The following is a 432,835-nucleotide window of genomic DNA, read 5'->3' as shown; positions in this document are numbered from 1 at the left end:
GCACTAGGTACATGGTCACCATTAACCTTGTGGCTTGGGCCATAGGGCTGATGCTCCTCATACCCCTTCTGGGGCTGATAATGACCTCAATCAGACCGTTTGACGAGATAGTTAACGGCTGGTGGAACCTCAAGAACGCCCACTTCATCATTGACAACTACGTCAGCGTGTGGGACGCTGGCTTCTGGAAGAACATCCTCAACTCCATCCTGATAGCCACTGTGGCCACGGTAGTCCCAATACTCATCGCCGGGATGGCCGCCTACGGCTTTACCTCCTTCAGCTTCCCGATAAAGACGATGCTCTTCCTCACCCTCGTGGCCATCCAGGTCGTCCCGCAGCAGGCGGTCATAGTCCCGCTCCTGAGGCTCTTCCGCGACCTGCACATGTACGACCAGTACTACGGCATAATCCTCGTTCACACGGCATTTGCGCTCCCGTGGACGATATTCTTCCTCCGCAACTTTTTCATGTCCATTCCCAAGGACTACGAGGAGGCTGCAAGGATAGACGGCCTCAGCGACGTTGGGATATACTTCAGGGTGATACTCCCCATAGCGATGCCCGCGGTCATCAGCGTTGCGGTGGTGCAGTTCATTTTCGTATGGCAGGACCTGTTCTTCGCCATAACCCTGCTGAGGCCGGAAAAGTGGCCGGTATCGGCGGGAGTAACGCAGTTCATAAGCCGCTACAACCCCAACTGGGGACAGCTGACGGCAGCCGGTGTGCTGGCGATAATAGTGCCCATAACGGTCTACGTCGTGCTCCAGAAGTACTACATGAGGGGTGTGTCCGGCGGAATCAAGGGCTGAGCCCTTTCAAAACTTTTTTGGAGGGATATAGATGGAGTTCGTCCTCGGTGTCAACTACTGGCCGAGAAGGAAGGCCATGTTCTGGTGGAAGGAGTTCGAGGAGGGTGAGGTTCGGGAGGAGTTCGCGGTAATGAAGGAGCTCAACCTCGATGTCGTGAGGATTTTCCTGCTCTGGGAGGACTTTCAGCCGGAACCCGAAAGGATCGACGAGAAGTCCCTCCGGAACCTGGAGAGGGTCATGGACATAGCGCATGAACTCGGACTGGGGGTCATGCCGACCTTCTTCATCGGGCACATGAGCGGAATAAACTGGCTCCCGGAGTGGACGCTCTCCGATGCCCCCCACCCCCGTTTTCTGACGTACTCGAATGGGAGGGTCGTTGACCTCGGTGCGAGGGACATATACGAGGAGCCAGACCTTTTGAGGGCCGAGGAGCTGCTCCTTCGGACAGTCGGCTCTGAGCTCGACGACCATCCGGCGCTGTACGCGTGGGACATCTCCAACGAGATAGACAACGTCAGAATCCCCCGCACCCCCGAGGCAGGCAGGAGATGGGTCCGGTTTGTTTACGAGACGCTGAAGGCCAGCTCCAGCAGGCCGGTAACCTTCGGCATCCATCAGGAGGACATCCAGGGGGACAAGCACTTCCGTGTGGGCGATGTCGCCGGGGGAAACGACTTCCTCTGCATGCACGCGTATTCGGTCTACACAGACTTCACCGATCCCCTCGACCCGTATTTCGTCCCCTTCGCGTGTCTGCTCACGAAGGCACTTGGGGGGAAGGAGGTTCTCATGGAAGAGTTCGGGATGCCGACGACTCCGGAGGAGACCAGAAAGGTACGCTCCGTGACCGGAAAGCACGAGGCCGAGCACTACCTGATAAACGAGAGGGACGCCGCAAGATGGCTCGAAGAGACCCTCAAAGCCCTCTACGAGTTCGGAACCCTCGGTGCGTTCTACTGGAACTTCGCCGATTATCACGAGAGCGTATGGGACAGGCCTCCCCTCGACAGGGCGGTTCATGAAAGGTTCTTCGGCCTCCTGAGGAGCGACGGGAGCCTGAAGCCTACCGCACTTGTGATGAGGGAGTTCAGGAAAAAGATGGGCGAACTTAAAAGGAGAAACGTGGAGATAGGTGTGCCGGAAGACTACTACTTAGACCCCAGGGGCAACCTTGTGAGGCTGTACCGGGAGTTCAGGCAAAAGCTCGGCCTTGAGTGAGGTGGTTACCGTGATCGTATCCGTTGGGGAGGTCCTCATAGACTTCATAGCCCTCCGGGAGGGGAGGCTCAGGGACGTTAAGGCCTTTGAAAAACACCCCGGCGGGGCCCCCGCCAACGTTGCGGTCGGTCTTTCAAGGCTCGGCGTTGAGAGCGCGCTGGTAAGCAAGGTCGGCGACGACCCCTTTGGGGACTTCCTGCTCGAAAGGCTCCGCGATGAGGGTGTGAAGACATACATCTCCAGGGACACCGAAAAGCACACGGGGGTGGTCTTCGTCCAGCTCATTGGTGCCAGGCCGGAGTTCATCCTCTACGACGGCGTTGCCTACTTCAACCTCAAGCCCAAGGATTTAGAGGCGGCCCCCCTTGGGGACGCGGAGGCCGTTCATTTCGGAACCGTGCTCTTCGCCAGGGAGCCCTCCCGCTCGACGCTCTTCGGAGTTCTGGAGGGACTCAAGGGGAAGGTTCCGCTCAGCTACGACGTCAACATAAGGCCCGACCTCTGGCGCGGAAGGGAGGAGGAAATGCTGAAAGACATCGAACGGGCGTTAAAGCTGGCGGACATCGTCAAGCTCGGCGACGGTGAGCTGGCCTACCTTGAGGAGAACGGGATAGACCTTGAAGACTTCGACTTCAGGCTCCTATCGATTACAAAGGGTGCGGAAGGGAGCGAACTGAGGAGCGGTGGAATCAGGGTTCACGTGCCGGCATACAGGGTTGAACCTGTTGACACGACCGGTGCGGGGGATGCCTTCATGGCGGCTCTGCTGGCAGGCCTGCACTACTCGGGCCTTATGGGTGCTGAAGAACTCGATGAAGATGAACTCCTCCGATTGGGCCGCTTCGCAAACCTCATAGCGGCCCTCTCAACTACCCTTAGGGGTGCCTGGAGCGTTCCAAAAATGGAAGAAGTGGCCCTGATGAGGGAGGTCAGGGAGCTCTACCAGCGCTCCAGGAGGTAGTCCTTCTCCTCAAGGAAGACCTTTGCCCTCTCCTCTATCAGTTTTTCGGCCTCAAGCGTGCTCATGTCCATCGTTCTCTTGACGAAGTCGGCAGTCTTTGCGAAGTAGAGGGGCACCAGCGGCTCGGCCTCCTGGAGAATCCCGTCCCTGTAGGCAACGGTCCCGTCGTAGAGGACGTGGCTCCAGAGCCTGTCGTCGAACTCGAAGGTCTTGAGCGCCTCTTTCACCCCCTTGAGGGTATCCTCGCTCAGGGCCCTTCTCAGGACGGCCTCGTGCTGGGCGAAGAGCTCCTTGGCCCTTATCTCCAGAAGCTCAAGGGTCACCTTCACCGGTTCTGGCTCGCCCTTCTCAAGCTCTCCGAAGACCGGAACCGGCTCTATTGTTCTCACGCCCTTCCAGACGTCCTCATACTTCCCCATCAGCATGAACAGCGTTCCAACGACCTGGTTGAACATGGGGCCTAGCGATGCCGCCGGATCTTTGGGGTCGTGTATCTTCATTCCCAGGGCCGTCTGGATGATTTTGAAGCCCCTCGCTATGGCCGTCGTCGTCAGGAATATGTCCACCCCGAACCTGGCAACGTGGGTCTTCCAGACCTCTTCGTCTTCAAGGTAGACCTCCATGAGCCTTCTGCTTATTCCGAAGTCCCCGCCTATCGGCTGCCTGACGTTCTTCCCGTAGAGCGAAGCCGTCATCGGGTATGCTATGTTGTTGGTTATCGTCCCGTCCCACTTGTGCCTTATGTACATCGGTGCCACGAAGTCGTAGCCTTCCTCGATGGGCTTGGCGAAGCGGTATATCCACTCGGGAGTTATGCTCCTCAGGTCGCTGTCCACGAAGACTATGGCATCTGCGTCCCTCTCGAGGGCGAACTCCATGAGCTCCTTCATGGCGCTCCCTTTTCCGGGGATAGGCCACCTGTAGATGAAGCTGTGGACTTCCACTCCATCCGGAACCTTTGTTTTCAGCACTGCATCCCTCGTCCCATCGGTGCTCCCTCCGTCGGCGTTGACAACTATTCCGCCCCCGAAATATTTTTTCAGCCCCTCTGCAGCCTGTTTCACGACAAAAGAAATCGTTTCCCCGTTGTTGTAACTGGGAATCCCAACGATAACCCTCATCTTCTCCACCCTCATAAGTTACAACCATTTAAAGTGGTTTATTTTGAAAAGGGTTATATACCTTTCGACCGTACTGGAATCAGGCGATGCCCATGGAGCTGAAGGTGGGAGTGATAGGCTGTGGAAACATATTCAACCTCGCCCACAAGAAGGCGCTGGGGGGAATAGAGGGCATTAAGGTCGTTGCCTGCATGGATATAGACGCGGCCAGAGCCAAGGAAGGTGCCAAGGAGCTTGGGGCGAGGGCATTCACGAGCCTTGATGAGTTTCTTGACATCGACCTCGACGTCGTGGAAATCCTCACACCAACTTACACCCACGCTGAGCTGGCCCTCGCGGCACTTAAGGCTGGAAAGCACGTCATAGTCGAGAAGCCGATAGCCCTCACCGTCAGAGAGGCCGAGAAAATGATAAAGACCGCGGAAAAGGAGGGCCTGCACCTCTTCGTTGGCCATGTAAGGCGCTTTGACCTCAGGTGGATCCAGATGAAGGAAGTCATAAAGAAGCGCAACATCCTCCCCATGCACATCAGAAAGGCCGAAGTCCAGAACCTCCCCTTCCCGAAGGACTACTGGTACTGGGACGAGAACAGGAGCGGCGGTGTCGCCGTTGACCTGGGGGTTCACGTCACGGATTTCCTGCGCTGGTTTTTCGAGAGCGAGCCGGTGAGCGTTTATGCCGTTGGAAAGTCCATCAAGGAGGAGGCAAGGGCGAACGGAACGTTCGACCACTTCATGATGATGATAGCGTTCGAGGGAGGGAAGACGGGCATAGCGGAGGTCAGCTGGGCGTACCCGTACCCCTCACGCTACGGCGTCTTCTACCACCACGTTGACATCATCGGAAAGAACGGCAGGATACGCTACACCCCTCTGGACACACCGGTGGTCGGCGTTGCCAAGGCCAACTTCGAGATGCCCCGCTTCTCACCGCTCCTGTCGACCTTCCCGGATGCCTTTGAGAGGGAGCTGAGACACTTCTTCAACTGCATCAAGGGCAGGGAAGAGCCAGTGGTCACGGCGGAGGACGGCCTGGTCGCGCTGAAGATTGCGGAGATGGCCAAGGAAAGCGCCCGGAAGGGGGAGGTGGTTGAGGTATGAGGAAGCTCAGCTTCGGAATAATAAGCTACGCCCACCCGCATGCCCTTCGTTTTGCCTCGGTGATTGCGGGGGGCAGGAGAACGAAGCTCGTCGCCATATCCGGCGACGGCTCGAACTCTGACGTGGCAAGGGCGGAGGCTAAGAAGTACGGGGCGAGGTTCTACAGAAACTACGAGGCCCTCCTGAGGGACGAAAACGTGGAGGCTGTTTACATTGCCATAGAGACGTACAGACACAAGGAAATAGCCGTCAGGGCAGCTGAGGAGGGCAAGCACATACTCCTTGAGAAGCCCATCGCCCTGAACCTCAAGGACGCGGATGAGGTGATAAGGGCCGCCAAAAAGGCCGGGGTCAAGCTCATGCTGCCCTTCAACCCGCGCTTTACCGATCCCCTCAGGAAGGCCAAGGAGATGATTGATGCCGGCGAGATAGGTGCTCTGGAGTACATACAAACGATTTCTGAAAACGTCAGGCCGCCGATATTCCTTCAGGGGCTCGATATGGGCTGGTTCCTGGACCTCAGAAAGTCGGGCGGCGGGGGCTTCATGGACACCGCGCCCCACGGCGTTGACTCCCTCCTCTGGCTCACCGGAGACGTGCCCAGGAAGGTCTACGCTGACATAGGGAGCAAGATATACGGCTTTCCGGTGGACGATATAGGGACGGCCGTCCTTGAGTTCAGGAAGGGTGTTCTTGCGGTTCTTACCGCGGGCTGGGGCAATCCTAAGGGCTACTCCTACGGCATCGAGATAAAGTACTACCTCGTTGGCAGGGAGGGCTTTCTGGACGTCAGAACCGCATATCCGGACTTCACGGTCTATCAGGACAGGGCCGAAAAGATATACTGGGACAGGCCGGACGTCAGGGGGATAGTGAACTCCTTCACGGAGGCCGTGCTCAAAGATCGGGAGATTCCCATAACGGGGGAGGATGCCAAGAAGAATCTTGCCATAATCCTCGCGGCTTACGAATCCTCCCGGAAGGGAAGAACCGTGAAGCCCAGGCTTTAATCTCAAACTTTTACTTTTGTGTAAATACAACCACTTTCAGTGGTTTTAAACACAAATCTTATATATGTTGTTCACATAAGTTCGTTGAAGTACCTTACTTAAGGTATCGGGTGATGCCCCATGAAGAGGTTGTTTGGACTTTTGTTGGCCGGTATTGTGGTTTTTGCAGTGGTGGCCAGCGGCTGTATCTCCCCCGGAGGGGAGACTAAGGTGACAGTGACGTTTCTGTCAACACAGCTGAACCCGCCCGAGGAGAGGGCCTTCGTTCAGGAAGACCTTCTGAAGGGCTTTACATCGGACACGAACATCGAAGTCAACTTCGTGCCCATCTCCTACACGGATATGGTTACGAGGCTTGAGGGCGAGATGCAGACGGGAAAGGTCACCATCGACGTCATAGGTGACCTTCACGGTGGTATGGACTACATGGCCTCCAAAGGCTGGCTTGAGGACCTGAGCAAGATGCCCAAGCTTGAGGGAAGAACCTTCATCAGCACCTTTGAGCAGTACTCATACATCCGCGGCCAGAAGGTCTACGTGCCCTGGATGAGCGCTACCTATGTTATGGTCGTCAACAAGGATGCCTTCAAGTATCTCCCTGCTGGGCTCACGAAGGATGACGTTATTAAGGGCACAGACAAGTGGACGTACGACGCCCTCCTCCAGTGGGCAAAGAACCTGGAGGAAGCAACCGGTCAACCGCAGCTCGGCTTCCCCGCCGGGCCAAAGGGACTCTTCGTCAGATTTCTCCACGGCTACATCTATCCGAGCTACACCGGCTATCAGGCCAAGGAATTCGACAGCCCAGGGGCCGTGGAGATGTGGAACTACCTCAAGGAGCTCTGGCCTTACGTTCACCCATCGAGCACCACCTGGGATGCCATGGCAGACCCGCTCCTCAAGGGCGAGGTCATGATAGCCTGGGACCACACGGCGAGGATTAAGAACGCCATCGAGACCAAGCCGGACCAGTTCGTCGTTGTTCCCGTTCCGCGCGGGCCGAAAGGCAGGGGATTCATCGTCGTCCTTGCGGGCCTTGCCATACCCAAGGGAGCGCCTCACAAGGAGGAGGCCTGGAAGCTCATAGACTACCTGACCCAGCCCGACACGCAGGTCAAGGTTCTTGAGAAGACAGGATTCTTCCCGACCGTTGAGGAGGCGAGCGGAAAGCTGCCGGAGGGACCGCTCAAGATACTCGCCCAGGGAGTCCAGGCGCAGGCCAGCACCAAGGACGCCCTCGTCGTCATGATACCGAACCTTGGAGACAAGGGCGGACAGTTCAAGGAGTACTACAAGCAGGCATTCGAGAGGATAGTCCTCAACAACGAGGATCCAGCAACCGTTACTAAGGAGATCAAGCCCGACCTGGTCAAGCTCTTCGAGGACATTGGTGTGCCAGTGCCGTGAGGGATGGCCATGGAACGGCGCTCTCTCGTTCCCTATCTTTTAATTTTGCCCGCCTTTGCATACCTGCTGTTTTTTGTCGGTTACCCTCTTATTCAGGCCCTGTACCTCGCATTCACCCAGAACGGGGCGCTCTCCCTTGAAGTGTGGAGGAGGACGTTTAGTGATTACTACTTCTGGAGCGCGTTTAAGTATACCATTGCTCTTGCTGGTGTTATAGTCCCGATTCAGGTCTCTCTCGCGGTCGTTCTTGCTCTCCTCATGAACCGCGTGTTTAAGGGTAAGGATGCCGCCCTCTACGCCCTCATAATCCCCCTCACTATAAGCGACGTGGCGGCCGGTTTGATATGGTACTCCATGCTCTCCCCTTACGGTTTTATAAACAAGCTCCTCATGAACCTGGGCATTATAACCCAGCCCATATACATGTTCGGTTATGAGTACCGCATGAGGGAGTTCTTTGCGATAGTCATAGCGGAGCTGTGGCGCTCCACGGCGATAGTCTTCGTGATAATCCTTGCGGGCCTTCAGATGATAAGCAAGGAGTACCTTGAGGCCGCGGAGGTCTTCGGCGCCAGCTACTGGACCAAGCTCAGGCGCATCGTTCTGCCCCTCCTGAAGCCCAGCATACAGAGCGCGCTCATAATAAGGACTCTCTTCGCAATGCAGATATTCGGTATAGTCTGGATACTGGCCGGCAGGGACATCCCCGTTCTCGCCGGTGAAGGCTACTACCAGCTCACGGAGATAAAAGATGCGGGCGTGGCATCGGTGTATGCCCTCGTCATAGCCGGTCTCTCCATACTGCTTGGTGCCCTCTATATCAAATTCCTGCGCGCTGAGTACCTGGAGGTGGGAGAATGAACGACGAGACCAAGTACGCCCTCAAGAAGATAGGTTTCTACACCGCCGTCTTCACGGCCGTCGTGTGGATACTGATACCCATCGTTATATCCTTCCTCTATGCATTCACCAGCAAGGCTGACTACTACGACCCCACAAAGATAATCCCCACGAGCTTTACCACCGAGTACGTCAACACCATACTCTTCACCCTCGGCGCATGGGATGGGATAAAGAACAGCATAATGGTGGCCGTGATGACCATCGTGATAAGCTTCGTTCTTGGTGTCCCTGCGGGCTACTCGATATCCAAGTACATGTTCCCCGGGAGGGATCACATAAAGCTCTCTATAATCGCCCTCAGGATGTTCCCGATTCCGGTCATGGCGATACCCTTGCTGGTTCTCTATATCGACCTGCACCTCGCGGATACGCTTCTCGGTGTCGCCCTCGCTCATGCTGCAATGGCGCTTCCCTTCGTTGTCCTCATAACGTCGAGCATTTTTGCCGGCGTCTCGACGGAATACGAAGAGGCAGCGATGGTCTTCGGCCTTACCCGGTTCGGCTCCTTCAGGAAGATAACCCTGCCGCTGGCGATGCCCGGCCTTGCCGCGGCGGCGATGTTCACCTTCGTCATGAGCTGGAACGAGGTCTTCGTTGCCTCGATTCTCACTCTGAACAACAGAACCCTGCCGGCTCAGATACTGTCGATAATGGCAGGCTCAAGTGGTGGTGCTGCCCCCGACTACTACAAGTTCGCGGCGGCCTTCATAATGACCCTCCCGGCGATGCTGTTCATCCTGTTCGCCAGGAGGTATCTGGTCACGATGTGGGGTATAACGCTCAAGTGAGGTGTTACCATGGTTGAGGTCAAACTTGATGGCATAACCAAAAGGTTTGGGGACTTCGAGGCGGTAAAGGATCTCACACTTACAATAAAGGACGGGGAGTTTCTCGTCCTCCTCGGGCCGAGCGGCTGCGGGAAGACCACAACGCTCAGGATGATCTCTGGTCTTGAGACACCCACTGAGGGCAGGATATACTTCGGGGACAGGGACGTCACGTACCTGCCCCCCAAGGACAGGAACATCTCGATGGTGTTTCAGAGCTACGCCGTCTGGCCGCACATGAAGGTCTTCGACAACATAGCCTTCCCCCTGAAAGTGAAGAAGTATCCCGAGGATGAGATAAAACGGCGCGTCAAGTGGGCGGCCGAACTGCTTCAGATAGAGGAGCTCCTCGACCGCTACCCGGGACAGCTGAGTGGCGGCCAGAGGCAGCGCGTGGCTGTTGCGAGGGCTATCGTGGTGGAGCCCGACGTCCTTCTCATGGACGAGCCTTTAAGCAACCTCGACGCAAAGCTCAGGGTGGCGATGCGCGCCGAGATAAAGAAGCTCCAGACGAAGCTGAACGTCACGACGATATACGTCACCCACGACCAGGTCGAGGCAATGACCATGGGAGACAGGATAGCTGTTATGAACCAGGGGAGGCTCCTTCAGGTAGGACCCCCCACGGAGGTTTACCTGAAGCCGAACTCGGTCTTCGTGGCAACTTTTATCGGCGCACCTGAGATGAACCTGCTGGACGCCAGCCTTGTGGAAAGCGGGGGCATAGTCCTCGAAGGGGACGGCTTCAAAATACCCCTGCCCGAGGACTTCAGGGATATACTCCTTGACTATATCTGGAAGGATGTTCTGGTGGGCATAAGGCCGGAGCACATGACAGTGAAGGGGGTATCCACGCTGGAGCACGTGACCAGGAGCGTCGAGATAGACGGGGTCGTCGATTTTATCGAAGCCCTTGGAACGGACACCATAGTGCACGCCAAGGTCGGTGGGAACATCCTCAAGATAAAGCTGCCCGGACATATACCATTACCCATTGGGGAAAAGATTAAAATAGAGATCGACCTTGACAACCTTCATATCTTCGACAAGGCCACCGAAAAAGCGATAATCTGAGGCCTGCCTATGGAGGAGAAAGAGATAAAGTCCCTGCTCAAGGAGCTCGGCCTGAACGAGTACGAGGTTAGGGCGTACCTTACCCTCATCAGGAACGGCCCCCTCACGGCGGGGGAACTCGCGACGCTCTCAAAGGTTCCTCAGCCCAGAATATACGACGTGATAAGAACGCTCATGGCCAAGGGTTTCGTGACGACGAGTCAGGGGCGGCCGAAGCAGGTCATTCCCCTCAGCCCCGACAGCGTCATGGATGCCATAAAGAGGCGCTACGATGAAAAGATAGAGACCCTCAAGGCCGCCCTGGAGAAGCTCTACACCCCCCGGGGAGAAATCGGAAGCGTCACGGTAGTCAAGAGCAGGATAACCCTGGAGGAGTACATCAGGCGGGCGATAAAGAACAGCAGGTTCCATCTCAGCATCGCAGTGCCTATGGAGCTCCTCGATAGACTTGAGGGTGACCTCGGCGTGAAGAGGGACTCCGTGAGGATAAACCTCTTCGTTTACGGCGAGGGTGAGGTGCCCCCCATCGCGACAGAAATCCGCATGCGTGAAGTCCCTGACCCCATAATCATAATTCAGGACAGGGACATGGGCATATATCTCCCCTACGAGGCGTTAACTGCCGGCAGTTCCCTCCACGGCTACGGGCTGGTCATACACGACAACAACCTCCTCTTCATGCTCGACCGCTACTTCTACCATGCCCTCTGGCCAACGGGTAGGGTCGTTTACAGGGAGGAGCGGGCACTCAGGCTCCCGAGGGAGTACATCCACATAAGGGAGCTTGTTTCAGACCTGCGGCGGTTCAGCATTCAGAACGCCAAGGTGGAGGTTTTCGGCCGCTTCGTTCGTTCGGGAGAACCGGTTCATCTCGTGGGGAGGATCGTTGAGTTCTACGAGGACAAAGGTAAAGTCATCTCGAACATAACGGTGGAGACTGAAGATGGTGAGAGGCACGTGGTGGGCGGCTGGAACGCTTCCCTGGAGGACATAGAGGCCGAGCGCATTATCCTCTTTGAGTGAATTCTTTTGCAGGGGGAGGGAGATGGACGCTAGAACGGCCGCACTGGACATTATGAGGGCAGCCATTGAAAGCGCCGACCCCTACCGGGCGGTGAGGAGGAGCATTAACGTCGATGGGAACCGCCTGACCGTTTCTGGGGAGGAGTTTACCCTGTCCGGGAAGGTCTACCTCCTCGCCTTCGGTAAGGCCGCGTGCTCCATGGCAAGGGCCGTCGCCGACCTCCTCGGGGGGCGCATCGAGGAGGGCGTAATAATCACCAAGTACGGCTACGCTGAGAACTGTCCCAAAATGGAGAGGCTGAAGATCATCGAGGCCGGCCATCCCGTTCCGGATGAGAACTCCCTTTTGGGTGGAAAGCTCGGCCTCGAACTGGCCGGGAAGGTTGGAGAGGATGACGTTCTCCTTGTCCTCATCTCAGGTGGCGGTTCTGCGCTCTTCCTTCTTCCCGAGAGAGGGATAACCCTGGAGGACAAGATCAGGACGAACGAGCTTTTACTCAAAAGCGGGGCAAAGATATATGAAATAAACACCGTGAGAAAGCACATTTCAGCCGTTAAGGGCGGCAAGCTGGCGAAGCGCGTTAGGGGGACTGTGATAAGCCTCATCCTTTCGGACGTCGTGGGCGACCCGCTTGAGGCCATCGCCTCTGGCCCAACAGTGAAAGACCCCACCACCTTTCGTGACGCCTACAGGATTTTGAGGCTCTACGGCGTCTGGGAGAACCTTCCGGAGAGCGTGAAAAACCATATAGAGCGCGGTTTGAGGGGAGAGGTCGAGGAGACGCTCAAGGAAGGCCTCCCAAACGTCCACAACTTCATAGTCGGAAGCGGCAGGACGGCGTGTGAGGCCGCGCTGGCGAAGGCGAGGGAGCTCGGCTACAACGCCCTGCTGCTGACCACGACCCTTGAAGGCGAGGCCAGGGAGGTGGCACTCGCTGTGGGCTCGATAGTCCAGGAGGTGGCCAGATATGACCGTCCGGTTCCAAAGCCGGCCGTTCTTATAGCGGGTGGCGAGTGGACGGTGACGATTGAAGGAGAAACCGGCCTCGGCGGGCCGAACCAGGAGTTCGCCCTGAGCGTTGCCAGGAAGATAGACGGGCTGAACGCGGTGGTTTTGGCCGTGGACACCGACGGAACGGACGGGCCGACCGATGCCGCCGGTGGAATCGTGGACGGAGGGACTCTTGAGATTCTTCGGGGAGCAGGAGTGGACGTCGAGGAGGCTCTGAAAGGGCACGACACCTATCACGCCCTCGAAAAGGCCGGCGCGCTCCTCAAGACCGGGCCGACAGGGACCAACGTGAACTCGCTGGTGGTTGCCGTCATACGAGATCCCGCCACTCCCTCCGGAAATACAGAATCATGAGGGCGAGGATTATCACCGGAGTGCTCACCAAAAGGAGCGCCGCGAAAACCCGAATGTCCTTGGCGTCTCTGAATATTTCCTGGAAGGTTTTTACGACGGGCACGAGATAAAGCATTCCAGCGAGCAGAGAGGCCGTTCTGTATGCCCTTTTATTTTTCTTGAAAATCATAATCCTATCCCCGCGTCGGATGGAGACTTTGGAGTTTCCGGGAAGTGATCCGAGGATCAATATCAGAAGAGTTAGTGCAAAGATGTATATGTTTAACCACAGGAGAACTCCCCCGAGGAGAACCAGAACCAGGAGTGATGTGATGTTCAGGCCGATGGTTCTCTGGAGTTTGACCTTCCTGTTCAGTGGATCCATGAGATGTAGCCTTAGCCTTCTGGCGACGGATTTTCTGCTTCCCTCCACCGATAGAACTCCTCTGCCTGTGATTGGGATATTCAGGGGAACCGTTGAAGCGATTAGAAAGCTCTTCTCTGAAAAGTCTATCAGATAAAAGTGGGTTTCATAGCGTTCTTTGATATATCTCGGCACGTAGTCCCAGATTTCCCCATTCGCGCCTTGAATGTAGTGTACAAATCTCAGCCCGAGTACGGTTCCCTCCACTTTCCCGGCGTCGTCATCATCGAGGGAAACGATCCTCTCAAACCTTACTTGCATGGATGTCCTTATAATTATGCCCTTTTATAGTTATCGCTAGAAAAAGCGATAAATACGGGCGTGTGGAATCAGTGATGGGGTGAAATCATGAACCGTATTCCACGGAGGGAGCTAGTGAGAAAGGGCTGGCACGTCCTCCCGGGAATTCTTGGTGCCCCAATAATAGTGTTCGCCCCGAAGTGGGTTACGCTCGCCGTTGTCTGGTTTTTTGCCTCTCTCTACACGCTCCAGCACCTCAAGCTCCTCCGCGGCTGGAAGCTTACCGTTCCCATAGCCGACCTTAGTTACAGAACGATGGCGAGGGAGGACGAGGCGGACAACTACCTCGGCAGCTTCCTCTTTTGGGTCACCGCGGGAATAATCTGCACGGTTTTTCCGAAAATAGCGGCTCTCTCGGCGCTGTGGGTTTCGACCTTTGGCGACTGCTGCAACGCCATAGCCGGCCAGCTCCTCGGCGGGCCCAGAATCCCGTGGAACCGGAGAAAAACCCTCATCGGGAGCGCCGTAATGCTTGCGGTCTCCCTGATTGCGCTCCGGGCAAGCCACTGGGTTCTCAATCTCGACGCCCCTCCAGCCCTCCTTGTGGGAATCGGGCTGGTCGCTGCCCTCCTAGAAAGCCTCCCCCTGTCCTCGGCCTACGATGAGTTCACCGTCCCCTTCTCAACGGCGCTCCTGCTCTGGCTGGCCTACGGGGGTGCCCTGCTGTCTCCGACATGGTGAATCAGGGCTCCACGAACTCCCAGCCCTCCTGGTGGGTCTCTATTCCCTCCGCCCTTACTCCCACGACATTACGTCCTTCTTCAGTCCCACGGGCAGATGGATCCTCATAAGATTCCAGAGAACTAGGTGGGGGAGCATCATTGAGCCAGCCTACTGGAGATGATGAAGGAAGGACACGTTCATCGCTTGCTCCACAGGCGCCCGAACTGCTCCGTGATAATTCTCAAGACGGGCAGGTAGAGGGCAAAACCAATCAGCTTGGACAGCCCATCGACCCACGTCCCGTCTAATCTGTGGGCTGGGGGGATCCAGAGGGTGGAAGGAGCTACGTGAAGCGGAATCAGGGACTTGATCAGATCCATATGAACCACCGCGCCGGAGAGTGCCAGGAGGATCCACTCCATGAAGCTCAGATTCAATGATACAAGAAGCGCAAAGTACTGAATGTTCACGACTTTACTGAAACCGAGGAAGAGGGCCGTCGTTAGTTTAAGCGTTTCTCCACTTCCTCTCCTACCTAAAACGGCGTCTGCCATGACCTTGAGCATCCCAATGACGAGCGGAAGGGTTAAAATGGCCCCTATTAGAGCCAGGGTACCTGGGGGTACTGGTTGAGAGGCCAGGTCTATGCGGTGACCGGTTAGATCGTTCCAGATGTTGTATATTGCACCTCCGAGCATCTTGAGGCCCAGAAAGCCGTAGTTTGAAGGAGCTCTACCAAGGTGGAACATCAGAGTTGAATTCATAAAGCCTTCAGGGCTTTTAAGGAAGAAGGGTCCGGCTACGAGAAACGCAACAGCAGACGCTGAAAGGGCGTATTCGGCGAATTTTCTTCGGGATTTCGTTGGAAGGAGCAGGGGGAGCAAGATTACGGCAGTGTACTGCTTCGTCAGCACTGAAAGGGCCCCGAGAATCCCCGCTAAAAGGGTTCTTCCCTCTCTCAGGTAAAGATAGGACTCCAGCATCAGGGATATGCACAGAGCATCAAAGTTGCCCCTCAGCGTGGCGGTGTAGAGAAAGTAGGGGTTAAGCCATACAAAGATTAAGACCTTTCTTCTGTCCCATCCAAGCTTTGTTAGGGCATGAGTTAGAATAACCATCCCGAGGAGGGCTGGTATCTTCACAAACAACCTTTCGGCCAGCGGGCCGGGGTTGAGGGTGTAAAAAGGAGCCACGATTAGGAAGGGTAGCGGTGGATATGCGTACCACCGGTAGTCGGGATTGCACAACTCTTCCTTGCACCATTCGTAAGGGGTTATCCCGCTTTCCGCGAACTTTTTCGCTGAGATGGCGAGAACGTGGGTGTCAAGATAGTAATAGCCAACAAACACCAGTGACAGGTTAACTACCACCGCTACCAGAACGAGCCACCGTAGATCGTGAATTTTAAAGAAGATGGGGCCCTCCATAGTTTCGGGAGGATTCTCCAAGTTTTTAAACCTTCTGAAGCGCATCCCATTAGGCCTCCCTATCTAGCTAAAGTGGATAAGACTCGACTCCGAAGGCATTTAAAGCTCCACGAACTCCCAGCCCCTCCGGTGGGTTTCTATCCCCTCGGCTTTCACGCTGAGGCTTTTAATCTCCTTCTTCAGCCCCCACAGGAACTCTCCAAACCTCTCATCATCCGTCAGAACTGCGTAGCTCTCCGGGTACTCCTCACGGAGGAGCCTCTGGAACTCCCTGCCTGCCGCGCGGAGATTGAGAACCTCGAAGAAGTAGTAGTCGGTGAAGTCCCGGGTGTCCTTCACCACGGCAGAAACGTCAGTTAGTTCTGGGATTATAGGGCTCACGAAGACGTAGGTCTTGAGGCCGGCTTCCTTCAGCTCCTTCAGTGCGCTCACCCTCGCCCCGTGGAGAGGTGTAAGGGGCTCGAAGAGCGCCTTCTCCTTTCCCCTGAAGCCGTTTATCGTGAGGCCAACCTCTATGCGGTCGAAGAGCTTGAAGAGGTCAATGTCCCTCGTAACGAGCGGCGACTTCGTCAGAATGGACAGCTCGTTCCTCTTGTCCATGTACCGGAGAACCCGCCTCGTCAGCTTCAGCTCGCCCTCTATCGGCTGGTAGGGGTCGCTCACTGTCGACATGACGACGCTCCCAGAAACATGCCTCCTCGCCAGGTCGGGCGCGTTGGTCTTCACCTCGACCCAGCTCCCCCATTTCCCGTAGTCCCTCCACCTGGTCAGGAACCCGGCGTAGCAGTACTCGCATGCGAAGGCACAGCCGACGTACTGGTTGAGCGCCCACTCAACGCCCGGGATCTTCGATTTGGTGTAGATGCTCCTGGCGCGCCTCTTTATAACCCGAACCTTCATAAGGGCTTTTTATCCATTCTCCTTAAAAGGTGAGCGGCATGAGGTTGAGGGTTCGCCGTCGGCCGGTCAAGTATGCAAGGCTTGAGGTGAGGCCGGACGGAACGGTCCTGGTCACCGCCCCGGACGGGTTCGACGTCGATAGCCTGATTGAGAGGCACAGGGGCTGGCTCGAGGGAAAGCTGGCCGAGATAGAGGGCCTGAAAGAGGTCGCTGAGGAGGGTTTTCCCATCAACGGCGAGTTCTACCAGGTTATTCAGGGCAGGAGGGCCAAGGTGCACACGAGGTTCAAGACGGTCTTCCTTTCACCCAGCAGGGAGGAGGTTCTCTCGTGCCTCAAGAAGCTCCTCAGGAAGGAGCTACTCCCCCTCGTGGATGAGTACTCCGAAAAGATGGGCATCCAGCCGGGAAAGATCTACATCCGCCACCAGAAGAGCCGCTGGGGGAGCTGTTCTCCCAGGGGAAACCTGAACTTCAACGTCCGTCTCGTCTCGGTTCCACCCGAGCTTAGGGAGTACGTGGTAATCCACGAGCTGGCGCATCTGAAGTACATGAACCACTCCAGGGCTTTCTGGGAGCTTGTGGGCAAGTTCTACCCCGGCTACAAAACCGCAAGAAAGGAGCTTAAGAGGTGGTGGACGATAACCGAGCTGAACCCCCACTGGAAGTGGTTGGCTGGTGGGATCTAGGGATGTGGCGTATAAGGGCCGGCAACATCCTCAAGCTCCTCGCACTGATGGCCGATGAGATCATCGTTGGTGTTTTCATTTTTCTGATACTCCCTGAAATAGGCGTTGAAGTACCCCTCTGGGCGGGCTTGCTTGTGATGTCCCTTCTTCTGGCCAAAGACTTTCTGATAGCGCCCTTCGTTCTCGGCGGTGGGGCGGACAAGAGGCCGGAGGCCGGCCCTGAGAGGCTGGTGGGGAGAACGGCTCTGGTTGTGGAAGACCTCTCCCCCGAGGGGGTCGTTAAACTCGATGGTGAGCTCTGGAAGGCGGAATGCTTAAACGGAACCGCCAAAAGGGGAGAGGAAGTCAGGATAATCTCAGTTCGGGGCACTAAGGTTCTCGTGGAACGCCGAGGGTAGCCAGAACCCTCGCGACTTCCTCCGGGTTATTCGTAGTGAACGAAACCGTCCATCCCTTTTTCTGTCTCAGCATTATACAGCCCTTGGCTGGAAGGTTGAAGTGGACCGTTCCGGAACAGCCCATCCAGCCCTCGGCAACCGAGAAGCTGGCGATGTTCTCTATTTTGACGGTCTTCCTGATCAGTATCCCCAGAAGCCCCCTTATCCTGACTTCCCGCTCGTCTATCTCAATCCTCATCTCCATCCCGTCAGCAAGCGTCGCCAGGACGAGAACTGTTACGAGGAGCATGAACTCAAACCCTTCACCTGCCCTGTACGTGGCGTAGAGGCTGAATAGCATTGGCAGTATCAGCAGGAACAGAAAAACCCTGAATCCCCTGCTTGAAATCCTCTCCTCATAGAGGGCCATGGCATCACCGTTCCCTCTTGAAGGGATATTCATTTAAGCTTTGAGGTGGAACACGGACTGGTGGTACGATGGTAAGGACGATGCCGGTTGACAGGCTTAGTGATGACGACATAAGAGAAATCCTTACGAAGTACAGGAAGATAGCCCTCGTTGGGGCCTCTCCAAAGCCGGAGCGCGCCTCCAACGACGTCATGCGCTACCTCCTCGAACACGGCTACGAGGTCTATCCTGTAAACCCGCGCTACGGTGAAGTCCTTGGAAGGAAGTGCTATCCGAGCGTTCTCGATGTCCCCGATGACGTCGAGATAGTCGACCTCTTTGTAAGGCCGGAGTTCACGATGGACTACGTCGAGCAGGCGATAGAGAATGGTGCGAAGGTCGTCTGGTTCCAGTTCAACACCTACAGCAGGGATGCGTTCAAAAAGGCCAAGGAAGCGGGCTTAATCGCGGTTGCCCACCGCTGCATAAAGCAGGAGCACGAGAGGCTTATCGGCTAACCCCGATACCTCAGCACGTGGATGTCCCTGACGAGTTTGTGCCTCTCCTCGTAGTCCGTGTATCTCCCCAGAACCTCAAAGCCGAGCTTCCCGAGCCACTTCCTTTCTTTTCTGTATATTCCTCCTCCGCTCAGCCTGTAGGCCGGGAAGACGAAGACCACTTTTCCGTTCCTCTTCAGGACGTCGGCGAAGCTCTCGAAGACCGAATAATAAAAGCGGTCCAGCTCGTTGGCGAGCTTTATCGCCTCCCCCCTGCTCGGGTTCCTCTTGAGGGGCTTTCCGAGGTACGGCTCCGTAACTACAGCGTCGAACCTCTGGCGGAAGCACCTCTTGAGCTTCCTCGCGTCACAGACCTCAAGGTGGGCCGAGTTCTTGAGCCGGAACTCCTTCCTCAGCCAGGCGAGGTTCTTTTTGGCGTCCCGTATCCTCTCGGGATCGCGGTCGCTTCCGTAGGCGTTCAGCCCCTGCAGGACGAACTCCTGGACTATCGTCCCTATGCCGCAGAAGGGGTCCAGGAACGAACCTTTTCTCACCTCCGTCAGGTTCACCATTATCCTCGCGAGCCTGGGCGGGATAGAAAGGATGGGCCTCTGAACCGGCCTCTCGACATCGAGCTTCTTCAGCTCGAAGGGGTCGGCAGCCTTAACAGTCTCACCGACCCAGAAGCTTCCATCCTCGCGGAAAAGAAATACAAAGTCCCTGGTTTCTGGGAAGCCTTTGAGGATGAGTTCCGCCGGCATCGCGTAGGTCTTTGCCGGCTTGAAGAACTTTGAAGGGCCTTCCGCCTTGAACTCTCTCTTTATTGCGCTCCCCAGCTTCCGCCAGAACCTCCAGTCGCCCTCACCGTAGAGGCTGACCGTGAAGAGCCTCGCGTATTCGAGGTCGCCTATCGCATCCTCCCCTTCGCCAACAATCCTCACGAGCTTCAGAGAACCGCCGAGCCAGTGGAAGTATCTCTCGACCTTCGGGCTTGAGTCAAATACCATCCAGTCACGGTCTGTCCCGATAATATTCACTTTCAGGTTAAATCTTTTCGCGAACGCGTGAAACTCTGCCTCACTCAGACGGGGATTTTTTCCGAATATCACAGCGTACATAGTCGTTCACTCCACACCGGTTCTTAAAAACGTTCCGAGGGTTAGGTTAATAAGAAGAAGCGCGTAATATGTTAAGCGGGAGTTTAGGTAAAATCTACAATCCTGCGGGGGATATGTCGTATGATTGCCAAAGAGGTGCTGGCATCCGTTGAGGTAATCCCAGACCCATATATAAAATCTGCAACATATGCTAAAATTGGTGAGAGATTAGCCAAGGCCAGGAACAACCTGTACAGAACCGCATTTCTTCGTGCCGTTGAGACTGCCAAGGAGATAGATGATCCCGTGACGATGTTTCGCGCCCTGCTGTCCGTCGGTTACTCCATGGGGAAAGCGGGGCTTAAGTCGGCGAAAAGGATATACCTGGGGGTTCTGGAGGACTCCAAAGTACTTCCAGCGCCCCAGCGGGACATGCTCATGCAGAGCGCCGCGGCGTACATGCTGGCCCTCGGGGATGTAAACGAAGCCATAACCTATGCCCTGGAGATAGAGAACCGCAGGGCCAGGAACGAGATGCTTCTCCAAATCCTCCGCACGAACACGCGCATGATCGGAAAGGAGCGCCTGAAGGTGGCCTACAGACTCAGGAAGAGCAAGCTCATTGTGGACTACATCGATTCCGAGCCCCACCGCTCCAAGGCAATGCTGGAGCTTATAAAGGCCTACCTCTTCCTGGAGAGCTACGAGAACGCCATATCCCTCCTCAGAGAAATAGGCATCAGGGACTGGGCCAGACAGGCCTTTAAGGAAGTTGCCTTCTACCTGAAGGAAAAGGAGGTTCTCGGCCACTACATAGACACGCTTGAGGCCGTGGCCAACGACCTCATTGAGAAGTTTGGAAATGACTTCACGGTGGAGCTTGCCTTCGTCTTTGCCCTCAGCGGTGAAGGCACGCCCGCCCTCGACCTTATCAGGCGTCTCGACAACAGGGAGACAATACTGGTGGAGATAGCCCTGGAGCTCCTTGAGAGGGATCATGACGTTCTCCCGAACTTCATCTCGGCCATGAATGAGGAGGAGGTGGCCCTTGCCGGAAAGGCCGTGATGAACAAAATCCTTGAGAAGCCCGAAAAAGGCAGCTGGGCAATTGTACGGGCCTTAGGGAACGGCACAACCAGTGAGGAAGTTTGGGCTAAAATCGCCCGCTACTACGTTATCAGGGGCGAGCTGGAGGGGGCAATGAAGATAGGGAACCTGATTCGGAATGAGCGGTTGCGTTCGATAATAATGGCCGATATCGCCCACCACCTCGTTAAGAGGGGGGAGGTCGAGAAGGCTATAGACGCTGCGCTTGAAGTCAGAAACCCGAGGTTCTCCTCGATTCTCGTCTCGGAGATACTCATTAAGGCCCTGGAACAGGAGCTTCCGGGGAGGGTCAGGTCATGGAACGGCTCAAGGCACTGATAGGCAGAAAAGAGGACAGGGTCGATTTCGTCAGTTACCTCATCACTATCCTTCTGACGAACAGGGAACTGTACTCCGACGAGGTGCTCTTCAGAGACGCGGTTGAAGAGATATACAGAACCCTCCGCACGGAGGTCGTGGAGAAGGGCAGGAAAGACCTCATAGATGCGTATGAAACGGCCGTTCTCCTCAGAGCGACTGTTTCCGGTTCCCTGGACTCCCCGGACAAACTTCTGCTGGAAATCAAGAAAAACCTCACCCGGTGGGGCTGATGCTGTTTGAGGTTAAGGTTCCCACGGAGGAGAAGTTTCAGATCGTTGACATAACCGACGAGATCCAGCACCTGGTGTGGAAGAGCGACGTTACCAGCGGCATCGCGGTCGTTTTTACCCCCCACACCACGACGGGACTGGTGATAAACGAGAACGAGGGCGGATTGCTGGAGGACATCAGGGCAAAGATGAAAGAGCTTGTTCCCAGAGGGGCGGGCTATGCCCACGACCGCATAGACAGCAACGCCCACTCGCACCTCAGGGCGGCCCTCTTTCTGAACCCTGAGGTCGTCGTCCCGATAGAGAACGGCGAGCTGCTCCTCGGAACCTGGCAGAGGATCCTCTTCATCGAGCTGGACGGGCCGAGGCACAGAAAGGTCCTGGTGAAGATCTGCAGGTGCTAGACGTACTGGGCGTAGTACGCCAGCCTCCTGATCAGCTCGTTGAACCCCTCGTACGTGACCAGGGAGAGGGGTATCGCGTCCTGCTCAAGGCGCTTCTTTATTGTCCGCCTTATCTCTTCCACCCTCTCCGGAGGGACGAGGTCTATCTTATTGATCACAACGATTATCGGCTTCTCGTAGCGGAACTTAAGCATGTGGTGGAGCTTTTCCATGCCCCTGTGCAGGCCGACGGTGGCGTCGACCATATGGATGACTATGTCTGAGGAGACTATCTCGTCGATTATCTCCCGGAACTTCTCCTCGCTCAGAACCTTGCCCCTCAGCTCCCTCAGGGGGTCAAAGAGACCGGCGGTGTCTATGAGCACGAACTCATCGGCTCCCCCGAGGGGGTTCTTCATGCTCTTCGGTATCTTGAGCTTTCCGAAGCGCCGTCTTATCGTCCCCTTGGTCGTTCCGGGGAGGTTCTCCACCTCCGATATTTTACCCCCTATGAGGGCGTTCATGAGCGTTGACTTGCCGACGTTCTCGGCACCTATAATCGCAACCTTTATCATACCCTCACCCCACAGATATTTACAAGGCTGGCCTATAAAGGTGATGAGCATGCCCAAGCGGGTCAAACTCGGTCATCATTATTATTACATCGTTACGGTTGATGAGCTGAATTCCGGCAGTTTTCGCGGTAAGAACGTCGTCATCGAGGGCACCATAGAGGACAAACCCCTGGTGGAGTTCCTCCCCATGGAGTTACCTGGTTACAGGACGACCTTTAAAGTTTCCGGCCTCAGGGTGGAGTTCTCGGGAAGTCCCTGCCTGGGGAAGGGCGAGTGGGTGAAAGTCTATGGCAGATTCCTCGGTGACTGCATAATGGCCAGCGCCATCGAAACGGAAAGGGCCGTTTTCACGACGGAGGAGTGAAGATGTCCATTCTCGACCTTTTTATCGAAGCCGGAAACCTGAAAAAACTTCCAAGAACCGGCTGGCTCCTCCGGGGCGTTTCAAGCCCGGAGAGTATAGCGGACCACAGCTACCGCGTCGCCCTCATCACGCTCTTCCTGGCCGACGAGCTGAGGGCGAAGGGTATTGAGATAGACGCTGAACGGGCGCTCAGGATAGCGGTTCTCCACGACCTCGCCGAGGCGAGGGTCACCGATATTCCTCTCACCGCACAGTACTACCTTGACAAGGGCAGGGCCGAGAAGAAGGCCGCGATGGAGCTTTTCATCAAGACATCGAATCCAAGGGAGTACTTCCGGCTCTGGCGCGAGTACGAGGAGGGATTGAGCCCCGAGGGCAGGCTCGTAAAGTTCGCCGACAAGCTGGAGATGCTGATTCAGGCACTCGAGTACGAAATGGCCGGCTTCAATGACCTCGACGAGTTCTGGAGCGCCCTTGATTCCCTCAGGGAAAGCGAGTTCTACGGACACTTCCGGGAGCTCGTTGAAGAGCTGGCTGAAATGAGAAAGGAACTGCCGCGGGCCTCACGTTGAGCCGTGATGCGGCCTCAGCTTATCCTTTATTTCCACCGGCAGGTTCTCGTACACTTCCATCAGGGCTTCGAGGAGCTCCACCAGATCTTTTGCTGTCAGTGTCGTCGTCTTCGGCCCCAGCTCAAGAACCAGCGCCTCGTACTCCCCCGGAGGGACTTCCTCCAGCTCGTCGAGGTGCTCGCTTTTCCGGGGTATCAGGTTGACCTCCCCGACCTGCCTCGATGAGGGGATATCGAGTTCCTCCTCCGGAATCTGGGTTTCCTCCGGGCAGTCGAGTCTCTCCACAAGTATCTTGATGTCAACAACCGGCGTTCCGTCCATCGCGTCTATCCAGTCTATGTAGAGCCTGTTCCACTCTATGCGGTTTATCCTCACCGCGTATATGGCCAGGGGGTTGGGCCTGACCGGCGAGCGCGTGGCGAAAACTCCCCTGAGCGGATTCTCTGGGTTGTTGTAGGGATGAACCTTCAGGATGCTCCTCCTCTCCGGCCTGTCGCTGGCGTGAAACCAGAGGATCAGCTTTATCCAGTCGCCCTCGGCGAGGCCGTCAAGGGCTTCTCCGAACTCGGGGAGGATTTCAATTAGAGTCTCCCCATCCTTCCTCACGTAGCCGACGGGAACGAGTTTGAAGGGTTCGAAGTCCATTGTCGGTTCCTCCAGAGTGAAAAGAAAAATATTGGGACTCAGGTCCCGTGCTCCCAGCTCTCCATGTATTTCCTCTGCTCCTCTGTCAGCTCCTCGATCTTTATCCCCATCGAGGCGAGCTTTATGCGGGCGACCATCTCGTCTATCTCCCTCGGGAGCACGTAGACCTTCGGTTCAAGCTTCTCGTGGTTGTTCCGTATGTATTCGGCCGCCTTTGCCTGCAGGGCGAAGCTCATGTCCATTATCTCGGCCGGGTGGCCGTCGGCCGCCGCGAGGTTCACGAGCCTGCCCTCCGCGAGCAGGTAGAGCCTCCTTCCATCCGCCATCTTGTACTCGGTTATGTTCGGCCTGGGCTCGCTTATCTCAACCGCGAGCTCCTTGAGGTCCGGCTTGCTTATCTCGACGTCGAAGTGGCCGGCGTTGGCGAGGATCACCCCGTCCTTCATGACCTCAAAGTGCTCTTTGCGTATGCAGTTGATGTCCCCCGTGGAGGTAACGAAGATGTCGCCTACCTTCGCCGCCTCCTTCATATCCATGACGAGGAAGCCGTCCATCCTCGCTTCCAGAGCCCTTATCGGGTCGACCTCGACGACTATGACGGTAGCGCCGAGGCCCCTCGCACGCATCGCTATGCCCCTTCCGCACCAGCCGTAGCCAACAACGACGACGTTCTTCCCGGCTATGAGGAGGTTCGTTGTCCTAAGGATTCCGTCCCACGTCGACTGGCCGGTTCCGTAGCGGTTGTCGAACAGGTATTTGGTGTAGCTGTCGTTCACCGCTATTATCGGGAACTTCAGAACGCCGTCCTTCTCCATGGCGCGGAGCCTTATCACGCCGGTCGTGGTTTCTTCGCTCGCGCCCCAGACCCCATCGACAAGCTCCTGCCTCTCCCGCATTAGGGTACTTATCATGTCGGCACCGTCGTCTATGATGATGTTCGGTTCTATATCGAGCGCCCTGTGCATGAACTCGTAGTACTGCTCCCTGTCCTCCCCCCTTATTGCGTAGACCTTGACCCCCGCCTTTGCCAGTGCCGCCACCACATCGTCCTGTGTCGAGAGGGGGTTGCTCGCCGCCGCCGAGACCTCCGCACCGGCGGCTTTGAGCGTAAGGAGCAGGAAGGCCGTCTTCATTTCAAGGTGGAGCGTTGTGGCTATCCTGACGCCCTTGAAGGGCTTCTTTCTCTCGAAGTCGGCCCTTATGTGCTGGAGAACCGGCATAAAGCGGGATACCCAGTCTATCTTTTTCTCCCCACTTGGGGCGAGCGATATATCCTTAACACAGTAATCCTTCGTGCAGTCCATACTCATCACCGGTGAAGCATTGGGGCTGCCCCTTAAAACCCTTGGGTTACCAATTTTGTGTCTTTGGAACTGATAGGCCCACAAAACTCAGCATACTCAGAAAAGGTTTTTAGGTGGAAGTTGCTAGAAAGGTTGGTGTTCCCATGATAGTCGACCTTTCGATGCCCCTCTCGGATGATACCCCAGTCTACCCGGATGATCCGCCTGTGAGCGTTAGGCTCTGGGCGGTTATCGAGAGGGACGGCTACTACATGAACGTTCTGAAGATGGGTGAGCACTCGGGGACACACGTTGATGCCCCGGCGCACTTCATCCCCGGGGGAAAGACCATTGACGAAATGCCCCTGGACAGGTTTGTGGGAAAGGGCATGGTGGTGGACGTCAGGAACGGAAACGGCACGGTGCGCTTGGACGAGATTCCGGATGAAGGCTACTTTGACAGGGTGGTGCTGTTCCTAACCGGGGGAAGGGAGCTCTCGCCGGAGGTTGCGCTGTTTCTTGTTGCCGAGGGAGTTAAAGCCGTGGGCACTGATTCCATGAGCATAGGGGACGATGCCGTTCACAGAATATTCCTCAGTGAGGAGGTGCCCGTGTTCGAGAACCTGGTCAACCTGGAACTTCTCACGGGCAGGGAGTTTACGTTCATGGCATTCCCCCTTAAGATAGAGGGCGGTTCGGGGAGTCCGGTGAGGGCTGTGGCATTTATGGAGTGAGATTCACGTTTGTTTTCTAATCCAGCTGACGTTGACCCTTTGTGTGGCTGTTCCTCCCTATCTGTCCGGGATTAAACGCAGTTAAACGTTGTGAAACCTTCGTTAACGGTTAAAGAAGAAAAACCCTCTCTCAGAGCTTTTTTCTGAACAATCGACAATATAAATAGACGATTTCGTGAAAAAAGCTTAAATATTGCTTTTTTCATAGAAAAACACTGGGTGGAGTGCCATGATGTGGAAAAAAGTGATGGCAATCCTCTTTGGGTTGCTGATTATAGGAATGCCCCTGACATCCAAGGGCGTCAGCGCCGCCACCAGCGTCACGGTGATTCTGGTGAGTGACAACGAGGCTGATGGCGCCATTGCTGAGTATTTGGCTAATGTGACGGGTGCGGTTGTTGTCACGACGACTTGGGGTGCTTATGACCCGAACGTGACGGCGGAGATCATGAGTTATGCTCCGGATGAGGTGATAATAATCGGCGGGCCTGATGCGGTCGTTGAACAGTACGTTTCAGACCTTCAGGAGCTTGGAATCACCGTCGAACGCTGGGGCGGCCAGAACAGATACCAAACCAACCTCATAACAATGGAAAGGGCGAGGGTGGAGTTCCAGCTACAGTTCAACGGGAGTGTCATAGCTGCTGGAAACGACAGCCTGGCCATAAAGAACGCCCTTCAGCTCGCGGTTCAGAATGGAGCAGTGATAATCTACGTCAACAAGAGCACCAACGTCACTGGAGTCATGGAGAAGCTCCGGGTGAAAACGGCCACCATGGTCAAAACGCAGGCATCTGAGAGGGTCATGGAGCGCGTTAAGGAGCAGCTCCGCGAGTGCAACTGCACCGCTGAGGAGGTTCAGGTCAGCGTCACCAGGGAGACGGTTCTTCAGCTGATGGTTCAGGTCAGGGAGAGGGTCAGGACGATAGAGGAAATAGCCAACGAAACCAACTCCACCCAGCTCATGCAGCAGGTCAGGGTCATGGAAATGACAATGGAGAAGGCCAACCAGGCCGTACAGGCCGGCAACTACACCTACGCCTACCAGCTGATACTCGAACTTCAGGTCCAGACGGAGTTCGGCCTCAAGATGGCGAACGGTGAAATGAAGGCGATGATGGAGATTAACAAAAAAGTTGCCCTTGAGCGTGAGATGGCCAAGCTGGAGGCCCAGATAAGTGTCATGGAGAGGGCAGGAATAGACGTCAGCTCAATCACCGCCCTGATGGAGGAGCTCAAGGTCGCGGTTCAGAACGGCCAGTACGATGAGGCCAAGGAACTCATGAACCGGATAAAGGCCATGATACGGGACGCCTACCAGAACGGAAGGCAGGCCATCAGAGACAGCGCCCAGAAGACCCACGGAATGCGCCCATCACGGCCGTGAATAGGCCAATACACGTTGGGCACCACCAACCCCCGGTATGGGAGCTAAAATCAGGGGCTTGAATCAGCTCCTTTCTGCCTCTCCCTTCTCCTCTTCTTCTGCTCCCTGATGTATGGGTACCTCATGATGTGGCCGCAGTTGAGGCACTTGATTACGACGTGGGGATATGGTCTGCTCCTTAACCTCACACGGGCGTTTTTGCCCGGGACGAGGAAGGAGTGGCACTTTTTGCAGTACCTCCTTTTCCACTTCCTCGGCATCCTTATTCTGGCCTTCTGCTGGACCGCGAGGGCTATCTCAACATAGCGGTTGGCCAGCTCTGGCTCGTGGGGAAAAACCCGCTCTGCGAGGGTAAAGAGGACGTTTACCCTCTCACGGGCGATTCTGCGCTTTTCCCTCTGCTCCCTCTGGCGGATGAACTTCTTTGACATGCCATCACCCTATCAGCCTGAGTTTTCCCGGGAACGGTTCATATACGTATCCCGCCGCTATAAACCTTTCAAGGAGCTCTGAGGCCTCTCCTTCTGAGAAGCCGTCCCTGACCAGTTCACGAACGAAGTCTTCCCTCGTCACCTCGTTCGAAGGGCTCACCGAGGCCAGGTCGTGGAGTATCTCCAGCGCCCTCTGGGCTTTGAGGGTTCCCGGGACGTACATGCGGTATTCTCTAAGGAGCTTTATCATCTCCGAGGGGTGATCCCTGAGAACGACCATCCAGTCGTTTACGATGGCCTCGTTTATCAGCTTGACGTCTCTGGCGGCCCTTTTGGTGGCCCTGCCGTTGAACCTGACTATTGATCCAAAGAGCCTCTTGCCAAGCTCCACCCTGAGCCTGATGTTCATCGGGCCGCTGGGGGCAGTTAAAGCCCTGAAGGGGTCTCCATAGTCGTCCCGCGATTCCCTGAGCCACTTCAGGAATTCCTCCTCAACGACACGGCTCTTTTTTCGGTCAAGCGATCCCAGCTTTTCCCTCTGGGTGAAGACGGTGACGAGAAGGTTCGGTATGAGCTGAAGGAACTCCCTGTTTCCCTCGAAGTAAGGCTTTTCCTCGGAGGGCAGGAGAACAAAGGGTGTCTCCGAGATCCTCGCCATCCTGTCGAGGGGATTGGCGTCGACGTTTTTGGGGAGCAGGCCGATAGCCCGCTTGTTCAGTATTCTTTCGGCGACCCACTTGGGCAGGCTGACGGTGCCCCTCTTCGTTGACGGCGTGTAGTACACCATGTCGCTTCCATTGGGGTTTCCGAGCCTGAAATCTATGCCGAAGGAGGGGTCGTCTATTTCAAGAACCCTTTTTCTGGTGAGGCGGACCTCCCAGGGAAGGCTTGAGTAGAAGTACTTCAGGGCCTTCCAGAGGGCCAGAAGTCCGGAATTCTCCCTGTATTTGAACACCGTGAACTCGAACCCCTCGCCCCACTCCTCCCCCGGTATGTACGGGACGCCGTATATCGAGTAGATGAGGGCTTTTCGCATATCATCTCGCAGATAAACCGTTCTTTCAAACAGATCCAGGACTTCTTGCCTGCTGAGCGCAAACTCGCGATAGTCCTTCCAGTACTCCGAGTAGTCCCGCCCCTCGATGCTGGACGCGTGAACCATCCTTAGGCTTCCCCAGTGGTAGGCATCGATAACACCCCTCACGAGAACGTAGCTCCCGGGTTTTGCCCTCCCGGATATTGCCGTCTTTTCCGTTGCCCTGATAACCAGGTACGTGCGGAAGGTCTCACGGCCCAGGGAAGCCAGTTCGGATGGTGACAGGGGAGAGAGCATATAGTAGAGAGCATCCGCCGGCGCGTGGGGCGGCCTTCTGCCCAGCAGGAAACCGGCTATCTCAATTTCATCCCCGTTTTTGAGCCGCTGGATTCTCATCTGGAACTCCCTGAGCCGCTTCCCTGGACTGAGCGGTTCTCTCGTCCTCTCAAGCCTCAGCAGTTCAATCAGCTCCTCCATCATCAACACCCATCGACCGCAAGATTTATAAATGCACCGCGGGAGCTATAGAACGGTACGGCGGTCATAGCGGCGGGGTCACACCCGGTCTCGTTTCGACCCCGGAAGTTAAGCCCGCCAGCGATCCCGGTTGTACTGCCCTCCGGGAGGGGGCGGGAAGCCGGGGACGCCGCCGGCCACTATCCCCAAACCCTTCTCGCAAGTCTTAAATCGTTTGGGTGCGTACTTCTTTTTGATGAGTCATATGGTCTCTGAGAATGAACTCCAGAGGAGATGGAGGCGAACCGTTGAGAGGCTTTTCAGGGAGCGGATTATTCGGAGTGAGGCCGTTAGGGAGGCTTTTCTTAAGTATCCGCGCTATCTCTTCGTCCAGAAGCGCTACTGGGACTACGCCCACGTTGATGAGCCCCTTCCGATTCCGGCCGGACAGACGATAAGTGCGCCCCACATGGTTGCGATAATGCTTGAGCTGGCGGAGCTTAAACCGGGGATGAACGTCCTTGAGGTGGGAACCGGTAGCGGATGGAACGCGGCCCTGATGGCGGAACTCGTCAAGGGGGACGTCTACACTATCGAACGGATCCCCGAACTGGTCGAATTCGCCAGGAGGAACCTTGAGCGGGCTGGGGTGAGACACGTCCACGTGATCCCCGGAGACGGAACGAAGGGCTTCCCGCCAAAGGCACCCTACGACAGGATAATCGTCACCGCCGGGGCGCCAAAGGTTCCCGAGCCCCTCGTGGAACAGCTGAAGCCGGGAGGGAAGCTCTTAATCCCTGTGGGCGGCTACCATCTGTGGCAGGACCTCCTGGAGGTCGTCAAGCTCCCCGATGGTTCGATTGAAACTAAGAACCACGGGGGCGTTGCCTTCGTGCCCCTCATAGGGGAGCACGGCTGGGGGGAATAGGCTTTTAAGACCAAAGCCGGCTCTCCTTTAAGGTGGTAAGATGGTCAGGCTCATAGCTTTTGATCTCGAGGGGACTCTGGTCAAATCCGTATCCAGCTGGGTGGAGCTCCACAAGAGGTTCGGGACATGGGAGAAGGGAAAGGAATACGCCGAGCTCTTCTTTTCCGGAAAGATCGACTACGTGAAGTGGGCCGAGCTCGATGCCTCCCTCTGGAGGGGACACACGAGGGAGGAAATAATGGAGTGGGCGAGCTCGGTTGAGTACATGGACGGCGTGAGGGAGCTCATTGAGTTTCTAAGGAAGAACGGCTTCAGGATAGCCATACTGAGCAGTGGTCTCATGTGTCTCGCGGAACGGGTAGCGGGGGAGCTCGGAGTTGATTACGTCTTCGCCAACGAGCTGGTCTTTGACGAGAACGGCGTTGTCACCGGAAAGGTGAAGCCCCTAGTTGACTTCGAGAGCAAGGGGGTCATCCTGCGCGGGCTGAAGAACGAGTTAAGGCCGGAGCTTACCGTTGCGGTGGGCGATGGCTACAACGACCTGAGCATGTTTAGGGAGGCCGACGTCAGCATAGCGATAAACCCCCACGAGGGCGTTGAGGGCGACCACAACGTTGAGAGCCTCTACGAGGTCATGGAGATCGTTAAGGGGCTCATAGAATAGCGGGGTCAGTGAAGGGCGTGTTCATCACCGCTCGGCAAAGCAAAAGCTCGTCATCCCCCTGTTGGCCCGACCGGAACCCCCGCCTCACTCCTCCGCGGGGTGGGCGGACGCCGGGCCGGAGACATGTTCGGGGACGGTTTTAAATCATTTTCTCACAGCCCCGCTATCTTGAGCTGAATCCACCAGAAGATATCGCCCCAGAAGTAGCTTATCAGGAAGCCGAGGAAGAGCGCCGGGGCAAATGGCATCGACTTCTTCCTCAGGAAGCGGTTTTCAAGTTTTCCCTCCTCGACGAGGCGTTTCAGCTCTTCTATCTGCTCCCCGGTCAGCCCCTCAGCGGTTGAGGACGCTATAACCCTGCCGTAGTCCGGGTGGAGGGCGCTCAGGTCGGCACTCAGGAGGGCGTTCTTTATCCTTGTGAATGGATCCGTCCTGTCCCTGAGGATTTCCCCTTCCTTCTCAAAGACGGTCTCGCCCAGGATGTCCCACTCCCTGAGCTTCTCCACCGCGACCTCTTCCATTAGAATCTCGGTGCGCATGAACTTCACGAGGGATAGGAAGACCTTGAAGATGTACAGCACGGCAAGGAGCTTCAGAAACGCCCCCACCGCCGCCGATGGTTCTTGATAGACCAGGTATGCCAGCACCGCGAGTCCCATGAGGTCCCCCGCTTTCCTGAACTTCCCCAGGGCGTAGATGATCGCTATCGTGAAGAGCCAGGACCAGATTCCAGCCATGGACACTCCAGTCAGGTCGTGGAGGATCAGCCTGAGGCCGAGGGCGGCCATTATCCAGAGGGAGACCTCAAGTGTAAGTCTCGCCCTGTCTGTGAATATACCTTTCAGCTCCCCGAACTTCCTCCTGGCGATGAGCACGCCGAGGGAGTAAAGGAATATGAAGGGGAACACCGCTATGATGCTGTTGATCAGTATCGTCAGGGGGTAGAGGGGATACTCAGCGGTGTATGGGGCAACGACCGAGGCCGTTGCCGGTGCGTAGGGCAGGAGTGCGGAAAATCCGGCGAGTATCACCGCGTCGCCGCTCGCCCATGCCCCGATGTAGTACAGGAGAAGCCCAATGACGAGGCCCAGGACAAGCCCTATGAACCCCGATGCGGCCAGGAGTGCATCCCCCTGGCTGATTCCGAGGTAGAGATGATAGAGTATTCCGACCTCGACGGCGGGTATTATGAGCCTGGGAACCCACCCAGGAAGGTCTTCCTCCCCTTCCTCTTCCTCCTCCCACCCGAGGAGCTTTCCTATGAGGGTTAGCGTCGGGAAGATGTGGGTGTCAAAAACGAATCCGGTCTTAATATCGGTATAGGAAGTAACGACTCCCATAACCAGCCCCAGAATCAGGGGAACGTAATCCATGATTTCACCTCACAGGTCTTCGAGGATCTGTTTCCTCACCTGGGTGGTGTAGTTTGATATTGCCTCGTTGAGGTTCCTCGTGCTGTTGAGGACAACCCTGGCTGCTATGGTCACCAGAATGAGCACCGCCGCAAGCATGAACAGGTACTCGAGGGCTCCCTGGGCTCGTCTCATCTTCTACACCTAAACATTCTAAGGCGCTAAAGGATTTAAAAGTTTCCATAGGGTAAGCTTTTAAGGGAAAAGAGAAGCCTAACGTGGTGAAAATGAGGGTTTATCACTTGAGGGTTCGCGAGGAGTACCTGGAGTATATAAAGTCCGGAGAAAAGCGGATCGAGGTCAGGGTTGCGTATCCAGCCCTCAGGGACATAAAAGCGGGGGACAAGATCATATTCAACGACACGATTCCCGCCGTGGTTACCGCGGTCAAGCGCTACGAGACCTTCCGGCAGGTTCTGAGGGAGGAACCCATAAGGAAGATATTCCCGGACGAACCGAGCTTTGAGAGGGCGGTTAAGAGGTTCCACGGCATGTACCCAAAGTGGAAGGAGAACCGCTACGGGGTAATCGCCATAAAGTTCAAGCTCCTCGGTGAGGGGAGATGAGGCACCTGGAGTTCGATGGACGCTACGCTGAGGCGATACTGGGAGGAAAGAAGCGGGCAACGGTGAGGCTGGGCAGGAGGCCGAACCTCAAACCCGGGGACGAGGTTCTCATACATTCTGGGGGCAGGGTCATAGCGAGGGCGGTTATCGAGAGGGTGGAGAGCAAAAGGGTGGGGGAGCTCACCGACGAGGACGCTCTTCTGGACGGGTTTTCTGACAGGGAAGAGCTGATAAAGGCCCTCAAGGGCCATTACAAGTACGTCAACGACGACTCCGTTGCCCACGTTATAGTCTTTCGCATCATGGAGCGCTTCAGGAACCCTGTCATGAGTTCGGACTACGCCTATGAGGGCAACCTGCCGGTGGAGATTGCCGAGAAGGCCCTTGAGCACCTCGACCTCCCCGACGAGGACAGGGAACTCCTTGAGCTCTTCCTCCGGGCTGGAAGTCTGAGAAAGGCCGCCCACAGGCTCGGTGGTATGAACAAGAGATATCTGATCAGAGACGCCCTCAGGAGGGCATACGAGGAGCTGAAAAGGAGGGGGATCATGGGGCCAAAGGTTTGAGCCCCTCAACTACGCTTGCTCCTTCTCCGTTCTTGACCGCCGAGATTACAACCGGGATGAGCTTGAAGGTTCCCCCGTGGATTACCCGCTTGAGGTCTCTCATGAACTCCTCCATCTCGAACTCGTCCCTGAATTCCATCTTTGCTATGAAGTCGTACTCCCCGTAGAGCCAGTACCCTTCGACGGGGAGCTTTTCCAGAACCTCGTCCCGGACGCCCCAGACGAGGAGTATCGCCTCGATCTTCACCACCTCCGTCGCCGACCTCTCCTCCGGATGGGATAAAAGTTTTTCCAGGTATTTTCTGTCATCAATGCAACTTTCTGAAAGATTTTTGGATCCAACTTGTCGTTCTGCCAGGCAACGGTTTTAACGTCCGCCCCCAACTCCCTCCGGTGGTTGTGGTGAAGGCCGTCTTCTTCGATTTCGTGGGCACGCTCATAACGAAGGAGGGCGAAAACGTTACCCACCAGAACATCGTGAGGGAAGTCCTCAAAAGGGCCGGAAGGGAAGACCTCGATTACGTGAGGCTCTGGGAGGAGTACGAGGCCGAGAGCTCCGCCATGTTCCTGGAGCTCGCCGGCAAGCCCTACGTCAGAATACGGGAGGTTGATACCGAGGCCATGAGAAAGGTGGCCGGGCGCTACGGCTTCCCAGTTCCCGACGACTTCTGGGAGATAAGCATCGCCATGCACGAGCGCTTCGGAGAGCTCTTCCCCGATGCCGTCGAGACCATCGAGACCCTCAAAGCCCTCGGCCTGCACGTCGGAATCATAACGGACTCGGACAACGACTACATCGAGGCCCACCTCAGGGCCCTCGGGATCTACGACCTCTTCGACAGCATAACGACGAGCGAGGATGCCGGCTTCTACAAGCCCCATGAGATGCCCTTCAGGCTCGCGCTTGAAAGGGCCGGTGTTGAAGCGAGCGAAGCCCTCTACGTCGGCGACAACCCCGCCAAGGACTGCGTAGGGGCCAAGAGGGTCGGCATGAGGAGCGTCCTCCTCGACCCGGATGGGGGGAAGAGGGAGCTGTGGGGCAGCTGCGACTTCGTGGTCTCAAAACTTGGAGAGGTCGTTGAGGTCGTGAAAGGCCTTATGGAAAGATGAGGGGTCGGCAACGGCAGGGCTCTTCATCGGCGAGGCCTCGCCTAGCGAAATTCTCGTCATCCCCCTTTTTCCTCACTCCCTGAGCCTCTGATATGCCGCATAGAGCCTCTGGAAAACGGTTATCCACGCGAGCACCGCCACCAGGTAAACGCCATACTCGACGTAGCCGAAGAGCGCCGCGAATATGAGTATGAGCAGCCTCTCGGCCCTCTCGGCTATTCCGACGGCCAGCCTCCCTGAACCGGCCAGCTCCGCCCGGCACCGCTCATAGCTAACCAGGTAGCTCCCCATGAATGCCAGAAACGCCACCCGCCAGTCAACGAGGTTCCCGAGGGCTATGCCGAAGAGCACGGCACCGTCGCTTATCCTGTCGAAGGTGGAGTCGAGGAAGGCCCCGAAGCGGCTCGTTTTTCCGGTCAATCTCGCGAGTGTCCCATCGAGGGCGTCTATAAGCGAACCGAAGAGCAGAATGAGTGCCGCGATGACCTGCTCCCCCCGGTAGAAGAAGTAAGCACCGGCGAGGCTTATCAGCAGGCCGAGGACTGTTATCTGGTTCGGTGTGACGCCCGCCTTCGCGAGGGGCCTGACGACTGCCTCCAGGTAACCCTTCACGTTCCCGCGGTATCTGTTGAGAACCATTTGAACCCCCTCACTCCAGCTCGATTATCTTTTTGCCCCTCTCCTGCGGAATTATTCTGAGCCTTGCGTTCTGGAACTCCTTCCTCAAGCCCTCCCCGTCGAGGAGCCTGTCCAGGAATACCGCCAGAGCCGCGACCTCGCTGTGCGGCTGATTCCCCACGCCGACGTTGTAATCGGCGATGTCGTAGACATCCCTCGGCACCTTTTCGGCACCGACTACGATGAGAATGTCCCTGCCCTCCATCAGCTCTCCCCTGATCCCCGGCATGGCGTCGTCGATGTGAACTCCGTACATCGTGAGGTGGACTATGATCCCTCCCCGCTCCTTCCACTCCCTCAGAATCCTTTTCCAGGCGGGGTCGAAGGCTATCTCGAAGGGCCCTCCCCACCTCCGAACAACGTCCTCGACGCTCTCCCTCACGTGCTCGTCTTCCCCGGCGGCGATGATTATTTTATCCGCCCCAAAGGCCCTCGCCGTCAGTGCCACGTGGGTGGTTATCCTCTTGTCCCTCTCCGGCCTGTGTCCGAGTCTCAGAACGGCTATCATCACACCTCCCCCGCAAATATCTTCCAGTATCTTGTGAAGTCGTCCCTCCAGGTCATGTTCTTGTAGAACTCGTACATGGTTTTTACGTCTTGCTCTATCTTGTCAGTGCTGTACTTGCTCAGCACCCTGTTCAGGTCGTCCTCACTGGGCGCCGAGGCAAAGAGGAAGAGGGCATAGAGCCTTTCGTTCTCGTCGAGGTTGTTCATGACTATCATAAGCTTCGAGCGGAGCTCTGGGTTGAGCCTTTCGGTCACCATCTTGAGGAGCCTGTCCTCCAAGTTCGCGAGGAAATCTCCTGTAACATCTACGTGTTCGTGCCCCTTCAGAGTGGCCGGTGCCTGGGCGACCACCCTGTATCCGTCGCGGGTCACGAGCTGGTAGATCTTCGGGAAGTACGGGCTGGCGATGTACTCGTCAATCGACCCGACGAACCCGTGCCTCACGTCCACTATGTACCATCCGTCGGCGGTGTAGAACTCCGTCATGGGTCTGAGGGTGCAGTCTGTCCCGTTTGAGAGCGTTATTACCCTCGCCGGGATGTCCACCGAGCGGAGCATTGCGGTGATCAGTATCTGTGCCTCGGCGTAGCTTATCCTGTCCTGCTGAAGTATCTTTGAGGGCTCAAGGCTGGACGTCGTGTCGCCCAGGGAATATGTCCTCATCATCCAGCCGTATATTGCCTCCGCGGCCTGGGGCTCCGACTCGGCATTTCCAATTACTTTCGGGGCAATGTTCCTGAGCTCTGTCCTGTTGAACTCCGACGTGGAGTTGTAGAGCTCCATCCAGTATCCGTCGACTATGTACTCGTCGGTTATCCAGTGGTACTTCAGGCCGTAGGCCTCCCTGAGGACTTCCCTGCTCTGGTTCCAGGGCCTCCACACTACCTTCATTGGAAAGCTCTTGACGGTGCTGCCCTCAGCACCGCTTATCGCGTACCTGAGGATGGCCGAGATGTAGCCCTCGCGGTGGGCGTAGGGTGCCTTTACCGTGTAGCTCACTCTGACCTCCCCCCTTCCGTCGACCGTTGCTGGGAGGGCGTTGGCGCTTACGATCTTCATGCCGTTGAACAGGTTGAAGCTGAGGTCGCGGAGCTCTATCGGGACGTCGAGCTTGTTTTTGATGACCACGGTTATATCGGCGGTTTCCCCACCGCTGATTACACTGGGCGCCTCCACGCTGATCTCGACATCATCCGAGGGCCCGGCTTCGCTCGATACCGTTATCCTGAACTGCCCGTAAAATCCAGTCCAGGAGCGTTTGAGCTCATCCGTAAGCTCAAGAGACAGCTTCAGGCTGTAGACTCCTGGCTTCATCGGTGCCCTTAGAATCCAGACGAGCTGCACCGCATCGCCCACGGGGAGTACCTCAGGAAACTTCGGCTCCTGGAGTATCTGGAAGCTGTCGTCGCCCAGAACAAGTGTCGCACCTGTGAGGCCAACCTTGCCGGTGTTATTGACGAGTATCATCACGTGAATCGTTCCGCCCGGCCGTACAAGCGTCTTGTCGACGGAGAACCTGACCTCGGCCGGTGGTTTGAAGAGGCAGCCCGAAACTACCACGATGAGAATCAGCAGGAGAGGGATCAGCTTTCTCATGACCATCTTCCAAACCCTTTAAAGCCCCAACCGTTAATAAGCTTTAGGTGGTGCCGATGATAACGCTGACGACTGACTTCGGCCTGAGGGGCCCTTACGTTGGGGAGATGAAGGCTGCCATACTGAGGCTCAACCCGGAGGCGGTAATCGTTGATGTCAGCCATTCAATAACCCGGCATTCAGTCTTAGAAGGTTCATTCGTTATGGAGCAGGTGGTCAAGTACTCCCCGGAGGGAACGGTTCACGTCGGCGTTATTGACCCGGGCGTTGGAACCGAGAGGCGGGCGGTTATAATCGAGGGCGAGCAGTTCCTCGTCGTTCCGGACAACGGCCTGGCCACGCTTCCCCTCAAGCACATTAAGGCGAAGAGAGCGTGGGAGATAGACTTCGAGAGGGTGGAGCAATTCACGAAGTGGGAGATAAGCTCGACCTTCCACGGGAGGGACGTTTTTGGCCCCGTTGGGGCGCTCCTTGATGCGTGGGTTGAGCCGGAGAAGCTCGGAAACGAGATCCCGCTGGAAAGCTTAATTAGGCTGGACGTCGAACCGAGGAGGGAAGACGACCTCTGGCTGCTCAAGGTCATATACATCGACGACTTCGGCAACGTCATACTGAACCTTGAGGGTTACGAAAGACCCAAGGAAGTCGAGCTGGTTGATCTTCGGCTCAGAATACCCTACCTAGACACATACGGCCAGGTGGATCCCGGTGAGCTTTTGGCTTTGCCGGGAAGCCACGACTACCTGGAGATAGCCGTCAATCAGGGGAGTGCCGCTGAAAAGCTCGGCCTGAAGGTCGGGGACGAGGTGAGGGTGAGGTTGGTTTAAAAATCTTGAACGAAACGTTCAAAAATCTTGAACGAGAGGTAGGGTCATGATACATAGACTCGCATCTACAGGGAACCGAGAACGAATCTTAGAGTACATAATGGACGTTGACGAGTTTGGAATAGAAGACGTCGCAAGGGCCGTGGGAGTCAGCAAGGGGCTGGTTTCCCTCTATCTCAAAGAGCTGATGGATCTGGGATTTATAAGAAAGCAGGGCAGGAGGTTTTATCTTGTCCCCAGCCCTGAACTCAGGGAGACTAAGCGCTTTCTCAATTTCTGGATTCTTAGGGAAAAACTCCTTCCCTTCAAATGCGACTGGATAAAAGCCCTTGGAGTCTACGGGAGTTTTGCCCGGGGTGAGAACAGAAAAGACAGCGATGTGGACGTTTGGATTCTGGTTGATAAGAAAGACCCCCTCAAGATTATGGAGCTGAGGGAGAACCTGGAGAGGGTCCTTGGGAGGGAGGTTGACCTCCTTGTACTTACCAGGGAAAAGCTTGCCCGCCTAAAGAGAGAGAATCCCTACCTCTACTGGAGCATTAAGCTGTCTTCTCTGGCCATCTGGGGGGATATAAATGGGACTTGAGGAATGCGTGGATCGTGGCTACCTGAGGAGAATCGAACCCCAGCCCGAAACGGCCCATCTGAGCCTCGCCAGAGCCCGTTCATTCCTGGAATCTGCAGGGAAGAACTTGAACCTTGGGATCTACGACGGTGCACTTGTAATGGCCTACCTTGCATTCTTTCATGCTGCGAGGGCGCTTCTCTTCAAAGATGGTTGGAGAGAAAAAAGCCACGCGTGCATATCCGCCTATCTCCGCAAATTCTACGTTGAGCGAGGGATCTTGGATGCCAAATGGGTCAGATACCTCGATTACATTAGGAGTCTGAGACATCAAACCCAGTATGACGTTGGCTTTTCTCCTGATCCCGAAGAAGTTGAGGGCATAATCCCAAAGGTTTCGGAGTTCATTGCTGTTGTTGAAAGTTTTGTGGGGAGGTGAAAGCAATGGTTAAACGCGGTCTCTTCGTCGGCCGGTTTCAGCCGGTTCACAACGGGCACATAAAGGCGCTCGAATTCGTTTTTTCCAAGGTTGACGAGGTAATCATAGGTATCGGAAGCGCCCAGGCGAGCCACACGCTCAAGAACCCCTTCACGACGAGCGAAAGGATGGAGATGCTCATCAGGGCGCTGAACGAGGCGGGTCTGGAGAAACGCTACTATCTGATTCCTCTGCCCGACATAAACTTCAACGCCATCTGGGCGACCTACGTGGTGAGTATGGTCCCGCGCTTCGACGTCGTGTTCACCGGCAACTCCCTCGTTGCACAGCTCTTCCGCGAGAAGGGCTACGAGGTCATCGTCCAGCCGATGTTCAGGAAGGACATCCTCTCGGCGACTGAAATACGGAAGCGCATGATTGAGGGACAGCCCTGGGAGGAGCTCGTGCCGAGGAGCGTAGCCGAGTTCATCAGGGAGATAAAGGGCTGTGAAAGAATACGCATGCTCGCGACAAATCTTGAGAAGAACGAGAAAGAGCTTCAGGCGCCGATAAGGATTCCGGAGTTCTGAGGTGGCGTTATGGGAGACCGGATGCAGGCGCTTGAGGGCTATGGTCGAGGGTTAGACGCCGGTGCTCCTGCCGTCCTGGATTTGTAGAGCCACATGAACAGGGCTCCCGTTACCAAAAACAGCACCAGACTCGCCGCGTACGGCAGAGTTGCGTGGACACTCGCGAGAAACCCTGCTATAAACGGTGTTATCAGCCCAAGAACCTTTCTGTAGCTCGATATAGCTGCGTGGAACTCGCTCGCCCTCTCCCTGGGGATGAGCTTGAACATCCACGAGCGGTAGAACGGGAACCAAAAGGTGTTCCCGAAGTCTCCGATGGCGTAAACGGCTAAAGCGAGCCAGAACGGGGGAGAGAGCGCCATAACCAGTGCATAACCGGCGTTGAGAAACATGCCGAAGGCTATCGCTTGAAAGCCCTTCTCCTTCGGAACGCGCTCGCTGGCGTAGGTTCCCAGAATCGAGGCCAGACTGCTCGCTACGGCTATCAGCGTCACCTCGAAGACCGTCTTATGCAACACGAAGACGACGTAGTTGATGAGCACCAGCTCCGGGGCGAGCGCCCAGGCGAGCGTTAGCAGGGCCTCGAAGGCGAGGAGAACCTTGAACTCCCCCGCCTTAAACGTGAAACCCTCGGGCGTTATCCTCTCCTCCCTGCCGACCGATGGCAGGAAGAGCCGGATGTAGGCGACCGTAACGGCCGAGAAGAGGCCGAAGAATAGGAACGCCCAGCGGTAGCTCTCCGCGCCGGGGTAGAGGTAGCCAAAGATATAGCCCAGAACAGGGAATGTTATCAGTCTCGCTATCTCCGGCAAACGAAGATGCCAGGCGAATATCTCCTCGTACTTGTCCTCTGGATAGATTATCTGCTCGTAGGCTCGATAGAGGGGGTAAAGCACGGTTGATAGCTTCTCCACCGTCCTTCCGGCGAAGAGCATGAGGGGAGCCATGGCACCTCTGGCAAGGCCGTAGAGGACGTAGGCGATGCCGTCGAGTACGTCTATGGCGATAAGACCCTTTTTGATGTCCCAGCGGTTGAAGAGCCTGCCGAAGAGGTAGGTGAGCGGGATCGAGGCTATGTTCACTATTGTAAAGAACGCCCCGACCTCCAGAATCGAGTAGCCCGTCATCATGAGGTAGAGCGGGAAGAGAATCCAGACTATCAAGCCGGGAGCGATAAGCGTGTGGTAGAGCATGTAGGCCTTGGCGTCGCGGGGGATTTCACTCCAGCGCATTTGAATCCCCGTTCAGATTACGCTCCAGATTTAAAGATTTTTCTCTTCCCCGTAGTTCGGCTGGTCAGTGCCGAAACCTTTAAATGTAATCAAATGATTACATGTTAGTGAGTGATTACATGGGGCTGGAGGAGATAGCGAAGCTCCTTGACGGCCTTGGACACCCACTCAGACTCAGGATAGTCGCCTTGCTCGCGGAAGAAGGAAGGCCAATGTACCTCAACGAGATAGCCCGCTCCCTGGGAGTAAGCAGGGGGCTGGCAAAGATACACCTGAAAAAGCTTGAAAAGGCCGGAATCGTGAAAAGCAGGCTTGTGATTGATGAGGAGAAGGGCAAGGCCCTTCGATTCTATGAGCTCCTGCCCTTTGAACTTCATGTAAGTCCCGAATCTATAAGGAGGTGGTTGGATGGGGAGTAGGATCATCTTCCTGGCGGGAATCTGGGCCTTTGCAATCGTTGTTTCCATAGGAATCCTTTGGGGAATGGAACTCACGCCAGACGACGCGATTTTTGGCGTTGTGTTCGTTCTCCTGCTCTCGTCGGCCCTGTCCTGGGGTGTTATTCGTGCCCTCCCCGAGGAGTTCAGGGACTCGTCTCAACTGACAAAGAACCTGGAGGAGATTGAGAAGAGACTCCAGAGGATTGAGGAGAAGGTGGAGAAGATAGAGAGGTTCATAGAGGAGTGACTGTCGTTTACTTCCATTATTATCCTATGCATTTGACGTAAATCAGCGCCTTCTCGCCCCACTCAGGGTAGGGGTCTATCAGAGCTACCCTCACGAAGCCGTTCTTCTCGTAGAAACGCCTCGTCTCATCGTAGGGTTTGTACGAGAGATCGCCGGATGTTTTGACGACGAGAACTTCAACGCCTCGCTTTCGGGCAAGATTTTCGACGAACTCAAGCAGCTTCGAGCCGATGCCCTTTCTCCTGTGTTCTCTCTTTACGGCCATCCAGATGATTTCCAGGGCTTTGTTATTGAGGGACTTTATCGGTATGAATCCCCAAACCTCTCCATTTTCAACCGCCAAATAGGTCTCCCCCCCAATAAGGTCGCGCTCGATGGCCCTCAGACCGGCCTCGTTGAACCACTCGGGGAGGCCCTTCGCTATATCAAGGCATGCCCGTTTCTCGGCTTCGGTTTCGAGGGGTTTGATTATCATGCCTGCACCTCACTATGGTTCTCGCTGGCTGAACTTCCTAATAATCCTTACAACTTCATTTCTCAACATCTTCGGCAGATACTCATCACTAAGATAGCTCTCAGCATCTTTAAGCCTCTTTTCAATCCACTCAACATCTCCTTCTTTGAGAGCAAACTTAAGCTCCTCTTCGAGCGCTTTTAAATGGCACTCATAAACTGTTTCAGGGTTTTTGACTATAACATTTGACGTTACTTCTAAGCCTTTCTTCCTGAGGCATTCAATTTCAACTAGTTCATGGAACAGCAGGTATTCATTTGACAAAATGTCCTCAGGTGTGTATTTATCACCCTCGTAGGTCTCTGCAGTCAAATATGTGTAAAGCTCTTCAAAGGAAACATTTAACTCCTTCCCGGCCTTTTTTGACAGTTTGTTTATCCATTTTTTGATTTCGGCTCTCATCGTCAACATTTTTAAGACGTTGAATTTAAGCTTTTTTGATGATAAGAAAAGCAGGAATTGATGATGGGAGTATTTTAGGAGAAATACATGCTGGAGAGCCTCCATGGGAAAACTTTGAAATTTACCTAAAAGCCATTAGGGACTCTGGTGGAGATGTATTTCTCTACAAAGATAAGGGGGAGATTGAGCTTTTACCCTTCAATGGAAAGGCTCACGTCCATGTTCTTTGGGTTCAAGAGGGATATAGGGGCAAAGGTATCGGTTCAAAGCTCTTAGCGTTCGCCGAGGAATGGGCAAAGAGACGGGGCCTGAAAGGGCTAAGCGTCATTCCAGAGGACGAAAACGCCATGAGGTTCTACGAGAAAAATGGATTTGAAGTTAAAGACTGGCAAGTGAAGGTTATAACGGATGTTAAAGGATGCGACGTAGAAGTAGAGACATATCATGATGGCCCACCAAAGTTTCCAAATATCTCAGCCGTTTACACTTCAGGTCTTTTCCTTTGGAACCTCCACAAAAAAGCTTCCCGATTCAGATTTGCGGACTTTACAATACTTCTTGTTGATGAGGGGAGCTGTGTAAATGCCGTTGTCTACGGAAGGAGACTCAACAGAAGAATTGTGAAAGTTGCTGAGTGCCTTGCTGGAAAAATCAGGAAAAGAATGTTCCTTCAGGTTTGGATGAAAGATTGGAAGATTTTAGAGGAAGAAGGCTTTAAGAAAATCGGTAAAGTTGAGTGGATGGAGAAGGTTTTCACTTAAGCCACTCTTTTAATGCCCGGTTCACCATCCTTAAGAATTCTTCTTTAGTCCCTCCCTTTCTGTAGAACTCATCTAACAGCTCCATGAAACGCCTCTCTTCCTCCGTGAACTTCTCGCCCTTCCAGCGGAAGATTCTGAACCTCTCGCCAAGAAGCTCGACGGCGTGAAAGGCCGTGCGCCCCGAGGGCTTGAGGTCCTTCACGAGCTCGATGGTGTTTATCGTGCCGTAGCCAAGCCTCTTCCAGAAGGCTACCGCGTCCTTGTCCTGGGGGAGAACGTAGAGGTAGAGGGCGTCGTCGTGCTCCTTCACCTCCTCCTCAGCCCTCTCAACGAGTGCCCTCCCGATGCTCCTGCCCCGAAACTCCGGCCTGACGAAGAGCTCTTCAATCCAGAAGTAGCCCTCGCGCGAGGAGAGCCGTATGAAGCCCGCTGGTTCTCTTTCGTAGGCGAGAAAGATAACGTCGCCCCTTTTGAAGTAGGTCTCGGCTTCCTTCCTATAACTTTCCTCCTCGTCCGGCTTCCATCCCTGCTTCCCTCTGAGCTCACGGAAGAATTCGATGTAGAGCTCCTGGAAATCCGGAAGGTGTTCCTCATCGAGGCGAACTATTTCCATCTTTCTGTCCCTCCTACAATTTAAGTACACCTCTCTCCATCAGGGGCTCCCCGTCCACGAGCACAGTAGGGTTCATGACAACGAAGTCGATGTGGATTTTCGACTCGTTTGCTCCCCCGAGGTGCAGGTTGTGTCCAATCGCCACGTGGACCGTCCCAAGGGCCTTCTCATCGAACATCCTGAGGCCGAGGGGCTTTACCCCGGGGTTCAGCCCTATTCCGAACTCCGCTATAACATTCCCTCCAGGCGTTTCAATCCTCCCCCTGAGCTCATCGGCCTTTTCGCCCCCTATGGAGATGACCTTACCTCTATGAAACTCCAGCTCCAGACCCTCGTGGGGAAGGACGAGCCGCCCTGAGGCGGAGCTCTCTATTGGGGCTATGTAAACCTCCCCCGCTGGAATCTCGACCTCGCACTCCCTACGCTTCAACCGACAGTCGCGGAGCGTCCCGTCTTCAAGGCCCGGCTTTCTCCCCTCAACGCTGAACCTCAGATGTGTGCCGTTTTCGTCTGTTATAAGAACATCCTTCGCCCCATTGAGTCTCTCTGCCACAATAAGCCCGAGCTCGCGCATCCGAACGTAGTCCACGTCCACTGCGGAGATGAACTCTAGGAGGTATTCACTGGGCTTTATCCCGTCCTCCTCAAGCCACGCCGGCGGGGGAAGGTTCACGAGGAGCGTCGGCACCTTCTCCTCCTGCAGGAGGCCATATATAGAGTCCCAAAAGGAGAAGACCTTCTCCTGAACGTTCTCGGATAGATCATCGACGGCCGTGTACTGGGAGAGCCATATCACGACGTCAACTTTCCCGAGGATGCCGGCAACGCTTTCTGAAGGCTTTTCTGGAAAATCAGATATCAGCGAGTCGTCGAAACTCCAGAGGAACGGGAGCGCGCCAACGCGGATGGCCTCCTCAGCCAGCAGGCTGGCGAAGTTCCTGTTGTGTGCCCCGTGGATTATCAGCACCGATTCACCTGTCCTAACAAGCGCCGAGTCCTTGATTATGCACCCGGCGGCGCTCCTGAGACTGTTCTCCATCTCAAACACCTAAACCAGCTTTTTCCTGAATACCAGCACGTTAGGCTCCTCGGTCTCGTCCCAGAGGGAGAGGCCGAGCCTCCCCAAGCCGGGAAGAACCGGCTTCATGCCGCTCGGGAGCATCAGGTCGAACTCCTCCCGGCCCTTCTCCCTCGCCACCCACGCCATCGCCGGCATCATCGCCCTTATGCAGCCCAGGCCCGTTGAGAGCGGCGTGAAGGTCGTCCCTTCTTTCGTTGCTAGGAACTTGAAGCCAGCTATTTCGTAGGCTTCCCCTTTCATTCTGAGCCACTCTAAGGCCTCCGCGCCCCTGTGCACGAACTTCCAGCCGAGCGGGATTATTCCAAGCCCCAGGTCTTCCATCTCAAGCTCTGTCCGGGAGGGCTCCTCCGGCCGGAAATCCTCAACCTTCGCGCCGAGGTTGAAGAACTTCGCTATAACGGAGAAGCCGTCCTTCCTTGCCATCGCTATGCTCTCGCGGTTGAGGAAGTAGGTCGCGAACTCCAATGCCTCTATTACTCCCTTTTCAGCCAGCTCCTTTCCCTTCTCGACCATGAAGTTGTGGAGGAGCCTCCCGTAGCCCCTGCCCCTGTAATCGGGATGAACACGGAGACCTTCAAGCCAGCCGACCTTTCCCGGGAGAAGCGTCAGCTTCGCCGTGCCAATTACCTTCCCGTCAACCTCCAGGACGTAAAAGCTCCCGTCTTTTAGCCACTCGTCGAAGACGCGCGCCAGGTAATCTTCACCGCCCCAAGTCAGGCGCGCTATCTCCTCTATGAAAGGTTTGTCCTCAGGTCTGGCTTCCCTTATGAGAGGTTCCATACCACCACCCGTTGCCTGATTGGAAAAACACTTTTAAGCACCTTTCGTTATTACGTTTGGTGGTGTTAATGAATCGCCTTCTCGCGCTCACCGTCGCGTTGCTCATCATTTCCGCCTCCCTCGGCTATGCATACCATCGGCAGGAAAGGGAGTTTGAGGCCACTCTGAATGGCATACTCGATGTTTCAAACATCGCGGTCTTCTGCCTGGAAGACATGAACAGCATCGGGATAATGCTCGATGGCAACGTGAGCAATGATGTCCTTAGGGAAAGGCTGAGCCGGTACGCTTACTGCTCTGTGATGCTGGAAAAGGCAGCGTTCTCCCTCTATCTGCTGAATGAAGATGAGAGGTACTGGAGGCTCCATGTGGCAGCCAGTAATCTGGGTGTCTACTTCCACACGGCCATGAACAGTCCAAATCCCGAAGAAGCGCTCTCGGACGACGTGAAACTCCTCGATGAAATCTCAAGAGAACTGGGTGCGGTGCTCAAAAACGGAGGGGTGGGTGAACTGTCCCCCTCCCGCGCAGAGAGGCTTTTCAACCTGACGCAGAGGTTATCAAGCTGAGGCAAGGTTTTGGGGTATCCTCATGGAGCACTGGGACTTCGACTCATGGGCGGGCACCTACGATGAGGACGTCGTGAGCGACGACTGGATACACTCGGATTATGAGAAGGTTCTGAAGCTCGTGGCCGAAAAGGCAGGAGGGGTAGTGGTTGACATCGGCTGCGGAACCGGCAACATCCTCCGCTTTCTCCGGTGTGAGAGGTACATCGGCATCGAGCCTTCGGAGGGAATGAGAAGAAGGTTCAGGGAAAAGCACGGCTTCGAACCGCTGAACGGCCATTTCTTGAGGATTCCCCTACCTGACGAGAGCGCCGACACTGTAATAAGCACCTACGCCTTTCACCACGTGCCGGATGAGGAAAAGGAGGACGCGATAAAGGAGATGCTCCGCATTCTGAAACCTGGCGGGAGAATCGTCATCGCCGATGTGATGTTTGAGTCAGAGGAGGAAAAGATGAGAATCGGGGAGGAGGACGGTCTAAAGGAGGAGATAGAGGACGAGTACTTCGCCACCGTTGATAAGCTGAGGAAAATCTGCACGAAGCTAGGGCTGGAGTGCCGGTTCGAGAGGGTGAACCGCTACGTCTGGATTGTTGGAATGGTCAGCTCACGTTAACCTTGACGACCGCCCAGCTCCTCCAGCCAGCATCGGAGAGGGCAACAACGTAGAGGTAGTACGTCCCGGTTCTCTCGGGCGTCACTTCGAGGGTGAAATGCACGGTTTTTCCCGGCTCGAGGGTTATTCTCGAGGGGTTTATCCTGACCTTCAGCCCTTCGACGCTTCTCAGCTTACCGCTCACGTAGCTCCACGAGTCCTTTGGGGTCCCCGGTCCAAGATACGCCTTCAGTGTCACGTTTCCCGAGTAGTGGCAGGTTTCATTCCCGACGAGAAAGGCCCTCCCATCAACGGTGCCGTTGATTTGTAATTTCTCTCCGGTATGTGGAGCCACGCTCTTCTCGCCCAGGTTTAAAACGCGGGCGTTCAGCTCGCCGTAGCCGGGATGAACGCAGTCACCCCCACTGTTGTGTTCCTGGGAATTCTCCGATACCATGGACCCCTCCAGTGAGTAGAACCATCCAGCAACTGCTATGCCAATGACGATGAGTACCAGAATTACAGACATGAACCTTCTCGTTGTTGGCGCCCCTCATTAGTCCTGTTCCAATTAGTGGTGTTCATGACTTAAAGTTTTCCAATTGCTATGTTCTACGACATTTCCTGCCAACTGCAGTAAAGTTTCCTGCTCACCCCTGACCGGAAAGTCTAAAGCATTGACCACCCAAGTGACTACCATGCCCGACGAAGACCTTGCCAGGGAAGTTCAGGAGCTCAAAAAAGCCCTTGAGGAGCTCAGGGAGAGCTTCGCCGTCGTTTCCCAGATGGCGCAGGCTTATCTGAGGCTCATCAACGTCTACACTCAATACGGCGGACTGAGCATAGACCTCATCGTACCCGAGATAAGGAACGACCCGATAGCGCGTGAAATCGTCCGGATTCTCTTCGACCTGAAGAGGGCCAACGTGAGCCAGATAGCTCGCGAGCTGAAGGGGAGGCGCGGAAAGGCCTCGCGGAACACCGTTAGAGCGAAGCTGGCCGAGCTGAGGGAGATGGGCATCGTTGTCGAGGCTCCCGGCGAGAGGGGGAAAGTCTACGCCCTTTCCCGCGAAGTGGTCAAAAAGTGGCTCGAAATGATCGGAATGCCGATTAGGCTTGACCACACTAATGATTATTGAGGTGGTTGATATGGTGAATGAGAAGGCAGGAGTCCCGAAGAAGCTGGAGGAGCTCCTCGACGAGCTGGTCGAGGGGATAAGGAACGCAAAGAGCGAGGAGGAGGTTGAACTCCTCAAGAGGAAGGCCGAGATTGTGGAAGACCTCATCGAGACCTACGAGGGCGACAAGGACCTCGAAAAGATTCCGGCCATCATGGACAAGGTCGGGGAGATGATCGAGGACATCCTTCAGCCGCTCAAGGAGCTCCTCAACGAGCTCTACAGTCCGGAGAGGGTTCAGGCCATGGGCAGGAGCGTGGCCGAGTTCTATAAGAACCTGGCCGAGGCCGGCATGGACAAGGAGGCGGCTCTTGAGCTGACAAAGGAGTACATGGACGCGATAAACCCCGGGAAGAAGCTCATGGAGATTCTGGCCAATCTTGGGAAAGGAGGCTTCGGCAGCATAAATATTTCCGGACCCCCAAGGGGCCCTGGAGGGGATGAGCGGAAGGAGGAGTAAGCTTGAGGGGCCTCCTTCACTTTTTTCTTCGACTGCCCGTAATAGCGTTCAGGATGGCTGGTATAGTTAAGGTAGCAAATCGGACAAAGCGGCGGTTCAGGAGGGAGCTCCTCCGCGAGGGACTTCCGGTAGAGGTCGTCGATGAGCTGGTTAGGGACTTCGATCCATCTGCGCCGTTCAGAGAGACGCTTTTCAGGTCTTCCAGGAGATAGCTGCTTTCCCTATTTACTCCCACATTGCCCCGGCAGAGGTTTTGACGCTCAACTTGTCCCCGTAGAGCAGTATCAGGACGTCCATGTCCCCGTAGGTTGAAATCTCAATGTACGCCGCTCTCTCGTTCTTCTCGAAGAGGTCATGGGTTACTAGATGTCTCCTCCCGTCGTGGGACGGAAGCTCGACGTAGTCCCTCTCGACCCATTTCGTCTCAAGGAACGCCCGTTTCAACTGGAGGTAGACCTCCAGGCCAAGACTTCGGGGGTAAAACAGCACCACCGCCTTGGCCCCGCCGGAGGGAACGTTGCCCTCCAGCTTGTGTATGTACCCGTCGAACCGAAGTCCCTCCTCAGCCGTCCAGTTCCGGGGCTTGACGTCGCCCCTCAGTTTGTCGAAGGAGAGTAGCTCGCTGGGGCTGGCATTATCAGTGCAAACCTTTCGTTTCCGGGTTTGAGGGAGCAGACGTAGAGCAGGTTAACCGCGAGGATTTCAGGGGTGTAGTAGACGTACCCAGAGCTCAGCGAGAGCAATGCTATTCCAATGTTTGGGGAAATCCTAATGTGGTAGCGGAACTCCCGGGAATCTGTGGAGAGTAGCTCCTCGAATAGGCAACTTCAATGACTAGCATTAGGAAAACGACCGCCATCGAATACTTGAGCTCCCTCCAGCCGAACTTTCCGGCAGTTAAATAGGGGAATCCTGACGCGCTCTAGGAGGCCCAGGAGCCCGTCGGGGATTTAAACAGCCACACGACTCAAGTTCCATCCCCCAAGTTATAAAGACGAATCAGACGAGGGCGAAGACGAGGAGCCTTCTCATTCATATGCCCCTAGGAGCCATTTCCACAGCGGAACGAACTTTATGGCTTTCCCACCATGGGTTTCAACAGCTTCATAATCCCAGGTAACCACCGTTAAGTTGCTGCACTTTAATGTTTCGGACGCTCTCAAAAGAGCTTCTACTTCCCTCCGCTTCGTCTCAGGCTCCTCAATATCGTAGCTCACCTGTATCAGCTCTTTAACAGCGAAGCCGAGCGAGACGACAAAGTCAACCTCGCCTCTGTTATCCATCCAATAGCTAATGCTAAGCCTCGGCTCCAGGTAGTGCTTTCTCCTGAGGAGCTCGATGGCTACTGTATTCTCAATCCTATAACCGACATCTTTAACTCCGAAGACCGTGGGGAATCCCGTATCGGCTATGTAAAGCTTGGGCATGCTTCTGAGGGACTCGACTTCGCTGAAGTGGAACCTTCTGATCGGCAGTACGAAGCCAATGTCCTCAAGATAAGAGAAGTACTCGTAGACCTTACTCCTGCTGAGGCTCAGACCGAGCGACGAGAGCATGCCGTGGAGTTTTCGTATTGATGTCCTCCTCGCAAAGTTGCGGGCTATAACGCGTATGAGCCCCTTCATCGCGCCGGTTTTTTCGATTCCGTATCGCTCGACTAGGTCCTTGTAGATTATCAGGTCAAGGTATTCTTGGAGGGTTTTTATCTTGAGGAGAGGTGGGTAGTCAACTATCTCCGGAAAGCCGCCGTATTCAACGTATTCTTCAAGGTATCCCTTTATTCTTCCCCTCTCCCGCTCTATTAGGGGTTCTTTAAACTCAGCGCCTTTAAAGGTGAGGAACTCACGGAAGGAAAGGGGGAAGAGTCTAAAGCTCAGGCTCCTTCCTCTCAGGGAAGTCGCGATTTCCTTCGAGAGAAGTTTTGAGGAAGAACCCGTGATGAAAACCCTTGCGTTCTTTCTCTCAAGCAACCTCCTCACGAACTTCTCCCAACCCTGAACGTTCTGGACTTCATCGAGGAAGAGGTGCATAACGTCAGCGTCGGGATTGTGCTTATAGTATAGCTCAACGATTTCCGAAAGGTCTTTTCCCGTGAGGCCTTCGAGCCTGTTGTCCTCGAAGTTGATGTAGAACAGCCTCTCAAAGGGCAGGCCTTTTTCCATGAGGTCGAGCATTGTCTGATAAAGGAGATGAGTCTTTCCTGTCCTTCTGAGTCCAAAAACAACCACCGCCTTGTTCAAATCCATGGGGAGCTTCAGCTCGCGCCTTTTAACCTCTGGAATCCCGAGCTTGTGGAACTCGACGATGACCTCTTCAAGACTCACGTTTTCACCATTTGTATTATTTGACTAAGATATATTTAAGGTTTTTGTATCACTTAAATAGTACAATTTCTCAAAAAAGCCTGGTCGTAAAAGGGGAAGAGTTGCATCATTTCAGAGCCTCAACGACCATAACCGTCTTTCCCTCTTCCTCCTTAACCCCGAGTGCGACGCCCTCACCCAGAATCTCGACCCAGCCGCGCTCCCAGAGTTCTCTCTTCCAGAGGATCTCACCGTCCCTAACCTTTATCACCGCCGCCTTCCCCTCCACTTCACCCCCAACTATGAGGCCGTTCTCAATTGGCAGGAGCGAGGTCGCCGCGCCGTTTGGGAGCGTTACCTCCCAGTCTCCGCCCCAGACCCAGAGATCTCTCCCCCTATAGCCGCCCAGGACTATTTTCCCGCCCATTTCAGCGGCTGTTAAGGCGATCCCCTCTGCTAACTCGCTTTCCTTTATAGGTTCTCCGTTTTCGGTGAACTCAAACGTCTTGACCTTCCAGTTCTTCTCCCTCAGGCTTCCAACGAGGACGGGCCTCTCATCGAGTTCAACCAGGCCGGAAATCACGGCATCGCCCCAGAGGCAGAGTTTCCTGAGCCATAGGACTTCGCCGTCCTCCGTAATCCTCCCTATGAAGAAGCCCCTGCCCTCCCCGTCCGAGGTCTCACCGGCTATGAAGGCCCCGTCCCCAGCTGGCAGGATCGAGTAAACGCACTCGTTGCCGAGGATTTCCAGTTTCCTCTCCCAGAGGACTTTGAGGTTCCCGTCCAGCCTCGCGATGTAGCCCTTCCAGCCCTCCCCCCCGTCGGGGGTTGCCCTTCCATCGGCGGCTCCACTGATGAGGTAACCATCGGCAAGCTTCGCCCCGCTGTGCCCCTCCCAGTCGTTCTCGCCCGAGATGAACTCTACGGCCGTTATTTCTTCCCCGTTGAGCCTTGCGAGCATGATCTTGTAGGCTTTCCCGTCGTGAACGCTCCCGACGAGCAGGTCGCCGGCGAGTGCAACAGGAACCGTCTCAACGCCGAAGGAGTAGGTCTTCACGGTTTCATCCCTCTCAATTCTGCACTCGGTTTTTACGGGATATACTGTAGGACTGTCTTGTAGCCCACCTGCGGGATATATAACATGGGCTAGTTTTAAATATTTACCTCCCCACGTTGGGTTGTTCGAGGGGGACATACCTTCCGACCAATAGAGGGAGAGGAAAAGAACTCTTCAGCCAGTCGACATTCCGTTCTCCATTGGGCTGTTGATTATCGCCTCATACTCGTCCTGCGGCAGAACCTGCGGCTCATAGGTCACGCCGTACTGCCTCGCGAGTACTCCTGTGAATGCCCTCAGGTGGTTCCTGCTCCCCATCATGAGGTTCTCGAAGACGTACTCGATGTCCTGGTTGTCGGTTTTGTCCAGCCAGTCCTGCAGGTCCTTGATGTCAACCTCCTCTATGAGGGCACCAACCGCGAGTGCCGCCTCCTCGCTCTTCATGCCCTCCTCGATGAGCTGGTCGTAGAGGGCCTGGAGCTCGGGGTTCTCAAACTCGCCGATGTCCTTGTCCGCGGCAGGGTCGGTCAGGTTGTACTTGTCTATCAGCGCCAGCACCATGTCCATATGCGTCTGCTCGCTCCTAGCTATGTTGCTGAACACTGGAATCCCCCACTGGTCGTAGAGGGTGAGGTAGACGTCCCTGGCGAGCTTCTCCTCCTCGCGCATGTAGAGGATGGCCTGTATTTCATCCATGCTGAGGTCTTCCGAAGGGAGGGATGCTATGTAATCAGTGCTGTACATATCCATCGCACCGCCGGCAGTCACGTTTGAGGGAGGGCCCTGTGGGGCCGCTTCGGCGCCGTAGGTTGAGCTGGTCACGGTCTCGGTGGTTGTGGCCGAGTCGCCCGTTGTGCACCCTGCACTGAACACTCCCAGCAGGACGACTCCCATGAGGAGCAGTCCAAAGGTTTTCTTTCCCAACATTTTCATCACCTTCTCCCATATGTAACTCTAATATTACATATGTGATATAGCTTTATAAGCCTTTCGGGTTACAGAAGTGGGCAACAGACTTATATCCCCGAAGGAGAAACGTTTTCCATGAGCAATCGTCTAAAGGCCGCGCTCCTGTTGATCCTGCTTGCAAATATTCTGAAGAAATCCCCAGTGTACCTCCTGCTGTACTTCCTGGCGTTTGCACTTTTATCGCAGAGGGAGTGGAAGAGTCTGCCCTCTCTAGCGGGTCTGGGAATTTTCATAGGGTTTCTCGCTGAACTCGTTGGAACGCATCTCTGTCTCCCCTTCGGCTGCTACGAGTACGTGAACCTTCAGCCACAGCTCTTCGGCGTCGCTCTCTTCGTACCGGTGGCCTGGGCGGTGTTTGGTTCCATTGCCTATCTGGCGGCGAGCTTCCTGTTTTCGAGGAGAACCATCAGGATTCTCTTTGCTTCGGCCCTGATGGTGATCTTTGACCTCTCTATAGACCCCATAATGACCTCCTGGGACGCCTGGGTTTGGATAAGGACGACGTCCCTTAACTGGTTTGGCATCCCCTGGACAAACTACCTCGGCTGGTTTCTCGTCTCGCTCATAATATTCTACCTCTACGAACGGCTTTCGGACCCTTCAATATGTTCGTGCCTCAAGCGCTTCGGACCGGGTATATACCTTCTTGAAACACTCACCTTTGCCCTGTATGCTCCAGAGGACGTAAAAATACCCACGCTAATTGCTTTTGTGCTGTCATTCATTCTGCTGGTTCCATTAACGGTAAGGAGGCTCAAGAATGAGGGTAGCCTTGGTTCCAATGAGAGTTGAGGCTGGAAACTTCGAGGCCAACTGGGCCGAGTTCAGACGGAGGTTCGAGGAAGCGATGAAACATAACCCCGACTTCGTTGTATTCCCCGAGTACTGCCTCACAGGCTTCGAGGAGTGGGACTTCAGTGGGGCGGAGCTTTACGATGAGATAGTTGCGCGGGTAAGCTCACTCGCAAGAGAAGCAGGCGTTTACGTTGTCTTCGGCCTCATTGAACACTACAAGAACTGCGTTTACAACTCCGCCCTCCTGATTGGTCGGAACGGCGAGGTTCTCCTCAAACACCGCAAGTTCCAGGAGCCCATGAAGTTCTGCACCGGCAACACCGTAAAGACCGCAAAAACCGAGTTCGGCAAAGTCGCGATAATCATCTGCGGCGACCTCTACAACAAGCGCATTCTGAAGTGGGTGAGGCGGAAGAGACCGGACTATATTTTCATGCCGATGGACCGCTCCCCGTGGGGCGAGTTTAACCTGGAAGAGGAAGTGGAGGATATGGGCCGACGCGTTTCACTTCTCGGTGTCAGGACCTTCATCGTGAACAGCTTTGGTCACTGGGACAGCTTCGGCGGCGCGTGGGTCTTTGATGGGGATGGAACGCTCCTGGCCTCGACTGAGGGTGAGAAAACTCTTATCTGGGAGGAGCAACTTTAAATCCCCCTGACATTAAGGGCCTTGGGGGATGGGAATGTGGCGCCCGGCCAGATTCGTTGACGGTAACGTTGCCTTCTCGCGGATGCCAACGCGGAGGGAAATGGACGAAGTTGCCAAAACATTCGATGCGGTTGTGGTGCTCGTTGAGGAGTTTGAACTTCCCTACGAACTGGATGAATGGCTGAAACGGGGTGTTGATGTTCTCCACAGTCCCGTCCGGGATTTCTCTGCCCCAGCTCTGAACCAGCTCCTCGAAATCCTCCGGTGGATCGAGGTGAGGGTTGGGGAGGACAAAAAGGTTCTGATCCACTGCATGGGCGGCCTCGGGAGGAGCGGGACGGTGGCGGTTGCATGGGTGATGTACTCGGAAGGCGTCCCCCTGAGGGATGCCCTCCTGAAGGTTCGGCGGCTGAGACCCGGTGCTGTTGAGGTTGAGGAGCAGATGGGGGTTCTAAAGGAACTGGAAAGGCTCCTCAGAAGCCGTTGAAGCTCACCACCTCTTCGAGCTTCCTCCTCTCATACTTTGGCTTTGGATCGGCGGGATAACCAACGGGCAGAATCGTCTGGAGCTTGTAGTCCGCTGGTGCGTTTAACAGCTCCTCTATCGGTTTCGGGTTCGGAGGGGTGTACGTCACGGTTCCGAGGCCGAGCTCTTCGAGCGCAAGGAGGAGGTAGCCGACCGCTATCCACGTCGATTGAAGCCAGTAAGGGGCTTTGGTGTGCCCGAAGACAAGGAGTAGGTAGGGGGCCTCGCTGAGGAAGGGCTTCTCGGGCTTGAAGCCCTTGGCGTTCAGCCATGCCATCAGGTCGCCCTTTGTCTTTGAGTAGAACTTCTCCTCCTCCCTCTCGCAGAGCTCCCTTATCCTGTCCTTCAGCCAGTCGTCATCGATGACTACGAACTTCCAGGGCTGGGCGTTCATACCGCTCGGTGCTTCCTTTGCCGCCATGATGGCCTTCATTAAATCTTCCTTTGGCGGCCTCTCCGGGAGGAACCGCCTTACGGTCTTTCTCCTTTTCGCCAGCTCAAGAACACGCATGGCATCACCGGTTTCTTTTGGGCGGGAACGGATAAAAACGTTTAGACGTAGAACACCATACTATCGTAGGCGACGAGAACCCTCGTCCCCCACCTCCCCCTCACGTACTCCGTCAGCTCAAGGAACGGCAGGTTCTTGTGCGAGATGTGGCTTAAGACCGTCCTCTCGGCGAGCCTGAGCCCAATCTCCGCCGCCTCGTCCACGTTGTTGTGGTATGGATCATCTGTCCCCGGCGGGTAGGTCGCATCCACTATCGCCAGCCTCAGCGGTGCTTTTCCCTCCAGAAAACTCAGTGTCTCCTCCGGGAGGCCTTTCGTGTCGTAGAGCAAAGCCACGCTCTTCCCGTCCTCCTCTATGAGGTATCCGAGGGTCTCCACCTGATGGTTGAGACGGAACGCGGTGATTTTAAGCGTGTCCAGCTCGACCGAATCCCCCGGTTTTATCGTTCCCGGCTGGAGGTTCTTGGGCTCGGTGAGGATTAGCGCATCGGCGTGCCCCTCCGGCGCGTAGAGCGGAGTTTCTAGGGCCATCCATCTGAGCTTGTAGAGGCCGTAGATGTGGTCGTGGTGCCAGTGGGTCAGAAAGATGGCCTCCAGCGGGACGTTGAGGAAGTCCCTTATGTCCGTGCCAACGTCGAAGAGAACCGCCTTCCGGTTATCGGTTATTATTGCGAGCGTTGAGGGCAGTCTCTGGGCAAAGCCGAGCTTTCTCGCCTCGCTGCATGTAGGGCAGGTGCAGAGGTGTGCCGGAATACCCTCGCTGCCGCCGGTGCCTATGAAGTAGACGAGCATCTCCACCACCTGTTTTATGACTGTAAAATAGTTTCCCTTATAAGGATTGCCGGCCCTTACTCGACCCTGACTGGCTTCACCTTGAGAAGTTGAACATAGCGCCCGAAGCCCTTCTCGTCGACTATATGGAACTCAAAGGGGTGGTAGTGCGGAAGTCCCGCTAACTCTTCGATTTTGACCTCAAGCTCGGCCCTCTCGCGGAGGCTTTTTGGGGCATTTCTAACCTTTATGAGGATATCAACGTCGCTCCCGGCGGTGAACTTTCCGGTTAAGACGCTCCCGAAGATGTAGAGCTCGCACTCACCAAAAACCTCCTCGCAGGCGCGCTTTATAGCAGGGAGGTATTTCCTGTAGTTCTTTATCATCAGGTAGCGTTTTCTGCTCTCTTTAATCATCCTGGATATCAGCGCCTCTCTCGAATTCACCCGCGATGCCCTCCATGAAGCCCATAACTCTGGTAACGAACTCCATAAGCTCCTCGGCGTCTTCCCGGTAATAGGCCCTAGCCTCGTATCTTGTTCCGATATACGCGTCTTCGAGCTCCCGCAGGAGCTTTCTATTGGTTCTTATGAACTCCTCAATTCCCTCTTCCCTTTCAAAGACCTGCCCAAGACGATACAAAAGTTCCCTCAGTGAGTGGCTCCTTATTCTCAGGTCGGCATACTTGACGAGGAGCGCTTTGAGGTAAAGCTGAAGTGCCTGCTCCGCGAGGAATATTGCGGCGTCGTATTTTCCCATCTCAAACGCCGAGTTTGCCAGTTCCATATAGTCCTGCGAGCGCCTCAGTAGCGTCTCCACCTCTTCGTAGTGCATTCCACCACCGGAAACACTTTAACCCAATCGGATTAATACCTTTCGATGATCATGCGCTTTATAGCCGACATGATGCTCGGCCGGCTCGCGAGGTGGCTCCGACTCTACGGCTACGACACCCTGTACGGGACGGAGGATGACGATGAGATACTCCGGACTGCCCTGAAGGAGAACAGGGTAATTCTGACCCGTGACTCCGGGCTGGCTGGGAGGGCCAGAAAGCTCGGCATCGATGTCATCCTGCTGAGCTCAAACTCCCTTGAGGGACAGATCGGGGAGCTCAAGAAGCGTGGCCTTGAGTTTGAGGAACTGTTTCCTGCCCATGCCCGATGTCCGAAGTGCAACGGCCCCATCCGGCCGATCCCCAAGGACGACCTCAGGGGGAGGGTTCCCGAGAGCGTCTATCAGAAATACGATGAGTTCTACGTCTGCGAAAACTGCGGTCAAGTCTACTGGCCGGGGAGACAGTGGAGGGAGATGCTGAGGATAGGTGAAAAGCTGAGAAGAGTTTAAAAGGTGTCCACCCACCATTGGCTGGTGTTGAGATGGAGTGGGAGGAGTGGAAGCCGTTCTATCTGAGGATCGTCCGTGAGATGGGCTACTCCATTGAGGAAGACCGCAGGGCAGCCGAGCTGTTGAGGGCACTGCTCCTTGAGGGTGACGAATACATCCTGAAGGACGAGCTGGCCGCGGTTGTGGAAAGGAGGGCCTACGTTTTTGGCTGCGGTCCAAGTCTGGAAAGGGCGCTTGGGGAGTACGACTTCTCCGATGGGACATTGATAGCGGCCGATGGGGCGACCTCTGCACTCCTCGATGCGGGCCTTCTTCCCGACATAATAGTCACCGACCTCGATGGCAGGATCCCGGATCTAAAGCTGGCCAACGATCGAGGTTCCTTCATGGCCGTCCACGCCCACGGGGACAACGTGGAGAAGATGGCCGTTTACGTCCCGATGTTTTCGAGGATTCTCGGGACATGTCAGACTGAGCCTCTGGACATAGTCTACAACTTCGGGGGCTTTACCGACGGCGACAGGGCGGCTTTTCTGGCAGAGGAGATGGGGGCGAGAGAAATCGTCTTGGTTGGCTTTGACTTCGGTCAGGTCGTGGGCAGGTGGAGCAAGCCCGGGTTGGGGGAGCACTCCCCGGTCTGGGAGAGCAAGAGGAAGAAGTTCAGATTCGCGGTGGAGCTGTTGGAATGGCTGGAAAAGAATGGAAGGGCGAGGATTGATTATCTGACCCTCGATAATGAGGCAGTCCTCAGTCAGAACCCGGCCACAAAGACCTTCCAGGGGTAAAACGCCACCCTCTCGCTTATCTCGTATCTCTCCCCCAGCACGATTCCCCTCTCTGCCCCTAAGCGTTCCATGCTCCTCTCTACCTGGCTCTTCCGAACCTTGCCGAGACCGACCTCGACGACAACCCTTTCCCCGTTAAGCTCAAAGACGAAGTCCGCTCCGCCCCTGCCGGGCTCGTAGCACAGCCGGCCGTTTCCCGATTTTGAGAGGAGGAAGAGGTAGAACGCCACGGCGTCTTCGAGCAGAGAAGCGAAGACCTCCTTTCTGTTGAGGTTGAAGCCCGAGCTGAAGAGCAGGGCCGACTTGATCGGAACTGCGAGGAACTTGATTTTGGGGCTTTTTCGGATGGCCTTCGCGGGAGAACCGCAGGGTGGAATCCTCTGCACGAGGCCGGCCTTCTCCAAAGCATCGACCAGCTTCATAACGGTCCCCTTGGCCAGCCCGAGGGTTTTTGACAGCCTCTCGTAGCTGAAGCGCTCGCCTTTTGGGGTCGCGAGAAGGTGGAGCAGGTCGAAGGCCCGGTCGAGCGTTTCGGCGTCGAACTCGTGAACCTCCCGCAGGTCGCGGTAGACAACGCGGTCGAGCATCGCCGTCAATCGTTCGTAAACTTCCCATTCTTCCATTTCGAGGGCGAGCGGCATCGCACCGGCCCTGACGTACATCTCGACGTCCTCCATCACAGGGGGCATCGAGATTTCTTCCCCTCTCATGATTCTCCCCATGAGTTCCGGCAGTTCCCTACCCGTTTTGAGGTGGTGGTACTCCCGGAAGGTCATCGGGAAGAGCTCCCTGTGAAGGGCCCTCCTCGCAAGATCCGGGCTTTCCCTGAGCTTTATCGCTGAAGAGCCTGTTGCTATTATGAAGAACCTCCGTTCGTCGTGGAGGAGCTTGATCTTCAAGTCCCAATCCTTCTCGTACTGAACCTCGTCGAGGAGGAGTACCGCCTTCTCGGGCCTTACCAGTCGCTTGTACGCCTCAACCACCTCCAGCAGCTCTAGGCCAAGGGCCCTCAGCCGGTCGAGGGAGAGGTAGAGAACCCCGTTGGGGCCAACCTCTTTCAGGACTTCAAAGTATATCTGGGCGAGCAGGGTCGTTTTTCCAACTCCCCTTATTCCGAGCAGAAGGACTGTGTCGGAATTTCCACCTTCCAAGTACATCTCAGCCTTCGAGGACAGCCAGCTGTAGAGGTGTCTCTTCTGGGGCTTGTTGTAAGGGGCGAGCAGGGTGGGGGTGCTCGTTAGGTGCTCCACAATTAGGTCATCTGGTTGAACCATACAACCACCGATTTGGTCATTATGTTGAACTAACTTATAAACGTTTGTTCCCGCGAGGTGGGTGATTATCGAGAATCCAAAATAGGGGATGAGAAGGGTTGATTAGACCATATCTCTGAGCTTCTTGACCTTCCCGGCTTTAATCTCGACGTAGCCGGCCCTCTTGAGGAAGCGCAGGACTTCTTCAACGGCCTTCTGGGAGTAGTTGATCACGAGGGTTCCCTTTTCTGTGGGTATCGATATCGGCGCCACCCTGACGAATCCCTTAACCAGCTCCCCCTCTGGGATCTTGTCACTGCCGAGGGCTTTGAGTATCTCCCCCGCCAGTATCGAGCGGCCTATCAGTGCAAAGTACACCCTCAGCAGGTAGTCCTCCGGGAAGTAGCGCGCCGCTATCTTTCCGAGGACGTTTATCTTGGCTATGTCCAGCTCCAGTATCTCGAACTCGTACTCCATGGTGAGATCCGTGAAGGCAAACTGCTTGGCGGTTCTCTCCGCGCTCTCCGGGCTGTGGACGAGGTTGAAGGGGAATTTGAACTCAAAATGGAGCTTTGTAACATCCACACCTTCCTTCAGCCTTATAATTCCGTCGCTGTACTCAACCGCTCCGTTCCTGGTCAGCTGGTCGAGGAGCTCTGCAACCCACGGTCCCTCCTGAATCAGGGTCTCGAACCTCTCACCGACCTTGATGTGCTCCAGGATGTGGTTAAGGCTCTCCCTGAACGAGAGGAATCCCTCCTTGAGGGCCTCCCTGTCGGCGCCCTCTATCACATCTATCTGCGCGCTTATCTCCTCAAGCGTTCCCTCAAGCAGGTAGCCCACAAAGGCCTCGTAGCCGAGTCTCTCATGAAGCTCGAACTTGATACCTTCCTTTCTCAGGTCTTCGAGAAACGACTTTCTTACCGCCTCGTTCTTCGTAACGAACCTCATTCTATCACCGGAACCGGAAACGGTTAAAAGCCTTATAGGTTTTTGGTTTCTGGGGGTGAGAGGATGGGTGAGAAGCAGTACCTGCTGGACAGAACCCTTGAGGCGTGGAAAGGTAAAAGGGTGGCTCTGGCGGTTAGCAACGAGCACTCATTTACCGGAATCCTTGAAGACTTCGACGAGGAGGTCATAGTCCTGAAGGATGTCTCTGACATAGCCGGAAACAAGGCAAAGGCGCTGATAGTCAAGATAGAGGATATGAACTGGATAATGCTTCTGTGAGGGGTGGCTATGAAGGCGGTTGCCTTTGTGGGCTTCAAGAGGAGCGGGAAAACGACGGCCGTTGAGGCGGTTGCACGAGTGCTGAAGGAGCGTGGCTACCGCGTTGCCATAGCGAAGAGCATGCACTCGGATTTTGACCGGGAGGGGAGCGACACCTGGAGGTTCTCGCGGATTGCGGACACCGTTGTGGTTCGCGCCCGCGACACCGATGCGCTCCTCTTCAAAGCCAAGGACATCAACGCCCTCTTCTCCATGGTCAGCGCTGACTTCCTCCTGCTTGAGGGATTCAAGTCCATTAAGCACGTCCCCAAGGTCATATGCGCGAGGGACGAAGCGGACGTTAGGGAACTCAATGATGGCCTTGCTACGGCCGTGAGTGGGGTTATAGCTGGAGAAGGCGTTGAGGAGATAGACGGGTTGCCCGTTATAGATGCGACTAAGGAGCCGGAGAAGCTCGCAGATATCGTGGAGAGAAGAGCATTCATGCTGCCCAACATTGACTGCGGCATGTGCGGATTCAAGTGCGCCGAGATGGCGGAAATGATAGTGAGCGGCGAGAAAACGCTCGGGGACTGCGTCGTCCTCAGTTCAAAGCCGAAAGTCACGGTAAAGATAGACGGACAGGTTCTCCCGATGAAAGACTGGGTGCAGGAGCTGGTTGAGAAGACGATAAGGGGCATGCTGTCGAGCATGAAGGGCTACCGCGAGGGGAGGAGGATAGAGATAATCATCAGAAACGAATAAGGGGAAGCGTCCTTGAATTTTCCCCGCTCATTCTTGATGTCCCTGTTCTTTATCCAAAAATTCCCGCGCTACTTTGGGTGTACAATCTCGACTTCGTCTATTCTCTTCTCCTTCAGAACCCAGGCTCTTGCATCTCCCTCCGGGCTGACGATGAGCCACACCACCGGCCAGAGCTTCATTCCCGCAAGGTCCCTCCCGCTCGGCCTCGGGGGACAGTTGAGGTGGGAGTGAAATATCCCAACGACCTCCAGTCCCCTTCCTTCAGCCTCGTCTATGGCCCTTACCATCTCGACCGGCTCCATCTCAAAAGCCGTTGGAGAGTTCAGCCCGTTGGGAACGAGGCGGACCTCTTCCACGATGAAGCGGTCGCCCTCCCGCCTTCCGAAGAGGAAGCCGCAGACCTCAGCGGCGCTCCTTTCTGCCATTTTGATAATTGAATTTAAATCGTCTTGTCGGATTATCAGCTCCATGATTAAAACTCCCCCGTTAGACTTATAAAGCTTGGAGATGTGACAACGCTCTGCCGGTGGTATTATGAAATGGGCCCTCACGTTGCATGGTGGAGAGCACCACGGGACGACCATCATCTTTGAGACCGAAACCGCGGACGAGGCAAGGCGTTTCGCGAAGCAGGAGCTCAGGCGGAAGGACGCGAGGGTCTACGAACTCGAAAAGCTTGAGTGATTCTCCGCTCCCTTTCTTCCCTCTACCGCCCGCACTGCCGATGCCCACCTATGTCTCCCTGCATTTTCATGTCCGCTAATGAGCTTTTTTGTGCGCTTATTTGTGGTCATTGGTGTGCTTTTAAGACCACCAATGTTTTTAAAACGATGCACCACATGAATCACTCGCAGTGATATATTTGGGGGTGTTAAAATGCTCGTGAGGATAGTGTACTATTTCGACCACACTCTCCCGGAGGAGCGCATTGTGGTGACCAACGACGTGAAAAAAGCCGAGGAAATAGCCCGGGAAGAGATGAAAAAGCTTGGCGCTAGGGAGTATGAGGTTGAGTGGGTGGCCTGAGGTCAGTATTTCCCAATCTCGGGAGCCCCTCCGGTCTGCTCAAGCCCATAGATTATCAGGACAAGGCCAATCCACGTCGCTATGAAGTACGCGGTTATCGTGGCAAAGTGGAGGGGTATGGCAACGAGGAGCATTAGCCCACCGGTCTTCAGCATCTCGGCACCGGTGTTGCCGGACATCCGGGAGAGTGCCCCATAGAGGAAGTAGAGGCTCAGGAACTGAAGCGCCAGAAAGACCACGTGGACGGTGTTTATTACCGCGGGACTCGCCCCCGCGGGGGTTATTCCGAGGAGTTTGCTCCATCCGGAGATTCCGAGAACTATCTTCGCCCCGTAGAGGGGGAGCGAGGCAATGAAAACAATGAGCGACCTTTTGAGAGCATCCCTGTACTCCGTGAGCTCTCTCATGAGAAGCCAGAGGCCGATGAGGGTCAGCGGATAGATGTACATCATCAGAACCAGCGTCAGTGCAAAAAGAACCTCAAGCCTTCTAACGTTCATGGAACCACCTTAGAAGAGTTGGCTTCAAAAGTTAAAAGGTTGGGGGTTCATTCCCCCGTTTGGGAGGGTGGACATCAGCCGCGGGACTGTTTGAACTGCTCCTGTATCTTTCTGTAGTACTCCATGGTCTCCTCGCTCACGCTGGGGCCTATCTTCTTCATGGCCTCCTCGAAGTCCTTCATCGTCACCTTGACCTCCTGTCTTATCTCGTCGGCCTTCATGCCAGGCCTTATTATGCCCTCCTGCAATGCCCTGCGCATGGCGAGCATCGCCGCCTCCCTGACCACCGCCTCGATGTCCGCTCCGGTGTAGCCCTCTGTCCTCTTCGCCAGCTCCTCCAGCTTGACGTCCTCCGCGAGCGGCACGTTCCTGGTGTGGACTTTGAATATCTCCAGTCTGGCCTTCTCGTCCGGTGCCGGAACGAGTATCAGCCTGTCGAACCTGCCCGGCCTGAGGAGGGCTGGGTCTATGATGTCCGGCCTGTTGGTGGCTCCGATAACGACCACGCCGCTGTTCTCCTGGATCCCGTCCATCTCTGTCAGAAGCTGGTTGATGAGCCTGTCGGTGACGCGGTTGACGTCGGTTCCCCTTCTTGGAGCGATTGCGTCTATCTCGTCGATGAATATCACTGTCGGAGCCGCCTGCCTTGCCTTCCTGAATATCTCCCTGATGTTCTTCTCGCTCTCACCGACCCACTTGCTGAGTACCTCCGGCCCCTTGATGGCTATGAAGTTGGCCTCGCTCTCGTTGGCAACGGCCTTCGCGAGCAGTGTCTTACCGGTTCCCGGCGGGCCGTAGAGCAGGATCCCCTTTGGCGGCGTTATGCCGAGCCCCATGAAGGCCTCCGGGTACTTGAGCGGCCACTCGACGGCCTCGCGGAGCTCCTCCTTTACATCCTCAAGGCCACCTATGTCGTCCCAGCGGACGTTTGGCACTTCAAGCAGGACTTCCCTGAGGGCGCTCGGCTCGACCATCTTGAGCGCCTCGTAGAAGTCCCTCCTGGTAACCCTGAGCTCCTCCAGGACCTCCTTGGGTATGTGCTCGGCCTCGAAGTCTATCTTGCCCTCCTTGATGAGCCTCCTCAGGGCGGCCATCGCCGCCTCTCTCGCCAGCGCGGCAAGGTCTGCACCAACGAAGCCGTGCGTGACCTCGGCCAGCTCCTCCAGCAGGGCATCGATGAGCCTGGCCTTGACCTCGTCGTAGAGCCTCTCGTCTATGCCCCTGAGTATCTCCGGAATCTCCTCGTCCCTTGCGTTCTTGACCTTCAGCAGGGCCCTCTCGGCGCTCTCGCGGTAGGTGTCGTTTCTCTCAAGCTCCTCAAGTATCTCGATGACCCTGCCCTTTCTGAACTCCGGATCGATCGGCATTCCCCTTGTGTGTATCTGGAGTATCTCCTTCCTGCCCTGCTTATCAGGAACGCCGACCTCAAGCTCGCGGTCGAACCTTCCGGGCCTCCTGAGGGCCGGGTCGATGGCGTCCGGCCTGTTGGTCGCACCTATGACTATGACCTTTCCGCGGCTCTTGAGACCGTCCATCAGCGTGAGCAGCTGTGAAACGACCCTTTTCTCGACCTCGCCGTGGGTCTCCTCCCTCTTTGGCGCGATGGCGTCAATCTCGTCTATGAAGATTATCGCCGGAGCGTTCTCTTCAGCCTCCTTGAAGACCTCCCTAAGCCTCTCCTCGCTCTCACCGTAGTACTTGCTCATTATCTCGGGGCCGTTGATGGCTATGAAGTGTGCGTTCGCCTCATTGGCAACGGCCTTGGCGAGGAGCGTCTTACCCGTTCCCGGCGGGCCGTAGAGGAGGACACCCTTCGGCGGCTCGATGCCGAGCTTCTCGAATATCTCCGGGTGCTTGAGCGGGAGCTCTATCATCTCCCTGACCTTCTGGATGACGTCCTTGAGGCCGCCAATGTCCTCGTAGGTGACGCCGAGTGCTGCCGTCTTGCTGACCTCCTTAACGGGCTTTTCACTGACCTGGAACTCGGTGAACTCGGTTATCTGGACTATGCCGGCGGGAGTCGTCGCGGTGACGACGAAGGTCAGCTCCTGCCCGAGGATGCCGACCTTGATGTAGTCGCCCCTGACGACGGGCCTTCCGACGAGCCTGCTGTGGAACCACTCAACGAAGTCGTGGCCGAAGCGAATGGGCTCGGTTGGGGCCACGATGACCTTCTTCGCCTCCTTGACCTCGGCCTTTCTCACCGTGACCTCATCACCGAGGCCGACGCCGGCGTTCTTCCTTATGGTTCCGTCCATTCTGATGATGCTCAGTCCCTCGTCCTCCGGATATGCCGGCCAGACGACTGCGGCAGTGTTCTTGGTTCCGATTATCTCGATTATGTCACCGCTCTGGACGCCTATCTCGCGCATGGCTTTGCGGTCTATCCTGACTATTCCCCTGCCAACGTCACGCTGGTAAGCGGAAGCAACCTTAAGCTTGACCTCCCTCTTCTCAGTCATGCAAACCACCTCCTTTCTTTATGACCGATGATCGTTAATCCTCTGATTTAAGCCGAAACCCCAAAATCGGGAAAATCGAAAGGGTTTCCACTAATTCACTCGATCTTCACCTCGAAGCCCTCACCCTCGCCCCTGCTCGGCTTCTTCTTGGGTATCTCTATCTCAAGGACGCCGTTGTTGTAGCGCGCCTTGGTCTTCTCCGGAACGACCTCCTCGGGCAGTCTGATGACCCTCCTGTAGCCGCTGTAGTAGCGCTCGATCCTTATGGCCCCCTCTGTTTCAAGCTCCTTCTCGCGCCTCACCTGGGCTTCGAGGTAGACTGTGTCCTCCGTAACGCGGAGCTTGATGTCCTCCTTCCTGACTCCCGGAAGCTCAACGGTGATGACGAACCTGTCTCCGCGGTCGAAGATGTCAACGAAGGGCTCGCGCCAGGTCTCGCTGACGAACTCGTAGCGCTCTGGCTCCCTGGTGCTCCAGAGCCTTGGCCCGCGCATGATGTCCCTGAAGATGGCGTCGATCTCCTCCTGGATCTCCCTCATCAGGTCGAAGGGGTCCCAGTAGCGGTCCCTCCTCCAGACCATGCTCTCACCCCCTCAACCTTTTGGTTACCAGTAGTAACTAAAAGCTCAAGGTTTATAAAGTTTTTCGTCTTTTAATGTGCATCGGTGACTAAAATCTGAAAAGAACAGGGGAAAGATCAAAGGTTGCTCAGCATGCGGACGAGTGGGTAGTAGACATCATCGAAGCTCTCGTTTCCTCTGAGTGGGTAAACGAACCTGACCTCCTTCCCTTCTACCTTGACCTCCATCTCTCTGGGCTCGTTTACCAAGGTGAGCTCCGTGACTTCAAGCATGTCACTGACTATACGGCCCCTTCCGAGAAGAGAACCCCTGCTGATGCCGTTATTCAATATGGCCTCAAGCCTGGGCCTCAATCCGGTAACCCACTTTGGACGAAGCCTTCGTCTGGTTACAGCCTCCATGGATTCACCCCCTTAGGGTAATGGGAGAAGAAGGAAAGGGGCGCTTGGCTACCACCCCCTGTGGCTTATTGGCACGATAGACCTATTTTTCGGGGCGGATTCAGGGCACTGCCGCGTCCTGCTACCCCCCACTCACCGTGGGTTTCATTAGATCCCTACGACTTTGAAAAATATTAGCTTTTCGGCCAATTTTTTGGAAGATTTGTCTGTTTATGTGCATTTCAATGGAAGAGCTTTGAGTTTTTGCTCCGGTAGAATTAGGTTTTTGTCATCATGTCCACGGGATCCAGGACGGAGTTCTGCGACACGGGGCGGGCGTCGTAGCCGAGTCCCCGGAGAATCCTTGCGAACTCCCCGGCGAAGCCGTAGACCGTAAAGATTTTCTCCGGGTTCACCCTCTCCACGATCCTCATCAGCTCCCAGAAGTCGGCGTGGTTGCTGAGCTTCAGCCTTCCGAAGCCGGAAACGGTAAGCTCCCAGGGCGAAAGGGCGTTCTCAACCCGGGGCGAGCGGTAGGAACGCAGGACAACCTCTCCATCAACAGATACGTTGCCGAACGAGAGGCCGAACTTCGAATAAACGCGCGCCACCTTGAGCATCTCCCGAGAGGCCCTTACCGTGTAGCCGTGAAGGTCGAGTATCTTCATGACCTCCTGTGCCTTCCCGGTCTGGTTGACGTAGAGAACGGGGTTTTTGCCCCTATCAAGGGCCTCCTCGACGAAGGCTATCAGCTTCTTCTCTGCCTCCCTTGGGGCAGGGAACGTGAAGTGAGGAACACCGAAGGTGGCCTCGATTACCAGAAAGTCCGCCCTCGGGAAGCGGCTCTTTTCTGCCGTTCTTAGCTTGAACCACTTGGTGTCGCCGGTGTAGAAGAGCGTCCCGTTTTCGAGCCACAGCTTTATCCCGGCCGAGCCGAGCATGTGGCCTGCTGGATAGAGCCTCGCCCTGAAGTCGCCCAGGTAGAAGGTCTTTCCAAACTCAATTTCTCGGTAAAAACCGCCCTTCCTGAGGTGGCTGAGGAACTTGGTCGCCCTGGTGGAGTAGATAACCTCACCGCTGACGAAGTGGTCGGTGTGGGCGTGGCTCTGGAAGGCGAAGCGGGCGGAGCTGTCGAGGCCGACGTTACCTATTATCATTACTTGAAATAAGCCCCCGAAACCCTTATTTAGCTTCGTTTCGATATTCTTCTGGGTGTTGAGATGTCCACTTACATCATCGAGACTGAGAAGCTCACCAAGTTCTTCGGCAGGATGAACGTTGTGTATCACCTCAACCTGAAGGTCCCCAAAGGTGCAGTCTACGGCTTTCTCGGCCCCAACGGCGCCGGAAAGACGACCACTATAAAGATGCTTACCTGGGCGCTGAAGCCGACCTACGGCGAGATAAGGATTTTTGGCATGGATATGCCGCGTGAGAGGGTTGAAATAATGCGGAAGGTCGGCTACATGCCCGAGAAGCCCCTTGCTTATGATGACATGACGATCTTCGAGTTCCTGACGTACATGGGCCGTCTCCTAGGACTCCCCAAGGAGGAGGCAATAAAGCAGGCGAGGGAGCTGATGGCCTACACCGGAGTTGGAAAGCTGGCCTTCAACAGGATAAGGGAGCTCTCAAGCGGCCAGAGACAGAGGGTTACCTTTGCCATGGCCCTTCTCGGGAACCCCGAACTGCTGATCCTCGACGAGCCCACGATCAACCTTGATCCCCTCGGGAGAATGGAGTTTATCGGTAAGGTTCTGGAGCTGGCCAAGGCTGGAAAGACCATCTTCATAAGCTCCCACATAGTCAGCGAAATCGAGAGGATGTGCAACCACGTCGGCCTCATCAAGGACGGCCAGCTCATCGAACAGGGACGCGTTAGGGATCTGGTAAACGTTGAGGGGACAGATTACGAGGTTGTTGTCTCGGACAACGGGAAGCTCCTTGAGTTCCTGAAGGATAAGGTCTACGTAAGGGAAGCCTGGGAAGAGGAGGGAATTCTCAGGGTGAAGCTCGACGAGAGGTTCGCGGAGCGGTTCTTCTTTGAGCTGCCGGCCTTTCTGGCCAAAGAGGGACTCGCCCTCAAGCTCTTCAAGTTCCACACGAGCCCGCTGGAGAGGATCCTGATGAAGCGCTTCAACGTGGGGTGGAAGGAATGAGCGGTGAAGGCATGAAGCCCTTCCGGAGCCCCCTATGGGTGGTCTTTGAGAGCGAGTTCAGGCGGCTGGTCCGCTCAAGTAAGCTTAAGGTTCTCTTCCTCATCACGTTCTTCCCCGCGTTCCTCTACCTCCTCAGCCCGAACGCGTCGGGAACCGGCGTTGATGCCATGCTCAAGTCGTTTCAGGCCCTCATGCTCGACCTAATCCCGAACTACTGGCTCGGCATAATCGGCCAGCTCATCGCGATAATCCTCATGAGCGACCTCCTCGCGGGCGAGATAGACAGGGGGACGATAAGGCTGCTGCTTGCGAGGCCCGCGAGGCTCAGCGAGGTCGTCGCGGCCAAGTTCCTCGCCGGACTCGGTGCCCTTGCGGTTCTCTTCGGAGTCCCTTACGCCGTTATCTGGCTCTACAACCCAATCGTTTATGATTCCGGTGCCGACGGCCTCTGGAAAGGCCTCCCCAATTTTCTCCTTGCACTTGGGGCGACGCTCCTCGTCCTGGCCGCCCTCGGCGCCCTGGCGATGCTGGTTTCAGTCATAATAACTCGCCCGCTCTACGCCTCGCTGGCCACCTTCGGGGTTGTGTTCCTCCTCCAGTTCCTCCTGCCCCAGATTCCTTACATCAAAAACCCGGAGCGCTACACCCTCGGCTATCGGGCGGTGGTTCTGCTTAAAGCCGGGTTCGATAAGGTTGACCTCAGCGCCTTCCCTGGGAATCCTTCCCACACGGCCGTCTTTTTCGGTGCGGTTGGGGCTCTCTTCTTGGTCGCTGCCTGGGCAGTTCTGGTAAATCGCGACTTCCCCGAGTGATGGATAATTTATCCAACGTCAAGCCCTACCTTTAGTTATGTAAAAGCTTTTTATAGGCCGCCGCCCAAATAGGGGCAGGTGGTAGGCATGACCTTCGATAAGGAGAAGCTCACGAAGATTAGGGATGAGGAGAAGCGCTGGGAGGAAACTACCGTCAAAAAGTTCATAGAGAAGAGACCCGAGAGAAAGGAGAAGTTCATGACGGACGACGGTTTTGAGATAAAGCGCGTTTACACCCCCGCCGACCTCGGTGAGGAATGGGACTACATGGAAAAGCTCGGCTTCCCGGGCGAATATCCCTTCACCCGCGGAGTTTACGCCACCATGTACCGCGGCCGCTTCTGGACGATGAGGCAGTACGCAGGTTTCGGAACCGCTGAGGAGTCAAACAGGCGCTACAAATACCTGCTCGCTCAGGGGCAGACCGGTCTGAGCGTCGCCTTTGACCTTCCCACCCAGATAGGCTACGACTCCGACCACCCGATGAGCGAGGGTGAGGTCGGGAAGGTCGGCGTCGCCATAGACTCCCTCTGGGACATGCGCGTCCTCTTCGACGGAATCCCGCTCGACAAGGTCTCAACCTCGATGACCATCAACTCTACAGCGGCCAACCTTCTCGCCATGTACATCCTCGTTGCGGAGGAGCAGGGAGTTCAGCCGAACCAGCTTCGCGGAACGGTCCAGAACGACATCCTGAAGGAGTACATAGCGAGGGGAACCTACATCTTCCCGCCCCAGCCGAGCATGAGGCTCACGACCGACATCATAATGTACTGCGCCGAGAACGTCCCCAAGTGGAACCCAATCTCGATAAGCGGCTATCACATCCGCGAGGCCGGAGCCAACGCCGTCCAGGAAGTTGCCTTCACCCTCGCGGACGGTATCGAGTACGTCAAAGCTGTCATAGACAGGGGTATGGACGTGGACAAGTTCGCCGGAAGGCTGAGCTTCTTCTTCAACGCCCACAACAACTTCTTGGAAGAGATCGCCAAGTTCAGGGCCGCGAGAAGGCTCTGGGCCTACATAATGAAGGAGTGGTTCAACGCCAAGAACCCGCGCTCAATGCTCCTGCGCTTCCACACCCAGACGGCCGGTTCAACGCTCACCGCCCAGCAGCCGGAGAACAACATAGTTAGGGTTGCGATTCAGGCCCTTGCTGCCGTCCTCGGCGGAACCCAGAGTCTGCACACCAACTCCTACGACGAGGCTCTGAGCCTCCCGACCGAGAAGAGCGTTAGGATAGCTCTGAGGACGCAGCAGATCATCGCCTACGAGAGCGGAGTGGTCGACACCATCGACCCGCTCGGAGGCAGCTACTACATCGAGTGGCTCACGGACCACATCTACGAAGAAGCTTTGAAGTACATCGAGAAGATCCAGAAGATGGGTGGCATGATGCGTGCTATTGAGCGCGGCTACATCCAGAAGGAGATAGCCGAGAGCGCCTACAAGTACCAGAGGGAAGTGGAGGAGAAGAAACGCATCATCGTCGGCGTGAACGAGTTCATAGTCGACGAGCCGCTCGACGTCGAGATACTCAAGGTTGACCCGAGCATCAGGGAGAAGCAGATCGAGAGGCTCAGGAAGCTCCGCTCCGAGCGCGATAACAAGAAGGTCGAGGAGGCCCTCGATAAGCTCAGGAAGGCCGCCGAAACAGACGACGAGAACCTAATGCCCTACATCATCGAGGCCCACAGGCACCTTGCGACACTCGGCGAGGTCACCGACGTCCTGAGGGAGGTCTGGGGCGAGTACAGGGCTCCTCTGATATTCTGAGCTTCGTCTCTTTCTTTCAATCAAGTGTCTTGCTAGGTTTTCATTTCTATCGAGTAAAACTTATAAATTTATCATTGGATTTTTTCTCAGTGATGTGAGTGAGAAGAGTTGTTGGACTGATTATTTCAATCTTAGTATTCGGGTTAGTTCTACAGCCCGCACTCGCCACCAAGGATGCGATTCAGCAGACAACCGCGGGAATAAGGGTGTATGAAATCGAGATTTATGGGGTCCCAGTGAAGCTCGTTATAGCCGATAACTCCAGTTTGAACACACCGGAGGAAGTTAAGGCATTTATTGAGAGTCATATTTCTCCTGAAGAGTTCGTGGACGGTTCTGCCATTAACGTTAAATCTGCCACATCCACGCAGGGTTTGGCACATTCAACTTGGTCAAACGAACATCCATTACTGCTTTCGATGAAATCAATGGGAACCGCGATGTCCACGGGTACTAGTGTGTTCGTCCCATCGGCTATGGCTATCATGTTCATTCCAGTTTTTGTAGTAGGTGAATGGGTTTTAACCGCACTTTATGCACTCCTTGCAATGGCGGTAGTAATGTTTTCCATCGAAGTTGCCGAGGCCATTTACGAATACAGTGATGAAATTCGTGAAAAGCTCGATAGCGCTTACCAGTACTTCTACAACTACATAGAAGAGCGAAAAAAGGATGAAAAAACAATCCACATCTATGAAAGAGAGTTTCATGGCGGTCTTCCTAAGAGGATTTACGTGAAGGAATTTGTTCATAAAAAAGACAAGGATTTTAAAGTTACCGTTGGGGAACTGGTTGGAGTAATTCTCACCGTTCCTTCAGGCAAACTTGCTCTTAACGCTACTGTAAAGAATTTAAAGGAAGGTAACTGGGAGCTGGCGGCTTTAAAGGGAATCCGGTTCATTATTGGGGCAACAGGAGAGGCAGTGGCATACCTCGCAATGGAAAGGGTGTATAATGCCAAGAATATAACCTTACCTAAAAAGCCCAATGAGAAAGGACCCGATTTTCCTTATGTTGATATTCCGAATATTTCTTTGACAAAATGGGAAGCAAAGGGAACCACAGTTTTCAGAGTTACCTCATTGATAAGGGATGGCTACTACCGCAATCTGGAAGGTCAGCCTGGCATAGTCTCCGTTTATCGGATGTATAAGTCAAATCTTTACGTGGCGTTTATCTACGGAAGCGCTTCATAAGGGGGGATTGCATTGAACCTTCCATCAATCGCACTAAACTACATCTCTGCAAGGAATATCTGGAAGGATGTTAAGAGAGGGATAAGTATAACTAAAAAAGAACCCCTACCTAAAAAAGAAGCCATAAGGCAATTAAAGAAGCTACTCCCCCAAGTACTTTCTAATTTTTCGTGGGGAGTTATTGGGTTTTTTGGAAGCGATGAAATTACTCTCAGAGAGGAACTCGGGCCTGCCGTTATATCTTTGGGAACCTCTAATAGGGAGGCACTTCTTAGAGAAGCATGTTCATACATTGAGGAAATACTGGATTACTCAAAAATTCAAGATGTGAACCTTTTAGACATCCTAAAAAATCATCCCGATGTCTACAACAAATTTAAAATTGCAAGAAAACTATGTTACTTCCATTCTAAAATCTCCGAGGATTCCCCGATACCTAAGGAAGAAGTAGCGGAACTCTGTGAGTCAATATTAGTGGAAGCTAAAGAGGATATTTTCTACCAGATTCTTGTCAGACTTAAAGATTACCTCAAATCCCACAGTTTTGAAGTTCCAGAGGAGCTCATAGAGGCTCTGGAGAAGTTCCCTAAGCCTAAGGAGGTTGATTACTGGGAGGAGTATCAGAAAACGCTGAGGGAATTCGATGAAAAGGGCAGGAAGTTCCATGAGGAGGCTAAAAAGGAGTGGGAGCTTGTTGCGAGCGGAAACGCTGAAGACCCGATAGGCTCCATTCAGGACATCATCTGGAAGCTCAGCGAGGCTGCTGTTTATAACTTCGCCCTTAGAAGGTTCAAGCTTGTCAAAGAAGCTTACGAGATTTTTCTCAAAGCCTATGAATATGCGAAGGAGAACAGCCTGTTTAAGACGAAGCTCAGCGAGGACATCTGGCTCGGAAAGCTCAAACGTGTGAACCTCAAGTGGGGCAATGACATAAGGTGGTTTGAGGACTACCGTGTCATCTCCAACAGAATAATAAGGCTCACGAGGATTGCCGAGTTTATGATGTGGAAACGCAGAATTCCGGAGTTCCTGTATGCCAACCCATACATTAACCTGGGGGGAGACTACGAGCATAATGACCCTCCACTATGGGCCCTCACGAAGGCTCTGATGATGATACTCGACCATAACAGGTCGAAAGGCAATCTTTCCACTCTTAAACTCCAGGAGGAAGTGCTGGATTACGCATTGAGGCTCAACCTTCTTTGGCCGGAAGACGTTAAGGTTCTTGAGTGCAAAGACGGCAAATGCATCGTTTTCAGGGGCGAAATATCTGAAGACGGCCTCCATGGCTTCAAAAAGTATCCTTTTGATGCAGACGTTGTATTTTACAGGGGCAAAGATACAGTTATTGGCTACTCTAGAATGAGAAAGCTGGGATACGTATGCGGAAAAGAGGGAGTTGACGAGCTGATTCGAGAAGCACTTAGACCCCACAAAAAAGCTTAAAAAAGGATAGCCAAAGCATCAACAGGCATCATGATAATCCCGGGAGGTGTAGTTATGGCGAGAAACAAGCCGCTTGCGAAGAAGCTCAGACTTGCCAAGGCCGCGAAGCAGAACAGGCGCATTCCGGTCTGGGTCATCGTCAAGACCAACAGGGAGGTCATGACCCACCCCAAGAGGAGGATGTGGAGAAGGACCAAGCTTAAGGAGTGAGGTGATGTAAATGCCGATCAAGCCCGGAGAGGAAGTCATATTCGTCGTCCCCATTAAGAAGATAAAGAAGCGCGTTCCGCGCTGGAAGAGAGCCCCGAGGGCTGCTCGCTTCGTCCGCGAGTGGATAGCGAGGCACGCAAAGGCCGATGAGGTCATCATCGGCACCGACGTCAACGAGAAGCTCTGGGAGCGCGGAGCGGAGAAGCCGCCCAACAAGCTCCGCGTTAAGGTTATCGTCGAAGAGGAAGAGGGCAAGAGGATCGCCAAGGTCTCCCTCGCCTGATTCCTTTTAATTTAACGAGGTGACGAGATGCACATAGAAAGGCTCGATTTTGAGAACTCTCCGTATCTGGGCGTTTACGGTACTGCCACCGACAGGCTAGTCCTCATCAGGGAGGGCCTCGGCGAGAAGAAGCTCGGGGTTCTCAGGGAGGTTCTCAAGGTTCCGCTCATCGAGACGAGCATAATGAAGTCGCGCATAGTCGGTATATTCGCAGCAGGAAACTCCAACGCGATAATAGTACCATGGTACGTCTGGGACGCGGAGCTGGAGAAGATAAACAGCCAGCTCAGGGAACACGGCATAGATACGGAGGTGGTTCCCTTCCAGAGCACCCTCACGGCCTTCGGCAACCTCATCCTGGCCAACGACAGGGCGGCGCTGATAAGCTCCAAGTTCACCCGGGAGGAGGCCAAAAAACTCGAGGACATACTCGGCGTTGAGGTCGAGAGGGGAATGATCGGTGACTTCCACGCCGTGGGAAGCGTCGGAGTGGTCACCAACAGGGGCGGCCTAGTTCACCCCGAGGCGACCGACGAGGAGCTTGAGTGGCTCCGCGACCTCTTCAAGGTTGATATATACGTCGGAACCGCCAACATGGGCGTTCCCTTCGTTGGCTCATGCATGCTGGCGAACTCTCACGGTGTCGTCGTGGGGCACCTGACCACCGGACCCGAGATAGTGAAGATTGAGGAAGCCTTGGGCTTCCTTGACTGATGATTGGAGGTGTGAGGAATGGAGGTTAAGGTCTTCCGCGTTAGGGGCGTTTTCGAGAGGAACGGAAAGAGGGAGAAGTTCACCAGGGAGTACCGCGGCCTCAAGGCCGAGGATGTCATCGAGATACTCTACTCCGAGGTCGGTAGCAAGCACCGCGTTCCAAGGAACAAGATATGGATCGAGAGCGTTGAGGAGATAAAGCCCGAAGAGGCCGAGAACCCGATAGTCAGAAAGCTCAGCGGGCTCTGATTACCTCTATTTCTTCGCGGCTTTTCTACCTCCTTCCTTCCAGCCGAGAACCCTCGACTGGTAGTGCCTCTTTGGGAATATCCCCAGCGGGTCGATTCCCCTCTCGCGGAGCAGGTGTCTGAGCTCGACCTCGTAGTCGGCCTTCTCAAGCTCCTCGCTCTCCCTGATCTCAACGACGAAGAGCCTCTCGGTCAACTCCCTTATCGTCTTGTAGCCGAGGCCGAGGAGGGGTCTTATGTATGCAACCCCAAAGCGGTCCTCCAGCGAGCGGGCCTTCGGCAGATCGAGGAATGGAACGCGGTTGTCCCTCCTCGTCCCGTCGCTTATCCGCTCGACCTCGGGGAGTGAGGCCAGCGCTTCTAAAGCTTTCTCGTGGATGAACTGTATGGCGTTGTTGGGGTGGCCGTCTCTCACGGCCATATCGGCGGCCTTTTCGAGTATCCCCCTCGGCAGGTAGACAACCTGATGCTCGAAGCCGAGCCGTTCGGCGGTCTCCCTCGCGAATCGCCAGTTGTCGAGGGTTCCAAAGCTCACCGTAACGAGTCTGACCTCGTAGCCTAGTCTGGTTAGAATCCACGCGGCCAAGCTTGAGTCCTTTCCCCCCGAGTAGAGGTGATGGACGATCATGGTTTCACCAGGAGACCTTAGTTTGTCCCCTCTTAAATCCTCTCCCCGAAAGGGTTATTAGGTGATCGGGTAATACCCAATCGGTGAGTGTAATGCCAGTTGTGACTAAGAAATACCAGGTAACGATCCCGAAAGAAGTCCGGGAAGCCCTCGGGATTAAGGCAGGGGATGAGGTAGTTTTCGTAAGAACGAAAGAGGGTTACGTGATAAAGCCTCTCAGGGAGTTCCTGCGGGAAATGGCAGAGATGGCTAGGGGCATAGAAGAAACGGTTGAGGAAGTTCGGACCGGACTTGCTAGGGGAATTGAGCGTTCGCTTAGGGAGCTGGAGGGTCACGAATGAAGGCCGTTCTTGATACTAACGTCTTCAATAACTGGGAGTTCCTTGAATGGCTTAAAGAATCGAGCATCGAGCCCGTCATAAACACCGTTACCTACACGGAGTACCTCTACCACCTTGCCAAAAAGATTGGAAATTTTGAAATCGCACTCGACAACTTTGAAACTCTTCTCTGGACCGTTGGGATTCGGGTGGTCTCTTTTGATGTTGAATCTGCTAGAATCGCCGCCCGGAATGTTCTCGGCCGCTGGGACTTCTCCAAAAACACGAGGGACTACATGATAGGCTCTCTAGCGGTGAAGCTGAACGCTCCGCTCGTTACAAACAACAAGAGGCACTTCGAGTGGCTTTCCGAGGTGTATACCCCCAAGGAATTTATGGGGAAGTTCGGGTCTTGAGTAAAGGGTGCAACACCTTTAAAAGGCCAACCTTTTTAAAGTGCTTGACCGCGAGAGCTAAGAGGTGAGAGAGATGGAGAAACGCTTACCCGGAAAGGTGAGACGCGCCATAAGGGCGAGATACTACGACATCCCCCCGAGGGCGTGGATAGGCAAGAGAGGGCTGGATAAGGGTGTTATCGAGGAGATAAACACCCAGCTTGAGAAGGACGGTATCCTGAAGGTGGAAATAAGGAAAGGGGCGCTCATAAGCACCGAGATGGACAGGCGTCAGCTTGCCGAGAAGGTAGCGGAGATGACGGACAGCGAGCTCATCGAGGTTCGCGGCAAAAGGTTTATATTGTTCAAACCGAGGGAAGGTTGGGAAAAGTATTTAAGGAAGCTCCAGAGAAAGGAGCTTTCGAAGGAAAAGCGGGAGGAGAAGCCCGTTAAGAAAGTCAGGCTCGATATCGCTCAGTTCAGGAGGAAATTCAAGAAGGGGAGGGATTGAAAGTGGCGACAGTTTATGACGTTCCCGGTGATTTGCTCGTTGAGAGGGTCGCAAAGGCTCTCAAGGAGATCGAGGCCATAAAGCCGCCTGAGTGGGCACCCTTCGTCAAGACCGGAAGACACAAGGAGCGCCTCCCGGAGCAGGAGGACTGGTGGTACTACAGGGTTGCCAGCATCTTCAGGAAGATCTACATCGACGGGCCGGTCGGAATCGAGCGCCTTAGGACATGGTACGGCGGCAGGAAGAACCGCGGACACGCCCCGGAGCACTTCTACAAGGCCGGGGGGAGCATCATAAGGAAGGCCCTCCAGCAGCTCGAGCAGGCTGGCTTCGTCCAGAAGGTTCCGGGCGAGGGAAGGATCGTCACCCCGCAGGGCCAGAGCTTTCTCGACAAGATCGCCACCGAGCTCAAGAAGGAGCTTGAGGAGCAGATTCCGGAGCTCAAGAAGTACTGAGGGCTTCGGCCCTTTAAACCCTTTACTGCCTAACGGTTTCTTCTGGGCACTTTTCACCCTCGAGCGCTTTCTTGAGTCACCAGTCGAAACGTAAAGCCTTTTAACCCCCTACCCAATCTTAACCCGGAGGTGAGAGGATGGCCGAGGACATAGAGGAGATCAGGAAGCGCAAGCTCATGGAACTGCAGAAGAAGTACCTTGAGCAGCAGAAGGCGCAGGAGGAGGCCATAAGGCAGGAGATGGAGCTTGAAGCCCAGCTCAACGCGATAATGAGGAGGATTCTCACTCAGGACGCCAGGGAGAGGCTCGGGAGGGTGAAACTGGTTCGCCCTGAACTGGCGAGACAGGTCGAGCTGGTTCTCGTTCAGCTCTACCAGGCCGGGCAGATAAGGGAGCCCATAGACGATGCCAAGCTGAAGAAAATACTCGCCCAGATCGATGCAAGGACGAGACGGGACTTCAGGATTAAGTGGTAGCCAGAAGGTGCTCCCATGGACGCCAGGGAGATAGTCAGGATACTCGACGAGAAGGGGGAGGTCAGTCTCGAAACCTGGAAGGCCGTCTCGGTTAAGAGGAACAAGGACGGAACCGTTGACGTTCTCTACAAGAACCTTCACGTCGGGACGGACGATGACCCGGTCTTCCTCTGGATTTACGCCAACATAGTTGAGGACGACTGGGACGTCCGCGTTCTGGAGCGGATAACCTTCAAGCGCGAAGACCTCGCCTGGTTACTCCGCTACGTTGTGAAAAAAGGAGAAGGTTTATAAGGGCTTTATAAAATAGCCGGCCGGTTGGGGGTGTTTGAGTGAGCAAGCGTAGGGTCTGCCCGGTCTGTGGCTCGACGGAGTTCATCTACGACCCGGGTAGGGGAGAGGTAGTCTGTAAGGTTTGCGGTTATGTTATTGAGGAGAACGTCATAGATATGGGTCCCGAGTGGCGCGCCTTTGATGCGAGCCAGAGGGAGAAGAGAGCGAGAGTTGGTGCTCCTGAGAGCATTCTCCTTCACGATAAGGGTCTTTCAACGGATATTGGAATTGACAGGAACCTTTCCGGCTTGATGCGTGAAAAGATGTACCGTCTGAGGAAGTGGCAGTCCCGCCTGAGGGTCAGCGATGCAGCCGAGAGGAACCTCGCCTTTGCCCTCAGTGAGCTCGACAGAATAGCCAGCCAGCTCAAGCTTCCCAGGCACGTTGAGGAGGAAGCGGCGAGACTCTACCGTGAGGCCGTAAGAAAGGGCCTCATAAGGGGGCGCTCCATTGAGAGCGTTATCGCCGCCTGTGTTTATGCCGCATGCAGGCTCCTGAAGGTTCCGAGAACTCTCGATGAGATAGCGGACATCTCTCGCGTTGACAAGAAGGAGATAGGCAGGAGCTTCCGCTTTGTTGCCCGGAACCTCAACCTCACTCCCAAGAAGCTCTTCGTCAAGCCGACCGACTACGTCAACAAGTTCGCCGACGAGCTCGGACTCAGTGAGAAGGTGAGGAGGCGCGCGATAGCCATACTCGACGAGGCATACGACAAGGGGTTAACGAGCGGAAAGAGCCCCGCAGGTCTGGTCGCGGCCGCCCTCTACATTGCCGGCCTGCTGGAGGACGAGAAGAGAACCCAGAGGGAGGTTGCAGAAGTCGCGCGCGTCACCGAGGTCACCGTCAGAAACCGCTACAAGGAGCTCGTTGACAAGCTCAACCTGAAGATTCCGGTTTGATAAAAAGAGATGGTCAGCGCTTTCCGAACCAGCTCTCCAGCGTCGCCTGTTTTCCTGCTTTTACAGCTTTTCTCAGCCTCTCAAGGCCGTTCCTCACCCTTTCCTCGCTGAAGTCGTGTTCATCGCAGAGGAACTTGAGGATTCCCTCCTCGTCCGGCTCGCGCCACCTGAGCTCGTACTCGTCCGTGACGGGAGGATTGAGGAAGAACTCCTTTATCGCGTAGAGGTCGACTTCACTGTCCCTGTTGTACTTCTTCAGCGGATCTTTGGTGCGCCTGACTATTGTAAGGGCCTTCTTTGGCCCGATGCCCTTTACCCCGCCGGGGTTGTAGTCCGTGCCGACCAGTATGGCCATCTCTATGAGCTTCTCCCTGTCCACGCCGAGCTCCTTGAGCACTTCGTCCAGCACTATCAGCTCCGGCCGGACTTCAACGTAGACGTTCTTCCCGGGGAGCTTCCTCCTGCCCGTTATCGTGACGTTCCTCACCAGCCTGGGAGCACCGAAGAGGAGCGAATCGTAGTCCTGACTGGCCGAGGCGTAGACCTTCTTTCTTGCGGCCATGTAAGCGGCCTGAGCCTCACCCTCGCTAGGCGCCTGGATTACGGGGATTCCCATCAGCTCAAGGAGCCTCTTGGCGTCGTTTATCAGCCCCTCGTTGACCCTGGTTGCACGCATCGCGTACTTCTTTGCCTCCTCAAGCTCGCCGCGCTCCAGGGCCTCGTACCACTTCTCCTCGGCCTCTTCCCTGGCCTCACGGCGCTTCTCTATTTCCTTCTTCTTGAACTCCGGTGGCTTGCCGTCGAAAACGTACGCTGGCTTTATCCCTGCCTCCATGAGGTTGATGTTCCTGTAGAAGAGGCCGCTGAGGTGGGAGGTTATCCTGCCTCTGGAGTCCATGAGGGGAGTACCGTCCCTCTGCCTTATGGTTGAGAGGAACTGGTATATGGCGTTGAACGCGTCTATCGCAATCTTTCTCCCGTAGAGGTTCTCCAGTTCAATCTCCTTCCTCGGAACGAGCTCTCCAATCTGTACACCCACCAGTCACCACCTGAGAACGGTTTTGGTGCAGGGAGTATTTAGCCTTTGCCTCAGCCTACCGGATTGCTCCTCACCCCTCGGGGAGGGGAAGGGTCATCATCGGCCTTTCCCATGCTCTATGAGGAACTCCTCGTGCTGAGTGGCCCTCTTCCTCTCCTGGACGTATATCCAGCCCATCACGAAGAGCAGGATGGCCATCCCCACGAGTGTCTGCCAGCCGAGCTTTGAGTAGTCGGGGGTTATTATGATCTTTCTCACCATCGCTAGAATCCCAAGCTCGACGACGTTCCTCATGCTCACGTGGTGCTCCTTGAGGTACATGGAAAGCAGCTCAAGGATTTCGAGGAAGATTATTATCATAACTATCTCGTGGAGGACCAACTCGATTTCAAAATTCACAATGCTCATCTTCACTAGGTCGAACATCATGTAGAGCACGTAGCCCATTGTAATCGTAGCGAGGCCTACGACAACCAGGTCGAAGGCAACGGTAAGCCAGTGCATCACGTGTTTTTCAATTATGGAGGGTTCACGGGCCATCACATTCCCCTTAGATATCTGATGCCAATTAATAAAAACCTTTTTAGCGGCCCAGGTGGGGAACCAATGGATGGTTATGAACCCAAGGTTCTTTAAACGTCCGTCGAGCCTCCCATCGTCAAAACGAGAAGGGAAAAGTTATAACCCGTTTTACGGACGTGAAACTGTAACTTTCATTCAGGTGAGGTGATTGAGATGGACGGAAACTTGGAGGCCCTCTTCAGACCCAAGAGCATCGCCGTCATCGGCGCTTCTGAAAAACCGGGCAAGATAGGATACGCCGTCATGAAAAACCTCGTTGAGTACGGCTACGATGGCAAGATATATCCGATCAACATCAAGGGTGTTGAGATAGAGATAAACGGAAGGAAGTTCCAGTCCTACAAGAGCATCCTCGACGTTCCGGACGAGGTCGACATGGCAGTCATCGTCGTCCCGGCCAAGTTCGTTCCGGGGGTCGTCGAGGAGGCCGGAAAGAAGGGTGTCAAGGTTCTCCCGATAATAAGCTCCGGCTTCGGCGAGCTCGGTGAGGAGGGCAAGAAGGTAGAGAGGCAGATAGTGGAGACCGCACACAAGTACGGCATGAGGATCCTCGGTCCGAACATCTTCGGTGTCGTTTACACCCCCGCCAAGATGAACGCCACCTTCGGGCCGACCGACGTCATGCCGGGCAGCCTTGCCCTCATCAGCCAGAGCGGGGCTTTGGGAATAGCCCTCATGGGCTGGACCATCCTTGAGAAGGTCGGGCTTTCGGCCGTCGTCAGCGTCGGAAACAAGAGCGACATAGACGACGCCGACCTGCTTGAGTTCTTCAAGACCGACGACAACACCAAGGCGATTCTCATCTACATGGAGGGCGTCAAAGACGGTAGGCGCTTCATGGAGGTAGCCAAAGAAGTCAGCAAGGAGAAGCCGATAATCATCATAAAGGCCGGACGGAGCGAGCGCGGTGCCAAGGCAGCCGCCAGCCACACCGGCTCACTCGCCGGTGCCGACAAGATATACGAGGCCGCCTTCAAGCAGAGCGGTGTCCTCCGCGCCCTCACCATCGGCGAGGCCTTCGACTGGGCGAGAACGCTGAGCAACCTCCCCGAGCCAGCTGGTGAGAACCTAGTCATACTCACCAACGGCGGTGGGATAGGGGTTATGGCCACAGATGCAGCGGAGGAGGAGGGACTGCACCTCTACGACAACCTGGAAGACCTGAAAGTCTTCGCCAACCACATGCCGCCCTTCGGCTCCTACAAGAACCCGGTCGACCTGACAGGTATGGCAGGAGCAGAGAGCTACGAGGGTGCCGTTCGCGATGCCCTCGCCAACCCGAACATGCACGCCATAGCGGTGCTCTACTGCCAGACCGCCGTCCTCGACCCGCGCGACCTTGCGAAGATAGTCATCCGCGAGTACAGCGAGAGCGGAAGGAAGAAGCCGCTCGTCGTTGCAATCGTCGGCGGCATCGAGGCCAAGGAAGCCATCGATATGCTCAACGAGGAGGGCATCCCCGCCTATCCGGAGCCGGAGAGGGCGATAAAGGCCCTGGCGGCACTCTACAGGTGGAGCCGCTGGAAGACCAGGCAGAGGAAGGAGTGAACTCCTTTCTTCCTTTTCTAATTCCCCGATTCCTCATCCGGCCCTGCCCGGTAAGTGTTTTTAATGTGCACCTCCCAGATAACTCTGGGGAAGTGCCATGCTCATCGCCCTCATTTCGGACATCCACTCCAACTGGGAGGCACTCCAGGCGGTCTGGAAGGGGGTAAAAAAGGCCGACGCAGTCCTCTGCATGGGCGACCTGGTCGGCTACGGTGCTTCCCCGAACGAGGTCGTTGACTTCGTGAGGAAGCAGATGGAGAGGAGAACCTTCCTCTGCGTCCGCGGCAACCACGACAACGCGGTGGCGTTTGGCCTCGACTGGCGCTTCAACCCCTACGCGAGGCAGGCCGTAAGGTGGCACCAGCGGGTGATGACGAGCGAGAACCTTGAGTTCCTCAGGAGGCTTCCGATAAGGCAGCTCTTCACCGACGACACCGGCAGGAGCTACCTCCTCATCCACGGCTCGCCGAGAGCGCCCATAGACGAGTATCTCTTTCCCTGGTTCTCCGATGGGGAGTTCAGGGCGGTTCTGAGCTACGTCAGGCAGGACGACCTCCTGGTCGGCCACACCCACGTCCCCATGCTGAGGGTTATAGACGGCAGGAGGGTGATAAACCCCGGCGGCGTCGGTCAGCCCCGCGATGGGGACTGGAGGTCTGCTTACGCCATGATTGACACCGAAAAAGAGCCCCCTGACAACGTCGAGTTTCGCCGGGTGGAGTACGATGTCGACTCCGCCGCAGAGAAGATAATAGAAGCGGGGCTTCCAAGGTTTCTGGCGATGAGGCTTTACGAGGGGTATTAAAGGAAGGGATCACTCCCCCGGGGTCTGGGATTCCTCCTCGGAGAGCCTCCTCTTTATCGTGCCGACCCTTCTGAGCTTGGACTTGACGGCGAGCTTGCCCGAGTCTATTATGATTACCTCGCCGATGCTTTTAACCGCGCTGATCGGGATGAGGAGGAGACCCTCGTGATCGGTGACAAACTCGCTCGTGTCGAGATCCTCATCCGGCTCGGCAACTATCACAAGAATATCGCCGGTTTCCTCATCGAAGCTGAGGTCGTAGACCCAGCCGAGCCTTATACCGGTGTCGGTTATCAGCTCCACGTCCCTAAGCTTGGAAGCTATTATCTTGACCATTTTCGCCACCCCTCGGTTTAATCGTGTAAGTTCTTGGGCACCAACGTATAAAACTTTTTCCAAAAGGAAAGGAAATCAGAAGGTGTAGTAGTCCGGCCCCCGCTCCCGCCTCTCGACGCGTGACTTCCTGCTCTCCTCGAAGTTCCTGTAGTAGTCGATCATGTACGGGGTTATGCTCGGCCTGACCTTCTTGAGGGCCTCCTCAAAGTCCCTCCTTGAGACCTTGAGCTTCTCAAGGAACTCCTCGCTCTCCTCCTCGACCAGCTCCACCGGAAGCTCGCGCATTATCCTGCGCATCGCCAGCAGTGCTGCCTCCCTCACGAGGGCCTCGATGTCGGCTCCGGAGTAGCCCTCCGTCCTCTTCGCCAGCTCGCGGAGGTTAACATCGCTGGCCAGGGGGACGCGCCTCGTGTGCACCCTGAGTATCTCCAGTCTGGCCTTCTCGTCCGGCGCCGGAACGAGTATCAGCCTGTCAAACCTGCCGGGCCTGAGGAGGGCAGGGTCAAGGATGTCCGGCCTGTTGGTCGCCGCTATGACGACGACACCGCTGTTCCTCTCGATGCCGTCCATCTCTGTGAGGAGCTGGTTGATGAGCCTGTCCGTGACCCTGCTCATGTCGCTTCCCCTGGCCGGGGCTATTGCATCGATCTCGTCGATGAATATCACCGTCGGAGCGGCCTGGCGAGCTTTCCTGAATATCTCCCTCACGCGCTTCTCGCTCTCGCCGACCCACTTGCTGAGCACTTCCGGCCCGTGGATGCCGATGAAGTTGGCTTCACTCTCCGTTGCGACCGCTTTGGCCAGCAAAGTCTTTCCTGTTCCGGGCGGGCCGTAGAGGAGGACTCCCCTCGGCGGTTCTATTCCGAGCCTCTGGAAGGCCTTCGGGTACTTGAGCGGCCACTCAACGGCCTCCTTGAGTTCCTGCTTTACCTCGTCGAGACCGCCGACGTCCTCCCAGCGAACGTTTGGCACTTCAAGCAGGACTTCCCTGAGGGCGCTCGGCTCGACCATCTTGAGGGCCTCGTAGAAGTCAGCTTTTCTAACGCGAAGCTCCTGGAGAACTTCTGGTGGGATTCTTTCCTGCTCCGGGCTTATCTTGCCCTCGTTGATGAGCCTTCTCAGGACGACCATGGCAGCTTCTCTCGCCAGCGCGGCAAGGTCTGCACCAACGAAGCCGTGCGTCTTCTCGGCTATCTCCTCAAGCATCCTGTCTATCAGCCTGCTCCTGACCTCCGGATAGACCTCGCTCTCGCTCTTGAGGGCCTCCTTGACCTCTTCATCGCTCTTCGCGGCGCTGACCCTCTCGATGAGCCTCTCCAGCTTTGCCCTCTCAAAGGTCTCCCTCCTCATGAGCTCCTTGAGAACCCTGAGGACAGTGGCCTTGTCGTAGTCCGGTTCAAGGGGCATTCCCCTGGTGTGTATCTGGAGTATCTCCTTCCTGCCCTTCTTGTCGGGAACGCCGACCTCAATTTCCCTGTCGAACCTGCCCGGTCTTCTTAAGGCAGGGTCAAGGGCATCCGGCCTGTTGGTGGCGGCGATAACTATGACCTTGCCCCTGCCCTTCAGGCCGTCCATCAGGGTGAGCAGCTGTGAAACGACCCTCTTCTCGACCTCTCCAACCACTTCTTCCCTCTTAGGGGCTATTGCGTCAATTTCGTCAATGAATATGATGCTCGGTGCGTTTTCCTCGGCGTCCTTGAATATCTCCCTCAAACGCTCCTCGCTCTCACCGTAGAACTTGCTCATTATCTCGGGGCCGTTGATGGCTATGAAGTGTGCGTTCGCCTCATTGGCAACGGCCTTGGCGAGGAGCGTCTTACCCGTTCCCGGCGGGCCGTAGAGGAGGACACCCTTCGGCGGCTCGATGCCGAGCCTCTCAAAGAGCTCCGGATGCTTAAGCGGGAGCTCGACCATCTCGCGTATCTTCTGAATCGCATCGCTCAGGCCGCCGATGTCCTCGTAGGTGACCTCCGGGATTGCCTCCTCCCGTATTTCCACCGCCTGCGGGAGAACCTCGACCTCGGTGTTGTAGGTTATCTGGACGATGCCCCTCGGGACGGTGTTCACAACGACGAACTTGAGCTCTCCAAAGCCGAGGGGCATCGTCTCGAAGAGTCCCCTGAGCAGCTCGTCGAAGGGGGAGCCTCCATAGTAACTGCCCTCACTCCTGCTGCTCGCAACGATGAGGTCTCCCTTCAGAACGGGCCTGCCGAGGAGGTTCCCCTTGACCATGTCCCCGGGTATCTGGATGAAGACGCCCTTCTGTGCAGGTGCGAGGACGACCTTCTTCGCCTCCTGCACCTCCGCCTTGGAAACCGTGACGTAGTCTCCTATGCTCACCCCCGCGTTCCTCCTGATGTAGCCGTCCATCCTGATGATGTCCAGTCCGCGGTCGTCGGGGTGAGGGTTGGCCACTATCGCGGCGGTGGTTCTCTCTCCGATCAGCTCAACTATGTCTCCGGGCTCAACGCCGAGCTGCTTCTGGTACTTCCTGTCGAAGCGGACTATTCCCCTGCCAACGTCCCTCTTCAAAGCCTCGGCAACGCGGAGCTTTATCTTCTCGTACCTCTCCTCGTCCTTACCAAAAATCATCTTGACCGCCTCCTTTTTCTCCTCTGTCTCTCTATTGCCTCCTCAAGTGTGAGGTTGCCCAGGGCCACATCCCGGGCCAGTTCGGATGAGATGGTTATCGTGCCGCTCATCTCACGGCTCCTCCTCTTTATGTCCTCTATCTCCTTCTTCGTCGGTTCCTTGACGTCAAGGAGCTCGCTGATTTTAACCTCCCTTCCCTCGCGCAGGCCGATGTTTATGGCCGCCACGATGTCCTGAACCTGGGAAACCTCTATCCCTCCGACCTTGGGGGTAGTTCTTGACTCGTTAACGACGGTTATGGGGTAATCGTATCCCAGCAGGTCGGCGAGGGCTTTCAGCATGAGAATCCTCTGCCTCTTGGCCCCGTGCCCTATCTTGATTTTAGCGCCGGGATACTTCTCCAGCAGGTCGAGTATTACTTCAACGTCCCTCGGGTTCTTCAGGTGGTGAACCTCAAGCACGCGGTTGTCGGCGACGACGCTTAAACCCGGCCTCTCACCGGGGTCGATGGCTATGTACACCCTTTTAAATCTCTCCCTCCCCTCGAGCCTGGCGAGGAGTTCGTCTATAAAGTTCTCGTTCCTCACGATGATCTTGACCGGAAAGTCCACCCTGTCGTAGTCCGCCTCGCCCGTCAGGACGACTTCAACATCGAAGGGTATCCTATCCCCGACCCGAACGCTGTGGAAGGGTATGTGGTACTCCTTCAGCACCTTCGTTGCCAGGTAGTAAACCCTGGCGTCGCTCGTTACTATCGCCACTCTCATGGTTTCTGATACGTCCCCACAATTAAAAACCTTTCTAACCGTTCTAATCAAAAATTTTGGCCACGGGAGGCTTTAATTCTGTGGAAAAAAGTTTATAAGCAATTATTGGCAAGTAGAAAGGGGGATCGGGATGCAGCCTCCTAAGAAAAAGAAGAAGGTCGAGGAGTTTGGGGAGGAAGAGCTCTTCGAGGAAGAGGTGGAGTGGGAACTCGAAGAGGACTGGGAGGACGAGGACTGGGAAGAGGAGTGGGAGGAGGAAGACTGGGAAGAGGAGGAAGAGTGGTAGCAGAGCCCCCTGAGCTTTTCAACCTTCTTCCAGCGGCCGGTTTTTACAGCTCGGTGGCGTAGGCATAGAGGCAGATTTTTGGAGGTTCTCCGGGGTTGGCCCCTCTCTGGAGAGCTCGGCAATTCTCCCGGTGGCTTTTTCAAACTTTGCCTTCAACCGGGGCAAGTCTTTCAAAGTCCTCTAGGTCAAAGACGAGGCAGCCCTCTTCCCTCAGTTCCTCCTTTCCCTCGACACTCTTCGCTATCAATCCGAACCTCCTCGGCAGGGACTTCAAGCTCTTTACGAGTTCAGCTTTTCTTTTCAAATCCCTCAAAACTCCCCGGGCCTCCCTCCTGCTCAGCTCCTTCCACTTCGCCTCAAAGAAGTATGCGGTTCCATCTTTAGTTCCAACAACATCAATCTCCTCCCCTCTGTTCCACCATCTCCCGGCGTGTTCGAAGGCGAACTTCCCCCACAGAAGGTCGAGGGAGGCCTTCTCAAAGACCCAGCCCATGTAGTGGTTGTACTCCCTCTTGATGAGCTCCAACGCTTTCCCGTGCATCTCCCTCTCGACGAGCTCCCGGTTGGGATAGACAAAGCGGAACCAGAAGGCGTAGTAATTGTCTGCTATCTCGTACCTCATGTTCCTCCTCTTCTCGGGCTCGAACACCGGATAGACCTTCCTAACAACTCTAATCCGGACCAGGTTGTCGAGGTACTTCGACACGATTCCCCTGTCAAAACCAGTGTGATCAACTATTTCACCGTGCCTCGTCTTTCCGAGGGATATCGCCCTCAGGATCGCGAAGTAGCGAGCAGGTTCCCTGAACTCCTGCCTCAGAAGGAACTCCGCCTCCGCATAGAGGAAGCTCTCCTTCCTGAGCATGAGGCTTTCGATATTCTCCCAGAAGTCCAGATCGTCTCGGAACTGTCTCAGATAGAGGGGAATACCATCAACGGCACCGTAGACTCTCATCAAATCCTCCCTCGAGTACGAGGGAAGGAAGTTTCTAACGTGCCAGAATTTTAGCGGCTTCAGCTCTATCTGCATCGTTCTCCTGCCGTAGAGCGGGCTTTTATAGCCCATGAGCTCCTCCATCATGCCTATGGAAGAGCCCACCAGGACCAGCTTCACGGGGGAATCCTGGAGGTACAAATCCCACGCCTTCTGGAGAATGGAGGGAAACGATCTATCGTGCTCGACTATGTAGGGAAGCTCGTCTATGACCACGGCAAGCTTCCTGCCTTTTCTGCCTATGTACTCGAAAAGCTCAAGCCAACCGAGGTTCGACCTCTCGAGTACTGGATCATTGAAAAACTCCGCAACCTTCCTCCTGAACTCCCTCAGGTTCTCCTCGCCCCTTTCATCGGCGAGGAAGTATATGGACGGCTTGTCTTTCAGAAACCGGAGAACGAGTGCAGTCTTCCCCACCCTTCTCCTTCCGTAGATGATGACCATCTCCGCTTTCCTGCTCTTCCACATCCTTTCGAGGGCCAAAAGCTCGCCCTCTCTGTTCACGAATTGCTTCATCATGATTAGTCTAATCGTGTTGAAACTATTAAACCTTACGCCTGAACTGTGCACTCAAAAACTCATGGTGCACAAAAACTCAAGAAATCGTGCAGTGCACTGCACAGATTTCCGTCGGGAACGGCTTTATTCGCCAACCGCTCTCAGCTTCACCCTGACCGCTTCATGCCTGTGGGTAACTCCCAGGTAGTCCTTCTCTAACGACACCATCCCGAATGCAGAGCCAACGCATGTGTTAAAGGCCTCCACTCCATCTCGAAGGTGCCGATCTCTCTCCTCCCGCGGTTGGGCTTCACAAAGAGGAACCAGAACTTAAAACACAAACATTATCTTCACAGGGATAATCTTTGTGGGGATAAACGTCAAGGGTTTCGGAAAAGGTAAACACTCCAGCTTACGCAATCCATTTATAGATAACACCCCTTCTCTTCTTCAGGTGGTAGCATGGCGTTCCTTAAGGTTGTGCCGCTTGAGAAGGCGATCGAGGTCATCAGTTCGTTTCCGCTCGAACCGAAGGTCGAAAAAGTCCCCCTCGGCGAAGCCCTGAGCAGGGTTCTGGCCGAGGACGTGGTCTCTCCGATAGACGTTCCCCCCTTTGACAGGGCTACCGTCGACGGCTACGCCCTCAGGGCTGAAGATACGTTCATGGCCAGCGAGAGCGAGCCGGTGAGGCTCAAGGTCATCGGCGAGATAAACGCCGGTGATGCCCCGTCGATTGAACTTAAGCCCGGTGAAGCCGTGTACATCTCCACCGGTGCACCGCTGCCCGAGGGAGCAGACGCGGTCATACAGTTCGAGGACGTTGACCGGGAAAGGGATGAGGTCATCATATACAAGCCCGCCTATCCCTCCCTGGGCGTCATGAAAGCGGGAACTGACATACAAAAGGGCAAGCTCCTCCTTAAGAGGGGAGCCCGGCTCGGCTTCAAGGAGACCGCCCTCCTTTCGGCCGTTGGAATAGCGGAAGTTTCCGTTTTCAGGAAGCCAAAGGTGGCAGTCATAAGCACCGGAAACGAGATAATCCCCCCGGGTGAGGAACTCAGATACGGGCAGATATACGACATCAACGGGAGGGCGATAACGGACGCCGTTAGAGAGCTCGGCGGCGAGGTAATCTTTCTTGGCATAGCGAGGGACGACCGCGAGAGCCTCAGGGAGCTCATAGTTAGAGGCGTTGAATGCTGTGACATGGTCCTTCTCAGCGGTGGCGCAAGCGGTGGGATAAGGGATCTGACCAGCTCGATAATCGAGGAGCTCGGGGAGGTGAAAATCCACGGCATAGCGATCCAGCCGGGTAAGCCGACGATAATCGGCCTGATCAAAGGAAAGCCCGTCTTTGGGTTGCCCGGCTACCCGACCAGCTGTCTCACGAACTTCACCCTCCTCGTCGCACCGCTCCTTAGAAAGCTCCTCGGAAGGGAGAGCGAGGTCAGGAAGGTCAGGAAAAAGCTTGCTCACAAGGTCTTTTCCGTCAAGGGCAGACGTCAGTTCCTGCCGGTCAGGGTGGAGGGCGATAGGGCGGTGCCGATACTCAAGGGGAGCGGGGCAGTCACGAGCTTCATAGAGGCCGACGGCTTCATCGAGGTGCCGGAGAACGTGGAGATACTCCAGGCCGGCGAAGAGGTTGAGGTTACATTTTTCGGTTGAGTTCGTCGCCCCTCCAAATCCCCCATCAAAACCTTTTTTAAACTCCTTCACCTTCTTTCCCCAGGTGAAAGACTATGCTGGACATAAAGCTCATCCGTGAAAACCCCGACCTCGTCAAGGGCGACCTCATAAAGCGCGGCGAGCTTGAAAAGCTCAAGTGGATAGACGAGATCCTGGAGCTCGACAGGAAGTGGCGCGAGAACCTGAAGAGGATAAACGCCCTCAGGAAGGAGCGCAACCAGCTTGCCGTTCAGATAGGTAAGCGCAAGAAAGCCGGGGAGCCGATAGACGACCTCCTCGCGAGGAGCAATGAAATAGTGAAGCAGATCGAGGAGCTTGAGAAGGAAGTCGAGGAGCTCAGAAAGAGAATCGACTACTACCTCTGGCGCCTGCCAAACATAACCCACGAGAGCGTTCCGATTGGTAAAGACGACACCGAAAACGTCCCGATAAGGTTCTGGGGTAAGGCGAGAGTCTGGGAGGGCTTTCTTGAGACCTTCAAGGAGCAGAGCCTCGGGAAGATGGACTACGAGGTTCTTGACTGGAGGCCGAGGCTTCACGTTGATATGCTCGAGCTCCTCCGCGGTGCCGACCTTGAGAGGGCCGCCAAGGTCAGCGGTTCGAGATTCTACTACCTCATGAACGAACTGGTCATCCTCGACTTGGCGCTGCTCCGCTTCGCCCTCGACAAGCTCATCGAGAAGGGCTTCGTCCCGGTCATACCGCCCTACATGGTGCGCCGCTTTGTTGAGGAGGGCGTCACCAGCTTCGGCGACTTCGAGGACGTCATCTACAAGGTAGAGGGGGAAGACCTCTACCTCATCCCGACGGCCGAGCACCCGCTCGCTGGAATGCACGCCAACGAGATAATCGAAGGGAAAGACTTACCGCTGCTCTACGTCGGAATAAGCCCGTGCTTCAGGAAGGAGGCAGGGACTGCAGGAAAGGACACGAAGGGAATCTTCCGCGTCCACCAGTTCCACAAGGTCGAGCAGTTCGTCTATTCGAGGCCAGAGGAGAGCTGGGAGTGGCACGAGAAGCTCATAGCCAACGCCGAGGAGATATTCCAGGAGCTTGAGATTCCCTACAGGGTTGTCAACATATGCACCGGCGACCTCGGCTACGTTGCCGCCAAGAAGTACGACATCGAGGCCTGGATGGCCGGGCAGGGCAAGTTCAGGGAGGTCGTCAGTGCGAGCAACTGCACCGAGTGGCAGGCGAGGCGCTTGAACATCCGCTACCGCGACAAGACCCACGAGAAGCCGCGCTTCGTCCACACCCTCAACTCGACAGCGATAGCGACGTCGAGGGCGATAGTGGCGATACTTGAGAACTTCCAGACTGAGGAAGGCGTCGTAAAGCTCCCGAGGGCACTCTGGAAGTACACGGGCTTCAAGGAGATTCTGCCGGCCCACATGAAGGAGAGGTGCTGTCAGGACTGACTTCGGAAGGTTCCTCTTCTTCCCTCTTGTTCTGTGTGTTGTACGGTGATTTATAAAGGCCCGTTCTGCATACTGCCCGTTAAACCCCTCCCCTCTCCCTCACCTTTCTCCTGACGTTCGGGTCGCGGTCGGCTATAACCTTCAGGGCCTCCTCAAAGCTCATCCAGTCCGGAACCTCCTCGTTTATGTATATCCCGGTTCTCCCGATGCTGTCCCTCCTCCTCAGGACGTGGACGCGCTCCCTGACGATATCGATGCTCACCCCCAGGGTTTTCGCCACCTCGCTCTCCCTTCCGATCACTTCCCGCTCGATGTGCCCCTTCTCGGTGGGGACTATGAGTATCAGCTTCTTATTCACACCGGGGACGCGCTGCCGGGTCTTTACGCCCCATAGGTCTATGGTTCCGCCCCACCTGTAGAACTCAAGCTCCCTGTCCGTGGGGTCGATCAGCGGAAAGGTAACCGTCGTTTCCTCGTCTATCTCGATGACGCCCTTGATGAGGTGCCACGGGGTCGCCATGACTATCTCCCTCCTGCTCACCAGCCCCTCAAGGGCGAGCTCGATGAGGTAGCTTGACACCCTGTATGGGATGAAGATGTCTATATCGCTGTCCCGCCTGACGTCTCCCCTGGCAACGCTGCCGTAGAGCTGGGGGTCGAACTGCTCCAGCCTCTCCATAATCTCAAGCGCTTTCTCCCGCTTCTCCCACAGGTAGCGCCACCGCTTTGGAGGGTAGACGATTTCCCTCTCGTCCCAGACGCGGACAACTTTTTCCCTTGCCATCGAGCTAAACTTGACCGGAACGTTTAAAGTCCTACCGATAGCGTTTTATATAGCGGAAACCAGTTTTGGGTGGTGAAAGAGATGCCAGTGCTTGGATTCAACGTAACCAAGATAGAGCTTGAGAGGGTTACCCTCGCGGTGCCCCAGGGCCAGATAGAAGTCAGGCTCTCTCCCAAGGTCAAAGAGATGCGCCTCGGGGAGATACGCACTCCCACGGGGAAGATGAACGGGATAGAGATACTTTTCAGGTACGAGATTGATTACAACCCCAAGATCGCCCAGGGTGCGATCGAGGGAGTGATACTCTACATTCCCCCGCAGAAGGATAAAATGGACGAGATACTCAACGTGTGGGAAGAGGAGAAAAAGATAGACTCCCTGACCTTTGCCGAGGTCGTCAACTTCATAACCAAGGAAGTTTCGCCGATACTCATGCTTATGGCCAAGGAGATGCGCCTGCCCTACCACGTGCCGCTTCCGAGGGTTGAGGTCAAGCCCCAGCCCCAGTGATTCTTTCTATTTTGATTAATGGTATATTCCCTCGGCCCCGTGGATTTTATTCGCGGCCTCTTTGAGTCCCTCCCTGAGCATGGCGTTTTCTGCCAGCTCAAGTGCCCTCAGGTAGGCCTTCTTGCTGAAGTAGTACTCGACGGTCTCTATATCGGCAAGAACGTCCTCTGAGCCTGTGGTCGCGGCGTAGTGCTTGAGAATGGCAATGCGTATCCTGACGCGGAACTTCAGGTCGCTCTTGGTCTCCAGGACGCTCTTATACGCTTCCATGGCCTCGTTCAGCTTGCCCATTCCTATTAAGGCCTCCGTGAGCTCCGTCAGCTTCTCCGCGGCCATCTCATCGTCTCCCTGGGCACGGTACGAGCCAACTATCTGGTAGAGCATCCTCGCTGTGTTGAGGCCGATGAGTTTGGCCCTGCTGAAGTTCTTCGCGAGGAGGTATGCGTATTGGGCCCTTACAAGGCAGGTGGTGGTCCCGTCCAGGTCTCCCTGGGAGTAGGCTATCTTGCTGGCCTTCTCGAAGTTTTTGGCCGCGGTGTCCATCATCTCTATGAAGTGTATGTCGTAGCCGAATATGGCACGGATGAAGCTTGCAAGCCGGTAGAATGCTTCCGCGGCCCCGAGGGCATCGCCTTTCTCAAGCCTGCTCTCCGCGACCTGGCCGTAGAGGGTTATCAACGTCTCGGCGAGCCTCCTGTATGACTCGATATCGTCTATCATTTTGTAATAGCGGTAGGCTGACTCATACGCCCTTATCGCCATCGGAATGTCATCGTTGTCCTGATAGGAATCGCCGAGATCCTCATAAATGGCCGCGAATTCCTCGGCATACTTCATCAGGTTCTTTTCATCGTTAAGCGTCATGAAGATTTCAAGAACGTTCGAGCAGTATTCATCGAGGAGGTCGAGGTCAACCTCCGCCCGGGAGACCTCCCCCTCTATGAGGTCGATATACAGGTAGGCACTCTTGAGAAGGGATGGACGGGCCTTATCAATGGCGTTTGTTTTTTTGAGAAGGACGTATCCGAGATACTTATACAGTCTCGCCGCGTCCTCGGTTTTGCCTTCTCCCTCATAACCCTTTGCGGCGCGAAGGACCAATTTGAGGCCATCTTTGATTCTCCCTTCATTGAGCCTCTTGAAGGCGAGCTGTTCGAGCTCTTCTGGCCCTTCTAGTCCGATGTTCGCTGGCAAATTCCTCACCCCACATGATTCAAGTCCGGGCTTGTTGGCTAAAGTTAAGGACTCGGGATATTTAAGCGTTGTCTATGCCCAGACTATCCTGTACCCTGCTGCCTTTCTCAGTCTGTTCATGACTGCAAAGCCGAGACCCTTCTCTTCAACTCCCTCGGCGATTATGACGTCAACGCCCTTCTTGTCAAGCTCTCTGAGGGCCCTGAACAGGTTCCTCGCGACTTCCTCCTCAGTCTTCCCTAGATAGAAGAACTCATCGGCCGCGTACTCCTCGGTTGCCATGACCCCAACGCGGAAGCCCTTTGCCCGGTACTCCTCGACCAGCTCGGATATCTTCTTCCTCACGTTATCCCTCTTTCCCTCAACGACTATGACCTGGGCGTTGGGGGAGTAGTGCCTGTACTTCATGCCCGGGGAGCGGGCCACGTCCACGAGCTTGCCTCTGACTGCAGGGTGTATCTCGACCTCGCCGATGACCTTCTCCACCTCCTCGAGCGGCAGGCCGCCGGGCCTCAGCAGGGTCGGTCGCTCTGAGCTCAGGTCTATGACCGTGGACTCGACACCGATCTTCGTTTCACCCCCGTCGATTATGCACTCTATCCTTCCATAAAAATCGTCTATCACGTGCTCCGCCAGCGTTGGACTGGGCTTTCCGCTTATGTTCGCCGAAGGTGCCGCTATGGGGGTGCTGGCCTTTATCAGAGCGAGTGCTATCGGGTGAGCGGGCATCCTGACGGCAACGGTGTCGAGGCCGCCAGTGGTAGCGTAGGGAACTTCCTCCCTTTTGGGTAAGACCACCGTCAGAGGGCCGGGCCAGAACCTCTCGGCGAGGAGCCTTGCCTCCCTTGGGACGTCACTCGCAAGCTTCCTGAGGTCACCGGAGTCCGCTATGTGGACTATGAGCGGGTTGTCGGGGGGCCTGCCTTTTGCTTCGAATATCCTCCTAACAGCTTCCTCGTTGAGCGCATCGGCTCCGAGACCGTAGACTGTCTCGGTCGGAAACGCGACGAGCTTTCCCTCCAGTATGAACCTCGCGGCTATTCTTATCTTCTCCTTGTCAACTCCGTCCCGCATGTTGATTACTACCGTCATTCTCCCACCAAGGATTCCCCGAGAGAAGGCCGTTAAAAACGTTACCCAAGAACCTCCTCGTAGAGTTCCTCAACCTCGCGGGCCATCCTGCTCCAGGAGTATGCACTCGCGATTCTCCTTCCCACGTGGCCTGCTTTGGTGTTGAACTTGGGTTCGAGGAGCAGTTTCACGGCATCAACCAGCTCATCGAAGCTTCCGAACGTTAGACCGTTTTTAGCCTCCCGTATAAGCTCGGGGATGGCGCTGACACGCCTGCCGACCGCTGGAACGCCGAGGCTGTTGGCCTCAAGCACGACGAGTCCAAAGCCCTCCCGCTTGGAAGGCAGAACCAGCAACTTGCTCCTGGACAGTATGGCGTCCACGTCGTACCGGTAGCCTGTGAACTCGACATTCGGGGGTGCTGCTGCTTGGAGCTTTCCCCTCAGAGGCCCATCACCCACCACAAGGAACCTCTCCTCCGATAGAACCCGTGCCAGTTCTATGAAAGTCTCCGGACTCTTGTAGTCCCGGAGGGCACCGATGTATGTGATGTACTCCTTCCTTCCGTCGGTTTCCATGAGCGGTTTGACACCGTTGGGTATGACCCTCACCCTCCCCGCCCCGAGGGCCGCTGCCTTCTTGGCGAGCCAGTGGCTGACGGCTATAACCGCGTCGGCACTGGTCAGTGTTCTCTTCACGTAGAACCTGCCGAGGGCCAGTTTTGCCGTGTGCTCCAGGTCGCTCCCGTGCGCCGTTACGACGAGGGGAACCCCGGTTTTTTCCTTTGCAAGAACCCCTGCAAAGCTCGTCGTTCCAACAAAGTGGGCGTGAACAAGGTCAAACCCGAACTCTCTATGAAGCTGGACTATCTTCTTTGAACCAAGAAAAGCGAAGCTCGTCCCCCTGAACCCATAGACCGGAGGGACGCGAACCTGGTGGACGAGATCCCGCTCAAAGCTCCGCGGTTTAACGGGCCCGTATGTAAGAACATGAACCTCGTGCCCCTTCCTCAGCTCCCTCACGAGGCTGTCCAGGTGGTTCGCAACGCCCCCGCCGTGGGGTGGATAGTGCCCTACCATCAAAATCCTCATCGTGACCGGAGAAAATGGATAAGAGGCGTTAAAAAGGCTTATGGTCTTCCTCTGTCCCGTCCTCCCGGAATCCCTGGTGTTCTGGGCATTGTTCTCTTGGTCGTTAGCATCGCCATTTCATTTTTGATCTGGGGTATCAGGTCGTTGAGGAGGATGGAGTATTCGCCCCTGCTGAGGGCCTCCCTGGCCTGGGAGAGGAGGGACTCCAGCTCGCCCACATCGTAGCCCTTTCTTTTGAGGACCCTGACCATGACCTCCAGCTGGTGTATCTCAAGCTCCAGCTGCATCTTTACCGAGCCCTGGTACACGGTTCTCATCTCGCTGTATGCCCTGGATATGACGAAGTCGGCGTTGAAGCTGGCCACCATGGCGAGCTGGTATGCCCTGGAGTATTCCCCCGAATTGTAAGCGTCCCATGCAGCACTCAGGGCACTCTTTGCGCCTTCGAGCTTCTTCCTCGCGGCAGGTATCTGGAGTCCATCAAGGAGCTGTTCAGCGCGGCCGGTTTTGTTCTGGACGTTGATGAGAAGTGGATATACCTCGTCCCTCGTGGGGGATTGGGCAAGGCTTCCCTCCTCGTAGCCGGGGAAGTGGGACCTCATCCAGTTCTCCAGTTCTTTCCTGTTCAGGGGAAACATCGGCTCTTCCCTGCCGGAATAAGTGGCCGCGTACTTGACCTCCGTTATGCCGCTGAACCGTCTCAGTGCAGCTATCGTCAGGTTCTCCCTTCCCTCGTCAGTGAGGATCAGTATCGGCTTCCCCTTGAACTCGTACGGCCTCAGCTTCACGGCCTCAAGGTAGCCCTCTATCGCAAGGGCATCGCGGCCGTTGGCGATGACCGCGGTTTTTATCCCGTCAAAAACGTCCGGGAACTCGTCTTTGAGTGCCTGTATAACCACTAGGTTCGTCTCGTATCTGGTCTCACCGTACCAGCGCTCGTAGGGGATTCCAAATTCCTCCAGGTCTCCGGTGTATTCCTCGGGGACGGCGACAGGGCCGCCGATTATTATGACCCTGTCCGGGTCAATGCTGAGGATTTCGGCGCTCGCCGCGGGGTCATACGTCCCCCATGGGCTTACTATCAGCTGGGCTCCCAGGAGGTCGGCCACGTTCTGGGCTATGGCCATGTCTGCCTCGTTGTCGCTCACGAGGATGACCAGCCTCATATCCCCCACACCTGCGTGTCCGAGGGGAACCCCGCCGAGCATGAACATGAAACCGATGAGGATCACAAGCCCCCTTTTCCATATCACGCCTTTTCACCTGCTTCTATGTTGGGAAAAGCCTTATTTAAGCATTTTTCACGCAATCGTTTGCCCCCGTTTGATTTGGAGGGGAAGAAACGGTCAGAAAAGCTCCCCTCATGCCGGGAAGATTAACGGACGTTCAAAATCGTTTACTCACGTTTAAAGACCTCGTTAAAGACTCTTTGGGCGTACTCGCTCAGGGTGAGCCCTTCACCCCTCGCCAGCTTTTCGAGGAGCTTCTGGGCATGGCTTCCGTACTGGGCGGCTTTCTTTTCACGTCCTGCTATCTCCTTTGGAAGGCCGAATTCAACCGCCACTTTCCGCAGGATGGCCTTCCTCGTGCCCTTCTCGATCTTTGAGCCTATCGGCGTTCCCAGCGCAGCTGACACGACGGCCAGGTCGAGGAAGGGCACGCGCCCTTCGACCGAGTTGAGCATGGCTATCTTGTCGTCCCTTGCCAGGTTCTTCTCCCCCATCTCAAGGAGGTCCCTCTCCATCAGCGCGGGGTTAGTGAGGTACTTCGCGTAGCCCCCAAAGAGCTCATCCGCCCCCTGACCGCTCAGGAGAAGCCGGCACCCGTCTTCGCTTGCAAGCCTTGTGGAGAAATAAAGAGGGATGCCTATCGCGAGGTTCATCGGGTTAGAATCCTCTATGGCGAAGATTGTCCTTGGGACAGCATCGCGGACATCATCTATGTCGAAGACGTACTCCTTGAGCGGGAGCCCGAGGAGGTCGCTGGCCTTTCTCGCCCATTCCAGGTCGGGGCTGCCCTCGGCGCCTGCCGTATACAGAACGACGTCGGAGTAGCGAGACGCCAGCAGGGCTATCAACGAGCTGTCCAGGCCTCCGGAGAATAGAATGCCCGTTCTTTTTCCTGTCCTGACCCTGACCGCGTGCTCCAAAGCGTTCATGAGCGCGCGCTTTGCCCTCTCCGGCGTTAGGTTTCTCCTGAGTTCGGTGATTGTGAAGAGCCTTCTTCTCTCGGCGCCCCCACGCGAGATTATGACGAGTTCACCCGGCTCCACAGGTACGGCTTCCTCACCTATCGCCCATAGGACTTTCTTTTCCGAGGCGAAGAAGCCCTTTGGCGAATAGTAGAGCGGCCTAACGCCTATCGGGTCTCGGAAGAGGTATATCCTCTTCCCATCGCTGAAAGCCACCGCGTAGTCTCCTTCAAGCATCGTCATTGCCTTTCTTACGGCCCTCCACACGTTCACTCCCTTCTCAAGGAGGTGCTCGATGAGTCTCAGAATCACCTCGCTGTCAACGTCGGTCTCGAAGGGGACCCCCTTACCTTCGAGGTAGTTTCTCAGGTGGACGTGGTTGTATATCTCCCCGTTGTGGACTAAGGCTAGGTCGTTGTAGAAGGGCTGGGTGTAGTCGAGGGAGCCCGTCATTGCCAGCCTGCACTGGAGGAGGCCTATCTTTCCGTCGGGGATCTCTGAAAGGCGTGAAAAGTCATCGGATTTGAACACACCTCCATCGGTCCAGACACCGAAGGAGTCCTCTCCCCTATGCTTTCCCGCTATTATCATCCTCACGAACCTGTCCTTCAAACTCTCACCGATTCCTCCCGATATCAGGCACATGCTCCCACCGTAGGAACTTGGACATACGACACCAAAAGGCTTCTTCCTTATTCCTTGAAAGCGTTTTCATAACATTTACCCGAAACTGAAAGTCCGCCCAGAAATTGTTGGGGAGATTGAACTAGGTCAGGTCGCCGCAGGTGCAGTAGTGCTCGTAGGCGAGGGTCTCAAGGTCGTCAAAGCCCTCCCAGGTCTTGGCTGAGACGTAGAGAATCCTCGTGGGGGGTGCCAGCTCCGGAAGGGCCGAACACATCCTGTACGCCAGGAGCCCCTGCATTGAGGGTTCCAGCTTGAGCCTGGTGCTCAGATACTCCATGTCGTCAAGATAGCGCCGGTAGTCCTCAAGCCTCTCCACGGTGTCGATCTTGCTCATGGCCGGAACGGTTGTGGTTCCTAGGCGCAGTTCTATCATCAGGCCAAAGAATCGAACGAAGCAAAAATCCGCCGGTTTCCTCAGTATGTCCGGGCTGAAGAGATACACCGTGAGCGGTTCGGGGAGGTTCTCCATCAGCCTGACACCGAACTCGTGGAAGAGAAACGTCTCCATCTGGCCGGGGGTGTCGAGGAGAACGTAATCGCTCCCCTTCTCCAGCTCCAATATCCTGGAGACGTAGCTGGAGACACCCGGGAGAAGCCGGTCGTAGCTTTCCGCTATTGCCCCGTTGGGACCATATCCTTCCTCCATTATGTCCCAGGCGGTTACATCCTGCCTGACATCGACGTCGGGCTTGTAGGGCAGTCTCTTTACACCGGTATCGAGGTTCACATAGGCGACTGAATAGCCGTTTCCCTCAAGGTATCTTCCGAAGGAGGCTGTTAGGGTGGTCTTTCCGCTTCCTGCCGTTCCCACGAAGGTTATTATCATCTCATCACCCTGGCCTTGAGGCCAGATATTCTGGATATTCTCTCCGCCAGCTCCATGAAGGCCTTTGCACCCTCGGACTCAGGTTTGTACTCCACCACAGGGACGCCTTCGAGCGTCGCCTCCCTGACGGCCGGATCTTCCGGGATGACGGCAAGGAGGGGTATTTCCATGACCTCTTCGGCCACCTCCGGCGGGATTTCCGCCTCGCTCCTTCCCGAACGGTTGAGAACAAAGCCCAGAATCGCAAGACCCGCCCTTTTTAGAACCATTCCAACCTTCATAGTGTCGGTAACGCAGGAAATCTCGGGGTTTGTAACGAGAAGAACCTCCTCTCCGCTCAGCATTGCATTCATTGCGTCCATCTGAAGTCCCGCGGGGGAATCTATCACAACAAAATCGAACTTATCCTTCAGTTTTTTTATAGTCTCAGGGAGCTTTCTGGGGTCTGCCCTTATCACGTGCTCCCAGTCTATCGACGCGGGAACTAGGTGAACGTTCTCATAGGCGGTTGCGTATATGGCATCGCTTATTGTAGCCCTCCCGGCAAGGACATCGTGAAGGGTCGTGTATGCGTCATCTATCCCCATGACGAGGCTCAAGTTGGCCATGGTAAGGTCAGCGTCAACGGCACAAACGTGATAACCTATTTTCCCAAGGGCGATTGAGAGGTTAGCCGTCGTCGTGGTCTTTCCCGTGCCCCCCTTGCCGGAGGCTATGGAGATCAGCCTACCCATTGTCCCACCCATCTATTTTTCGGCTAAACCTTTATGAACCTTTAGTTATAGCACCCCTTGGAAGTAATGTAAACAACGGGAGAGTTTCGAATCTTCTGGGGTGAGAGATATGAGGATGTTTGTTGCTGATACGAGCGTGATCGTGGATGGCAGGCTTACCCAGTTCCTCGCGGGTATCGATGAGGACGTTAAGGTCATCATCCCTGAGGCCGTGGTTGCGGAGATAGAACACCAGGCCAACGAGGGGAAGGCGATAGGCCACGTGGGGCTTGAGGAGCTCAAAAAACTTCGGGAGATGGCCAACGAGGGCAGGATTATCCTGGAATTCCACGGAGAAAGGCCCGAGCTCTGGCAGATAAGGAGGGCCAAGTCCGGGGAGATAGACAACATGGTCAGAGAGATAGCCAGGGAGCTGGGCGCCACCCTGATAACCGGCGACGGGGTGCAGAGGGACATCGCGATAGCCAAAGGCATAGACGTAATTTACCTGACCGCCAGAAAGGAGGTCAAGCACCGCCTGGAGGACTTCTTCGACGAGACCACGATGAGCGTTCACCTGAAGGCCGGACTGATGCCCCTTGCGAAGAAGGGACGGCCCGGGGAGTGGAGGCTCGTTCCGGTTAGGGACGAGATCCTTACCGATGAAGAGCTGGAGGAGATAGCGGACGACATAGTCGAGAGGGCGAAGCGCGACCCCGAGAGCTTCATAGAGCTCGACGAGCCCGGGGCGACCGTTGTCCAGCTCAGGAACTACCGCATAGTCATAGCCAAACCGCCCTTCGCCGACAGGATAGAGATAACCGCCGTCAGGCCGGTCAAGAAGCTGAGCATTGAGGACTACGGGCTGAGCGAGAAGCTCATGGAGCGCCTCAGGGAGAAGGCCGAGGGGATACTCATAGCCGGAGCGCCCGGTGAAGGAAAGACGACCTTCGCCCAGGCTCTGGCCGAGTGGTACGCTGGCATGGGCAGGATAGTCAAGACCATGGAGAAGCCGCGCGACCTCCAGGTTGGGGAGGAGATAACGCAGTACACCGCTTTGAGCGGCAGGATGGAGAAGACCGGTGACATACTCCTCCTGGTTAGGCCGGACTACACGATATTCGACGAGATGAGGAAGACGAGCGACTTCAAGATATACGCCGACCTGAGGCTCGCGGGGGTGGGCATGGTCGGGGTTGTGCACGCCACCAAGCCCATCGATGCAGTCCAGCGCTTCATCGGCAGGGTCGAGCTCGGAATGATACCCCAGATAGTGGACACGGTAATCTTCATCAAGGCCGGCCGCGTTGCCAAGGTTCTGACGCTGGAGTACCTCGTCAAGGTGCCCAGCGGCATGAGGGAGGAGGATCTGGCCAGGCCGGTGATAGAGGTCCGCGACTTCGAGACCGGCGAGCTGGAGTACGAGATATACACCTACGGCGAGGAGATAAGCGTCGTCCCGGTCAAGAAGGAGGAAAAAGCCCCGGCCTTAAGGCTCGCTGAGAAGAGGCTAAAGCAGGAGATAAAGAAGTTCCTGCCGGATGTTTACACCGAGGTCGAGATAGTCAGCCCGCACAAGGCGATAATCTACGCCGACGAGTTTGACATCCCGGCGATAATCGGCAAGAAGGGCAAGCGCATCACCGAGCTGGAGAAGAGGATAGGCATAAGCATCGATGTCAAGAGCTTCACGGAGAGGGAGGCCGAGCGGCCGAAGGAGAGGATACCCGTCGAGATAGAGGAGAAGAAGAAAACGATAGTGCTCAGGGTTTCTCCGGATTACGCAAAGAGGCCGCTGAAGTTCTACGGGGGCGAGCAGTACGTCTTTACGGCCACTCCAAGCAAGAAGGGCCTCGTCAAGGTCAGCAAGAGCACGCCCATAGGGAAAGAACTGAAAAGGCTCATCGAGGCGGGCATTCCAATCTGGGCGACCGCCTGAGAAAACCTTTTATAGTTTGCTTTCTTCTTTTTTATGGTGGTAAGGAGTGGGACTCGCTGACGTGCTGGCCATCCTCGGGGCGATCTTTTTCATACTCCTGATATTCATGCCTTTCATCCCCGGCGGTCCCAGCCTGATGCTGCTGTTCCTTGGACTCCTGCCCCTGGCCCTGCTCGTCGTTCTTATCGTCAAGATGTGGGAGCTCAGCAGTGAAGTCAGAAGCATTAAGGAGGAGCTAAAGGCGCTCCGGGACGAAAGGGAGGGCACGAAAGATGGGGAGTGAGCATGACACCCTTGAGGCCGTTGGGGCGGTCGTGACTGGAGCTGGGTTGGTGATGCTGTTTATAGCCGGGGAAGCCGGGCTGTTCTTTGGCCCGCTGCTCCTTGTGCTGGGGCTCATCATCTGGAAGATGGGCGAGATGAGGAGGGAGTTCAGCGAAGAGCTCGAATCTCTGAGGCGGGAAATAGAGGGCCTCAAAGCCTATGGAGGCACCGCCGATGGCTGACGTCTCCGTCAGGGGGTTCGCAATAATCGTCCTCTCGGTACTCACTGTGGTGCGTCCGGAGGGATGGTTCTCTGCCCTCATGACCGCCATCCTGTTCGCCGTGGTCGGCTGGACGGTTATCGTAATAGCGAGTGAAATCGATGCGCTACGGTCAGAGATATGGAAGCTTCAACATGAGATAAGGGCACTCAGGAAAGAGCTCGGGACGGTGGAGTGAGATGAAGCTCATGAGGGACCTCTCAGCTCTCTTTGCACTGCTCGTATCCATCTCAGTCCTCCTGAGGGCTCAGCCCAAGAGCAGAGGTTCGGCGGATTTCTATCTCGGCATTGCTTTTTTGTCCTGGCCTTTCTGCTCCTTACCATCTGGCGGGAGCTGGAGCGCCTGAAGGACAGAATCCTCGAACTGGAATTCGCCCTCGGCGAGTCTCAGGGAGATGAGGACGATGGCGGGGATATGGCAGGATAAGGTCTTCTGGGCCACCCTCGGAGCCGCTTTGAGCCTTTATACCTACGGCATATTAGTGGAACCCGGCACCCTGGCGCTGGTCATTGGGGGCGTTTTCTGGGCTGCTGCATTCCTGTACCTCCTGTGGGGGAGCTTCAGGAGAGGGATTCAGAAAATCCTCTGAGGTGCGGGGTAAAGGCTCAGCTGCGAGGGTACTCATCACCCATCAGCTAGCGAAATTGTCTTCATCGCCGGAGTTTGTTCTCGCAAGGTTTTTTAACCCTTTTCGGGAGGGACTACCATGCTGGTTCTGGCATCGGCGAGTCCCAGGAGGCGTGAGATACTCGCAAAGTTCATCCGCGGCTTCCGGGTGGTGCCCAGCACCGCCGAGGAAGAGTGTGGGCTGGAGAACCCCACGGAATACGCCGTCGAGCTGGCCAGGAGAAAGGCGTGGGAGGTGTACGAGCGTCTCGGGGCGGGTGTTACTGTGGTCGGCGCCGATACGGTGGTCAGTATAGATGGTCACATCCTCGGCAAGCCCAGGGACGAGGAAGACGCCTTCAGGATGCTGAAGCTCCTCAGCGGAAGGGTTCACAGGGTCACGACTGGCTACTGCATCGTCCACCGCGGCGAGGAGCACCCCGGGGCGGTCGTGACGGAGGTAAAGTTCAGGGAGCTCGACGATGAGCTGATCCGGGCCTACATCAGAACCGGCGAGCCCATGGACAAGGCGGGTGCCTACGGCATACAGGGGAAGGCCGGCCTCTTCGTCGAGTGGATACGGGGAGACTACTACAACGTCGTCGGCTTCCCTCTGGAGATAGTCTGGAAGCTGAGGGAGCTGGGCTTTAGCATTCTACCGCGTTAACTCCGCGCGTTTTTCAAATTCTCCCGCTGGACATCTCTGCGTGGAATCTGGGGGTTCCTTAACCCTCCGGAAGTCTTTAGTCACCTCCTGTTATCATCCCACTAAATGTTACAATAAACGTATAATCTTGTAACGAAATTTTTTCGAATTATTGAAATCAAGCTGGAATGGGCCGGAAGGACACCTTCTCCTCGCGGACATCGTTTTATTTTGGATCTTCGGGCGCCCTGACAGTTCTCGCGGGGATTAAACCCCTGTCAATTCCCGGAAAGTTGCGTGATCTTTTCTGCCCACCGGCTGGGGAACCCTCAGCGCGCCCGGAGTTCTGTAATTTTGGCGTAAACATCGTCAAAACAGGGTCTTCAGAAGGCACAAAAGACACCCCTCCGAGGAAAGGCTTATAAGATTGAAGCCCGTCAAATCCTCTGTTAGGCTAAGGAAGGGAAAAACCCGCCTGTTGCAATAAGACTCTGGGAGAATTGAAAGTCAACCCGGGGAGGCCGGGCGTCCTGGGTTACGTGAGAGTTGCAATAAGACTCTGGGAGAATTGAAAGGGGAACGGAGGCCCGTTTAAACCGGACGCAGATGAAGGTTGCAATAAGACTCTGGGAGAATTGAAAGGCTTTGGGAAGGGAGACATTGACGTTTACCTCGTGAGTTGCAATAAGACTCTGGGAGAATTGAAAGCCTGTTACTTCGTTTACGGGACTTATATTTTTCAGGCGGTTGCAATAAGACTCTGGGAGAATTGAAAGACAAGTTTACTACGTGAGGAAAAAGCTCGCTCCTTGGGGTTGCAATAAGACTCTGGGAGAATTGAAAGGCGACCTCCACATATAGCCGGTTCGCCACCATTTCGCCGGTTGCAATAAGACTCTGGGAGAATTGAAAGCCTTCTTTACTCCCTTGCCGGCGCCGTGGCGGGCGAGTTGCAATAAGACTCTGGGAGAATTGAAAGCGACGGAACACAGATAGGGAACTACACGGTCGTTGGGTTGCAATAAGACTCTGGGAGAATTGAAAGTCCCTTTTCAGAACATGCGCCAGCTCTTTCGGACTGGGTTGCAATAAGACTCTGGGAGAATTGAAAGTGGAGGTGTTGAGGTTGAGGGCGGAAGTTGTGAACGGGTTGCAATAAGACTCTGGGAGAATTGAAAGCTGAACGGGAGGATAAGGAAGTGTGTTGAGTATAAGAACGTTGCAATAAGACTCTGGGAGAATTGAAAGTTAACAGCGGCGAGATAAAGATAACTGAGTATTCTATCGTTGCAATAAGACTCTGGGAGAATTGAAAGCCACCCCGCTATCACTTGTATGCTATAAAGAAGTCGTGTTGCAATAAGACTCTGGGAGAATTGAAAGGTCGCCAAACACGGTTTACGTTATGGCGACGATAAACGTTGCAATAAGACTCTGGGAGAATTGAAAGAAAGTACATCCTCGTGACGGGCTTCATCATAATGTTTGTTGCAATAAGACTCTGGGAGAATTGAAAGGTTTCGCGTAGACCGGCCCATTCCCAAACACCCCCTCACTGTTGCAATAAGACTCTGGGAGAATTGAAAGACCTCGAGGAGGCCCTCAGGAGGATCGACTATGTAGAGTTGCAATAAGACTCTGGGAGAATTGAAAGCAGACTTCCGGGTTGTCATTCAGTTCATAGACCCCGAGTTGCAATAAGACTCTGGGAGAATTGAAAGACATCTATGTCATCGACCTCCCATCCCAGTTTCTTGGTTGCAATAAGACTCTGGGAGAATTGAAAGTTGCACAGTTGTATGCGGCCTGTATAGACACTCCAAAGTTGCAATAAGACTTCAGAGAAAAATGGCCTATAAAAACTCTCCAAACAGCAGGTCTTCCTTTCTTCCGCCGGCCTTTTTGAAGACCCTCTCGCTCCATCCAACGTTACCTATTCCCCTCGGCCAGTGGGCGTCGCTTGAAAAGACGAGCTTTATGCCTCGTTTTACGCACTCCCTCACAAAGTCCATCCCCGGGACCTTGTAGCGGGAGCTTATCTCGAAGGCCTTCCCCCTCTCCTCGGCCAGCTCAAGGACCTCTCCAAGGCTCTCCTCGCTTGGATACCCGATGTATCTGAAGCTGGCCCCGAAGTGGCCGATTATGTCCACGTTCTCGTCGAGGAGGGCGAGTTTAACCAGCTCGACGTACTCCTCGGGGTCATCGAGCCAGAGGTGAACGCTGGCTATCACGTAGTCCACACTTTTCCTCATGCCTCCGGCGACGTCAACGCCGCTGTGGGTTATATTGGCCTCAATGCCCGCCATGAGAACAACATCGGCCTCGTTTTTCCACCGCTCGATATCCCTCACGTAACGGTTGAAGGCCTTTCCGGTGAGGTAGTGGCTGTGGTCTGTTATCCCGAGGAGCTTCAGCCCCTTCTCCTCGGCGGCAGCAACGTTGTCGCCCACACTCCCGGTGCCGTCCGAGTAGGCGGTGTGGGTGTGGACGTCGTGGGGGAACTCGGGCATGTTAGGGACTTCTCGGGGGGATTAAAAAGCCTTCTGGACAAAATATCCAAAGTAAAGCCCAACCTTGAGTTTTGACAACCTTTAAATACCGTCCGGAACAAAACTCACCCGGTGGTGAAAATGGTCGAGCGCTCCAAGGTTAGGGTTCTCGTTGCAAAGCCGGGACTTGACGGTCACGACAGGGGAGCCAAGGTCGTTGCGAGGGCCCTGCGTGACGCTGGTTTTGAGGTCATATACACTGGCATAAGGCAGACCCCGGAGCAGATTGTGGAGAGCGTCATCCAGGAGGACGTTGACGTCCTTGGAATAAGCATCCTCTCCGGCGCACACATGGTTCTGATCCCCAAGATCCTGAGGCTCCTTGGGGAGCGCGGTATAAAGCCCAACGAGGACGTCCTCGTCATAGCCGGCGGAATAATCCCGCCCGACGATGCCGAGCAGCTTGAGAAGAGCGGCGTTGCCAAGGTCTTCGGTCCGGGAAGTCCGATCGGCGACATAATAAGCTTCATAGATGAGAACGTTCCGAGGCTCAGGAAGTTCAGGTCGGCATGACCCAACCTTTATAATTTCTTCCTGGATAATTTGTCCGAGTGGTGACGATGATAGACGACCTTATAGAACGCATGCTCCAGGGAGACAGGCGCGCCACGGCGAGGCTCATAACCCTCGTCGAGAACGATGAGGAAAAGGCGAGGGAGATAATACGCAGGATCTATCCCCACACGGGAAACGCCTACGTCGTCGGCATAACCGGGCCGCCGGGGGCTGGAAAATCGACCCTTCTCGACAAGCTCATCAGGGTCGTTCGTGAGGAGGGAAAGGTCGTCGGCGTGATAGCCATAGACCCCACCTCGCCGTTTACGGGCGGAGCGTTGCTCGGCGACAGGATAAGGATGCAGAGGCATTCCACCGACCCCGGTGTTTTCATCAGGAGCATGGCGACCAGGGGCTCCCTCGGCGGACTCGCCAAGGCCACGAACGATGCCATAAAGGTTCTCGATGCCTACGGCTGTGACGTCATCTTCGTTGAGACCGTCGGCGTCGGTCAGATCGAGATTGACATCGTTAAGACGGCCGATACCGTGGTTCTCGTAACCGTGCCCGGCCTGGGGGATGACGTGCAGGCGATAAAGGCCGGGCTGATGGAGATAGCGGACGTGTTCGTAATCAACAAGGCCGACAAGGAAGGGGCGGACGCAACGTACTTTGAGCTCAACCTCATGCTCGACCTTGAGAAGGAGCGCTGGGAGAGGCGCGGCTGGAGGCCGCCGATAGTTGAGACCGTGGCAACCACCATGAGGGGGATCAGAGAGCTCTGGGCGGCCGTAAAGGAGCACCACGAGTTTCTTGAGCGCAGCGGTGAGATAGAGCGGAAGAGGAAGTTCCGGGCCGAGGAGGAGGTCAAGACGATAGTCTCGGGCAGGATAGCCAAGGCAATAAGTGAGAGGCTCGATGAGGAAGAGGTGGCGGCCCTGATAGAGAAGATCGTGAGGAGGGAGATGGACCCTTACTCTGCCGCGGATCTTGTACTTGAAAAAGCCCTGGGGGTGAAGGTATGATAAAGAAGATAGACCACGTTGGTATAGCCGTTAAAAACCTCGACGAGGCCATCAAGGTCTGGGAAGGCCTCGGCCTCAAGGTCGAGGAGATCGAAGAGGTGCCCGACCAGAAGGTAAGGACCGCGATAATCCACGTCGGCGAGAGCAGGATAGAGCTCCTCGAAGGAACCTCCGAGGACTCACCGATAGCCAAGTTCATCGCCAAGCGCGGTGAGGGCATACACCACATAGCCCTCGGCGTTGATAACATCGAGGAGCACCTTGAGAAGCTCAAGGCTGAGGGATACAGGCTCATTGATGAGAAGCCCCGCATCGGCGCCGGTGGTGCGAAGATAGCGTTCGTTCACCCAAAGGCGGTAACGGGTGTGCTTCTCGAACTCTGTGAAAGGGAAAAGTGATGCCTGAAGCGTCTATTTTGGATGTGTGGTCCCGTTTTTTCTCTTTAACTCGATGGTCTGGGCATCTGTGTATTTAGTCACACACAGTAACATTTATAAGAACATTAACAAACTTACTGCGGCTGTAATGCCATGACCTTATGAGTCAAGTAATATGAGAAGTGATGACTTATGATGTTTAGGGGGTGGCCCCGAAGGAGGGGGTCACGGATTGTTGATTACCGCCGTCTCAACGATGTCCTCACCAGAAATCCGCACAGGGGGAAAATACTGATAACCAGGAGGCCTCCCTTTGAGGTCAAAGCCCCCAACGTCCACCATGTGTGGGTTACAAAAGTTTCCCATCCGGCGGCAGTTCCCCCCTCCAGACTCCACGTCATCGAGCAGATTGTGTGGGACCGTCTGGAGAACAACAAATCCGACGTCGTTTTGGATGCTGTTGAGTACCTGATGATAGAGAACGGTGTCGAACCCACGCTCCGGTTTGTGAGTAAGATACGGGACATGGCCGTTATGCAGAACTCGGACTTTTACGTTACGGTTAGCGACGGCATAGACAGCAAGGTGCTCAACATCCTGCGCAGAATCGTCGAGTGAGCCGCCGCAGGTAAAGTTATATAACCTATCCCATCATTCTCCAATTTAGGTGTAGGGCATGCCGTACATCGAGAAGATTGAAATGAAAGGTTTCAAATCCTACGGTAACCGAAAGGTAGTTGTCCCGCTTTCTAAGGGGTTTACAGCGATCGTTGGTGCCAACGGTTCTGGAAAGAGCAACATTGGTGACGCCGTTCTCTTTGTTCTCGGCGGACTGTCCGCTAAAGCCATGCGTGCCACCAGGATAAGCGATTTGATCTTCGCGGGCACAAAAACGGAGGCGCCGGCAAAGTACGCCGAGGTCGCGATGTACTTCAACAACGAGGACAGGGGCTTTCCCGTCGATGAAGACGAGGTCGTGATAAAGCGCCGCGTTTATCCCGACGGCAGGAGCACCTACTGGCTCAACGGCAAGAGAACGAGCAGGAGCGACATCCTCGATGTCCTCAGCGCAGCCATGATTTCGCCCGAGGGCTACAACCTCGTTCTCCAGGGCGACATCACCAAGTTCATCAAGATGAGCCCCACCGAGAGGAGGATGCTCATAGACGAAATCTCCGGAATAGCGGAGTACGACGCGAAGAAGGAGAAAGCTTTAAAGGAGCTCAAGCAGGCGGAGGAAAACCTCGCGCGCGTTGATCTGCTTATCAGGGAAGTTAAGTCCCAGCTCGACAAGCTCGAAAAGGAGCGCAACGACGCTTTGAGGTACCTCGACCTTAAGGAGCGTGTTGAAAAGGCCAAAGTAACGCTTCTCCTGGCCGAGATAAGGAAGCTGAAGTCCCTGATCGAGGAGAACACCCTCCGCGACAAGGAGATAGAGGCGGAGATAGCAGCCATAGAAGAACGCCTCAAGGATATAGCCAAGGAGATAGTCACCAAGGAGAAGGAGCTCAACGCCATCGAGAAGGAGCTTGAGGAGAAGAGCGAGGACGGCATCCTTGAGGTTACCCGGAAGATCAGCGAGGTTCAGTCGAAGATCGAGATGGCAAGGAAGAACATCGAGCTGGCTAAGAAGGAAATAGAGGACAGCCAGCACAGGCTCGCCAAGACCAAGGAGGAGCTGAAGAAGGTCTCGGAGGAGATAGAAAAGAGCAAAAACGCCATCCAGCGCTGGACAAAGAGGCGCGAGAGGCTCAAGGCAGAGATCAAGGAGAAGGAGGTCGTTAAGAACGAGCTGGTCATCAAGCTCGGGGAGATAGACAGGGACTTTGCGATAGCCAAGCAGGACTTCGACAAGGTCGTTGATGAGCTTGAAGAGGCCAAGAAGGAGCTCTACATGAAGGAAAGCGATATCAAGAAGTTCGAGGAAGAGATAGAGCGCCTTAAGGCCAAGATCGCTCAGGATAGTGCCAGGAGAACGGCGCTCAAGTCCAAAATCAGTGAGGCCAAGAAGTCCCTTGAGGCCAAGCGCTCCGAGCTCGGAGAGATAGATGGGAAGATGTCCAAGGGCGAGGCCAGGCTTAGAAAAGCCGAGAAGGAGCTCGAGGAGAAGACCAAAGCCCTCAGAAGGGTCGAGGGAGAGCTCTCCAAGGCCAGGGAAGAGCTCATCAAGGCCGAGGCTCAGAGAGAGGTTCGCGGAAATCGTGCGGTCGAGTTCCTCAAGAACCAGAACATCCCAGGCCTCTACGGGCCCCTCGGGGAGCTGATAACTGTCGCGGACAAGGACTACGCTTTGGCGGTGGAGGTCGCCCTCGGCGGGAACTACGACAACGTCGTGGTGGAGGACGACCGGGTCGCCGAAAAGGCCATCGGGCTCCTCAAGGAGAGAAAGCTCGGAAGGCTCACATTCCTCCCGCTCAATAAGATAAAGCCCCGTTCGATGCGCGAGAAGCCCTCCCTTGGAATCCCCGCGATGGACGTCGTCCAGTACGACCCGCGCTTTAAGAACGCCGTCGCCTACGCCCTCGGGGATACGCTCATCGTGAACGATATGGACGAGGCAAGAACCGTTGGAATCGGGAAGGTTCGCATGGTGACCCTCGGCGGTGAGCTCCTTGAGAGGAGCGGAGCGATAACCGGCGGCCACTACAGGCCAAGGGGCAAGCTCGGGGTAAACGTCGATGAGATAAGGAAGAGGGTCGAGAAGCTCGAACGCGAGAAAGAGACTCTGGAGTCTTCAGTCAACGCGCTCAGGATCGAGGTTAAGGGCCTTCAGAACGAGCTCTTCGAGCTCCGCATGAAGAAGAGCGACCTGAGCAAGGACCTGCAGGTCGTCCAGAGGGAGATGGAGCGTCTCCTCTCTGAGGACAGAGCCCTCAAGGAGTCCATCGAGGAGAGCGAGAAGCTCATTGAGGTGCTTGAGAAGAGGATTCACGGGACAAAGGGGGACATGGCGAAGCTCAGGGGAAGGATAGAGCGGCTTGAGAAGAAGAAGGAGCGGCTTAAGAAGGCCCTGGAGAACCCAGAGGCGAGGGAGCTGAACCAGCGCATAAGGGAAGTTGAGCACGAGATAAGCAAGCTCAGGGAGGAGCTGGGCAAGGTCGAGAGCAAGCTCGAAAGCCTTGAGATAAGGATAAACGAGGAGCTCCTTCCTAGGAAGGCCGACCTTGAGGAGGAAATAGAGGGACTCGTGAACAGGATAAACGCACTCAAGGCCAACATCACCGAGAACGAGAAGGCCATTAAGGAGTTCGAGAAGGAACTTGAGGAGCTCAGAAAGGCCGAGGAGAGCGTTAAGGACGAGCTCAAGGAGCTCCGCGAGAGGCGTGAGAGAGTCAAGAACGAAATAATCGACCTCCGCTCGGAGAAGGACGAACTCAACTCCAAGCTCCAGGAGCTCCGCATAGAGGCCAACACCCTCAAGATAAAGCTCGCCCAGTACGAGGCGACGCTGAAGGAGAAGCAGGACGAGCTCAAGCACCACGATGCCAGGCTCATCAAGTCAATAAAGGAAGTCCCGCTGGAGCTTGAGGCCCTGAGGGAGCAGATAGAGAAGATGGAGGAGGAGATACGCTCCCTTGAGCCCGTCAACATGAAGGCCATCGAGGACTTCGAGGTCGTTGAAAGGCGCTACCTTGAGCTGAAGAGCAAGCGCGAGCAGGTGGTTGCTGAAAAGGAGAGCATCGAGGAGTTCATCGAGGAGATAGAGGGCCAGAAGAGGAACGTCTTCATGCAGACCCTCAGTGAAATAGCCAGGAACTTCTCGGAGCTCTTCGCCAAGCTCTCTCCTGGAGGAAGCGCCAGGCTCATCCTTGAGAACCCTGAGGATCCGTTCGCGGGCGGCCTTGAGATAGAGGCAAAGCCCGCAGGAAAGGACGTCAAGAGGATAGAGGCGATGAGCGGCGGTGAGAAGGCCTTAACTGCCCTCGCCTTTGTCTTTGCGATACAGCGCTACAAGCCTGCCCCGTTCTACCTCTTCGACGAGATCGATGCACACCTCGACGATGCCAACGTCAAGCGTGTGGCTGATCTCATCAAGGAGGCCTCCCAGAACAGCCAGTTCATAGTCATAACCCTGAGGGACGTCATGATGGCCAACGCGGACAAGATAATCGGCGTCAGCATGAGGAACGGCGTGTCTAGGGTGGTAGCGCTCAGCCTTGAGAAGGCCATGAAGATCCTCGAAGAGGCCAGGAAGAGGAGCGAGGCGGAGCATGCTGAGATGTTCGGACACCTGAGCGGGTGAGGACGATGGAATCGCGCCGTGAGGAGGAGATAACGCCCGTCGACATTCTCCTCCAGCTCGTCACCATGGGCAAGGTCGACCCCTGGAACATAGACATCGTTGACCTGACCGAGAAGTACATCGAGCGTTTGAGGGAGATGAAAGAGCTGGACCTCCGCGTCTCGGCGAGGGCCATCCTGGCGGCATCAATACTTGTCAGGATGAAGAGTGAGGCTCTGCTCCACGCCGACGAGGAGGAAGAGGAGGAACACCACGAGGAGCGCATAAGGGTGGACGTTGAGCCTTTAGCCCCTCCGCTCAGGAGGGTCGAGCGCTACTACACCTTCGACGACCTCCTGGATGCCCTGATGGATGCCCTTGAGGAGGCAGAGAAGAGGAAGCCGCGGAGGAGGAAGAAGGTCGAGATAGAGGAGGAGGTGTTCGTCGTCGACGACTTCCGCGTTGACATCGAGAAGCACGTGTACAGGCTCCACGAGATAGTCGTTAACATGTACAGGGAAACGGGGGAGCCCATAAACTTCTGGGACCTTGTCTTCGACCCGACGCCGAAGATAGTCGCCAGAACCTTCCTCTACCTCCTGTTCCTCTCCAACATGGGCAAGGTTGACCTCATTCAGGAGGAGCCCTTCGGGGAGATACTCGTTGTGCCCGTGGAGGAGGCCTGATCCCTTTCTTCCCTCTTTGCCGGCCTTATTGTTATGACCAGCAGGGGTTCCTCCCGCCCGATATAGAGGCTCTTCTTTTTCCGGTTCATGTAGAAGCAGTACCTCCCGTCAGGAAGGCCTTCAACGAATTTCCGCGGGAGTGTGTGCCTTGCGGTTCTCCCATCGAAGAAGACGCAGTCGTAGGCCTCGGAAATCCCGGAGACCCTCTCCCTGATTTCCTCCAGGGATAGCATCTCGCATTCGAGCCTGGCACAGACCAGACTCTTTCTCCCGTCAGTGAGGATTACTACCTTCCCATTCACCTCGATCCTCCGCGAGCGGTCGAGGAAGTCCCACAGCTCGGCGTATATGCGTTCAAGCCTCCGCCTCTTCGCCAGCCTTTTGGCGAGCCTCTCCCTGGCGTGCCTCGTGAGGAGCATGCCCTAACTTCGTCCGAGAATTTATAAACTTCGCCGAGGATATAGGCACATGTATCTTCGCCGCGATCTAATCGAGCCCCGCGTTTATCAGGAGGTAATCTACGCCCGCTGTAAGGAGACCAACTGCCTTGTCGTTCTGCCAACTGGGTTAGGAAAGACGCTTATAGCCATGCTCATAGCCGATTACAGGCTCTCGAAGTACGGCGGCAGGGTTCTCATGCTCGCCCCGACGAAGCCCCTCGCGCTCCAGCACGCCGAGAGCTTTAGGCGGCTCTTCGACATTCCCCCGGAGAGGATCAACGTCCTCACGGGCGAGCTCTCACCCAAACAGAGGGCTGAGCTGTGGGAAAGAAGCGCGATAGTAACCGCCACGCCCCAAACCGTTGAAAACGACATCCTTACGGGGAAAATCTCCCTGGAGGACGTTGTCCTTCTCGTTTTTGACGAGGCCCATAGAGCGGTGGGCAACTACTCCTACGTATTCATAGCCAGAGAGTACCTAAGGACTGCCAGACACCCGCTCGTCCTCGGCCTCACGGCATCCCCGGGAAGCGACGAGGATAGGATACGGGAGATAATAAGGAACCTAGGGATAGAGCACATCGAGATAAGGACCGAGAGCTCCCCCGACGTCAGGCCATACGTGCAGAGAATGAGCTTCGAGTGGGTGAAGGTCGAACTCCCCGGCATCTACAAGGAGGTGCGGAAACTTTTGAGGGAAATGCTCAAGGAGAGCCTCAAACCCCTAGCCCAGTTCAAGCTTGTCTCCACTTACTCGCCGGACATTCCGAAAAGGGAGGTTCTCCAGGCCGGCTCAAAAATAAATCGGGAGGTCGCGAGGGGAAACTACGAGCTCGGCCGGCTCAGGATGTACCAGGCGAAGGCCGTGAAGCTCCAGCACGCGATAGAGTTGCTCGAAACCCAGGGGCTAACCGCGCTGAGGGCCTACCTCAAGAAGCTCCGCGAGGACAAGAGGACGAAGTCGAGCAGGCAGCTCATGGAAGACCCTCGCATGAGGAAGGTGATATACCTCCTCGTCCAGGCGAAGGAGCTTGGCCTCGACCACCCGAAGATGGAGAGCATGCTGAGGCTGGTTAAGGAGCAGCTGGAGAAAAAGCCGAACTCAAAAATCATAGTCTTTACGAACTACAGGGACACCGGGAGGAAGATCGTGGAGGTTCTCCGGGGGGAGGGAATAACGGCCGAGCGCTTCATCGGCCAGGCGAGCAGGAGCAACGACAGGGGGATGAGCCAGAGGGAGCAGAAGGAGACCCTTGAGAGGTTCTCGCGCGGCGAGTTCAACGTTCTGGTGGCCACGAGCGTTGGTGAGGAGGGCCTCGACGTGCCCGAGGTCGACCTCGTCGTCTTCTACGAGCCGGTGCCCTCAGCCATAAGGAGCATCCAGAGGCGCGGCAGGACGGGCAGGCACAGACCCGGAAAGGTCGTCATCCTGATGGCCAAAGGGACCCGCGATGAGGCCTACTACTGGAGCTCCCGGAGGAAGGAGAAGGGGATGTTTGATGCCATAAGAAAGCTCGCCCGGGAGCTTGAGAAGGCTCATCCGGGGAGGGGTAAAATAAGAGAAAGGACAGCGGAGCGTGTTGAGATGTCCTCAAAGGGAAGGGTAACGTCCCTCGATGAGTTCCTGAAGCCGAAGGAAAAGCCCGCGCCTCCCAGAGAGGGGGTCTACGAAAAGCTCCCGATAAAGCCGGTCTTCGTGAGAAAGCCCAAGGGTATAGTCGTTTACGTCGACAGTCGCGAGCTCAGGAGCGGCGTTCCAAAGCACCTGAAGGAGCTAGGGGTGGAGGTAGAGGTCAGAACCCTCGATGTTGCCGACTACGTTGTGAGCGAGGAGATCGGGATAGAGAGGAAGAGCGCCAACGACTTCATACAGTCCATCATCGACGGCAGGCTCTTCGACCAGGTGGAGCGATTAAGGAAAGCCTACGAAAAGCCGGTGATAATCATAGAGGGCGAGCTTTACGGCATAAGGAACGTTCACCCAAACGCTATCCGGGGAGCAATAGCGGCGGTGACCATCGACTGGGGCGTGCCGGTACTGTTCTCGTCTGGAACGGAAGAGACCGCCCAGTTCATTTACCTCTTGGCGAAGCGCGAGCAGGAGGAGAGGAAGAAGGAAGTTCGCCTCAGGAGCGAGAAGAAGGCTTTGACCCTCGCTGAGAGACAGAGGCTCATCGTTGAGGGCCTCCCCTACGTCTCGTCCACACTCGCGAAGAGACTCCTCCGGCACTTCGGAAACGTTGAGCGCGTTTTCACCGCCACGGAGGAGGAGCTCCAAGAAGTTGAGGGGATAGGCAAAAAGAAGGCGAGGGAGATAAGAAAGGTGATAACCGCACCCTATGTTGAGGACGAGGACAAAACTTAAGGCTGGATTTTGGGGAAATTAAATTGCCCCCGGGAAACCGCGGGGGATGAGCGCCTCGGCGAGCCGTGATTCCCCTTCGCTCCCCGGGGGCACACTTCCTATTACCTTGTGACTATGGCGTTCACTCCCGCTGCAGCTAAGGTGAGCAGCTCGAAAACCTTGTAGGCTTCCTCAAGGTTTCTGGCCTCGAACTCTACGGTCTTTCCATCCACGCGCCTCACGAAGGGCAGCAGTTCGGCCGTGTCCGCCATGTCGCTTCTGAGGAAGCGGACCTTAACGTGAACGGGTTTCCTCGTCACGAGCGGCTTTGCCTCTCCCCTCCTCAGCCTTTCGACGGCCTCGGCAACGCCGTCCCTCAGCATCGTTTTTATCCTGCTCATCCCGGGGCTCTTGGCGGCGTAGCGCGAGGGGGACTCCTTGAAGGGAACGCCGACGACCCAGGGGGTGAAGGCTTTGACGTCCGTTTCTATCAATCTCATATCGCCACCGACGAGAATCGCGGGGATTCCCCAGCTCCCCAGGAGGTAGGCGTTGAGCAGAAACTCGCTAACTTCAACGCCGTTGATTTCAAGCCTGTCCACGCTCGCCCCGCTGTACGTGTGGTCGAAGGTCGCTCTGTCCGTTCCTGCCTTGGCGTGGTAGCCGAGGAAGAGCGCGGCATCGCTTCCCTTTGCAAAGGCCACCATGCTGAGCGGCCTTGGGAAGCCCCTGACCAGCTCGACGTACTCGGGCATCTCCTCCGGAAGGATGTTGACCATCGGCCCGTGGCTGTCGGCTACGATGATCTCATCAAAACCGTTTTCGTGCAGCGTCTCGGCCGTGACCTTCACTATCTCTGTCGCTATCTTTCTTGCCTCCGAGTACAGGGCACCCTTGACGAACAGGTGCTGCCGGCTGACTATGTACGGCAGGCCCTCAAGGTCGAGGGATATGAACGCACGCATCGACATCACCACGATAAAAATCGAAGCGATAAAAGATAAGTCTTGTGGTGGGCGATATAACCGACGGGAATATAAGGCACAAAATTCGATAATTCCCGCTCATGAAAAGGGTTATATAGGCCTTTTTTCATAAAACAGAGTGGTGATTGGCATGCAAATTGTTGAACTGGACATTAAATTGCCCTACGACGGAAGAGGAAAGATTCTGGGCCGTCTTTATGAAAAGGTTAGGGGCAAGATTCGGGATATACACTTCTTCCCGCCCGATGCGGAAGGTATTAGCGAAATCAGAATGGAGATAGTGGAGGACGATGCCCCCAGGCTCCTCTCGGAGCTCAGGAAGATAATCAAGGACGGAAAGATAACCTTCAAAGTTCTCTCCGAGGCCTAACCCTTTATCCCCTTATTGAGCTCTTCCAGCTTTTCTCTGGCCTTCTCAAGCGAACCCGCCTTCTCAATAGCCGTCCCGGTGACTATTATATCCGCCCCGGCCTCAACCGCTTTTCTCGCCTGCTCCCCGGTTCTTATGCCTCCCCCGACTATGAGGGGGACGTCTATAACCTTCCTGACGAGGGAGATCATCTCGGGCGGAACGGGCTCCCTCGCCCCGCTTCCCGCCTCCAGGTAGACGAGACGCATCCCGAGGTACTGGCCGGCCAGGGCGTAGGCCGCCGCGATCTTCGGCTTGTGTCTTGGGATTGGCTTGGCGTCCCCTATCCAGCCCACCGTTTCTCCAGGTTCAACAATCAGATACGCCATAGGTATGGGCTCTATGCCGTAGCGCTTAACTGTGAACGCCCCCAGTGCCTGGGAACCGGTTATGAAGAACGGGTTGGTTGAATTGAGCAGGCTCATGAAGAATATGGCATCCGCGTGCCTGCTTATTCCTCCGTGAGAGCCGGGAAAGAGTATCGTGGGGAGGTCTGAGCTCTCTTTTATGGCTTTCACCACACCGTCCAGAACGTCTCCCTCAGCCCCGGTGGAGCCGCCTATCATTATCGCATCCGCGCCGGCTTCCTCACTCATCCTGGCTATCTCTCCGGCAACGTCGGGGGTAACGTCGTCTGGGTCAATGAGAACAAAGTGGAGTTTTTCCCTTTTGAGCTTTTCATGAATGTACGACTCGACCCTCCCCAGTTCAAGCTTCATTTTTCCCACCGAATTCTATAGCTTCCCTCTCACTTTTAACCCTTTTCCATTTCAGGCGGAGATTTTCAAGTATTCCGACTAGGATCGCGTCAGGTTCTTTCTCGAATCTGTAGAGGTTTGTCCCCACCTCAACGTCACTGGCGCCGAAACCTTCCACCGCCTCTCCGTGCTTGGAGACTTCGACGGAGAGTTTCTCCTCAATCCTCTCCTCATTGGGGATCATGTAAGCCCTTAGGAGTTCTGCATCCCTCAGGAGAAAGTCTATGTGCCAGTGGAGCTTTTTGTCTTTCCTGAAGTGTCTTGCAACCCGTTTCTCAAGGGAGTTCATGGCGGAGCCGACGTAGACGTAGTAGCCCCCCCTTAAAACGAACCTCCTGCCCTTTGTGGCTATCTCCCTCTCATCAGGCAGACGGATAACGAGGAAGTACGCACCCTTCATGGGAAAGACTCTCACTCAGGGTTTATAAACTCCTGACCCAACTCTTTATTGGTGTGACGTATGGACGAAAAGAAAAAGAAGCGCCCCATTGACGAGTTTGCCTGGCAGGAGTACGACAGGGACGAGTTCGAGGAGCGCTTTCCGACTCTGGCAAAGGAGCTTGAGGAAGAGGGCGTCCCGATAGACGCGTACAGGACGAGCGAGAAAAGGGCGATTGCAGAGGATGATGAGATGCGGGACTTCTCCGGCTACAACCCGACTGTCATAGACTTCCTCAGGAGATGCGAAACGGACGACGAGGCGCTTGAGATAATCAACTGGATGGAGGAGCGCGGTGAGATAACCCACGAGATGGCCAAGGAGCTCCGTATAACCCTCGTCCAGAAGGGCGTAAGGGCTTTCGGTCCCAAAAAAGAGTGGGGATGGTACGAGAGACACAGAAAAAGGGAATAAGTCAGATGTTCCCTATCCTCTGAAGGACCATTCCCTCTATCCTTATCGGCTCCGTTCTCCTGGCGAAGACTATCGCCTGATCGAGCCTCGCCTCGCTCTCGGCGCGTATCGTGAATAGGGGGTCTCCCTCCTTGACCTTTTCTCCAACCTTGACGTAGAGTTCTATTCCTGCCCCCTTGTCCTCTGGAGCACCGGCGGCTCTGGCTATTCCCGTGATGGCTCGGTTGTCTATTCCGGTTATGTAGCCGCTGGTTGGTGCGGTGAAGGTGTATGTCTTGTCCCCGACGGGTATCTCCTCGGGCTTGATGTCTGGGTTCCCGCCCTGCTCTTCTATAATTTCCCTCATCTTCTGGTAGGCCTTGCCGCTTTCGAGAATCTCCCTTGCCATCTTCTTGCCCATTCCGGTCGGTGCGACTCCGCCCATCTCAAGGAGGATACCGGCAAGTCCCGTGGCCTTCTCTATCAGGCTTCCAGGCCCTTTGCCGGTCATGAGGGCTGAGAGAGCTTCTCTGGCCTCCAGTGCCGGACCAACGGTGTGGCCTATCGGCTGGCCGCCGTAGGTTATGGCCACCTCCACGTACTGGCCGAGCCTTCTGCCGAGCTCTATGAAGTCCCTGGAGAGTGCCCTTGCCTGGTCGACGGTCTCGACCTTGACTCCCTTGCCGGTCGGGATGTCGATGAGCACGTACTGGCTTCCCATCGCGTACTTCTTGGACATTATGCTGGCGAGCATCAGACCGGTCGGGTCGATGCTCAGTGCGCGCTCGGCCTTGATTGTTATGTCGTCCGCCGGAGCGAGGTTCAGGGCGCCGCCCCAGACCATACAGGCGCCTATCTTCTCCACTATGCGCTTTATCTCGTCGAGGGAGAAGCTAACATCCGCGAAAACCTCGACGACGTCCGCCGTTCCAGCGGCGCTGGTTATCGCCCTTGAGCTGGTCTTGGGTATCGTCAATCCTGCAGCGGCAACGATGGGCACGACGAGTATGTTGGTCTTGTTTCCGGGGACGCCGCCGATGCTGTGGACGTCCATTATGGGCTTCCTGTCGATGTCGAGCATGTCGCCGGTCTCGGCCATCGCTATCGTCAGCGCCGCTATCTCGTCCATATCAAGGCCGTTTATCTCAAGTGAGGTGACGAAGGAGCTTATCTCGATGTCGCGGAGCTTTCTGTCCACGATGTCTTTGATTATCGCTTCTATCTCCACCTTCCTGAGCTTCTCTCCGCGCATCTTCTTTTTGATGTAGCGGACGCTCTCCGGAGTGCCGCTGGGTATTACAGTGACGACTTCTCCCTCAGAGAAGCTGTGGAGCCCGAGTATGTCCTTGCTTATACCTATCTCGCCCTCCTTTACGAGGCTGCTAACAACCACACTACCATAGACCGTCTTTTTGCCTGCCTCGATCTTCACCAGGTCGTCCGGGTGCAGCTTGGCTTTTTTGGCTTCCTTCTCATTTATGAAGACAGAATACCTTCCGCTGTACATGTCGAGTATCCTAACCTTGACCTTCATTTTCATCCCTCCTTTTACACACGAGTTCACACTATTGAACAGAAGAGTACTTAAATGTTTTCGACTGGTTGGCTGTTAAAGTGAGCGAAACTGTCCATAGAGCTTGGCAGAGAAATGTAAAAAGAATCAGCTGCTGATGCCGTGTCCGTACTCAGCAACGGTCAGCACGTCTGCATGGAGTTCGCCGGTGCTCAGAAGAGCCCTCACGATGTCTGGCACCACCTCCCTCACAGCCGGAGGGAGCAGTCCCTCTCCTCTGATGTAGTACCTGATAACCTCACTGAGGGGGGCGCTTACAAGTCTCCCCTTAAAAACCCGAACAACCTTGTTATCCACCTCGACTATCCTGTCCGGATAGCCGAGCCTAACCTTCATAGCGCCCCACCTCCAGATTAGGGTTAATGTAGAAGGCCTTTTAAAGCTTAACGTCACAGAGATGTTTAATAACAAAAGGGTTAGAAAAGCTCAGAGGTTCCGGACTTCCTCGTCTATTGACTCCTCAAGGGTCTTCTCCCACTCTTCGACGTCGAAGTCAACGAGCTCGCTCTCAAGGTCCTCCTTGAGGCTGGTGACACGCCTCTTGAGGGCGCTCTTGGTTTCTTCGTCGTAAACAACGTAGTACGGGTTGCTCTTGGCCGAGTAGTAGAGCATGAGGAGGACGATGTTGAGCACGATGAGGATGACCACTATCCCGTAGAGCAGTGCCTCGGCCATTACCTCTTCCCTCCAAACAGCGCTTTGAACACTCTCTTTATCGGGCTCTCTGGCTCGGGCGCCTGCCACCTAATTCCTGCGAGCTTGGCTGCGAGCTGCTTGATCGCTATGGCCGCCGGGCTGGTAGGGTTCTTGATGACGAGCGGCACACCATAGGCGGAGGCGCGCTTGACCTCTGGGTCTTCAGGTATCATGGCGAGAACCGGCACTTCAAGGATGGCCTCTATCTCCTCCTGTGTCAGTTCGGTCTTCTCGTTGGTGACCCTGTTGAGTATGGCTCCAAGCGGGAGGGTTCCGAGCTTTTCCGCTATGAGCTTGGTCTTGAGGGAGTCAGTAATGGCCGAAATCTCCGGGTTGGTGACGATTATCAGCTCCTTGCCGATGAGGAGCGCCGTAACGGATGTCATCTCAAGGCCGGCCGGGGCATCGATGAGAACAAAGTCGGCCATCTGTCCGATTTCCCTGATCAGCTGCCTGAGCCTCTCTGGCTTGGCCTTTTTGATCTTCTCAAGGCTCAATCCACCGGGGATTACCTTGACCCCGGCGGGACCTTCGTAGATTGCATCTCTGAGATCGGCCTCTCCTGCCAGAACATCGTGGAGCGTTATTGGTATATCCTCCATACCGAGAACAAGGCTGAGATTTGCCATGGTTATATCGGCATCCAGCAGGATGACCTCCTTTCCAAACTGGGCCAGGGCAACACCCAGATTGGCAACAGTCGTTGTTTTACCCGTTCCACCTTTTCCCGATGCAAAAACAATTGAGCGACCTTCCAAAGTTAACACCCCCGGTATGAGCGGTGACCGCCCTTTCCTATAAAGCGTTTCTGAACTTTTTTAATTTTATACGGAGCGCTGCCTCTGTGTGTATGAAGTATGCAGACAATGCTTTTATTTTTTGCGGTTCATCCAGGGGGAGAAAAGAAAAAATAGAAGAAACGCCATTCGCGCCTTACTCTTGCTTGGCTTCCTCCTTGGCTTCCCTTTCGGCTTCATCTTGGATTTCTTTCTCAAGTTTTACCCTGGCGACCTCCGCGGTGTCGGCAAGACTCCTGAAAAGCTTCAGCATCTCCATTGGCAGCGTGAGAACGATGACGTTGCTCTTGTCGCTGGCGACGTCGCTTATGGTCTGGAGCGTCCTGAGCTGGAGTGCCATCGGGTGCTGGGACACTATCTCTGCCGCGTCGCGGAGCTTCTCGGCGGCCTGGCGCTCGGCCTCTGCCAGGAGTATCCTTGCACGCCTCTCACGCTCGGCCTCTGCCTGCCTTGCCATGGCTCTCTGCATTCCGCTCGGAAGCTCAACGTCCTTTATCTCGACGGTGGTGACCTTTATTCCCCACGGATCTGTGGCCTCGTCGATTATCTTCTGGAGCTGGAGGTTGAGCTTCTCCCTCTCGCTCAGCAGTTCGTCCAGGTGCGCCTGACCGATAACGCTCCTCAGCGTCGTCTGCGCTATCTGGCTTGTCGCCATTATGTAGTTGCTGACCTGTGTGACGGCCTTAACCGGGTCTATGACGCGGAAGTAGACGACCGCATTGACCCTGACGGGAACGTTGTCCTTGGTTATGGTCTCCTGGACCGGAACGTCGAGAACCCTTGTACGCAGGTCGACTATCACTGCCTTTTCGAATATGGGGATTATGAAGAACAGTCCGGGCCCCCTGGCCCCTACTATCCTTCCAAGGCGGAATATCACTGCCCTTTCGTATTCCTTGACTATCTTTATGGCGCTTGCCAGTATAATCAACACAAACAACAAAACAACGGCCAGTACTATGGTGGTAGCCGCTATGGCCATTCACACTCCCTCCTTCCTTTCTTCAACTCTTTCAACTATAAGGGTGAGCCCTCTGACTTCAACAACCCGGATCCTATCCCCGACCGGGATTCTGCTGCCATCCCTGCTCACGGCCTTCCATAGCTCTCCGTGGAGCTTGACAACCCCCTCAGGATCAAGCTCCTCAACGACCTTGCCGACCTGACCCACAAGCTCTTCCCTGCCCGCTTCGGGCTTCTTCCGATGTGCCTTGACCACGGTCGCCGCGCCGAAGAGGAAGAACAGTCCGAGGAGTATCGCCATGACGATGATTGCTATTCTGAGCATCGAGTACGTTTCGCCGGTCACCAGGTATTCACCCCCGTTTCCGCTGAAGAGCATGATTCCACCCAGTACGAACGTTACGACGCCCGCCACGGTGAACAGGCCAAAGGTCGGCGTCAGCGCCTCGGCGATGAAGAATATCATGGCCAGGACGATGAGTATTAATGCCGCGCTGCTGTATCCAAAGTATCCGAGACCTATAAGGCCGAGAACAAGCATTATGGCCCCTATCGTTTCGGGGACGTGCCAGCCGGGCGTGAGAAAGCCGAATATGAGCCCAATGAACCCGATGTTGAGGAGGATGTACGCTATCGTTGGGTCGGTTATGTACTTAACGACGGTGTCCCTGAAGGAAGGCTCGATGTACACGACCTCCGCATCCTTTAGGTGCAGGGTTACTTTCCCCTTCCCCGCCACGGGGATTTTGGTCTCCATTCCGTCGGCCTTCTGGAGGAGCTCGTTAACGTTCGTCGCGATGACCTCGATAACGCCGTATTTCAGGGCCTCCTCCGGGGTCACGCTTCTGTCCTGTGTTATGAACTCCTCCGCGAGGGTCTCGTTCCTGCCGCTCATTTTCGCGAGCTCCCGGAGGTACGCTATGTAGAAGTTGGTTATCTTCGGCGGCGCCTCCACTATGCTCCCGTTCTGGCCGTAGCCGAGTATCGGTCTGCACGCCCCTATCACCGTGCCGGGGCTCATCGCTATCAGGTGCGAGCTGAGGGCTATGTATGTCCCGGCCGAGGCGGCCATCCCCCCCGAGGGATAGACGTAGATTATAACCGGAACTTTGGCGTTCTGGATTCTCGTAACGATGGCCTGCATCGCATCGGCGCGGCCACCGGGGGTGTTGAGCTCAATTATTATTGCCTCTGCATTGTTCTTCTCAGCTTCGCTGATGTACCTGTCGAACTGGTCAACGGTGTAGCCGGTAATCATACCATCAACTTTGGCCACGTAGACCACGTTGCTCTGAGCATGGGCGCTCGGAAGGAGCAGGGCAAGCATCAGCAGGACAGCCAATGCAATCTTCGGTCTCATCAGTACCGCCTGATAATAATACTACTGGAGGGTTTAAATCTTTTGCCTGTTCTCCAAAAGTGATTTATATCTTGGGCATCAATCTCTTAATATGAGTTTGAAGACCCTCACCAAGCTCTACCGGGTTGCCAGGGGCGGTGAAAAGGTTGGGCGGGCATGGAAGCTCGTGAGGGAGGCGGCCAGGTATTCCAACCACGAGCCGTACTGGGAGTTCCTGAAAAAGAACTTTGATGTCCGCGCGGAGGATATAAAGGACGCTCTCCGCTTCCTCGAAGAAAAGGGAGAGATTCAAATCAAACGCTCCATTGATGGGAAGAGGCTCTACGTCTCGACCCTAAAGGATATAAGGGAGAACCCCGTTAAGCTCGACCGATGGCTGAGATTGACCTGAGTAAAACCGCACACGAGATGATACGCAACGGAACGTGGAAGTTCGAAGGCGGTGTTTTCTACCAGGCTTTTGAGAGCGGTATCGCCGGCTACGATGGGGAGGACTTCATCTTTCCGGACTCATGGAGCAGGGGAGAAAGGAAGTTCGCGAAGGAAAAGCTGTCCTTCATCCTGGGCCTCGGTACGGATCTGGATTCCTTTTACGCCGAGATAAGCGACTCCCCCTTCGCTTTCCTCGCCGAGGAGTTTAGGGGCTTGACCATACCTGCCGCCCCGAACCCCTACCAGGCGCTGGTGGAGGTAATAGCCCAACAGCAGGTGAACTTTGAATTTGCCCAGAGGACGATAGCGAACCTTGTAAGGCTCGCGGGCAGGCCGGTTGGGGATCTACACGTGTTCCCCGCCCCGGAGAGGATAGCGTCTTTGAGTGAAGAGGAGCTGAAAAGTACCAAGCTCGGTTATAGGGCGGGCTACATAAAGTCCCTAACGGAGCTGTACCTTGCCAAAAACCTCGACCTCGAACTCTGGGACAGGGACGTTGAGGATGCCGTTAGATACCTCACGAGGTTCCGGGGAATAGGGAAGTGGAGCGCCGAGCTCTTTCTGGCTTATGGGCTCAGAAAGAACGTCTATCCGGCCGGAGACCTCGGGCTGAGGAGGGGGATAGCGAAGATTTTCGGGAGGAGAGTGAAAGAGGTTAAGGAGCGGGACGTGAGGGAAATCATAGAACCCTACGGGGAGTGGAAGGGGCTTCTGGCCTTTTACATCCTCTGCTACGACAGGAAGACCGAGCCGGAGAGGAGGAAGAAATGAAAAAAGTCATGATTGTTCTGCCCAGGGAAAAGTTCAAAGCCCTCAGGGGCAAGGATGTTGCCTCCCTCCTCCACGAGAGCCTTCCAAGGGTGGGGGATACCCTGAAGGCCGAGCGCGAGGAGGTTCTGCTGGAGAGGACAGCCAAGCTTGAGGAGAAGCTCAGGAAGATGGAGGGGGAGATAGAGGAGCTCAGGGAGTTCTACGAGAAAGCTCTGAGGGACAAGGAGTTCATGATGGCGGAGAGGGAGAGGCTCAGGAAGGAGAACGCAGAGCTGAGGGTGAAGGTCGAGGAGAAAAGGAGAGAGCTTGAGAAAGTTCACGGATCGTGAACAAATCGTTCAGGGAGTGTGAACGGGATGAAGCTCATCATTAAGCCCGAAAAGGGCTTCGGAAAGATTGAAGTTGAGCTGGACGAGGGACTGTGGGTAGAACTCAAGCGCCTCAGCGAGAGATACGGAGTCCCCGTTGAGAGGATAATTGAGATAGCCCTGACCGGCGAGTTCCGTGAGCCGAGGGGAAACCTTGAGGAGCTGGAAAGGAAGGTCGGAGAACTCGAAGAGAGAACGTGGGAGCTTGAGAAGGAGTACGCCCCGCTCCGCTTCAAGGCCTACGGCCTGAGCGAGGACAACAAGATACTCGCCATCGAGCTCTCCGGCTTAGTGGCCGAGAACAGCCAGCTCAAGCGCTTCTTGGGTCTTAAGCCGGAGCGCAACCCTGAGCTGAGAAAGCTTATATCCTACTACCTCCAAGGTTGAACCGCGGATGATGAGAGCGAATTGCACCGAACAACGTGATGACGAGGACTGGCCCTGACGCCGTCCCGGACGGGCAGTGACGATTCCAAGACGGGCTGAACCGCTCTGTGGTTGTGACGTGCCCTATGAGCGCCGAGCCCGTCCGGGGCGTAGATACCGGACGTTCTGTAGCTTTTTGTACCAATATCAAATCGAAAATCTTTTATACTCGAAGTTGTTTATTAACGTCGGTGGTATCAGTGAGACGCAGGAAAATTGTTGCACTGGGTCTCGGCCTTCTGGTAATGTCCGCTATTTTCTGGGCAGTGTTCAGCACGCCGGTTGAGGCGAGCGACTACACGGAGGTTAAGATTGCCTACTATCGTACACTGCCGTTCAGGAAACCGGAAGCGAGAGTCATCCTTTCAGGCAAAGGTGTGAACACCGTCACCGTTCTCGGAATGCTTCCCAACGGCACGCCTGTTGACCTTGGTACCTACGCAGGCGGGGGCTCGATTGCGCTGGACTATAAGCGGATTGAAAGATACCTCAGAACTTGGGAGGAGCATCTCAGAAAAACCGGAACCGATCCTTCCCTTGTGAATCCCGGGATTGTTCTCCTCGGCACTGGCAGTAAAAAGGACGGGCTTGGCTATTTTGTCAAGGGAGTGCCCCTGAACCTCGGGGAAGTTCTTAGGGGAAGGAGCTTCAGGGTGTCGATCGTCGGCGGTTTTCACCCGCTGATCTCTGCAAGGGAGCTTGAGAACTTAAACAAAACTGCGGACATCTCGGGGAAAACGGCCGGTGTTGATTCCTTCCCTCCGGGTTCATTTCCAGAAGAGTGCTACCCCGGTCCCTACGGAACTTCGGTCTGCTTTGACTGGGTACTCGAAAAGGTGTACGACACAAGGGACAACACGGTGATACCTCTGGCTGCCGCTTTCTTGAACGGTGACGTGGGAGAAATTGACGACGTTCTCCTTAGAGAGCAGTTTAGGTCTTCCAGAACCCTGGGCGTTGAGATAGGCTTCTCCGCTGTTGCGGCAGTTGACAGGAGCGGCACGGGAGCAAACTACGAGGCCCAAATAGCGGGGATGGTGTACACGCTCAAGGGAACGAGGCTGTGGCTTAATAAGGTGGTGAGGATTAGGGGAGAAAACATAAGGCGGCCAACAGTCGTGGGGATAGGAATCAGGGGCGACATCGCCCTTGCCAGATACAGGCTCTACCGCGGAAAAACTCCCCTGAAAGTCACTATGTACGTTGTGATGGCCCAGCCCGAAATCCGCAACGGGAAGCTGGTTCCCGCGTGGGGCAAGGAGGACGGCCCTCCCTCAAGGTACGGGGGCACGTTCAGAAGGGCAATGTACTACATCGAGCGCTACTGGAGGTCGGGCTTTACCGTCAAGTCAGAGGACTTCATTGAGGTCAACAACCTCGAAGTTTCCCAGAGCGTCTCGACAATACCGCTGTTCAGTTTGGCCGCTCCCGTACTGCCGAAACTTAAGGGACCAATTGGAACGGATGTGTATCCAATACTGCTCTCAGCCGGTGTCGGCGTGACCAAATACCGCTCCGAGTATGCACTCGTGGGCATAACAGTGGAACTAAAACACAGCTACAGGAAGCTCTCTGGCACGTTCTACAAGAGCCCAGTCCGCTTTGAATATGATGGAAACGAGTACTGGCTCAGCTCAATGTATGCAGATGTTACGGTCTTCCCGTCGTTCAGTTCAAAATGCAACCCCCGCACAGGGATCTGCCCAGAAGGTGGCGGGACATCAGAGGGCTAATGGCCCTTCATCTTTTTTCTCCTTCTCCTCGGTATCAGCCTCACAGGACTGCCACAGTCGGGGCATGCGCCATCAGGCGGCATCTCCCTAAACTTCCTCCCGCAGCCGATGCAGACGTAGTTCCAGCGGATGACCTTCTTTATCCCGCGCTTCAGGGTTCTGAACTCTATTCCCAGTGTTTTTGCGATGTTCTGGAGGTTGTAGTCGTCGGTGAAGAGGACTCCATTGAGCTCGTAGGCGAGTGCGAGAACCTCGATATCTGCTTCACTCAGCTCTCCGAGCTCGCCTGTCTTTTTTGCCGCTTCTTTCACCCTTTCAAGGCTCTCCTTTGAGGGAAGAAGAACCTTAACCTTGCCCGCGCTGATGAGACCTTCGAGGAAAAGCCTCGACTCGGGGTCCCTCACCTCCTCGACGACCTTCGGCGTCGTGACCCCCTCAACGTCCATCCCCTGAATGAAGATCGCGGCATCGATCACCTGGACTTTCCCCTTTTCCATCATGGTGCCAACTCGGAGAAACCCTTTTTTAGATTTCCGTCGAAAGGGGAGCGGTGGTGGGAATGAAGGTCGACCTGAACTCGGACCTGGGCGAGAGCTTCGGCCGCTATAAGCTGGGCCTCGACGAGGAGGTGATGAACTACATCACGAGCGCCAACGTCGCCACCGGCTGGCACGCCGGCGACCCGCTCGTCATGAGAAGGACTGTGGGGCTCGCGAAGGAGAAAAACGTCGCAGTTGGCGCACACCCCGGTTACCCTGATCTGCTTGGCTTTGGAAGACGCTACATGAAGCTCACTCCTGAGGAAGCGAGGAACTACATACTTTACCAGATAGGGGCACTCTACGCCTTCGTTAAAGCGGGAGGTCTTGAGATCCAGCACGTCAAGCCGCACGGTGCCCTCTACAACGCGCTTGTTAAGGAAGAAGAGCTCGCGAGGGCCGTCATCGAGGGGGTGGCAGACTTCGATAGAAACCTCATCTTCGTCGCCCTCTCGGGTTCAAAACCTGCTGAAATAGCCGAGGAAATGGGCGTTAAGGTCGCCCACGAGGCTTTCGCGGACAGGGCATACAACCCTGACGGAACCCTCGTTTCAAGGTCGAAGCCAGGAGCAGTGATTCACGATAAGGAAGAGATAGCCGAGCGAGTTATTTCGATGGTTAAAGACGGCGGCGTTAAAGCGATAAACGGCGAATGGATTGAGCTGAAGGTGGACAGCATCTGCGTCCACGGCGACAACCCGAAGGCTGTGGAGATAGCGGCCCACATCAGGAAAGTCCTTGAGGGGGAGGGAGTTAAGGTAGTGCCGATGGGGGAGATTGTTTAATTTTCTTGACTATTAGTGTTTAGATTCCTGATTGCCGATTCAAAGAACTCTATTTGCTCTTTTGTCTTTAGACTGAATTCTTTATTTCCAATTACGAGTCTTGTTCCAGAGACTTCTATTGAGTATCCAAATGTCTTCAGTTTCTGAAACAACACAACCAAATTTTCTGATATTTTCGTTGTTAATGTAGTCCAGTGTATTTTGTCCCATTTATTCATCAAATATTCCACAAATGCCAAAGTTATATCGTAAACTTCAAGCCCTAAAGGAAGTTTTTCAAGTTCAAAATCGAACATATTTGTGAGTATTTGTGGGTATCTCTTCAAAACTTCAACGGCTTTTTCGTAGAGTCTGACTTTGTCATGTAAGGATACATAATACTGGGTATCACCAGGATAATAAAGAGCAAGTTCTATCAACTTGGGAACTGAAGTCAGAGGCTTTTCAAGTATTCCGGCGAGATTATTATAAATGTGTTCTAAAACTAATTTACATTGTGGCTCTCTGTTTAATTTCATATGTTCAAAATTGGAAACTTTGAACTCCAATAGTTTGTCTAATGCTGAGGACAACATTTCTTTTTCAATTTTTTTAAACTCAAGATCAATCTTTGAAAGTTCTTCCAAATTTCTAATAAAGTCCTCAAATGCAGGATAGATGAAAAAGTAGTTATTAACTAGTACTTCTCCCAAATTTTCAAAAATGCTTCTGACGCTAAATACTAAAGTTGGATCTTTTTGATGTGCTTCCTTGATGGGAATCACCACAGAGGAAGGAATCCAGTACTTAAACAAAGCTTCAAGTTGTGGACCGAGTACATCCACTTGTATCCAAGTATGGAGTCTCCACCACTGAGGATCCCAGTACTCAGCATATTCGATAGATTTTGAAATTTCATTAGCAACATTTGCGGTCTGATAATTGGAATTTGGTTCACTAAGGGAAACTTTTATTAGATCCAACATTGCATGAAGGTACGGGAAAACTTCCCAAGGATTTCCGTTGGTTTTTTTAAGGATACTAGCTAGTGCTCTTCCATCCTTTGATACCATCTTTGCTATTGTTGCTGGAGATATTGTGAATAATACTTTGAGCTTTGAGAATACATACTGTACTAGTAAGACACTCATGACAAGCCATAAAAATGATACGACTGCTATAACGAGAGAACCTGCACTTTTGATGTTTACGAATCGTATTGCAAAACTTGTGACTAACAACAAAAAAGTTAGACTAATAATGTCAGAGATATAATCCTCCAAAATAGGCTTAGCGTATTCCTTGTATGCAGTCTGAATATGAATGGCACCGATGGATGTCATAACAACTACAAGTGTCAGGAATACCTGAAAGAACAGGTCTACAAATTGCACTAAATCGTCCCGGCGAAGATCAACTCCAAACAAATAAAACATTCCCACAACCATGCCAGTGAAGAGCAACATAAGTAGTGTACCCCAATATGTGGTGATGAATCCTTTGATGTCACTCAGTAAGATCATAGAGCTCCCCCAATCTCACTGAGAGGTCAAGTGTTTTAAACATAATCTTTGTAACGCTGACTATGGAGGGAATAAAGGTGGAAATCAAACCCGCCGGCGACTCCGCCCTTCTCATAAGTTTCGGTGAGGTCATAGACGATTATGTAAACGACCGCGTCCACGCGATAGCGAGTGCGGTTGAAAAAGCATCCCCAGACTGGCTCGTTGAGGTTGTGCCTTCGTATTCCTCCCTCCTCGTGGTCTACGACCCACTCAAAGCAGGCTATGAAACGGTAGAAAAGGCGATTAAAGGCTTCTTGGATGTCAAAATCGAGGCCTTTGAGGGCAGGCTCGTCGAGGTTCCCGTCGTTTACGGCGGTGAGTACGGGCCGGATATAGACTTCGTGGCGGAACACAACGGCCTGAGCGTCGACGACGTCATCGAGATACATTCCAGACCGACATACCGCGTCTACTTCTTGGGGTTTCTCCCGGGCTTCGCCTACCTCGGCGGCATGGATGAGAGGATCTCCGTCCCGAGGCTCGAAAAGCCCCGCCTGAAGGTTCCCGCCGGCTCTGTGGGGATAGCGGGAAAGCAGACGGGCATCTACCCCCTCGAAAGCCCCGGCGGCTGGCGGCTGATAGGTAGAACGCCACTGAGGCTCTTTAACCCGGCAAAGAAGCCACCGACGCTCCTCCAGCCGGGGGACAGGGTGAAGTTCGTCCCAGTAGATGAGGAGGAATTCAGCGAGTTGTATGGAGAGGAGTGGGGGCAGGAAAATGATTGAACTCATCAAAGTCCCCTCGCTCTTAACCGTTCAGGACTCCGGGAGGGAGGGATACAGAAAGCTCGGCGTCCCGGTTTCTGGCTTCATGGATTATGTCTCGGCAAGAATCGCCAACTACCTCGTTGGAAATCCCGGAGATGCGCCCCTACTTGAGTTCCTCCTCACCGGGCCGACGGTAAGGTTAAACGCTTCCTGTGTCTTTGCCGTTGCGGGAGACGCTGAGGTGAGGCTCAACGGGGCTCCAATAAAACCCTGGACGAGCCACTGGGCGAAGAGAGGGGACATCCTCGAAGTCGGAACTTTGAGAAGCGGCCTTTACGGCTACATCGCCTTCGCCGGCGGCATTAAGTGCGAGAAACTTTTGGGAAGCTGCTCTGTCTACCCCAAGACAGGTCTTGGACGGCCGCTGAAGGCCGGGGATGTGCTGAACCTCGGCTACGCGGTACTGACCGGAAAGGAGGGGAGGTACCTTCCTCCGGAGCTGAGACCCGACTATTCGGCTAAGGAAAAGACCGTCCGCGTCGTTCTCGGCCCGAACCTCGACCACTTCACCGAAGAGGGAGTAGAGACCTTCCTGAGTGAGGTCTACACGGTAACTCCCGAGTCCGACAGGATGGGTTACCGGCTGGACGGGCCGGTGGTGGAGCACTCGCGGAGGGGAGCCGACATAGTTACGGAGCCCCTGCTGCCCGGAACAGTCCAGATTCCAGCGAGTGGAAAGCCGATAGTGATGATGCGCGACGCCCAGACGACCGGCGGCTACGCGAAGATAGGGGTTGTTGCCTCAGCTGACCTGCCGAGGGTGGCGCAAAGCAGGCCGGGCGAGAGGCTGAGGTTTGAGGCAGTGAGCGTCGATGAAGCCCGGGAGCTTCTGATCAGACGTGAGAGAACCCTGATGGCAATCAGAGACTTCCTTGACGGGAAGATGCGCGCGTACAGGATGAGAACGGGGGGAGAAGAGCTGGTTGCATTCACAAAAGTGGAAAGAGAGGGTTAGTCCTTCCTGCGCATGACCTTAACGACCTTGTAGGTCTTGCCGTCGCACTCGACGTCGCCGAGGATTTCTATTATTTTGACGCTGTCGCCGTCGAAGAGCCCCTCCGGCCGGAACAGGTCAGCCTTTTCCTTGTCGCTGCAGTCCGCAAGGTGGAGCTTAATCACCGAGCCCGCTATGGCCAGCCTTGGCTCTATTGCAACTTCAACGCTCGGCTCGACCACCTCGACGACGCGAACCTTGCCCTCGTGAAGCGGGCAGGAGTGAGAGGGCATGCTCCTTACCCGGAGGATTTTATACCTCCTGCCGGGTTCGAGGTTTCCGACGCAAACTCCTGCGAGCTTGCACGTCTTGCACGGTTCTGCCGGGCCGTAATATATGAATTCGACTCCAGGTCTTGCCAGCTTTTCCCCAACTAACGTGATTATTGCCATTCCAAACACCTCCGTAGTGAGTGATGATCTTCAGATGACTCCGGTGATTTTAGCGGCCTTTTCGGCGGCTTCTCGCGTGAGACCGTCCTTCCCTAGGATCGTGTACCTCTCGGGCCGTATCGTATGGGCGATCGTCAACGCCTCGATTATATACTCCGGGTCGATCCCAAGCTCGTATGCGTTAGTTGGCGCTCCGACCTTCTTTAAGGTTTCCCTAATTTTTTCCCACCTGAGGCCGTGGAGGTAGGCCATTATTATCGTCCCAACGCCGACCTGCTCGCCGTGCAGAGCCGGTTTCGGCGCTATAGCATCGAGCGCGTGGCTGAAGAGGTGCTCTGCACCGCTTGCAGGCCTCGAAGAGCCCGCTATGCTCATGGCCACGCCGCACGAGATGAGGCCCTTCACCACCTTCCTCACGCTCTCCTCGTTGCCGAGGCGTATTATGTCTGCATTCTTTATCACCATCTTGGCGCTCATCAGGCTCAGCGAGGCCGCGTACTCGCTGTAGTACTCGCCCTTTATCCTGTGGGCCAGCTGCCAGTCTTTAACCGCGGTCAGGTTGCTTATCATGTCGCCAACTCCCGCTGCGAGGTAGCGGTAGGGGGCGGTCTTGATGACCCTGACGTCGGCTATCACCGCCACGGGCGGCACGGCCTTGACGGACGTCTTGGTTCCGAGGTCCCTGATGGATGCATTTGCGCTTGCTATTCCGTCGTGTGAGGCCGTTGTCGGGAAGCTTATGAAGGGAACCCCGGCTTTAAACGAGGCGAGCTTGGCGACGTCTATGATGCTTCCCCCGCCAACTGCTATGAGCCAGTCAGCGTTACCGTCCCTAATTTTAGCGAGGGTTCGCTCAACCTCTTCCATGCTGGCCTCCCTGATCACCAGCGCGCTCACATCGAACGACTCCCGGAGGCTCTTCTCAATATCCTTCCCGGCTATCTCTTTAGTCTTCGGTCCGTAGAGAACTAGGGCCCTCTCGCCCAGACCGAGCCTCTTCGCGACATTAACGGCCTCTCCCCTCAGATTTTCGCCCAACAGCACCTCTCTGGGCAGCTGCATCAGATGCATCTCAACCACCGTCCTAATAACTATGGGTGGGAAAAGCTTTAAGGCTATCGGAACAACAGTCTATGGTGGTAGAATGGGGCTCTACGAGTTCTTTTACGAGTACTTCATCAGGCCGATACAGGAGAACCAGGGCTACAACCCTGTGAACACGGTTGTTTACGCTGTAATCCTGGGCATAGCCGTGATACTCCTCTACAAGATGCTCAAGCGGATGGGGATAAAGGTCGACGACCGCTTCTTCAAGGCGCTCATTCCGTACATAATCCTTGGCCCGCTGATGAGGAGCATGACGGACGTCGGGATTCTGCCCCGAACATACCTGACCGTCAGCCCTGGCGGCTACTTCGTCATAGCGGCCTTCGCAATAGCCTCCCTCTACGTCGTGTGGAAGCACGTCGGGCCGGGTGAGACACTCTACCTCCTCTACCGGGACTTCGGGTGGGTTCTGCTCGGCGGGCTCGTCTTCGTCCTAATAATAAACCTGGGAAAGGTTAACTTCAACCCTGAGGTCTTCAGGTACTTTATTCCGGCGCTGATAATAGCCGAGGCCTTCATATGGTTCGTCTCGAAGAAGCTCGCCCTCGTTAGGGACAACTCGCTCCTCTTCTACACCCACTTCTACGACGCCACAACGACGTTCGTTGGAATCCAGTTCCTCGGCTTCTGGGAGCAGCACGTCCTCGCGAGGTGGCTGATGGACACGTTCGGGACGCCGATGGTTATATACGCCGAGAAGTTTCTGATACTGCTGCCCATCGTGTGGATACTGGACAGGGTCATGGCGGACGAAGACCCGGATTTGATAAACTTCGTGAAGCTTACGATGTTCATCCTCGGCTTTGGGCCGGGAACGAGAAATCTGCTGATAATGCTTATGGGTGGTTGATATGGAGATTCCATGGAACGAGGTTGCCCTAGAAATGGCGAGGGAAGTTGAGAAGGAAGTAATGCCCCTCTTTGGCACTCCAAGGGCCGGGGAGGCGATAGGAGAGAACGTCAGCGGAGACGTTACCAAGTACGTTGACAAGGTGGCTGAGGACGTTGTTCTGAGCAGGCTTCAGCCATTGGGTGTTAACGTCGTCAGCGAGGAAATAGGCTTCATAGACAACGGGAGTGACTACACGGTCATCGTTGACCCGATAGACGGCTCCTACAACTTCGCCGCGGGGATACCGATATTCGCCTTCAGCTTTGCGGTCTTCAGGAGGAACAAACCCGTCTACGGTGCGATATACGAGTTTGTCAGAAGGACGTTTTACGAGGCCCTTCCGGGAGAAGGCGCTTACATGGACGGAAGGCCCATAAGGGTCAGAAAACCCGAGCGCGGAAAGGAAGCTCTGAGCTTCTACACGCGCGGCAGGTGTCTGGGCCTAATAGAGAGGGTCAAGCGGGTTCGGGTTCTCGGAGCCATAGCGGTCGAGCTGACGTACCTCGCCAAGGGCGCCCTCGACGGCGTCTTGGACATAAGGAACTACGTGAGGACGACTGACATAGCCGCAGGGGTGCTCATAGCCAGGGAAGCCGGGGCGATAGTCACCGACGAAGGTGGAAGGGAGCTGGAGCTGAGGCTCGATGCGACCACCAAGACGAACATCATAGCCGTCAACGACCGCTACCTGCTCGACATGATTCTGGAGGAGCTGGAAAATGAGCCTTGAGGGCTACTTCCACCGCTACGGAAAGGCGACCTTTACCCTCTTCCTGATAAACGTCTCGGTCTACGCCTTGGAGTCAATACTCAGCGGAAACCCTTTCAGCATAAGCATCGAAGTTCTGGCGAGGCTCGGCCAGTGGAACTATGCCGTCCTCAACTACGGCTGGTGGTGGCAGCTGATCAGCGCGATGTTCGTTCACGTGGGCATACTCCACATAGGCTTCAACATGTACTTTCTCCTGATGATGGGCAGGCAGCTTGAGGGGATCCTCGGGCCGAAGCGGCTCGTCATGGTCTATCTAGTCTCGGGTCTCACAGGAAACCTGCTGACTCTCTTCCTGCTGCCCGCCAACTCGGTCAGCGCCGGCGCGAGCGGCTCGCTCTTCGGCATAGTGGGGGCGCTGATACTCATAACCGGCGTTGTCGGAGGGAACATGCAGGCCGCGCTGATAAACGCCTTTGTGCTCTTCCTGATAAACAGCCTGCTGCCGAGCGTCAACGTCTACGCCCACCTGGGCGGGCTGCTCGTTGGAATGGCCATAGGCTACTACTACGGCCGGCGGATCAAGAGGCACCTGATGGCGAGGATGTACGGCTACGGATGGTAGCTCCTCCCCTGAACCGGCCGTTTTTATATTTTCATCGTTATGCGCCAAAAGCGGTGTCGTGACATTTTGGGGTTTCTGTGATGATCCGGAGCAAGAAAAGTTTTCTGGTGCGGGGGCGGGGATTTGAACCCCGGAACCCCTACGGGACGGGACCCTCAATCCCGCGCCTTTGACCAGGCTCGGCAACCCCCGCGTTGCCAAAGTATAACGCTCGGAGAGGCTTTATAAAGTTTTCCCTGCCCCCTTTCCGGCCTCTGACCAAAAAATTTATAAAGCAACCTCCCGTCTATGAGTTCGGGTTGAGGGCCGGTAGCTCAGCATGGTTAGAGCGCGGGACTCTTAATCCCGTGGTCGGGGGTTCGAATCCCCCCCGGCCCGCCAGACCGCGTTTCTTCTCGACGCGTTCCGTTTGAGAAGGGATGCGTTTGAGCAACGTAAGGAGTTAGGAAAATGAGTTTTGAAAGCTTAGGCTTATCCGAGGCCACGTTGGTGGCGGTTAGAGAGAAGGGTTTTGAGACCCCAACGGACATCCAGAGGGAGGTTATTCCGCGTCTCCTATCGGGCGACGTGGATATAATCGGCCAGTCCCAGACGGGAACGGGGAAGACTGCTGCCTTTGCACTGCCGATAATCGAGGCTATTGACCCGAAGATAAAGGCCGTTCAGGCGATAATCCTCACACCCACAAGGGAGCTGGCACTTCAGGTCGCGGATGAAATCAAGAGCCTCCGCGGGAGGAAGAGGGTCTACGTCTATGCAATCTATGGCGGCCAGCCGATAGGGCCGCAGATAAGGGCGCTTGAGCGGGGCACCCACGTTGTCGTTGGAACCCCCGGGAGGGTTCTCGACCACATAAGGCGGGGCACTCTTGATTTAAGCGGCGTTAGGTTCTTCATCCTCGACGAGGCAGACAGGATGCTCGACATGGGCTTCATAGACGACATAGAGGCGATTTTCAGGGAGACGCCGGGGAGAAAGAGGGTGCTGATGTTCTCGGCGACGATGCCCCCGGAGATTAGGAGGCTCGCGGGGCGCTACATGGGGGACTATGAGGTGATAAGCGTCAGCAGCGACGAGCTCGTGCCCGAGATGGTGGATCAGGAGTACATAGAGGTCGTCCCCGCGAGGAAGTTCACGGTTCTGAAGAAGATCCTCAGCGACGACTTCTACGGCATAGTTTTCTGCGCCACAAAGAGGGAAACCCGGGAGCTGAGCGAGAAGCTCAGGAGGGCTGGCTACAGCGCCGAGGCCTTGAACGGCGACATGAGTCAGGCCGCGCGCGAGAGAACCTTCTGGCGCTTCAAAACAAAGCGAACGCGGATTCTCGTTGCTACTGACGTCGCCGCGCGCGGCTTGGACGTCCGGGACATAAGCCACATCGTCAACTACTCCCTGCCCATGACGGCCGAGGACTACGTTCACCGGATAGGGAGAACCGGCAGGATGGGCAGGCGGGGAAGGGCGATGACCTTCATAATGCCCGGCGAGTTCAGGAGGCTGCGATACATCGCCCAGGTCGCGGGCGTCGAGATAAGGAAGTCCGAGCTCAGCGAGGAGATACCGAGGGAGTACCGGGAGAGGTACGAGCACGGCCGCTCGAACGCTTACAGGAGAAACGGGAGAAGGAACTCCCGCTATTCTAAGAACTCCCGAGGTAGATGGTGAGGACGAGGTCCTCGCCCTCTACCCTGACCTCTATCCAGACCGCGTCGCTCTTCTGGACGTAGCCCGCGAATTCCCGGTCTGAAAGCATCTGAGATAGCAGCCACTCGGCGTACTGTTCGTGGAAGAACGGGTGGTAGTAGTCGGCCAGGTTGTAGTAAGTGACCCCCCACGTCCAGCCGGCCCTGTATCCCCTAGGAAGCTTTCCATCGGAGAGGCTGGTCAGGGATTCGTCGGCCTTCAGGCCGAACCCTTCGTAGAGCAGGTTCATCATCGAGACCGCGAGGTTCCTCGCGTCCCCATTGCCCATGGTGTAGTCCTGGTTCAGGAACTCCTCGCCGGTGACGACGCCGAGAACCTTTACGCTGGCCTTTCCTTCGCCGGGTGTTATCTCGTAGAGCGTGGCGTTGATTATCTTACTCCCCTGCCGCTCCCAGTAGCGGTAGTAGGCGCCCAGGTCCATGGGCGGAAGGTGCTGGTCCAGGGCGAAGTACCAGCCGTTTATCTTTACCAGGGCCGTCGCGTGCCCCAAATCGGTTAGGTTTATTGCCATCGCGTAGACCGGGGAGTAGTTCATGGCCAGTAGCAGGGCATCCGTGAGAACGGTGTAGTCGGTGCATATGCCCTTCCGCAGCATTATCGTCTCGTAGGGGGTCTGAATCGTGTTGTTCTGTCCCTCGACGACCTCCTGCCGCCCGTCGGGGTATATTATTACCTTGGCGAAGGGCTGCTTGGCCTTCTCCCAGTCGTAGCTCAGCCACTCCCCTTCCCATGCAAGGATGTTCCAGGCGCTCTGGGTCAGGTCTTCGCCCTTGAGCTCCTCCGCGAGGGGTGATATGACCTCAAGCTCTTCCCTGCTCAGCATGCAGGGGAGGGCGTCCCCGAGGATGTAGCGCCAGAGTATCCCCGGACAGTTCAGTTCAGCGTCACTGGCCGGAAGGGATACCGTCGTGTTCTCCCACTTTACGAGGGGATTCGTCCAGGTCGCGGGAGGCGTGGTGCTCGACGTTGGGGTCGATGAGGCCGAAACTCCCGAAGTCGTGGGGGAATGTTCCGTGCTTCCGGGCGTTTCGGTCGCTGGAGTGGCCGAGAGGCAGCCGGCAACGATGACCATGAACGCGATGACAATTGCCGCGAGGACTCTCCTCATCATGAAACTAACTTGGAGGATGTGCTTATAAACAACTCCCCGACAGAGAAGCACCGGATTCGTGCCCATCGAAAGATTTAAAAATGCCCTCCTGAAGGTATAACCCGGGCGCTCGGGCAGTGCCGGGGTAGCTTAGCCTGGTCAGAGCGCTCGGCTCATAGGGCCGCTCCCCTTCGGGGGAGCCTGAGAAACCGAGAGGTCCGGGGTTCAAAGCCCCGCCCCGGCACCATTGCAACCTTTTCTGGTGTAACCGTTGACGGAAAACTGCGTGAGTCCCTAAGAGTGCCCGCGAGCTTTGGGCTTTGCTATCCCCTGGGAGAGTCCCTGGACAAAAACTTTCCTCAACGCGTTCCCCAGAACCTCCTCAGGTACAGCCTCATCCTCGCCCGGTCAACGGGCCTCATGCTTTCGCGCATCCAGTCCGGCAGGTCTTTCTTTATCGAGCTCCAGAGCAGACGGTAGTCGAGAATTATTATGGACCCCTTCTCCTCTGCGGAGCGGTGAACCCTTCCCGCGGCCTGGACGAGCTTCCTGTGGGCGGGGAGGTAGTACCCATAGTATCGTCCCTTCCCCGGGAACTTCCTCTCGAAGTACCGTATCTGGGCCTGAACCCTCGGTGTCGGCCTTGCGTAGGGTATGCCCACGAGCACGACCCCGTTCATCTCGTCGCCGCTGTAGTCCTGCCCCTCGCTGTTTCTGCCCCCCATGACCCCGAGGAGCACTGCCCCCCTCCCCTTGGCGTGGGCCTTGAAGCTCGCTATCATCGCATCGTTCTCGGCGGAGCTGACACCCTGCTTCTCAATGAATATAGCCTTACCGGTCTCCTCAAGGCGAACCTGGAGGTTTGCTGAGAGAAGCCCCTGGAGAACCTCGTATGAAGCAGTGAAGACTCCGACGTTCTTCGGTATGAGCCTGGCCGCCTCGGCGATGTACTCCACCATGCGCCGGTAAACTGCCAGCGAACGCTCGTCGCCCCTCGTTGAGACGTCCCTTGCAACCAAAACCTGCGCGTTTTCCCGCCTTACCATCCTCGGGAACTTCTTCATCCGGGCGTTTTCGATGCCCATGACGTCGCGAAAGGCCTCCATCGGGGTGAGTGTCCCGGACATGAAGACAGCGCTCTGGACGTTTCTGATAAAGCTCAGCGCTTTCGAGGGATCAAGCGCCACGAGCTCAAGACTCAGCCCCCTGTCCCTGCTCATGAGGAAGAGATAGTCCTCCCGTCCAATGAGCGAGAGCCAGAAGAGAAGGAACTCTCCGATTCTGCCTATGTACGAGCGGGGCGGTTTGCCCTTCTCTATCCTGTCCTCCCTTATCGCGTCACCGACCGCCACCATGTCGTTGAGTATCCGGACGAGCCCCCGGGTGTCGAGGTTCAGGATGTCAACGACGTGCGCAAAGACCAGTTCCGGCTGGATCGGAGTCTCCTGAACATCCCTGTCCTTGAGCCTCTCGTCGTAGAGTATCTCCAGCCCCCTGGCAAAGATGCTGAGGAAGTTGGCTATCTCGTGCTCGTTATACTCATCAGCCTCCTTTATTGCCCTGTTCACGGTGTGTATGCTTATCCGGTCGCTTAAGGCCGAAATCGCCTGATCCGGCAGGTTATGGGCCTCGTCAAAGACCACTATCAGGTCGGAGTAGTCAACGTCGAGGGAGCTTATGAAGTTCTCCCTGATGGTGGGGCTGAGCAGGTACAGGTAGCTGGCAACTATGACGTCCGCCCTCTCCGCTACCCTCCTGGTTAAATCGTAGGGGCACAGCTCCAGAGTCTCCGCGTAGCTCAGCATCTCCGCCGGATGGCTCGGCTCGCCCAGGAAGAACTTCACCAGTTCGTCAAACTCCGTCTTTTTCTTCTTCTCGTTCTCGTAGAACTCACATTTGCCGAGCTTCTTGAGGTTCTTGCAGACAACCATGGCCGTGTAGGCGTCGCTCGTGAACTGGGTGAGGTAGGTGTGAAGGCAGAGGTCCTTCCTGCTCCTCAGCTCAACTCCCGAGACTGGATTCTTTCTGTTTATCGCCTTCAGCTCTTCGATGACCCTGTCCATCTGCCTGTGGGTTCTGGCCAGATAGAGAACCTTGTAGCCCATCTCCCTGGCGTAGGGCAGGATTCCAGCCAAAACGCTCACGGTCTTTCCAAAGCCTGTAGGGGCTTCGATTATAGCATTTTCCCCGTTTCTAACGGCCTCCGAGACGAGCTCTATGAACTCCCGCTGATGGGGTCTTAGGCCCTCGTAGGGAAAGTACTCGAACCCTTCACTGGTCTCGCTCATGGGAAAGAGTTTTAACGGCTCGCTTTTAACTTTTCCCCAGGTGAGAAGTGTGGACGAGAAGGACCAGAGACTCATTGAATACTCCGTGGAGGCGGTCATAATAGCCTGGCTTGCGTACCTGTTCTTCTATCAGAACTTCCTGCTTCATACGTGGCACCGCGGGCTGCCCCTGCCGCCGAAATGGCCGTTCGCGGTATTCGGGATTCTTGTGGGGGCACTGTTCTTCTGGTACGAGTGGAGAAAGTTTGAGAAGGAGCTTGAACGGAAGGCGGAGGTTCCACTCAAGTCTGTCCTGCCGGTTGCTTTGAACGAGGAGAACGCAAACCCCGGGGAGCCCCCAGAGGAGGAGCTGCAGGACGGCGAGGCGGCTGAACCCGCTACCGGAGAACTCTGATTTCATACTTCCCCCCGGCTTCAATGCCGAGGAAGTCCTCCTCAGTAACATCCAGAACGCTCTTTTCCACCTCTATTATGGCGCTTCCGGTGGGCCTCTCATGCTCGACCCTCTCAACCAAGTCGTCTTTTATCTTTACCGAGAACCTCTCTCTTCCGTTGTTGCCGACGAGCGTGAACGAGGGCTTTCCAAGTTTCAGCCTCACGTACCTGATTATGGGGGGCAGAAGGTACGGGTCAAAGTCCTGAACAACGAAATCCGTGGGAGAGCCGATGATCCTTGGCGCTGCGGCTTCATAGCTCTCGGCCATCCTGGCCAGAGTTTTGCCTGACTCTGCGGCGAGGAAGCGCAGCTTTTTCCTCAACCTCCTTTCTCCGGCTATATCGGCTGACGCCCGGGTCAGGAGAGCACCTTCGCCCGCCGTAAATGACAGTATGAGGAGGCCTCTTCTTCCCTTCATGACGTAGGTGGCGAACGGCTCGCCGAAGGTAAACTCAAGAACTCCCTCAAAATCGAACTTCATGAGGAACCTCCTGACCGACAGGCTGACGAGGGTTCTATCACTATCCCTCACAAGTTTAACCCTGTACGGAAACGATGGAAACAGCTCGCCCGGATTTCCGGCAATCGCTACCATGGATTTCCAGCTGCCCGAGAAAGGCACTTCTGCCACTTCTGATTCCATGAGGGGCACCCTTGTTCACTCGTCCCCCGTGGAGTACTCAAACTGGTTTTTAAATTTGGCGGAAGAAAAGAGGGAGAATCAGAGCCTGAGCTCAGGTATCTCCTCAAGGACCTTGACCATCAGCTTGACGCCTGCATCGACGTCGCGCTCGTCGACCACCTCAGCGTTGGAGTGGATGTAGCGGGCTGGAACGCTTATCGCCCCGGTTGGGACGCCGGCCTTGTTGAGGTGTATCGCACCGGCATCTGTTCCGCCGCCGAGGAGGATGTCCCACTGGTACGGTATCTCGTGCTTCTTTGCCAGCTCCTCCATCCAGCGGACGATGGTCGGGTGGCAGATGACGGAGCGGTCCATTATCTTTATCGCGGTTCCCTTGCCGAGCTGGGTGACCTGTTTGTGCTCGGGCGTTCCCGGGACATCGGCAGCTATGGTGACGTCGATGGCGAAGCCGTAGTCTGGGTCGATGCCGAAGGCGGAAACTCTGGCGCCCCTCAGGCCGACCTCCTCCTGGACGGTGGCAACGAAGTATATGTCTGCATCGGTCTCTCCCAGCTCCTGGGCGGCCTTAACGAGGGTGTAAACGGCTATCCTGTCGTCGAAGGCTATGCTAACCAGGCGGTGCTTTCCAAGACGCTCAAGCCTTCCGTCCCATGTGATTATCGTGCCGACCTTGACGCCCATCTCCTCGGCCTCTTCCCTGCTCTCAGCACCTATGTCTATGAAGACCTGCTCCCAGGTCGGGGCCTTGTTTCTCTGCTCCGGCTTCTGGATGTGGGGCGGAACGGAGCCACCGACACCGTAGACGAATTCGTTCGGGCCTATCCAGACCTTGAAGCGCTGGGCTATGAGCGTCCTGGGGTCAACGCCTCCGACAGGAGCGACGCGAAGGAAGCCGCTCTTTTCGATGTGGGTCACCATAAGGCCGATCTGATCCATGTGCGCGGCCAGCATGACCTTCGGGCCCTTGCCCTTTCTGTGGGCTATGACGTTGCCGAGCTTGTCCACCCTGATTTCATCGACGTGTGGCTTGAACGCCTCCACAACAACGTCTCTAACGCCAAGGAACTCGTAGCCGGTGACACCCGGCGCCTCCACAATCCTTTTCAGCAGTTCAAAGTCGACCATCACAATCACCTTCCGTTCAGATTTCCATCTGAATGTCCGGTGAGGAATATTTAAGGTTTTAGGTGAGAGAGCAGTTCGTCAACCGTCATGCAGTCCTCGCACGTCCTCCTGAAGCCCCTTGCCACGAGCAAATAGCGCCTTTCCCCTTTCCAGGGGACGAGCTGGGACTTGGCGATCAGCTTTCCGATCTCTCTGGGGCCATCGATGCCTCTACCCCACTTGGCCTCGATGAAAGTCGCCTCCCTCTCTTCCCTATTGACCACCACGAGGTCTATCTCGTAGTTCCTGCCCCACTCCGGGCCGATCTTGTCAAAGGTCAGCAACTTCCCGTTGAGGTCGTGAAGGATCTCCCTCAGCGTTCTCTCAAAGTTTCTTCCAAGAAAGCTTTCGAGCCTTCCTTCGAGGTGCCTCCTGAACGCGCCGATGTCACCCGCCTCAATGTTCTTCCTCTGGGGCTCGATGAGGGAGAACCAGGCGTTCAGGAAGGGGTCGCTTATAACGTAGCGGGAGCGCCTGCCGCCGAGGATGGGTCTCTCCCGCTCTATGAGGCCGTAGTAATCCTGGAGGGCCTCAAGGTACTTGGAGATGCTTCCAGGCTTTAATCCCAGAGAATTGGCTATCTCAACGAGCCTGTTCCTGCCCCCGGCTATCGCCCTGAGAATTGAGAAGTACGTCCGGTATGCCTTACCAAACTCGTCCATCAAAAGCCCCTCACCCTCGGAAACGACGAAGGTGGAGTACTCGACGGCTTTTGTGAGGAGTTCCAGAGGCTCCCTCTCATCGAGCAGCTCCAGGAGTTCATAGTATTTGGGCACGCCCCCGAAGATGGAGTAAAAGGCCACCATTCTTTCAGGATCATCGACTCCCAAGTCGCGGAGCATGCTGAAAACGTGGGACGGTCTAAAGGGTTTGAGCTCCATAAAAACCGAGCTCCGCCCGTATAGGGGTGCCTTCCGTGAGGCGAACAGCTTCTTCATCATGCCGAGGTACGAGCCGGACAGTATTATGAGGAGCGGTTTCTCCGCGTTCCTGTCTATGAACCTCTGGAGTTCGAACGCCATTGAGGGGTTGATCCGGAGAACGTTCTGGAACTCGTCGAAGAACACCGCATCAATGTCCGTCCTTTCGAGGTATCCCAACAATTCCGAGAAGGAACCAAAGCTTGGAGAGTAGCCGAGCTTTTCCCGCATCTCCTCCTCAAAATCCTCCATGAGGAGCTTCTCGCTCTTAACGCCAACGAAGAAATCGAGGAACCTCACCCCATTCCTCCTGAAGAACTCCCTCACAAGCCGGGTCTTGCCCACCCTCCTCCTGCCGGTTATCACAACCACCACAAGCCTTGAGCGGGACATCTTCAGGGCCTTCTCCAGAGATGCCATCTCGCTTTCCCGGTCGTAGAATCTCATCATTATCCACCGACGGGATTATCCATTAACTGGATAAAAAGTTTGTGCCCAACCAACACACGCCTCGCACGCAGTTCCTTAAACTTAAAAGTCGTCCCCCATACTCACCCCTATGAAGGAAAAACCCGTGCTGATGAGGCTCAACGTCGTCCCCTGCACCTTCCTCAGAAGGCTCAACCGCTTCGTGGCGCTGGTGGAGGTTGATGGTGAGGAGAGGAAGGCTCTGGTAACCAACACCGGCCGCTTGGAGGAGTTTATGGTCCCGGGCAGGAAGGCATTCTGTACTCCCAGGAGCGGTGGAAAGACGGATTTCGTTCTGGTGGCTTTTGAGGATCTGAATGGAAGGGGGGCCGTGATAGACACGCGAACCCAGGCCAAGGCCTTCGAGAGGGCATTGGAGTTAGGTCTGGTCCCCTGGCTCAGGGACTGCAGGATAAAGAGGAAGGAAATTACCGTCGGAAAATCCCGCCTAGATTATCTCTTCGAGTGTCCCGGGGGTGAAGTGTACGCCGAAATGAAGAGCGCCGTCCTGCGCGGCGGGGATAACGGTGAGTATGCCATGTACCCGGACTGTCCGAGCGTCAGGGGGCGGAAGCACATAATGGAGCTGATAGGGCTCTCGAAGGCCGGCAATAGGGCAATGATATTCTTCATCGGGGCCATGCCGGGCGTTGAGAAGTTCCGGCCCTACAGACGGGGTGACCCCGAGATAGCGAAACTGCTCGCCGAGGCTGAAAAGGCCGGAGTTGAAATCCACGCACTGAGCCTGTCCCTCCTTCCCGACGGGAGGGTCGTCCTTGAAAGGCCGAGCCTGTACATCGAGCTGGAGGAGGATTTTTAAAGGAGCCGTCCTAGTTCTACAGGGGTAACGACCCCGTGAGGTGATGGGAATGGCCATAGTCGATGTTAGAATTCTGGTTGAAGGTGCGAGTGACGTGGAAGTTGTAAGCAAAGCCCTTCAGGGTCTCGCTTTAGGAAGCGAATACAACATAACGATCTCATCCATAATCCCGACAACTAACGTCGAGATAGCGAAGAGCGCGGCCGCTGGGGCAGACCTCCTCATCATAGCGACCGACGCCGACCGCGTTGGCAGGGATCTGGCAGAGAGGCTCTTCAACGAGCTGGGGGAGATGGTCGGCCACGTTGAAAGGATGAAGCTCCCCCTCGGCCACGATCTGGAGCACGTTGACGTCGAACTCGTCAGGAAGGAGCTTAAGAACACCCTCGTCCGCGCCGGCCTCAAGAGCCTTCAGATACTCCCCGAGTACATGGCGCTCAGGAACCAGCTCCTTGACCTCAAAGGTCGCTACGACGGCCTGGGGGAGGAGTACAGGAAGCTCAAGGAGGAGTACGGGGCGGTTGCTAAGGCATGCGAGGAGCTGAAAGAGGAAAACGAAAAGCTCAAGGAGGAGAACGAAGGCCTCAAGGCGCTCCTTGAGAGCTCAAGGAACATTTACAGGATTGACGAAGCCTGGAAGTCGCTCTTTCCAGCGGAGCCGGTTCCGGATGAGGCGTACATTGGAAAGGCCGTCGAGAAGCTCGGCCTGGCGGGCAGGGTGATAGTGGGACAGGGCTACATATTTGCCGAGGACAAAGGCCTCGTTGACGAGCTCCTCAGGACGGTTTACCTCAGCATGACCATAAAAGAGGAGCCCCCCAAGCCGCCAAGGCCGCCAGTTGAGGAACCGCCGAAGCCCCCGGAGCCCGAAGCCCGGAGAGAACCCGAGGTCATTGAAAACGCCGAGGTAAAGCCCGACGACATTGAGGGACTCCTAAAGGGGCTGTGATATGGACATAAACGAGACCCTGGAGGAGTACGAGACGTACCTCGACCTTGAGGGAAAGAGCCCGAACACGATTAGGATGTATTCCTACTACGTGAGGCGCTACCTTGAGTGGGGCGGAAAGCTCGACTCCCGCTCCGCCCTCCGCTTTCTCGCCAGGCTTAGGAAGGAGGGGTACTCCAACAAGAGCCTAAACCTGGTCGTTCAGGCACTGCGCTCCTACTTCCGCTTCGAAGGCTACGATGAGGAAGCCGAAAAGCTCAAGCCGCCGAAGGTGCCGAGGAGTCTTCCCAAGGCCCTGACGAGAGAGGAGGTTAAGAGGCTTCTCTCCGTTATCCCCCCGACGAAACGGCGCGACAGGCTGATAGTCCTCCTCCTCTACGGCGCAGGCCTCAGGGTAAGTGAGCTATGCAACCTGAAGAGGTCCGACGTTGACTTCGAGCGCTCGCTCATAGTCGTCCGCGGGGGCAAGGGCGCAAAGGACAGGGTCGTCCCGGTTCCGGGTTTTCTAATGGAGGCAATAAAATCCTACCTTAAGACGAGAACGGACTCCAGCGAGTACCTCCTCGTTGAAGAGGGACGCAGAGAAAAGGACAGGATATCCACCAAGACTGTATGGTATCTCCTCAGGAAGTACGGCCAGAAGGCAGGAGTCAAGGTCACACCCCACATGCTCCGCCACAGCTTCGCGACGCACATGCTCGAAAACGGCGTCGATATAAGGGCGATTCAAGAGTTGCTCGGCCACTCCAACCTCTCGACAACGCAGATCTACACCAAAGTCACCGTCGAGCACCTCAGAAAGGCTCAGGAGAAGGCGAGGCTGATAGAGGGGCTGATGGAATAGTCCGGTTTAATGGGAAACAGTAGGTGAAAAATCAAAGCTCCCCCTTCTTATTCAGCATCGCGAGGTAGCTCGTGAATGCTCCGGCGGAGATGGTATCGCCCAGGCCGACGGTTGAGACCGGGTTCCTGACGAGCCTTGTGGGGATTATGACGACCTTGTATTCCCGGGTTCTCAACCGCCTTTTTGCCTCCTCAAAGCGCAGCTTCACGAACTCGCCGTACTCGTTGTACGGAACCGCCATACCCACTTTTACGTCTTCAGGGCTCTTTATGTCGCCGAGGGAAGCCCTTGAAGCGGCCAGAGTTGTTGCGAGTTCGAGACTGCTTCTCAGCTCTTCCTCGCTCAGCGGGTTGTCCGAGTGGGTGATGTACATGATGTAGTAAATAGTGTGTATCTGGAGCACCTCAAGGTTCATCTCGTCAACGAGGATTTTGCCGCCCAGCACGGTGTCCTCTATGCGGTTGTAGGTAAATATCCTCTCCGCGAGCTTGGAGTAGCCGAGGGCGTTGAGGACGTGGGCTATCTCCGCCTCGTCCATGCCGACGCTGTCAACCAGGGGGAAGAGGTTGTAGATGACCTTCTTCCTGAGCTCGCGGTTCTGTATCGAGGCAAACTCCAGGTGAACCTTGACGTCCTTCTCACGCTTGAGGAGCAGGATGTCCTTCTTGGCCTCCCTCAGGTAGTGGTTCGCGTCCTTTCCATCAGAATAGCGGAGCTTTATTCCCTGGTAGCCCGAAAGGATGGCCCCATCAACCTGGAGGCCGATCTCGGGTAGGAACCGCTTCAGCTCCGGCTCGGTGTAAATCCTTATGCTCTCGAATCTCGCTGAAACGATGAACCTGCCCGAGAAGGGAACCTGTATCGTCTCGTTTCCGAGCCTAAAGGTCGTTCCAGCGCGGAATTCAAAGATGCGGTTCACCTTTATCGGGTCGCCTTCCCTGTAGGCCTCGCGGGGGTGTCTGAATGTCAGTCTCCCGTCCTCGACGACCGGATAGAGGAGGTTAGGCCTGTCCACGAACATCTCGGCCTGCTTTTTGGCCAGGTGGGGGGTGTAGACTATCACTTTCCTGAAATCCAGGTTTGAGAGGAGGTTGGCTATGATTCCGGCCTGGCCGCCCATCCTCTCAACGTCGTATTTGAAGCGGGAGTCGAACCACGTGTGGAGCTCCTCGTTGACGAGGGGAACCGCCATGGGCTTGCCGGTCTTGAGGGCGTGAACCAGTCTCGCAACGAAGTCCAGGGGCTCGTTTATCTCCCTCGGGTAGTCATCCATCCTTTTCCTGACCGCTTCAGCCCCGAACTCGTCTATGAGCCTCTCCACTATCTCCCCCTTCAGAAAGGTTATCGCGTCCACGTTCGTGTTGTAGGCTGTGTACACTGAAATCTCCCTAGCCTCATCGAGGGGCCTCATTTGTATCACCCTCAGTGACTAACTTTTAGAAAATGCGGGTGAATTCTTAAAAGGATTTCGGAAGTGGATAGACAGAAAAATGTTAAAGGCTCAGAACTCGGTGAAAAGTCTTCCAAGCCAGGGAATCCTTTCCATGATGTCCATTTCCCTCAAGGCGAGCCACAGAGACGCCTGGTTGCTCGTAACAACGGGAATGCCGAGGTCTTCTTCGAGGGACTCGATGATCTCGAAGGTTCTCAGGTTGGTGCAGCTGATGAACACGGCGTCGGCCTCGTCCATGAAGCTCGCCTTGGCGAGGCGGTAGGCCTCGTGGGGTTCAAGCTTTCCAATACGGGTGTTGTCCTCTATCCCCAGCCCCCTTATGTCGAGCACGCTGAACTCATTCGCCTCCAGGAACTCCCTCTCCCGCTGGTTTATCTCGTCGGTGTAGGGGGTTATCACGAGTATGTCCCTCGCGTCGAGCATCTTGAGGGCCTCGACAACAGCCGTGCTGGTGCTGACGACCGGGACGTTAACTTCCTCCTCTATCTTGGCCTCGAGCTCCTTCTCGTAGTCCCTTCCACCGATGAACGACCCGCTGGTGCATCCGTAGAGTACCATCTCCACTCCGGCGTCTCTCAGAAGCTTCGCCGCCTCGACGGCGAGGGTGTTCATCTTTACGAGCTCCTCCTCGGTGACGTTCCTGAGCGGAACCCTCGCAGTGTGGAGCGAGACTCCCTCGGGAAGGGCCTCGTGAAGCTCCATCTCCATCGTGGTGTTGGATGAGGGGACTATAAGCCCGAGCCTACCTCTCCATCCGTACATGCTTTCACCTCCCGGAGATTACTCGGGGGTTCTCTTAAACCTTTGGTTTCGGAAAGGCTGATTAATGGCCGTGAGAAAAATTCAGGGGTGATAACGTGGAGCTCGGGGATGTGATATATAAAAGAACCTCGGTGCGATACTTCTCGGAGAGGGAGGTCTCGGATGAGCAGGTTAGGGCGCTTATCGAGGCGGCGGTAAGGGCCCCGACCGCGAGCGGGCTGGAGAACTGGCTCTTCATGGTTTTTAAGGGCGAAGAGGCCCGGGAGAGGATTTATACGCTTATAGCGAAGGGCATGGAGGCCTACTACCGCGCCGTGAATCTGTCAGAGGACAAAATAGAGAAGCTCAGGGAGAGGATATACAGGGAGGGCATGTTCAGGGCGCCGGTTTACATCGCGGTCTTTATCGACAGGCGCGTCCGCTTCCTCAAGGGAAGGGAGTTCGACGGGCTGGAATTCATATGGAGCGTCGAAAGCGCGGCGATGGCGATTCAAAACCTCATGCTGAAAGCGGTTGAACTCGGCCTCGGCACGGTCTACATCGGTGTCACCAATTTCCCGGGGATAGAGGAGGAGGTCAGGGAGCTGGCGGGACTCGATGATAACTACTACCTCGTCGGGGTTATCCCCGTGGGATATCCACGTACTGAACCCGTGCCCAGGAAGAGGAAAAAGACCTTCGAAGAAGTCACCCGGTTCATCTAAACGTTTTTATTCCCTCCCCCTCAACTCCAACTGGTGGGAAGATGATAGAGTTCGTGATACTGCTCGGCGTCATCGGCGGCTGGATAATCATGGCCTCAACGTTGTTCCTGATGCTGGCCCTTGGCAAGATGTGGGGGCTGGTTGGGGTTCTCCTTCTTGTCATGGCGATTCAGATAAACCACTGGCTCAAGGGAAAGTACATGCATGCCATAGTGGACGCTACCCCCCGGGCGAAGGCCATAGCGGCCCACATATTCGAGATGAACGAGCTGATTTTGCTCTCCTCCTACCTGATATCCGTTGTTCTCTACGTCGTCATCCAGAAGTACGTGGAGATAGTCATCAAGTTCCCTCACGCACTGGGGTGAGAGCATGAACGTCGTGATAGTCAGATACGGCGAGATAGGAACGAAGTCCAGGCAGACCCGGAGATGGTTCGAAAACATCCTCATGAACAACATCCGCGAGGCACTGGCGAGCGAGGGTGTTGACTTCAAGAAGGTCGAGGCGAAGCATGGAAGAATCCTCGTGAAGACGAACAAAGCAAGGGAGGCCGCAGACGTTCTCAGGAGGGTCTTCGGTATAGTGTCTCTCTCCCCGGCGATGGAGATCGACGCCGAGCTGGAGAAGATCAACCGGACGGCGCTTAAGCTATTCAGGAGGAAGAAGCGCGAGCTGGGCATTGAGAGGCCGAAGTTTCGCGTTACCGCGAGGCGGATCACCAAGGAGTTCCCCCTCAAGAGCCCCGAGGTTCAGGCGAAGGTGGGGGAGTACATCCTTGAGAACGAGGAGAGCGGGGTTGACCTGCACAGTTACGACATCGAGGTCGGCGTCGAACTGCTGGAGGGGAAAGCATACGTCTACGTCGACAAAATCCGCGCCTGGGGCGGCCTTCCGATAGGGACGCAGGGTAAGGTCGTTGCTCTCCTCAGCGGCGGCATCGATTCGCCGGTGGCGGCTTTCCTCATGATGAAGCGCGGCGTTGAGGTCATCCCCGTCCACATCTACATGGGAGACAAGACCCTCGAAAAGGTTCGCAAAATCTGGAACCAGCTCAAAAAGTATCACTACGGCGGGAAGGGCGAGCTGATAGTAATCAAGCCCGAAAACCGCGAGAAAATCATTGAAAAACTGCACGAGATGAAGAAGGAGAAGTACACCTGCGTCTTCTGCAAGTACATGATGGTGAGGCACGCCGACAGGATAGCCCGGGAGTTCGGGGCGAAGGGCATCGTCATGGGCGACTCCCTCGGCCAGGTGGCGAGCCAGACGCTTGAGAACATGTACATAGTCAGCCAGGCAACGGATCTCCCAATATACCGCCCGCTCATCGGTATGGACAAGGAGGAGATAGTCAGAATCGCCAGGGAGGTAGGCACTTTTGAACTATCGACCCTTCCCGAGGACGAGATTCCGTTCATACCGAAGCACCCCGTCATAAGGGGCTCCTGGGAGGAGTTCAGGAAGCTCTACCGGGCGGTCTTTGGAGAGGAGCCCAAGAAAAGGCAGTGCTGAGGTGGTTTTATGGACTTCACCAAGCTGTCCGCGTACATAGGCCTTTCCCTCCCCCTCATCTTTATAGTGGGACTGCTCGTCGTCGTGAGCCAGAACCCCTGGTTCTCCTTCAGGGAAAACGCCCTGAGCGACATGGGATCAATAAAGAACCCGGTCAGCTACTACTTCAACGGCTTCCTGATGGCCTTCGCGGCCGTGGGCTTTATCGCGGCGGTCGGCGCCTTTAGAAACGGCCTGAGCTACCTGATGCCGCTCGCGATGGTATTCCTGTTCCTCGTAGGGGTCTTCCCGGAGGAGTACGCACCCCATGCACCGTCAGCGGTGCTCTTCTACGTCCTCGCACTGGCGGACATAGCCATCATCGGAATAAAACTCGGCCGTTCTGGTGCCTCTGTCGGCTACGTCTGGTCCATCCTGGCCGTCTTTACGTTCGGCCTGATGCTCTACCTCATCAAGGCGGGGGTATTCAAGGGGCTCGCCATTCCGGAGCTCATCGGGGCGGCGACGATACTTGCGTGGTTCGTTTACATCGGCCTGCTCCAGCTCCGCCTCCCGGCCTGATCCGCCACCTCGCACCCCGGTCTTTTACCACTACTCACTTTTGTGTATAACTGTGCGTTTACGGAAAGCTTTTAAGGGCTTCTCCGGAGGGGCTTCCGGTGATGGCAAATGAACGTGTTTAACAGCACCCTCGAACTGTTCGAGAAGTACAAGCCGACCCCCCTGGTAAGACTCTCAGCAGAGAGGGGGGATGTATTTTGCCAAGCTGGAGTTCTTTAACCCCTTCAGCAGGAGCATTAAGGACAGGGCCGTTTTTAACATGCTTATGAAGGCCCTGGAGCGCGGGGACATCAACGGAAAGGCCCTTTTTGAGGCTACCTCCGGCAACGTTGGGATTTCTCTGGCGGCCTTGAGCAACGTTTTTGGCATCGAGTTCAGAGCCTACCTGCCGAAGCCAACGCCCAAGGCGACGCAGGTTCTCCTGAAGGTTCTTGGTGCGGAGGTCGTGGTGACGGACTTTGAGACCATAGACCCGGCGATGGTGCGCTTTGTGCGCGAAGAGGCCAGAAAAGCCGGCGCGGTGAACCTCAACCAGTTCGAGAACGACGACAACTTCGACGCCCACTACCGCTTCACAGCCAGGGAAATCGAGGAACAGCTGAAGAGCATAGGGAAAACGCCCGACGTCATAATAGCCGGCATAGGGACGTCCGGACACATAGCAGGCATAGCGAGCTACTTCAAAGAGCGCTACGACACGCGGGTTATAGGCGTCGTTCCGGCGAAGGGCGAGAAGATACCCGGCATCAAGAGGCTTGAGACGAGGCCCAAGTGGTACTTTGAGGTCGAGGTGGACAGGGTCGTGGAGATAACGAGGAAGGAGGCCATCGAAGGAGCAATCCGCGTTGCCAGAAGCGACGGTCTCCTCATAGGCCTCAGCTCCGGTGCTGTTGTTAAGGGTTATGAGAAAGTTGCCGAGGAACTCGGCGAGAGAACCTACGTCCTGGTCTTCCCGGACGATGGGTTTAAATACGTGGAGGTCTTTGAAAGCTACTTGGGGATGGTATGAGACGGCTCAGAGTTGCCTCCTCTCTCCTTTTTCTCAGCGGCTTTCTGCTCCTCTATTACGCCTACCTTCTGAGCTCCCCCGTTTACCTGACCTTCGCGATATTCAACATGGGTCTTGCCTACGGCGTTGGGATTGAGAACAAGACCGCCATTAAGGTTGCCCTGATCTACGCGGCGGTGACATTTTTCTTCTCCCTGCTCTTCCTCATAGCGGGCAACCTGATGGCCTTCGTCGAGGTGGCCATAAGCTTCTTCATAATCCACGATATCCTGGGCTACATCAAGGCCGTTGTGAGGGAAGAAGAGGAGAGGGAGAAGGGAACTACTGGGGGTGTATCCGAGCCGACTTCCGAGTAGTCGGCGTTTTTGATGCCAGCTTACGGAACTGTTTTAAGAATTTGGGAATAATATTAGGTTGGGGGTGATGCAGTGGGCGAGACCTTTGAGAGAACTCTCTTTGAGTATGCTGAAACAATTCGGCCGGGAGAGCTGGTTCTGGTGGAATATACTTCCAGGGAGCCCGTGCATCTGCTTTTCTGTGAGGTTCTCAGATACGCCAAATTTGCGGGCGTCCCCCTCGTCATAGTTGATGTCCTCGATGGGCTCCACGTCATCAGAACCCAGCTCAAGCTCGCCGGGATGGACACTTCTATGATAGAAGACGCCACCGTGGTCAAAATCGGCGGGAGGATAACCACCGGCAGGGTCGTTGCAATAATACAGGAGACGACCGAGCTCCCCATAATGAAGCGGCACTTTGTGAAGGTTCTGGAGAGGATCCACAAGGAAACCGGGGGCAGGCCGTTCATACGCATTGTGGTTGGGGCGACGGAGCTCCTCCAGCAGCTGGAGACCGACCCCATGAAACGCGAGGAGTTCTTCGCCAGCATCATACGTCCTATGGTCGGTAACCCGACTTCCAGGGGGCTGGTGTTCATCAACAGGAAGCGTGTCATGAAGACGGGGCTCAAGGAGGCGGAGGAGCTCTCAACCCGTGTCCTCAGAACCCGGATAGAGGACGGGAAACTGATTATACGGGTCGCCAAATCGATATACTTCGATGAGTACGGTGTCGAGGTCGAGGTTGACCCCCATGCCCTGAGGGAACACCTTGCCTCCAAGGGGGTGAGGACGATGGCGGTAGCTAAAACCGTGGAGGATGCTATAGCGAGTGTCAAAAAGATAATGCCCGGTGAGGTCGTGGTGGTTGAGTACACCTCGCTGGCTCCGGTGCATCTGGCGGTTTCCGTGCCCCTTCTCAGCCTCGGCAGGGACGTCCACGTCATAGTCAACGACATCTTCGACCAGCTTCACGTGGTCCGTTCCCACCTTTCCATAATGGGGATCGACACCGAGTGGATGGACGAGATGCCCGTAGTCAAGTTCGGGGGCGTCCTCCAGACCGGAAGGGTTATCAAAAGGATAAGCGTGCTCAAGGCCGCATCTGTTTGGCACGAGGAGTACAGAGAAGCCCTGAGGGAATTCCGGGGACAGAAACTGGTCGTAACGCTAGGTCTTGAGAAGCTGATAAACATAAAGAAGGAACTCCCGGCGTCGACCGTGTGCCGTATGTGCATCGCATCCGCCATGGGTGAGGAAGACATCATCACCATAGCGTTCGTTAACAGAGACATGCTCCCTGAGAGCGTCTTGGAAGACATACGGGAGCTGGCGAGTCGAGTGTTTGAGCTTGAATTCGAGAAGGGAATGCTCTTGTTACGGGTTGTGAAGTCCCTTGACCTCAGAAATACCGGGGCCGAGTTCTCGGTCGATGCGAGCGAGCTGGTGAGACACATCAACAACATGGGAAAGGGCTAAGTCCGCGGCTGCCGGAGATGCTGCCTGTGGCGCGATCCAGGGCCCTCTACCTTATTCTTATCGCAGGGTTCTTTGCGATTCTTGGCTCGACGATGGGCAAGTCCCCCACCCTTCCCCTCTATGCCCGGAGCATTGGCCTCGGCAATGAGGCTATCGGTCTCGTGGCCGCTGCTTCAACCGTGACCGGAATCTTCGTGAACTTCACTTCCGGGCTTCTAAGCGATTTCTACGGCCGAAAAAAGCTCCTCAAAATGAGCGGTTTTGTGTTCCTCAGCGCGCCCCTCCTGTACTTTTTGGCTGGCGATGCCCTGACCCTCGCTCTGGTTCGGATTTACTATGGGGTTGCGACCGCCATCTTTGTCCCCGTTTCTTTTGCCATGATAAGCGACATGTATCCCCACAAAAAGGGCACTTTCATGGGACTCCTCAGCTCCTCCACCCTCACCGGCAGGGCGCTGGCACCTCTTCTGGCGGGGAGCATCATATACTTCCTTGGCTTTTCTGTGGTCTTCCTCCTGTGCTCCATGACAGGATTGCTTGTTTTTGCCCTCACCTTCAGGTTCCCGGACACGGGGAGGGAGCTCCAGCGGTTTGAACTCTCGTTCAGCTGGGAACTCCTCCTAATCGGTCTCCTTGACGCAACGGTTTATATGGCCTACCAGGGAATAGAGACCTTCCTTCCCCTTTTTTACTACCTCCGGGACAGGCCCTAGCTCTCGGGAATGATACTGGCTGTTGAAGTCGCAATCATGGCGGCGGTTAAGCCCTACGCGGGTTACCTGAGCGACAGGATCGGCAGGACAAAGCCCATAGTTATCGGCATGAGCATCGTCGTCCTTGCGATGCTGGTCTTTTCGCTCTCCGACTCGCTGTGGTTGATCGTGTTCGCGGCGGTTGCGTTCTCGCTGGGGGCTTCAATAAGCGAGGCCTCGACAAAGCCCCTTGCCGCAGAGGTGTCAAGGCTCAGGGGGACGGCTCTGGGCTTTCTGGAGAGCATAAAGGACATCGGTCAGGCGCTGGGCCCGGTTTTGGTGGGGTTCCTTGGCTTCAGAATCGGCTTTGTTTTCATAGGGCTCTTTGGAATGGCATCCCTGGCGCTCTTCCTGTTTGCAGTGCGCAGGAACAAGGTTCAAAAAAGGGAAGGTGACTGAAAGATTCCAGATGCGGCGTGGTTCAGCATCCCTTCGGTTCTTTGACGATTATCCTTGCATCGACGACGACTGCGCCCTTGCCCTTCTCGTAGACGAAGACCGGGTTGAGGTCCATCTCCTTGATGTAGTCATCGAGGTCGTTGACGAGTTCGCTGACCTTGAGGAGGAGGTGGACTATGGCGTCTATGTCCGCCGGCTCCTCACCGCGCGCTCCCGCGAGAATCGGGTAGCTCTTTATCTCCTGGATCATCTTCCTGGCATCGCGCTCGGTTATCGGTACTATGCGGAAGGTGACGTCCTTGAGAACCTCCACGAAGATACCGCCGAGGCCGAACATTATGGCGTGGCCGAACTGCGGATCCTCGGTGACGCCTATGATGATCTCCCTCCCGACCTTGAGCATCGGTGCGATGAGAACACCCAGGATTTCGGCGTCCGGGCGGTACTTCCTGGCGTTCTCGTGGATAACCTCCCACTTCTCCTTGAGCTCCTCTGGGGTCTTTATGTTGAGGAGAACGACCTTGGCGTCGCTCTTGTGGAGGATCTGCGGCGACATAAGCTTCATGGCAACGGGATAGCCGATTTCTTCGGCGTACTTAAGTGCCTCCTCAAGGGTCTTCGCGAGCTTTTCCTCCGGAACGGGAAGGCCGTAGGCCTTGAGCACCTGCTTCGCCTCGTACTCAACGAGCGAAGTCCTGCCGGAGGCCAAAACTTCTTTGATAACTTTAAGGGCTTCCTCCTTCATGATACCACCACCGAAAGATTAAGGGGCTAAGCGCCCCTCCTGAGGTATTCAGCATATTTGACAAGACCGGCCAGGGCGCGGACGCCCCTCTCCGGGGTCGGATAAACCGGAACTCCCCTGTCCTCAAGCATCTTTGCGTAATAGTCGGTCTTCTTACCACCCATTGCAACCGCGACTATGGGCTTGTCGCTCTTCTTCTGGTACTCCGCGAGGATATTGATTATCTTTTCCTCCTCAAGGAGCGGAACCTGGAAGAGGACTATGATGACTATCGCATCGACGTTCGGGTCGTTCACAAATCCTTCGATGGCGATTCTGTACCTCTCGGCGTCGGTGTCGCCCACGACGTCGGTCGGGTTCCCTGCCACAGCGTGCGGCGGGAAGTTCTCCTTGAGGAACTTGAGCGTCTCCTCGCTGAGGTCGGCCATCCTGAGGCCGAACTTTGCCACCGCATCGCTGGCCATGACGCCCGCTCCACCGCCGTCGGTGATGATGCCTATCCTGTCACCCTTCGGGAGCTTGTCCTTCAAAGCCGCAAAGGCCTTCGCGAGGTCGAACATGTGCTCGAAGTCCTCGGCGCGGATAATCCCGGTCTGCTTGAAGACGGCGTCGTAAATCGTGTCCGCTCCGGCCAGAGAGCCGGTGTGGGACGATGCGGCTTTGGCGCCGTACTCGGTTCTCCCGCTCTTGAGGGCTATGACCGGCTTGACCCTGGTTATCCTCTTCGCGCTCTCGATGAACTTCCTTCCGTCCTTCACGCCCTCGATGTAGAAGGTGACGACGTTTATGCTCTCGTCGTGGATGAAGTATTCCATCAGGTCTGCGTCGTCAACGTCGAGCTTGTTGCCGTAGCTGACCATCTTTCCTATGCCTATGCCAGCCATCGCCGCCCAGTCGAGCATAGCGGCGGCAAAGGCTCCGCTCTGGCTGACGAAAGCGATGGGCCCGCTCTTCGGTCTGTCCATCTTGCTCTCGGGCAGGAATACCGTGTCAACGCCGGTGTCCGGGACGTAGACACCGACACAGTTGGGGCCGATGATCCTTATTCCGTTCTCGCGGGCTATCTCAAGTATCTCGCGCTCCAGCTTCTTGCCCTCTTCGCCGAGTTCACCGAAACCGCCGGTGATTATTATGACGGACTTTATCCCCTTCTTTGCTATCTGCCTCATTGTATCCGGAACGAACGGTGCTGGAATTGAGATAACAGCCAGGTCAGTGTCCTCCGGGAGCTCCTCAACGCTCTTGTACACCCTGTATCCATCGATCTCGTCGAGCTTGGGGTTCACTGGGTATATGTTGCCCTTAAAGATGCCCCTCTCCTTGTTCATCTTGAAGTTCTCAAAAATGACGTTTCCAACCTTACCCTTCTTGTTGGTTGCACCGATGATAGCGACGGCCTTCGGGTCGAAGAAGGGCCTCATGTCCTCCACTATCTTTTCCACCATTCTTATCCCTCCGCTAGAAACTGCTTCTCGCAAGAATTTCTGTTTAAATGTATAAAAGAGTTGCGTTTTGTAAAAATTGGACGCCAATGAACTGAAACGTCCATCAATGCAGGCTTTTCAAAAATTCGAGGCTTCTCCGGGCAGATTCAATGTCGTTGACTTCGAGGGTCCACGTCGTCTTCGGGAGCCTCGGAATCACCTTGACCCAGGGAACCGTTCCGTCCCCCAGAGCGAGGTGCTCGTCCCTTTCTCCGGAGTTGTCATGGAGGTGGACGTGGATTATCCTGTCCCTGAAGACGTCGAGGAAACGCTCTAATTTCCCGGTCGTGGTGTTGAGGTGGCCGACGTCAAAGGTCACCCCTATCTCAATACCCTCCACCAGCTCCCAGAGCCTCTCACACGTCTGGGCGTCCAGAATGGGGAAGCGGGGCATGTTCTCGACCCCAACCCTGACCCCGTATTCAGCGCCCCATTTAGCAACTGTCCTGAGGGACTCCCTGTGTATTTCGAGGTATCTCCTCCTGTTTTTCATGCTCACGGGCGAACAGTGTCCGGGATGAATGGTGACCGAAATGGCCCCCAGTTCTGCGGCCAGCTCTATGGTTTCCCTGACCACTTCCAGTGAGGCCTGTCTCAGCCTCTCGTTGAACGAGCCTATGTTGACGTCGCTGAATGGGGCATGGACGGTTCCTTTCATGCCAATGGATTCTAAGACCTCCCCAAAACGGCGGTAGTTGTCCCTGCTAAGGTAGTGCGGCCATTCGCTCAGGATTTCGATGTAATCGAAGCCAGCTCTCTTCGCAGTCTTGGCCCATTCCTCAAACCGGGAGAGGTCTTTCCAGTGATAAGCCGTCATGGACAGCCCGATCATTCAACCACCCGCTATCATTTTGGCCATGAGCACGACGTAAAGCGTGCCGAATATGTCGCTGTTGTTGGATATGAGGGGTATCGCCACGTGGTCTGGGTCGATGTTCTTCTGGAAGATGAAATAGGATATCGTGTAGGAGTAGAGCATTATGAAGAGGGCCATGAAGGGGTACGTTAGGGCAACGAGCCAGGCCGAGCGTGGAACGGCAATTCCCGTCGTCAGCTTTACGAGGGTTATTCCTATGATGAGCTTTGTGGTTCCTATGACTGGCGCCGTCGCAAAGAGGGCGAGTATGTCGGTGAAGGCCTTCAGGCAGAGGAAGTTCTCTATCTCACCGAGGTGGAGCTTGGTGGAGGTTTTCGCCGCTATTATCGACCCGTAGTTCCCGAAGGAGCTGAGGAGCGAGGGGTAGATGAAGCTCAGTACCACCGATGCCTGAATGATCCCGCTGAACTTTGCAAGGAGCGAACCGGATATTGTGGAGAGCAGTGCCAGGATGGTTATCGTAATGAAGACCTGCTTCAGCTCAAGGAACTCCGCCTTCCTGACCCTGCTTATTGAGGCGACGATGATGAAAAGAAGTATCATGGTGTAGTTGAAGAGTCTGAAGGCCTCCGGAGAGTGCTCTGTCAGGAGGATGAAGAGAACGAGTGACGGGACGGTCAGGAAGTCGCCCATCGAGGCTACGAGAGGGGCCGCAACACTGTCCGGGTCGGTCTCCCTTCGGAATGAGAATATCGTCACGAAGGATGTGAAGTAGCCCAGGATAAAGGAAACCAGTATCGTCGAGGTTATGACTATGAGAAGGACGTCGAGGGCGTTCTTCTTTATTCCAGTGGCGACGCCGATGGCCCAGAGGAGGAAGATGGGGATGAGTGAGATGAGCATCCTAAGGACTATCTCCTTAAGGACTTTCTTGTCACGCAGGGAGGGTTCAAGGTCACCGAGGTAGAGCATCGTGGAAAAGCGCGAGGCCATTGAGCCAAAAACGTTCCCGCGGAGGCCCATTATGCCGGGAAGAACCACGAGAAGGCCGGGAAACTGGGTTCTTATCACTTCAAAGTACTTGCCCAGAAAAGTGCCCCCGAAGAGGCCGAATATCTGTGAGGTGAACAGGGAAGGTAGCGTAACCCTGTAGGCTTCTCTGACCTTCTCCCTCAGCTCTGCCCTGACCTCTCCGCCGATCACTGCCATCACTCTCCATTGCCTTCACCCCGTAGGCATTGACCTTTGCGGGTATTAAACTTTTCGAAGGCGAAAACTAAATAAGATTTCCCATCTTTTCCCCCATCGGTGAGAGCCGGGTGGAAGAGTGGGACGAAATCGAGGTTCCCAGGAACGTTAAGGACATCTTCGTGAAGATGAAGAACACGGCTGAGCTAATGGTTGACCTTGCCTACTCCTCGATACTCTTCAACGAGGAGGAGATGGCCGAGGAAGTGCTTGAGCTTGAGGAGTACCTAGACCTGCTCAACTATCACCTCATGGTTCACGCGGTTCTGGCCGCGAGAAACCCCAAGGAGGCTGAGCAGATAACCTCCATACTCCACATGGCGCACGCCATAGATGACATGTCAAACGCTGCCGCCGACCTGGCGAAGATGGTTCTGGAAGGTGTAGAGCTTCACCCGGTCATAACCGAGGCTATACTGGGAAGCGAGGAGATAATAGGTAAAATCTACGTCTCCGCCGATTCGGTGCTGGTGGGCAAAACCCTGGAGGAGCTCGACCTCGCAACCAACACCGGTGTGTGGATCGTGGCCGTGAGACGTGGAAAGCGCTGGATCTTCGACCCCGATGGGGACTTCAAAATATTCCCCGGGGACATTCTCATCGGGAGGGGGACGGCCACGTCAATAGACTACCTCAAGGAGATAGCGAGGGGCAACATCAAGGTGATGGGCAATGAATGAGCTCGAGCAGATTAGGAACTGCCTCATCGAGATGAAGGACCTCTCCTCACTCATGGTCGACCTCGCCTTCTCCTCGGTCATGTACAACAGCGAGGACATCGCGGAGGAGGTCTACCTCCTCGAAGAGCGCATGGATGAGCTCACACTCAGGGTCAAAAGGCTCGCCTTAAGGCTCGCCAAGAGGGAGGCCGACCCCGAAAAGCTCCTCAGCGTCATCGACATGGCGGAGATAAACGAGCAGATAAGCGATGCCGCATACAAGATATCCGACCTCGTGCTGAGGGACGTCGAGCCCCACCCGATAATCAGGAAGATCATGGAGGACACCGAGGAGGAGCTCGGCAGGGTCACCGTCCACAGGGGTTCCGTCCTGCACGGCAGAACCCTTGAACAGCTCAAACTTCCCAGCAAAATTGGAACCAGGATACTGGCGATAAAGAGGGGGAGCAGGTACATCTACAACCCCGGAAGGAACGACGCGATACAGGAGGGCGACGTCCTCATAGCCGTCGGCTCCGACCTCGACAGGCTGAGGAAGCTTGCAGGGGAAAATGTTGAGGAAGAAGAATAACCTTCTAACTTCGAAAGCTTTTTATTATTCTCTGTGGTTCTTATCTCGATGCCGACGCGGATGGACAAGGCCTTCCTCGCAGGACTTTTGGTTGCCGTACTGATGGCCTACTCAGTAGTGTGGCTACACGAAAGAACCCTCTATTCACCCGGAGACAAGGAGGAGATTACGCTGGCAACCTGGACCTTTAACATAAACGCGAGCAACCTCTCGTGCATTCTGGGCAGGGAGAAGGTGCTGGGCTTTTACTCGTTCAGGAACTGGAGCGACATCTTCATTGCATTCTCATACTCCCCTGCGGCCATGAGGAACGTGGGCTGTGACGATTTTCCGATATCGGGTGAGTTCGTCCTCCATCTAAGGCCAAGGAATGAGTCGGTGGCTATAAGGCGTGTACTTTTCGTGGTGGAGAACGTGAGCAACGTCTCGGTGGACCCGATATTCCCGACCCAGGTCGGGGTCATGTACTTCAAAACCCCGGACGGCAGTTTTGAGGTGACCGAAACTCCCGTGCCCGGTCTCGAAATCTGGCAGGCCATCAGGGCCGAGGCGCTGAAGCCGAGCTGGGGCAGGTCCCTTGACCTTACCCCTAAGATTCCCCTCGACGTCAGGAGGCGTGGTGACGGAATGACCATTGAGGCCAGGGTGAGGTTCAGGCTGGAAATCGAATATCTCGTAAGGACTGGATTCTTTAAATCGGAGAAGAAGATTGAGATAGAGATCCCGGCGGTTTATCGCCTGTATGGGCTTGAAAACTGCCCCTACGAGTGCTAACCTCGAGCCTTCCCCTTTATATCCGCGTCCGTCACCAGTCCCTTCGCGTAGGGGCACAGCTCCCTCAGCGGGCATTCACCGCACTTCGGCCTTAGGGGATGGCATATCCTCTTTCCGTGGTCGACCATCGCGTGGTTCACGTATATCCACTTCTCGTAGGGGATGAGCTCCGCCAGGTACTCCTCCACCTTCTCCGGGGCGACCCTCGGCGGGGCGAGGCCGAGGCGCTTGCTTATCCTGTTGACGTGGGTGTCGACCGGAATCGCCTGCCTGCCGAAGCCGTAAGCCAGGACTATGTTGGCGCACTTCCTCCCGATGCCGGGCAGCTTCATGAGCTCGTTTATGTCGTCGGGAACCTTCCCTCCGTACTTTTCAAGGATTATCCGCGAAGCTTTTACTATCCACTCTCCCTTGGTCTTCCAGAGGCCCACCCCGCTCCTTCTCAGAAAGTCCTGCATCTCCTCGACGGGAGTTTTCGCTATGCTCTCAATGTCGCCGTATCTCCTGAAGAGCTCCTTCCACACCTTGTATGTCACCTCGTCCCTCATGCGCTGTGAGATTATGCAGTGTATCAGCGTCCTGTAAGGGTCGCCGATCAGGAGCTTCTCCCTCGGATGGGTTTCCATCAGAATCTCGACGATTTTTTCAGCCCTTTTTTTCTTCCCCTCCCAGCCCTCATCAAAGGTGAACTTCTCAAGGCTTAACGAGCCTGATTTTGCTTCCCCCATGGATTATCACCACAGTTCCTCCGGAGACCCGAACTCCGTTAAGCTCATCGAACTCGTCGCTATAAATCTTTTGCCCTGTGTGGTTCAGAATCAGAACCTTTCTTCCGAGCACAACGACGAATCCCTTCTCGAAGGGGATTACCTCACTCACCGGCTCATCGAACTCAAAGTCCACGACCTCGGTGCTTCCCGTCGAGAACTCTATCCTGGTATTCCCCCTGACTTTCAGAGGTGAAGGTTCCGCCAGGAGAACCTTAAAGCGCAGCGGCTTTCCTAGGAGGCCCACCTCAATCTCCTCCCCCGTTCTGACCTCGGTGCCAATGAGCTTGCCCCGTATGACCTCGCTGAAGTCCGCCGGCAGTTCGGCCTCGAAGAGGGGCTTTAGAACGAGCCTCATACCATCACCACTGGATTATAGTGTGGGGAGGTAATAAGCATTCCCACCACAACCTTTTTAAACAATATATCGTCCGATATATTTGGTGAGATAAATGGAACGTCCGAGTTTTAAGGGGTACATGAAGATACTCGTGCTCGACCTCCTCCACGAGCCAAAACACGGGTACGGTATAATGTCCGAGCTGGAGAGGCTGTACGGGATAAAACTGAGCGCCGGGACAGTGTATCCAATACTCTCCTCCCTGAGGAGGAGCGGCCTCATTGAGGTCGCCGGGACGGGGGCGAGAGAGAGAAAGACTTACGTCATCACGGAGAAGGGCAGGAAGTACCTGAAAGAGCACGCGGGGGAGCTTGAAGAGGCCAAGCGCAGGATGCGCGCCTACAAGGTCTTCCTTGAACTTGGGGGAGATGAGCTGAAGGCTGCCTTCAGGGAGCTGTTTGGGTCGGTTGATGAGCTGACCGATGAGCAGAGGGCGAAGATCAGGGAACTCCTCACCGGCTGCGCCAGAGAGCTCCGCCTGATTCTTCTTGGGGGCGAGTGAGATGGACGCAATAGAAGTTGAGAACCTCGTGAAGAAGTACGGTGACTTTGAGGCCGTTAGGGGGATATCCTTCAACGTGAAGCAGGGTGAGATATTCGCCTTTTTGGGGCCGAACGGTGCCGGAAAGACCACCACCGTCCACGTTCTGACGACCCTCCTCAAGCCCACCGCCGGAAGGGCCACCGTTGCCGGCCACGACGTCCTCAATGAACCTACGGCCGTGAGGAGGAAGATAGGGATAGTCTTTCAGGATCCGAGCGTTGACAGGGAGCTTACCGCCTACGAGAACATGCTCATCCACGGCAGGATATACGGTCTGGGCGGGGACGAGCTGAAGGAGAAGATAGAACGCCTCCTCAAGTTCGTTGAGCTGTGGGAGTTCCGGGACAGGCCCGTCAAGTTCTTCTCCGGCGGCATGCAGAGGAGGCTTGAGATAGCGCGCTCCCTTCTCCACGAGCCTGAAATACTGTTCCTCGACGAGCCGACGATAGGCCTCGACCCCCAGACGAGGGCCCACATATGGGACTACATCAGGGCAATGAAGGAGGAGCACAACATGACGATTTTCCTCACCACCCACTACATGGACGAGGCCGAGCAGCTGGCCGACAGGATAGCCATAATGGACCACGGAAAGATAATCGCGGAGGGCACCGCCGGGGAGCTGAAGAAGCTCGTGGGGAACGACATAATCTACCTGAAGCTCCGGGCAAGGGATGAACTCAAGTGCCTCAAGGCGGATTTCATCAAGGGCTGCAAGATGCTCCCGGACGGCAGGGTTCGCCTTGACGTGGACAACGCCGCTGAGGCTCTGCCAAAGCTCTTTGAACTGGCGAAGGAAACCGGCGTCCGGATTCTCGAGGTCACCTACCACAGACCGACGCTCAACGACGTCTTCCTGCACCTGACGGGCAGGGAAATCAGGGAGGAAGGCGGCGAGGGAAACGTGGCGAGGATGATAATGAGGGCCAGGATGAGGAGGTGATACCATGAAAGTCTTCGCCACCATGATATACCGCGAGCTGAAGCGCTTTTCGCGCTCCCGTGCGAGGGTCATTGGGAGCCTCATCAACCCGCTCATCTGGCTCATCTTTTTCGGAAAGGGGTGGGCAGGTGTCTTTGACAACCCATTTGCGTCGCAGATATTCGGCGGCGTTGACTACATGACCTACCTCGTGCCGGGAATAATAGCCATGACGGTCTTCAACATGAGCTTCATGCAGGGCATAACGCTCATCTGGGACAAGCAGTTCGGCTTTCTGAAGGAGATTCTCGTCGCCCCCGCCAGCAGAACCGAGGCAATACTCGGGAGAATCACAGGAGGAGCACTCATGGCCATGATACAGGGGGTCATAATCCTCGCGCTCAGCTTTTTCCTGGCCGACCTCAACGTCTCTGGAGTCCTCCCGGCGCTCGGCATGAGCTTCCTCGTCGGGATAGCGATAGCCGGCATGGGCGTCGCGATAGCGCTCAAGATGACCAGCATGGAGGGCTTCCAGATGATAGTGACCATGATAATGCTCCCGATGACCTTCCTCAGCGGAGCGTTCTACCCGATAAGCACTATGCCGGAGTGGATGCAGTGGCTGGCCAAGATCAACCCGCTAACCTACGCCGTCGACGGCTCGCGCTACTACCTCGCGGGGGTCGAGCCAGCCTTTGGAATCGTCACGGACTGGGTCGTGCTCATCGGTCTGGCGGCTCTGTTCGCCGGAATTGCCGCGCTTGGCTTCAGGAGGGCGACGATAGACTGAGAACAGTATCCCCACTATTCCTATTGGGAGTCGAAACCTTTTTATTTTTTTGAGTTCTAAAAACTCTGATGCGGAATGGAGCGTGCGGCACTGTTTGCCCTCATCATCCTGGCTATGGTTCCGTACTTCAGCCTTTATCCCGCCTACCTCTTCAAAAAGGGTCGGCTCTCAAGGAACTCGCTCATCGTTTACCTGACCTTCACCCTGGCCATCATTTCTATGGCCCTTGGGACGGTCTTCGATTCCTTTGCCCTTGTCATCCTGTCCCTGCTGGCCTTGATACTAACCGGGGTTTTGTCCTACCTCTCCCGGAAAAAGCTTGAGGAGGATGCATATTCGGTTGAAGTTAATCCTGGGGAACCGCTGAAACTGGCGTGGTTCTTCCGGCTCGACTCCCACCTCTGGGTGTGGCTCGCCTACCGGATAGGTTCAACGAGGGCCGCTTTTCTGGACGTTCTCATCACTTACGTTGCCGTCATCGGCGTCATTGCACTTCTGAACCACCTTTCCAACGGTCACTTTCCCCTGAAGTCCTTTTCCGTGGTTTACGCCATCGTCATGGCCCTCCAGTTCAGAAAGGTGTATCAAAATCTCTACGAGAGAACGAAAAAGGATTAAACTGAGGCCCTTTCCCTGAACCTCCGGTAGCTTATCTTCAGGGCCTCAAGAACTGGAAGCCTCTCCCCCGCAAAGAAGCTTAGCATGGCTCCGCCGCCGGTGGAGACATGGCTTATGCCCGTTATGCTGTGCTGGTATATGCTTGCTATGGAATGTCCTCCTCCGACTATGCTGAAGGCAGGGCTCTCACCTATCGCTCTGAAAACTCCAACCGTCCCAACGGCAAATTCTTCCCTCTCGAAGACGCCCATAGGCCCGTTGGCGACTATTATCTTCGCTCCCATCAGCACTTCCCTGTACTTTTCAACGGTTCTTGGACCTATGTCGAGTATCGGGTGCTCGTCAAAGAGCCACTTCTCCTCGCTCAGCAGATCAACTTCGACGCGCTCGCCCCTGTAGTCCACGGCAAAATCCACGGGGGTTCTCACGTGAGGATAGAACTCGTTGAGGATCTCCTCCGCCCAGTCAACCAGCTCCAGCAGGCCTCTTTTTTCCATGAACTCAAGGTTCGCGTCGCCCAGGTGGAACCCCTTGGCGAGGGTGAAGACGTGGCCGACGAGACCGCCGGTCAGTATGAGCTCCGCCCTGCCGTTCCTCAGTACGTTTTCGGCAACGCGGAGTGAATCATCAACCTTTGCCCCTCCAAGGACGTAGACGCGGGGCTTTTCCTGGGTATCGTAGGCCCTGGTGAGGGCCTTAACCTCTCTCTCCATGAGAAAGCCCATTATCATGGGCTTCAGCCTTGCAAAGCCCACCAAGGACGGCTGACTTCGGTGGGCGGCCGCAAAGGCGTCGTTCACGACGTAGTCGATGAGCGGCGCCAGCTTTCTCACGAAAAAGGTCCTCTCACAGTCCTCTATGGGCCTATATTTAACCTCCTCCGCGGCGAAGCGGAGGTTTTCTAACATGAGGGCATCGCCGGGTTTCAGCGCCTTTATCCTCTCGCGGGCGTACTTTCCAAATATGTCCTCAACGTATTCAACTTCCTGGCCGAGAAGACCGCTCAAGATTTCGGCATGCTCCTTGGTGGTGATGTAGTCCCCCTTGTACGGCTTGCTCTGGTGCGTTCCTATGACGACCCTTGCCCCGTGCTCCAGGAGGTATATTATCGTCGGAAGAACCGCCCTGAAGCGCGCGTCGCTTATTATCCTCCCGTCCCGGACGGGGGAGTTTAAGTCTGCCCTCAGAAACACCGTCTTGCCGTGGTAGCTGAAGTCCGTGAGCCTGAACATTCCATCACCATCGCGGTGTTAAATTTCACCCGTTAAAAACTTATTTTGAACACCTTTGGTGATAACGAATTTCCGGGGAAAGAGATTTATAAAATAAGATTCAAAGAATATTCCAGTGCAGGATTTCGCTTTCATGGGTGAGAGTGATGTCGTGGACACAGGATATAATAATGCTCGCACCAGAGGACGTTCTCATTGAAAACGTGATCGAACTGCTGAAAAGAATGGGGTTCAGGGACTACGAGAGGGTTTCCAGCAAAAAGGAGTGGGGAATAGACATCGTGGCCATAAGGGACGACCCCATAGCAGGCATGGAGAAGCTGGTAATAGCCGTTCACAGGAAGGGACTGGCATCTTCGAGAGATATCAACGTTTTCGCCGGGCTTGTGGACAAGTACAAGGCCGACAAGGGTATATTGATATCGACTGCCGGGTTTACCAAGGACGCTAAGGTTCTTATATCCCGGGAGTACAGGGGCAGAATAATCCCCTGGGACGGGGAGAAGCTGGCTTCGCTGTTCCACAACTACTCAGTTGAACCCCCTGAGGGACTTGTAAAGATGGCCGAGGACGCCAAGAAAGAGCCCGCCAAAAAAAGTCCTCTCAGCGAGTTTGAGCTCGATGCCCCCCTTCTCTATGACTTCTCCGCCGAGAACGTGTTTAAGAAGGTGGCATCCTTTGCTTCTTCCAAGTATCCGATTAAGCCCTCAGAGATGAGCCTCCGCGCCCTTTCCGTGACCCTGTCCAGTGCGTACATATTCTCTTGGTTCCTTGAGGAGGGTAACCAGAAGGACAAGGCGGTCGTGTTCTCCGGTGATAGAATAGTCCTCCGTGCGACGGGAGATAGGAAGCTCAGCGTCCCCGTGACCAAGGCGCTCCTCAACGACGGCTCAATAATCCACGCCACAGAGAGGTTCATAGAAGTCCCGATAAGCCCGAGCGAGGCCGTTCTCATACTGAAGGAGAAGGCCGCCAAAGAACTGGGGGTTGCGGAGGGAAAAATAACAATCCATGAGCGCAAGAAGGTCTACGTTCCAAAACTTGCAAGGCTCGACCTAAAAGTGGGAGAAAACACGGCAAAAGCGACCGTCAATCTGGAAACCGGCGGGGTGCAGTTCGAGATACAACCCCTGCCGGATGAGTACTTCATGGGGAAAACGGAGGAGATAATCCTCGAGCAGACCGGTGAGGAAGTCCTTGAGAGGGAGCTCAAAAGGGACAGGGACAGGGTTAAAATCTCCGGCAGAACCAGGAGCTTCTCGTTTGAGATTTCTTTCAATGCATACACCGGGAAGCCCCTAAGCCTCGAAGCCCTTTTGAGTGACGAGGCCTTGGACGAGCTGTTGAGAAAGGCATACCCGGATGGCGATGTCATCAACCTTGAGAAGGGCAAGAAGGTGGCTGTTGCGGACGTTCTCCTTGGTGACGGCATAGCGGTCCTTGAGGTTGACCTGACGAACGGAAAGTACAGGGAGGTCAGGAAGCTTCCTTCCCCTGCGGAGGCCTTCAAAAATGCCCGGGAGGTCATAGAGGCAAACTTCCCGCTCAGGAACCTTGAGATGAAGTCCCACAGGGTGCTTGAGCACAAGTACCTCGAACTGGTTCTTGAGAGCCCCGACGGAAGGGCGACCGTGAAGGTGGACGGCGCCACGGGGGACGTTCTCGACTACCTCGTGGAGATAACCCCAGAGAGGGCAAAGGAACTTGTCGCAGAGAGGTACCCCGATTTTGAGATAGTCTCGGTGGAGGGGGACGAGGCGGAGTACACGCTGAAGGCTGAGAACGACAGGCACGTGGTAACCATAAGGCTGAGCAAGGATGGGAAGCTTGTCGAGGAGGTCGACCGCGTTCTTAGGCGGGAACTGGCGGAAAAAATAGCCCTGGAACGTGCTAGGGAAATTGATGAGGAGGCCGGAATAGACTCGGTTTCCCTTGATGAAAACTGGAACGTGGAATTCGCCGGGAAGACCAAAATAGGAACCCTGATTCTTCACAGGGCCACGGGGGAGGTTCTCAAGGAAAACGTCCGCTTCACTGAGATGGCCATCGAGACCATGTACCATGAGCACCTAAGGAAGGCCTTTGGCGAGGAGACCCTCACAACCGAGAGGCTCACCCACTACAAGGACAAGGGGTACATAAACATCAAGGTCTCCGGCGGGGAGAGGTTCTACTATGCAAGGATAGATACAAAAACCGGCAGGATACTGAGCGAAGACACCGCACCGATAAAAGGAATAGCGGCAAAGCTAAAGCAGCTCCAGCTTGAGAGCAGATACAAATGATCAGGCCATCAGCATGTTCTCTATCATCTTTATGGCTTCCACTATCTTCCTCTCCGGTTTCTCCTCGTTCTTCGGAATCTCAAGGTTGATGACGAGCCTCTCTTCCTTGCTGTCCTCGAAGTCGTAGACCTCAAGTTCCTCGACCTCAACGTCCTCGAAGATGCTCTCTATCTCGGGACTGATTATCTTTTTGTCGTTGCCGTAGACCTCAACGCGCACCACGTCCTCTGTGGTCGAGGCTATCACTATTATCTCGTACGCACCGACCTTCTTGGTGAACCGGAGAACGCTTCCGTAGCCCTCAACTTCCTCCTTGAAGCCAAGCTGGTGCATGGTGCTCCTGATGGCCTCGGTCTTGCTTTTTATCCTGTTGAGGATCCTCTCGCGGAGCTTGTAGCTCTCCTGGAGGGCTTTCTTTATCCCCTCGCCGGCGTCCTCAATCGTGCCCTCCCATATGCCAATAACCTTTATGCCAGAAGAGGTTGGTTTGAGCTCTATCTTGATGGAGTCAATATCAAAGTCTCGCAGGTCGTCTATTTTAAGCTCGCCGAGGGTGAGGATATCAAATTCCATCCTCACGATGTTGCCGAAGGCCTTGCCTTTGAACTTCACCTTCATCACCATGGGGGGCTTATGGGGATGGTTTAAAAACTCTTCCCTCCCAGGGGCGGCCAGAAATAACGCGGGGTAATATAAAAAGAGGAAGGAGGTCACTTCCTCCTCCTGAGGAGGAGCGGAACGAGTGCTAGGCCAACAAGGGCTGCCGGACCGCAGGTGCTTCCCTGGCTCTCACTCGTCGTCTGGGTCGGACTGCTGGTGGTAGTTCCACCGACCTCGTAGGTTGTCTCAGCGGTGTTGTCGTAGAAGTCTGTCGCTATGACTTTTATGGTGAACTCGCTCGCATCAACGCCGGGGACCTCAGTGAAGTATGTGGCAGAGACCTCTGCAGGCTTCATTGAGAACGCCGGATACTCGGCTATGACCTTGCCGTCGCTTATTATCTGCACCTTCATGTCCCTGATTCCAACGTTGTCGCTGGCGCTGATGTAGACCTTAAAGGCCTTGCCCGGCTTGGGCTTGCTGGGTGACAGGTAGCCAACCCTGACGGAGGGTGCTTGGTTGTCTGCGCTCTTGACCACGGCTATCTGGCTGATTCCCTCCGGGACGGTAACGTTGAGGAGCATGTAGTAGGTTCCGCTGATTTCCCTTTCACCGAGAACGGTGTAGGTTATGTTGGTTGCCTGCGGGTCAACTTTGGCCCCTGCGGGTATCTGGAGGACTATAGGACCGCTTATGCTCTTACCGAGCTCGTTGATAAACTTAACCGCCGTTCCATCATCCCCGTCCTGGCGGAAGACGATGAACTTCTGCGGGACTGGAAGCGAGACAGGCTTGTCCTTCTCGAAGAGGTTGCTGACAAACGGGAACTTGACGGTGCCGTTGTTGTAGACGTATATTATCTGGGAGCCGTACCAGCTGGGCTTGGTGTAGCCGAGCTTCTTGTCGGTCTCGCTCGGCGGGTTGCTGGTCTTGTCGGGTGCCCCAGTGGTCGTGAGGGCGTAGAACCAGTGCTTGTTGCCCTCCTTGTCGATGTAGAGGACGGGCTTATCCTTGTGGATGTGGCCGCTGAGGACGAGCCTGACGTTGTACTTCTCGACGAGCTGGAGGAAGTATCTGGCTATATCCTCGTACTCGCCGTTTCTTCCGACCCAGTCCCAGCTGGCGAGCTTCTTTATCTGCTGCCAGTCGTTGTCATCAAAGGCGGTGAGGTTTTCAACAACACCACCGTTGAGCCTGCTGATGTACCAGAATGTGTGGTGGACAAAGAGTATGGGTATCTTACCGGGGTGATCCTGGAGAACCTTCTCCATCCACTGGAGCTGCTCCATGTCTGGATGCCTCTCCTCACCGCGGCTGTCAAGGCCTATGATGATGAAGTTGCCGACGACCCTGTAGAAGTAGCTCGGACCAACGTACTTGTTGTAATACTTGGGCGGATGGTCGTGGTTGCCCTTGACTGCGAGGAATGGTGTTCCTGCGGCAGTTGCATGGAGGATAGTGCGGTCAAGTAGTACGTAACCCTCCCTATCGCCGTTGGTGTCAACGTCGTCACCCGTGGCGAGGATTATGTTTATCACGTTCTCCCCATCGGCACCCACCATGCCATAGTATGTCATGAAGCTGTCTGTGGCGGTGTAGCTGTGGAGTGCCACTGGACTCTTACAATACTTAAGGATGCCAGTGAGGCTCTTCTGGAAGTAGTCCCCGCAGACGAAGCCCATCTTTGATCCGCTCGTCACGTGAAGGTCGCTACCCTGGGCGATCTTGAGAACCGTCGGCGCTTTCTTCATGACCCACACGCCGTTCGGGATGGTTACTTCTCCCTTGTCGCTCTTCACTATGAGGAAGTAGACGTCCGGTGCGGCATCCTCAGGGATTTTAGCTTTGACTATTCCACTATCTGTGCCCACGATTTCTAGATTGTATGGTCCGTGGAGTATCGAAACTATCTGCAGTCCCTGGATTGTAACCCCATCGGCAGGATATATTTCAATGGTATCACCGGGCATTCCTATTGCAGGTGCTCCCGGCAGGGGCTGGGTTAGTATCTCACCGGGGGATGTTGGAGCCGCTGCCCAGACTGTGCCTGCTGGAATCGCTGCTAGGGCAAAAAGGGCTATCAACAGGGAGATTATTTTTCTGCCGAGCATAGCATCACCGAAGGTATCCTTAGGAAAAATGAGTTATAAGTTTTCCTTTAAAGTCTAGTCTGTGGAATCCTACACAGAACTGTTCCCTGCCATTTCAGCCATTATCTCGGCAATCTCGGAGCTTCCCCCGAACCTTTTGTACATACTGTAGTTTAACATCACGAGATCGTGGAGATTCTTTGCAACCTCAGGTTTTCTGTTTTTGACTGCTTCAAGGAGTCTCGTGAGGTGAACCGCCATCTCAATGAGGTGAAAGTCAGCCCTGCTGAGGGGCCTCGGAGGCAGGCTCCCCTCGATAAAGCCCTCGGGATTTATAAAACATCTGAGTATCCGGGCTTTGCCGAGTTCGTCATTGTGCTCCTCTTCGTGGGTTTCAACTTTGCCGTACAGTCCGGGAAGGCCCTTGATCCAGCGGTGCTTTCCACGTTCCTCAAACTCCAGGGTAACCTCGAAGTTCAGGGCAAGCCTGGACATCAGCTCGACATCGTTGGTTATCTGTACCGCGGCGTATGGGTGCTCCCTCAGTTCCTCGGCGCTTTTTCCTCCGAAGAGCTTGAAAGAGAACCTCCGGCCCTTTCTCACAACACCGACGGGAGTGACGTTTGAACGGGTAACAAGGAGAACCTCGTAGACCTGGCCTTCATTAAAAAACTTCAGAGGCTCCATGTAACCACCAGAGGAGAATGGAAAAGGAGGATTTAAAGCTGCTGCTTTGGAAGGACGATGATGTCGTCCCTCTCGACGTAGAACGTTACCTCCTGCAGGGGCCTGAGGTCCGATACTTCCCTGTCGCTGATAGTTCTTGCGATTATCCTCGTGTCCCCGAAGAGGCCGACGACTTCGATGAAGAATCCGTAGTACTCGATAAGGTCAACCGTCCCCGTGAAGGACACCGCGTTTTCGGCAGGCTTGAGCTTTATCCTCTCGGGCCTGATGACTATGACGACGTCGTCGCTCTTGTCTGTGTAGTAGAGGCCATCTAACCTGATGCCCTCGAACTCGACGGTAACGCGGTCGCCGTTCCTCTCCACGACCTTGGCCGGGATGACGTTGGTCTTGCCCATGAAGCTGGCGACGAACTCAGTCCTCGGGGTCTCGTATATCTCCTTGGGCGTTCCGACCTGTTCCACCGTTCCGACGTTCATCACCGCTATCCTGTCGCTTATGGCCATCGCCTCCTCCTGGTCGTGTGTGACGTAGATAACGGTGATGCCGAGCTCGCGCTGGATCCTCCTGATTTCCGAACGCATCTCAAGCCTGAGTTTGGCGTCGAGGTTGCTCAGCGGCTCGTCAAGGAGGAGGACCTTTGGCTCGACCACAAGGGCCCTGGCTATTGCGACACGCTGCTGCTGGCCACCGGAAAGCTGCGTTGGATAGCGGTCCTCGAAACCGCGGAGCTTGACGAGGTCAAGCGCCCATTCCACCTTCTTTCGTATCTCATCCTTGGGGAGCTTCTTGAGCTTGAGGCCGTAGGCGACGTTGTCAAAGACGGTCATGTGCGGCCAGAGGGCGTAGTTCTGGAAGACGAGCACCGCCCCGCGCTTGCTGGACGGGAGGTAGGTGACCTCCTCGTCGCCGAAGTATATCGTCCCGCTGTCCGGGAAGTCGAGGCCGGCGATTATTCTCAGCGTCGTGGACTTTCCACACCCGCTCGGTCCGAGCAGGGTGAAGAGCTCTCCCGCCTTTATGTGAAGGTCTATTCCCTTGAGGGCAACGGTTTCTCCGAAAGTTTTAACGATGTTTTCAAGCTTGACGTCAACCATCCCAACCACCTCATGTGAGACCTATGAACGAGTACCTCTGCTTGGTTATCACGTTCGCGAGGACTATGGCTATAATCTGCACCGTCATGAGGAACACACCCAGTGCAGCGGCGAGGTTGGCGCTTCCGACGGCGCTGGTCATTAGCTCGACCATCCTTGCGGTTATCGGGTAGTAGTCCGGGTTGATGGAACCGAGGGTGATGCCGACGCTGGTCTCGCTCATACAGTAGACGAAGCTCAGCATTGCGCCACCCAGAAGGTTCAGGAGTATCAGTGGCATGAGGATTCCCGTGAGTGCCTTCCACCTTCCTGCACCGAGGTTGAGGGCGGCCTCTTCAAGGGAAACGTGAACCTGCTGGATTCCAGCGGAGATTGAGCGCGCCGCGAAGGGCAGACGCCTGATGGAGTACGCCAGCACCAAAACCATTGCCGGGTTGAAGCCCAGCAGGTTGGTGGGGTCAAGTGGAGTGTTCGGGAACACCTTGGCGAAGAAGAAGAAATAGCCCATCGCGATGACGATACCCGGAACCGCTATCGGTATTGTGGCGAGGCTGTCGAGAACCGGGCCGAGCTGGCTCTTCTTGAACCTGCTGGAGGCGTAGGATGCCGTGAGCGAGAGGAGGAGTATGACGACTATCGCTGCGGTTGAATACATGACGCTGTTCATGATGACCCTCTCAATGTCGGGCTGCGTGATTATGCTCTGTATGTGTGCGGTGGTGAAGCCCTGGGGCCAGGTTCCGGCCCAGCTTTCGCTGAAGGCGAGGAGGACGACACCCACCTGGGGGAATATTGAGATGAGGAGCATCGGGAGGACAACGAGGTATATGAGGGCCGCCTGCCATCCCTTGGGCTTGGCCACACGGGGCTTCCACCTTCCGCCCTTGCTGAGCATTGCGTACTGGCGCAGGCTGACGTACTTCCTGATTCCAAGGAACATCAGGACGGCAATGGCGAGCATTATTAGGGCTAAAGCCGCGAGTTGCGGGCTTCCAACATTGAAACCGCTGGTGAACGCGCTGTAAATCTGGAATGACATGAGCTTCCTAGCGAGCGGGTTGCCCTGGAAGACTATCGGTGCAGCAAGGTCCTCAAGGCTGAATATTCCAACGAGGGTTGCACCGGCCGCTATTCCTGGGAGGGCGAGCGGGAAGGTGACGGTTCTGAAGAGGTGGAACCTGCGGCTTCCGAGGTTCTCTGCCTGCTCCTCAAGGGTGGGGTCAATGTTGATGAAGCTCGCGTAGGCGTTGAGGTAGACTATCGGGTAGTATGTCATCGTCTGGGCGATTATGACACCCACGAGACCGTCGATAACGATTCTGTGCGGGAATACACGGAGGATGTCGTAAAACAGCCAGTTGATGAGGCCGTTGGGCAGGAACATCTTCTTGACTATGAAAACGTTGACGAAGGGAGTGACCAAGAGCGGGACAAAGAGCAGTATCCTGATGATGTTCTTGCCCGGAAAGTCATAGCGGGCCATGACGAAGGCGAACATCGTTCCGAGAATCGTTGTCAGTATCATGACGCTGATTGAAACGAGGATGGAGTTCAGGATAACTCCGAAGTCAACGCCCTGGACGTAGTATATCTGCTCTCCGTTGGGCATCGTGATGAGTCTGTAGAACTCTCCGGTTGGTCTGAAGCTGATATAGTAATCGGACGTCAGGATGCTGGTGAACCAGTGGAAGGAAAAGTGGCCGTTGTACTCGAAGGCCACTGCCAGCATCGTCACCACGGGGATTATCAGGAACGCTACCAGGTAGAGGAGTGGGAACAGGAACGACGTCGTCACGACCGGGTCGAAGATGGGGGTTCCAAAGAGATTCTCGCTCCACTTGCTAACCTTCATCGAGCATCAACCTCCGTTGTTTTGAACTCCCAGTCACTCTGATTGGGTCGAAGTGGGGTCTATTTAAATATTTCCAAAAATTTGTTGATTTATTAGCATCTAAAACGGGGGCAAAAGGGAGAAAAATCTTCAGAAAAATATCAAAAAATATGTAAGATGTCAAATTCAGCCGGTCATGCTCTGGAGGTCCTGGAGAACCTTGTCGTACTTGTCGCTGGCTGCCTGGCGCCACTCCTGGACGAGCTGATCCTGGAAGTTCCTGTCGCTGACGATCTTGTCGTTTATCTTCTTGGCGTACTCCTCGGTGAATGTTACCATCTGGCCGGTCTCGGGGTCTTTGAACTGTATCGGTGCAGTGAGCTCGTCCTTGAGCTGTTCAAACTGCTCCTTGGTGATCTTGCCCTCCTTGTAGGCCTGGACTATGGCAACCCAGGCGTCGTGGAGCTTCTGGTTCGGGTCGACGAGGGTGGCCTTGAAGTAGTACTGCAGTGCGCTGACGGTTTCAAGGGCGCGCTTGTCATCGAACGGTATTCCCTTGGCGTTGATGGCGTCCTGGTAGGCCTTCTTAAGGGCCGGCCTGACCTCGCCGTAGGTCTGTCCCTCGTGCTGGCCCTTGAATATGACGTCGGCGTAGGTCTTGGTTATCTTCATATTGAAGATGTTCGGGTTGATCGGAAGCCTGTTGACGTCCGGGCTCATCCATATGGCCTGGCCCTCGGTAAGAACCCAGTAGATGAAGGCCTGGGCGGCCTCTGGGTGCTGGGCGTTCTTGAGGAGGGCTATCGGGTCACCGTTGATAATGCTCTCTCCCTTCGGGACTATGTACTGGCAGTCCGGGTTCTGCTGCATGGCGGTGTATCCGTAGAAGTCTATGGTGTTTCCTGCCGCGATCTCACCGTTTATGACGGCATCCCTAACGGCATCACTCTGCATGTATATCTTCGAGTTGGCCGCAATGAGCGTCATTATGCGCCAGCCCTGGTCCCATCCAAAGGCCTGGAGGATGATCTGGTATATCCTGGTGTTGGATGTGCTCCTGGTCGGGTCGGCTATACCGTACTGCGGCGGGTTGAGGGCCCACTCCTCGCTGGCAACGTCCTCCCACTTCTCGGGAACCGGAAGGTTCCACTTTTTGAGCTGGGCCTTGTTGACTGTAAATCCGAACGACGAGAGGGCAGCGGCAATCCAGTACACTTTATCTCCTTCCTTTCTGACCATGGGCATTCCTGCAAGTTCTGTCGGTATAGGATTGCCGAGGAGGCCAAGAACCTCCTTGTCGGTTATGGGGGCAAGGTAGCCAGCTTTGTACAAGTCATCGAAGAGCGTCGGTCCTCCACCCCAGCCCACATCGGCACCTTTCTCGATGTAGCTCGGCCAGAGGCTCTCCGGAACCTTGATGAACTTGATGTCTTGGATGTTGTACTGCTTCGCTATGTCGCTCTTGAGGAAAGCCTGCTTGGCCATGTACTGTATTGTTGCATCGTGTCTGGTGACGACAACAAGGGTTATGCCGCTGCTTTCGCCACCGCCACCGCTGATACATCCGCTGGCCACAACACTAAGGGCAAGAAGCAGGATAAGCCCAATAGAGGCCCATTTCTTCATGGTTTATCACCCAGTTATGTTTAATCAGTGGGAGTTACTCAAACTCAATAAAAAATTAATGGTTCAATAGACAAAAAAAGAAGAAGGATTCACTTCTTCCTCCTGTAGAGGACAAGCGGTATCAGGGCAAGTCCGACGAGGGCTGCTGGACCGCAGGTGCTTCCACTGGTTTCATTGCTGCCGGTTGCGGTCTCCTTGCCAAGCTCGCCTTGGACGTAGACAGCCCACTTGATGAAGTTGGTGACGAACTGCGGGCCATCGAGCTTGACACCGTTGTACTCCGGCGCCCACATAGGCTCGTAGCCGCCGTAGGGGGTCTCACCGCTGACAATGAGGACGTTCTTGAGATCGGGGAAGAGCTGAACGACCATAAGCGGGAACTGGCCGGTGTCGCCAGCGGTGTAAGCGTTGGCCGCTGGGTCAGTGTTCTCGACGATCTGTCCGTCATTGCTGCTGGTAACTATAGCGTAGATGTTCTCAATACCAGCGTTCGGCTTGAGGGTCTGCCAGTTGCCGTTCTCATCATAGTAAGCTATGACACCCGGGCCGTGGAAGAGGATCTTTCCGCCGTTAGTGAGGTCCTTGGTGATCATGTCCTTCTCGGGGGTGCTGTCGTCCGGGTTGACGAGGCCAACAACACGGTAGCCGGCTCCAGCGTTGCTGGTGGCATCCTCAACTGAAGCCTGGTCAACGCGGAGGTTGGCACCGATGGCATCGAGAATAGTGTTGGCGAAGTCAATCCTGTTCGGGCCGTCACCGCAGTCCGAATCGGCGGCAACCCAGAGGATTCTGTTACCGTCGTTCCACCACTGGACCAGGGCCTGTATTTCATCCGGGCTGAATGCCTGGCTCGGCTGGCCGAGGATAAGGAAGTCAACGTCCTTAATTGCGTCGTAGGTTATTTTGTCCCCAACGTTCTGAATCCCAAGGGTGTCTGCGGCAGCCGGATCGCCGATGTAGACCCAGTTGAAGTCGCCGATGCTCTTTATCATTCCCTCCACTATAACGTTGCCCTCCTTGTCGGTGAGCACTGCCAGGCCCTTGTCGCTTTCACCATGGGCGAGATCAACACCTATAGTGGTGGCACTGGCCATGGCAAATCCAAAAACACCAAAGAAAACAAACACCGCAAGTATTATTGCAGCCTTCCTCATGGTATCACCGGGTTATCTAAGGCTTAGGAAGTTATAAATCTTATGAATCCAAACTTTAACAGTCCAGAAAAACTTCCGTAAAGTCCTTAAAGGCTTGTACCGTTCAGGCTTCAGGTGGTGAGTATGGACATTGAGAGAAGGATAGACCTCATCAAGAAGAAGCCCACGGAGGAACTCCTGACGGAGGAAAACCTCAGGCACCTGCTCGAAGTTGGTATTCCGATGCAACACTACATAGGATTTGAGATAAGCGGTTACATTCACCTCGGAACCGGGCTCATGGCTGGGGCAAAGATAGCCGACCTTCAGAGGGCTGGAATCAAGACGAGAATTTTCCTCGCCGACTGGCACAGCTGGATCAACGACAAGCTGGGCGGTGACCTCGAGGTTATCCAGAAGGTGGCTTTGGGATACTTCAAGGAGGGTATGAAGCAGAGCATAAAGGTCGTGGGCGGCGACCCGGAGAAGGTCGAGTTTGTCCTTGCCAGTGAAATCCTTGAGAAGGGCGACTACTGGCAGACCGTCATAGACATCTCCAAGAACGTCACCCTCGCGAGGATGATGCGCTCCATAACGATTATGGGAAGGCAGATGGGTGAGGGGATAGACTTTGCCAAGCTCATCTACCCGGCCATGCAGGTTGCGGACATCTTCTACCAGGGCGTTACCATCGCCCACGCCGGAATGGACCAGAGGAAGGCGCACGTGATAGCCATCGAGGTCGCCCAGAAGCTCAGGTACCACGCCCTTGAGTGGAATGGCGAGAAGCTCAAGCCGGTCGCTCTGCACCACCACCTCCTCCTCGGCCTTCAGGAGCCGCCGGTCTGGCCGATTGAGAGCGAGGAGAAGTTCAAGGAGCTCAAGACCCAGATGAAGATGAGCAAGAGCAAGCCCTACTCGGCCGTCTTCATCCACGACACCCCGGAGGAAATAAAGCAGAAGCTCAGAAAGGCCTTCTGCCCGGCGAGGGAGGTCAAGTACAACCCGGTTCTCGACTGGGCGGAGTACATAATCTTCCGCGAGGAGCCGACCGAGTTCACCATCCACAGGCCCGCCAAGTTCGGCGGCGACGTCACCTACACCACCTTCGATGAGCTCAGGAAGGACTTCGCCGAGGGCAAGCTCCACCCGCTCGACCTCAAGAACGCGGTGGCAGAATACCTCATTGAACTCCTCAAGCCCGTCAGGGACTACTTTGAGAGACACCCCGAGCCCCTTGAGCTGATGCGGGAGATAAAGATCACCCGCTGATTTTCCTCCTCTTTTAGCTGGTGGAGCCGATGCCGGGAATAGACGAGAAGGACAGGGAGATACTCAGAATCCTCAGGAAAGAGGGCAGGATAACCCTGACCGAGCTCGGAAAGAGGGTTGGTCTATCCCCTGCCAGCGTGAAGAACAGGGTCGAAAAGCTGGAGAAGCTCGGGGCGATCAAGGGCTACTCCGCCATCGTTGACCCGGCCTTTCTCGACGAATACGTCCAGGCGTTCTTTGAGCTCAAGCTTGCCATAGACGACCACACCATCGACCCGATTCTGAGACGGGTTGCCAGGCTGGACGAGGTTCAGAGCCTCTACCGGCGCAGCGGCGAGAGGCAGATACTCGTGAGGGCGAGCTTCCACAGCACCGATGAGGTCAAGGCCTTTGCCGGGAGGCTCAAAAGGTTTTTCGGCAAAAACCTGGAGCGGGTTGAGGTCACAATCATAATAGACACCTTCAAGGAGAACTGGGTGTCGGGGGAGGGCGAGAGGCGCTGATTGCCTGGCGAGGGAGTGAGAATGCTCTTCGTCGTGAGACCCGGGAGAAAGAAGAACGAACTTGAGGCATTTTTCATCGAGAACGAGCCCGAAAAGCTCACCGCGATGAAGAACCTGAAGGCTGACAGGATATACCGCTTCATAATGCGCGAGGGGAGGCTCTTCAAGGTCCTTGAGGGGAGCCAGTACCGCAATCCCAAGGAGATTGAAAAGCTCCTCCGGGTGGCCCGGATCGTCCTGGTGAACGCCGACGAGTGGGAGGACTACTTCAAGCGGAGGCTCCAGAACAGGAGGGTTGAAAGGGCCGAGCTCTGCCGCCTCTGCCTCCTTGACGGCAGGGTGACCGTTCTCACCGAGGGCAACCGCATTAAATACCACGGGGAGTACATATGCGAGAGGTGTGCGGAAGACGAGCTGAAGAGGGAGCTCCGCTTCAGGTTCAGGAGCGTTGCCATGTTCGACCAGGCAAAGAAGCTCCTCGACAGGTTTAGAGACCTCGATAAGGTCCTCTACGCCTTCGACCCCCGCTTCGACCCGACGAGGCACCCGGAGGTAACCAAGTGGGACGAGCTGAAGGCCAAGCACGTGCGCGTTGAGAAGGTCCACCTCGACGAGCTTCCGCTCCCCGAGGGGTTCAAATCCGTTCTCAAAGCGGAAGGTGTTAACGAGCTCCTCCCGGTTCAGAGCCTGGCGGTGAAGCACGGCCTCCTTGAGGGGGAGAGCCTTCTCGTGGTTTCCGCCACTGCGAGCGGAAAGACCCTCATCGGCGAGCTGGCCGGCGTCCCCAAGGCCATGAAGGGCCGGAAGATGCTCTTCCTTGTCCCCCTCGTTGCCCTGGCGAACCAGAAGTACGAGGACTTCAAGCGGCGCTATTCTAAACTAGGTCTCCGCGTGGCCATCCGCGTTGGAATGAGCCGCATAAAGACCCGGGACGAGCTTGTTGTGGTTGATACGGGCATCGATGCCGACATCATAGTGGGAACCTACGAAGGGATTGACTACCTCCTCAGGGCTGGGAGGAAGATAGGCAACGTCGGAACCATCGTGATAGACGAGATACACACCCTTGACGACGAGGAGCGCGGGCCAAGGCTGGACGGGCTGATCGCCAGATTGAGAAAGCTCTATCCCAAAGCCCAGTTCATAGGCCTGAGCGCCACCGTCGGAAACCCGGAAGAGCTGGCGAAGGAACTTGGCCTGAAGCTGGTGCTCTACGACGAGAGACCGGTCGACCTGGAGAGGCACATAATCATAGCGAGAAACGAGGGCGAGAAGTGGAGGCACATCGCCAACCTCTGCCGGGCGGAGGCTATGAGGAAATCCCGGCAGGGCTACAGGGGGCAGACGATAGTCTTCACGTTCTCGCGCAAGAGGACGCACGAGCTGGCTGCTTACCTCACGAGCAAAGGACTGAAAGCCAGGCCCTACCACTCCGGCCTTCCATACAAACAGAGGAAGCTCACGGAGATGGAGTTCCAGGCCCAGATGCTCGACGTCGTCGTAACAACCGCCGCCCTTGGAGCGGGAGTCGACTTTCCAGCGAGTCAGGTCATCTTCGAGAGCCTCGCGATGGGCAACAAGTGGCTGACCGTCAGGGAGTTCCACCAGATGCTCGGCCGTGCCGGAAGGCCGCTATACCACGAGAAGGGGAAGGTGTACCTCATAGTCGAGCCCGGAAGGAAGTATTCCGCCCAGATGGAGGGCAGTGAGGACGGAGTGGCTTTCAAGCTCCTCACCGCGCCGATTGAACCCGTCCTCGTCGAGTGGAGCGATGAGCTTGAGCAGGACAACGTTCTGGCCCACTCCTGCGTCTTCAACCGGCTCGACATCATCGAGGAGGTTCAGGAAAAGTGCCTCGGTGCCAACCAGAACGCCGGGAAAGTCCTCGAAAAACTTGAGGAGTTCGGCTTCGTCCGGCTCAAGGGGCTGTCAGTGGAAGTTACCCCCTACGGAAGGGCCGTTAGCATGAGCTTCCTCCTGCCCAAAGAGGCGTCCTTCATAAGGAAGAACCTCGGAAAGAAGCCCGCCCAGGGGATAGCGGTCAAGCTTTTGCCGTTCGAAAACCTCTACCTGAGCGGGACGCTCCAGAGGGAGCTTGAGGGTGCTGTAAGGGGAAGGCTGAGCGCGAACGTCTTCTCGCCGAGCTTCGGCTCGATCCTTGAGGAGCTCGACAAGGTCATCCCCGAACTCAGCCCCAACGCCGCCGAGAGGCTCTTCACGATGTATCAGGAGTTTTTCATGTGCCCCGAGGAGGAGTGCACGGAATACGCTATGGAGCGCGTCAGCAACATGATAATCGAGCTGAGGAGGAGCGGGAGGCACCCTACCCAGATAGCCGACCACTTCAGGAAGGTCTACGGCCTCATAGTCTATCCTGGGGACGTTTTCACGTGGCTCGATGGGATAGTCAGAAAGCTTGAGGCGATAGAGCGGATCGCGAGGGTTTTCCGCGTGAGGGACGCCGAGGAGGAGGCGAGGATTCTGAAGAGGGAAATTGAGGAGGGCAGGACAATAGGAAGAGGGGCCCGTTAGGGCTCATCCCGCTATCTGAAGCACCAGCTGGGCAGGGTCCCTTATGGCCGGCCCCAGGCCAAGGATGTATATTGCAAGGTACCAGTAGTGCCTCTCGTCCCTGTCAGGCACCAGATATCTGAGCCCGTAGTAGACCGCCACGAGTATCAGCGTTATCCACGGGTAGTACGAATACGCCCCCAGGTAGCTCACGAGTATGTTCTCCAGCCAGTGCACCTCACGGTAGCCGTAGAAGTGGATGGCCACCACCGTCGAGGCTATGTCAAAGTAGTGGGCCAGGACGGGGTAGAGGTAGAGCCTTTCAAAGGGACGCCACCGGTAGAACGCGAAGACTGCGGCAAAGCTGACAGCTGTGTGAAGTAGAGTCAGCCCGTAGGGCTGCCAGCTCTTGGCGTTTGTTACGAGGAGGTAGTTTGCCCAGATGGCCAGCAGTGTTCCCCAGGAGACCGTCACCTTCGGGTAGGTGCCCATCTTCGCGTCCACCGCGAGTGCGGGAAGTATGAGGAGGAAGGCTGTGAAGAATATCCCTGGGGTCAGTATGAGTGGGTTCTTTGGAAGGACTCCCCCGTCAACGAGGGCCCTCACCGTTGACCCGAACACAACCATTGGTGTAACCGCCAGAAAGAGCCTCTCGTCCACCTTTATCCCGAGGGGCTTGATTATATACTTATATGAATATATCACTCCCAGCCCCAGCAGGAAGGCATAGACAAAGGTGTTGACCGGGTTGTATCCGCTCCTCGTGAACATGGGTTCCCAGAAGTACGTGTAGAAGAATTCCCAGAGGTAGTTCCACACCGATTCCAGCATCTTTCCCACCAAGCCAAGGTTTGAACGACCGTTTAAAGTTCTTTTGGATTCACATGGAGAAACTTATTAAGGGGATAATTTCGTAATTGTAAGGGGGTGATACCATGTACGGGCCAGGTGTCGTTGCTGCAATGGGAACTGCGATGATACTGGGCTTCCTGCTGGCGCTCTTCATAGCGGCGCTGTTCCTGTGGATGGCAGCAAAGCTGATTGGAATACAGAACGCGTCGATAGGAAAGGCAATGATTGCAATACTCGGTGGAGGAATACTGGCCGCCATCGTCGGTGCAGTGGTTGGGGCGGTTCTGGGGCCCCTTGGCCCGATAGCGGCGTTCATTACAAACATATGGGTCATCAAGGCTGTTTTTGACACCGACTGGCTCAGGGCGTTTCTCGCGTGGGTACTGGCTGCAGTGATAGCGGGCCTTGTGATGGGAATCCTCGCGCTCCTGGGAATATTCACACTCGGTGCACTCGCGGCGCTCTGAGTCTTTCCTTTTTGGGTAAGGTATAAATATCTCCAACGCGCTAACCTGTGTGATGCCTATGTTCTTCAAACCGGCCGAGCTCCAGCCAAGGGAGATCAAGCCCTTCGATTCGTTTCCCCTCGCGTTTGCCGAGGGAAGCATGGGAGCTATTATAGCGGCCGACGAGCTGGCCGAAACTGCTTTTCTGTACCACCTCGTTGCAAACGCCCTTGAAAACGGCCCCGTCTATCATATCGGCCCCGGAGCATCGTTTTCCGTTAAGATCCTGAAGCGCATCACAGAAGACGTATCCAACCTGTACGCCGGCAACGTCTACTCGGTTGAGGAACTCCTCCAGGCGCTCAACGTCGTTGAGGATGGCTCCCTCGTTGTGGTCTCGCTCTTTCCGACGCTCCTCAACCGTTCCGCAGAGGGAATAGTGGAGGTTCGGAAGCTGGTTGACAGAAAGGGGCTCATCCTGGTTCTGGGACACACGACCATGGAGCTCAACGAACTGGACCTCCCCGGGGAATTCAGGCGCTTTTATGAGCTCCCGGAGATATTCGAGGCACTGGCTGTTCTGAGAACCAGCTCCTACCGCGGTCACTACAGGCTCAACATGACCGTTCTCAAGGCACCTCCCGACTACGTCTCTGCCGTGGGTGACCACTCGATACCGGTGGACTCCCTGATAAAGCCCCTCCTCTAGCCGTATATGCTTATATGCCCGAGCCCGAGGCCGTAGCGGACGTAGAGCGCCAGTGCAAAGAGCAGCAGGACAATGGCCGTGGCGGCGTAGTCCCTGCCCGTCATCTCGATGTCGTGGAGAAACGTCCTTTTCTTGGTGGCGCCGAGGGCGCGGCTCTCAAGGGCTATGCTCAGCTCGTGGGCAGTCTTGAGGGACGCCACAAGCAGAGGTATCAGGACGGCGCTCATCCTCCTGATCCGCACGAGGAAGTTGCCCTTCTCAATCTCCCATCCCCTGCTCTTCTGGGCGTCCATGATGTTGTTGGTGAGGATGTAGAGAGTGGGGATGTAGCGGAGGGCTATCGAGATCGTCAGGCCAAACTCGTAGGGCATGCCCAGTTTCACAAATCCGAGGATCAGGTCGCGCTGGCTCGTCGTCATCAGGAGTATGAACGTTAGCAGGGCAAACGTCAGGAGGCGCATCGAGAAAGAGATGCCGAAGAGAAGCCCCTCAAGCCTCGGCTTGTATATCAGGGGCCATATAACTAGAGTTATGATGACTATCGGAAGGAGAGGCTTCAAAAGGTGGAGCACCTCCCGGATCTCAATCTTTCCAAGTGCCCTCGCCGCTATGAGCGTGAAAAAGAACAGCGGAATCAGAAAAGTGGGGTCATTGTAGAGCATTATTGCGGCGATTCCGGAGAGGGTCCCGATTATCTTGACCCTCGGGTCGAGGCTGTGGAGCAGGGAGTCCCTCTCGAAGTAGAAGGGGTAGATCACCGTGAACCACCTGCCAGGGCGTTTATAACCTCTGAGGCACTCCTGACGAATCCTATTCCGAGTTTTTCGCTTATTCTGAGGAGTTCTGGTTTTTCAAGCCCGTAGTCGTGGAGTTCAAGGGAGAAGAACTTCTCCACCGAACCGTCAAAGACCTTCCTCCCTTCATGCAGCAGGACTACCCTCTCCGCCAGCTCCAGAACCAGGTCCATATCGTGGGTGATGAGGAGTATTCCATGGCCGCCTTTTCTCAGTTCGCGTATGGTCTTGACGACCCCTGCGGCGTTTCTGGCGTCCAGGCCGGTCGTGGGTTCGTCCAGAATGAGGTATTTTGGCCTCATCGCCAGGACGCAGGCTATCGCCAGTCTCTGCTTCTCACCGCCGCTGAGGGAGTATGGTGCCCTGTCTTCGTAGCCCTCAAGGTTGACGGTCTTCAGTGCCCACCTCACCCTTCTCTCGACCTCGTCCTCGCTTAGGCCGAGGTTCCTTGGCCCGAATGCAACCTCCCTGAAGACGTTCTCCTCAAAGAACATGTGCTCGGGGTTCTGGAAGACGTAGCCGACTATTCTGCTCAGCTCGGCGACGGTGTGCTTCCTGGTGTCCATTCCATCGACGGTAACCCTGCCCTTTGTGGGCTTCAGGAGCCCGTTGAAGTGCTTCACCAGCGTAGTCTTTCCGCTCCCGTTCTGCCCCACGAGGGCCACTATCTCCTCGCCCATCTCGAAGTCTACGCCCCTCAGTGCCTCTCTCCCGTTCTCGTAGATATGCCAGACGTTCTCAGCCCTCAGCATCGCTTTCCACTTCCTCGGGCTGATTTAAAAAAGTTCCCAGTGAGAACCTGAGCTCCCCGAACAGCCTCCTGGAGACCTCAAGGAGAGGGGGCGCTCTCCCGAGCACACGCGCCATGGACGTTGCATCACCCGGCACCGGGTTGGAAACGTTCAGTCCCACCCCAATAACCGCGTACCTGACCATGTCCAGCTCTCCTGCCGCCTCCAGAAGGACGCCGGCTATCTTTTTCTCTCCTACGTAAATTCCCTCATCAAGAACCTCCACGGGTATCCTGTAGTCCCCGAGGGTTCTCGCCACCGCTTTGAGGGAGGGCTTCATAAGGTTCCCGACCTCTGTAAGCCTCATCCTTGGCCTCAGAATCACCGAGAAGTACAGGCCACCCCTCTTTGAAAGCCACCGCCCTCCCCGCCGGGCCCTCCCTGCGGTCTGCTCTTCCGCTATGACAAACGTCCACTCGGGTTCCCCCCTCTCCGCAAGCTTCCCCGCGACCTCCATAGTTGACGGCGTCTTCAGAAGGTAGTAGCTCCTGACGTCGAGCTCCCAGGGATAGGGCTTTTCAGGGGTGGAAACGAGCAGGTACCCTCTTCCGGTGGCCTCTATGCCGTATCCGAGGGCCTGGAGCTCCCTGACGTGCTTCCACACGGAGACCCTTGAAACGCCCAGTTCCCTGGCCATCCTGTCACCTGACACGGTGTTCCCTTCCCTCAGCATGGACAGTATTCCCCTCTTTACGGGACTGTCCTTTATCAACCCCCTCATGGCGATCAAGTTTCGTTAACTAAAACGTTTTAAAGATTAACGGAGGTGCCTTCGAGTGGTGATCAAATGAGAGCACGCGACGTGGCATTTGCCGGTCTCTTCGCGGCCCTGACTGCGGTGGGAGCGCAGATCAGCATTCCAGTAGGACCCGTCCCCATAACACTTCAGGTCTTCTTTGTCCTCCTGAGCGGGCTCGTTCTCGGGGCAAGACTCGGCTTTCTGAGCCAGCTGGTTTACGTTATCATGGGTGCCGTGGGCATGCCGGTGTTCGCCAACTTCCAGGGAGGGTTTGCGGTTCTCTACGGGCCAACAGGCGGATACATAGCGGCCTTCCCCATCGCGGCGTTTCTTGCTGGGTATCTAACCGAGAAATCCGGGGGAAAAACCGGAATGGTGGCTGGCTCTCTCGCGGGGGTAGGGGTTATATACCTCCTCGGCTGGCTGAGGCTCGGCCTGTTCCTTGCCGGAGATTTTTACAGGGCGTTTCTCCTTGGAGTGCTGCCCTTTATTCCAGTGGATGTTATAAAAGCTGCCCTGGCGGTTTTGATATCCGGCAGGGTAAGAAAAGCGGTAAATTTGGGGTGATGGCGTCACCAGTCCGCCATCGCCTCTTCAAGTATTCCCACTGCCTGCTTCTGGTGAAGCGCTGCCTTTCTCAGGTCTATGAAGATGTAGATCCTCGGAAAGTTCGCCACAACCGGGCCGTACTGGCTCGCGTTGGCGTAGTACTCCGCGGCTGTGTCGTTCTGGATGGTCGCCAGTCCAAGGGTCTCGTTGTCCATGCCGCCTGCAACGGCCCCTTCGTACAGGGTGTTGTACCTCTCAAGGTTTCTGTGATATTGGATGTAGTAGTAGAAGTTGAACAGCATCACGTTTATTCCGCGCTGAACTGGTGCCTCCGGGGTCGGGGCCATCCGGGAATAGCCGAGGTTGTTCATGATCATTTCGGTGTAGAACGCCTTCCATTCGGGCCCTTTTCTGGCAACGCTGTACTCAACGGTCAGGCCGGTAACAAAGACCTTGCCGTTCCCCAGGGTGTATACTGCGGTACTTGGCTTTCCGTAGTCGGGGCTTCCCGTGGGTGCCTGGACGGTTATTATCTCCGCATCGGCGGGAAGGCCGACGAAGTAGCCGTGGCTGGCGTAGCTGCTGTAGAGCGTCGTGTTGTTGGCTATCACGTAATCATAGCTCGAATAGCTCTGCACTATGGTTACGTTCCTTGGGGGGGGTGTCGTCCAGAGGCCTCCATTCCACCCCCAGTTGGCGGCGTGAATCTCAAGAACCTTCCCCGCCTTTACGTAGTCTTCCAGTTTGCCCATCTGGGGGCCTATCTCATCGTAAAAGCTCTGGGGCTGGTCGCTTACAATGATGATCATGTCGTACGTGTCCATAAGATCCCGAGCCGTTTTGTTCTGAAGCTCAGTGCTTGTCATAACATCGTACGGGACGCCCATGTCAGTGAGGGTGTCCTCGACCGCCGGCGAGTTCCACGCGTTCACGTTCTTAAGGATCAGCACGCTGTATTCGCTTAGCGGCTTTGCAGAAACGGTGGTGGGCCCCAACACCGCCATCAGACTAAACAGCACGAGCAGCGATAACGCTGCGCTCAAAATTTTTTTCATACAAATCTCCCCTTTTGGTCCGAACCGAGCAGAAGAACCTTGGGACTCCCGCCCTTAATATATTGTAGACCTTACACTATTTAAGTCTTCTTGCATAAATTTGAAGGATTTCCAATCAGATTTGCCTCATAGTTTCCTGAGTGTCTCGGCCGCGAATCTAACGTCGAGGGAATTCCTCACCCTGAAGAAGCTCAGCGTCACCTTTGGGTTTCTCTTCGTCAGCTCTTCAACTGACAGCGGTTCGTAGTCGAGGAACTCGGTGATCCGGCTTAGGCTCCGGTAGCCCTCAGCGAGGGCGGCGTTTATCGCGTCTTCCAGGGCGTCGGACTCGTATATTGCGTGCGTAACCTCCGCCGTCCCGTCACTCCATACAGGTATCAGCGCCTCCGGCTCGTTCTCGTAGAAGAGCCCGGCCATGTAGTTCACGAGGAAGGGCATTATCAGGGGCATGTTGCCCTCGGCGAGGAAGAAGGGCTCGTCCGGCATCGCCTTCAGGAGGGCCTCCATCTTGCTTTTGGCCGAGACCGGGACGGGATTGGTAATGTGGAGGGAGTAGATCCGCAGTTTGTCCTTTCGGACTATCGTCAGTACCTCGTCTATTCTCTTGCTCATCAGGAGCCTCCGCTCCGTGAGTTTAACGACCGGTTCGTCGTTTACTGGGACGGTGTAGTTCTCCCACCGCTTTTCGGGGAAGGCGAGGATCACGGCCTTCATATGGCCCACTTAGGGAACCGGTTTAAAAGTCAATCGATTGGCTTAGGAATAGCTACGGCACGTTAAGTCCGTTCCCTCTTCTATTTCAGCGAAAAGGGAGATGAGAGAAAAGCTAACCCTTAAGCCACCTCTCCATCCACCCGGCTATCAGCTCAAGCCTTCTCACCCTGTGCTTCGGCTTCCCGCCCCTGCTGAGGTCGTGGTTCTCTCCCGGGAATATCGCGAGCTCCACCGTTTTGCCAAGGTACTTCAGGGCGGTGTAGAACTGGAGTGCCTCCGGGAGCCAGCACCGGTAGTCCTCGGTCGAGTGGATTATGAGGAGCGGCGTTTCAACGTTCGGCGCGTACTTCAGCGGGCTCTTCTCCCAGTAGCCGTCACCGTTGCTCCACGGATCTCCTCCAATCTGATCGGGCGCGAAGAAGTAGCCGATGTCCGTTGTGCCAAAGAAGCTCACCCAGTTGGAAATGGAACGCTGAGTTACTGCGGCTTTAAAGCGATTGGTGTGGCCGACTATCCAGTTCGTCATGAAGCCCCCGTAGGAGCCGCCGGTGACGCCTATCCTCTCCCCATCTATGAAGTCGAAGCGCTTGACGGCCTCATCAACGACCTCCATCAGATCCTGATAGTCCCTCTCCCCGTAGTGCTCCCTTATGTCCGCAAATTCTTCCCCGTAGCCGTCGCTTCCTCTGGGGTTGGAGAATATCACGACGAAGCCCTTGGCGGTCAGGACATGGAACTCGTGCATGAAGGAGCAGCCGTAGGCCGTCTTAGGCCCGCCGTGGATCTCCAGAACGGCCGGATACTTCTTTCCGGGTTCAAAGTTCACCGGCTTCATTACCCAGGCGTCTATCTCGGCCCCATCACTGGCCTTAACCTTGAAGTGCTCTGGCTCTGAAAGCTCATACTCCTTAATCCAGCCGTTGAAGTCGGTGAGCTTTCTCTCCTTCCCCTCGCGGAGGAGGTACAGCTCCGTTGGTGTAACCGCGTCCTGGGCGGTGAAGGCTATGTAGTCGCCGATTGCGAAGCTCTCGACGCTTCTGTCGCCGCCGATGACGCGCTCGATCTTCCCGGCGAGATTGACCCTGAACAGGTTCGCCCTCGGGCCGTCCGTGGCGACGTAGTAGACCCAGCCGTTCTTAAAGACCAGCTCCGCCCTCTGGCTCCCGCGCACGTCGCAGTTGAGGGAGTTGTAGGCCGAACGGTCGAGGTCGGCCGTGAGCTTTCTAAGCTCGCCACTCCCCTGGTCGTAGTGGTAGATGTGGGTGTTCGTGGGAATCCCGCGCTCGCGGGTGTTGGCCTTGAGGATGAACGTCCCGTCGTCGAGCGGAATGAAGTCGCTCACGCTCCACTTCCCCGGCGTGAGCCTTCTCGCCTTCCTGCCCTCAAGGACGTAGAGGTCGCTCACCATCGGGTTCCTCTCGCGGTCTTCCTGGGCGATGAAGTAAAGCTTGCCGTTGTGGAAGCGAACCTGCGATACATCGAGGTTCTTCGGCGTTATGCGCCTCTTCCTGCCGGTCTCAAGGTCAACGAGATAGACCACGCTCCTCTTCCCGTAGACCCAGCCGACGCCGTTGAACCAGAATGGGATCTCCCTGATGACGTGGACGTCGTCTTTCTGCCTCTCGACGTCTATCGGCGTGACGACCGCTATACCCTTCCCGTCCTCGGTGAAGCGGAGGTTTTTGATGCCGTACTTGAACTTGGTTAAGAGCCTCGCCTCGCCGCCGTCGGTGGGGATGATGTAGAGCTCGGCCTCCTTGCTCTCCCTGTCGCGCTTGGATGTGAACGCGATAAGCTTCCCGTCCGGAGAAAATCTCGGGTTCCCGTCCTTCTTTCCAGAGGTGAAAGGCTTGACCTTTCTGCCGTCGTAGAGGTAGAGCCTTGAAAAGTAGTCGTCCTTCTCGACGCTTATCTCTGTAACTTGAAAAACGAGCCTTCTCCTGTAGGCGTCGATGTTCCCGACCAGCTTGAACTTTCCGAGGTCTTTCTCGGTTAGGCCCTTTGCCATTTAGACTCACCGAGAACAATCGGTCTTTTTCGTATAAAAGCTTAGCGTTTCGATGGGTATCGAGGATAATAGAAAACGGTAAATCAGACAGAACGGCCAGTTCCTATGGTGTGTAGCGTGGAATAGAGCTCCTCCAGACTGGGTTCTCTGAGTTTTATCTCTTCAACGGTTATTCCCCTGATAACTAACAATGCATTAACCTCTGCTGGTTCCGCGTTTTGTATGACTATGTGACCTTTGATGACCTCTGGGAAATAACCTTCAGCTTTTAGCACCTTTGTGGCTTTTTCAGTTTCGCGAACCCGAATCACAACCCCCTTACCTTTTGGAGCTATGCTTTTGAACTCTTGAATGTTCCCACTGAACAGGATCCCTCCTTTTTTAATAACCGTAAGCTTGTCGCACATTTCATCAACATCACTCAGAATATGGGTGGAAAACAGTACAGATGCCTTCTCTTTTTCAACATACTCTCTTAAAATACCCTTAAACTTAAACCTCCATGCGGGATCGAGTCCCCTAGTTGGTTCATCAAGCAGGAGTACCTTAGGACTTCCAATAAACGTCCTGGCTATTGCCACACGCCTCTTTGTTCCGCTTGAAAGGGCTGAAACTTTTTTTCGAGAGTACTCTCGTATTTCAAATACTTCAAGCAGTTCTCTGAGCTCTCCTTGGTCATAGGCTCCTTTGAGTAAGGCATAGCGTTTAAGGTTATCCCACACGGACAGTCCCGGATAGAGGAAGTCGTATTCAGGGAGGTAACCTACTTGGCCCCTAACCTTGGGATCCTCTGCAGGATTTGTTCCCAGGACTCTGACTTTGCCGGAGTCCGGAATTAGGAGGCCTAGAATGAGGCGAAAAGTTGTGGTTTTGCCTGCTCCGTTGTGGCCGAGATACGCATGGATTTCGCCGGGTTTTATCTTAATGCTGATATCCATAAGGACGTCCTTTCCTTTTATGGACTTCCTCACACTATCAAGTTCTATCATTGGGCCCACCTCATACCAGAACCATTTTTTCACTGAGAGCCTTCCCAAAGTGCCTGAATATCATATATACTACTAACAAAGCTCCAACAGAGAGAAAGCCCGAGATTATGAGCCCCAATGATGCCGAAAGACCCCTACCGAGATACTTTGGAACGTATAATGGAGCAAAGAAAGCCGTGAATGCAATACCTCCCTTTGCAATGTCAAGGTACCGCGAATGCAGTAGGAACGTTGTAAGGATCACGAGGGAGGTAAAACTGAACAGCAGGGGGCTGGCCAGAATAACTCCAAAGGCGATTTGGTCGATGCTAATGGGATTGCCCAGATGCACTGTAAGTACCCAGCCCACAACACCCCCAACGATTATCCCCACGAGCCCGAGTACGAAACTCGCAGTAGTCTTAACGAGGACAATACGGGATGGACCAAGTGGAAGACTGAGAAGCAGTTCATGAATCCCGAGCAGTTTTTCCTGGGCAACAGGAGTACTAAAAAATAGGGAGAGGAGTATCGGTAGTGAGATGCTGAGGCTGCCGATGACCTGTTCGGCCGGAATTGGATTCAGGCTTGCCATCCAGTAGAGAACCGCAGTCATGAAGGGTATTAAAACAAAATACAGACCGATCTGTCTTGTTATGTAACGAAGCTCTTCCAAAATTTGTGTCTTCAATGTGTTCATCTTTCACCCTCCAAGACATTATTCCATATTGGGCAGGTTTGTGGGGTAACTTTCATACAATGAATTACCGTTCGGCACATCCGGCATGCTCCTTTTAGGGAGCACTCTCGACAGGGGTCCGACCAGGATAAAATGATCTTCTGAAGTTCTTTTCTACCTAGCCTGCTCTCAGTATAATGAGGAGAATAGCCCTTGCATGGAGCTATGTATCCATTGGGTATTGATATGCACAAATTGCCATATAGGCAGGGAGCATAGTTGTGTTCCAGTGATATCGTTAGATCCTCGATGGAAATCTGAGTGAAAAGGTACGAACTTTTGGGAACTCTCCTGAGAAATCTTGCTAAATCACTTGTATCTATCTGCTTGCTGTTTGAATAAAAGGTCCAGGTTATGTTGACCTTCCCAGCACTAAAGTTCGATGGTGTTAAAGACGGGTGTTTTAAATCTGTGTATATAACAATGTTAGATGGTATGTTAATGGCGTTGCAAATGTAAGACACTTTAGTTGCCCAATGAGGGCTAGAATCAAGCAGTACAGCAGTGAGAGTTAGAGTCTTATTGTTCTGCGTTAATCTGTGGTTGTACTCAATGATTACCTCTTTGAACTTAATAATTGCATGTGCTGGCATTATAAGAACTACTATTTTAGGATATTCTAGATCTGTGAGTTTCGACAGGATATCATCCATTATCGTAATGTCAGTAAAAAGCTCCCCACCACTTAGACTTACGATTAATGGCCTAAATATTCTAATCATGGTTGTTATGTATTGGATGTCCTGTTTATGGTTCTCTTGGGAAGGATTTTTTGTGCATCCGATGCATGATTCGCAGATGTGTGACACAGTATCGGCTTTGCGTAACGGACAGAGTTCATAAAGCTCGCATGATGTTGTAAACAGTAGGTCAAGCCTCTGTATTTGAAACATATTTATGAATTTCATCGCCTTTTGAAGCCTAGAACCCAGTACAAAAGTGTCCAAGTAAAGATCCTCCCCAGATATAAAACCGTAATTTTTTAATTTGTCCAGAAACTCTGACTGAGTATGAATGTACTCCTCCGGAACTCCCTTTAATAGTTCATCAAAGATTTTTGCATCTTGAATATCCAAATTTAGTAATCTCTTATTCAGCCAATCATAAAGAGTGATCCCATTTGTTCCTCTGTAACAGTACACCCATGGGTATGTTTTAAACATCTTCAGGGCCATAAAATCCCCCTCTTTCGTTTAACAATTCCAGTCTCCTTTCAAAATATTCAGGATTGACCTCATAGATAGTGAAAGCTGTCTTTAGCCCTTCAATTATCCAGTCTCTGAATGTATTACAGTCTTCAGAGTTCAGGTACGCAAAACACCTGGAACAGCTATGAGCAATATTGCAGTACTGACACTTATTATTTACCATCTCCGCATACTCTCGAAGAAGTTCTTTTATCTTTGAGATATCCAAGCCCCGTTTTACGTCCCCTATTGTTGTACTGGATGGAGCTCGCTCACAGACTTGTATATCTCCGTTTGTAGTGACGTACAATTTAAATCCCGGGATGCATGTTGAGGTAAAGGCCGTTAGTGGATTGCTGCGGCTTAGTGTATTCCTGTAAAACATTAAAGACCCCGGACTTCCGAACAGAATTTCAAGGAATGTCGAGTTCCTACCGTCTTTTAAACTCCGGAGAAATTCATTAAAAAGATCATCCAGCATACTCTTGTAGTTTTTATAATCCTCCATGTTAAAACTTGAATAATATGTGGTGCCCAGAGAGCGAACAGGGTTAGCAAATATCGGACGTATCGGTGAATCATTATCAAAGAACCTTGCTATCTCGTGTAAATTTGATCTCACATCATAAGTTACCAGCGCGAAACACTCCTTTTCAGATCCGTGTTTTCTCTGAGCCTCCTTAAGATTTTGTATCCCCCTCATAACCAACCCGAAAGTGCCCTTTCCATTGGACAAAATCCTATTCCTGTCATGTTCCTCTTTGGGGCCGTCAAGGCTTATAGATACATCAAAATTATTCTTAACGAGAAATTCTGCGACTTTTTTGCTTATTAAAGCTCCGTTGGTTGTGATAGTATACCTAGTCTCAAATTCGTTTGAATAGTATTGCTTAATGTGCTGAACACAAGCTTTAATAAGTTTAAAATTAAGAAGGGGTTCTCCCCCGTAAAATGCGACTGTTGGTTCCCTCTGTGGATTTAAAAGAGCTCCCTCCTGTAAATACTCAAAATACAAATCAATAGCTTTTAATGCTATGTTAACTTTCATAAAAGACTTACCGTGGTTCCTAAAGTCTTTGTATGTGTCCCCAAATACACAATATCTGCACCTAAAATTACAGCTATTTGTAACTTCGAGGAACAATTCATACAGACCATCTTTTAGGATTAAATACTCTAAATGTTCATCCGTTATCTCCATTAGCCCTCTAGGGCGAAGAGGCCGATAGAATGCTCCAAAGCGGGAGATAAGTATCTCTATCATCCTGTACACCTCAGAATAGTTGTTATTTTTGGATCTCTGTCTTTGCAACATTGTTAGGGCTTCTATTGGGGTTTTACTGTTCAGGATACGCTGAATATCTGAACTAATTGGACGAGGAAGCTGAATTACAAAGCCCGTTATGTCATCGAATAGGTATATGTTGCCACTCTCGCTTGTGAAAAAAATAGAAGAGTGGACAAAATTTGGCATTTTTTCACCTCAGTGTTCATATGCATAGGCTGTTGCCCCTGCCATCGCCGCTTGAGAACTTACAAACGTTGCTGTTGCCCCTGTTATGTAGCATACGGCCCCGCATCCTCCAACACAACCTGCTGCACAAGCCGCATAACATAGCCATCCCATGGGGAATCACCAATTGGCATTAGATAATATTAATTTAAGATCTTCGTAAATGTAATGTTAATAACCTAAAGTTTAAAATCTTTATAAGATGTTATTGTTCATCATGTTATAATATGATAGAACAACTATACCACTAATAGTTTTGGAGTTGTGAAATTGGGGCCACTTTAATTCTTTAGGATTATATTTTAATCACACGATTGTATTTTAAAGGGTAAACATCTAGAAATGCTGCGAGAGGAGAGTAAGAGGTATCTGAGCCGACCTCAATGTAATAGCCCTCGAACACATGTCTCTAGGTCTCTTAGACCTTTGGAGGCTTCATACGTGCAATGCAGTTTCCCCATATCAATCACCATCTTTTTAAATCCCCCTTCTCCCTTTTATCCGGGAGGGGTCGCTATGACCGTCAAGGTCCGCTTTGATAAGGAAGTGAGAGACTACGCTAAAAGCGAGAAGGTTAAGGACGATGTTCTCAGGCTCACCGAGACGGCCCTGGCTCAGGCGCTTGAGAAGTTTCACAGGAGAATGATAGTGATCGAGGGGGACACCCCCAAAAAGGCCGAGCTGGCCGGAATTCTTGCGGGTGCTTCGGCGAGGGTTCTGGATTCGGTTCTTGACGAGCTGATGAAGAAAAGGCTGAGGGACGAGAGCGAGGGCAGAATAGAGGTTCTCTACGCCACAGACGCTCTCGGCGAGGAAACCTTTGGAAGAAAGCGCTACGAGGCCTTCAGGAAGCACTTCGACGTTTTAGCTGGAGGAAACGCCGAGGTCAAGGCAGTGACCTTCAAGCACACCCGCGACATCCTCGGGAGGACGTACGACCTGCTCGTTCTGGACATGAGCTACGACTACTCGCCGAACGACCTCGGGAGGATCATAGAAACCGTCCGCGGCGGCGGGCTCATCTTCATCCTCGCCCACCCCTTCAAGAAGTGGCGCGACATGTGGACGGGCTTCCACAAGAGCCTCGTCACACCTCCCTATACCATAGACGACGTCAAGAAGCGCTTCAACCGGCGGCTCATCCGGAAGTTCACGGAGCACGAGGGCATCTACATAATAACAGAGAACGGAAAGGCCAAGAAGAAGCCGAAGAGGAACAAGAGCCAAGCAAAGATTAAGGCCAGAAGAGGCGTGCCGATTCCGGAGGAGGCCCTCTTCCCGCGCGAGCTCTACGAGATGGCCCTCACCGAGGGGCAGGTTGAAGTCCTCAGGGCCTTTGAGGAGCTGGTTGAGGAGGAGGGCATGCTCGTCATCACCGCCGACCGCGGAAGGGGAAAGAGCGTTTCCGTTGGAATTGCCGCCATAGGTCTGGCTTTAGCCCTGGGCAAGAGGACGCGCATCGTCGTCACAGCCCCAGAGCCGGAGAACGTTCAGGCCCTTTTCCGCTTCGCCAAGCGTGCCCTTCAGAAGCTCGGCTTCAAGCCGCACGTCATCGAAGAGAGGGGCCTGATCAAAGAACTGTACGCCCGGAAGATAGGCCTGAGGTACTATCCCCCGGCAGAGGGTTACAAAAAGACCGCCGACCTGTACATACTCGACGAAGCGGCAGGAATCCACGTGCCGATACTCCACAGGTACCTGGACAAGCCGCGCGTGGTTTACTCCTCCACGATCCACGGCTATGAGGGAGCGGGTAGGGGCTTCTCCGTCAAGTTCCTCAAGAAGGCCCGGGAGAGGCGCTCCTTCAGGGAGCTCCACATGGAGGAGCCGATCCGCTACGCGGAAAACGATCCCATCGAGAAGTGGCTCTTCGACGTCCTCCTGCTCGATGCCGAGCCGGTTGAGCTCACCGATGAGGACTACGAGCTGATAAAGGAGGGGGAGGTCTACTTCGAGGAGCCCGACCTCGATGACTGGTTCGAGAACGACAGGGAGGATCTGAGGAACTTCGTCGGCATCTATATACTCGCACACTACCGCAACAGGCCGAGCGACGTGGCTTTGCTCGCGGACGCGCCGCACCACAGGGCGAGGGTCCTGCGGCTGAAGAACGGCAAGATAGTGACCGCCCTCCAGATAGCGGAGGAGGGCAACATTCCAAAGAAAGTTATCGAGAAGATGGCGAAGGGCTACAAGCCGCGCGGCAATATTATCCCCGACATGATGGTCAAGCACCACATGGCGAAGGAGTTCGCAAAGCTGAGGGGGTACAGGATAGTCAGAATCGCCACCCACCCGGACGCGATGGACATGGGTCTCGGAAGCAAGGCACTGGAGCTCCTTGAAAAGGAAGCGCGTGAGAAGGGCCTCGACTGGATCGGTTCGGGCTTTGGAGCGAGCGAGGAGCTCGTCCGCTTCTGGGTCAGGAACGGCTTTGCCGTCGTCCACCTGAGCCCGGCAAGAAACCCCGTGAGCGGCGAGTTTACCGCCATAGTCCTCAAGCCGATAAGCGAGAGGGCGAAGAAGCTCATCCGCAGGGCCAACGACGAGTTCAGGATAAGGCTCACGGAATGGCTTGCCGATACCCACCGTGAGGTTGAGCCTGAGATCGTCAGGTGGCTCTTCGAGACGCCCTTCGGGGAGGCCGTTGATTATCCGATTCACCTCACGGAGGTTCAGAAAAAGCGCCTTGATGCCTTCACCGGCAAGGTTCTCACCTACGATACCGTGGTTGACGCCGTTAAGCCCATCGTTAAGCTCTACTTCCTCGACGGCTGGATGAAGCCCTACCTCGACGAGAGGCAGATAAAGCTGCTGATCTACAGGATTCTCCAGGGACACAGCTGGGAGGAAACGGCAAGGCTAATCGACAGAACCGAAACCTTCACGATGATAGAGGTGCGCGATATTATAAGGGGCCTCTGGTACTATTACAAGAGGATCATTTCCTAACCTTAAACTAACTTTTTATAGGATTGATACGTAGTCTCCTTGATGTATCGGTGGTTTATCCATTCCAACGGTGACTCCTATGCCGGGCGGCAACTGGGGGAAGATAATTTCGATAACGAAGGATGGCATGAGGAGCATAGGAACGATGAGGCGAAAGATAGGCAGGGGTAAGAGGATAGCACTGCTCATTGACGGTCCAAACATCCTCAGAAAGGAGTTCGGGGTCAAGCTGGAGGACATAGTTGAGGCCCTGGAGGGACTGGGCGACCTCAGGGTCTCCAAGGTGATACTGAACCAGTACGCTCCGCAGGGGCTCATAGAGGCGGTATCGAACCAGGGCTTTGAGGCCATCGTCGTCTCAGGTGAGACGGGTGTCAAGCTCGCCGTCGAGGCGATGAGGGAGATATACAACCCCAACATCGACGTGATTGCCCTGGCAACCCGGAACGCCGAGTTCCTGCCGGTGATTCTCAAGGCCAAAGAAAAGGGCAAGGAAACCATCGTAATTGGCATTGAGCCGGGTTTTTCGGCGGCACTGAAGCATGCGGCAGACTACACCATAATCCTTGAGGGCGGTGAGGAGAGATGAAGGAGCGATTTTTTAGGGTTCTCAGGCGCGGGGAAAAAGAGGTCAAAGAAGTCAGCACCCCGGAAAAGCCAAGGAAGAAGAGGAGCATAGGCCTCATCATAGACGGCCCGAACATCCTGCGAAAGGAGTTCGGGATAAAGCTGGAGGACATAATCGACGCCCTTGAGAGGATCGGGAAGCTCCGCGTTGCTAAGGTCGTCCTCAACCAGTACGCTCCGCAGGGGCTCATAGAGGCGGTCGTCAACCAGGGGCTGGAGCCAATCATAGTGGCAGGGGACACCGACGTGAGGATCGCTATAGAGGCCATGGAGCTCATCTACAACTCCGACGTGGACGTAATAGCCCTGGCCACCAGGGACGCCGACTTCCTCCCGATAGTCAACGAGGCAAAGCGCAGGGGAAAGGAGACCATAGTCATCGGCGTGGAGCCCGGCTTCTCGGTTGCACTCCAGAACGCGGCCGACTACGTCATCAAGATGGAGGGCAAGGGTGAAGCCCATGAGTTCAAATAAACTTTTAAGCCCTCTTTCCAGCCCTATTCTGGTGGGAGAAAGTGATAGTTGAAATAATACTATTCGCGCTCGGCCTCGTCCTGCTCATCAAGGGGAGCGACTATTTTGTTGAAGCCGCCTCGCGTGTAGCGAAGGGCTTCGGGGTGAGCGAGTTCATCATAGCGCTCGTTCTGGCCAGCATAGCCACCACCCTGCCGGAAGTCACCGTCTCGGCGATATCGTCCTACCAGGGGAAGCCCGACATAGCGCTGGGAAACGCGATTGGAAGTGCCCTCGCGAATATCGCCCTGATCCTCGGTGTGTCCTCCCTGCTCCGCCCCCTGAAGGTGGAGAAGACCGCCTGGAAGAACTCCCTCTTCATGATAGCCGTCACGGCATACGCGGGCCTCCTGATGTACGACGGCAGGATAAGCCGCCTTGACGGGGCGAGCCTGATACTGATATACTTCGGCTTTCTGTACTACCTCTACCGGAAGCATATGACGCTTGAGGAGCTCCCGGAGGGCGGGCGCGGAAACCCAAAGAGGGATGCCCTCATAATGTTCGGGAGCGGGGTCCTCGTAGTGACCGGTGCGAAGCTCGTAGTGGACAGCGCCGTCACTATGGCGCGGGCCTTCGGAGTCCCCGAGGTCGTCATAGGTCTCACGATGGTCTCGATTGGAACCTCCCTGCCGGAGATGGCCAACTCCCTCACGGCCACCCTCAAGCGGCTCCCAAACATAAGCGTCGGCAACATAATAGGGGCGAACATCCTCGACATCCTCATGGTCATAGGGATAGCGGCGCTCATAAACCCGATATACGTCGACTCCACGATCTACACCTTCACGCTGCCGCTGACCCTTTTGGTCATGGCCATACTGACGGCAGTCCTTCGCTTCACCGGCAGAATAGACAGGCTCACCGGCGGAATACTGCTGGCGATTTACTCCTACTTCCTCTACGTCTACCTGACCGGCGGCGTCCACCTGCCGCAGGGCTGATTCCATCTATTTTTCTGAAGTCAAGGGCACAGTTCTGGGGCGCAAAGCTTTTTAATCCCGTCTATTACCCCTTTATGAAAACCCAAAACCCGTTCATGGAGGTGGAAAAATGAGAAAGCTTGCCACCCTGTTGCTCACCTTCCTGCTCCTCGGTGCCCTCTGGGCGGCAAAGCCCGTTAAAGCCCAGGAGCAGCTGACGGTCTACTCCTACGACAGCATAGAGTGGTGGATGAAGGAGATCGTCCCGATTTTTGAGCAGAAGTACGGCGTCAAGGTGAACCTCGTCCTCATCGGCGATGCCGGTGAGGTTCTCAACAGGCTAATCCTTGAGAAGGACAACCCCCAGGCGGACGTTGTGGTGGGCATAGACAACAGCTACATGGCCAAGGCAATTGATGCGGGAATACTTGAGCCGTACAGACCGGCCAACGCCGATGTTATCCCCCAGTGGATAATCGACAGCTTTGACCCGACGTTCCACCTCACCCCCTACGACTACGGCTTCATAGCGATAAACTACCGCAAGGACATGGTTCAGAACCCGCCGGCAAGTCTCGAAGACCTCACCAAGCCGGAGTGGAAGGGCAAGCTGATAATCGAAGACCCGCGCACCAGCTCGCCGGGAATGGCCTTTCTCCTCTGGACGATAGCGGTCTACGGTGACGACTGGCTGAACTACTGGGAGAAGCTCAAGAAGAACAATGTCCAGATAGTCGAGGGCTGGAGCGCTGCCTGGAACGCCTTCACCAAGGGTGAATACCCGCTCGTCCTAAGCTACGCCACATCTCCCGCTGCGACTGTTTACTACGACAACAACACCAACGTCGGTGCCGTGGCGTTTAAGGAGGGCAACTACCTCCAGATAGAGGGCGCCGGAATAGTCAAGGGCGCCAAGCACCCGGAGCTGGCAAAGAAGTTCATCGAGTTCCTCATAAGCGAGGAGGCCCAGGAGAAGCTCCCGCTCAACCAGTGGATGTACCCCGTCAACAAAAACGTTCAGACCCCGGAGGTTTTCAAATACGCGGTGAAGATAGACAAGCCCGTGACCGTTGACCCCAAGGATATCGAGAACAACTACGACCTCTGGCTCAAGCAGTGGACAGCACTCATGATAGAGGGCAAGAGTCCGGACGAGATACTCGGAAAGACCACCACAACGGCCTCCGAGGAGAACAACGGAATCTGCGGCCCGGCTCTGGTGGTCGGTCTTGCCCTGGTACCACTCCTCCTCAGGAGGAGGTGAGCTTTTCTTTTCTCTTTAACGTTCCATAGCCATTCAGCAGAGCCTTTTAGAATCGAATTTTCGAGAATGGCGGGCCCGGCGGGATTCGAACCCGCGACCTCCGGCTTAGAAGGCCGGCGCCCTATCCTGCTAGGCTACGGGCCCTCGGGCTAATGGTCTTGGGGGAGTTTTATAAAAGTTGTGGTGGGGACAGGCTCACGGGTAGAGCCTGCTCGGCGTCCTCGGGAAGAGGGTGGCCCAGCGGACGTGGTCGAGCTTGAGAACCCAGGCAACGAGCCTCTCCAGCCCGAGGCCGAAGCCGCTGTGCGGAACCGAGCCGTACTTCCTCAGGTCGAGGTACCACTCGTAGTCTCTGGGATCCATGCCCTCATCGAGAATCCTCTGCACGAGCTTGTTGTAGTCGTCCTCACGCTGTGAGCCACCTATCACCTCGCCGTACCCCTCCGGCGCCAGCATGTCTGCCGCGAGGACTTTCCTCGGATCCTCCGGGTCCTCCTTCATGTAGAATGCCTTGATGTGCTTCGGATAGCCGTAGACGAAGAACGGGGCCTCGAACTCCTGGGTGAGGATTCTCTCCTCGTCGGCGCCCATATCCTCTCCCCACTCTATCTGAACGCCCTTGCTCTGGAGGATGTCTATCGCCTCGTCGTAGCTTATCCTCGGGAAGGGCGGAACGGTGTTCTTGAGGGTTGTGAAGTCCTTCCTGAAGGTCTCGATATCGCTCTTCCTGAGCTCAAGCGTCCTCTGCACCATGTAGCTCACCAGCTCCTCCTCGACCTTCATGATGTCCCAGAGGTTCATCCAGGCAGCCTCAAGCTCAAGGTGCCAGAACTCGGTGAGGTGCCTCCTCGTCCTGCTCTTCTCGGCTCTGAAGCTCGGTGTGAGCGACCAGACCTTTTCAAGACCAAATATTGCCGCCTCAAGGTAGAGCTGTGCCGACTGGCTGAGGTACGCGGTCTTGTCAAAATACTTGAGCTTGAAGAGGGTCGCACCGCCCTCAACAGCGCCGGTGACCAGTATCGGCGGGAAGACCTCGTACCAGCCGTCCTGGAGGAGCCACTCTCTAGCCGCTTGCATCATGGTTGCCTTAACCTTCATTATGCCCGCAACCTTCGGCGAGTGGAGGTGCAGGTGTCTCACGTCGAGCAGGAACTCGTCGCTGGCGTCCTTGGTTATCGGGAAGAAGTCAACGTTCTGGACGATCTGGATCCTGTCCGCCTGGATCTCAACCCCCGTGGGGGCGCGGGGATCGGCCTTAACGGTGCCTTCAACTATCACGCTGGACTCTATTCCGGCTTTCTTTGCCTCGGCGTAGGCTTCCTCGCTCAGTTCCTTCTTGAATATCGTCTGAACTATTCCGCTTGAGTCACGGAGGACTATGAACACCTTCTTTCCAACTTCTCTCTTCCTGTAAACCCATCCGGCGAGTTTAACGCGCTTACCTTCCATATCGGGCCGAACGTCGGCGCAATAAATCTTATCAATCATCGTTACCACCTCCAGAGGCTTTGAAGGGGACTTTATAACGGTAGCGATTGGGGACTAGCCAGAAAAGCGTCAATTTATCCAGAGCGGAAACGCCCCAATCCTGTGCTCGACCACTATCATCAACGGCATAGATGCAGGTTTGAAAACCCTAATTTAAATCCTTTGTTGCATTGGTTGTCATCTCATCATACTTTTGGAGGTTTTGGCTAAAATATGACAACATACCGTGTTGGGCAGCATCGAAGGTGTTGGGGGTGGTCCAATTCTTGGATGGATTTTATCCAAACTGGAGAAACTTTCAATAATGGAGTATACATCGGCATAATAATTACATTTTGATAAGTTGAAAAGGGCTATTAGTTCACAAATAGTAACACTTATATAGCATTACACCCAACGTATATTGGTTAGAATTAGAGAGTCTTTAATTATTGTGGGGTTGTGGTGGGGGGATGTTCAAATGTTTATCGATCCCTTTGTAATACGTTCCATCAATCGCAGCGAGTTAAGGAAGAGGATACTCTTCTATCTCGATGAAATATATCCCACCCCCACCTACCTCTCTGAAATTGCGAGGGTGGTTAAATCAGACCCCTCAAATGTGAAGGGTGCTCTTATAGGCCTTGGTAACCGGTACAACGGCCACAGCTCCCTCGTGAGCCTCGGCCTTGTCGAGGTCGTCACCGAGAAGGGCTTCAAGTACTACAGGCTCACAGAATACGGGAAGCAGGTCGTCAAGCTCCTGAAGTCCTACCACTCCTACTATTCAAGGTACACTTGAGGTGACTGTGATGAAGGCACTGGTCAAAATCCTCGACAAGAACCTTGAAGCGATGATGGACATATCCCTTGGACACCTTTTCAAGCTCGGGCTGAAGCACGATATCTTCCGCAGGCTCGCGAACGGGGCGACTCGAGCAGAGCTGTTGGCCGCGATTCCAGTTTCTAACAAGGAGTACCTCGGTAAGCTCATCGACACGTACATCGCCCTTGGCATCGTCGAAGAGTCCGAGGGCGTGCTGAGGGTTCCGGGCTTTTCGTACGAGTTCAACCTAAGCGCCGAAGACGCCGGAAGGCTGCTCTCTGACTGGATCCAGATACTCGAGGAGATATACAAGATGGCGGACTATGCCTTCATATCCGCGGAGCACCCGAAGATACTCATGGACTTTGACAAGGGTGCCGACTTCTGGGACATGCGCCTGCTGATGGATCTCAACAGGACGTACCGGCAGCTCCTCGTGGAGGTTCTTGGTCTTGAAGACGGGACGAGGGTTCTTGACCTCGGCTGTGGCTCTGTTTCCCCAGTAGAGCTGGGGGAGGCAGTGGGACCCAACGGGAAGTACGTTGGAGTTGATTTCTCCCCCGGGCTTCTGAGCATTGCACAGACCCGCGTCAGAAACGCCCGTATGGACTGGGTGCTCCTGAGGGAAATGGACATAAGAAAATTCGTGGTCAAGAATACCTACGATGCCGTTGTGATGAGCTTCGTCCTTGAGTATCTGGAAAACCAGGGTGCGGCGGTTAAAAGGGCCATTGGCACCTTAAGCCCCGGGGGAAGGCTCGCTATAGTTGAACCGTTCCGGGACAACTACCCCCTGATAGCGGCCATGGAGTTCTTTGAGAGCCTCACGAGAGAATTTGTCCGCTTCCCGAGCTCAACCGAGATTATTCACGCTGTTGAGGAGAGTCCCTACGACGTAAAGGTCGACACCCTAGGAAAATCTGTCCTGCTGGTTACGCGCCTGATGTAACGTTCTGTCTTCACACCCTCCAAGAGTATGTTGTGGAATATCCCAATCCGTATTTATTTTTTGTAGTAGTATCAACCTACATATGTAGGTACACCAGTTTCTACATAATTACCAACAAAAAATCGATTTATATCCAAAGAACACTAGGATATATTGCAAAATCCCTAATGGAGGTGCCAGGAGATGAGGTTGCTGAAGAAGAAGAGGGGTGCCATCGGTATCGGCACCCTGATAGTGTTCATAGCCATGGTTCTAGTGGCCGCAGTGGCTGCCGCGGTTCTCATCAACACCAGCGGCTACCTCCAGCAGAGGGCTGAGGCCACGGGCAGGCAGACCACCCAGGAGGTTTCAACGGGCATAAAGATCGACGCGGTGACCGGCTACGCTCCGAGCGCGAACAACATGACCCTGATGACGATCCAGGTCTCCCTTAACGCTGGAAGCACTCCGATTGACCTCAACCAGACCAAGATATACCTCGACAACGGTGAAAAGCAGGTCGTTCTCTCCTACGGAAACGCCAAGGCCACAATAAGCGGCGACATGTTTGACACAACATCGGCCGCTTGGAACAGCACCAAGGTTGACGGAACCCACTTTGGAATCCTCATCGTCCAGGATGCCGACAGTTCCCTCAACGGAGCCATCCCGACCCTCACCACCGGCGACATTGCCCTGCTCACCATCAACCTCGCCGCCGTCTTCGGCGGTGTTGAGCCGAGGACCCCGATAACCATCAGGGTCGTTCCGGAGTTCGGTGCTCCGGGCTACACCAAGGTCATCACCCCGACCGCCTACGGTCTCAGCACCACCGACAAGATTGTCGACCTCAAGTGAAGCCCCTGCCACTTTCCTTTTTCCATAGATCTCCTCGCGGGTGGTTGGAATGTCGTTTTCGTACCTGAAAAACAAGTTCAAGAAGAAAAAGGAGGGGGAGGATAGGCCTGAGGACAACAGGGAGATAATCAAGCTCGATGAGCTGGAGCAGGAGGCCGCGGAGGAGGCCCCCCAGAGGACGAAGGAAGAGGAGGAGCTTCTGACCCAGGTGATGACCAGGGTAAACGAGATTGAGAACGACATCCCGAGGATAAAGGTGAGTATTGATACCCTCAAGACCCAGATTAATGAGCTCCGCGAGGAGATAGACCGTCTGGATAAGGTGATAAAGGACGTTATGGTCCTCTACGAGATAGTCTCGCAGCAGATCAACCCGTTTAAGGATGTTGATTCCGCTAATCCGTTACTCAGCGAGATTCAGGAGCTGAGTGAGGAGATTGAGAGGCTGAAGGCTGAGATTGCTCAAATAAAGTCCGACCTGAGGCTCCTTGTAATCGACGGAATGGATCTCGATGACCTGATATACGAAGCCATGTCGGAGGGAGGGGTATGATTACCGAAACCGAGATTGAGGAGAGGCTTAAGCGCCTCAGGGGAAAGGTTCCGAACTTTCTGATCGACGACCTCAAAGACCGGCTCATGAAGAAGAGGGACATACTGACCCCGGAGCAGGTTGACAGAATAGTTGACAGGGTACTCCGCACCTACGCGGGCCAGATTGAGAAGCTCTCCAGGCTCGACAGCCGTGTGGATGAGATAGGCAGGTACCTTGAGGAGATACGCAATCACCTGATGAACCTTTCCCAGGCCGCTCAGGCTAACCAGTCCATGTGGGGTGAGGCACAGCACCAGCCAGTGGGAGGGGCCCAGGCTGTGGAGTTCGGTGAAATCATGGGGGCCGGGAGTGCTGGCAGTTTCAGTGAGGGGTCCCTCGCCAGTGAATCATCTTCGGTTGAAGAGACGCAATCCCCAGAGCCTCCTTCCCAAAACCCGACGGAGGTAGAGCCTATGGAGAAGGAGTTTGAGCTTACCAAGGGATTTGAAATACCATCCGAGCTTAAGGATGTCCTCGTCAGCCCACCGCGCACCAGGGCAAGGCTCGAACACATCCCCAACGACATGGTCTCAACGATGATGGCACTGAAGTGGCTGGGCTTCCTCATCGACAGGGTTGGAATGCAGAATCTCGAAGAGGTGCTTGAGTTCTACTACCAGATCGGCTGGATCTCGGAGGACGTGCTGAACACCCTGCTCAGGTATGCGGAGGGCATAAGGCCCCACCACAGGGAACCGGACTGGAGGCCGGACGAGAAGCTCACGATACAGGACCATCTGGTTTCGCTGCTCTTCATCGAAAGGCTCAGGGGTGTCAGGATAACCCGGGAGGTGCTGGACGCGATAGAGAGGGAGATGAGGGTAATCGGAAGGGTGCTGGAAGACGTGTACGGCGTTTAGGGGATCTCCATGGGAGTCAGTGTACCAGCGGCCTTTGCAGTGCTGCTCATAGCGATGCTGGTTTCCTTTGGAATGCTCTACGTCTCCAGTGAGAACGCATACTCGATGGTTCATGAGGCGGCCGAGGACTACAACCAGATGGTGCTCAGGACAAAGACCTCCGAGCTCGAACTCACGGGGTACAACTACACGGTTGGAGTGGGGTTCTACGACATCACCTTCAACATCACAAACCAGGGGAGCACCCTGTCGCCGGCAAGGTGGACTTACATCTTCGATGGCGTCGTAACAACGACCTCTGTCGTGGCCCCGAGCAGGGAATATCTCCTCCCCGGAGAGTGGACGACCGTAACGGTTCAGAACCTCCAGATCGACCCCACGATAACGTATTCCCTCGTGGTAAGCACAGAGGTGGGGTGCGGCCTGAAGATAAAATGGAAGTGGGTCGGAAACACGACCAACGGATCCCCGCAGGTGGTTAGCAGTGCCTGGTACTGCCCTGTGGAGGGGTAATGATGGCGAGTTCAGTGGTCTCAGAGCTTGTGCTGTTCATCGTGTCACTGCTTGTAGCGGGCATGGTGGCCGGGGGTTTGTACGTGGTTACTCAGGATATTTCGAGCGGGATTCTCGTGAAGGGTCAGGACGTGGCGACCAGCCTGCGAACTAATTTTGAAATAATTAACGACCCCGAGAACATACCCGTTTCTGGTTCCTCGTACATCTTCTACGTCCGCAACGTCGGTAAGGACTCCCTCCCTTTTGACCCCAGCTCCGTCATCGTGATGATCGATGGTGCGATAATTCCTCCAGCTAACCTGACTTTTGACCCAACCGGGGTGCTCGCACCCTACGATGTCGGTAAAATCTACGTCCCGAGCGCGTTCATCTCATCACCAGGTTATCACAAGATCACCGTCGTCATAGAGACCGGAAAGAGAAAATCCCTGGTGTTCGAGGTGGGGTGATGACCATGGGGAGCCTCCTTAAAATCCAGATACCCAACGATGAGCTCCACAGGCGCCTTGGCGGGGGAATCCCTGCGGGCAGCATAGTCCTGATAGAGGGTGATAGGGGGACGGGTAAGTCCATATTCTCCCAGAGGCTCCTCTACGGCCTTTTAAAGAACGACCATACTGCGACCTACGTCTCCAGCCAGTACACCACCCCGGAATTCATAAACCAGATGGAGTCCCTCGGTTACAGCATAATCCAGGAGCTGATAAAAAGACGTCTCACCTTTGTCTCCCTCTACCCCCTGCTTGTTGGTGTCTCCGACAGGAGAAAGTTTCTCTCAAGGTTCGTCGGCGAGCCAAGGCTGTGGAAGAGCAATGTCATGATAATCGACTCACTCTCGGCACTCCTCCCGCAGGAGCTGGACACGGATGAAATACGGGCGTTCTCACTGCACCTCAAGAGGCTGAGTTCCCTTGGCAAGGTCATAATAATGACCGTAAACCCAGCCGATATAGACCCGGAGTTCCTGAAAATCCTGGAGGAGGCGTCGAGCCTTCTCATAAGGCTCAGCGTGAAGGTCTTTGGAGGAGACCTGAAGAACTCGGCTACCATAGTGAAGTACAACAACGCGATGGGGATCTTTCAGAAGATAATACCCTTCAGGGTTGAGCCAAGGGTTGGGTTCATAGTTGAGATCGCCGCGGTGGTGTGACATGCCCGTCGGGAAGAACGTCAGTGACAGCATCGAGGCTGCAATGGCGCGGAATCCCCACCTGGGGGCCTACATAGACAGGTTCGTCAAAAAGACCGGCAAGTTCCCCGAGTTCTATCCCCAGCTCAGCAGGGACATGAAGGACATAAAGTACCCAAACATAATCTACCCTGTCGGAGATCCTATATTCATCCACATCTACGGCGACATAAACACCGAGAGGAAGTACATCGTTATTGAGCCCAGGATAACCAGCCCGGAGGAGGAGAGGAAGTACGACGTCCTTAAGGACAAAATACTGGAGCTTGCGCCGGAGAAGAGAATCCCCGAGGACAGCGAAGAGTTCGAGCGCTTTCTGGATGACCTCATAGACGAGGCACTCGGTAAGATTGGCGGAGGACTGTTCAGCCGTAGGAGGGTCTCGTTCACAGCGGAGGAGGTCGCGAAGTTCCGCTACCTCCTGAAGAGGGACATCGTTGGCATTGGCCCCCTCGAACCGCTCATGCGCGATCCCTACATTGAGGATATCCACATAATAGGCGCCAACTACGTCTCGCTCATCCACAAGATCTTCGATGCGATGGAGACCAACATAACCTTCGGCGACAACCTCCGCCTGGCCGACTACTTCAAGAACCTCAGCGAAAGGATGGGAAGGCCTGTCAGCGACAAGAACCCTATCGTTGACGGAACCCTGCCTGACGGTTCGCGTATCAACATAATCTACTCTCCGGACGTCAGCATCCAGGGTCCGAGCGCGACGATCCGTAAGTTCTCGGCGACACCCCTCAGCGTCGTCCAGCTCGTGAAATGGAACACCTTCTCGGCCGAGGTCGCTGCATACCTCTGGCTGGCCCTCGAATACGGTATGAGCATCTTCGTCTGCGGTGAGACCGCGAGCGGAAAAACGACGACGCTCAACTCGATTATTCCTTTCATCAAACCGGACGCCAAGATATACACCGCAGAGGACACACCGGAGGTTGTGGTGCCCCACAAGAACTGGCAGAGGCTCACGACCCGTGAGAGGGGCCCGGAGGAGAGCAGGGTCACGCTGTTTGACCTCCTCAAAGCGGCCCTGCGTTCGAGGCCGAACTACATCGTCGTCGGCGAGATCCGTGGAGCGGAGGGTGCCATAGCCTTCCAGGCGATGCAGACGGGGCACCCGGTCATGGCAACGTTTCACGCCGGCGACATCAGGAAGATGATACAGCGCTTCACGGGTTCTCCCATAAACATTCCTGTCACTTTTATCGACAACCTCAACATAGCCCTCTTCCAGCAGGCCGTTTACGTGCGCGGCAGGTTCCTGAGGAGGGTTCTCAGCGTTGTCGAGATAGAGGGCTACTATGAGGAGCTCGGCGGCGTCGCGACGAGGAACGTTTTTGAGTGGGACTCGGTGACTGACAGGCACATCTTCCGTGGGATGAACAACTCGTACATCCTGGAGAGGAAGATAGCCGAGGTCGCCGGCTACGAAGACCCCAAGGAGATATACAACGAGCTCTTCCTGAGGGCGCGGATAATCAAGAGGATGGCGGAGCTTGGGATAACCGACTACCATGCCGTGCACCGCGAAATCAAGGCGTTCTACGAAAAGGGAATCGAGGGATTGAGTTTCAGGCTGTGAGGTGGTGAAATGGCCGGAGAGAAGGCCGGAGTGCTGGCACAGTCCGGCATCACGATGCATGAATACTTCAGGAAGGTGCTCCTGCCCAGCCTAGTCGGTGCCATGGCGCTCTTCGCCGCGGTCTCGGTGCTCGGGAGGTTCATTTCCCTGTCGAGTGCAATAACCTTTGCCCTCTACGCGATTCCGCTCCTGCCCCTAATCTACGCCGTCGGATACCCATACGCCAAGATCAGCAACAGGAGGGTGCAGATAAACTCCAAGATCCCCTACTTTGCCACGTACTTCGCGGTTCTCTCGACGAGCGACGTCAGCAGGAGCGAGCTGGTCTGGAACCTGGCCACGGAAAAGATACTCGAACCAATAGCCAGCGACATGAAGAAGGTGTACTACCTCATAGCCAAGCTCCACAGGGGAATGCCGGAGGCCCTGAGGTTCCTGGCCAGGAGGACGCCCAGCAAGGTCTTCGCGGACTTTCTGGACAGGCTCGCATATTCCCTCGACAGCGGTGTCGAGCTCAGGGACTACCTTCTCCAGGAGCAGAAGACCGTTATGGACGACTACGAGACCTTCTACGAGGGAACCCTTTACGATCTGGACGTCTTTAAGGAGGTGTACTCCTCCCTAATAATCTCGGTCGTCTTCATGGTGACGTTCATAATTATAGGCCCGATACTGACCGGACAGGACATCGTCAGCCTGAGCGCCTTCATGTTCGTGCTCGTCCTTGCCACCGAGATCGGGATAATGCTCATCATAAAGTACAAGATGCCGGAGGACAGGATATGGGCCGACTACGCCATGACCTCCGAGAGGAAGGCCAGGTTCCTCAAGGCAGCATTGGTATCCTTCGCAGGGAGTATCGTCGCGGCCCTCGTTGTCCTTCTCGTTATACGGCCGAGATTCAACGTTTCCCCCCTCATCCAGGTGGCCATAATACTCTCTCCGTTCATGTACCTTGGCAAAATTTTGGAAAAGGAGGAGAAGGCCATTCTGGTAAAGGATGAGAACTTCCCGGCATTCATGAGGAGCCTCAGCTCGTCGCTGGCCGCGAGCGGCGCTGCGCTCCCCCTCGTGCTCAAATACCTCAGCTCCCACGACTTCGGAGTTCTCACAAGCGACATACGAAACCTCTACCGCAGGGTGTCCATGAGGATAGACAACAGCAAGTCCTGGCGCTACTTCACCATAGACACCGGGAGCTGGCTGATAGGCATTTTTTCCGAGATATTCAACAAGAGCATAAAGCTCGGTGCCGAGCCGGACTACGTTGGAATGGTCATCTCAAGGAACTTTGAGCGCCTGATAAGGCTCAGGAGAAAGCGTGCACAGACAGTTGCCAGCTTCAGGGGGGTTATATATGGAATAACCGGTGCCTTTGCCTTCTCCGTTGCGGCGGCCTTTCAGGTCGCGGTTTACATGAATCAGCTCTTTTCAAACCTGACCATCCAGGGGGACTTCCTCCAGAACATAATCTTCGTCCCCTCCAAGAGCGGTCTTGAGATAACGAACTACATTCTGATGGTGATACTGATAGTCCACTGCCTCCTCTCAGCGCTCTCGATAAAGTTCGCGGACGGGGGGCATCTCGGGATTACGATTTACTACTTCGTCGTCCTTGTATGGCTGGCAGCGCTTGGTGAGTACATAGGAACTGCGGTGATGGGCAAGATGATGACCTTTTCCTCCCTCTCGGGGGTTTTGATAGGCACCCTGGGGGTGATGCCATGAAGAAATTGCCTGTTCTCCTCCTGGCCCTCATCCTGCTGCCCGCGGCTGCGGCCAGTTCGTCAATAAGCGGCTGGCTGGCTTTTCCGTTAAAGGTGGGGCCGGAGGGAGGGGCGATTTCCGTTGAGGACATATCGCTCCAGGACGGTTCGGTGCTGGCGTATCCCAGCGGCGTGGGAATGAGGGTTATTCCAATCGGCGGCCGCATCCTGTGGGATGGCTACTCGTTCTCCCTTTACGACGTCATATACACATCCGAGGCCGCGTACCTGAACACAACCTACGAGTTTCCGTACCTCCTGGAGGGCGAGAGGCTCATCGCGGGTGAATACGAGCTGCTCCTGAAGTCCGTGAGCGAGAAGGGAGGCGTTTTGCAGATAACCCGCGGGAACACTTCAAAGGAAATTAACTGTCCATCCGGAAAGGAGGTCTCCTTTGACAACCTCCGGGTATCGCTGATCCCGATGCCCCTTCTTTTCGACGGCTATCTGAGGAGGGGTCAGAACGTATCGGTCGGCGAGTGGAGCGTCGTGTTCTACAACTACACGGTTTCCCCCCAGGACGGCCAGCTGACGGAGATAGTTGACGTCCGCGTCAACGGCAGACAGTACCTGGCCGAACCGGGTGATACGATAGACACCGGCAGTTTGGTCATAAGCGTTGGCGAGCTGGTGGGCTCTGAGTACCTCAGAGCTTCCATAAGGCTGAAGGGAGCCTACGTCCGTGTTAAGGTTCTGCCCTCCTTTGATGGCTGGCTCAGGGAGGGGAAAACGGAAAAACTGGGGCCCTATCTCCTGAGGATAGACAAAGTGTTCAACGGCAGTGCCTACGTCTCGATAATGAATCCCTGCGGCAGGGTCATCAGGTCGGGCTTTATCTCCGTGGGCAGCTTCTCGTCGGGGCTCTACTACGGCGGCCTTCTCCTGGGGGCGACCGCCTCCAGAAATCGTAAGGGTGCTATGGAAGTCCACGTGGTCGCGTTCATAGACGAGGCCAGGCTGCCAAAGGTAAGCGACGTGGCGCTCCTAAACGTTTCGTTCATCGCCCCGAACAGCGCCGTGCAGTTTACCCCATTCGACGCCGAGGTAGTCATAAAGAACGAGGGACCGAGCGACCTCAGGTACGTTGAGCTGAACCTCGACCTCCCGGACGGGTTCCGCATCTTAAACGATTACCCGAGGTATCTGGAGGAGATTCCAAAGGGCAAGACGGTTGAAATTCCCCTCAGAATACTCCCCGAGAAAGCGGGGAATCTGACCCTCGGCAGTGTGGTGGTTGTCGGCCACGCTCCCTACGCTCTATCCTGCTACGGCGTGGAGCGGATAAGCTTCAGCTCAGAGAAACGGGAGATAAAGGTCTTCCCCGCCGAGATCGGCTACCGCATCGCTGTATCAGCATCGAACGGTACCGTCGGCTCAAGGATTCCCGTGAACGTGACCGTGGTGAACACAGGAAACACCGGACTTTATTTCACCCTTACTGTGGCCTTCCCCAGCGGTTTTGGCTTCATAGCGGAGAACTTCACAGCCTACGGGAAATGGCTGACAAAGACTGACACCCTCGCCCCAAACGAAAGCCGGATGTACTCCATCACCGCAATCCCGCTGGCCCCAGGGCAGTATGAAATCAGCGCCGGGGTTGAGAGTCACGGGAAGGTGTTCTACAGCTCCACCACGATAACCGTGGCGGGGACCTCTCCAGCGCCGGCTCCCGAAAACGCCTCCGCGGCGAAAAACACCAGCTCAGGCTGTGAGCCCAAGGTGGTCACGGAGATAATAAAGGTCCCCGTACCCAGCAACGAGAGCAACGCAACTGCCACCGCATCGGAGGGAGTCCCGCTGAAAGAAAAGCTCATCTACATCGGGGGTTCCTTTGTGGGAGGAATCGTGTTCATCCTGCTCCTCGCGTGGATAGCGGCCAGAATGGAGGAGAGGTAAACCCAAAGCTTTAACTTGCTCCGCTCCCAACTCCCTTCGGTGAGAGCATGAAGGCACTTATCGGAACCGTCGTGGACTGGGAGGGCGTCAGGGAGGACTCTGCGGTTGTAGTAGAGGGGCCCAGGATCAGGGACGTTGTACCGGTCGGGAGGCTCGGTGAATACGATGTTGACGAGGTCTATGGGGGGAGGGGATACCTGATCCTGCCGGGATTCGTCAACACCCACACCCACGTGGCCATGGCGAAGTTCAGGGGGCTCGGGGAGGACGTCCCTATCGAGCGGTGGCTCAACGACGTCATCTGGCCGGCGGAGCTTGAGTGGACGCGCGAAGAGATTCGTCGCTGGGCACTGCTGGGCATGGCCGAGGCACTTTCAAACGGCTCCACGGTCATAAACGACCACTACTTCTTCGCGGACGAGATAGCCAAAGCCGCCGGGGAACTCGGCATTAGGGCATTCATCGGCCATACCGTCATGGACGAGGTGGAGTTTCCAATTGCCGAGCCAGAGGAGGGCTTCCGCTTTTACAAGCGCTGGGAAAAGAGGGCCCAACTCGTGACCCCTACCCTCGCCCCCCATGCCACGAACACGGTCTCGATTGAACTGATGGGCGAGATTGGCGAATTTGCCCGCGAGAGGGACGCGCTCATTCACGTCCACCTCTCCCAGAGCAGGGGGGAAGTGCTGGAGGTCAAACGGCGCTACGGCCTGTCCCCCGTCGAATATCTCCAGAAGGCAGGTGTTCTCGGGGACGGCCTCATCGGAGTGCACGGGATTTACCTTGACGGTTCCGAGGTTCTCCTCTACTCGAAGAGCGGGGCAACGCTCGTCCACTGCTCCCTCAGCATGGCAAAGCTTGAGGGGAGGATGGCCCCGGTAATAGAACTCCTCGAAAACGGAGCCAACATAGCCCTTGGCAACGATTCGCCCAACCCCGTTGGACTGATGGACATGTTCACGGAGATGCGCTTTGCTGGGGTTCTCAACAAGGTCTGGAGAAAGAGAACCGACGTCGCCTCGGCGCGGGAGGTATTCCGCTGGGCGACCCTCGGCGGCGCAAAGGCCCTCCGGCTGAAGGCCGGCCTCATAAAGCCGGGCTACCTGGCGGACGTCATTCTGCTCAACGCCAGGAAGCCCCATTTCCTGCCGGGTGAGAACCCGTACTCCCACATCGTCTACTCCGCGAGGGGAAGCGACGTCGAGCTGGTCATGGTGAACGGAGAACCTGTCTATAAAAACGGAACACTGCTGAAGCTGGGAAAAACGCTGGAGGGGCTGTGGGAGGAGGTCAGGCTTTCCTTACTATGAGCTTGACACCATCGACGTCGACGACTTCGACGGTCTCGCCTATTTTCAGCTTTTCATCCTTCTCGCTGAGGGCTATCCACCTGTCTCCCTCAAGCTCCACTATGTAGTGCTCCTTTCCAACTTCCACGACCTTTCCGCGCTTGCCCTTCAGTTCGAAGGTGTACTTGCCCTTTCCTGCATCCTGGACGTCCCTCTTTATGTACCTGCCGACGAGCGTGTAAGTCACCACCGCGAAGATGAGCGCCGCGACGAAGCTCTCGTTGAAACTGACCCCGAAGCCAAGCAGGATACCCATAACGGCCATGGCAACTCCGATGGGGGTTACGAATGCTGTCACCATCATGTCGAGGGCTATCACCAGCAGTCCAAGAACCAAAAGGGAAAGGGGGAGTATGTCCATCTCCACCACCGGTGTAAGTCACTCCATCAGGTTCTTAAGCTTTTTCAGCTCGTCCTCGGAGAGGTTGGCCGGTGTGCTCTCCTTTCCCCGGTTGTCGTCTTTGGGGGGACTCGGAAGCGGCGTTTCCTTGACCTTTTGGAGTATCCTGAGCAGGCCGATCAGGGCTTCCGTGTCGTACGGGACTATGAGGTTGCCGTACTTGGCAAGTTCGGGCATCTTCTCGATGTACTGGAGCGTGAGGTACTTCTCGTCGGCGAGCCTGAGCGCCTCAAGAACCTTCCTTATTGCCTCGGCCTGACCCTCGGCGACGAGTATCTGCCTCTGCTTCTCACCCTCTGCCTTGAGTATAGCGGCTTGCTTCTGTCCCTCGGCCTCTTTGATGGCGCTCTCCTTCTTACCCTCAGCTAGGAGTATCATTGCCCTCTTCTCCCTCTCGGCGGTCATCTGCTTGGCCATCGCCTCCTGAATGTCCTTCGGCGGGTCTATCCTCTGTATCTCGACGCGGGTTATCTTGACACCCCAACGGTCGGTTATCTTGTCGAGCTCTTCCCTCAAGCGGGCGTTGATTATATCTCTGCCCGAGAGCGTCTCATCGAGCTCCATCTCACCTATTATGGCACGCAGGTTTGTCTGGGCGAGCTTGATGATGGCCATCAGGAAGTTGCTGACGTTGTATGCGGCCTTGACGGGATCCATTATCTGGTAGTAGACGACTGCATCGACGGTTACGACGACGTTGTCCTTACAAATGACCTCCTGGGGTGGCACGTCTATAACGTGTTCGCGCATGTCGATGACCCTAACGCGCTCCATGAATGGTATTATAAAGTGTATTCCTGGCTCCAGGATCCTGTTGAACTTTCCGAGCCTTTCCACGAGTCCCTTCTGGTACGGCCGTATCACCTTGACGCTCAGCAGGAGCATTATCAAAAGAAACACTCCAAGTATCACCAGCGCAGCGACCCCAAAGCTCATTACCATCGCCTCCAGTGATTAATCGACAGATTTTTAATGTAATCATTTAAAAACTTTTAGTTGGGGTGCCGTCAATCGCCTTTATAAACCCTCAACCGTTTTCCACCTCAGGTGAGAGAGATGGGAAGACCGGTCTTCCTGGGTAAGGCTTATGTTCACTGGTGTGAGGAGTGCAACGTCCCGCTCGTAGGGGAGCGCTGTGCGGTTCACGGTGATGAAGGAACGTTCAAGCTCCACATAACACCGCCGGGCGACCTGAGGTTCGCCTTTGAGAAGGATATTGAGTTCATACGTTCAATCTTTAAGGAGCACTACGGCGTCGATGTGGGCGAGCTCTTCGACGGCAAAATCGTCCTCCTCAACAAGACCCCCGGCGAGGACGACACCTACGAGATAATCCTCGACGGCTACGTCTTCGGCTGGATCCGCTTTGACCCGCTTGAACTGAAGTGGAAGCCCGGGTTGAAGGTCGAGGGAGCGATGGCCCTCTGGAAGCAATTCGGAAAGGTTATGAAAAAGTGGATAACCGTCGATAACGGTGCCATCGAGCCGATTCTGAGCGGTTCCAACCTCCTCCCGGTCGGAATAGTCGAGGCGGAGCCGAGCATAAGGCGGGGCGACGACGTTATCCTCGTCTCAGAGGAAGGCGAGGTCATAGCGACCGGCATAGCGAAGAAGGACTACGGGGGGCTGGTTAACAGGGAGCGCGGCACCGGCGTCAAGGTGAGGAGGCAGAGGAGGATGAACTACCGCGAGGGCAGGAAGGCCACGATGGAGGACGTTCTCAGGGCCAACAGCATCGAGCTGGAGAAGAAGGTAGCCGAAGCGAGGCACTTCATGAGGAAGGTCGCCGCTAAGTACTCCGACCTGCCGATAGCGGTGGCCTTCTCCGGCGGAAAGGACAGCCTGGCGGTTCTCGGCCTGGCTTTGGAGGAATTTGGTGAGGGCTTTACCGTCTTCTTCAACAACACCGGCATAGAGTTCCCGGAAACGCTAGAATACGTCGAGGAGCTGAGGAAAGAGCTCGAACCAAAGGGGATAAAGTTCATCGTTGCCGACGCAGGAGATGCGTTCTGGCGCGCCCTTCACGTCTTCTCGCCACCCGGAAGGGACTACCGCTGGTGCTGTAAGGTCACGAAGCTCGGCCCCATAACGATGGCGATAAAGGAGAACTACCCTCAGGGAGTTCTTATGTTCGTCGGCCAGAGGAAATACGAGAGCATAAAGCGCTTCAAACAGCCAAGGGTTTGGAGGAACCCCTGGGTGCCGAACGAGACAGGGGCGTCGCCCATATTCCACTGGCGCGCCCTGGAGGTCTGGCTCTACATATTCTCGCGCGGGCTCAGGTACAACCCGCTCTACGAGGACAGGCTGGACAGGATAGGCTGCTTCCTCTGTCCGAGCGCTTCACTGGCGGAAATCTACACCCTGAAGGAGGAGAAGCCCGAGCTGTGGGCCAAGTGGGAGAGCGAGCTTGAAAGGTGGAAGAAGCGCTTCGACATGCCCGATGAGTGGATAAGCTACGGCTTCTGGCGCTGGAAGAAGCTTAGCAAGGGTGAAAAAGCGATAGCCAGGGAGCTGGGCGTCGAGGTTCCAGAGGAGCGCTCATGGGAGCCTGTGAAGTACTCAATCCACGAGGAGGAAGACGGCACCTTCACGGTTCGCTTCAACACCCGGGTTAATCTCAACAGAATCCGAGAAGTTGCCCCGATACTCGGAGAGGTCGAGGAGGGCGAAAACTACATAAGAGCCGGCGACGTTCTCTTTAAGGAAGACGGTGCCTACACTGAAGACTTCAACGAGGGAGTGCAGGCCTACTACCTCGTCAAAAGGGCTTACGAGTGCGTCGGCTGCGGCGTCTGCGTTGGCAAGTGCCCGGAGGGAGCTTTAAGCATCGACCCGAGGAGCAAGAAGATAGTCGTGAACTACGAACTCTGCACCCACTGTCGGGAGTGTATGGACGTATGCCCGCTCTTAAAAATCAAGAACCCGGAGGAAGGAAGCCAGCTCTAATCGGGTTAGTCATTTTCCTCCTCCTGTCCCTCTTCCTCCTTCAGGGGACGGGTGCTCAGGATTACGACTACGAGATAAACGCCTACGCGGTCTATTTTGATGTGGCAAACCCGGAGAACGTCGAGGAGACCGTTGAGATAGACATAACCTCCCACACGAACCTCAGCCAGTACGTAATCTACACGGACTACCCGGTCGAGAGTCCGAGGGCCGTGCTGGAGCTCCCTGACGGTGCCGAGCCGATAAACGTCACCGTTCGCGAGGTGCTCGGTGGAACGAACGCGATATACATGAACTTTCCCCTGCTCAAGCCCGGTGAGAGCGCCAAGATAAGGTTGACTTTCACGACGAGGGGGATGATAACAGAGAGCGACGGGAAGCAGCAGTTCACCTACTATGTGAAGTTCAGCCAGCCGGTCGGCCTCTTCCACGTCCAGCTTGTAGTGCCCAAGGGCTATGCCGTCCTGTCGCCCATAATCCCATCGCCGGACAAGGTAGAAAGCTCCATCAGCAGGCTGCTCCTCGAGTGGACGCGCCAGAATGTGCGGGCTGGAGAGGAGTTCTACTTCATCGTCGGTTTCTCCGGCGAGATTATTCCGCCCAAACAGCAATCTCCTCTCATATACGTCGGCCTCTTCCTGGCAGGGCTAATCGTCGGTGGGGGCGGCGTTTATGGCTACATCCTCTACCGCGAGAGGAAGCGCAGTGAAGAGAAGGCCCACCTGAGAACCGACGAGGAGAAGGTGCTGGCCATTCTAAAAGAGGGTCCGGTTCTTCAGAGCGAACTCGCCGAAAAGCTGGGTGTTTCCAAGGCTAAGGTGAGCATAATCCTCCGCGAGATGGAGCGGAAGGGCTTGATAACCCGCACCAAGGAAGGGAGAACCTACAGGGTTTTCCTGAGAGAGTGACTTCTTCCACAGATGAAGGATTTGACCTACCTACTGTTGGAGTCCTGTTTCATGACTGTTCAATGACAGTTTTGAAAGGACACCTTGCAGAATCTTCCTCCAAATGAATGACACGCGAAACTCCTAATCTCATCAGGTTAATAGGTGGCTTTGTATCTGTTTTTCCCTCTGGCGCTGGCTTTTGAGAAACCATTTTTTACTATTAACTTTAGTATATATATGACGATGTCTAAAATTTATACATTAGAACCTATAAAACGAAAAATTTAAATATTTGGACTACAAACTAAGTTTGACCATCCTTTGGAGGGGGGCGAATGCGGAGCTATTTAGTGTGGTTTGTTGCCCTTTTGGTTCTCGGAGCAACTCTCCAGGGAGCAAGTGCTACAACTGTTTACAAAGACCAGCTCGGTGTCCAGAGGTACAGCGTACTTGTGAATGGAAAGCCTGTCTCTGTGACGGTGAAGAATGGTATTGTTACGATTCCAGATACTCCCGGAATGGATAGAAAGGCAGTTTTTGAAGCTGTGAATAGGTATTTCTCTTCACAGGGGCAGTCTTTGCTTTCGGTTAAGGATGTTTCAGTAACTCCCACTGGAAGCTTTACAGGTTCTGATGATGATTACAGGTACAAGAAGTCATTTACATTGCCCTCAGGCGATGTTTATATATCATCATACACATCAATAACAGCATCGTGGATTACCCAATCATTCGTTGATGTCAGCGGATATTCTGCCGGTAGCAGTTGGCTGGAGCCATATGACTACTGGTGGTCAGTTAGCTACAAGTCCAAGTCCATAACTCTCGCAATCAGCATTAAGTTCGTGGGAATAGACGTGTCAATTAGTGTTCCTCCAGGATTTTCGATTGGCGGAAATTCTGACACGACATCAGTAACCGTAAGTGACACATACACAGACTATCTTGGTTACAGATACTCAGGAGTTCAAGGGCTTTCTACTTTTGGTATCACCCGGGTTGAGGGGCACACCCATAGTAGTTTTCTATTCTATGATACCCAAACAGGAGACGGGATACAGTCTAACGCATACGTGTTCAAACCTGGTGGAGTGTGAAATAGGTGAAAAGAGGATTTACAATTGCGACGTTGGTACTTTCTACTCTTTTAATCTTTTCAATTGTATGGTGGGCTAGTACTAACAGCTATGATGCTGTAGAAATAGCTGAGATAAATACCAAGTCCTCACATAACGAATCTTTGAAGTGTTTGCCTAGAGAGTTGAATATAACTCAATTTCTGGGGCAAAGGTGGATAAACTATACCGAAAAACGTCTTTATTTGGCAAGAAGATCAGATGGGGGTTTTACTGAGATTGTTGATACGATAACTCCTAATATTATATCAACTTACTACTTCCTGAGTACTCTTTCACTTATTAACGAATCCCCATCTAATTTAAATCAGACAAAAGCTTGGTTAGTATCTATAGAGGAGGAGATACTTAACAGAACTATAAAAGAAGGAACTGCATCATCTTTTGCACGTCTTCATTATTGGGTACTGAGCATGAAAATGGTAAATCTAGCCCCAAGCGACTCAGATAGGATAATCTCATTTGTTCTCTCGATAAAATCTGACAATGGTACTTTCTTTTATGGCGGAGAGGATGTTACGTATTTAGCCGTTAAAGTACTTTATTATCTTGGGTATAATATGACTCTATTGCACAGCACTGCTAATTATTATATTCATGAGTTAGACAGGCTATCTTTGCAACGAGATGATTATAACAATTTACAGTATTTGTTGGAAGTTAATATTCGCTTAAAGGCTCTCTCAATGCTTGGTATTCCTTATGCGAATCTAACCAGTTATCGCCGGATAGTAACTTATGTTAGGAGTTCATATGAGTCCATTAAAATGGAGATATCACGTAGTCCACCGATTTTTTACGTTTCAGAAGGCATTGAATTCTTAGCTAGAGAGGGGTTGCTTACCAGCGATCTTTCATCGATTGCTTATGAATACACTCTTGCTCAAAAGTTGCCAGATGGCGGCTACCACATCTGGAACATGAATTACGGGGAACCCCAGGGAACGTATCATGCAGTTAGAATAATAGTTTTGACTGGACACACTCCTGACAATGATACCCTGCAGTTTATTCATTCTTGGGAAAGCCCACTAGGAGGTTTTGCTCTTCCGTTCTATGCGCAGGGGGATCCATACGCGACGTACATGGCTGTATATGTCATGAACTTCTTAGGTATTGACTCCGACAAAAATCGTGTTAAACACTTTTTGGAACATGTACTCTATGATAGGTCGCCTTACTCCCCCGATGATCCATCTCCCCTCTATGTGATTTACAGGACATACGATTTGTTGGGAATCCAACCTAGCGAGAAAGACAAGAAGTATGTTAAAAGTGAAGTTGAACGGATGTTCAGATTATATCTTGAAAATCGCAAAAATTCATTACTCTCTGACCCTGGATGGATTTATCTTATAAGACTTGGAAAAGAAGTTGGTGTTGTCATCGGGGAACAAACTAGGGTGGCACTAATCAAAGAAATTTTGAAAATGAGGAATCCGGATGGGAGTTTTGGTAATACCACAAACGTAACTTTTACTACATTCCAAAATACTGTCCAAGCAGTTATCCTACTTCATGAACTTGAGTACGAGTATGACGATGACGCAACATTGCAGTACATTTTAGAGTTTCACCATGATGGTGGTTGGGGCGCTCCAGATTTATATAACACACTTCTTGCTGTTCAAGCACTTGTGTACTTAAAACACTGTCCACAAGATATTGAAGGGTTGTTGGAATTTATAGACTCACTTAAGTATCCCTATGGAGGATTCCGCCTTTATTCTCGTGATATTTCCTACGGTGGTCTACAAGAGACATACTTTGCCTTTAGAATTTTAGAGTTGCTGGGTGCAACGTGACTTTTTATTTCTCTTTACACAGGATCAACCTTTTCGATATACACCACATTTATAAACGCCTCCCCTTTTCTCCCATCTGGTGAGAGATATGGAAGAGTGGTTTGTCTGTCCAGAGTGCGGTAGCGATGACGTTGAGGTCATCAAGGAGAGGGGGAGGGAGCTGACGCTCAAGTGCAACGAGTGCGGCAACGTCTGGATCGTGACCCTTCCAAAGCTCGTCAAGGTTCCCCTAATCGTCAGCAAACACGAGAGGAGCTTCAGAACCTTCGTTGAGTTGCCGGAGGGCGAGGAGATAAAGGTGGGCGACATCGTGGAAACCGAGGACGACGAGGTTAGAATTACCGGGATAGAGCTCGAAGGCGATAAACGGGTGAATAAGGCCAAGATAGGCGAGATCAAAACGCTCTGGGGCGAGAGCCTCACCTATCCAAAGGTCATCAAGGTCTCCATCTACCTGCCAAAGGGCGTTACCCAGGCATTCAAGGTTAAGGTTCCGAGGAACGAGGAGTTCGTCGTCGGCGAGGTTCTTGAGGTTGGGGGCTACACCTTCAGGGTCGAGAAGATAAAGACCGAGAGGAAGATGCTCCACCACGGAAAGGCCAAGGCCGATGAGATAGTCGCCCTCATGGGGCACAGCATCCCCCGCGCGAGGGCAAGAAGGAGTCTGGAGATATACAGGGGCTACGGCAGAGACTCCGCGTGAAAGGCTCCCTCGTGATGAGTTTTTCTTTTCCTTCCTGACCCTCAGGGGAATGAGGAGCTTGGCCGCTGCTGATATCGAAATCCTTTTAAAGCCTCCCCCGGAACTCAGCACGCAAAACTCGATGAACGATGAGGTTTCGGAGGGATGAAGGATGGCGAAGCCAAGCTACGTCAAGTTTGAGGTTCCGGCCGAGCTTGCTGAGAAGGCCCTTGAGGCCGTTGAGCTCGCTCGCGACACCGGAAGGATAAGGAAGGGCACCAACGAGACGACCAAGGCCGTTGAGAGGGGCCAGGCCAAGCTCGTTATCATCGCTGAGGATGTTGATCCGGAGGAGATAGTTGCCCACCTCCCGCCGCTGTGCGAGGAGAAGGAGATTCCGTACATCTACGTCCCGAGCAAGAAGGAGCTCGGCGCCGCCGCTGGTATTGAGGTTCCCTCTGCCAGCGTTGCCATCATTGAGCCCGGCAAGGGCCGCGAGCTCGTTGAGGACATTGCCATGAAGGTCAGGGAGCTCATGAAGTGAGCTCCTTTTCCTTCCTTCACCGTAAGGAAAGGTTTAAGTTCATCCGTGCGAGGGATTTTTAGGTTAAGGGGTGTGAGAAATGAGCGACGAAGGATACCCGGCTGAGGTTATTGAGATCGTTGCCAGAACCGGCGTCACCGGTGGCGTTACTCAGGTCAAGGTTCGCGTCCTTGAGGGCCGCGACAAGGGCAGGGTCATTAGGAGGAACATCAAGGGCCCGGTTCGCGTCGGCGATATCGTCATCCTCAGGGAGACCGAGCGTGAGGCCAGGGAAATCAGGGCTAGGAGGTAATCGAGATGGCCAGGTGGAACGTCTGCTCCTACTGCGGGAAGGAGTTCGAGCCGGGAACGGGCAAGATGTACGTAAGGAACGACGGCAGAGTCCTGTTCTTCTGCTCCAGCAAGTGCGAGAAGTACTACTTCATGGGCAGGAACCCGAGGAAGCTCAAGTGGACCAAGGCCTTCCAGGAGGCCAGACTCCAGAGGGCCAAGAGGAGGAAGTGATTTCTTTCTTTTCCTTCCGTTTCTGACTTCGACGTTTCTTGTAGGTTGGTGCATTTTCCAAAAACCCTTTTAACCCCAGTGCCAACTAACTTCGGTGTTGCCAATGGCCGAGAGGAATATAGAAAGGACACTCGTCATACTAAAGCCCGACGCCGTCGTCCGCGGGCTGATGGGCGAAATAATCTCCCGCTTTGAGAAGAGGGGGCTTAAAATCGTCGGGATGAAGATGATATGGATCACCCGCGAGCTGGCCGAGAGGCACTACGAGGAGCACAAAGGTAAGCCCTTCTTCGAGCCGCTTATAGACTACATCACCAAGGCTCCGAGCGTCGTCATGGTTGTTGAAGGGCGCTACGCCATAAGCGTCGTCAGGAAGATGTGCGGCGCCACCGACCCGAAGGACGCCGAGCCCGGGAGCATACGCGGCGACTACGGCCTCGACATCGGGGACTCAATATACAACATAATCCACGCCAGCGACAGCCCGGAGAGCGCCGAGAGGGAGATAAACCTCTACTTCAAGCCCGAGGAGCTCTTCGAGTACTGCAAGGCAGCCGACTGGTTCTACCACACCCACGCAAAGGGAAGGAAGGAGTACCTCGACAGCATGAACTGCCTTGAGCGCTAAACCTTCTTCATTCTCTTCTCCACGTTTGCGAGCGCCATAAACTCATCCTTCCCTTTGCGCCTCTTCGCGAGTTCCGTAACCCTCTCCAAAGTTCTCTGGAGCGTTTCCTTGCCGAGCTCTCCCGCCACGAACCTGTCCGTAGCCGTGCGTACCTGAATTATGTACGCCAAGTCAACACCCCACGAGAGAAGCGTCAGAAAGGCGGCACCCGCCAGCTTGAGGGTCCAATCACCGATGTCCGCGACTACCATCCCGGATATGAAGAACACAAGGAGACCAAGGATTAGCTGCCTCACGGCTATTCCTCTGCTCTCGACGTAGGCGGCCTCAAGCACCATCACCTTCGTCTCATCAGGTTCAAACTCTAGGAGCCTTTCGCCGATGAAGAGCCGTCTTCCCGTCAGCAAGGCCGTGAAGCAGTCCTTTATGCCGTACACCTCCTCCACATCAACGCCGTACTTCTTCAGGAAGCCCCGGATCCAGCCAAGGTCGAGCCTTTCGGCGTTTGTCATGTTCCTTATGTACCCCTCACGGTTTTTGAGGAGCCAGACGCCTATTACAAGGTAAAGAAGGGCGTAGACACCGAGGAGCCCGGGATACAGACCCACAGAGACGAGCGAAACGAAGAGGGACATCTTCCCTACGTTGTTTTCCCATGAAGCAGCCCGGTGAAGGGTCAGGCCGGCGTTCCTAACGAGCAGGTAGGCGATGAGGTAGTTGAGGTATACGGCGAACAGCAGAGCCAGGCCGATTTCTCTCCCGGAAGCGGTCTCGTCCGCCATCATCTCCCCGCGGAGGGGATTGATGGTCGCAAAGTAGAACATCCAGACGATGGTCAGCATAAGGGATGTAAACATGCCGTAAACCGAGGCCCTGTATCTGTCCCTCTTCCAGACCAGCAGGGATACCCCGAATCCAATGACCGCTGAAATCACCGTAACTGCAAACCCGACCAGCATTTCCCACACCCTCAGGGAATTACCACTGGAACTTTTAATCCTTCCGCCGGCGAACCTTTAAAAGCCCCCGCCGGAGTTAAGCTCAGAGGTGAGGAAGATGACGAAGAGGATTAGGCAGCCGATCATAGCGGTTCTCGGACATGTGGACCACGGTAAATGCCTCCTTCCAGATGAGAGGATAGTGCTTCCAAGCGTGGGAATAATTACCATTAAGGAAGTCTTCCAACGGGGAAAGGACATTGTGGAAAAGGACCCGGAAAAAGAGGTAAGGCTCTTTGGAGAGATTGTAATCGGGGCCACTGGGGATGGGAAGCTCTCCCCCCTGAAAAGTCCCTACGTTTGGAGGGTAAGGCACAGGGGCAAAGTTTTGAGGGTTAAGCTCAAAAACTGGCACAGCGTTGGAGTGACCCCAGAACATCCTTTCCTGACGACACGGGGATGGGTTAGGGCAGATCAACTCAAACCTGGGGACTACGTTGCCGTTCCAAGGTTCATTTACGGAAACGAGGACAAAGGGGTATTCAGCTCATACGTTATTTCGAAGATCTCAACAGAGGAGCTCATCGCAAAACTCGATGATAATGGCCTAAAGAAAGCTGAAATGACGTTTGGGGGAGAAAAGGCTTACAAGGTGAAAAGGAACGTCTTCCGCACGGAAGACATTGAGAATATCGGCTGGGAACACGTTGAGAGGATAACCTTCACACCAAGAATCCACCGCTCCGGCAAGCCTCTCCATTACGTAAAGCTCCCCAAAACCGATGAGGAATGGAGAGCCCTCTTCTACTTTGCCGGAGTGATGTTCGGGGACGGAAGTCAGGATAAGATAGCGAACAACGATGTTGAGGTCTTCGAAAGGCTGAAGAGGATTGAAAATCTTGGGGTTGAGCTGAGACGCGTTAGAAGAAGGACCTCCTGGGAAATTGAGGTGAGGAAAGGTAAGAACGCTCTCCTGCGCCTCTTGAGGCATCTCTTTGAGTTCCCGAATGAAAAGAAGGCGCACAGGATGAGGGTTCCCAACGTCCTCTTCATGGCACCCAGGGAGTACGTGGCCGAGTTCCTCAGGGGATACTTTGACGCCGATGGTTACGTGAGCCTTAAAGACGCCAGAATCGAGGTGACGAGCGCGTCAGGGGAGTTTATCAGGGATCTCTCTCTAGTTCTTCTCCGTTACGGAATTGTTTCCAGGATCTACCACTCGGAATACACCACGCTCATCATCTCCGGAAAGAGAAACCTCCTTGCATTCGAGAGGCACGTTGGCTTCACGGTGAAAGAAAAGGGAGAAAGGCTCGAGCGGATCATAGAAAAGAGCAGGAAAAGCGAGTCCTATCCGATCTTTGAAGAACTCAAGAGGCTTAGATTGCTATTCGGCTTCACGAGGACTGAACTTAACTCCTACGTTCCGTTTTACGGCAAGTATGAGGGTGAGGAAGCGCCAAGCTATGAAACTCTGATGAGGATCCTCGATGCCATTGAGAGGGGCTCCCCAACGCTCCAGCGCAAGCTGGCAGTCCTTGAGGGGCGTTCGAAAGACCACAACTACCTGAAGGCCCTTGAGAGGGACGGCCTGATCAAAAATGGAAAGCTAACCGAACTTGGAAGGGAACTGCTCGAGGTGTGGCGCAACAGGGAGTTCGACTCAAGGGATATAGCCTACCTCCGCAACGTTGCAGAAAACTTTGTTTTCATTCCGGTTGAAGCCGTTGAGGAGGAAGAATACGACGGCTACGTCTATGACCTTACCACCGAAACCCACAACTTCGTGGCCAATGGCATTCTCGTCCACAACACTACTCTGCTCGACAGGATCAGGCGAACAAAGATCGCCGCAAAGGAAGCCGGCGGAATCACCCAGCACATAGGCGCCACTGAGGTTCCGATTGATGTTGTCAAGCAACTTGCCGGCCCGCTCATCAAGCTCTGGAAAGGTGAGATAAAGCTTCCGGGGCTGCTCTTCATAGATACTCCCGGTCACGAGGCCTTCACGAGTTTGCGCGCCCGCGGCGGCAGTTTGGCCGATCTGGCCGTTCTCATCGTGGACATCAACGAGGGCTTCCAGCCCCAGACGATAGAGAGCATCGAGATACTCCGGAGGAACAGGACGCCCTTCATTGTGGCAGCGAACAAGATAGACAGGATAAAGGGCTGGAAAGTTGAGGAGGACGAGCCCTTCCTCGTCAACATCAAGAAGCAGGATCAGAGGGCCCAGCAAGAGCTTGAAACCAAGCTCTGGGAGCTGATAGGCAAGTTCTACGAGACAGGCTTCCAGGCGAACCGCTTCGACCGCGTCCAGGACTTTACGAGAGAGCTGGCGATAGTGCCAATCTCGGCGAAGTACGGCATAGGCGTCCCCGAGCTGCTCGTCCTCATCGCGGGCCTCTCCCAGAAGTACCTTGAACAGAAGCTCAAGATAGAGGTCGAGGGCCCGGCACGCGGGACTATCCTTGAGGTGAGGGAGGAGCTGGGGCTTGGGACAACCATAGACGTCATCGTCTATGACGGAACGCTGAGAAAGGACGACACGATAGTCGTCGGCGGAAAGGACAGGGCGATAGTGACGAAAATCCGCGCCCTGCTCAAGCCCAAGCCCCTCGACGAGATACGCGACCCGAGGTTCCGCTTCGACCAGGTTGAGGAAGTGGTTGCGGCAGCTGGTATAAAGATAGCCGCGCCCGGCCTTGAGGAGGCCTTAGCTGGCTCGCCGGTCATAGCGGCTCGGTCAGAGGAGGAGATAGAAAGGGCAAAGCAGGAAATCCTGAACCAGATTCAGAGCGTCGTCATAAGCACCGGGAAGGTGGGCGTCATAGTCAAGGCCGACACCCTCGGGTCTCTGGAAGCCCTCAGCAAGGAGCTGGGCGAGAAGAACATACCGATAAGGAAGGCCGACGTTGGAAACATCAGCAAGACCGACGTGATGGAGGCTTTGAGCGTAAGGGAGGAGGAACCTAAGTACGGCGTCGTCCTCGGCTTCAACGTCAGGGTCAACGAAGATGCAGAAGAGGTCGCGAAGGCTAAAGGCGTTCCAATCTTCGTCGGCAACATCATCTACAAGCTCATCGAGGACTACGAGGCCTGGGTCAAGGAGGAGGAAGAGAAGAAGAAGCGCGAGCTCCTCAAGAACGTCACCTTCCCCGGAGTTATCAGGCTCTACCCGGATGAGCGCTACGTCTTCAGGAGGAGCCACCCGGCCATAGTCGGCATCGAAGTCGTCGAGGGCAGGATAAAGCCCGGAGTTACTCTGATAAAGCAGAACGGCCAGAAGGTTGGTGTCCTCAAGTCGATAAAGAACAAGAACGACTTCGTCCAGGAGGCGAAGAAGGGCGACGCGGTCGCCATTGCGATAGAGGGAGCCATCGTTGGCAGGCACATCCACCCGGGGGAGACGCTCTACGTTGACCTGAGCAAGAACGACGTTATAATCCTAGCCAAGCAGCTCAAGAACGAGCTCGACGAGACCGACATAAAGGCCCTCAAGATGACGGCGAAGGTGAAGGCCCAGAAGGATCCCTTCTGGAAGGCGGTTTGAGGCTTTCTGTTATTCCTCACTCTTTAATTGACATAAGTCCTATCTCGTTGAAAATCTCCTTCACGTCCTTTGTTTTTATAACCCGGGGATATGAGGAAGTAACTCTGCGTGAAACCACTCGGAAAATGAGCTCCTCAAGCGTTCTGGATCCATACTTCTCGGAAAGCCGCAGCACATGTATGGGAGCCTCGTTCATTACTTCGTCCCATGCCCTTACCGTTGCTTCCCACACTATTCCGAGGTGTTCTATGTGTTTCTGGCTCTTCCTAAGCTTTGTGTTTATGTCCTGAAGTTCTTCGATGGTTATCTGTTCAGGGTTAATCTTTGTGTAACTCTTGATGAGCCCTTTCAGGTTCTTAACCTCCTTAAGAATGGCTTCCCTGAAGAGTCTTGTTAAAAAGAAGTTGTCTTCATTGTTTCCCATCAGATAGTTCGCGGGCATGTATGCGAATATGTCAATGTTGCCGTTGAGTATCATTTGGCTCAGTTCAATCAGCCGTTTGAGTTCTTTAAGGAAGTACTCTTTGAGTGTTTCCTCTGAAATTTCGAGGATTCCCTCTTCATGATTCCAAATGGGTACGCTAGGTATTTTCAGAAGGAACTCATTCTCCGGTCGCCTTCCTTCGGGATAGTATATAACGTGAAGTTCAAGGCTTCCGCAGTGCATTTGGCTACAGATTCTTCTTCGTATCAAAGTTGGCATAGAGTCCCTCACATCCCAAGGAACGGCAACGTTTGTAAAATCTTCCAGCCTGAACATCGGGAGCCACTGATATATCCAGAGCCGCTTAAGTCCCAGGTTCGCTAACTCATCGGCGTACCAGTGGATAAAATTATGAAAATTGAGGCGTTCGGGATATATCTCCTCTCGATACTCGTCCACAAGCTTCAGGATTTTCCATTTGTTTTCTCTAAGGGCCTTTGTGAAGTTCTGCCATTCCTCCCTAGCCTCTTTAACTTCAACGGCATGTACGGCGACATCGACGTCCCTTGCTTCAGATGTTCTCAGGACGCTTCCCGAGATGTGGATTTCCCTGATTTCGAAAGGAAGGTATTCATCGTTGATATCCTCAACTACATCAATGAGTTCCTCGATTTTCTTCCAAGCTTTTGGGATTTTATTATGTCAAAAACCGTCGGCATGAGCACACCACTGACTATCCGTTCTAATTTATAAGGTTAAGCTCCCTATAAAAATATGACCCTACGCCTACCCCAGCTTCCCTAAAAGTTCCTCTGCCTCTTCAAATTTCCCCTGTTTTATAAACATGAGAACGGCGAAGTACAGCCCGAGGAGTTCTAGGTTTTCCTCCGGCCTTTCGAGCAGAGCTTCAATCCTCGTCTCAAGCTCTTTCTCCGCCTCGCCAACGGCCTCCCCGGAGTAGCGGACGTACCTTAAGCCTTTGAGGATCCCGAGAAGCTCGCGGGCTTCAGCCTGCAGGGTTGAGAAGTTTTTCGCTTTTCGGATTTTCTGTGCGGGCTTCTTCCCGCTGATTTCCGCCAAGAACTGACGGAACTCTTCCAGCTCCGGCTCGATGTCGATGCCCGCCTGCTTGAGGATCACCAAAGGATCTTTCACGTGGTAGTACCCAAATGCATCTTGGAGCAGTTTTGCATGTTCTTTGCTATTGTCGGGGAGAAGTTTGTCCACGATTTTAAACGCCTTTGGAAGACCTTGCCTCAGCTGCTCTCTTAGTTTCTCCTTCACTATCGGGAGGTGGTTAAATTCTGCCATTGTAATGATGTATTCTGTCAACTTGTCCTGCTCTTTCTTCGCATCCTCGTACGTCTTTCCCATGTGCCCATAAAACACGTTTATTGCATCGCTAACCGCCTTTCCTATTGCGCTGGTTTCCGCAGCGCTGTGGTGGGATAATATCAACGCGATAAACGGATGAAGGAGGACGAACTTGACTGCCCGCGGATCCTTAGCTTCCATTGCCCTTTCGTGCCACTTTGCCTCCCGGATTGAGGATATATATAATCCCCTTGGTCTATGGACCCTGTTATCTTCATGACGTGCTCCAGATCTTTTTCCGGGTGTGCGTGGCGTACCAGCCTCGGGAGCCCTGCATTAAAGACGTATATGTGGGCAAGTTCTTTTACTGTGTCCGCAGGTACTCCAAACTGTTCTTCTGCTTCCTTCAGAATTTCCTCGTAGCTCTTTTCCCTTTTCTTTTCTTTCTTCCCGCCGAATATGAACATCCCTGCCAAGGGCAAGAGAGCCAACGCCACCACCCACTAAACTTCACCCTTGGAGGAGATAAGCCTTTCGAAGTCTTCTAAATCCCAAACGTGCCAGCTCCCTTTCAGGTTTTCCTTTTCCTCAACCCTTTTGGCGACCAATCCGTAGGACTTCTCCCATCCTTCAAGTCCAACAAGCTCTGCTTTTCTTTCCAAATCCCCCAGAATCCTCCGCGCTTCCCTTTCACTCAGGCTTTTCCACTTCACCTCAACGAACAGCGCCTTTCTCTCCCTCTCGTTGAGAGCTAGGAGGTCAACCTCCTCACTCTTATGCCACCAGCGACCGATTTTCGTAAACTTAAACGGTAGTTTTCCTGTCCGGTTCAGCTCGATCAGGAATTCCTTTGAGACGTCCTCGAAGCGGAAGGAGAAGATCCTCTGGAGGGTCTCCCTGACCTCATCGAGGGCAATGATCCCAAGCTCTATCCCAGTCCTGTTGGTATAGACGAGCGAGAACCAGCTCATCAACATCGGGTCTGAGATCCTGTAGAGGCCCCGCTTTTCTTTCCTCGCGACGGATAGTTCTCTCTCCACGAAGCCGAGCCGGATCAGCGTTTCAAGGTAGGGGTATATCCTCCTGCCCTCCAGGCCAGCCCCACTCGCTATCTCCGAGGGCTTCCTCCTTCCTGAGGCCATGGTCGAGAGGATTGAGAAGTAAGTTCTCAGCTCCCTGAGCTCGGAGAGGACTATGTACGGCTCATCGTAGAAGTAGCCCTCGGGGGTAAGAAACTCTCCCCAAACAAACTCCTCAACGGTTCCATAGCGGGATGCGATGATCAGATAAGAAGGAACCCCTCCGAGGAGCATGTAGAACTTCAGGCCCTCATCGAAGTTTCTGAAAAACCTGAGGGAGGAAAAGAGCCCGAGGGGGCGGAGCCTGAAGCCGGCCGTCCTCCTGCCGTAGAGGGGGGAGGAGTGGCTTAAAACCTCGTCCTCCATCATCCCCATAAGCGAACCCGAGAGGACGAGCATCACGGGTTTATCGCCCAGCCCGTGATCCCAGGCCCTCTGGAGGGCACTCAAAATGCCCTTATCACTTTTGACAGCGTAGGTGAACTCGTCGAATACGAGGAGGGTTTTCTCGTCTATCCTCGTCGAGAGGTACTTGAAGAGGGGATACCAGTCGGAGAAGCTGAGGAAGACCTCATCGCCGAAGAAATCGGCCAGCTCCCAGGCGAGGCTTTTGACCTGGCTCTCCTTCGTTCCCTCCATGAAGGTGTGGAAGAAGGCTCTCTTTCCTTTGGAGAACTCCGCGAGGAGCCTGGTTTTCCCAACCCTCCTCCTTCCGTAGATGACGACGAAGGAAGGAACCTTCTCCCACTCCCTCTCCAGTATGGCCAGCTCCCTTTCCCTGTCGACAAATTGACTAATCATGATTAGTACTAATCACGATTAGTACTTAAGTCTTTCGGAGGTTCGCCTCAGGTGGTCATGAAAAAGAGAAACACCTACAGTTTGGTGAGAAGCTTTTCGAGCCTCCCCTCCTTTCCCTGAGATATGAGCTCGGCCGCGAGTGCATAGAGACAGGCTCTAATGAAAGCCTCTTCGTTGGGCTCTCCATCGATAGTCTCTCCGACCTTTTCTCTAAGCTCTTTAACGGCTCTGTTCCTTGCCTCGGGAGAATCGAGGAGCTTGAGGGCCTTCACGAGGGACAGGACTTCCAACTTTGCACCGGTGGGTACGGCATCCAAAGTCTCTCCAAGGATGCCTCGTTTCTGAAGTTGGGTGGGGTTGAGCTCCACTTCGTCGGGCTTAAGCATCTTCGGATCGATTCCCTTCTTCTTGAGGAATTCGTACCACAGATCACCATATACTTCTTCGGGTTTTACCACATTCGGGAATACTTTTTTCAGTTCTATGATGTGGTCTCCAATTTCTTCCAATACTTTTTTGCGGGGCACTTTTAGCGCGCCGTCGAAGATTCCTGTTAGCTGAATCGATGGCGGTTTGTCGTGTAGATTGTTGTAGTGGTGCAAGGCGATCCAGTAGGGATCCACTCTGTTGTCAAATATGTTGTGTGAGAGTTTATCTGAAATCTCAATTGCATGCTCAACGGCCTTTTTTATGGAATCTTTGTCTATAATCTTTCCGCGCATCTTGTACGCTTCGTATATTGCATCGGTCATTTCCTCGATAATTTTTTCCCTGTGCTTCTGTAGGAACTCCTTGAACTTTGGAACTTTCACACCCATGCCAAGCATCGAGTCAGATACGTACCCTAACGGTTTTATTTCGTCCGTGCCGTATACTTCCCCAGTTTCTTCGCCTATTTCCATAAGTATGTTGTGAAACCTTTGTTTCACGTGATTTGTGTGGGCGCCGCCCTCACCATCCCTTGCAATTCCTGTCAATATGCCTATAAGAAAGTCATATCCTACCTCTGTTGGTGTTTCTCTCTCGGAAATGAACCGATGATCCCCTGCTGGAGTCCAGTGTGTGTTGGGTGGAGATCCGGTAAGCCAGCAGCCATCTGTGCGATTTCTGCAAATACTGTTGTGTTGCGTCCTGTGGGCGGGGTGAGCACGTCCACGTGCTCCGTTACTTTTACCGTTCTGAACATCCTTTTTTCTTCCCGCTCCAATACGCCTGTTTTTTCCTTGTGAGCACCATACTCGCACCCCGCTAAATTTGAACCCCAGGGAAAATAAGCCTTTTCATCGCCTTTGACTTTTGAAAACCCGGCCTTTGGAGTGAGGATGCATTACTCCGAGCAGTTAAACTGTAAGACCATCGAATTAAACTCACTCCCGGATTGATACTCCGAGACAGTCGAAATCCTCCAAGTCCCAGACAAGCCGGCCTTCAGCTCTTAACTCTTCTTTTCCTTCCAAACTCTTAGCCACCAGTCCATAGCTTTTCTCCCAGCCTTTCAAACCAACAAGCTCCGCCTTCCTCTCTAACTCCCTTAGTATCCCCCTTGCCTCCCTCCCGCTCAATTCTTTCCACTTAACTTCCACGAACAAAGCATTCTTATCCAGCTCGTTGAGGGCTACTATGTCAATCTCCTCTCCCCTGTGCCACCATCTCCCGAGCTTGGTGAAGCGGAACCCCGTCAGCCTGAAGAAGACCTCGGGGGTTCCAGCGAGTCTCTCGAAGACCGAGCCCATGTAGGTGTTGAAGTCCCCCGCCGAGCGTCCCCAGACTTCTTCGGCAAGGCCAGCCTCAAGGTAGCTCTTGTTCGGGAGGATGTAGCGGAACCAGAAGGCGAAGTAGTTGTCCTTGATCGAGTAAAGCCCCCTCCTACTCATCGCTTTCAGTGTCGCCGTTACAGGGACTTCCCGCTCGACTATTCCAAGCCTCTGGAGAACCGCCAGGTACTTCGAAACGAGGCTCTTGTCAAGGCCGGTGGTGCTCACTATCTCCCCGAAGCGGTTCCTTCCGGCAGCTATCGCCTGCAGTATGGCGAAGTAGTTGGCCGGCTCGCGGAGCTCTTCCCTAAGCAGGAACTCCGCCTCCTCGTAGAGAAACGCCCCTTTTGAGAGGACCTTCTCAACCACGTTCTCATCGAAGCCCTTTTTTGGGTCGAACTGGAGCAGATACGCCGGGATTCCCCCAACAACGCCCCAGGTCTTTACGAGGTCCTCAGCGGTGTAGCCCGGCAGGAACTCCCGGAGGTGGAAGAACGGGATCTCCGTCAGCCGCCACTGTCCGGTTCTCCTTCCGTAGAGGGGGCTTTTGTAGGCCAGAACCTCGTTTTCCATAGCCGAAACGCTTGAGCCGCAGAGGATCAGCATTATCCTGGTTTTTGAGAGCTTTAAGTCCCAGGCCTTCTGGAGGAGGGACAGAACCGGGCGGTAGTGCTCGACTAGCAGGGGAAACTCGTCGATTATCAGGATCACCCTGTTATCGCCGATCCTGTCGGCAAACGCCATGAGGAGTTCGTCTATGCCATCAAAGGCCACCCTCCCAAAGAGCTCATCCCTCAGGAACTCCGCCAAAAGTCTCTGGAGCTCCCTAATGTTCTCGCGGTAGGGCTTTTCTGTTGTCAAGAAGTAGACGTGGGGCTTATCCCTGGCGAAGTGCAGGAGCAGCTCTGTTTTTCCTATCCTCCTCCTGCCGTAGAGCACGAGAAGCTCCGCCCTGTCACTGAGGTACGCCCTCTCAAGGAACCCCAGTTCGCGTTTCCTATCTACAAACTTCTGTCTACTCATGAGTATAATACTCGCGTTTCAACTATTTAAAAATTGCGGTGCCTTTTCCGGGGCCCCTAACCCCTCCTCACGAGTTTTACCACAGCCTCAACGTGCGGCGTGTGCGGGAACATGTCGATGAGAACTGCATAATCAACGCGGTACACTCTGCCCAAATGCCTCTCGTAGTCGAGCTTGAAAGCTTTGGGGTTGCAGGAGACGTAAACCACATTTTTAACTCCGCTCTCTACGAGAAGTTCGGCCGCTTCCTTCAGCCCCTTCCTCGGCGGGTCGACTACAACCGTGTCGTATTCTCCGATGGGAGTTTCCTCCACCCTTCCGACCTCAAACCTTGCGTTCACACCGTTGAGCTCGGCGTTCTTTCTCGCCATCTCCACGGCGAAGGGGTTTGCCTCTATCCCCTCGACCTCGAGGCCCCTCTTGGCCAGCCAGACGCCGAAGGTTCCCACGCCGGAATAGAGGTCGAGAACCCTCCCCTCTTCCGTGAAGCCCTCTACTGCCCTCAGGAGGAGCGGTAAGGCGTAGCTGTTCGTCTGAAAGAAGGAATTCGGGTGGATGAGGTAGGTAACGTCCTCGATCCTCTCGCGGATGTAGGGCTTTCCCCCAACCAGCCGGGCATCGCCGCGCGGGTCGTCCCTCTTATCCCCTTTAACGCTCCAGTAGAGCGAGTCTGCGAAGGAGAAGTAGTCCGTGAAGGCCTCAAGAACCCCCTCGAAAGGCTTAACGTGTGCGATGAGATTCACCATTATCTCGCCCGTGAACTTACCCTCCCTAATCTGGAGATAATGGATCTCGCCGGTTCTTCTCTTCAAATCCCATGGCCTCAGCCCGGTTTCCCCCAGAAACTCCCTGATGGCACGGAGATATTCCGGCGTTCTTTTCGAGAAGACCGGGCATTCCCGGAGGTCAACCACTCCGAGTGGGTTGCCGTACTCCTTCAGCCCGATTCCGCTCGCTGTGACTATGAAGTTGCTGATGTTCCTGAAGCCCCATACCCTGGGCGAGCCCTTTATATCCGCGCTTATTCCGGTGATACGCTCAAAAATCTCCGCCTTGAGCCTCAGTTGCTCCCTGTATTTCAGCCCCTGCCAGAGGCAGCCGCCGCAGGTTCCAAAATGGGGACATCTCGCCCCCTGCCTCAGCGGGGACTCCTCGATCAGCTCAAAATCGGTGGCTATTCTCCTCCCCAAGCGGCGTTTGGTTCCTTTGACCATGACCACGTCGCCGGGATAGGCGAACGGCACGTAGATTGACCTGCCGTCCTTTTCCAGTGTGCCCAGACCGTCGTCGCTTACTCCCTCAATCTTCCCCTGTATCATGGGGCACATTTGGGCCTTATGATTTAAGAACGTTCTTCCCCGAGGACGTCGGGAAGAAAAGAACGGGGAATCATCAGAATTTCCTGCGATAAAACTCGGCGAGCCTTCTGATGCCCTCCAGTATGTCTTCCTCGCTCGGCCTTGAGAAGTTCAGGCGTAGCGCGTTCCTCCCGCTCCCGTCGGTGTAGAACGGTTTTCCTGGCACCGTCACGACCCCGGTTTCCTCCATAAGCTCTGATGCAAAGGCCATCCCATCGGCCCCCTCTGGAAGGAAGAGCATCACGAACATTCCTGCTATCGGCCGCGTGAACTCCGCCTCCGGAAGGCCCTCTTCGAGGGCTTTGAGCATTGAGTCCCTTTTTCTCCTGTATCCGGGCAGTGCCTTTTTGAGGTGGTACTCCTCAAAGTAGCCGCGCCTGATGTACTCCAGGGCTATGTACTGGGAAATCGTCGGGGCGCAGAAGTCTATCGGGGACTTCTCCATGAGCACCTTCTTCCCTATGGCGCCCCCGGCTATGAGCCAGCCGACCCTGAAGCCCGTCCCCATAACCTTGCTGAACGTTCCCACCACGATGACCCTTTGTCCGTCATCGAGGGCCCTGATTGGCCGGGTCTCCCCCTCGTAGCGCATGAAGTTGTAGGCAGAGTCCTCGACTATGAGGAGGTCGTGCTCCTCGGCCACCTCCAGCAGGGCCTTCCTCCGCTCCATGCTCATGGTGATTCCCATTGGGTTCTGTCCCGTCGGGATGGTGTAGATGAACTTGACCTTCTCCCCCCTGCTTTCAAGCTCCCTCAGCTTCTCTTCGAGGAGATCTACCCTCATGCCTTCCCCGTCCATCGGGATTCCCACCACCCTGGCCCCAAGCTGCTCGAAGGCCAGGAGGCTGTTGATGTAGCTCGGGTTCTCGGTTATGACTATGTCGCCGGGGTCTATGAGAACCCTTCCCAGGAGGTCTATCGCCCCGGTTCCACCCACCGTGATGATTATCTCGGATGGATCTGCCTTGTAGCCCTCATATTTTTTGAGAAACCCTGAGAGCTCTTCCCTCAGTTCGGGAATGCCGTTTGCGGGGGTGTACATGACTGACTGCGGAACTTCCTCAAGGATTTCCCTGGCGAGCTCGCCGAGAACCTCCCTGGGTATGAGATTGGGGTCCGGGTCGCCCGCCGAAAGGCTTATGAGCCTTTTTCCCCGGGCCTTGAGCTCCGCGGCCTTTTTCATGACCTCAGCCAGTGCGGAACCCCTGATCCAGTTGGCCCTTCCGGCCAGAAACTTTATCTGCTCCATATTCCTCACCCCAACACGGACGGTAGCATTTAGATCTATGTCGAAATGATATATAAGAGTATTCGGGTGGTGGGGAATGAAGCCGAAGGTTTTCATCACGCGTGCTATTCCGGAGAAAGGCATCGAGATGCTGAGGGAGCACTTCGAGGTCGAGGTCTGGGAGGACGAGCACGAGATTCCTAGGGAAGTCCTCCTCGAGAAGGTTCGCGAAGTGGATGCCCTGGTTTCGATGCTCAGCGAGAAGATCAACAGCGAGCTGTTCGATGCAGCGCCGAGGCTCAGGATAGTGGCCAACTACGCCGTCGGCTACGACAACATAGACGTTGAAGAGGCAACGAGGAGGGGAATCTACGTCACCAACACCCCCGACGTCCTCACGAACGCCACCGCCGACTTCGCCTGGACGCTTCTCTTGGCTACCGCGAGGAGGCTCGTTGAGGCGGACAAATTCACCCGCTCCGGCGAGTGGAAGCGAAAGGGTGTCGCCTGGCACCCACTGATGTACCTCGGCCACGACGTTTATGGAAAGACCATCGGAATAGTCGGCTTCGGAAGGATAGGCCAGGCGGTGGCGAGGCGCGCTAAGGGTTTCGGTATGAGGATACTCTACAACTCACGCACGAGGAAGCCCGAGGCCGAGAAGGAGCTCAGTGCCGAGTTCAGGCAGCTCGAAGAACTGCTGAAGGAGAGCGACTTCGTGGTCTTAGCGGTTCCGCTCACGAAGGAGACCCACCACATGATAAACGAGGAGCGCCTTAAGCTCATGAAGCAGACCGCGATACTCGTCAACATAGCGCGCGGAAAGGTCGTTGACACCGAGGCGCTCGTCAAGGCGCTCAAGGAGGGCTGGATAGCCGGTGCAGGCCTGGACGTCTTCGAGGAGGAGCCTTACTACCACGAGGAGCTCTTCAGCCTGAAGAACGTCGTCCTCGCTCCGCACCTCGGCAGCGCCACCCACGGCGCCAGAGAAGGGATGGCGGGGCTCGTTGCGAGGAACTTGATAGCCTTCAAGAACGGCGAAGTCCCGCCGACCTTAGTGAACCGAGAAGTCGTGAATGTGAGGAAGCCCGGGTTCTGAATTTAAGCGTCACCGGGTTTTTATCTTATGATCTCCAGCTCTTCCACTACATCGAAGTCCGTGTCAAAAGTCGCTATTTTTCTTATCCCGTGAACCACACAGGTAGCCACTATCTGGGCATCCCGTGGCATAAGCCCGTACTTTAGGGCATACGTTTCAACGAGACCCATACTCGTGATGTCCTCGACCAGCTCTATGTTGTATTTGAACAGGATGGCCAGAACCGATTCGAAGGACTCCTTTAGGATAGCTTTTCCCTCATTAGTCTTCAGATAGCGCCGGGCATCATGCCTGTTTCTTATTCCCTCTCTCTCGGCGATTAGCCTTCTCATCACGACGTAAATGGCCTCTTCAAGGGTTGAGAATGACGTGACGGATTTGTTCTGGTACGTTTCGATGATCTCGACGCTTTTCTCCGTTAGGGGAGTCTCGAACAGGTAGTTGTAGAACAAGTTGGCGTCCAAGTATATCAACGCCCAACCTCCTCAGCGTATTCCTCGAGCTCTTCCACTGTAGCCCCTCCAAGCATCCCGGGCCTTACCCTCTTTTTCATCGCCCTGAGGAGCAGTTCGGCGTCCCGCTCAAGGAACTTCTTGAGGAGTGACTCGTTGAGCCCTGGAGGAATCTTTATGACAACTTCACCCACGCCACTCACCGTTTGTGGATTTGTTTCTCGGGGTTATAAATTCTTTCGCTTATCCCTTCACCATCTCCCTGAACCTCTTGGCATCGTTGCACATGTTCGAGTTGTTGAAGAAGACGAGGCTCTCCCCCGGTTCCAGCCGAGGACCCTTTCCCTGGCCGTTTCAAGCTCCTCGTCGCTGTAGGCGTGGCTGTAGATTATCCGCCCGTTCTCGTAGCGCCCGTGCAGGCGGTAGTAGTTGACCCTTCCCTGATGAAGGGGAATCCTGACCAGCGGGTCTGTAACGTCTATAACTTCAAACTCCCGGACGAATCTCTTAACGCCTTCCTCGCTCCAGCCCCTCAGCTCGACGGCTAACTCGAAGTTCGCCCTTTCTATCACCTCAAAGAACTTTTCCGCGTTGGAGAAGCTCTCCCCGCTCTCCCTGAAGCTCCTGGGCAGCTGGATGAGTATGAACCTCGCCCCCAGAATCTCAGCCTCCTTCAGCGTCAGCCTCCAGAAGTGGAGCACCTCGCTCGTTGGCCTCAGCAGGCCGACTTCCCTGCCCGGCTTTACGTTGCTCCTCCGCCATGTGGGACTGTTTGGTGGGTGGGTCGCGCCCTGGAATGCCTTGATGGAAAAAACGAACCCCTCCAGGGCCTCCTTCCTCCAGCGTTCGAGGGTCTTCTCTTGGAGAATCCGATAGAACGTTTGCTGAACCTCCACCGCGTCGAAGTCATGGTAATACTTCGCATGGCTCTCACAGAAGCCGCATGTTCCGACCTTTATCATGCTCCCACCGTTAGAGGTTGCGGCAAAAGCCTAAATACCTTTGCGGCTACTCTCACACATGCATCCCGAGAGAATCCTCCTCGTCACCGGCAGGCTCGCCGAGCCGCTCGTGAGAAAATACGGCAAGGGCTGCGACGTATTCGTCGCCCCGGTCAGTGTGGCGGCCTTTCTCACGCCCGAGATGATAGTCCACTATTTGAAAAAAGCCGGAATCCGGAGCGAGGACTACGACCTGATTCTGATCCCCGGCCTCGTTCGAGGTTCGGCTCAACGCATAGAAGACGAACTTGGAATTCCTACCTTCAAGGGGCCGAGGAATGCCATGGACATTCCTCAGACACTCAGGGCCCTCCGGAAGGGCTTTAAGCTCAGCAAGGAGGCTCCGGCCGACGACCTCTTCTCCGTCGATGCACTCAAAAGGGTGGAGGGCATAAGGAACAGGACAAAGAACAGGCGTTACATCGAGGAGGCCCTTAAAAAGCCCTGGAACGTTCTGATTGGAAACCTTCCAGTGGGAAGGGACTTCCCGGCGCGGATTTTGGGTGAGGTAGTGGATGCCCCCAAACTCGGCGTCGAAGGTGTTTTGGAAACGGCCATTTACTACCTCCGTGAAGGTGCTGACATAATCGACGTCGGCATGGTGGCCGGTGAAACCAACCTCGACTTCATCGAAGAGCTCCCGGGAATCCGTGAGAAGCTGAGAGAGGCCGGTTTCGACGCTCCCGTAAGCTTCGACTCGCTCAACGCAGGAGAGATTGAAAAAGCCCTCGATTATGCCGATCTCTTCCTCAGCGTCGACGCTGGCAACCTTGAGGCCCTCGTTACCGAGAAGCCCGTAGTTTTAATCCCGACGAACCAGGGGGAGGGCTACTTCCCGACTAAACCCGCTGAGAGGGTGGAGTTCCTCGAAAAGCTCAAGGAGAAGGCCCTCGACCTCGGCTATAAAACGGTAATTCCGGACTTAATTCTTGAGCACGTTCCCCACCTGGCGCGTTCGATATCTGCCTTCCAGCTCTACCGCGAGAGGAACCCGGAAGATGTGCTTCTCGCTGGAGTGGGAAACGTGGTGGAGCTCTACGATGCCGACAGCGTCGGGATTAATGCTCTCCTCGCTGGAATCGCGAAGGAACTCTCAATAAACCTCCTCCTCACGACGGAGGTCAGCGCGAAGGCGAGGGGCTCCATAAGGGAGCTCAGGCGGGCAGTCGACATGAACCTTTTTGATATTCCAAAAAACCTCGGCTTCGACCTGCTTCTCCTCAAGGAGAAGAGAAAAGCCGAGTGGCGGTTCGAGCCGGCCAGAGAGATAGTGGAAGCCCAAGAAAAGCCCGTTGAGCTTGAACCGGTCTACTTCCGCATCTGGGTGGAGAGGGGCAAAATCTGGGTGAACGCCCATCGCGGGACTGATGCCCTCCTCACGATAGTCGGCGACGAACCGAACGCGATAATCGACACGATTCTGGAGCACTTCACCATTTCCCCGAGGCACGCCTTCTACCTCGGCCGGGAGCTTGAGAGAGCTTACACGGCCTTAAAGCTGGGGAGGAGCTACGTTCAGGAGGTAGAGCTTTTCGGGGAGTTCTACCGCGGATGAACACTGGCCCAATGGCTTGGATGGATGCATCGTGCCCTTCATTTCGTCCTTTTGTGAGGACGAATTGAGTGCATATTGTCCTCATGTGAGGACAAGACTTATAAACTTTTGACTCGAAAACTGGATCATGGACGAGAGAGTACTCACATCCCTCATCGCCACGAGCAGAAGGGTGATGGCGTGGGCGAGGAAGTTCCCAAAAAAGCGCTTTCTCTTCCATGAACTCAAAGCCATTGACGAAGAGTACTACGCTGGCGTTAAGGGCATCCGCGGCGTCGGCAAAACCGTTCTCCTCCTGCAGATCGCCAACGAGACCGAGAAGAGCGTTTACTTCTCGGCTGATTCGACTCTGATAAAGCCGTTCTCCCTCTATGAAGTCGTGAAAGCCCTCGCTGAGATGGGATACCGGAACGTCTTCATAGATGAGATTCACAGGAAACCCGGCTGGGCCGAGGACTTGAAGAGCCTCTACGACGAGCACGAGGTCAGGGTGTTTTTCTCGGGTTCCTCCGCGATAGACCTGATTCACGCCGGAGCCGACCTGTCGAGGAGGGTCGTTCTCAGGGAGCTCCCCCCGGCTTCCTTCAGGGAGTGGCTCAACATAAAGAGGGGCTTTGACGTTCCCCGCTATACCTTAGAGGAAGTACTCTCAAAAGCGTTTGACCTGACAAATATGTACGCTGAGCTTCACCCACTCTGGGGGGAGTACATGCGCGCGGGGGGTGTGCTCTATCCGAAGAGCGGCTTTTACGATGCCCTAGATAACTCCATCAGGAAGGTAATCCTCGAAGACCTCTCCGCACTGCGTGATGTTAGTGTGAAGTACGAGAGCGACGCCTTCAAGCTCCTCTACCTCGTCGCCAGATCCGCCCCGTTCGAGGCGAACTATTCAAGGATAGCCAGGGCACTCGAAGTTTCCAAGAACATGGCCATACGGCTGGTGGAGGACCTCTCAAAGGCCGGCCTTGTAATCCCGGTTAACCCATGCGGAAGCTCCAGAAAGGAGCCCAAGCTCTACCTTACGGTGCCGCTGAGGGAGTTCTTCGCCAGGAAAGGCTTCGAGGTGAACAAGGGGGCACTGAGGGAGGAGTTCTTCGTAAATCATCTTCGCCACTCAGGAATCTGCTACCTCAAGGGTAAGAGGGGTGAAAAAACGGCCGACTTCCGGGTTGGCGAGTGGGTCATCGAAGTGGGTGGAGAGAGAAAGGGCCGCTACCAGAGGCCAGACTACATAGCCGTTGATGGTTTGACCACAGGAAAAGGAAGGATCCCGCTGTTTCTCTTCGGGCTGATTTATTGAAAAACCCGTGGCTTCCCCTATTTTCGTTTCCCGCTTGATCTTGATCGGAAAGCTCTGATTTCATCCACCATTGCGGTTTCTTCCATCGGTTCAACCCTCGACGGTCGTTAACCCGCGGTTATGATAAATGAAATACCAGAATCCCCACCGGCGAAAGGCTTTAACGTAGTGCATCTAACGTTCTCTGATGCCTATGCTGGAAGGAGTCTTCGTCCCCCACGTAACGCCCTTCGAGGGGAACGAAAACATCAACGAGCCGGTTCTCAGGGAGATTGTCAGCTATTTCATCGAGACCGGCCTAAACGGCCTCGTATCCCTCGGGAGCAACGGGGAGTTCCCCTATCTGAGCTTCGAGGAGAAGCTTAAGGTCGTGGAGATTGTCAGGGAAGAGGCACCATCAAAGGTTCCGGTAATTGCCGGAGCCACCGGGAACTCCACCAGGGAAACGCTGAGGCTCGGAAGAGCGCTCCTAGACCTCGGTGCCGATGCCCTCCTCGTAGGCCCGCCCTACTACTTCAAGCCCTCGCCGGAGGAGCTCTTCGCCCACTACTCAACTCTCGCTGAGAAGCTCGGTGGGAAAATCCTGCTCTACAACGTTCCAAAATTTGCCGGCCTGAACATACCGATAGACGTTATCGAGCGCCTCGCCAATGGGCACTCCAACATCGTCGGCATCAAGGATTCCGGCGCGAGCATGGGGAGGATAGCCGAGCTTATCAGAAGGCTCGGGGACAGGTTTACGATTTTAGCGGGAACCGCCGACGTCATGTACCCCTCGTGGGTTCTGGGTGCCCACGGGGCAGTGGTGGCCGTCGCCAACGTAGCTCCCGAACTGTGCGCCCAGCTCTGGCGGGCATTCAGGGAGGGGAACTCCAAAAAGGCAGGGGAGCTCCAGCTGAGGGTGAACCTCATAAACGAGGTTGTGGTGAAGAGGTACAGCCAGATAAGCGCCATAAAGGCTGCAATGGAGATGCGGGGGCTTAGAGTTGGGAGGCCGAGGCTACCTTCTCTGCCCCTGGGAAAGGATGCAGTCGAGGATATAAGGAAGGCCCTCGTGGAAGCGGGAGTGCTCTGATTTTACCCCATGTTTTCAAAGATCGGCGGATTGGGCTTCCTGAATCTGGCATCAAGCTCGGTCCTTCTTTCGCTTACCCTTTCCAGGAGCCCCTCAACTTTTTTGTTCTCCGGGTACTTCCTCCTCAGGCTCACCAGTGTTCCCTCAAGGAAGCCCAGAATGGAGACCTTTATGAAATCTTCGCCTTTCTTGGTCTCTAACCCCTCGTTGAGCCTCACGAATGAGTCAAGCCTCGCTATGAGCGCTTTTTCGTCGAGCTCTTCGAGAAGCTTCCTGACCTCTACAACCTCAGGAACCTCAACGGTCATTCCATCACCCCCTTTCCTCAGAGCCTCAACCCAAAAAACTCCACGGCGTTTTTTTCAGTTGCCCTCTCCACCTCTTCGAACTCCACGCCCTTAAGCTCCGCTATCCTTCTAACCGCGTACTCCACGTTCCATGGGTAGTTCTTCTCACCCCTGTAGGGACTCATGTAGGGGCTGTCGGTTTCCACCACGATGCTCTCAAGCGGAAGAACCTCTGCCGCCTCCCTGACTGCCGGGATGAAGTCTATCCCCGTGTTGATGCCGATTATGTGGTTGTTCTCGACTATCTCAAGCGCGAGCTCCTTCGGCCCGCTGTAGGAGTGGAAGTAAGCCCTCACTCCCGCCCGCTGAACCGCCTCAAAGACCTCCCGCTCGGCGTCGCGGGCATGGAGGACAACCGGGAGGTCGAGCTCGACCGCAAGGTTCAGGAAGTGGTGGAAGATCTCCTGCTGGTTTATCCTCTCCGCCTCTGTTTTGGCGTAGTAGAAGTCCAGCCCTATCTCGCCGAGGGCGGCTATCTCTCCCGCGTGCTCCCTTATGAAGGCCTCCACTCTTTTCACCTTCTCCCAGTTGCCCCTCCTAGCCTCGTTGGGCGCGTAGCCGAGTGTTGGAAAGATAAACCCGAAGTACGGCCTCAGGAGTTCCCAGCTTTTCCAGACGTGGAACTTCTTGTATTCGGTTATCGAATCGACTACCGCCTTCAGACGCTTCCTGCTCTCCTCAACGACTTCAGGAGCTTTTCCCTTGAACATCTCGATGTGGGCGTGGGCGTCTATCATGGTTGGCCCTTCATAAACGCATAGAAAAGCTTTTCCGTTGTTTGCCCGAATACTCACTGGAGGCCATCATATATGAAAAACAAGGAGAATGCCCCGGGCAGCATGCGTGATATTGTGGAGACCCTGAAAAACAAATCCCCCAAGGAGCTTCTGAGCTACGCAATATTCAACGAGCGGGAGGAGGCGGAGTACTACTCCAAGCTCGCGGCCAGAGCCGGTAGGGCGAGCGTTAAGGCACTGTTCCTGAAGATGAGCGAGGACAGCAAGAACCACCACGACTGGCTGTACAGGCTCTTTAAGAAGATGTATCCCGGTGAGGAACCGGTTAAGGTCGATGCTCCGCCCGTTGAGGTTGCCCCGTTTTATCCCGAATTCCAGAGCGTTGAGGATTACATATCCGCCCTTAAGTACTGCATGGAGAGCGAGCTGTTCGCGAAGAAAACCTACGAGCTCCTGGCAAAGGTTGCCAGCGATGAGGACAGCCGAAACTTTGCCCTCAACCTGGCCGCGATGGAGGAGGATCATTACCAGTCGCTCCGCAAGATGTACGAGCTCCTGCTCTCCCTCGAGGAGGAAGAGATACTCCCCGAAAAGCTCGAACCCGGAGGATACCTTTTCACGGATGAGCTCAAGGCAAAGTACTTCCTCATAGACCTGATCAATGGCGGCGTTAGGCTCTCCGTGGCCGTCAGGGAAAACCCCAAAAAATTCCTTGAGATGTTTGATGGGGCAGGTATCAGGATGGTCTGGATAACCAAAACGGAAGTGGAGGACTCAATTCGGCCGGAAGAGATACCCATACTTAAGAAAAGGTTCTGCAGGTTTCTGAAGGAAACATCCGAGAGGGACGAGACCGGGGCGGTGTTTCTCCAAAATCTTGGCTACTTGGCGCTTGAGCTGGGCTTCAAGAACATGATGGACGTGGTTCTCTATCTGAAGGACTGTGCCCTCCTCCACGATGGATATGTGCTGGTAACGGCGGTTAAGGATGCGTTCAGTCCGCGCGAGTGGGCGCTTCTGACGTCGGAACTCAGAAAGATATCCTGATCAAAGCTTCCGTGTTTCCCACACTACCGCCCCGTCTTTCCTCACAACTCTCAGGATGCGGTGGTACGGTATCTGGGCCTCTCCCACGAAGAAGTATCCGCGCCCGAGCTCGATCATCTCAACCGGGATTTTCTTGATATCGCCGTAGGCTCCTCGGTGCTCGATGACGATGTAGTAATCCCGCTCGTCTTCGCGCGGGTCGTACTTTATCTTGGCCAGCACCTCCTTGACGGAGCCCTTTCTCATCAGAGCCACCCCAGTATCTCCTCGATGTTGCCCCTCCAGTCCTCTATGACCCTTCCGTGCCCGGGGAGGCCGAAGTCCACCTCGAACTCAAGGAGCCTCTCAAGGCTTTCCTGGAGCTGCCAGCCGTTTCCGGTCGGCAGATCGGTCCTCCCAACCGTGCCCTTGAACACAGTGTCGCCCGTGAACATGATCCTGGTTTCGCCATCATCAAGGTAGAGGCACGAGCTTCCCGCGGTATGGCCGGGGGTGTGCACCAGCTGAACCTCCAGCGAGCCGATTCTGAGTCCTCCCCCATCCCTCAGATGGATGTCAACCCCCTGCGGCTCAAACTTCCTCCCGTAGGCGTATGCGAGGATAACGTAGTCGTCTCCCCTCTCAAGGACCCCCGCGGTGGTCTCGTGGGCCGCGAAGAGAACCTCGACCCCTTTCCTTTCAAGCCATCTCTTCACCGCCCCGTTGCCCCCGACGTGGTCGAAGTGCTCGTGGGTGTTGAAGATGACGGCCCTGTTAACCCCCTCAAGATAGCCCTCCCGCTCCCAGATTTCGGTGTAAACGTGCCAGTTTACTCCCGTGCCGGTATCAACTATGAGAACCTCCCCTCCGTCCCTCACGAGGTAAACGTTGGAGTCCCACCCTATCCCCCGGAGCATGAGGACGTGGGCTGGTATCTCCACAGGAACTACGTCCCTCGGGAACTCCTCGATGGAGCTGATCTTCACTCTTTCACCTCCAGAAGGGCTCCAGGGGGGACCGCCTCTTCATCTCGGGGGGAGCGAGTCCCCGTCAGGAGGGATGAATCTCTTCATCGCCCTATTAACCTTGGTTCTCGGGTTTAAAAGCTTCCGGTATCATCTCGATGTCAAAAACCCTGCCGAGAGACCTCATAATCGCATCGTAAAGCCACTGACTGTCCTTCAGGTGTTCATTCCCAAGTCTGAAATACTCGCTCCCGTCCTCCCCTTTGAGGATGCTGATGGCTCCAAGGAATATGTAGCCTGCCCATGCCAGCGGATATCCCGTTGCCTGCCCTATCTTTATCATCTCCTTGGAGGTCTTCTCCGCTTCCTCCAAGTGCCTAAGGCCGATGAGCGAAACGGTAAGATACGCCATTGAATCCACGGCCCTGCGGTAGTTTTTCACCCGAAGGAAATACTCCGCGGCCTTCCTGGCAAACTCAGATGCCTCTTCAAACTGTTTCAGGGTGTAATACGCCTTTGCGAGCTCGAAATACGCTATGTTTGCCCTGAAACTGATTCCATAAGCTTCAGAAACCTTCTTTGCCTTCTTATAGTAGTTCAGGGCTTCCCTGGGTCGTTCAAGCGTGATCAGGATGTCCCCGATGTGCAGGAGAATCAGAGCTTCTGTGTCGGGGCTGGCCTTTGCTTTCTTGGCAAACTCGAGCTCCCTGAAGGCGCTTTTTAAGGCCTCTTCTATGCGGCTGGTAAAGTAGAGGTACTTGGTCTCCTCCATACCGTGCCACAGCCAGACGAGTGGATCGTTGAGCTCTTCGGCGAGCTTTCTGCTCTCTTCGAGGTATTTCCCCGCTTTTTCAACCTCCTCCTTCTCAAGGTACAGGTCAGCCAGGAAGGTCAGGACGTTGGCCCTCTGAATTCCACTGAGCTCATCCTTGACCTCAAGCCACATCTCCTCGGCCTTCTCAAAAAGTCCCCTCTGGAACTCTATCTCCGCCTTTTCCGCCTCCACGTACGGATCTTCTCCTGCCTCACGGAGTATCCTCATGTACGTCTTGGGGAACTCGACAACGACCTCACGGAATTTCCTCAGCCTTACTTCGGTCAGCTCCTTAAAGCGGTCCTTGGCTCCGGCTTTTATCACGTACCTGAACGCCCTTAGAAAGGCCTCCGGTGAGTCTTTTTCCAGGAGATAGTCGGCGTAGGAAATGTAGTAATCTTTGGGAGGAGTGCCCAAAGTTTCCCGTGCAAAGCTCCTCACGAGGTCGTGGATTACATAGCCCTCACCGATCCTCTCAATGAGCCCCCGGTTAAGGAGCGAATGGAGTGCGGGAAAGAGGCCTTTCCCTGGATACAGCCGTTTAAGTGCCCCATATTCGAGGGGGTCATTGAAGAGCGACATAACACCCAGGAGGATTTTCTCCCCCTCTGAGAGGGAGCGGTAGACTTCATCAAAGAGGAACTCGAAGAAGTTCTCCCTCCCCCAGCTCTTTCCCTTGAGGGTGCTCTCAAAGAGCAGGTTGAGCGCCAGTGGGTGGCCCTTCGTTATCCTGTATGCCTCTGCGAACTCCTCCGGCGTTACGGAACCCTTTCGGAGGAGGGCGAGGTTATAGGCCTCTTCCGGCCTGAGTCCATCAAGTTTAAGGTAAAAAACGCCCTCAATCCCCAAAGGGGGCTTTACCCTGGAAGTTATCACCACCTTCCCTCCGCCCATCCTTCCCGCCAGGAACCTCAAAACCCTGAAAAAGCCCTCGTCGCTGCACTGGTGCAGGTCGTCAACCGCTATGGTTGCGTTTGTCTTTTCTATCCCCTCCCTCAGGAGCTCCAGGAGGGTCTTTTCATCCCTTCCCCCTGAGCGGAGGTACTCTATCAGTTCCCCGTAGCCGAGTGAGTGCAGGAACATCCCGGTTCTCCAGAAGAAGTGCTCCAACCCTTCAGCCCCGGTGACGTGGTACCAGAACGCCTCGGGAAACGCCTTCGCCACGAGCGTGGTCTTTCCGATGCCCGCTATGCCGTACACAACCAGTAAAGGCTCCCTCCTCTCTCGGAGCTGTGCTATCTCCCGCTCTCTGCCGACGAATATGCCGACACTCGGCCTTTCCTCCTCGATTGGTATGCTGTACTCTTCTTCCCTGCCCTCGATGCTGACCTCCCCCGGGTTGAAGCGGATTTTTAGTTCTTCAACCTTCAGGGAGTACACCCTGACGTTTTTGCCGCCGACGCGGCTCCATCTTCCCTCCACGAGCCCGGCCTTCTCAAGGGCCCTCAGCCTTCTGGAAACGTCGCTCTCGTCCCTCCCCAGGATTTTGGCGAGTTCCCGGGGGTTCATTGCCCTCGTGCTGAGCAGGGACAGTATCTGGAGGTTCACCTCGCTGGACAGTATGCGGAGGAGGTTCTTAAGCTCCATACAGCTCTCCGGAAAATAGGATGGCACTTCATGTATTTTAGCCTTGCTGTACGCTGTGCAGAAAAAGTAAATGAAGGCCTAGGGGTTCTTCCCCAGCGCCTCTTTTAGCAGCTCCAGACCCATTTTTGCGTGGAGGTATGCCCTCCTAATGTACGTGAGAACCCTGATGTCCGCCGTCTGGTAGATTGAGGGCGTGAGCATCATTGCAGCGGTGTACTCGTCCTCGGCCATCTTGATGTACTGCTCAATCTCTCTCCTCGTGCTCTCGTTCAGCTGGCTGCCGTACTCCCCGTACTGCTTTTTGAGCTCCTCGATAACTCTCAGGTAGTACCTGTAGTACAGGTACGTGAGTCTTCTGATGGCGGAGACCAGGTTGTTCGCGGCCAAGGCGCCCCTCTGATGCCTGATGATATCCGATACCTCTGCACTGTGCATGATTGAGAACTCAACAACGGCTTTTCCGATGTTCCCCGCGAGGTCCACCGCGACTACCTCTATCCTGTAGTTACCCCTCGGGAGTGACACCTCCGCCCTGTAAAGACCGTCAATCCTGGACAGGGACACCCAGGTCTCCCCGTTGATTAAGGCATTTACCTCCTTTATCCCATAGTTGTCGGTGGCGTTTACGATTATCTCTATCGTGGCGGAGGTTTCGTTGTAGTAGTAGGTTTTGTCCTCCGGACTGATTATCTCGACCGTCGGGGGTACCGTATCTGCCGGAACCGTCAGCGGGAGGTAGTCAACGTTGTTCTCGTCTATGACATAGGGCTCCTCGCAGATGCCGTCGAAGTCTTCATCCTCGCATTCAAAATCGCTCCAGTAGTTGCCCCCGAGGTAGCTGCCCCCGAGGATGTTCTTTCCGAGGCTTTTAGTCGTGTTCCAGGAGTTGGAGGCGTTCCCTAAAACCTTTGCGTTTCTCGCGTTGCTGAGGTAGTTGTTGTATATGATGTTTCCGGAGGACTTGAAGATGTAGATGCCGAGGTCGTTGTCAGCCAGCACGTTGTTGAGTACGGTGTTGTTGGCACTTTCTCTAAGGTACACTCCAACACCGCCCGCTTCAACCCTGTTGGAATCAATGACGTTGTTTAACGAACCGCTGTCGAGCTCAACGCCCGCCCCGTTAACGCCGGTGATGCTGTTGCGCTCTATAAGGGAGCTGGAGGTTCCTCCAAAGTACACCCCGTCCCCGGTGAGGTTCTCCAGGAGGTTGTACGCGATCCATGCCACACTTGAGTTCCTCACGTCTATTCCTTCGGCGGTATCGCCGCTGACCTCGCTGGTGAGCACCATAAGTCTGCTGACGTTCTCGGCGTACACTCCGGCCAGCTTCCAGTCCCTCAGGTTGAGGTTTACAACGGTCACGTTCTCGACGTTCGCCATTTTCACACCGTAGAACGCCCAGTCCTTGCCGGTTATTCTGTGTCCGTTGCCATCGAAGAGCACGTTGCTGGCGTTGATGAGCACCGCGTATTCCATGGACAGGTTTTTGCCGTCGATTCCAAGCTGGTAGTAGCCGGGTTCGTTGATGATTATGGGGAACATGGTGTTCGCTATTAACCTGGGCTCGAACTTCATGAGGGGGAGGTAGTCCTGTAGACCTTCCGCGACGGTGTACGGCTCATCACCAAAGCCGTCCCTGTTCTTATCCTCCCCGGTGTAGTCGCCCCAGTAGTTTCCGCCTATGAGGGGCCCGTTCACGATGTTCCTTCCAGGGGTGATGGTCGTGTTGAAGGCAAAGCCTCCCGCCGGGATGTCGAATATCTCGACGTTCTTATCGCTGTCGAAGTAGTTGTTGTAGACCTTCACGCTCTCTACGATGTAGTTGCCCCAGTAGGACATCCTTGCGAGGGAAAGTCCCACCCCGTTGCCCACCAGCGAGTTGTCCTTTACAGTTACGTTCACCATGCTCCTGCTGCTTTCCAGCCTGACCCCGGTATTGGCCCCGTTTACCGTGTTCCCCTCCAGAATGACGTTCTGAATACTCTTGTAGCCAGATAGACGTATCCCATCCTCCGAGTCCATGGTTAGATTTATCACGTTGTCCCTTATCACCACGGGCCCATCAACCGAGGACGTCTCGATAACGATTCCCGAGGTCATGTTGACGAGCAGGTTGTCCTCTATCTTAGCAAACTTCAGGGAGCCGTACCCCGTTACCGTCTGGGTCAGTCTGATGCCCACACCGCCCCGGGTGAAGCTGTTGCGTGCTATCGTCACGTTTCTAACCTCGAGCACGCTGCCCCCGCCGATTTCCAGGCTGATGTTTGCGTCCTCGAAGGTGTTGTTCTCTATCCTGAAGTTGCCCATACTTCCCGTGTACTCCCCCCTGAGGGAAACCGCCGCGTACGTTACGTTGCGCATCGTGCTGTTGGTTATTGAAACCCGCTCTGCTCCTGCTTCGATGAGCATCCCGTGTTTGGCGTTTATCAGCGAGACGTTGTTTATTATCACGGGCCCCCTCGGGGACTCTATGGCAACCGCGGAGTAGCTGGAGTTCAGGAACGCCGTGTTTGATATTCCAATTTCCCTGACTTCGTTGATCCATGCACCGAGCCAGTTGTTCCGGAAGGTAGAGCCCTTGATGTCTATGACAGATACACTTAGCTGGACTCCAGCGTGCTCCCCTGTGATGAGTGTCTTTTCAATTGTTACTCCCATGCCGTCATAAATCAGCGAAGCTCCGGTTATTCCCATGCCCCGTGCCGGCTCGTGGTACACCTTATCCAACGGAACCGGCACTGGCGTGGGCTTATACCTGATGGTCGTGTTCTCCACCCTTAGCTTGGACAGTTCAACGTCTATTCCGTGACTCTTCAGTGTGCTTGATGGGTCTCCGATGAGCCCGGGTTTCTCTACCGTTCCAGGAACCAGCTCCCACGTATCGTAGACGGTGAACAGGCCCTCGTAGCCATGAATTACCGTGGAGTTCTTAATCGTGACGTTTGAAGCCAGAAAGACGAGCCCCGATCTGGCGGTAACGGTGGAGTCTGCCACGGTAACGTTCGAGTTGAATGCAAACACCGCCAGGTCCGTGAAGGTTATATTAGCGTTAACCGTAATCGAGCTGTTTATTGCTATGACCTGCCCAGCATCGTCAACTTTCACGCCCCTTCTGTTTTCGAGGTATAACAGAGGCTTTCCGTTCACGGTGTTGCCGCTGACAACGAGGTTGGAAACCGGCAGGGAGTGCGTTTTGGTGTAGTAGTTGAACAGGGCTGAGCTCCCGTCGTAGAGCACCCATGGGAAGTCTCCTATTATCGAGAGGCCGTTGTTCGTGAAGGTGTTCCCGCTCACTTTTACCTTCCGAAGGGTCGGCCCATCCGCCGTTAGATCGGTAATTCCGAGGAGCAGGCCACCATCTACGTTGTTCCCTATCCTGTTATCCTTCACGACGATGTTTTCACCGGAGGGTATGTAGGCACCGCTCATCACGTTATTGCTTATGTCGTTCCCCTCAATGGTGATGTCCGAGCCGTCGAGCACTATTGAAGCCCTCTCCGAGTGATAACTCATCTCGGTCATGCCCGTGAACGGGCCTGCTGTTAGCGGCCACACCTCCCCCTCGGTTATCGGCCGGACCCCGTAACCGAGAACGTAGGTTCTGAGCATCGAGCGGGTTATCCTGTTGCCGGTTATCCTGACGTTTCTAACGTCAACGCCAGAAATGCCTGCAGTCAGGTCGAAGATGTTGTTATCAACCATCACCCCGGTGGTGTTGTCGAGCAGAACCGCCCTGCCTCCTATATCGCTGAAGGTGTTGCCCTCTATGGTAACATCGGCTGAGTCCTTAATGCCTATTAACGGTCCGATGGTCCTGTTGAAGAGCCCCCCGGTTATCAAAACATCCGACGAGCGGGAGATGAAGACCGCGCCATCTCCGAGGTGGTTCCTTATGGTAACCCCCTTTATCTCCACCCCCGTTGAGTTCTCGATGAATATCCCGAGAGCCTTGGCGCCCTCTAGGTTCATTCCCTCTATCCTCACGTTGCTGGAGTTGAATACGAAGACCTGTGATGCCTCACCCACAACGTATCCGTTCCTGTTTTTGACCATCACCACGGGCTTTCCGTTCACTGTAGTATAGCGGACATCGAAGTCCCTCCAGTACCTGTACCCGTGGTATGGATCATAGTACCTGGTGGAGATGTAGTCGTTTTCAAGCCTGTTTTTCTCCAGAACGCTCTTTGATGCCAGCCAGATGCCGATGCCCGCATTGTCGTGGATGTAGTTTTCCCGTATCGTGTTGTTCTCCCCACCGATGTCTATCAGCGCACCCGTGAAGTCAAGGAGGTCTATGTTTGAATCCAGCGTTGCAAGTGGACCAATTCCGTTTCCGGCGAACTCGTTTTCGGCTATGGTGGAGTTGGAGACCCTGTAAAGGAAGACCCCCCACCCGGATAATGCTCCACTGTTTATGACGTACGCCTTTATGGTCCCGTTTCCCTCCGATGATGGTATTTCCATGGTCTCGTAAAGGTCGGTGTTGTTCAGTATCTCGTTTCCCGCGAGGTTCAGGAAAAGGGCCTCTGTAACCGACACTCCCCTGACGTTGTCCTTTATGGTGTTGAATGCCACCGTCAGCTCATCCGACCTCCCGGTCCAGAGCGTCTCGTTGTACTCGGGCTCGGAACTCCCGCCCTGGTTATAGAGAACAGGTATTAAACTGGCCTTTTCGGCGTGTATTCCCATTAAGTTCCCCGCGATGGTGTTCCTCAATATCTTCACGGATTTTGAGCCGAACACCTCTATCCCCACGAGGTTCCCCGTGATGAGGTTCCCTTCGATCCTGGGCCCGGTCCAGTTTACGGTGTGGGCGTACTGGCCCTCCGGCTTCAGAGGTGGAGCGGACCAGCTCAGGTATATGCCGTAGGTGTTGTTTTTGATAGTGTTGTTCCATATCAGGAAATAATCCCCCAGGGGATAGACGTCTCGGCTGTCCCTCATCCAGATGCCCACGTAGTTGTTCTCAAACCTGTTGAACGTTATGCCCGAGAACTCGGGGAATCCCGGCGGTGGGGTGGGGCTCCATATCTCGCTTGAGGTGAAGTGGGCGCTAACGGCCACCCCAAAATGGTTGTTCCTGAAGGTGGAGTTGTATACCAGGTTGCTGATCATCAATGGGCTCACGTGGATCTGCCTCATCTCCAGGCCGGAGATGAAGGCGGCTGAGCTCGCCATGTCAACACCTATGTCCCACCCCTCCACGATGACGTTCTCGATCATAACGTACATTGACACTGAGGGAAGGCCTTCATAGTTTATCCTTATGGCCGAGATTGGCTGTTGGATGTATCTCCCAACCGGGGGTTCCATTACTATTTTCCTGTTGTTTCCATGGAGGACAACGCCGCTCCCTATGAGAAGGCAGGTGTAGGCATAGACGTTGCCATCGGGATCCCTGAGAGGTATCAGCTCGTCCAGGGAGCTCACGATTATGTCGCTTTCGAGGACGTAGTCACCGTCTATCAGCTTGCCGCAGCTCGTAACGTAGCATGGATCATCTGGGGTGCAGGGCACTTGCCCGCTGACCGGGTAGAGGATTCCTACGAGCTCAAAAATCAGGAGCAGAACGAGAAAGATGGCAGAACTCTTTCTCATAAACCACCACCTCCTTGCTGAGGGTGAGCTCCTTTTAGCGCCTTCTCAATCTCCCGCTCAAAAAACGCCTCTTCCGCTTTTAGAACCCGTATGACGGTCTCCTTCTTGATGCCCGTCTTCTCCACTATAAACTCAACGAGCTCCGTACTTATCCTGTCCAGCATCATCGCTATCCCCGATATCTGAAACGTCCCCCGTTTACTTACGGGCTGGGTTTGACAAAAATCCTCAAACCTGAGGGAGCATTTATAAGCCCTGCAATCAACGTTAGTTAGGTGAGCCAAATGAAAACCGAGCGCGCGAAGGAGATACTCCTCCAGCTCCTGAAAATCCCATCCCCTTCTGGGAGAGAGGACAGGATAATGCTTCACATCATGGAATTCCTCCACAAACTTGACTATGAGGTTCACATCGAGAGCGACGGCCAGATAATAGACCTGATTGTGAACCCGGACGCGGAGCTCTTCTACGAAGTCCACGTTGATACCATACCCGTTCGTGCCGAGCCCTTCGTGAGGGGCAACATCGTTTACGGAACCGGCGCGAGCGACATAAAGGGCGGAGTTGCGGCACTGCTGCTGATGCTCGATAACCTGAAGAAGGAGGGAAAGGATCTCAACGTCGGCGTCGTCTTCGTCAGCGACGAGGAGCACGGGGGAAGAGGGAGCGCCCTCTTCATGGAGCGATACAAGCCCAAGATGGCGGTTGTGCTTGAACCGACCGACCTCGAAGTCCACATCGCCCACGCCGGCAACATCGAGGCCTACTTCGAGGTCGACGGGAAGGAGGCGCATGGAGCGTGCCCCGAGAGCGGCGTCAACGCCATCGAGGAGACCTACAAGATGCTGGAGGAGATGAAGAAGCTCGAACCCTTCAGGCAGAAGGGCAAGTACTTCGACCCGCACATTGGAATACAGGAGCTAATCTGCGAGAACCCCGTTTACCTCATTCCAGCCCTCTGCAAAGGCCGCCTCGAGGCGCGACTCCTCCCGAACCAGGAAGTTGAGGACATACTTGACCTCCTCGACCCGATATTTGACGAGTACACGCTGAAGTACGAGTACACGGAGATATGGGACGGCTACGAGCTCGAGCCGGACGAGGAGATTGTCCAGCTTGCCAAAAAGGCGATGGAGAAAACGGACATAGACGAGTTCGGCGGAATGCGGAGCTGGACGGACGCGATAAACTTCATGTACAACGGCACGAGGACGATAGTCTTCGGGCCCGGCAACCTCGACATCTCGCACACCAAGAACGAGCACATCGACGTCAGGGACGTTGTCACCGCGAGCGAGTTCCTCAAGGTTCTCAACGAGGTTTATGGTGGCGAGTGAAGGCAAGGCTTATTAATGCTGACCCCCCACCAGTAACTGGTGGGGGGTAATGCTATTCAATCCACGACCCAAAACCCGGAGGGATGAACTCTACGACCGTGAGGGGGAGCTCTCAATTTTGGAGAGTTCACTCAATAAAGGCGTCCCTCTCATCGTCTTGCTCGGAATAAGGCGTCTCGGAAAAAGCTCGCTCCTCAACGTGTCACTCAGCGAGGTTCCCGTTAAAAGCGTCAAGATAGACGCCAGGAAGGTGTATTCCGCCTTCGGAAGCGTCCCAGGAAGTGCCCTGGCAAAGCTGATTCTTGAGGGATACGTTAAGACATCAACCCGTGAGAGAGTGAGGGAGGCTTTAAAGGGCATTAAAGGGGTTCGCCTGGCAGGAGTGGGCCTTGAAATCCGTGTTGAGGGTAGTGTAAACCTCTTCAAGGTTCTTGAGCGGATCGACTCCATGGGAGAAAGGTTCGTAATTGCCATAGACGAGGCCCAGTACCTGCGCTTCTCCCGCTCCCGTTACGCCGAGCTGATAGCGTGGGCGGTTGACGAGCTCCAGAACGTTGGATTTATCCTGACCGGCTCGGAAGTCGGCCTTCTGGAGGACTTCCTCCGCCTCCACGATCCCGAATCGGCGCTCTTCGGCAGGGCCCATATTGAAGTAAAACTCAAAAGGTTTGAGAGAAGCCAGAGCATTGATTTTCTCAGGAAGGGCTTTGAGGAGATCGAGCTTGATGTTCCAGAGCAGGAAATTGAAGAGGCTGTGGACGAGCTCGACGGAATAGTCGGTTGGCTGACCCTCTACGGCTACAACCGCTATCTCGGCCTCTCTCACGGGGAAGCCATCAGAAAATTGAAGGGCGACGCCAAGAAATTAATTCTGAGCGAGTTCTCGAAGCTCAAAGAGCTCTCTCTCCGCTATGAACTCGCCATGAGGGCGGTCGCCAACGGCAGGCACAGGTGGAAGGAGATAAAAGAGGCCGTCGAACTCCTTGAAGGCAAAAGGCTAGACGACAAAAACTTCTCCAACATCCTCAGCAATCTCGTCCGCTACGGCTACCTCGAAAAAACGATCGATGGATACTTCATACCCGACCCGCTCGTTGAACTGGCGTTTAAGTGACCCCCACCAGTAACTGGTGAGACACTTGCAAAGGCAAAGAATTTGATCCCGGTGCCTGTCCTGTTTTTGCTTTTTGGCGGTGTTCATGAACCTCTAAACCGCCTGTTCAAACATACGTGCTTGCAAAAATTTTGTATTTTTTCGGCCATATAGCTATAGTATGAAGACCAACATACACCCAAACACCAACACCACAAAAACCATTATCCTCTTTTCCATTTGCCTTTTTATCCACCCCCAAAACCCCAACACAAAAACCGCTTTTGCCGTGTCAACTTTTTATTTTCCTTATCCAAAACAAAAAGGAGGTGGCCATATGGAAACTGGGGCCGGAAAACAACTGTCGGACGTTATGCCCGTCGTTGTGGCTCTTGGGCCAACTGGCCTCTACGCCGTCTACCCCAAGACCGGCGAGAGTGAGGTGCTCGCACACTTCCCTGAAGACCTCGATAGGGTGGTCTTCGCTCTCTCCGAGACCTACGCCCAACCAATGCCCTTTGAGTGGGTCAAACGGAAGCTCCTCCAGCTCCTACACTACCTCGACCAGCGAGAGGCCTACCTTGTCGAGGGGGACCTCGTGGCCATCATCGACGGCAAGCCCTATGGGCTGAAAGTATACCCTGAAGTGGTTCATGACGTTGCCAGGATTTGCGGCAATGACATGCACATCTTCATGGGGATGGTGCTCGAGATGGAGATGGAGCTGAGGAAAGAGCTGGCGAGGAGGGGCGAGTGATGGCCCAGTGCAAGAAGAAGTGGTACGAAAACTGCGCCATCGACATGCTCCTGGCCTTCCTCTTTGGGCTCGGGCTCAGCGAGGGGCTGAGGCACCTCTCGGCGTGGTTCCAGCAGGCCTTCTGGGTCGACGTCATGATGCTCGCGGTGAGGCTCGGCCTAGTGGGCTACTTCTTCTGGCTCGGCCTCAAGAGGCTTGTGGAGCTGTACAGGCTGGAGAAGGAAGGGGTGAAGGTCTACACGACGGCGCTGGCGGATCCGATCTTGCTGTGGCTCATCGGGGCGGCCACCGCGGCAATACTGTTCGGGAAGCCGTGACTCTATCCTCCTATCCATAGGCTCTATTGGCTCGTGGGGTGGTGAGTGTGACGATTTTGCTCTAACTCCTTGCTATGTATTACTGCTCTCTTTTCTGCCACCGTTCTCCTCACCCTTCCTATCCACCCAGAACCGCCTCGTGCGTATAAAGGTTCTCTCGCGCTCCATGAGAGCCACCAGCAGCGCGTCCCCCCTGTACTGGCTTAGAATCCTCGCGGCGGTGTCCGGGCCTGTGCCATAACTGGCCAGCGCCAAAACCGCCTCGAAGCCGTAGGCGTCTACCAGATCGGCCGCCTTCAGAAGCTTCCTGTAGGCGCTCTCCTCCTTCCTCTCCAGCGGCTTTCCGTGGCGAACCTTCTCAAGCACCGGCAGGAACTCTCCCGCATCTATCGGGTGGGCAACGGCAAGCATCTTTGAGCCGCAGCGCGGACACTCCCTTTTCCGGATGCTCCTCAGGCGGGAAACCCTGGTCTTCGAGTGCCAGCCGCAGTTGGTGCAGACCAGAACGACCTCGTGCTCAAGGAGCCTGTTCCTGAACAGCTCCAGTATCTCGTCCCTCTCAAGAACGCCGGAGAGCAGGAATTCGCCTGTTACCGTCATGTTGAGCCTCGCCAGCGTCGATGGTTTACTCCTAAGGGCAGTTTTCACCCTCATGCTTCCCCTCTTGAGCGTCTCAAGAACGAGCTCGCCCTTTCTTACGTCCACCTTGTCGTGGTACAGCTCGTTGAGGGTTTCCCTTTCGATGACAGTCCCCTCAAAGAGCCTGTCTATTCTCCTTATCTTGGCGTCCCTCCTCAAAGCCCCGAAGCGCTTCGCCACGTTCAGCATGCGCCACCGGTAGGCGTGCGAATCCCGCAGAGCGCGGGAGACTATGAACTCAAGGCTATCGGGCTCCCGGTAGAGGTAGCGTTTGACTTCCTCCGGGTTCAGCTGGAACGGGGTTTTAAACACAACGGCGTGGGCCTGGGAGCGAACCGAGAAAACCCTCCCGTAGCGGAGGATAAGGAAGGAGTGCACGAGCCGCCCCAAAGCCTCGTTGGTCCTGTTCCCGAAATCGGCGTGTATAACGAGCGCCTTCGGCGTGCTCTCCACGACAATATCCCGATCCGTCGAGAAAGGCTCGCCCTTTATCTCCTTGAATGCCCTCCTAAGCTCCTCCTCGCTGAACTCGACCCCCTCCAAAAGCCCCCTGGCCTTCCCGAAGTCAAAGGCCAGCTCCCTCTTCAGCCTGCCGACGTCGAGGGCAACGCTGAACGGAACCGGAATCATCTCGCCCTCCCAGCTCGGTATCGCGCTTTCGAGGCTTCTGCTTTCACGCACCTTCAAAAGTCTCGCCTCGTCGTCAATTTCAAGCACTATCCAGCTCCGCCCGTTCATTACGAAGTCCATGCCCTCCTCAAGATCCATCACGAACCTCTCGTCGAGCCTTCCTATAATGTGGCCACTTCCAGCGTCGAAGACCCTCCACGAGACCTCGTCCGGAATTGTCGAGAGGTTCTCGTAGTAGTACTGGAAGGCACCCCTCCGCAGGTAGAGGAGGTCTTTCCCATCGTCGTAGCCGATTAACCTGGCCTCTTCAAGGACACGAAGAACGTCGAGGTAGTCCTCCCAGCTCAGCTCTCTGTAAACGTATGCCCTCTTCGCTATCTCGTAGGGTCTCTCGCGCGGAAGTCTCTTGTACTCAATGAGCAGACCGACTATGAAATGTGCAAGAACATCGAGGCCGCCCATCGGCTCGACAGCCTCAAACCGTCCCTCAAGGGCGTGCTTCGCTATGATGAGGCTCTGGAGGTAGTCCTCGACGTTGGAGGTTATGACGTAGCCCTCGCTCACCTCGCCTATCCGGTGCTTCGCCCTCCCGACGCGCTGGACGAGCCTGTTCACCTGCCTCGGGCTCATATACTGAATCACAACATCAACGTCACCTATGTCTATGCCCAGCTCCATCGAGGACGTGCAGATTAGCGCCTTGATTTTGCCCTCCTTGAGGGCCCTCTCCGCTCTAACGCGCGCCTCCCTCGAAAGCGAGCCGTGGTGAACCTCCACCGGCTTGCCCCAGGCCTTCAGCCTGTGCGCCAGAATCTCGGCAAACTGTCTCGTGTTCGTGAATATGAGGGCTCTTCCATGCTTTTCAACTATCTCCCAGAGGAGCCTTAAGCGAGCCGCTATCTCGGGGGAGAGGCTCAGCTCTCTGGCCAGCTCCATGTCCTCCTCGCCGGGCTCTGGGTATAGCACGTGGAAGCGGTAGCTCTTCCTCCAGCTCGGCTTCACTATGACGTCCGCCTTCAGCCACTCCCGCACTTCCCCCTCGTTGCCGACCGTTGCGGTCATGCCTATCCTTTTGAAGTCGGCTATCTCTTCCAGCCTTTCGAGGTTGAGGAGGAGCTGGGCGCCGCGCTTGTTGTCCACCAGCTCGGCTATCTCATCCACGATGACGAACTTCACGTTTTCAAGGTGCTTCCGGAGGGATTTTACCGTCAGAATCACGCCAAGCGTTTCAGGGGTTATTATCAGCATCTGAGGCGGGTTCTTTACCTGCTTCGCCTTTCTGTAGGATGAGGTATCGCCGTGCCTCACCTCAACGCTTATTCCGAGCTTTCGACCCCACCACTCCAGCCTCTCAAGCAGATCCCTGTTGAGGGCCTTGAGCGGTGTGATGTAGAGGGCGGAAATCGGTTTTAGTCCCGCCTCAAGGATTTCGTTGAAGACGGGCAGAACAGCGGCCTCCGTCTTTCCGGAGCCGGTCGGGGCTATGATAAGGACGCTCTTTCCTGAACTAACTCCGCGGAATGCCTCCGTCTGAACCTCGTTGAGCCTTCTGAAGCGCTCTTTGATGGCTTTTTTGAGGAGGGGGTGCATGGTTGGAACTTCTTCCAGTCCGCTTATAACCCTAATCGCTAACTTTATAAAACGATATATCTCTCGATATATCGGTGATAGAATATGAACGGTGCCAGGAATAATGGAACCTATGACATGACTTACGCCAAGAGGGCAATGCTGGTAGTGGTCATCCTGCCGCTCCTCGTGATGTACACCGAGGCGATGCTCACTCCAGCTCTGCCAACGATCCAGAAGGAGTTCGCGATAAACCCCAATGACGTGAGCTGGGTTCTCACCATTTACCTCCTCGTCGGAACGGTCAGCGTCGCCCTCTTCGGCAAGCTCGGCGACATGTACGGGAAGAAGAGGATGTTTCTCGTTGCCCTAGGATTCTACACGCTCGGCGTCATCCTGAACGGCTTCGCGCCGAGCTTCCGGTGGCTCCTAGTGACCAGGGGAATTCAGGGCTTTGGAATGGCCATCTTCCCGCTGGCATTCAGCCTCGTCCGTGAGGAGTTCCCGCCGAGCATGGTTCCCCAGGTTCAGGGGATGATAAGCGCGATGTTCGGCGTCGGCATGGTCATCGCCCTGCCGCTCGGTGCATGGGTTACGCAGAACTACGGCTGGCGCTGGACCTACCACTCGGCGGCACCCTTCGCGGTTCTCATGTTCATCCTTGCCTGGAAAATCCTCCGCGAGAGCCGCTACATCAACCCCGGAAAGGTTGACTGGGCCGGTGCGTTCCTCCTGGCCCTTGCAGTCGTGCCCCTGCTCGTCGGCGTTACGAGGGCACCCAACATCGGCTGGACCGCTGCGGAAACACTGATCCTGTTCGGGGTAGGAATCGTGGGTGTGGCTCTGCTCGCCCTCTGGGAGAGAAGGGTCGAGAACCCGCTGATTCCACTTGACATAATATCTTCCAGAAATCCTGCCATAGTGAACCTCGGCATAATGTTCGCCGCCTTCGGAATATCCATGATGAGCCAGGCGAACACCTACATCTTCCAGATGCCCTCACCGTACGGCTTTGGCAAGACGATACTCCAGAGCGGCCTGCTCATGACCCCTCAGGCGCTGGCGATGCTCATCGTTGCCCCGCTGGCAGGAAGGCTCATGCCGAAGACGGGTGCGAAGCCAGTAGCACTGACCGGTGCCCTCACGGCCGCCGCGGGGCTGGCATTCATGTCGAAGTACGCGACGACGCTCTCACTGCCGCAGTACGTCACGATGATAACCATCGTCGGCACGGGAATAACCCTCCTGAACATCTCCCTCATCAACGTGCTCGTCTTTTCCGTCCCGCCGAGGGTCATGGGAATAGCAACGGGCTCTAACAGCCTCTTCAGGAACTTCGGCTCGACCTGGGGCCCGGCAATAGCGGGAACGGTGATGAGCACCTACTACACACTCCTCAGGATTCAAGGGATGCCGATATCGATCAAAATCCCAACGGAGAAGGCCTACGAGGTGCTCTTCGGCACTTCGGCGCTCGTATACCTCTTCCTTGCACTGCTAAGCCTGGCCATCGTGGAGGTCATGAAGGGCGGCAGGATACACGAGGTCGAAAATGAGGGAGAAAGAGAAATAACCGTCGGTTGATTTCTTTTTCATTCTCCCCTGTATGCCCTCAGGTACAGCTCCCTTATTTCCTCGGGCTTCGGTTCGACCGGGTTAAAAGCTATAAGCCCGTCGCGGTAGGCCTTATCCGCCATCTCCTCCACCTTCGAGACGAAGGTCTCCTCGTCGACGAGTTCATTCAAAGCCGGGACGCCGAGCATCTCGTTGAGTTCTTTAACGACTTCAATTAGGTCTTTGGCCGTCTGGAAGCCAAGCTCTCTCGCTATTTCCGCGTACCTCTTCCTCGCGTAGTCGCTCCTCTCGGCGTTGAACTCCATCACGTAGGGAAGAAATATCGCGTTGAGGAGTCCGTGCGGGCCAATCCACGCCGCCTTGTGGCTCATCGCGTGGCAGAGGCCGAGACGCGCGTTGAGGAACGCTATCCCTGCCATCGTCGCCGCGTAGTGGACCCTCGCCCTTGCCCCCTCATCGCCCTTGACCGAGGGCGGGAGCCACCTGTAAACCGTCTTTATCGCCTTAATCGCCATGGCGTCGCTGAATGGGCCGGCAACCTTGGTTGTGTAGGCCTCTATTCCGTGAACGAGGACGTCAAGGCCCGAGTTCCTCGCGACTTCAGCGGGCATTGTCCTCGGCAGCCGGGGGTCGAGGATGGCCACGTCGGGCGCTATCTCCGGCGTGACTATGTTGTATTTGACACCGCCCTTCTTCAGCACGCTCGCCCCCGAAATCTCGCTCCCCGCACCGCTCGTCGAGGGTATCGCTATTAGCCTTGTCCTCAGCTTTGGAACAGGCTTCGGCTTCGAAAACCTGTCTATGAAGGCTATCTCCTCAAAAACGAGCTCAGGAGCATCGTAGAAGACCTTCAGCGCCTTGGTCGTGTCGATGACACTGCCCCCTCCCATGGCCACCAGAAGGTCGGGCCCGAACTCCCTCACTTTGGGCAGGAACTCCTCTATGACCTCAACGCTCGGCTCCGCCGGAAGGCCGGCTATCGAAAAGACCTCCGCGCCGGCCTCCCTCACGTAGTCCTCGGCCTCGCTCAGGAAGCCGTGCCTCTTCATCGAACGGGAGGCCAGGATAAGAACGCGCTCGTGCCCCCTCACTTCCCTGGAGAGCCTTCCGAGGGAGCCCTCGCCCTCGATGAGTCTCGTCTTCAGCCAGAACATCTCCACCACCGGTTAAGATTGGGCGGGTGGGCTTTTAACGTTCTCGGCCGGGTTAACCTCAAGTTCGAAACCTTTCGGTAGAGAAACTCTTTAATCCTCGCCTTTTAGTCTACATTCGATGCTGGTGAGGGGCAAGGTCGTCGGCGAGAACCTTACCGCACCCTTTGAGATTCTAAAGACCGAAGACGGCATCTCCCTCAGGGTCGAACTCCCGGGTGAGCCCTTTGAGTACTCGACGGACTGCTCCTGCCTGGAACCCCTTGAGCTTCTCGGCCTCCTCCTGCCGGCCATAGAGGAAGAAATCGGGGAGATAAAAGGGGTCTTCGTCGAGGATGTGGAGGAAAAGAGAAGAAAGACTCACTCCATTTTGAACAGCCTCTTCAAATTCCTCTCGAAGGGCGGATAAACGATGCCTCTGTCGGTTATTATGCCCGTCAGGTACTTATGTGGCGTTACATCGAACGCTGGGTTGTAGACGTCAACGTTGGGGGCTATCCTGCAGCCACCGCAGGTGAGGACTTCCTCCGGCTTCCTTTCCTCGATGGGTATCTCCTTCCCGCTCTTGAGGCTCATGTCTATCGTCGAGAGCGGCGCCACTGTGAAGAACGGTATCCCGTGTTCTTTAGCAAGAACCGCCAGAGTATAGGTGCCTATCTTGTTGGCGAAGTCGCCGTTGGCCACTATTCTATCCGCCCCGACTATAATCGCATCGACCTTCCCCTGCTGCATCACGAAGCCGGCCATGTTGTCGGATATGAGCCTGAGCGGAATGCCGTCGTAGTGGTACTCCCAGGCAGAAAGCCTGGCACCCTGAAGAACCGGCCTCGTCTCGTCCACCCAGAGGAGCTTGAGCGTCCCGTCCTTGTTCATAACCCTCAGGACTGCCCCAACCGTTCCGAGCTGGACGGTCGCCAGGCTTCCAGCGTTGCAGTGAGTGAGAACGTTCCCTTCGGGCAGGGCTTCAGCTCCATAGTGCCCCATCCTTAGGTTGGCCTCGACGTCCTCGTCCGCTATCTTCTGTGCCTCGGCGACGATGAGCCTTTTTATCTCACCCATAGGGCTCTCAAGGTTCTCCTCAACGAGTCTCTTGATCCTGTTGAGAGCCCAGAAGAGGTTCACGGCGGTTGGCCTCGTGTTCTTCAGTCTCTCGTAGGCGCTGTAAAATCCGTCCATAAACTCGTCCTTGGTTTTTGCCTTCGTCGTGTCCGCGTAGAGCGCGAGACCGAATGCGGCGGCGGCTCCAATCGCTGGAGCACCGCGGACCTTCATCGTGACTATCGCCTCGGCCACCCCATCGACGGTCGTCAGCTCTATGGTTTTGAACTCCCTTGGTAGGAGCGTCTGGTCTATCATGATGACCTTTCCGGTTTCATAGGTCACGCTTCTCGGGAGCCTCGTGAGTTCCTCTGGTCTGTACCTTATCTCCACAGCCACCACCCCAAAGGGTTTAAGGAAGGAACTTAAATCTCCTTCGGTGGTTGAAATGACGCTGAGGATATTCGTTACCGGTCCTGCGGGAGTGGGGAAGACAACGCTCGTGGAGCGCGTTGCTAAAGAGGCCGACCGCTGGGGATATCTGGTGGGGGGAATGATCACGAGAGAAGTGCGCAGGGGCGGAAGGCGCGTGGGATTCAGGATCACCGCCCTCGACACAGGGGAGGAGGGCACTCTGGCGAGCATCAGGGGAACTTCCCATTTGCCAGGGATTCCCTTCGGGAAGTACGTTGTCCACGTGGACGAGATCGAGCGCGTCGGCGTTTCAGCGATAAGAAGGGCGCTCGTTGAGGCGGATCTGATAGTCATCGATGAGATCGGCCCGATGGAGTACAAGAGCGACGAGTTCGTGAGGGCCGTCGGGGAAGTCCTGAAATCAGAAAAGCCCCTTCTGGCAGTCGTCCACAGGAGGATGGCCGATAAGTTCCGTCCCCTTGGGAAGCTCTACACGCTGAGCGTCGAGAACAGGAACAGGGCTTTCGCTGAGGTGCTCGATGAAGTTATGAAAGAGCTGAAGGGAGTCAGAGGTTGAGGCTGTCCTTACAGCTCTCGCATATCCACTTCTCGCCGCCCTCGATGTAGACCTTGTAGAGCGGCCCGTACTGTCCGCAGAGCTCGCAGATTCCGTAGACCTCGGTCTCCTCACTTACCTCTTCGGCTTCACTGCTGTACGTGTTGAGCGCAGCGAGAAGGTCAGCAGCGGTGACAAAGCCTATTGGCCTTCCGAGCCGGGTAACGAGGAGCCTTCTGATGCCCTTATCCATCATCTTGTCGATCGCATCCTGGACCTCGTAGTCGTCCTCGATTGTTATCGGGTTCTTGGTCATGACCTCCTCGACCTTAACGGCCTTCGGATCGCGCCCCTTCGCGACGACCTTGTCGAGTATATCGCGGTCGGTTATTATTCCAACGATCTCGTCACCCTTAACCACAACGGCACTGCCTACCTTGTTCTTTGAGAGGATCCTGGCGACTCTGTGGACGGTGTCGTCCGGCTTGACGATAACTGCCTTCCTCTTAACCACTTGTCCCACGGCTATCCTGGGTGCCATTTTATCACCTCGCCAACGGGGGTTGGGAGAGAAACTTAAAAAGCTTTCTTTAAACACGGCGCCTCAGAAGGTACGAAGCGAGGAGAAACGTTAAGACGAATGCCACAACGGCGAGGATTACCGGAAGGCTTGAACTGCCCGCGGCCGGAGCGGTGGACGATGTTACAGACGTTGTCGTCTGAAGCGCCGCCTCGGTACTCGTGTTGGTCGCCATCGGCACAAGGGCCTTCTCCGGCGTCGACATTATAGTGACGTTGTTTGCCTCGTAGGGGACACCCGGCCCAGTATTGCCCATTGGACTCAGCAGGCTACGCGATACGGCGTACACCCCGGCGGAGATTAGACCCGCTATCGAGAGGCTGATGACATGGAGTCTCTCAAAACCCAGAACCGCCTTCTTCTTAACCTTGGCGACACTTTTTCTTGGAACCAGGAGAATAGGCCGGTTGGATGCCCTGTAAAGCTTGACCTCCTGCAGTCTCTTCCCGTACTTCTTCCCCGCCACCTCGATGAGGCCGACTTTGAGCATCTTGTCGATGTGGTACGATACCGTGGAAATCGGAAGATCCAGCTCGCGCGATATCTCGCTTATCGAAAGGGCCTGGTCTTCCAGAAGGTGGAGGATGGCTATCGCTTTTTCGTTCATTAAGATCTGGGCAAGTTCTTTCGCCCTCTCGTCATGGATATCTATGGTCTCGTAGTCCAAGCGGTGCCACCTGGGGAGAATAGGGCGGGGACGTATTAAAGCTTTTCACAGCTTCAAGCTTGCTTGAAGTCATCAGAAGGGGCGTGAGAGTAAAAGGAAAGGGAGCTTAAATTCACGGCTTCTCCATGACGATCTCGATGGTCGAGGTGTTGGCGGTCCTGCCGTCGGCAGTCGGGAGCTCCTCGGTGCCGATCTTGATCTCCTTGACCCTGACCTCTGGGAGGAACCTGTTCCTGACGATCTCAGCGACGTCAACGGCCCTGCTGATAGCCCTACCGCGAGCCTTAACGCTGACCTCCTTAGCGCCCTCGTTGAACTGGGTTATCACGGCGAGGACGTAGTTCATAACCGGCTTCTTTCCGATGTAGACGACATGCTCCTCTGCCATCTTTGGCACCTCCGGAATTTTGTCGTTAACCTGTCGTGGGATTTTGGTTAAATACTTTTCGGTATTTTTCCTGCTTTATTGGACAATCCTGTGGCTTTAATGGATTAATCGAATGCTCATCCATGCTCCTGCAAATTCGTGTTAAGCGAAAGGTTTTAAGGATTAAAAATTGCCATAGACTTGGTGATAATATGGCCGTTCATCCCATTGACTACCGCTACGGAAGCGAGGAAATGAGGCGCATCTGGGACGAAGAGAATAAACTCCAAAAACTCCTCGATGTTGAGGCGGCCTTAGCCCGGGCACACGCAAAGCTCGGCAACATCCCTGAAGAAAGTGCCAGAGTAATCTCCGAGAGGGCCAACACTAAGTGGGTCAAAGTGGGGCGTGTCAAGGAGATAGAGGCCGAGATACACCACGATATAATGGCGGTTGTCAAAGCTTTAAGCGAGGTATGCGGCGAGCACGGCAAGTACGTCCACCTTGGTGCCACGTCCAACGATATAATAGACACCGCCAACGCCCTCCTAATAAAGGAGAGCCTGACCATAGTCGAGGACGACCTCAAGGAGATACGCTCAATCCTCAAGAACCTCGCCAGAGAGCACAAGTACACCGTCTGTATAGGAAGGACCCACGGCCAGCACGCGGTCCCGACGACCTACGGCATGAAGTTTGCGGTATGGCTCGATGAGATACAGCGGCACTTGGACAGGATAGGGGAGCTGAAGGAAAGGGTCCTGGTCGGCCAGATGAGCGGCGCAGTTGGGACGATGGCGAGCTTTGGCGATAAGGGCATCGAGATACAGCGCCTCGTCATGGAGGATCTCGGGCTGAAACCTGCCAGGATAAGCAACCAGATAATCCAGCGCGACGTCTATGCGGAGCTTATGATGGTTCTGGCGCTCATAGCCTCGACCCTCGACAAGATCGCTCTCGAGATAAGGAACCTCCAGAGAACGGAGATACTTGAAATCAGTGAGCCGTTCGGGAGGAGACAGGTCGGCTCTTCGACCATGCCGCACAAGAGGAACCCCATCAGGAGTGAAAAGGTGAGCGGTCTGGCAAGGGTTCTCTACTCGAACGTGATCCCCGCGCTGCTGAACAACCCCCTCTGGCACGAGAGAGACCTCACGAACTCCTCCGTTGAGAGGGTCATCCTTCCGGAGAGTTTCGTCCTCCTTGACGAGATGCTCAAGAGCATTAAGAAGGTTCTCGCCGGTTTGGAGTTCTTCCCAGAGAACATCAAAAGGAATCTCTACATGACCAGCAACCTCATCATGGCCGAGCCGCTGATGCTGAAGCTGGCGGAAAGGGGAATGGGGAGACAGGAGGCACACGAGCTCGTCAGGCGGCTTGCTATGCGGGCGTTCCAAGAGAACAGGGATCTGATGACCCTTGCCAGAGAAAACGGAGACGTGAAAAAGTTCCTGAGTGATGACGATTTTGAGAGCCTGAAGCCGGAGAAGTACATAGGCATGGCACCGCGGATAGTCGATGACGTAATCGCATGGATAGAGGAGAAAGAGCGGAGAGGAGGCGTCTGAGGGTTTGGATTCCTTTTACCGGTTGTCTCCTCCTGTTTTCATATCTTGTCCCAATGTGCGGGTTTACTCTCAAATTTTTCGGTTATTTTTGACTTTTTGAGGTTCTTACAAAAATATTTTTTAAAATTGGAATTTTTAAATATTCCATTCAAATCTATGTAAATACGATTTAGGAACATTTTTATTGGTCAGCAAATTAATAACACTGAAATTACTATTAAAAATGTTAATATTTCTGGATTTTTAACTATTTTGTACAGTAATTCTGGCACAATGCACACATTGTTGGGGATGGTGGTTCCAGTGACCGAGATTACTTGGCCTCCACTGGATCTTTTCCAGAATGTGGTATTTTGAGTTGTGTGAGCCCGCATCTCTGTCACAAAATTGGATTACGATTAAAGGTGGTTATGATGGGTTGGCGCCTGCCGGTGGGAATTCCAACGGCCTACCACGGCAAAGCTATGTATGGATGCTGATATCGCACACTCACAAGTGGCCCCCTGATGGGTCTTCTGCGACTAGTGCCGGGGGTTAAATTTCAGTTAGCTTCACAGTACGTCTTAAATAACGGCGGCAGTGGATGGTCTGTACTCCATCTACTCCTCGTGAATAGTACCTGCAGACTGCTGGTTGTGAGCTCAGGTTCTGCGATCTACTCGGAAGCACAACCCACAGCTCGCCCTTTCAATGCACCTTTATGTCTACGTAAATTAGATATAAGGCACATTATATCTAATTTTGGTGAACAAAGCTGGACATTTAAGGGGCCCTCCACAGGATGCGCAGGCAGAAAGGATTCCCCGAACATGAATATGCGTAATCACCCCCTGTGGCTGCCTGTCCCTGGACTTTAGCGTAAGCATACATGCCTGTAGCCCCCACGGCAGATAACCACTTTCGATTGTAACCTATCTTTTGTCTGTTCGGTCGGGGATCTATGATGATTATTCCGTCTTAATGAAAAGTTCTCGTGATAATAGCATGCTCAAGCGCCAGCCGTGTACCTTTTAAGTGCCTTTTGGCAGGATTAATCTTCTGCGATAGTAAATTTTTTGAATTTTTTACTTTTCTAGATACTATTTTTGTTTTGAATTTAAACATTCTGTTTGTATAACAACCAAAATATTTAAATTCCAACTTTTTATTGAAGTTATTATTTTAACTTTTGTTTTTATTGTTTTAATATCGTTTATCGATAGTAACAATCCACCCAAAAATTTGAGAGATAAATCCAGCATGAAAATTAGGAGAGCCTAAAAATGGCTGAGTATTGTAACAGCTTTAATCGCGTGAAGAAGCACTGTCAAAGCATAGTCCAGAAATTAGGGCTCAATTATTCCTCTTCTTCTATCATCCCTTTGGGAACCTCGTTGCCCTGGGGCAGGATGATAAGCTCCCTCCCCTCGACCAGCATCCGGGCAACCTTTTTTCTGGCCGAGCTTAGCGCCCTCCACACGGTGCCCCTGGAGACCCCCATCCTCTTTCCGGCCTCTTCCTGAGTCAGGCCCTCGTGATCCACCAGCCTAAGGGCCTCAAATTCCTCGTAGGTCATGAAGATCGGTGGTTTGGGCTGACCTATCGGGGGCAACGCGGGATAGAAATGCCTAACCTCGGGAATGAAACCTATCATCCTCATCTTCCTTCTCCTGCCCCTTCCGCGTCCCCGACCACGAGCACCCATCGGCATGGCTATCAAAAAATCCATTGATGCTTGGGTTTATAGACTTTCTGTCCAGTAAGGGTTATAACTCACCCCGCCGACTCCTGAGTGGTGAGAGACATGGGCTTTCATGTGACCGAGAGGAAGATAGGCTGGCACAAGGACTTTGACAGCTCACACTTTCTTGCGCTCCCCTACGAGAGCAAGTGCCTCAGAATTCATGGCCACACGTACAACGTTGACGTCGAGATATGGGGCGACATTAATGAGAACGGCATGGTGTTTGACTTCAACCACCTCAGCAGGCTCATAAAGCTCCTCGACCACAGGATCCTCGTGAGTGAGAAGTGGGTTGTGGAGAGGAGGGAAGGCCTTATTGTTATTGAAAAGAACGGAAAACACCTGGAACTGCCTGCCGGTGAAGCGGTGGTCCTGGATAAGCCCAACGTGACTGCGGAGTACATAGCGGAGTGGTTCGCCGAGAGGATAGCGGAAAAGGCAGGGAACAACGTGAAAAAAATCCGGGTCAGGGTATGGGAAGACCCGAGGAGCTACGCCGAGGTAACGCTGGAGAAGACCTAGCAGCCATTTTCCCTCTTTTTCGGCAGCTCCTCTTCGATTCCACACCTTTCGTATAGCGCCTTCAGCATCTCCTCCGCTTTCTCCCTGAGCTTCCTGAAGTACCCCTCATCAAAGGTCTCCCCCGCTTCGAGGGTCAGGAAGCAGGCGGTCTTCATGTACGCTATCCCCATATCGCAGTCGCTCCTCTCCGCTATCTTCCCGGCAATGTCAACGATGTATCCGGCGAAGGAGTGCAGTATCCTCATGTAATCGTTACGGAAACCGTTCTCGTTGAGCCAGCCCTTCAGCGTCAGAAACAGCTTGAAAGCTGGAATCTCAACATTCTCGTCGTTGAAGCGGCGGTACCTGATGAGCAGGTACTGAAAGACCGAGATGAGAAACCTCCCGACGTCAGACTTACTTCCTCCCCGTGAGGCGACGAACTCCTCGAACTCCCCCAGCCCGCTTTTCCCGCCCTCGGCGAACGCCGCGAGCACGGCCAGGTAGGGCGTGGAGTACTGGGAGAAGTCAACTTTCTCAAGCTCCGGTATCTCCGGGAACACGCTCATGATAGCTTCCCCGATGTCCATTTCTCCCACCCAAACGGTTAAATCGAGGTGCGCTTATTAGCTTTGAGGTGAGCATCGTGAGGTTTTCAAGGGGACGGAATTTCCTCTTCCGGATTCCAGAGGGGGAAGAGTTCCTTGAATTTATCAACCGCTTTGCAAAGAAAAACAACCTCCTAATCGGGGCGGTTAGTGCCATAGGCACCCTGAGGAATCCAAAGATAGGCTACTTCGACGAGGAGGCCGGGGACTACAAGGTCATCTCACTCAGGGGAACCTATGAGCTGGTCTCTCTTCTGGGCAACATAAGCGTAAAGGACGGTGAGCCGTTCGCCCACATCCATGTTGCCCTTGGGGACTCCGACGGCATGCTCTACGGCGGTCACCTCATCGAGGGTGAGGTCTTCGTGGCCGAAGTCTTTATACAGGAGCTCCTCGGGGAAATCCTTGAGAGGAAACCGCAGGAGAACGGGCTGGCACTGTGGGACGTCGATTGAAGCAACTCCGTTTTCCTCTCATGTATTCTTTACCATCCTGAAAACGGCACCGCAGAAGATTAAGATCCCAAGGGCAACTCCGGGTATCCACGCTGCGACAACCAGAAGCACTGACTTGGGGACAACCGCGGCAACGACCGCCACCATAAACCCGAGAAGGACGAATACTCTCCAGGGAACCATCGGAAGTGGATCCGAGTACCCTGCGTGCGGGGAACTGATGTCGAGATACAGGAGTACTCCGAGGAGAATGTACAGAATCCACACACCCGCCTGTTGTCTTAGGGGCGGGATGCCTTCGGGGAACAGGTAGATCCCCAGGAGGAGATACATTAAGAGAAAGAGGGGAGTTATAACCACCATCTCTCTTTTTGTTGGCAGGAGGTCCCTAAGGGGTATTCTGGGGGCCTTTCGACGCCAGAGGGTCGAGGCGAGGACTATAACTCCCCATGAGATTGAGGGGGACATCAACGAGACCATCCTTGAAGGGGAGTTTATGGCCTGATTTACCGCACAAAAGAGAACGAATATCCCGAACACAACGTGGGTGGTTTTCTTGGCCTGTAAATGGTGCGAAAGCCACCTGGGTATCCCCCTGACTATCTCCTCCGAACCGGTTAGATACGTCTCTGCTATCAGAAGGGGCAGGGTGAAGGACATCAGGGGATGCCAGAGGAATATGAGAAGAAAAAGTGGTATAAGGGATATCCCAAGAATCCTCGGCTCGGCACCCCAGCTGGAGCTCCAGAGCATTTTCGTGCCGTAAGCCTCGAAGAGTCCAAAAACCTGGCCCGCTAAAAAGAGGGTGTATAAGTCGACTTTCCTCTTTCTAAAGGCTATGTACGAGAAAACAAGGATGTTCAGGGTGTAAAAGGGATACGTCACAAGGATTCCAGAAGGGGTGAAAAACGGGAAAGGTGTTGATGCCGTGACGACCTCGGCGAAATACGTTGAGAAAGCCCCAAGAATAAGCCAGAATATGTATTTGTAGTGCCGTTTTAGAGTTGCTGGAGTGGGTGATGCTTCCATTGGGACTCCCATTCCATCTCTCTATGGAGGTACTTAGGGTTTTCTTTTCGACTGGTTGGAACATCCTAAGGGAATAAAGGGGAGGATGTCCGGAAATCAGAACACCGAGTTCAGCCTGCCGCCATCGACAGGGATCATGGCGCCGTTTATGTAGCTCCCGAGATCGCTCGCGAGGAATGCAACCAGGTAGCCTATCTCCTCCGGTTCGCCGAGACGACCGAGTGGTATCGGCCTCGCGTACTCGGCGAGGGCATCCTCAACGGTCTTTCCTTCCCTCTCCGCCCGGTCATTTGCGAGCTGTATCATCCTGTCCGTCCTTATTATGCCGGGCATTATGCCGTTCACGGTTATCCCCTTCGGCCCGAGCTCCTTTGCCAGAGTCCTAACGAGACCTGCCATCGAAATCCGGACCACGTTGCTGAGCGCTATGTTTGGTATCGGCTCCCTTATCGCCACGCTCGTGGAGTAGACTATCCTGCCGAAGCCCCTCCGCTCCATGGCGGGAACGAGGGCTCTGGTGAGGTAAACGGCCGGGTAGAGGAGCAGCCTGACGGCACCTTCCCAGTCCTCCATGTCCATCTCGATGAAGTAGCCGGGCTTTGGGCCGCCTGTGGAGAAGAAGAATATGTCCGGTTCGCCGATGTTTTCAAGCTCTTTCACCGTTCTCTCCAGGTCTTCGCGCTTTGTGAGGTCGGCGACTATGTAGTGCACGTCAACGTCGCTTTCACCTTTGATTTTCTCCTTTGCCTTCCTCAGGTTCTCCTCGTTCCGTGAGAGGAGTATCACATCCGCCCCGGCCCTTGCTAGAACCCTCCCCACGCCGAAGCCTATGCCCCTGCTCGAGGCGGTTGTGAAGGCCAGCCTCCCAGAGAGGTCTACTTCCAGCATGATGACCACCGGAGAACGTTGGTTGTGGGTGTACAAAACCATTACTGGTCATTCTTGAATAGTGTAAACAGCACTGAATAGTGCCACGTGCCTATCGCAAACACCCCGATGAACTCGGGGATGGCGACCCCACGAAAGGCGCCGAAGGCCCACTTGGCCAGGACTACCTCGACGACGAATAAGGACACCGTGAGAATCCCGATATTCCTGTGGCCCTCTATCCAGAAACCAATGCCTGCTATCAGGTATCCTAAGCTCGCAGAGATGAAGAAGCCCCAGCTGACAGTGTAGTGTGGCGACGTACCTTCGGGGAACAGGCCGATGAGGGCCAGGAAAATCAGGCCAAGGGAGAAAACCGCAACACCTGCCTTTTCCAGGCCGTTTTTGAGGAGTGAAAAGAGTCCGGTAACATAGTACACACCAAGGAGGGCCGTGAGTATGAGGGAAACGTTGAGAACCCAGTTGTTGGGCAGGCCGACCCTTCCCAGGTCGCTTATGGCGTTCTCGGTGATCCTCCACCAGGAGCGGTTTATTTGGATTGCCGCACCTGTCCCACAGAGGGCAATTAGGGGAGAGATGACACCGGCCCAGAACTGGCTCTTCTTCATTCCTCCTCACCCTTCATAGAAAATCTGGTAGTGCTGGACGTACTTCTCCTTTTCCAGCAGGAAGTCCTCGTCCTCGGGGTAGTACTTCGCTATCTCGGGGTTTTCTCCGGCGAACTTCTTGATGGACTCGATGGAGTCCCATATCGTGACGAGGAGAAAGTGGGCGATCTTCCCCTCATCTTTCCGCGTGAAGTAGATTTTTAAGAGGCCATCAACGGAGCTGTAATCTGGCACAGCTCGTTCGATGAGAAACTTTTCGTATTCGTTCGCCCTTTCAACAGGTACCCTTCCGTGCCAGAGCCTCATAACGGCCATGGAATCACCTTGACAACACTTTTGTCTTGCTCCTATTAAAAACTACCCAAAAGGCCTCATGCCGTTAGTGCCCATCCAGCGCTCTTCACGAGGCTTGAGACTGCAACAATGCTCGCAAAAGCCCAGAGAACCATGACAATTGAAAGCCCAAATGCGGGCAGTACGAATGTTTTTATTGATGTAGAGACACCTGAGGAGATTATAAAGATTCCTGCCAGTACTCCGAGTTTCTTAAGTCTCGGTCGACATTCAGAGAGTTCAATCCCCTCATACTCCCGGGCCTTCGTAAGGGCACGGTATAGAAGGGAAAACGTGAGGGCATAAAGTGCCCATACTGGAATCTGGGCGGCTAAAGCAGGGAGTGCTTCCCTCCTGAGCAGGGACCCGAAGATTACGTAGTACGCAATGAGTACCAGAATCAGGGGCCTTAGCTCCCTACGGTTGGGCAGGAGTTCAAGCATGTCGTTGTTTCTGCCGTTAAAACGCTCCATCCAGAGATATATCAGGAGAATCAGGAACGCTGAGGAGGAAAACGTCGATAGAAACGAGTGGAGGAAAGACGGAGCGTTCGAGGATTCCACTATGCCCAGGAGCATGGCCGTGAGGTAGGGGTGTTTGAGAACGAAACTTGGGAGCACCTTTCTCCCGGAAGTTAGGAGTTCCGCGATGCCGAGGGGGATTATGAAGGACATGAAGGGATGCCAGAAGAGCACTATGACGAGGACTTCGAGGACACCTATTCCCCCCACTTTGAATATTGAACCCCATTCGGGATTCCATACGACCTTGGTTATGTACGCCTCATAGAGGCCGAAGAGAATTCCTGCCAGGTAGAGGGTCTCAAACCGGGGCTTCCCGAAGCGGTAAACGATCCCGGCGAGAACCAATGTGTGCAGGCCGTACAGGGGCAGGAGGGAGATTATTCCCCAGGGCGTGAAATACGGGTAGAGGTACGATGCCACGGTTACCTCCGCAAAGAACACGGAGAGCGAGGCCAGCAGGAACCAGAAGAAGTATCTGTAATTCAGCCGCATTGTTTGTCCCCAGAAGGGTACGTTGTATGTGAATTTAAGGGTTGTGAAGAAAAGAAAGCTCACCATTCACCTCTGCCCTTACCGTGACCACCTCCAGACCTGAAGACCGCGGTCGTGAGCTTTCCCGAAAGGAAAGCCCTGACGGCCTCCTCAACGGTCAATGTGGGGGGTGCGGAGATGAGCTTTATCCCCGCAGCCTGAAGAACTGCGGCCGAATTCGGCCCAAAATGGCCAGAGATGACGACTTCCACTCCCATGTCGATGCAGAACTGCGCCGCTGTGACTCCAGCCCCCCTTGATTGGCTGTAGCCGGGGTTCTCGACCACTTGAACGCTGACTATCTGGTCATTCTCAACATCCACCAGGGTAAACTTGGGGGCCCTTCCAAAGGCCTGGTTGACACTATCGTTTAGACCCCCTTTCTCGGTTGAGATGATTATCCTCATCGCCACACCTCCGCGAAAATTAGGAAAACCGAACTTAAAAAGTTTGCATAAGCCCAAAAATAGGTTAAAAAGGCCTCACCACCACCCATGCCAGCGTGCCCTCCCCTTCGGCTGGCCGGTCCGCGGGCAGTAGCCGGGCTGGGCCCCCCAACCCCTGCCCCCTCCACGGCCCCAACCGCGTCCTCTTCCACCTCTTCCGCGGCTCCCGGGGCCGTAGCCGTAGGTTGGGTACGAACCGTACGCAGGGGAGGGAGTGGGTGCAGCCGGTGCTGGTGCCGTGAACTTCCCAAGGCTTCCGCTGGTGGCTGCCTTTATGGCCTCCTCAACCGGAGTTCCCGGTGCTGCCTGATAAACCTGTACGCCGGCGGCCTGGAGGGCACCGAGGGCATTTGGCCCCACCTGTGGAACCACCACGGCATCGACGCCCTCATTGATGAGCGTCTGAACCACCCTCGGACCGGCTCCGCCTCCTGCCATTGTTGCACTGTTCTGGATTATCTTTTCGCCGGTTACGTTTCCCTTCTCGTCAACGTTCGCTATGTAGAACGCGGGGGCGCGTGCGAACAGGGGTGCAACCGTGTCGTTGAGCCCTCCCCCGTTGGTTGGAATTGCGATCTTCATCCTCACCACCTCTCGTCCTTTTGGTATTTTGTGCATATGCACAGTATTTAAATCTTTCGGTCGCCCTAATGGCGGTCTGTTCTTACTATGGTTGAATATGATGCCAGAACTTTGAACAGGTACGGGTCGAATAAGTCAAGTGAATACCTACCGCGGTTATTCTTCGAAATTGGTCATAGTTGGGAACTTCTACCCGGAGGTCATCAGGAAGGGTGAACCTCTCGCCGAGGAGGTTGCCCTTAAGATAAGCAGGATAACCGTCTTCGTCATAGGTATCCTCGCGGCTGTCCTGGCGTACTTCGCGAAGGACATAATATTCTGGTTCATGCTCTTCGCCTGGGGAGGTCTGGGAGCCTCAATAGGGCCAGCATTGATACTCTCGCTCTACTGGAAGAGGACGACCAAGTGGGGCGTCGTCGCGGGGATGGTTGTGGGAACCCTGACCACCATCATCTGGGAGCTCTACCTCAAGGCCAGCACCGGCATCTACGAGTTCGTCCCGGCCTTTGCCTTTGCCCTGCTGGCGACAGTCATGGTCAGCATAATCACCAAGACCACCGAGAACGTCGATGAAATAATGGAAGCCATGGAGTGAGCTTTCTCTTCTTTTTCTGTGCTGTGGAAGCGTGAATGCGTTTCAGGCCTTCTTTGCTTGAACCTGTGCCACAGATCGTCGAAGTCCTCAACGACCCTCTGGAGGGCGAGCTGGAGATCTCTGGTTCTGGTAAAGAAGACCACCTTGTCTGTACGGTCCCGAATCCTGATGGAATTGGGCCCCATCTTGAAGGCATCTATGAGGTGTTCATCGTCTTCCATCCCAAATGCCGCATTAAGGCAGCGCTTTTTCACCATCTGGCATCACCGTTTTGAGCATATGCACAAACTTTAAAAATCTTTAGGCCGGCCTAATTCCTGGAGGTGAGAGCTTGCAGATAGCGGTGAGCGGTGGAAAGGGGGGCACCGGAAAGTCAACCGTCGCGGTCAACCTTGCGATAGCTCTGAGTGACCATTACGACCTCGTCCTGGCGGACCTCGACGTCGAGGCCCCGAACGACCACCTCCTCCTCGGAGTGGGACTGGCCAACGAAGAGCCCGTCGAGATGTTCATGCCGCGTTTTGACTACCAGAAGTGCACCCGGTGCAGGAAGTGTGCCGAAGTCTGCGAGGAGCACGCCATAGTCACCATGAGGGACGGCACACCTTTCCTGATGCCGAACCTCTGCTCGGGCTGTGGGGCCTGCGATATAGTCTGCCCGGTTCTGGGGGCCATTCTGCCGGGCAAGAAGCTGATGGGACACACTTACCTCGCCGAGACGCTCTACGGCTTCCCGCTCGTCACGGGAAGGCTCCTTGAGGGTGAGGAAAGGGCGATGCCGGTTGTTTCGCGGGCAAAGAGGCGCGCCCGGGAGCTTGGGAAGGAGCTTTTGATGGTTGACACCGCCGCCGGGACGAGCAACACGGTCTCGAAGGCCATTGAGGACTCAAGGCTCATCATAGCCGTCACCGAGCCAACTCCCCTCGGCATTCACGACGGCGAGCTGATACTCAGGCTGGCGAAACTGATGGGAATCCCTGCGGTGGTGGTTGTGAACCGCTCTGACCTCGGCGACGTGGGTAAGGTGCGCGAGATAGCGGAGAGGTACGGGGCGGAAGTGATAGCCGAGATCCCCTACAGCGAGAACATCATAAGGAGCTACATCGAGGGTAGGCCTGTAGTTCTGACGGACTACCCTGAGGCGGACATTTTCAGGGAGATGGCCTCCAGGGTCGCTGAGTTTCTCGGAGGTGGTGAGTGATGCAGCTGGTCATAGCGAGCGGCAAGGGGGGCGTTGGGAAAAGCACCGTTACCGCTTCGCTCCTCTACCTGCTGAAGGACGAGTACAGGTTTGTTGCCGTCGATGCCGATGCAGACGCGCCGAACCTCGACCTGCTCCTCGGGGTGGATCGCTGGGAGGCTGAAAAGGAACTCGCTGGTGCCAAGGTGGCGCGCATAAACACCGGGAGCTGCGTGCGGTGCGGCATCTGTCAGGAGCGCTGTCCCTACGACTGCATCAGGGTGGTTGGCGGAGATTACATCGTAAACGAGCTGACATGTGAGGGCTGCAACGTCTGCGGTCTTGTCTGTCCGGTTCAGGGTACGATAACGCTGGAGGAAGTCCGCTCAGGCGTGGTGAGGAAGACGACCACCCGCTACGGTTTCCCGCTGATTTCGGCCCAGCTTGACGTCGGAAGGCCCAACAGCGGGAAGCTGGTCACCGAGGAGAAGGAGTGGGCGAAGAAGCTGATGGGCGAGCTTGGCCTGGAGCACATGATAGTGGACAGCGCCGCTGGGATAGGCTGCCAGGTCGTAGCCAGCCTCGGCGGTGCCGACGCTGCGGTGCTCATCGCGGAGCCCACACCGGCATCGCTGAGTGACGTCCAGCGCGCTTACAGGGTCGTCCAGCACTTCAGGCAGCCGGCCTACCTCATAATCAACAAGGCCGACATCAACCCGGGCTTCACAGGGCTTGGGGAGTGGGCGGAAAGTGAGGGTATCCCAATCCTCGGGGAGATACCCTACGACCGGGCCGTTCCGAGGAGCATGGGCATGCTCAGGCCATTCGTGGAGGCCTTCCCCGATTCAAAGGCCGCGGGGGCGATGAGGGAAATAGCGGAGCGGGTAAAAGATGAGATCCTGAAATGACTACTACGGATTTCCAAGGGGAAGGTTTGTTCTTTCCCCGTTCACCACCACCGCAACCCTCATGGAGATTGGGAGGCTTTCACTCTCATTCACCGTCTTGTTGAAGACCACCACGAAGGAACCGTATGGGCCCTTTGCCCAGATCCCAACTGAGTTTTCGTTGTCGATTCCAGTGGGAATGAACGCCCCCCTTCCATCCCCCTCACAGGAGTTTATCCCTTCTCCGTTTTCAGCGCGCTGCCAGCACCTCCAGGCTATCTCACCGGTAGTCTTGACGATGCTGAGGTTCTTTGGATAGAAGAGGGAGATGCCTTCGACCCTGTCCACAGTTGCAGGGTTTGAAAGGTAGTACAGGAACACCATAGCCTTTCCCTCTATCTCCGTGTAGATCATACCGTAAAGGACATCGAAGTCCCTGAAGTCGGGGGTGATTTCTCTAATCGGGGGAACGGCCAGATAGGATTTTTCCATATACCACCCCGAAGAGCCGCTGACCGTCTTGGAACAGTTGGCGAAGGAGTAGGCATATCTCTGGTAGATCCTCCCTATTTTTCCGTCCTCGGCCAGTTCCTGCAAAACCGCAAGGGGGTAGTTGGGGTCGAGCGAGGCGTTGAACGAGCTTCTCAGAACACTTACGAGGCTCTCGGTTCCGTTAACCTCATCCGCCCACATTTCAACGTTTATCGGATTGACGTAGGGGCATATCGTGTAAGTTATGTGGTCGGGCTTTTGGGGGTTTTCACCGGGATTCCGGAGGTCTGAGAAGGATACGACGAGTCCTGCTATGACAACGAGGGCCATTCCAACAACCAGCAGCTTTCCTAGGTTCATACCAACCACATAATTTCATCTTACGTACGGTAAATAAAGTTTTCGTTCTCGTAGTAATCGCCGACCCAAACCTTAAAAGCCCCGCCGTGTAGTCCCTCCGGTGGTGTAAATGGCCGAGACAAACGAGCAGCTTGAAAGGCTCGCTTACGAGTATCAGCTCCTTCAGGCCCAGGCACAGCTCCTGGCCCAGAACCTCGAACTGCTCACCCTTGGGCGGAACGAGTTTCAGGCGGTCAAGGAAACGCTGGAAGAGCTCAAGAAGGTCGAGGAGGAAAAGCCGGAGATTCTGGTGCCCATCGGTGCGGGCTCATTCCTGAAGGCAAGGATAGAGGACAAGGAGAACGCGATAGTCAGCGTTGGAGCTGGATATGCCATCGAAAAGAACCTCGACGAGGCTATAGCGTACCTCGACGCCCGTATAAAGGAGTACGAAGAGGCCATAGCCAGGACCCAGGAGGCCCTCAGGAAGCTTGAGGGACAGCTGGGAGAACTGGCCCAGAAGGCGCAGGAGCTTCAGCAGAGGCAGGCGATGGGCTTCAGTGTTAAGAGATGACCTTCTCCAAAATTTTTCGGGTCTGAACATCGAAATCTTGAGATAATATTTTAAACTTTTTATCCCACAGTACGTTTTAGTATGTTGGGGAAACTCAGGATAACTTCAATCATGCTGGTTTTAACCCTGCTTCTCGGAACCTTGGGGTTAGCCGTACCCACGATCACTGTGAATGTCCAGGAAATTGGAACTGGAACCAACAGGCTTGTGAGCCCGGTTTGGGAGGGAAGGTACACACTGTGGCAGTCGGGTACCGACGTTGTTGCCGTGGAGTTGATACTGACCGCTGACATGCCTGCTGGCACGGTTATATACGTCACGCTGAAAAACTCCTCTGGTGTTGTTGTTTCAAACGGCACCCTGGTCGTTGGCTCTGGGGGCATCCCCGCAGGAACGCCCTTCAACGTTACCGTGACTCCCGTTAACTCTGCATGGGTGGATCCAACACAGACCGAAGTTGTGATCCTGTCCTCGGAGTACTACGGGGACACTTCCGGCCCGGTTTTTGTGAACACTCAAAAGCTTGGGATCGGGACTTACGACGGCAGCTACTCCCGCCCCATAACCGTCTATGGAAGCTCCGTTTTCCTGGATTACTACCCAATACGGATGTTGTTTATATCGTCCAATCCCTCTTTCCCGTGGGACTCGCTTTATTTCACGAACACCACTGGGAGCTGCCTGTATTACTGGAAGGAGTTCAACGGGACGTTCGTCAATTCCGATGGGAGAACCTACTCCTGGGCGGTGTTCTGGGTAAACGTCACAAACATTCCAGCCAATTCGAATGAGACTATTTTTGTGAACTACCTGGGAACCGGGAACCCGTGCTCGGCCTACGTGAATCCCAGCAGGGTATTCTTGTTCTACGACAACTTTACCAGTCTTGCCAACTGGCAGGTGGGGGGCACCCCAACCCTCTCCGGAGGAGAGCTCCAGCTTGATAGGGGAGACTGGATACTGAGTACGAGGAGCTTTCCGGTGCCCTATTCCGTCGAGGTTTTTACGAACCTTGCCTATGACGATGGAACTCCCTACGATACAAGGGGAGGGGGGTTCTTCTCCTGGGTCTATTCACTGGGGCCGTTTGTCCTCCCCTATGTGGATTCCGCCGGTTCTGGAGCCGGTGAGGGAATAGGAACGGAATACCTGAACTGGGCGGGCACCTTGATCCCGTGGAGTCAGCAGGATGGGCTGGTTCAGGCGGATGCGAGCGCTCCAATCACAACGCTGAACTGGAACTATGGGAACAGCAATCCAGCGTACATTATGGGGCAGTGGGAAATCCTCAATGCGACGGTAACCTCTACGTCCGTTGACTTCTCACAGGTTCTGTTCCTGACGTGGAACGGTGCCAACTGGGTTCTCTCAGCCACTCCCTCCACGGGCATACCCGCGTACACCCAGAGCACGAGTTCCTACACCATAACGGTGACATCCGACGGCAGGGTACTCCTCGGCCAGTGGAGCGGCGGACCCACACGCGTGGACTTTGTCTTTGTGAGGAAGTACGTTTCTCCCGAACCCACGTACACCCTCGGAAACGTTTACTACCACCTCACCTTCGTTCCGGAGCCGCTTACCGCATCAGCAACCGGAGCCTCGGTTGCCTCAACGGGCATTCCTACGATAGCATCTATCGGAAAATCTGCCCCGGTCTCTCTGCCGATCGAAGGTCAGAACCCCGGCGGAAAGACCATTCCACAGCTTCAGAACAGGACCAGTGAAGAGACTGCGTCGAACAACACCAGCGTCTCGGAGAGAATTAAAGAACTGGCGAGGGCTGCGAACCTGACCCTTAGCGATGATGGTCCGTAGCGTACCACTCCACCGTTTTTTTCAGGCCATCCTCAAGCGAGAACTCCGGCTCGAACCCGAGCTTTCTTATCTCCCCTATATCGGCGAGGCTGTGCCGTATGTCGCCGGGTCTCGGCTTGTCGAATATGATCGAGGTATTTGCCCCCGTTATCTCGATTATCTTCATCGCCAGCTCAAGGACGCTCGTTTGCTTTCCGGTGGCGACGTTGAAGACCCTTCCGTTGCTCCGTCTGCTCTCGGCCACCAGGAGGTTGGCCCTTACAACGTCCTTCACGTAGATGAAGTCCCTCGTCTGCTTTCCGTCCCCGTAAATCACGAGGGGCTCATTCTTCAGCGCGCGGTTGATGAAGATGCTGATAACACCCGCGTACTGGTTGAAGCCCTGCCTGGGACCGAAGACGTTGAAGTACCTCAGCGCGACAACTGGAATGCCGTACAGCTCGTGAAAGACACGCAGATACTCCTCGGCAGCAACCTTGGTCAGGCCGTAGGGCGAGAGGGGTTTTGGTCTCTCTGTTTCCTTTAACGGGAGGTTCGGATTGTCCCCGTACACGGCCGCGGATGATGCGAAGATGAGCTTTCCGTGCCCATCGAGCAGTGCCCTCAGGATGTTGATCGTGCCGATGACGTTCACTTCCTCCGTGAAAACCGGATCCCTTATGCTTTCAACGACACTGACCTGGGCTGCCTCATGAAAGACGTAATCCGCGTGGCCTATCAGCTCGGCTATGGCCGAGTAGTCTCTGATGTCGGCTTTAACGAGCTTCGCTCCCGGCGGGACGTTCTCCTCCTTTCCGGTGTAGAGGTTGTCTATTATGACCACCTCGTTGTCCTTGACCAGCTCCCAGGCTATGTGGGAGCCTATGAAGCCGGCCCCTCCGGTGACGACCACGAGCTTGTTTCTCATTGCTACCCCCGTTGGTAGTGTTTGCCACAGGTTTTAACCTTTTGCGGGGTCAGCCTCCAGTTTTTCGACTGATTCCTGTTAAATTCGAAACCGTTATAAGCCTCCTATTGACTTAAATCTGGGTAAGGAGCCATGCCGAGCTACATCGTTGTTGGCGGTCAGTGGGGAGACGAGGGCAAGGGCTCTGTTATCGCCTACCTTGCCCTGAAGGACGGTCCTGAAATCATAGCCCGCGGTGGGGTGGGAACGAACGCAGGGCACAGCGTTTTTATCAACGGTAAAAAGTACGCGGTGAGACAGCTGCCGACTGCCTTCATCCAGAGAAATGCAAGACTTCTCGTTGGTGCGGGGGTTCTTGTTGATCCGGGGGTTTTCTTCCACGAACTTGAGCACCTCTGGGAATTCAACGTCGCCGAGAGGGTGGGCATCGATTACCGCTGTTCCATAATCGAGGATGAACACAAGAAGCTCGACAGGAGCAGCAGCCACCTCCACGACAGGATAGGCACGACTGGGAGCGGCTGCGGACCGGCAAACGCAGACAGGGTCATGAGGCGGGCGAGGCTTGCAAAGGACGTCCCCGAGCTTGAGCCATACCTGACGGACGTTGCCCGGGAAGTTAACGATGCCCTCGACGAGGGAAAGCTAGTGCTCATTGAGGGGACTCAGGGCTTTGGGCTGAGCCTCTACTACGGAACCTATCCATACGTGACCTCAAAGGATACGACAGCCTCTGCCATAGCGAGTGACGTTGGGATTGGCCCGACGAGGGTTGACGACGTCATTGTCGTCTTCAAGAGCTTTCCAACGAGAGTCGGGACCGGCCCGTTCCCCACGGAGATGAGTCAGGAAGAGGCGGAAAAGCTGGGCCTTGTCGAGTACGGGACGGTAACCGGAAGGAGAAGGAGGGTCGGATGGTTTGACTTCGAGTTTGCCCGCTATTCTGCGAGGCTCAACGGTGCAACGATGCTCGCCCTAACGATGCTCGACAAGTACGACAGGGAGGCCTTCGGGGTTACCGACTACGACAAACTGCCGAGGAAGGCCAGGGAGTTTGTTGAAGAGATTGAAGAACGCGTTGGCGTCCCGGTTGGGCTCATCAAGACCGGGCCGGAGCTTGAACATATAATAGACAGAAGGGAAGTTATCTGACGTCCCCGTTCCTGGACTCCCCTCTTTCCTCTTCTTCCAGTCTGACTTCGATGGGGTAGGCCGGGGTTTCTGATGGCCTCAGCCTTACCGTGAACCGCCCGTGCCCCATGGCCGTGGCAGTGAGGCCGAGGGTTTTCAGGATGTTGTCGACGCTCAAACTGCCATACGGACAGAATATAACCGTGCTCTCCTCAGGGAGCAGGGGATACTCGAACCTCCCCACCGAGGAATCGGCTATTTTAATGCTGACTTCCGGACTTTCGGGAGCGCTCAGTAGGATCTCCACCTTTCCCCTCTGGCCCGGCGGCGTGTAGAACCTCCCGAGCAGGCTCTTTCCCCTGCCCTCTATCTCGACGTCCACGTATCCGCCGGAAGTTGAAGCGGTGAGGAGCCTTTTGCCGATGACTCTGCCCTCCTGAGTCATGAAGAGCACCACCGTCCCATCGTACGGGTGGGTCAGGACTCTCACCGCCGGAAAGCTGGCGAATCCCCTTCCAATGGTTGAACATAGCTTGAACTCCCCGCGGGGGAATTCGAGGGTCGATGACTTTCCTCTTTCCAGGACTTGGAATTTTTTGGCTGAACGCCTCTTTTCGGATCTGTGGATGGTAATCCTCCCGTACTCGAATTCGAGCTCATCGGGGAACACCAGTCGGGCCCCCTTAAATGTGCAGGCCTCTGCGAGCATGGCCGCCCTCTTGGGCGCCTCCCTCATCTTCCCCAGACAGAACATCATGAGACCGATCACTATCAGGGCAAAGACGAGGTACATGGACACCCCTATGAACGCCTCCCGGGATGCCCCGCCGCTGGCGAGTGTCAGAAGGATCAGGGCGATAACTGAAACGAAGAGAACCAGAAACGCCGTGATTAGCCGGGCAAGGAATTTTGTCTCATACGCCTCCAGCACCACCGTCCTCATCGGCATCATCTTCGCTCGCTGTGGACCGAGAGTGCTCGACAAACCAGCGGACTATCACCTCGTGGAACTCGTCCGCCCATTCCGGATCCTCGAATATCTCATGGTATGCCCCCTCGAATTCCCTTATCTCCCTGTCCTCGACGGTGAGTTCCTTGAAAAGTCTCCTGGAGCCCTCGGGCGGTGTTATGACGTCCCCCGTGCCGACGATGAGCAGTATGGGGACATTTATTCTTTTGGCCTCCCTGTGCGCCAGCTCCATGTTTTCAAAGATGCTCCTCCCCAGTCTCGCCGAAATCCTGTCGTGAACGAGGGGGTCGTCGATGTATCTCCTTACCGCCTCGGGATTCCGGGAGAGAAGCTTTGGGTCGAGGCCGTTGGACATGGTTATCCCCGGGGCTATTTTTCCGAGGAACTTTGCCAGGGCCACCATGAACGAGGGCGTCTTTGGGCTTCTGGCGAGGGCGGGTGATGAGGCCACGACCCCCCTTACTTTGTCGGCCCTTGTTTCCGCGTACCTTATTACGGCCAGGCCTCCGAGGCTGTGGCCGAAGAGGAAGGGTTTTTCTCCGATTTCCTCGATGAGGGCGTCTATTATCTCCATGGCCTCCTCAACGCTCGCGTGCCCCCTCTTACCGGGACTTTTCCCGTGTCCAGGCCAGTCAAAGGTGTAGACGGCGAAACCTGCATCGTTCAGCATGTGGATAAGTCTCTCATACCTTCCGCTGTGTTCCCCGAGACCGTGGACGAGAACTACCCAGCCCCTTTCGGGGATTCCAAACTTGGCTCTGTGGACTTCCACGCTCACACCTCCAGCCAGAGCCGTTTGAGGGGGAACCTCTCAAATTTATTGTCCTCACTAACTATGGCCTGAAGGCCGTTGTTCTGTATTACGGCCGCGTGGAGGGCATCTGAGGCTTTTGTAGAACTCGTCGATGGACGTTTCGTAGTTTGGGTCGCTGCTGCTCAGGGCCAGGTAGATAGAGAGGTTCGTGTCCAGAAAGAGCTTCATTCCTCAATCCCCACGCCTTGTTGAACTCGTCTTTGAGGCTGATTCCCTTGAGTTCCCCCGGTTTTGGCTTTCTCTTTGGGTTTATTTTCTTCCTCTCCTCCCTGATTTTTCTGAGGAGTTCCTCCCCTTCTATGAGCCCGCGTATCACCAGCCCTTTCTCCGTCGGCTCGACTATAACCTCTCCACCTTCCTTTATGCCGTATGCTTCTCTGAAAACCTTTGGAATGACTATCTGGCCCTTCGGGCCGACCTTCAGGCGGATACTAACCAAAGGTATCACCTAGTATAACCTTGAGTTTGACCGGTAAAAACCTTGCGGAGAATTGGAAAAATTCATGAGGAGAACGGGCTCTCCTTTATCCTCTCATTGGCGAAGCGGAGTAGCTTTTCGACGTCTTCCCTGATGGTCTCCGGTTCGGGCTTCATAAGCACGTAGAACACGTTCGTCTTGGGCGTAAGCGAGATGTGCTTCACGTTGTGCGGTTTTGGCAGGCTCTCGAGCAGTGCCTTCAGGTTTTCAACGTCCCTCCTCTTCTCGAACAGGGCCTCGTACTTCCTGTCCCCCACCTCAATTATCTCTTTCTGAAGGAGGGGCTCGTTCTCTATGTCGGGCCTCATACGGTAGTAGCCCTTCTGGATGAGGTGTGCCTCACGCTTTATCTGGGCAAAGGGCTTGATGACCACGTAGAGCTTGTCGTGCCTGCTCGTGAGAAGTGCTATCGGGAAGTAGAACAGGCTCTGCCTGGGGAGAAGGGTCAGGGTGTACTCAAACTTTCTGATGTTGTCTCTGTTGACCTTGTACACTGCCCTGAACCCTATGTAGCCGCCGAGCCATACGTAATCCTTGTCCTCCGGTTTGACGACTTCCTCGATGGACTGAAGGTAGTGGTACATGAGCTGGATATTCCACTTTCTGCCCTTGTAGAACTGTATCGACGCCAGCGCCGCGAGCACCATTATTCCCAGCAATATTCCCGACGTCAGCTCCATTATTAGACCTCCATATCTTCGTCTAAGGGATAGTACCTCTGCAGAGTGGTGTCATCAACTATCTCGAAGTATTCCAGCTTATCACCTAAAACCTTTACCATGTCCCTCACAATTCTGGCCTGAATCGGCCAGTTGACGGCCATGGCAAAGGGATGCGGGGGGATGTTCCGGGCGAAGGCGACGTATATCGTGGTCTTCTCCTCCTCCACGACCACCTTTGTTACGAGGCCCTCGCTGACTATGTCCACGTTAGTGAACGGGTTTTCAACGCCCCTGAGGAGTTCCAGCACATCCTCAACCCTCAATGACCATGCCCCCGAGCCTTTCGAGCCACTCCATTCCGCGGGGTTCCTCGGCGAACATGGGCACTTTGACTATCTCAACCTTCTGGAACTTCTTTTCGATTTCTTCAAGAACCTTTCTCTGGGCGTCCAGCTTGACCCTTATTTCCGGTATTTCCCTCTCGACTGTTATCACCTTGTTTACCACTATCATGTTGAGCGGGATCTTGAATTTTTTGAGGCTCTGGTAGGCCCTTTCAGTTTCGTACAGTGGGAGCATCTCGGGGTTCATCACAGCCACGACCGAGGTTTTCTTGGGGTCTGTTATCACTTTCTCGACGAACATCACCTCCCTCCGGTATTCCAGGAGCTCCCTCATCACGGGGTCTTCCTCTTCCTCCTTTGGAAGGGTGAACTCCTCCCCCTCCAGCTGGAACTTACGGTCGCCGTGGACCTTGGCTATCATCCTCCTCCGCTCGAGTATCTTCTTCCTTATCTCGATGAGCTTGTCGGCCCAGATCAGGGATATCCTGGGCAGGGCCAGAACACGGAGTGTTAGACCCGTCGGGGGCGTGTCAAAGACTATCACGTCCCACTTCTCCCCTTCAAGGAGTATGTTCCTGACGGCCTCCAGGGTGGCGTACTCCTCTATTCCAGGGGAGAAGCTGAGAACCTCAAAGTACTTCTCCAGGTTTATCACGGTCAAATAGCGGTACATGTGCTTAAGGTTGTCCTCCAGATGCTTTAGATAGCCCTTTATGAGCTTCTCCATGTCAAGTTCACTCGCGTAGAGGTTCTCTCCCAGTTCCCTCGGCTTGTCTGAGAGCTTTACCATGAAAACGTCGCCGAGGTTGTGTGCCGGGTCTAAGGACACTATGAGCGTCCTGTATCCTCTCTTCGCGAGGGCCGTTGCCAGGGCGGCGCTGGTTGTGGTCTTGCCGACACCGCCTTTCCCTATCACAAAAACAGCCCGAAATCCTTCCTTTGGAAGCAGGAACTCCCTCATGCTACCACCTCAGTCTATGTCGAACATTCCCGCTATCTCCCCGAAGATGTCGTCCAGGTTGATCGCCCTCTGCTGCATTACGTGCATCTCCTTTATCATGTGGGGCATCAGTCTGACCACCAATGTGGTGGGCGGCGAGGGTATTCCGACGAACGAGCCCATGAGTATGAGTGCGAACACGTTCTCAAGCTCTCTCTCCTCGAATTCGATGTACTCGGTGGACTGCTCCTTGAAGGAGCCTCCGAACCCCTTCAGGAAAGCCCGTATGTCCTCAAGTATTTTTCTGGTCATTTTGGTTCCTCCTCACACACCTATCCATCCGGTCTTCATGGAGACTTCCTTGGTGCTCTTCTCCTCCATCACGTATATTTCCCTTATGACGTAGGGGAGCAGTCTGAAGCTCAGCTCCGTCGGCGGGTGGGGGAGACCTATGTAGTCCCCAAACAGGATGAGCGCAAATATGTTCTCAAGCTCCTCTTCCTCCCATTTAATACCCTGGATGTAATACAGCTCGAACCCCTTGTGAAACTCCCAAAGCACCCTCAGGGGCAGTGAAAGCACCGAGAATACCTTCCTGAGCACCTTTCTCATGTTCATCCCTCAAAAATTTGGTAAAAAAAGAAAAACATCACGAAGCGGCGGCATACTCCTCCGCTGGTTTCTTCCAGGCCGCGTAGAAGTCAAAGACCAGCATGAGGTTCAGGAGTATGCCGACCAGGGTTATGAAGCCAACCGCGTACCTTGTTCCGACGTCACCGATTCCCGGAACGACAACGGCCAGGAACCATACCAGTGCGGCGCTCACCGTTATCCACAGGAACAGTGCGGGGATCAGGACGGCGTAGCTCCACTTGCCCGCCTGCTGTATCTTGGTCACCCACAGTGCGCCGGTCATCATTGCTATACTCGCCAGCATCTGGTTCATACCGCTGAAGGCAGGCCAGAGGATGAGCCACTGGTTACCCCACGCGAGCCACATTCCGACAAGGGCGAGCACGAAGGAGGCAAGCCACTTGTTGGAAATGGCCTTCCCTATGCCCTCCGTGGTGTCCATGAGCATTCCGACAACTTCCTGCCAGGCAAAGCGGCCGAGCCTGGTCGCTGTGTCAAGGGTGGTCAGGGCGAATGCCGAGACCCAGAGGCTTGCAAAGACAGCACCGGTCTTGAACGGTATTCCGAAGGCGTCCTGCAGGCCGTATGCGTAGCTCTTGGCGAATATTCCAACCTTACCTATCTCTCCCGCGACCTTGGGGGCGTAGATTGAAGCCCAGTTGGCGGCGTTTATATCGATTCCAGCATCGGCAAAGACCTTGATTCCATAGACCGCTATCGATGCTATGACCACGGTTGAGAGGAAGCCCTCGGTGAACATTCCGCCGTAGCCGACCATGAGGCCGTGAAGCTCGTTGTCAAGCTGCTTTGAGGTGGTTCCTGAACCGACGATGGAGTGGAATCCGCTGAGTGAACCGCACGCGATGACGAGCGGTATTGTTGGCCAGAACGGTGAAGGCTTCCCTCCAACGACGCTTGCCGACCAGCTGGTGTAGGCAGGGGCGGTGAAGGTTCCCTTAGAACCGAGGATTGCGAAGGCAACGCCTCCGAGGATCAGGCCGAACCACAGGATGTATGCGTTCAGGTAGTCCCTTGGCTGTAGCAGCACCCATACGGGCAGCGATGCCGCGATTATGATGTAGACGAAGAGGAATACGTTCCACTGGTGGTATGAGGCCTGTATCGGGTACTTGAAGCCGAGCCAGACTGATATCACCAGGAGTATGAGGCCGACGATGGTGGCACCTGCGAAGTGGAGGCTCGTCTTGTACATCAGATAGCCGACTATAACTGCAGAGATGAGGAACAGTATTGAGGCTGTCGCGGCTTCGGGGGTCTTGGTGAAGATTCCGGCGATGACTGACATGAAGGCGGCTATAACGAGGAGCAGGGCGAACAGTATGTAGAACTCAAAGGCTATTCCTGTCCTCCTTGTCATGAGCTTTCCTGCTATCCACTGGACGGATTTACCATCGTAGCGAACCGATGACATCAGGGCAAGGTAGTCGTGGACGGCACCAATGAAGACGTTTCCGAACCAGACCCAGAGGAGTCCTGGCAGCCAGCCCCAGGCCATTGCCAGCGCCGGACCGACGATTGGCCCAGCACCTGCTATTGATGCAAAGTGGTGGCCGTAGAGAACCAGCGGGTGGGCCGGGACGTAGTCGACACCGTCGTAGAGCTTGTGGGCCGGTGTGGGCCTGCCCGAATCAGCCCTGACGACCTTGTTCTGAAGGCTCTTTCCGTAGGTAAAGTACATCCCCAGATAGATTGCAGCCGCTATTAAGATAACTACAGCGGAGTTCATGGTTGCACCTCCAGGTAGATTTTCGGGATAATGTATGATTGTGTCGATTTAAATGCCTTTCGGCAAAAAGCTGAAACTTTTTCGTTTTTTAACTAAGAGTTTCAAACTTCTCCTATACAGGCGGAAAAAACCTGTTAGATGGAGAGTTATAATAAATAAGGAAGGAGAATGCTTTTTTACTCAAGCTGCACGAGTGTTTGTCCGGTGTCGACGGTGTCGCCTTCTTTGACTAGGATTTTCTTTACGACTCCGTCTTTTGGCGCTGGTATTTCGTTCTCCATCTTCATCGCTTCGAGGATTACTAACCCTTGACCGGTTTTGACCTGCTCGCCCTCCCTCACGAGAACCCTCAAAACCTTACCCGGCATTGGCGCAGTGACGACACCCTCACCGGCAACCGGAGCCGGAGGCGCAGGGACTCCCTGAACTGGGGTTGTTGGGGCAGTCTGCGCGGCTGGCGCCGGTGCTGGAGGGGAAACCTCGGCTGGAGTTGGCCTTGATGTCCCGACGCTGCCGGCGCTCACCGTCTGGGGCAGGTACTTCAGCGCGCTCAGGTCGACACCTTCAACGCCGACCTCGAACTCGACGCCATTGACGTAAAGCTTGAACCTCTGAACCGTCGGCGGGAATTTTGGCTTCCTTGTGCCCTTCTTTCTCCTCTTGAAGAACTCAAGCGCCACCTGGGGGAAGAGGCAGTAGGTCAGAACGTCCTCCTCTTTCTCAAGGTATCCCAGCTCTTCAAGTTTTTTCCTGCACCCATCGAGCTGGTGCTCCAGCAGACTTCCGGGCCGGACGGTTATTGGCTCCTCATCCCCGAGAACCTTCGCCTTCAGCTCGGGGTTTATCTCCCCCGGCGGTCTTCCGTAGAGCCCCCTGATGTATTTCTTGACCTCCTCGGTTATGCGCTCGTACCTTCCGAAGAGCACGTTGAGGACAGCCTGGGTTCCCACTATCTGGCTCGTGGGGGTTACCAGCGGCGGCCAGCCGAGATCCTCCCTAACGCGCGGAATCTCGTTCAGAACCTCATCGAGCTTGTCCAGCGCCTTCATCTCCTTAAGCTGGGCTATGAGGTTGGAGTACATGCCCCCCGGGACCTGATATTTGAGGACGTAGGGATTCACCATCAGCGCTTCCTTGGACAGCATTCCGGAGTATTTCTCCTCCAAAAGCCTCTTCATGTAGCGCGAGACCTCGTGGATCACCTCCCTGTCCAGGTGGCCGCCAACGGCCTCCGGCAGGGCGTGCCATATCGTCTGTATCCCCGGCTGGGCTGTCCCAAAGGCCAGCGGGCTTATCGCCGTGTCTATGTAGTCTGCGCCCGCTTCCACAGCCTTCAGGTAGGTGGCGACCGCCATCCCCGTGGTCGAGTGCGTGTGGACGTTGACGGGGACACCGTAGGTTTCCTTTATCTCGCTCACCAGTTCATAGGCCTTCCAGGGCGTGAGCAGGGCAGCCATGTCCTTTATCGTTATCACGTCAACGTCAAGCCCCAGGAGCTCTTCGACTTTTTTCATGTAGTATTCGAGGGTGAACACCTTCCCGGTCGTGTAGGCTATCGCCCCCTGAACCTCCGCCCCCACTTCCTTCGCCTTCCTTATCGCCACCTCCATGTTTCTTATGTCGTTTAGGGCATCGAAAACCCTGAAGATGTCGATTCCATTCTTGTGGGCCAGTTCAACGAACTTCTCGACCACGTCGTCGGGATAGTGCCTGTAGCCAACGACGTTCTGCCCCCGGAGAAGCATCTGGAGTTTCGTCTTTCTGATGTGCTCCCTCAGCAGGCGAAGCCTCTCCCAGGGGTCTTCGTTGAGGTAGCGGATGCAGACGTCGAAGGTCGCCCCTCCCCAGACTTCCATCGAGTAGAAGCCTATCCTGTCCATCTTCTCAGCTATCGCCAGCATGTCCTCCGTCTGCAGGCGCGTTGCTATAAGTGACTGGTGCGCGTCCCTAAACGTGGTGTCGATGATTTCGACCCTTGCCATGTCGCTCCCTCCTTACAAGGTATATCGGGAAGATAAGCGGGGCGGTATAAAAGCCTAACGACGTTAGGAGAAGCCGAGTCCGTCAATTGACGAAAGTAAAGTCAGAAAAGTGGGGGCTCAAATAAGCCCTTCTGCCTTCGCGGCCTCCTCTGGCTCCTCGTTGCGGTGGATGACCCTTATTAGGGCCTTTATGAGGGGCTCGGGGTTCTCGCGCTGGAAGATGTTTCTGCCGACGACGGCCCCGGCTCCGCCTGCCTCGACGACATCGTAGACGACCTTCAGGAAGTCGAGCGGGTTCTCGGTCTTTGCTCCTCCGCTCAGGAGAACCGGAACCCCAGCGGCGGCATCAACGACCTTTGCGAAGGTCTCCCTTGAACCCGTCCAGTAGGTCTTTATCATGTCCGCACCGCTCTCGACGGCCGCCCTTGCCCCGTACATTACAACCCGGTAGTCCTCTTTCTTTCCATACTTCTCGTTGATGTAGGGGCCCCTCGGGTAGGCGAACTGAACCACCGGAAAGCCGAGGTCGTGGGCGTAGCTCGCTATTTCAGCGAACTGGCGCATCATGGCGTCCTCCTGCGGTGAGCCCCAGTAGACGGTCGCCGCTACCGCATCGGCACCGAGCTTTACAGCGTCTTCGACAAAGCCCAGCTGGCTCTGGAGGAGCTGGTCGTCCCTCGGCCTGAGTTCGGTCTTGCTGGTGAGCTTTATCATGAGCCCCACGCTGGGCTTGAGCTCGCCGCCGGCGATTCTTGCCAGGCCGGGGAGCATCATGACGCCGTCCACACCGGCCCTGATGACCTTCCTGAGGATTATCCTCGGGTTGACGTGCTCCCAGTGCTCCTCGAAGTCGGTCGGGCCGTGCTCGAAGCCGTGATCCATGGCGAATATAAGCGCCCTTCCGTCCCTCCGGAAGAACCTCCCAATCCTGCGCTTAATGCCAACGTTCTGGTACGCATCCATACTAATCACCTGGAGTGATATACTCTCCAAGGATTTAAGGTTTTCCTTGACAGAAACCTGTTTAAGGCGGGGGTCGAGTTTCTGGTGGTGGTTGGATGGAAAGAAAGAACCGGGTCGTTGGTATCAGGGTCATCGACCTCGATGAGGTGGATTCGACGAACGAATACGCCAAGAGAATCGCCCCAGAGGTTCCCGAGGGCACGGTCGTTGTTGCAAAAAGGCAGACTGCCGGAAGGGGCAGGAGAGGGCGCTCGTGGGCCTCCCCAGAGGGGGGTCTCTGGTTGAGTGTGATTCTCAAGCCCCCGCGGCTCGACGGGAGGCTCGTTTTCGTGGGGGCCTTGGCGGTCTCGGACACCCTGGCTGACTTTGGGATTCCCTCCGGAATAAAGTGGCCAAACGACGTCTGGGCTGGAGGCAAAAAGATCTCCGGTGTGCTCACCGAGGGAAAGGCTGGGGAATACACCGTCCTGGGCATTGGTCTAAACGTCAACAATCCACTCCCGGAAGAGCTGAGAGAAAGCGCAACTGCGATGGTGAACTTCATTGGTGCAAGGGTGCCACTGGAACGGGTTCTTGAGAGGCTTCTCTTCCATCTGGACGGCTGGTATAGGGTCTTTCTTGAGAGGCCAGAGCTCATGATGGCCAAAGTCCGCGAGAGAACTTTTATCCTCGGGAGGATCGTCAGGGTCGTTGAGGACGATAATGTTCTTATAGGGCGTGCAGTGGACGTTTTAGATGACGGATCACTTCTGCTCGACATTGGCGGACAGTTAAGGAGGGTTCTGTACGGTGATGTTTCGTTAAGATTTCTTTAGCATATTTGTCATTTTGCCATAATTTTACCCAGAAAGTTAATATATTATCAGATGTCTATGTCTTCTGCTGATGCCCAGATTTGATTAAATGGGGGGTATCCGATGGGAAAGGGTCTGCTTAGAGCATATCTGGACATACCCGTGCTTCAAAAGATTCTTGCCGGCTTGATTCTTGGTATTGTTGCCGGAATACTGCTGCCGGGCTATGCAGGCACTCTCAAGCCTCTTGGCGACCTGTTCATCCGCCTGCTGAAGATGCTAGTGATGCCCATCATACTGTTCTCACTGATAGTCGGTGCCGCCAGCATCAACCCAGCGAGGCTTGGAAGGGTCGGCGTCAAGATAATCCTCTACTATCTGGCCACCTCGGCCTTCGCAGTGTTCTTCGGCCTTCTGATGGGCAACATCTTCAAGCCGGGCAGCGGAATAGAGCTGGGAACCGGTGCAGGAAAAGCAATACAGGCAGAGGCACCTTCTCTCGTTCAAACGCTCCTCAACATAGTGCCCACCAACCCGTTTGCGGCCTTCTCAAACGGTCAGGTGCTGCCCACGATATTCTTCGCCATAGTCTTTGGAATAGCCATCAGCTACCTCATGAACAGCAAGGACGAGAGGCTCAGAACGGCCTCCGAAACCCTCTACAAGGTTGTTGATGCCGCCGCCGAGGCGATGTACAAGATAGTTGCCGGCGTCATGCAGTACGCGCCCATAGGTGTCTTTGCCCTCATCTACTACGTCGTCGGCACTTTTGGACCCAACGTGGCTGGGCCCCTGGTCAAGGTCGTGGTTGCCGTTTACCTCGGCCTCATACTCCAGATAGTCTTGGTATACGGGCTCCTCCTGAGGGTCTTCGGCATCGACCTCATCAAGTTCCTCAAGAAGGCCAAGGATGCCATGATTACGGCTTTCGTTACAAGGAGCTCCAGCGGAACCCTGCCGGTCACCATGCGCGTTGCCGAGGAGGAGATGGGCGTTGACAGGGGAATATTCTCCTTCACGCTGCCCCTCGGTGCGACGATAAACATGGATGGAACCGCGCTCTACCAGGGCGTCACGGTTCTCTTCGTGGCCTATGCAATCGGCCAGCCGCTGACCCTTGAGCAGCAGCTGATCGTTATACTCACAGCAGTGCTGGCGTCCATTGGAACCGCCGGCGTTCCCGGAGCGGGTGCGATAATGCTCGCCATGGTGCTCCAGAGCGTCGGTCTCGAGCTGACCGAGGGAAGCCCCGTCGCCCTTGCCTACGCCATGATACTCGGCATTGACGCCATCCTCGACATGGGCAGGACCATGGTCAACGTCACCGGCGACCTTACAGGAACGACCATAGTGGCCAAAACGGAGGGCGAGGTGGACCTCTCCAAGTGGGAGAAGTGACTTTTGGTTCTTTCTGCTTTTTCTTTGCCTTTTGTCAGGTTTTTCTTTCCCTACTTCTGAGATAAAGTTAAATACTCCAACGTGGCGCTAGTTACCAGTACAGATGGAATGGAGGTAGTGTGTAATGAAGAGAGTGCTTGCGGTGATTTTCGCCGCGATTCTACTGACGCCTCTCATCGGTCCGAATTTCGGGCTTGGGGAGGATTTTCAGCCGAAAACGTACAAACAGGACTTCGTTTTTACAATAGTGGTCATGCCCAACGGAAACGCCAACATCACCCTGAAGACCGTGTGGCTTGAACCCAAGGATGAGATTCAGAAACAGATTGAGCAAATCCTCAACGAGACCCGGAGCGGCAACATGACGATGGAGGAGGCCATAGCGAAGTTCGAAGAGGAGCAGCTCCAGAGATACGTTGAGAGCCTCACCCAGTCCGGGATGAACCTCACCAACGAGAGCATAAAGTCCTACGGCATCGCCGAGGGCACCAACATAACCCTCGTTTTCAACGCCATAGCCCTCAACTTCTCAAAGTATTACTCCTACGGTGACTACTGGGAGGTTCGCATAGACCCCACGAGGGGCTACGCGACGATAAACGTCCCCGATACGGGACTCCCCTTTGCCATAGACATCAACAGCACCTTCATCATCAGGCTCCCCGAGAACGCAACGCTCATAATGTATCCGAAGGCATTCGCCCAGCAGTACAACACGAGCAAGTTCTTCGTCACCTCCGAAGTCAGGGGCGACACCGTTATAGTGAACTCCTATATCTACCTTGAGCCGTTCCTTCCTCCCGATGGGTATAAGGCCCTCTTTGGAAGCTACAAGGACTATTACATCCGCTATAAGGCCCCATACAAGGGGGAAGAGCACTACCAGAGCAGCGTGATGAACGAGTACGTCACACTGGACATATACAGCAACGGCAGCGTCAGGCTCCACATGAGGGACGAGTACATCGAGCCCAAGTCAGAGGTCGAGGCCAGGAAGAAGGAGATAATCTCCTACGGCGTTGAAAACGCTACAGAGTACATTCTGAGGACGTACTCGATAGCCCTCGGCTACAGGGGTGCCCTCGTTGATAACGGCAAGGTCCGAATACTCGGCCTCAACGAGACAGACGCCCCGCTGGTGATAGATGCCGAGTACATGCTTAGGAACTTCACCACCTTCGAGAACGGCTCGTACGTTTACCAGTTCGACCCGACGCTCGGCCTCACGAACGGCCTCACGGGCAGGATGGAGTATGCGGTCAATCACACCCTCTACCTCACCATAAACCTCCCCGACGGCGGAAAGTTCCTCCAGGTGCCGGACAACATAAGCGAGAACCTCAACGGCAACAGGTTCACCATGACCGTCGTGAGGGAGGGGAACAGCCTCAAGATAGTCTCAAACGTCTTTATACGCTACGGCGCACCCGCTGAGGACGTCACCAAGATGCTCTCCAACCATACCACGGCGACGGTAAGGTACACCGTTCCCGAGGAGAAGAGCCGCCTGAGCGAAACCCAGCAGATAATAGCAATAGCGGTGGCGCTCCTGCTCGTGGTCGGTGCCATAGTCTTCTGGAAGAGGCGGTGAGCCTTTCCTTTTCGATATTCACTTAAATGATGTCAGCCAACCATTCTGGGGTGGTGAAAGTGACCAGGAAGCTCTACTACGAGGATGCTTACATGAAGGAAGCGAAGGCGAAGGTCCTTGAGGTGAGGGAGGGCGCCCTTCTCCTCGACCGGACGGTTTTCTACCCGACCGGCGGAGGCCAGCCCCACGACAGGGGGACGATAAACGGCGTCGAGGTTCTCGACGTCTACAAGGACGGCGCTGGGAACGTGTGGCACGCCGTTGCCGAGCCCGAGAAGTTCAGGGCTGGAGACGAGGTCGAGCTAAAGCTTGACTGGGACTACAGGTACAGGCTCATGAGGATCCACACGGCAATGCACCTCATGGAGCACGTCCTCAACGTCATCCTGCCCGGCGAGTGGGAGCTCTACGGAAGCGGTATGAGCGTCGAGAAGGGCCGCTACGACATACTCTACCCGGAGAACGTGAACCAGTGGAAGGGGCAGATCATAGAGACATTCAACAGGCTCGTTGACGAGGGCGGCGAGATGAGGATATGGTGGGAAGGGGAAACACGCTACACCCAGATAAGGGACTTCGAGGTCATACCCTGCGGCGGGACGCACGTGAGGGACATAAAGGAGATAGGGCACTTGAAGAAGTTCAAGCGCTCCAGCCTCGGAAAAGGAAAGCAGAGGCTGGAGATATGGCTGGAAGACTGAGGGTCAGATGTTTTTGACATCTATTTCTATCCTCTTCCCGTATTCCGACAGGAAAGGTGACTTTATGATTTTGAGCTTGATGCGCTCGTCCTCGAACCTCACCTTGACGACCCTGCTGGCGTGCTCCCGAAGCTCTTTGCGGGTTCTCTCGCTGAAAAGCTCGGTGTTTATGAAGTAGACCGTTGTCCTGCTTTCATCGCCAAGGTACGGCCTGATCATGTAGCCAAAGAGGGACTCCAGGTCCCTCATCTCCCCCTCATGCATCGCCAGAACCTTATCAAAGCCGAGCACGATCCTGACGGTGTAGTCCGCGTTTACCTTCTTCAGGGCCTCCTCGTAGTGCTTTTTCCTTATGGGGAACTCCTTGCTGAGGTCAACCTTGCCGAGGACGTTTCCGGTCTTGAGCAGACCTCCGATTTTTATGACGTTTGCATCGTCGATGAGCCTGGTATCGATGCCTGCCAGCTTCATCTGGGTTCTAAAGACGTGGAGCTGGTCGAGTTCATCCACTATAATAACTGGAAGTTCTTTCTTCTGCAGACACCTCAGAATAAGGTGCAGGAGTATATGAACCGGTTCCCTGGAGGTGTATTCGATTAGAACGTCCTCCCCGGGTTTGAGGCTTCTAAGGTACTCGAACAACACGTCTTCCCCTGCGGTCTCCATAATCATCCCCCGTCTTTTTAAGACGATGTTAACCGTAAAAAAGATTTTGTTAACCAAGAACTCCCTGCGGATGTCACTTCTCAAACACGTAGAAGTACCTCTCCAGGCTCTTGTGGACGCGCTGGTAGTACTTTCCGACCATCTCAAATCCGACTTTTTCGGCCTCCGCTTCCCCGTCGAAGTCCGCCGGAAAGGCTATGGCCAGCCTTCCCCCCTCCTCAAGCACTCCGTAGATGCTCTCCAGCACCCTCCTGTACAGCTCGTCCCTCCTCCTGCCGGCTAAGGTCGCCGAAGTCCCGTAGGGCGGGTCGGTGGCTATCGCCTCGAACCTCTTTTCAGGAAACAGCTCCCCAAGTTTGGTCGCATCTCCGAGCTTCAGCCCGTAGTCCGTAATTCCGTAGTGCCTGAGGTTGGTCTCGGCCCCTTCGACCATCTCCGGCTTTATGTCCACGCCGTACACCTTCAGCCCGAGCAGTCCGGCCTCCATGAGTATCCCGCCGGCCCCCATCATGGGGTCGAGGAGCTCTCTTCTGGCCTTCGTGAGGTTCACCAGAGCGCGAGAGACCCTCGGGTGGAGCGAAATCGGCCTGAAGAAGGGCCTGTGGTGGGCCTTCCTCCTCTCGAACTCCTTGGGGTCGAAGAACCTCAACCTTATCCCCGCGTAGAGCCTCTCGCCGCAGTAGACCCTGACGAGCGTGTCGGGCCTTGAAAGGTTCACCCTAAAGCCCTGCGAGTGTATCACAGCTCCGAGCTTCCGGGGAAGGTCTAAAACGTCGTGCCTGCAGTTGGCCATGGTCTCGGTGTCAACCTTGAAAGTCCCCTCAATCGGCCATTCAACTTCCCCGGCCTTCCTGAGGAGCTCCCCTACGGAGTCCGCCTCGACCACGAGCAGTCCGTATTCGTGGGCTAGGCCGAGACGGTCGAGGTATGGGAAGGCCTCCTCGCCGGCGTCGAGCTTCAGGAACAGGTAGTCTTGGCCGGCTATTTCTCCCCCGGCCAGCTCCAGCATGGCCTTTACCTCGTCCCTCGCCATCTCCGGGAGGTTTCCGAGTATCTCAACGTAGAGCATGGTTGGAGCTCTTCGGGGAGGTTTTTAAGTTTGCTCCCCCTCCAGCAGTTCCTCTAAGAACTGGTTCACGTCCTTTACGTCCCGCCCCACCATGACGAAGTCAAATTCTTTCCCGTACCTCCTCCGGTAGTTCTCCACGAGCAGGCCGTCGTTGATGGTGTCCCCGATGTAAACCCCGGGCTCGCCCTTCACGAGCTCCCACAGTGCCCTCGGGTCGGGCTTCAGGTAGAGCTCCCTCGTGACCGCGTTCTCGAACTTGAACCCGACTACCCTCTCCGCGAGCTCCATCTCCAGGGCGCTCCGACCGGTGATGACCCCCACCTTGAAGCGCCCCGATGCCCTCTCCAGGAGTTCCCTCCTCACGATGGGACGCTCCTTTCTCCACAGCCCGGGAAAGTCAAAGAGCCTCTCCGGGTATTCCCTGCCGAGGTAGAAGGTGTTGAAGACCCTCTCGATGCTCCCGCTGAAGACCTGGAATTCAAACTTCTCGCGAACCCACTCTATGGTTCCGCCCTCCGGAAACTCCTCGACGAGCTCCTCCGCACTTCCGGAGAGGGCGAAGAGTATGAGGGCCTCGCTGACCTTGAAGTCGTCTCCAAAGGAGCCCTTTCTCCTGAGCTCCCTGATCCATTCCCGCTTTACCTCCCTCTCAACCCCGAACAGCCTGAGGAAGTACTCCGCCGTGAGCTTCGTGGCGGTGTCGTAACTCTCGCTCACGTCTATGAGGACGCCGTCAACGTCGAACACTACCCACATCCTTCCACCTCCAGGTACTCTCTGAGGGCCTCCACCAGCTTCCTGTTCTCCCACTTCCTCCCGACGGTGACCCTTATGTGGCCTTCGAGCCTTCCTGAGAGCTTTCTGACCACTATGCCCCTCTCCAGGAGGAACCCGTAGGCGTCCAGCCGCATCAGGAGGAAGTTCGCGTCGCTCGGGTAGGTGAACTCCCGGAATGCCTTCCTTATCCTCTCCCGCTCCTCGATGATCTTCACCACGCGCCTCTCCACCAGGTCATAGTGTCTGAGCACGACCTTCACGGCCGCCATGGTCATTATTCCGACGCTGAAGGGCGACTTCACCCGGTAGAGGGCATCCACCACCTCCCCACTGGCCAGGATGTAGCCGGCCCTGACCCCGGCCAGGCTGAAGGCCTTGGAGAAGGTCCTCAGCACTATGAGGTTTGGATACTCCTCAATGAGCCTCCAGAGGCTCCTTCCGGCGAAGTCCGCGTAGGCCTCGTCGAGAACCACCGCCGTTCCGGTGTCGAGAACCTTGATTATCTCCTCCTCCGGCTGGAGGTTTCCGGTGGGGTTGTTGGGCGATGCTATGAAGATTGCCCTCGCGTTTCTTGACTTTTCCGCTACGGCGTCGCCGTCTATCGTGAAGTCCTCCCCCAGGGGCACTTCGACGGTGGGGATTCCCCTCAGCTTCGCGTAGAAGCCGTACATGCCGAAGGTCGGTGGAGTGGTGACCACGTAGTCTCCTTCAAATAACCAGACGAGGTAGCTTATCAGCTCGTCCCCGCCGTTTCCGACGGCGACGTTCTCCGGCGAGACCCCGTAGAATTCGGCTATAGCCTCTCTAGCCGGCATTGAGGCTATATCCGGGTACCTGTTGAAGCTCAGCTCCCTCAGCTCCTCGAAAATCTCCTCCTTCACCCAACCGGGCAGGTCGTAGGGGCTTTCGTTCTTGTCGAGCCTTACCGGGTAGTCCCCCTCCATGACGCGGTATGGCTCGAAGGATTTGACGAGTTCCCCAATCCTCATCCCCGCCGCCTCCTCAGCTCGGCCATCACCTCACCGAGAGGGATGTCGTTGTAGGCCAGAAGAACGAGCAGGTGGTAGAGCATGTCTGCCGTCTCGTAGATCAGCCCCTCCCGCGTCTCGGCAACGAGAACCTCAACAGCCTCCTCCCCGAACTTCTTGTATATCCTCTCCCTGCCCTCGCGGAACAGCCTTGAGGTGTAAGAGCCCTCGACGGGTTCTTTCCTCCGCTTCCGTATCAGCTCCTCCAGCTCCCGGAGGATTGTCAGCGAGTAGTCCACGGGCAGAACCCTCTCCGGCTCTCCGAGCTTCCTGTAAAAGCAGGAGTAGTTCCCGGTGTGGCAGGCCGCACCCTTCTGCTCGACGACGAGGAGGAGCGCGTCGCTGTCGCAGTCCACCTTTATCTCCTTCACCCTCTGGACGTTGCCGCTCACCTCGCCCTTCATCCTGACCCTTCCCTGCGAGCGGGAGTAGTAGTGGGCGTAGCCGGTCTCAAGGGTTCTCCTCAGGGCTTCCCTGTCCATGTACGCCAGGGTGAGAACCTCTCCTCCGGTGTCCTGGACGACCACCGGGACAACTCCACCGTTCTTCTCCCAGTCAACCTTCTCTATGAGCTCTTCCACGCCCATTCTACCACCTCAGTAGTCCAGTCTGACGGGAATTCCCCTCCCGGCCAGGTACTCCTTCAGCTCTCCAACCGTGTATTCCCCGTAGTGGAAGATCGAAGCCGCTAAAGCAGCCTCTGCCCCGGCCTCGAAGGCCTCGTAGAAGTGCTCGGGCTTTCCAGCTCCGCCGGAGGCTATGACCGGTATATCAACGGCCTCCGCAACGGCCCTCGTCAGGGGTATGTCGAAGCCCTCCTTCGTTCCGTCCGTGTCCATGCTCGTCAGGAGAATCTCGCCGGCGCCGAGCTCCTCCACCTTTTTCGCCCACTCGATGGCATCCATGCCCCTTGCCTTCCTCCCCCCGTGTGTGTAGACCTCCCAGAAGGAGCCGTTCCACCTGGCGTCTATCGCCACCACGAGGTTTGCACTGCCGACTATTTCAGCTATCTCCTCCACGAGCTCCGGCCTCTCGACGGCCGCGGTGTTTATGAAGACCTTGTCTGCACCGCGCTTGATTATCTCCCTCGCCTCTTCAACCGTCCTTATGCCGCCTCCTACCGTGAAGGGCACGTATATCTCCCCGGCAATCCTCTCGACGAGCTCCAGCAGAATTCCCCTGTTCTCGTAAGATGCCGTGATGTCGAGGAAGACTATCTCGTCCACCCCCTCACTCTCGTAGCGTCTGGCGAGCTCGACCGGATCGCCGGCGTCGCGTATGTTCCTGAACTTTATCCCCTTGACGACCCTTCCGTCCCTTATGTCCAGCGCCGCGATTATCCTCTTCGCAAGCATTCCGCCACCTCCAGCAATTCCTCAAGTGTTACTAGACCCTCGTAGAGGGCTTTGCCAACGATAACCCCCGAAAAGCCGATCTCGGCCAGCTTTTGCACCCCTTTCGCGCTCGAAACTCCCCCGGCGTAGATGAACTCCTCGCTTTTCCAGAACCTCTCGATCTCATCTATACCCGTCAGCGTCCCGTCCCTCTCCACGGAGGTGTAGATGAACCTGTCCACATAACTCCTCAGCAGTTCGTAGGCCTCCCGGACTTCCATTCCGCTCTCAAGCCAGCCCCTCACGGCAACCCTTCCTCCCTTGGAGTCGAGGCTGACGGTTACTCCCTCGAAGTCGTCAGTTACCCTCCTGAGAAACTCGATGTCGAACGCCTTCGTGCCTATTATGACGTTCTCGACGCCGATTTCGTAGGCTTTGACTATAGCTCCGTAGCTCCTCAGACCCCCTCCGAACTGGGCCCTCAGCCCGGTCTCCTCGATTATCCTTTTTACAACGTCGAGGTTCCGCGGAAAGCCCGTAAACGCCCCATCGAGGTCAACGATGTGGATTTTATCGATGAGCTCCGCGAACTTCCCGGCTATATCAACCGGGTCGCCGTAGACTTTGACTTCTTCCCTCCTCCCCCTGTAGAGCCTCACGGCCTTTCCATCCATCAGGTCTATGGCGGGGTAAACCTCCATCTCAGAGCCCCCTGAAGTTCCTCATTACGACAAGCCCGTTCCTCCCGCTCTTCTCCGGGTGGAACTGCACCGCGTAGACGTTCTCCCTGCAGACGGCGGAGGTGAAGACTACCCCCCGTCCATTCGACTCGTAGTCGGTAACGCCCGCGATTACGTCCTCCTCTGGAACCGCGTAGTAGGAGTGGACGAAGTAGAAGTACGCCCCGTCTTTGATTCCCCCGAAGAGCGGGCAGTCCTTACTTTTCCACAGCTGGTTCCAGCCGATGTGCGGTGTTCTAACTCCCTGAAACCTGACGACCCTTCCCCTGAAGACCCCGAGGCCGGGCTTCTCCGGGCTCTCCTCGCTCCCCTCGAAGAGGAGCTGAAGGCCGAGGCATATCCCGAGGAAGGGCTTTCCCTCGTTTATGGCGTCGAGTATAACCCCCCTCAGCGGTTCGAGCCTCTCCATCACCGCCCCGAAGTTCCCCACACCTGGAAGGACGAGCTTCTCGGCCCTTTCAATCTCGTAGGGGTCGCCTGTGATAACTCCTCCTAAGGCTTTCCTCACGTTGGCGAGGTTGCCTATCCCCAGGTCGACTATCGCTATCACGCCTACACCTCCAGCAGGCCCTTCGTGCTCTCCAGCTTTCCGCTTTCGCTCATTGCCTTCCCGAGGGCAACTCCAAGTCCTTTAAAGGCCGCCTCGATGACGTGGTGCGCGTTAACCCCGCTCAGGGTTTTGACGTGTATTGTCGCTTTCAGCGAACGCGCCAGCCCCCAGAGGAACTCCCTCACGAGGGAAGCCTCAAAGCCTCCCTCACTCTCCTCGAAGGATAGCTCAACGCCCGCGTAGGGCCTCCCTGAGATGTCCAGGGCGACCAGCACGAGGGCGTCGTCCATCGGCATCACCGCGCTTCCGAAGCGGGCGAACTTTTCCGGGAGCCTGGAGCGGAGCTCCTCGCCGAGGGTTATGCCGACGTCCTCCCACAGGTGGTGCCTGAGGTCGTAGGTGGCCTCTACCCTGGCCTCCCGGCCCATGTAGAAGAAGAGGGCCGTGAGGAGGTGGTCGAGTACTTTGTCGCCCGTCCTTATCGCTCCGGCCGCGTCGAGCTCCACCGTCACGTCGGTTTCCCTCGTTTTCCTGTTCATTTTCTCACCTCCATGCTCTTCCTGTGGAATTCCATTCCCTCTATCTCGGCCAGCCTGAGCCCCAGCTCCCTCTCCGCGAGGAACTCCTCCCTTCCGGCCATCGCGAGGGTCATCGGCTTCATGAAGTCCCTGACGGTTAAGACACCGCTGAACCTTGCCGCTCCACCGGTCGGCAGGACGTGGTTGACGCCGAGAAAGTAATCAGCCGCCGGCACCGGCGTGTAGGGGCCGAGGTAAATTGCTCCAGCGTTCTCGATGAGGTCAACGAGCTCCATTGGCCGGGCGGTGATTATCTCAAGGTGCTCCGGCGCTATCTCGTTGGCCTTTTCGGCGCACTCCTCAAGGGTCTGGCAGAGGATTACCTTTACTCCTCCGCGCGAGCAGTAGCTGGCCAGCTCCTTAGAGGTGGTGAGGAGCCACGCCTTGCTGTCCTTCCCGTGCTCAAGCTGGCTGAGGAGGTCGGCCAGGACGTATTCTCTCCCGGCGGTTTCGTCAGCTATCACCGCTATCTCCGACGGTCCGGCCAGGCTGTCTATGCCAACAACGCCGAAGACCTGCCTCTTGGCCTCGTTGACGAACCTGTTTCCCGGCCCGAATATCTTGTCCACCTTCTTCATACCGATGCCGTAGGCCATCGCCCCTATCGCCTGGACGCCGCCGAGCTTGTAGACCTCGTCGATGCCGAGCAGGTCGGCGACGTAGAGCACGTATGGGTTCACTCTACCGTCTTTCGGCGGAATCGTCACCGCCATCTCCTTAACGCCCGCTATCTTCGCCGGCACCGCCACCATCATCAGCGTCGAGGGGAGCGGCTTCCCGCCGGGGACGTAGATGCCTATCCTCCTTATCGGGCGGTAGATGAGGCCGTAGATGGAGCCGTTCTTGAGGAACAGCCTCTCCTTCTCCATCTGTTTCTCGTGGTACTCCCACAGGCGTTCTATCGTGCGGAGGATTATCTCCCTGTCCCTCTGCGGGATTCTCTGAACGGCCTCGGTGAACTCCTCCCTCGTGACCCTGAAGGGGCCGTCGTAGCCGTCGAACCTCCTGGAGTACTCCCTGACCGCCTCGATACCCCTCTCGCGGATGTCCCTTAAGATACCGGCGACGTAGCTCTCAAGCTCAAAATCCATCCTTAATCACCTCCTTTATCGCGAAGACGAGCTCGTTTATCTCCTCAAACTTCGTTTTCTGGGCTATCCTGTTCACGAGGAGCAGAGCGGAGACGTCCATTATCTTCTCCACCTCAACGAGCCCGTTGGCGCGGAGCGTGTTTCCTGTCTCCACGATGTCCACTATTGCGTCGGCTATCCCTATCCTGGGCGCCAGCTCGATGCTCCCGTGGAGCTTCAGTACCTCCACCTCGACGTTGAGCCCCTCGAAGAAGCGCCTCGTTATCCCCGGGTACTTGGTGGCTATCCTGTAGCCGTCCATCTCCTCCGGCCCGACGACCCTCTCCTCGGGCATGGCCAGGCTCAGCCTGCACTTCCCGAAGGGAAGCTCAAGGGGTATGAGGACGTCGCTCCCGCGCTCCTCCACGACGTCGCTCCCGGAGATGCCGACGTCGATTCCGTACTCAACGTAAACCGGAACGTCGAAGGCCCTCGCGAGGAGAACCTCGTAGTTTCCAACCCTCTCGATGAGCCTCCTCTCCGCGGGGGGCCTCAGCTCTATTCCGGCCTTTCTGAGGATCTCCAGCGAACCCTGAAGGAGCCTCCCCTTGGGGAGGACGAACCTTATCGGGGAGCCGTTGGAGCGCTTCACTCACTCCACCTCCACCGGGATGCCCATCCTCACGAGCCTCTTGGCCTCTTCAAAGACCTCCCTGGGCTCGCCCCTCAGTCTCTTCCTGTTCCTGTCTCCCTTTTTCCTGAAGAGCTTCGAGAGGGCCCCCATATCGAAGGCAAAGCCGAAGGCAGGTCTCCCCTTGAACGTGTACTCCCCCCCGCCTCCGAGGGGCTTCCCAAGTTCTGGCGAATAGACCTCGAAGAGTATGTCCCGGTAGTAGGGCAGCGGTCTGACCGTGCCGAAGTCTATGAACAGCCTCTCGTCGTTGACGGCCTCGACTATTCTGTCGAGCTTCCGGTAGCCGCTCTCCTTTCCCCAGAAGTTGAAAAGCTCCCACAGCTCCTCCTTTTTCTCTTTGCTTATCGGGAGACGCTCTATTATCTCAAAGTTCCTCCTCACGAGTGCCCTGTAGATTTCCGCCCGGAACTCCTCTATCTCCTTGGTGGCCTCCTCCCAGACCCTCAGGCTCCCGATGTCTATGTAGAACTCCTCTATTCCGACCGCTTCGAGGGCAGTTATGACCGTGAGAAGCACCTCGGCGGCCATCTTCGTGACGTCCCCGCCTATGTACTCCACCCCGGCCTGCCACTGTCCCCTCACGCCGCCGTCAAGCACCTCGCTGATGTAGTAGAGCTTGAGCTTCTCCGGAACTTCCTTGATGTTCTCCAGTATCTGCGACGTTATGTCGGGTTTGATGACGTAGAACTCGTTGTTGTAAGCGAACTTGGTTCCCTTCCTGAGGCCCTCGCGGTACTCCTCGATCGCTGGAAGGAAAACCTCGCGGTAGCCCCACAGCTCGAAGGTTCTCCTCAGGTACTTTCCAATCTCGGATAGCCTCTCTGACTCGGCAAGCAAACCCTTTCTCACACTAACCCCTCCTGAGTTTTATTAACAAGATCAGCGGTGTTAGAACTATCCAGGTCTAACGAAGCTCCAGAAGAGTCAATGATGGCGGTAAGTCACCAGAAGGGCCGGTACGCTAAGGCACCTCACGCTTGGCTCCCTGGAATATGTTCCAACCTGGGTATTTTTTCCGAACATCTTCTTTCCCTCCACTGGTGCCCCCCATAGGTTGAAGGGGTTTAAAACATTATCCCCTGGTTCGTTGTCATCTAGCCAGCTTTTTACCCGATAACTGTCATTATGGCGGAGGTGGAAGGTGATGTCAATTTTCGCTTATTCGCTTGACATACCCAAAAGGTTAATAGCTGTTCCATTACAATAATGTACTGGTGATTTTTGATGGAGATAACCGACAAAGAGGTTTTTGAGATTGCCATAAACGCGGAGATAAGGGCCAAGGAGGCCTATGAGAAGCTCGCCTCCCTGACAAAGAGCGACATCATAAGGGACGAGCTGCTCTTTCTGGCGAAGGAGGAGGACAAGCACCGCGAGATAATCGAGAAGATGGCCGAGAAGTTCGAGGGCTCCAGGACGGAGCCGAAGAAGATAGAGATAGACGTCATGGCCGAGTTCAGGGTCATCGCCGAGAAGATGGCTGAGGTCATAAAGAAGCCCGATGTGAACATCGACGAGGTCTACGAGATAGCCATGCAGGCCGAGCTGGTGAGCGAAAGGCTCTACAAAGAGCTGGCCGGCTACGCAGCCACCGACAACACCCGCATCATCCTTGAGATGCTCGCAGACATGGAGCGGAACCACTACAACATCCTGAAGAAGCAGTACGACTACATCATGCGCTACCCGGACATATACAGGGAGGAGCTCTACGACCAGCTCATGAAGGACATAAACTTCAACTTCTGAGAGCATTTTACTCCCTTTTGTATTTTTGGTTATCTGGAGTTTAGGATATCCATCGTTGTTCTCATAAGTTGTTCGCTGAGAACTTTAGAACACCGAAAGACTAATAAATGGTCATAACGTAACATCAAGTGCAAAACCCCGTTGGGGGGGGCGATGCCAAGGAAGGTATTGGCCATACTCTTGGTTGGTGTTTTGGTTTTTGCAGGAGTGGCCATGGCACTGGACGGCAACGAGCCGGAGGCAATAACCAGGGACCCCCTTGTCCACGACGAGAACACCTACGCGCCCACGGAAGATGGAAGCCTCTACTGCTGGATAAGCGGGTATGCAAGTCAGAGTCAGCCTGGTTACCTCTACAATATATACGGCGACGCTGGTTCGACCGGAGTCTGCGATCTGTGGACCAAGAAGTTCAGCCCGTCCACCGCAACCCCTCCGGCCGGATACGCCTGGGACTCTGCCCAGATAGCCGCCACCGGTTGGTGCCCCTTCTGGCCCAAGACAATCTACGCCGAGATAACCTGGGTTCCGGGAACTACCTATACAAGTACAACTGAAGAAAGTTGAGTGAATCGGAATCGGGGGGAATCACATGGAGAGGGTTTCCAAGTTCTTCGTTCTCCTCTTTTTTGTTCTTTTGGTTCTAAGCCCGCTCCTCTCGGCAACGCCCTACTGGTTCAAGGAAGGAATATACGCAAAGTACGTCGCCAGGGGCTGGCTGTCAATTGACCTGAACACCTCCACGGGGAACGTGACCTATTACTGTCCCAGGGTGGAGTTCACGTGGCGCGTCCTCAACGCTTCCGACGATATGGCCCGGTTATCGCTTCTTCTCCTCGGGATCAACTGCACCCGGGAGGCTTACTCCACCCTCAGCCTGGAGGAAGCGACGGCTCTTCTCAGGAAGTACCAGGAGCGCTACAACTTCACTGGAGGGGGTTGCCTTGAGGTGCCCGTAGCGGGGGGCAACGTTACCGTGTGCGAGGAGAGTTACTCTGAACGGACAGCACAGCGCTCCTTTGGCCTGATGATCACGGAGGGGGAGGGTAGGCTGGTCAACAAGTCCTACGTACCGGAGAACTTCAGCAGGGCAGGGGTCGTTGAAATCGACCTGACCACGGGAGAAATCCACGTGAACAGAACCCCCGTTGGGGGAAACTTCCTCTGGGCCGAGAATCCAGCCAACGTGACCGGACTTGAGATACTGCCCGGGCTAAAAATCGAGACGGTCAAGATGATAAACTCGACCGCGATGACGTACTACGGAGACTTCAACGCCCCAGTTTACATGGCCCACACGAACATGATGAATCTAAAATGGGTTGTTGGAAAGGACGTTATCCTCTACGACGGTTCGAGCGGCCTGGCAATAGCTCTTTACACTCCCTTCAGTCCGCTGTGGAAGGTCCTCGGCGTGAGCAGTGCCATGATTCAGGACACCGAGTTTGCCGAGGAGCACGAGGAGGAGGTTAAGAACGGGGGCAAGATGCCTCCCTTCGGCCTCGTACTGGCCGAGACCAACATAGACTTCACGAGGCCCGCTGAGCTTCCCAACGAGGGGCCGTCCAGAACCGCCATCGTAGCCGTCGTTGCTATAGCCGTCGTTCTCGGCGCGCTCATCCTCTGGAGGTGGAGGCGTTGAAGGAGGTCCTTCGCTGGGAGCTTCGCTCCCCCTTAAATCTAACTCTGGCCTCGGCCGGGGCGATTCTTGTTGGGACGGTGATGAAGAGGTACTACCTGACCTGGAGCGCCGGCTCCTACGGCGGGCCGCATGGGGTTGAGATGCTCGGCTCTGTTTTCAGGAACGCCTTCACCGGCGACGTTTACCTCCTCCTGGCCCTCCTCGTGCCCTTCCTCGTCACGCTGGCGGTGAGGCTCGAGAGGGACGAGGGGGTTGCGCTTTCCGTCTATTCCCTCCCTGTTTCGAGGGTTAGAATCCTCCTAGCCAAGCTCCTGGCGGCTTTCCTGGTACTCTTCATCTTCGTCTTCTCGGTGCATCTGCTGCTCTTCTACCTCCACTTCGCGGACACCTCAAAAGCCGTCATCGAGGTGTTGAAGGTTCAGACCGTACCAATGGCTTTCTTCTACCTCTCGACCCTTCTCTTCATGGTCTCGGTCGCGGCAGTGGTTGCGATAGCCTCGCCCAACACCTACGTTTCGATCTTCGGCGGCTTCGTGCTCCTATACCTCCCCGAGTTCTTGGGCGCCGAGTGGTTCTGGCTCCTGAAGTGGAGGGATGCGCTGATCAACTACAAGTGGGCCACGATATCCCTGAGCATGGACCCGGTCTTCGACGGGGAGTTCCTCAAAGCATCGCTCCTTCCCGCCCTCGCCCTCATGGCGCTCTACCTCCTAATTGGCAACTGGAGGGACGTGAGATGAGGCTTCTCCGGGTGCTCCTCATTACCCTCATGCTGGTATCGCTCCTGAGCCTTGGCCTTCAGTCGAACCTCAAGCCGAACGACGTTCATTATAATACCGTCGTCGTCTCCAATAGGGAAGTCACAGCTGTTTACGTCTCATCGACGGCATCGGTGAAGCTCTACGCCGTTGGAACCGGGGAATTCCAGGTGAAGGATCTTCAGACTGGGGAGGCGATATTCACTGGAAAAGTGGAGAGCAACGGGGCCTTCGCGCTGGTCTTCCCGCACCCCGGCTTCTACGACTTCGGCGGAAACTCAAGTCAGGGAATAACGATAACCGTCACGCCCGTTGATGTCGGCTTCCCCGGGAAGCAGAAATCCGACCACCTTTGGGCCTCAGCCTTATTCGGCGGACTTCTGGCGCTGACGCTCCTTGGGGGTGGCAGGAGATGATAATCAATGCGGAGAACCTTCACAAGTACTTCGGGCCGATAAAGGCTCTTCGAGGGGTTACTGTTGAGGTTCCCGAGGGATTAACCCTCATCCTCGGCCCCAACGGCGGCGGAAAGAGCACCTTCATGAAGGTCTCCCTCGGCCTCTACAAACCCACGAAGGGCAGCGTGAAACTCCTTGGAAAAGACCCCTGGAAAAGTCCCGAGGCCAGGAAAAGCGTTGGCGTTGCCTTCGACCCCGGGAGGTTTCCAAAGCTGACAACCGGGCGGGAGTGGCTGGAGTTTATAGCCAGGGGGAGAGGGGCCGGGGAAGAATACGTCGAGAAGGCCGCCGGGCTGTTCGGCATCGAGGACGCCCTCGACAGGAGAATAGATGGCTACTCCTCCGGGATGCTTAAGCGCCTCTCTCTGGCTCAGGCCTTTGTTGGCGAACCTGAGGTGATCTTCCTTGACGAGCCTCTGGCCAACGTGGACTTCGAGAGCGTCGGGGAAATAGTGGGAATAATCAAGAAGTGGAAAGCCAAGGGCAGGAGCTTCGTCATCATAAGCCACATATGGGAGCCTTTCGAGAACATCGCTGACTTCGGGGTCGTCATAAGCGGCGGGAAGGTCTACCTGGCGGGGCCGTTTGCCGACATCAGGGACGAGGTTGAGGCCATGTTCCGGCCGCCCTCGGTTACCGGCGATTAAAGCCCTCTGTTCTCTTTACCCTCCGAACTCCCCGTTCACCGCTATCCAGCCAACGTAGATTAGAAAAGCTATCACCCCGTATTCCACGAGCGAGGCGAGCCTTTCCCGGCCTCTGGCGCGGAGCTTTTCCGCAAGCACCTCCGTCCCGGCGTAGGTGTGGAGGAGCAGGAGGAAGACGAAGCCGAGTTTTATAATCCGGCTCAGATGTATCGCCTGGGAGCGGGAGAATGTCAGCAGGCCGAGTGATGCGCTTCTCGCTGCCTCGCTCGTCAGCCCGTAGCCGCTTATGACCAGCAGCCCCGCCAGGAGGAGGAGCGGAAGGGAAGTCCACTCTACTACCGTCAGGGTCGTTCTGGGTTTCACAGGCTCATCTCCCAGGGATGGATTCATCTGGTATTATGGCGTCGTCCGGGTAGCCGGCGCTCTCCCACGTGCCCTTGAAGTCGTAGCTTACAAGTTCGATCTTCATCAGGTACTTTATCCACTTGTAACCCCACCGGCCCGGGGCGACTATTCGGGGGGTTATCGGCTCCCCGTTGAACTTATAGGCTATGATGATGTCCTCGTCCTCCATGACCCACTGCTTAAAGAGGTCGGTGGTGTAGCCGTCGCTGGCGTAGAGGGCTATCTTGAAGGCGTCTCCCCTTGGTCGCGCCCTCTCGATGAGAATCCTCAGCGGGACACCGGTCCAAGTGCCGTTCTTCCTCGGCCGACCGGGGCTGTCCACGCAGTAGAGAACCGCCGTGATGTTCCTCGACGGGAGGCCCGCGAGGTCATTGTACGTGATGTTGTAGGGCCTCTCGACGAGTCCGGTGATCTGGATGACGCCCAGTTCCTTTGGGGCATCAACCGTGGCTGTGCTTCCATTGTCTCTGCCCAGAAGGTACGTCCCACCGATGAGGATTATGATTACAAGAAATGCGAAAATACTCTTCCTCATGACATCACGACCTTACGCCCAAAAGGGACCTTAAGTGACCTACTCACCGGTGTATAAAAGGATTCTTGGTCAGTTTTGGGTACTGGCCATTAGCTCACGTTTTCCTGAGCACAACGAACTCCCCGTAGTCCATGACCTTGACGAAGCCCTTTCTCATATAATATGAATAAGCCTCAAGCTCCGGGAAGGTTATCACGTAGGCCTCCCTGCCGAGTTCTTTTAATCTGTTCACCGCGAACTCCAGGAGCATTGAGCCGTAGCCCTTACCCTTGTAGGCCGGATCGACCATGAAGAACTCGATGAGGCCGGTTTTTTCATTTTTTATCTCCTCCGGCACCCACCAGACGTCCTTACCTTCGAGGTTGTAGACGAGGGCTATTGTTCCGGCCACCCTTCTCCCCTCGTCCCTCAGAACGTAGAGCTCATCGAACTCATCTCTAAGTCTGAACTCAAGGAACGGCTCATAGACCTCTTTAAAGCCCTCAAAATCGTCCGTTGAGGGTTTTCTCTCCACCCATTCGAGCTTTGGATAGGCCCCTCCCGTGCCCTGGTAAACCCGGAAGACAAAGCCGAGGAGCTCCTCCTTGAGTTCGAGGGGTTTCTCGACCTTCTCAATCCTCATACCTGTCCACCAAAGGTTATTATGCATGTAACCCTAAAATCTTTTGGTGGATCCTATGAACGAGCTTGAGGTCCTGGCCCTTGCACTTGAGGTTGAGAAAGCGGAGCTTAACTTCTATATACGGCTCGCAAGAAAGGCCAGCGATGAGCGGGCCAAGAGGATGTTTCTGTTCCTCGCCCGGGAGGAGGCGGAGCACTGGGGCATCTTCGAGGAGAAGTTCGTCGAGAAACTCATAGAGGAGTGCGAACTCCCTGCCGTTGACAGGGCGATGTTGGAGAAGCTCCTCGTCAGCGTTGACGAAAAGGACCTCAGCGAGGTCGACGCGGTTAGGATAGGAATGGAGCAGGAAAAGCTGACGTGGGAGTTCTACGAAAAGGCGGCGAAGGAGGCGAAACACGACTCTGTGAGGAGGGTCTTTGAGGAGCTGGCGAAGGTGGAGAAGTCCCACTATGAGCTTCTAAAAGCCCAGTACGACTCGGTGATGAAGACCGGCATCTGGATGGACTACCAGGACTTCAGCCTTGAGGTGGACTAATCGAGGACAACGTTGACGAGCCTAACGTTTCGGTCGGTTTTCTCCCTTATCCTTTCGATTATCTCCGGGTCGTTAAGATCTATGACTTTGCCCCCGCTTATCAGGTTGATGTGGGGTTCTGTGTTGAGCTCCACCCTCGTTTCTCCGTCCAGCGAGAAAAGTTCGAGCAGGCCCAGTTCCTTCAGAGTTAGGACGTTGGAATACAGGGTGGAAAAGCTCACGGTCGGGAATTCCTCCCTGATTTCACTGAGAACCTCCTTGAGCGACGGGTGTTCGCTCCCGATTCTATCGAGTATCTCCACCAGCTTGAGCCTCTGGGGCGTGAGCTTGTAGCCGCTCTCTTTGAGCAGTTTAAGGGCGTTTTCTTTCCACATGGTCTAGGTTACGCTCCCCTGCTTATAAGTCTTTCTAATTAGAAACGACTTCTAAATAGAAAAGTTTATTAAGTAGAAATGCCAACAGTTTTTGGTGAAAACTATGTCCGAACACAACCGAAGACTTGTTGAAAAGGCCGGAATAGACGTGGAAAAACTCCTGGACATGCTGCTGAGGGCCGCAGCCGCGGAGTTCACGACCTATTACTACTACACCGTTCTGAGGAATCATGCCGCCGGCATGGAGGGCGAGACGATAAAGGAGATAATCGAGGACGCCCGCCTTGAGGACAGGAACCACTTCGAGGCCCTTGTTCCGAGGATTTATGAGCTCGGCGGAGAACTGCCGAGGGACATCGTGGACTTCTCGAAGATGGCCTGGTGCCGCGATGCATACCTCCCTGAGGAGCCGACCGTTGAGAACATCCTGAAGGTTCTGCTTGAGGCGGAGCGCTGTGCGGTTGGCGTTTACACCGAGATATGCAAGTACACCTTTGGAAAGGACCCGAGGACGTACGACCTCGCCCTGGCGATACTCCACGAGGAAATCGAGCACGAGGCCTGGTTCGAGGAGCTTCTTACCGGAAAGCCGAGCGGCCACTTCAGGAGAACCAGGCCCGGAGAGAGCCCCTTTGTCTCAAAGTTCCTGAGGTGAAAATGTTATTAACGCCCTGACGTATTATGTGGTGGTGATACCATGCTCGCTGAAAAGCCCTACCTCCTCGGGAGGGAGAAGCCCCTCTCAAAGAGGGAAATAGCCCAGGCACTCCGCTGGGCCATCGAGGCCGAGCTCGACGCCATAAGCTTCTACGAGCAGCTGGCGGAGCTGATAGAGGACGAGAGGATAAAGCACATCTTCTACGACGTCGCCAACGAGGAAAAGGAGCACGTTGGGGAGTTCCTGGCGGCACTCCTTGAAGTCGATGAGGAGCTCGTGAAGTACATGAAGGAAGGCTTTGAAGAGGTTGAGGAAGAGACCGGCATAAAGGTCGAACTGTGACTTTTTCGTTCCCCTTTTCCCTCGCTTCCTTTCGATTCTCGTGCACGAAGTAGTATGTTGATGCACCCTTTTGCTCAATGAAAAACGTTATTAAGGTTCGATGTTCATATACTTCTGGTGATGTGCATGGTTGAGCCACTTGTTAAGAGGGCCTATGAGACCGAGAAGAAGGCCGCTTCCAGCTACACCGATGGTCTCGGCCTCATAAGGGGACAGGGACTGAGGTACACCAGGGTTGAAGAAGTCGTTGGCAGAATAGCCGTCGACACGATAATCCACAAGCACCTGATGAAGGCCATCCTGGAGGCCCAAAAGGAGCTGGGGAAGCTCGCGGGCGAGGGGCCCATGGAGGAGGTCAAAGAGGTCGAACTTGTGCCCGAGCAGAAAGCCCTGGTCAAGCGCTTTGCCGAGATGCATTTAGACATAGAAAAGGACATGATAGAGACCTATCAGAAAATGGCGGAGAAGATGACCCATCCCCTGTTCAAGAGCCTCGCCGAGGCCCTGGTCGAGAACGAGAAGGAGCACCACAGGATTCTGGCGGAGCTGATATCAAAGTACAAGGAGTAATGGACTCAGCTCAGGGTTCTCAGGAGGACGTTCCACTCCTCCTCGCTCCATACATCTTTTTCCGTGACGACTATCAGTGCGCCGCCGTGGACAATCACGTTGTCCCTCACGGCCGCCAGCATCTTGACCACTCCCCTGAAATCGTTGTAGAGCTTCAGAAATTCCGGGGCTTCTATCACGACGACGCCTTTTCTCCCCATACTTCCTAGCTCCTGGAGGTACTGGTTAACGATTTCGGTGATCTTGTACATCGAAGTTGGCAGAACTGCCTCCGGGCCGTCTATCGTTCTTATCCAGTAAGTTATCCACCCGTCCTGGGGCTGGGAGCTCCTTAGGAATGCCAGCACGGGGAACCCCTTCAGTCTGAGCGCGATGTCCCGGAACTCTTTGCTGGAGACCACGTGGCTTCCCGAGAGGTCGATGTCCTCGGGGCTTCCACCCTTTACGCGTTCCAGTTCAAGGAAGCGCCTGCTGTATATGACACCGTAGTAGGCGTAGGCCATCAGAAGAGCCAGTATGAAGGAGATGTACACCACGAGGTCGGATGACAGCCTCCCGCCCTCATAGAGCATTGGATACATCATGCTGGCCAATCCCGAGACGGCAATAATGAAACCGAAGAGCCTCGCCTTGGAGCGGTAGTACGGGGAGAGCATCTCCACGAATATGAAGCCGCTTATCAGGAGGAGGACACCGCTGGTTATGTATGTGCCCGTGCATGACGTCCCGAAGGACGCCTCAACGACACCGTACAGGATGGGTAACAACGGCAGGGTCACGTGCATGGCCCTCGGGGACCTCTTACCGCTTTCCTCCTCAATGAGAAGTAGTATTCCAAGCAGTGTAAACGCGGAGGAGACGCCTATGGCAAGGCACTCGGCCCTGGGGTCGAATGCCCCGCCGGAGGATATCGGGATGCCGCTGATCCACCCCGCTGAGAGAAGGAGGGCTGACCTCCGGGCGCTTTTTATGTATGCCCTGAGGAACACTACACCGGCGGTTATTCTAAGCGCTATTGTTAGCCAAAGGGGATTTACAGCCATACGTAACCCTTCCTGGCCGGATATAACCCTGCTGGACTTTAGGGTTTAAAAACTTGGTGCATCCCAAAATTGGAGAAGGCGCCGCGGGGCACTCTCTGGGATACCGCATCACGGGCCGAGGTTCATCATCTGGCTGTACATCGACCAGTCGAGGAGGAGTTCGTACTCGGCTTTCAGGGTGTAGTAGTGGCCCTTTTCCATGTCGCTTAGGTAGCGCATGAGCCTCTTTTTGTTCTCTGCCTCGACGATGTTCTCGATTTCGGCGTAGAAGTTGGCAGCTATCTCCTCGGCCCTCATTGCCCAGCGTATCAGCTCTATGATGTCCTCGGCCCCGTGAAGCTCCCTTGCAACGGGCTGAAGCTCGGGCCCTATGTGCTCCCTCGGGAAGACCACCTCCTTTCCAGGGAACATGCTCTCGTACAGGTTTCTCAGGAGCGCCTCGTGTTTGCCTTCCTCGTCGGCAAGCCACTCAATCTTTTCCTTCAGGGCCTGGATATCGAGCCTTTCGGCCAGGCTTTCGTAGAACTTTCTTGCCCCGATTTCGGCCTTTATGGCCATCCCGAGGAGCTCCTCAAGGGAGAAATCCTTAACCTTTTCGAGGGGAAGCCCCTCGTCCACTTCGGGTGGAACCATAAATCATCCCTCCGCAAGCAACAGTCCAATCTCATTGTAGATTCTTATTCTATTAAACCCTTCCGCCTTCAGGACGTCCACTATCTCCCTCAGTATTCTGTTTTGGACGTTTATTGCCAGCATCTGGCAGAAATGACACTCCGGCGTTGACCTGGCCATCAGAAGGAAAACATCGACCTCGTCCCCTCTCACGGTTAATCCGTAGAGGAGACCCTCATCTACTATGCTGAGCCCGGTTTCGGGGTCGTGAACGTTCCGCAGAATCCCAACTACCCTGGAGACCTCGGGGGGCAGGTCCTTCCTGGGCCCCTTTTCGGGCCTCTTTTTCGCCCTAAAAAGTTCAAAGAGTCCCAAGGCTCAGACCTTCTCTCTGCTTATATCATCGATCTTATATCCCTTCTTGTTCTCAAAAACTCCGACGGGGTTGTTCTTGAGGTCGTAGACGTAGACATTCTGGAACCTCACCAGGGCAAAGCGCTCGATTATGTCGCCGATTATCTTGGAGTACGCTATTGCACTTGCACCCGTTATGTTGTACTCGGCATGGCTCTCGAAGTTGAGCCAGACTTTGAGCGTGTCGTCCGTTACCTCTAGGCCCGCCACGACACCGGAGCTGAGGATGTCTCCCCCCGTGACGGGGTCGGTTATCTCTGCGAGTTCATTGAGAACAGCCCTGTAGTGCTCAGGCCACTCCCTGCCCGGCATGTAAACCTTCATTTTTCTCACCTGAGGAGAGTTGGAGTGTCCCGTTATAAGCTTTCCTGGGCAGTTCTGGGGAAGCGTTCCCTGAGGACGCCGTGGAGCGCGACGAGTATTGCGACCCAGAGGGTGGTTGAGATTATGTACCGCCCCATGGCCAGCGGGCTTCCGGGCTCGTATGCGTTCAGGGGCACGAAGAGGGTGAACAGCCACGCCGAAAGCCTCGCCCCCCTGCTGTAAGATTCGGGGGTGTGGACGTAGAACGCGGCCGCGTCCATGAGGATCACGACGGCTATGGCGGAGAATGATTCAATAACGTACAGGATCCTGTCCCCGCTCAGCACGAGTGAGCCCACTATCACCGCCACCTGAACGAGCATCTCCGGCTTTGCCCTTACGAGGCCGCTCTCGGAGAGTGCGTAAACTATCAGGGCCGGCCCGAGGATGGCTGGGAGTGCCATCGTCTCGGTTCCCATCCCCATCATCAGTTCGATAAACCCAAGTGCCGTCAGGAGCCCGCCAAGGAACATGAACCAGGAGATGCTCCCTGTTCCGAGCCGGAACTTTTCTATATTCCTTGAGAGGTTCCACGTCAAGAAGATCCCGAGAAGAACCAGGATCCCGCCAACGCTCATGACAACGTGGTACGGGTACATCATGTATCATCTCAGTAGATTCATTGTGGAACACTCTCGTCGGCAGTATAAATAAACCTTCCGGATGTCACTCGGGCAGGATACCAAAAAAGAGAGGGGGTTGGGGCAGAAGAATCACTCAAGCGCGACCTCGTTCTCCCAGAGGCCGTGGATGTTGCAGTAGCTGAGCGCGTAGAGCTTGCCCTTCTTGCCCGTCCTGAAGAAGAAGACCGCCCTCGGCTCGGTGAGCGGGTCGCCGTGGTTGGTGAAGGCAACCCTGCCGACGAGAATCGGGAAGTTCTCCCCCTCCGGGTGGAAGTAGAGCTCGATCCAGGCTATGTGGTGCTCCGGCGTGTTCGGGTGCGGTATCTCCTTGCCGACCTGAACCTCGACCTTGACGAGGTCGCCCTCCTTCTCGTACTCTATAACGGGGACGTGCTTCTCCCCCTTCCAGTCTCCACTCCTTATGGTTCCGCTTATCATCCCGACCACCTCACTCTATCTTTTCAAACATGTCCTTGGGAGCGCCGCAGAGCGGGCAGACCCAGTCCTCGGGAAGATCCTCGAACTTGGTTCCGGGCTCGATCCCCGTGTCGGGGTCGCCCTCGTCCTCATCGTAGATGTATCCGCATACTATACACTTCCATTTGGCCATTTCTTTCACCACCCTAACGTTATTAGTTCGACCTTATAAGGTTTGCGCCTCAAACCTGAGAAATGAAAAAGCGAAAAGTTCACTCAAAGACCACGAACTTGTCCCTCGGGGCACCGCAGACCGGGCAGTACTCGGGGGCCTCGTCCACGGCGGTGTAGCCGCACACCGGGCAGATGTATATCCTCTTTATCTCGATGTCCTTTCCGCTTTCGGCGAGCTCCTTCGCCTTGGCGTAAAGCTCGGCGTGTATCTTTTCTGCCTCAAGGGCGTAGTGGGTCGTTCTCACCGCGTCTTTCTCACCCTGGAACTCGGCGGCGTTCTTAAAGACCGGGTACATCTCCTCGACCTCGTAGGTCTCGCCGTCTATCCCTGCCTGCAGGTTCTCCGGGGTCTTGCCCAGGTGCTCAAGGGCTATGAAGTGGTTCTTGGCATGGACAAATTCAGCGTGGGCGATGGCCCTGAAGAGCTTGGCTATGTTGGGGAATCCCTCCTTCTCGGCCTGCTCGGCAAAAATCAGGTACCTCATGTGTGCCATGCTTTCGCCGGCAAAGGCATCCTCCAGAAACTTCCGGGTCATTTTCCTTTTCACCGCCATGCATACCACCTACAAACGTTGCTGCATTAATATCTCCGTGCCAGGGGTATATAACGATTTTCCAAACCAAAAGTTTGATGAAACCTGCACTTCAGTCAATAGGTAGTCCCTCTCTGATAATTTTTTCGAGCCTCATGGCTTCCCTGAGATCACCGAGGACGACGGCACCGGTGGCTTTCTCCCCATCGTAGAAGACCTTGGTGTTCTCATTGAGCCATTCTCCCCTCCCTTTCGTCCTTCCGATGATGGCTACGCTGAAGTCGGCGAACTTGAAGAACGCCGACCTGAACGGAACGTAGCTGGCCTCCTCCCCCCTTAGTATTCTCGCGAGAACCTTCGCCTGCTCCACCGCTGTTCTGGCCGTTCCCCCAACGACGCCCCCAAGCTCCGCGCAGTCCCCTATGGCGTAGACGTCCCTGGCTGATGTCCTGAGGTGGTCATCGACCAGTATTCCCCTGCCGGCGTGGATACCGCTCTTTAGGGCGAGCTCCCTGTTCGGTACTATCCCGAAGGCACAGACCTTCAGCTTCCCGGGGATGTAGCCCGTTTCGGTGTTTATACCATCTTCGTCGGCGCTTATGACTTTTGACTTCAGGTGGAACTCAACTCCAGTCCTCTCAAGTTCCTCCCTGATGCGGTCACTAAGTTCGCCGTCCAGGCCGAGCAGGGTCTCCCCCCTGTGAACCACCTTCACGGTGTGGCCGGCCTTGGCGAGGTTTCCGGCGAGTTCAAGAGCTATGAAGCCCCCACCAAGAACCGTTATCTCGCCCTCCGCCTCAAGGCGCTCTTTTATCAGCTCTGCATCTTTGAGGGTTCTGAGGGTTAGGATGTGCTCCTTTCCGGGGACGGTTGGCTCTCTGGCCCTCGCTCCGGTCGCCATGACGAGGACGTCGTAGGGTATCTCGCCCCCCTCCGTCACGAGAATCTTCCTGAACCTATCGATCAGCTTTGCCTCCGTCCCGAGGAGCAGGTTTATCCCTTTCTCCACATACCACTCGGGGGAATACGGAAAGAGCCTCTCCCCGGGGATGAAGCCCGCTATGTAGTGGCTAAGCATGGGCCTGGAGTAGTGGGGTAGCTTCTCCTTCTCGACTATGGTCACGTCAAACTCTTTGCTCAGGTTCTTGGCGAGCTCAAGACCACCCGGCCCGTTGCCGACTATAACGACCCTCACGCTGTCACCTCACTTCCTTGTGCGTGGGCCCAGGTAGAGCTCCAGCTGGGCGCCGAAGAACTCCACCGGCGCGTTCACGTACTCAGGCTGTCCCTGGGTGACGTCTTCGAGGTACTCGACGTGGCTCCGTATCGATGCGTAGTGCGCCCTTTCCTGTGCCGCCAGGAATCCGAATATCCCCCTGTGTTCTGGCAGTATCTTGCCCAGATGGCTGTACAGCCTCCCGGCGGTTTTTTCATTGACGAGTGCGACCCTCATTGCCTCGATGAGGTTTGCCACTGTGTCCACGCTGACCGAGGTCTCGGCAAAGGGTATGCCCTCCGGGACGGTGTAGTCGGTGTTCCCGAAGAGGCTCTCGTGCAGTTTGAGAAGTATTGTCCTGTGCCCCTCCTCGGCCTTGGCCAGCTCCCTGAAGAAATCTCCAAGAAGGGCCCCGCTTTTTGATGCAAGAGCCTCGTAGAACCGTTTTGCGTCTTCCTCAGAGGCTATGGCGTAGCCCAGTATCTCCCTCGGTGGGAGTTGGGCAAGTCTGTCAAGAACATCTTCCATCCACATCACCATCTTCTATATTTTTTGTGAAGTATTTAAATATGCGTGAGGCGAAAAAGGAAAGTGCCTCACGAGATCCAGGCCACGAGCTTTCTGACACCCTCCCTGAGCCGCTCCTCGTCGTCTGGCCTTGGCATACCACGGCTCTCGACGGTGTCGACGTGGTCAAACTTGCTGCGCGTTATCATGGTCTCTATCTTCTTACCGGCAACCCCCGCCCACCCGAAGGCTCCAACGATGAGGACGGGCTTCCCGTAGTTGGCCTTATCAACAATCTCGTAGAGTGTGTAGCGTATCCTCGGGTGTATCTCAGCCTCGTAGGTCGAGGCGCCTATTATTATTGCCTCGCTGTCCGGGACTTCTCCGAGTATGTCGCTCACCGCGGGGGCTTCCTTGTCCGTAAACTTGTATACGACGGGCTTCATCCCGTGCTTCTTAAGCTCGTCTATAACGATCTCCATCCTCCTCTCAACGAACCCGTACATGGAGTCATAGATAACGAGAACCTTGCCCTTTTTGCTCCTTCCCGAGCCCACGTCCTCGTAGTGCCTAAAAATCCTCATCGGGTCTTTTCTCCATATGAGACCGTGTCCGGGGAGTATCATCCTCGCCTCCTCGACTATTCCGAGGCTCTTGAGCTTCTTGATGTTCTGGACGATGTACTTGTGGTAGTGGCCTATGACGGTCACTATGTACTTCGTCACGTGCGGCAGGTAGTTCTTCACGACCTCCTCGTCGCTGTCGTCTATGGCCGGCGGGATTGAGTAGCCGCCGCCGGCGTCGCAGCTGAATATGAGCCTGTCCTCGACGACGTAGGTGATCATTGTGTCCGGCCAGTGGAGCCAGGGGACGGTTATGAAGCGGAACGTCCTCCCACCGATCTGAATCTCCTCGCCGTCCGCTATCGTGTGGAAGTTCTCGACGACCTTTTCCCCGAAGAAGCCCTCCATGAAGCGCTTGGCGAAGGTGGTGCCTATGAGCCTGGCCCTGTAGCCGTTGGCCTCAAGGAGCGCCGGGATGGCAGCGCTGTGGTCGGGCTCCGTGTGATGAACTATGATGTGGGTTATCTCCTTCGGGTCAACGAGCTTCCCCAGGGTCTCAAGGAACTCCTTGGTGTACTCCCCTTTCCAGGCGTCGAAGAGAACCACCGCATCGCCAGTCTTCATAAGGTAGGCGTTGTATGTTATCCCCTCCGGGATGTCCCAGGTGGCCTCGAAGTACTTTATCCTGTCATCGTCAATCCTCAGAATGTAGAGTTCGGGTTCATCGAGTATCTTTTCGACCCATATCTTGGGCATTTTCATCACCGAACCTACTTGGTGCGGGAACATAAAAAGGCTTTCTTGACCAAAAAGTTAAGGACGAAATTGGGTAGGGTTAAAATTCTGAAAGGGGGACTCACCCTCCCTCCAGGAGTCGGAATATCTCCTCCAGGTCGGGCACTTCCCTTATCGGGTAGACCCTGAAGAACGCTACCTTCCCCTCTTCGTCTATGAGGACGTTTGCCCTCTCTGAAAAGCCCTCCTTTTCGCGGAAGAGGCCGTAGAGCCTCGCAACCTCCCCGTGAGGCCAGAAGTCGCTCAGAATCCTGAGCTTCTTGAGGCCGATGTGCTCGGCCCAGGCCTTCTTGCTCGGCACGGCGTCGACGCTTATCCCGACGGGAACGACGTTCAGCCTTTCAAAGCGTTCGTGGTTTTCCTCAAGGGCCTTCATCTGCTTCTCGCATATTCCCGTCCAGGCCAGGGGATGGAAGGACAGCAGAACCTTCTTCCCCCTGAAATCGCTCAGCCTGAAGTCCTCCCCGTTCTGGTCCTTGAGGAGGAAATCAGGGGCTTGGTCTCCAATTTTCATAAGGAAACACCTCCAGTGCTTTCAAATCAAAAAATGAAAGGTTCCTCATGGCCTCTTGCTCTCGAAGAACATCTCCACGAGGTCGAGCTTCGGCCCGCGCTTCCACAGGGGCCTCTTATCGGTTCTGTAGGCCGGAACGCTCTCTTCAAAGGTCGGCCTCTCATTGATGTAGAAGATTCCCAGCGGGACGGGGTCGGTCTCTATGGCACGCTTAAAGGCCTCTTCCCTCTCGAAGGGCCCGTCCTCCATCCAGTAGGTGTGCTCCCTGTACCAGGCGTAGGTGTTCACCCTGTTGAAGCTGACGCACGGGTGGAGGATGTCAACTATCGCGAGGCCTTTATGCTGGATCGCCTTCTTGATTATCTCGACGCTCTCCCGGAAGTAGCCCATGAAGGTTCTCGCGACGAAGGAGGCGTTCATTGCTATCGCCAGGGCGACGGGATTGAAAGGCTCCTCAAAAACTCCCCAGGGCTGGGTCGGGGTTTTCATTCCAACCATCGTCGTCGGCGATGCCTGCCCCTTGGTGAGGCCGTATATCTGGTTGTCGTGGATGAGGACGGTTATGTCCGGGTTCCTCCTTATCGCGTGGAGCAGGTGGTTTCCTCCTTCCGCGTACATGTCGCCGTCTCCGCCCTCGGCTATAACGGTAAGCTCAGGATTCGCCGCCTTCACGCCCGTCGCTATGGGTATCGCCCTTCCGTGGAGCGTGTGGTAGCCGTTGGCGTTGATGTAGTGGGGCATCTTCGCAGCCTGTCCTATCCCGCTGATTATCGCCACCTGACTCGGTCTCAGGCCGAGTTCAGCCAGGGCCGAGACGAGTATGTTCCGTATGCCGAAGTTTCCGCAGCCGGGACACCAGGCGACGTCCTTGCTTCCTGGCCTTCTGGGTTCAAAGGCCTCCCTGCCAGTGGGAAGGTTCATTCTATCACCCCCTTGAGGGCGTCAAAAACCTCTTCCACCGAAAACGGCCTCCCGTCGTACTTCAGAACTCTGTGGCCGGCCTTAACGCCCAGTTCCTTCCAAAGGAGGTCGGCGAACTGACCTGTAATGTTGTTCTCAACAACTATGACCCTCCTGCCCTCGAAGAGCTCCCCTGTTTCGGGGTTGAGCGGGTAGACCCAGCTGAAGTGGATCAGGGCCACGTCATTCCTTCCGAGTTGCTCAAGGGCCTCCTCAACGGCGTGGAGCGTTGACCCCCACGAGACCACGAGGTACTCAGCGTTCTCGCTCCCAACGAGCCTCGGCAGGGGCGCGTTCTTCCGTATCGTTTCGAGCTTTTTGACTGCCCTCTTCTCCTGCATCTTCGCCGTCATCTCGGCGTCCTCCGTTATGTCCCCCCACTCGTCGTGCTCGTTGCCGTTGGCTACCACTACCTCCTCACCGTAGCCGGGAACGGCTCTGGGGGATATTCCGTCCTCCGTAAGCTCGTACCTCCGGTAGCCGGGCTTTGCCTCAACGATGTGTCTCTCGAACTTTACTCTCTCCAGCTCCGGCTTGGGCAGGTTGTAGTAGGTGTCGACGAAGTACTGGTCGGTGAGGATTATCACGGGCACCTGATACCTGTCCGCCAGGTTGAAGGCCTCAGCGCTCAGGTAGAAGGCCTCTTCCATGCTCCCCGGAGCGAGGATTATCCTGGGGAAGTCGCCGTGGCCGGCGTGGAGGACGAGGTTCAGGTCCCCCTGCATCGTTCTGGTGGGCAGGCCCGTTGCCGGCCCGGGCCTCTGGGCGAGGTGTATAACGACCGGGTTCTCCGCCATTCCGGCTAAACTTAACGCCTCGCTCATGAGGGCAAAGCCTCCTCCTGAGGTACTCACCATGGCCCTGGCCCCGGCGTACCACGCCCCCAGTGCCATGTTTATCGCCGCTATCTCGTCCTCGACCTGCTCGACGATTATCCCGAACTCCTCGGCCTTCTGCGCCGCGAATGTCGAAACGCCCGTAGAAGGGCTCATCGGGTAGAAGCTCAGGAAGTTCATGCCTCCGGCCAGGGCACCTATCCCAACCGCTTCCGTCCCGCTGAGGAGGATTTCCTCCCTGACTTTCTCGTCCCTCTCAATTTCTACCTTTATCGTTCCTTCCTCGCAGAGCCTAACGCCCAGCTCGTAGCCCTTCTTTGCGGCCTCGATGTTTTTCCGGACAACGTTCTCCCCCTTGCTCCCGAAGCGGTTCCTTACGTACTCCTCGACCGCCCCAAAGTCGCCGTGGAAGAGGCCGACTATAAGGCCCGCCGCGGTCGTGTTGATGTAGAGCTGGCTCCCGGTTTCGAGGGCGAGCTTTGTGAGGGGCACTTCGACGAGGTTCACATCTCCGAGAAAGCTTTCCTCGATGTTCTCCCTCTCGCCGAGGACGATGGTGGTGTCTGATATCCTGTCCTCCACCCAGCTCAGAACGCCCTGCTTGAAGGGCACGAGGATGTCTATCCTCCTCACAAAAGCCCTAACGCGCTTTGAAGAAACGCGGATCTCCGTGGTGTTTATCCCGCCCCTCACGCGGGACATGTACTCCTTGTTGGCATAGACGTGGTAGCCGGACTTCTTGAGGGCGTACGTCAGAATCCCCTCGACGGTCTGAATTCCCTGTCCGGCCGCTCCGCCGAGAACTATAGAAACGTCCTCTCTGAACCCTTTCATATCACATCACTCTCATCTAAGTTCGACTTTCGACATCATAAGGCTTGTGAATTAGGCTTATATAACTTTCTTTTGTGAACAAAAAATATTTGGATGGTGGGGAGAGAATCACTCCTCAGTGAGTGCCAGTGCGGCACTCCCTGCTTCAAACTCTGCTGTGAAAAGGCCCCTCGTCCTGTTGGCTATCCAGACGAGGCTGAGCATTATGGGCACCTCCTCCAGAACGCCGACGACCGTCGCCAGTGCCGCGCCGCTCTCAAGGCCGAAGAGGGCTATCGCCACTGCCACCGCTAGCTCGAAGAAGTTGCTGGCGCCGATGAATGACGCCGGAGCGGCAACTTTGTGCGGGAGCTTCCAGAACCACGACCATCCATAGGCTATGGCGAAGATGAAGTAGGTCTGTATGGTCAGCGGGATCGCTATGAGGACTATGTGAAGCGGGTTCTCCAGGATTATCTTCCCCTGGAAGGAAAAGAGGAGTATCAGCGTGAGGAGAAGGCCGATGATCGAGACGGTGCCCAGCTTTGGGAGGAACTCTCTCTCGAACCACTCCCGTCCTTTGGTTCTGAGGATGTGTTTCCTTGAGATGTAGCCTGCTGTGAGAGGAATCACCACGAAGAGGACGACCGAAAGTAGGAGCGTGTCGTAGGGCACGGGAACCTCGTTGAGTCCCATAAGAAAGCCGACGATGGGGGCGAAGGCGAAGAGGATTATGATGTCGTTAGTGGCGACCTGCACGAGTGTGTAGAGCGGGTCTCCGTCGGCGAGGTAGCTCCACACGAAGACCATCGCCGTGCACGGAGCTGCACCAAGGAGTATCGCTCCCGCTATGTACTCCTTTGCCAGCGAGGGCTCGATTAGGCCGAGCCTGGCGGAGAAGACCGCCCCTATAAAGAACGAGCTTATGAAGAACATGCTGAAGGGCTTTATCAGCCAGTTGGTGACCCACGTGACGGTTAGGCCCTTGAGCATCTGACCCTTGTGCACCCTCCTTATCGCGGAGAAGTCCACCTTGACCATCATGGGGTATATCATCGCCCATATCAGCACCGCTATGGGCATGTTGACGTTCGCAACGGTGAGCTTTGAGAGGGCCTCCGGGAGCGCCGGGAAAAACTTCCCGACCGCTATTCCCGCGATTATGCAGAGGAGAACCCACAGCGAAAGGTACTTTTCGAAGAAACTCAGCCCTTTCCTCCCCATTTTCTCTCACCACACCGACTAAAAAAATTTCAAATATAAATATTTCCAAAACGTTAGGTTTATCCCCTCTCCCGGAACTATATATGTTATATAGAATACTGCGGCAAGGGATTTAAAGCCCATCTCCGAATTCTCCCGGCGGTGGAAATGGTGGAGAAGCTCATCCTCTTTGTCTGCGTCAAGAACTCCGCTCGGAGCCAGATGGCGGAGGCGTTCTTCAATCACCTCAACGACGACCCGCGCTTTAGGGCAATGAGCGCGGGGACGGAACCGGCCGATGAGATAGACCCGCTCGCGAGGAAGGTCATGGAAGAGGTTGGGATCCCCCTCGATGGTCAGTACCCAAAGCTCTATACCGAGGAGATGGCGGAGGAAGCCTACCTCGTGATAACGATGGGCTGCCTAGACAGGTGCCCCTACGCCCCTCCCGAGAAGACGTGGGACTGGAGGCTGGACGACCCCTACGGCTTTCAGATTGAGAAGTACCGCGAGGTAAGGGATGAGATAAGGCAGCGCGTCCTGAGGCTCATTGATGACTTAAAAACCGGGAAGATCAGGGAGGAGATAATAGGGCAAAAGAACCTTTTCAAGATTGAATAGCGGATATCCTTGATGCTCCTGATCTCTCATCCTTTCTTTGGAGGGTCTTGATCGGGCGTTGCCGTTATCTCTTCCCCGCTCATGTTGCTCTTCTTGGTGATCTGACTCACTATCTCAAAGGCCTTCTTCGTGATGCGGCCCATTGCCACCCACTTCTTCAGGTACTCCCTCGGTGGGAACTCTATGGCGTCGCAGGGGCATATCATCGCGCAGGTGTTGCATCCGACCATACAGTTGTAGGGCCTTGCCACTACGGGCTTTCCCCCCTCTGCGTCCCAGTCAAAAACCCTCCTCCCGCAGGTGACGAAGCAGATTCCGCAACCTGCGCAGACGTCGTAGTTGATCTTCGGGTACCACTCTATCTTCTTCCTCTCAACCCCCCACCAGGGGACAACGCTCAGATCCTTAACGGGCCTTCCAAGGGCGTCTTTCCCTATGACGGGAGCCTCCACGTTGGGCATTTCCTTCACCCCATTAATCAAGAAAAAATTTTCATATAAAATATTTTTCATATGTTTTTGTTTCCAACCATCGGTTCTGGACGGTTCTGTTCAGAGAGTCTTCAAGTGCCAGGCGGCCTCAAAGAGGGAGTTTACATTGATATCGTCTCGGGAGAGGCGCTACTGCATAAACTCCGCTTCGCCGGGGTTCATACCAAGGGGTGAGGCTTACGAGAGGATGTTTAAATAAAAAGGAAGGGCTCAGAGCTCCTCTATGACCCCTCTGACGACCTCAAGGGGCTCCTTGATTACGTCCAGCACGTCATCGGCGGTGTTTATTGCGACGTAGGTCTCGCCGTCCTTCCGGTAGAAGAGCACCGGACACGGGGCAAAGGAGCCGATTTCGTATTCGACCTTGACCATCTCATAGAACTTCTTCGGGTTGCAGACCCAGAGGATCCTGTACGGCTCCATATCGACGCCGACCTTGGCCTTTACGACGTCGCTCGGTGTGAACTCCACCACAACCTTGTAGCCCTTCTCCTCAAGCTTTGCCTTAAACTTCTCCTCGGCCTCCTTGAGGCCCAGACTGAGTTTTCTCCTGTACCTGTACATCAAACCACCTCCTCAAAGCTGTGAGAGCGATTCAAAGAGCGAGCTCCAGAGCTTTAGCGGCGTCAGCTCTGTGAGCATCAGCAGGCCGAGCAGGATCAGAACCACCCCGAGGACGATCTCCCACCTCGCCCTGCCCTCTCCGCTCAGGGAGAGCCTTCCGGAGAGGAGCTTCCGGTTCACCCACTCGGCGAGGTCCTTCGATGCCGTCAGCAGGTAGACGGTGAGGCCCATCCCCAGGCCGTAGGTTCCCATGACGATGACCCCGCTCAGCGTGTCCCCGCTCAGGGCGGCGGTTATCACCGCGAAGCCGACGTAGGGGGCGATGCAGCCGAGCCACGTCGCTCCGAGCGCGGAGCCGAGGGCGAAGTCATAAGCGATGCCTTTCTTCCCGGATACCCTGTCGGCCGGGGAGAAGATGAGGAGCCTTTCGAGCCTCGAACTGACATGCTCGCTCACAAAACTCGCGCCTATGGCTATGAAGCCGACCCCACCGATGAGGTAGAGCGCTCCCTGTATCTGAGATGCATAACCACCGAGACTGCCGACGAGTGCCCCGAGCAGGGCGAAGGAAACCACCATTCCGGCTATTATCGCCTCGACCTTCCTCCTCGCGAAGGTCAGGGAGAGCGTCCCGGCTATTACCGGGAGAACGCAGGGTGAGAAGACGCTCACTATTCCGGCGGAGAATATCGGGAGCAGGACCGCGAGGCTGAGGTTGCTTCCCCCGTTGGGGGCCTCTGATCCGTTCCTGGCGGATGACCCCTGCCCCTCTGGCCTGGGGGCGGTTTGGAGTTCTTCCCCCTCCGTTGCCTTCTCCAGGAAGTAGGCCAGCCCGTCGGGGTTCAGGGCGCCTACCGCCACCCCCTTCAGAACCATCGTCCCGTTAACGGCCTTGAAGACGACCATGGTCGGCGTTCCGGGGACACCGACGCTTATCTCCTCTCCGGGAGTTTTGGGGTTGTAGTAACCGGCGTTGTCCGGCTGGATGACCACCACGGGGCTGTAAACCCTGTACCGGAGTGTCGTTATTGAGCGGCCTCTGTAAACGTCCACGGAGACGAGAACAAAACCATGGAGAGCCTTTTCTGCGGTGGCCGTCGGAAAGACGTTAGTTTTCATGTACTGGCAGGCGGGACAGCTCTCGGAGTGGTAGAAGATGAAGAAGTATCTCCCCTCGTTCGAGGAGACCAGCTTTTGGAGCTCCTTTTCGGTCGTGACGTCATGAAAAGACAGGTTCCCATACTTGACGGTCCCCGCGCTGGCCAGCGGTATGAGCAGCGACAGAATCACGAGCATCAAAAGCGCCCTGCGCACTCCTTTCACCTGAAAAAAGGTTAATGGAGTGGTTAAAAAGCCTTTTTTTGAAGCTTTTTTCATCAAAACGTCATCGGCACGTAGCCCTCCTCAAGCTTTTCCGCTATTATCCTCCCGACGTACTCAACCTTCGTGTACTTCTCCAGAGGCCCCACAAAACCCTCGACCTCGGCTATCCTCCTGCACGCTATCGGGGTTCTGCCCATCTCTGCCAGCTTCTTTACCCACGGCATGAAGAGCTCGTCTTCCTCCGCCACCGCCCTCTCTGCAGGCCCGAAGAGTATTACCTCAACGTCCTCAGCCCAGCCGTTCTGCAGGGCGTTGGCGGCCCACATGAACCCCGGAAGAGCCCTTTCGTCGGGGCTGGTGATTATCACGAGAACCTTCACCATTTACACAACACCCCCCGTTACTGCAGTTTCCAGTTCCTCCACGTCCCTCACGGAGATCTCGGCATCCCCTGCGATGACGTTTATGTTGCCGCAGTCGTACTTGGCGCACAGGCCAAGGCAGCCCTCGACGCTCACCTCGTATCCCTTCCTTTTCAGCAGGGCGACGACGTCGTCAAGGCGCTCTCCGGCGCAGAACTTGCACACCTTTGCGGTTGGAAAGACGTTGCATCCATTTTCACCCATGAGCACCACCGGTGTTTTATACTCTGGACTTCTTATTGGGTTTATCTTTGCCATTATAGAAAGGTCAGTGCCAAGAAATTTTACAGTTTATATTTGCCCGTGGCAGGTAGCAGAGGGTTAGCATAGGCATGTCTAAGGGAAGAATTAAAAATGAAAAGCTACCTCCAGGGCTCGCCAAAGCGGTTGAGGCTCACCTGTCCCCACTCGAAGACCTCATCCCCGTGGGGAGGCTTTTTCTCCGCGGGGTAGCCAACCCCTATGATGCAGAGGACGCGGTAGTTTTCCGGAATCCCCAGAAGCTCCCTCACGTAGTCCTCGACCGTTCTGCCGTCACCGTGCATCCTGTTCCTTATCTGCACCCAGAAGGAGCTTAAGCCGAGGGCAAAGGAAGCGAGCTGTATGTGCTCCGCCGCTATGCTGGCATCCTCCACCCAGACGTCACTCCTGCTTTCGTCCGCTGTGATAACTATCGCCAGCGGTGCTGTGGCTAAACCGGAAGCCCCGAGCTTTGCCTTCGAGAGGGCCTTGAGCTTCTCCCCATCGTCCACCACGATGAAGTGCCACGGCCTCTTGTTGAAGGAACTCGGCGAGAGGAAGGCCGCCTCAAGCAGCTTTTCCACGAGTTCACGCGGCACGGGTTTGTCCTGGAAGCGCCTCACGCTCCTCCTCTTTCGAAGGGCTTCAAAGAACTCCATCCAGCCCACCCCGCACCTTCGGTTTCAGGAGCATCAGATAGTGGTACTCCAGCTCCCTGTATTTTACCGGCTCGAAGTCTTCGGCAAGCCTGATGATGTCCTCCGGAGAGAGCCTCTCCTCCACGGGAGGCCCGAAGGGCATCGGCTCCTTCTTCCACTCGGCCACGAGAACGAAGGCCTTCCCGGCCCAGCGGAGGTACTCCCGCGGATTTTCCATCTCATGGAGAACGCTGGAGAAGACCGCAAGGTCGAAGTCGCCTATATCCGGCGGCCTCTCTGTGATCACCACCTCGACGTTATCCAGCTTTTCGTCCTCGATTCTTCTTTTCAGAATCTCCGCCATTTTCGGGCTTATCTCGATGGCGTACACCTTCTTGAAGGCCCTTGCCAGGGGCACGGTCAGGTAGCCGGTGCCGGCGCCAACGTCCACGGCGGTCCCTCTTTGGGGGACTTCGCGGACGGCAAAGTCTATCACCTCCTCCGCAGGGAAGACTTCCCTCCTCCACTCGGAGTCCAGCACACCCGCATGCTCGGGACTGAAACGGTGCATCTTAACCCCCATTGCATCGTTGGCCGTTCGGGTAGAAATTCCTTTTGGTTGAGCTGTTCATAGCAGCGCTGGATACCGTTAGAATCATGCAACCTTTGGTTTCCAAAACCCTTTTTATCCCCTCCACAGAGCTCCCAGTGGTGAGAGTATGGTGGGGGTAACGATGGACTTTTCAAGGCACTTCCCGATCATAGGAATAGATGGACAGAGAAAGCTGAGCGAGAGCACCGTTGCCGTTGTCGGAGCCGGCGCGCTGGGCAGCTGGGAGGTCTACTTCCTCCACAAGCTCGGTGTTGGGAAAATCATCGTCATCGACAGGGACTTCGTTGACGAGAGCGACCTCCCCAGGACGATATACACCAGGGAGGACGTCGGAAAGCCGAAGGTCGAGGTTCTGAAGGAGCGGTTCGGGGTCGTGGGACACTTCGAAGACCTCAACCCCGGAACGGTGGGTCTCCTGGACGAAGCCGACCTGATAATCGACGGGACTGACAACATCTACACGAGGCAGGTGATAAACGACTACGCGATAAAGACCGGGAAGCCCTGGATTTACGTGGGTGTCCTGGCAACCTACGGCAACATAATGCCGGTAATCCCCGGAAAAACCGCCTGCTTCCGCTGCCTGATGCCCAGGCTCCCGGAGAGGCCCCTGCCGACCTGTGCGATAGCCGGGATAATGAGCTACGTTCCGAGCTTTGCGGCATCGCTGGCGGTAGCGCTGGCGGCGAAGATCCTGCTCGGCGAGGAGGTCGAAAGCGAACTGTTCTTCTTTGACCTCAAGAGCATGGACTTCGAGAAGGTCAAAATACCGAGGAGGGAGGACTGTCCCGCCTGTGTGAGGAAGGAGCTCACGTTTCTCGAAAAGAGGATAAAGGTCGAGCGCATGTGCGACGGCTCGATACAGGTGACGCCGCCCGTACCTATGAGCATAAACCTCGACGAGTTCGCGGAGAGGCTTGAGAAGCTCGGCATCGAGCACCTGAAGACGAGCCAGTTCATCCAGTTCGAGGACGACTACGCCGAGATACTGGTGTTCAGGACTGGCAGAATGGTAATCCGCGGTGCCGAGGACGAGAAGGAGGCCAAGAACTTCTTCGCCCGCTACCTGGGTGGTTGAAGTGATAATCGTGCGCTACGGCGAGGTCGGCATCAAGGGCGGCAAAAGGAGGGAGTTCGAGAGGAAGCTCAGGGACAACATACTCGCCGCGCTGAGGAGAAAGGGCATAGAGGGACGGGCGAAGATAATCAGGGGGCGGATACTGGTCGATGCCCCGGACGAGGCGGCTGAAATAATCGCCAAAGTGCCCGGTGTGGTCTCCGTTTCCCCCGCGAGGGTGATGGACTACGAAGGGGTTCCCGCCTACCTGAGGGATGCCCTCAAGGGTCTCCACCCGAAGAGCTTCAAGGTCGAAACCCAGAGGCTCGACAAGACCTTCCTGAAGACATCAATGGAGGTGAACCGCGAGATTGGGGCCTTCATCGTCGAGAACTTCGGCTGGAAGGTCGACCTCAAAAACCCGGAGCTCGTCGTCGGGATAGAGATAATAGCCGGGAAGGCCTACGTCTTCTTTGAGAGGATACCCGGGGTGGGCGGCCTGCCGGTTGGGACACAGGGCAAGGTCGTCGTCCTGCTGAGCGGGGGCATAGATTCTCCCGTTGCCGCTTTCCTCATGCTCAAGAGGGGGGCTGAGGTCATCGCGGTGCACTTTGACCAGGGGCTGAACGCGAGAAACGTCGTCGAGAAGGTCGTTGACATACTTGAGGACTACTCGCCGGAGCCGATAGAGCTGATAGTGGAGAACCACTTTGAGATACTGAAGCCCTACGTCTCGGCCCTGGTAAAGGCCAATCTCCGCGAGTGGACGTGCGTGGTCTGTAAAGTTGCGATGCTGAGGAGAGCCGCGGAGATAGCGAGGGAGAAGGGTGCACTGGGAATAGTCACTGGGGACAGCCTCGGACAGGTCGCCAGCCAGACCCTCGCCAATCTCTATTTCGAGACAATGAGCGTGCGCTTCCCTGTCCACAGGCCGCTTTTGGGGATGGACAAGGAGGAGATAGTGGCGATAGCGAGAAAGATAGGGACGTATCAGGCGTTCCTTGAGTACCCCTACTGCGACTGCCCGTTCCGCCCGGAAAGGGTCGTTACGAGTGGGAAGCTTGAGCAGTTCCAGAGGGTTCTGGGTGTGCTGGAGCGGGAGGGGCTGGTATGAGAAAGCTTTTAAAGTAACCCTGTGTAACTATACCTGGAGGTGGTGGAGATGCTGAGCGAAAAGATGCTGAAGGCCCTCAACGAGCAGCTGAACAGGGAGCTCTATTCGGCCTACCTGTACTTCTCGATGGCGGCCTACTTCGAGGACATGAACCTTGAGGGCTTCGCCAACTGGATGAAGGCCCAGGCCGAGGAGGAGCTTGGCCACGCCCTGAGGTTCTACAACTACATCTACGACAGGAACGGCAGAGTGGAGCTCAAGGCAGTCCAGGAGCCGCCCAAGGAGTGGGACTCACCGCTTGCCGCTTTTGAGGCGGCCTACGAGCACGAGCAGTTCATAACCAGACACATACACGAACTCGCCGCCCTTGCCGAGGAGGAGAAGGACTACTCGACGAGGGCATTCCTTGAGTGGTTCATCAACGAGCAGGTCGAGGAGGAGGCGAACGTCAAGAAGATCGTCGATAAACTCAGGTTCGCCAAGGACAGCCCGCAGGTCATCTTCATGCTTGACCAGGAGCTCGGCCAGAGACAGCCCCAGCTCCCGGGACTTCTCCTTCAGGCTGGAGGCTGAGGTTTTTCTCCCTCATTTGTTCTTCTTCTGGCCTTCCCGAAATACACAGTTTTGCGAAGAAAGGTTTTAAAAGTGTGCTTTTCTACCCAAACGCGGGTAAAGAAAAAACGGTGATGCTCATGCTGAAAGTGGAAGATCTCCATGTTAAGGTTGCCGAAAAGGAAATCCTCAGGGGAGTGGACTTTGAACTCGCATCGGGCGAGCTCCACGTCGTCATGGGGCCGAACGGTTCAGGAAAGTCAACGCTTGCCCTGACCATAGCGGGCCACCCAAGATACACCGTCACCAGGGGCAGGATAATCTTCGACGGGGAGGATGTGACCGACGCAAAGCCCGAGGAGCGGGCCAGGAAGGGCATCTTCCTGAGCTTCCAGCATCCGGTGGAGGTCGAGGGAGTCAAGGTCATAAACTTTCTCCAGAGGACCCTGAAGAACCTCCGGGGCATAGAGGAAGTTGAAGCCTACGACATGATATTCAAGGCAGTTGAGGAGCTCGGCTTTGAGGGCTCGATGCTCTCAAGGGAGCTGAACGTCGGCTTCTCCGGCGGCGAGAGGAAGAAGCTTGAGATGCTCCAGGCGTACCTTGTGAAGCCCAAGCTGCTCATTCTCGACGAGCCGGACAGCGGCGTCGATGTTGACTCGCTCAAGGTCATAGCCGGGATAATAGCGAGGCTCCACAAAGAGGGCACCGGGATACTCCTCATCACGCACTACGGCAGAATCCTTGAGTACCTCAACCCCCAGAGGGTTCACGTGCTCAAGGAGGGCAGGCTCGTCGTTTCCGGCGGGATGGAGCTTGTAAAGCTCATCGAGGAGAAGGGCTTCGCGGCGGTGGGTGGTAATGGCACAGCAGTCAAGGCTTGAGGAGATACTCAAGGCGGGTTCGCTCGAGGAGATACTGGGAACCGCCGTCCCCTACCCCAAGGAAATCGAGCTGCGCGGTGAGATCACCGAGGACGTCATCAGGGAAATATCCCGCATAAAGAACGAGCCCGAGTGGATGCTCAGGCACCGCCTCAAGGCACTGGAGCTCTTCAAGAAGCTCCCGATGCCCAGGTGGGTGGTCGGGATAGAGGAGCTCGACCTGGAGAGCTTCTCCCTCTACTCAAAGCCCGAGGTGGGCAACGAGGTTAAGGACTGGGACGATTTACCGGAGAACATCAGGAAGACCTTTGAGAGGCTCAACATCCCGGAGATAGAGAAGAGGTTCCTCTCAGGCCTTACGGCGGTCTTTGACAGCGAGAGCGTTTATTCCCAGCTCAAGGAGGAGTTCGAGAAGAAGGGCATAATAATGGTGCCGATGGAGGAAGCGGTTCAGAAGTACCCGGACATCGTTAAGCGCTACTTCGGCAGGGTCTTTCCGGCTGGAGATCACAAGTTTTCAGCCCTGCACCACGCCCTCTGGAGCGGTGGGGCGTTCGTCTACGTCCCGAAGGGGGTCAGGGTGCCCTTCCCGATAGAAGCATTCTTCGTCATAGGCTCCGCATTGGAGGGGCAGTTCGAGCACACCCTCCTAATAGCGGACGAGGGGAGCTACGTCCACTTCATAGAGGGCTGCAGCGCGCCGATGTACAAGGGGTTCTCCTTCCACGACGGCATGGTCGAGATCTACGCCCACAGGAACGCCACGGTAAAATTCACGACGATACAGAACTGGAGCAGGAACGTCATCAACTTCAACAACAAGCGCGCCATCATAGAGGAGAACGCCTACGTTGAATGGATAGAGGGCAGCATCGGGAGCCACATAACCTACACCTACCCGTCGAGCGTCCTGAAGGGCGAGGGGGCGAGGACATCCCAGTACGTCGTCTCGCTCAGCAACGGGCCATATCTCAAGGACACCGGGGCAAAGACTTGGCACCTCGCCCCAAACACGAGCTCTAAGATAGTCTCGAAGAGCATAAGTGCCAACGGCGGGATAAACATATACCGCGGACTGGTGAGGATCCTCAAGGGCGCGAGGAACTCCACCGCGACGGTCTCCTGTGACTCCCTCATCCTCGACGAGGAGAGCAAGGCCTACACCTACCCGCACAACCAGAGTGACGAGCCGAGCGCGAGCATAATCCACGAGGCAACAACAGGAAAGCTCGGCGAGGACAAGCTCTTCTACATGAACTCCAGGGGGATAAGCGAGGAAGAGGCAAAGAGCCTCATAGTCCTTGGATTCATCAGCGAAATTCTCGAAGGACTCCCCTTCGAGTACGTCGAGGTGCTGAAGAAGGTCATAGAGCTTGAGTTCAGCGAGGTTGGGGGTGTTGGCTGATGCGCTCTAACAAGCTCTCTAACGGGCTCTCTAACGGCCCTCTCATCACCCGCGAGGCCATTGAAAGGCTCACCTACCAGAAGTACGGGGACAGCCCTACCATAAAGAGCTACACCAAGTGGAAGCTCTTCCAGGAGAACTCGCCGCTAAAGCTCCCGACGGAGGCTAAGGCGGGGGAGGTTCCGATAGGGGGGAACATCCTTCTGTCGGGGAGCGAGGCGAGCTTCGACCTTCCCGATGGAGTTGAACTGGGGGAGGGCACCTTGGGCCTCTCACAGCCGGAGGAGTCGAGGATCCTCGGCTTCCACTTCTACGCCCTTAAAAAGGCCTACAGGGTGAAGATTACCAAAGACCTGGTGGAGCCCCTCGTCATAGTGTCCCACCTCTCCGCCAAGGCCTTCATCAGCCACCACATCAGCATCGAGGCCGAGGACGTTAAGGCCCCGATAATAATCTACGATTTCGCCGAGAAGGGCACAAAGTCCCTCGTGGTCGAGCTGAAGGCCAGAAACGCCGAGCTTGAGATCCTGACCATTGGGAGGCACGAGGGCCTTTCTCACTACCTCCTCAGGGCGAGCCTAGGAGAGGGGGTGAGCGTCAGGGCCTTTACCGTCATAAGCGCCGGGGAGATGAGCCACCACCGCGAGGACTACTCCCTTGAGGGAGCTGGAAGCGGGCTGATGCTGAGGGGAATGCCAATAGCCATCGGTAAATCCGTGGACTACCTCACCAACGTCCTCCAGCACGGAGAAAAAACGGTGAGCGAGACGAGGGTTCACGGCTTCTCCTACGAGAACGGTTGGACGGTTCACAGGGGCGTTGCAAAGGTCTTTGAGAGCGCGAGGGACTCATCGAGCGGTGTCGTGTCCCAGATAACCATAATGGACGAGGGCTCCCTCGGTGTGAGCGTGCCGATGCTCGAGGTGGATACCGGGGAGATAGAGAACGCCTCCCACTCCTCCTCGGTCAGGCAGTTCGACGAGGACGCGCTGTTTTACCTCCGCTCTCGTGGGCTAGACAGGGAGGAGGCGCTGAGCCTTTTCGTGCACGGCATAGGGGAGGTCCTCAGCTCCCACCTCGAAAGGCTCAGGAGCAAGGCGAGGAGCGCTACTGCCGAACTCGTCGAGGAGCTGTTGTGAGTCTTTTCCCTTTCCCGTTTTTGCCTTTTTTCCTTGAATTTGGAGTATGGGCCTGTCCGTATCAGAACCCAGAACTCACCATGTTCTGTGCCACGTGTTCATGATTACTCCCGAAAATTTTATAACTATGACTCGAGTATACTCGAGTAGGTGACAAAGAATGGCCGAAGCACCAACCCTTGAGAAGATAAAAAAGTTGGGTCAAGTTCTTACTCCTTTTGAAATTGCGGAATTCCTTGTTAATTGGGCAATAAAGAGCCCCAACGATACAGTACTCGAACCAAGCTGTGGGGATGGTGTTTTTTTAAGGGCAGCAATCAGGCGGTTGATGGAGCTCGGGGCTTCCCAGGAATCAATATCTAAACAGGTTTATGGCGTAGAAATAGATCCTGAAATACTTGAAAAGACCAAAAAACTTCTTTTGGCTGAGTTTTCTTTTGTACCCACTCTGATAAATGCAGATTTTTTTGATCTGGAACCTCCAAGAGGCCAGCAGACTTTGAATAACTTGCTTACAGCCCCAAGAATTCCAAAGGTAGACGTTGTCGTTGGAAACCCTCCGTACATTAGATATCAATCTTTTTCGGGAAAAAGCAGAGAGAAAGCTCTCAGAACGGCCCTCGAAGAGGGGATTAAACTTCCCGAACTAACGGCCTCGTGGGTCCCATTCGTAATTCATGCAGAGAAGTTTCTTAAAAAAGACGGCCGTCTTGCGATGGTACTTCCTTCGAAACTTCTCCACGTTGGATACGCAAAACCATTTAGAAAATGGCTTTTGAAGAAGTTTTCTAACATTACCATAATATCGTTTGAGAGGCGGGTATTCTCAGGCATTCTCGAAGATACAGTTTTGCTCTTAGCCAGTAAATCTGGGCCCTATGGGGTTCGATTTGTAGAAGTCGCTGATGAAAAGGATGTCTCTGGGTTGGATTTGGAGTCTTCGATTTTCCTGCTCACACACCCAAATCCCGATGAAAAATGGACAAAGTATATGCTCCCTCAAAATCTGGGGAATTCCCTGGCAAAAGTGCTTAACAAAGTTAGAGGGAAGACCATTCTTCTTGGAGAGATAGGGGTAGTAACAATTGGAGTCGTGACGGGAATCAACGAGTTCTTTACTTTAACAGAGGAAGAAGCAAACTCGTGGGGAATTGAGAAAGAGTACCTAGTACCCTTAATCTCTCGAGCTGAACAAATACCCGGAGTTGAAGTTACTACCTCTGACTGGGAGCTTATCAAAAAGCTCGGCCAGAAGTGCTATCTTCTGTATGTTACAAAACCATGGGACGAACTAGAAGCTGGAGTGAGAGAATATCTCATCAAAAGAGGGGAAGAACTTAACGTTAGATCTCGCTACAAAGTGAGGATAAGAAAAACATGGTATACCGTGCCTGGAGTTAGGTTCCCAGACCTTTTTATGAGCTATATGTCCCATGAAGCGCCCAAAATAGCTTCCAATGAGGTCGTAGTAGATGGGAGGAAAGCCACTAGCACAAACACAATTCACCAGATATTCCTCAAGAGGAAACTTGAACCAAGGTTGCTCTCTACTCTGTTTTATAACTCTCTAACATTGCTCTCCGCCGAGCTTGTGGGAAGATTTTATGGGGGAGGCGTCCTAAAGATCGAGCCAAAAGAAGCTGAGAAAATCTTAATTCCAACGCCTGAAGAACCGAAGGAAATTCTTGATATATCTTCAAAAGTTGACCGGCTGCTAAGGGCTAAAAGAACCACTGATGCTGTTGCAATTGTCAATGAAGTCGTACTTGAAGGGGAACTTGGATTGAAGCCGAGGGATATTGAGGTTATTGAGGAAGCTTGGAAGTATCTCCAGGAAAGAAGGATAAAAAAGAGCCTTGGCTAGTCCAAGTGTTTATCCAGGAACTTTATAAGATCCTTCACTGCGTCGTCTATTGAAATCCTTTCCCTTTTGATTCTCTCGGTTTCAACGGGGACATATTTTCCATTCTCCTCCCGGAACATGAAAAGACCTACCGCGTTGTTGTATTTTAGGAGATTCCTGAATTTTTCGAGAAGAAGATCGGGATTATCAAAGTCTACTCTCCTTCCTGTTTTACTGTCAAGACGCCCCGAGGCAAGCCTTGATGCCCAGAATGAATAAAAACCCGGAATGGAATAATGAATCCACCTTACCCACCAGCTATTATTAGAAACTTCAGAAAAAGTGTTTTTAGAGTTCACAGCACTTATTATGGCATCCTCTGGAGTGTAGCGAAGTTTTAAATCCACTGCGGTAAACTTGACTTCCTTTAATCTTTTATCTAAGTCACTCTGCGTCTTTCTTTCCTTCTGAATCACTGCTCCCCTCTTATGCCTTGGGCTGCCTGTCATCTTGACCTCGCCGGCCACTAAAACGGTGTTATCTCTCACATAAGCGAGATCAACGTCGTGAGTTCTCTCAGAATATCCAGGAATTCTCCTATCTGTTAGGCGGTAGGTTCCTTCGGATCTTACGTAAATCAATTCGCTGATAAAATCTCTAAATGCGTTTCCTTTCTGTCGGTACTCTCCCTCCGGAAGCCTGCCCTCAATACGGGCCTTTTCAACAATCTGGTAGTATGCTTCAAGAAAGTCGTTCTGGATTGGCTCAAAGTGCCCTCCTGATGATCTTGCTAATTCAGTTATGGACTCACAGAACTTCTTAATGACGGGACTTTTTAAAGTATGACAAGAGCTGGTTTCCATGCTTTTTCACCCCGTAGGAAACTAAAACATGGACAAATTAAAACTGTTTTGCAGAGTTTTACTTCTGCTGTACAGAGTCGTAAGCACTTCCACTTTCACACTCAAAAATGTTTAACACTGTCCCTTTCCGTCCAGAAAAATGATATATAGGTTCGCTTCCTAAACCCTTCGGTGTTCCTATGTCCCTTAAAGAGGTTCTGAAAGAGGAGCCCCATGTGGGCTATATGCTGACCAACGAGGCGATCGTCAGGGCGGCTCTTGAGGCCGACGTTAAAGTGACCGCCTTCTACCCCGGCTCTCCCCAGACGGAGATTCTCGACACCTTCGACAAGGTCTCCCACCACCGCGACGACGTTGTTGTCGAGATCGCTGCCAACGAGAAGGTTGCCCTTGAGACCGTTGCTGGAGCCGCTTTCGTCGGCCTCAGAGGATTTACGTCAATGAAGAGCGTGGGAGGAAATGTCGCCTCAGACACCCTCTACTCCCTCGCTTACACCGGCGTCAGGGGCGGGCTTGTCGTCGTAATAGCCGACGACCCCTACGCCCACTCCTCCCAGTCGGAGCAGGACGGCAGGTGGTTCGGCTATACAGCCTATCTCCCGATGCTGGAGCCGTCCAACCCGCAGGAGGCCTACGGGCTGGTAAAGAAGGCCTTTGAGCTGAGCGAGAAGTACGGGAGCGTCGTTCTGGTCAGGACAACGACGCGGATCAACCACCAGAGCGGCCTCGTGAAGGTAGGGAAGCTGGAGAGAAGTCCATTTGATAAGCTCTCGTGGAAGGAAAACCGGAGGAGCTACGCCACCGTGGGTTCCCTCGCCAGGAAGTTCAAAGCCGAACTCCTGGAGAAGACATCCAAGATGAAGGAGGACCCGGAGTTCTTAGCTCTGAACCGCGTGGAGCACTTCGATGGAAAGGAGCTCGGGGAGGCAAAGCCCGAAGATGCAAAGGGAATAGGCATCATCACCTCCGGAGTGGCCTATTCCTACGTCCTCGAAAGCCTGGAGAAGCTCGGAGGGGAGGCCTACATCCTCAAGCTCTCGGTGCTGAACCCGATTCCTGAGGGGCTCATCGGGGACTTCATCGAGGGGCTTGAGAAGGTCGTTGTGGTCGAGGAGCTGTCGCCCTACATAGAGGGCTTTGTGAGGGAGGTAGCGAAGGAGAGGAACCCCGGCCTGGAGATAATCGGCAAGAAGAGCGGCCACTTCCCTGAGATGCTGGAGTACAACGTTCCGATAGTCATAAAGGTTCTCGCGGAGGTTCTTGGAAAGGAGATGCCTTTCGACTATGAGGGGCACTTCAGGAGGATGTGGGAGCTGGCAAAGCTCGCTCCCCCGAGGATGCCAACCTTCTGCGCCGGCTGTCCGCACAGGGCAACCTTCTGGGCCCTCAGGAGGGCGATGGGCAGGGTAGAGAACTACTATCTGGCCAACGACATCGGCTGCTACTCGATGCTGGCTTTAGAGCACATCGGGTGGACAGATTCGCTCTTAGCTATGGGCGCCTCCCTCGGTATAGCCCACGGCGTCCAGCACTCGGCCGAGGAGAGGGTCGTCGCTGTCGTCGGCGATTCGACCTTCTTCCACGCTGCATTGCCTGGAATAGTCAACGCCATCAGGAACAACTCCAAGATGACCCTCCTAATCCTCGACAACGCGGTAACAGCCATGACCGGCCAGCAGGCCCACCCCGGCAGTCCAAAGAAGGTGAACCCCTACGAGAAGCGGATTGACATAGAATCCGTCCTGAGGGGCCTCGGCGTCGAGAAGATAGTGGTGATAGACTCCTTCCAGGCGAGGAAGAACATAGGCAAGCTCAGAGAGGCACTCAAGTACGACGGCCTCTCCGTCGTCATCTCAAGGGGAGAATGCGCCCTCTACCACTTCCGCGAATACAGAAGGGCTGGGGGGAGGATAGTCCCCTACTTCGTTGACAAAGAGGCCTGCGAGAGGGCCTACAACTGCATAAGGGACTTCGGCTGTCCGGCGATAGTCATAGACGAGGAGGACTTAAAGGCGAAGATCCTTCCGGAGGTCTGCGTCGGCTGCGGCGTCTGTGCCCAGCTGTGCCCCCACAACGCGATACACTCGACGGCGGTACTCTACGGCGGTGGAGACAAGCCTTACGTTACGATTGAGGACTACCGCGAGCTGGAGCAGATCATGCTGAGGAGGGGAGGGCAATGAACGTCATCTACTGCGGTGTCGGCGGCCAGGGCATAGTGCTCATGTCCAACGTAGTCGGCGAGGCCTGCGCGAGGAGGGGAATCCACGTCGTCAGCGGCGAGCTCCACGGCCTCTCCCAGAGGAGCGGCTCGGTGATAGTCCACCAGCGCATCGGCGAAGGCCTCTCACCGCTCATACCCTACGGGGAAGCCGATGTAATCCTCGCCCTCGAACCCATGGAGGCCTTGAGATACATCTACTTCCTGAAGCCGAGTGGAACTGTGATAACGAACACCCGCCTCATACACCACCCCTACGAGACCGAGAACTTCGTGAAGGGTAAGATAGACAAGTACGTGACCTACGGGGAGATAGTTGAAAACATCAAAAAGTCCGGGGCTAGGCTCTACGAGATAGACGCCCTCAAGCTGGCGGAAGAGGCTGGGACGGCACTGGCCCAGAACGTCGTCCTCGTAGGGGCTTTGACGGCTCTGCCGGACTTTCCGGTAGATAAGGAGACGATGCTCGAAGCCGTGAAGGCCAGCGTACCGGAGAAAGCAATCGAGGCCAACGTCAGGGCCTTTGAGCTGGGCTACGAGGCGATGAAGGCGCTTCTCTGACTTCTTTTTTCTCTTTGACTGCCACTTCTAAGGGGAACTTTTATTTCCTCCAAGGTTCAGTAGACATCATGATGAGGTACCTCAAGTACTCCGGAATCCTGGCCGGGTTGACCTACTGGCTCTTCGTCTCGTGGAGCATAAGCCGTAACGGGTGGTTTTCCTTCTTCCACAACGCGCTCAGTGACCTCGGCTCGCCCGAAATGGCCGCCTCGCCGTGGATATACAACTACGGCCTCATCGTGACGGCGGTGTTCATGTTTGCCTTCTCCCTTTACCTCGTCCTTGCATCGGAGAACCGGCTCCAGACCGTTGGCGGGGCTTACGTCAGCATCTCGGCCCTTTTCCTGGCCCTCATAGGAGTTTTCCACGCCGGCACCAGGCCGCACTCCTTCGTCTCGACATACTTCTTCGTCCAGTTCTTCCTGGGGATGCTCATTTACGGGGCGGGTTCGAAGGATAGAACCCTCCGCTACGGCTCGGGGATCCTCTTTGCGCTGGCGGTGCTGGGGACCTTCATAAGCTGGCCCTCGGTGGCGCTGATAGAGACCTACGAGATAGCGCTGGTGATGGCGTTTACACTGCTGGTTGCCTGGAAAGGAGGTGATGTATCCGATTAGTCGGGTTTCATTCTGAAAGCACAAACGTTATAACCTCGAACGACTAACCATCCATATAAGTCACTCGATGAGTTCTTCTCAATTTTTGCCGCTTCGTGACTGGAAGATGTGATAGTATGAAAGTGAAAAGACTTGCAGGGCTTGCCCTGCTTTTAAGCGTCGTGATGCTCGGCGCGTTCATATCGGGATGTATTGACCAGGGAAACAGCACGGACACCTACACGTCTCAGACACAGCCCCCAGCGGGGGCCGATACAGAAACGCCAACCCGGACGGAGACTCCCCCGGAAACGCAGACGCCCACACAGACCCAGACTCCTCCGAAGGGTACACCACAGGAAGAGGAACTGCGGGAGCTGATAGCCAGCTATGAGGGCGAAATAGACAGTGCCAAGGCAAAGCTTAGCGCCACTGGCTTTGAAGCCACCGGTGGGGACTTCGCCCTCTGGGACGCAAAGGCCGAAGAACTGAAGGCGATGGCGGGAAAAGAGACCGACCCGGAGAGGAAGTCCGACATGCTCCGGGAGCTTGCGGAACTGAGGTACTACCAGCTTCTGAACCTGAGAACTCTCGCTGGAATAGGTGCTGTTGAGAGGGCCTACTGGGAGAACGCCACCACAGGCGAGCCGATCGAGAGCTTCTACAACATGAGGGGAGAGTTCTTCTACACCGAAAAGGGCCGAACCGTGAAGATGGACTTGGCAAAGATGGCGGAGAAGATGCACTCACTCCTCAAGGGCTACAGGATAGAAAGCGTGGAGATATACCACTTCGGCACCGGGAGCACAATGATGGCCGTCTGGAGGGGCGGGGAGCTCGTTAAGCCAGGCTACGTAATGGCCGTCAAGATCGGCGTGCCGGAGGGTGGCATGAAGCTCAGACTCGTTGGTGAGAACAACGAGAGCGTAGGTACGCTGGTTCTGAAGGACATGGCGACCGGAGAGGAGCTGTACAGAATAAGCCCGGACAAAAACGGCCTTTACACCATACCCGCCGTTGGAGGCGACGTCCTGGCCGAAACCGATCCGCCGGGGGGAGGTTTCTGCTACCGGCCGCTGGAGCTCAACGTCGACACCACCCTGGAGCCCATTCCGGAGGAGGAACCTGAATTCACCATGTGCACCGACGAGGCCACGATGATGCCCCTCATTTTCCAGCCCTCGCCCTCGGGAGATGCCACGATAGGGATGGCCCAGGTCGAGGAGAGCAGGATGCCAGACTGGAGCACGATGAGAGGGATCAGGGAAGGTGGAAGAACCGTTGGAGCAGGCCAGGTGGCGATAACCATCAACGCAAAAGACGGCATGAAGATAAAGGCAGGGAACGGAACTGACTTTGGAACTCTTAGGCTCGTTGATCCAGAAACCGGGGAGATCGTTATGAACGTCGCACCGAACGAGGAAGGAATTTACACCGTCCCGCCAGTCAACACAACCCTCCTCGGCATAATAGACGATGACTTCTGCTACAGGCCATTACCCCACGACAACAACTACCTTGAGCTCATGGACGTGCAGGACGAACCCCTGGACTTGGACGAGGCGATATGCAGTTTGAACGCCCAGATAGCCCCCTTCGTCTTCGAGCCGACTGACAGCGACACCGGGCCCTTCGATCCGGCCCCGATGGAGGAGCTGTACCTCATGCCCGGCCAGTACACGGTTCAGACCCTCGTCATGAAGGCGGACCTGAAGCAGCTGGCAGAACAGGTCGTGAACATAAACATGAGACGCGGCATAGAGAAAAATGACATCAGGAGGGGAATGGTAGCCGTAGCGGACATCCGGCCCGAGTGGACGGACGGCGGAGGCTCCTCCATCCAGACCCCGGCGGAAACGACGTGCTCCTGCACCTTCAGTCCGCTCCTGAACGGAATATTCAGGGAGACCTTCGGAGGCGAGCCATTCGGAGAAGTCCCGGCAGTTAAGGACATCAACATCACGGACTTCGGCAACGGGCCGTTCATCCCTGAGCTCTGGAAGGGCTTTGAGAACTACAGCGCCGTGATCAGGATTTACGGTATAACGAACTCCGATGGAGAAACGCTGATACTCATAGGCGATCCCGGTGCCAACAGACTCGCTCCGAGCTACCTCGACAGGGTCTTTCTGGAGATCTACACCGGCAGGAACCCGCAGACGGGGAAGGAAATAAAGATAGCCGCCTTCAAGATTCTCAACACCGACGGGACGATAGGGATCAGGACCACGACACTGATGGGAACCTCAAAAGCAAGACTCTTCGTATTGCCTTCCGGAGGAGAACTCTCCGGAACCGGTTAAAAAAATTAGGGGGTATTCCCCCTTATCCATTTCTTGTTGTGTTGAGAGGCTCTCCGATCGTCCCTATGTAGTATGCCTGGAGAGCTTCGTAGTCGTTCTGGTTGTGTTCAAGAAAAAAGACCTCGGTGGCGTTCGTGCCGCAGTACTTCAGTATCGCCTCCCTGCCGCCGGGGTGCGTGTCTATCAGCGAGGTGACGTTGTAGACCCCGTCCTCGACAACGACCCAGCAGTCGCTTGAGGAATTGTGCTTTGCCACCTCGGCAAGGGTCAGTACGGGGGCGGCTGAGACGCTTGAAGTCCTGAAGATGCTCCCCAGGGGCACAATAGCCAGGAGGATCAGTACTGCCATCCCGAGGGTCCAGGCGGAGAGCACTGCCCTTCTGACTTCCGGCCTTTTCAGGCTCTCGAACCTCCCGAGGGCTATGTAGATGCCCGCCGCCGCGTGGACGTAGAAGAGGGGGATGAACAGGTACGACGCTATGGTGTGGGCTCTTCTGGCGGTTTCATAGCTTATCAGGGATCCGAGGGCCGACGTTGGGTCCTTCATCGCCAGCCCCGTTGCCATCAGCACCAGGCTTACCGCTATCAGCAGCTCCCCGGATACTATGAGCACTTTGGTTACCCGCTTCACCCTTTCACCTCAGCACTCTTTGCAGGTACTTATGCCGAGGAGTTTATAAATTGCACAGAAGCCGGTCAGCCCGGTCACCAGTGCGACCAGCCCGACTATCAGTGCCGCAGTCCTGTATGGTATCTTGTTCACTGCCCAGAGGCCGAGCAGGATCAGGCCCAGAACCACCCTGATGGCTCTATCGAGGGTTCCCTCGTTCCTCTCCACCGAAATCACCTCAGTTTTCTAGAAATTTCGAAAGGGTTATATTAATTTCCCAGGAAATTAAAGGTAAAAGCCTTCAAAATGAAGGTGATTCTATGGACGAGCGCGACCTGAAGATATACGGCCTGCTGAGGAAGGACGGCAGAACCAAGGTGAGCGAGATAGCCAGGGAGCTGGGGATAAGCCACCCTTCAGCGAGGGAGAGGCTTGAGAAGCTCAAAAAGAGGGGAGACATTAGGGTCAGGGCCCTGCTCAACATAAAGAAGAGGAACTTCGTCTCTGCCGTCGTTAATCTGCGCGTGAGGAGCATGGACGAGGCGGAGAAGCTGGCGGACGTTTTTGCGAATTGTCCGAGGACGGTCTTTGTGGCGGCCACCACGGGAAAGTACAACCTCAACCTGGCTCTCATAGCTGAGAACCACTCCGTCCTTGAGGCCACGATAGAGAACACAATACGTCCCCTTGAGGCCGTTAAGGAGATGGACGTCTCCCTCGGCTCTTCGCCGGCTTATCCTGAGTTCGTGGACTTTAAACTGGAACCGACGAGGGAAGTTGCCCCCTGCGGAAAGGTCTGCACCGATTGCTACCTCTACGGCAAGAAGTGCAGCGGCTGCCTCGCGACGGTCTACTTCATGGGGTTGGATGGGAAGAGAGGATAGGTGCTAAACCCCCTCGGTCTTCTCCCTCAGCCTCTCCCGCACCTCCTCCCTTATCGGCTTCAACGCCTTTGCGTACTTCTTCAGAGTTTTAAAGAGTCTCTCGACCCTCTCCCCGTACTTCTCGTCCCTCAGCTCTTCGTCCTCAAAGATATCGTCCACGTTGTAGAAGAGCACCTGTCCAACGGGAAACATTCGGTAGTTCACCGCGGCCGTTCTGAGCTCCATGAGGAGCCTGACCCCGCCGGCGACGCTGGATACGGTGGCGATGCCGAGGGGCATGGCCTCGTACTCGTCGTAGATCGTGTCAAGGAGTATCTTAAGCTCGCCCGGGTAGCTCCCGTTGTACTCGGGGGCGACTATGACGAGGGCGTCCGCCTCGAGGATCTTGGCTCTGTACCTCTCCATCTCGGGCGTCACCTTCCAGCGGTGCGTGTAGGCCAGGAGGTGGTCCTTAACGTCTATAAGCTCGGCATCCCAGCCGAGTTCCTTGGCCCTCTTCACGAGATACTTCGCGACCCTCTCGCTCTTCCTGCCCTCCCTTGCCGTTCCGAGAATTACCTTGACCTTCATACCATCACCCAGATTGGTTCGCTTTTAAGATATTTAAATTTGTCCTTCAAAATGAAATGCTTCCGATTCTGGAACTTTTCACTTTGTTAGGCAAACCTATATAAATTAGGGTCGTCAACATAATGCCGAGGTGAATCCCATGGTGAAGGTTGGAGAAATCGTTCCGGACTTTGAGGCCGATGCGTACCTTCCGGAGAAGGACGACATCGGAAAGGTCAGGCTTTCCGACTACAGGGGCAGGTGGGTCGTTCTGGCGTTTTATCCGGCGGACTTTACCTTCGTCTGCCCGACGGAGCTTGAGGAGCTGGCCGACTATTACGAGGAGTTCAAGAAAGAAGGGGCTGAAATCCTCAGCGTTTCTACCGATACCGCCTACGTCCACAAGGCCTGGCACGACACTTCCCCTGCGATAAAGAAGATAAAGTACCCGATGCTGGCCGACCCGGCGGGAAAGATATGCCGCCTCTTTGGCACATATATCGAGGATGAGGGCGTTTCATGGAGGGCGACTTTCATAATAGACCCCGATGGAAAGGTCGTCCACATGGAGATGCACGATTTGAGCATAGGCAGGAGCGCGAAGGAGATCCTCAGGAGGCTTAAGGCTTCCAAGTACGTCCGCGAGCACCCCGGCCAGGTCTGCCCGGCGAGCTGGGAGCCGGGTAAAGAGGCCCTCGAAGTCAGCCTTGACCTGGTTGGGAAGATATGATGGATCTTTCCATTCTGTAAATTTTTATCCCATCTTTTTGCCAGAATGGAGTCAAGTTTTCGTCCCTTTTCACAGATTTGGGAAGTTCGGTTGGTTTCCGCATCAAGTAGTGTTCCCTTCGAACCCTCTCGGTTTGACACGTGGCATATTTCTTTGGGGATTGTGGATGTTTCCCGTCTATTTTGCGAATTTTCGATTTGGCAAAGGTAAAACTCATAAGCTGCCCTATGAATTTTAGACTGACCTAAGAAATTCGGAGGTGAACCCATGAGCGTTGGCGCTTTCCTCATAACCTTCAGGGAGGCCCTGGAGGCGGCCATAATAGTGGCGATAATAATCGCCTACCTGAGAAGAACCAACCGGGCGAACCAGATAAAGGACGTGTGGATAGGGACAGCCCTTTCGGTTGGCGTCAGCGTCCTCCTTGGAATAGGAGTGCTGAAGTTTTACGGCGGTCTTGAGGAGACCGAACTCTTCGAGGGCATAGCCTCGTACCTGGCCGTGATAGTCCTCACGAGCATGATATACTGGATGGCTACCAAAGGCAAGGACATCAGGGCGGAGATAGAGAGCAAGGTGAGCAGGTCGATAGCTCCCCTGGCGTTGATCGGATTTACTTTCGTCGTAATCTTCAGGGAGGGCCTTGAGACGGTTCTCTTCCTCACGCCCTTCATGACCCGGAACCTAGGCGGGACGCTCCTCGGCCTCATCGCCGGATTGGCGGGGGCGCTCGTGCTGGCCTACCTGATATATGGTGTTGGAATGCGCATAGACCTGCGGAAGTTCTTTTACTTCAGCTCGATACTGCTGGTGTTCGTAGCGGCAGGCCTTGCAGGTTACGGAACGCACGAGCTCATCGAGTGGGCTGAAGAGGAGGGCTACTCACTGGGCTTTCTCGCTAGCACCGCCTACGACCTCGGGATTCCGAGCGAGAGCGTCTGGCACCACAAGGGAGCCATCGGCTCGGTCTTCGCGGTGCTCTTCGGATACTCCGTGAGCATGGAATGGGGCCGTGTGCTCATCCAGTTTGGATACCTCATAACGGCCCTCTACCTCGTGCTCAGGGCCTACGGCAAGGGGCCGACACTGAACCGGGAGAAAAAGGCCGCGAAGAGTGCGGCCTGATTTACTCATTTTTGACCCGCAATGAATAAAAAGGGTGAAATTGATTTCACTCTTGGGTGTGAAAAATGAACGTTGCGGATTTCAGGAAAATAGCGCTCGTTGGTGCGAGCCCAAACCCCTCCAAGTACGGCAACGTAATTCTGAAGGACCTCGTCGGTAAAGGGTACGAGGTTCTCCCGGTGAACCCGAAGCATGAGGAGATCGAAGGCCTGAGGTGCTACAGGAGCGTTCGAGAGCTTCCCGGGGATGTCGATGTGATAGTTTTTGTGGTTCCGCCCCACGTCGGGCTCCAAATTGCAAGGGAAGCCGTTGAAGCGGGCTTCAAAAGGCTCTGGTTCCAGCCCGGTGCCGAGAGCGACGATATTGCCAGGTTCCTCGATGAGAAAGGCGTTGAGTACAGCTTTGGGAAGTGCATAATAGCTGAGACAACGTGGACGAGCTGGGGGTGATTGGATGGAGTTCTACTACGTCAGGCGCTTTGATGAGGATCTGGACTTCCTCTGGGAACGCTTCAAAAAGAGGCTGGAGGAGGCCGGTTTCCTCCTCATAGGAGAGCGCATTCCCGTCGCCATAACCGAAACAGAAAACGGCATAATAGCGGACTACCACCTGCTATTCATCTGCCACAGCGAGCTCGTCGAGGAGCTGGTCAAGATAGACCCCAACATCGGGGCACTGCTTCCCTGCACGGGCTTCGGCTACCGCACGGAGGAGGGGAACTACCTGGGCGTTACCCTTCCGAGTGTTGCCTGGAAAATAGCCGGCGAGAGGGTCGTCGAGCTGATGAAGCCTATGGAGGAGCAGGTGAAGGGGATCATTGACTCCCTCTGATTTTCACTTTTGTTTATGCCTCCGGTTTTTGGTTTCCATTCTGGAAACGATAAGCCCCATAAGCTTTCCTTCTTAGCTCCTATTGGTGATGCAAATGACCGAAGTCGTGTTGAAGATACCGAACATGAGCTGCAAGCACTGCGTTATGAGAATAACCAAGGCGATAGAGGGCGCCGGGGCAAAGGGCGAGGTCAGCCTTGAGGAAAAGAAGGCCGTTGTCCAGTTCGACCCCGGAAAGGTTCGCCTGGAGGAGATAATCAAGGCGATTGAAAGGTACGGCTACGAAGTGGAGGTGGTTTGAATGCCGATTGACCCCGTCTGCGGAATGGAGGTAAGTGAGGACACCGGACTCAAGGTTGAGTACGGCGGGAAGGTCTACTACTTCTGCTCCCCTGGGTGTAAGGCGGAGTTCGAGGCGAACCCGGAGAAATACATTGGGAGCATGGGGCACTCCCACCACTCCCATGGAGGACACACCCACTCCCGCCACGGGCACGGCATGGGGCACCGCCGGGGCGGTTGCCACCACTGAGGCCCAACCCCTTATTTTTTCTTTGTTTCTGGAGGCGTTTAACATGAAAGACTACGATTTTCTCATCGTCGGCGGCGGTGCCGCCGGATTCGCCGCCGCGCTGAAGGCTGACGAGCTTGGAGTGAAGACCCTCATGGTCAACAGGGGGCCGATAGGAGGGACGTGCGTCAACGTCGGCTGCGTCCCGACGAAGTACCTCCTAACGGCCCTTGAACTTAAAAGGAGGGCCCTCTTCAGTCCCTACCCCGGGCTTGGCTTTTCCGTGGAGGAGTTCGACTTCGCCAAACTGGTGGAGGGAAAGAACCTACTTGTTGAAACTCTGAGAAAGGAGAAGTACGAAGACGTCCTTCAAAGCCTCGAACATGTTGACTACGTCGAGGGCTCCGCTAGGTTCGTCTCGGAGAACACAGTGGAAGTGAACGGGGCCAGAATAGGGTTCAAAAAGGCCCTCATAGCTACCGGCTCACGGGCGAGGGTTCTCCCGCTGAAGGGGCTGGAGGAGGTTAAGGACAGGGTTCTCACCCACGTCGAGGCCCTGAGCCTCAAAGACACCCCCGATTCTGTCGTGGTCATCGGCGGGAGGGCGCAGGCCCTTGAGTTCGCCCAGATATTCGCGAGGGCCGGGAGCAGGGTCGTGCTCCTTCAGAGGAGCCTGAGGATAATGCCCGATGCCGAGCCGGAGCTTGCGATAGAGCTTGAGGACATCCTGGGCGAGGAGGTGGAGATACACACTCTAACAACGCCGAAAGCCTTGCGGAAGGGCGGGGACGGTGTGGTGGTGGAGGCCACCGTTGATGGAAGGGCCAAAACCTTCGATGCCGAATACCTATTCTTCGCAACCGGGAGGGTTCCAAATACAGAAGCCCTGGGACTTGAAAACCTCGGTGTGAAGACCGACGGCAGGGGATTCATCGTCGTGGACGGAACAATGAAAGCAGGGGAGAATGTTTATGCTGCTGGCGACGTTGTTGGGGAGCCCATGCTTGAGACTGTGGCGGCGAGAGAGGGCTTCGTGGCCGCCTCTAACGCGCTTGGAGCCGGCCCGGTCGAGGTGGACTACTCGGTGGTCCCGAAGGTGGTCTTCACCGACCCCCAGCTGGCGAGCGTTGGACTGACCGACAGGGAAGCCTCGAAGGCAAGGAGGTGCCTCTGCAACACGGTGGAATTTTCCAGCGTCCCAAAGGCGAGGATAATAGGCGAGGAGAGGGGCCTCATCAAGATGGTGGTGGACGGTGAGACCGAAAGAATCCTGGGGGTTCACATTCTCTCCCACGACGCGGCCGAGATTATCCACGAAGCGGCGATGATAGTGAAAAACGGAATGACCCTCGACGACGTGATAGAGACCCTCCACGTCTTCCCGACGATGAGCGAGGCGATAAAGCTTGCCGCCCTCTCCTTCAGGGGGGACGTTTCGAAGATGCCGTGCTGTGCGATGTGAGTGTCTTAGGGTGCAATGCCGTGCTACCTTTCCTTTTTTCGTGTGAATTAACCTTATAAAGCTCTTTTTCAACCGTAATACATGACCCACCACCATGGCTACGTCGGGGCACTTCTTGCGGCGTTTCTCTTCGGGCTCAGTTCGACCCTCAACAAGATAGCCCTCAGGGACGTTCACCCCGTGGTGGTCGCCGGGAGCGTGTACCTCACAGCCGGAGTGGTACTGATGGCCCTGCGCTTCACTCCCCTGAAGGAGAGGCTCCTGAGCACGCTGGAGTTCCGTGTGAAAACTCGGGAGGGGTTCTCCCGTAGGGACGTGGGCCTGCTTGGCCTGATAGTCCTCTTTGGCTCGTTTATGGCGCCCCTCCTCTTCATGTCCGGGCTGGAGAGAACCTCTGCGGTCAACGCCTCCCTCCTCCTCAACACCGAGACTCTCTTCACGGTTCTCATAGCCGCGGCGATATTCAAGGAGAGGATTTCCCGGGGCGGTATGGTCGGGATTGCCCTGATTATTGCCGGTGCCCTCGTCGTTTCAACAGAGAACATGGGTTCCGTGGCGCTGATGGGGAACTCCCGGGGCAACCTCCTTGTTGTGCTCGCCGGTCTCTGCTGGGCCATCGACAACAACCTGAGCAGGTTCCTGAGCCTCAACCGTGATTTGCTCCTTGTAACCTCTCTCAAAGGCATTCTCGGAGGAAGTTCCCTCCTCTCGCTTTCCGCGCTCCTCGGAGTCCCCCTCACGATTCCTTCCCGGAGTCTGCCCTACATCCTAACGGTCGGCTCGCTTAGCATCGGGTTTTCCCTCGTCCTCTACCTTTTTGCGCTCAGGGAAATTGGTGCCATGAGAACAGGGGCGATTTTTTCCACCTCGACCTTGGTGGGAGCGTTCGTCGCGTTTTTGGTTCTGGGCGAGGGCTTCACCCTGCTGAAGGCGCTCTTCGGGGTTCTCATGCTTGCCGGCGTCTACCTGATCTCCGCTGAGCGTCCCGCGGAAGACTCTTATACCTGCTGATACCACATATGTTCGAGGAATATCAATGGTGGGAGCGAAGGGGAGGACTCTTGTACTCATCGTTCTGGCGGCTCTTCTTGCAGGCTCAATTGTGTACCTGCGAGTCTGGAAAACGGAGCGCATGTATCCCGGCGATCTCCGGGGGGAGATAGTCATCGACGGGCTGAAGAGGACGTACATAGTCCATCTTCCTCGGAATTTTTCTGAGGACGAGCACCTTCCCCTTCTGATAGCCCTCCACGGCGGGGGTGGGAGCGGGTTTGACATGGAGCGCCTCACACGGGGCGGCCTCAACCTCTTGGCCGAGAGGGAGCGCTTCGTTGTGGTGTATCCTGACGGCGTGGAGAGGCACTGGAACGACGGCCGGAACCTCTCGCGCTACCGTGCCCAGCGGGAGAACATAGACGACGTTGCGTTCATATCAGCACTCATCGACCTGTTCGTGAGGGAATACGGCGTGAACGGGAGCAGGGTTTATGTCACAGGAATGTCGAACGGCGGGCTGATGACCTACCGGCTGGCCTGCGAGATTCCCGAGAGGCTGGCGGCGGTGGCGGTTGTTGGTGTCTCCATGTCGGAGAACCTGTACGAGAACTGCTCCCCGCGGACACCGGTTCCCATCCTGATAGTCCTCGGAACGGACGACCCGATAGTTCCCTGGGACGGCGGCGAACTCCACTTCGGGCCGGTTAAGCTTGGATGGGTGGTCTCCATTGAAGGGACCGTTGAGCACTGGGCAGAAAGAAACGGCTGCACCGTAAGGCACGGGCGGGAGTACCTTCCGGACGCAGATCCAGAAGACGGAACGCGGGTCTGGGTTGAGAGGTACTCAAACTGCAGCGGTGGGCTGAAGTCGTTTTATACGGTATCGAGGGCGGCGGCCACACGTGGCCGGGCGGCTACCAGTACCTCCCCCGGGACATTATCGGAAAAACCAGCAGGGACATTGACGCCAACGAGGTAATCTGGAAGTTTCTCAGTTCTTATTCGAGGGACAGCTGAATCCCAAAAAGTTATACGGCCTTTTTCTACATCCGTGGTGTACAGGTGTGTTTCATCGAGGAGGTCTTACCATGCCGCCCCTTCCACCGCCGATAAGGGGGAGACCAGACGTCTGGAAGGAACTCACCCCCAAAACGGCTGAAAAGGCCATAGAGACAGTAAAACACGCCCTGCCCTTCCTCACGGTTGGGGTGCCAATAGTCCACCGCGCCCCGGGGGGCGTCCACGTTGACGTCCCCGTGATGTACCTGAGCTTCGCCATAGACAGGCTCCATTACAATCCCGAAACTAAAAGCCCCCTCCCGAAGGGGCTGCCCGGAGCGTATTCGGGTGAAGTCGATCCGGCCGGAGTGAGGGAAGGAGCCGAGGAAGTCCTTCGGGAGCTCCACGTCCTTGAGGGTGCGGAGTTCAGAGAACCGGAAAACTGCTGGGTCGTCCCGGTCGCGTGGAAAAGCTTTGTAGTCCTCCACGTTCGCGTCTCTGCCGATGGGAAGAAGCTCGTTCCGGATTACGGCCTTACAGAGGAGGTTAGGAGACACGGCATTTGAGAGGCTGAAAAGCTTCGCAAGGCGCGAATGGTTCCTTACGGCTCTAATCGCCCTTTACCTAGTCCTGCTTATCAACGACGGCCTTCTGCTCATCAGAACGCCTCACCTCATCGACTGGGGGAGCATGGCGTTGATAACATCCCTTATACTGGTCTCGAAGGGTCTTGAGCTGTCCGGGGCGTTCACCCGGCTCTCGCTGGGACTCATAGAGCTCTCCAGGGGTTCAGAAAGGAGGCTGATGTTTCTCCTCATACCCGCCATCGCCCTCTCCTCGGCGGTGATAATGAACGACACGGCGATGCTTGTTTTCATCCCGCTGGTCATCATTACCTCACGGCTCTCCGGGATAGACACCGCCCGCGCCGTCACGCTTTCGGCCATAGCGGCCAACGTCGGGTCGGCACTGACGCCGATCGGCAACCCCCAGAACATCATAATCTGGAACACCTACGGGCTCTCCTTCGCGGAGTTCACCCGGGCAATGCTCCCCTTCGTCCTCATCTGGCTCGCCCTCCTCCTGCTCTTCACCATAACCACAAGGGAAAAGCCGTTGTCTCTTGAAAAACTGCCCCCAGTGGCGATTAACCGGAGGCTGCTTTTGGCTTCGTTCCTGTTGTTGACAACCGACGTGACCCTGGCGGAGACCGGGAATCCCCTCTGGACGCTCCCCCTGACGCTGGCAGTTCTGCTGGCCTTTGGAAGGGAGGCCCTGCTGGGCTTTGACTGGGCGCTGGTTCTGACTTTTGCCTTCATCTTCGCCGACTTTGGAGAGGTTGCACGTTTGATCTCTGGGCATGCAGTCCCATCGGAGGGGCTGGTGCTGTTCCTGGCATCGGCCGGCTTGAGCCAGCTCATCAGCAACGTTCCGGCGACGGTGGTTTTCCTCGGCCCAAGACCTGAGTGGCTTCCCCTCGCCCTCGGGGTGAACCTCGGGGGCACCGGGATAATAACCGGCTCCCTCGCAAACCTCATAGCCCTCCGCATTTCAGAAATTGGCATGAGGGACTTCCACAGATTTTCCATTCCATACTTCCTTGCGGCATTGGTGATTTCGATTCTGATATTCCTACTCTAACCTTTCGACAGTTTTCGAAATGGGAAGGTTTATAAAACATTTGCACAACTGCTCAAATGTAGAGGTGATTTGTGATGACGGAAGTGTGTAGGGTGTACGAGGAACATCTGGATAAAATCCTGGAGGCCCAGTCGAAAATCCCGGAGGAGGAGACCGTATTGGAGGTAGCTGACTTCTTTGACGCCCTCGGCAACCCGACGAGGCTCAAAATCCTGCTGGCACTCATGGAGGCCGGGGAGCTCTGCACCTGCGACCTCTCGGCGATAACCAAACTCTCGGTCTCGGCAATCTCCCACCAGCTCCGCATCCTCAAGGACAGGAAGATAGTTGCCTACCGCAAGGACGGCAAGAACGTCTTCTACCGTCTCGATGACGAGCACATCAAAGAAATCCTGAGGATCGGCCTGGAGCACATGTCGGAGGTGAAATGATGGCAAAGAAGCTTAAGCTGGAAGGTCTTGACTGCGCGAGCTGCGCCTACGAGATAGAGGAGGCCCTGAAGAAGGAAGGTTTCGAGTTCGCGGTGGTCAACTTCGCCACCAAGGAGGCTGTGATAGAAGGTGACGTAAAGAAGGCCAAGGAGATAATCAAGAGGGTCGAGCCGGACGTGGAGGTTGTTGAAGACGAACACGGCCACGGGCACGAACACCATCACGGGGATGAAGACGAGGACTACACGAAAACAGCTTACATGATAGGAACCTCACTGGTTCTATTTGCAGTAGGCATAATACTGCGGTACTACTATGACATGGACAACGCACTGGTCTTTGGGCTATTCACCGCAAGCTACCTCATATCCGGATGGAAGGTGCTCAGGAGTGCCGTAGTCAACTCCATCCGCGGCAACGTCTTTGATGAAAACTTCCTGATAGCAGTGGCGACCATAGGTGCTTTCATAATCAGGGAATATCCGGAAGGAGTGGCGGTCATGCTGTTCTACGTCGTCGGCGAGTTCTTCCAGGACCTCGCAGTTGGAAAGTCAAGACGCTCAATTAAGGCTTTACTCGCACTCAAAGCGGAGTACGCCAACCTGCTCAGGAACGGCGAGGTCATCCAGGTCAAGCCGGAGGAGCTTAAAGTTGGGGACGTAATCCTCGTCAAGCCGGGTGAGAAGGTCCCCGTTGACGGTGTCGTTATCGAAGGCACTTCAACCGTTGACACCTCCGCCCTGACCGGTGAGAGCGTACCGAGGACTGTGAAGGAAGGTGAGGAGATCCTCTCCGGCATGGTCAACCTCAGCGGCCTTCTAAAGGTCAAAGTCACCAAGGAGCTGAGCGAATCCACAATCTCAAGAATCCTTGAGCTCGTCGAGAACGCGAGTGCGAGGAAGGCAAAGACCGAGAAGTTCATAACGCGCTTCGCCCACTACTACACGCCGGCAGTCGTTGGAATAGCGGCTCTGATAGCCCTTGTCCCTCCGCTCGTGACCGGAGACCCGTTCACCCCCTGGGTCTACAGGGCGCTGGTGATACTCGTCATTTCGTGCCCCTGTGCCCTGGTACTTTCAATCCCCCTCGGCTACTTCGGCGGCATCGGTAGGGCAGCAAGGGAGGGAATCTTAGTTAAGGGGTCAAACTTCCTTGACGCCCTCAAGGAGGCCACAATAGTTGCCTTTGACAAGACGGGAACCCTCACCAAGGGCGTCTTCAAGGTCACGAAGGTGGAAACGCGGAACGGCTTCAGCGAGGAAGAAATAATCAAATTTGCGGCGCTGGCGGAGGCGCACTCAAACCATCCGATAGCGAAGGCCATAAGGGACGCCTACGGAAAGGAGATCAACGAGGCCGAAATCAAGGAGTACGAGGAGATAGCCGGCCACGGCGTCAGGGCAAAAATAGACGGCGTCGAGGTCATGGTGGGCAACGACAGACTGCTCCACCGCTTCAACATCGAGCACGACACCTGCCGCGTTAAAGGCACGGTCGCTCACGTGGTCATCAACGGAAAGTACGCGGGCTACATCATAATCTCCGACGAGATAAAGGAGGACTCCCCCATCGCGGTGAAGGAGCTCAAGCGCCTTGGTGTCAAGAAGGTCGTCATGGTTACCGGTGACAACAGAGAGGTTGCGGCGGAAATAGCAAAGCGGATCGGCCTCGACGGCTTCTACGCGGAGCTCCTCCCGGAGGACAAGGTGAGGGTCATAGAGGAGCTGGAGAAGGAGAAGGGCAGCGGAAAGGTCGTCTTCGTCGGGGACGGCATAAACGACGCTCCGGTGATTGCAAGAGCTGACGTCGGAGTTGCAATGGGTGCTCTCGGAAGCGATGCCGCCATAGAGACGGCCGACGTCGTCATAATGGACGACAAGCCGTCCAAGCTGCCGAGGGGCATCAGGATAGCCAGAAAGACCCAGAGAATAGTCTGGCAGAATATCATCCTAGCCCTCGTCGTCAAGTTGACCTTCGTAAGCCTTGGAATCCTTGGAGAGGCCACGATGTGGGAGGCAGTGTTTGCAGACGTGGGTGTCTCCCTGATAGCGGTCTTCAACGCGATGAGGATACTGAGGTGACGGGGCGTGCTCTATGCGCTCGGGACTTTTCTTTCCCTTTTTCTCTCCGCGTATTCCTGGCTCGAACTGAGAACAGCCTGTAGAAACAGGTCAAACCCTCCCTTTCGGGCCTTCGTTGCGGTTGGGCTGAGTGATGGAATGCATTTTGCCCTGATAGGTGGTGCAGCTATAGGAGGGGCATGGCCCCTTCGGATTGATGCCTCCTATGCCACCGTTGCGGGATCAATATTGACCTTTGTCGGGCTCCTTTTGATAGCCGTCAATGTCATAGGTCACAGTTCCTCTGGAAGGCCCTCCAAAATAAGAACTCCGGAGATGCTAACCGTCGGGATTTACAGGTACAGTGGGAATCCACGGTATGCCGGGTGGCTCCTAGCGCTGGCGGGAATGTCAACGGTGGGACGTTCACTCCTTGCTCTCCTGTTAACTGTGGTTCTCATAATCAGGATTTACCTGTACAACGCTACACTCGGGGATTCCTGTCTGGAGGAGGTGTTTGAAGGGCGGCACTCTGGCCACAGGGGCCAAATCCAGCGGCTCCATGTGACGTTGGGACGGGGGAGTGGTGCCGACCGGTGGCGCTCATAGCTTTCACTAAACGTTTCAAACGTGGGGTTTTGGAAGCCCTTATAAAATTAGGCATATCAAACAAATGTCGGGGAATAAAACAAGCGGGGTGGAGCACCATGAAGCTGGAACTCCTGTTTGGTAAGGGAGAGCACTCTAAGCACAGTGCAAAAGACGCCTCATGCTCATGCCACGGGGGCGTAATGGAGGATCTGGGGGACGTGCCAAAGGTAGCGCTGGTTGGCACTCCGAACGTCGGAAAGAGCGTTATCTTCAACCACCTAACCGGCAGGTACGTCACGGTTTCCAACTATCCCGGGACCACCGTGGACATATCAACAGGAAAAGCTATCATAGCGGGAAAGGAATTTGGGGTTATAGACACGCCGGGCATGTACTCCCTCATAGCCCCGATAACTCAGGAGGAGGAGATAGCGAGGGACATTATCCTGGGGGATAATCCGGACATTGTGGTGCACGTTGTTGATGCGAAGAACTTGGAAAGAATGCTGCCGCTGACGCTCCAGCTGCTGGAAGCGGACAAGAACGTCGTTCTTGTGCTCAACCTGATGGACGAAGCGCGTAGATACGGCGTTTCAATAGACACCAGGAAGCTTTCTGAGATGCTCGGTATACCGGTCATCGGAACCGTTGCGGTGGAAGGAAAAAACCTTCACCTGCTCCGTGAGGCAATAGTCCGCTACAAAAAAGAGAGGCCCAGGATAGAAGTCGTCCACGACGAAGAGGTGGAGAGGGAGATAGACTTACTGGTATCCCGCTCGGGATATACAAGGCTTGAGGCAATCCTTGCGCTCCTCTACTCGGACAGGTTCGCAAAAGACGACCTGGCTACAGAGGCCGCCGAAAGGCTCTCAGAGAAGTACCGGGAGCCATTGGTCTACAAAATAATGGCGAAGTACTATGAGGTGGCTTCGGACGTTGTCGGGAAGGTCATGAGAACAGAAAAACGTGCCGAGGAAAGCATAGGTGAGAAGCTGAGCAGACTGACGATGAACCCCATAACGGGGCTGCCGATCCTGCTCGGTGTTCTTTACGGTTTCTACCTGTTCGTGGGGGTCTTTGGTGCCCAGACACTCGTTGACTTCATCGAAGGGACGGTCTTTGAAGGCTATATAAACCCCTACATGAACAGGCTCTTCGAATCTCTGATACCCTGGCCGGTCATCCAGGATCTCTTCGTACACGAGTACGGCATCATCACGCTTGGAATAAGGTATGCTGTGGCGATAATCCTTCCCATAGTGGGCACGTTCTTTCTGGCGTTCTCCATCCTTGAGGACAGCGGATATCTGCCGAGGCTGGCGATGCTCGTGGACAGGGTGTTCAAAAGGATAGGGCTGAACGGCAGGGCGGTGATTCCGATAGTCCTCGGCTTTGGCTGCGACACAATGGCCACGATAGTTACCAGGACACTTGAGACCAAGAGGGAGCGGGTCATAGCGACCTTCCTCTTAGCCCTGGCCATCCCGTGCTCCGCCCAGCTCGGCGTCATCCTCGCCCTCCTCGCGGGCAATCCAAAGGCGCTGGCAATATGGCTCGCGGTTGACGTACTGGTTCTGCTCCTCATAGGGTGGCTGGCGGCAAAGCTCATGCCCGGTGAAAGGCCGCAGTTCTTTATGGAGATACCGCCCCTCAGGATGCCGAAGCTCTCGAACGTGGTCATCAAAACCTGGGCCAGGATGGAGTGGTACTTCAAGGAGGTTCTGCCGATATTCGTAATAGCGAGCGTCCTTATATGGGCGGGCAGGATTACGGGAGTCTTTGACTCTGTGGTCAGCCTCGTGAGCTATCCTGTAACGTGGATAGGTCTGCCGGAGGAAGCCGCTGTGGCCTTTCTCTTTGGATTCTTCAGGAGAGACTACGGAGCCGCAGGGCTCTATGACTTGGCTCAGGCGGGTGCGCTGAGCGGCATCCCTCTTGTGGTGTCCGCGGTGGTGCTTACGCTCTTCGTACCGTGTATAGCACAGTTCTCGGTCATGTGGAAGGAGCGCGGGCCAAAGATTGCCCTGTCGGTGTTTGCCTTTAACATAACCTTTGCCTTTACGGTGGGGGCCGTACTGAGCCTCCTTCTGACTTCCTTGGGGGTGAGCCTGTGAAGTGCCCCCTGTGCGGCTTCGAATTTGAGGACGGCTCTAAGGCGTGCAGGGGATGCCCCCTCGCGGGCTCCTGCGGGCTGGTTAAATGCCCCAACTGTGGATACGAGATGCCGCCGGAGCCAGGGGGCCTCAACCTGCTGAAAAACGTCTGGGGGTGGGTTTATGGAAAAGTTAAAGAATAGTGTGCCGCTGACAGGGGCGCGGAGTAAGGTCTTGGAGATAGCCCACATTGTCCAAGCGGACGTGAGGGTTCTCCAGAAATTGATATCGATGGGAGTGATGCCGGGAAGGAAAATAGAAGTCCTCCACAGATTCCCCTCATACGTTATCCGAACGGGGAACACCACCATCGCCTTGGGAAATGAGATAGCCGAGAAGATATACGTTAAAGAACCTTCCAGGTGAGATGCAGGATCTCACCTTCAACTCTTTTATCAAAAGGCCCAAAATAGCGGACAATGCTGGGTGTCTTTAAGCTAGGATCCCGGGGTGATATTTTCCTTATTCATTTTTAAGCCGGAGTAAGTAGTGTCTATCCATTCTTGTATGTTTTGTCATAATTTGCCCCGTGCTCCATTCAGAATGTTTTTATATTCCCGTAAATATGTGATACCGGTGGTGCACTATCTCCAGGCTCTCCCCCTTGTTGTTAACTCTGCTGTTCCTATCATTGCCATTCGTCTCGGCGGCCGAATCTCTCTGCGGTCCGCATCCTGTTCTCGGCCCCACCGAATACTGCTCGTTTCATCCCTTCATCAAGGTCGGGGAAGATGATGCCATAATAACCCTCTCCTGGGACGCGCTGGGCCCGGGAATGCAGGGGGTACCCACCCCGAGCATGGTTGGGGAGTACTACTTCTACTTCAGGGATGGGAAGCTCTACTACCTTGGCAGCACCACCGGAGCAGAGGAGCTCTTTTATACATTCTACAGGGGGCTTTGGTATTTGAGCGACGGAAGGGCCATAGACCCGGAAAAACCGTGCGTAACCAACAACGTTATGATTCCGGAGGAAATCCGAAATGAGCTGTGCCCCTGCGGCAACGTTTCCATAACCTCGCCCTCGTACCCGGTTGAGTTCAACGGGTCAACGCTCCACATCTCGAACGGCAGAGTGTCCTACAAAATTAAAGTCCCCGACAACATGGCTCTCCATCTCCCGAGCAACACAACCCTGCGCGCAGTCTTCTTGGAGAAAGGGATCCTCATCTACACCCGGCCCGAGAATCCCTTCGTCCCCCTTGACTGGGGGAATGTTACCGTGCTTTACTACGATGGGAGCTCCCTTCGGAGGTTGAATTTCACGAGGGGCCTTGAAACAGAGCCACCGGCCTGTCCGGTTTCCGGTCAGGTGGGGTCTCTGGAGTTCTACCTGATGCTTTTTGCTGGGCCCGTGCTGGTGCTCGTGCTGGCGTACTGGCGGGCGAGGAGGTGAACCTCGTTTTCAGCCGCTCACGGAAGCGGCAACCCATAAATAATTCCTTGAACAAAACTCCACCGGGAGGACCGGATGGATTCAAAAGTATCGCGGGTGTGCCGGACTCAGGAGGAGGCAAAGAAGCTCTACGACAGAATCAGCAGATTCTACGATTTATTTGCTTTTCCCGAGGGAAAATACCGGGACAGGGTGCTGGAGCTCCTCAGCATCAAAACCGGAGAAACGGTTCTGGAGATAGGCTTTGGAACGGGCCATGCCCTGGTGAAGATGGCCGGGCTTGTAGGGGAGGATGGAAAGGTCTATGGTGTCGATATCTCTTCGGGGATGATGGAGGTCAGCAAAAGAAGGCTCCGGAAAGCTGGGCTGTTGGATAGGGTCGAGCTGTACTGTGGAAACGCCTCAAAATTGCCTTATGAGGATAACAAGTTTGATGCCGTCTTTATGAGCTTCACCCTCGAGCTCTTTGATACGCCCGAGATTCCGAAAGTGCTCGGTGAGGTTAAAAGGGTTCTAAAGCCTGGCGGAAGGTTTGGTGTGGTGAGTATGTCAAAGGATGAAGGGCTGGCAGCGAGGCTCTACGAATGGCTTCACGAGAGGTTTCCCCGGTACCTGGACTGCCGGCCGATCTATCTCTCTGAGGTCGTGAAGGGTGCTGGCTTTGTGGTGGTGCACGAGGAGGAGGGGCGGATTTTCGGGCTTCCCGTTGAAACCGTCATCGCATTGAAACCCGGGAGGAATGGGCATGGATAGGGCACTCGTTAGAAGGCTCGTGTCCACGCTTTCCCTCGGCTATATACTCTTCTTCTACTCGGAGATGATGTTCTGGGGGAGGTGGAGACCGGAAGATACTGTCCCAGGGTTTGTGATAACGTGGTTAATCTATTCGGTTCTGGCCTTCTTTGTGCTCCTCATGACGAACCGGTTCCGGGTGGGTGACGTTTACTCGGTTTTCCTCACTGGCGCGGTCTTTGGCTGGCTCGTTGAGGGCGTCGTCGTTCAAACCGTTTACACGGGTTTTCCCTTCAGCATCGTCTGGACGTCGCTGGCCTGGCACGCCCTCATCTCTGTTCTCGCCGGGGTCTATCTGGCGGAAAAGGCTCTGGGCGAATGGGGGGGCAGAAAAGCGGCCCTCTTCTTCATTCTCCTCGGAATTTTCTGGGGATTCTGGGCCTCCTACTGGAAGCTTGAGGACGGCTACGCGGTGAGTCTCCGGGATTTTGCGGCCTATGCGTTCCTCTCGACCATCCTTTTGATGGCAGCATACGCGGTTCTTAATGCCTCGATCCCCGGAAGTTTTGAACCCAGAAAGCTTGAAATCGGAGCATTTGCCGCCGTTCTGCTGTTTTTCGGAGTATTTACAGCCCTGGCCGTCCCATTTTCAATCCTCCTTCTACCCCCTCTCGTAGGGATTGCCTTCTATGCCCTGAGGAGGCTCGAAGGGAAGAACTTTTTCTCCGACCATTGGAGGCTAAATGGGAGCAGGTATGCCATGCCTCTCTTCATGCCGGCTGCCGCTCTCCCGGTATACACCGCTCTGAGGGACATGTGGTTTGAGGTCAACGTCCCCGTGGCGCTGGCAACCTCTGGAATCGCCATTGTTCTCCTTTTGAAGGCACTTTATAAGGCATTGGGATGAACACCCTTTAATATTGGAAATTCTTGAGGCTGTTGATTATCATTTTGTTCATAATAATCCTATTAACGCTTCAAATTAAAAAGACATTGACAAAAGAAAAGGTGATTCAAAATGAACGGTGAGATGAATGAAATGAAGGAAAAGAAGGGCATGCACGGGAAGGGCAAGATGGAAGGAATGAAAGGTGGCATGAAGGGAATGAAGGGCAGAGGAAAGATGAAGGGAGGCTGCAAGGGCCACGGTAGGGGCATGAAGGGTATGGGCGGAAAGCACGGGATGCACGGAGTGGAGGAGCCTCAGAAGGAGTACGCCTACGTCCGGGAGGTCGAGACCGGCTTCGACGAGACTGTGGCAAAGATCAAGGATGAGCTGAAGAAGGAGGGCTTTGGCGTCCTCAGCGAGGTCAGGGTTGACAGCCTCTTCAAGGAGAAGCTCGGCCTTGAGATGGAGCCCTACGTGATCCTCGGGGCGTGCAATCCGGACTACTCAAGCGAGCTGATAGGCATAGACGTCAACAGCGGCACCTTCCTGCCCTGCAACCTCGTGGTCTACGTTAAGGAAGGGAAGACCCACGTGAGCCTCCTGCTCCCGACGAAGGCCATGAGCGTGACCGGGAACGACGAACTCCTTGAAGTCGCCGGAAAGGTAGAGGAGATACTGAAGGGCGTTGTTGATAGGGTTTGATCTCTTTTCTCCCAAATTTTACAAAATGGAAAATTCGGACATGTCACTCTTTTCTCCAAATTGCCGAAAACGTTATATACTCCAAAACCCCAGCACTACCGTAGGTGAGTGGGAGTGGAGGTGAACCGTCATGCCGCACCTGTTCATAGTCGGTTACGAGAACGACGCCGAGCGAAAGCGCGTTGAATACCTGCTGGATAAGTGGTCAAACCGCGCCAGGATCTCCAAGGTCAGGGGGATATCCTTCATAATAGAATCTGGCGACGTTGAGGGCTTCGCGGAGGAACTTCTCTCGAAGCTCGACCCCCCGACGGAGGGGAAGGTGAGGGTTTACCGCGTGGAGCCAGAGGACATAGGCTCGAAGGTCGCACCCAACAGGAGAGAGATTGAGTACCTGACCCGGGAAGAGCCCGTGGTGGTTCAGAAGCTTCTGAAGTACGTCCTCTCAAAATTCGGTGCATACTACGTCTCCTCTGAGGGGAGCACCTCTCGGTACCGGGCGTACACCAAGAAGGGGAGGATGGAGATAGAGACCTCCGTGGAGAAAACGGGGGAAGGGACGCGGGTTGTCATAGGGATTGAAGGCTACGGGAGTGCCGTTGATGACCTGGCTAAAAAACTGGAGAGGGAGCTCTCCCTCCTGCTGTGAGGTGATACTATGGTCGTGTTCAACGAGGGGAACCCGGAGTGCGTGAGAAACCTGCTCAGGTCGGCGGAGAGGATTCTGCGCCAGGGCAGGGACATCACCGTTGAGGACTTCGAGACCCGGAGGGGCCTGTGGGAGAGGATTCAGGACTCGTACTCGCGCTATCTCGAAGGCGAGTGCGGGGACTTCCTGAGGGACCTTGACGCGGCGTTCAGGTCGAAGTTCGAGGCGGCCTTGGCCATACTCGCATGGAGCTTCCGGAGGAAGGGCGAGGACTTTCCACCTGCAGAAAAGCGCTTCTCAGAACGCGAGATAGGTCTGATAGACGAGATACTGAAGTACAACGTTTTCGAAATAACCACTAAGGAGGACATACTCGGAAAGCTCTACCGCAGGGAGCCGGAGACGGTGCAACTCCTCAAGACCTACTACCTCGGCATGGACAGGTGGATAGAGGAGCAGCTCGAAGACCCGGAGATAAAGCTCCCCCTCAGGTACTACCTCAAGAGGACGTGGAAGGGCTACCGCGAGAAAATCGATGCCGCCATAAACGAGGCGAGCAAGTACGGCTGGTTCAGGACGCTCATGGAGGAGTGGGAGAGGGAAAAGGCGGAGGAAGTCGAGGCCGTCAGGGAGAGCTACGAGGCCAAAGTTGGAGAGCTGAAGAAGAGAATAGCCGAGATGGTGGCGTTCTTCGAGGAGGAGCGCGAGAGGCTTGAGACCGAGCTCAGGTCATCGAGCCTTGAGGAGATTGAGAAGCTCCGCAGGGAGAGGGAGGAGCTGGTCGAGAGGTTCGAGAGGGAAAAGGCCGAGCTTGAGAAGAGACTCCTTGAGCTCAAGGACGATGAGCTGAGGAAAAAGCTGGAGGAAGAGCTTGCAAAGGCCAGAGAGGAGGCACTGCGCGAGGCGAAGCTCCTTGAGGAGAGGCTCAGGAGGAGGGAGCTTGAGCTTAGGGAGAAGGAGATGGAGCTGAGGAAGAGGGAGCTTGAGCTGTCCGAGAAGGAGGGTCTCCTAAAGGGCAAGATAGAGGAAATCCTCGCGATCTCGGGCAAGGTTGAGAAGGGCTCCCGCCTTGTTCTCAGGGACGAGGCGAGGATAGGCGAGCTGAACTTCGTGGGCAGAATGAAGAGCAAATTTGCTGGAGAGGTGAGGCTCTTCGGCAAAACGTACTCCGTTGAGAGCGTTGAAGAGGGGAAGGGCGAGGACACGTCGAGGTTCGCAGGAAAGCTTGACGAGAAGTCGCTCAAGAACCTGCCGGAAAACAGGTACGTCGAGGTAACCCTGAAGGAGAAGAAGCTCCTCGGAAGGAAGGAGCGGATACTCATCAGGGGGCTGTATCTGACGAGGGTCGAGAGGCTCGCGGAGCTGGGCCTTGACACCGACCCCCTCACCCTGGCGGAGATAAACGTGCACCTCATAGATGCGAGGGACTCGAAGGGGAACGCCAGGACGGTGCTGGTTATAGCATCCCCCCTCGGCTTCGAGGAGAGGGTGAGGAGGTACGTCTCATCGGAGGACTTCCACAGGAACTTCTACTCCGAGAACGTCTCGCTCATACTCCTCGACACGGAGACGGGAGAGGTAGTCCACAACCCCAACGACCGCTACGCCGGGGCTCTAGCCCCTCTGGTGCGCCTTGAGCTCGACGAGGAGGTCTATGCCAAGGTCAGGGAGTGCGTGAGGAGAAAGCTTGAGGGCAGGGACTACCTGCCGCTCAGCGAGTGCCTCGACTGCGGTGATGAGGAATACGTGAGGCGGGCGTTCTATGAAATCGGCCGCGATGGCAACCTGGTGAAATACATAGACGGATTTGGCCTTGTGCTGATAAGGAAATGAGGTGGTTGAGATGGGGATACTCGACAGGTTTAGGAAGAACCCGATCGAAAAGCTCTCGCTGAGGGAGCTTCAGGAGGAGGAAATACGCCTGAGGAACAGGCTTGAGAGGACGAAGAAGGAGATCGAGCGCATCGAGAAAAAGAAGAAGCAGCTCTTCCAGGAGGGCATAGGGGCGGACGTGCTCAAGAAGAAGATGCTCGCCCAGGAGATCAAGAGCCTCGACATGGAGCAGAAGCTCAGGCTGAGAGACTTCACGACGGCACAGAAGCAGTACACCTTCGTCAAGAACCTGATAGTCGTCAAGAAGTACGAGAAGGAGCTGAGGAAGATAGGCCTCTGGGACAAGCTCTCCAAGGTCGAGCCGGAGCAGCTTGAGAGCGTGCTCGTCAAGGTGAGCCTCGATGGCAGGGAGTTCGACGAGATGGTCGAGAACCTGAACAGGGTTTTTGAGATGGACATAGCCGAGTTTGAGGCGACGGAAGACCAGACCGAGAGGGAGCTCATGGAGGCCTGGGCCAGGGTCGAGACAGGGGAGGCGGACGTTGAGGAAGTGACGGAAAAGATAGCCTCGCCGAAGCTTGAGAAGGACGCGGAGGAGGAGCTGTGATGGGGCTCCTTTCAAGGTTTTTCGGGAGAAAAAATCCCCTGGACATTCCCATAGAGCAGCTCAGGGAGAACCAGATCAAGCTCGACATGCAGATACGGAAGATAGAGGACGAGATAGCCGAGATTGACGCCCAGATAGCGGCGCTGTTCCAGAGGGCAAAGGAGGCGAGGAGCAAGAGCGAGGAGCTCACGATAGCGACCAAGATCAAAACCCTGAACAAAAGGAAGCAGAGCCTCCAGAACACGCACGCCCAGCTCAACAAACAGCTCATGCTCGTGGCGAACCTGCTGATAATCAAGGAGAACGAGGCCATACTGAGGGACACGCCAACGTGGGAAATCCTCAGGAAGATGTCGCCGGAAGAGCTTGAGAAGCACCTCGTCAGCATGCAGCTCGACGCCCAGAACCTCAACGAAAACCTCAACACCATGCTCGGCTACACCGACCAGGCCATAGGTGCGGGCGTTGAGTTCGAGGAGGACGAGGAGCTGGCCGAGATAATGAGGACAATACAGGCCGTTAAGGAGGGCGAGCTGGAGCCGGAAAAGGCCGCAGAGAAAGTGACGAAGGAGCGGGAGGAGGAAGCTGGGGAGGCCGTCACGGAGTGACCTCCACCTTGGCATGAATCCTACCCGGATATTTTTCGTGAGTGAAAACAACCTCCGTGCGGGCTTTCAAAACGGCACCAGAAAGGGTTAAATGACTGCCGGAACTGCCTGTCTCAGCGGGAATGGAGGGATACGCGTGCACATGGGGCACTGGTTCATGGACGACGACATCCTGGAGGGCTTCGTCAAGCTCTTCGTGTTCATCGTCATAATCTCCGTCATATTCGGGAGGGCGGCTGGATTCATAATATTCATCGTGATAGCCATGTGGATAGGACACCTGATAAAACACCTGCTTAAGGACGTTTCGAAGTCCAAGAAGTACAAGAGGCGGTACCCCAGACCGGTTCCGCCCGCTCCACCCGTCCCGAAGGAGGACATGAAGGAGCTCCTCCGCAGGTCGGTTATAATAGAGCTTCCGCCGAGGCTTTACGCCGGGGAGGAAGTCCCGGTTAGGATCGGCTTCAGGAACCTGCTTCACGGGGCCATAAACGTCGAAATAGACCTCAGCGGTTTGGCCAGATACTTCGATCTCAGTTCTACCAGGGTCTATTTCAGGGGCGTTAAACCCGGCGAGTACGTCTTGCAGACCGTAACGGCCGTCCCCAGAAGCCCCGGAAAGGTCAGCGCCAAGGTCGCGGTCCGCTCCGGTATGGTGAGCGCCAAGGTGAGGGTGAGCACAGAGATAACCGAGAGGCCGAAAAGCGAGGAGAGAATCAGCACTCCGGTTCCAGTCCCCGCCGGAAGCGGTCGGACTTCCGTTGAAGATGCCCCCCGCACCCCCCTGGAGGAGCTCTTCGCGAGGTACAGGAAGGTCGAGCCCATCGGCGAGGGCGGCTTTGCAAGGGTTTACAGGGCCGAGAGAAAGGACGGGACGGTTGTTGCCCTCAAGGTTCCGCTCAGCCTGACAGAGGAGGGGGGCAAAGCGTTCCTCAGGGAGGTCAGGAACTGGTCGCTCCTCAGCCACCCCAACATAGTCGAGCTCTACGACTACAACATCTTCCCCGTCCCGTACCTTGAGATGGAGTACTGCGAGGGCTCTCTCGCAAAGCTCGGGAAGCCCGTGAGCCCGGTAAGGGCCGCGAAGATAATCTTCGACGTCGCAGAGGGAATAAAGTACGCCCACTCGAAGGGCGTCATCCACCGCGACCTCAAGCCGAGCAACATACTCCTGAAGAACGGGAGGGCGAAGGTGAGCGACTGGGGGCTAAGCAAGCTCCTCAAGGAGAGCAGGACGACCCATACGGTCAGCTTCACCCCCCTCTACGCCGCCCCGGAGCAGATAAGCTCCCGCTTTGGAGGAACCGACGAGAGAACCGACGTCTGGCAGATAGGAGCTGTGCTCTACGAGCTCCTTACGGGAAGGCCGCCCTTTGAGGGTGAGGACTTCGTGGAGGTGGCGTCAAAGATAACCCTTGAGGAACCGGTTCCGCCGAGCCAGCTCAACCCCGAGGCCAAGCCCCTTGAGCAGGTCGTGATGAAGTGTCTGGCGAAGAACAAGGAGGAGCGCTACCGGTCGGTGGAGGAGCTCCAGAGGGACATTGCGGAGTTCCTCGGCACCAGCTACCGCGAGAACCTCAGCAGGAGCGTTTCGCTCAATGACCTGTCGAGGAGCGCCTACTACGCCGGGGAACTGTTCCTCCTGTACCTGAAGCTCAACGACCTCGTTAACGCGCTGAAATACGCCGATGACCTGGTTCACTACGCAAGGGGCGAGACGAGGGAGGAGCTCCTGAGGCTGAGGGAGCAGCTCAGGCTCCGCCTTGAGAACGGCCTCGACGTTCCCGAGGAGCTTCTGGAAAAGGCCGAGATGATAGTGCACAGGATAAAGCTGGGTTTCAAGGGGGTGTGAGAATGCCGGTTGACCTTTCGGGGCCCCTGATGAGCGAGTTTGAGAGGGCTAAGAGGGAGTTTGAAAGGGCCGTTTCAGCGGGAGAGATGGAGAAAGCTAAGAAGAGCGCCCTCAGGTGTGCCTCGCTCCTGAGGGAACTTGCGAGACACGTTCCCTATAACAGTGAGCTCTACCTGAGGAAGGCGAAGAAGTGGGAAGACGTGGCGGGGCAGATAGAGCGTGGCGAATACGGACGAAGGGCCGTCGTGGGTGCGGAAGGGAAGAGCACGGCACAGGAGAAGGACGAGGAGGATCAGTTCAGGGAGTACGTCCTCGGACTCATGTCAAAGTCTAGGATAACCTGGGACGACATAGGCGGCCTTGAGGATGTCAAACTCCTCATGATGGAGACCGTTGTGATATCAGCCCTCAAAAAGCCCGCCGCGATCCAGCCGTGGAAGGGCATCCTCCTCTTCGGGCCTCCGGGGACGGGGAAGACGCTTCTGGCTTCGGCCGCCGCTGGGAGCTTAAACGCGGCGTTCTTCAACGTCAAGGCTTCGAGCGTCCTCAGCAAGTACTTCGGCGAGTCGAGCAAGATAATCTCAGCACTCTACGAGGTCGCTAGGGAGAAGGCACCGAGCATAGTGTTCCTCGATGAGATAGACGCTCTCACCACGAGGCGCTCCAGCGACACGAGCGAGGCCACGAGGCGGATGCTCTCGACCCTGCTCACCGAGCTTGAGGGCTTCCACGAGGGTGGAGACGGGAAGCTCGTCCTCACGTTAGCGGCGACCAACACTCCTTGGGATCTGGATGAAGCGGTTCTATCGCGCTTCCCCAAGAGGATCTACGTCCCGCTTCCGGATAGAGAAGCCGTCAAGGCGATAGTCAGGATTCACACCAGGGGGCTGGACATTTCGAAGCTCGACTTCGATGCGATAGCGGAGGAGAGCGTCGAACGCCTGTACTCCGGCAGGGACGTGAGGAACCTCTGCCAGGAGGCGGTGTGGAACATGATACGCGAGGAGAACAGGGATCTCCACAAGCTCGCCAGTCTCCCGCTCGAAGAGCTGAGGAAGCGCTCGCTGAGAACGCGGCCGCTGGAGATGAGGGATTTTGAGGAGGCGTTCAAGAGGATCAAGAGTCCTCTCAGCAGAAAGGACATCGAGCGCTACGAAAAATGGGCGGAGGAGTTCGGGGGATGAGCGGGGCAATCTCCGCCGGGATTGGAAGCACCGTCTGGGGCATTTCCCATCCTGGGCCGAGGGATAAAAACGAGGACGCGTTCCTCATACTCTCCCTTGGCGACGCGTACCTCCTTGCCGTCGCCGATGGTCTGGGCGGGCACGAGAAAGGTGAGCTAGCTTCGAAAATGGCGGTGGAGACGCTCCGCCAGACGTTCGAAGAGAACTATGAGACAGGCATGGGAGATGAGGACGTCGGGGAACTCCTGAGGAGGGCATACTGGGAAGCCCACAGGGAGATCGTGGATCTATCCAGTGAGCCGGGAAAGGTTGGGACGACCCTCACCTCGGCCTTCGTGAGAGGCGGAACTGCCGTTATAGCGAACACGGGCGACAGCAGGGCCTACCTGATAAGGGATGGCCGGGTCATAGAGAGGACAAGAGATCATTCCATCGTTGAGGAGCTCCTTGGGAGGGGCGTTATAGGGCCGGAGGAGGTTCGCTCCCACCCTATGAGACACGTCGTTACGAGGGCCCTCGGCATAGGGTTTGAGGTTGACGTTTACACATGGAGGCTTGAAAAGGGCGATGTTCTGCTCCTATGCTCCGATGGACTTCACGATGTCCTGGACGAAGGCGAGATAGGTGAGATCGCCGGAAGTGGGGGGCCGGGGGACATCGCCGAGAGGCTGGTGTCGGAGGCGCTGGGGGTTGCCGAAGACAACGTAACGGTGGTCGTGTTCATGGAGGTGTGAGGATTATGGTCAAGCTCTGGAAGTCGAAAGAGGAGAAGGAGATAGAGAGAAAGATACGTATGAGGAAGGCCAAGATGGCGCTGAAGCAGTACATCAGCAACCTTGAAAACCTGAAGCGCAAGATTTTCCTCCAGGGGAAGGAGGCGGCAAAGCTTGGGGACGAGGCCCTCCTCAAGAGGAGCGCCGTGAAGTACCTGACTCTGGAGCAGAGGATAAAGCAGGCGAAGAGACTGCTCCTACTCATGGAAGAGGCGGAGATACAGAGGGAGCTCGTGAAGGTCTCCGCGGACTTCATTCAGTTCAGCAAGGACGTTGTTAAGAGCATTGCCGAGGGGCCGGGGGCAGAGGACGTCGCGAAGATGCAGGTGGACTTTGAGAAGGCCATGGGTAAGGTTGAGAGCCTTGAGGAGGCCCTCAACGCAATGATTGACCTCACGAGCGAGAGCATACTCACGGGGGAGTTCGACACGGAGACCGTTGAGCTGGCGGAGGGTCTGATGGTCTCCTCTGCCGAGAAAGAGTTTGAACCTGGAAAGAGGCTGAAGGAAATCGAGGACATGATGAAAGGATGAGAATCCTTCTTTTTTCCCTGCGTTATGAGCCGTATTCTGCGATCCTCCATTTTTTAACAAAAAAGGCTAAATACCTCTTCACATGATATTCAGTTATGGTGTTGGACATGAAAGGGAAGGAAGATGTGCACGGGGAGCACGTGCACGATGAGATGGAAAGAGCCCCCGGAATGGAGGATATGGAGCATGGGAGACACCTCCATGAAGGCACGCATGGAGAACACGAAACCACTGGCCATGCAGGTCACGAACATGGTGGTCACGAGGGGCATGAAATGGAGGCCCACAAGGGTCACGACCATGAGGGCCACGAAGGGCACAAGCACTCCCATGCGGAGCACCACAGGATGATGATGGAGGACTTCAAGAAGAGATTCATCGTTTCTGTGATACTGACGATTCCAATCCTGATTCTGTCCCCGCTGATACAGAACTTCTTTGGATTCGAGCTGACGTTTCCCGGCGACCACTACGTCCTGTTTGGGCTCTCAGCGGTGGTCTACTTCTACGGCGGCTGGCCGTTCCTGAAGGGCATGAGGGACGAGCTGAAGAAAAAGCTGCCGGGAATGATGACCCTGATAGCGCTGGCAATCACGGTTGCCTTCTTCTACAGCGTCGCCGTCACGTTCGGTCTCCCGGGCAAGACCTTCTACTGGGAGCTGGCGACGCTTATCGATATCATGCTCATCGGCCACTACATCGAGATGCGCTCCGTCCTTGGTGCCTCAAGGGCATTGGAAGAGCTCATAAAGCTCATGCCAACCGAGGCCCACCTCGTAACGCCCGAAGGGATCAGGGACGTCCCGGTGAGCGAGCTGAAGAAAGGGGATATAGTCCTCGTCAAGCCCGGCGAGAAGATACCCTCCGACGGCGTCATCGTCGAGGGCGAAACGAGTGTAAACGAGGCCATGCTCACAGGGGAGTCAAAGCCCGTCTACAAGAAGCCCGGGGATACCGTTATCGGCGGTTCCATAAACCTTGAGGGCGCGATAAAGGTCAGAATAGAGAAGACAGGAAAGGACACCTACCTTATGCAGGTCGTCGAGCTCGTCAGGCAGGCGCAGGAGACCCGCTCGAAGACGCAGGATCTGGCAAACAGGGCCGCCTTCTACCTCACGCTCATAGCCATAACCGCCGGAACGATAACCCTCGGCACGTGGCTCTACCTCGGCAAGCCCTTCGTCTTTGCCCTCGAACGTATGGTCACTGTCATGGTCATAACGTGCCCGCACGCCCTCGGCTTGGCCGTCCCCCTCGTTGTCTCGGTCTCGACCTCGATCTCGGCCAAGAAGGGAATCCTCATCAGGAACAGGGAGGCCTTCGAGAGGGCCAAGGACGTGCAGGTGGTTGTGTTCGACAAGACCGGAACGCTCACCGAGGGGAAGTTCGAGGTAACGGACATAATCCAGCTGGACGAGTTCGGCGAGGAGGAAATCCTGAAGTACGCCGCAGCCCTTGAGTCCCACTCAAGCCACCCAATAGCCCAGGGAATAGTTGAGAAGGCCAAGGAACTCGGCCTTGAGCCCTACGGCGTCAGTGAGTCAAAGGTCCTGCCCGGCAAGGGTGTCCGGGGCGTCATCAACGGCAAAGAGGTTCTCGTCGTAAGCCCCGGCTTCCTCAAGGAGAACGGGCTCTGGAAGGAGGACGAGCGCGTCAACAAAGTCCTCGAGCAGGGTAAAACGGTGGTTTTCCTCGTCATCGATGGAAAACTCGTCGGTGCACTCGCTCTGGCGGATAAGATAAGGCCCGAATCAAGGGAGGCCGTTGAAAAGCTCCACGAGATGGGGATAAAGGCGTACATGCTCACGGGCGACAACGCCAAGGTGGCGAAGTGGGTCGCCGAAGAACTCGGTCTGGACGGCTTCTTTGCGGAGGTTCTCCCCCACCAGAAGTCGGAGAAGGTTAAAGAGCTGCAGGATAAGGGCTTTGTCGTGGCAATGGTCGGAGACGGCATAAACGACGCCCCCGCTTTGATCCAGGCGGACGTGGGCATAGCCATTGGAGCAGGAACGGATGTTGCGATAGAGAGCGCGGACATAATCCTCGTCAAGAACGATCCGAGGGACGTCATAACAGGGGTAATCCTGGCAAAGGCGACCTATAGAAAGATGATAGAAAACCTGGCGTGGGCGACCGGATACAACACCTTCGCAATTCCTCTGGCGGCGGGCGTGCTCTACAGCTATGGAATACTCCTCAGCCCCGCCCTCGGTGCCCTGCTGATGAGCATGAGCACGGTGATAGTGGCCATAAACGCGAGGTTCCTGAAGGTTTGAGCCCCCACTCTTTCATTTTATCCATTTTTTCTGTGAAGCATAGAGTAGAGTTCCTCTAATGTGGGTTCGTTTCGTTTTATCTCCTCAATGGTTATACCCTCGCTCACGAGGAGCGTGTTGATTTCCGACGGCTCGGCATTTTCCAGCAGGATGTACCTTTTCATGATTTTTGGGTAGTATCCGTTATCCTCAAGCACTTCGGCGGCCATCTTGATGTTCTCCACCTTCAGGGAGATTGAAGCTCCTGTAGGAAAACCGCGCTTGAACTCCTTCAAACTTCCTGAGAACAGCACTCTGCTCTCTTTGATAACTGTAATCTTTTCGCATAGCTCGTCAACGTCGCTCAAAATGTGTGTGGAGAACAAGACTGCGGTGTTTCTCTCTTTCACATATCTCTCCAAAAACCGCTTGAATTTAAGCCTCCACTCGGGGTCGAGTCCTCTTGTGGGCTCGTCGGGGATTAGAACCTCGGGGCTACCAAGAAAAGCCCTTGCTATTGCGACCCTCCTCTGGGTTCCACTTGAGAGAGCCGAGACTTTTTTCTGGCATACTCCAAAAGCTCGAAGAACTCCAACAGTTCTCTAAGCTCTTTCTCATCTTAAACCCCCTTCAGCGAAGCATAGCGCTTGAGGTTGTCCCACACTGAAAGGCTCGGATGGAGAAGGTCGTACTCCGGGAGGTGGCCAATCCTTGCCCTCACCTCGGGGTTTTGAGAGGATTAACGCCGAGGACTTCCATCCTGCCGGAGTCAGGGACGAGGAGGCCAAGGATCGGGCGGGAGGCGGAGGTCTTGCCTGCCCCGTTGTGGCCGAGGTAGGCGTGGACTTCGCCGGGCTTCGCAGTCAGGCTTATCCCTCGAAGAACTTCTTTTCTATTTATGCTTTTCCTCACGTTTTCAAGCTCTATCATAAAACCACCTCACGGCTCTTACCACTTATACTAGGATTATGGCTTCCGGGAGTCTTTCTCCATAGTACTTGAGTACTGCAAAGTAAGCTGCCAGCACAACCAACAGAGTGGGAAAAGCAACAAGTAGTGTGCTTGAGAGGTAAATGCCGACTCCGAAGTATCTTGCAAGGTACAGGGGAAGGAGGTAGGCTATCATGAACACAGCAACTTTCAAGAAATCAAGGTGTTTCTGCTCCACAAGGGCACACAGCAGTGTGAACAGCAGACTGAAGGCAAAGAGGAGTGGGATGCAGGATAGCATAGTCAGGAGTAGTAAAGATGGAGTGGTTTTCGCCCCAACGAATGTTCTGAGTATACTTCCAATTGCAAGACCTCCTCCGATGAGGAGGGATCCGTAGATGGAAGCAGCCCCCGCCTTTAGGAGAAGGATTCCCTGAGGGGACAGGGGGACTGAGAGTTGTATCTCCAGTGCTCCTGTCGTTTTGGCTCATGATACGGGGGAGTTACGATGATACTGACCATGATGGAGAACGCCACTGCCAGCATCCCAAGGGTTAGTCCATTCTCAAGACTTGGGCTGAGAATGGAAATTGCCATGTAGATTATGACTACGTTCGCTAAGGCGTTCACTCCAAGAATGCCGAGCTCTTTCGCAGTGTATTTAACTTCATCCATTAACCGAGATTTGATCATCTTGTGAGTCATTTCTCAAACCTCCAGAGCATGCAGTATGAAATTTTATAGTTTTTTGATGAAGTTGCTTTGCTGTAAAGCTGTACTGTTCATGATAAAAGCGCATATTTCGCTGATAGATGCCTCCCGAATCTCTTCGTTTTTAATCTTTGTAGTATTGGAAAGGGCATGGTGTTCTCCAATGACCGACACTCTTTCATTAATTGCCACTGTTACATTATGGGGGTTTTTCAGGATTTTCTTAATCTCCGAGAATGACTCCATCTCTATTGCATAAACATCCTTAAATGCCCGTTTCAGATTGTTGGGAGAATCTGCGTACAGTAGTTTTCCCTGATGTAGAACCAATATATAATCGGCTATCTCCTCAAGCCAGGTGGCCGTGTGAGATATGAGGAAAATGCTTTTACCTTTCTTTAAAGCGTGATGAATTAGCTCCATAACCTTAATTCGCCCCCAAAAATCCAGCTCTTCGAATGGTTCGTCCAAAATATAAATGTCTCTGTCAGGTAGAAATGCAAGGAGTATTGACAGGCGCCTTTTTAAGCCTCCGCTTAAGTTTCCGACAAGAGTGTCCCTATACGGAGAGAGTCCCAGGTTATCCAATAGCTTATTTGCCTTAGTGTCGGATTCTCCAAAAAGCCTGGAATACAGTTCAACAATTTCCCGAACAGTTAAGGCATCCTCAACTATATTATCTTGGGGCAGGTATGATATCATTTGCCGGATTTCTCTTTTGTTTGAGTTTATTTCCTTGCCTTTTACCTTTACAGTCCCCTCGTCGTAGGGTAAAAGCGTACTGATTATCTTAGCTAAGGTGCTTTTCCCACTTCCGTTTTTACCAAGCAATATTATCAGTCCCGAGGGGGCTGAAAAGTTAATCCTGTCAAGAGCACGTGTTTTTCCAAATGTTTTTGTTAGTTCTTTGCACATAATGAGAGATTCCTCCATCATTCACACCTCCGCAGGAATACATGCAAAAATATGAACGCAAAGGGAATTACCACTGGTCCAAAATAGATTCCTAGGATCATCAGGATAGATGCCAGAAAGGGAAGCAATATTGAATCTTTTCCGTAGTACTTTTTGAATTTCCTCGAGAGTGCTATACTGGAACCAAGAAATGCCCACAATATCAACCTGAGGATAATTTTAGTGTTTATCCCGACGGTAAATGGGGCGGTTATGATCATTGAAAACAGGGTGAACATTGATAAGGAAATAAAGAGTTTCCTAAAGTTTAAGAGTCTCAACGTATCTGCCACACTAACACTACTAATCAAAAAAGATGGGAGAAGGTATCCAATAGTCATGTATATTATTTCAATTCTTTCAAGCCTTGAAATATAGTTGTAAATAATGGGCGACATTAGTATGGGGGCAGTTATAAAGGAGTACCTTACTGAGTAGCTCATAATGATGGATATCCACACCGGGTTTCCTTTAAAAAATTTTACTGGGATCATGACTGGTCTCACACTTGGCTCCTTTCCTATAAATGTTAGGAATAGTATGGTAAGGGCCATGGTTGATAATGATATTAAGATGAGATTCTCAGTTTTAGGGATCTCCATAACCAACTCTGAAATACTTCCCGAATTCCCAACTATCAAGGATGTCTGAATCACCACAATCATTATCAATATTACCGCAGGGATTAGACCGGAAATCAGAAATACCCCCAACAGAAGGAAGCACGAATAAATTGTTGAGACAAGGCTCATATTCAGGATATCATTCACTGAGAATTCAAATCCACCAATAGCTATCATAATGCCAGAAACTGAGAATACATAAAACATGGAGAAGGCAAAAAGCGCTGATATGATACCAAATTTTTCAAGATTGTAATATCCACCACCACAGGAGAATTTCCTTATCTGGTATAATGTAGAGTTGCATTCAATAACATATCCAATAACAAATACTGTGATGTATAAAATGAGTGGCTCGATTATAAATGGCGTTTTTGAAAGTATAGAGAAGAATAATGAAGAGCCCATCGCCAGCCCGTAGTATTTCATAAGCCTGTTAAAGTAATGAAGCAGGATAGATTTAAAACACATCTGTCAGGGCCCCCTGTTACTTTCTGACATCTTTACTAGCTCCTCGACAAATTTTCTACTTTCATTGTACAGTACAGGGCTAGTGTTTATGTACAGGCAGATCTCACATATTGATGATACTCTGGGGGGAAGCGCAAATTTTCTGGACAGCTGGTGTACTAATCGCTCTGGATATCTCGTTAAAACATAAAGATAGGGATCATTAACCATTTTTTCCACAATATCTGCAATATCCTCTTTGTACACGTTTCCATACTTAAGAAACTTTGACAGCTCACTGCCCGCACAGCAGGGTGTTACGTCCCCACTGCTTGTGATGGTTAAGTTCAGATTGTACCAGCACCCTCCTTGGAGTAACGGAGTCGGGCTTAAATATATTTCATCTTTTGGTATTCTTTCCCTGGCTCTTCCAATCCATGAGATTGGGGAGCTCGCTATTAAAAACCCCTCAATACTATCATCGAGCAATTTATATAGAAGATTCAACTTTTTTGTTTTTGTGGTTTGAACTCGTAGGATTGCCCCACTAACTAATTTCTCTTCCACCGTCTTTTTTAGGTTCCCAAGAACGTTTTTGTAATATTGTTTACCTAGACATTCAACATGGAAAGGGGTGATGGAAACTTCCACGTAGTCGGTGTACTCTAGTATCGGATCATAGAACTCTTTGTGTGTAAATAAATACCCATTAGTAACTATTTCAGTTTTGAACCCCAGCATTTTTGCAAATTTTAGGATCTTTATCAGATCCTCCTTGAAAGAGGGTAATGTTACTTCCCCACCTGCAATGCATACTTTCTTTTCGTTTAGATATCGGGTTAATGAGTGTGAAATCTTTTTTAGAACCGCTATGACTTTATCAACCTTGAGGGTCTGAGTTGTTTCAGGTGAACATGAGACGTAACAGTGATTGCACTTAGCATTGCAACATCTGGTGTATTCAATGACTACACCATTAAACCTAATCTCTTTATAGGGCTTTGTGTCTGCATGGCGGGTTAATGGTATTGTCTCACTTCTTTTTTTGTTTTTAATGTCCAGAAATGTGTGCCACCCCTGCTGGGAGGGAACATGACAATAATCAAAAGGATCTACGCTCCTCGATATATACCAGTTCCCGCTGGGAAAGGAATAGATTAAAAAGCTCTTTTTTGCATCGTTGCCCAATATCACAATCTGATTATATGAGCTGTTCAGGATATCGTTTTTTAAAATATCCCCTAGGTGTGGGTCTTTTCTGAGCAGAATGTTGCCCTCTCTGGAGCCCGTCTGATGAAGAACAGATGAAAGCACTAAAGTTTTTTCAAGTAATTTATCCAGAACATCCTTATTCTCACACTTTAAATACACCCAGTAATCATATATCCAGGGACTAATGGGGGACAACAAGTCAAGCAACAAACTTCCCGCATTCTCAACGTCGGAATCTTTGACGAGAGCCAGCCTATCATCGACAGCAATTATGCAGGACTTTATTGAGCTTTTAGATGTTGGAACCTTTGTTAGCCCAGACGTATTGATATGTGATTTCTCAATGAGCTGGTTAGAGTCTACTACAAGGTAGTCACTGTATTTCAAAACATCATAGTGCTCTTTGGGAAGATTGAGCAGGGATCTTGGGCGGGAAATATAAAAGATTAAAAGGTCTTCCATCAATACCCACCTATAACAACTTGTTTATTGGAGAAATCCCCTCAAAGGACAATGCTTTTGTAGCCGCCGCTGCGAGTATTCCAGACACTATCCCAGCCGCAACACTCTTTACAAAAGATGTTCCCGCCGCCGCTTTGGCTGCTGCGACTATGGCGGCAACAATAGCGTTGGGTTCAGATCTCGAAGGTGCCCCCCACATTTCCTCCAAGTACATAGCAAGCTCTTCCACAGAGATCACCAACTACAAATAGTATTAATACGAATTTAAGTTTTTTTCTAAACTTTGTGTTTAAAATATTAAGTTAACAAATTTTTCTATAAAAAAGCAATATCCTGTGAACCCAATTTCGGAAATACTGGGTACGTAAAAACTTACAACTTCCGATAGTTTTCACTGTTTTGGACGTATATAATCTTAGACTAACCATAAGATGTGTGATTACTAACTCTGCCCCACATCCACCTCAGATGAGCACCATTTTCTCCCCCAAGCTTCGTGCCGAGGGATTTTATCATCAGAAAAGATACAATGATGGTCCCCGTGGAGAGGAGCAGGGAAATACCGAATGCCATTGGTATTGAGAGTCCCATCCCCAGATACTTAGGGATGTAGAGGGGTGCAAAGAATGCCACAAGGGCAATGACTCCCTTTGCAACGTCGAGGCGTATCGAATGGAACAGGAACGTTATCAGAATTACCAGAAAAGTGAAGCTGAAGAGGAGAGGAGCCGATATTAGGACTCCACTGAATATCTTTGTCAGGGAGAGGGGATTGCCTAGGTATTCAGTAAGCATCCATCCGGCGATACTACCCAAAGCTATCCCCGTGATTCCTATGATAAAACCTCCGAGAGTTCTAATGAACACGAGCTGAACCGGATCAAGCGGGAGACTGAGGAGCATCTCGTGGATGCCCAAAAGCTTCTCCCTGGAAACCGTGCCGCTGAAGAAGAGGGAAACTATTATGGAGAGGAAGATGCTCAGGCTTCCAACGACTTCATCACTTGTAGGGGATTCAAGCTCGCCATCCAGTAGAGAACAGCCGTCATGAAAGGAATTAACAGGGAGTTAAGTCCAATTTGTTTCGTGGTATATGTGAGTTCTTCAAGGACTTGAGCCTTTGTTGCCCTAAAGTTCATTGCTGGCATCATTTCCTCACCTCTATGATCTTCTCTTTTATGCTACCGTCTAATATAGCATCCATAACTTCATGGATGCTATCAAATGCTAGATAGTATCTTTCTCCACTCACATCATCTATGAGCAAACCAGAGTCGGATATAGCATAGGAAACTACCTCCCCGTATTTGCCTGTGTACTTACCCAACCGGTATCGACCAAATTCAAGTCCATTGGTTCTCCACCTAAGTACTTCCCGATACTCTTTGATTCTGAAGTTTTCGATGTTAATATGTGTGGTTTTTCTTTTTGTCTGTATAATTATCTCAGTTTTATTCTCTTTGTGTCTTACTATGACTTTTAGGGGAATGTAGTTATCCAAATAACGCTTTATCATTATTGCAACAAACGTTACTGTTCCAAGGATTAGGCGTCAACACTATTAAAAGGGGCACCAATGAATTATCTGCCATTGCTACTCCCTCACTATTTCTGGATTTTTGATCACTTAACATTTCTTCTTTTAATAGTGTAACGAAATGGATTTCTCTGTCTCTTATATAAAACCATATAAACTCGTTCGTGAACAACCATAAAACTGCATTTTTCAAATCGTTTCGTATGATTTCCTTAGGAACTTCTGGGTACTTATGACACAGGATCTCAAGAAGCTCGGAGAATTTTGCGTATCCACGTGCTCTAATTGTCTTAATGATTTCACCCATTGTGGGTTCATGATCGTTATCTTCCATGTAATAGGATTAAATGTAGCGCTCCTACCATTATTTTCGAATCTGAATTTAAGGCTTTTAGGCATAGCGAGCAAATATTTATCAGATTCAACCTCATTCAGCAAATTGTCGAGATATTTACCGATATTTGCCTTATCAATATGCACTGCCATTTAGCAACACCTCGCGAACCTTTCTCGCTAGAGCTATGGACTCCCTTTCATCGAGTTGTAAAAGATTTACATAACCATCAGAGTGTATCCTAGTCATAAACAAAGATTTCAACTTTAGGAAATCATGCTCGGTTTTCATATGGGAGGACACAGACAAAAGGACTGGATTACTCTTCCATATTTATTCCAGTCCACTGTGCCACAGCTTTTTTTATCCCATCTGAAACATGACCATATGCTAAGCTTAGGTATGGTGTGGGAAGAATATAGCCCTCTGCACTAATACTCAATGATACAAGTGACATATAAGGACCAATTGCAATATGTTCTGTTGGATCTCCAAATTCAATTCTAATAGAATATTCATCCCAATGACTGCTTATCCAGGATACCAGTTTTTTATATTGATATTGGTCAGTGCTAACCTTAAATGGTTGGGGGCTTCGGGTACAAAATACATGGTACGTATGGATAAAACTCCAAGTTTGTCACACAACTCGACAGTATTTGGAAAGTCCTGTATGCTGAGATTAGTAGAACAGAAACTTACAACTGTTGGAATGCCATATTCATTTAAACTTTTTATGGCTTTGTTGAAGGAACTTTTGGGTTTAAGTCTTTCCATTATCTCGGGCCTAGATCCATCTAAGGATACCTGAACAATACCAATTCCTGATTCCGCTAATTTTGAAGCAAAGTTGTCTGATATCAATGATCCATTAGTTACCATATTAACGGTAATCCCTTTTTCATTGGCATAATTCAAGATTTTAATTAAGTCTTTACGGAGAGTCGGTTCTCCTCCACAAAGGCACAATACCAATACCTCCAGATCCGCAAGTTCGTCTATAATACTGAACATTTCCTTGGTAGTAAGTTCCTCTCTGTTTATATTCGGCGAACAACCAACATAGCAGTAGGGACAATTATAATTGCATCTGTACGTGACATCGATTGAAACAGAAACAGGACCTTTTAAGTCCTCTGCCCACATATAGTATTTGCGATATAATTCTCGGCTTTATCTCCTCTGTTGTATGGCAATTGTGGAGCATGCATTCTTCGTTCTCGCAAAAGATCTCTTCATGCTTAAAATAGGTATAGAACTGAAGAAGGAGCATTTTCAACACTTTGTCAACCTTTACATCGATTTTCTCATCAAATCCAAATGAATGCATCATATAATATTGGAGAGGCTTTGCTTGAGCATAGAGTATTCCTTTAAGTGAAATTATTGTTGCAGGACCCATAACAATCATTCTAAGATGGTATCTTCCATCTTTTCCAAATGTCGCTATAAGTCTGTTAGTTATCAGAACCGACGGTTCAGAAATATCAACATCCCGGGAGAAATATTTTAACAGTTCCACACCATCATAGACAACCCCGGTTATGAGGCCTCTTTTTTCGTTCTCTACTTCAACCGGAAAAGGTTCATAAAACTCTCTCCTATTCTGGTTCCTAACCCTTATGCAGGCCAGAAAATAGGGGTCTTTAAAGTTATAGGGGTGAAACTCGACGGGGAATTTAAAAAACTTCTTGATATCCTCAAAAAATGGAAAGGAGTCCCAGAGAGGATTTTCAATGTAAATCTTCATTGAGATCACTCCAGTTCTTTGAGCTTCTCTAAAGCCACTTCAGCAGCCCTCTTTCCGCTTAAGAGCATTCCTCCAAAGGTTGGTCCCATTCTTGGAAGTCCAAAGACTGTGGAAACCGCCATTCCGGTAACTATAAGCCCAGGGTAAACTTCGCCTGTGTGGTTTATCACAGCATCTTCGCTCTCCTCAACCCACATCGATCCGTGTCCCCTTGTCTTTATAAGCCCTTTCTCTTCAAGTTTCTTTGCAACGAAGGCATCGTGTCCAGTTGCATCTATCACAAGCTTTGACTCGAGGCCTATTGGATCAACACAGGTTATCTGTCTTGGTAATGCCTGAACCGGGGTCCAGTTGACAACAACACCTGCAACTCTTCCATCTCTTATAACCACATCATCAAAGCTTGTCATGTTGAGGAATTCCACTCCCGCATCACACGCTGCCCCAATAAGCTTTGAACAAGCATGAGGGCCATCTGCAACATATAGCCCCTGTGTATATTCCTCATAAGGAACACCAAGTTCTTCTAACACTTCTTGTGCTGGTGCCCTTACTGTTATCTTGTTCATTAAGAATCCTCCGATCCAAAAGCCCCCTCCGAGATAATTGTTTCTTTCTATGACTAATACTTTCTTGCCCGCTTTTGCAAGTTCTTTAGCAGCAGTTAATCCACTTGGGCCTGCACCTACGATTATAACGTCTGATTCAGTGTATTCTTTGAGCATTCCATAGAAAGTGTCAACTATAGCTGAGGTCACGTCCTTTTCGCTAACCTTTGCCAAGATCTTTCCGGCCATGTTATCACCGAGTTTTAAATTTTAATAATTAAGTTTTAAACATTGCCCTTGCAGAGCATCATAACTAATGAGAGTATTCTTTTGCATTTTGAGAAAACTATTCAGGAGAATTTCCAATATTGGTAATAGTAAATACTATAATCCTTTACAGGCTAAATAAATATGGAGGAGATAAAAATGATGCTTGAAAGTACTGAGCTGGTGAGATTTTCAGCTCATATGGGAGAAACTAACTGGGGGTAGCACGACATGATGGGATTCGGATGGTTTGGATGGTTCGGCATGCTCTTCATGCTGATTTTCTGGGTTCTGATAATAGTGGGGATAGTGTGGCTCGTCAAGTGGCTCCTGAACCAGGGATCGGGAAGTCCGAAGGGCTCAACATCAAAGGAAAAGGCCCTTGAGCTCCTCGACGAGGCGTACGCCCGCGGTGAGATAGACGACGAGGAGTACGAGAGGAGAAGGAGGAAGCTCCTAGGGGAGTAATACCCTTTGCTTTGTCTGTCTCCCCGGGTTCTTCTTTTTGTTATTCCCTGAACACTTCTCCCGTTACCAGATCCACCCCAATCTTTCTGACTTTGAGCTTCCAGAGCTTCTCCGGAGCACCGCCCCCCTGCTCCCGGTAACCCACCATCTCTATTATCCCCGCCTTCTGCAGGGCTGAGAGATGGTAGTAGAGCGTTGACCTCGGCATGTGGAAGCCGTTTCTCTGGAGCTCCATGTATATATCGTTCGTGCCCTTGACGCCATCGGCGAGGGTTCGTATGATGCTCCTCCGGGGCTCGGAAAGCAGGGACTTCAGCGTTGCGGTAAAAGGCCTCATGTTTGAAGGGTCGCATCTCATCCATCTCGGCATTCTATCACCGTAGCCACTTATCCCCCAACCTTTATAATTCTACTGTTTTTGGGCAGGTTGTCAATAATATAACAGAAAACTTTATAAATAATTTTGTGATATTCTAAATTGAAGAAACGGAGGAGGTGTCTGTGATGAGGTTCGGAATGCCCAGGTGGATGTACAGGATGAGAAGGTTCGGAGGGTTCATGAGGTGGAGGATGTGGGGCATGGAAATGCCAGGGGAGGCCATGGAAATGGGGCCCGGTGAAGGAATGGGAATGATGGGCTACGGTGCTCCAATGGGTGGCTGCAGAAGGGGCATGTTCCCGGAAGGATACTGGGGCACGGAGCCGGGACAAAGCATGGGCACTAACTACGGGGAAATAAAGTCCAGGGCCAAAGAGGCACTCCAGAACGCCTCGAAGGGCACCCCGTGGCAGAACTTCTGGGGGCCGGCCAGGATACCGATAATCGTCAACGGCCAGATAGCCGGGCAGCTCTGGGAGGACGTTGACCTGAGCGAGGTTGAAATCGGGACCTACGTTCAGGGGATGTGGGGCACCAGGGTGCAGCTCCTGAAGGACGGCCGCGTGGTGGGCTTCCTCAGGCTCGCCTGACGTTTAATTTTATGCCGCTGCACCTTTTTTAGCTTTAAACGGGCGTTCGGGACCCCTTTCTTGACAATGTGTTAGGAACCTGTCCAGACTTCCCCAGCGGTTGCAATATGTCCTAAAACAGAAAATGGAAATGTTAGCGGGCACCTTATGCAAACACCGCCTTGTAGAGCCCTATCAGTATGCCGTCGACCTCACAGTGCAGTCCGAGGGGCCTTACTTCAGCGTTTCTAAAGACCCGCAGGCCCATTTCCTTCATCTCTTCTATCGAGAACCCAAGGTGCGTGTCCTTCAGGGTGTCCTTGAACTCGTCGTGCCCGTGCTTAAGGACGTCTATGATAACGGCCTTGCCTCCGTCTTCGAGGACGTCTCTGATGCTCCTCAGGACCTCTTCCGGGTTGAGGAAGTGGTGGAACGCGAGGGTTGAGACGACCACGTCGAACTTCTCGGGCACGTCGAGCCCGTAGTGGTCGTTGGCTATCCTTATCGAGTCCCCTATCCTTTCGGCAACTCCCCAGATGGGTGTTATGCCCTTTTCCCTTAGCCTCTTCAGCATGCTTGGCGTTATGTCGAGGCCGTAGACCTCCGCCCGGACGCCCATGAGCTTTAGTCTCTTCTTCACGCGCTCCGTGAAGAACCCCGAACCGGCCGCAACGTCGAGTATGCGCACCTCCTTCCTTCCCAGCCTCAGGACTTCCCGTGCTATCTCCTCCACGAGCCGCTCTATGCACTCGTCCCTCAGGTAGTCCCTCACGATGTCGTCCCTTTCTGGGGCCTCGGTCTCAAAGTACTCTATCTGCTCTATGAGCTCGTTTATTGAGTCCCCCTCGAACCCCAGTTTTTCCAGGAAGAGGCGTATCTCCTCGATGCCAGGTATCATGCTCTCACCGCCTCAAATCCTCTCTCAAGGTCTTCGATGAGGTCTTCGACGTCCTCTATTCCCACCGAGACCCTGATGAGGGAGTCCCTTATGCCGACCCTCTCCCTCTCCTCCTTGGGAACCGATGCGTGCGTCATTATTGCCGGCAGCTCTATGAGCGACTCGACACCTCCAAGGCTCTCCGCGAGGGCAAACACTTCAAGGCTCTCCACGAACCTCACCGCCTCCTCAAGCCCGCCTTTGAGCTCGAAGGAGAGCATGCCTCCAAAGCCGCGCATCTGCCTCTTCGCGAGCCCGTGCTGTGGGTGTGAGGGCAGTCCTGGATAGTAAACCCTGTCAACCAGCGGGTGCTCCTCCAGATACCTCGCAATCTTCATGGCGTTCTTCTCGTGCCTCTCCATCCTGACGGCGAGGGTTTTAATGCCCCTCATGACCAGCCAGGAGTCGAAGGGCGAAAGGATCGCTCCAACCGCGTTCTGGTGGAACCTGAGCTTTTCATACAGCCCCTCGTCGTTCACCATGATGGCTCCTCCGACAACATCGGAGTGCCCGCCGAGGTACTTGGTGACGCTGTGGAGCACCACATCAGCGCCGAGGTCAAGGGGGTTCTGGAAGTAGGGGCTCGCGAAGGTGTTGTCCACGACAACGATTAGGCCTTTCTCGTGGGCTATCTCCGAGATTGCCTTTATGTCCGCCAGCTTTAAGAGGGGGTTCGTGGGCGTTTCGAGCCAGACCATCCTTGTGTTGTCCTTTATTGCCTTCCTAACGTTCTCCGGCTCCCTTGCATCAACGTAGGTGAATTCAATCCCGAAGCGCTCCATCACCTGGTTGAAGAGCCTCTTTGTCCCACCGTAGAGGTCGTCAAAGGCTATGACGTGGTCGCCCTTTTTGAGAAGAGCGAGGAGTATCGTGGATTCCGCTGCAAGGCCTGAGGAGAAGGCAAGTCCGTACTTTGCGTTCTCAAGCGCCGCTAACTTTCTCTCAAGGGCCTCCCTTGTTGGGTTGCCGCTCCTTGAGTAGACGTAGCCCTCCTCAACTTCCTTTATGCTCCTCTTCGCGAAGGTTGTTGAGAGGTGGATTGGAGATACGACGTCGCCGTGCTGCATGCCCTCCGGCTCTTCGCCGACGTGAATGGCTTTAGTTGAGAACCTCATCTCAGCACCTCCAGAACCTTCTCGTCGTCGACCTCGAAGCCGTTCTCGATGAGCCACCCGTCGTTGAAGACCTTCGTCAGGTAGTTCCTTCCCGTGTCCGGGAATATGACAACGACCTTCTTGCCTTCAACGCCCCTCTCCTTGAGGTACTTCACCGCCCCGTAGAGGGCGGCACCCGATGAGCCCCCCGCGAGGATTCCCTCCTTCCTCGCGAGGAAGCGGGTCATCGCAAAGGCCTCCTGGTCGTTGACGACCACCATGTCGTCAACGAGGCTCAAATCAACGGTCTCCGGAAGGAGGTCTTCGCCTATCCCCTCAACGAGGTAGGGGTGGGCCTTCTTGAGGGCCTCCTCAAGGCTCATTCCGCCCTTGACGAGGCTGTATATCGAGCCGACGGGGTCAACGCCGATTATCTTCACCCCTTCCTTCCTCTCCTTGAGGTACCGCCCGATGCCCGTTATGGTTCCGCCGGTGCCTATTCCGGCGAAGAGGTAGTCTATCTCTCCCTTAGTCTGCTCCCATATCTCCCTCGCTGTCGTCTCGTAGTGAGCCAGGGGGTTGTATTTGTTGAAGTACTGGTTGGGGATGTATGCGTAGGGGGTCTCCTCCACCTCCTCCTCAAGGATTGCCCTGAGCTCGTCGAGCCTCTCCTCATTGACGAGCCGCTGGACGTACTCGACTATCTCCCCGAGTTCCTCCCTCGTTATCGCCCTTCCCTTCTTCCAGATGAGGTTCCTCACGGCCTCGGCCACCCTGTAGTAGGAGTTCGGGTCGTCCGGGGCCACGGCTGTGGGAGTCCTTATGACGAATGCCCCCATAGCCTTCAGGAGCAGCTCCTTTTCGGCGCTCATCTTGTCCGGCATCGTGAAGACCGTCATGTAGCCCTCGTCCGCCGCAACAAGCGCGAGACCCACGCCGGTGTTGCCCGAGGTGGGCTCGACTATCACGCCGCCTTCGACAATCTTGCCTTCTCTCTTCGCCCCTTCGATCATGTACTTGCCTATCCTGTCCTTTATGCTCCCCCCGGGGTTGAAGAACTCCACCTTGGCGTAGAGCTCGTTTCTGAGGTCGAAGTACCTCTCGATCTTCCTCAGCCTCACGAGGGGTGTGTTGCCTATGGTCTGGACGATGTCGTCATAAGTACCCAATTTTGTGTAATTTTCTATTATCATGCCCATCACCTGGTCATTTATGAATAAAGATGCATATATATACTTTTCGGGACAAGAGCTGTCCTTTTGACGAAAAGCTTGATTATATGGCAGTATTCAACTGAAAGTTCCCAATAAATGGTTTTGGACAGAAATGGGAAATAAAACGGGCGTTTCCTGCGTTCATTACGTTTTTCTCCTGAAAGTCCCGCCCTTCAGGGCGGGGAGGAGATCAGTCCTCAAAGAGCAGCAGTTTTTCAGCCTGTCGGCTGTCCTTCCGGTATATCTTTCCGTCCTCCATGTAGAGTATCCTGTCCGCGAAGCCGAGTATTCTGGGGTCGTGGGTGGCTATCATCACGCACTTCCCCTCTCTCTTTGCCCTCTCGTGGATGAGTTTTATGACCTCCCTCCCGTTCTTGGAGTCCAGGTTTGCCGTGGGTTCGTCGGCTATGATTATGTCGGGGTCTGTTATCAGGGCCCTCGCTATCGCAACGCGCTGTTGCTCGCCCCCTGAAAGCTCGGAGGGCCTGCTGTTAAGTCTGTCCTCCATGCCCAGCTCCACCAGGAGGCGCTCGGCCCTTTCCCTGGCCTCCGCCTTTTTTACGCCCTTGATCAGCAGGGGCACCATGACGTTCTCCACAGCGGTCAGTGCCTCGAGCAGGTTGGAGTGCTGGAAGATGAAGCCCATCCTCTCCAGCCTGAGCCTTGCAAGTGCGTCCTGTGTTAGCTCCGTCAGTTCTATGGCCCTTTGGGGGTCTTCGGGAGGGTACAGTTCTATGCTCCCGGAGGTCGGCCTTAGGAGCCCGCTGAGCATGGTGAGGAGCGTTGTCTTCCCCGAACCGGACGGCCCCATGAGGAGTACCACCTCGCCCCTCTTGAGGATCAGGGACACGTTATCAACGGCCTTTACGGCAGTTCTGCCCGAGCCGTACACCTTTGTGAGGTTCTTTGCCTTCAGGATGGCCTCAGGCATTGAAGACCACCACCGGGTCGACTCTGTTGAGCCTCCTTATCGGGATCAGCGGCGCGGTCAGCCCCATGAGCAGGACTGCCGCGAAGGTTATGCCCACTGTCGTGGGGTTCATCTCAACGAAGAACTCCGGGGCGAACCTTGGCACAAGGGCCGTGGCGAGCAGGGAGAGCCCGATGCCGGCTATAAAGCCCAGCATGGTTATTATGGCCGCCTGCTCAAAGACTATCCTCCTCAAGAAGCTGTTTTGAGCCCCAATTGCCTTCAGTATTGCGTACTCCCTCATCTTCTCCATCGTCATGGTGTAGAGCGTGAGCCCTATGACCGCCGCCCCGATTATGAAGCCTATGAACACCAGCGGGAAGAGTATCGAGTTGAAGCTTTCGTTTATCACGTCCTTGTGGTTCTGGATGAACCGCTCCTTCGTCAGTATCTCGACCGCTACACCCTTCCCAGCCAGCCTTTCGGTGATGTCGCTGATCACATCGTCGGCCGGCCTGTCGCCGGAGAGCTGGACGAGGTAGTAGTTCACGTACTGCGTGGTGCCGAATATCTCCGCCGCGTCCTCGGTCGTCACGAAGATGTAGGGATAGACCACCGCGAACGTCCCCTTTGAAACGCCGACTATCCTCAGCTCCTTGTCCCCAATCTTAAGCGTCTGGCCGAGTTCAAGGCCGTTCCTCTTGAAAAACACCTGGTCAACCACGGCCTCGCCCCTCTGCAGTTTCCCCGTGCCCCTGACAATGTCCCAGGGGCCTCCGACCCCGCTGGCGGGATCAAAGCCGACTATGTAGACGGTTTTTCTGGCGCCGGTGTTTGGGACCTCTATCTGAACGGCCCTCCCTATGAGCTCGTGGACGCCCTTGACGCCGTCCACACTTTTTATTTCGTCGCCCAGACCCCGCGGGAGTAGGGAATACGTGTGCCAGAGGTCGTGGATTCCCTCCTGTCCGACCCACAGATCGGCATCGGTATGTACAATGTAGTTCGTTCCAAGCGTTGTCATGCCGTAGTAGACTCCAAGGAGTATGATGACCAGCGTGACCGAGAGGGCCACCCCGGCCACGCTCATCGCCAGCCTGCCCCTGTCATGGAACAGGTTTTTTCTCGCTATCATTTTCACCACCCGGTTTCCTTGCAATTATCAGTCTCACAATGTCAAAAAACAGGTTCTCCACATTCTCTATTTGGAACCCCGCTTTTTCAATGCTGTCCTGGGTCTCCCGGAGCATGGACGTGCCCAGCATGGCCCTCATAAGCGGCTCCATCATGTAGAGGGGGACGTTGAGAAGCTTTGACCCGCTCTTCATGTGCTCAAGGAATATGGCCTTCCCTCTGGGCTTTAGAACCCTGTAAACCTCCCCCAGGCCCTTAACAGGATCGGGCACGGTGCAGAAGACGAAGGTGCCCACAGCGGTGTCGAATGTGCTGTCTTCAAACTCAAGGTTCTGGACGTCCATGTGCAAAAGCCCGATATTCTTGAGGCCGAGTTCGTTTCTCCTCTTCTCTGCCTTTTCAAGCATCCCCCTGCTGAAGTCTATCCCAATGACCTCTACGCCGGAGGGATAGTGGGGGAAGTTCTTTCCCGTTCCGACGCCTACCTCAAGCACTTTCCCTTCCGCCAGAGAAAGGGCGTTAGCCCGGTACTTTGAAAACGCCCGCCTTTCCATTGGACTTTCAAAGAGGTCGTAGACCTTTGAAAACCTATCATACTTGCTGGCTGTTTTTGGGGTGTTCATCAGTTTAACCTTGTGAAAACATTTGATTGGCCTTATCCTTTCACCTCTGAAAGATTTGGGGGAATCCTTTCACATTGTGTCAATGATAAGCCTATTATTCCTTCGGCCGTAATGTACCGATGGAAGCAAAATAAAGGGGTGATGCGGAATGGAGTGGAAGTCCCTGTTTATCGGGCTCCTCATTGGAGCGCTCATAGCCGTTCCCCTGGGAATGGCTCACAGCGGTGGGTTTGACGCTGCAGAGAGAACCGGCACGCGCTGGGGCTTTGGACCCATGGGCGGCCATGGAATGGGAATGATGGGCTACGGCATGCACGGCATGATGGACGACGAGATGTACGCGCAGATGGAGCAGTACATGGCCAGCGGCAACTTCACCGAGATACACGAGGAGATGGAGAGCCAGATGGAGCCGTACATGGAGCAGTACATGGGCGGTGACTGGGCTGAGATGCACGAGACCTGCGAAAAGTACATGGGGATCGAGGAGAGCGGTGAGTGAGCCCTCTCCGAGTTTTTCATGTTTTTATGGCTCCTGTGGTGAAAGGTATGAGAGATGTGGCAGCGGGGATTGTGGCGGTTCTGGTTGTGTTGCTTCTAGCCCTTGGGTACTTTTCACTGGGAGGTGGGGGTGCCCGGGACACTTTTCACGGAGTCCTCGTTGAAGGACGCCCCTTGAACTCAACCAATGCCCTTGTTTTGGCCGATACCAACTGCATTCCAGATCAAACCGGCACAAAGCTCACCTGCACCGCGATAATAGACGCAAACGGTGAGATTCTGAAGGTCAGATACACCCACCCCATAGAAGTCCCGTGCCTCGCGAGGGGGGACAAAGTTAATATATCAATGAACTCATATTCATCCGTGAAGATCGTGCGCCTTGGGGCGCCATCGATGGAGCATTAGGTGGCTACCATGTCGGTTTCAGACGCAATTCTTATGACTGCCGCGGATATACCGCTGGACTCTCTGGGCCAGGTGACCGAGTTTACCGGGGTAACGTTTTCGGTAATAGCCCTCGGGATTCTCAACGCCCTTCGGCCCTCCATATTCCTCATGATAGTGTTCCTCCTCTCTATGATAGCCCTGACGGACGAGAGGAAGGTTCTCCGGGTTGGTCTGGCGTTCACCGCCGGCGCATTTCTGGGCTATTCGATAATAGCCGTTGCCCTCATGAACCTTCACACCAAGATACCTCTGCTCAGGTACTTTGTGGTCGCCTTTGGAATAACCGTGGGGGTTTACAAGATACTCTCGGCACTGGGCTATGTGAGGATACCCCTCTCCAGCCCGCTGAGGGAAAAGAGCAATCAGGTTCTTGAAAGGGCCACCTCTCCACCGGCGGCTTTTGTTGTTGGGGGAGTGATGGCGTTTCTTTCACTGTCCTGCGTGCTCCCCTCGTACCTTCTGGTGAGCTCCCTGCTTTCCGGCCAGTATCCCCCCGGAATCACCGTGGCGTTGCTCGTGGTTTTCATTGGAATATCCGTGCTGCCATTTGTCCTCGTTACCCTGGGCTTCCACTACGGGAGCAGGTACGCGAGGCTGGGGAGGGCCGTGGACAGGCTCTCCTCGGTAAGCGGTAGGGGGGATTTAGTTATGGGTGTTGTGCTCGTGCTCGTGAGCGTGCTCTACCTTGCCCTCTTCCTTTAACATGAACTTTTCTATGTTCTCCCTCGTCTTCTTGAACTCCCTGAAGCACGTCGGACAGCAGAGGAAGTAGACCCTGTTGTGGTACTTGTAGACTATCGGCTCCCCCACTATCTCCTTGCCGCAGTAGTCGCACTTGAAGGGTATTCTGACCTTCGGGGGGGTTGTTCTTTCAATGCTCTCAAGGACGGGCATTATCTCAATGACCTCGAAGCCCGCCCCCTCTATGACCTTCCTCAGCTCCTCCATGTCCTCAACGGCTATCTTTATGAGGTACTTCCTGCTCGTGAAGCGGTTTATCTCAATTATCTCCTCGAACTCACTCATTTTCTCCGGATTGTCCGTCTTGACTATGAGGGCAACGACGTTGTGAGCCCTGAGCAGCTCCGGGTTCAGCTTTACGGTATATCCCAGAATTACTCCTTCCTTTTCAAGCTTTTCAAGGCGGGATTTCACCGTTGGCCTGCTGACGCCAAGCCTTTCCGCGAGCTCTGAGATGCTCAGGCGCGAATTGTCCATCAGGAGGTAAATGAGCTTCAAATCCAGGTCGTCTATCTTCATTCCCACCACCGGTACAGTTTATTTCTTCCAAACTATAAAAATCCTCCTATCTACCTTTCCACTTTGGCAAAAAATAACTTCATGAATCTCACTAATGGAGCATATAACGGAGGTGAACTCCGGTGGAAGTGAATGTTAAGATTACCGGAATGAGCTGTGCATCGTGCGCCAAAACGATAGAACTGGCGCTTAAAGAGCTCGACGGCGTAAAGGAAGCCAGGGTTAACCTGGCGACCGAAAGCGCCTACGTAAAATTCGACGAATCGAGGGTAAGCATATCCAGCATAATCAGGGCCATCGAAAGCGTCGGCTACGGCGTTGTTAGGGAGAAGAGGGATGCGATTATTAAAATCGGCGGCATGACCTGTGCATCCTGCGTCAGGACGATAGAGATGGCCCTCAAGGAACTCCCGGGCGTTCTGGACGTCAGGGTTAACCTGGCAACAGAGACAGCCAACGTCACCTACGACCCGACCATGGTGGAGATGGACGACATAAAGAAGACCATCGAGGAGTTCGGCTACCAGTTCCTGGGCGTTGAGGGCGAGGAGAGCATAGACATAGAACGAGAGGCCAGGGAGAGGCACCTCAAGGAGATGAAGAGGAAGCTCGTGGTGGCGTGGTTCTTTGGGGGCATCATAACCGTCATGACGTACCGCTGGCTCCTCGGACTGGACTTCGAGATTCCCTACATGCTCTGGATACAGTTCCTGCTGGCGACACCGGTCATAGTCTACTCGGGAAAGGACATCTTCCTCAAGGCCATTCGCTCGGTGAGGCACAGGACGCTCAACATGGACGTCATGTACTCCATGGGTGTCGGCTCGGCGTACATAGCGAGCGTGCTTGCGACCATAGGCGTCCTCCCTGCGGAATACAACTTCTACGAGGCAAGCGTACTGCTGCTGGCTTTCCTGCTCCTTGGCAGGTACCTCGAGCACATGGCGAAGGGCAGGACGAGCGAGGCCATAAAGAAGCTCATGGGTCTTCAGGCGAAGAAGGCGACCGTGATAAGGGACGGCAAAGAGGTCGAAGTTCCCGTCAGCCAGGTCAAGGTCGGCGACATCGTGATAGTAAAGCCCGGCGAAAAGATACCCGTTGACGGCGTCGTTGTCGAGGGAGAGAGCTACGTTGACGAATCCATGATAACCGGCGAGCCAATACCCAACCTGAAGAAGGAGGGCGACGAGGTCATAGGCGGAACGATAAACAGGAACTCGGTGCTGAAGATTAAAGCCGAGAGGGTCGGCGGAGACACCGTCCTGGCGCAGATCATCAGGCTGGTTGAGGAAGCACAGAACACCAGACCTCCCATCCAGAGAATAGCGGACAAAATAGTGACGTACTTTATTCCAGTAGTGCTGACGGTTGCCCTGGCATCCTTCGTGTACTGGGCCTTTATAGCCAAAGAACCGCTCATCTTCGCCTTCACGACACTCATCAGCGTTCTGGTAATAGCCTGCCCGTGTGCCTTCGGACTGGCGACACCCACGGCCCTGACCGTGGGCATGGGCAAGGGGGCCGAGATGGGCATACTCATCAAGAACGGAGAGGTGCTTGAGATAGCGAGGAAGGCAACGGTTGTGCTCTTCGACAAGACCGGAACCCTCACTAAGGGCAAGCCGGAAGTCACGGACGTCATCACGTTCGGCATGGACGAGAAGGAGCTGCTGAGACTCGTCGCCTCAGCCGAGAAGCGCTCCGAGCACCCGCTCGGTGAGGCGATAGTGAGGAAGGCCCAGGAGATGGGCCTTGAGATTGAAGAGCCAGAGGAGTTCGAGGCAATAACCGGCAAGGGTGTTAGAGCGGTCGTCGGAGGAAGGGAAATCCTCGCGGGCAACAGGAAGCTCATGACTGAAAACGGCTACTCTGTAAAGGACGTGGAAAAGGCTCTTCACAGGCTTGAGGACGAGGCAAAGACCGCCATAACCGTCGCCATAGACGGCAGGATAGTGGGGATAATCGGCATAGCCGACACCATAAAGGAGAACGCGAAGGAGGCCATCGAGGAGCTCCACAGAATGGGCAAGAAGGTCGGCATGATCACCGGCGACAACAGGAGAACGGCCAATGCCATAGCGAGGCAGCTGAACATAGACTACATCCTGGCCGAGGTGCTCCCCCAGGACAAGGCCAATGAGGTGAAGAAGCTCCAGGAGAAGGGAGAAGTGGTAATCTTCGTGGGCGACGGAATAAACGACGCTCCAGCCCTGGCGCAGGCGGACATAGGAATAGCGGTAAGCTCCGGAACGGACATAGCGATGGAAAGCGGCGAGATAGTGCTCATGAGGAACGACATAAGGGACGTCGTCAAGGCAATAAAGCTCAGTCAGAAAACTCTATCTAAGATAAAGCAGAACTTCTTCTGGGCGATGATATACAACGTAATCCTCATCCCCATAGCGGCGGGGGCACTCTACCCGCTGTTCGGCATAATCTTCAGGCCGGAGTGGGCGGCTGGGGCGATGGCGATAAGCAGCGTCAGCGTTGTTAGCAACTCGCTCCTGCTGAAGAGGGCCAGAATCTGACCCTTTATTTTTATTTCAGGGAGGTGTGAACGTGATAGTTGAATACGACGGAAACCTTGACCTTGAGTCCGGGAAGAAAGTCCTGTGGTTTTCCATTCCAGGCTGTCCTCCGTGCAGAATAGTTGAGAACTTCATGGAGGAGCTCAGCAGGGAGTTCCCCGAGATAAATGTTGTTCACATCAACGCCGAGAGGTGGAGCGACCTGGTGAACCGCTTTGACGTCCTCAACGTTCCGACGCTGGTCTACCTGAAGGACGGAAATGAGGTTGCCAGGCAGAACTTGATAAGGGGCAAGGCAGAGGTGCTGGTAAAGTTCGAGGAACTGAAGAGGCTCTAACTACTCTCCCGGAATGCCCAGCGGAAAGATGTAGAGCGGTTCACCGGGGACTCCCAGCACCCTTTTTACCTCCTCGTCTCTGAAGGCTCCAACTGCAACGGTGCCCAGATTCAGGGCAGTGGCTTGGAGGTAGATGTTCTGCCCCATGTGGCCGGCGTCAATGTGGACGTAGCGTATCCCCCTCTCGCCGTACCGCCCCGTGGTTCTCTCGTAGTGGGCGACGATGACGATGTTAACCGGGGCGGTGGCAACGCACCGCTGGTTCAGGCAGGCCTCGGCTAGAGCCTTCCTGAAGTGTCCCTCCCTCACAGTTTCCAGCGCGTGGGCCTTCCCGTCGTAGCGGTAGATTCCTGGAGATAGACCGTCAACGTTCTCGGCCACTATGTAAACCTCGAAGGGATAACACGCTCCCGCACTCGGCGAGGTCCTCTTTTTCCACCGGTTGATTCCATAGGCCGCCCATAGAATTTGGGAGATCTGCTGAAGGGTTAGAGGTTCGTCTCTGTAACGTCTTATGCTCCTCCTCTTATCTACAGCCTCCTCCAGGCTCATTTCACCTTCAAGTTTAGGGGCTGGCAGATCGATTTTCATATTCACCACCATGATCTATGACGCTTTTTTCATACATTAGGCTTTTGGTGGCCCTGCGAAACTAAAGAAACCTCCCGGGCCGTTAAAATTGACAGATTTCAAACAAAAACCCATATAAATTTCAAGGTAGAAGTATCCTAAATACGGGACGGTGGGAACATGTCTGCTGGCAAGCCCATCCTCGGGTTGCTCCTTCTTGTGCTCCTCTCGTTCCCAGTGGTCTCCCCCGCAAAGGTCGCCGTGTGGTGGACCGGAGGTTCGATACTCCATCCCAGGCTATCCCCGGACGGGCTTTATTTCACCGAGTACACTGGAAGGGTTGGCCTGAAGATCAACGAAACGCACTTCGTATTCTGGCGCCTGCCGTTTATGGTAAACGGGATGTCCGTGAGCGATAGGGTGTACCTCTCGGCTGACAGGGGGCCGCCGGCCGTTCTCGACCCCCGCGGAGACGTTCTTTACATCTGGAACTACCCTGGGGTATCATTCATCCACGTCTTTGCCGTTCCGGGGGAGGCATACTACGCCGGCAAAATCAACGGGAGCGGTGGGATAGGTCTTCTTGACGGCGACGGTCTCACATTCTACGACCTTTCATCCGCAGGGATTGTGAACGTTTATGACACCTACGCCACTCCGAGGGGAATATACTTTACCGCAGAGCTGAACGAAAGCCCCCACGGCGGCATAGGTCTTCTCCAGCCGGAAAACGGAACCTTCTACCTCTGGAGGTTCCCCTCCAGCTATTCCCGGCTCATACCTGACGGGATCGTCCTTGGCCACGACGGCTTTCTGTACGCCGCCATAATGGAGGGCGACGCCGTTGGACTGGTGAGATTCTCCCCGGAGAACGGTAGCTTTTCCTTCAAGGAGCTCGGCGAGAGGCCCCTTCACGTAAAGGCCTTCGGAAATAGGATCCTCCTCATGGATTCCAGAGGCTTTCTGGCCATGATAGACCCTCCGGGTGTTTTCTGGACGCTCAACTCCACACTGGGGCCCGAAGAGCATGCATTCAACACGGTGTTTCTGGGACCACCAACGCAGGTGCAGAACGTCACCAGGGAGGAGAGGGAGATAAGACCTGAATACGTCGACGTAAACAGGGAATACATCGACGGCATCGTGCTCTACAATGTCGATGAGACCCACGACTTTGGCGGCGGTTACGTCGGCCAGCCCGGGACATTGATCCTCATTGATGAGCTCCGCCCGAAGGTTCATCTCGTCTACGAGAACGGAACCGTCAGGGCGTGGGTAACGCCCGGGGACATATTCACCGCTCCCCTTTTCCTATACGTCAACGAAAAGCTCGTAAGGTGGGGCGGGGAAATAGTCTGGAACGCAACGTTCCTCGCGGGCAGGTACAACCTTACCGCGGTTTACTTCGACGGGGAAGACGTCTACATGAACACGACAACCGTGGTGAGCGACCTGAGACCGGGGCTCCTCTGGAGCAGGTCGCTGAAAGTTGAGGGAGGAACCGTAATCTACGGGATGGCCAGCCATCCAGGGGTGCCCGTAAACGTATCCGGAAGAACGGTATGGACGGACGGGAGGGGCTACTTCTCGTTCTTCGTTGAGAACGCCACGGAGACCGAAACGACCCCTGTGGAAGAGGGAGGAGGGTCCAACCACTGGAGTGTCGTCCTTCTCATATTCGCCGTCCCAATCGGCGTTGCGAGTGCAGTGCTGGTTGGAAGAAAGGATCGGAGGGGCTATGCCCTGCTGGTAATCGCACTGGTTCTCGCGGCGCTGTACTTCACCGTCCCAAAAGTTCCCGGAGAGGTTGAGGAAGAAAAGCCCCTAACGCTATCTCTCGTTGTGGTCATGTCCCCGGGCTTCTACGCCTCAAACGTTACGGTAATAGTGGATGGGGAGAACGCCGGAAGGACGGACTCGAGGGGCATGCTTGAGGTTCCCATCGACTACGGTCTCCACGAGGTTAAACTTCTATCTGGCGGTGCCGAGACGAAGTTTGAGGTGGCGATGGCTGAGAACAGAACCATGACGGTCCCGTTCTTTCCGGGGGTAAACGCGACGCTGAGCAACGGCCCCGGTTACGCGGGCTTCTCTGCCTCGATTGGGAGCGTCACCCTCAGCTCGATGCACTCGGGTGCCTATCCCTCAGGGCCGATGAGAGGCAATATGGAGGGAGGAGAACTCGGCTCTGACCAGTGCGATGTCTGCAAGCTTAAAGCGGCGATGGTCGGTGTCGTCGAAGGCGAGGCATGCAAGCTCTGCTGTCTCCAGAGCAAGAACTTTGGACCGGCGGTTGTTTTCAACTACTACTTCCACCTCGTGTGGGCGGCAATAGAGCGCTTTGGCTGCATAACCCCGTGGCCGCCGATGCCCGAAACGAATTCCGTCGTTGGGGGAGCGGCGATAAACAGCTATGCCGACGACTTGGAGAATAACCTTCCAAAGCCGGGCTGGGGGAGCATACATCCATGCCTGTCTCCCCTGGACGGTCTCGACCCGGCCGATCCCGGTACAATCTGCAGTGCCCTCGAATGCGCCGATATCACGTTTGACTGCAACTGCTACGTCACCTGCTTCCTCGGGCCGTTCAAGATGTGGGACGCCTTCATGAATTGCATCGGCGGCTGAAGACTTTTCTTTTTTGACCGGGAGGCTAATAATTCACGAGAACGATATCCGGACTATGAAACGTCTGAAGATTGCAGTACCTTACACCAGAGAGCTTTCTGCCGGCTTTGAGTAGTTAGGCACCGACGTCGTCAAGCTGGTGGAGATGCTGAACCTCAGCCCGTCAACCGTGAAGGAGCGCCTGAGGAAGGGCCTGAAGAGGCTCCTCGATGAGACCTTCAAATAACCGCACATATGCGGGGTTACCTATAACTACCCCCAACGCCTACCTTTAGCAGGTGAAACCATGCCCGTCATAGAGGTTGAGAACGTTAGGAAGTACTACGGCGATTACAACAAAATCGGCGTTTCATTCGAGTTCCCGGCCGTTTACTCCAAGCTGACTGCCCTTGAAAACCTGGAGTTCTTTGCGAGCTTTTACAGAAGGCACCTCGACCCGGTGGAGGTTCTCAAGATGGTCGGGCTTGAGGAGGAGGCAGACCAGCTCGTATCGGGCTTCTCGAAGGGTATGAAGAAGAAGCTCGACCTCGCGAGGGCCCTGCTTCCTGATCCTGAAATCCTCTTCCTTGACGAGCCCCTCGAAGGCCTCGACCCTGCGAGTGCGAGGAGGATCAAAGACCTGCTCATGGAGATGCGCGAGAACGGGAAGACCCTCTTTCTCACCACCCACAACATGTACGTCGCCGATGAGCTCTGCGACAGGGTTGCCTTCATCGTCGACGGGGCGGTGAGGCTCGTTGATAACCCAAAGGAGCTTAAGGTGAGTATGGGGAAGCGGCTCCTCAAAGTCGAGTACGTTTCAGATGGCGGGGTTAAGACCGCAGAGTTCCCGCTCGAAGGGCTCGGCGAAAACGAGGAGTTCCTCAGGGTCATCAAAAACCATGAGGTGAGGAGGATAAACACCGAGGAGCCGACGCTGGAGGAGATATTCCTCAAGGTGACGGGGAGGCGGCTCGTATGATGGGGAACCTGCTGAAGACAAGCGTAATCGTCGGGTTCAGGAGCTACGTCTACCCGATATACCTGCTCGTTGCGCTGGCCTACGGCTTGATGCTCCTCGCGTTCCCGGAGCAGTATCTGCCCACGATGGTGCCGGTTTTCCTCATCCTCGAGCCGGGGCTGGTTGGCTTCATGTTCGTGGGCACGGAGCTGTTCGCGGAGAAGAAGGACGGCGCCATAGGGGCCCTGGCGGTAACGCCAATCGAGTGGAGGGACTACATCCTGGCCAAGACCCTCCTTTTGGGTGCCCTCTCTGTGATAGCCTCCGTGCTGATAATGGCCATTAGCACGCGCTCCTTTGACGGGCTTATCTATGTGATAGTCGGAACGCTCCTGGTATCGGTAGTCTACACGCTCCTTGGAATAGGGATTTCAGCGAAATACCGCGACCTCGACGATTACTTCCTCCCCATACTGGGGGTCATGGTGGTCTCGCTTCTGCCCTTCGCCCACTACCACGGCTACCTGACGCACCCGCTCTGGAAAGTCCTCTACGCAGTCCCGAGCTACCCGGCGCTCTACTTCTTCAAGGCTCCCTTCGTGGATGTCCCAACCAGGACACTGGCATACGCGGCCCTTGGATTAATCCTCTGGGCGGTTTTGGCCTACTACATCGCTAAAGTCAGGTTCTACAGGTACGCTGTGGAGGGAGTGAGATGAGCTTCGTGAAGAAGTTTGGAGCGATTTACAAGACCGATTTAAAGCTCCTGAGGAGGGACCCGATGCTCGTTTACAGCGTGGCGATGACGCTCGTCCTCCTCCTCATCGTCCGCTACTTCAGGGACCGCGTGGGAGTTTACTACCCCCTCTTGGCCCTCCTTGTGCTGGTGTTTATTCCCATGATATTCGGCATGTTGCCAGGCTTCATGATGGCCGACGAAAAGGAAGAAAAGACGGTTCAGGCCCTTCAGGTGATCCCTATATCGAGCGAGACCTTCCTTGCCTACAGGCTGACTTGGGCTTCCATAGCAACGGCCATTTTAGTGGCCATCTCCCCAAAAATCCTCGACATCGAGATTCCGCGGAAAGGTCTGCTGGCCATAATAGCCTTCTTCCTCTTCGAGGCATGGACGTACGGCCTCATGATAGCTTCGCTCTCCGAGTCAAGGATGCAGGCGTTAACTGTGGGCAAAGTCCTCGGCTGGCTGCTCTTCCTGCCCCCGGCGATAAAGCTCATCGTGGTGTGGCGGAACCTCTCAACAGACTGGAGCGAATTCACGGCTTTCCTCCCCACGTACTGGGCTTACAAGCTCTTTGAGGGGATCCCAAAGGCCGATTATAGCTCTGTCCTCCCGGGGCTGGCAGTTCACGCGGTGTGGCTTTTCGTATTCGTCTGGCTGTTCAAGAGAAGGGTGCTTTGATATGTTAGTGGATGGACGTTAATGTTCGTTAATTTACTCTCCCTTATTTTCACTCCGGTGGTTAGCAAAACTACCGTTGGAATTACTTAACTTTATGAAAAAAAAGCAGAAATGATTACGTATAGTAAAAGGAAAAAGTTATAAGCATTAATGTTCTAATACGGTATGCAGACTTTGATTAGGTGATCAGAATGGTGTCAAAAAGAATCGTCGGAGCATTGTTTGTGGCATTTTTGTTGAGTGGAACAATGGGAGTATACTTGGCAAACGCCCTTCAGCCACCTGCTATTCAGATTACACTGGTTGACGAGAAGGGAAGACCTCTTACAGAAATATCAAAGAACGTTGAGGTTCAGGTTCAGATAGATGCGTTGGTCCCCACCCATGAAGTATACAGGACAATCTTCTTAGGAAGCCTCGAAAAACCCAGCCAGCTGAAGTTCTGGGATTCTGGAAATACGGTCAAAATACCTCTCTCCGATGAAAAACTTCAGTCTGTCCTCGGTGAATGGAAGACTGCCTATCCCAAAGGTATTGGCTCTTCACTGATGATCTCCGTCTGGGTTTTAGATTATGAAAGCAGAAACCTATACAGAGGTTTTGCAGTAGTTAATTATGACACCACAAAGGTCTCGAAGGGCATAAAGAAGACTGTGAAAATCAACATACACAGATTCCCCTCATCCCCCCTTACAGCCAGCATGAAAAACAGTGGTGTAACTCCGATGGGGTCCAACAGACAGTTCTATTACTGGAAGACCGACTGGAGTCTGTCATGGAGACCAGATAATTACATTGAAGTTCCAGTTTTGATTGTGGACAATAAATATTCTAGTTCTGGAGTTATTAACGCATGGGTAGATGTTATCAAAGAGTACTACACCAGATTTGGACTTACCGTAGCTTACGGCTACGAGATTTCAGAGAAGAGCACTCCAAGTTTGGACATATATGGAAACGACTTCTACACAATGGAAGGTAAGTATTACTTCTCGCGTAGTATTCTTCTTGCACCTAACGAGAAGGGATATATCTACATCAAAGCCACACCCTATCATCTGCACCAGAAGGAGTACTACTGCACTGCCAGTATAAACAACTGTGTGCCCACTGGAGAGGAGCGCATTCAGGAGGGTATCAATGACATAAAGACCACCGGAGAGAATGATATCGTAGGAGGAAGCAGGAATGGGCTGCCAGACTCAGAAATTATGAATTGGATATACAGTGGGACCGATATGAAATACGCCACTGCCCTTAGAGTCGGGGACTCAAAAAGTCTTGCCCAACTGATTTCAGATGCTTCCGGGACATGTTCGGCAGATTTCGGGATTGGGATTCCGATAGGTGCTCTTGCAGTGGCATTAAGCGGCGGAGCCGTCCCTCCATGGGCCGCAGGGTTGAGCGCAGGTATATATTATACCTCTTCGAGTTCTCTTAATATATATGGAGGGATTCAAAATTACGGGGAGTGGAATGGCGTTGGTCAGGATGTTTCAGAATACATCTATTTGGGGGCCAGCACATATACCTACCACGTAGGAACCTGCGACACAAAAGTCCCAATTGGAATTTACATTGAAAGCAGTTGAACCCTTTCTTTTAATTTTCTAAAGTTAAAGTGAAAAAGGGAAAGAGGCTCACTCAAGCTTCTTGTGGCAGAACCACCAGTCGTAGCACTCGATCTCGCCCTTGGCCTCCTCGCGGGCCTTGATGTCGTCGACGCTGGCCGCCGGCGGGACTATGGCGCGGTCGCCGATGAGCTCGTTGTTGGGCCACTTGTGCGGAAGTGCAACGCCCTTCTCGGTGCTTATCTTGAGGGCCTTGACGAGCCTGAGTATCTCGTCCCAGTCCCTGCCGACCTCGGCCGGGTAGTAGACGATGGCCCTTATGACGCCCTTGTCATCGACGATGAAGACTGCCCTGGCGGTAACAGTTGCACCGCTGGGTATCATACCGAGGGTCTCAGCGAGGTCACCGCGGTCATCTGCAATAACCGGGAAGGTTATCTCCTCGCCGAGGTTCTCCTTTATCCACTCCATCCACTTGAGGTGGCTGAACACCTGGTCAACGCTCAGCCCGATCGGTTCGACGCCGAGCTCCCTGAACTGGTCGACCCTCTTCTGGAGGGCGTAGAACTCGGTGGTACAGACCGGGGTGAAGTCGGCTGGGTGGCTGAACAGCATGAACCACTTGCCCTTCTCGGCGAAGTAGTCCGGGAGCTTTATCACGCCGTGGGTGGTCTTGACCTCAACCTCGGGGAACTTTTCTCCTATGACGACCATCTTCCATCACCTCTTGCTTTTTCTGTGTCGTCTTCAGTATAAACCAATTAGGTTCGAATATATAAACTTTTTGGTTTGGCTAACATGAAGATATTGACAGATATTCGAAGATTTAAAGGGATGTCCCGAATGGATATCAAAGAATTTCACCAGTTTACTTCCATATTGTAACTAAAATCCAAAACGGGTTTGTCAAAAATCAACGGTATGGGGGGATTTATTGTTCAAATTCTCCTAACATTGACCCAGGTTGAATGATATGCCGAAGCGTTTCCGTATTTTTCGGCGGTTTCATCGGTCGTCAGAAAGTTGGCGTTCCATCCTAGGAGCTTGACCCAGAACGCCTTGTAGAGCAGAACGACTCCGGGCGGAACGTCGTCGCTGAGCCTTGCCCTCGTCCTTATCCTGCCGCGGTCGTTGAAGACCTCAACGGCGTCGCCGTCCTTGATCCCTCTCCTCCCGGCATCGGCCGGGTTGATGTAAAGGTTCGGGTCTATCATGCCGTGGGTGTTGTGGTACTGGCTCGTTATCGTCATCCTGTGGGTCGGGGTGAGGAGCCTGAGGGGGTACCTGCCCTCGAACCGTCTGTACTCTGGGAACGGGCTTAGACCCCTCTCCACGGCCCTCTGGGAGTAGAACTCTATCTTCCCGCTCGGCGTCTCCCACTTCCTGGGTTTCTCCGGGATTTTAACGAAGCCCTTCTCCTTCAGCTCCTTCCAGCTGAGGCCGTTGATTTCGAGAACCTTTTCGATGACCTCCTCGTCGCTCTCGTAGAGGTAGGGGTTCTCTATTCCGAGGGCCTTCGCGAGAAGCCTCGTTACCTCGCTGTTGCTCTTTCCGTAAAGCCTCGCAATGGGCTCGTTAAGCGCAACGTAGCGGTGGTAGTAGGAGTCGGCTATATCAAGCCGCTCAAAGAAGGTGTTCGCCGGCAGGACGACGTCAGAGTAGAGGGCAGTATCCGTTAGAAAGACCTCGTGGGTGACCACGAAGACGTCGTTCTCCCTCAGCGCCTTCCTCAGCCTGTTCTGGTTCGGCAGGCTCGCGAGGGGGTTGGAGTTGTAGATGTAGAGGAACTTCACCTCTCCCCGCTCTATGTACTCGGCCAGCTTCATCTGGGGGACTCTCTTCGCCGGCTTCGTCCTCAGGAATGCACCCTCTGCGTAGGACTTGTCTATCGCCTTCATGTCGTAGATGAAGCCGAAGCGGTGGCCAACCAGGGCGGGCAGGACGGCTATTGCCCTCACCGCCTCCCCGCCGGCAAGGGAGCGCTGGAAGCCGTACCCGATGTGGATTATCCCCTTCTTTTCGGCGAACTCCCTCGCGAAGGCTTCTATCTCACCAGCGCTCAAACCCGTCTCCCGACTCACATAATCAAGCGATAACATTTTTACATAATTTCTGAATTCCTTAAATCCATAAACATTCTCGCGGATGAAGTCCTTATCATAGAGGCCTTCCTCGATTATGGCCTTTGCAACCCCGAGGGCAAAGAGAACGTCTGTGTCCGGCCTTATCTGGAAGAATCTGTCGGAGCGCTTCGCAGTTTCCGTCCTCACCACATCAACCGTCCATATTTCGAGGCCGTTCTTCTTCGCCAGCATGAAGCCGTGGAGGTTCGTCCAGAAGGCGTTTATCCCCCAGTAGACGATGAGTCTCTGGTTTTTAAGCTCCTCTGGATCCATACCAATCGCGGTTCCGTAGACGTCCTTCAGGGCCTCCTGCCCGGCCCTGTCGCATATTCCATAGTCGAGCACGGCGGTGTTGAGGTAGTGGAACAGCCTCAGCGGGAATGCGTAGTTGACGACTCCCCTGTCGCCGGCGTACTGGTAAACAAGAACGCTCTCACTCCCGTACTCTTTTATCGTTTCCTTCAGCTTCTCTGCAACAAGCTTGATGGCATCATCCCAGTCAGCTTCCCTGAACCCGCCACTTCCCCTCTCACCCACCCTAACGAGCGGCTTTTTGAGCCGCTCATCAGAGCGGAACCACTTGGGCAAAAGCGCCCCCTTCGGGCAGAGAAATCCGGCCGTTATGGGATGTTTGGGATTTCCCCTAACTGTGAGCCTTCTGTTTTTGACTTCGGCCACCATCGAGCATGTGTCGTAGCAGTCCCTCATGCAGACGGAGAACGGCATGGGCATCACGGGGAAATCCTTATTCTTTCCGCAGCTTCCCGCTCTACAAGAACCTTTCCGAGGCTCCGGGGAATAATAACGAGGTCTCCGGCCCGGAAGGGACCGTACTCCTTAAGCTCGGGGTCGAGTATCCTTGGCAGGTCGATCTTGATTATGTAGGCTTCTTTGGGCACCCTCTTTTTGGGAACTTCTTTCTCCGCTGCCTCTTCCTTAACTTCAACGGCCTTTTCAGGAACTTCCGGCAGCTCTTCACGCTCTATGAAGGCCCGGAGTATTGTGAAAATCCGCTTTTCCTCCTCGGTCATGCCGTGGGGGACCCCTTCTACGGCGAGGTCAACGATTTTATGGAGCCTGATTTTGATTATCTCGCGCATGAGCTTCTCCGCTATGCTGAGCTGGGCCAGGTAGAGCCTCTCCTCCACATCCTCGCCCCTCTCTCGGGAGCTCTCTGCACTGAGCTTTAGGGCCTTGATGAGGCTGTCGAACTCGCGGTAGAACTCTCCGTCTAGTCTGGTCAGTTCCTGAGAGGAAAGTTCCCCCTCAAGCAGCTCCCTGAGCTTGACGATGTCCACGCTCCCACCAGCCTAGGAAATTGGAGAAAAAAGAAATCAGTCCTCAACGCGAGGAGCGAGGAGGAATATCAGCTTGCCCTCGTCCCTTATCGGGTACTCCATCTGGAGGGGCATCTCGTTGCCGAAGCGGATTATAACCTCATCGGCCTTGCCGATGCCCTTTATCATGTCCGCGAGGTAGCTGATTCCATAGGCGCTCTTGGTGTCCTCCTCAACTTCGAGGTCGAGAAGCCCCTCGTCCTCAAGGGTGAGCTTTATCTCAACCTCATTGGTCTCGCCTTCAGCCTTCATGGTGAACTCGTTCTCGGTTGCGATGAACTTGAGGGCGTCGCTGACGAGTGAGGCGTCCTTAACTGCCTCCTTGAGAACCTCACCGAGGACGACAACCTTGGCGGTGAAGGGGAGCTCCGGAAGGTCAAGTTCGAGCTCCTCCACCTCGATAAGCGGGAGCTTGAAGGTTCTCTTGGCGGTTCCCTCAAAGGTTACCTCAAGGAAGTTCTCGTCGCCCTTTCTGAGAATGAGTGTGTCCTTGTTCTTGCCGCGCTTGAGTATCTTCTTGAAGTGATCCATGTTGATTCCTATGGTCTCTTCTTCCTCAACCTCGTACTTGGAGAAGATGCTCTCCGGGAGGTTGAGGTCTATGAGAACGACCCTGCTCGGATCCATCGCGCGCATTCCAATTCCTTCCTCGGTTATCTTGAAGGCCGCCTCGTCAATGAGGTTGCTTGCGGTGGCTATAAGATCGGCGAAATCCTTGGCACCATCAAAAACTATCTCGAACGGCATCTTTACCCCTCCTTTAATATATCGAGCATCAGCCTAACCCTTTCTTTGCCGCGGAATAAATAAGCTTTTCCGTTGTCGGTATCGGGTATCCTCCTGTAGGCCTCCTCAAGCTCCTTCAGGGCCTTCTCCGCGAGCTTTCTGAGGGTTTCACGTTCCAGTTCCCTCACTCGTAAGACCTCCAGACGTGGCCGCACTTGGTGCACTTGTAGAATATCGTGCTCGGCTCATCACCGGCCCTTGTCTGGAGCTCCCACCAGTAGGCCGTATCGTTGCCGCACTTCGGACAGGTGACCTTGGTGGTGGGCAGGGTCCTGACGTCCTGCTCGACGACGATAATGCCCTCATCCGGCTTGTGGTCGACCTTCTGCTTTATGACAGTCTTCTCCCTGTCCTTCTGTTCATCAAAAGGCTCTTCGTGGCCACATGAGCGGCAGATCCACACCTTTCTTTTTCGATCCGGGAGCATCAGGTTACCGCACTCTGGACAGAACTTCATCTTTCTCACCCCTTTAGCCGAGGGTTCGGTATGTAGGAGGAGAATAAAAAGTTTTGCCAAACTCAGCCAAGAATCTCAAACTCCACACTCACGTTCGTGCAGCCCAGCGGCCAGCCGCAGACCTCCTTGACGAGCTTGTATTTCCCTGGTGGGAGGTCGTAAAGCTGGGGGAAGTCTCCTGGGCTTTCGTTCTCCGGAAGGTATTTCAGGGTTATCTTCTGCCTCCACGAGCCGAAGGGGAGCACGTCATACAGGCGGGCGTTGAAGAAGAAGCCCTGCTTGATACGAGCCCACCTTCCGTCCTCCCTGCGGTACAGGGTGTAGGGCTGGCCGAAGTATATGGGTGTTAGACCGACATTTCTTATGGTCAGTTCAGGCTCTTCTCCGGGCAGATACGTGCGCTTGTCGAGATCCGTTGTAAAGTGAGGTCCGGTTAGTCCCCGGACGAGGAGTATCAGGACAGCGATTCCAGCGCTCCCCCTCCACCTCATCCGACCACCTCGAACTCGGCTGAAAGCTCCATCTCGCCGCTCCTGCTCCCACAGCGCCCCCGGTCGATGGTCACGGTCTTTACAATCCTGTACCTGCCGGGTGGAAGCGGTTCAAGCTTTCCTGGAGTACCCTCAGGGACGTGTATGACGAGGGGCACGGTCTGGCTCCAGCTGCCTCCGGGAGGTATTGTGTAGCCTATGGCCGTGAACGAGAACCCGAGGTCGAGTCCTTTCCATCTCCCGTCTTCCCAGTGGTAAAGCCTGTAAAAAGAGCCCACGAGAAGCGTCTCGCTCCCGGTGTTCCTTATTGTCAGGACAAGGCTTTCGCCGGGTCTGTAAACGGTTTTGTCGAGTTTAAGGATAGCCCCCGTCTCTGCCGGAGAGTCCCCGGTATCGGCACCCAGTCCCGCGTAAAGGACTATCGTGATGCCCGTAAGAAATATAAGAAAGGCCAGAAAGACTCCGTCCCTCATGACCCGTCCCCGGAAGCGCCCTTCTTTATTCCTTGATGTCGAACTCAGCCCCGACCTTAACCTTCGTGCCCTCAAGGTAGACCTCCTTGACTATCTTGTAGTGCCCCGGTTCAAGGCTGAGCCGCGAGAGGTCCACCTTCTGCTCCCAGCTCTCTCCGGGTTTGATTATGACTGCTATCTCAATAAAGGCCAGGTTGAGCTTGAGTTCCCTCCACTCACCGTTTTCCAGGCGGTAGAGGGCAAAGGCATAGCCGGTCGTGGCATTGACGCTTTCGCCGTTTGTTACCTTCAAAGTCAGTGTATCGTCTGGTGAATAAACCGTTCTGTCGAGCACCACCTTTATCCCCTGTCCCGGTGGAACCTTTCCCGTGTCTCCGTCGATGGCGGTGCTTCCGTTTGAGGAGGCAAGGAAGTATCCAACCGGAACCAGCAGGACTATAAGCAAGACGGGAACTATCTTCCTCATGGCTTTCCCCCATAGAAAAGTTGTTCCCGATGTTCTTAACGGTTGCCAACGCTTCAAAATGAATGGAAGTGATTGCATCCATCTTATTTTAGCCTCTTATTTGAGGGGGGCGGCGTCATACAAAACACACCCATCATTGGAAGGCCGACACCGCCTTAATTGGCTGGAAAAGGCTGTTTATAACCTTTTCTAAAACATGCTCCAGCGGAATTTTTCCAATTTTGGTGAGAAAGCGGAGTTTGTTGTTCCAGTCCCGGGATATCAAGTTTCAGCTTGAAAAGTAACCGATAAAAAAGAAGATAGTTGGAGATTCACTCTCTGAGCGGCAGGCCGTAGTCGAAGGAGTAGTAGACCCTCTGGAAGTTCATCCTGAAGTAGTAGACGTCGCGCTCGACCTTCTTCGGATCCTCCCTGTCGACGAGGACGCGCCTGATGAACCTCGCTATCTCCTTCATGTCGTCCTCCATCATTCCAACGCGGGTCATCTCCTGGACGCCTATGCGCAGGCCGCTCGGCTCGTTGACCTTCTCAAGCGGGTCCCAGGGCAGGAGGTTCTTGTTGAGGATTATGCCGGCCTCTTCGAGGAGCGGGGCAGCCCAACCACCTGCGGCCGGGTGGAGGTCTGAGACATCGACGATGACCTGGTGGCTCTCGGTGTAGCCCTTGTCCTCGCCGATGACCTTGAAGCCCTCCTCGGCCATTGCCTCCGCCAAGGCCTTCGCGTTCTTGACTATCTGGGCCGCATAGCGCTCACCGTACTCAAGCATCTCAGCGGCGGTAACGACCTTTCCGGCCATGTGGTGGAGGTGGTGGTTGCTCAGCACACCGGGGAAGATGGCCCACTGGAGCTTGGCTATCTCCTCGGTCTCGCCAAAGCGCTTGTAGAGGATTATTCCACCCTGCGGTCCCGGGAAGGTCTTGTGGGTCGAGGCGGTGATTATGTCAACGCCCTCGCGGAGCGGGTCCTGGAACTGCTTTCCGGCGATGAGGCCGAGAACGTGGGCAGCGTCGTACATGACATAGGCGCCGACCTCCTTGGCCACTGAGGCGAGCTCCTTGACCGGGTGCGGGAACGGGAAGAGCGAGCCACCGAACACGACTATCTTGGGCTCAAGCTCGCGGATGAGCTGGGCGGCCTTATCAACGTCAATGTTGAATTCATCGTTGTCGAAGGGCCAGGTGTGGACTTCAAGCCCGCGCATTCCGGCGGCACCGAAGGGCATGTGGCTTATATGCCCGCCGTGGCTGGTGTGGAGAACGATGGCCCTGTCGCCTGGCTGGGTGAGCCCGAAGAAAGCGGCCTGGTTGGCGTTGGTTCCAGAAATCGGCCTGAGGTCAGCAAAGTCGCTTCCGAAGAGCTTGGTGAAGAGTTCGACACCGATGAGCTCGACCTCGTCAACATACTTACATCCCTGATAGTAGCGCTGTCTCGGCCAGCCCTCGGCGTACTTGTGCATGAACCCGCTCTTAACGGCGCGAGTAACGCTGGGGGAGGTCACGTTTTCACTTGCTATGAGGTTTATTGTGTGGCTCCTCCACTTCTCATGCTCCTCCAGAAAGTTCAGAACCCTGTCGCGGTAAGCCTTGTATCCTTCAGCCATGGGAAACACCTCGATGGGGGTTTGAACGCCGGGAATATAAACCTTACCGCATCTGTTCACGTGTACAGAAAAGGACAGTGTGCCGATATCACCAGGGTGCGTGGGCTTAAAAATGAGAGAATCAGCGGCGGAGTTTCACCGCCAGCCACATGAGAATCGGCAGTACTATAAAGGCCAGCATGTCCCCCGTGTCGCCGGCGAAGGCCAGCACGTCGGCGAAGTTCCTGACACCGGCGAAGTAGATAGCCGCCGGCGGAACCACCGTTAGGACCCATGCCGCTTTTCTGCCCAGCTTCACAAACTCCTCGCTGTTGCTCTGCTGGGCTAGTGCTATGCCTATGTAGCTCGTCGTTATCGCGAGTAGCGGGATGAGGTTTCCAACTGCCTTACCAAGGTGGCCGTAGAGCAGTTCAAGTCCCTGCGTGGCTATCTGGGGCGTGTTCCTTCCGAAGACCAGCAGGAAGGCCGCCATGAAGACCGCATAGACGGCCGTGGGTATAAGGAAGGCGAGCACGGTGACCCTTTTGGTGTCCTCGTAGCTTCCGAGTCCCTTGTAAACGTCGGGGATTATGGTGTGGCAGCCGAGGGCGAAGATGGCGACGCCGGTTATGCTCAGTATCCCCCCGAGCTCGGTGTACAGGCCGTTGTCGAGTTCGGCGTGGGGGAGGAGCATCAGTGTGACACCCATGAAGAGGACGAGCATTACGTAGCTCATTATCAGCTCGGTCTTTCCGCTCGCCTCAAGCCCGCGGTAGACGACAAAGGATGCAAGCACCCAGAATATCGCCGCCCCGACCGTGTCGCTGACCCCAAAGAGACTGGCGAAAACGCTTCCCATACCCGCTATGTACGCCAGAAGTGCCCCAAAGCTCATTATGAATATGCTGACGTACATCAGCCAGCCGCCGGCCTTTCCAAGTATTCTGTTGGCCATGGTGCTCATCTGGGCCCCACCCATCTCGGCGCTGAACTTGAGCACTATAAAGGCCGTTGCGAGCATCAGAAGCATGACACCAAGGAGAACCGCCATCGCGGGAATCAGGCCCACTTTGCTGGCCGCGTAGGGGAGTCCCAGTACACCGGCGCCTATCTGGGTGCCAACGAGTATGGCGAGAGCCTCGTTCTTTGTTATGTGCCTCTTTTCAACCCGTATAGTGGTCGTTCTTATTGCCACAGCTCCCTTTCCCTTCCTCATCAGCTGTATGAGTGCGGCCCTTTTCCGGAGCTTTTTCCTCCTCGCCAGCGCCTGTCTCTCGGCGTAGTAGCGGCCGTATGATGTGGTAATCTTTTTTCTCGGCGTTCCATCGGCCACTGGCATTCCCTCACCCCCACTCAAATGTATTCATGAATACAATTTAAACCCTCCCACGAAAACTTGAGTCCCGCTTCAAAGATTATTCGGTTTAAGGCCGGAGAAGGCTCAAGACCGGGCAGGGTTTTTAAGGATATCCGAGTAGGTGGGAACATGATAGAGGAGGCTGCCAAACTCTTGGCCCGTTCGAGGTTCGCCATAGCGTTTACCGGTGCCGGAATCAGCGCCGAGAGCGGCGTCCCAACCTTCAGGGGCTTCAACGGACTGTGGAAGAAGCACCGCCCGGAGGAGCTCGCAACGCCCGAGGCATTTCGAAAGGACTCCTACCTCGTCTGGGAGTTCTACAGATGGCGCATGGGTTTGATACGGAAGGCCAGGCCGAACAGGGCCCACTATGCTCTGGCTGAGCTTGAGCGTATGGGGATCCTGAAGGCCGTCATCACCCAGAACGTGGACGACCTGCACCGCGAGGCGGGAACGAAAAACCTCATCGAGCTCCACGGCAGCATCTTCAGGGTGAAGTGCACCTCCTGCGGCTACAGGGAAGACCTGAAGGAAAGCGGACGCTTGGATGAGTTCCTGGCGGAGAAAGACCTCCCCCGATGTCCCGACTGCGGCTCGCTTCTCCGTCCGGACGTCGTGTGGTTCGGAGAGCCGCTCCCGAGGAAGGCCCTTGACGAGGCGTTCAGGCTCGCCGAGAGGGCGGACGTTGTTCTGGTCATAGGTACGAGCGGTGTCGTTTACCCTGCCGCGTACATCCCCCAGATAGTGAAGGAAACGGGCGGAAAGGTCATCGAGATAAACCCCGACGAGAGCGGGATAACGCCTATAGCCGATGTGTTCCTGCGCTGCCCGGCGGGGGAGGCGATGGAAAAGCTGATGAGCAGGATCGGGGTGTTGGTAGGATGAGCGGGAAGGTTCTTCTGATAGGTTTTCCCCGGGAGGAGGTCAAGGCGCTCCGGGAGGTTCTCCAGGTTCCGGTCTTTGAAGTTCCGGAGTACTGCAGGGACTGGGTGGTGGGTGAGGTCGTTGAAAAGGCAGAGAAGCTGAGCGGTTCGAGCTACTGGCACCTGAGAAAGTTCGTGATAATGCACGGCCTTGACAACGAAACGCTGAAGGAGGTGATCCGCTCCGTCAAGGCCCTCAACCTCGGCAGGGTGATATTCGCAACAACGACCGATACCTCCATCACCTGGAGGCTTGAAGACCTCCTAAACGAGCTGATGGCCGAGGACGAGTACTTCAAGGCCATGCGCTGGGCACGGGAGGAGGCCGAGAAAAGAAAGGGCCCCTTCCTCGACATCGGGAAGGGTTAAATATCTTGAGCGAGTAGAGTGCGGTGGGTGAAGGGATGATAAAGGTCGTGTTCTTTGACCTGGATGACACGCTTGTTGACACGAGCAGGCTGGCGGAGATGGCGAGGAAGAACGCCATAGAGAACATGATACGTCACGGTCTCCCCGTTGACTTTGACACTGCCTACCATGAGCTCCTTGAGCTGATAAACGAATACGGAAGCAACTTCAGCAGGCACTTCGACTACCTCCTAAGGAGGCTCGACCTACCAAACAATCCCAAGTGGGTCGCCGCGGGGGTAATAGCGTACCACAACACCAAGTTCGCCTACCTGAAGAGCGTCCGCGGCGTCAGGAGGCTCCTCCTTGAGCTAAAGAAGTCCGGCTACAAGCTTGGCATAATCACAGATGGCGACCCGATAAAGCAGTGGGAGAAGATAATCCGTCTCGAACTGGACGACTACTTCGACGGCGTCTTCATTTCCGACTACCTCGGCGTCAAGAAGCCGCACCCCAAGATATTCCAGAAAGCCCTGAGGAAGATGGACGTCGAACCCGGCGAGGCCATGATGGTGGGCGACAGGCTCTATTCCGACATCTACGGCGCCAAGCAGGTGGGCATGAAGACTGCATGGTTTAAATACGGCAAATACGCTGACAGGGAGCTGGAATACCTTGAGTACGCTGACTTTACAGTGGAGAGGCTTGAGGACGTCCTGGATATAGTCAGGGGGCTGAACCTTGAAGAGGAAGAGCGTCCAGATAAGGAAGTTCATGCTGATTGACTCAGCCTACAAGTCGAGGATACTCAGGGGGGACAAGGTCACCACGATACGCTACGGGGACTACGAGGCGAAGCCGGGGAGCGAAATATACCTCGTCGTGACCCCCAGCGACACCGCCATAGCGAAGGTCAGGATAACCCGCGTTGAAAAGAAGAAGGTCAGGGAGCTGACCAACGAAGACGCCAAACTCGACGGCTTCTCCGACGTCAAGGGACTCCTCCGTGAGCTGAACAAAATCTACGGCGAGCTCTACGGCGACGATGAGGTCACGGTAATAGGTTTTGAGGTCGTCAAGCGCTTTGACGACGGTATTCCCCTCAAATGGCTCAAAGGACTCAACTACCGCGAGCCGGCTGAAATAGCGCGCCTCTACCTTGAGAACCGGGAGAAGCTCAACCTCAACCGCGAGACGGACTTCATAATGCGCCGCATCTACAATGAAGGCCTCGGAAGGGCCGTGAGAACCTTCGGGCCGAAAAAAGTCCAGGGGGCCCTCCTCAAGACCTACCACGCACTCTACGGGGCGGGGATTATTTAGACCATGGAAAAGCTTTTTTACCGGTTTCACCTTCTTAAAGTGCCATGAAGCTGGAGAAGAACTCCCTCTCTCTGACCATTGCGGTCATCGCGGTGCTGGTTCTTGAGGCCAGCGGCGCGTTCCTTGGAATAAACGCATGGGTCAACTCAAAGCTTCCGCTGATAGACACCCCCCTCATGAACTTTCTGACGGCGCTTGGAGGCGACGTATTCCTGGCGCTCTTCGTGCCCTTTGCCCTCCTGACCGAGTGGAGGGAGAACGGCAGGGTTTCCCGGAACACGCTGGTTTTCATTCTCGCCGCTGCCGTCGGCCTTGCCGCCGTTGGTGCGCTTAAGTTTCTCTTTGCAAAACCCCGGCCCAGACCATACGAGCTAGGAATAGGGGGCTACGCCTTCCCCTCCGGCCACGCTTTCAGGGCGGCGATAATAGCCGCCTACGCCTCCGACCGCTGGAGGAAGTACGCCCCCCTCGCCTGGGCCTACGCCGTCGGAATAGCCCTTACTAGGCTCTTCCTCCACTATCACTGGTTCAGTGACGTCCTCTTCAGCCTGCTCTTTGCCCCCTGGCTCTACCTTCTGCTGAAATCGCTCATTGGGGTGAAGCCTGAATGAACGGTTTCCTTGAGGTCTTCCTGCTCTCGCTGATTCCAACCTTCGAGGGCCGCTACGCCATAGTCTACGGCATTGGAAGGGGATATCCTCTCTGGGAGACCCTTCTGGCAGCTTCCCTCGGCGTTTTAACCCTCTCACTCGTCCTCCCGGCTGTTCTGCCCTACATAGACAGGCTGATGCTCTGGCTGGAAGGAACGCCCCTCAGGAAGGTGGCACGCCTCTACCTCCACTACATCGAGCGGGTCAGAAAGAAGGCCCACCCCTACGTCGAGAGGTGGGGCTTCATAGGGCTGACGATATTTGTGGCGATACCCCTCCCGGGGACGGGCGTCTGGACGGGGGCTTTAGCGGCCTACCTGCTGGGAATAGAAAAGAGACAGACCGTCCCCGCCTTAGTCCTCGGCGGGCTCCTGAGCATGGCGATAACCCTGCTCCCGGCACTGGGGCTGTTGGGATAAAAAGGGAAAATCAGACGAGCTCCCTCCCCATCGTCTCCTCTCCCAGGGCCAGCACGTCCAGTGCACCGATTATGGCAACCACGGCAATGACCAGCACGGCCATGGCCGCGTTTCCGACTTCCATTATCCTCCCCGCCAGTATCGGGGCTATGCCGCCGCCTATCCTCGCCATCGCCCCTGCCCAGCCGGTTCCGGTGCCCCTGACCTCAGTCGGGTAGAGCTCCGGCGTGTAGGCGTATATCGCACCCCAGGCTCCGAGGTTGAAGAAGCTGAAGGCTATAGCGCTCGCTATTATCGCCCCCTCGTTGCCCGAACTGGCCGCGAGGTAGAAGCCGACTCCCGCTATTCCAGAAAGCAGGAGGTAGTAGGAGAGCGTCTTCTTCCTGCCGATCCTTTCGAGAAGGTAGGCGGCACTCCAGTAGCCGGGAAGCTGGGCAACGGCCGTTATTATGAAGTACTGGAAGCTCCTGAAGACCGTTATGCCAAGCGTCGCGGAGAGGAACCTCGGCAGCCAGATGAAGAAGCCGTAGTAGGCGAAGGCTATGCTGAACCAGGCGATGGTCAGCATGAGCGTCGTTTTACCATAGCGCCTCCAGAGGTCTCCCACGGAGGCTTTTCTGCCCTTTTTAACCTCCTCAAGCTTCACTTTGACGCCGAATATCTTCCTGAGGGTCTCCTCGGCCTCTTTAACCCTTCCCTTGATGAGCAGGTAACGGGGCGACTCCGGGAGCGTGAGCAGGAGCGGCAGGATCAGGATTATCGCCCCGCCGAAGAGGAGTATGCTCCTCCAGTCGGCCCTGACGAGCAAAGCCACGACGCCGATTATTATCGTTCCAACAGCCCAGAAGCTCTCAAGGATTGAGATCATCGCCCCCCTAACCGAGCGGGGCATGAACTCGGCGAAGTAGGAGCTCGCGACGGGAAGCGAACCGCCGAGGCCGAGGCCGACGATGAAGCGGAGGACTATGAGCTGGTCGAGGTTGCCGGCGAAGGAGCTTATTATCGAGCCGAGCGAGAAGGTCGAGACCGCGAGAACCAGCGTCCTTTTCCTCCCTATCCTGTCGGCGGCGTAGCCGAAGAGCCACGCCCCGAAGAGCATTCCGAAGAGTGCCGCCGAGCCGAGGGAGCCGAGCTTCGTCAGGCTCCCCTGAAATGCCGGGTCGTTCTTGAGCAGGGCTATGACGAACCCCGCCGAGATTGTGTTCACCGCTATGAACGCCCACACCGTCCCGAGGACGGCTAAGAGCGTGTAGTGGAACTTATTCAACCGGGAGTTTTCGATGGCCTCCATTTTCCCACCCCCGCTCTTTGTAAATGTGGAGGAAGTTTTAAGCATTTTCAGGGTTTTGCTCCTCAAGTCCTAGCGGGGAGAAGGATTAAAAGAAAGAAGACTGGGCGGAGACTTACTTCGTTGCCCTCGTTATCCCGACGTCCTTCACAAGAACGTAGGGCGTCGAGACCGGCGTTCTGACCTCCCACCAGTGGATGTGGTAGGGGTCCTTTCCAAGGGCCGCGATGCTCTCCAGTATGTGCTGGAAGTTGTCGCTGACGCGGATGTTTCTAATTGGCTTCAGCTCTCCGTTCTCGACGAGGAATATTCCGTCCCTCGGGATGGTCGAGAAGTCCCCCGCAACGTAGTTCTGGAAGCGCGTGTACCAGACGTTGGTTATGTAGATGCCCTTCTTAACCTCGCTGAACAGCTCTTCCTTTGAGTAGTCGCCCGGCTCAAGGACGATGTTCCACGCGTGCGGCATTATCAGGCCGGCGTTGGCCGTTGTCTCAGCCCCGTACTTCCTCGCCATGCTCGTGTTGAGGAGGAACGTTTTGAAGGTTCCGTTTTCAATTATGGTCGTCTCCCTTGTCGGGACGCCCTCGTCGTCGAACTTCCTGCTTCCGTAGCCGTTGGGCATGTTGCCAGCGTCCTTTATCGTCACCATCTCGTTCGCGACCTTCTGGCCGAGCTTGTTCACCAGGAAGCTGAATCCGGCCTCGGCGGCGTAGGCAGAGGTCATGAAGCTCATGTAGCTGAGCAGGTTGGCAAACGCTAACGGGTCAAAGATGACGTCGAACTTCCCTTCAGGCCCCTGCTCCGGGTTTCTCGCTAGGCTCGCAATCTCGCCGGCCTTTCTGCCCGCGCTCTCGGGGTCGAACTTCTTGAGAACGCGAACCGAGTTCGTCCCGTGGCCGCTCTCAAGGTCGCCGATGAAGGCGCGAACGCTTATCTCTATGCCCGTCCCCTCGTCGAAAGCCTCAACGCCGTTGCTCGTCGTGAGGTAGATTTTGTTGTGGTCGGTGTAGAGAACACCGGCGACACGCTTAGCTCCCTCCTCAAGGGCCGCACTAATGGCAGTTTCAACATACTCGTTCGGCTCGTCGAGCTCAACTATCGCCTTGTCGAAGGTCTCGGGGATGTCCTTGTACTCGAACGGCCCCTCGGCTATGCCGTTGTAGTCCTCCTTTGGGGCCATGCCCTTCATGTTGGAGAGGAGCGTTTTGAGTGTCCGCTCAATGTTCTCCTCGCTCAGCTCGGTTATCGTCGTTCCTGCAACGCGCTTCTCCAGCTCCACGAAGAGCTCGACCTTCCTCTCGTGCCAGTTCTTGGCGATGGTTATCTCGTTGTTGGCGAAGCGGACCTGCCTCCTGTTGGTCTCGTAGCCGAGGACGACGACGTCGCCGAAGCCGAGCTCCTTAGCCTTCTTCAAAATGAACTCATTAACGTCGAACATCTCCACCACCTCACGGCCTCCTCAGGGGTATATCGCGCAGTCTCGCGTGGGCACCGCCCATCCAGACAGGGACGCCCTGTCCCGGCTCACCCTTGCCGCAGGTTCCGGGGTAGAAGGCGACCTCCTTCCCCACCGCGTCAACGCTGCTCCACAGTGCCCTCGTCGTTATTTCAAGGATGGGCCTCCTGACCGGGTGCTTTATCTCGCCGTTCTCGATGAGGTATGCCTCCCTGCCGATGTACCTCTGCTGATATCTTCTATCGTCGATGTTCCACTCGTTGAAGCTCACCATGTAGACGCCGAGCTTCACATCTTCAATCAGCTCCTCGAAGGAGTAATCGCCTGGAGCCAGATAGGTGTTGGCCATTCTCACAATCGGCTCGCGGTTGTAGTTTATGGCCCTCGCGGAGGCGTTTGACCTCTGGCCGAGCTTGGCCGCGTATTCCCTGTTGGTGAGGAACTCGGTGATTATCCCGTCCTTGATGAGGTAGCGCGGCCTTGCCTTCACGCCCTCGTCGTCGTAGAGGTAGAAGCCCCAGCTGTTCGGCAGGGTCGGGTCTTCGATGACCGTAACTACCTCGCTCCCTATCCTCTCGCCGAGCATGTCCGGTTTCACGAAGCTCTCTCCAGCCTGGGCCGCTTCCCTTCCGAATATCCTGTCGGCCTCGTATGGATGACCCACGCTCTCGTGGACTGCTATCCCAGCCACCTCGGGGCTTATCACGAGGTCAACCTTTCCCTCCGGCGGCTTCTTGCCCTCGTAGATGAGCCTCTTGAGTGCCTGGACATCCTTCGCCGCCCAGTTCCAGGGCTCATCCTTCTCTATGAGCTCCAGCCCTCCGGAAAATGCCCTCTGAACGAAGGGCGCCTGCTCCATCTGGCCGTTCTCGAACACCACAAGGTTGTACATCGTCGAGACGCGGGGGATGACGCTCTCGATGAACGCTCCATCGCTGTTGACTGTGATCTTGTGCCACACCTGGTCGGAGTAGCCCAGGTAGCGCATCGGCACGTTCACGCCGGTGGCCTTTACCTCCTCCTCGATTTTTCTCAGGAGTTCGAGCTTCTCCTCCGGAGAAACGTCGCGGAAGTCCTTGCGCATTTTGACCTCGTAATAAACTTCGTGGAAGTCCTCATCGCTGAAGCGTATGGGCTCGTTCCTCACCCTGGAGGCCGCCTTCGCTAACTTGATCGCCTTTTTGACTGCCTCGCTCACGCTCTCCTTCGTTAGGACGTTGGTTGATGCAAAACCCATTCCCCCGTTAACGAGGACACGAATTCCCATGCCCCTCTCGGCCAGAATCTCCAGCCCTTCAGGGTTGCCGTTCTTCATTGCCAGAGAAGTGCCGTTCTTCTCCTCGAAGCGCGCCTCCGCGTAGCTCGCCCCCAGTTCGAGGGCCTTCTCAACGGCGAACTCTACAAGTTCATGCATGCACATCACCTCGGTTTACTGCATAGAATAGTGCCCTCCGGAGTATAAAAATCTTTTCGCTTAGATGGAGGTCGAAAAGACTCGCAATCTTTAAGTTTTCTTAAGCAGAATAAAGCATGGTGAGGGCATGAGCGAGAGCGTAAACATCGACCTGATCCTCAGGGACATCCAGCTCATGAGGAAAAAACTGGACGAGATAGAGGGTGAGCTCCTCAAGCTAAAAATCCGGGAGCTTGAGGAGGAAGAGGTTACCGATGAAGAGCTTCAAGAGCTTGAGAGACTGTCAAAAGAAGCCAGAGAAAGCGGAATCCCCTGGGAGGAAGCGAAGGAGGCTGTTGGATTCCCATAAAATAGTTTGCAAGGCTATTCTAGACTTAATCTTGCAAACGGATTCTCAACAGTTTTGATCTCAATGCCCCCTCTGGAGTATCGTGCCATTATAAAAACTCCTGTCTTGAGTGTGACAATAACAGTAGGTCTGAACTTTATTGATCGGTGAGTTGAGTGAGAGAGTCCCCAACAGACATAATCTATACTAAGTTGAGCTTCCGCAAGCGGTCCCCTAAGCTCAAGTGCCTTTTCCAGAGCGGCTTTTACGAGGGGATAAAGTTTGTGGTCGGGATTTGAGTTGAACTTGCCGATGAGTTCTTTGATCCGTCCCGTATGGAGAGCCGAAAAGGGAAATTCTCCATAGAGTTCTTTTTCTAGGGATGCCCTTTCAGATCTTTTCTTGCAGAGGTTCAGTTCATATTCAATGAACTCTGCAGGGAGGCTGTATCTGAAGTTTCTACCTTTTTTAACCCTTACATCATCGAGTTTCAGGCCTTTAGATGTGAGCCATTCCATGAGGTCTCTTTTGAGCTCACGGTCAGTCAGTTCATATCCCAAGAGCTCTCTAACTAGAAGTTTTACATCTCCAAGGTTTATGGATTTATCCTCCTCGCTCACATTAATCCCCATAAACATTTTGGTAATGGATTTAAAACTTCTCCTCGCACTCGCACGGCTTCTTCCCGCAGTAGGGGCAGACGCCGGGATACTTCTTCTTGGCGGCTTCTTCTATGTCGATGTCGAGGAGGTTCGCCAAACTAGCGAGCCAGGCCAAAACGTCGGCGAACTCCTCCTCCATAGCCTTCCGGTCGTTCTTCCTTATCGCCTCGCTCAGCTCCCCCACTTCCTCGACGAACCAGAGAAAGGTTTTATCCACTCCCCTCTTCGAGTCCTTGTGGAAGTAGATTTCCCTGATCATCTCTTGGAATTCACTGATCTTCATCTCTCCCACCCGAAAGAAGGGGAAGAAAGGGGCTTAAAAATCACTCGCTCGCAACTTCGATGAGCTTCCTCATGTGTATCTCCACCGTGTCGAAGACCTCCGCTGGAACGTCGCCGGATTTGACTATCAGCGGCAGCTCGGTGCAGCCAAGGATCACTCCCTCGATGTTTTCCCGCTCTATGTAGCGGTTGATGAGGTCGAGCACCCAGCCCCTGCTGGCGAAGTTCTCGAACATCAGCTCCTCGGTGATTATCCTGTGGAGCTCGTCCATCTCCTCCTCACTGGGAGTGACCACCTCGAAACCTGCCTCGCGGAGGGCGTTTTTGTAGAAGTCCGCGGTCATCGTCGTCTTGGTGCCGAGGAGGAGAACCTTCTTAACGCCCCTCCTCTTCATTTCCTCGATAAGCGCATCTATTATGCTCACCATTGGAACGCCGATGGCGCCCTGAACGTCGGGGAAGACTATGTGCGGGGTGTTGGCCGATAGGGATATTATCTCTGCCCCCGCCCTCTCAAGCGCTCTGGCGGCGTTTATGAGTATCTCCTTCCTCCCCTCCCAGCCGTTAGGGTTGTGGATGAATTCCTTGAAGTTTATCGAGTAGATTATCAGTTCGGGGAAGACGTAGGGCTCGAACTTTTCGCGGCTTATCTCCAGGTATTTCTTGTAGTAATAACACGTTGCCTCGGGGCTGGTTCCGCCGATTATGCCTATCTTCTTCATAAGAACCACCAAAGTGAGGGAGTTTTCCGGGTTTATCAGGCTTTCGGAAGGTTAAAAGAAAATTTCTTCAAACGTGTAGGAAAGCTTGGTTATGACTCCCAGCTCATCCCTCCAGGCGCATATGGGGATGCCGTTGTACGTGCCCTCCAGGATGGAGGGGTCATAAGGGACCGTTCCAAGGAGCGGGACCTCCAGTTCCTCTGAGATGAACTTTTCCAGGGCTTCGAGGTTTTTCTCAGGTATAAGAGGCCTGTTGAGTATAACCCAGAAGTCCTCGATCCCGAGATGAAGGAACTTTCTGATTGCCGAATCCACCCAGTCGTTGAGATTCCTCAGGGGGACTGTGCTGGGGTCTATGACCAGTACCTGGTAATCAAGCTCGGAAACGAGGGGGTGGGCGTCTATCGGAAGCCCCGATGGAAAGTCAACAAGAACCGCACCGTATGCACTTTTGAAGTATTCAATTAGTGTGGTGAGGCCTTTAAACGACAGTCTGTGTCTGATGGGGGCGTTTGGGTCGCCGAGGAGAAGGTGGAGGTTCTTGATTTCCAGATAGGGGTACGTCAGCCATTCCAGATCCATCCGGAGGTTCTCAAGATAGGAGTGGATGGTGTACTTCGGTGTGACCCCGAACTGGAACGCAAGGTTTGGAAAGTACAGGTCGGCGTCGATGAGAAGAGTCCTGACGCCTCTCATGGCTAAGCATGCCCCAATATTTGCAGTCAGGGCGGTCTTTCCACTGCCCTCAAAGCCGGTTATCCCTATTACCACCATCCCGGCTCACTCTGTAACGGTTCCTGACAATAATAAAACTGGGCGGCAAAGTTCAAAAATCTTTCTTGATTGCCCAGAACTGTGGTGTCACTTGGGCATCTCCCTCACGTGAACGTCGAGCTGCGGGAAGGGAATCTCGATTCCTTCCGTGGTGTAGAGCTCGTAGATGCCCTTTGTCAGGTCGCCTCTTACCTCCCAGTAGTCCTCTGTCCTGACCCAGGCGCGGAGCTGGAGGTTTATCGACGAATCGGCAAGGGCTGTTATCACAACTCCCGGTTCAGGATCATCGAGAACCTTGGGATGGTTTTTCATTAGGTTCATCACCAGCTTTATCGCCCTGTCGAGGTCTGTTCCGTAGGCGACGCCTATGTCCACATCAACCCTCCGGGTGGGCATCCTCGTGTAGTTTACAATTATGCTGCCCCAGACGAGCTTGTTGGGTATGGTTATTATCCTGTTGTCCGGCGTCATGAGTACCGTTGACATCAAACCAATGCCGCTGACCTTTCCAACCTGGCCGGAAACTTCAACAACCTCGTCAATGTCTATCGGTCTGAGTGCGGCGATCCAGACTCCTGCTGCGAGGTTCGTGAGGGTATCCTGCAGGCCAAGGCCCAAAATCAAGCCCACGACGGCCGAGAGGCCGAGGATGAGCGGGGATACGGAGATCCCTACCGCACCTAGGGCTACTATTATGACAGTGAGGTACAGGAGTATCGACAGGAACCTGGCAAGGAACTCCATCACAAGAGGTGGGAGCTTTGTCCCCCCCATGCCCTTTTTGAAGAGCGAGATCAGAATCTTCGACACAACGTAACCGGCCACCAGAATAATCAGCGCGGAGATTATCTGGAACGGTGTAATCCCTATGTATGAAAGGGGCTCATTCAGAGCCGCCATGGTATCACCCCGAATAGTTTTCAAAAAAAGTTGGTTAAAGTGCAGAAAAGGCTTTTCCTTTTCAGCCAAGTATTGAAATTATCTCATCAAAGATCCTCTCGGCCAGTTCGCGTTTGCTCATTCTGGGCAGTTTCTTGGTGAAGTCCCTGCCCACGAGAACGACCTCGTTCTCCTCGCTGCCAAAGGCGCTGAGCGTGTTGGCCACAACGAGGTCACTTCCTGCCCGTTCGATTTGTTTCCTTGCTTCTCTAACGAGTTCTTCATCACTCAGACCGGTCTCTGCCTTGAACCCGACCAGAAAAACGTCCGGCTGGAGTTCCTTTATCCTGTCTATTATCTTCGGCGTTGGTTCAAGCTCAAGGGTTAGGGTTTTTCCGCTCTTTATCTTCACGCTGGCCTTTTCCTTAACGCGAAAGTCGCTGACCGCCGCTGCGAGGACGACGATATCGTATTTTTTAGACCTCAGCTCGTTCTCTATCGCCCGGAGCATCTCCTCGACGGTCTCGACCTCAATCTGGTTCTCCACGAAGCTCGGAACACTCCCCTTCGTCCTGATGAGCGTTACCTCGGCCCCCCTGAAGTCGGCTTCCTCCGCTACGGCCACTCCCATCCTGCCGCTGCTCGCGTTCGTGATGTAGCGGATGGGGTCTATGTACTCCCTAGTCGCACCGGCCGTTACGAGAACGCGCTTTCCTTCGAGCGTTTTTGGGTGGAGTTTCCTGATCACGCGGTAGACTATCTCTTCCGTCGTCGCAACCTTGGCTTTGCCCTCCTCGAATCTCGGCCCTATGAACTCGACGCCGAGTTCTTTGAGCTTCTCAATGTTCTGAACGACGATCGGGTGCTCGTACATGCTGGAATGCATCGCCGGGGCAATCATGATGGGCGTGTGGGCGAAGGCCGTTGTCACGACGGTCGTAACGGGCGTGTCGTCTATGCCGCAGGCGATTTTTCCTATCGTATTGGCAGTGGCGGGGCAGACGAGGATCAGGTCGGCCTTGTTCTCGTGCTCCCCGGCGAGCTCGACGTGCTCTATGAAGCCTGTAATCTCCGTCACGACCGGATTCCCGGTGGCGAACTCCATCGCGTAGGGGTGGATTATCTTGGTGGCGTTTTCGCTCATGACGGCGTGTACCTCTGCACCGTGCCTTATCAGCTCCCTCGCGAGCTTGACGCACTCCACAGCTGCTATACTGCCCGGAATTGCAAGAACGATTTTCTTCCCGAGAAGCTTCCGGCTCTTGGTGGCGTGAATAAGCTTAACATGGTGAAGCATGATGGCACCTCCAGAAGGGGTTGCACTAACTCATATATAATACTTAGGAGGTTCAGAGCTCCCTCACGGCGTCATCTTCGAACTTGCTCACCTCTTCCTTCGTTCCCACCCACACGACTATCGTCGGCTCGACCGTTATCATTCCATCTCGTATCATTGGTTTTATCTCTCCTATGGCCTTCTCGATTTTGTGCCCCCTGTCAACGGCCTCTATTATGATGGGCAGGTCTGCCGAGAGCCTCATAACGTCAGCCGAGTGAACCCTGCTCTTCTTGCCGAACCCGTAGATGCCCCGGTAGACGGTCGCACCGGCGATGCCCATCCTGCGGAGCTTCTCCACTATCGCCTTGTAGAGGGG

At 54.9% G+C, this 432,835-nt stretch carries 491 protein-coding genes, 4 tRNA genes, 1 rRNA gene, 3 pseudogenes and 1 CRISPR repeat array (2 of these 500 running past the window's edge); of the genes and pseudogenes, 255 read left to right on the top strand and 244 right to left on the bottom strand.

Annotated features, from left to right (window positions below):
* The 3 genes in view from ACZ5M3_RS04370 to ACZ5M3_RS04360 are tightly spaced (at most 31 nt apart) and all read left to right on the top strand, a layout consistent with a single transcriptional unit that may run on beyond the window.
* Positions 1 to 812 carry the 3' portion of a carbohydrate ABC transporter permease gene (locus ACZ5M3_RS04370; protein WP_464840440.1) on the top strand. Its footprint begins 10 nt before the window's first position, so the window shows 812 of its 822 coding nt (coding positions 11-822); the start codon falls outside the window, past its left edge; the stop codon is at positions 810 to 812.
* A 31-nt stretch (positions 813 to 843) separates the two neighbouring features.
* Positions 844 to 2,034: a glycoside hydrolase 5 family protein gene (locus ACZ5M3_RS04365; protein WP_464840439.1), complete on the top strand. Its 1,191-nt coding sequence runs from the start codon at positions 844 to 846 to the stop codon at positions 2,032 to 2,034.
* Positions 2,035 to 2,044: 10 nt separating this feature from the next.
* Complete coding sequence (locus ACZ5M3_RS04360) at positions 2,045 to 2,995, top strand: carbohydrate kinase family protein (RefSeq protein ID WP_464840438.1); 951 nt, start codon at positions 2,045 to 2,047, stop codon at positions 2,993 to 2,995.
* Here the strand turns inward: ACZ5M3_RS04360 and ACZ5M3_RS04355 are convergent.
* The gene (locus ACZ5M3_RS04355; protein ID WP_464840723.1) at positions 2,974 to 4,116 is read right to left on the bottom strand and encodes a glycosyltransferase; all 1,143 of its coding nucleotides are present in this window, start codon (positions 4,114 to 4,116) and stop codon (positions 2,974 to 2,976) included. The two genes, ACZ5M3_RS04360 and ACZ5M3_RS04355, sit on opposite strands and share 22 nt — an antisense overlap.
* A gap of 86 nt (positions 4,117 to 4,202) precedes the next feature.
* Between ACZ5M3_RS04355 and ACZ5M3_RS04350 the strand changes: the two genes are divergently transcribed.
* From ACZ5M3_RS04350 to ACZ5M3_RS04315, 8 genes are all read left to right on the top strand, one after another.
* The gene (locus ACZ5M3_RS04350) at positions 4,203 to 5,216 is read left to right on the top strand and encodes a Gfo/Idh/MocA family protein (RefSeq protein WP_464840437.1); all 1,014 of its coding nucleotides are present in this window, start codon (positions 4,203 to 4,205) and stop codon (positions 5,214 to 5,216) included.
* Positions 5,213 to 6,226 (top strand): Gfo/Idh/MocA family protein, encoded by a 1,014-nt coding sequence (locus ACZ5M3_RS04345; protein ID WP_464840436.1) that lies wholly within the window; start codon positions 5,213 to 5,215, stop codon positions 6,224 to 6,226. The genes ACZ5M3_RS04350 and ACZ5M3_RS04345 overlap by 4 nt, the downstream gene beginning before the upstream one ends.
* A gap of 120 nt (positions 6,227 to 6,346) precedes the next feature.
* On the top strand, positions 6,347 to 7,633 hold the full coding sequence (locus ACZ5M3_RS04340; RefSeq protein ID WP_464840435.1) for an ABC transporter substrate-binding protein: 1,287 nt from the start codon (positions 6,347 to 6,349) through the stop codon (positions 7,631 to 7,633).
* A gap of 9 nt (positions 7,634 to 7,642) precedes the next feature.
* Positions 7,643 to 8,494, top strand: a complete 852-nt coding sequence (locus ACZ5M3_RS04335) for a carbohydrate ABC transporter permease (protein WP_464840434.1) — start codon at positions 7,643 to 7,645, stop codon at positions 8,492 to 8,494.
* Positions 8,491 to 9,324 (top strand): carbohydrate ABC transporter permease, encoded by an 834-nt coding sequence (locus ACZ5M3_RS04330; protein WP_464840433.1) that lies wholly within the window; start codon positions 8,491 to 8,493, stop codon positions 9,322 to 9,324. Before ACZ5M3_RS04335 ends, ACZ5M3_RS04330 begins: the two co-directional genes overlap by 4 nt.
* Positions 9,325 to 9,333: 9 nt before the next feature.
* The gene (locus ACZ5M3_RS04325; RefSeq protein ID WP_464840432.1) at positions 9,334 to 10,437 is read left to right on the top strand and encodes an ABC transporter ATP-binding protein; all 1,104 of its coding nucleotides are present in this window, start codon (positions 9,334 to 9,336) and stop codon (positions 10,435 to 10,437) included.
* A 9-nt stretch (positions 10,438 to 10,446) separates the two neighbouring features.
* Positions 10,447 to 11,460, top strand: a complete 1,014-nt coding sequence (locus ACZ5M3_RS04320) for a TrmB family transcriptional regulator (RefSeq protein ID WP_464840431.1) — start codon at positions 10,447 to 10,449, stop codon at positions 11,458 to 11,460.
* Positions 11,461 to 11,482: 22 nt separating this feature from the next.
* Positions 11,483 to 12,826 (top strand): glycerate kinase type-2 family protein, encoded by a 1,344-nt coding sequence (locus ACZ5M3_RS04315; RefSeq protein ID WP_464840430.1) that lies wholly within the window; start codon positions 11,483 to 11,485, stop codon positions 12,824 to 12,826.
* Here ACZ5M3_RS04315 and ACZ5M3_RS04310 read toward each other — a convergent pair.
* Positions 12,783 to 13,490 carry a hypothetical protein gene (locus tag ACZ5M3_RS04310; protein ID WP_464840429.1) on the bottom strand — a complete coding sequence of 236 codons (708 nt, stop codon included), beginning with the start codon at positions 13,488 to 13,490 and terminating at the stop codon, positions 12,783 to 12,785. The two genes, ACZ5M3_RS04315 and ACZ5M3_RS04310, sit on opposite strands and share 44 nt — an antisense overlap.
* A gap of 87 nt (positions 13,491 to 13,577) precedes the next feature.
* Here ACZ5M3_RS04310 and ACZ5M3_RS04305 point away from each other — a divergent pair, with 87 nt between their 5' ends.
* The gene (locus ACZ5M3_RS04305) at positions 13,578 to 14,210 is read left to right on the top strand and encodes a diacylglycerol/polyprenol kinase family protein (RefSeq protein WP_464840428.1); all 633 of its coding nucleotides are present in this window, start codon (positions 13,578 to 13,580) and stop codon (positions 14,208 to 14,210) included.
* 179 nt (positions 14,211 to 14,389) lie between these two features.
* On the opposite strand, the gene ACZ5M3_RS04300 is transcribed toward ACZ5M3_RS04305, so the two are convergent.
* On the bottom strand, positions 14,390 to 15,619 hold the full coding sequence (locus tag ACZ5M3_RS04300; RefSeq protein WP_464840427.1) for a glycosyltransferase family 87 protein: 1,230 nt from the start codon (positions 15,617 to 15,619) through the stop codon (positions 14,390 to 14,392).
* A 99-nt stretch (positions 15,620 to 15,718) separates the two neighbouring features.
* On the bottom strand, positions 15,719 to 16,519 hold the full coding sequence (locus ACZ5M3_RS04295; RefSeq protein ID WP_464840426.1) for an SPL family radical SAM protein: 801 nt from the start codon (positions 16,517 to 16,519) through the stop codon (positions 15,719 to 15,721).
* A gap of 38 nt (positions 16,520 to 16,557) precedes the next feature.
* Between ACZ5M3_RS04295 and ACZ5M3_RS04290 the strand changes: the two genes are divergently transcribed.
* Both ACZ5M3_RS04290 and ACZ5M3_RS04285 read left to right on the top strand, forming a co-directional pair.
* On the top strand, positions 16,558 to 17,205 hold the full coding sequence (locus tag ACZ5M3_RS04290; RefSeq protein WP_464840425.1) for a M48 family metallopeptidase: 648 nt from the start codon (positions 16,558 to 16,560) through the stop codon (positions 17,203 to 17,205).
* Positions 17,206 to 17,207: 2 nt separating this feature from the next.
* Positions 17,208 to 17,603 (top strand): NfeD family protein, encoded by a 396-nt coding sequence (locus ACZ5M3_RS04285; protein ID WP_464840424.1) that lies wholly within the window; start codon positions 17,208 to 17,210, stop codon positions 17,601 to 17,603.
* On the opposite strand, the gene ACZ5M3_RS04280 is transcribed toward ACZ5M3_RS04285, so the two are convergent.
* The gene (locus ACZ5M3_RS04280) at positions 17,575 to 18,012 is read right to left on the bottom strand and encodes a hypothetical protein (RefSeq protein WP_464840423.1); all 438 of its coding nucleotides are present in this window, start codon (positions 18,010 to 18,012) and stop codon (positions 17,575 to 17,577) included. The two genes, ACZ5M3_RS04285 and ACZ5M3_RS04280, sit on opposite strands and share 29 nt — an antisense overlap.
* Before the next feature lie 68 nt (positions 18,013 to 18,080).
* On the opposite strand from ACZ5M3_RS04280, the gene ACZ5M3_RS04275 reads away from it, so the two are divergent.
* Positions 18,081 to 18,509 (top strand): CoA-binding protein, encoded by a 429-nt coding sequence (locus tag ACZ5M3_RS04275; protein WP_464840422.1) that lies wholly within the window; start codon positions 18,081 to 18,083, stop codon positions 18,507 to 18,509.
* Here ACZ5M3_RS04275 and ACZ5M3_RS04270 read toward each other — a convergent pair.
* On the bottom strand, positions 18,506 to 19,606 hold the full coding sequence (locus tag ACZ5M3_RS04270; RefSeq protein ID WP_464840421.1) for a TRM11 family SAM-dependent methyltransferase: 1,101 nt from the start codon (positions 19,604 to 19,606) through the stop codon (positions 18,506 to 18,508). The genes ACZ5M3_RS04275 and ACZ5M3_RS04270 overlap by 4 nt on opposite strands.
* Before the next feature lie 120 nt (positions 19,607 to 19,726).
* Between ACZ5M3_RS04270 and ACZ5M3_RS04265 the strand changes: the two genes are divergently transcribed.
* Genes ACZ5M3_RS04265 through ACZ5M3_RS04255 form a run of 3 tightly spaced genes read left to right on the top strand, consistent with a single transcriptional unit; the run spans position 19,727 to position 21,686 of the window.
* Positions 19,727 to 21,010: a prenyltransferase gene (locus tag ACZ5M3_RS04265; protein ID WP_464840420.1), complete on the top strand. Its 1,284-nt coding sequence runs from the start codon at positions 19,727 to 19,729 to the stop codon at positions 21,008 to 21,010.
* Positions 20,989 to 21,282: a hypothetical protein gene (locus ACZ5M3_RS04260; RefSeq protein ID WP_464840419.1), complete on the top strand. Its 294-nt coding sequence runs from the start codon at positions 20,989 to 20,991 to the stop codon at positions 21,280 to 21,282. Before ACZ5M3_RS04265 ends, ACZ5M3_RS04260 begins: the two co-directional genes overlap by 22 nt.
* On the top strand, positions 21,282 to 21,686 hold the full coding sequence (locus ACZ5M3_RS04255) for a secondary thiamine-phosphate synthase enzyme YjbQ (RefSeq protein ID WP_464840418.1): 405 nt from the start codon (positions 21,282 to 21,284) through the stop codon (positions 21,684 to 21,686). The genes ACZ5M3_RS04260 and ACZ5M3_RS04255 overlap by 1 nt, the downstream gene beginning before the upstream one ends.
* On the opposite strand, the gene ACZ5M3_RS04250 is transcribed toward ACZ5M3_RS04255, so the two are convergent.
* Complete coding sequence (locus ACZ5M3_RS04250; RefSeq protein WP_464840417.1) at positions 21,683 to 22,240, bottom strand: Era-like GTP-binding protein; 558 nt, start codon at positions 22,238 to 22,240, stop codon at positions 21,683 to 21,685. The genes ACZ5M3_RS04255 and ACZ5M3_RS04250 overlap by 4 nt on opposite strands.
* Positions 22,241 to 22,289: 49 nt before the next feature.
* On the opposite strand from ACZ5M3_RS04250, the gene ACZ5M3_RS04245 reads away from it, so the two are divergent.
* Both ACZ5M3_RS04245 and ACZ5M3_RS04240 read left to right on the top strand, forming a co-directional pair.
* Positions 22,290 to 22,604: a GTP-binding protein gene (locus tag ACZ5M3_RS04245; protein ID WP_464840722.1), complete on the top strand. Its 315-nt coding sequence runs from the start codon at positions 22,290 to 22,292 to the stop codon at positions 22,602 to 22,604.
* Between the two features lie 2 nt (positions 22,605 to 22,606).
* Complete coding sequence (locus ACZ5M3_RS04240; RefSeq protein WP_464840416.1) at positions 22,607 to 23,176, top strand: HD domain-containing protein; 570 nt, start codon at positions 22,607 to 22,609, stop codon at positions 23,174 to 23,176.
* On the opposite strand, the gene tsaA is transcribed toward ACZ5M3_RS04240, so the two are convergent.
* On the bottom strand, positions 23,168 to 23,821 hold the full coding sequence (gene tsaA / locus ACZ5M3_RS04235) for a tRNA (N6-threonylcarbamoyladenosine(37)-N6)-methyltransferase TrmO (RefSeq protein ID WP_464840415.1): 654 nt from the start codon (positions 23,819 to 23,821) through the stop codon (positions 23,168 to 23,170). The two genes, ACZ5M3_RS04240 and tsaA, sit on opposite strands and share 9 nt — an antisense overlap.
* 38 nt (positions 23,822 to 23,859) lie before the next feature.
* Positions 23,860 to 25,125, bottom strand: coding sequence for an adenosylhomocysteinase (locus ACZ5M3_RS04230; protein ID WP_464840721.1), 1,266 nt, complete (start codon positions 25,123 to 25,125; stop codon positions 23,860 to 23,862).
* 143 nt (positions 25,126 to 25,268) lie between these two features.
* On the opposite strand from ACZ5M3_RS04230, the gene ACZ5M3_RS04225 reads away from it, so the two are divergent.
* Complete coding sequence (locus ACZ5M3_RS04225; RefSeq protein ID WP_464840720.1) at positions 25,269 to 25,838, top strand: cyclase family protein; 570 nt, start codon at positions 25,269 to 25,271, stop codon at positions 25,836 to 25,838.
* Positions 25,839 to 26,067: 229 nt separating this feature from the next.
* On the top strand, positions 26,068 to 27,225 hold the full coding sequence (locus ACZ5M3_RS04220) for a cell wall-binding repeat-containing protein (RefSeq protein WP_464840414.1): 1,158 nt from the start codon (positions 26,068 to 26,070) through the stop codon (positions 27,223 to 27,225).
* A 50-nt stretch (positions 27,226 to 27,275) separates the two neighbouring features.
* On the opposite strand, the gene ACZ5M3_RS04215 is transcribed toward ACZ5M3_RS04220, so the two are convergent.
* Together ACZ5M3_RS04215 and ACZ5M3_RS04210 are read right to left on the bottom strand one after the other, a co-directional pair.
* Positions 27,276 to 27,656 (bottom strand): ribonuclease P protein component 4, encoded by a 381-nt coding sequence (locus ACZ5M3_RS04215; RefSeq protein ID WP_464840413.1) that lies wholly within the window; start codon positions 27,654 to 27,656, stop codon positions 27,276 to 27,278.
* Positions 27,657 to 27,660: 4 nt separating this feature from the next.
* Positions 27,661 to 29,172 (bottom strand): hypothetical protein, encoded by a 1,512-nt coding sequence (locus ACZ5M3_RS04210; RefSeq protein ID WP_464840412.1) that lies wholly within the window; start codon positions 29,170 to 29,172, stop codon positions 27,661 to 27,663.
* Positions 29,173 to 29,225: 53 nt separating this feature from the next.
* Here ACZ5M3_RS04210 and rrf point away from each other — a divergent pair.
* The 3 genes from rrf to ACZ5M3_RS04195 all read left to right on the top strand — a co-directional run bounded on the left by rrf (position 29,226) and on the right by ACZ5M3_RS04195 (position 30,740).
* Positions 29,226 to 29,347: ribosomal RNA gene (rrf, locus tag ACZ5M3_RS04205) — 5S ribosomal RNA — on the top strand.
* 66 nt (positions 29,348 to 29,413) lie between these two features.
* The gene (locus ACZ5M3_RS04200; RefSeq protein ID WP_464840718.1) at positions 29,414 to 30,076 is read left to right on the top strand and encodes a protein-L-isoaspartate(D-aspartate) O-methyltransferase; all 663 of its coding nucleotides are present in this window, start codon (positions 29,414 to 29,416) and stop codon (positions 30,074 to 30,076) included.
* Between the two features lie 40 nt (positions 30,077 to 30,116).
* Entirely contained in the window at positions 30,117 to 30,740 is a 624-nt protein-coding gene (locus ACZ5M3_RS04195; protein WP_464840411.1) for an HAD-IB family phosphatase, read from the top strand.
* Between the two features lie 152 nt (positions 30,741 to 30,892).
* On the opposite strand, the gene ACZ5M3_RS04190 is transcribed toward ACZ5M3_RS04195, so the two are convergent.
* Positions 30,893 to 32,113, bottom strand: coding sequence for an A24 family peptidase C-terminal domain-containing protein (locus ACZ5M3_RS04190; protein WP_464840410.1), 1,221 nt, complete (start codon positions 32,111 to 32,113; stop codon positions 30,893 to 30,895).
* 9 nt (positions 32,114 to 32,122) lie between these two features.
* Complete coding sequence (locus ACZ5M3_RS04185) at positions 32,123 to 32,287, bottom strand: class III signal peptide-containing protein (protein ID WP_258083901.1); 165 nt, start codon at positions 32,285 to 32,287, stop codon at positions 32,123 to 32,125.
* A gap of 92 nt (positions 32,288 to 32,379) precedes the next feature.
* Here ACZ5M3_RS04185 and ACZ5M3_RS04180 point away from each other — a divergent pair, with 92 nt between their 5' ends.
* Together ACZ5M3_RS04180 and ACZ5M3_RS04175 are read left to right on the top strand one after the other, a co-directional pair.
* Positions 32,380 to 32,718, top strand: a complete 339-nt coding sequence (locus ACZ5M3_RS04180; RefSeq protein WP_464840717.1) for an ASCH domain-containing protein — start codon at positions 32,380 to 32,382, stop codon at positions 32,716 to 32,718.
* Positions 32,715 to 33,284 (top strand): ASCH domain-containing protein, encoded by a 570-nt coding sequence (locus ACZ5M3_RS04175; protein WP_464840409.1) that lies wholly within the window; start codon positions 32,715 to 32,717, stop codon positions 33,282 to 33,284. Before ACZ5M3_RS04180 ends, ACZ5M3_RS04175 begins: the two co-directional genes overlap by 4 nt.
* On the opposite strand, the gene ACZ5M3_RS04170 is transcribed toward ACZ5M3_RS04175, so the two are convergent.
* Positions 33,265 to 33,534 (bottom strand): hypothetical protein, encoded by a 270-nt coding sequence (locus tag ACZ5M3_RS04170; RefSeq protein ID WP_464840408.1) that lies wholly within the window; start codon positions 33,532 to 33,534, stop codon positions 33,265 to 33,267. The two genes, ACZ5M3_RS04175 and ACZ5M3_RS04170, sit on opposite strands and share 20 nt — an antisense overlap.
* 152 nt (positions 33,535 to 33,686) lie before the next feature.
* Here ACZ5M3_RS04170 and ACZ5M3_RS04165 point away from each other — a divergent pair, with 152 nt between their 5' ends.
* Positions 33,687 to 34,394: an HAD family hydrolase gene (locus tag ACZ5M3_RS04165; protein ID WP_464840716.1), complete on the top strand. Its 708-nt coding sequence runs from the start codon at positions 33,687 to 33,689 to the stop codon at positions 34,392 to 34,394.
* A 72-nt stretch (positions 34,395 to 34,466) separates the two neighbouring features.
* Here ACZ5M3_RS04165 and pgsA read toward each other — a convergent pair whose 3' ends face one another.
* Genes pgsA through ACZ5M3_RS04150 form a run of 3 tightly spaced genes read right to left on the bottom strand, consistent with a single transcriptional unit; the run spans position 34,467 to position 37,181 of the window.
* The gene (gene pgsA / locus ACZ5M3_RS04160) at positions 34,467 to 35,033 is read right to left on the bottom strand and encodes an archaetidylinositol phosphate synthase (protein ID WP_464840407.1); all 567 of its coding nucleotides are present in this window, start codon (positions 35,031 to 35,033) and stop codon (positions 34,467 to 34,469) included.
* Between the two features lie 10 nt (positions 35,034 to 35,043).
* Positions 35,044 to 35,580: a tRNA (cytidine(56)-2'-O)-methyltransferase gene (locus ACZ5M3_RS04155; protein ID WP_464840406.1), complete on the bottom strand. Its 537-nt coding sequence runs from the start codon at positions 35,578 to 35,580 to the stop codon at positions 35,044 to 35,046.
* The gene (locus ACZ5M3_RS04150; protein WP_464840405.1) at positions 35,580 to 37,181 is read right to left on the bottom strand and encodes a transglutaminase domain-containing protein; all 1,602 of its coding nucleotides are present in this window, start codon (positions 37,179 to 37,181) and stop codon (positions 35,580 to 35,582) included. The genes ACZ5M3_RS04155 and ACZ5M3_RS04150 overlap by 1 nt, the downstream gene beginning before the upstream one ends.
* A gap of 50 nt (positions 37,182 to 37,231) precedes the next feature.
* Here ACZ5M3_RS04150 and ACZ5M3_RS04145 point away from each other — a divergent pair, with 50 nt between their 5' ends.
* Genes ACZ5M3_RS04145 through ACZ5M3_RS04130 form a run of 4 tightly spaced genes read left to right on the top strand, consistent with a single transcriptional unit; the run spans position 37,232 to position 39,575 of the window.
* The gene (locus ACZ5M3_RS04145) at positions 37,232 to 38,002 is read left to right on the top strand and encodes an SAM hydrolase/SAM-dependent halogenase family protein (protein ID WP_464840715.1); all 771 of its coding nucleotides are present in this window, start codon (positions 37,232 to 37,234) and stop codon (positions 38,000 to 38,002) included.
* 46 nt (positions 38,003 to 38,048) lie between these two features.
* Positions 38,049 to 38,588, top strand: a complete 540-nt coding sequence (locus ACZ5M3_RS04140) for a nucleotidyltransferase domain-containing protein (protein WP_464840404.1) — start codon at positions 38,049 to 38,051, stop codon at positions 38,586 to 38,588.
* Positions 38,578 to 39,006, top strand: coding sequence for a HEPN domain-containing protein (locus tag ACZ5M3_RS04135; protein ID WP_464840403.1), 429 nt, complete (start codon positions 38,578 to 38,580; stop codon positions 39,004 to 39,006). The genes ACZ5M3_RS04140 and ACZ5M3_RS04135 overlap by 11 nt, the downstream gene beginning before the upstream one ends.
* 5 nt (positions 39,007 to 39,011) lie before the next feature.
* The gene (locus ACZ5M3_RS04130; protein ID WP_464840402.1) at positions 39,012 to 39,575 is read left to right on the top strand and encodes a nicotinamide-nucleotide adenylyltransferase; all 564 of its coding nucleotides are present in this window, start codon (positions 39,012 to 39,014) and stop codon (positions 39,573 to 39,575) included.
* Positions 39,576 to 39,613: 38 nt separating this feature from the next.
* Here ACZ5M3_RS04130 and ACZ5M3_RS04125 read toward each other — a convergent pair whose 3' ends face one another.
* The gene (locus tag ACZ5M3_RS04125; RefSeq protein ID WP_464840401.1) at positions 39,614 to 40,807 is read right to left on the bottom strand and encodes an MFS transporter; all 1,194 of its coding nucleotides are present in this window, start codon (positions 40,805 to 40,807) and stop codon (positions 39,614 to 39,616) included.
* A 107-nt stretch (positions 40,808 to 40,914) separates the two neighbouring features.
* On the opposite strand from ACZ5M3_RS04125, the gene ACZ5M3_RS04120 reads away from it, so the two are divergent.
* Positions 40,915 to 41,226: an ArsR/SmtB family transcription factor gene (locus ACZ5M3_RS04120; protein ID WP_464840400.1), complete on the top strand. Its 312-nt coding sequence runs from the start codon at positions 40,915 to 40,917 to the stop codon at positions 41,224 to 41,226.
* On the top strand, positions 41,216 to 41,494 hold the full coding sequence (locus ACZ5M3_RS04115; protein WP_464840399.1) for a hypothetical protein: 279 nt from the start codon (positions 41,216 to 41,218) through the stop codon (positions 41,492 to 41,494). Before ACZ5M3_RS04120 ends, ACZ5M3_RS04115 begins: the two co-directional genes overlap by 11 nt.
* Positions 41,495 to 41,513: 19 nt before the next feature.
* Here ACZ5M3_RS04115 and ACZ5M3_RS04110 read toward each other — a convergent pair whose 3' ends face one another.
* Entirely contained in the window at positions 41,514 to 41,969 is a 456-nt protein-coding gene (locus ACZ5M3_RS04110; protein WP_464840398.1) for a GNAT family N-acetyltransferase, read from the bottom strand.
* 12 nt (positions 41,970 to 41,981) lie between these two features.
* Positions 41,982 to 42,410 (bottom strand): hypothetical protein, encoded by a 429-nt coding sequence (locus ACZ5M3_RS04105; protein ID WP_464840397.1) that lies wholly within the window; start codon positions 42,408 to 42,410, stop codon positions 41,982 to 41,984.
* Positions 42,411 to 42,448: 38 nt separating this feature from the next.
* On the opposite strand from ACZ5M3_RS04105, the gene ACZ5M3_RS04100 reads away from it, so the two are divergent.
* Positions 42,449 to 43,171, top strand: a complete 723-nt coding sequence (locus tag ACZ5M3_RS04100) for a GNAT family N-acetyltransferase (RefSeq protein ID WP_464840396.1) — start codon at positions 42,449 to 42,451, stop codon at positions 43,169 to 43,171.
* Here ACZ5M3_RS04100 and ACZ5M3_RS04095 read toward each other — a convergent pair.
* From ACZ5M3_RS04095 to ACZ5M3_RS04085, 3 genes are read right to left on the bottom strand one after another with little or no spacing between them, the layout of a single operon-like run.
* Entirely contained in the window at positions 43,164 to 43,784 is a 621-nt protein-coding gene (locus tag ACZ5M3_RS04095) for a GNAT family N-acetyltransferase (protein WP_464840395.1), read from the bottom strand. The two genes, ACZ5M3_RS04100 and ACZ5M3_RS04095, sit on opposite strands and share 8 nt — an antisense overlap.
* A 13-nt stretch (positions 43,785 to 43,797) precedes the next feature.
* Positions 43,798 to 44,823, bottom strand: coding sequence for an aminopeptidase (locus tag ACZ5M3_RS04090; protein WP_464840394.1), 1,026 nt, complete (start codon positions 44,821 to 44,823; stop codon positions 43,798 to 43,800).
* 9 nt (positions 44,824 to 44,832) lie between these two features.
* Complete coding sequence (locus tag ACZ5M3_RS04085; protein ID WP_464840393.1) at positions 44,833 to 45,645, bottom strand: GNAT family N-acetyltransferase; 813 nt, start codon at positions 45,643 to 45,645, stop codon at positions 44,833 to 44,835.
* Positions 45,646 to 45,713: 68 nt separating this feature from the next.
* On the opposite strand from ACZ5M3_RS04085, the gene ACZ5M3_RS04080 reads away from it, so the two are divergent.
* Entirely contained in the window at positions 45,714 to 46,214 is a 501-nt protein-coding gene (locus tag ACZ5M3_RS04080) for a hypothetical protein (RefSeq protein WP_464840713.1), read from the top strand.
* A gap of 22 nt (positions 46,215 to 46,236) precedes the next feature.
* Positions 46,237 to 46,830 carry a class I SAM-dependent methyltransferase gene (locus tag ACZ5M3_RS04075; RefSeq protein ID WP_464840392.1) on the top strand — a complete coding sequence of 198 codons (594 nt, stop codon included), beginning with the start codon at positions 46,237 to 46,239 and terminating at the stop codon, positions 46,828 to 46,830.
* On the opposite strand, the gene ACZ5M3_RS04070 is transcribed toward ACZ5M3_RS04075, so the two are convergent.
* On the bottom strand, positions 46,817 to 47,338 hold the full coding sequence (locus tag ACZ5M3_RS04070) for a hypothetical protein (RefSeq protein WP_464840391.1): 522 nt from the start codon (positions 47,336 to 47,338) through the stop codon (positions 46,817 to 46,819). The two genes, ACZ5M3_RS04075 and ACZ5M3_RS04070, sit on opposite strands and share 14 nt — an antisense overlap.
* Positions 47,339 to 47,507: 169 nt before the next feature.
* On the opposite strand from ACZ5M3_RS04070, the gene ACZ5M3_RS04065 reads away from it, so the two are divergent.
* The 3 genes from ACZ5M3_RS04065 to ACZ5M3_RS04055 are packed head-to-tail and all read left to right on the top strand — an operon-like array spanning position 47,508 to position 48,659.
* Positions 47,508 to 47,948 (top strand): winged helix-turn-helix domain-containing protein, encoded by a 441-nt coding sequence (locus ACZ5M3_RS04065; RefSeq protein WP_464840390.1) that lies wholly within the window; start codon positions 47,508 to 47,510, stop codon positions 47,946 to 47,948.
* A 10-nt stretch (positions 47,949 to 47,958) separates the two neighbouring features.
* Positions 47,959 to 48,447 (top strand): hypothetical protein, encoded by a 489-nt coding sequence (locus tag ACZ5M3_RS04060; RefSeq protein WP_464840389.1) that lies wholly within the window; start codon positions 47,959 to 47,961, stop codon positions 48,445 to 48,447.
* Positions 48,448 to 48,449: 2 nt separating this feature from the next.
* Complete coding sequence (locus ACZ5M3_RS04055; RefSeq protein ID WP_464840388.1) at positions 48,450 to 48,659, top strand: hypothetical protein; 210 nt, start codon at positions 48,450 to 48,452, stop codon at positions 48,657 to 48,659.
* Between the two features lie 13 nt (positions 48,660 to 48,672).
* Here the strand turns inward: ACZ5M3_RS04055 and ACZ5M3_RS04050 are convergent, their stop codons facing one another.
* The 5 genes from ACZ5M3_RS04050 to ACZ5M3_RS04030 all read right to left on the bottom strand — a co-directional run bounded on the left by ACZ5M3_RS04050 (position 48,673) and on the right by ACZ5M3_RS04030 (position 52,734).
* Positions 48,673 to 48,936: a hypothetical protein gene (locus ACZ5M3_RS04050; RefSeq protein ID WP_464840387.1), complete on the bottom strand. Its 264-nt coding sequence runs from the start codon at positions 48,934 to 48,936 to the stop codon at positions 48,673 to 48,675.
* A gap of 107 nt (positions 48,937 to 49,043) precedes the next feature.
* Positions 49,044 to 49,190 carry a hypothetical protein gene (locus ACZ5M3_RS04045; protein ID WP_464840386.1) on the bottom strand — a complete coding sequence of 49 codons (147 nt, stop codon included), beginning with the start codon at positions 49,188 to 49,190 and terminating at the stop codon, positions 49,044 to 49,046.
* 285 nt (positions 49,191 to 49,475) lie between these two features.
* Entirely contained in the window at positions 49,476 to 50,771 is a 1,296-nt protein-coding gene (locus ACZ5M3_RS04040; RefSeq protein ID WP_464840385.1) for an ATP-binding protein, read from the bottom strand.
* Between the two features lie 106 nt (positions 50,772 to 50,877).
* Positions 50,878 to 51,807 carry a hypothetical protein gene (locus tag ACZ5M3_RS04035; RefSeq protein ID WP_464840384.1) on the bottom strand — a complete coding sequence of 310 codons (930 nt, stop codon included), beginning with the start codon at positions 51,805 to 51,807 and terminating at the stop codon, positions 50,878 to 50,880.
* Positions 51,808 to 51,981: 174 nt separating this feature from the next.
* On the bottom strand, positions 51,982 to 52,734 hold the full coding sequence (locus ACZ5M3_RS04030; protein WP_464840711.1) for a DUF2202 domain-containing protein: 753 nt from the start codon (positions 52,732 to 52,734) through the stop codon (positions 51,982 to 51,984).
* A 117-nt stretch (positions 52,735 to 52,851) separates the two neighbouring features.
* Between ACZ5M3_RS04030 and ACZ5M3_RS04025 the strand changes: the two genes are divergently transcribed.
* Genes ACZ5M3_RS04025 through ACZ5M3_RS04015 form a run of 3 tightly spaced genes read left to right on the top strand, consistent with a single transcriptional unit; the run spans position 52,852 to position 54,707 of the window.
* Positions 52,852 to 53,568 carry a carotenoid biosynthesis protein gene (locus tag ACZ5M3_RS04025; protein WP_464840383.1) on the top strand — a complete coding sequence of 239 codons (717 nt, stop codon included), beginning with the start codon at positions 52,852 to 52,854 and terminating at the stop codon, positions 53,566 to 53,568.
* Positions 53,537 to 54,220, top strand: a complete 684-nt coding sequence (locus tag ACZ5M3_RS04020) for a carbon-nitrogen hydrolase family protein (RefSeq protein ID WP_464840382.1) — start codon at positions 53,537 to 53,539, stop codon at positions 54,218 to 54,220. Before ACZ5M3_RS04025 ends, ACZ5M3_RS04020 begins: the two co-directional genes overlap by 32 nt.
* 34 nt (positions 54,221 to 54,254) lie before the next feature.
* Positions 54,255 to 54,707 (top strand): protein-tyrosine phosphatase family protein, encoded by a 453-nt coding sequence (locus ACZ5M3_RS04015; RefSeq protein ID WP_464840709.1) that lies wholly within the window; start codon positions 54,255 to 54,257, stop codon positions 54,705 to 54,707.
* On the opposite strand, the gene ACZ5M3_RS04010 is transcribed toward ACZ5M3_RS04015, so the two are convergent.
* The 4 genes from ACZ5M3_RS04010 to ACZ5M3_RS03995 are packed head-to-tail and all read right to left on the bottom strand — an operon-like array spanning position 54,694 to position 56,861.
* The gene (locus ACZ5M3_RS04010) at positions 54,694 to 55,257 is read right to left on the bottom strand and encodes a nitroreductase family protein (protein ID WP_464840381.1); all 564 of its coding nucleotides are present in this window, start codon (positions 55,255 to 55,257) and stop codon (positions 54,694 to 54,696) included. The two genes, ACZ5M3_RS04015 and ACZ5M3_RS04010, sit on opposite strands and share 14 nt — an antisense overlap.
* A 41-nt stretch (positions 55,258 to 55,298) precedes the next feature.
* The gene (locus ACZ5M3_RS04005) at positions 55,299 to 56,048 is read right to left on the bottom strand and encodes an MBL fold metallo-hydrolase (RefSeq protein WP_464840707.1); all 750 of its coding nucleotides are present in this window, start codon (positions 56,046 to 56,048) and stop codon (positions 55,299 to 55,301) included.
* Positions 56,049 to 56,104: 56 nt separating this feature from the next.
* Entirely contained in the window at positions 56,105 to 56,473 is a 369-nt protein-coding gene (locus ACZ5M3_RS04000) for a nucleotidyltransferase domain-containing protein (RefSeq protein ID WP_464840380.1), read from the bottom strand.
* On the bottom strand, positions 56,436 to 56,861 hold the full coding sequence (locus tag ACZ5M3_RS03995) for a HEPN domain-containing protein (protein WP_464840379.1): 426 nt from the start codon (positions 56,859 to 56,861) through the stop codon (positions 56,436 to 56,438). Before ACZ5M3_RS03995 ends, ACZ5M3_RS04000 begins: the two co-directional genes overlap by 38 nt.
* Before the next feature lie 51 nt (positions 56,862 to 56,912).
* Between ACZ5M3_RS03995 and ACZ5M3_RS03990 the strand changes: the two genes are divergently transcribed.
* Both ACZ5M3_RS03990 and ACZ5M3_RS03985 read left to right on the top strand, forming a co-directional pair.
* Positions 56,913 to 57,374 (top strand): Mut7-C RNAse domain-containing protein, encoded by a 462-nt coding sequence (locus ACZ5M3_RS03990; protein WP_464840705.1) that lies wholly within the window; start codon positions 56,913 to 56,915, stop codon positions 57,372 to 57,374.
* A gap of 32 nt (positions 57,375 to 57,406) precedes the next feature.
* On the top strand, positions 57,407 to 58,159 hold the full coding sequence (locus ACZ5M3_RS03985; protein WP_464840378.1) for a 6-hydroxymethylpterin diphosphokinase MptE-like protein: 753 nt from the start codon (positions 57,407 to 57,409) through the stop codon (positions 58,157 to 58,159).
* Here ACZ5M3_RS03985 and ACZ5M3_RS03980 read toward each other — a convergent pair.
* Both ACZ5M3_RS03980 and ACZ5M3_RS03975 read right to left on the bottom strand, forming a co-directional pair.
* Entirely contained in the window at positions 58,126 to 59,433 is a 1,308-nt protein-coding gene (locus ACZ5M3_RS03980; protein ID WP_464840377.1) for an ATP-binding protein, read from the bottom strand. The genes ACZ5M3_RS03985 and ACZ5M3_RS03980 overlap by 34 nt on opposite strands.
* 102 nt (positions 59,434 to 59,535) lie before the next feature.
* Complete coding sequence (locus ACZ5M3_RS03975; protein ID WP_464840376.1) at positions 59,536 to 60,363, bottom strand: hypothetical protein; 828 nt, start codon at positions 60,361 to 60,363, stop codon at positions 59,536 to 59,538.
* A gap of 63 nt (positions 60,364 to 60,426) precedes the next feature.
* Between ACZ5M3_RS03975 and ACZ5M3_RS03970 the strand changes: the two genes are divergently transcribed.
* Complete coding sequence (locus ACZ5M3_RS03970; protein WP_464840375.1) at positions 60,427 to 60,642, top strand: LSm family protein; 216 nt, start codon at positions 60,427 to 60,429, stop codon at positions 60,640 to 60,642.
* A gap of 9 nt (positions 60,643 to 60,651) precedes the next feature.
* Positions 60,652 to 61,386 (top strand): molybdopterin-guanine dinucleotide biosynthesis protein MobB, encoded by a 735-nt coding sequence (locus ACZ5M3_RS03965; protein WP_464840374.1) that lies wholly within the window; start codon positions 60,652 to 60,654, stop codon positions 61,384 to 61,386.
* 68 nt (positions 61,387 to 61,454) lie between these two features.
* Here ACZ5M3_RS03965 and ACZ5M3_RS03960 read toward each other — a convergent pair whose 3' ends face one another.
* The gene (locus tag ACZ5M3_RS03960) at positions 61,455 to 61,856 is read right to left on the bottom strand and encodes a M67 family metallopeptidase (RefSeq protein ID WP_464840373.1); all 402 of its coding nucleotides are present in this window, start codon (positions 61,854 to 61,856) and stop codon (positions 61,455 to 61,457) included.
* Positions 61,857 to 61,920: 64 nt separating this feature from the next.
* Between ACZ5M3_RS03960 and ACZ5M3_RS03955 the strand changes: the two genes are divergently transcribed.
* Together ACZ5M3_RS03955 and ACZ5M3_RS03950 are read left to right on the top strand one after the other, a co-directional pair.
* Complete coding sequence (locus tag ACZ5M3_RS03955; protein WP_464840372.1) at positions 61,921 to 62,070, top strand: hypothetical protein; 150 nt, start codon at positions 61,921 to 61,923, stop codon at positions 62,068 to 62,070.
* Positions 62,071 to 62,262: 192 nt separating this feature from the next.
* Positions 62,263 to 62,412: a hypothetical protein gene (locus ACZ5M3_RS03950; protein WP_464840371.1), complete on the top strand. Its 150-nt coding sequence runs from the start codon at positions 62,263 to 62,265 to the stop codon at positions 62,410 to 62,412.
* Positions 62,413 to 62,414: 2 nt separating this feature from the next.
* Here the strand turns inward: ACZ5M3_RS03950 and ACZ5M3_RS03945 are convergent, their stop codons facing one another.
* The 5 genes from ACZ5M3_RS03945 to ACZ5M3_RS03925 form a co-directional block, all read right to left on the bottom strand.
* Entirely contained in the window at positions 62,415 to 62,912 is a 498-nt protein-coding gene (locus ACZ5M3_RS03945; RefSeq protein ID WP_464840370.1) for a transposase, read from the bottom strand.
* 74 nt (positions 62,913 to 62,986) lie between these two features.
* Positions 62,987 to 65,374, bottom strand: coding sequence for a CDC48 family AAA ATPase (locus ACZ5M3_RS03940; RefSeq protein WP_464840369.1), 2,388 nt, complete (start codon positions 65,372 to 65,374; stop codon positions 62,987 to 62,989).
* A 95-nt stretch (positions 65,375 to 65,469) separates the two neighbouring features.
* Complete coding sequence (locus ACZ5M3_RS03935) at positions 65,470 to 65,955, bottom strand: Hsp20/alpha crystallin family protein (RefSeq protein WP_464840368.1); 486 nt, start codon at positions 65,953 to 65,955, stop codon at positions 65,470 to 65,472.
* A 116-nt stretch (positions 65,956 to 66,071) separates the two neighbouring features.
* A complete protein-coding gene (locus ACZ5M3_RS03930; protein ID WP_464840367.1) occupies positions 66,072 to 66,356 on the bottom strand; it encodes a hypothetical protein in 285 nt (94 codons plus the stop codon).
* Positions 66,357 to 66,613: 257 nt separating this feature from the next.
* Positions 66,614 to 67,492, bottom strand: coding sequence for an MBL fold metallo-hydrolase (locus ACZ5M3_RS03925; RefSeq protein WP_464840366.1), 879 nt, complete (start codon positions 67,490 to 67,492; stop codon positions 66,614 to 66,616).
* Between the two features lie 63 nt (positions 67,493 to 67,555).
* Between ACZ5M3_RS03925 and ACZ5M3_RS03920 the strand changes: the two genes are divergently transcribed.
* From ACZ5M3_RS03920 to rpl18a, 9 genes are all read left to right on the top strand, one after another.
* Positions 67,556 to 68,494 carry an ABC transporter ATP-binding protein gene (locus tag ACZ5M3_RS03920; RefSeq protein WP_464840365.1) on the top strand — a complete coding sequence of 313 codons (939 nt, stop codon included), beginning with the start codon at positions 67,556 to 67,558 and terminating at the stop codon, positions 68,492 to 68,494.
* Positions 68,491 to 69,306 carry an ABC transporter permease gene (locus tag ACZ5M3_RS03915; protein ID WP_464840364.1) on the top strand — a complete coding sequence of 272 codons (816 nt, stop codon included), beginning with the start codon at positions 68,491 to 68,493 and terminating at the stop codon, positions 69,304 to 69,306. Before ACZ5M3_RS03920 ends, ACZ5M3_RS03915 begins: the two co-directional genes overlap by 4 nt.
* A gap of 87 nt (positions 69,307 to 69,393) precedes the next feature.
* Positions 69,394 to 71,082, top strand: coding sequence for an acyl-CoA mutase large subunit family protein (locus ACZ5M3_RS03910; RefSeq protein ID WP_464840704.1), 1,689 nt, complete (start codon positions 69,394 to 69,396; stop codon positions 71,080 to 71,082).
* 98 nt (positions 71,083 to 71,180) lie between these two features.
* Positions 71,181 to 72,278: a hypothetical protein gene (locus tag ACZ5M3_RS03905; RefSeq protein ID WP_464840363.1), complete on the top strand. Its 1,098-nt coding sequence runs from the start codon at positions 71,181 to 71,183 to the stop codon at positions 72,276 to 72,278.
* 12 nt (positions 72,279 to 72,290) lie between these two features.
* Entirely contained in the window at positions 72,291 to 73,727 is a 1,437-nt protein-coding gene (locus tag ACZ5M3_RS03900; protein ID WP_464840362.1) for a hypothetical protein, read from the top strand.
* A 54-nt stretch (positions 73,728 to 73,781) separates the two neighbouring features.
* Entirely contained in the window at positions 73,782 to 73,937 is a 156-nt protein-coding gene (locus ACZ5M3_RS03895) for a 50S ribosomal protein L39e (RefSeq protein WP_088180793.1), read from the top strand.
* Positions 73,938 to 73,947: 10 nt separating this feature from the next.
* Positions 73,948 to 74,220 (top strand): 50S ribosomal protein L31e, encoded by a 273-nt coding sequence (locus tag ACZ5M3_RS03890; RefSeq protein ID WP_464840360.1) that lies wholly within the window; start codon positions 73,948 to 73,950, stop codon positions 74,218 to 74,220.
* Positions 74,221 to 74,247: 27 nt separating this feature from the next.
* Complete coding sequence (locus ACZ5M3_RS03885; RefSeq protein WP_464840359.1) at positions 74,248 to 74,934, top strand: translation initiation factor IF-6; 687 nt, start codon at positions 74,248 to 74,250, stop codon at positions 74,932 to 74,934.
* A gap of 18 nt (positions 74,935 to 74,952) precedes the next feature.
* On the top strand, positions 74,953 to 75,183 hold the full coding sequence (gene rpl18a, locus ACZ5M3_RS03880; protein ID WP_464840358.1) for a 50S ribosomal protein L18Ae: 231 nt from the start codon (positions 74,953 to 74,955) through the stop codon (positions 75,181 to 75,183).
* 6 nt (positions 75,184 to 75,189) lie between these two features.
* On the opposite strand, the gene ACZ5M3_RS03875 is transcribed toward rpl18a, so the two are convergent.
* Positions 75,190 to 75,810 (bottom strand): DUF7411 family protein, encoded by a 621-nt coding sequence (locus ACZ5M3_RS03875; protein ID WP_464840357.1) that lies wholly within the window; start codon positions 75,808 to 75,810, stop codon positions 75,190 to 75,192.
* A 92-nt stretch (positions 75,811 to 75,902) separates the two neighbouring features.
* Between ACZ5M3_RS03875 and ACZ5M3_RS03870 the strand changes: the two genes are divergently transcribed.
* The 7 genes from ACZ5M3_RS03870 (at position 75,903) to ACZ5M3_RS03840 (ending at position 79,199) form a co-directional block, all read left to right on the top strand.
* Positions 75,903 to 76,151 (top strand): AbrB/MazE/SpoVT family DNA-binding domain-containing protein, encoded by a 249-nt coding sequence (locus tag ACZ5M3_RS03870; RefSeq protein WP_464840702.1) that lies wholly within the window; start codon positions 75,903 to 75,905, stop codon positions 76,149 to 76,151.
* On the top strand, positions 76,148 to 76,546 hold the full coding sequence (locus tag ACZ5M3_RS03865; RefSeq protein ID WP_464840356.1) for a type II toxin-antitoxin system VapC family toxin: 399 nt from the start codon (positions 76,148 to 76,150) through the stop codon (positions 76,544 to 76,546). The genes ACZ5M3_RS03870 and ACZ5M3_RS03865 overlap by 4 nt, the downstream gene beginning before the upstream one ends.
* A 73-nt stretch (positions 76,547 to 76,619) precedes the next feature.
* Positions 76,620 to 77,036, top strand: a complete 417-nt coding sequence (locus ACZ5M3_RS03860; RefSeq protein ID WP_464840355.1) for a YhbY family RNA-binding protein — start codon at positions 76,620 to 76,622, stop codon at positions 77,034 to 77,036.
* A 2-nt stretch (positions 77,037 to 77,038) separates the two neighbouring features.
* Positions 77,039 to 77,491: a 30S ribosomal protein S19e gene (locus ACZ5M3_RS03855; RefSeq protein WP_297092746.1), complete on the top strand. Its 453-nt coding sequence runs from the start codon at positions 77,039 to 77,041 to the stop codon at positions 77,489 to 77,491.
* Positions 77,492 to 77,628: 137 nt separating this feature from the next.
* Positions 77,629 to 77,967 carry a DNA-binding protein gene (locus tag ACZ5M3_RS03850; protein WP_464840354.1) on the top strand — a complete coding sequence of 113 codons (339 nt, stop codon included), beginning with the start codon at positions 77,629 to 77,631 and terminating at the stop codon, positions 77,965 to 77,967.
* Positions 77,968 to 77,982: 15 nt separating this feature from the next.
* Positions 77,983 to 78,261: a hypothetical protein gene (locus ACZ5M3_RS03845; RefSeq protein WP_464840353.1), complete on the top strand. Its 279-nt coding sequence runs from the start codon at positions 77,983 to 77,985 to the stop codon at positions 78,259 to 78,261.
* A 38-nt stretch (positions 78,262 to 78,299) separates the two neighbouring features.
* On the top strand, positions 78,300 to 79,199 hold the full coding sequence (locus tag ACZ5M3_RS03840; protein WP_464840352.1) for a transcription initiation factor IIB: 900 nt from the start codon (positions 78,300 to 78,302) through the stop codon (positions 79,197 to 79,199).
* A gap of 13 nt (positions 79,200 to 79,212) precedes the next feature.
* On the opposite strand, the gene fen is transcribed toward ACZ5M3_RS03840, so the two are convergent.
* Together fen and ACZ5M3_RS03830 are read right to left on the bottom strand one after the other, a co-directional pair.
* Entirely contained in the window at positions 79,213 to 80,238 is a 1,026-nt protein-coding gene (gene fen / locus ACZ5M3_RS03835; protein ID WP_464840351.1) for a flap endonuclease-1, read from the bottom strand.
* A 96-nt stretch (positions 80,239 to 80,334) separates the two neighbouring features.
* On the bottom strand, positions 80,335 to 80,778 hold the full coding sequence (locus ACZ5M3_RS03830) for a phosphate-starvation-inducible PsiE family protein (RefSeq protein ID WP_464840350.1): 444 nt from the start codon (positions 80,776 to 80,778) through the stop codon (positions 80,335 to 80,337).
* Positions 80,779 to 80,973: 195 nt separating this feature from the next.
* Here ACZ5M3_RS03830 and acs point away from each other — a divergent pair, with 195 nt between their 5' ends.
* Positions 80,974 to 82,368 (top strand): acetate--CoA ligase alpha subunit, encoded by a 1,395-nt coding sequence (gene acs, locus ACZ5M3_RS03825; RefSeq protein WP_464840349.1) that lies wholly within the window; start codon positions 80,974 to 80,976, stop codon positions 82,366 to 82,368.
* 97 nt (positions 82,369 to 82,465) lie between these two features.
* Positions 82,466 to 83,173: a metallophosphoesterase family protein gene (locus ACZ5M3_RS03820; RefSeq protein WP_464840348.1), complete on the top strand. Its 708-nt coding sequence runs from the start codon at positions 82,466 to 82,468 to the stop codon at positions 83,171 to 83,173.
* A 9-nt stretch (positions 83,174 to 83,182) separates the two neighbouring features.
* On the opposite strand, the gene ACZ5M3_RS03815 is transcribed toward ACZ5M3_RS03820, so the two are convergent.
* From ACZ5M3_RS03815 to ACZ5M3_RS03805, 3 genes are all read right to left on the bottom strand, one after another.
* Positions 83,183 to 83,509, bottom strand: coding sequence for a PRC-barrel domain-containing protein (locus ACZ5M3_RS03815; protein ID WP_464840347.1), 327 nt, complete (start codon positions 83,507 to 83,509; stop codon positions 83,183 to 83,185).
* Positions 83,510 to 83,584: 75 nt separating this feature from the next.
* The gene (locus tag ACZ5M3_RS03810; protein ID WP_464840346.1) at positions 83,585 to 86,101 is read right to left on the bottom strand and encodes a CDC48 family AAA ATPase; all 2,517 of its coding nucleotides are present in this window, start codon (positions 86,099 to 86,101) and stop codon (positions 83,585 to 83,587) included.
* Complete coding sequence (locus tag ACZ5M3_RS03805) at positions 86,098 to 86,868, bottom strand: hypothetical protein (protein ID WP_464840345.1); 771 nt, start codon at positions 86,866 to 86,868, stop codon at positions 86,098 to 86,100. Before ACZ5M3_RS03805 ends, ACZ5M3_RS03810 begins: the two co-directional genes overlap by 4 nt.
* A 130-nt stretch (positions 86,869 to 86,998) precedes the next feature.
* Between ACZ5M3_RS03805 and ACZ5M3_RS03800 the strand changes: the two genes are divergently transcribed.
* Positions 86,999 to 87,154: a hypothetical protein gene (locus tag ACZ5M3_RS03800; protein WP_464840344.1), complete on the top strand. Its 156-nt coding sequence runs from the start codon at positions 86,999 to 87,001 to the stop codon at positions 87,152 to 87,154.
* A gap of 139 nt (positions 87,155 to 87,293) precedes the next feature.
* Here ACZ5M3_RS03800 and ACZ5M3_RS03795 read toward each other — a convergent pair whose 3' ends face one another.
* Entirely contained in the window at positions 87,294 to 88,667 is a 1,374-nt protein-coding gene (locus tag ACZ5M3_RS03795; protein WP_464840343.1) for an ATP-binding protein, read from the bottom strand.
* A gap of 441 nt (positions 88,668 to 89,108) precedes the next feature.
* Between ACZ5M3_RS03795 and ACZ5M3_RS03790 the strand changes: the two genes are divergently transcribed.
* Positions 89,109 to 90,311: a molybdenum cofactor synthesis domain-containing protein gene (locus ACZ5M3_RS03790; protein ID WP_464840342.1), complete on the top strand. Its 1,203-nt coding sequence runs from the start codon at positions 89,109 to 89,111 to the stop codon at positions 90,309 to 90,311.
* A gap of 74 nt (positions 90,312 to 90,385) precedes the next feature.
* On the top strand, positions 90,386 to 91,753 hold the full coding sequence (gene serS / locus ACZ5M3_RS03785; RefSeq protein ID WP_464840341.1) for a serine--tRNA ligase: 1,368 nt from the start codon (positions 90,386 to 90,388) through the stop codon (positions 91,751 to 91,753).
* A 79-nt stretch (positions 91,754 to 91,832) separates the two neighbouring features.
* On the opposite strand, the gene ACZ5M3_RS03780 is transcribed toward serS, so the two are convergent.
* Positions 91,833 to 92,537 (bottom strand): nucleotidyltransferase domain-containing protein, encoded by a 705-nt coding sequence (locus tag ACZ5M3_RS03780; protein WP_464840340.1) that lies wholly within the window; start codon positions 92,535 to 92,537, stop codon positions 91,833 to 91,835.
* A gap of 81 nt (positions 92,538 to 92,618) precedes the next feature.
* Between ACZ5M3_RS03780 and ACZ5M3_RS03775 the strand changes: the two genes are divergently transcribed.
* Entirely contained in the window at positions 92,619 to 93,047 is a 429-nt protein-coding gene (locus ACZ5M3_RS03775) for a hypothetical protein (RefSeq protein WP_297092748.1), read from the top strand.
* A 15-nt stretch (positions 93,048 to 93,062) separates the two neighbouring features.
* Here the strand turns inward: ACZ5M3_RS03775 and ACZ5M3_RS03770 are convergent, their stop codons facing one another.
* The 7 genes from ACZ5M3_RS03770 to minD (ACZ5M3_RS03740) all read right to left on the bottom strand — a co-directional run bounded on the left by ACZ5M3_RS03770 (position 93,063) and on the right by minD (ACZ5M3_RS03740) (position 100,838).
* The gene (locus ACZ5M3_RS03770) at positions 93,063 to 94,250 is read right to left on the bottom strand and encodes a hypothetical protein (protein ID WP_464840339.1); all 1,188 of its coding nucleotides are present in this window, start codon (positions 94,248 to 94,250) and stop codon (positions 93,063 to 93,065) included.
* 63 nt (positions 94,251 to 94,313) lie between these two features.
* Positions 94,314 to 95,333, bottom strand: coding sequence for an L-threonylcarbamoyladenylate synthase (locus ACZ5M3_RS03765; protein ID WP_464840338.1), 1,020 nt, complete (start codon positions 95,331 to 95,333; stop codon positions 94,314 to 94,316).
* 41 nt (positions 95,334 to 95,374) lie between these two features.
* Positions 95,375 to 96,403: a glycosyltransferase family 4 protein gene (locus tag ACZ5M3_RS03760; RefSeq protein WP_464840337.1), complete on the bottom strand. Its 1,029-nt coding sequence runs from the start codon at positions 96,401 to 96,403 to the stop codon at positions 95,375 to 95,377.
* Between the two features lie 38 nt (positions 96,404 to 96,441).
* The gene (locus tag ACZ5M3_RS03755; RefSeq protein ID WP_464840336.1) at positions 96,442 to 97,656 is read right to left on the bottom strand and encodes a cell wall-binding repeat-containing protein; all 1,215 of its coding nucleotides are present in this window, start codon (positions 97,654 to 97,656) and stop codon (positions 96,442 to 96,444) included.
* A 143-nt stretch (positions 97,657 to 97,799) separates the two neighbouring features.
* Positions 97,800 to 99,239, bottom strand: coding sequence for an asparagine synthase (glutamine-hydrolyzing) (gene asnB / locus ACZ5M3_RS03750; protein ID WP_464840335.1), 1,440 nt, complete (start codon positions 99,237 to 99,239; stop codon positions 97,800 to 97,802).
* A gap of 121 nt (positions 99,240 to 99,360) precedes the next feature.
* A complete protein-coding gene (locus ACZ5M3_RS03745; protein WP_464840334.1) occupies positions 99,361 to 100,104 on the bottom strand; it encodes an ATP/GTP-binding protein in 744 nt (247 codons plus the stop codon).
* Positions 100,101 to 100,838 (bottom strand): cell division ATPase MinD, encoded by a 738-nt coding sequence (minD, locus tag ACZ5M3_RS03740; protein ID WP_297092739.1) that lies wholly within the window; start codon positions 100,836 to 100,838, stop codon positions 100,101 to 100,103. The genes ACZ5M3_RS03745 and minD (ACZ5M3_RS03740) overlap by 4 nt, the downstream gene beginning before the upstream one ends.
* Positions 100,839 to 100,947: 109 nt before the next feature.
* On the opposite strand from minD (ACZ5M3_RS03740), the gene ACZ5M3_RS03735 reads away from it, so the two are divergent.
* The 7 genes from ACZ5M3_RS03735 to ACZ5M3_RS03705 all read left to right on the top strand — a co-directional run bounded on the left by ACZ5M3_RS03735 (position 100,948) and on the right by ACZ5M3_RS03705 (position 104,575).
* Entirely contained in the window at positions 100,948 to 102,756 is a 1,809-nt protein-coding gene (locus ACZ5M3_RS03735) for a PINc/VapC family ATPase (RefSeq protein WP_464840333.1), read from the top strand.
* A 46-nt stretch (positions 102,757 to 102,802) separates the two neighbouring features.
* Positions 102,803 to 103,039 (top strand): hypothetical protein, encoded by a 237-nt coding sequence (locus ACZ5M3_RS03730; RefSeq protein WP_464840332.1) that lies wholly within the window; start codon positions 102,803 to 102,805, stop codon positions 103,037 to 103,039.
* On the top strand, positions 103,029 to 103,262 hold the full coding sequence (locus ACZ5M3_RS03725; protein WP_464840331.1) for a hypothetical protein: 234 nt from the start codon (positions 103,029 to 103,031) through the stop codon (positions 103,260 to 103,262). The genes ACZ5M3_RS03730 and ACZ5M3_RS03725 overlap by 11 nt, the downstream gene beginning before the upstream one ends.
* Positions 103,255 to 103,479 carry a hypothetical protein gene (locus ACZ5M3_RS03720; protein ID WP_464840330.1) on the top strand — a complete coding sequence of 75 codons (225 nt, stop codon included), beginning with the start codon at positions 103,255 to 103,257 and terminating at the stop codon, positions 103,477 to 103,479. Before ACZ5M3_RS03725 ends, ACZ5M3_RS03720 begins: the two co-directional genes overlap by 8 nt.
* 1 nt (position 103,480) lies before the next feature.
* Positions 103,481 to 103,648, top strand: a complete 168-nt coding sequence (locus ACZ5M3_RS03715; RefSeq protein WP_464840329.1) for a hypothetical protein — start codon at positions 103,481 to 103,483, stop codon at positions 103,646 to 103,648.
* Positions 103,649 to 103,696: 48 nt separating this feature from the next.
* Positions 103,697 to 103,891 (top strand): hypothetical protein, encoded by a 195-nt coding sequence (locus tag ACZ5M3_RS03710; RefSeq protein ID WP_464840328.1) that lies wholly within the window; start codon positions 103,697 to 103,699, stop codon positions 103,889 to 103,891.
* Positions 103,892 to 104,008: 117 nt separating this feature from the next.
* Positions 104,009 to 104,575, top strand: a complete 567-nt coding sequence (locus ACZ5M3_RS03705) for a Maf-like protein (RefSeq protein WP_464840327.1) — start codon at positions 104,009 to 104,011, stop codon at positions 104,573 to 104,575.
* Between the two features lie 456 nt (positions 104,576 to 105,031).
* Positions 105,032 to 106,341: direct repeats of the CRISPR family, unit length 30 nt; unit sequence GTTGCAATAAGACTCTGGGAGAATTGAAAG.
* Between the two features lie 66 nt (positions 106,342 to 106,407).
* Here ACZ5M3_RS03705 and ACZ5M3_RS03700 read toward each other — a convergent pair.
* Positions 106,408 to 107,064, bottom strand: a complete 657-nt coding sequence (locus ACZ5M3_RS03700) for a PHP domain-containing protein (protein WP_464840326.1) — start codon at positions 107,062 to 107,064, stop codon at positions 106,408 to 106,410.
* A 120-nt stretch (positions 107,065 to 107,184) separates the two neighbouring features.
* Between ACZ5M3_RS03700 and ACZ5M3_RS03695 the strand changes: the two genes are divergently transcribed.
* The 6 genes from ACZ5M3_RS03695 to ACZ5M3_RS03670 all read left to right on the top strand — a co-directional run bounded on the left by ACZ5M3_RS03695 (position 107,185) and on the right by ACZ5M3_RS03670 (position 113,908).
* Positions 107,185 to 107,616: a cobalamin B12-binding domain-containing protein gene (locus tag ACZ5M3_RS03695; RefSeq protein WP_464841085.1), complete on the top strand. Its 432-nt coding sequence runs from the start codon at positions 107,185 to 107,187 to the stop codon at positions 107,614 to 107,616.
* 47 nt (positions 107,617 to 107,663) lie between these two features.
* Positions 107,664 to 108,623, top strand: coding sequence for a methylmalonyl Co-A mutase-associated GTPase MeaB (meaB, locus tag ACZ5M3_RS03690; protein WP_464841084.1), 960 nt, complete (start codon positions 107,664 to 107,666; stop codon positions 108,621 to 108,623).
* The gene (gene mce, locus ACZ5M3_RS03685; RefSeq protein ID WP_297091365.1) at positions 108,620 to 109,021 is read left to right on the top strand and encodes a methylmalonyl-CoA epimerase; all 402 of its coding nucleotides are present in this window, start codon (positions 108,620 to 108,622) and stop codon (positions 109,019 to 109,021) included. The genes meaB and mce overlap by 4 nt, the downstream gene beginning before the upstream one ends.
* 171 nt (positions 109,022 to 109,192) lie before the next feature.
* Positions 109,193 to 109,618, top strand: coding sequence for a DUF835 domain-containing protein (locus ACZ5M3_RS03680; protein ID WP_464840325.1), 426 nt, complete (start codon positions 109,193 to 109,195; stop codon positions 109,616 to 109,618).
* A gap of 58 nt (positions 109,619 to 109,676) precedes the next feature.
* Positions 109,677 to 113,243, top strand: a complete 3,567-nt coding sequence (smc, locus tag ACZ5M3_RS03675) for a chromosome segregation protein SMC (protein ID WP_464840324.1) — start codon at positions 109,677 to 109,679, stop codon at positions 113,241 to 113,243.
* Between the two features lie 5 nt (positions 113,244 to 113,248).
* Positions 113,249 to 113,908: a segregation/condensation protein A gene (locus tag ACZ5M3_RS03670; protein ID WP_464840323.1), complete on the top strand. Its 660-nt coding sequence runs from the start codon at positions 113,249 to 113,251 to the stop codon at positions 113,906 to 113,908.
* On the opposite strand, the gene ACZ5M3_RS03665 is transcribed toward ACZ5M3_RS03670, so the two are convergent.
* Positions 113,857 to 114,327: a hypothetical protein gene (locus tag ACZ5M3_RS03665; RefSeq protein ID WP_464840322.1), complete on the bottom strand. Its 471-nt coding sequence runs from the start codon at positions 114,325 to 114,327 to the stop codon at positions 113,857 to 113,859. The two genes, ACZ5M3_RS03670 and ACZ5M3_RS03665, sit on opposite strands and share 52 nt — an antisense overlap.
* A gap of 49 nt (positions 114,328 to 114,376) precedes the next feature.
* On the opposite strand from ACZ5M3_RS03665, the gene ACZ5M3_RS03660 reads away from it, so the two are divergent.
* Positions 114,377 to 116,713 carry a DEAD/DEAH box helicase gene (locus tag ACZ5M3_RS03660; protein ID WP_464840321.1) on the top strand — a complete coding sequence of 779 codons (2,337 nt, stop codon included), beginning with the start codon at positions 114,377 to 114,379 and terminating at the stop codon, positions 116,711 to 116,713.
* A 101-nt stretch (positions 116,714 to 116,814) separates the two neighbouring features.
* On the opposite strand, the gene ACZ5M3_RS03655 is transcribed toward ACZ5M3_RS03660, so the two are convergent.
* Entirely contained in the window at positions 116,815 to 117,657 is an 843-nt protein-coding gene (locus tag ACZ5M3_RS03655; RefSeq protein ID WP_464841083.1) for a M55 family metallopeptidase, read from the bottom strand.
* A gap of 151 nt (positions 117,658 to 117,808) precedes the next feature.
* Between ACZ5M3_RS03655 and ACZ5M3_RS03650 the strand changes: the two genes are divergently transcribed.
* Entirely contained in the window at positions 117,809 to 118,048 is a 240-nt protein-coding gene (locus ACZ5M3_RS03650; RefSeq protein ID WP_464841081.1) for a hypothetical protein, read from the top strand.
* Here the strand turns inward: ACZ5M3_RS03650 and ACZ5M3_RS03645 are convergent.
* Entirely contained in the window at positions 118,045 to 118,806 is a 762-nt protein-coding gene (locus ACZ5M3_RS03645; RefSeq protein WP_464841079.1) for a phosphoglycerol geranylgeranyltransferase, read from the bottom strand. The two genes, ACZ5M3_RS03650 and ACZ5M3_RS03645, sit on opposite strands and share 4 nt — an antisense overlap.
* Positions 118,796 to 119,245: a GIY-YIG nuclease family protein gene (locus ACZ5M3_RS03640; RefSeq protein WP_464840320.1), complete on the bottom strand. Its 450-nt coding sequence runs from the start codon at positions 119,243 to 119,245 to the stop codon at positions 118,796 to 118,798. Before ACZ5M3_RS03640 ends, ACZ5M3_RS03645 begins: the two co-directional genes overlap by 11 nt.
* Positions 119,246 to 119,305: 60 nt before the next feature.
* On the opposite strand from ACZ5M3_RS03640, the gene ACZ5M3_RS03635 reads away from it, so the two are divergent.
* Positions 119,306 to 119,698: a DUF2095 family protein gene (locus ACZ5M3_RS03635; protein WP_464840319.1), complete on the top strand. Its 393-nt coding sequence runs from the start codon at positions 119,306 to 119,308 to the stop codon at positions 119,696 to 119,698.
* Position 119,699: 1 nt separating this feature from the next.
* Here the strand turns inward: ACZ5M3_RS03635 and ACZ5M3_RS03630 are convergent, their stop codons facing one another.
* From ACZ5M3_RS03630 to ACZ5M3_RS03605, 6 genes are all read right to left on the bottom strand, one after another.
* Complete coding sequence (locus ACZ5M3_RS03630; RefSeq protein WP_464840318.1) at positions 119,700 to 121,211, bottom strand: AMP phosphorylase; 1,512 nt, start codon at positions 121,209 to 121,211, stop codon at positions 119,700 to 119,702.
* 126 nt (positions 121,212 to 121,337) lie between these two features.
* Positions 121,338 to 121,586: a hypothetical protein gene (locus ACZ5M3_RS03625; protein ID WP_297091345.1), complete on the bottom strand. Its 249-nt coding sequence runs from the start codon at positions 121,584 to 121,586 to the stop codon at positions 121,338 to 121,340.
* Positions 121,587 to 121,676: 90 nt separating this feature from the next.
* Positions 121,677 to 121,925: a hypothetical protein gene (locus tag ACZ5M3_RS03620; RefSeq protein WP_297091344.1), complete on the bottom strand. Its 249-nt coding sequence runs from the start codon at positions 121,923 to 121,925 to the stop codon at positions 121,677 to 121,679.
* Complete coding sequence (minD, locus tag ACZ5M3_RS03615; protein ID WP_464840317.1) at positions 121,925 to 122,704, bottom strand: cell division ATPase MinD; 780 nt, start codon at positions 122,702 to 122,704, stop codon at positions 121,925 to 121,927. Before minD (ACZ5M3_RS03615) ends, ACZ5M3_RS03620 begins: the two co-directional genes overlap by 1 nt.
* A gap of 175 nt (positions 122,705 to 122,879) precedes the next feature.
* A complete protein-coding gene (locus ACZ5M3_RS03610) occupies positions 122,880 to 123,725 on the bottom strand; it encodes a slipin family protein (protein WP_464840316.1) in 846 nt (281 codons plus the stop codon).
* Positions 123,726 to 125,066, bottom strand: coding sequence for an NfeD family protein (locus ACZ5M3_RS03605; protein ID WP_464840315.1), 1,341 nt, complete (start codon positions 125,064 to 125,066; stop codon positions 123,726 to 123,728).
* 91 nt (positions 125,067 to 125,157) lie between these two features.
* Here ACZ5M3_RS03605 and ACZ5M3_RS03600 point away from each other — a divergent pair, with 91 nt between their 5' ends.
* The 5 genes from ACZ5M3_RS03600 (at position 125,158) to ACZ5M3_RS03580 (ending at position 128,796) form a co-directional block, all read left to right on the top strand.
* The gene (locus ACZ5M3_RS03600; RefSeq protein WP_464840314.1) at positions 125,158 to 125,457 is read left to right on the top strand and encodes a hypothetical protein; all 300 of its coding nucleotides are present in this window, start codon (positions 125,158 to 125,160) and stop codon (positions 125,455 to 125,457) included.
* Positions 125,439 to 126,269 carry a DNA-3-methyladenine glycosylase family protein gene (locus tag ACZ5M3_RS03595; RefSeq protein WP_464840313.1) on the top strand — a complete coding sequence of 277 codons (831 nt, stop codon included), beginning with the start codon at positions 125,439 to 125,441 and terminating at the stop codon, positions 126,267 to 126,269. Before ACZ5M3_RS03600 ends, ACZ5M3_RS03595 begins: the two co-directional genes overlap by 19 nt.
* On the top strand, positions 126,266 to 126,598 hold the full coding sequence (locus tag ACZ5M3_RS03590) for a hypothetical protein (RefSeq protein ID WP_464840312.1): 333 nt from the start codon (positions 126,266 to 126,268) through the stop codon (positions 126,596 to 126,598). Before ACZ5M3_RS03595 ends, ACZ5M3_RS03590 begins: the two co-directional genes overlap by 4 nt.
* 27 nt (positions 126,599 to 126,625) lie before the next feature.
* Positions 126,626 to 127,024, top strand: a complete 399-nt coding sequence (locus ACZ5M3_RS03585; protein WP_464840311.1) for a hypothetical protein — start codon at positions 126,626 to 126,628, stop codon at positions 127,022 to 127,024.
* A 230-nt stretch (positions 127,025 to 127,254) separates the two neighbouring features.
* Positions 127,255 to 128,796 carry a protein cytosolic protein gene (locus ACZ5M3_RS03580; RefSeq protein ID WP_464840310.1) on the top strand — a complete coding sequence of 514 codons (1,542 nt, stop codon included), beginning with the start codon at positions 127,255 to 127,257 and terminating at the stop codon, positions 128,794 to 128,796.
* On the opposite strand, the gene ACZ5M3_RS03575 is transcribed toward ACZ5M3_RS03580, so the two are convergent.
* Complete coding sequence (locus tag ACZ5M3_RS03575; RefSeq protein ID WP_464841077.1) at positions 128,793 to 129,293, bottom strand: type II toxin-antitoxin system VapC family toxin; 501 nt, start codon at positions 129,291 to 129,293, stop codon at positions 128,793 to 128,795. The genes ACZ5M3_RS03580 and ACZ5M3_RS03575 overlap by 4 nt on opposite strands.
* A 62-nt stretch (positions 129,294 to 129,355) precedes the next feature.
* On the opposite strand from ACZ5M3_RS03575, the gene ACZ5M3_RS03570 reads away from it, so the two are divergent.
* A complete protein-coding gene (locus ACZ5M3_RS03570) occupies positions 129,356 to 130,120 on the top strand; it encodes a LamB/YcsF family protein (RefSeq protein ID WP_464841076.1) in 765 nt (254 codons plus the stop codon).
* Here the strand turns inward: ACZ5M3_RS03570 and ACZ5M3_RS03565 are convergent.
* Positions 130,117 to 131,565 carry a hypothetical protein gene (locus tag ACZ5M3_RS03565; RefSeq protein ID WP_464840309.1) on the bottom strand — a complete coding sequence of 483 codons (1,449 nt, stop codon included), beginning with the start codon at positions 131,563 to 131,565 and terminating at the stop codon, positions 130,117 to 130,119. The genes ACZ5M3_RS03570 and ACZ5M3_RS03565 overlap by 4 nt on opposite strands.
* A gap of 119 nt (positions 131,566 to 131,684) precedes the next feature.
* Here ACZ5M3_RS03565 and pxpB point away from each other — a divergent pair, with 119 nt between their 5' ends.
* Together pxpB and ACZ5M3_RS03555 are read left to right on the top strand one after the other, a co-directional pair.
* The gene (gene pxpB, locus ACZ5M3_RS03560) at positions 131,685 to 132,389 is read left to right on the top strand and encodes a 5-oxoprolinase subunit PxpB (RefSeq protein ID WP_464840308.1); all 705 of its coding nucleotides are present in this window, start codon (positions 131,685 to 131,687) and stop codon (positions 132,387 to 132,389) included.
* Positions 132,382 to 133,386, top strand: coding sequence for a 5-oxoprolinase subunit C family protein (locus tag ACZ5M3_RS03555; RefSeq protein WP_464840307.1), 1,005 nt, complete (start codon positions 132,382 to 132,384; stop codon positions 133,384 to 133,386). Before pxpB ends, ACZ5M3_RS03555 begins: the two co-directional genes overlap by 8 nt.
* On the opposite strand, the gene ACZ5M3_RS03550 is transcribed toward ACZ5M3_RS03555, so the two are convergent.
* Together ACZ5M3_RS03550 and ACZ5M3_RS03545 are read right to left on the bottom strand one after the other, a co-directional pair.
* Positions 133,383 to 133,817, bottom strand: a complete 435-nt coding sequence (locus ACZ5M3_RS03550; RefSeq protein ID WP_464840306.1) for a UPF0179 family protein — start codon at positions 133,815 to 133,817, stop codon at positions 133,383 to 133,385. The genes ACZ5M3_RS03555 and ACZ5M3_RS03550 overlap by 4 nt on opposite strands.
* A gap of 30 nt (positions 133,818 to 133,847) precedes the next feature.
* Positions 133,848 to 134,888 carry an NAD(P)-dependent glycerol-1-phosphate dehydrogenase gene (locus ACZ5M3_RS03545; protein WP_297091315.1) on the bottom strand — a complete coding sequence of 347 codons (1,041 nt, stop codon included), beginning with the start codon at positions 134,886 to 134,888 and terminating at the stop codon, positions 133,848 to 133,850.
* A 73-nt stretch (positions 134,889 to 134,961) separates the two neighbouring features.
* Here ACZ5M3_RS03545 and ACZ5M3_RS03540 point away from each other — a divergent pair, with 73 nt between their 5' ends.
* The 3 genes from ACZ5M3_RS03540 to ACZ5M3_RS03530 are packed head-to-tail and all read left to right on the top strand — an operon-like array spanning position 134,962 to position 137,150.
* The gene (locus ACZ5M3_RS03540) at positions 134,962 to 135,774 is read left to right on the top strand and encodes a DUF63 family protein (protein WP_464840305.1); all 813 of its coding nucleotides are present in this window, start codon (positions 134,962 to 134,964) and stop codon (positions 135,772 to 135,774) included.
* A 1-nt stretch (position 135,775) separates the two neighbouring features.
* Entirely contained in the window at positions 135,776 to 136,546 is a 771-nt protein-coding gene (locus ACZ5M3_RS03535; RefSeq protein WP_464840304.1) for a bifunctional fructose-bisphosphatase/inositol-phosphate phosphatase, read from the top strand.
* The gene (locus ACZ5M3_RS03530) at positions 136,536 to 137,150 is read left to right on the top strand and encodes a rhomboid family intramembrane serine protease (protein WP_464840303.1); all 615 of its coding nucleotides are present in this window, start codon (positions 136,536 to 136,538) and stop codon (positions 137,148 to 137,150) included. Before ACZ5M3_RS03535 ends, ACZ5M3_RS03530 begins: the two co-directional genes overlap by 11 nt.
* Positions 137,151 to 137,255: 105 nt before the next feature.
* On the opposite strand, the gene ACZ5M3_RS03525 is transcribed toward ACZ5M3_RS03530, so the two are convergent.
* Positions 137,256 to 137,343, bottom strand: a tRNA-Leu gene (locus tag ACZ5M3_RS03525).
* Between the two features lie 110 nt (positions 137,344 to 137,453).
* Between ACZ5M3_RS03525 and ACZ5M3_RS03520 the strand changes: the two genes are divergently transcribed.
* Together ACZ5M3_RS03520 and ACZ5M3_RS03515 are read left to right on the top strand one after the other, a co-directional pair.
* Positions 137,454 to 137,531, top strand: a tRNA-Lys gene (locus ACZ5M3_RS03520).
* Positions 137,532 to 137,600: 69 nt separating this feature from the next.
* On the top strand, positions 137,601 to 138,815 hold the full coding sequence (locus ACZ5M3_RS03515; protein WP_464840302.1) for a DEAD/DEAH box helicase: 1,215 nt from the start codon (positions 137,601 to 137,603) through the stop codon (positions 138,813 to 138,815).
* On the opposite strand, the gene ACZ5M3_RS03510 is transcribed toward ACZ5M3_RS03515, so the two are convergent.
* Complete coding sequence (locus ACZ5M3_RS03510; protein WP_464840301.1) at positions 138,790 to 139,965, bottom strand: transglutaminase-like domain-containing protein; 1,176 nt, start codon at positions 139,963 to 139,965, stop codon at positions 138,790 to 138,792. The genes ACZ5M3_RS03515 and ACZ5M3_RS03510 overlap by 26 nt on opposite strands.
* Before the next feature lie 118 nt (positions 139,966 to 140,083).
* On the opposite strand from ACZ5M3_RS03510, the gene ACZ5M3_RS03505 reads away from it, so the two are divergent.
* Positions 140,084 to 140,191, top strand: a tRNA-Met gene (locus ACZ5M3_RS03505).
* Positions 140,192 to 140,303: 112 nt separating this feature from the next.
* Here the strand turns inward: ACZ5M3_RS03505 and ACZ5M3_RS03500 are convergent.
* Positions 140,304 to 142,232, bottom strand: coding sequence for a helicase C-terminal domain-containing protein (locus ACZ5M3_RS03500; RefSeq protein ID WP_464840300.1), 1,929 nt, complete (start codon positions 142,230 to 142,232; stop codon positions 140,304 to 140,306).
* A gap of 49 nt (positions 142,233 to 142,281) precedes the next feature.
* Here ACZ5M3_RS03500 and ACZ5M3_RS03495 point away from each other — a divergent pair, with 49 nt between their 5' ends.
* Entirely contained in the window at positions 142,282 to 142,626 is a 345-nt protein-coding gene (locus tag ACZ5M3_RS03495; protein WP_464840299.1) for a hypothetical protein, read from the top strand.
* Here ACZ5M3_RS03495 and ACZ5M3_RS03490 read toward each other — a convergent pair.
* The 3 genes from ACZ5M3_RS03490 to ACZ5M3_RS03480 form a co-directional block, all read right to left on the bottom strand.
* Positions 142,610 to 143,311, bottom strand: coding sequence for a hypothetical protein (locus tag ACZ5M3_RS03490; RefSeq protein ID WP_464840298.1), 702 nt, complete (start codon positions 143,309 to 143,311; stop codon positions 142,610 to 142,612). The two genes, ACZ5M3_RS03495 and ACZ5M3_RS03490, sit on opposite strands and share 17 nt — an antisense overlap.
* A gap of 78 nt (positions 143,312 to 143,389) precedes the next feature.
* Positions 143,390 to 144,436, bottom strand: a complete 1,047-nt coding sequence (locus ACZ5M3_RS03485; RefSeq protein ID WP_464840297.1) for a M42 family metallopeptidase — start codon at positions 144,434 to 144,436, stop codon at positions 143,390 to 143,392.
* Positions 144,437 to 144,486: 50 nt separating this feature from the next.
* A complete protein-coding gene (locus ACZ5M3_RS03480; RefSeq protein ID WP_464840296.1) occupies positions 144,487 to 145,842 on the bottom strand; it encodes an ATP-binding protein in 1,356 nt (451 codons plus the stop codon).
* 112 nt (positions 145,843 to 145,954) lie between these two features.
* Between ACZ5M3_RS03480 and sfsA the strand changes: the two genes are divergently transcribed.
* From sfsA to xerA, 3 genes are read left to right on the top strand one after another with little or no spacing between them, the layout of a single operon-like run.
* A complete protein-coding gene (gene sfsA, locus ACZ5M3_RS03475) occupies positions 145,955 to 146,683 on the top strand; it encodes a DNA/RNA nuclease SfsA (RefSeq protein WP_464840295.1) in 729 nt (242 codons plus the stop codon).
* A 49-nt stretch (positions 146,684 to 146,732) separates the two neighbouring features.
* On the top strand, positions 146,733 to 147,632 hold the full coding sequence (locus ACZ5M3_RS03470) for a toprim domain-containing protein (RefSeq protein ID WP_464841074.1): 900 nt from the start codon (positions 146,733 to 146,735) through the stop codon (positions 147,630 to 147,632).
* Between the two features lies 1 nt (position 147,633).
* Positions 147,634 to 148,476 carry a site-specific tyrosine recombinase/integron integrase gene (xerA, locus tag ACZ5M3_RS03465; RefSeq protein ID WP_464840294.1) on the top strand — a complete coding sequence of 281 codons (843 nt, stop codon included), beginning with the start codon at positions 147,634 to 147,636 and terminating at the stop codon, positions 148,474 to 148,476.
* A 31-nt stretch (positions 148,477 to 148,507) separates the two neighbouring features.
* On the opposite strand, the gene pfkC is transcribed toward xerA, so the two are convergent.
* Together pfkC and ACZ5M3_RS03455 are read right to left on the bottom strand one after the other, a co-directional pair.
* Complete coding sequence (gene pfkC, locus ACZ5M3_RS03460; protein WP_464840293.1) at positions 148,508 to 149,887, bottom strand: ADP-specific phosphofructokinase; 1,380 nt, start codon at positions 149,885 to 149,887, stop codon at positions 148,508 to 148,510.
* A 90-nt stretch (positions 149,888 to 149,977) separates the two neighbouring features.
* A complete protein-coding gene (locus tag ACZ5M3_RS03455; protein ID WP_464840292.1) occupies positions 149,978 to 150,691 on the bottom strand; it encodes a maleate cis-trans isomerase family protein in 714 nt (237 codons plus the stop codon).
* 95 nt (positions 150,692 to 150,786) lie between these two features.
* Here ACZ5M3_RS03455 and ACZ5M3_RS03450 point away from each other — a divergent pair, with 95 nt between their 5' ends.
* The 9 genes and pseudogenes from ACZ5M3_RS03450 to ACZ5M3_RS03410 all read left to right on the top strand — a co-directional run bounded on the left by ACZ5M3_RS03450 (position 150,787) and on the right by ACZ5M3_RS03410 (position 157,448).
* Entirely contained in the window at positions 150,787 to 151,395 is a 609-nt protein-coding gene (locus ACZ5M3_RS03450) for a nitroreductase family protein (RefSeq protein WP_464840291.1), read from the top strand.
* 41 nt (positions 151,396 to 151,436) lie between these two features.
* The gene (locus ACZ5M3_RS03445; RefSeq protein ID WP_464840290.1) at positions 151,437 to 151,763 is read left to right on the top strand and encodes a hypothetical protein; all 327 of its coding nucleotides are present in this window, start codon (positions 151,437 to 151,439) and stop codon (positions 151,761 to 151,763) included.
* A gap of 4 nt (positions 151,764 to 151,767) precedes the next feature.
* Positions 151,768 to 152,910: a tRNA uracil 4-sulfurtransferase ThiI gene (gene thiI / locus ACZ5M3_RS03440; RefSeq protein ID WP_464840289.1), complete on the top strand. Its 1,143-nt coding sequence runs from the start codon at positions 151,768 to 151,770 to the stop codon at positions 152,908 to 152,910.
* A 9-nt stretch (positions 152,911 to 152,919) separates the two neighbouring features.
* The gene (locus ACZ5M3_RS03435; protein WP_464840288.1) at positions 152,920 to 153,471 is read left to right on the top strand and encodes a DUF998 domain-containing protein; all 552 of its coding nucleotides are present in this window, start codon (positions 152,920 to 152,922) and stop codon (positions 153,469 to 153,471) included.
* A 187-nt stretch (positions 153,472 to 153,658) separates the two neighbouring features.
* Positions 153,659 to 154,480 (top strand): annotated as a pseudogene (locus ACZ5M3_RS03430) (cysteine synthase family protein); the annotation flags it as partial.
* On the top strand, positions 154,477 to 154,836 hold the full coding sequence (locus ACZ5M3_RS03425) for a hypothetical protein (RefSeq protein WP_464840287.1): 360 nt from the start codon (positions 154,477 to 154,479) through the stop codon (positions 154,834 to 154,836). The pseudogene ACZ5M3_RS03430 and the gene ACZ5M3_RS03425, both read left to right, overlap by 4 nt.
* Positions 154,837 to 154,908: 72 nt before the next feature.
* Entirely contained in the window at positions 154,909 to 156,297 is a 1,389-nt protein-coding gene (locus ACZ5M3_RS03420; protein WP_464840286.1) for a DUF257 family protein, read from the top strand.
* 26 nt (positions 156,298 to 156,323) lie between these two features.
* Positions 156,324 to 157,010, top strand: a complete 687-nt coding sequence (locus tag ACZ5M3_RS03415; RefSeq protein WP_464840285.1) for an MFS transporter — start codon at positions 156,324 to 156,326, stop codon at positions 157,008 to 157,010.
* A 9-nt stretch (positions 157,011 to 157,019) separates the two neighbouring features.
* Positions 157,020 to 157,448, top strand: coding sequence for an MFS transporter (locus tag ACZ5M3_RS03410; RefSeq protein ID WP_464840284.1), 429 nt, complete (start codon positions 157,020 to 157,022; stop codon positions 157,446 to 157,448).
* A gap of 22 nt (positions 157,449 to 157,470) precedes the next feature.
* On the opposite strand, the gene ACZ5M3_RS03405 is transcribed toward ACZ5M3_RS03410, so the two are convergent.
* From ACZ5M3_RS03405 to ACZ5M3_RS03390, 4 genes are all read right to left on the bottom strand, one after another.
* Entirely contained in the window at positions 157,471 to 158,193 is a 723-nt protein-coding gene (locus ACZ5M3_RS03405) for an acetate--CoA ligase family protein (RefSeq protein WP_464840283.1), read from the bottom strand.
* Positions 158,194 to 158,219: 26 nt separating this feature from the next.
* Complete coding sequence (locus tag ACZ5M3_RS03400) at positions 158,220 to 159,638, bottom strand: acetate--CoA ligase family protein (protein ID WP_464840282.1); 1,419 nt, start codon at positions 159,636 to 159,638, stop codon at positions 158,220 to 158,222.
* Between the two features lie 103 nt (positions 159,639 to 159,741).
* Positions 159,742 to 160,509, bottom strand: coding sequence for a sugar phosphate isomerase/epimerase family protein (locus ACZ5M3_RS03395; protein WP_464840281.1), 768 nt, complete (start codon positions 160,507 to 160,509; stop codon positions 159,742 to 159,744).
* Positions 160,510 to 161,703, bottom strand: a complete 1,194-nt coding sequence (locus tag ACZ5M3_RS03390) for a magnesium transporter (RefSeq protein WP_464841073.1) — start codon at positions 161,701 to 161,703, stop codon at positions 160,510 to 160,512.
* 110 nt (positions 161,704 to 161,813) lie between these two features.
* On the opposite strand from ACZ5M3_RS03390, the gene ACZ5M3_RS03385 reads away from it, so the two are divergent.
* From ACZ5M3_RS03385 to ACZ5M3_RS03375, 3 genes are read left to right on the top strand one after another with little or no spacing between them, the layout of a single operon-like run.
* Complete coding sequence (locus ACZ5M3_RS03385; RefSeq protein WP_464840280.1) at positions 161,814 to 162,422, top strand: potassium channel family protein; 609 nt, start codon at positions 161,814 to 161,816, stop codon at positions 162,420 to 162,422.
* Positions 162,415 to 162,993 carry a potassium channel family protein gene (locus tag ACZ5M3_RS03380; protein ID WP_464840279.1) on the top strand — a complete coding sequence of 193 codons (579 nt, stop codon included), beginning with the start codon at positions 162,415 to 162,417 and terminating at the stop codon, positions 162,991 to 162,993. Before ACZ5M3_RS03385 ends, ACZ5M3_RS03380 begins: the two co-directional genes overlap by 8 nt.
* A gap of 48 nt (positions 162,994 to 163,041) precedes the next feature.
* On the top strand, positions 163,042 to 163,767 hold the full coding sequence (locus tag ACZ5M3_RS03375) for a hypothetical protein (RefSeq protein ID WP_464840278.1): 726 nt from the start codon (positions 163,042 to 163,044) through the stop codon (positions 163,765 to 163,767).
* Here ACZ5M3_RS03375 and ACZ5M3_RS03370 read toward each other — a convergent pair.
* Positions 163,764 to 164,495, bottom strand: a complete 732-nt coding sequence (locus tag ACZ5M3_RS03370; RefSeq protein WP_464840277.1) for an endonuclease III domain-containing protein — start codon at positions 164,493 to 164,495, stop codon at positions 163,764 to 163,766. The genes ACZ5M3_RS03375 and ACZ5M3_RS03370 overlap by 4 nt on opposite strands.
* Positions 164,461 to 164,892, bottom strand: a complete 432-nt coding sequence (locus ACZ5M3_RS03365) for a DUF6849 domain-containing protein (protein ID WP_464840276.1) — start codon at positions 164,890 to 164,892, stop codon at positions 164,461 to 164,463. Before ACZ5M3_RS03365 ends, ACZ5M3_RS03370 begins: the two co-directional genes overlap by 35 nt.
* Positions 164,893 to 164,986: 94 nt before the next feature.
* On the opposite strand from ACZ5M3_RS03365, the gene ACZ5M3_RS03360 reads away from it, so the two are divergent.
* The 4 genes from ACZ5M3_RS03360 (at position 164,987) to ACZ5M3_RS03345 (ending at position 167,808) form a co-directional block, all read left to right on the top strand.
* Positions 164,987 to 165,436 (top strand): PadR family transcriptional regulator, encoded by a 450-nt coding sequence (locus ACZ5M3_RS03360; protein ID WP_464840275.1) that lies wholly within the window; start codon positions 164,987 to 164,989, stop codon positions 165,434 to 165,436.
* A 1-nt stretch (position 165,437) separates the two neighbouring features.
* Complete coding sequence (locus ACZ5M3_RS03355) at positions 165,438 to 166,421, top strand: ATP-binding cassette domain-containing protein (protein ID WP_464840274.1); 984 nt, start codon at positions 165,438 to 165,440, stop codon at positions 166,419 to 166,421.
* Between the two features lie 4 nt (positions 166,422 to 166,425).
* A complete protein-coding gene (locus ACZ5M3_RS03350; RefSeq protein WP_464840273.1) occupies positions 166,426 to 167,190 on the top strand; it encodes an ABC transporter permease in 765 nt (254 codons plus the stop codon).
* A 75-nt stretch (positions 167,191 to 167,265) separates the two neighbouring features.
* Complete coding sequence (locus ACZ5M3_RS03345; RefSeq protein WP_464840272.1) at positions 167,266 to 167,808, top strand: hypothetical protein; 543 nt, start codon at positions 167,266 to 167,268, stop codon at positions 167,806 to 167,808.
* Here ACZ5M3_RS03345 and ACZ5M3_RS03340 read toward each other — a convergent pair.
* On the bottom strand, positions 167,805 to 169,040 hold the full coding sequence (locus ACZ5M3_RS03340) for a phosphoglycerate kinase (protein ID WP_464840271.1): 1,236 nt from the start codon (positions 169,038 to 169,040) through the stop codon (positions 167,805 to 167,807). The genes ACZ5M3_RS03345 and ACZ5M3_RS03340 overlap by 4 nt on opposite strands.
* 146 nt (positions 169,041 to 169,186) lie before the next feature.
* On the opposite strand from ACZ5M3_RS03340, the gene ACZ5M3_RS03335 reads away from it, so the two are divergent.
* A complete protein-coding gene (locus ACZ5M3_RS03335) occupies positions 169,187 to 171,325 on the top strand; it encodes a restriction endonuclease (protein ID WP_464840270.1) in 2,139 nt (712 codons plus the stop codon).
* On the opposite strand, the gene ACZ5M3_RS03330 is transcribed toward ACZ5M3_RS03335, so the two are convergent.
* The 7 genes from ACZ5M3_RS03330 to ACZ5M3_RS03300 all read right to left on the bottom strand — a co-directional run bounded on the left by ACZ5M3_RS03330 (position 171,326) and on the right by ACZ5M3_RS03300 (position 180,410).
* Positions 171,326 to 171,949, bottom strand: a complete 624-nt coding sequence (locus ACZ5M3_RS03330; RefSeq protein WP_464840269.1) for a hypothetical protein — start codon at positions 171,947 to 171,949, stop codon at positions 171,326 to 171,328.
* Between the two features lie 86 nt (positions 171,950 to 172,035).
* The gene (locus ACZ5M3_RS03325) at positions 172,036 to 174,036 is read right to left on the bottom strand and encodes a metallophosphoesterase (protein WP_464840268.1); all 2,001 of its coding nucleotides are present in this window, start codon (positions 174,034 to 174,036) and stop codon (positions 172,036 to 172,038) included.
* Positions 174,037 to 174,105: 69 nt separating this feature from the next.
* Positions 174,106 to 174,702 carry a DUF447 domain-containing protein gene (locus tag ACZ5M3_RS03320; protein ID WP_464840267.1) on the bottom strand — a complete coding sequence of 199 codons (597 nt, stop codon included), beginning with the start codon at positions 174,700 to 174,702 and terminating at the stop codon, positions 174,106 to 174,108.
* A gap of 32 nt (positions 174,703 to 174,734) precedes the next feature.
* Complete coding sequence (locus ACZ5M3_RS03315) at positions 174,735 to 175,799, bottom strand: ABC transporter ATP-binding protein (RefSeq protein WP_464840266.1); 1,065 nt, start codon at positions 175,797 to 175,799, stop codon at positions 174,735 to 174,737.
* A 10-nt stretch (positions 175,800 to 175,809) separates the two neighbouring features.
* Positions 175,810 to 177,651, bottom strand: coding sequence for an ABC transporter permease (locus ACZ5M3_RS03310; protein ID WP_464840265.1), 1,842 nt, complete (start codon positions 177,649 to 177,651; stop codon positions 175,810 to 175,812).
* Positions 177,652 to 177,816: 165 nt separating this feature from the next.
* Complete coding sequence (locus tag ACZ5M3_RS03305) at positions 177,817 to 179,256, bottom strand: ABC transporter substrate-binding protein (RefSeq protein ID WP_464840264.1); 1,440 nt, start codon at positions 179,254 to 179,256, stop codon at positions 177,817 to 177,819.
* Positions 179,257 to 179,345: 89 nt separating this feature from the next.
* A complete protein-coding gene (locus ACZ5M3_RS03300; RefSeq protein ID WP_464840263.1) occupies positions 179,346 to 180,410 on the bottom strand; it encodes a CGP-CTERM sorting domain-containing protein in 1,065 nt (354 codons plus the stop codon).
* Between the two features lie 123 nt (positions 180,411 to 180,533).
* Between ACZ5M3_RS03300 and ACZ5M3_RS03295 the strand changes: the two genes are divergently transcribed.
* From ACZ5M3_RS03295 to ACZ5M3_RS03285, 3 genes are read left to right on the top strand one after another with little or no spacing between them, the layout of a single operon-like run.
* The gene (locus tag ACZ5M3_RS03295) at positions 180,534 to 181,661 is read left to right on the top strand and encodes a tyrosine--tRNA ligase (protein WP_464840262.1); all 1,128 of its coding nucleotides are present in this window, start codon (positions 180,534 to 180,536) and stop codon (positions 181,659 to 181,661) included.
* A gap of 29 nt (positions 181,662 to 181,690) precedes the next feature.
* A complete protein-coding gene (locus ACZ5M3_RS03290; protein ID WP_464840261.1) occupies positions 181,691 to 182,164 on the top strand; it encodes an Lrp/AsnC family transcriptional regulator in 474 nt (157 codons plus the stop codon).
* A gap of 21 nt (positions 182,165 to 182,185) precedes the next feature.
* On the top strand, positions 182,186 to 184,696 hold the full coding sequence (locus tag ACZ5M3_RS03285) for a DEAD/DEAH box helicase (protein ID WP_464840260.1): 2,511 nt from the start codon (positions 182,186 to 182,188) through the stop codon (positions 184,694 to 184,696).
* A 3-nt stretch (positions 184,697 to 184,699) separates the two neighbouring features.
* Here ACZ5M3_RS03285 and ACZ5M3_RS03280 read toward each other — a convergent pair whose 3' ends face one another.
* Positions 184,700 to 185,506 (bottom strand): DUF63 family protein, encoded by an 807-nt coding sequence (locus ACZ5M3_RS03280; protein WP_464841072.1) that lies wholly within the window; start codon positions 185,504 to 185,506, stop codon positions 184,700 to 184,702.
* Between the two features lie 104 nt (positions 185,507 to 185,610).
* Here ACZ5M3_RS03280 and ACZ5M3_RS03275 point away from each other — a divergent pair, with 104 nt between their 5' ends.
* Both ACZ5M3_RS03275 and ACZ5M3_RS03270 read left to right on the top strand, forming a co-directional pair.
* A complete protein-coding gene (locus ACZ5M3_RS03275) occupies positions 185,611 to 185,994 on the top strand; it encodes a hypothetical protein (protein WP_464840259.1) in 384 nt (127 codons plus the stop codon).
* Positions 185,995 to 186,046: 52 nt separating this feature from the next.
* Positions 186,047 to 186,682 (top strand): hypothetical protein, encoded by a 636-nt coding sequence (locus tag ACZ5M3_RS03270; RefSeq protein ID WP_464840258.1) that lies wholly within the window; start codon positions 186,047 to 186,049, stop codon positions 186,680 to 186,682.
* On the opposite strand, the gene ACZ5M3_RS03265 is transcribed toward ACZ5M3_RS03270, so the two are convergent.
* Genes ACZ5M3_RS03265 through ACZ5M3_RS03255 form a run of 3 tightly spaced genes read right to left on the bottom strand, consistent with a single transcriptional unit; the run spans position 186,679 to position 188,988 of the window.
* Positions 186,679 to 187,440, bottom strand: a complete 762-nt coding sequence (locus ACZ5M3_RS03265) for an energy-coupling factor transporter transmembrane component T family protein (RefSeq protein ID WP_464840257.1) — start codon at positions 187,438 to 187,440, stop codon at positions 186,679 to 186,681. The genes ACZ5M3_RS03270 and ACZ5M3_RS03265 overlap by 4 nt on opposite strands.
* The gene (locus tag ACZ5M3_RS03260) at positions 187,437 to 188,228 is read right to left on the bottom strand and encodes an energy-coupling factor ABC transporter ATP-binding protein (protein ID WP_464840256.1); all 792 of its coding nucleotides are present in this window, start codon (positions 188,226 to 188,228) and stop codon (positions 187,437 to 187,439) included. Before ACZ5M3_RS03260 ends, ACZ5M3_RS03265 begins: the two co-directional genes overlap by 4 nt.
* A complete protein-coding gene (locus ACZ5M3_RS03255) occupies positions 188,215 to 188,988 on the bottom strand; it encodes a biotin--[acetyl-CoA-carboxylase] ligase (protein ID WP_464840255.1) in 774 nt (257 codons plus the stop codon). Before ACZ5M3_RS03255 ends, ACZ5M3_RS03260 begins: the two co-directional genes overlap by 14 nt.
* Positions 188,989 to 189,054: 66 nt before the next feature.
* Here ACZ5M3_RS03255 and ACZ5M3_RS03250 point away from each other — a divergent pair, with 66 nt between their 5' ends.
* Positions 189,055 to 189,573 carry a biotin transporter BioY gene (locus tag ACZ5M3_RS03250; protein WP_464840254.1) on the top strand — a complete coding sequence of 173 codons (519 nt, stop codon included), beginning with the start codon at positions 189,055 to 189,057 and terminating at the stop codon, positions 189,571 to 189,573.
* Between the two features lie 5 nt (positions 189,574 to 189,578).
* On the opposite strand, the gene ACZ5M3_RS03245 is transcribed toward ACZ5M3_RS03250, so the two are convergent.
* The 7 genes from ACZ5M3_RS03245 to ACZ5M3_RS03215 form a co-directional block, all read right to left on the bottom strand.
* Complete coding sequence (locus ACZ5M3_RS03245; protein ID WP_464840253.1) at positions 189,579 to 190,610, bottom strand: pyrolysin; 1,032 nt, start codon at positions 190,608 to 190,610, stop codon at positions 189,579 to 189,581.
* Between the two features lie 126 nt (positions 190,611 to 190,736).
* Positions 190,737 to 191,324 (bottom strand): molybdenum cofactor guanylyltransferase, encoded by a 588-nt coding sequence (gene mobA / locus ACZ5M3_RS03240; protein ID WP_464840252.1) that lies wholly within the window; start codon positions 191,322 to 191,324, stop codon positions 190,737 to 190,739.
* Positions 191,325 to 191,436: 112 nt separating this feature from the next.
* Complete coding sequence (locus ACZ5M3_RS03235; protein ID WP_464840251.1) at positions 191,437 to 193,332, bottom strand: dipeptidyl-peptidase 5; 1,896 nt, start codon at positions 193,330 to 193,332, stop codon at positions 191,437 to 191,439.
* Between the two features lie 83 nt (positions 193,333 to 193,415).
* A complete protein-coding gene (locus tag ACZ5M3_RS03230; RefSeq protein WP_464840250.1) occupies positions 193,416 to 194,321 on the bottom strand; it encodes an ABC transporter ATP-binding protein in 906 nt (301 codons plus the stop codon).
* Positions 194,322 to 194,331: 10 nt separating this feature from the next.
* Entirely contained in the window at positions 194,332 to 195,000 is a 669-nt protein-coding gene (locus ACZ5M3_RS03225; protein ID WP_464840249.1) for an ABC-2 transporter permease, read from the bottom strand.
* On the bottom strand, positions 194,997 to 196,214 hold the full coding sequence (locus tag ACZ5M3_RS03220; RefSeq protein ID WP_464840248.1) for a hypothetical protein: 1,218 nt from the start codon (positions 196,212 to 196,214) through the stop codon (positions 194,997 to 194,999). The genes ACZ5M3_RS03225 and ACZ5M3_RS03220 overlap by 4 nt, the downstream gene beginning before the upstream one ends.
* Entirely contained in the window at positions 196,195 to 197,700 is a 1,506-nt protein-coding gene (locus ACZ5M3_RS03215; protein ID WP_464840247.1) for a radical SAM protein, read from the bottom strand. Before ACZ5M3_RS03215 ends, ACZ5M3_RS03220 begins: the two co-directional genes overlap by 20 nt.
* Before the next feature lie 555 nt (positions 197,701 to 198,255).
* Here ACZ5M3_RS03215 and ACZ5M3_RS03210 point away from each other — a divergent pair.
* From ACZ5M3_RS03210 to ACZ5M3_RS03190, 5 genes are all read left to right on the top strand, one after another.
* Complete coding sequence (locus ACZ5M3_RS03210) at positions 198,256 to 200,691, top strand: tRNA(Met) cytidine acetyltransferase TmcA (RefSeq protein ID WP_464840246.1); 2,436 nt, start codon at positions 198,256 to 198,258, stop codon at positions 200,689 to 200,691.
* A gap of 79 nt (positions 200,692 to 200,770) precedes the next feature.
* Positions 200,771 to 201,280, top strand: coding sequence for a TIGR00288 family NYN domain-containing protein (locus ACZ5M3_RS03205; protein ID WP_464840245.1), 510 nt, complete (start codon positions 200,771 to 200,773; stop codon positions 201,278 to 201,280).
* Positions 201,277 to 201,792: a TIGR00288 family NYN domain-containing protein gene (locus tag ACZ5M3_RS03200; RefSeq protein ID WP_464840244.1), complete on the top strand. Its 516-nt coding sequence runs from the start codon at positions 201,277 to 201,279 to the stop codon at positions 201,790 to 201,792. The genes ACZ5M3_RS03205 and ACZ5M3_RS03200 overlap by 4 nt, the downstream gene beginning before the upstream one ends.
* A gap of 41 nt (positions 201,793 to 201,833) precedes the next feature.
* On the top strand, positions 201,834 to 202,775 hold the full coding sequence (locus ACZ5M3_RS03195; RefSeq protein ID WP_464840243.1) for a calcium/sodium antiporter: 942 nt from the start codon (positions 201,834 to 201,836) through the stop codon (positions 202,773 to 202,775).
* A 109-nt stretch (positions 202,776 to 202,884) separates the two neighbouring features.
* Positions 202,885 to 204,018: a thiamine ABC transporter substrate-binding protein gene (locus tag ACZ5M3_RS03190; protein WP_464840242.1), complete on the top strand. Its 1,134-nt coding sequence runs from the start codon at positions 202,885 to 202,887 to the stop codon at positions 204,016 to 204,018.
* A 67-nt stretch (positions 204,019 to 204,085) separates the two neighbouring features.
* Here the strand turns inward: ACZ5M3_RS03190 and ACZ5M3_RS03185 are convergent.
* Together ACZ5M3_RS03185 and asnS are read right to left on the bottom strand one after the other, a co-directional pair.
* A tRNA-Arg gene (locus tag ACZ5M3_RS03185) sits at positions 204,086 to 204,162 on the bottom strand.
* Positions 204,163 to 204,213: 51 nt separating this feature from the next.
* Entirely contained in the window at positions 204,214 to 205,506 is a 1,293-nt protein-coding gene (asnS, locus tag ACZ5M3_RS03180) for an asparagine--tRNA ligase (protein ID WP_464840241.1), read from the bottom strand.
* Positions 205,507 to 205,966: 460 nt separating this feature from the next.
* Between asnS and ACZ5M3_RS03175 the strand changes: the two genes are divergently transcribed.
* From ACZ5M3_RS03175 to ACZ5M3_RS03120, 12 genes are all read left to right on the top strand, one after another.
* On the top strand, positions 205,967 to 206,287 hold the full coding sequence (locus ACZ5M3_RS03175) for a helix-turn-helix domain-containing protein (RefSeq protein WP_088180656.1): 321 nt from the start codon (positions 205,967 to 205,969) through the stop codon (positions 206,285 to 206,287).
* A 10-nt stretch (positions 206,288 to 206,297) separates the two neighbouring features.
* The gene (locus ACZ5M3_RS03170) at positions 206,298 to 207,260 is read left to right on the top strand and encodes a class I SAM-dependent methyltransferase (RefSeq protein ID WP_464840240.1); all 963 of its coding nucleotides are present in this window, start codon (positions 206,298 to 206,300) and stop codon (positions 207,258 to 207,260) included.
* 183 nt (positions 207,261 to 207,443) lie between these two features.
* The gene (locus ACZ5M3_RS03165) at positions 207,444 to 208,097 is read left to right on the top strand and encodes a flagellin (protein WP_464840239.1); all 654 of its coding nucleotides are present in this window, start codon (positions 207,444 to 207,446) and stop codon (positions 208,095 to 208,097) included.
* A gap of 49 nt (positions 208,098 to 208,146) precedes the next feature.
* Complete coding sequence (locus ACZ5M3_RS03160) at positions 208,147 to 208,650, top strand: flagella accessory protein C (RefSeq protein WP_464840238.1); 504 nt, start codon at positions 208,147 to 208,149, stop codon at positions 208,648 to 208,650.
* Complete coding sequence (locus tag ACZ5M3_RS03155; protein WP_464840237.1) at positions 208,647 to 209,552, top strand: FlaD/FlaE family flagellar protein; 906 nt, start codon at positions 208,647 to 208,649, stop codon at positions 209,550 to 209,552. The genes ACZ5M3_RS03160 and ACZ5M3_RS03155 overlap by 4 nt, the downstream gene beginning before the upstream one ends.
* A gap of 9 nt (positions 209,553 to 209,561) precedes the next feature.
* Positions 209,562 to 210,065: a hypothetical protein gene (locus tag ACZ5M3_RS03150; RefSeq protein ID WP_464840236.1), complete on the top strand. Its 504-nt coding sequence runs from the start codon at positions 209,562 to 209,564 to the stop codon at positions 210,063 to 210,065.
* A gap of 2 nt (positions 210,066 to 210,067) precedes the next feature.
* Positions 210,068 to 210,517, top strand: coding sequence for an archaellum stator protein ArlG (gene arlG / locus ACZ5M3_RS03145; protein ID WP_464840235.1), 450 nt, complete (start codon positions 210,068 to 210,070; stop codon positions 210,515 to 210,517).
* Between the two features lie 5 nt (positions 210,518 to 210,522).
* Positions 210,523 to 211,218, top strand: a complete 696-nt coding sequence (gene arlH / locus ACZ5M3_RS03140) for an archaellum protein ArlH (RefSeq protein ID WP_464841071.1) — start codon at positions 210,523 to 210,525, stop codon at positions 211,216 to 211,218.
* 1 nt (position 211,219) lies between these two features.
* Positions 211,220 to 212,848, top strand: coding sequence for a type II/IV secretion system ATPase subunit (locus ACZ5M3_RS03135; RefSeq protein WP_464840234.1), 1,629 nt, complete (start codon positions 211,220 to 211,222; stop codon positions 212,846 to 212,848).
* A gap of 9 nt (positions 212,849 to 212,857) precedes the next feature.
* Complete coding sequence (gene flaJ, locus ACZ5M3_RS03130) at positions 212,858 to 214,576, top strand: archaellar assembly protein FlaJ (RefSeq protein ID WP_464840233.1); 1,719 nt, start codon at positions 212,858 to 212,860, stop codon at positions 214,574 to 214,576.
* Complete coding sequence (locus ACZ5M3_RS03125; RefSeq protein WP_464840232.1) at positions 214,573 to 216,510, top strand: COG1361 family protein; 1,938 nt, start codon at positions 214,573 to 214,575, stop codon at positions 216,508 to 216,510. Before flaJ ends, ACZ5M3_RS03125 begins: the two co-directional genes overlap by 4 nt.
* 47 nt (positions 216,511 to 216,557) lie before the next feature.
* A complete protein-coding gene (locus ACZ5M3_RS03120; RefSeq protein ID WP_464840231.1) occupies positions 216,558 to 217,820 on the top strand; it encodes an amidohydrolase in 1,263 nt (420 codons plus the stop codon).
* Here the strand turns inward: ACZ5M3_RS03120 and ACZ5M3_RS03115 are convergent.
* Complete coding sequence (locus ACZ5M3_RS03115) at positions 217,801 to 218,220, bottom strand: NfeD family protein (RefSeq protein ID WP_464841070.1); 420 nt, start codon at positions 218,218 to 218,220, stop codon at positions 217,801 to 217,803. The genes ACZ5M3_RS03120 and ACZ5M3_RS03115 overlap by 20 nt on opposite strands.
* An 18-nt stretch (positions 218,221 to 218,238) precedes the next feature.
* Positions 218,239 to 219,195: an SPFH domain-containing protein gene (locus ACZ5M3_RS03110; protein ID WP_464841069.1), complete on the bottom strand. Its 957-nt coding sequence runs from the start codon at positions 219,193 to 219,195 to the stop codon at positions 218,239 to 218,241.
* A 120-nt stretch (positions 219,196 to 219,315) separates the two neighbouring features.
* Between ACZ5M3_RS03110 and ACZ5M3_RS03105 the strand changes: the two genes are divergently transcribed.
* The 9 genes from ACZ5M3_RS03105 (at position 219,316) to ndk (ending at position 227,397) form a co-directional block, all read left to right on the top strand.
* A complete protein-coding gene (locus tag ACZ5M3_RS03105; protein ID WP_464841067.1) occupies positions 219,316 to 221,208 on the top strand; it encodes a phosphoadenosine phosphosulfate reductase domain-containing protein in 1,893 nt (630 codons plus the stop codon).
* Positions 221,160 to 222,116 carry a helix-turn-helix transcriptional regulator gene (locus ACZ5M3_RS03100; RefSeq protein ID WP_464840230.1) on the top strand — a complete coding sequence of 319 codons (957 nt, stop codon included), beginning with the start codon at positions 221,160 to 221,162 and terminating at the stop codon, positions 222,114 to 222,116. Before ACZ5M3_RS03105 ends, ACZ5M3_RS03100 begins: the two co-directional genes overlap by 49 nt.
* A 317-nt stretch (positions 222,117 to 222,433) precedes the next feature.
* Positions 222,434 to 223,195, top strand: a complete 762-nt coding sequence (locus tag ACZ5M3_RS03095; RefSeq protein WP_464840229.1) for a hypothetical protein — start codon at positions 222,434 to 222,436, stop codon at positions 223,193 to 223,195.
* Positions 223,196 to 223,200: 5 nt separating this feature from the next.
* Positions 223,201 to 225,039 (top strand): prenyltransferase/squalene oxidase repeat-containing protein, encoded by a 1,839-nt coding sequence (locus ACZ5M3_RS03090; RefSeq protein ID WP_464840228.1) that lies wholly within the window; start codon positions 223,201 to 223,203, stop codon positions 225,037 to 225,039.
* Between the two features lie 88 nt (positions 225,040 to 225,127).
* A complete protein-coding gene (locus ACZ5M3_RS03085; RefSeq protein ID WP_464841066.1) occupies positions 225,128 to 225,742 on the top strand; it encodes an HVO_0476 family zinc finger protein in 615 nt (204 codons plus the stop codon).
* 151 nt (positions 225,743 to 225,893) lie between these two features.
* Positions 225,894 to 226,265 (top strand): 50S ribosomal protein L7Ae, encoded by a 372-nt coding sequence (gene rpl7ae / locus ACZ5M3_RS03080; protein WP_297093349.1) that lies wholly within the window; start codon positions 225,894 to 225,896, stop codon positions 226,263 to 226,265.
* Between the two features lie 79 nt (positions 226,266 to 226,344).
* A complete protein-coding gene (locus tag ACZ5M3_RS03075; RefSeq protein ID WP_055429497.1) occupies positions 226,345 to 226,557 on the top strand; it encodes a 30S ribosomal protein S28e in 213 nt (70 codons plus the stop codon).
* Positions 226,558 to 226,562: 5 nt separating this feature from the next.
* Positions 226,563 to 226,769, top strand: a complete 207-nt coding sequence (locus ACZ5M3_RS03070; RefSeq protein ID WP_055429496.1) for a 50S ribosomal protein L24e — start codon at positions 226,563 to 226,565, stop codon at positions 226,767 to 226,769.
* Positions 226,770 to 226,872: 103 nt separating this feature from the next.
* Positions 226,873 to 227,397, top strand: a complete 525-nt coding sequence (gene ndk, locus ACZ5M3_RS03065; protein ID WP_464841065.1) for a nucleoside-diphosphate kinase — start codon at positions 226,873 to 226,875, stop codon at positions 227,395 to 227,397.
* On the opposite strand, the gene ACZ5M3_RS03060 is transcribed toward ndk, so the two are convergent.
* The gene (locus tag ACZ5M3_RS03060; RefSeq protein WP_464840227.1) at positions 227,394 to 228,365 is read right to left on the bottom strand and encodes a hypothetical protein; all 972 of its coding nucleotides are present in this window, start codon (positions 228,363 to 228,365) and stop codon (positions 227,394 to 227,396) included. The two genes, ndk and ACZ5M3_RS03060, sit on opposite strands and share 4 nt — an antisense overlap.
* Before the next feature lie 88 nt (positions 228,366 to 228,453).
* On the opposite strand from ACZ5M3_RS03060, the gene infB reads away from it, so the two are divergent.
* Positions 228,454 to 231,885, top strand: a complete 3,432-nt coding sequence (gene infB / locus ACZ5M3_RS03055) for an intein-containing translation initiation factor aIF-2 (protein WP_464841064.1) — start codon at positions 228,454 to 228,456, stop codon at positions 231,883 to 231,885.
* Positions 231,886 to 231,901: 16 nt separating this feature from the next.
* On the opposite strand, the gene ACZ5M3_RS03050 is transcribed toward infB, so the two are convergent.
* Entirely contained in the window at positions 231,902 to 232,645 is a 744-nt protein-coding gene (locus ACZ5M3_RS03050; RefSeq protein ID WP_464840226.1) for a hypothetical protein, read from the bottom strand.
* A gap of 75 nt (positions 232,646 to 232,720) precedes the next feature.
* Here ACZ5M3_RS03050 and ACZ5M3_RS03045 point away from each other — a divergent pair, with 75 nt between their 5' ends.
* Positions 232,721 to 233,062, top strand: a complete 342-nt coding sequence (locus ACZ5M3_RS03045) for a hypothetical protein (protein WP_464840225.1) — start codon at positions 232,721 to 232,723, stop codon at positions 233,060 to 233,062.
* 33 nt (positions 233,063 to 233,095) lie between these two features.
* Here ACZ5M3_RS03045 and ACZ5M3_RS03040 read toward each other — a convergent pair whose 3' ends face one another.
* From ACZ5M3_RS03040 to ACZ5M3_RS03010, 7 genes are all read right to left on the bottom strand, one after another.
* Positions 233,096 to 233,824 (bottom strand): hypothetical protein, encoded by a 729-nt coding sequence (locus ACZ5M3_RS03040; protein ID WP_464840224.1) that lies wholly within the window; start codon positions 233,822 to 233,824, stop codon positions 233,096 to 233,098.
* Complete coding sequence (locus tag ACZ5M3_RS03035; RefSeq protein WP_464840223.1) at positions 233,764 to 234,123, bottom strand: hypothetical protein; 360 nt, start codon at positions 234,121 to 234,123, stop codon at positions 233,764 to 233,766. Before ACZ5M3_RS03035 ends, ACZ5M3_RS03040 begins: the two co-directional genes overlap by 61 nt.
* 3 nt (positions 234,124 to 234,126) lie before the next feature.
* Positions 234,127 to 235,503 carry an ATP-binding protein gene (locus ACZ5M3_RS03030; RefSeq protein ID WP_464840222.1) on the bottom strand — a complete coding sequence of 459 codons (1,377 nt, stop codon included), beginning with the start codon at positions 235,501 to 235,503 and terminating at the stop codon, positions 234,127 to 234,129.
* A 74-nt stretch (positions 235,504 to 235,577) separates the two neighbouring features.
* Positions 235,578 to 236,747: a hypothetical protein gene (locus tag ACZ5M3_RS03025; protein WP_464840221.1), complete on the bottom strand. Its 1,170-nt coding sequence runs from the start codon at positions 236,745 to 236,747 to the stop codon at positions 235,578 to 235,580.
* A gap of 123 nt (positions 236,748 to 236,870) precedes the next feature.
* Positions 236,871 to 238,280, bottom strand: a complete 1,410-nt coding sequence (locus ACZ5M3_RS03020; protein WP_464840220.1) for an ATP-binding protein — start codon at positions 238,278 to 238,280, stop codon at positions 236,871 to 236,873.
* Between the two features lie 56 nt (positions 238,281 to 238,336).
* A complete protein-coding gene (rlmD, locus tag ACZ5M3_RS03015) occupies positions 238,337 to 239,599 on the bottom strand; it encodes a 23S rRNA (uracil(1939)-C(5))-methyltransferase RlmD (RefSeq protein ID WP_464840219.1) in 1,263 nt (420 codons plus the stop codon).
* Between the two features lie 73 nt (positions 239,600 to 239,672).
* Positions 239,673 to 240,887 carry an aminotransferase-like domain-containing protein gene (locus ACZ5M3_RS03010; RefSeq protein ID WP_464840218.1) on the bottom strand — a complete coding sequence of 405 codons (1,215 nt, stop codon included), beginning with the start codon at positions 240,885 to 240,887 and terminating at the stop codon, positions 239,673 to 239,675.
* A gap of 76 nt (positions 240,888 to 240,963) precedes the next feature.
* Between ACZ5M3_RS03010 and gyaR the strand changes: the two genes are divergently transcribed.
* Entirely contained in the window at positions 240,964 to 241,965 is a 1,002-nt protein-coding gene (gene gyaR, locus ACZ5M3_RS03005; protein WP_464840217.1) for a glyoxylate reductase, read from the top strand.
* 20 nt (positions 241,966 to 241,985) lie between these two features.
* On the opposite strand, the gene ACZ5M3_RS03000 is transcribed toward gyaR, so the two are convergent.
* From ACZ5M3_RS03000 to ACZ5M3_RS02990, 3 genes and pseudogenes are all read right to left on the bottom strand, one after another.
* Positions 241,986 to 242,438 carry a PIN domain-containing protein gene (locus tag ACZ5M3_RS03000; RefSeq protein WP_464840216.1) on the bottom strand — a complete coding sequence of 151 codons (453 nt, stop codon included), beginning with the start codon at positions 242,436 to 242,438 and terminating at the stop codon, positions 241,986 to 241,988.
* The gene (locus tag ACZ5M3_RS02995; protein ID WP_464840215.1) at positions 242,435 to 242,620 is read right to left on the bottom strand and encodes a hypothetical protein; all 186 of its coding nucleotides are present in this window, start codon (positions 242,618 to 242,620) and stop codon (positions 242,435 to 242,437) included. Before ACZ5M3_RS02995 ends, ACZ5M3_RS03000 begins: the two co-directional genes overlap by 4 nt.
* 40 nt (positions 242,621 to 242,660) lie before the next feature.
* Positions 242,661 to 243,379, bottom strand: a pseudogene (locus ACZ5M3_RS02990) (DUF72 domain-containing protein).
* A gap of 58 nt (positions 243,380 to 243,437) precedes the next feature.
* Here ACZ5M3_RS02990 and ACZ5M3_RS02985 point away from each other — a divergent pair.
* The 3 genes from ACZ5M3_RS02985 (at position 243,438) to dapA (ending at position 247,348) form a co-directional block, all read left to right on the top strand.
* Complete coding sequence (locus tag ACZ5M3_RS02985) at positions 243,438 to 244,973, top strand: dihydropteroate synthase-like protein (protein WP_464840214.1); 1,536 nt, start codon at positions 243,438 to 243,440, stop codon at positions 244,971 to 244,973.
* 127 nt (positions 244,974 to 245,100) lie between these two features.
* Positions 245,101 to 246,273 (top strand): ATP-binding protein, encoded by a 1,173-nt coding sequence (locus ACZ5M3_RS02980; protein ID WP_464840213.1) that lies wholly within the window; start codon positions 245,101 to 245,103, stop codon positions 246,271 to 246,273.
* Positions 246,274 to 246,460: 187 nt separating this feature from the next.
* On the top strand, positions 246,461 to 247,348 hold the full coding sequence (dapA, locus tag ACZ5M3_RS02975; protein WP_464840212.1) for a 4-hydroxy-tetrahydrodipicolinate synthase: 888 nt from the start codon (positions 246,461 to 246,463) through the stop codon (positions 247,346 to 247,348).
* A gap of 2 nt (positions 247,349 to 247,350) precedes the next feature.
* Here the strand turns inward: dapA and ACZ5M3_RS02970 are convergent, their stop codons facing one another.
* Together ACZ5M3_RS02970 and ACZ5M3_RS02965 are read right to left on the bottom strand one after the other, a co-directional pair.
* Positions 247,351 to 247,656, bottom strand: coding sequence for a DUF3216 domain-containing protein (locus ACZ5M3_RS02970; RefSeq protein WP_464840211.1), 306 nt, complete (start codon positions 247,654 to 247,656; stop codon positions 247,351 to 247,353).
* Between the two features lie 17 nt (positions 247,657 to 247,673).
* Positions 247,674 to 248,432 carry a YchF/TatD family DNA exonuclease gene (locus ACZ5M3_RS02965; protein WP_464840210.1) on the bottom strand — a complete coding sequence of 253 codons (759 nt, stop codon included), beginning with the start codon at positions 248,430 to 248,432 and terminating at the stop codon, positions 247,674 to 247,676.
* A gap of 114 nt (positions 248,433 to 248,546) precedes the next feature.
* Here ACZ5M3_RS02965 and ACZ5M3_RS02960 point away from each other — a divergent pair, with 114 nt between their 5' ends.
* Positions 248,547 to 249,479, top strand: a complete 933-nt coding sequence (locus ACZ5M3_RS02960; protein WP_464840209.1) for a DUF835 domain-containing protein — start codon at positions 248,547 to 248,549, stop codon at positions 249,477 to 249,479.
* Here ACZ5M3_RS02960 and ACZ5M3_RS02955 read toward each other — a convergent pair whose 3' ends face one another.
* The 5 genes from ACZ5M3_RS02955 to ACZ5M3_RS02935 all read right to left on the bottom strand — a co-directional run bounded on the left by ACZ5M3_RS02955 (position 249,480) and on the right by ACZ5M3_RS02935 (position 258,589).
* Positions 249,480 to 249,725: a DUF504 domain-containing protein gene (locus tag ACZ5M3_RS02955; protein WP_464840208.1), complete on the bottom strand. Its 246-nt coding sequence runs from the start codon at positions 249,723 to 249,725 to the stop codon at positions 249,480 to 249,482. It lies immediately after the preceding gene.
* On the bottom strand, positions 249,725 to 250,444 hold the full coding sequence (locus ACZ5M3_RS02950) for an MBL fold metallo-hydrolase (protein WP_464840207.1): 720 nt from the start codon (positions 250,442 to 250,444) through the stop codon (positions 249,725 to 249,727). The genes ACZ5M3_RS02955 and ACZ5M3_RS02950 overlap by 1 nt, the downstream gene beginning before the upstream one ends.
* A gap of 94 nt (positions 250,445 to 250,538) precedes the next feature.
* Complete coding sequence (locus tag ACZ5M3_RS02945; RefSeq protein ID WP_464840206.1) at positions 250,539 to 252,824, bottom strand: tetratricopeptide repeat protein; 2,286 nt, start codon at positions 252,822 to 252,824, stop codon at positions 250,539 to 250,541.
* Between the two features lie 78 nt (positions 252,825 to 252,902).
* Positions 252,903 to 258,422, bottom strand: a complete 5,520-nt coding sequence (locus ACZ5M3_RS02940; protein WP_464840205.1) for a NosD domain-containing protein — start codon at positions 258,420 to 258,422, stop codon at positions 252,903 to 252,905.
* Positions 258,419 to 258,589, bottom strand: a complete 171-nt coding sequence (locus ACZ5M3_RS02935; RefSeq protein WP_464840204.1) for a hypothetical protein — start codon at positions 258,587 to 258,589, stop codon at positions 258,419 to 258,421. The genes ACZ5M3_RS02940 and ACZ5M3_RS02935 overlap by 4 nt, the downstream gene beginning before the upstream one ends.
* A gap of 117 nt (positions 258,590 to 258,706) precedes the next feature.
* Here ACZ5M3_RS02935 and ACZ5M3_RS02930 point away from each other — a divergent pair, with 117 nt between their 5' ends.
* Complete coding sequence (locus ACZ5M3_RS02930; RefSeq protein WP_464841063.1) at positions 258,707 to 259,759, top strand: M20/M25/M40 family metallo-hydrolase; 1,053 nt, start codon at positions 258,707 to 258,709, stop codon at positions 259,757 to 259,759.
* 49 nt (positions 259,760 to 259,808) lie between these two features.
* Entirely contained in the window at positions 259,809 to 260,873 is a 1,065-nt protein-coding gene (locus tag ACZ5M3_RS02925) for an AAA family ATPase (RefSeq protein ID WP_464840203.1), read from the top strand.
* Between the two features lie 106 nt (positions 260,874 to 260,979).
* Here ACZ5M3_RS02925 and ACZ5M3_RS02920 read toward each other — a convergent pair whose 3' ends face one another.
* The gene (locus ACZ5M3_RS02920) at positions 260,980 to 261,108 is read right to left on the bottom strand and encodes a hypothetical protein (protein ID WP_464840202.1); all 129 of its coding nucleotides are present in this window, start codon (positions 261,106 to 261,108) and stop codon (positions 260,980 to 260,982) included.
* An 81-nt stretch (positions 261,109 to 261,189) separates the two neighbouring features.
* On the opposite strand from ACZ5M3_RS02920, the gene ACZ5M3_RS02915 reads away from it, so the two are divergent.
* Positions 261,190 to 261,609 (top strand): hypothetical protein, encoded by a 420-nt coding sequence (locus ACZ5M3_RS02915; protein ID WP_464840201.1) that lies wholly within the window; start codon positions 261,190 to 261,192, stop codon positions 261,607 to 261,609.
* Positions 261,609 to 261,926 carry a hypothetical protein gene (locus ACZ5M3_RS02910; RefSeq protein WP_464840200.1) on the top strand — a complete coding sequence of 106 codons (318 nt, stop codon included), beginning with the start codon at positions 261,609 to 261,611 and terminating at the stop codon, positions 261,924 to 261,926. Before ACZ5M3_RS02915 ends, ACZ5M3_RS02910 begins: the two co-directional genes overlap by 1 nt.
* Positions 261,927 to 261,998: 72 nt before the next feature.
* Here the strand turns inward: ACZ5M3_RS02910 and ACZ5M3_RS02905 are convergent, their stop codons facing one another.
* Positions 261,999 to 264,785 (bottom strand): DEAD/DEAH box helicase, encoded by a 2,787-nt coding sequence (locus ACZ5M3_RS02905; RefSeq protein WP_464840199.1) that lies wholly within the window; start codon positions 264,783 to 264,785, stop codon positions 261,999 to 262,001.
* Positions 264,786 to 264,869: 84 nt separating this feature from the next.
* Here ACZ5M3_RS02905 and ACZ5M3_RS02900 point away from each other — a divergent pair, with 84 nt between their 5' ends.
* Positions 264,870 to 266,348, top strand: coding sequence for an MFS transporter (locus tag ACZ5M3_RS02900; RefSeq protein WP_464840198.1), 1,479 nt, complete (start codon positions 264,870 to 264,872; stop codon positions 266,346 to 266,348).
* A gap of 8 nt (positions 266,349 to 266,356) precedes the next feature.
* Here ACZ5M3_RS02900 and ACZ5M3_RS02895 read toward each other — a convergent pair whose 3' ends face one another.
* Positions 266,357 to 267,493: an iron-containing alcohol dehydrogenase gene (locus tag ACZ5M3_RS02895; RefSeq protein WP_464841061.1), complete on the bottom strand. Its 1,137-nt coding sequence runs from the start codon at positions 267,491 to 267,493 to the stop codon at positions 266,357 to 266,359.
* A 118-nt stretch (positions 267,494 to 267,611) separates the two neighbouring features.
* Here ACZ5M3_RS02895 and ACZ5M3_RS02890 point away from each other — a divergent pair, with 118 nt between their 5' ends.
* Complete coding sequence (locus ACZ5M3_RS02890; protein WP_464840197.1) at positions 267,612 to 267,899, top strand: hypothetical protein; 288 nt, start codon at positions 267,612 to 267,614, stop codon at positions 267,897 to 267,899.
* Here the strand turns inward: ACZ5M3_RS02890 and mtnA are convergent.
* On the bottom strand, positions 267,851 to 268,921 hold the full coding sequence (gene mtnA / locus ACZ5M3_RS02885) for an S-methyl-5-thioribose-1-phosphate isomerase (protein ID WP_464841060.1): 1,071 nt from the start codon (positions 268,919 to 268,921) through the stop codon (positions 267,851 to 267,853). The two genes, ACZ5M3_RS02890 and mtnA, sit on opposite strands and share 49 nt — an antisense overlap.
* 55 nt (positions 268,922 to 268,976) lie before the next feature.
* On the opposite strand from mtnA, the gene ACZ5M3_RS02880 reads away from it, so the two are divergent.
* Positions 268,977 to 269,519: an NTPase gene (locus ACZ5M3_RS02880; RefSeq protein ID WP_464841058.1), complete on the top strand. Its 543-nt coding sequence runs from the start codon at positions 268,977 to 268,979 to the stop codon at positions 269,517 to 269,519.
* On the opposite strand, the gene ACZ5M3_RS02875 is transcribed toward ACZ5M3_RS02880, so the two are convergent.
* From ACZ5M3_RS02875 to albA, 3 genes are all read right to left on the bottom strand, one after another.
* Complete coding sequence (locus ACZ5M3_RS02875; protein WP_464840196.1) at positions 269,509 to 270,039, bottom strand: CBS domain-containing protein; 531 nt, start codon at positions 270,037 to 270,039, stop codon at positions 269,509 to 269,511. The two genes, ACZ5M3_RS02880 and ACZ5M3_RS02875, sit on opposite strands and share 11 nt — an antisense overlap.
* A gap of 49 nt (positions 270,040 to 270,088) precedes the next feature.
* On the bottom strand, positions 270,089 to 270,745 hold the full coding sequence (locus tag ACZ5M3_RS02870; protein WP_464840195.1) for an ArsR/SmtB family transcription factor: 657 nt from the start codon (positions 270,743 to 270,745) through the stop codon (positions 270,089 to 270,091).
* A 112-nt stretch (positions 270,746 to 270,857) separates the two neighbouring features.
* The gene (gene albA, locus ACZ5M3_RS02865) at positions 270,858 to 271,133 is read right to left on the bottom strand and encodes a DNA-binding protein Alba (RefSeq protein ID WP_048165212.1); all 276 of its coding nucleotides are present in this window, start codon (positions 271,131 to 271,133) and stop codon (positions 270,858 to 270,860) included.
* Positions 271,134 to 271,324: 191 nt separating this feature from the next.
* On the opposite strand from albA, the gene purB reads away from it, so the two are divergent.
* Complete coding sequence (purB, locus tag ACZ5M3_RS02860) at positions 271,325 to 272,680, top strand: adenylosuccinate lyase (protein WP_464840194.1); 1,356 nt, start codon at positions 271,325 to 271,327, stop codon at positions 272,678 to 272,680.
* A 1,336-nt stretch (positions 272,681 to 274,016) separates the two neighbouring features.
* Here the strand turns inward: purB and ACZ5M3_RS02855 are convergent.
* Complete coding sequence (locus tag ACZ5M3_RS02855) at positions 274,017 to 274,370, bottom strand: DUF134 domain-containing protein (protein WP_464841056.1); 354 nt, start codon at positions 274,368 to 274,370, stop codon at positions 274,017 to 274,019.
* Between the two features lie 93 nt (positions 274,371 to 274,463).
* Here ACZ5M3_RS02855 and ACZ5M3_RS02850 point away from each other — a divergent pair, with 93 nt between their 5' ends.
* Entirely contained in the window at positions 274,464 to 274,925 is a 462-nt protein-coding gene (locus tag ACZ5M3_RS02850) for a 6-pyruvoyl trahydropterin synthase family protein (protein ID WP_464841055.1), read from the top strand.
* Here the strand turns inward: ACZ5M3_RS02850 and ACZ5M3_RS02845 are convergent.
* Positions 274,922 to 275,494, bottom strand: coding sequence for a hypothetical protein (locus tag ACZ5M3_RS02845; protein WP_464841054.1), 573 nt, complete (start codon positions 275,492 to 275,494; stop codon positions 274,922 to 274,924). The two genes, ACZ5M3_RS02850 and ACZ5M3_RS02845, sit on opposite strands and share 4 nt — an antisense overlap.
* 56 nt (positions 275,495 to 275,550) lie before the next feature.
* On the opposite strand from ACZ5M3_RS02845, the gene ACZ5M3_RS02840 reads away from it, so the two are divergent.
* Complete coding sequence (locus ACZ5M3_RS02840; RefSeq protein ID WP_464841053.1) at positions 275,551 to 275,967, top strand: PPC domain-containing DNA-binding protein; 417 nt, start codon at positions 275,551 to 275,553, stop codon at positions 275,965 to 275,967.
* 18 nt (positions 275,968 to 275,985) lie between these two features.
* Here ACZ5M3_RS02840 and ACZ5M3_RS02835 read toward each other — a convergent pair whose 3' ends face one another.
* From ACZ5M3_RS02835 to ACZ5M3_RS02805, 7 genes are all read right to left on the bottom strand, one after another.
* Positions 275,986 to 276,996, bottom strand: coding sequence for a hypothetical protein (locus ACZ5M3_RS02835; RefSeq protein WP_464840193.1), 1,011 nt, complete (start codon positions 276,994 to 276,996; stop codon positions 275,986 to 275,988).
* A gap of 96 nt (positions 276,997 to 277,092) precedes the next feature.
* A complete protein-coding gene (locus ACZ5M3_RS02830; RefSeq protein WP_464840192.1) occupies positions 277,093 to 277,884 on the bottom strand; it encodes an SDR family oxidoreductase in 792 nt (263 codons plus the stop codon).
* Positions 277,885 to 277,925: 41 nt separating this feature from the next.
* On the bottom strand, positions 277,926 to 278,492 hold the full coding sequence (locus ACZ5M3_RS02825) for a DUF998 domain-containing protein (RefSeq protein ID WP_464840191.1): 567 nt from the start codon (positions 278,490 to 278,492) through the stop codon (positions 277,926 to 277,928).
* 6 nt (positions 278,493 to 278,498) lie between these two features.
* Complete coding sequence (locus tag ACZ5M3_RS02820; protein ID WP_464840190.1) at positions 278,499 to 278,807, bottom strand: antibiotic biosynthesis monooxygenase; 309 nt, start codon at positions 278,805 to 278,807, stop codon at positions 278,499 to 278,501.
* A 56-nt stretch (positions 278,808 to 278,863) separates the two neighbouring features.
* Positions 278,864 to 279,907: a hypothetical protein gene (locus ACZ5M3_RS02815; protein ID WP_464840189.1), complete on the bottom strand. Its 1,044-nt coding sequence runs from the start codon at positions 279,905 to 279,907 to the stop codon at positions 278,864 to 278,866.
* Positions 279,901 to 280,287: a NifB/NifX family molybdenum-iron cluster-binding protein gene (locus tag ACZ5M3_RS02810; protein WP_464841052.1), complete on the bottom strand. Its 387-nt coding sequence runs from the start codon at positions 280,285 to 280,287 to the stop codon at positions 279,901 to 279,903. The genes ACZ5M3_RS02815 and ACZ5M3_RS02810 overlap by 7 nt, the downstream gene beginning before the upstream one ends.
* 75 nt (positions 280,288 to 280,362) lie before the next feature.
* On the bottom strand, positions 280,363 to 280,908 hold the full coding sequence (locus ACZ5M3_RS02805) for a NifB/NifX family molybdenum-iron cluster-binding protein (RefSeq protein WP_464841051.1): 546 nt from the start codon (positions 280,906 to 280,908) through the stop codon (positions 280,363 to 280,365).
* A gap of 139 nt (positions 280,909 to 281,047) precedes the next feature.
* On the opposite strand from ACZ5M3_RS02805, the gene ACZ5M3_RS02800 reads away from it, so the two are divergent.
* From ACZ5M3_RS02800 to ACZ5M3_RS02785, 4 genes are read left to right on the top strand one after another with little or no spacing between them, the layout of a single operon-like run.
* Complete coding sequence (locus ACZ5M3_RS02800; RefSeq protein ID WP_464840188.1) at positions 281,048 to 281,503, top strand: sodium:solute symporter family transporter; 456 nt, start codon at positions 281,048 to 281,050, stop codon at positions 281,501 to 281,503.
* 35 nt (positions 281,504 to 281,538) lie between these two features.
* Positions 281,539 to 281,778: a hypothetical protein gene (locus ACZ5M3_RS02795; protein ID WP_464840187.1), complete on the top strand. Its 240-nt coding sequence runs from the start codon at positions 281,539 to 281,541 to the stop codon at positions 281,776 to 281,778.
* Positions 281,779 to 281,834: 56 nt separating this feature from the next.
* Positions 281,835 to 282,704 carry a nucleotide-binding protein gene (locus ACZ5M3_RS02790; protein ID WP_464840186.1) on the top strand — a complete coding sequence of 290 codons (870 nt, stop codon included), beginning with the start codon at positions 281,835 to 281,837 and terminating at the stop codon, positions 282,702 to 282,704.
* On the top strand, positions 282,704 to 283,591 hold the full coding sequence (locus ACZ5M3_RS02785) for a nucleotide-binding protein (protein ID WP_464840185.1): 888 nt from the start codon (positions 282,704 to 282,706) through the stop codon (positions 283,589 to 283,591). The genes ACZ5M3_RS02790 and ACZ5M3_RS02785 overlap by 1 nt, the downstream gene beginning before the upstream one ends.
* A gap of 3 nt (positions 283,592 to 283,594) precedes the next feature.
* Here the strand turns inward: ACZ5M3_RS02785 and ACZ5M3_RS02780 are convergent, their stop codons facing one another.
* Positions 283,595 to 284,431 carry a hypothetical protein gene (locus tag ACZ5M3_RS02780; protein WP_464840184.1) on the bottom strand — a complete coding sequence of 279 codons (837 nt, stop codon included), beginning with the start codon at positions 284,429 to 284,431 and terminating at the stop codon, positions 283,595 to 283,597.
* Positions 284,432 to 284,531: 100 nt separating this feature from the next.
* On the opposite strand from ACZ5M3_RS02780, the gene pfdA reads away from it, so the two are divergent.
* Entirely contained in the window at positions 284,532 to 284,975 is a 444-nt protein-coding gene (gene pfdA / locus ACZ5M3_RS02775) for a prefoldin subunit alpha (protein WP_464840183.1), read from the top strand.
* Positions 284,976 to 285,056: 81 nt separating this feature from the next.
* Positions 285,057 to 286,793, top strand: coding sequence for a DUF2341 domain-containing protein (locus ACZ5M3_RS02770; protein ID WP_464840182.1), 1,737 nt, complete (start codon positions 285,057 to 285,059; stop codon positions 286,791 to 286,793).
* On the opposite strand, the gene ACZ5M3_RS02765 is transcribed toward ACZ5M3_RS02770, so the two are convergent.
* A complete protein-coding gene (locus ACZ5M3_RS02765; protein ID WP_464840181.1) occupies positions 286,774 to 287,700 on the bottom strand; it encodes an SDR family oxidoreductase in 927 nt (308 codons plus the stop codon). The two genes, ACZ5M3_RS02770 and ACZ5M3_RS02765, sit on opposite strands and share 20 nt — an antisense overlap.
* A 132-nt stretch (positions 287,701 to 287,832) precedes the next feature.
* Between ACZ5M3_RS02765 and ACZ5M3_RS02760 the strand changes: the two genes are divergently transcribed.
* On the top strand, positions 287,833 to 288,852 hold the full coding sequence (locus ACZ5M3_RS02760) for an adenylosuccinate synthetase (protein ID WP_464840180.1): 1,020 nt from the start codon (positions 287,833 to 287,835) through the stop codon (positions 288,850 to 288,852).
* On the opposite strand, the gene ACZ5M3_RS02755 is transcribed toward ACZ5M3_RS02760, so the two are convergent.
* From ACZ5M3_RS02755 to fba, 11 genes are all read right to left on the bottom strand, one after another.
* Positions 288,845 to 289,780 (bottom strand): hypothetical protein, encoded by a 936-nt coding sequence (locus tag ACZ5M3_RS02755; RefSeq protein WP_464840179.1) that lies wholly within the window; start codon positions 289,778 to 289,780, stop codon positions 288,845 to 288,847. The two genes, ACZ5M3_RS02760 and ACZ5M3_RS02755, sit on opposite strands and share 8 nt — an antisense overlap.
* Positions 289,746 to 290,573, bottom strand: a complete 828-nt coding sequence (locus tag ACZ5M3_RS02750; RefSeq protein WP_464840178.1) for an alpha/beta hydrolase — start codon at positions 290,571 to 290,573, stop codon at positions 289,746 to 289,748. Before ACZ5M3_RS02750 ends, ACZ5M3_RS02755 begins: the two co-directional genes overlap by 35 nt.
* Positions 290,574 to 290,661: 88 nt before the next feature.
* Entirely contained in the window at positions 290,662 to 291,054 is a 393-nt protein-coding gene (locus ACZ5M3_RS02745) for an AbrB/MazE/SpoVT family DNA-binding domain-containing protein (protein ID WP_464840177.1), read from the bottom strand.
* Positions 291,055 to 291,116: 62 nt separating this feature from the next.
* Positions 291,117 to 291,773, bottom strand: coding sequence for a hypothetical protein (locus ACZ5M3_RS02740; protein ID WP_464840176.1), 657 nt, complete (start codon positions 291,771 to 291,773; stop codon positions 291,117 to 291,119).
* A gap of 2 nt (positions 291,774 to 291,775) precedes the next feature.
* Positions 291,776 to 292,078, bottom strand: coding sequence for an iron-sulfur cluster assembly protein (locus ACZ5M3_RS02735; RefSeq protein ID WP_464840175.1), 303 nt, complete (start codon positions 292,076 to 292,078; stop codon positions 291,776 to 291,778).
* A complete protein-coding gene (locus tag ACZ5M3_RS02730) occupies positions 292,068 to 293,060 on the bottom strand; it encodes an ArsA family ATPase (RefSeq protein WP_464840174.1) in 993 nt (330 codons plus the stop codon). Before ACZ5M3_RS02730 ends, ACZ5M3_RS02735 begins: the two co-directional genes overlap by 11 nt.
* 9 nt (positions 293,061 to 293,069) lie before the next feature.
* Positions 293,070 to 293,351: a DUF7990 family protein gene (locus ACZ5M3_RS02725; RefSeq protein ID WP_464840173.1), complete on the bottom strand. Its 282-nt coding sequence runs from the start codon at positions 293,349 to 293,351 to the stop codon at positions 293,070 to 293,072.
* A gap of 12 nt (positions 293,352 to 293,363) precedes the next feature.
* Positions 293,364 to 293,651: a DUF7990 family protein gene (locus tag ACZ5M3_RS02720; RefSeq protein WP_464840172.1), complete on the bottom strand. Its 288-nt coding sequence runs from the start codon at positions 293,649 to 293,651 to the stop codon at positions 293,364 to 293,366.
* Positions 293,652 to 293,688: 37 nt separating this feature from the next.
* On the bottom strand, positions 293,689 to 295,419 hold the full coding sequence (locus tag ACZ5M3_RS02715; protein WP_464840171.1) for a carbon starvation CstA family protein: 1,731 nt from the start codon (positions 295,417 to 295,419) through the stop codon (positions 293,689 to 293,691).
* Between the two features lie 176 nt (positions 295,420 to 295,595).
* The gene (locus ACZ5M3_RS02710) at positions 295,596 to 297,401 is read right to left on the bottom strand and encodes a pyruvate/oxaloacetate carboxyltransferase (RefSeq protein WP_464840170.1); all 1,806 of its coding nucleotides are present in this window, start codon (positions 297,399 to 297,401) and stop codon (positions 295,596 to 295,598) included.
* A gap of 117 nt (positions 297,402 to 297,518) precedes the next feature.
* Positions 297,519 to 298,364, bottom strand: a complete 846-nt coding sequence (fba, locus tag ACZ5M3_RS02705; RefSeq protein WP_464841050.1) for a class I fructose-bisphosphate aldolase — start codon at positions 298,362 to 298,364, stop codon at positions 297,519 to 297,521.
* 95 nt (positions 298,365 to 298,459) lie between these two features.
* On the opposite strand from fba, the gene ACZ5M3_RS02700 reads away from it, so the two are divergent.
* The 4 genes from ACZ5M3_RS02700 to ACZ5M3_RS02685 all read left to right on the top strand — a co-directional run bounded on the left by ACZ5M3_RS02700 (position 298,460) and on the right by ACZ5M3_RS02685 (position 302,848).
* Positions 298,460 to 299,179: a biotin--[acetyl-CoA-carboxylase] ligase gene (locus ACZ5M3_RS02700; RefSeq protein ID WP_464840169.1), complete on the top strand. Its 720-nt coding sequence runs from the start codon at positions 298,460 to 298,462 to the stop codon at positions 299,177 to 299,179.
* Positions 299,180 to 299,281: 102 nt separating this feature from the next.
* A complete protein-coding gene (locus tag ACZ5M3_RS02695; protein WP_464840168.1) occupies positions 299,282 to 300,556 on the top strand; it encodes a dicarboxylate/amino acid:cation symporter in 1,275 nt (424 codons plus the stop codon).
* 124 nt (positions 300,557 to 300,680) lie between these two features.
* The gene (locus ACZ5M3_RS02690; RefSeq protein WP_464840167.1) at positions 300,681 to 302,147 is read left to right on the top strand and encodes an exodeoxyribonuclease VII small subunit; all 1,467 of its coding nucleotides are present in this window, start codon (positions 300,681 to 300,683) and stop codon (positions 302,145 to 302,147) included.
* A gap of 59 nt (positions 302,148 to 302,206) precedes the next feature.
* Positions 302,207 to 302,848, top strand: a complete 642-nt coding sequence (locus ACZ5M3_RS02685; RefSeq protein WP_464841049.1) for an alanine--tRNA ligase-related protein — start codon at positions 302,207 to 302,209, stop codon at positions 302,846 to 302,848.
* Positions 302,849 to 302,851: 3 nt separating this feature from the next.
* Here the strand turns inward: ACZ5M3_RS02685 and ACZ5M3_RS02680 are convergent, their stop codons facing one another.
* From ACZ5M3_RS02680 to ACZ5M3_RS02625, 12 genes are all read right to left on the bottom strand, one after another.
* Positions 302,852 to 303,520 carry a DUF257 family protein gene (locus ACZ5M3_RS02680; protein ID WP_464840166.1) on the bottom strand — a complete coding sequence of 223 codons (669 nt, stop codon included), beginning with the start codon at positions 303,518 to 303,520 and terminating at the stop codon, positions 302,852 to 302,854.
* 67 nt (positions 303,521 to 303,587) lie between these two features.
* On the bottom strand, positions 303,588 to 304,583 hold the full coding sequence (locus ACZ5M3_RS02675; protein ID WP_464840165.1) for a TIGR01177 family methyltransferase: 996 nt from the start codon (positions 304,581 to 304,583) through the stop codon (positions 303,588 to 303,590).
* A gap of 24 nt (positions 304,584 to 304,607) precedes the next feature.
* Positions 304,608 to 305,339, bottom strand: a complete 732-nt coding sequence (locus tag ACZ5M3_RS02670; protein ID WP_464840164.1) for an HAD family hydrolase — start codon at positions 305,337 to 305,339, stop codon at positions 304,608 to 304,610.
* Positions 305,330 to 306,349, bottom strand: a complete 1,020-nt coding sequence (gene hisC, locus ACZ5M3_RS02665; protein ID WP_464840163.1) for a histidinol-phosphate transaminase — start codon at positions 306,347 to 306,349, stop codon at positions 305,330 to 305,332. The genes ACZ5M3_RS02670 and hisC overlap by 10 nt, the downstream gene beginning before the upstream one ends.
* The gene (gene hisIE / locus ACZ5M3_RS02660) at positions 306,346 to 306,975 is read right to left on the bottom strand and encodes a bifunctional phosphoribosyl-AMP cyclohydrolase/phosphoribosyl-ATP diphosphatase HisIE (RefSeq protein WP_464840162.1); all 630 of its coding nucleotides are present in this window, start codon (positions 306,973 to 306,975) and stop codon (positions 306,346 to 306,348) included. Before hisIE ends, hisC begins: the two co-directional genes overlap by 4 nt.
* A 9-nt stretch (positions 306,976 to 306,984) precedes the next feature.
* Complete coding sequence (gene hisF, locus ACZ5M3_RS02655) at positions 306,985 to 307,743, bottom strand: imidazole glycerol phosphate synthase subunit HisF (RefSeq protein ID WP_464840161.1); 759 nt, start codon at positions 307,741 to 307,743, stop codon at positions 306,985 to 306,987.
* The gene (hisA, locus tag ACZ5M3_RS02650; RefSeq protein WP_464840160.1) at positions 307,725 to 308,423 is read right to left on the bottom strand and encodes a 1-(5-phosphoribosyl)-5-((5-phosphoribosylamino)methylideneamino)imidazole-4-carboxamide isomerase; all 699 of its coding nucleotides are present in this window, start codon (positions 308,421 to 308,423) and stop codon (positions 307,725 to 307,727) included. The genes hisF and hisA overlap by 19 nt, the downstream gene beginning before the upstream one ends.
* Before the next feature lies 1 nt (position 308,424).
* Positions 308,425 to 309,012 carry an imidazole glycerol phosphate synthase subunit HisH gene (hisH, locus tag ACZ5M3_RS02645; protein WP_464840159.1) on the bottom strand — a complete coding sequence of 196 codons (588 nt, stop codon included), beginning with the start codon at positions 309,010 to 309,012 and terminating at the stop codon, positions 308,425 to 308,427.
* 2 nt (positions 309,013 to 309,014) lie between these two features.
* Positions 309,015 to 309,551, bottom strand: a complete 537-nt coding sequence (gene hisB, locus ACZ5M3_RS02640; RefSeq protein ID WP_464840158.1) for an imidazoleglycerol-phosphate dehydratase HisB — start codon at positions 309,549 to 309,551, stop codon at positions 309,015 to 309,017.
* On the bottom strand, positions 309,548 to 310,681 hold the full coding sequence (hisD, locus tag ACZ5M3_RS02635) for a histidinol dehydrogenase (protein WP_464840157.1): 1,134 nt from the start codon (positions 310,679 to 310,681) through the stop codon (positions 309,548 to 309,550). The genes hisB and hisD overlap by 4 nt, the downstream gene beginning before the upstream one ends.
* A complete protein-coding gene (hisG, locus tag ACZ5M3_RS02630) occupies positions 310,671 to 311,288 on the bottom strand; it encodes an ATP phosphoribosyltransferase (protein WP_464841048.1) in 618 nt (205 codons plus the stop codon). The genes hisD and hisG overlap by 11 nt, the downstream gene beginning before the upstream one ends.
* Positions 311,289 to 311,312: 24 nt before the next feature.
* Positions 311,313 to 312,203, bottom strand: coding sequence for an ATP phosphoribosyltransferase regulatory subunit (locus ACZ5M3_RS02625; RefSeq protein ID WP_464840156.1), 891 nt, complete (start codon positions 312,201 to 312,203; stop codon positions 311,313 to 311,315).
* Between the two features lie 375 nt (positions 312,204 to 312,578).
* Between ACZ5M3_RS02625 and ACZ5M3_RS02620 the strand changes: the two genes are divergently transcribed.
* The 6 genes from ACZ5M3_RS02620 to ACZ5M3_RS02595 all read left to right on the top strand — a co-directional run bounded on the left by ACZ5M3_RS02620 (position 312,579) and on the right by ACZ5M3_RS02595 (position 316,608).
* Positions 312,579 to 313,103, top strand: coding sequence for a ferritin-like domain-containing protein (locus ACZ5M3_RS02620; protein ID WP_464840155.1), 525 nt, complete (start codon positions 312,579 to 312,581; stop codon positions 313,101 to 313,103).
* Between the two features lie 153 nt (positions 313,104 to 313,256).
* Positions 313,257 to 313,670, top strand: a complete 414-nt coding sequence (locus ACZ5M3_RS02615; RefSeq protein ID WP_464840154.1) for a hypothetical protein — start codon at positions 313,257 to 313,259, stop codon at positions 313,668 to 313,670.
* Positions 313,671 to 313,695: 25 nt separating this feature from the next.
* The gene (locus tag ACZ5M3_RS02610; RefSeq protein ID WP_464840153.1) at positions 313,696 to 314,745 is read left to right on the top strand and encodes a hypothetical protein; all 1,050 of its coding nucleotides are present in this window, start codon (positions 313,696 to 313,698) and stop codon (positions 314,743 to 314,745) included.
* Positions 314,742 to 315,485 carry an ABC transporter permease gene (locus ACZ5M3_RS02605; protein ID WP_464840152.1) on the top strand — a complete coding sequence of 248 codons (744 nt, stop codon included), beginning with the start codon at positions 314,742 to 314,744 and terminating at the stop codon, positions 315,483 to 315,485. The genes ACZ5M3_RS02610 and ACZ5M3_RS02605 overlap by 4 nt, the downstream gene beginning before the upstream one ends.
* A complete protein-coding gene (locus tag ACZ5M3_RS02600) occupies positions 315,482 to 315,919 on the top strand; it encodes a hypothetical protein (protein ID WP_464840151.1) in 438 nt (145 codons plus the stop codon). Before ACZ5M3_RS02605 ends, ACZ5M3_RS02600 begins: the two co-directional genes overlap by 4 nt.
* On the top strand, positions 315,916 to 316,608 hold the full coding sequence (locus ACZ5M3_RS02595; RefSeq protein ID WP_464840150.1) for an ABC transporter ATP-binding protein: 693 nt from the start codon (positions 315,916 to 315,918) through the stop codon (positions 316,606 to 316,608). Before ACZ5M3_RS02600 ends, ACZ5M3_RS02595 begins: the two co-directional genes overlap by 4 nt.
* Positions 316,609 to 316,623: 15 nt before the next feature.
* Here ACZ5M3_RS02595 and ACZ5M3_RS02590 read toward each other — a convergent pair whose 3' ends face one another.
* From ACZ5M3_RS02590 to ACZ5M3_RS02580, 3 genes are all read right to left on the bottom strand, one after another.
* Entirely contained in the window at positions 316,624 to 316,971 is a 348-nt protein-coding gene (locus ACZ5M3_RS02590) for a hypothetical protein (protein ID WP_464840149.1), read from the bottom strand.
* 4 nt (positions 316,972 to 316,975) lie between these two features.
* A complete protein-coding gene (locus tag ACZ5M3_RS02585) occupies positions 316,976 to 317,548 on the bottom strand; it encodes a molybdopterin-dependent oxidoreductase (protein ID WP_464840148.1) in 573 nt (190 codons plus the stop codon).
* Positions 317,549 to 317,642: 94 nt separating this feature from the next.
* Positions 317,643 to 318,170 (bottom strand): GNAT family N-acetyltransferase, encoded by a 528-nt coding sequence (locus ACZ5M3_RS02580; protein WP_464840147.1) that lies wholly within the window; start codon positions 318,168 to 318,170, stop codon positions 317,643 to 317,645.
* Positions 318,171 to 318,225: 55 nt separating this feature from the next.
* On the opposite strand from ACZ5M3_RS02580, the gene ACZ5M3_RS02575 reads away from it, so the two are divergent.
* Complete coding sequence (locus ACZ5M3_RS02575) at positions 318,226 to 318,705, top strand: ferritin family protein (protein WP_464841047.1); 480 nt, start codon at positions 318,226 to 318,228, stop codon at positions 318,703 to 318,705.
* Here ACZ5M3_RS02575 and ACZ5M3_RS02570 read toward each other — a convergent pair.
* Positions 318,702 to 319,079 (bottom strand): transcriptional repressor, encoded by a 378-nt coding sequence (locus tag ACZ5M3_RS02570; protein ID WP_464840146.1) that lies wholly within the window; start codon positions 319,077 to 319,079, stop codon positions 318,702 to 318,704. The genes ACZ5M3_RS02575 and ACZ5M3_RS02570 overlap by 4 nt on opposite strands.
* A 103-nt stretch (positions 319,080 to 319,182) precedes the next feature.
* On the opposite strand from ACZ5M3_RS02570, the gene dps reads away from it, so the two are divergent.
* From dps to ACZ5M3_RS02555, 3 genes are all read left to right on the top strand, one after another.
* A complete protein-coding gene (gene dps / locus ACZ5M3_RS02565) occupies positions 319,183 to 319,734 on the top strand; it encodes a DNA protection during starvation protein (protein ID WP_464841045.1) in 552 nt (183 codons plus the stop codon).
* A 42-nt stretch (positions 319,735 to 319,776) separates the two neighbouring features.
* Positions 319,777 to 320,079: a ferritin family protein gene (locus ACZ5M3_RS02560; RefSeq protein WP_013466634.1), complete on the top strand. Its 303-nt coding sequence runs from the start codon at positions 319,777 to 319,779 to the stop codon at positions 320,077 to 320,079.
* Positions 320,080 to 320,199: 120 nt separating this feature from the next.
* Positions 320,200 to 320,649, top strand: coding sequence for a ferritin family protein (locus ACZ5M3_RS02555; RefSeq protein ID WP_464841044.1), 450 nt, complete (start codon positions 320,200 to 320,202; stop codon positions 320,647 to 320,649).
* Positions 320,650 to 320,654: 5 nt separating this feature from the next.
* Here the strand turns inward: ACZ5M3_RS02555 and ACZ5M3_RS02550 are convergent, their stop codons facing one another.
* The 15 genes from ACZ5M3_RS02550 to arsB all read right to left on the bottom strand — a co-directional run bounded on the left by ACZ5M3_RS02550 (position 320,655) and on the right by arsB (position 332,316).
* On the bottom strand, positions 320,655 to 321,692 hold the full coding sequence (locus ACZ5M3_RS02550) for a DUF835 domain-containing protein (protein ID WP_464840145.1): 1,038 nt from the start codon (positions 321,690 to 321,692) through the stop codon (positions 320,655 to 320,657).
* Between the two features lie 108 nt (positions 321,693 to 321,800).
* Positions 321,801 to 322,325 (bottom strand): ferritin family protein, encoded by a 525-nt coding sequence (locus tag ACZ5M3_RS02545; RefSeq protein ID WP_464840144.1) that lies wholly within the window; start codon positions 322,323 to 322,325, stop codon positions 321,801 to 321,803.
* Between the two features lie 3 nt (positions 322,326 to 322,328).
* Positions 322,329 to 322,679 carry an iron-sulfur cluster assembly protein gene (locus ACZ5M3_RS02540; RefSeq protein WP_464840143.1) on the bottom strand — a complete coding sequence of 117 codons (351 nt, stop codon included), beginning with the start codon at positions 322,677 to 322,679 and terminating at the stop codon, positions 322,329 to 322,331.
* A 3-nt stretch (positions 322,680 to 322,682) separates the two neighbouring features.
* Positions 322,683 to 323,042, bottom strand: coding sequence for an iron-sulfur cluster assembly protein (locus tag ACZ5M3_RS02535; protein WP_464841043.1), 360 nt, complete (start codon positions 323,040 to 323,042; stop codon positions 322,683 to 322,685).
* Positions 323,043 to 323,074: 32 nt separating this feature from the next.
* Positions 323,075 to 323,680 carry a hypothetical protein gene (locus ACZ5M3_RS02530; RefSeq protein WP_464840142.1) on the bottom strand — a complete coding sequence of 202 codons (606 nt, stop codon included), beginning with the start codon at positions 323,678 to 323,680 and terminating at the stop codon, positions 323,075 to 323,077.
* A gap of 114 nt (positions 323,681 to 323,794) precedes the next feature.
* Entirely contained in the window at positions 323,795 to 324,142 is a 348-nt protein-coding gene (locus ACZ5M3_RS02525; protein ID WP_464840141.1) for a class II SORL domain-containing protein, read from the bottom strand.
* Between the two features lie 10 nt (positions 324,143 to 324,152).
* Positions 324,153 to 324,314 carry a rubredoxin gene (rd, locus tag ACZ5M3_RS02520; RefSeq protein ID WP_012571827.1) on the bottom strand — a complete coding sequence of 54 codons (162 nt, stop codon included), beginning with the start codon at positions 324,312 to 324,314 and terminating at the stop codon, positions 324,153 to 324,155.
* A gap of 79 nt (positions 324,315 to 324,393) precedes the next feature.
* Positions 324,394 to 324,909: a rubrerythrin family protein gene (locus tag ACZ5M3_RS02515; RefSeq protein WP_464840140.1), complete on the bottom strand. Its 516-nt coding sequence runs from the start codon at positions 324,907 to 324,909 to the stop codon at positions 324,394 to 324,396.
* 91 nt (positions 324,910 to 325,000) lie between these two features.
* A complete protein-coding gene (locus ACZ5M3_RS02510) occupies positions 325,001 to 326,083 on the bottom strand; it encodes an NAD(P)/FAD-dependent oxidoreductase (RefSeq protein WP_464840139.1) in 1,083 nt (360 codons plus the stop codon).
* Positions 326,084 to 326,092: 9 nt separating this feature from the next.
* A complete protein-coding gene (locus ACZ5M3_RS02505; RefSeq protein WP_464841041.1) occupies positions 326,093 to 326,638 on the bottom strand; it encodes a ferritin-like domain-containing protein in 546 nt (181 codons plus the stop codon).
* A gap of 62 nt (positions 326,639 to 326,700) precedes the next feature.
* Entirely contained in the window at positions 326,701 to 327,930 is a 1,230-nt protein-coding gene (locus ACZ5M3_RS02500) for an FprA family A-type flavoprotein (protein ID WP_464841039.1), read from the bottom strand.
* A 100-nt stretch (positions 327,931 to 328,030) separates the two neighbouring features.
* A complete protein-coding gene (locus tag ACZ5M3_RS02495; RefSeq protein ID WP_464840138.1) occupies positions 328,031 to 328,483 on the bottom strand; it encodes a peroxiredoxin in 453 nt (150 codons plus the stop codon).
* 45 nt (positions 328,484 to 328,528) lie between these two features.
* Complete coding sequence (locus tag ACZ5M3_RS02490) at positions 328,529 to 329,404, bottom strand: thiamine pyrophosphate-dependent enzyme (protein WP_464840137.1); 876 nt, start codon at positions 329,402 to 329,404, stop codon at positions 328,529 to 328,531.
* Positions 329,401 to 331,113, bottom strand: coding sequence for a 2-oxoacid:acceptor oxidoreductase subunit alpha (locus tag ACZ5M3_RS02485; protein WP_464840136.1), 1,713 nt, complete (start codon positions 331,111 to 331,113; stop codon positions 329,401 to 329,403). Before ACZ5M3_RS02485 ends, ACZ5M3_RS02490 begins: the two co-directional genes overlap by 4 nt.
* 108 nt (positions 331,114 to 331,221) lie before the next feature.
* Positions 331,222 to 332,316: an ACR3 family arsenite efflux transporter gene (gene arsB, locus ACZ5M3_RS02480; protein ID WP_464840135.1), complete on the bottom strand. Its 1,095-nt coding sequence runs from the start codon at positions 332,314 to 332,316 to the stop codon at positions 331,222 to 331,224.
* A 147-nt stretch (positions 332,317 to 332,463) separates the two neighbouring features.
* Between arsB and ACZ5M3_RS02475 the strand changes: the two genes are divergently transcribed.
* Complete coding sequence (locus tag ACZ5M3_RS02475; RefSeq protein ID WP_464841037.1) at positions 332,464 to 332,916, top strand: arsenate reductase ArsC; 453 nt, start codon at positions 332,464 to 332,466, stop codon at positions 332,914 to 332,916.
* A 26-nt stretch (positions 332,917 to 332,942) separates the two neighbouring features.
* On the opposite strand, the gene ACZ5M3_RS02470 is transcribed toward ACZ5M3_RS02475, so the two are convergent.
* The 7 genes from ACZ5M3_RS02470 to ACZ5M3_RS02440 all read right to left on the bottom strand — a co-directional run bounded on the left by ACZ5M3_RS02470 (position 332,943) and on the right by ACZ5M3_RS02440 (position 337,165).
* Positions 332,943 to 333,377, bottom strand: a complete 435-nt coding sequence (locus ACZ5M3_RS02470; RefSeq protein WP_464840134.1) for a 4Fe-4S dicluster domain-containing protein — start codon at positions 333,375 to 333,377, stop codon at positions 332,943 to 332,945.
* 240 nt (positions 333,378 to 333,617) lie between these two features.
* Positions 333,618 to 333,971, bottom strand: coding sequence for a DUF302 domain-containing protein (locus tag ACZ5M3_RS02465; protein ID WP_464840133.1), 354 nt, complete (start codon positions 333,969 to 333,971; stop codon positions 333,618 to 333,620).
* A gap of 12 nt (positions 333,972 to 333,983) precedes the next feature.
* Complete coding sequence (locus tag ACZ5M3_RS02460) at positions 333,984 to 335,285, bottom strand: cytochrome c biogenesis protein (protein WP_464841036.1); 1,302 nt, start codon at positions 335,283 to 335,285, stop codon at positions 333,984 to 333,986.
* 62 nt (positions 335,286 to 335,347) lie between these two features.
* Positions 335,348 to 335,677: a hypothetical protein gene (locus ACZ5M3_RS02455; RefSeq protein WP_464840132.1), complete on the bottom strand. Its 330-nt coding sequence runs from the start codon at positions 335,675 to 335,677 to the stop codon at positions 335,348 to 335,350.
* The gene (locus ACZ5M3_RS02450) at positions 335,678 to 335,920 is read right to left on the bottom strand and encodes a hypothetical protein (RefSeq protein ID WP_464841035.1); all 243 of its coding nucleotides are present in this window, start codon (positions 335,918 to 335,920) and stop codon (positions 335,678 to 335,680) included.
* A 158-nt stretch (positions 335,921 to 336,078) separates the two neighbouring features.
* On the bottom strand, positions 336,079 to 336,615 hold the full coding sequence (locus ACZ5M3_RS02445) for a nitroreductase family protein (protein WP_464840131.1): 537 nt from the start codon (positions 336,613 to 336,615) through the stop codon (positions 336,079 to 336,081).
* Positions 336,602 to 337,165 carry a class I SAM-dependent methyltransferase gene (locus tag ACZ5M3_RS02440; protein ID WP_464840130.1) on the bottom strand — a complete coding sequence of 188 codons (564 nt, stop codon included), beginning with the start codon at positions 337,163 to 337,165 and terminating at the stop codon, positions 336,602 to 336,604. Before ACZ5M3_RS02440 ends, ACZ5M3_RS02445 begins: the two co-directional genes overlap by 14 nt.
* Before the next feature lie 148 nt (positions 337,166 to 337,313).
* On the opposite strand from ACZ5M3_RS02440, the gene ACZ5M3_RS02435 reads away from it, so the two are divergent.
* The 7 genes from ACZ5M3_RS02435 to ACZ5M3_RS02405 all read left to right on the top strand — a co-directional run bounded on the left by ACZ5M3_RS02435 (position 337,314) and on the right by ACZ5M3_RS02405 (position 345,222).
* The gene (locus tag ACZ5M3_RS02435; RefSeq protein WP_464840129.1) at positions 337,314 to 338,285 is read left to right on the top strand and encodes a ThiF family adenylyltransferase; all 972 of its coding nucleotides are present in this window, start codon (positions 337,314 to 337,316) and stop codon (positions 338,283 to 338,285) included.
* A gap of 1 nt (position 338,286) precedes the next feature.
* A complete protein-coding gene (thiI, locus tag ACZ5M3_RS02430; RefSeq protein ID WP_464840128.1) occupies positions 338,287 to 339,378 on the top strand; it encodes a tRNA uracil 4-sulfurtransferase ThiI in 1,092 nt (363 codons plus the stop codon).
* Between the two features lie 48 nt (positions 339,379 to 339,426).
* Complete coding sequence (locus tag ACZ5M3_RS02425) at positions 339,427 to 339,951, top strand: ferritin (RefSeq protein ID WP_464841033.1); 525 nt, start codon at positions 339,427 to 339,429, stop codon at positions 339,949 to 339,951.
* Positions 339,952 to 340,070: 119 nt separating this feature from the next.
* Positions 340,071 to 340,814, top strand: coding sequence for a Fe-S cluster assembly ATPase SufC (gene sufC / locus ACZ5M3_RS02420; RefSeq protein WP_464841032.1), 744 nt, complete (start codon positions 340,071 to 340,073; stop codon positions 340,812 to 340,814).
* Entirely contained in the window at positions 340,792 to 342,219 is a 1,428-nt protein-coding gene (gene sufB, locus ACZ5M3_RS02415) for a Fe-S cluster assembly protein SufB (protein ID WP_464840127.1), read from the top strand. The genes sufC and sufB overlap by 23 nt, the downstream gene beginning before the upstream one ends.
* Positions 342,219 to 343,358 (top strand): SufD family Fe-S cluster assembly protein, encoded by a 1,140-nt coding sequence (locus ACZ5M3_RS02410; RefSeq protein ID WP_464840126.1) that lies wholly within the window; start codon positions 342,219 to 342,221, stop codon positions 343,356 to 343,358. Before sufB ends, ACZ5M3_RS02410 begins: the two co-directional genes overlap by 1 nt.
* Positions 343,359 to 343,518: 160 nt before the next feature.
* On the top strand, positions 343,519 to 345,222 hold the full coding sequence (locus ACZ5M3_RS02405) for an HsdM family class I SAM-dependent methyltransferase (protein WP_464840125.1): 1,704 nt from the start codon (positions 343,519 to 343,521) through the stop codon (positions 345,220 to 345,222).
* Here ACZ5M3_RS02405 and ACZ5M3_RS02400 read toward each other — a convergent pair.
* Entirely contained in the window at positions 345,219 to 346,064 is an 846-nt protein-coding gene (locus ACZ5M3_RS02400; protein ID WP_464840124.1) for a hypothetical protein, read from the bottom strand. The two genes, ACZ5M3_RS02405 and ACZ5M3_RS02400, sit on opposite strands and share 4 nt — an antisense overlap.
* 179 nt (positions 346,065 to 346,243) lie before the next feature.
* Between ACZ5M3_RS02400 and ACZ5M3_RS02395 the strand changes: the two genes are divergently transcribed.
* The 4 genes from ACZ5M3_RS02395 (at position 346,244) to ACZ5M3_RS02380 (ending at position 351,745) form a co-directional block, all read left to right on the top strand.
* A complete protein-coding gene (locus ACZ5M3_RS02395) occupies positions 346,244 to 348,247 on the top strand; it encodes a thiamine pyrophosphate-dependent enzyme (protein ID WP_464840123.1) in 2,004 nt (667 codons plus the stop codon).
* Positions 348,244 to 348,846: an indolepyruvate oxidoreductase subunit beta gene (locus ACZ5M3_RS02390; RefSeq protein ID WP_464840122.1), complete on the top strand. Its 603-nt coding sequence runs from the start codon at positions 348,244 to 348,246 to the stop codon at positions 348,844 to 348,846. The genes ACZ5M3_RS02395 and ACZ5M3_RS02390 overlap by 4 nt, the downstream gene beginning before the upstream one ends.
* Positions 348,847 to 348,914: 68 nt before the next feature.
* Positions 348,915 to 349,463, top strand: a complete 549-nt coding sequence (locus ACZ5M3_RS02385) for a DUF998 domain-containing protein (protein WP_464840121.1) — start codon at positions 348,915 to 348,917, stop codon at positions 349,461 to 349,463.
* Positions 349,464 to 349,579: 116 nt separating this feature from the next.
* Entirely contained in the window at positions 349,580 to 351,745 is a 2,166-nt protein-coding gene (locus ACZ5M3_RS02380) for a hypothetical protein (protein ID WP_464840120.1), read from the top strand.
* 22 nt (positions 351,746 to 351,767) lie between these two features.
* Here the strand turns inward: ACZ5M3_RS02380 and ACZ5M3_RS02375 are convergent, their stop codons facing one another.
* Positions 351,768 to 352,376 (bottom strand): cytochrome b5 domain-containing protein, encoded by a 609-nt coding sequence (locus tag ACZ5M3_RS02375; protein ID WP_464840119.1) that lies wholly within the window; start codon positions 352,374 to 352,376, stop codon positions 351,768 to 351,770.
* A 9-nt stretch (positions 352,377 to 352,385) separates the two neighbouring features.
* Complete coding sequence (locus ACZ5M3_RS02370) at positions 352,386 to 352,583, bottom strand: YgaP family membrane protein (RefSeq protein WP_464840118.1); 198 nt, start codon at positions 352,581 to 352,583, stop codon at positions 352,386 to 352,388.
* 92 nt (positions 352,584 to 352,675) lie between these two features.
* Between ACZ5M3_RS02370 and ACZ5M3_RS02365 the strand changes: the two genes are divergently transcribed.
* The gene (locus ACZ5M3_RS02365) at positions 352,676 to 353,239 is read left to right on the top strand and encodes an Lrp/AsnC family transcriptional regulator (RefSeq protein WP_464840117.1); all 564 of its coding nucleotides are present in this window, start codon (positions 352,676 to 352,678) and stop codon (positions 353,237 to 353,239) included.
* Positions 353,240 to 353,242: 3 nt separating this feature from the next.
* Here the strand turns inward: ACZ5M3_RS02365 and ACZ5M3_RS02360 are convergent, their stop codons facing one another.
* Positions 353,243 to 353,809 carry an NADPH-dependent FMN reductase gene (locus ACZ5M3_RS02360; RefSeq protein ID WP_464840116.1) on the bottom strand — a complete coding sequence of 189 codons (567 nt, stop codon included), beginning with the start codon at positions 353,807 to 353,809 and terminating at the stop codon, positions 353,243 to 353,245.
* Positions 353,810 to 353,948: 139 nt separating this feature from the next.
* Here ACZ5M3_RS02360 and ACZ5M3_RS02355 point away from each other — a divergent pair, with 139 nt between their 5' ends.
* The 31 genes from ACZ5M3_RS02355 (at position 353,949) to ACZ5M3_RS02205 (ending at position 381,352) form a co-directional block, all read left to right on the top strand.
* The gene (locus ACZ5M3_RS02355) at positions 353,949 to 354,518 is read left to right on the top strand and encodes a peroxiredoxin (protein WP_464840115.1); all 570 of its coding nucleotides are present in this window, start codon (positions 353,949 to 353,951) and stop codon (positions 354,516 to 354,518) included.
* Positions 354,519 to 354,785: 267 nt separating this feature from the next.
* Entirely contained in the window at positions 354,786 to 355,643 is an 858-nt protein-coding gene (locus ACZ5M3_RS02350; protein WP_464840114.1) for an FTR1 family iron permease, read from the top strand.
* A 65-nt stretch (positions 355,644 to 355,708) separates the two neighbouring features.
* Positions 355,709 to 356,092, top strand: a complete 384-nt coding sequence (locus ACZ5M3_RS02345) for a CoA-binding protein (protein ID WP_464840113.1) — start codon at positions 355,709 to 355,711, stop codon at positions 356,090 to 356,092.
* 4 nt (positions 356,093 to 356,096) lie between these two features.
* Positions 356,097 to 356,474, top strand: coding sequence for a DUF302 domain-containing protein (locus ACZ5M3_RS02340; protein WP_464840112.1), 378 nt, complete (start codon positions 356,097 to 356,099; stop codon positions 356,472 to 356,474).
* 94 nt (positions 356,475 to 356,568) lie between these two features.
* Complete coding sequence (locus ACZ5M3_RS02335) at positions 356,569 to 356,775, top strand: heavy-metal-associated domain-containing protein (RefSeq protein ID WP_464841031.1); 207 nt, start codon at positions 356,569 to 356,571, stop codon at positions 356,773 to 356,775.
* On the top strand, positions 356,776 to 357,006 hold the full coding sequence (locus tag ACZ5M3_RS02330; protein WP_464840111.1) for a YHS domain-containing protein: 231 nt from the start codon (positions 356,776 to 356,778) through the stop codon (positions 357,004 to 357,006).
* Positions 357,007 to 357,049: 43 nt separating this feature from the next.
* Positions 357,050 to 358,447, top strand: coding sequence for a mercury(II) reductase (gene merA / locus ACZ5M3_RS02325; protein ID WP_464840110.1), 1,398 nt, complete (start codon positions 357,050 to 357,052; stop codon positions 358,445 to 358,447).
* A gap of 81 nt (positions 358,448 to 358,528) precedes the next feature.
* Positions 358,529 to 359,458, top strand: coding sequence for a DMT family transporter (locus tag ACZ5M3_RS02320; protein ID WP_464840109.1), 930 nt, complete (start codon positions 358,529 to 358,531; stop codon positions 359,456 to 359,458).
* A 25-nt stretch (positions 359,459 to 359,483) separates the two neighbouring features.
* On the top strand, positions 359,484 to 360,422 hold the full coding sequence (locus ACZ5M3_RS02315; RefSeq protein ID WP_464840108.1) for a CE1 family esterase: 939 nt from the start codon (positions 359,484 to 359,486) through the stop codon (positions 360,420 to 360,422).
* Between the two features lie 109 nt (positions 360,423 to 360,531).
* The gene (locus tag ACZ5M3_RS02310) at positions 360,532 to 361,008 is read left to right on the top strand and encodes a hypothetical protein (RefSeq protein ID WP_464840107.1); all 477 of its coding nucleotides are present in this window, start codon (positions 360,532 to 360,534) and stop codon (positions 361,006 to 361,008) included.
* A complete protein-coding gene (locus ACZ5M3_RS02305) occupies positions 360,947 to 362,083 on the top strand; it encodes an SLC13 family permease (RefSeq protein ID WP_464840106.1) in 1,137 nt (378 codons plus the stop codon). Before ACZ5M3_RS02310 ends, ACZ5M3_RS02305 begins: the two co-directional genes overlap by 62 nt.
* Positions 362,084 to 362,157: 74 nt before the next feature.
* Positions 362,158 to 362,514, top strand: coding sequence for an ArsR/SmtB family transcription factor (locus ACZ5M3_RS02300; protein WP_464840105.1), 357 nt, complete (start codon positions 362,158 to 362,160; stop codon positions 362,512 to 362,514).
* Positions 362,514 to 364,595, top strand: a complete 2,082-nt coding sequence (locus ACZ5M3_RS02295) for a heavy metal translocating P-type ATPase (protein ID WP_464840104.1) — start codon at positions 362,514 to 362,516, stop codon at positions 364,593 to 364,595. Before ACZ5M3_RS02300 ends, ACZ5M3_RS02295 begins: the two co-directional genes overlap by 1 nt.
* 6 nt (positions 364,596 to 364,601) lie before the next feature.
* Complete coding sequence (locus tag ACZ5M3_RS02290) at positions 364,602 to 365,183, top strand: methyltransferase (protein WP_464840103.1); 582 nt, start codon at positions 364,602 to 364,604, stop codon at positions 365,181 to 365,183.
* A 98-nt stretch (positions 365,184 to 365,281) separates the two neighbouring features.
* A complete protein-coding gene (feoB, locus tag ACZ5M3_RS02285) occupies positions 365,282 to 367,279 on the top strand; it encodes a ferrous iron transport protein B (protein ID WP_464840102.1) in 1,998 nt (665 codons plus the stop codon).
* Entirely contained in the window at positions 367,276 to 367,461 is a 186-nt protein-coding gene (locus ACZ5M3_RS02280; protein WP_464840101.1) for a hypothetical protein, read from the top strand. The genes feoB and ACZ5M3_RS02280 overlap by 4 nt, the downstream gene beginning before the upstream one ends.
* On the top strand, positions 367,442 to 367,684 hold the full coding sequence (locus ACZ5M3_RS02275) for a FeoA family protein (RefSeq protein WP_464840100.1): 243 nt from the start codon (positions 367,442 to 367,444) through the stop codon (positions 367,682 to 367,684). The genes ACZ5M3_RS02280 and ACZ5M3_RS02275 overlap by 20 nt, the downstream gene beginning before the upstream one ends.
* 265 nt (positions 367,685 to 367,949) lie before the next feature.
* The gene (locus ACZ5M3_RS02270; protein WP_464840099.1) at positions 367,950 to 368,714 is read left to right on the top strand and encodes a hypothetical protein; all 765 of its coding nucleotides are present in this window, start codon (positions 367,950 to 367,952) and stop codon (positions 368,712 to 368,714) included.
* Between the two features lie 75 nt (positions 368,715 to 368,789).
* Complete coding sequence (locus ACZ5M3_RS02265) at positions 368,790 to 369,467, top strand: class I SAM-dependent methyltransferase (RefSeq protein WP_464840098.1); 678 nt, start codon at positions 368,790 to 368,792, stop codon at positions 369,465 to 369,467.
* Positions 369,460 to 370,353 carry a hypothetical protein gene (locus tag ACZ5M3_RS02260; RefSeq protein WP_464840097.1) on the top strand — a complete coding sequence of 298 codons (894 nt, stop codon included), beginning with the start codon at positions 369,460 to 369,462 and terminating at the stop codon, positions 370,351 to 370,353. Before ACZ5M3_RS02265 ends, ACZ5M3_RS02260 begins: the two co-directional genes overlap by 8 nt.
* A gap of 111 nt (positions 370,354 to 370,464) precedes the next feature.
* Positions 370,465 to 371,037: a DUF302 domain-containing protein gene (locus ACZ5M3_RS02255; protein WP_464840096.1), complete on the top strand. Its 573-nt coding sequence runs from the start codon at positions 370,465 to 370,467 to the stop codon at positions 371,035 to 371,037.
* Between the two features lie 130 nt (positions 371,038 to 371,167).
* Positions 371,168 to 371,686 (top strand): hypothetical protein, encoded by a 519-nt coding sequence (locus tag ACZ5M3_RS02250; RefSeq protein ID WP_464840095.1) that lies wholly within the window; start codon positions 371,168 to 371,170, stop codon positions 371,684 to 371,686.
* Positions 371,687 to 371,695: 9 nt separating this feature from the next.
* A complete protein-coding gene (locus ACZ5M3_RS02245) occupies positions 371,696 to 373,519 on the top strand; it encodes a hypothetical protein (protein ID WP_464840094.1) in 1,824 nt (607 codons plus the stop codon).
* A 10-nt stretch (positions 373,520 to 373,529) separates the two neighbouring features.
* The gene (locus tag ACZ5M3_RS02240; protein WP_464840093.1) at positions 373,530 to 374,126 is read left to right on the top strand and encodes a chromosome assembly protein; all 597 of its coding nucleotides are present in this window, start codon (positions 373,530 to 373,532) and stop codon (positions 374,124 to 374,126) included.
* Positions 374,126 to 374,734, top strand: coding sequence for a hypothetical protein (locus ACZ5M3_RS02235; RefSeq protein WP_464840092.1), 609 nt, complete (start codon positions 374,126 to 374,128; stop codon positions 374,732 to 374,734). The genes ACZ5M3_RS02240 and ACZ5M3_RS02235 overlap by 1 nt, the downstream gene beginning before the upstream one ends.
* Before the next feature lie 91 nt (positions 374,735 to 374,825).
* Entirely contained in the window at positions 374,826 to 376,586 is a 1,761-nt protein-coding gene (locus ACZ5M3_RS02230; RefSeq protein WP_464840091.1) for a serine/threonine-protein kinase, read from the top strand.
* A 2-nt stretch (positions 376,587 to 376,588) separates the two neighbouring features.
* Positions 376,589 to 377,770, top strand: a complete 1,182-nt coding sequence (locus ACZ5M3_RS02225) for an ATP-binding protein (RefSeq protein ID WP_464840090.1) — start codon at positions 376,589 to 376,591, stop codon at positions 377,768 to 377,770.
* Positions 377,767 to 378,504 carry a PP2C family protein-serine/threonine phosphatase gene (locus ACZ5M3_RS02220; protein ID WP_464840089.1) on the top strand — a complete coding sequence of 246 codons (738 nt, stop codon included), beginning with the start codon at positions 377,767 to 377,769 and terminating at the stop codon, positions 378,502 to 378,504. Before ACZ5M3_RS02225 ends, ACZ5M3_RS02220 begins: the two co-directional genes overlap by 4 nt.
* A 5-nt stretch (positions 378,505 to 378,509) precedes the next feature.
* On the top strand, positions 378,510 to 379,076 hold the full coding sequence (locus ACZ5M3_RS02215; RefSeq protein ID WP_464840088.1) for a hypothetical protein: 567 nt from the start codon (positions 378,510 to 378,512) through the stop codon (positions 379,074 to 379,076).
* Positions 379,077 to 379,223: 147 nt separating this feature from the next.
* Positions 379,224 to 379,427 carry a hypothetical protein gene (locus tag ACZ5M3_RS02210; RefSeq protein WP_464840087.1) on the top strand — a complete coding sequence of 68 codons (204 nt, stop codon included), beginning with the start codon at positions 379,224 to 379,226 and terminating at the stop codon, positions 379,425 to 379,427.
* Positions 379,352 to 381,352: a heavy metal translocating P-type ATPase gene (locus tag ACZ5M3_RS02205; RefSeq protein WP_464840086.1), complete on the top strand. Its 2,001-nt coding sequence runs from the start codon at positions 379,352 to 379,354 to the stop codon at positions 381,350 to 381,352. Before ACZ5M3_RS02210 ends, ACZ5M3_RS02205 begins: the two co-directional genes overlap by 76 nt.
* Positions 381,353 to 381,369: 17 nt before the next feature.
* Here ACZ5M3_RS02205 and ACZ5M3_RS02200 read toward each other — a convergent pair whose 3' ends face one another.
* The 15 genes and pseudogenes from ACZ5M3_RS02200 to ACZ5M3_RS02130 form a co-directional block, all read right to left on the bottom strand.
* Positions 381,370 to 381,741 carry an ATP-binding cassette domain-containing protein gene (locus ACZ5M3_RS02200; protein ID WP_464840085.1) on the bottom strand — a complete coding sequence of 124 codons (372 nt, stop codon included), beginning with the start codon at positions 381,739 to 381,741 and terminating at the stop codon, positions 381,370 to 381,372.
* Between the two features lie 18 nt (positions 381,742 to 381,759).
* Positions 381,760 to 381,849 (bottom strand): annotated as a pseudogene (locus ACZ5M3_RS02195) (ABC transporter ATP-binding protein); the annotation flags it as partial.
* A gap of 199 nt (positions 381,850 to 382,048) precedes the next feature.
* Entirely contained in the window at positions 382,049 to 382,261 is a 213-nt protein-coding gene (locus ACZ5M3_RS02190; protein ID WP_464840084.1) for an ATP-binding cassette domain-containing protein, read from the bottom strand.
* Positions 382,262 to 382,286: 25 nt separating this feature from the next.
* Entirely contained in the window at positions 382,287 to 382,457 is a 171-nt protein-coding gene (locus tag ACZ5M3_RS02185) for a hypothetical protein (protein ID WP_464840083.1), read from the bottom strand.
* 221 nt (positions 382,458 to 382,678) lie between these two features.
* On the bottom strand, positions 382,679 to 382,966 hold the full coding sequence (locus ACZ5M3_RS02180) for a hypothetical protein (RefSeq protein ID WP_464840082.1): 288 nt from the start codon (positions 382,964 to 382,966) through the stop codon (positions 382,679 to 382,681).
* A 33-nt stretch (positions 382,967 to 382,999) separates the two neighbouring features.
* A complete protein-coding gene (locus tag ACZ5M3_RS02175) occupies positions 383,000 to 383,905 on the bottom strand; it encodes an ABC transporter ATP-binding protein (RefSeq protein ID WP_464840081.1) in 906 nt (301 codons plus the stop codon).
* The gene (locus tag ACZ5M3_RS02170) at positions 383,905 to 384,978 is read right to left on the bottom strand and encodes a hypothetical protein (RefSeq protein WP_464840080.1); all 1,074 of its coding nucleotides are present in this window, start codon (positions 384,976 to 384,978) and stop codon (positions 383,905 to 383,907) included. Before ACZ5M3_RS02170 ends, ACZ5M3_RS02175 begins: the two co-directional genes overlap by 1 nt.
* Positions 384,979 to 385,023: 45 nt before the next feature.
* Entirely contained in the window at positions 385,024 to 386,673 is a 1,650-nt protein-coding gene (locus ACZ5M3_RS02165) for a radical SAM/SPASM domain-containing protein (protein WP_464840079.1), read from the bottom strand.
* Between the two features lie 10 nt (positions 386,674 to 386,683).
* Positions 386,684 to 386,911, bottom strand: coding sequence for a hypothetical protein (locus ACZ5M3_RS02160; RefSeq protein WP_464840078.1), 228 nt, complete (start codon positions 386,909 to 386,911; stop codon positions 386,684 to 386,686).
* A gap of 182 nt (positions 386,912 to 387,093) precedes the next feature.
* Positions 387,094 to 387,636, bottom strand: a complete 543-nt coding sequence (locus ACZ5M3_RS02155) for a hypothetical protein (RefSeq protein WP_464841030.1) — start codon at positions 387,634 to 387,636, stop codon at positions 387,094 to 387,096.
* Between the two features lie 17 nt (positions 387,637 to 387,653).
* Entirely contained in the window at positions 387,654 to 387,821 is a 168-nt protein-coding gene (locus ACZ5M3_RS02150; protein WP_464840077.1) for a hypothetical protein, read from the bottom strand.
* Positions 387,821 to 388,189 (bottom strand): hypothetical protein, encoded by a 369-nt coding sequence (locus tag ACZ5M3_RS02145; protein WP_464840076.1) that lies wholly within the window; start codon positions 388,187 to 388,189, stop codon positions 387,821 to 387,823. The genes ACZ5M3_RS02150 and ACZ5M3_RS02145 overlap by 1 nt, the downstream gene beginning before the upstream one ends.
* A gap of 886 nt (positions 388,190 to 389,075) precedes the next feature.
* Positions 389,076 to 389,690, bottom strand: a complete 615-nt coding sequence (locus tag ACZ5M3_RS02140; RefSeq protein WP_464840075.1) for a radical SAM protein — start codon at positions 389,688 to 389,690, stop codon at positions 389,076 to 389,078.
* Positions 389,623 to 390,294: a DUF6775 family putative metallopeptidase gene (locus ACZ5M3_RS02135; RefSeq protein ID WP_464840074.1), complete on the bottom strand. Its 672-nt coding sequence runs from the start codon at positions 390,292 to 390,294 to the stop codon at positions 389,623 to 389,625. Before ACZ5M3_RS02135 ends, ACZ5M3_RS02140 begins: the two co-directional genes overlap by 68 nt.
* A gap of 5 nt (positions 390,295 to 390,299) precedes the next feature.
* On the bottom strand, positions 390,300 to 391,091 hold the full coding sequence (locus tag ACZ5M3_RS02130; protein ID WP_464840073.1) for a sulfide-dependent adenosine diphosphate thiazole synthase: 792 nt from the start codon (positions 391,089 to 391,091) through the stop codon (positions 390,300 to 390,302).
* A gap of 249 nt (positions 391,092 to 391,340) precedes the next feature.
* Between ACZ5M3_RS02130 and ACZ5M3_RS02125 the strand changes: the two genes are divergently transcribed.
* On the top strand, positions 391,341 to 391,577 hold the full coding sequence (locus ACZ5M3_RS02125) for an SHOCT domain-containing protein (RefSeq protein ID WP_464840072.1): 237 nt from the start codon (positions 391,341 to 391,343) through the stop codon (positions 391,575 to 391,577).
* A 40-nt stretch (positions 391,578 to 391,617) separates the two neighbouring features.
* Here ACZ5M3_RS02125 and ACZ5M3_RS02120 read toward each other — a convergent pair whose 3' ends face one another.
* Positions 391,618 to 391,947: a transcriptional regulator gene (locus ACZ5M3_RS02120; RefSeq protein ID WP_464840071.1), complete on the bottom strand. Its 330-nt coding sequence runs from the start codon at positions 391,945 to 391,947 to the stop codon at positions 391,618 to 391,620.
* 134 nt (positions 391,948 to 392,081) lie between these two features.
* Between ACZ5M3_RS02120 and ACZ5M3_RS02115 the strand changes: the two genes are divergently transcribed.
* On the top strand, positions 392,082 to 392,546 hold the full coding sequence (locus tag ACZ5M3_RS02115) for a hypothetical protein (RefSeq protein ID WP_464840070.1): 465 nt from the start codon (positions 392,082 to 392,084) through the stop codon (positions 392,544 to 392,546).
* A 145-nt stretch (positions 392,547 to 392,691) separates the two neighbouring features.
* Here the strand turns inward: ACZ5M3_RS02115 and ACZ5M3_RS02110 are convergent, their stop codons facing one another.
* From ACZ5M3_RS02110 to ACZ5M3_RS02085, 6 genes are all read right to left on the bottom strand, one after another.
* Positions 392,692 to 393,423, bottom strand: coding sequence for a class I SAM-dependent methyltransferase (locus tag ACZ5M3_RS02110; RefSeq protein WP_464840069.1), 732 nt, complete (start codon positions 393,421 to 393,423; stop codon positions 392,692 to 392,694).
* Positions 393,420 to 394,577 (bottom strand): cystathionine gamma-synthase, encoded by a 1,158-nt coding sequence (locus ACZ5M3_RS02105; RefSeq protein WP_464840068.1) that lies wholly within the window; start codon positions 394,575 to 394,577, stop codon positions 393,420 to 393,422. Before ACZ5M3_RS02105 ends, ACZ5M3_RS02110 begins: the two co-directional genes overlap by 4 nt.
* Positions 394,574 to 395,755 (bottom strand): PLP-dependent cysteine synthase family protein, encoded by a 1,182-nt coding sequence (locus tag ACZ5M3_RS02100; protein WP_464840067.1) that lies wholly within the window; start codon positions 395,753 to 395,755, stop codon positions 394,574 to 394,576. The genes ACZ5M3_RS02105 and ACZ5M3_RS02100 overlap by 4 nt, the downstream gene beginning before the upstream one ends.
* 205 nt (positions 395,756 to 395,960) lie before the next feature.
* The gene (locus ACZ5M3_RS02095) at positions 395,961 to 396,701 is read right to left on the bottom strand and encodes an ABC transporter ATP-binding protein (protein WP_464840066.1); all 741 of its coding nucleotides are present in this window, start codon (positions 396,699 to 396,701) and stop codon (positions 395,961 to 395,963) included.
* A complete protein-coding gene (locus tag ACZ5M3_RS02090; RefSeq protein ID WP_464840065.1) occupies positions 396,694 to 397,815 on the bottom strand; it encodes an ABC transporter permease in 1,122 nt (373 codons plus the stop codon). Before ACZ5M3_RS02090 ends, ACZ5M3_RS02095 begins: the two co-directional genes overlap by 8 nt.
* Complete coding sequence (locus tag ACZ5M3_RS02085; RefSeq protein WP_464840064.1) at positions 397,787 to 398,437, bottom strand: class I SAM-dependent methyltransferase; 651 nt, start codon at positions 398,435 to 398,437, stop codon at positions 397,787 to 397,789. Before ACZ5M3_RS02085 ends, ACZ5M3_RS02090 begins: the two co-directional genes overlap by 29 nt.
* 148 nt (positions 398,438 to 398,585) lie before the next feature.
* Between ACZ5M3_RS02085 and ACZ5M3_RS02080 the strand changes: the two genes are divergently transcribed.
* Genes ACZ5M3_RS02080 through ACZ5M3_RS02070 form a run of 3 tightly spaced genes read left to right on the top strand, consistent with a single transcriptional unit; the run spans position 398,586 to position 400,090 of the window.
* A complete protein-coding gene (locus ACZ5M3_RS02080) occupies positions 398,586 to 398,939 on the top strand; it encodes a hypothetical protein (RefSeq protein WP_464840063.1) in 354 nt (117 codons plus the stop codon).
* A gap of 47 nt (positions 398,940 to 398,986) precedes the next feature.
* Complete coding sequence (locus tag ACZ5M3_RS02075; protein ID WP_464840062.1) at positions 398,987 to 399,346, top strand: hypothetical protein; 360 nt, start codon at positions 398,987 to 398,989, stop codon at positions 399,344 to 399,346.
* Positions 399,347 to 399,355: 9 nt separating this feature from the next.
* Positions 399,356 to 400,090 (top strand): cytochrome C biogenesis protein, encoded by a 735-nt coding sequence (locus tag ACZ5M3_RS02070; RefSeq protein ID WP_464840061.1) that lies wholly within the window; start codon positions 399,356 to 399,358, stop codon positions 400,088 to 400,090.
* Here ACZ5M3_RS02070 and ACZ5M3_RS02065 read toward each other — a convergent pair.
* Complete coding sequence (locus ACZ5M3_RS02065; protein WP_464841029.1) at positions 400,031 to 400,648, bottom strand: TRASH domain-containing protein; 618 nt, start codon at positions 400,646 to 400,648, stop codon at positions 400,031 to 400,033. The two genes, ACZ5M3_RS02070 and ACZ5M3_RS02065, sit on opposite strands and share 60 nt — an antisense overlap.
* Positions 400,649 to 400,770: 122 nt before the next feature.
* Between ACZ5M3_RS02065 and ACZ5M3_RS02060 the strand changes: the two genes are divergently transcribed.
* Together ACZ5M3_RS02060 and ACZ5M3_RS02055 are read left to right on the top strand one after the other, a co-directional pair.
* A complete protein-coding gene (locus tag ACZ5M3_RS02060; protein WP_464840060.1) occupies positions 400,771 to 403,176 on the top strand; it encodes a heavy metal translocating P-type ATPase in 2,406 nt (801 codons plus the stop codon).
* Positions 403,177 to 403,207: 31 nt separating this feature from the next.
* Positions 403,208 to 403,513, top strand: a complete 306-nt coding sequence (locus ACZ5M3_RS02055) for a thioredoxin family protein (RefSeq protein ID WP_464840059.1) — start codon at positions 403,208 to 403,210, stop codon at positions 403,511 to 403,513.
* Here the strand turns inward: ACZ5M3_RS02055 and ACZ5M3_RS02050 are convergent, their stop codons facing one another.
* The gene (locus ACZ5M3_RS02050) at positions 403,514 to 404,104 is read right to left on the bottom strand and encodes a SagB/ThcOx family dehydrogenase (RefSeq protein WP_464840058.1); all 591 of its coding nucleotides are present in this window, start codon (positions 404,102 to 404,104) and stop codon (positions 403,514 to 403,516) included.
* A gap of 159 nt (positions 404,105 to 404,263) precedes the next feature.
* Between ACZ5M3_RS02050 and ACZ5M3_RS02045 the strand changes: the two genes are divergently transcribed.
* Positions 404,264 to 406,711, top strand: coding sequence for an NHL repeat-containing protein (locus ACZ5M3_RS02045; RefSeq protein ID WP_464840057.1), 2,448 nt, complete (start codon positions 404,264 to 404,266; stop codon positions 406,709 to 406,711).
* Positions 406,712 to 406,792: 81 nt separating this feature from the next.
* Here the strand turns inward: ACZ5M3_RS02045 and ACZ5M3_RS02040 are convergent, their stop codons facing one another.
* Positions 406,793 to 406,945, bottom strand: a complete 153-nt coding sequence (locus ACZ5M3_RS02040; protein ID WP_464840056.1) for a hypothetical protein — start codon at positions 406,943 to 406,945, stop codon at positions 406,793 to 406,795.
* 52 nt (positions 406,946 to 406,997) lie between these two features.
* On the opposite strand from ACZ5M3_RS02040, the gene ACZ5M3_RS02035 reads away from it, so the two are divergent.
* From ACZ5M3_RS02035 to ACZ5M3_RS02020, 4 genes are all read left to right on the top strand, one after another.
* Entirely contained in the window at positions 406,998 to 407,672 is a 675-nt protein-coding gene (locus ACZ5M3_RS02035) for an AAA family ATPase (protein WP_464840055.1), read from the top strand.
* Positions 407,669 to 408,370, top strand: a complete 702-nt coding sequence (locus tag ACZ5M3_RS02030) for a fluoroquinolone export ABC transporter permease subunit (RefSeq protein WP_464840054.1) — start codon at positions 407,669 to 407,671, stop codon at positions 408,368 to 408,370. The genes ACZ5M3_RS02035 and ACZ5M3_RS02030 overlap by 4 nt, the downstream gene beginning before the upstream one ends.
* Positions 408,367 to 409,071, top strand: coding sequence for an ABC transporter permease (locus ACZ5M3_RS02025; protein WP_464840053.1), 705 nt, complete (start codon positions 408,367 to 408,369; stop codon positions 409,069 to 409,071). Before ACZ5M3_RS02030 ends, ACZ5M3_RS02025 begins: the two co-directional genes overlap by 4 nt.
* Positions 409,072 to 409,262: 191 nt before the next feature.
* The gene (locus ACZ5M3_RS02020; RefSeq protein WP_464841028.1) at positions 409,263 to 410,663 is read left to right on the top strand and encodes a hypothetical protein; all 1,401 of its coding nucleotides are present in this window, start codon (positions 409,263 to 409,265) and stop codon (positions 410,661 to 410,663) included.
* 48 nt (positions 410,664 to 410,711) lie between these two features.
* Here ACZ5M3_RS02020 and ACZ5M3_RS02015 read toward each other — a convergent pair whose 3' ends face one another.
* From ACZ5M3_RS02015 to ACZ5M3_RS01965, 11 genes are all read right to left on the bottom strand, one after another.
* Positions 410,712 to 411,356 (bottom strand): peroxiredoxin, encoded by a 645-nt coding sequence (locus ACZ5M3_RS02015; protein ID WP_464840052.1) that lies wholly within the window; start codon positions 411,354 to 411,356, stop codon positions 410,712 to 410,714.
* 224 nt (positions 411,357 to 411,580) lie between these two features.
* Positions 411,581 to 413,491: a molybdopterin-dependent oxidoreductase gene (locus tag ACZ5M3_RS02010; protein WP_464841027.1), complete on the bottom strand. Its 1,911-nt coding sequence runs from the start codon at positions 413,489 to 413,491 to the stop codon at positions 411,581 to 411,583.
* A 5-nt stretch (positions 413,492 to 413,496) separates the two neighbouring features.
* Positions 413,497 to 414,063: a DNA replication complex subunit Gins51 gene (locus ACZ5M3_RS02005; protein ID WP_464840051.1), complete on the bottom strand. Its 567-nt coding sequence runs from the start codon at positions 414,061 to 414,063 to the stop codon at positions 413,497 to 413,499.
* A 36-nt stretch (positions 414,064 to 414,099) separates the two neighbouring features.
* Complete coding sequence (locus tag ACZ5M3_RS02000) at positions 414,100 to 414,849, bottom strand: DNA polymerase sliding clamp (RefSeq protein ID WP_297092458.1); 750 nt, start codon at positions 414,847 to 414,849, stop codon at positions 414,100 to 414,102.
* 2 nt (positions 414,850 to 414,851) lie between these two features.
* Positions 414,852 to 415,016 (bottom strand): hypothetical protein, encoded by a 165-nt coding sequence (locus ACZ5M3_RS01995; protein WP_297092461.1) that lies wholly within the window; start codon positions 415,014 to 415,016, stop codon positions 414,852 to 414,854.
* On the bottom strand, positions 415,013 to 415,345 hold the full coding sequence (locus ACZ5M3_RS01990) for a transcription factor S (protein WP_464840050.1): 333 nt from the start codon (positions 415,343 to 415,345) through the stop codon (positions 415,013 to 415,015). The genes ACZ5M3_RS01995 and ACZ5M3_RS01990 overlap by 4 nt, the downstream gene beginning before the upstream one ends.
* Before the next feature lie 62 nt (positions 415,346 to 415,407).
* Positions 415,408 to 415,836: an immunoglobulin-like domain-containing protein gene (locus ACZ5M3_RS01985; protein ID WP_464840049.1), complete on the bottom strand. Its 429-nt coding sequence runs from the start codon at positions 415,834 to 415,836 to the stop codon at positions 415,408 to 415,410.
* Entirely contained in the window at positions 415,833 to 416,309 is a 477-nt protein-coding gene (locus tag ACZ5M3_RS01980) for an immunoglobulin-like domain-containing protein (RefSeq protein WP_464840048.1), read from the bottom strand. The genes ACZ5M3_RS01985 and ACZ5M3_RS01980 overlap by 4 nt, the downstream gene beginning before the upstream one ends.
* Positions 416,310 to 416,334: 25 nt before the next feature.
* On the bottom strand, positions 416,335 to 416,775 hold the full coding sequence (locus ACZ5M3_RS01975) for an immunoglobulin-like domain-containing protein (protein ID WP_464840047.1): 441 nt from the start codon (positions 416,773 to 416,775) through the stop codon (positions 416,335 to 416,337).
* Between the two features lie 311 nt (positions 416,776 to 417,086).
* Complete coding sequence (gene glyA / locus ACZ5M3_RS01970; protein ID WP_464840046.1) at positions 417,087 to 418,376, bottom strand: serine hydroxymethyltransferase; 1,290 nt, start codon at positions 418,374 to 418,376, stop codon at positions 417,087 to 417,089.
* A 121-nt stretch (positions 418,377 to 418,497) separates the two neighbouring features.
* Positions 418,498 to 419,694 carry an aromatic amino acid transport family protein gene (locus tag ACZ5M3_RS01965; protein ID WP_464840045.1) on the bottom strand — a complete coding sequence of 399 codons (1,197 nt, stop codon included), beginning with the start codon at positions 419,692 to 419,694 and terminating at the stop codon, positions 418,498 to 418,500.
* Positions 419,695 to 419,841: 147 nt separating this feature from the next.
* Between ACZ5M3_RS01965 and cobB the strand changes: the two genes are divergently transcribed.
* Genes cobB through ACZ5M3_RS01935 form a run of 6 tightly spaced genes read left to right on the top strand, consistent with a single transcriptional unit; the run spans position 419,842 to position 423,375 of the window.
* Positions 419,842 to 420,597 carry an NAD-dependent protein deacetylase gene (cobB, locus tag ACZ5M3_RS01960; protein WP_464840044.1) on the top strand — a complete coding sequence of 252 codons (756 nt, stop codon included), beginning with the start codon at positions 419,842 to 419,844 and terminating at the stop codon, positions 420,595 to 420,597.
* Positions 420,594 to 421,004, top strand: a complete 411-nt coding sequence (locus ACZ5M3_RS01955) for a DUF3783 domain-containing protein (protein ID WP_464840043.1) — start codon at positions 420,594 to 420,596, stop codon at positions 421,002 to 421,004. Before cobB ends, ACZ5M3_RS01955 begins: the two co-directional genes overlap by 4 nt.
* Positions 421,005 to 421,039: 35 nt before the next feature.
* A complete protein-coding gene (locus ACZ5M3_RS01950) occupies positions 421,040 to 421,768 on the top strand; it encodes a TIGR02253 family HAD-type hydrolase (protein WP_464840042.1) in 729 nt (242 codons plus the stop codon).
* Positions 421,725 to 422,306: an ASCH domain-containing protein gene (locus ACZ5M3_RS01945; protein WP_464840041.1), complete on the top strand. Its 582-nt coding sequence runs from the start codon at positions 421,725 to 421,727 to the stop codon at positions 422,304 to 422,306. Before ACZ5M3_RS01950 ends, ACZ5M3_RS01945 begins: the two co-directional genes overlap by 44 nt.
* A gap of 44 nt (positions 422,307 to 422,350) precedes the next feature.
* Complete coding sequence (locus ACZ5M3_RS01940; RefSeq protein WP_464840040.1) at positions 422,351 to 422,917, top strand: phosphatase PAP2 family protein; 567 nt, start codon at positions 422,351 to 422,353, stop codon at positions 422,915 to 422,917.
* Positions 422,914 to 423,375, top strand: coding sequence for a COG2426 family protein (locus ACZ5M3_RS01935; RefSeq protein ID WP_464840039.1), 462 nt, complete (start codon positions 422,914 to 422,916; stop codon positions 423,373 to 423,375). Before ACZ5M3_RS01940 ends, ACZ5M3_RS01935 begins: the two co-directional genes overlap by 4 nt.
* 10 nt (positions 423,376 to 423,385) lie before the next feature.
* Here ACZ5M3_RS01935 and ACZ5M3_RS01930 read toward each other — a convergent pair whose 3' ends face one another.
* From ACZ5M3_RS01930 to ACZ5M3_RS01920, 3 genes are all read right to left on the bottom strand, one after another.
* A complete protein-coding gene (locus ACZ5M3_RS01930; RefSeq protein WP_464840038.1) occupies positions 423,386 to 424,666 on the bottom strand; it encodes an MFS transporter in 1,281 nt (426 codons plus the stop codon).
* A gap of 112 nt (positions 424,667 to 424,778) precedes the next feature.
* Positions 424,779 to 426,101, bottom strand: coding sequence for a TldD/PmbA family protein (locus tag ACZ5M3_RS01925; RefSeq protein WP_464840037.1), 1,323 nt, complete (start codon positions 426,099 to 426,101; stop codon positions 424,779 to 424,781).
* Positions 426,102 to 426,111: 10 nt separating this feature from the next.
* Positions 426,112 to 427,533 carry a TldD/PmbA family protein gene (locus ACZ5M3_RS01920; protein ID WP_464841026.1) on the bottom strand — a complete coding sequence of 474 codons (1,422 nt, stop codon included), beginning with the start codon at positions 427,531 to 427,533 and terminating at the stop codon, positions 426,112 to 426,114.
* A 127-nt stretch (positions 427,534 to 427,660) separates the two neighbouring features.
* Here ACZ5M3_RS01920 and ACZ5M3_RS01915 point away from each other — a divergent pair, with 127 nt between their 5' ends.
* The gene (locus ACZ5M3_RS01915; protein ID WP_464840036.1) at positions 427,661 to 427,882 is read left to right on the top strand and encodes a hypothetical protein; all 222 of its coding nucleotides are present in this window, start codon (positions 427,661 to 427,663) and stop codon (positions 427,880 to 427,882) included.
* Between the two features lie 14 nt (positions 427,883 to 427,896).
* Here ACZ5M3_RS01915 and ACZ5M3_RS01910 read toward each other — a convergent pair whose 3' ends face one another.
* The 7 genes from ACZ5M3_RS01910 to ACZ5M3_RS01880 all read right to left on the bottom strand — a co-directional run.
* On the bottom strand, positions 427,897 to 428,481 hold the full coding sequence (locus ACZ5M3_RS01910) for a hypothetical protein (protein WP_464840035.1): 585 nt from the start codon (positions 428,479 to 428,481) through the stop codon (positions 427,897 to 427,899).
* A gap of 31 nt (positions 428,482 to 428,512) precedes the next feature.
* A complete protein-coding gene (locus tag ACZ5M3_RS01905; protein WP_464840034.1) occupies positions 428,513 to 428,806 on the bottom strand; it encodes a MazG nucleotide pyrophosphohydrolase domain-containing protein in 294 nt (97 codons plus the stop codon).
* A gap of 40 nt (positions 428,807 to 428,846) precedes the next feature.
* Entirely contained in the window at positions 428,847 to 429,527 is a 681-nt protein-coding gene (locus tag ACZ5M3_RS01900; RefSeq protein WP_464841025.1) for an aspartate/glutamate racemase family protein, read from the bottom strand.
* 51 nt (positions 429,528 to 429,578) lie between these two features.
* The gene (locus ACZ5M3_RS01895; RefSeq protein WP_464840033.1) at positions 429,579 to 430,301 is read right to left on the bottom strand and encodes a MinD/ParA family ATP-binding protein; all 723 of its coding nucleotides are present in this window, start codon (positions 430,299 to 430,301) and stop codon (positions 429,579 to 429,581) included.
* An 87-nt stretch (positions 430,302 to 430,388) separates the two neighbouring features.
* Complete coding sequence (locus ACZ5M3_RS01890) at positions 430,389 to 431,201, bottom strand: mechanosensitive ion channel family protein (RefSeq protein ID WP_464840032.1); 813 nt, start codon at positions 431,199 to 431,201, stop codon at positions 430,389 to 430,391.
* A gap of 61 nt (positions 431,202 to 431,262) precedes the next feature.
* A complete protein-coding gene (gene coaBC / locus ACZ5M3_RS01885; protein WP_464840031.1) occupies positions 431,263 to 432,477 on the bottom strand; it encodes a bifunctional phosphopantothenoylcysteine decarboxylase/phosphopantothenate--cysteine ligase CoaBC in 1,215 nt (404 codons plus the stop codon).
* A gap of 52 nt (positions 432,478 to 432,529) precedes the next feature.
* Positions 432,530 to 432,835: the 3' portion of a DUF190 domain-containing protein gene (locus ACZ5M3_RS01880; RefSeq protein WP_464840030.1), read on the bottom strand. Its footprint extends 75 nt past the window's final position; only the last 306 of its 381 coding nucleotides appear in the window; the start codon falls outside the window, past its right edge; the stop codon is at positions 432,530 to 432,532.

It is taken from the genome of Thermococcus coalescens (assembly GCF_055392585.1).
The sequence above is the reverse complement of the archived record's forward strand: the minus strand, read 5'-3'. Positions and strand labels throughout refer to the sequence as shown.

Coding starts and splice junctions, on each gene's coding strand:
- ACZ5M3_RS03155 (WP_464840237.1), top strand. CDS start 208,647: ATGATTACCGAAACCGAGATTGAGGAGAGGCTTAAGCGCCTCAGGGGA.
- ACZ5M3_RS04295 (WP_464840426.1), bottom strand. CDS start 16,519: ATGAAGGTTCGGGTTATAAAGAGGCGCGCCAGGAGCATCTACACCAAA.
- ACZ5M3_RS02135 (WP_464840074.1), bottom strand. CDS start 390,294: ATGAAGATTTACATTGAAAATCCTCTCTGGGACTCCTTTCCATTTTTT.
- ACZ5M3_RS02385 (WP_464840121.1), top strand. CDS start 348,915: ATGATGAGGTACCTCAAGTACTCCGGAATCCTGGCCGGGTTGACCTAC.
- sufC (WP_464841032.1), top strand. CDS start 340,071: ATGCTGAAAGTGGAAGATCTCCATGTTAAGGTTGCCGAAAAGGAAATC.
- ACZ5M3_RS03975 (WP_464840376.1), bottom strand. CDS start 60,363: ATGAGGTTCGTTACGAAGAACGAGGCGGTAAGAAAGTCGTTTCTCGAA.
- pfdA (WP_464840183.1), top strand. CDS start 284,532: ATGGCCGAGACAAACGAGCAGCTTGAAAGGCTCGCTTACGAGTATCAG.
- ACZ5M3_RS03695 (WP_464841085.1), top strand. CDS start 107,185: ATGGTCGAGCGCTCCAAGGTTAGGGTTCTCGTTGCAAAGCCGGGACTT.
- rd (WP_012571827.1), bottom strand. CDS start 324,314: ATGGCCAAATGGAAGTGTATAGTATGCGGATACATCTACGATGAGGAC.
- ACZ5M3_RS02440 (WP_464840130.1), bottom strand. CDS start 337,165: ATGCACCGTTTCAGTCCCGAGCATGCGGGTGTGCTGGACTCCGAGTGG.
- ACZ5M3_RS04290 (WP_464840425.1), top strand. CDS start 16,558: ATGAGGTTGAGGGTTCGCCGTCGGCCGGTCAAGTATGCAAGGCTTGAG.
- ACZ5M3_RS02190 (WP_464840084.1), bottom strand. CDS start 382,261: ATGATAGAGCTTGAAAACGTGAGGAAAAGCATAAATAGAAAAGAAGTT.
- ACZ5M3_RS03710 (WP_464840328.1), top strand. CDS start 103,697: ATGAGGACGATGGCGGGGATATGGCAGGATAAGGTCTTCTGGGCCACC.
- ACZ5M3_RS02445 (WP_464840131.1), bottom strand. CDS start 336,615: ATGGAGTTCTTTGAAGCCCTTCGAAAGAGGAGGAGCGTGAGGCGCTTC.
- ACZ5M3_RS03805 (WP_464840345.1), bottom strand. CDS start 86,868: ATGAGAGTGGCGATAGTAACGAGCGACGCCAGGGTTTACTACCTGGCA.
- ACZ5M3_RS03790 (WP_464840342.1), top strand. CDS start 89,109: ATGGCGTTCCTTAAGGTTGTGCCGCTTGAGAAGGCGATCGAGGTCATC.
- ACZ5M3_RS03285 (WP_464840260.1), top strand. CDS start 182,186: ATGCTCTTCGTCGTGAGACCCGGGAGAAAGAAGAACGAACTTGAGGCA.
- ACZ5M3_RS02265 (WP_464840098.1), top strand. CDS start 368,790: ATGGATTCAAAAGTATCGCGGGTGTGCCGGACTCAGGAGGAGGCAAAG.
- ACZ5M3_RS01930 (WP_464840038.1), bottom strand. CDS start 424,666: ATGGAGGCCATCGAAAACTCCCGGTTGAATAAGTTCCACTACACGCTC.
- gyaR (WP_464840217.1), top strand. CDS start 240,964: ATGAAGCCGAAGGTTTTCATCACGCGTGCTATTCCGGAGAAAGGCATC.
- ACZ5M3_RS04005 (WP_464840707.1), bottom strand. CDS start 56,048: ATGCTCGTCTACTTCATAGGCACCGGCGGCAGCGAGGGTATTCCGGCA.
- ACZ5M3_RS02305 (WP_464840106.1), top strand. CDS start 360,947: ATGGGAAGAAGCTCGTTCCGGATTACGGCCTTACAGAGGAGGTTAGGA.
- ACZ5M3_RS02130 (WP_464840073.1), bottom strand. CDS start 391,091: ATGGCCGGAAAGATCTTGGCAAAGGTTAGCGAAAAGGACGTGACCTCA.
- ACZ5M3_RS03050 (WP_464840226.1), bottom strand. CDS start 232,645: ATGTTCAGGCTGGAAGATTTTACAAACGTTGCCGTTCCTTGGGATGTG.
- ACZ5M3_RS02935 (WP_464840204.1), bottom strand. CDS start 258,589: ATGATGCTGGACAGGATAAGTACGGAGCTCGTTGAGTTTATAGTGGAG.
- ACZ5M3_RS03870 (WP_464840702.1), top strand. CDS start 75,903: ATGCCAGTTGTGACTAAGAAATACCAGGTAACGATCCCGAAAGAAGTC.
- ACZ5M3_RS02500 (WP_464841039.1), bottom strand. CDS start 327,930: ATGCCCAAGATATGGGTCGAAAAGATACTCGATGAACCCGAACTCTAC.
- hisB (WP_464840158.1), bottom strand. CDS start 309,551: ATGAACAGGAAAACGAGGGAAACCGACGTGACGGTGGAGCTCGACGCG.
- ACZ5M3_RS03375 (WP_464840278.1), top strand. CDS start 163,042: ATGCCGACGCGGATGGACAAGGCCTTCCTCGCAGGACTTTTGGTTGCC.
- ACZ5M3_RS04320 (WP_464840431.1), top strand. CDS start 10,447: ATGGAGGAGAAAGAGATAAAGTCCCTGCTCAAGGAGCTCGGCCTGAAC.
- ACZ5M3_RS03410 (WP_464840284.1), top strand. CDS start 157,020: ATGATACTGGCTGTTGAAGTCGCAATCATGGCGGCGGTTAAGCCCTAC.
- arsB (WP_464840135.1), bottom strand. CDS start 332,316: ATGGGGAGGAAAGGGCTGAGTTTCTTCGAAAAGTACCTTTCGCTGTGG.
- ACZ5M3_RS03950 (WP_464840371.1), top strand. CDS start 62,263: ATGCTCGTGAGGATAGTGTACTATTTCGACCACACTCTCCCGGAGGAG.
- ACZ5M3_RS02140 (WP_464840075.1), bottom strand. CDS start 389,690: ATGTGGGCAGAGGACTTAAAAGGTCCTGTTTCTGTTTCAATCGATGTC.
- ACZ5M3_RS01990 (WP_464840050.1), bottom strand. CDS start 415,345: ATGAAGTTCTGTCCAGAGTGCGGTAACCTGATGCTCCCGGATCGAAAA.
- ACZ5M3_RS03075 (WP_055429497.1), top strand. CDS start 226,345: ATGAGCGACGAAGGATACCCGGCTGAGGTTATTGAGATCGTTGCCAGA.
- ACZ5M3_RS03310 (WP_464840265.1), bottom strand. CDS start 177,651: ATGAAGGTTAGCAAGTGGAGCGAGAATCTCTTTGGAACCCCCATCTTC.
- hisC (WP_464840163.1), bottom strand. CDS start 306,349: ATGAGGATTGGGGAACTCGTCAAATCCTTCGAGCCATACCGCGTCATG.
- ACZ5M3_RS03635 (WP_464840319.1), top strand. CDS start 119,306: ATGGACGAAAAGAAAAAGAAGCGCCCCATTGACGAGTTTGCCTGGCAG.
- ACZ5M3_RS02820 (WP_464840190.1), bottom strand. CDS start 278,807: ATGGCCGTTATGAGGCTCTGGCACGGAAGGGTACCTGTTGAAAGGGCG.
- ACZ5M3_RS02545 (WP_464840144.1), bottom strand. CDS start 322,325: ATGGTTCCACCCGAAGTGGACGAGGGGCTTCCCCTCGAAAAGGTTAAG.
- ACZ5M3_RS03860 (WP_464840355.1), top strand. CDS start 76,620: ATGGAGAAACGCTTACCCGGAAAGGTGAGACGCGCCATAAGGGCGAGA.
- ACZ5M3_RS03270 (WP_464840258.1), top strand. CDS start 186,047: ATGCCTATGTTCTTCAAACCGGCCGAGCTCCAGCCAAGGGAGATCAAG.
- glyA (WP_464840046.1), bottom strand. CDS start 418,376: ATGGCTGAAGGATACAAGGCTTACCGCGACAGGGTTCTGAACTTTCTG.
- smc (WP_464840324.1), top strand. CDS start 109,677: ATGCCGTACATCGAGAAGATTGAAATGAAAGGTTTCAAATCCTACGGT.
- ACZ5M3_RS02410 (WP_464840126.1), top strand. CDS start 342,219: ATGCGCTCTAACAAGCTCTCTAACGGGCTCTCTAACGGCCCTCTCATC.
- ACZ5M3_RS01985 (WP_464840049.1), bottom strand. CDS start 415,836: ATGAGGTGGAGGGGGAGCGCTGGAATCGCTGTCCTGATACTCCTCGTC.
- ACZ5M3_RS03400 (WP_464840282.1), bottom strand. CDS start 159,638: ATGGTGGAAAAGATAGTGGAGGACATGAGGCCCTTCTTCGACCCGAAG.
- ACZ5M3_RS03390 (WP_464841073.1), bottom strand. CDS start 161,703: ATGGCAGTGATCGGCGGAGAGGTCAGGGCAGAGCTGAGGGAGAAGGTC.
- ACZ5M3_RS02340 (WP_464840112.1), top strand. CDS start 356,097: ATGGAGTTCTACTACGTCAGGCGCTTTGATGAGGATCTGGACTTCCTC.
- ACZ5M3_RS03150 (WP_464840236.1), top strand. CDS start 209,562: ATGGGAGTCAGTGTACCAGCGGCCTTTGCAGTGCTGCTCATAGCGATG.
- ACZ5M3_RS02905 (WP_464840199.1), bottom strand. CDS start 264,785: ATGCACCCCCTCCTCAAAAAAGCCATCAAAGAGCGCTTCAGAAGGCTC.
- ACZ5M3_RS04300 (WP_464840427.1), bottom strand. CDS start 15,619: ATGGAGGGCCCCATCTTCTTTAAAATTCACGATCTACGGTGGCTCGTT.
- ACZ5M3_RS02075 (WP_464840062.1), top strand. CDS start 398,987: ATGAGAGATGTGGCAGCGGGGATTGTGGCGGTTCTGGTTGTGTTGCTT.
- ACZ5M3_RS03965 (WP_464840374.1), top strand. CDS start 60,652: ATGAAGGCGGTTGCCTTTGTGGGCTTCAAGAGGAGCGGGAAAACGACG.
- ACZ5M3_RS01900 (WP_464841025.1), bottom strand. CDS start 429,527: ATGAAGAAGATAGGCATAATCGGCGGAACCAGCCCCGAGGCAACGTGT.
- ACZ5M3_RS03480 (WP_464840296.1), bottom strand. CDS start 145,842: ATGAGATTCTACGACCGGGAAAGCGAGATGGCATCTCTGGAGAAGGCC.
- infB (WP_464841064.1), top strand. CDS start 228,454: ATGACGAAGAGGATTAGGCAGCCGATCATAGCGGTTCTCGGACATGTG.
- ACZ5M3_RS03395 (WP_464840281.1), bottom strand. CDS start 160,509: ATGATCGGGCTGTCCATGACGGCTTATCACTGGAAAGACCTCTCCCGG.
- ACZ5M3_RS02090 (WP_464840065.1), bottom strand. CDS start 397,815: ATGATAGCGAGAAAAAACCTGTTCCATGACAGGGGCAGGCTGGCGATG.
- ACZ5M3_RS02390 (WP_464840122.1), top strand. CDS start 348,244: ATGAACGTCATCTACTGCGGTGTCGGCGGCCAGGGCATAGTGCTCATG.
- ACZ5M3_RS03650 (WP_464841081.1), top strand. CDS start 117,809: ATGCAAATTGTTGAACTGGACATTAAATTGCCCTACGACGGAAGAGGA.
- ACZ5M3_RS02880 (WP_464841058.1), top strand. CDS start 268,977: ATGACGCTGAGGATATTCGTTACCGGTCCTGCGGGAGTGGGGAAGACA.
- ACZ5M3_RS03700 (WP_464840326.1), bottom strand. CDS start 107,064: ATGCCCGAGTTCCCCCACGACGTCCACACCCACACCGCCTACTCGGAC.
- ACZ5M3_RS03985 (WP_464840378.1), top strand. CDS start 57,407: ATGGAGTGGGAGGAGTGGAAGCCGTTCTATCTGAGGATCGTCCGTGAG.
- ACZ5M3_RS03640 (WP_464840320.1), bottom strand. CDS start 119,245: ATGAAGGGTGCGTACTTCCTCGTTATCCGTCTGCCTGATGAGAGGGAG.
- ACZ5M3_RS04140 (WP_464840404.1), top strand. CDS start 38,049: ATGATACATAGACTCGCATCTACAGGGAACCGAGAACGAATCTTAGAG.
- ACZ5M3_RS03070 (WP_055429496.1), top strand. CDS start 226,563: ATGGCCAGGTGGAACGTCTGCTCCTACTGCGGGAAGGAGTTCGAGCCG.
- ACZ5M3_RS02505 (WP_464841041.1), bottom strand. CDS start 326,638: ATGTGGATGGAAGATGTTCTTGACAGACTTGCCCAACTCCCACCGAGG.
- ACZ5M3_RS02230 (WP_464840091.1), top strand. CDS start 374,826: ATGACTGCCGGAACTGCCTGTCTCAGCGGGAATGGAGGGATACGCGTG.
- ACZ5M3_RS03105 (WP_464841067.1), top strand. CDS start 219,316: ATGGGAAGACCGGTCTTCCTGGGTAAGGCTTATGTTCACTGGTGTGAG.
- ACZ5M3_RS02400 (WP_464840124.1), bottom strand. CDS start 346,064: ATGGAAACCAGCTCTTGTCATACTTTAAAAAGTCCCGTCATTAAGAAG.
- ACZ5M3_RS02040 (WP_464840056.1), bottom strand. CDS start 406,945: ATGTGCGGTTATTTGAAGGTCTCATCGAGGAGCCTCTTCAGGCCCTTC.
- ACZ5M3_RS03605 (WP_464840315.1), bottom strand. CDS start 125,066: ATGAGACCGAAGATTGCATTGGCTGTCCTGCTGATGCTTGCCCTGCTC.
- ACZ5M3_RS03760 (WP_464840337.1), bottom strand. CDS start 96,403: ATGAGGATTTTGATGGTAGGGCACTATCCACCCCACGGCGGGGGCGTT.
- ACZ5M3_RS04335 (WP_464840434.1), top strand. CDS start 7,643: ATGGAACGGCGCTCTCTCGTTCCCTATCTTTTAATTTTGCCCGCCTTT.
- ACZ5M3_RS02350 (WP_464840114.1), top strand. CDS start 354,786: ATGAGCGTTGGCGCTTTCCTCATAACCTTCAGGGAGGCCCTGGAGGCG.
- ACZ5M3_RS03645 (WP_464841079.1), bottom strand. CDS start 118,806: ATGAAGCTTGAACTGGGGAGGGTCGAGTCGTACATTCATGAAAAGCTC.
- arlG (WP_464840235.1), top strand. CDS start 210,068: ATGGCGAGTTCAGTGGTCTCAGAGCTTGTGCTGTTCATCGTGTCACTG.
- ACZ5M3_RS02555 (WP_464841044.1), top strand. CDS start 320,200: ATGTGCATGGTTGAGCCACTTGTTAAGAGGGCCTATGAGACCGAGAAG.
- ACZ5M3_RS03765 (WP_464840338.1), bottom strand. CDS start 95,333: ATGACGGTAGTAATCAACATGCGGGACGGAGTTGACAAGGAGAAGATA.
- ACZ5M3_RS03110 (WP_464841069.1), bottom strand. CDS start 219,195: ATGAGCTTTGGGGTCGCTGCGCTGGTGATACTTGGAGTGTTTCTTTTG.
- ACZ5M3_RS01895 (WP_464840033.1), bottom strand. CDS start 430,301: ATGGTGGTAATAGGGATAACCGGCTTTGAGGGCAGTGGAAAGACCGCC.
- ACZ5M3_RS04065 (WP_464840390.1), top strand. CDS start 47,508: ATGCCCGACGAAGACCTTGCCAGGGAAGTTCAGGAGCTCAAAAAAGCC.
- ACZ5M3_RS03800 (WP_464840344.1), top strand. CDS start 86,999: ATGCAGCCTCCTAAGAAAAAGAAGAAGGTCGAGGAGTTTGGGGAGGAA.
- ACZ5M3_RS02180 (WP_464840082.1), bottom strand. CDS start 382,966: ATGACTCACAAGATGATCAAATCTCGGTTAATGGATGAAGTTAAATAC.
- ACZ5M3_RS02045 (WP_464840057.1), top strand. CDS start 404,264: ATGTCTGCTGGCAAGCCCATCCTCGGGTTGCTCCTTCTTGTGCTCCTC.
- ACZ5M3_RS04355 (WP_464840723.1), bottom strand. CDS start 4,116: ATGAGGGTTATCGTTGGGATTCCCAGTTACAACAACGGGGAAACGATT.
- ACZ5M3_RS02940 (WP_464840205.1), bottom strand. CDS start 258,422: ATGAGAAAGAGTTCTGCCATCTTTCTCGTTCTGCTCCTGATTTTTGAG.
- ACZ5M3_RS03165 (WP_464840239.1), top strand. CDS start 207,444: ATGAGGTTGCTGAAGAAGAAGAGGGGTGCCATCGGTATCGGCACCCTG.
- thiI (WP_464840289.1), top strand. CDS start 151,768: ATGAACGTCGTGATAGTCAGATACGGCGAGATAGGAACGAAGTCCAGG.
- flaJ (WP_464840233.1), top strand. CDS start 212,858: ATGGCCGGAGAGAAGGCCGGAGTGCTGGCACAGTCCGGCATCACGATG.
- coaBC (WP_464840031.1), bottom strand. CDS start 432,477: ATGCTTCACCATGTTAAGCTTATTCACGCCACCAAGAGCCGGAAGCTT.
- ACZ5M3_RS02150 (WP_464840077.1), bottom strand. CDS start 387,821: ATGCCAGCAATGAACTTTAGGGCAACAAAGGCTCAAGTCCTTGAAGAA.
- ACZ5M3_RS03345 (WP_464840272.1), top strand. CDS start 167,266: ATGGAGCGTGCGGCACTGTTTGCCCTCATCATCCTGGCTATGGTTCCG.
- ACZ5M3_RS03665 (WP_464840322.1), bottom strand. CDS start 114,327: ATGCTCCTCACGAGGCACGCCAGGGAGAGGCTCGCCAAAAGGCTGGCG.
- ACZ5M3_RS04225 (WP_464840720.1), top strand. CDS start 25,269: ATGATAGTCGACCTTTCGATGCCCCTCTCGGATGATACCCCAGTCTAC.
- feoB (WP_464840102.1), top strand. CDS start 365,282: ATGAAGCTGGAACTCCTGTTTGGTAAGGGAGAGCACTCTAAGCACAGT.
- cobB (WP_464840044.1), top strand. CDS start 419,842: ATGATAGAGGAGGCTGCCAAACTCTTGGCCCGTTCGAGGTTCGCCATA.
- ACZ5M3_RS02165 (WP_464840079.1), bottom strand. CDS start 386,673: ATGGAAGACCTTTTAATCTTTTATATTTCCCGCCCAAGATCCCTGCTC.
- ACZ5M3_RS02360 (WP_464840116.1), bottom strand. CDS start 353,809: ATGAAGGTCAAGGTAATTCTCGGAACGGCAAGGGAGGGCAGGAAGAGC.
- ACZ5M3_RS02320 (WP_464840109.1), top strand. CDS start 358,529: ATGACCCACCACCATGGCTACGTCGGGGCACTTCTTGCGGCGTTTCTC.
- minD (WP_297092739.1), bottom strand. CDS start 100,838: ATGGGTAGGCTGATCTCCATAGCCTCCGGCAAGGGGGGCACGGGAAAG.
- ACZ5M3_RS03305 (WP_464840264.1), bottom strand. CDS start 179,256: ATGAAGAAATGGGCCTCTATTGGGCTTATCCTGCTTCTTGCCCTTAGT.
- ACZ5M3_RS02805 (WP_464841051.1), bottom strand. CDS start 280,908: ATGAAGATCGCAATTCCAACCAACGGGGGAGGGCTCAACGACACGGTT.
- ACZ5M3_RS03370 (WP_464840277.1), bottom strand. CDS start 164,495: ATGGGGGAAGCAAAATCAGGCTCGTTAAGCCTTGAGAAGTTCACCTTT.
- ACZ5M3_RS02925 (WP_464840203.1), top strand. CDS start 259,809: ATGCTATTCAATCCACGACCCAAAACCCGGAGGGATGAACTCTACGAC.
- ACZ5M3_RS04315 (WP_464840430.1), top strand. CDS start 11,483: ATGGACGCTAGAACGGCCGCACTGGACATTATGAGGGCAGCCATTGAA.
- ACZ5M3_RS04080 (WP_464840713.1), top strand. CDS start 45,714: ATGAATCGCCTTCTCGCGCTCACCGTCGCGTTGCTCATCATTTCCGCC.
- ACZ5M3_RS03780 (WP_464840340.1), bottom strand. CDS start 92,537: ATGGCAAGGGAAAAAGTTGTCCGCGTCTGGGACGAGAGGGAAATCGTC.
- ACZ5M3_RS03435 (WP_464840288.1), top strand. CDS start 152,920: ATGGACTTCACCAAGCTGTCCGCGTACATAGGCCTTTCCCTCCCCCTC.
- ACZ5M3_RS02435 (WP_464840129.1), top strand. CDS start 337,314: ATGGTGGGGGTAACGATGGACTTTTCAAGGCACTTCCCGATCATAGGA.
- ACZ5M3_RS04255 (WP_464840418.1), top strand. CDS start 21,282: ATGCTGTTTGAGGTTAAGGTTCCCACGGAGGAGAAGTTTCAGATCGTT.
- ACZ5M3_RS04095 (WP_464840395.1), bottom strand. CDS start 43,784: ATGGAAATAGTTCGCCTCGATGAGGAACACCTTCCGGATTTCCAGGAG.
- ACZ5M3_RS03095 (WP_464840229.1), top strand. CDS start 222,434: ATGCGGAGCTATTTAGTGTGGTTTGTTGCCCTTTTGGTTCTCGGAGCA.
- ACZ5M3_RS03830 (WP_464840350.1), bottom strand. CDS start 80,778: ATGGCCCGTGAACCCTCCATAATTGAAAAACACGTGATGCACTGGCTT.
- ACZ5M3_RS02770 (WP_464840182.1), top strand. CDS start 285,057: ATGTTGGGGAAACTCAGGATAACTTCAATCATGCTGGTTTTAACCCTG.
- ACZ5M3_RS01890 (WP_464840032.1), bottom strand. CDS start 431,201: ATGGCGGCTCTGAATGAGCCCCTTTCATACATAGGGATTACACCGTTC.
- hisF (WP_464840161.1), bottom strand. CDS start 307,743: ATGCTTGCGAAGAGGATAATCGCGGCGCTGGACATAAGGGACGGAAGG.
- ACZ5M3_RS02615 (WP_464840154.1), top strand. CDS start 313,257: ATGCCAAGGAAGGTATTGGCCATACTCTTGGTTGGTGTTTTGGTTTTT.
- ACZ5M3_RS02530 (WP_464840142.1), bottom strand. CDS start 323,680: ATGTACCCGTACCACGTTGTCATGAGCGTTGGCGGGATCCTGGTTCTT.
- ACZ5M3_RS02850 (WP_464841055.1), top strand. CDS start 274,464: ATGGGCTTTCATGTGACCGAGAGGAAGATAGGCTGGCACAAGGACTTT.
- ACZ5M3_RS02810 (WP_464841052.1), bottom strand. CDS start 280,287: ATGAGGATAATCATCTCAACCGAGAAAGGGGGTCTAAACGATAGTGTC.
- ACZ5M3_RS03275 (WP_464840259.1), top strand. CDS start 185,611: ATGTACGGGCCAGGTGTCGTTGCTGCAATGGGAACTGCGATGATACTG.
- ACZ5M3_RS02035 (WP_464840055.1), top strand. CDS start 406,998: ATGCCCGTCATAGAGGTTGAGAACGTTAGGAAGTACTACGGCGATTAC.
- ACZ5M3_RS03720 (WP_464840330.1), top strand. CDS start 103,255: ATGGCTGACGTCTCCGTCAGGGGGTTCGCAATAATCGTCCTCTCGGTA.
- ACZ5M3_RS03160 (WP_464840238.1), top strand. CDS start 208,147: ATGTCGTTTTCGTACCTGAAAAACAAGTTCAAGAAGAAAAAGGAGGGG.
- ACZ5M3_RS03745 (WP_464840334.1), bottom strand. CDS start 100,104: ATGATAATAACCTTCGTGGGAACGGCAGGAAGCGGAAAGACCACCCTA.
- ACZ5M3_RS03220 (WP_464840248.1), bottom strand. CDS start 196,214: ATGGCCCTGAAGATGTTTAAAACATACCCATGGGTGTACTGTTACAGA.
- ACZ5M3_RS02010 (WP_464841027.1), bottom strand. CDS start 413,491: ATGCCGTTCTCCGTCTGCATGAGGGACTGCTACGACACATGCTCGATG.
- ACZ5M3_RS04125 (WP_464840401.1), bottom strand. CDS start 40,807: ATGCGCTGGAGTGAAATCCCCCGCGACGCCAAGGCCTACATGCTCTAC.
- ACZ5M3_RS03535 (WP_464840304.1), top strand. CDS start 135,776: ATGGAGATTCCATGGAACGAGGTTGCCCTAGAAATGGCGAGGGAAGTT.
- ACZ5M3_RS03915 (WP_464840364.1), top strand. CDS start 68,491: ATGAGCGGTGAAGGCATGAAGCCCTTCCGGAGCCCCCTATGGGTGGTC.
- ACZ5M3_RS02470 (WP_464840134.1), bottom strand. CDS start 333,377: ATGCCCAACGTGGAGGCTCCCGTCATAGGGAAAGACGCCCTTGGAAGG.
- ACZ5M3_RS03380 (WP_464840279.1), top strand. CDS start 162,415: ATGAATGAGCTCGAGCAGATTAGGAACTGCCTCATCGAGATGAAGGAC.
- ACZ5M3_RS03545 (WP_297091315.1), bottom strand. CDS start 134,888: ATGCATCTGATGCAGCTGCCCAGAGAGGTGCTGTTGGGCGAAAATCTG.
- ACZ5M3_RS02765 (WP_464840181.1), bottom strand. CDS start 287,700: ATGAGAAACAAGCTCGTGGTCGTCACCGGAGGGGCCGGCTTCATAGGC.
- sufB (WP_464840127.1), top strand. CDS start 340,792: ATGGCACAGCAGTCAAGGCTTGAGGAGATACTCAAGGCGGGTTCGCTC.
- ACZ5M3_RS04195 (WP_464840411.1), top strand. CDS start 30,117: ATGGTCAGGCTCATAGCTTTTGATCTCGAGGGGACTCTGGTCAAATCC.
- ACZ5M3_RS03550 (WP_464840306.1), bottom strand. CDS start 133,817: ATGGCAATAATCACGTTAGTTGGGGAAAAGCTGGCAAGACCTGGAGTC.
- ACZ5M3_RS03170 (WP_464840240.1), top strand. CDS start 206,298: ATGAAGGCACTGGTCAAAATCCTCGACAAGAACCTTGAAGCGATGATG.
- ACZ5M3_RS03245 (WP_464840253.1), bottom strand. CDS start 190,610: ATGAAAAAAATTTTGAGCGCAGCGTTATCGCTGCTCGTGCTGTTTAGT.
- ACZ5M3_RS04150 (WP_464840405.1), bottom strand. CDS start 37,181: ATGGTCATGAGAAAGCTGATCCCTCTCCTGCTGATTCTCATCGTGGTA.
- ACZ5M3_RS02475 (WP_464841037.1), top strand. CDS start 332,464: ATGGTGGAGAAGCTCATCCTCTTTGTCTGCGTCAAGAACTCCGCTCGG.
- mce (WP_297091365.1), top strand. CDS start 108,620: ATGATAAAGAAGATAGACCACGTTGGTATAGCCGTTAAAAACCTCGAC.
- ACZ5M3_RS03210 (WP_464840246.1), top strand. CDS start 198,256: ATGACCGTCAAGGTCCGCTTTGATAAGGAAGTGAGAGACTACGCTAAA.
- ACZ5M3_RS04030 (WP_464840711.1), bottom strand. CDS start 52,734: ATGTTGGGAAAGAAAACCTTTGGACTGCTCCTCATGGGAGTCGTCCTG.
- ACZ5M3_RS03045 (WP_464840225.1), top strand. CDS start 232,721: ATGAAAATTGAGGCGTTCGGGATATATCTCCTCTCGATACTCGTCCAC.
- ACZ5M3_RS02240 (WP_464840093.1), top strand. CDS start 373,530: ATGGGGATACTCGACAGGTTTAGGAAGAACCCGATCGAAAAGCTCTCG.
- ACZ5M3_RS03935 (WP_464840368.1), bottom strand. CDS start 65,955: ATGGTCTGGAGGAGGGACCGCTACTGGGACCCCTTCGACCTGATGAGG.
- ACZ5M3_RS03810 (WP_464840346.1), bottom strand. CDS start 86,101: ATGATTTTTGGTAAGGACGAGGAGAGGTACGAGAAGATAAAGCTCCGC.
- ACZ5M3_RS03945 (WP_464840370.1), bottom strand. CDS start 62,912: ATGAACGTTAGAAGGCTTGAGGTTCTTTTTGCACTGACGCTGGTTCTG.
- ACZ5M3_RS03300 (WP_464840263.1), bottom strand. CDS start 180,410: ATGAGGAAGGCTGCAATAATACTTGCGGTGTTTGTTTTCTTTGGTGTT.
- ACZ5M3_RS03670 (WP_464840323.1), top strand. CDS start 113,249: ATGGAATCGCGCCGTGAGGAGGAGATAACGCCCGTCGACATTCTCCTC.
- ACZ5M3_RS02835 (WP_464840193.1), bottom strand. CDS start 276,996: ATGGAAGCATCACCCACTCCAGCAACTCTAAAACGGCACTACAAATAC.
- ACZ5M3_RS03175 (WP_088180656.1), top strand. CDS start 205,967: ATGTTTATCGATCCCTTTGTAATACGTTCCATCAATCGCAGCGAGTTA.
- tsaA (WP_464840415.1), bottom strand. CDS start 23,821: ATGGACTTCGAACCCTTCAAACTCGTTCCCGTCGGCTACGTGAGGAAG.
- ACZ5M3_RS03120 (WP_464840231.1), top strand. CDS start 216,558: ATGAAGGCACTTATCGGAACCGTCGTGGACTGGGAGGGCGTCAGGGAG.
- ACZ5M3_RS03655 (WP_464841083.1), bottom strand. CDS start 117,657: ATGCGTGCGTTCATATCCCTCGACCTTGAGGGCCTGCCGTACATAGTC.
- ACZ5M3_RS02575 (WP_464841047.1), top strand. CDS start 318,226: ATGAACGAGCTTGAGGTCCTGGCCCTTGCACTTGAGGTTGAGAAAGCG.
- ACZ5M3_RS03595 (WP_464840313.1), top strand. CDS start 125,439: ATGGCTGAGATTGACCTGAGTAAAACCGCACACGAGATGATACGCAAC.
- ACZ5M3_RS03335 (WP_464840270.1), top strand. CDS start 169,187: ATGTCGTGGACACAGGATATAATAATGCTCGCACCAGAGGACGTTCTC.
- ACZ5M3_RS03585 (WP_464840311.1), top strand. CDS start 126,626: ATGAAGCTCATCATTAAGCCCGAAAAGGGCTTCGGAAAGATTGAAGTT.
- ACZ5M3_RS04180 (WP_464840717.1), top strand. CDS start 32,380: ATGAGGGTTTATCACTTGAGGGTTCGCGAGGAGTACCTGGAGTATATA.
- ACZ5M3_RS03405 (WP_464840283.1), bottom strand. CDS start 158,193: ATGAAGGAGGAAGCCCTTAAAGTTATCAAAGAAGTTTTGGCCTCCGGC.
- ACZ5M3_RS01905 (WP_464840034.1), bottom strand. CDS start 428,806: ATGAAGATCAGTGAATTCCAAGAGATGATCAGGGAAATCTACTTCCAC.
- ACZ5M3_RS04145 (WP_464840715.1), top strand. CDS start 37,232: ATGATAACGCTGACGACTGACTTCGGCCTGAGGGGCCCTTACGTTGGG.
- ACZ5M3_RS03290 (WP_464840261.1), top strand. CDS start 181,691: ATGCCGGGAATAGACGAGAAGGACAGGGAGATACTCAGAATCCTCAGG.
- ACZ5M3_RS02945 (WP_464840206.1), bottom strand. CDS start 252,824: ATGGAGCTTAAGAACCTCCTCCGCATACTGTCCAGCGAGGTGAACCTC.
- ACZ5M3_RS03940 (WP_464840369.1), bottom strand. CDS start 65,374: ATGACTGAGAAGAGGGAGGTCAAGCTTAAGGTTGCTTCCGCTTACCAG.
- ACZ5M3_RS03325 (WP_464840268.1), bottom strand. CDS start 174,036: ATGCTCGGCAGAAAAATAATCTCCCTGTTGATAGCCCTTTTTGCCCTA.
- ACZ5M3_RS02730 (WP_464840174.1), bottom strand. CDS start 293,060: ATGAGGGAGTTCCTGCTTCCAAAGGAAGGATTTCGGGCTGTTTTTGTG.
- ACZ5M3_RS02710 (WP_464840170.1), bottom strand. CDS start 297,401: ATGGCAAGGGTCGAAATCATCGACACCACGTTTAGGGACGCGCACCAG.
- ACZ5M3_RS02245 (WP_464840094.1), top strand. CDS start 371,696: ATGGTCGTGTTCAACGAGGGGAACCCGGAGTGCGTGAGAAACCTGCTC.
- ACZ5M3_RS01980 (WP_464840048.1), bottom strand. CDS start 416,309: ATGAGGGACGGAGTCTTTCTGGCCTTTCTTATATTTCTTACGGGCATC.
- ACZ5M3_RS03190 (WP_464840242.1), top strand. CDS start 202,885: ATGAGAAAGCTTGCCACCCTGTTGCTCACCTTCCTGCTCCTCGGTGCC.
- ACZ5M3_RS03820 (WP_464840348.1), top strand. CDS start 82,466: ATGCTCATCGCCCTCATTTCGGACATCCACTCCAACTGGGAGGCACTC.
- ACZ5M3_RS01925 (WP_464840037.1), bottom strand. CDS start 426,101: ATGTTCGACGTTAATGAGTTCATTTTGAAGAAGGCTAAGGAGCTCGGC.
- purB (WP_464840194.1), top strand. CDS start 271,325: ATGGCCGTTCATCCCATTGACTACCGCTACGGAAGCGAGGAAATGAGG.
- ACZ5M3_RS02215 (WP_464840088.1), top strand. CDS start 378,510: ATGGTCAAGCTCTGGAAGTCGAAAGAGGAGAAGGAGATAGAGAGAAAG.
- ACZ5M3_RS02795 (WP_464840187.1), top strand. CDS start 281,539: ATGCGTTTCAGGCCTTCTTTGCTTGAACCTGTGCCACAGATCGTCGAA.
- ACZ5M3_RS04350 (WP_464840437.1), top strand. CDS start 4,203: ATGCCCATGGAGCTGAAGGTGGGAGTGATAGGCTGTGGAAACATATTC.
- ACZ5M3_RS02100 (WP_464840067.1), bottom strand. CDS start 395,755: ATGGGCATGATAATAGAAAATTACACAAAATTGGGTACTTATGACGAC.
- ACZ5M3_RS03515 (WP_464840302.1), top strand. CDS start 137,601: ATGAGTTTTGAAAGCTTAGGCTTATCCGAGGCCACGTTGGTGGCGGTT.
- ACZ5M3_RS02785 (WP_464840185.1), top strand. CDS start 282,704: ATGCAGCTGGTCATAGCGAGCGGCAAGGGGGGCGTTGGGAAAAGCACC.
- ACZ5M3_RS02740 (WP_464840176.1), bottom strand. CDS start 291,773: ATGGAGCTGACGTCGGGAATATTGCTGGGAATAATGGTGCTCGCGGCG.
- ACZ5M3_RS03955 (WP_464840372.1), top strand. CDS start 61,921: ATGAAATGGGCCCTCACGTTGCATGGTGGAGAGCACCACGGGACGACC.
- ACZ5M3_RS03490 (WP_464840298.1), bottom strand. CDS start 143,311: ATGGAATCAGAAGTGGCAGAAGTGCCTTTCTCGGGCAGCTGGAAATCC.
- ACZ5M3_RS04330 (WP_464840433.1), top strand. CDS start 8,491: ATGAACGACGAGACCAAGTACGCCCTCAAGAAGATAGGTTTCTACACC.
- ACZ5M3_RS03575 (WP_464841077.1), bottom strand. CDS start 129,293: ATGGAAAAGGGGAAAGTCCAGGTGATCGATGCCGCGATCTTCATTCAG.
- ACZ5M3_RS03920 (WP_464840365.1), top strand. CDS start 67,556: ATGTCCACTTACATCATCGAGACTGAGAAGCTCACCAAGTTCTTCGGC.
- ACZ5M3_RS03530 (WP_464840303.1), top strand. CDS start 136,536: ATGAGCCTTGAGGGCTACTTCCACCGCTACGGAAAGGCGACCTTTACC.
- ACZ5M3_RS02095 (WP_464840066.1), bottom strand. CDS start 396,701: ATGCCTGAGGCCATCCTGAAGGCAAAGAACCTCACAAAGGTGTACGGC.
- ACZ5M3_RS03010 (WP_464840218.1), bottom strand. CDS start 240,887: ATGGAGCAGATAAAGTTTCTGGCCGGAAGGGCCAACTGGATCAGGGGT.
- ACZ5M3_RS03555 (WP_464840307.1), top strand. CDS start 132,382: ATGATTGAACTCATCAAAGTCCCCTCGCTCTTAACCGTTCAGGACTCC.
- ACZ5M3_RS02070 (WP_464840061.1), top strand. CDS start 399,356: ATGTCGGTTTCAGACGCAATTCTTATGACTGCCGCGGATATACCGCTG.
- ACZ5M3_RS03995 (WP_464840379.1), bottom strand. CDS start 56,861: ATGCACTACGAAGAGGTGGAGACGCTACTGAGGCGCTCGCAGGACTAT.
- ACZ5M3_RS02875 (WP_464840196.1), bottom strand. CDS start 270,039: ATGGCACCCAGGATAGCCGTGGGACAAGTGGTTAAGAGGAAGGCAGTT.
- ACZ5M3_RS03280 (WP_464841072.1), bottom strand. CDS start 185,506: ATGCTGGAATCGGTGTGGAACTACCTCTGGGAATTCTTCTACACGTAC.
- ACZ5M3_RS02670 (WP_464840164.1), bottom strand. CDS start 305,339: ATGTGGGTAGTGTTCGACGTTGACGGCGTCCTCATAGACGTGAGCGAG.
- ACZ5M3_RS02405 (WP_464840125.1), top strand. CDS start 343,519: ATGGCCGAAGCACCAACCCTTGAGAAGATAAAAAAGTTGGGTCAAGTT.
- ACZ5M3_RS03115 (WP_464841070.1), bottom strand. CDS start 218,220: ATGGACATACTCCCCCTTTCCCTTTTGGTTCTTGGACTGCTGGTGATA.
- ACZ5M3_RS02855 (WP_464841056.1), bottom strand. CDS start 274,370: ATGCCGATGGGTGCTCGTGGTCGGGGACGCGGAAGGGGCAGGAGAAGG.
- ACZ5M3_RS04135 (WP_464840403.1), top strand. CDS start 38,578: ATGGGACTTGAGGAATGCGTGGATCGTGGCTACCTGAGGAGAATCGAA.
- ACZ5M3_RS03890 (WP_464840360.1), top strand. CDS start 73,948: ATGCCGATCAAGCCCGGAGAGGAAGTCATATTCGTCGTCCCCATTAAG.
- ACZ5M3_RS04020 (WP_464840382.1), top strand. CDS start 53,537: ATGAGGGTAGCCTTGGTTCCAATGAGAGTTGAGGCTGGAAACTTCGAG.
- ACZ5M3_RS02355 (WP_464840115.1), top strand. CDS start 353,949: ATGGTGAAGGTTGGAGAAATCGTTCCGGACTTTGAGGCCGATGCGTAC.
- ACZ5M3_RS03885 (WP_464840359.1), top strand. CDS start 74,248: ATGCACATAGAAAGGCTCGATTTTGAGAACTCTCCGTATCTGGGCGTT.
- ACZ5M3_RS03715 (WP_464840329.1), top strand. CDS start 103,481: ATGAAGCTCATGAGGGACCTCTCAGCTCTCTTTGCACTGCTCGTATCC.
- ACZ5M3_RS03350 (WP_464840273.1), top strand. CDS start 166,426: ATGAAAGTCTTCGCCACCATGATATACCGCGAGCTGAAGCGCTTTTCG.
- ACZ5M3_RS03895 (WP_088180793.1), top strand. CDS start 73,782: ATGGCGAGAAACAAGCCGCTTGCGAAGAAGCTCAGACTTGCCAAGGCC.
- ACZ5M3_RS01915 (WP_464840036.1), top strand. CDS start 427,661: ATGAGCGAGAGCGTAAACATCGACCTGATCCTCAGGGACATCCAGCTC.
- meaB (WP_464841084.1), top strand. CDS start 107,664: ATGATAGACGACCTTATAGAACGCATGCTCCAGGGAGACAGGCGCGCC.
- ACZ5M3_RS02675 (WP_464840165.1), bottom strand. CDS start 304,583: ATGCTCTACGTTGAGATACTCGGAAACCTCCCGGAGATGGCGAGGGAC.
- ACZ5M3_RS02065 (WP_464841029.1), bottom strand. CDS start 400,648: ATGAAGATAGACGACCTGGATTTGAAGCTCATTTACCTCCTGATGGAC.
- dapA (WP_464840212.1), top strand. CDS start 246,461: ATGCCTATGCTGGAAGGAGTCTTCGTCCCCCACGTAACGCCCTTCGAG.
- ACZ5M3_RS03960 (WP_464840373.1), bottom strand. CDS start 61,856: ATGGAGCTGATAATCCGACAAGACGATTTAAATTCAATTATCAAAATG.
- ACZ5M3_RS02310 (WP_464840107.1), top strand. CDS start 360,532: ATGCCGCCCCTTCCACCGCCGATAAGGGGGAGACCAGACGTCTGGAAG.
- ACZ5M3_RS04340 (WP_464840435.1), top strand. CDS start 6,347: ATGAAGAGGTTGTTTGGACTTTTGTTGGCCGGTATTGTGGTTTTTGCA.
- ACZ5M3_RS03630 (WP_464840318.1), bottom strand. CDS start 121,211: ATGAAGGTCAAGGTTAGGATACTCGACATGTACAGCGGAAGGTATTCT.
- ACZ5M3_RS03470 (WP_464841074.1), top strand. CDS start 146,733: ATGGCCATAGTCGATGTTAGAATTCTGGTTGAAGGTGCGAGTGACGTG.
- acs (WP_464840349.1), top strand. CDS start 80,974: ATGGACGGAAACTTGGAGGCCCTCTTCAGACCCAAGAGCATCGCCGTC.
- ACZ5M3_RS03320 (WP_464840267.1), bottom strand. CDS start 174,702: ATGGAGCCTCTGAAGTTTTTTAATGAAGGCCAGGTCTACGAGGTTCTC.
- ACZ5M3_RS03250 (WP_464840254.1), top strand. CDS start 189,055: ATGAGAGCACGCGACGTGGCATTTGCCGGTCTCTTCGCGGCCCTGACT.
- ACZ5M3_RS02690 (WP_464840167.1), top strand. CDS start 300,681: ATGAAGAGAGTGCTTGCGGTGATTTTCGCCGCGATTCTACTGACGCCT.
- ACZ5M3_RS02185 (WP_464840083.1), bottom strand. CDS start 382,457: ATGATAGCCTACCTCCTTCCCCTGTACCTTGCAAGATACTTCGGAGTC.
- ACZ5M3_RS02125 (WP_464840072.1), top strand. CDS start 391,341: ATGATGGGATTCGGATGGTTTGGATGGTTCGGCATGCTCTTCATGCTG.
- ACZ5M3_RS02910 (WP_464840200.1), top strand. CDS start 261,609: ATGGCCCAGTGCAAGAAGAAGTGGTACGAAAACTGCGCCATCGACATG.
- ACZ5M3_RS02170 (WP_464840080.1), bottom strand. CDS start 384,978: ATGAAATACTACGGGCTGGCGATGGGCTCTTCATTATTCTTCTCTATA.
- ACZ5M3_RS03570 (WP_464841076.1), top strand. CDS start 129,356: ATGAAGGTCGACCTGAACTCGGACCTGGGCGAGAGCTTCGGCCGCTAT.
- ACZ5M3_RS03865 (WP_464840356.1), top strand. CDS start 76,148: ATGAAGGCCGTTCTTGATACTAACGTCTTCAATAACTGGGAGTTCCTT.
- xerA (WP_464840294.1), top strand. CDS start 147,634: ATGGACATAAACGAGACCCTGGAGGAGTACGAGACGTACCTCGACCTT.
- asnS (WP_464840241.1), bottom strand. CDS start 205,506: ATGATTGATAAGATTTATTGCGCCGACGTTCGGCCCGATATGGAAGGT.
- ACZ5M3_RS04265 (WP_464840420.1), top strand. CDS start 19,727: ATGATTGCCAAAGAGGTGCTGGCATCCGTTGAGGTAATCCCAGACCCA.
- ACZ5M3_RS02115 (WP_464840070.1), top strand. CDS start 392,082: ATGAGGTTCGGAATGCCCAGGTGGATGTACAGGATGAGAAGGTTCGGA.
- ACZ5M3_RS02845 (WP_464841054.1), bottom strand. CDS start 275,494: ATGGACATCGGGGAAGCTATCATGAGCGTGTTCCCGGAGATACCGGAG.
- ACZ5M3_RS03620 (WP_297091344.1), bottom strand. CDS start 121,925: ATGGCCGAGGCACTGCTCTACGGGATAGTGGTCATCCTCATCGTGCTC.
- ACZ5M3_RS04220 (WP_464840414.1), top strand. CDS start 26,068: ATGATGTGGAAAAAAGTGATGGCAATCCTCTTTGGGTTGCTGATTATA.
- ACZ5M3_RS03680 (WP_464840325.1), top strand. CDS start 109,193: ATGATGTTTAGGGGGTGGCCCCGAAGGAGGGGGTCACGGATTGTTGAT.
- ACZ5M3_RS02890 (WP_464840197.1), top strand. CDS start 267,612: ATGCTGGTGAGGGGCAAGGTCGTCGGCGAGAACCTTACCGCACCCTTT.
- ACZ5M3_RS04215 (WP_464840413.1), bottom strand. CDS start 27,656: ATGTCAAAGAAGTTCATCCGCCAGAGGGAGCAGAGGGAAAAGCGCAGA.
- ACZ5M3_RS02110 (WP_464840069.1), bottom strand. CDS start 393,423: ATGATACCTGGCATCGAGGAGATACGCCTCTTCCTGGAAAAACTGGGG.
- ACZ5M3_RS02455 (WP_464840132.1), bottom strand. CDS start 335,677: ATGGTGAAGGTTCTCGTGATAATCACCAGCCCCGACGAAAGGGCTCTT.
- ACZ5M3_RS02815 (WP_464840189.1), bottom strand. CDS start 279,907: ATGGTGAGCTTTCTTTTCTTCACAACCCTTAAATTCACATACAACGTA.
- ACZ5M3_RS02895 (WP_464841061.1), bottom strand. CDS start 267,493: ATGTTCTGGCTGAAGACGAGACTCATCGAGGGCGAGGGCTCCCTCGGA.
- ACZ5M3_RS03850 (WP_464840354.1), top strand. CDS start 77,629: ATGGCCGAGGACATAGAGGAGATCAGGAAGCGCAAGCTCATGGAACTG.
- ACZ5M3_RS02930 (WP_464841063.1), top strand. CDS start 258,707: ATGAAAACCGAGCGCGCGAAGGAGATACTCCTCCAGCTCCTGAAAATC.
- ACZ5M3_RS03315 (WP_464840266.1), bottom strand. CDS start 175,799: ATGGTTGACGTCAAGCTTGAAAACATCGTTAAAACTTTCGGAGAAACC.
- ACZ5M3_RS04115 (WP_464840399.1), top strand. CDS start 41,216: ATGGGGAGTAGGATCATCTTCCTGGCGGGAATCTGGGCCTTTGCAATC.
- ACZ5M3_RS03135 (WP_464840234.1), top strand. CDS start 211,220: ATGCCCGTCGGGAAGAACGTCAGTGACAGCATCGAGGCTGCAATGGCG.
- hisIE (WP_464840162.1), bottom strand. CDS start 306,975: ATGGGCGTGGAAGAGCTCATAGAGAAGGTTGACTGGGAGAAGAACGGT.
- ACZ5M3_RS01920 (WP_464841026.1), bottom strand. CDS start 427,533: ATGCATGAACTTGTAGAGTTCGCCGTTGAGAAGGCCCTCGAACTGGGG.
- ACZ5M3_RS02275 (WP_464840100.1), top strand. CDS start 367,442: ATGGAAAAGTTAAAGAATAGTGTGCCGCTGACAGGGGCGCGGAGTAAG.
- ACZ5M3_RS03040 (WP_464840224.1), bottom strand. CDS start 233,824: ATGGAAGCTAAGGATCCGCGGGCAGTCAAGTTCGTCCTCCTTCATCCG.
- ACZ5M3_RS03485 (WP_464840297.1), bottom strand. CDS start 144,436: ATGGTCGACTTTGAACTGCTGAAAAGGATTGTGGAGGCGCCGGGTGTC.
- ACZ5M3_RS02345 (WP_464840113.1), top strand. CDS start 355,709: ATGAACGTTGCGGATTTCAGGAAAATAGCGCTCGTTGGTGCGAGCCCA.
- ACZ5M3_RS02715 (WP_464840171.1), bottom strand. CDS start 295,419: ATGAACTCCGCTGTAGTTATCTTAATAGCGGCTGCAATCTATCTGGGG.
- ACZ5M3_RS02560 (WP_013466634.1), top strand. CDS start 319,777: ATGCTCGCTGAAAAGCCCTACCTCCTCGGGAGGGAGAAGCCCCTCTCA.
- ACZ5M3_RS04305 (WP_464840428.1), top strand. CDS start 13,578: ATGAACCGTATTCCACGGAGGGAGCTAGTGAGAAAGGGCTGGCACGTC.
- ACZ5M3_RS03815 (WP_464840347.1), bottom strand. CDS start 83,509: ATGGTCAAGATAATAGCTTCCAAGCTTAGGGACGTGGAGCTGATAACC.
- ACZ5M3_RS04190 (WP_464840410.1), bottom strand. CDS start 32,113: ATGGATTACGTTCCCCTGATTCTGGGGCTGGTTATGGGAGTCGTTACT.
- ACZ5M3_RS04025 (WP_464840383.1), top strand. CDS start 52,852: ATGAGCAATCGTCTAAAGGCCGCGCTCCTGTTGATCCTGCTTGCAAAT.
- ACZ5M3_RS03930 (WP_464840367.1), bottom strand. CDS start 66,356: ATGGAGGCTGTAACCAGACGAAGGCTTCGTCCAAAGTGGGTTACCGGA.
- ACZ5M3_RS02825 (WP_464840191.1), bottom strand. CDS start 278,492: ATGAAGAAGAGCCAGTTCTGGGCCGGTGTCATCTCTCCCCTAATTGCC.
- ACZ5M3_RS02255 (WP_464840096.1), top strand. CDS start 370,465: ATGAACGGTGAGATGAATGAAATGAAGGAAAAGAAGGGCATGCACGGG.
- ACZ5M3_RS02620 (WP_464840155.1), top strand. CDS start 312,579: ATGGAGATAACCGACAAAGAGGTTTTTGAGATTGCCATAAACGCGGAG.
- fba (WP_464841050.1), bottom strand. CDS start 298,364: ATGGATGCGTACCAGAACGTTGGCATTAAGCGCAGGATTGGGAGGTTC.
- ACZ5M3_RS02755 (WP_464840179.1), bottom strand. CDS start 289,780: ATGCCGATGAGGACGGTGGTGCTGGAGGCGTATGAGACAAAATTCCTT.
- ACZ5M3_RS03425 (WP_464840287.1), top strand. CDS start 154,477: ATGAGACGGCTCAGAGTTGCCTCCTCTCTCCTTTTTCTCAGCGGCTTT.
- ACZ5M3_RS02145 (WP_464840076.1), bottom strand. CDS start 388,189: ATGATAAAGCGTTATTTGGATAACTACATTCCCCTAAAAGTCATAGTA.
- ACZ5M3_RS02490 (WP_464840137.1), bottom strand. CDS start 329,404: ATGAACCTTCCCACTGGCAGGGAGGCCTTTGAACCCAGAAGGCCAGGA.
- ACZ5M3_RS04070 (WP_464840391.1), bottom strand. CDS start 47,338: ATGTCTGTAATTCTGGTACTCATCGTCATTGGCATAGCAGTTGCTGGA.
- ACZ5M3_RS02335 (WP_464841031.1), top strand. CDS start 356,569: ATGACCGAAGTCGTGTTGAAGATACCGAACATGAGCTGCAAGCACTGC.
- ACZ5M3_RS04275 (WP_464840422.1), top strand. CDS start 18,081: ATGGTAAGGACGATGCCGGTTGACAGGCTTAGTGATGACGACATAAGA.
- ACZ5M3_RS03260 (WP_464840256.1), bottom strand. CDS start 188,228: ATGCTGAGGGCTGAGAACGTCTGGCATATCTACGAGAACGGGAGAGAG.
- ACZ5M3_RS04285 (WP_464840424.1), top strand. CDS start 17,208: ATGTGGCGTATAAGGGCCGGCAACATCCTCAAGCTCCTCGCACTGATG.
- pfkC (WP_464840293.1), bottom strand. CDS start 149,887: ATGAGGCCCCTCGATGAGGCTAGGGAGATTTCAGTGTACACAGCCTAC.
- ACZ5M3_RS02300 (WP_464840105.1), top strand. CDS start 362,158: ATGACGGAAGTGTGTAGGGTGTACGAGGAACATCTGGATAAAATCCTG.
- ACZ5M3_RS02000 (WP_297092458.1), bottom strand. CDS start 414,849: ATGCCGTTCGAGATAGTTTTTGATGGTGCCAAGGATTTCGCCGATCTT.
- arlH (WP_464841071.1), top strand. CDS start 210,523: ATGGGGAGCCTCCTTAAAATCCAGATACCCAACGATGAGCTCCACAGG.
- ACZ5M3_RS02380 (WP_464840120.1), top strand. CDS start 349,580: ATGAAAGTGAAAAGACTTGCAGGGCTTGCCCTGCTTTTAAGCGTCGTG.
- ACZ5M3_RS02610 (WP_464840153.1), top strand. CDS start 313,696: ATGGAGAGGGTTTCCAAGTTCTTCGTTCTCCTCTTTTTTGTTCTTTTG.
- ACZ5M3_RS02330 (WP_464840111.1), top strand. CDS start 356,776: ATGCCGATTGACCCCGTCTGCGGAATGGAGGTAAGTGAGGACACCGGA.
- ACZ5M3_RS03125 (WP_464840232.1), top strand. CDS start 214,573: ATGAAGAAATTGCCTGTTCTCCTCCTGGCCCTCATCCTGCTGCCCGCG.
- ACZ5M3_RS02395 (WP_464840123.1), top strand. CDS start 346,244: ATGTCCCTTAAAGAGGTTCTGAAAGAGGAGCCCCATGTGGGCTATATG.
- ACZ5M3_RS02915 (WP_464840201.1), top strand. CDS start 261,190: ATGGAAACTGGGGCCGGAAAACAACTGTCGGACGTTATGCCCGTCGTT.
- ACZ5M3_RS04100 (WP_464840396.1), top strand. CDS start 42,449: ATGATAAGAAAAGCAGGAATTGATGATGGGAGTATTTTAGGAGAAATA.
- ACZ5M3_RS04185 (WP_258083901.1), bottom strand. CDS start 32,287: ATGAGACGAGCCCAGGGAGCCCTCGAGTACCTGTTCATGCTTGCGGCG.
- pxpB (WP_464840308.1), top strand. CDS start 131,685: ATGGAGGGAATAAAGGTGGAAATCAAACCCGCCGGCGACTCCGCCCTT.
- ACZ5M3_RS03625 (WP_297091345.1), bottom strand. CDS start 121,586: ATGAAGGTTAGGCTCGGCTATCCGGACAGGATAGTCGAGGTGGATAAC.
- ACZ5M3_RS03295 (WP_464840262.1), top strand. CDS start 180,534: ATGGACATTGAGAGAAGGATAGACCTCATCAAGAAGAAGCCCACGGAG.
- ACZ5M3_RS03910 (WP_464840704.1), top strand. CDS start 69,394: ATGACCTTCGATAAGGAGAAGCTCACGAAGATTAGGGATGAGGAGAAG.
- ACZ5M3_RS03230 (WP_464840250.1), bottom strand. CDS start 194,321: ATGATAGAACTTGATAGTGTGAGGAAGTCCATAAAAGGAAAGGACGTC.
- ACZ5M3_RS01950 (WP_464840042.1), top strand. CDS start 421,040: ATGATAAAGGTCGTGTTCTTTGACCTGGATGACACGCTTGTTGACACG.
- ACZ5M3_RS04240 (WP_464840416.1), top strand. CDS start 22,607: ATGTCCATTCTCGACCTTTTTATCGAAGCCGGAAACCTGAAAAAACTT.
- ACZ5M3_RS02120 (WP_464840071.1), bottom strand. CDS start 391,947: ATGCCGAGATGGATGAGATGCGACCCTTCAAACATGAGGCCTTTTACC.
- ACZ5M3_RS03795 (WP_464840343.1), bottom strand. CDS start 88,667: ATGATGAAGCAATTCGTGAACAGAGAGGGCGAGCTTTTGGCCCTCGAA.
- ACZ5M3_RS02205 (WP_464840086.1), top strand. CDS start 379,352: ATGGAGGCCCACAAGGGTCACGACCATGAGGGCCACGAAGGGCACAAG.
- ACZ5M3_RS03660 (WP_464840321.1), top strand. CDS start 114,377: ATGTATCTTCGCCGCGATCTAATCGAGCCCCGCGTTTATCAGGAGGTA.
- ACZ5M3_RS02970 (WP_464840211.1), bottom strand. CDS start 247,656: ATGACCGTTGAGGTTCCTGAGGTTGTAGAGGTCAGGAAGCTTCTCGAA.
- ACZ5M3_RS02955 (WP_464840208.1), bottom strand. CDS start 249,725: ATGAGAAAGGGCTCCGTCAAGGAGGTGCTGGCCAAGATAAAGTACGAC.
- pgsA (WP_464840407.1), bottom strand. CDS start 35,033: ATGGTTCTCAACAGATACCGCGGGAACGTGAAGGGTTACCTGGAGGCA.
- ACZ5M3_RS04175 (WP_464840409.1), top strand. CDS start 32,715: ATGAGGCACCTGGAGTTCGATGGACGCTACGCTGAGGCGATACTGGGA.
- ACZ5M3_RS03235 (WP_464840251.1), bottom strand. CDS start 193,332: ATGGCAAAGGGCCTAACCGAGAAAGACCTCGGAAAGTTCAAGCTGGTC.
- ACZ5M3_RS03875 (WP_464840357.1), bottom strand. CDS start 75,810: ATGATCGTCCATCACCTCTACTCGGGGGGAAAGGACTCAAGCTTGGCC.
- ACZ5M3_RS04090 (WP_464840394.1), bottom strand. CDS start 44,823: ATGGAGAACAGTCTCAGGAGCGCCGCCGGGTGCATAATCAAGGACTCG.
- ACZ5M3_RS02260 (WP_464840097.1), top strand. CDS start 369,460: ATGGATAGGGCACTCGTTAGAAGGCTCGTGTCCACGCTTTCCCTCGGC.
- ACZ5M3_RS04015 (WP_464840709.1), top strand. CDS start 54,255: ATGTGGCGCCCGGCCAGATTCGTTGACGGTAACGTTGCCTTCTCGCGG.
- ACZ5M3_RS04130 (WP_464840402.1), top strand. CDS start 39,012: ATGGTTAAACGCGGTCTCTTCGTCGGCCGGTTTCAGCCGGTTCACAAC.
- ACZ5M3_RS02720 (WP_464840172.1), bottom strand. CDS start 293,651: ATGAGAAAGGTGCTCAGGAAGGTATTCTCGGTGCTTTCACTGCCCCTG.
- ACZ5M3_RS02220 (WP_464840089.1), top strand. CDS start 377,767: ATGAGCGGGGCAATCTCCGCCGGGATTGGAAGCACCGTCTGGGGCATT.
- ACZ5M3_RS01975 (WP_464840047.1), bottom strand. CDS start 416,775: ATGAGGAAGATAGTTCCCGTCTTGCTTATAGTCCTGCTGGTTCCGGTT.
- ACZ5M3_RS02570 (WP_464840146.1), bottom strand. CDS start 319,079: ATGTGGAAAGAAAACGCCCTTAAACTGCTCAAAGAGAGCGGCTACAAG.
- rlmD (WP_464840219.1), bottom strand. CDS start 239,599: ATGATACAGGGGAAGATTGAGGGAGTAAGCGACGACGGTCTGGGCACA.
- ACZ5M3_RS02225 (WP_464840090.1), top strand. CDS start 376,589: ATGCCGGTTGACCTTTCGGGGCCCCTGATGAGCGAGTTTGAGAGGGCT.
- ACZ5M3_RS03510 (WP_464840301.1), bottom strand. CDS start 139,965: ATGATGAGGAGAGTCCTCGCGGCAATTGTCATCGCGTTCATGGTCATC.
- ACZ5M3_RS04250 (WP_464840417.1), bottom strand. CDS start 22,240: ATGATAAAGGTTGCGATTATAGGTGCCGAGAACGTCGGCAAGTCAACG.
- ACZ5M3_RS03610 (WP_464840316.1), bottom strand. CDS start 123,725: ATGGCCATAGCGGCTACCACCATAGTACTGGCCGTTGTTTTGTTGTTT.
- ACZ5M3_RS04200 (WP_464840718.1), top strand. CDS start 29,414: ATGGTCTCTGAGAATGAACTCCAGAGGAGATGGAGGCGAACCGTTGAG.
- ACZ5M3_RS04270 (WP_464840421.1), bottom strand. CDS start 19,606: ATGTACGCTGTGATATTCGGAAAAAATCCCCGTCTGAGTGAGGCAGAG.
- ACZ5M3_RS02985 (WP_464840214.1), top strand. CDS start 243,438: ATGCATCCCGAGAGAATCCTCCTCGTCACCGGCAGGCTCGCCGAGCCG.
- ACZ5M3_RS03500 (WP_464840300.1), bottom strand. CDS start 142,232: ATGAGCGAGACCAGTGAAGGGTTCGAGTACTTTCCCTACGAGGGCCTA.
- ACZ5M3_RS02580 (WP_464840147.1), bottom strand. CDS start 318,170: ATGAGGATTGAGAAGGTCGAGAAACCCCTCGAACTCAAGGAGGAGCTC.
- ACZ5M3_RS04010 (WP_464840381.1), bottom strand. CDS start 55,257: ATGCGTGTTCTTGAGCTGGCGAAAAGGAGAAAGACCGTAAGGCGGTTC.
- ACZ5M3_RS02595 (WP_464840150.1), top strand. CDS start 315,916: ATGATAATCAATGCGGAGAACCTTCACAAGTACTTCGGGCCGATAAAG.
- ACZ5M3_RS02050 (WP_464840058.1), bottom strand. CDS start 404,104: ATGAAAATCGATCTGCCAGCCCCTAAACTTGAAGGTGAAATGAGCCTG.
- ACZ5M3_RS02485 (WP_464840136.1), bottom strand. CDS start 331,113: ATGAAAGGGTTCAGAGAGGACGTTTCTATAGTTCTCGGCGGAGCGGCC.
- ACZ5M3_RS04075 (WP_464840392.1), top strand. CDS start 46,237: ATGGAGCACTGGGACTTCGACTCATGGGCGGGCACCTACGATGAGGAC.
- ACZ5M3_RS03360 (WP_464840275.1), top strand. CDS start 164,987: ATGGAACGTCCGAGTTTTAAGGGGTACATGAAGATACTCGTGCTCGAC.
- ACZ5M3_RS03340 (WP_464840271.1), bottom strand. CDS start 169,040: ATGTTCAGGCTCACGGACTTCAGCTACCACGGCAAGACGGTGTTTCTG.
- ACZ5M3_RS01935 (WP_464840039.1), top strand. CDS start 422,914: ATGAACGGTTTCCTTGAGGTCTTCCTGCTCTCGCTGATTCCAACCTTC.
- hisA (WP_464840160.1), bottom strand. CDS start 308,423: ATGGAGGTTTACCCCGCCATAGACCTGATGGATGGAAAGGCCGTGAGG.
- ACZ5M3_RS02495 (WP_464840138.1), bottom strand. CDS start 328,483: ATGAAAATTGGAGACCAAGCCCCTGATTTCCTCCTCAAGGACCAGAAC.
- mobA (WP_464840252.1), bottom strand. CDS start 191,324: ATGAAGGCCGTGATCCTCGCCTTCCCCGAAAAGCGGTGGGAGAACTAC.
- ACZ5M3_RS03330 (WP_464840269.1), bottom strand. CDS start 171,949: ATGGTGATGAAGGTGAAGTTCAAAGGCAAGGCCTTCGGCAACATCGTG.
- ACZ5M3_RS02015 (WP_464840052.1), bottom strand. CDS start 411,356: ATGGTCGTCATAGGAGAAAAGTTCCCCGAGGTTGAGGTCAAGACCACC.
- ACZ5M3_RS02700 (WP_464840169.1), top strand. CDS start 298,460: ATGGAAAGAAAGAACCGGGTCGTTGGTATCAGGGTCATCGACCTCGAT.
- ACZ5M3_RS03845 (WP_464840353.1), top strand. CDS start 77,983: ATGGACGCCAGGGAGATAGTCAGGATACTCGACGAGAAGGGGGAGGTC.
- ACZ5M3_RS02450 (WP_464841035.1), bottom strand. CDS start 335,920: ATGGGTGAAAATGGATGCAACGTCTTTCCAACCGCAAAGGTGTGCAAG.
- ACZ5M3_RS03925 (WP_464840366.1), bottom strand. CDS start 67,492: ATGATAATAGGTAACGTCGGCCTCGACAGCTCCGCCCGCTTCGCCTTC.
- ACZ5M3_RS02365 (WP_464840117.1), top strand. CDS start 352,676: ATGGACGAGCGCGACCTGAAGATATACGGCCTGCTGAGGAAGGACGGC.
- ACZ5M3_RS02725 (WP_464840173.1), bottom strand. CDS start 293,351: ATGACCAGAAAAATACTTGAGGACATACGGGCTTTCCTGAAGGGGTTC.
- ACZ5M3_RS02030 (WP_464840054.1), top strand. CDS start 407,669: ATGATGGGGAACCTGCTGAAGACAAGCGTAATCGTCGGGTTCAGGAGC.
- ACZ5M3_RS01965 (WP_464840045.1), bottom strand. CDS start 419,694: ATGCCAGTGGCCGATGGAACGCCGAGAAAAAAGATTACCACATCATAC.
- ACZ5M3_RS02760 (WP_464840180.1), top strand. CDS start 287,833: ATGCCGAGCTACATCGTTGTTGGCGGTCAGTGGGGAGACGAGGGCAAG.
- ACZ5M3_RS03205 (WP_464840245.1), top strand. CDS start 200,771: ATGCCGGGCGGCAACTGGGGGAAGATAATTTCGATAACGAAGGATGGC.
- ACZ5M3_RS02585 (WP_464840148.1), bottom strand. CDS start 317,548: ATGAGGAAGAGTATTTTCGCATTTCTTGTAATCATAATCCTCATCGGT.
- ACZ5M3_RS02600 (WP_464840151.1), top strand. CDS start 315,482: ATGAGGCTTCTCCGGGTGCTCCTCATTACCCTCATGCTGGTATCGCTC.
- ACZ5M3_RS04210 (WP_464840412.1), bottom strand. CDS start 29,172: ATGATGGAGGAGCTGATTGAACTGCTGAGGCTTGAGAGGACGAGAGAA.
- ACZ5M3_RS02830 (WP_464840192.1), bottom strand. CDS start 277,884: ATGCTGGAAGTAGACCTCTCTGGGAGGCTGGCCTTCACAACCGCCTCG.
- ACZ5M3_RS04260 (WP_464840419.1), top strand. CDS start 20,989: ATGGAACGGCTCAAGGCACTGATAGGCAGAAAAGAGGACAGGGTCGAT.
- ACZ5M3_RS03600 (WP_464840314.1), top strand. CDS start 125,158: ATGAGTTTGAAGACCCTCACCAAGCTCTACCGGGTTGCCAGGGGCGGT.
- ACZ5M3_RS03990 (WP_464840705.1), top strand. CDS start 56,913: ATGCGCTTTATAGCCGACATGATGCTCGGCCGGCTCGCGAGGTGGCTC.
- ACZ5M3_RS03200 (WP_464840244.1), top strand. CDS start 201,277: ATGAAGGAGCGATTTTTTAGGGTTCTCAGGCGCGGGGAAAAAGAGGTC.
- ACZ5M3_RS02525 (WP_464840141.1), bottom strand. CDS start 324,142: ATGATAAGCGGAACCATAAGGAGTGGAGACTGGAAGGGGGAGAAGCAC.
- ACZ5M3_RS02085 (WP_464840064.1), bottom strand. CDS start 398,437: ATGAACACCCCAAAAACAGCCAGCAAGTATGATAGGTTTTCAAAGGTC.
- ACZ5M3_RS03725 (WP_464840331.1), top strand. CDS start 103,029: ATGGGGAGTGAGCATGACACCCTTGAGGCCGTTGGGGCGGTCGTGACT.
- ACZ5M3_RS04230 (WP_464840721.1), bottom strand. CDS start 25,125: ATGGACTGCACGAAGGATTACTGTGTTAAGGATATATCGCTCGCCCCA.
- ACZ5M3_RS04345 (WP_464840436.1), top strand. CDS start 5,213: ATGAGGAAGCTCAGCTTCGGAATAATAAGCTACGCCCACCCGCATGCC.
- ACZ5M3_RS03225 (WP_464840249.1), bottom strand. CDS start 195,000: ATGAACACATTGAAGACACAAATTTTGGAAGAGCTTCGTTACATAACA.
- ACZ5M3_RS03020 (WP_464840220.1), bottom strand. CDS start 238,280: ATGAGTAGACAGAAGTTTGTAGATAGGAAACGCGAACTGGGGTTCCTT.
- ACZ5M3_RS03365 (WP_464840276.1), bottom strand. CDS start 164,892: ATGAGGCTCGTTCTAAAGCCCCTCTTCGAGGCCGAACTGCCGGCGGAC.
- ACZ5M3_RS03455 (WP_464840292.1), bottom strand. CDS start 150,691: ATGTACGGATGGAGAGGTAGGCTCGGGCTTATAGTCCCCTCATCCAAC.
- ACZ5M3_RS02175 (WP_464840081.1), bottom strand. CDS start 383,905: ATGGAGGAATCTCTCATTATGTGCAAAGAACTAACAAAAACATTTGGA.
- ACZ5M3_RS03590 (WP_464840312.1), top strand. CDS start 126,266: ATGAAAAAAGTCATGATTGTTCTGCCCAGGGAAAAGTTCAAAGCCCTC.
- ACZ5M3_RS04365 (WP_464840439.1), top strand. CDS start 844: ATGGAGTTCGTCCTCGGTGTCAACTACTGGCCGAGAAGGAAGGCCATG.
- ACZ5M3_RS04155 (WP_464840406.1), bottom strand. CDS start 35,580: ATGATAGCCGTTCTGAGACTCGGACACAGGCCGGAGAGGGACAAGAGG.
- ACZ5M3_RS04110 (WP_464840398.1), bottom strand. CDS start 41,969: ATGATAATCAAACCCCTCGAAACCGAAGCCGAGAAACGGGCATGCCTT.
- ACZ5M3_RS02080 (WP_464840063.1), top strand. CDS start 398,586: ATGGAGTGGAAGTCCCTGTTTATCGGGCTCCTCATTGGAGCGCTCATA.
- ACZ5M3_RS02315 (WP_464840108.1), top strand. CDS start 359,484: ATGGTGGGAGCGAAGGGGAGGACTCTTGTACTCATCGTTCTGGCGGCT.
- ACZ5M3_RS04280 (WP_464840423.1), bottom strand. CDS start 18,012: ATGGCCCTCTATGAGGAGAGGATTTCAAGCAGGGGATTCAGGGTTTTT.
- albA (WP_048165212.1), bottom strand. CDS start 271,133: ATGGCAGAGGAGCATGTCGTCTACATCGGAAAGAAGCCGGTTATGAAC.
- ACZ5M3_RS02210 (WP_464840087.1), top strand. CDS start 379,224: ATGAGATGGAAAGAGCCCCCGGAATGGAGGATATGGAGCATGGGAGAC.
- hisD (WP_464840157.1), bottom strand. CDS start 310,681: ATGGATTTTGAGCTTGAGAGCTACGTCGCCGGTATCTTAAGGGACATC.
- asnB (WP_464840335.1), bottom strand. CDS start 99,239: ATGTGCCTGATATCGGGAGGAATCGGTGAGAGTTTGAAGGACAGGTTC.
- ACZ5M3_RS03540 (WP_464840305.1), top strand. CDS start 134,962: ATGGGGCTCTACGAGTTCTTTTACGAGTACTTCATCAGGCCGATACAG.
- ACZ5M3_RS04245 (WP_464840722.1), top strand. CDS start 22,290: ATGCCCAAGCGGGTCAAACTCGGTCATCATTATTATTACATCGTTACG.
- ACZ5M3_RS02025 (WP_464840053.1), top strand. CDS start 408,367: ATGAGCTTCGTGAAGAAGTTTGGAGCGATTTACAAGACCGATTTAAAG.
- sfsA (WP_464840295.1), top strand. CDS start 145,955: ATGAAGGAAAAACCCGTGCTGATGAGGCTCAACGTCGTCCCCTGCACC.
- dps (WP_464841045.1), top strand. CDS start 319,183: ATGTCCGAACACAACCGAAGACTTGTTGAAAAGGCCGGAATAGACGTG.
- ACZ5M3_RS02695 (WP_464840168.1), top strand. CDS start 299,282: ATGGGAAAGGGTCTGCTTAGAGCATATCTGGACATACCCGTGCTTCAA.
- ACZ5M3_RS03775 (WP_297092748.1), top strand. CDS start 92,619: ATGCCAGTGCTTGGATTCAACGTAACCAAGATAGAGCTTGAGAGGGTT.
- ACZ5M3_RS03445 (WP_464840290.1), top strand. CDS start 151,437: ATGATAGAGTTCGTGATACTGCTCGGCGTCATCGGCGGCTGGATAATC.
- ACZ5M3_RS02295 (WP_464840104.1), top strand. CDS start 362,514: ATGGCAAAGAAGCTTAAGCTGGAAGGTCTTGACTGCGCGAGCTGCGCC.
- ndk (WP_464841065.1), top strand. CDS start 226,873: ATGGCCGAGAGGAATATAGAAAGGACACTCGTCATACTAAAGCCCGAC.
- ACZ5M3_RS03100 (WP_464840230.1), top strand. CDS start 221,160: ATGCCCGCTCTTAAAAATCAAGAACCCGGAGGAAGGAAGCCAGCTCTA.
- ACZ5M3_RS04105 (WP_464840397.1), bottom strand. CDS start 42,410: ATGAGAGCCGAAATCAAAAAATGGATAAACAAACTGTCAAAAAAGGCC.
- ACZ5M3_RS03980 (WP_464840377.1), bottom strand. CDS start 59,433: ATGGTTCAACCAGATGACCTAATTGTGGAGCACCTAACGAGCACCCCC.
- ACZ5M3_RS02515 (WP_464840140.1), bottom strand. CDS start 324,909: ATGGCGGTGAAAAGGAAAATGACCCGGAAGTTTCTGGAGGATGCCTTT.
- ACZ5M3_RS01955 (WP_464840043.1), top strand. CDS start 420,594: ATGAGCGGGAAGGTTCTTCTGATAGGTTTTCCCCGGGAGGAGGTCAAG.
- ACZ5M3_RS03705 (WP_464840327.1), top strand. CDS start 104,009: ATGCTGGTTCTGGCATCGGCGAGTCCCAGGAGGCGTGAGATACTCGCA.
- ACZ5M3_RS03215 (WP_464840247.1), bottom strand. CDS start 197,700: ATGCCAAATTTTGTCCACTCTTCTATTTTTTTCACAAGCGAGAGTGGC.
- ACZ5M3_RS03030 (WP_464840222.1), bottom strand. CDS start 235,503: ATGATTAGTCAATTTGTCGACAGGGAAAGGGAGCTGGCCATACTGGAG.
- ACZ5M3_RS02900 (WP_464840198.1), top strand. CDS start 264,870: ATGAACGGTGCCAGGAATAATGGAACCTATGACATGACTTACGCCAAG.
- ACZ5M3_RS02550 (WP_464840145.1), bottom strand. CDS start 321,692: ATGGCTGTAAATCCCCTTTGGCTAACAATAGCGCTTAGAATAACCGCC.
- ACZ5M3_RS03735 (WP_464840333.1), top strand. CDS start 100,948: ATGAGGATGTTTGTTGCTGATACGAGCGTGATCGTGGATGGCAGGCTT.
- ACZ5M3_RS04325 (WP_464840432.1), top strand. CDS start 9,334: ATGGTTGAGGTCAAACTTGATGGCATAACCAAAAGGTTTGGGGACTTC.
- ACZ5M3_RS03565 (WP_464840309.1), bottom strand. CDS start 131,565: ATGTTGCTCTTCACTGGCATGGTTGTGGGAATGTTTTATTTGTTTGGA.
- ACZ5M3_RS02425 (WP_464841033.1), top strand. CDS start 339,427: ATGCTGAGCGAAAAGATGCTGAAGGCCCTCAACGAGCAGCTGAACAGG.
- ACZ5M3_RS02465 (WP_464840133.1), bottom strand. CDS start 333,971: ATGTACAGGTACAGGAGAAAACTCAGTCTGGGCCTCAAGGAGGCCGAG.
- ACZ5M3_RS01940 (WP_464840040.1), top strand. CDS start 422,351: ATGAAGCTGGAGAAGAACTCCCTCTCTCTGACCATTGCGGTCATCGCG.
- rpl18a (WP_464840358.1), top strand. CDS start 74,953: ATGGAGGTTAAGGTCTTCCGCGTTAGGGGCGTTTTCGAGAGGAACGGA.
- ACZ5M3_RS02680 (WP_464840166.1), bottom strand. CDS start 303,520: ATGATTATGGAGACCGCAGGGGAAGACGTGTTGTTCGAGTACCTTAGA.
- ACZ5M3_RS02965 (WP_464840210.1), bottom strand. CDS start 248,432: ATGATAGACGCCCACGCCCACATCGAGATGTTCAAGGGAAAAGCTCCT.
- ACZ5M3_RS02250 (WP_464840095.1), top strand. CDS start 371,168: ATGCCGCACCTGTTCATAGTCGGTTACGAGAACGACGCCGAGCGAAAG.
- ACZ5M3_RS03355 (WP_464840274.1), top strand. CDS start 165,438: ATGGACGCAATAGAAGTTGAGAACCTCGTGAAGAAGTACGGTGACTTT.
- merA (WP_464840110.1), top strand. CDS start 357,050: ATGAAAGACTACGATTTTCTCATCGTCGGCGGCGGTGCCGCCGGATTC.
- ACZ5M3_RS03085 (WP_464841066.1), top strand. CDS start 225,128: ATGGAAGAGTGGTTTGTCTGTCCAGAGTGCGGTAGCGATGACGTTGAG.
- ACZ5M3_RS03970 (WP_464840375.1), top strand. CDS start 60,427: ATGGGTGAGAAGCAGTACCTGCTGGACAGAACCCTTGAGGCGTGGAAA.
- ACZ5M3_RS04310 (WP_464840429.1), bottom strand. CDS start 13,490: ATGCAAGTAAGGTTTGAGAGGATCGTTTCCCTCGATGATGACGACGCC.
- ACZ5M3_RS02020 (WP_464841028.1), top strand. CDS start 409,263: ATGGTGTCAAAAAGAATCGTCGGAGCATTGTTTGTGGCATTTTTGTTG.
- serS (WP_464840341.1), top strand. CDS start 90,386: ATGCTGGACATAAAGCTCATCCGTGAAAACCCCGACCTCGTCAAGGGC.
- ACZ5M3_RS02235 (WP_464840092.1), top strand. CDS start 374,126: ATGGGGCTCCTTTCAAGGTTTTTCGGGAGAAAAAATCCCCTGGACATT.
- rpl7ae (WP_297093349.1), top strand. CDS start 225,894: ATGGCGAAGCCAAGCTACGTCAAGTTTGAGGTTCCGGCCGAGCTTGCT.
- ACZ5M3_RS04060 (WP_464840389.1), top strand. CDS start 47,959: ATGGTGAATGAGAAGGCAGGAGTCCCGAAGAAGCTGGAGGAGCTCCTC.
- ACZ5M3_RS03255 (WP_464840255.1), bottom strand. CDS start 188,988: ATGAGGGGGTTGATAAAGGACAGTCCCGTAAAGAGGGGAATACTGTCC.
- ACZ5M3_RS02535 (WP_464841043.1), bottom strand. CDS start 323,042: ATGAAGGTTTACATGCCGGGCAGGGAGTGGCCTGAGCACTACAGGGCT.
- ACZ5M3_RS04085 (WP_464840393.1), bottom strand. CDS start 45,645: ATGGAACCTCTCATAAGGGAAGCCAGACCTGAGGACAAACCTTTCATA.
- ACZ5M3_RS02105 (WP_464840068.1), bottom strand. CDS start 394,577: ATGAGGTTCTCAACTAAAGCCATTCACGTCGGCGAAGAGCCGGAGGGC.
- ACZ5M3_RS02980 (WP_464840213.1), top strand. CDS start 245,101: ATGGACGAGAGAGTACTCACATCCCTCATCGCCACGAGCAGAAGGGTG.